The organism is Dickeya parazeae Ech586 (assembly GCF_000025065.1).
Lineage (GTDB): Bacteria > Pseudomonadota > Gammaproteobacteria > Enterobacterales > Enterobacteriaceae > Dickeya > Dickeya zeae.
The window spans coordinates 461,373-922,745 of the sequence record NC_013592.1; the positions used below are offsets into that span (position 1 = coordinate 461,373).

Annotated in this window: 423 protein-coding genes, 8 tRNA genes, 2 other RNA genes, 7 pseudogenes, 1 CRISPR repeat array and 1 riboswitch (2 of these 442 running past the window's edge); of the genes and pseudogenes, 285 read left to right on the top strand and 155 right to left on the bottom strand. The window is 53.0% G+C overall.

What is annotated here, in order from left to right; all coding sequences use genetic code 11:
- Nucleotides 1–510, top strand: partial view of a restriction endonuclease gene (locus DD586_RS02065; RefSeq protein ID WP_012883150.1) — the 3' portion only. It extends 405 nt beyond the left edge of the window; the window shows 510 of its 915 coding nt (coding positions 406–915); its start codon lies off the left edge, out of view; the stop codon is at nt 508–510.
- A gap of 304 nt (nt 511–814) precedes the next feature.
- On the opposite strand, the gene DD586_RS02070 is transcribed toward DD586_RS02065, so the two are convergent.
- The 3 genes from DD586_RS02070 to DD586_RS02080 form a co-directional block, all read right to left on the bottom strand.
- Complete coding sequence (locus tag DD586_RS02070) at nt 815–1,390, bottom strand: hypothetical protein (RefSeq protein ID WP_012883151.1); 576 nt, start codon at nt 1,388–1,390, stop codon at nt 815–817.
- A 79-nt stretch (nt 1,391–1,469) separates the two neighbouring features.
- Nucleotides 1,470–1,682, bottom strand: a complete 213-nt coding sequence (locus tag DD586_RS02075; RefSeq protein ID WP_012883152.1) for a helix-turn-helix transcriptional regulator — start codon at nt 1,680–1,682, stop codon at nt 1,470–1,472.
- A gap of 120 nt (nt 1,683–1,802) precedes the next feature.
- A complete protein-coding gene (locus tag DD586_RS02080; RefSeq protein WP_012883153.1) occupies nt 1,803–2,432 on the bottom strand; it encodes an inovirus Gp2 family protein in 630 nt (209 codons plus the stop codon).
- A 736-nt stretch (nt 2,433–3,168) separates the two neighbouring features.
- Between DD586_RS02080 and DD586_RS02085 the strand changes: the two genes are divergently transcribed.
- The 11 genes from DD586_RS02085 to DD586_RS02135 all read left to right on the top strand — a co-directional run bounded on the left by DD586_RS02085 (nt 3,169) and on the right by DD586_RS02135 (nt 11,077).
- Nucleotides 3,169–4,002 carry a CopG family ribbon-helix-helix protein gene (locus tag DD586_RS02085; protein WP_012883154.1) on the top strand — a complete coding sequence of 278 codons (834 nt, stop codon included), beginning with the start codon at nt 3,169–3,171 and terminating at the stop codon, nt 4,000–4,002.
- A 134-nt stretch (nt 4,003–4,136) separates the two neighbouring features.
- Nucleotides 4,137–5,003 carry a GTPase family protein gene (locus DD586_RS02090; RefSeq protein WP_012883155.1) on the top strand — a complete coding sequence of 289 codons (867 nt, stop codon included), beginning with the start codon at nt 4,137–4,139 and terminating at the stop codon, nt 5,001–5,003.
- Between the two features lie 90 nt (nt 5,004–5,093).
- On the top strand, nt 5,094–5,915 hold the full coding sequence (locus DD586_RS02095; RefSeq protein ID WP_012883156.1) for a DUF932 domain-containing protein: 822 nt from the start codon (nt 5,094–5,096) through the stop codon (nt 5,913–5,915).
- 30 nt (nt 5,916–5,945) lie between these two features.
- Nucleotides 5,946–6,419, top strand: a complete 474-nt coding sequence (radC, locus tag DD586_RS02100; protein WP_012768688.1) for a RadC family protein — start codon at nt 5,946–5,948, stop codon at nt 6,417–6,419.
- Complete coding sequence (locus DD586_RS02105) at nt 6,419–6,820, top strand: type IV toxin-antitoxin system YeeU family antitoxin (protein WP_012883157.1); 402 nt, start codon at nt 6,419–6,421, stop codon at nt 6,818–6,820. The genes radC and DD586_RS02105 overlap by 1 nt, the downstream gene beginning before the upstream one ends.
- A 25-nt stretch (nt 6,821–6,845) precedes the next feature.
- Nucleotides 6,846–7,166, top strand: coding sequence for a TA system toxin CbtA family protein (locus tag DD586_RS02110; protein WP_012883158.1), 321 nt, complete (start codon nt 6,846–6,848; stop codon nt 7,164–7,166).
- Nucleotides 7,167–7,283: 117 nt separating this feature from the next.
- Nucleotides 7,284–8,117 (top strand): DUF4942 domain-containing protein, encoded by an 834-nt coding sequence (locus DD586_RS02115; RefSeq protein WP_012883159.1) that lies wholly within the window; start codon nt 7,284–7,286, stop codon nt 8,115–8,117.
- 110 nt (nt 8,118–8,227) lie between these two features.
- Nucleotides 8,228–8,476, top strand: coding sequence for a CopG family ribbon-helix-helix protein (locus tag DD586_RS02120; protein WP_012883160.1), 249 nt, complete (start codon nt 8,228–8,230; stop codon nt 8,474–8,476).
- A gap of 3 nt (nt 8,477–8,479) precedes the next feature.
- Nucleotides 8,480–8,755: a type II toxin-antitoxin system RelE/ParE family toxin gene (locus tag DD586_RS02125; RefSeq protein ID WP_012883161.1), complete on the top strand. Its 276-nt coding sequence runs from the start codon at nt 8,480–8,482 to the stop codon at nt 8,753–8,755.
- A gap of 36 nt (nt 8,756–8,791) precedes the next feature.
- Nucleotides 8,792–9,187 (top strand): DUF6088 family protein, encoded by a 396-nt coding sequence (locus DD586_RS02130; protein WP_035339559.1) that lies wholly within the window; start codon nt 8,792–8,794, stop codon nt 9,185–9,187.
- 450 nt (nt 9,188–9,637) lie between these two features.
- Nucleotides 9,638–11,077: a sensor domain-containing diguanylate cyclase gene (locus tag DD586_RS02135; protein ID WP_041164247.1), complete on the top strand. Its 1,440-nt coding sequence runs from the start codon at nt 9,638–9,640 to the stop codon at nt 11,075–11,077.
- 119 nt (nt 11,078–11,196) lie between these two features.
- Here the strand turns inward: DD586_RS02135 and DD586_RS02140 are convergent, their stop codons facing one another.
- Nucleotides 11,197–11,922: an SAM-dependent methyltransferase gene (locus DD586_RS02140; protein ID WP_012883164.1), complete on the bottom strand. Its 726-nt coding sequence runs from the start codon at nt 11,920–11,922 to the stop codon at nt 11,197–11,199.
- 413 nt (nt 11,923–12,335) lie between these two features.
- Here DD586_RS02140 and DD586_RS02145 point away from each other — a divergent pair, with 413 nt between their 5' ends.
- Nucleotides 12,336–13,184 carry a pirin family protein gene (locus DD586_RS02145; protein ID WP_012883165.1) on the top strand — a complete coding sequence of 283 codons (849 nt, stop codon included), beginning with the start codon at nt 12,336–12,338 and terminating at the stop codon, nt 13,182–13,184.
- A gap of 5 nt (nt 13,185–13,189) precedes the next feature.
- Nucleotides 13,190–14,587 carry a DUF6880 family protein gene (locus tag DD586_RS02150; protein ID WP_012883166.1) on the top strand — a complete coding sequence of 466 codons (1,398 nt, stop codon included), beginning with the start codon at nt 13,190–13,192 and terminating at the stop codon, nt 14,585–14,587.
- 75 nt (nt 14,588–14,662) lie between these two features.
- On the opposite strand, the gene DD586_RS02155 is transcribed toward DD586_RS02150, so the two are convergent.
- The gene (locus DD586_RS02155) at nt 14,663–15,001 is read right to left on the bottom strand and encodes a hypothetical protein (protein WP_012883167.1); all 339 of its coding nucleotides are present in this window, start codon (nt 14,999–15,001) and stop codon (nt 14,663–14,665) included.
- Nucleotides 15,002–15,606: 605 nt separating this feature from the next.
- On the opposite strand from DD586_RS02155, the gene DD586_RS02160 reads away from it, so the two are divergent.
- Nucleotides 15,607–16,227, top strand: coding sequence for a hypothetical protein (locus DD586_RS02160; protein WP_012883168.1), 621 nt, complete (start codon nt 15,607–15,609; stop codon nt 16,225–16,227).
- Between the two features lie 240 nt (nt 16,228–16,467).
- A complete protein-coding gene (locus DD586_RS02165; RefSeq protein ID WP_012883169.1) occupies nt 16,468–17,274 on the top strand; it encodes a hypothetical protein in 807 nt (268 codons plus the stop codon).
- 177 nt (nt 17,275–17,451) lie between these two features.
- Here DD586_RS02165 and DD586_RS02170 read toward each other — a convergent pair whose 3' ends face one another.
- A complete protein-coding gene (locus tag DD586_RS02170; RefSeq protein ID WP_012883170.1) occupies nt 17,452–17,934 on the bottom strand; it encodes an Lrp/AsnC family transcriptional regulator in 483 nt (160 codons plus the stop codon).
- Between the two features lie 138 nt (nt 17,935–18,072).
- On the opposite strand from DD586_RS02170, the gene DD586_RS02175 reads away from it, so the two are divergent.
- From DD586_RS02175 to DD586_RS02190, 4 genes are all read left to right on the top strand, one after another.
- Nucleotides 18,073–18,444 (top strand): Dabb family protein, encoded by a 372-nt coding sequence (locus DD586_RS02175; RefSeq protein ID WP_012883171.1) that lies wholly within the window; start codon nt 18,073–18,075, stop codon nt 18,442–18,444.
- Between the two features lie 310 nt (nt 18,445–18,754).
- Nucleotides 18,755–19,612 (top strand): hypothetical protein, encoded by an 858-nt coding sequence (locus tag DD586_RS02180; RefSeq protein ID WP_012883172.1) that lies wholly within the window; start codon nt 18,755–18,757, stop codon nt 19,610–19,612.
- 54 nt (nt 19,613–19,666) lie between these two features.
- Complete coding sequence (locus DD586_RS02185) at nt 19,667–20,245, top strand: type 2 periplasmic-binding domain-containing protein (RefSeq protein WP_012883173.1); 579 nt, start codon at nt 19,667–19,669, stop codon at nt 20,243–20,245.
- Nucleotides 20,246–20,262: 17 nt separating this feature from the next.
- On the top strand, nt 20,263–20,451 hold the full coding sequence (locus DD586_RS02190; protein WP_228669737.1) for a hypothetical protein: 189 nt from the start codon (nt 20,263–20,265) through the stop codon (nt 20,449–20,451).
- A 125-nt stretch (nt 20,452–20,576) separates the two neighbouring features.
- On the opposite strand, the gene DD586_RS02195 is transcribed toward DD586_RS02190, so the two are convergent.
- Together DD586_RS02195 and DD586_RS02200 are read right to left on the bottom strand one after the other, a co-directional pair.
- Nucleotides 20,577–21,194, bottom strand: a complete 618-nt coding sequence (locus DD586_RS02195) for a LysE/ArgO family amino acid transporter (protein ID WP_012883175.1) — start codon at nt 21,192–21,194, stop codon at nt 20,577–20,579.
- Between the two features lie 147 nt (nt 21,195–21,341).
- Nucleotides 21,342–22,127 carry an HNH endonuclease gene (locus DD586_RS02200; RefSeq protein WP_012883176.1) on the bottom strand — a complete coding sequence of 262 codons (786 nt, stop codon included), beginning with the start codon at nt 22,125–22,127 and terminating at the stop codon, nt 21,342–21,344.
- Nucleotides 22,128–22,345: 218 nt separating this feature from the next.
- On the opposite strand from DD586_RS02200, the gene DD586_RS02205 reads away from it, so the two are divergent.
- A complete protein-coding gene (locus tag DD586_RS02205) occupies nt 22,346–23,737 on the top strand; it encodes an MFS transporter (RefSeq protein ID WP_012883177.1) in 1,392 nt (463 codons plus the stop codon).
- Here the strand turns inward: DD586_RS02205 and pdxR (DD586_RS02210) are convergent.
- Nucleotides 23,734–25,182 carry a MocR-like pyridoxine biosynthesis transcription factor PdxR gene (gene pdxR, locus DD586_RS02210; protein ID WP_012883178.1) on the bottom strand — a complete coding sequence of 483 codons (1,449 nt, stop codon included), beginning with the start codon at nt 25,180–25,182 and terminating at the stop codon, nt 23,734–23,736. The two genes, DD586_RS02205 and pdxR (DD586_RS02210), sit on opposite strands and share 4 nt — an antisense overlap.
- 107 nt (nt 25,183–25,289) lie before the next feature.
- Between pdxR (DD586_RS02210) and DD586_RS02215 the strand changes: the two genes are divergently transcribed.
- The gene (locus tag DD586_RS02215) at nt 25,290–25,739 is read left to right on the top strand and encodes a GNAT family N-acetyltransferase (RefSeq protein WP_041164251.1); all 450 of its coding nucleotides are present in this window, start codon (nt 25,290–25,292) and stop codon (nt 25,737–25,739) included.
- Nucleotides 25,736–26,167: a carboxymuconolactone decarboxylase family protein gene (locus DD586_RS02220; protein ID WP_012883180.1), complete on the top strand. Its 432-nt coding sequence runs from the start codon at nt 25,736–25,738 to the stop codon at nt 26,165–26,167. Before DD586_RS02215 ends, DD586_RS02220 begins: the two co-directional genes overlap by 4 nt.
- Nucleotides 26,168–26,357: 190 nt before the next feature.
- Here DD586_RS02220 and DD586_RS02225 read toward each other — a convergent pair whose 3' ends face one another.
- The 3 genes from DD586_RS02225 to DD586_RS02235 all read right to left on the bottom strand — a co-directional run bounded on the left by DD586_RS02225 (nt 26,358) and on the right by DD586_RS02235 (nt 29,052).
- Complete coding sequence (locus tag DD586_RS02225; RefSeq protein WP_012883181.1) at nt 26,358–26,981, bottom strand: DUF4276 family protein; 624 nt, start codon at nt 26,979–26,981, stop codon at nt 26,358–26,360.
- A complete protein-coding gene (locus tag DD586_RS02230; RefSeq protein ID WP_012883182.1) occupies nt 26,978–28,138 on the bottom strand; it encodes an AAA family ATPase in 1,161 nt (386 codons plus the stop codon). Before DD586_RS02230 ends, DD586_RS02225 begins: the two co-directional genes overlap by 4 nt.
- A 122-nt stretch (nt 28,139–28,260) precedes the next feature.
- Nucleotides 28,261–29,052: a DeoR/GlpR family DNA-binding transcription regulator gene (locus DD586_RS02235; protein WP_012883183.1), complete on the bottom strand. Its 792-nt coding sequence runs from the start codon at nt 29,050–29,052 to the stop codon at nt 28,261–28,263.
- Between the two features lie 344 nt (nt 29,053–29,396).
- On the opposite strand from DD586_RS02235, the gene DD586_RS02240 reads away from it, so the two are divergent.
- The 9 genes from DD586_RS02240 to DD586_RS02280 all read left to right on the top strand — a co-directional run bounded on the left by DD586_RS02240 (nt 29,397) and on the right by DD586_RS02280 (nt 38,657).
- Entirely contained in the window at nt 29,397–30,200 is an 804-nt protein-coding gene (locus DD586_RS02240; protein WP_041164253.1) for a transketolase, read from the top strand.
- A complete protein-coding gene (locus DD586_RS02245; protein WP_012883185.1) occupies nt 30,200–31,123 on the top strand; it encodes a transketolase family protein in 924 nt (307 codons plus the stop codon). The genes DD586_RS02240 and DD586_RS02245 overlap by 1 nt, the downstream gene beginning before the upstream one ends.
- 13 nt (nt 31,124–31,136) lie before the next feature.
- Nucleotides 31,137–31,940: a GolD/DthD family dehydrogenase gene (locus DD586_RS02250; RefSeq protein ID WP_012883186.1), complete on the top strand. Its 804-nt coding sequence runs from the start codon at nt 31,137–31,139 to the stop codon at nt 31,938–31,940.
- Nucleotides 31,941–32,059: 119 nt separating this feature from the next.
- The gene (locus tag DD586_RS02255) at nt 32,060–32,995 is read left to right on the top strand and encodes a D-ribose ABC transporter substrate-binding protein (RefSeq protein ID WP_012883187.1); all 936 of its coding nucleotides are present in this window, start codon (nt 32,060–32,062) and stop codon (nt 32,993–32,995) included.
- 44 nt (nt 32,996–33,039) lie between these two features.
- Nucleotides 33,040–33,663 (top strand): DUF2291 family protein, encoded by a 624-nt coding sequence (locus DD586_RS02260; protein ID WP_012883188.1) that lies wholly within the window; start codon nt 33,040–33,042, stop codon nt 33,661–33,663.
- Nucleotides 33,663–35,261 (top strand): sugar ABC transporter ATP-binding protein, encoded by a 1,599-nt coding sequence (locus DD586_RS02265; protein ID WP_012883189.1) that lies wholly within the window; start codon nt 33,663–33,665, stop codon nt 35,259–35,261. The genes DD586_RS02260 and DD586_RS02265 overlap by 1 nt, the downstream gene beginning before the upstream one ends.
- Before the next feature lie 16 nt (nt 35,262–35,277).
- On the top strand, nt 35,278–36,345 hold the full coding sequence (locus DD586_RS02270) for an ABC transporter permease (RefSeq protein ID WP_012883190.1): 1,068 nt from the start codon (nt 35,278–35,280) through the stop codon (nt 36,343–36,345).
- Nucleotides 36,338–37,849, top strand: a complete 1,512-nt coding sequence (locus DD586_RS02275; RefSeq protein WP_012883191.1) for an FGGY family carbohydrate kinase — start codon at nt 36,338–36,340, stop codon at nt 37,847–37,849. The genes DD586_RS02270 and DD586_RS02275 overlap by 8 nt, the downstream gene beginning before the upstream one ends.
- 10 nt (nt 37,850–37,859) lie before the next feature.
- Complete coding sequence (locus DD586_RS02280; protein ID WP_012883192.1) at nt 37,860–38,657, top strand: SDR family oxidoreductase; 798 nt, start codon at nt 37,860–37,862, stop codon at nt 38,655–38,657.
- 303 nt (nt 38,658–38,960) lie between these two features.
- Here DD586_RS02280 and DD586_RS21915 read toward each other — a convergent pair whose 3' ends face one another.
- Nucleotides 38,961–39,137, bottom strand: coding sequence for a hypothetical protein (locus tag DD586_RS21915; protein ID WP_155242645.1), 177 nt, complete (start codon nt 39,135–39,137; stop codon nt 38,961–38,963).
- Between DD586_RS21915 and DD586_RS02285 the strand changes: the two genes are divergently transcribed.
- From DD586_RS02285 to DD586_RS02320, 8 genes are all read left to right on the top strand, one after another.
- A complete protein-coding gene (locus tag DD586_RS02285) occupies nt 39,136–40,680 on the top strand; it encodes an ABC transporter substrate-binding protein (protein WP_012883193.1) in 1,545 nt (514 codons plus the stop codon). The genes DD586_RS21915 and DD586_RS02285 overlap by 2 nt on opposite strands.
- A 46-nt stretch (nt 40,681–40,726) precedes the next feature.
- A complete protein-coding gene (locus DD586_RS02290) occupies nt 40,727–41,644 on the top strand; it encodes an ABC transporter permease (RefSeq protein WP_012883194.1) in 918 nt (305 codons plus the stop codon).
- A gap of 9 nt (nt 41,645–41,653) precedes the next feature.
- The gene (locus DD586_RS02295; protein ID WP_012883195.1) at nt 41,654–42,580 is read left to right on the top strand and encodes an ABC transporter permease; all 927 of its coding nucleotides are present in this window, start codon (nt 41,654–41,656) and stop codon (nt 42,578–42,580) included.
- A gap of 160 nt (nt 42,581–42,740) precedes the next feature.
- A complete protein-coding gene (locus DD586_RS02300; protein WP_012883196.1) occupies nt 42,741–43,778 on the top strand; it encodes an ABC transporter ATP-binding protein in 1,038 nt (345 codons plus the stop codon).
- Entirely contained in the window at nt 43,775–44,638 is an 864-nt protein-coding gene (locus DD586_RS02305) for an ATP-binding cassette domain-containing protein (protein ID WP_012883197.1), read from the top strand. The genes DD586_RS02300 and DD586_RS02305 overlap by 4 nt, the downstream gene beginning before the upstream one ends.
- A gap of 42 nt (nt 44,639–44,680) precedes the next feature.
- Nucleotides 44,681–46,099: a M20 family metallopeptidase gene (locus tag DD586_RS02310; RefSeq protein ID WP_012883198.1), complete on the top strand. Its 1,419-nt coding sequence runs from the start codon at nt 44,681–44,683 to the stop codon at nt 46,097–46,099.
- Nucleotides 46,100–46,493: 394 nt separating this feature from the next.
- On the top strand, nt 46,494–47,426 hold the full coding sequence (locus DD586_RS02315) for a LysR family transcriptional regulator (protein ID WP_012883199.1): 933 nt from the start codon (nt 46,494–46,496) through the stop codon (nt 47,424–47,426).
- A 242-nt stretch (nt 47,427–47,668) separates the two neighbouring features.
- Nucleotides 47,669–48,685 carry a 1-aminocyclopropane-1-carboxylate deaminase gene (locus tag DD586_RS02320; protein WP_012883200.1) on the top strand — a complete coding sequence of 339 codons (1,017 nt, stop codon included), beginning with the start codon at nt 47,669–47,671 and terminating at the stop codon, nt 48,683–48,685.
- An 85-nt stretch (nt 48,686–48,770) separates the two neighbouring features.
- Here the strand turns inward: DD586_RS02320 and DD586_RS22425 are convergent.
- From DD586_RS22425 to DD586_RS02340, 5 genes and pseudogenes are all read right to left on the bottom strand, one after another.
- Nucleotides 48,771–48,902 (bottom strand): annotated as a pseudogene (locus DD586_RS22425) (IS481 family transposase); the annotation flags it as partial.
- A gap of 33 nt (nt 48,903–48,935) precedes the next feature.
- The gene (locus DD586_RS21060) at nt 48,936–49,673 is read right to left on the bottom strand and encodes an HNH endonuclease (RefSeq protein ID WP_012883201.1); all 738 of its coding nucleotides are present in this window, start codon (nt 49,671–49,673) and stop codon (nt 48,936–48,938) included.
- A gap of 383 nt (nt 49,674–50,056) precedes the next feature.
- Nucleotides 50,057–50,557 carry an Lrp/AsnC family transcriptional regulator gene (locus DD586_RS02330; protein ID WP_012883202.1) on the bottom strand — a complete coding sequence of 167 codons (501 nt, stop codon included), beginning with the start codon at nt 50,555–50,557 and terminating at the stop codon, nt 50,057–50,059.
- Nucleotides 50,558–50,778: 221 nt separating this feature from the next.
- Entirely contained in the window at nt 50,779–51,309 is a 531-nt protein-coding gene (locus DD586_RS02335) for a chorismate mutase (protein ID WP_012883203.1), read from the bottom strand.
- Nucleotides 51,310–51,700: 391 nt separating this feature from the next.
- On the bottom strand, nt 51,701–52,936 hold the full coding sequence (locus DD586_RS02340; RefSeq protein WP_012883204.1) for an MFS transporter: 1,236 nt from the start codon (nt 52,934–52,936) through the stop codon (nt 51,701–51,703).
- Between the two features lie 449 nt (nt 52,937–53,385).
- Here DD586_RS02340 and DD586_RS02345 point away from each other — a divergent pair, with 449 nt between their 5' ends.
- Entirely contained in the window at nt 53,386–54,096 is a 711-nt protein-coding gene (locus tag DD586_RS02345) for a phosphohydrolase (RefSeq protein ID WP_012883205.1), read from the top strand.
- 152 nt (nt 54,097–54,248) lie between these two features.
- A complete protein-coding gene (locus DD586_RS02350; RefSeq protein ID WP_012883206.1) occupies nt 54,249–55,055 on the top strand; it encodes an IclR family transcriptional regulator in 807 nt (268 codons plus the stop codon).
- A 125-nt stretch (nt 55,056–55,180) separates the two neighbouring features.
- Here DD586_RS02350 and DD586_RS02355 read toward each other — a convergent pair whose 3' ends face one another.
- The 5 genes from DD586_RS02355 to rhaB all read right to left on the bottom strand — a co-directional run bounded on the left by DD586_RS02355 (nt 55,181) and on the right by rhaB (nt 61,207).
- Nucleotides 55,181–56,776 (bottom strand): methyl-accepting chemotaxis protein, encoded by a 1,596-nt coding sequence (locus DD586_RS02355; protein WP_012883207.1) that lies wholly within the window; start codon nt 56,774–56,776, stop codon nt 55,181–55,183.
- 357 nt (nt 56,777–57,133) lie between these two features.
- The gene (gene rhaM / locus DD586_RS02360; protein ID WP_012883208.1) at nt 57,134–57,448 is read right to left on the bottom strand and encodes an L-rhamnose mutarotase; all 315 of its coding nucleotides are present in this window, start codon (nt 57,446–57,448) and stop codon (nt 57,134–57,136) included.
- A 179-nt stretch (nt 57,449–57,627) separates the two neighbouring features.
- Nucleotides 57,628–58,458, bottom strand: a complete 831-nt coding sequence (rhaD, locus tag DD586_RS02365; protein ID WP_012883209.1) for a rhamnulose-1-phosphate aldolase — start codon at nt 58,456–58,458, stop codon at nt 57,628–57,630.
- A gap of 23 nt (nt 58,459–58,481) precedes the next feature.
- Entirely contained in the window at nt 58,482–59,738 is a 1,257-nt protein-coding gene (locus DD586_RS02370) for an L-rhamnose isomerase (protein ID WP_012883210.1), read from the bottom strand.
- Entirely contained in the window at nt 59,735–61,207 is a 1,473-nt protein-coding gene (gene rhaB, locus DD586_RS02375) for a rhamnulokinase (RefSeq protein WP_012883211.1), read from the bottom strand. The genes DD586_RS02370 and rhaB overlap by 4 nt, the downstream gene beginning before the upstream one ends.
- Before the next feature lie 347 nt (nt 61,208–61,554).
- Here rhaB and rhaS point away from each other — a divergent pair, with 347 nt between their 5' ends.
- Both rhaS and rhaR read left to right on the top strand, forming a co-directional pair.
- Entirely contained in the window at nt 61,555–62,391 is an 837-nt protein-coding gene (gene rhaS / locus DD586_RS02380; protein WP_012883212.1) for an HTH-type transcriptional activator RhaS, read from the top strand.
- A gap of 45 nt (nt 62,392–62,436) precedes the next feature.
- Nucleotides 62,437–63,291, top strand: a complete 855-nt coding sequence (gene rhaR / locus DD586_RS02385; RefSeq protein WP_012883213.1) for an HTH-type transcriptional activator RhaR — start codon at nt 62,437–62,439, stop codon at nt 63,289–63,291.
- A gap of 32 nt (nt 63,292–63,323) precedes the next feature.
- Here the strand turns inward: rhaR and DD586_RS21140 are convergent, their stop codons facing one another.
- From DD586_RS21140 to DD586_RS02410, 5 genes are all read right to left on the bottom strand, one after another.
- On the bottom strand, nt 63,324–63,554 hold the full coding sequence (locus DD586_RS21140) for a hypothetical protein (protein WP_012883214.1): 231 nt from the start codon (nt 63,552–63,554) through the stop codon (nt 63,324–63,326).
- A 639-nt stretch (nt 63,555–64,193) separates the two neighbouring features.
- On the bottom strand, nt 64,194–65,894 hold the full coding sequence (locus tag DD586_RS02395) for a dipeptide ABC transporter ATP-binding protein (protein ID WP_012883216.1): 1,701 nt from the start codon (nt 65,892–65,894) through the stop codon (nt 64,194–64,196).
- Entirely contained in the window at nt 65,891–66,802 is a 912-nt protein-coding gene (locus DD586_RS02400; RefSeq protein ID WP_012883217.1) for an ABC transporter permease, read from the bottom strand. Before DD586_RS02400 ends, DD586_RS02395 begins: the two co-directional genes overlap by 4 nt.
- Nucleotides 66,792–67,757 carry an ABC transporter permease gene (locus tag DD586_RS02405; RefSeq protein WP_012883218.1) on the bottom strand — a complete coding sequence of 322 codons (966 nt, stop codon included), beginning with the start codon at nt 67,755–67,757 and terminating at the stop codon, nt 66,792–66,794. The genes DD586_RS02400 and DD586_RS02405 overlap by 11 nt, the downstream gene beginning before the upstream one ends.
- The gene (locus tag DD586_RS02410) at nt 67,735–69,360 is read right to left on the bottom strand and encodes an ABC transporter substrate-binding protein (protein ID WP_012883219.1); all 1,626 of its coding nucleotides are present in this window, start codon (nt 69,358–69,360) and stop codon (nt 67,735–67,737) included. Before DD586_RS02410 ends, DD586_RS02405 begins: the two co-directional genes overlap by 23 nt.
- 630 nt (nt 69,361–69,990) lie before the next feature.
- Between DD586_RS02410 and DD586_RS02415 the strand changes: the two genes are divergently transcribed.
- Complete coding sequence (locus DD586_RS02415) at nt 69,991–70,446, top strand: hypothetical protein (RefSeq protein ID WP_012883220.1); 456 nt, start codon at nt 69,991–69,993, stop codon at nt 70,444–70,446.
- A 131-nt stretch (nt 70,447–70,577) separates the two neighbouring features.
- Here DD586_RS02415 and DD586_RS02420 read toward each other — a convergent pair whose 3' ends face one another.
- The 8 genes from DD586_RS02420 to DD586_RS02455 form a co-directional block, all read right to left on the bottom strand.
- The gene (locus DD586_RS02420) at nt 70,578–72,452 is read right to left on the bottom strand and encodes a glycosyltransferase family 2 protein (RefSeq protein ID WP_012883221.1); all 1,875 of its coding nucleotides are present in this window, start codon (nt 72,450–72,452) and stop codon (nt 70,578–70,580) included.
- Between the two features lie 28 nt (nt 72,453–72,480).
- Complete coding sequence (locus DD586_RS02425) at nt 72,481–73,704, bottom strand: DUF1501 domain-containing protein (RefSeq protein WP_012883222.1); 1,224 nt, start codon at nt 73,702–73,704, stop codon at nt 72,481–72,483.
- Between the two features lie 13 nt (nt 73,705–73,717).
- Nucleotides 73,718–75,664 carry a DUF1800 domain-containing protein gene (locus DD586_RS02430; protein ID WP_012883223.1) on the bottom strand — a complete coding sequence of 649 codons (1,947 nt, stop codon included), beginning with the start codon at nt 75,662–75,664 and terminating at the stop codon, nt 73,718–73,720.
- Between the two features lie 227 nt (nt 75,665–75,891).
- Nucleotides 75,892–76,431 (bottom strand): YagU family protein, encoded by a 540-nt coding sequence (locus tag DD586_RS02435; protein ID WP_012883224.1) that lies wholly within the window; start codon nt 76,429–76,431, stop codon nt 75,892–75,894.
- Nucleotides 76,432–77,018: 587 nt separating this feature from the next.
- Nucleotides 77,019–78,230: an FAD-dependent 2-octaprenylphenol hydroxylase gene (gene ubiI, locus DD586_RS02440; protein ID WP_012883225.1), complete on the bottom strand. Its 1,212-nt coding sequence runs from the start codon at nt 78,228–78,230 to the stop codon at nt 77,019–77,021.
- Between the two features lie 22 nt (nt 78,231–78,252).
- A complete protein-coding gene (gene ubiH, locus DD586_RS02445; RefSeq protein WP_012883226.1) occupies nt 78,253–79,431 on the bottom strand; it encodes a 2-octaprenyl-6-methoxyphenyl hydroxylase in 1,179 nt (392 codons plus the stop codon).
- Nucleotides 79,428–80,756, bottom strand: a complete 1,329-nt coding sequence (gene pepP, locus DD586_RS02450) for a Xaa-Pro aminopeptidase (RefSeq protein ID WP_012883227.1) — start codon at nt 80,754–80,756, stop codon at nt 79,428–79,430. Before pepP ends, ubiH begins: the two co-directional genes overlap by 4 nt.
- Nucleotides 80,757–80,794: 38 nt before the next feature.
- Nucleotides 80,795–81,379 (bottom strand): YecA/YgfB family protein, encoded by a 585-nt coding sequence (locus tag DD586_RS02455; RefSeq protein ID WP_012883228.1) that lies wholly within the window; start codon nt 81,377–81,379, stop codon nt 80,795–80,797.
- Nucleotides 81,380–81,669: 290 nt separating this feature from the next.
- Between DD586_RS02455 and zapA the strand changes: the two genes are divergently transcribed.
- The 3 genes from zapA (at nt 81,670) to DD586_RS02465 (ending at nt 82,920) form a co-directional block, all read left to right on the top strand.
- Nucleotides 81,670–81,999: a cell division protein ZapA gene (gene zapA / locus DD586_RS02460; RefSeq protein WP_012883229.1), complete on the top strand. Its 330-nt coding sequence runs from the start codon at nt 81,670–81,672 to the stop codon at nt 81,997–81,999.
- A gap of 82 nt (nt 82,000–82,081) precedes the next feature.
- Nucleotides 82,082–82,264: non-coding RNA, 6S RNA (gene ssrS / locus DD586_RS21145), on the top strand.
- Nucleotides 82,265–82,305: 41 nt separating this feature from the next.
- Nucleotides 82,306–82,920, top strand: a complete 615-nt coding sequence (locus DD586_RS02465) for a 5-formyltetrahydrofolate cyclo-ligase (protein ID WP_012883230.1) — start codon at nt 82,306–82,308, stop codon at nt 82,918–82,920.
- A gap of 23 nt (nt 82,921–82,943) precedes the next feature.
- On the opposite strand, the gene nadR is transcribed toward DD586_RS02465, so the two are convergent.
- The 3 genes from nadR to serB all read right to left on the bottom strand — a co-directional run bounded on the left by nadR (nt 82,944) and on the right by serB (nt 86,695).
- On the bottom strand, nt 82,944–84,203 hold the full coding sequence (gene nadR, locus DD586_RS02470; RefSeq protein ID WP_012883231.1) for a multifunctional transcriptional regulator/nicotinamide-nucleotide adenylyltransferase/ribosylnicotinamide kinase NadR: 1,260 nt from the start codon (nt 84,201–84,203) through the stop codon (nt 82,944–82,946).
- Nucleotides 84,204–84,274: 71 nt separating this feature from the next.
- Nucleotides 84,275–85,660 carry a DNA repair protein RadA gene (gene radA, locus DD586_RS02475; RefSeq protein WP_012883232.1) on the bottom strand — a complete coding sequence of 462 codons (1,386 nt, stop codon included), beginning with the start codon at nt 85,658–85,660 and terminating at the stop codon, nt 84,275–84,277.
- Between the two features lie 57 nt (nt 85,661–85,717).
- On the bottom strand, nt 85,718–86,695 hold the full coding sequence (gene serB / locus DD586_RS02480) for a phosphoserine phosphatase (RefSeq protein WP_012883233.1): 978 nt from the start codon (nt 86,693–86,695) through the stop codon (nt 85,718–85,720).
- Between the two features lie 128 nt (nt 86,696–86,823).
- On the opposite strand from serB, the gene DD586_RS02485 reads away from it, so the two are divergent.
- Nucleotides 86,824–87,504 carry a YtjB family periplasmic protein gene (locus DD586_RS02485; RefSeq protein ID WP_012883234.1) on the top strand — a complete coding sequence of 227 codons (681 nt, stop codon included), beginning with the start codon at nt 86,824–86,826 and terminating at the stop codon, nt 87,502–87,504.
- Nucleotides 87,505–87,515: 11 nt separating this feature from the next.
- Here the strand turns inward: DD586_RS02485 and tam are convergent, their stop codons facing one another.
- A complete protein-coding gene (gene tam, locus DD586_RS02490; protein WP_012883235.1) occupies nt 87,516–88,292 on the bottom strand; it encodes a trans-aconitate 2-methyltransferase in 777 nt (258 codons plus the stop codon).
- A 459-nt stretch (nt 88,293–88,751) separates the two neighbouring features.
- Here tam and prfC point away from each other — a divergent pair, with 459 nt between their 5' ends.
- From prfC to DD586_RS02535, 10 genes are all read left to right on the top strand, one after another.
- A complete protein-coding gene (gene prfC, locus DD586_RS02495; RefSeq protein WP_012883236.1) occupies nt 88,752–90,341 on the top strand; it encodes a peptide chain release factor 3 in 1,590 nt (529 codons plus the stop codon).
- 338 nt (nt 90,342–90,679) lie between these two features.
- Entirely contained in the window at nt 90,680–91,315 is a 636-nt protein-coding gene (gene osmY / locus DD586_RS02500; RefSeq protein WP_012883237.1) for a molecular chaperone OsmY, read from the top strand.
- Between the two features lie 126 nt (nt 91,316–91,441).
- Nucleotides 91,442–91,603 carry a DUF1328 domain-containing protein gene (locus DD586_RS21150; RefSeq protein ID WP_012883238.1) on the top strand — a complete coding sequence of 54 codons (162 nt, stop codon included), beginning with the start codon at nt 91,442–91,444 and terminating at the stop codon, nt 91,601–91,603.
- Nucleotides 91,604–91,616: 13 nt separating this feature from the next.
- Nucleotides 91,617–91,883: a CsbD family protein gene (locus tag DD586_RS02505; RefSeq protein WP_012883239.1), complete on the top strand. Its 267-nt coding sequence runs from the start codon at nt 91,617–91,619 to the stop codon at nt 91,881–91,883.
- 64 nt (nt 91,884–91,947) lie between these two features.
- On the top strand, nt 91,948–92,736 hold the full coding sequence (locus DD586_RS02510) for a TatD family hydrolase (protein ID WP_041164744.1): 789 nt from the start codon (nt 91,948–91,950) through the stop codon (nt 92,734–92,736).
- A gap of 254 nt (nt 92,737–92,990) precedes the next feature.
- The gene (locus DD586_RS02515) at nt 92,991–93,710 is read left to right on the top strand and encodes a 4'-phosphopantetheinyl transferase family protein (protein ID WP_012883241.1); all 720 of its coding nucleotides are present in this window, start codon (nt 92,991–92,993) and stop codon (nt 93,708–93,710) included.
- A gap of 35 nt (nt 93,711–93,745) precedes the next feature.
- Nucleotides 93,746–94,540 carry an SDR family oxidoreductase gene (locus DD586_RS02520; RefSeq protein ID WP_012883242.1) on the top strand — a complete coding sequence of 265 codons (795 nt, stop codon included), beginning with the start codon at nt 93,746–93,748 and terminating at the stop codon, nt 94,538–94,540.
- A gap of 347 nt (nt 94,541–94,887) precedes the next feature.
- Nucleotides 94,888–96,612: a methyl-accepting chemotaxis protein gene (locus tag DD586_RS02525; RefSeq protein WP_012883243.1), complete on the top strand. Its 1,725-nt coding sequence runs from the start codon at nt 94,888–94,890 to the stop codon at nt 96,610–96,612.
- A 624-nt stretch (nt 96,613–97,236) separates the two neighbouring features.
- Nucleotides 97,237–97,860, top strand: a complete 624-nt coding sequence (locus DD586_RS02530) for an HD domain-containing protein (protein ID WP_012883244.1) — start codon at nt 97,237–97,239, stop codon at nt 97,858–97,860.
- The gene (locus DD586_RS02535) at nt 97,857–98,303 is read left to right on the top strand and encodes a GNAT family N-acetyltransferase (protein ID WP_012883245.1); all 447 of its coding nucleotides are present in this window, start codon (nt 97,857–97,859) and stop codon (nt 98,301–98,303) included. The genes DD586_RS02530 and DD586_RS02535 overlap by 4 nt, the downstream gene beginning before the upstream one ends.
- Nucleotides 98,304–98,326: 23 nt before the next feature.
- On the opposite strand, the gene DD586_RS02540 is transcribed toward DD586_RS02535, so the two are convergent.
- Nucleotides 98,327–98,557, bottom strand: a complete 231-nt coding sequence (locus DD586_RS02540; protein ID WP_012883246.1) for a hypothetical protein — start codon at nt 98,555–98,557, stop codon at nt 98,327–98,329.
- 291 nt (nt 98,558–98,848) lie between these two features.
- Here DD586_RS02540 and DD586_RS02545 point away from each other — a divergent pair, with 291 nt between their 5' ends.
- The 5 genes from DD586_RS02545 (at nt 98,849) to ahpF (ending at nt 103,959) form a co-directional block, all read left to right on the top strand.
- Complete coding sequence (locus tag DD586_RS02545) at nt 98,849–99,664, top strand: ABC transporter ATP-binding protein (protein ID WP_012883247.1); 816 nt, start codon at nt 98,849–98,851, stop codon at nt 99,662–99,664.
- A gap of 44 nt (nt 99,665–99,708) precedes the next feature.
- Nucleotides 99,709–100,653, top strand: a complete 945-nt coding sequence (locus DD586_RS02550) for an ABC transporter substrate-binding protein (RefSeq protein ID WP_041164750.1) — start codon at nt 99,709–99,711, stop codon at nt 100,651–100,653.
- The gene (locus DD586_RS02555) at nt 100,650–101,648 is read left to right on the top strand and encodes a FecCD family ABC transporter permease (RefSeq protein ID WP_012883249.1); all 999 of its coding nucleotides are present in this window, start codon (nt 100,650–100,652) and stop codon (nt 101,646–101,648) included. Before DD586_RS02550 ends, DD586_RS02555 begins: the two co-directional genes overlap by 4 nt.
- A 104-nt stretch (nt 101,649–101,752) precedes the next feature.
- Nucleotides 101,753–102,316, top strand: coding sequence for an alkyl hydroperoxide reductase subunit C (gene ahpC, locus DD586_RS02560; protein WP_012883250.1), 564 nt, complete (start codon nt 101,753–101,755; stop codon nt 102,314–102,316).
- 80 nt (nt 102,317–102,396) lie between these two features.
- Nucleotides 102,397–103,959 carry an alkyl hydroperoxide reductase subunit F gene (ahpF, locus tag DD586_RS02565; RefSeq protein ID WP_012883251.1) on the top strand — a complete coding sequence of 521 codons (1,563 nt, stop codon included), beginning with the start codon at nt 102,397–102,399 and terminating at the stop codon, nt 103,957–103,959.
- Nucleotides 103,960–104,167: 208 nt separating this feature from the next.
- Here the strand turns inward: ahpF and DD586_RS02570 are convergent, their stop codons facing one another.
- Nucleotides 104,168–104,998, bottom strand: a complete 831-nt coding sequence (locus DD586_RS02570; protein WP_012883252.1) for a DUF1868 domain-containing protein — start codon at nt 104,996–104,998, stop codon at nt 104,168–104,170.
- Between the two features lie 312 nt (nt 104,999–105,310).
- Here DD586_RS02570 and DD586_RS02575 point away from each other — a divergent pair, with 312 nt between their 5' ends.
- Entirely contained in the window at nt 105,311–105,988 is a 678-nt protein-coding gene (locus DD586_RS02575) for a DapH/DapD/GlmU-related protein (protein WP_012883253.1), read from the top strand.
- 120 nt (nt 105,989–106,108) lie between these two features.
- Here the strand turns inward: DD586_RS02575 and uraD are convergent, their stop codons facing one another.
- The gene (gene uraD, locus DD586_RS02580) at nt 106,109–106,606 is read right to left on the bottom strand and encodes a 2-oxo-4-hydroxy-4-carboxy-5-ureidoimidazoline decarboxylase (RefSeq protein ID WP_012883254.1); all 498 of its coding nucleotides are present in this window, start codon (nt 106,604–106,606) and stop codon (nt 106,109–106,111) included.
- A 573-nt stretch (nt 106,607–107,179) separates the two neighbouring features.
- Nucleotides 107,180–109,567, bottom strand: coding sequence for a heavy metal translocating P-type ATPase (locus DD586_RS02585; protein WP_012883255.1), 2,388 nt, complete (start codon nt 109,565–109,567; stop codon nt 107,180–107,182).
- Nucleotides 109,568–109,636: 69 nt separating this feature from the next.
- Here DD586_RS02585 and cadR point away from each other — a divergent pair, with 69 nt between their 5' ends.
- Nucleotides 109,637–110,068 carry a Cd(II)/Pb(II)-responsive transcriptional regulator gene (gene cadR / locus DD586_RS02590; RefSeq protein WP_012883256.1) on the top strand — a complete coding sequence of 144 codons (432 nt, stop codon included), beginning with the start codon at nt 109,637–109,639 and terminating at the stop codon, nt 110,066–110,068.
- Nucleotides 110,069–110,142: 74 nt separating this feature from the next.
- Here cadR and DD586_RS02595 read toward each other — a convergent pair whose 3' ends face one another.
- The gene (locus DD586_RS02595) at nt 110,143–111,165 is read right to left on the bottom strand and encodes a LacI family DNA-binding transcriptional regulator (protein ID WP_012883257.1); all 1,023 of its coding nucleotides are present in this window, start codon (nt 111,163–111,165) and stop codon (nt 110,143–110,145) included.
- A 321-nt stretch (nt 111,166–111,486) separates the two neighbouring features.
- Here DD586_RS02595 and DD586_RS02600 point away from each other — a divergent pair, with 321 nt between their 5' ends.
- From DD586_RS02600 to gapS4b, 16 genes are all read left to right on the top strand, one after another.
- Nucleotides 111,487–112,686 (top strand): L-talarate/galactarate dehydratase, encoded by a 1,200-nt coding sequence (locus tag DD586_RS02600; protein ID WP_012883258.1) that lies wholly within the window; start codon nt 111,487–111,489, stop codon nt 112,684–112,686.
- A 528-nt stretch (nt 112,687–113,214) separates the two neighbouring features.
- Nucleotides 113,215–114,621, top strand: a complete 1,407-nt coding sequence (locus DD586_RS02605; RefSeq protein WP_012883259.1) for an undecaprenyl-phosphate glucose phosphotransferase — start codon at nt 113,215–113,217, stop codon at nt 114,619–114,621.
- The gene (locus DD586_RS02610) at nt 114,611–115,897 is read left to right on the top strand and encodes a capsular polysaccharide biosynthesis protein (protein WP_012883260.1); all 1,287 of its coding nucleotides are present in this window, start codon (nt 114,611–114,613) and stop codon (nt 115,895–115,897) included. Before DD586_RS02605 ends, DD586_RS02610 begins: the two co-directional genes overlap by 11 nt.
- A 1-nt stretch (nt 115,898) precedes the next feature.
- Complete coding sequence (locus DD586_RS02615) at nt 115,899–116,456, top strand: polysaccharide biosynthesis/export family protein (protein ID WP_012883261.1); 558 nt, start codon at nt 115,899–115,901, stop codon at nt 116,454–116,456.
- A 2-nt stretch (nt 116,457–116,458) separates the two neighbouring features.
- Nucleotides 116,459–118,606 carry a GumC family protein gene (locus DD586_RS02620; protein ID WP_012883262.1) on the top strand — a complete coding sequence of 716 codons (2,148 nt, stop codon included), beginning with the start codon at nt 116,459–116,461 and terminating at the stop codon, nt 118,604–118,606.
- 10 nt (nt 118,607–118,616) lie between these two features.
- Nucleotides 118,617–119,828, top strand: coding sequence for a lipopolysaccharide biosynthesis protein (locus DD586_RS02625; protein ID WP_012883263.1), 1,212 nt, complete (start codon nt 118,617–118,619; stop codon nt 119,826–119,828).
- Nucleotides 119,825–121,207 carry a hypothetical protein gene (locus DD586_RS02630; protein WP_012883264.1) on the top strand — a complete coding sequence of 461 codons (1,383 nt, stop codon included), beginning with the start codon at nt 119,825–119,827 and terminating at the stop codon, nt 121,205–121,207. The genes DD586_RS02625 and DD586_RS02630 overlap by 4 nt, the downstream gene beginning before the upstream one ends.
- Nucleotides 121,200–122,189: a glycosyltransferase gene (locus DD586_RS02635; protein ID WP_012883265.1), complete on the top strand. Its 990-nt coding sequence runs from the start codon at nt 121,200–121,202 to the stop codon at nt 122,187–122,189. Before DD586_RS02630 ends, DD586_RS02635 begins: the two co-directional genes overlap by 8 nt.
- Nucleotides 122,190–122,198: 9 nt before the next feature.
- A complete protein-coding gene (locus tag DD586_RS02640) occupies nt 122,199–123,410 on the top strand; it encodes a glycosyltransferase family 4 protein (protein WP_012883266.1) in 1,212 nt (403 codons plus the stop codon).
- Between the two features lies 1 nt (nt 123,411).
- Complete coding sequence (locus tag DD586_RS02645) at nt 123,412–124,515, top strand: glycosyltransferase family 4 protein (protein WP_012883267.1); 1,104 nt, start codon at nt 123,412–123,414, stop codon at nt 124,513–124,515.
- A 46-nt stretch (nt 124,516–124,561) separates the two neighbouring features.
- Nucleotides 124,562–124,969 (top strand): hypothetical protein, encoded by a 408-nt coding sequence (locus tag DD586_RS02650; RefSeq protein WP_012883268.1) that lies wholly within the window; start codon nt 124,562–124,564, stop codon nt 124,967–124,969.
- A gap of 37 nt (nt 124,970–125,006) precedes the next feature.
- Nucleotides 125,007–126,401 carry a DUF4832 domain-containing protein gene (locus DD586_RS02655; protein ID WP_012883269.1) on the top strand — a complete coding sequence of 465 codons (1,395 nt, stop codon included), beginning with the start codon at nt 125,007–125,009 and terminating at the stop codon, nt 126,399–126,401.
- Between the two features lie 29 nt (nt 126,402–126,430).
- Nucleotides 126,431–126,931, top strand: a complete 501-nt coding sequence (locus DD586_RS02660; RefSeq protein ID WP_012883270.1) for a serine acetyltransferase — start codon at nt 126,431–126,433, stop codon at nt 126,929–126,931.
- Between the two features lie 351 nt (nt 126,932–127,282).
- A complete protein-coding gene (locus DD586_RS02665; protein ID WP_012883271.1) occupies nt 127,283–128,290 on the top strand; it encodes a nucleoid-associated protein in 1,008 nt (335 codons plus the stop codon).
- The gene (gene gapS4a / locus DD586_RS02670; RefSeq protein ID WP_012883272.1) at nt 128,283–129,203 is read left to right on the top strand and encodes a GapS4a family protein; all 921 of its coding nucleotides are present in this window, start codon (nt 128,283–128,285) and stop codon (nt 129,201–129,203) included. Before DD586_RS02665 ends, gapS4a begins: the two co-directional genes overlap by 8 nt.
- A gap of 2 nt (nt 129,204–129,205) precedes the next feature.
- The gene (gapS4b, locus tag DD586_RS02675; protein ID WP_012883273.1) at nt 129,206–130,342 is read left to right on the top strand and encodes a GapS4b family protein; all 1,137 of its coding nucleotides are present in this window, start codon (nt 129,206–129,208) and stop codon (nt 130,340–130,342) included.
- Nucleotides 130,343–130,644: 302 nt separating this feature from the next.
- Here the strand turns inward: gapS4b and DD586_RS02680 are convergent.
- The 6 genes from DD586_RS02680 to aspA all read right to left on the bottom strand — a co-directional run bounded on the left by DD586_RS02680 (nt 130,645) and on the right by aspA (nt 136,683).
- A tRNA-Phe gene (locus DD586_RS02680) sits at nt 130,645–130,720 on the bottom strand.
- Between the two features lie 161 nt (nt 130,721–130,881).
- Entirely contained in the window at nt 130,882–131,457 is a 576-nt protein-coding gene (dicD, locus tag DD586_RS02685; protein ID WP_012883274.1) for a division control transcriptional repressor DicD, read from the bottom strand.
- 92 nt (nt 131,458–131,549) lie between these two features.
- Nucleotides 131,550–133,298 (bottom strand): protein-disulfide reductase DsbD, encoded by a 1,749-nt coding sequence (locus tag DD586_RS02690; RefSeq protein ID WP_012883275.1) that lies wholly within the window; start codon nt 133,296–133,298, stop codon nt 131,550–131,552.
- Complete coding sequence (gene cutA, locus DD586_RS02695; protein ID WP_012883276.1) at nt 133,274–133,654, bottom strand: divalent cation tolerance protein CutA; 381 nt, start codon at nt 133,652–133,654, stop codon at nt 133,274–133,276. Before cutA ends, DD586_RS02690 begins: the two co-directional genes overlap by 25 nt.
- Before the next feature lie 114 nt (nt 133,655–133,768).
- A complete protein-coding gene (locus tag DD586_RS02700) occupies nt 133,769–135,070 on the bottom strand; it encodes an anaerobic C4-dicarboxylate transporter (protein ID WP_012883277.1) in 1,302 nt (433 codons plus the stop codon).
- 173 nt (nt 135,071–135,243) lie between these two features.
- Nucleotides 135,244–136,683, bottom strand: a complete 1,440-nt coding sequence (aspA, locus tag DD586_RS02705) for an aspartate ammonia-lyase (RefSeq protein ID WP_012883278.1) — start codon at nt 136,681–136,683, stop codon at nt 135,244–135,246.
- Nucleotides 136,684–137,128: 445 nt separating this feature from the next.
- Here aspA and DD586_RS02710 point away from each other — a divergent pair, with 445 nt between their 5' ends.
- From DD586_RS02710 to ubiA, 5 genes are all read left to right on the top strand, one after another.
- A complete protein-coding gene (locus tag DD586_RS02710; RefSeq protein WP_012883279.1) occupies nt 137,129–137,659 on the top strand; it encodes an FxsA family protein in 531 nt (176 codons plus the stop codon).
- 205 nt (nt 137,660–137,864) lie between these two features.
- Complete coding sequence (locus DD586_RS02715; RefSeq protein ID WP_012883280.1) at nt 137,865–138,158, top strand: co-chaperone GroES; 294 nt, start codon at nt 137,865–137,867, stop codon at nt 138,156–138,158.
- A 52-nt stretch (nt 138,159–138,210) separates the two neighbouring features.
- Nucleotides 138,211–139,857, top strand: a complete 1,647-nt coding sequence (gene groL, locus DD586_RS02720) for a chaperonin GroEL (protein WP_012883281.1) — start codon at nt 138,211–138,213, stop codon at nt 139,855–139,857.
- A 370-nt stretch (nt 139,858–140,227) separates the two neighbouring features.
- Nucleotides 140,228–140,743, top strand: coding sequence for a chorismate lyase (gene ubiC, locus DD586_RS02725; RefSeq protein ID WP_012883282.1), 516 nt, complete (start codon nt 140,228–140,230; stop codon nt 140,741–140,743).
- On the top strand, nt 140,744–141,628 hold the full coding sequence (gene ubiA, locus DD586_RS02730) for a 4-hydroxybenzoate octaprenyltransferase (RefSeq protein WP_012883283.1): 885 nt from the start codon (nt 140,744–140,746) through the stop codon (nt 141,626–141,628).
- 50 nt (nt 141,629–141,678) lie between these two features.
- On the opposite strand, the gene plsB is transcribed toward ubiA, so the two are convergent.
- Complete coding sequence (plsB, locus tag DD586_RS02735) at nt 141,679–144,168, bottom strand: glycerol-3-phosphate 1-O-acyltransferase PlsB (RefSeq protein WP_012883284.1); 2,490 nt, start codon at nt 144,166–144,168, stop codon at nt 141,679–141,681.
- Between the two features lie 128 nt (nt 144,169–144,296).
- Here plsB and DD586_RS02740 point away from each other — a divergent pair, with 128 nt between their 5' ends.
- Both DD586_RS02740 and lexA read left to right on the top strand, forming a co-directional pair.
- Nucleotides 144,297–144,662: a diacylglycerol kinase gene (locus tag DD586_RS02740; RefSeq protein ID WP_012883285.1), complete on the top strand. Its 366-nt coding sequence runs from the start codon at nt 144,297–144,299 to the stop codon at nt 144,660–144,662.
- Nucleotides 144,663–144,771: 109 nt separating this feature from the next.
- Nucleotides 144,772–145,383, top strand: a complete 612-nt coding sequence (lexA, locus tag DD586_RS02745) for a transcriptional repressor LexA (RefSeq protein ID WP_012883286.1) — start codon at nt 144,772–144,774, stop codon at nt 145,381–145,383.
- A gap of 223 nt (nt 145,384–145,606) precedes the next feature.
- Here the strand turns inward: lexA and zur are convergent, their stop codons facing one another.
- Nucleotides 145,607–146,116 (bottom strand): zinc uptake transcriptional repressor Zur, encoded by a 510-nt coding sequence (gene zur, locus DD586_RS02750; RefSeq protein WP_012883287.1) that lies wholly within the window; start codon nt 146,114–146,116, stop codon nt 145,607–145,609.
- A gap of 135 nt (nt 146,117–146,251) precedes the next feature.
- A complete protein-coding gene (locus DD586_RS02755; protein ID WP_012883288.1) occupies nt 146,252–146,959 on the bottom strand; it encodes a pirin family protein in 708 nt (235 codons plus the stop codon).
- Nucleotides 146,960–147,068: 109 nt separating this feature from the next.
- Between DD586_RS02755 and DD586_RS02760 the strand changes: the two genes are divergently transcribed.
- The gene (locus DD586_RS02760; RefSeq protein WP_012883289.1) at nt 147,069–147,965 is read left to right on the top strand and encodes a LysR family transcriptional regulator; all 897 of its coding nucleotides are present in this window, start codon (nt 147,069–147,071) and stop codon (nt 147,963–147,965) included.
- A 93-nt stretch (nt 147,966–148,058) separates the two neighbouring features.
- On the opposite strand, the gene DD586_RS02765 is transcribed toward DD586_RS02760, so the two are convergent.
- The 5 genes from DD586_RS02765 to DD586_RS02785 form a co-directional block, all read right to left on the bottom strand.
- A complete protein-coding gene (locus tag DD586_RS02765) occupies nt 148,059–149,045 on the bottom strand; it encodes a glutathione S-transferase family protein (protein ID WP_012883290.1) in 987 nt (328 codons plus the stop codon).
- Between the two features lie 102 nt (nt 149,046–149,147).
- The gene (locus DD586_RS02770) at nt 149,148–149,543 is read right to left on the bottom strand and encodes a DoxX family protein (protein WP_012883291.1); all 396 of its coding nucleotides are present in this window, start codon (nt 149,541–149,543) and stop codon (nt 149,148–149,150) included.
- A gap of 290 nt (nt 149,544–149,833) precedes the next feature.
- The gene (locus tag DD586_RS02775; protein WP_012883292.1) at nt 149,834–150,127 is read right to left on the bottom strand and encodes a YqjK-like family protein; all 294 of its coding nucleotides are present in this window, start codon (nt 150,125–150,127) and stop codon (nt 149,834–149,836) included.
- Nucleotides 150,124–150,522, bottom strand: a complete 399-nt coding sequence (locus DD586_RS02780; protein WP_012883293.1) for a phage holin family protein — start codon at nt 150,520–150,522, stop codon at nt 150,124–150,126. Before DD586_RS02780 ends, DD586_RS02775 begins: the two co-directional genes overlap by 4 nt.
- A 3-nt stretch (nt 150,523–150,525) precedes the next feature.
- Nucleotides 150,526–150,831: a DUF883 family protein gene (locus DD586_RS02785; RefSeq protein WP_012883294.1), complete on the bottom strand. Its 306-nt coding sequence runs from the start codon at nt 150,829–150,831 to the stop codon at nt 150,526–150,528.
- Between the two features lie 84 nt (nt 150,832–150,915).
- On the opposite strand from DD586_RS02785, the gene DD586_RS21925 reads away from it, so the two are divergent.
- Entirely contained in the window at nt 150,916–151,062 is a 147-nt protein-coding gene (locus DD586_RS21925; protein WP_157668881.1) for a hypothetical protein, read from the top strand.
- A gap of 38 nt (nt 151,063–151,100) precedes the next feature.
- Here DD586_RS21925 and mzrA read toward each other — a convergent pair whose 3' ends face one another.
- The 4 genes from mzrA to DD586_RS02805 all read right to left on the bottom strand — a co-directional run bounded on the left by mzrA (nt 151,101) and on the right by DD586_RS02805 (nt 155,044).
- The gene (mzrA, locus tag DD586_RS02790; protein WP_012883295.1) at nt 151,101–151,454 is read right to left on the bottom strand and encodes an EnvZ/OmpR regulon moderator MzrA; all 354 of its coding nucleotides are present in this window, start codon (nt 151,452–151,454) and stop codon (nt 151,101–151,103) included.
- Nucleotides 151,455–151,457: 3 nt separating this feature from the next.
- Nucleotides 151,458–152,132, bottom strand: coding sequence for a DedA family protein (locus tag DD586_RS02795; protein ID WP_012883296.1), 675 nt, complete (start codon nt 152,130–152,132; stop codon nt 151,458–151,460).
- 470 nt (nt 152,133–152,602) lie between these two features.
- Complete coding sequence (gene exuR, locus DD586_RS02800) at nt 152,603–153,382, bottom strand: transcriptional regulator ExuR (protein ID WP_012883297.1); 780 nt, start codon at nt 153,380–153,382, stop codon at nt 152,603–152,605.
- A 360-nt stretch (nt 153,383–153,742) separates the two neighbouring features.
- Complete coding sequence (locus DD586_RS02805) at nt 153,743–155,044, bottom strand: MFS transporter (RefSeq protein WP_012883298.1); 1,302 nt, start codon at nt 155,042–155,044, stop codon at nt 153,743–153,745.
- A gap of 95 nt (nt 155,045–155,139) precedes the next feature.
- On the opposite strand from DD586_RS02805, the gene DD586_RS22105 reads away from it, so the two are divergent.
- The 5 genes from DD586_RS22105 to DD586_RS02825 all read left to right on the top strand — a co-directional run bounded on the left by DD586_RS22105 (nt 155,140) and on the right by DD586_RS02825 (nt 160,773).
- Nucleotides 155,140–155,313 (top strand): hypothetical protein, encoded by a 174-nt coding sequence (locus DD586_RS22105; RefSeq protein ID WP_012883299.1) that lies wholly within the window; start codon nt 155,140–155,142, stop codon nt 155,311–155,313.
- Between the two features lie 249 nt (nt 155,314–155,562).
- Nucleotides 155,563–156,972: a glucuronate isomerase gene (gene uxaC, locus DD586_RS02810; RefSeq protein WP_012883300.1), complete on the top strand. Its 1,410-nt coding sequence runs from the start codon at nt 155,563–155,565 to the stop codon at nt 156,970–156,972.
- Nucleotides 156,973–157,151: 179 nt separating this feature from the next.
- Nucleotides 157,152–158,603 carry a tagaturonate reductase gene (locus DD586_RS02815; protein WP_012883301.1) on the top strand — a complete coding sequence of 484 codons (1,452 nt, stop codon included), beginning with the start codon at nt 157,152–157,154 and terminating at the stop codon, nt 158,601–158,603.
- 18 nt (nt 158,604–158,621) lie between these two features.
- Nucleotides 158,622–160,112, top strand: a complete 1,491-nt coding sequence (locus tag DD586_RS02820) for a UxaA family hydrolase (protein WP_012883302.1) — start codon at nt 158,622–158,624, stop codon at nt 160,110–160,112.
- 112 nt (nt 160,113–160,224) lie between these two features.
- Nucleotides 160,225–160,773: a YgjV family protein gene (locus DD586_RS02825; protein WP_012883303.1), complete on the top strand. Its 549-nt coding sequence runs from the start codon at nt 160,225–160,227 to the stop codon at nt 160,771–160,773.
- Between the two features lie 119 nt (nt 160,774–160,892).
- Here DD586_RS02825 and DD586_RS02830 read toward each other — a convergent pair whose 3' ends face one another.
- Nucleotides 160,893–161,846, bottom strand: coding sequence for a TerC family protein (locus tag DD586_RS02830; RefSeq protein ID WP_012883304.1), 954 nt, complete (start codon nt 161,844–161,846; stop codon nt 160,893–160,895).
- 451 nt (nt 161,847–162,297) lie between these two features.
- Between DD586_RS02830 and rlmG the strand changes: the two genes are divergently transcribed.
- The 8 genes from rlmG (at nt 162,298) to apbE (ending at nt 171,454) form a co-directional block, all read left to right on the top strand.
- Entirely contained in the window at nt 162,298–163,458 is a 1,161-nt protein-coding gene (gene rlmG / locus DD586_RS02835) for a 23S rRNA (guanine(1835)-N(2))-methyltransferase RlmG (protein ID WP_012883305.1), read from the top strand.
- An 83-nt stretch (nt 163,459–163,541) separates the two neighbouring features.
- Complete coding sequence (locus DD586_RS02840) at nt 163,542–163,838, top strand: MbeD/MobD family mobilization/exclusion protein (protein WP_012883306.1); 297 nt, start codon at nt 163,542–163,544, stop codon at nt 163,836–163,838.
- 185 nt (nt 163,839–164,023) lie between these two features.
- Complete coding sequence (gene uhpA / locus DD586_RS02845) at nt 164,024–164,614, top strand: transcriptional regulator UhpA (RefSeq protein WP_012883307.1); 591 nt, start codon at nt 164,024–164,026, stop codon at nt 164,612–164,614.
- Nucleotides 164,614–166,125 carry a signal transduction histidine-protein kinase/phosphatase UhpB gene (uhpB, locus tag DD586_RS02850; RefSeq protein ID WP_012883308.1) on the top strand — a complete coding sequence of 504 codons (1,512 nt, stop codon included), beginning with the start codon at nt 164,614–164,616 and terminating at the stop codon, nt 166,123–166,125. The genes uhpA and uhpB overlap by 1 nt, the downstream gene beginning before the upstream one ends.
- Nucleotides 166,125–167,486 (top strand): MFS transporter, encoded by a 1,362-nt coding sequence (gene uhpC, locus DD586_RS02855; RefSeq protein WP_012883309.1) that lies wholly within the window; start codon nt 166,125–166,127, stop codon nt 167,484–167,486. Before uhpB ends, uhpC begins: the two co-directional genes overlap by 1 nt.
- A 195-nt stretch (nt 167,487–167,681) precedes the next feature.
- Nucleotides 167,682–169,073: a hexose-6-phosphate:phosphate antiporter gene (gene uhpT, locus DD586_RS02860; RefSeq protein WP_012883310.1), complete on the top strand. Its 1,392-nt coding sequence runs from the start codon at nt 167,682–167,684 to the stop codon at nt 169,071–169,073.
- Nucleotides 169,074–169,335: 262 nt separating this feature from the next.
- Nucleotides 169,336–169,809 carry an ATP-independent periplasmic protein-refolding chaperone Spy gene (gene spy / locus DD586_RS02865; protein WP_012883311.1) on the top strand — a complete coding sequence of 158 codons (474 nt, stop codon included), beginning with the start codon at nt 169,336–169,338 and terminating at the stop codon, nt 169,807–169,809.
- 595 nt (nt 169,810–170,404) lie between these two features.
- Nucleotides 170,405–171,454, top strand: a complete 1,050-nt coding sequence (gene apbE, locus DD586_RS02870; RefSeq protein WP_012883312.1) for an FAD:protein FMN transferase ApbE — start codon at nt 170,405–170,407, stop codon at nt 171,452–171,454.
- Between the two features lie 79 nt (nt 171,455–171,533).
- Here apbE and DD586_RS02875 read toward each other — a convergent pair whose 3' ends face one another.
- Complete coding sequence (locus tag DD586_RS02875) at nt 171,534–173,219, bottom strand: 2-isopropylmalate synthase (protein WP_012883313.1); 1,686 nt, start codon at nt 173,217–173,219, stop codon at nt 171,534–171,536.
- A 279-nt stretch (nt 173,220–173,498) separates the two neighbouring features.
- Here DD586_RS02875 and DD586_RS02880 point away from each other — a divergent pair, with 279 nt between their 5' ends.
- From DD586_RS02880 to DD586_RS02890, 3 genes are all read left to right on the top strand, one after another.
- The gene (locus DD586_RS02880) at nt 173,499–174,302 is read left to right on the top strand and encodes an AraC family transcriptional regulator (RefSeq protein WP_012883314.1); all 804 of its coding nucleotides are present in this window, start codon (nt 173,499–173,501) and stop codon (nt 174,300–174,302) included.
- A gap of 581 nt (nt 174,303–174,883) precedes the next feature.
- On the top strand, nt 174,884–177,661 hold the full coding sequence (locus DD586_RS02885) for a flavocytochrome c (protein ID WP_012883315.1): 2,778 nt from the start codon (nt 174,884–174,886) through the stop codon (nt 177,659–177,661).
- Nucleotides 177,662–177,752: 91 nt separating this feature from the next.
- Nucleotides 177,753–178,724 (top strand): FAD:protein FMN transferase, encoded by a 972-nt coding sequence (locus tag DD586_RS02890; RefSeq protein ID WP_012883316.1) that lies wholly within the window; start codon nt 177,753–177,755, stop codon nt 178,722–178,724.
- 12 nt (nt 178,725–178,736) lie between these two features.
- Here DD586_RS02890 and DD586_RS02895 read toward each other — a convergent pair whose 3' ends face one another.
- Together DD586_RS02895 and DD586_RS02900 are read right to left on the bottom strand one after the other, a co-directional pair.
- Complete coding sequence (locus tag DD586_RS02895; protein WP_012883317.1) at nt 178,737–179,318, bottom strand: TetR/AcrR family transcriptional regulator; 582 nt, start codon at nt 179,316–179,318, stop codon at nt 178,737–178,739.
- Nucleotides 179,319–179,411: 93 nt separating this feature from the next.
- Complete coding sequence (locus DD586_RS02900; RefSeq protein WP_012883318.1) at nt 179,412–180,461, bottom strand: aldo/keto reductase; 1,050 nt, start codon at nt 180,459–180,461, stop codon at nt 179,412–179,414.
- Nucleotides 180,462–180,573: 112 nt separating this feature from the next.
- Between DD586_RS02900 and DD586_RS02905 the strand changes: the two genes are divergently transcribed.
- Nucleotides 180,574–181,437: an SDR family NAD(P)-dependent oxidoreductase gene (locus DD586_RS02905; protein WP_012883319.1), complete on the top strand. Its 864-nt coding sequence runs from the start codon at nt 180,574–180,576 to the stop codon at nt 181,435–181,437.
- A gap of 616 nt (nt 181,438–182,053) precedes the next feature.
- On the opposite strand, the gene DD586_RS02910 is transcribed toward DD586_RS02905, so the two are convergent.
- The 4 genes from DD586_RS02910 to rpsU all read right to left on the bottom strand — a co-directional run bounded on the left by DD586_RS02910 (nt 182,054) and on the right by rpsU (nt 186,474).
- Nucleotides 182,054–182,129 (bottom strand) — tRNA-Ile (locus DD586_RS02910).
- 254 nt (nt 182,130–182,383) lie between these two features.
- Complete coding sequence (rpoD, locus tag DD586_RS02915) at nt 182,384–184,219, bottom strand: RNA polymerase sigma factor RpoD (protein WP_012883321.1); 1,836 nt, start codon at nt 184,217–184,219, stop codon at nt 182,384–182,386.
- Nucleotides 184,220–184,375: 156 nt separating this feature from the next.
- Nucleotides 184,376–186,130 carry a DNA primase gene (gene dnaG / locus DD586_RS02920; RefSeq protein WP_012883322.1) on the bottom strand — a complete coding sequence of 585 codons (1,755 nt, stop codon included), beginning with the start codon at nt 186,128–186,130 and terminating at the stop codon, nt 184,376–184,378.
- Between the two features lie 128 nt (nt 186,131–186,258).
- Nucleotides 186,259–186,474 (bottom strand): 30S ribosomal protein S21, encoded by a 216-nt coding sequence (gene rpsU, locus DD586_RS02925; RefSeq protein ID WP_001144069.1) that lies wholly within the window; start codon nt 186,472–186,474, stop codon nt 186,259–186,261.
- Between the two features lie 229 nt (nt 186,475–186,703).
- Here rpsU and tsaD point away from each other — a divergent pair, with 229 nt between their 5' ends.
- Nucleotides 186,704–187,717 (top strand): tRNA (adenosine(37)-N6)-threonylcarbamoyltransferase complex transferase subunit TsaD, encoded by a 1,014-nt coding sequence (gene tsaD / locus DD586_RS02930; protein ID WP_012883323.1) that lies wholly within the window; start codon nt 186,704–186,706, stop codon nt 187,715–187,717.
- Between the two features lie 54 nt (nt 187,718–187,771).
- Here tsaD and argR read toward each other — a convergent pair whose 3' ends face one another.
- Nucleotides 187,772–188,242, bottom strand: coding sequence for a transcriptional regulator ArgR (gene argR, locus DD586_RS02935; protein WP_012883324.1), 471 nt, complete (start codon nt 188,240–188,242; stop codon nt 187,772–187,774).
- A 490-nt stretch (nt 188,243–188,732) separates the two neighbouring features.
- Between argR and mdh the strand changes: the two genes are divergently transcribed.
- Entirely contained in the window at nt 188,733–189,674 is a 942-nt protein-coding gene (mdh, locus tag DD586_RS02940) for a malate dehydrogenase (protein ID WP_012883325.1), read from the top strand.
- A 72-nt stretch (nt 189,675–189,746) separates the two neighbouring features.
- Here mdh and DD586_RS21160 read toward each other — a convergent pair whose 3' ends face one another.
- Nucleotides 189,747–190,028 carry a helix-turn-helix domain-containing protein gene (locus DD586_RS21160; RefSeq protein ID WP_012883326.1) on the bottom strand — a complete coding sequence of 94 codons (282 nt, stop codon included), beginning with the start codon at nt 190,026–190,028 and terminating at the stop codon, nt 189,747–189,749.
- A gap of 188 nt (nt 190,029–190,216) precedes the next feature.
- Here DD586_RS21160 and DD586_RS02945 point away from each other — a divergent pair, with 188 nt between their 5' ends.
- Both DD586_RS02945 and DD586_RS02950 read left to right on the top strand, forming a co-directional pair.
- A complete protein-coding gene (locus tag DD586_RS02945) occupies nt 190,217–190,603 on the top strand; it encodes a DNA-binding protein (RefSeq protein WP_012883327.1) in 387 nt (128 codons plus the stop codon).
- A 240-nt stretch (nt 190,604–190,843) separates the two neighbouring features.
- A complete protein-coding gene (locus DD586_RS02950) occupies nt 190,844–191,266 on the top strand; it encodes a DNA-binding protein (protein ID WP_012883328.1) in 423 nt (140 codons plus the stop codon).
- A gap of 1 nt (nt 191,267) precedes the next feature.
- Here the strand turns inward: DD586_RS02950 and ispB are convergent, their stop codons facing one another.
- A complete protein-coding gene (ispB, locus tag DD586_RS02955; protein ID WP_012883329.1) occupies nt 191,268–192,239 on the bottom strand; it encodes an octaprenyl diphosphate synthase in 972 nt (323 codons plus the stop codon).
- Nucleotides 192,240–192,498: 259 nt separating this feature from the next.
- Here ispB and rplU point away from each other — a divergent pair, with 259 nt between their 5' ends.
- The 4 genes from rplU (at nt 192,499) to cgtA (ending at nt 195,582) form a co-directional block, all read left to right on the top strand.
- A complete protein-coding gene (rplU, locus tag DD586_RS02960) occupies nt 192,499–192,810 on the top strand; it encodes a 50S ribosomal protein L21 (RefSeq protein WP_012771137.1) in 312 nt (103 codons plus the stop codon).
- Nucleotides 192,811–192,829: 19 nt separating this feature from the next.
- Nucleotides 192,830–193,087: a 50S ribosomal protein L27 gene (rpmA, locus tag DD586_RS02965; protein WP_012771136.1), complete on the top strand. Its 258-nt coding sequence runs from the start codon at nt 192,830–192,832 to the stop codon at nt 193,085–193,087.
- Nucleotides 193,088–193,205: 118 nt separating this feature from the next.
- Nucleotides 193,206–194,150: a DMT family transporter gene (locus DD586_RS02970; RefSeq protein WP_012883330.1), complete on the top strand. Its 945-nt coding sequence runs from the start codon at nt 193,206–193,208 to the stop codon at nt 194,148–194,150.
- Nucleotides 194,151–194,406: 256 nt separating this feature from the next.
- The gene (gene cgtA / locus DD586_RS02975; RefSeq protein ID WP_012883331.1) at nt 194,407–195,582 is read left to right on the top strand and encodes an Obg family GTPase CgtA; all 1,176 of its coding nucleotides are present in this window, start codon (nt 194,407–194,409) and stop codon (nt 195,580–195,582) included.
- A gap of 99 nt (nt 195,583–195,681) precedes the next feature.
- On the opposite strand, the gene dacB is transcribed toward cgtA, so the two are convergent.
- Nucleotides 195,682–197,115, bottom strand: coding sequence for a serine-type D-Ala-D-Ala carboxypeptidase (dacB, locus tag DD586_RS02980; RefSeq protein ID WP_012883332.1), 1,434 nt, complete (start codon nt 197,113–197,115; stop codon nt 195,682–195,684).
- A gap of 265 nt (nt 197,116–197,380) precedes the next feature.
- On the opposite strand from dacB, the gene greA reads away from it, so the two are divergent.
- Nucleotides 197,381–197,857: a transcription elongation factor GreA gene (greA, locus tag DD586_RS02985; RefSeq protein ID WP_012883333.1), complete on the top strand. Its 477-nt coding sequence runs from the start codon at nt 197,381–197,383 to the stop codon at nt 197,855–197,857.
- A 125-nt stretch (nt 197,858–197,982) separates the two neighbouring features.
- Here greA and yhbY read toward each other — a convergent pair whose 3' ends face one another.
- A complete protein-coding gene (yhbY, locus tag DD586_RS02990; protein ID WP_012771131.1) occupies nt 197,983–198,276 on the bottom strand; it encodes a ribosome assembly RNA-binding protein YhbY in 294 nt (97 codons plus the stop codon).
- A 158-nt stretch (nt 198,277–198,434) separates the two neighbouring features.
- Between yhbY and rlmE the strand changes: the two genes are divergently transcribed.
- The 17 genes from rlmE to DD586_RS03070 all read left to right on the top strand — a co-directional run bounded on the left by rlmE (nt 198,435) and on the right by DD586_RS03070 (nt 216,484).
- Nucleotides 198,435–199,064, top strand: coding sequence for a 23S rRNA (uridine(2552)-2'-O)-methyltransferase RlmE (gene rlmE, locus DD586_RS02995; protein ID WP_012883334.1), 630 nt, complete (start codon nt 198,435–198,437; stop codon nt 199,062–199,064).
- Nucleotides 199,065–199,111: 47 nt separating this feature from the next.
- Nucleotides 199,112–201,064: an ATP-dependent zinc metalloprotease FtsH gene (gene ftsH / locus DD586_RS03000; protein ID WP_012883335.1), complete on the top strand. Its 1,953-nt coding sequence runs from the start codon at nt 199,112–199,114 to the stop codon at nt 201,062–201,064.
- A 114-nt stretch (nt 201,065–201,178) separates the two neighbouring features.
- Complete coding sequence (folP, locus tag DD586_RS03005) at nt 201,179–202,012, top strand: dihydropteroate synthase (RefSeq protein ID WP_012883336.1); 834 nt, start codon at nt 201,179–201,181, stop codon at nt 202,010–202,012.
- 8 nt (nt 202,013–202,020) lie between these two features.
- On the top strand, nt 202,021–203,358 hold the full coding sequence (gene glmM / locus DD586_RS03010; protein ID WP_012883337.1) for a phosphoglucosamine mutase: 1,338 nt from the start codon (nt 202,021–202,023) through the stop codon (nt 203,356–203,358).
- A 294-nt stretch (nt 203,359–203,652) separates the two neighbouring features.
- Nucleotides 203,653–203,988, top strand: a complete 336-nt coding sequence (gene secG / locus DD586_RS03015) for a preprotein translocase subunit SecG (protein WP_012883338.1) — start codon at nt 203,653–203,655, stop codon at nt 203,986–203,988.
- 50 nt (nt 203,989–204,038) lie between these two features.
- Nucleotides 204,039–204,125: transfer RNA gene (locus tag DD586_RS03020), tRNA-Leu, on the top strand.
- A 59-nt stretch (nt 204,126–204,184) separates the two neighbouring features.
- Nucleotides 204,185–204,261 (top strand) — tRNA-Met (locus tag DD586_RS03025).
- A 218-nt stretch (nt 204,262–204,479) separates the two neighbouring features.
- Nucleotides 204,480–204,932 carry a ribosome maturation factor RimP gene (rimP, locus tag DD586_RS03030; protein WP_026357807.1) on the top strand — a complete coding sequence of 151 codons (453 nt, stop codon included), beginning with the start codon at nt 204,480–204,482 and terminating at the stop codon, nt 204,930–204,932.
- 21 nt (nt 204,933–204,953) lie between these two features.
- The gene (gene nusA / locus DD586_RS03035; RefSeq protein WP_012883340.1) at nt 204,954–206,444 is read left to right on the top strand and encodes a transcription termination factor NusA; all 1,491 of its coding nucleotides are present in this window, start codon (nt 204,954–204,956) and stop codon (nt 206,442–206,444) included.
- Nucleotides 206,445–206,469: 25 nt separating this feature from the next.
- A complete protein-coding gene (infB, locus tag DD586_RS03040; RefSeq protein WP_012883341.1) occupies nt 206,470–209,187 on the top strand; it encodes a translation initiation factor IF-2 in 2,718 nt (905 codons plus the stop codon).
- 74 nt (nt 209,188–209,261) lie between these two features.
- Nucleotides 209,262–209,663: a 30S ribosome-binding factor RbfA gene (gene rbfA / locus DD586_RS03045; RefSeq protein ID WP_012883342.1), complete on the top strand. Its 402-nt coding sequence runs from the start codon at nt 209,262–209,264 to the stop codon at nt 209,661–209,663.
- Nucleotides 209,663–210,619, top strand: coding sequence for a tRNA pseudouridine(55) synthase TruB (gene truB / locus DD586_RS03050; RefSeq protein WP_012883343.1), 957 nt, complete (start codon nt 209,663–209,665; stop codon nt 210,617–210,619). The genes rbfA and truB overlap by 1 nt, the downstream gene beginning before the upstream one ends.
- A 107-nt stretch (nt 210,620–210,726) precedes the next feature.
- Nucleotides 210,727–210,996: a 30S ribosomal protein S15 gene (gene rpsO / locus DD586_RS03055; RefSeq protein WP_012771120.1), complete on the top strand. Its 270-nt coding sequence runs from the start codon at nt 210,727–210,729 to the stop codon at nt 210,994–210,996.
- A gap of 300 nt (nt 210,997–211,296) precedes the next feature.
- Nucleotides 211,297–213,417 (top strand): polyribonucleotide nucleotidyltransferase, encoded by a 2,121-nt coding sequence (gene pnp, locus DD586_RS03060; RefSeq protein WP_012883344.1) that lies wholly within the window; start codon nt 211,297–211,299, stop codon nt 213,415–213,417.
- Between the two features lie 127 nt (nt 213,418–213,544).
- Entirely contained in the window at nt 213,545–214,429 is an 885-nt protein-coding gene (gene nlpI / locus DD586_RS03065; RefSeq protein ID WP_012883345.1) for a lipoprotein NlpI, read from the top strand.
- Nucleotides 214,430–214,537: 108 nt separating this feature from the next.
- Nucleotides 214,538–214,597, top strand: a complete 60-nt coding sequence (yrbN, locus tag DD586_RS22430; protein ID WP_107760761.1) for a protein YrbN — start codon at nt 214,538–214,540, stop codon at nt 214,595–214,597.
- 12 nt (nt 214,598–214,609) lie between these two features.
- Nucleotides 214,610–216,484, top strand: a complete 1,875-nt coding sequence (locus tag DD586_RS03070) for a DEAD/DEAH family ATP-dependent RNA helicase (protein WP_012883346.1) — start codon at nt 214,610–214,612, stop codon at nt 216,482–216,484.
- 82 nt (nt 216,485–216,566) lie between these two features.
- Here DD586_RS03070 and DD586_RS03075 read toward each other — a convergent pair whose 3' ends face one another.
- From DD586_RS03075 to ubiU, 3 genes are all read right to left on the bottom strand, one after another.
- Entirely contained in the window at nt 216,567–217,586 is a 1,020-nt protein-coding gene (locus DD586_RS03075) for a luciferase-like monooxygenase (RefSeq protein WP_012883347.1), read from the bottom strand.
- Nucleotides 217,587–217,704: 118 nt separating this feature from the next.
- A complete protein-coding gene (locus DD586_RS03080; RefSeq protein ID WP_012883348.1) occupies nt 217,705–218,583 on the bottom strand; it encodes a U32 family peptidase in 879 nt (292 codons plus the stop codon).
- 18 nt (nt 218,584–218,601) lie between these two features.
- Entirely contained in the window at nt 218,602–219,600 is a 999-nt protein-coding gene (gene ubiU / locus DD586_RS03085; RefSeq protein WP_012883349.1) for a ubiquinone anaerobic biosynthesis protein UbiU, read from the bottom strand.
- 319 nt (nt 219,601–219,919) lie between these two features.
- Here ubiU and ubiT point away from each other — a divergent pair, with 319 nt between their 5' ends.
- Nucleotides 219,920–220,444 (top strand): ubiquinone anaerobic biosynthesis accessory factor UbiT, encoded by a 525-nt coding sequence (gene ubiT, locus DD586_RS03090; protein ID WP_012883350.1) that lies wholly within the window; start codon nt 219,920–219,922, stop codon nt 220,442–220,444.
- Complete coding sequence (locus tag DD586_RS03095) at nt 220,438–220,941, top strand: GNAT family N-acetyltransferase (protein ID WP_012883351.1); 504 nt, start codon at nt 220,438–220,440, stop codon at nt 220,939–220,941. Before ubiT ends, DD586_RS03095 begins: the two co-directional genes overlap by 7 nt.
- On the opposite strand, the gene DD586_RS03100 is transcribed toward DD586_RS03095, so the two are convergent.
- Entirely contained in the window at nt 220,928–221,230 is a 303-nt protein-coding gene (locus DD586_RS03100; RefSeq protein ID WP_012883352.1) for a GIY-YIG nuclease family protein, read from the bottom strand. The two genes, DD586_RS03095 and DD586_RS03100, sit on opposite strands and share 14 nt — an antisense overlap.
- A gap of 205 nt (nt 221,231–221,435) precedes the next feature.
- Nucleotides 221,436–221,892: direct repeats of the CRISPR family, unit length 29 nt; unit sequence GTGTTCCCCGCGCCAGCGGGGATAAACCG.
- 192 nt (nt 221,893–222,084) lie between these two features.
- On the opposite strand from DD586_RS03100, the gene deoC reads away from it, so the two are divergent.
- From deoC to deoD, 4 genes are all read left to right on the top strand, one after another.
- On the top strand, nt 222,085–222,864 hold the full coding sequence (gene deoC / locus DD586_RS03105) for a deoxyribose-phosphate aldolase (RefSeq protein ID WP_012883353.1): 780 nt from the start codon (nt 222,085–222,087) through the stop codon (nt 222,862–222,864).
- Nucleotides 222,865–222,924: 60 nt separating this feature from the next.
- Complete coding sequence (gene deoA / locus DD586_RS03110) at nt 222,925–224,256, top strand: thymidine phosphorylase (RefSeq protein ID WP_012883354.1); 1,332 nt, start codon at nt 222,925–222,927, stop codon at nt 224,254–224,256.
- A gap of 82 nt (nt 224,257–224,338) precedes the next feature.
- Entirely contained in the window at nt 224,339–225,562 is a 1,224-nt protein-coding gene (gene deoB, locus DD586_RS03115) for a phosphopentomutase (RefSeq protein ID WP_012883355.1), read from the top strand.
- A gap of 93 nt (nt 225,563–225,655) precedes the next feature.
- Entirely contained in the window at nt 225,656–226,381 is a 726-nt protein-coding gene (deoD, locus tag DD586_RS03120) for a purine-nucleoside phosphorylase (protein ID WP_012883356.1), read from the top strand.
- 336 nt (nt 226,382–226,717) lie between these two features.
- Here deoD and rimI read toward each other — a convergent pair whose 3' ends face one another.
- Both rimI and DD586_RS03130 read right to left on the bottom strand, forming a co-directional pair.
- Nucleotides 226,718–227,161 (bottom strand): ribosomal protein S18-alanine N-acetyltransferase, encoded by a 444-nt coding sequence (rimI, locus tag DD586_RS03125; protein WP_012883357.1) that lies wholly within the window; start codon nt 227,159–227,161, stop codon nt 226,718–226,720.
- Nucleotides 227,130–227,549, bottom strand: coding sequence for a DNA polymerase III subunit psi (locus DD586_RS03130; protein ID WP_012883358.1), 420 nt, complete (start codon nt 227,547–227,549; stop codon nt 227,130–227,132). Before DD586_RS03130 ends, rimI begins: the two co-directional genes overlap by 32 nt.
- Before the next feature lie 174 nt (nt 227,550–227,723).
- Between DD586_RS03130 and rsmC the strand changes: the two genes are divergently transcribed.
- Complete coding sequence (gene rsmC / locus DD586_RS03135; protein WP_012883359.1) at nt 227,724–228,752, top strand: 16S rRNA (guanine(1207)-N(2))-methyltransferase RsmC; 1,029 nt, start codon at nt 227,724–227,726, stop codon at nt 228,750–228,752.
- A gap of 68 nt (nt 228,753–228,820) precedes the next feature.
- Here rsmC and DD586_RS03140 read toward each other — a convergent pair.
- A pseudogene (locus DD586_RS03140) lies at nt 228,821–229,816 on the bottom strand (aldo/keto reductase).
- Between the two features lie 114 nt (nt 229,817–229,930).
- Between DD586_RS03140 and DD586_RS03145 the strand changes: the two are divergent.
- The 4 genes from DD586_RS03145 (at nt 229,931) to DD586_RS03160 (ending at nt 231,312) form a co-directional block, all read left to right on the top strand.
- Nucleotides 229,931–230,833 (top strand): LysR family transcriptional regulator, encoded by a 903-nt coding sequence (locus DD586_RS03145; protein WP_012883360.1) that lies wholly within the window; start codon nt 229,931–229,933, stop codon nt 230,831–230,833.
- 116 nt (nt 230,834–230,949) lie between these two features.
- Nucleotides 230,950–231,035: transfer RNA gene (locus tag DD586_RS03150), tRNA-Leu, on the top strand.
- Nucleotides 231,036–231,067: 32 nt separating this feature from the next.
- Nucleotides 231,068–231,153 (top strand) — tRNA-Leu (locus DD586_RS03155).
- A gap of 73 nt (nt 231,154–231,226) precedes the next feature.
- A tRNA-Leu gene (locus DD586_RS03160) sits at nt 231,227–231,312 on the top strand.
- Nucleotides 231,313–231,410: 98 nt separating this feature from the next.
- Here the strand turns inward: DD586_RS03160 and DD586_RS03165 are convergent.
- Nucleotides 231,411–231,707 (bottom strand): DUF1435 domain-containing protein, encoded by a 297-nt coding sequence (locus tag DD586_RS03165; protein ID WP_012883361.1) that lies wholly within the window; start codon nt 231,705–231,707, stop codon nt 231,411–231,413.
- A 115-nt stretch (nt 231,708–231,822) separates the two neighbouring features.
- The gene (locus tag DD586_RS03170) at nt 231,823–232,728 is read right to left on the bottom strand and encodes a LysR family transcriptional regulator (protein WP_012883362.1); all 906 of its coding nucleotides are present in this window, start codon (nt 232,726–232,728) and stop codon (nt 231,823–231,825) included.
- A gap of 111 nt (nt 232,729–232,839) precedes the next feature.
- Between DD586_RS03170 and budA the strand changes: the two genes are divergently transcribed.
- A complete protein-coding gene (gene budA, locus DD586_RS03175) occupies nt 232,840–233,628 on the top strand; it encodes an acetolactate decarboxylase (protein ID WP_012883363.1) in 789 nt (262 codons plus the stop codon).
- A 61-nt stretch (nt 233,629–233,689) separates the two neighbouring features.
- On the top strand, nt 233,690–235,369 hold the full coding sequence (gene alsS, locus DD586_RS03180; RefSeq protein ID WP_012883364.1) for an acetolactate synthase AlsS: 1,680 nt from the start codon (nt 233,690–233,692) through the stop codon (nt 235,367–235,369).
- 295 nt (nt 235,370–235,664) lie between these two features.
- Here the strand turns inward: alsS and fucO are convergent, their stop codons facing one another.
- Nucleotides 235,665–236,816 carry a lactaldehyde reductase gene (gene fucO / locus DD586_RS03185; RefSeq protein ID WP_012883365.1) on the bottom strand — a complete coding sequence of 384 codons (1,152 nt, stop codon included), beginning with the start codon at nt 236,814–236,816 and terminating at the stop codon, nt 235,665–235,667.
- A gap of 665 nt (nt 236,817–237,481) precedes the next feature.
- On the opposite strand from fucO, the gene gcvT reads away from it, so the two are divergent.
- The 3 genes from gcvT (at nt 237,482) to gcvP (ending at nt 242,064) form a co-directional block, all read left to right on the top strand.
- Nucleotides 237,482–238,582 carry a glycine cleavage system aminomethyltransferase GcvT gene (gcvT, locus tag DD586_RS03190; RefSeq protein ID WP_012883366.1) on the top strand — a complete coding sequence of 367 codons (1,101 nt, stop codon included), beginning with the start codon at nt 237,482–237,484 and terminating at the stop codon, nt 238,580–238,582.
- A gap of 31 nt (nt 238,583–238,613) precedes the next feature.
- Nucleotides 238,614–239,021: a glycine cleavage system protein GcvH gene (gene gcvH, locus DD586_RS03195; RefSeq protein ID WP_012771094.1), complete on the top strand. Its 408-nt coding sequence runs from the start codon at nt 238,614–238,616 to the stop codon at nt 239,019–239,021.
- A 169-nt stretch (nt 239,022–239,190) separates the two neighbouring features.
- Nucleotides 239,191–242,064 carry an aminomethyl-transferring glycine dehydrogenase gene (gene gcvP, locus DD586_RS03200; RefSeq protein WP_012883367.1) on the top strand — a complete coding sequence of 958 codons (2,874 nt, stop codon included), beginning with the start codon at nt 239,191–239,193 and terminating at the stop codon, nt 242,062–242,064.
- A 79-nt stretch (nt 242,065–242,143) separates the two neighbouring features.
- On the opposite strand, the gene DD586_RS03205 is transcribed toward gcvP, so the two are convergent.
- Entirely contained in the window at nt 242,144–242,752 is a 609-nt protein-coding gene (locus DD586_RS03205) for an HD domain-containing protein (protein ID WP_012883368.1), read from the bottom strand.
- 212 nt (nt 242,753–242,964) lie between these two features.
- On the opposite strand from DD586_RS03205, the gene trhA reads away from it, so the two are divergent.
- Nucleotides 242,965–243,615 carry a PAQR family membrane homeostasis protein TrhA gene (gene trhA / locus DD586_RS03210; protein ID WP_038913159.1) on the top strand — a complete coding sequence of 217 codons (651 nt, stop codon included), beginning with the start codon at nt 242,965–242,967 and terminating at the stop codon, nt 243,613–243,615.
- A 77-nt stretch (nt 243,616–243,692) separates the two neighbouring features.
- Here the strand turns inward: trhA and ygfZ are convergent, their stop codons facing one another.
- Nucleotides 243,693–244,673 carry a tRNA-modifying protein YgfZ gene (gene ygfZ / locus DD586_RS03215; RefSeq protein ID WP_012883370.1) on the bottom strand — a complete coding sequence of 327 codons (981 nt, stop codon included), beginning with the start codon at nt 244,671–244,673 and terminating at the stop codon, nt 243,693–243,695.
- 308 nt (nt 244,674–244,981) lie between these two features.
- Between ygfZ and sdhE the strand changes: the two genes are divergently transcribed.
- Entirely contained in the window at nt 244,982–245,248 is a 267-nt protein-coding gene (gene sdhE / locus DD586_RS03220) for an FAD assembly factor SdhE (protein ID WP_038906203.1), read from the top strand.
- Nucleotides 245,229–245,660: a protein YgfX gene (locus DD586_RS03225; RefSeq protein WP_012883372.1), complete on the top strand. Its 432-nt coding sequence runs from the start codon at nt 245,229–245,231 to the stop codon at nt 245,658–245,660. Before sdhE ends, DD586_RS03225 begins: the two co-directional genes overlap by 20 nt.
- A gap of 88 nt (nt 245,661–245,748) precedes the next feature.
- Here DD586_RS03225 and fldB read toward each other — a convergent pair whose 3' ends face one another.
- Together fldB and DD586_RS03235 are read right to left on the bottom strand one after the other, a co-directional pair.
- Nucleotides 245,749–246,267 carry a flavodoxin FldB gene (gene fldB / locus DD586_RS03230; RefSeq protein WP_012883373.1) on the bottom strand — a complete coding sequence of 173 codons (519 nt, stop codon included), beginning with the start codon at nt 246,265–246,267 and terminating at the stop codon, nt 245,749–245,751.
- Between the two features lie 165 nt (nt 246,268–246,432).
- Nucleotides 246,433–247,758, bottom strand: coding sequence for an MFS transporter (locus tag DD586_RS03235; RefSeq protein WP_012883374.1), 1,326 nt, complete (start codon nt 247,756–247,758; stop codon nt 246,433–246,435).
- A 263-nt stretch (nt 247,759–248,021) separates the two neighbouring features.
- On the opposite strand from DD586_RS03235, the gene xerD reads away from it, so the two are divergent.
- The 7 genes from xerD (at nt 248,022) to DD586_RS03270 (ending at nt 255,377) form a co-directional block, all read left to right on the top strand.
- Nucleotides 248,022–248,921: a site-specific tyrosine recombinase XerD gene (gene xerD / locus DD586_RS03240; RefSeq protein WP_012883375.1), complete on the top strand. Its 900-nt coding sequence runs from the start codon at nt 248,022–248,024 to the stop codon at nt 248,919–248,921.
- An 87-nt stretch (nt 248,922–249,008) separates the two neighbouring features.
- Nucleotides 249,009–249,725 carry a bifunctional protein-disulfide isomerase/oxidoreductase DsbC gene (dsbC, locus tag DD586_RS03245; protein ID WP_012883376.1) on the top strand — a complete coding sequence of 239 codons (717 nt, stop codon included), beginning with the start codon at nt 249,009–249,011 and terminating at the stop codon, nt 249,723–249,725.
- A 23-nt stretch (nt 249,726–249,748) separates the two neighbouring features.
- On the top strand, nt 249,749–251,479 hold the full coding sequence (gene recJ, locus DD586_RS03250) for a single-stranded-DNA-specific exonuclease RecJ (protein WP_012883377.1): 1,731 nt from the start codon (nt 249,749–249,751) through the stop codon (nt 251,477–251,479).
- A gap of 184 nt (nt 251,480–251,663) precedes the next feature.
- Nucleotides 251,664–252,762, top strand: a protein-coding gene (gene prfB, locus DD586_RS03255) for a peptide chain release factor 2 (protein WP_012883378.1) whose coding sequence is annotated in 2 segments (ribosomal slippage) — nt 251,664–251,738 and nt 251,740–252,762 — 1,098 coding nt in all. Because the reading frame shifts where the segments join, the coding sequence is not laid out codon by codon here.
- 8 nt (nt 252,763–252,770) lie between these two features.
- Nucleotides 252,771–254,288 (top strand): lysine--tRNA ligase, encoded by a 1,518-nt coding sequence (gene lysS / locus DD586_RS03260; protein WP_012883379.1) that lies wholly within the window; start codon nt 252,771–252,773, stop codon nt 254,286–254,288.
- Nucleotides 254,289–254,546: 258 nt separating this feature from the next.
- Complete coding sequence (locus DD586_RS03265) at nt 254,547–255,218, top strand: LysE family translocator (protein WP_012883380.1); 672 nt, start codon at nt 254,547–254,549, stop codon at nt 255,216–255,218.
- An 85-nt stretch (nt 255,219–255,303) separates the two neighbouring features.
- Nucleotides 255,304–255,377: transfer RNA gene (locus DD586_RS03270), tRNA-Gly, on the top strand.
- 133 nt (nt 255,378–255,510) lie between these two features.
- On the opposite strand, the gene DD586_RS03275 is transcribed toward DD586_RS03270, so the two are convergent.
- Together DD586_RS03275 and DD586_RS03280 are read right to left on the bottom strand one after the other, a co-directional pair.
- Nucleotides 255,511–256,983, bottom strand: coding sequence for a sensor histidine kinase (locus DD586_RS03275; protein ID WP_012883381.1), 1,473 nt, complete (start codon nt 256,981–256,983; stop codon nt 255,511–255,513).
- Nucleotides 256,980–257,702 (bottom strand): response regulator transcription factor, encoded by a 723-nt coding sequence (locus DD586_RS03280; protein WP_012883382.1) that lies wholly within the window; start codon nt 257,700–257,702, stop codon nt 256,980–256,982. Before DD586_RS03280 ends, DD586_RS03275 begins: the two co-directional genes overlap by 4 nt.
- A gap of 141 nt (nt 257,703–257,843) precedes the next feature.
- On the opposite strand from DD586_RS03280, the gene DD586_RS03285 reads away from it, so the two are divergent.
- The 25 genes from DD586_RS03285 to DD586_RS03400 all read left to right on the top strand — a co-directional run bounded on the left by DD586_RS03285 (nt 257,844) and on the right by DD586_RS03400 (nt 287,550).
- On the top strand, nt 257,844–258,443 hold the full coding sequence (locus tag DD586_RS03285) for a cytochrome b/b6 domain-containing protein (protein ID WP_012883383.1): 600 nt from the start codon (nt 257,844–257,846) through the stop codon (nt 258,441–258,443).
- A 10-nt stretch (nt 258,444–258,453) separates the two neighbouring features.
- Nucleotides 258,454–259,224: a molybdopterin-dependent oxidoreductase gene (locus tag DD586_RS03290; protein WP_012883384.1), complete on the top strand. Its 771-nt coding sequence runs from the start codon at nt 258,454–258,456 to the stop codon at nt 259,222–259,224.
- 20 nt (nt 259,225–259,244) lie between these two features.
- Nucleotides 259,245–259,517 carry a hypothetical protein gene (locus DD586_RS03295; RefSeq protein ID WP_012883385.1) on the top strand — a complete coding sequence of 91 codons (273 nt, stop codon included), beginning with the start codon at nt 259,245–259,247 and terminating at the stop codon, nt 259,515–259,517.
- 279 nt (nt 259,518–259,796) lie between these two features.
- A complete protein-coding gene (locus DD586_RS03300; RefSeq protein ID WP_012883386.1) occupies nt 259,797–260,174 on the top strand; it encodes a winged helix-turn-helix transcriptional regulator in 378 nt (125 codons plus the stop codon).
- A gap of 473 nt (nt 260,175–260,647) precedes the next feature.
- A complete protein-coding gene (rfbB, locus tag DD586_RS03305) occupies nt 260,648–261,715 on the top strand; it encodes a dTDP-glucose 4,6-dehydratase (protein WP_012883387.1) in 1,068 nt (355 codons plus the stop codon).
- On the top strand, nt 261,715–262,578 hold the full coding sequence (gene rfbA, locus DD586_RS03310; RefSeq protein WP_012883388.1) for a glucose-1-phosphate thymidylyltransferase RfbA: 864 nt from the start codon (nt 261,715–261,717) through the stop codon (nt 262,576–262,578). Before rfbB ends, rfbA begins: the two co-directional genes overlap by 1 nt.
- A gap of 261 nt (nt 262,579–262,839) precedes the next feature.
- Nucleotides 262,840–263,391, top strand: coding sequence for a dTDP-4-dehydrorhamnose 3,5-epimerase (rfbC, locus tag DD586_RS03315; RefSeq protein ID WP_012883389.1), 552 nt, complete (start codon nt 262,840–262,842; stop codon nt 263,389–263,391).
- Between the two features lie 142 nt (nt 263,392–263,533).
- Nucleotides 263,534–264,955 carry a mannose-1-phosphate guanylyltransferase/mannose-6-phosphate isomerase gene (locus DD586_RS03320; protein WP_407635425.1) on the top strand — a complete coding sequence of 474 codons (1,422 nt, stop codon included), beginning with the start codon at nt 263,534–263,536 and terminating at the stop codon, nt 264,953–264,955.
- Between the two features lie 15 nt (nt 264,956–264,970).
- On the top strand, nt 264,971–266,332 hold the full coding sequence (locus DD586_RS03325; protein ID WP_012883391.1) for a phosphohexomutase domain-containing protein: 1,362 nt from the start codon (nt 264,971–264,973) through the stop codon (nt 266,330–266,332).
- Between the two features lie 81 nt (nt 266,333–266,413).
- Complete coding sequence (locus DD586_RS21165; RefSeq protein ID WP_012883392.1) at nt 266,414–267,265, top strand: ABC transporter permease; 852 nt, start codon at nt 266,414–266,416, stop codon at nt 267,263–267,265.
- Between the two features lie 4 nt (nt 267,266–267,269).
- Nucleotides 267,270–268,022: an ABC transporter ATP-binding protein gene (locus DD586_RS03330; protein WP_012883393.1), complete on the top strand. Its 753-nt coding sequence runs from the start codon at nt 267,270–267,272 to the stop codon at nt 268,020–268,022.
- The gene (locus DD586_RS03335) at nt 268,009–269,403 is read left to right on the top strand and encodes a phenylacetate--CoA ligase family protein (protein WP_012883394.1); all 1,395 of its coding nucleotides are present in this window, start codon (nt 268,009–268,011) and stop codon (nt 269,401–269,403) included. The genes DD586_RS03330 and DD586_RS03335 overlap by 14 nt, the downstream gene beginning before the upstream one ends.
- Nucleotides 269,400–270,965, top strand: coding sequence for a polysaccharide deacetylase family protein (locus tag DD586_RS03340; RefSeq protein WP_012883395.1), 1,566 nt, complete (start codon nt 269,400–269,402; stop codon nt 270,963–270,965). The genes DD586_RS03335 and DD586_RS03340 overlap by 4 nt, the downstream gene beginning before the upstream one ends.
- Nucleotides 270,962–272,089 (top strand): non-hydrolyzing UDP-N-acetylglucosamine 2-epimerase, encoded by a 1,128-nt coding sequence (gene wecB, locus DD586_RS03345; RefSeq protein ID WP_012883396.1) that lies wholly within the window; start codon nt 270,962–270,964, stop codon nt 272,087–272,089. The genes DD586_RS03340 and wecB overlap by 4 nt, the downstream gene beginning before the upstream one ends.
- A complete protein-coding gene (locus tag DD586_RS03350; RefSeq protein WP_012883397.1) occupies nt 272,082–273,290 on the top strand; it encodes a glycosyltransferase in 1,209 nt (402 codons plus the stop codon). Before wecB ends, DD586_RS03350 begins: the two co-directional genes overlap by 8 nt.
- A gap of 69 nt (nt 273,291–273,359) precedes the next feature.
- A complete protein-coding gene (locus DD586_RS03355) occupies nt 273,360–274,802 on the top strand; it encodes a radical SAM protein (protein ID WP_012883398.1) in 1,443 nt (480 codons plus the stop codon).
- 168 nt (nt 274,803–274,970) lie between these two features.
- Nucleotides 274,971–276,206: a glycosyltransferase family 4 protein gene (locus tag DD586_RS03360; protein ID WP_110371338.1), complete on the top strand. Its 1,236-nt coding sequence runs from the start codon at nt 274,971–274,973 to the stop codon at nt 276,204–276,206.
- The gene (locus DD586_RS21680) at nt 276,199–278,103 is read left to right on the top strand and encodes a glycosyltransferase (protein WP_012883400.1); all 1,905 of its coding nucleotides are present in this window, start codon (nt 276,199–276,201) and stop codon (nt 278,101–278,103) included. The genes DD586_RS03360 and DD586_RS21680 overlap by 8 nt, the downstream gene beginning before the upstream one ends.
- Complete coding sequence (locus DD586_RS21065; RefSeq protein ID WP_012883401.1) at nt 278,100–281,120, top strand: glycosyltransferase family 4 protein; 3,021 nt, start codon at nt 278,100–278,102, stop codon at nt 281,118–281,120. The genes DD586_RS21680 and DD586_RS21065 overlap by 4 nt, the downstream gene beginning before the upstream one ends.
- 155 nt (nt 281,121–281,275) lie before the next feature.
- On the top strand, nt 281,276–282,247 hold the full coding sequence (locus DD586_RS03375; RefSeq protein ID WP_012883402.1) for a glycosyltransferase: 972 nt from the start codon (nt 281,276–281,278) through the stop codon (nt 282,245–282,247).
- Nucleotides 282,244–282,870: a histidine phosphatase family protein gene (locus DD586_RS03380; protein ID WP_012883403.1), complete on the top strand. Its 627-nt coding sequence runs from the start codon at nt 282,244–282,246 to the stop codon at nt 282,868–282,870. The genes DD586_RS03375 and DD586_RS03380 overlap by 4 nt, the downstream gene beginning before the upstream one ends.
- Nucleotides 282,867–283,952: a glycosyltransferase family 1 protein gene (locus DD586_RS03385; protein ID WP_012883404.1), complete on the top strand. Its 1,086-nt coding sequence runs from the start codon at nt 282,867–282,869 to the stop codon at nt 283,950–283,952. Before DD586_RS03380 ends, DD586_RS03385 begins: the two co-directional genes overlap by 4 nt.
- A 55-nt stretch (nt 283,953–284,007) precedes the next feature.
- Nucleotides 284,008–285,390 (top strand): glycosyltransferase family 4 protein, encoded by a 1,383-nt coding sequence (locus tag DD586_RS03390; RefSeq protein WP_012883405.1) that lies wholly within the window; start codon nt 284,008–284,010, stop codon nt 285,388–285,390.
- A 5-nt stretch (nt 285,391–285,395) separates the two neighbouring features.
- Nucleotides 285,396–286,379 (top strand): glycosyltransferase, encoded by a 984-nt coding sequence (locus DD586_RS03395; RefSeq protein WP_012883406.1) that lies wholly within the window; start codon nt 285,396–285,398, stop codon nt 286,377–286,379.
- A gap of 43 nt (nt 286,380–286,422) precedes the next feature.
- Nucleotides 286,423–287,550: a glycosyltransferase family 4 protein gene (locus tag DD586_RS03400; RefSeq protein ID WP_012883407.1), complete on the top strand. Its 1,128-nt coding sequence runs from the start codon at nt 286,423–286,425 to the stop codon at nt 287,548–287,550.
- A 163-nt stretch (nt 287,551–287,713) separates the two neighbouring features.
- Here the strand turns inward: DD586_RS03400 and DD586_RS03405 are convergent, their stop codons facing one another.
- The gene (locus DD586_RS03405) at nt 287,714–289,603 is read right to left on the bottom strand and encodes a polysaccharide biosynthesis protein (protein ID WP_012883408.1); all 1,890 of its coding nucleotides are present in this window, start codon (nt 289,601–289,603) and stop codon (nt 287,714–287,716) included.
- 150 nt (nt 289,604–289,753) lie between these two features.
- Here DD586_RS03405 and DD586_RS03410 point away from each other — a divergent pair, with 150 nt between their 5' ends.
- Both DD586_RS03410 and DD586_RS03415 read left to right on the top strand, forming a co-directional pair.
- Nucleotides 289,754–290,728: a UDP-glucose 4-epimerase family protein gene (locus tag DD586_RS03410; RefSeq protein WP_041164270.1), complete on the top strand. Its 975-nt coding sequence runs from the start codon at nt 289,754–289,756 to the stop codon at nt 290,726–290,728.
- A gap of 9 nt (nt 290,729–290,737) precedes the next feature.
- Nucleotides 290,738–291,286, top strand: coding sequence for a sugar transferase (locus DD586_RS03415; protein WP_012883410.1), 549 nt, complete (start codon nt 290,738–290,740; stop codon nt 291,284–291,286).
- A gap of 80 nt (nt 291,287–291,366) precedes the next feature.
- Here DD586_RS03415 and DD586_RS03420 read toward each other — a convergent pair whose 3' ends face one another.
- From DD586_RS03420 to DD586_RS03440, 5 genes are read right to left on the bottom strand one after another with little or no spacing between them, the layout of a single operon-like run.
- On the bottom strand, nt 291,367–292,689 hold the full coding sequence (locus tag DD586_RS03420; protein ID WP_012883411.1) for an ABC transporter substrate-binding protein: 1,323 nt from the start codon (nt 292,687–292,689) through the stop codon (nt 291,367–291,369).
- Complete coding sequence (locus tag DD586_RS03425; RefSeq protein WP_012883412.1) at nt 292,682–293,767, bottom strand: ABC transporter ATP-binding protein; 1,086 nt, start codon at nt 293,765–293,767, stop codon at nt 292,682–292,684. Before DD586_RS03425 ends, DD586_RS03420 begins: the two co-directional genes overlap by 8 nt.
- Complete coding sequence (locus tag DD586_RS03430; protein ID WP_012883413.1) at nt 293,767–294,588, bottom strand: phosphodiesterase; 822 nt, start codon at nt 294,586–294,588, stop codon at nt 293,767–293,769. Before DD586_RS03430 ends, DD586_RS03425 begins: the two co-directional genes overlap by 1 nt.
- 10 nt (nt 294,589–294,598) lie before the next feature.
- The gene (locus DD586_RS03435) at nt 294,599–295,486 is read right to left on the bottom strand and encodes a carbohydrate ABC transporter permease (protein WP_012883414.1); all 888 of its coding nucleotides are present in this window, start codon (nt 295,484–295,486) and stop codon (nt 294,599–294,601) included.
- Nucleotides 295,476–296,348 carry a carbohydrate ABC transporter permease gene (locus DD586_RS03440; protein WP_012883415.1) on the bottom strand — a complete coding sequence of 291 codons (873 nt, stop codon included), beginning with the start codon at nt 296,346–296,348 and terminating at the stop codon, nt 295,476–295,478. Before DD586_RS03440 ends, DD586_RS03435 begins: the two co-directional genes overlap by 11 nt.
- Before the next feature lie 237 nt (nt 296,349–296,585).
- Here DD586_RS03440 and DD586_RS03445 point away from each other — a divergent pair, with 237 nt between their 5' ends.
- The 4 genes from DD586_RS03445 (at nt 296,586) to DD586_RS03460 (ending at nt 302,305) form a co-directional block, all read left to right on the top strand.
- Nucleotides 296,586–297,014, top strand: coding sequence for a TOBE domain-containing protein (locus DD586_RS03445; RefSeq protein ID WP_012883416.1), 429 nt, complete (start codon nt 296,586–296,588; stop codon nt 297,012–297,014).
- 264 nt (nt 297,015–297,278) lie between these two features.
- Nucleotides 297,279–298,202, top strand: a complete 924-nt coding sequence (lpxP, locus tag DD586_RS03450) for a kdo(2)-lipid IV(A) palmitoleoyltransferase (protein WP_404830704.1) — start codon at nt 297,279–297,281, stop codon at nt 298,200–298,202.
- 879 nt (nt 298,203–299,081) lie between these two features.
- Nucleotides 299,082–300,449 (top strand): NCS2 family permease, encoded by a 1,368-nt coding sequence (locus DD586_RS03455; RefSeq protein ID WP_012883418.1) that lies wholly within the window; start codon nt 299,082–299,084, stop codon nt 300,447–300,449.
- 209 nt (nt 300,450–300,658) lie between these two features.
- The gene (locus DD586_RS03460) at nt 300,659–302,305 is read left to right on the top strand and encodes a Na+/H+ antiporter (protein ID WP_012883419.1); all 1,647 of its coding nucleotides are present in this window, start codon (nt 300,659–300,661) and stop codon (nt 302,303–302,305) included.
- Between the two features lie 53 nt (nt 302,306–302,358).
- Here the strand turns inward: DD586_RS03460 and actP are convergent, their stop codons facing one another.
- The 3 genes from actP to acs all read right to left on the bottom strand — a co-directional run bounded on the left by actP (nt 302,359) and on the right by acs (nt 306,449).
- A complete protein-coding gene (actP, locus tag DD586_RS03465) occupies nt 302,359–304,017 on the bottom strand; it encodes a cation/acetate symporter ActP (protein WP_012883420.1) in 1,659 nt (552 codons plus the stop codon).
- Complete coding sequence (locus DD586_RS03470; RefSeq protein ID WP_012883421.1) at nt 304,014–304,325, bottom strand: DUF485 domain-containing protein; 312 nt, start codon at nt 304,323–304,325, stop codon at nt 304,014–304,016. The genes actP and DD586_RS03470 overlap by 4 nt, the downstream gene beginning before the upstream one ends.
- Nucleotides 304,326–304,487: 162 nt before the next feature.
- Nucleotides 304,488–306,449 carry an acetate--CoA ligase gene (gene acs / locus DD586_RS03475; RefSeq protein WP_012883422.1) on the bottom strand — a complete coding sequence of 654 codons (1,962 nt, stop codon included), beginning with the start codon at nt 306,447–306,449 and terminating at the stop codon, nt 304,488–304,490.
- A gap of 753 nt (nt 306,450–307,202) precedes the next feature.
- On the opposite strand from acs, the gene DD586_RS03480 reads away from it, so the two are divergent.
- Nucleotides 307,203–307,595 carry a hypothetical protein gene (locus tag DD586_RS03480; RefSeq protein ID WP_012883423.1) on the top strand — a complete coding sequence of 131 codons (393 nt, stop codon included), beginning with the start codon at nt 307,203–307,205 and terminating at the stop codon, nt 307,593–307,595.
- A gap of 597 nt (nt 307,596–308,192) precedes the next feature.
- Nucleotides 308,193–309,203, top strand: a complete 1,011-nt coding sequence (locus tag DD586_RS03485; protein ID WP_012883424.1) for an AI-2E family transporter — start codon at nt 308,193–308,195, stop codon at nt 309,201–309,203.
- Between the two features lie 128 nt (nt 309,204–309,331).
- Here the strand turns inward: DD586_RS03485 and DD586_RS03490 are convergent, their stop codons facing one another.
- The gene (locus DD586_RS03490) at nt 309,332–310,858 is read right to left on the bottom strand and encodes an MFS transporter (protein WP_012883425.1); all 1,527 of its coding nucleotides are present in this window, start codon (nt 310,856–310,858) and stop codon (nt 309,332–309,334) included.
- Between the two features lie 464 nt (nt 310,859–311,322).
- On the opposite strand from DD586_RS03490, the gene DD586_RS03495 reads away from it, so the two are divergent.
- Nucleotides 311,323–311,544 (top strand): helix-turn-helix domain-containing protein, encoded by a 222-nt coding sequence (locus DD586_RS03495; protein ID WP_012883426.1) that lies wholly within the window; start codon nt 311,323–311,325, stop codon nt 311,542–311,544.
- A 49-nt stretch (nt 311,545–311,593) separates the two neighbouring features.
- On the opposite strand, the gene DD586_RS03500 is transcribed toward DD586_RS03495, so the two are convergent.
- From DD586_RS03500 to pdxR (DD586_RS03520), 5 genes are all read right to left on the bottom strand, one after another.
- A complete protein-coding gene (locus DD586_RS03500; protein WP_012883427.1) occupies nt 311,594–313,090 on the bottom strand; it encodes a mannitol dehydrogenase family protein in 1,497 nt (498 codons plus the stop codon).
- 101 nt (nt 313,091–313,191) lie between these two features.
- Nucleotides 313,192–314,796 (bottom strand): DHA2 family efflux MFS transporter permease subunit, encoded by a 1,605-nt coding sequence (locus tag DD586_RS03505; protein WP_012883428.1) that lies wholly within the window; start codon nt 314,794–314,796, stop codon nt 313,192–313,194.
- A complete protein-coding gene (locus DD586_RS03510) occupies nt 314,783–315,904 on the bottom strand; it encodes an HlyD family secretion protein (protein ID WP_012883429.1) in 1,122 nt (373 codons plus the stop codon). The genes DD586_RS03505 and DD586_RS03510 overlap by 14 nt, the downstream gene beginning before the upstream one ends.
- Complete coding sequence (locus tag DD586_RS03515) at nt 315,901–316,356, bottom strand: MarR family winged helix-turn-helix transcriptional regulator (protein WP_012883430.1); 456 nt, start codon at nt 316,354–316,356, stop codon at nt 315,901–315,903. Before DD586_RS03515 ends, DD586_RS03510 begins: the two co-directional genes overlap by 4 nt.
- A 221-nt stretch (nt 316,357–316,577) precedes the next feature.
- On the bottom strand, nt 316,578–318,041 hold the full coding sequence (gene pdxR, locus DD586_RS03520; RefSeq protein WP_012883431.1) for a MocR-like pyridoxine biosynthesis transcription factor PdxR: 1,464 nt from the start codon (nt 318,039–318,041) through the stop codon (nt 316,578–316,580).
- Nucleotides 318,042–318,141: 100 nt separating this feature from the next.
- On the opposite strand from pdxR (DD586_RS03520), the gene DD586_RS03525 reads away from it, so the two are divergent.
- Nucleotides 318,142–318,876, top strand: coding sequence for a GNAT family N-acetyltransferase (locus DD586_RS03525; protein ID WP_012883432.1), 735 nt, complete (start codon nt 318,142–318,144; stop codon nt 318,874–318,876).
- A gap of 180 nt (nt 318,877–319,056) precedes the next feature.
- On the opposite strand, the gene DD586_RS03530 is transcribed toward DD586_RS03525, so the two are convergent.
- Nucleotides 319,057–320,139 (bottom strand): L,D-transpeptidase family protein, encoded by a 1,083-nt coding sequence (locus tag DD586_RS03530; protein WP_041164271.1) that lies wholly within the window; start codon nt 320,137–320,139, stop codon nt 319,057–319,059.
- A gap of 312 nt (nt 320,140–320,451) precedes the next feature.
- Entirely contained in the window at nt 320,452–323,985 is a 3,534-nt protein-coding gene (nifJ, locus tag DD586_RS03535; RefSeq protein ID WP_012883434.1) for a pyruvate:ferredoxin (flavodoxin) oxidoreductase, read from the bottom strand.
- A 544-nt stretch (nt 323,986–324,529) separates the two neighbouring features.
- On the opposite strand from nifJ, the gene DD586_RS03540 reads away from it, so the two are divergent.
- The 3 genes from DD586_RS03540 to DD586_RS03550 all read left to right on the top strand — a co-directional run bounded on the left by DD586_RS03540 (nt 324,530) and on the right by DD586_RS03550 (nt 326,573).
- Nucleotides 324,530–324,952, top strand: a complete 423-nt coding sequence (locus tag DD586_RS03540) for a hypothetical protein (protein ID WP_012883435.1) — start codon at nt 324,530–324,532, stop codon at nt 324,950–324,952.
- 180 nt (nt 324,953–325,132) lie between these two features.
- The gene (locus DD586_RS03545; RefSeq protein WP_012883436.1) at nt 325,133–325,678 is read left to right on the top strand and encodes a GNAT family N-acetyltransferase; all 546 of its coding nucleotides are present in this window, start codon (nt 325,133–325,135) and stop codon (nt 325,676–325,678) included.
- Nucleotides 325,679–325,844: 166 nt separating this feature from the next.
- On the top strand, nt 325,845–326,573 hold the full coding sequence (locus DD586_RS03550; protein ID WP_012883437.1) for a YnfC family lipoprotein: 729 nt from the start codon (nt 325,845–325,847) through the stop codon (nt 326,571–326,573).
- A 211-nt stretch (nt 326,574–326,784) separates the two neighbouring features.
- Here the strand turns inward: DD586_RS03550 and DD586_RS03555 are convergent, their stop codons facing one another.
- Both DD586_RS03555 and DD586_RS03560 read right to left on the bottom strand, forming a co-directional pair.
- Nucleotides 326,785–327,024, bottom strand: a complete 240-nt coding sequence (locus DD586_RS03555) for a DinI family protein (RefSeq protein WP_012883438.1) — start codon at nt 327,022–327,024, stop codon at nt 326,785–326,787.
- 74 nt (nt 327,025–327,098) lie between these two features.
- Nucleotides 327,099–327,581 carry a GNAT family N-acetyltransferase gene (locus DD586_RS03560; protein ID WP_012883439.1) on the bottom strand — a complete coding sequence of 161 codons (483 nt, stop codon included), beginning with the start codon at nt 327,579–327,581 and terminating at the stop codon, nt 327,099–327,101.
- A 136-nt stretch (nt 327,582–327,717) separates the two neighbouring features.
- On the opposite strand from DD586_RS03560, the gene DD586_RS03565 reads away from it, so the two are divergent.
- Both DD586_RS03565 and DD586_RS03570 read left to right on the top strand, forming a co-directional pair.
- The gene (locus DD586_RS03565) at nt 327,718–328,110 is read left to right on the top strand and encodes a VOC family protein (protein ID WP_012883440.1); all 393 of its coding nucleotides are present in this window, start codon (nt 327,718–327,720) and stop codon (nt 328,108–328,110) included.
- Nucleotides 328,111–328,130: 20 nt separating this feature from the next.
- Complete coding sequence (locus tag DD586_RS03570) at nt 328,131–328,415, top strand: YciI family protein (RefSeq protein ID WP_012883441.1); 285 nt, start codon at nt 328,131–328,133, stop codon at nt 328,413–328,415.
- A gap of 48 nt (nt 328,416–328,463) precedes the next feature.
- Here the strand turns inward: DD586_RS03570 and ddlA are convergent, their stop codons facing one another.
- Together ddlA and DD586_RS03580 are read right to left on the bottom strand one after the other, a co-directional pair.
- Nucleotides 328,464–329,564: a D-alanine--D-alanine ligase gene (gene ddlA / locus DD586_RS03575; RefSeq protein ID WP_012883442.1), complete on the bottom strand. Its 1,101-nt coding sequence runs from the start codon at nt 329,562–329,564 to the stop codon at nt 328,464–328,466.
- 338 nt (nt 329,565–329,902) lie between these two features.
- Entirely contained in the window at nt 329,903–330,760 is an 858-nt protein-coding gene (locus DD586_RS03580) for a MurR/RpiR family transcriptional regulator (protein WP_012883443.1), read from the bottom strand.
- A 311-nt stretch (nt 330,761–331,071) separates the two neighbouring features.
- Here DD586_RS03580 and DD586_RS03585 point away from each other — a divergent pair, with 311 nt between their 5' ends.
- From DD586_RS03585 to iolB, 10 genes are all read left to right on the top strand, one after another.
- A complete protein-coding gene (locus DD586_RS03585; RefSeq protein WP_012883444.1) occupies nt 331,072–332,583 on the top strand; it encodes a CoA-acylating methylmalonate-semialdehyde dehydrogenase in 1,512 nt (503 codons plus the stop codon).
- Nucleotides 332,584–332,610: 27 nt separating this feature from the next.
- Complete coding sequence (iolD, locus tag DD586_RS03590) at nt 332,611–334,542, top strand: 3D-(3,5/4)-trihydroxycyclohexane-1,2-dione acylhydrolase (decyclizing) (protein WP_012883445.1); 1,932 nt, start codon at nt 332,611–332,613, stop codon at nt 334,540–334,542.
- Nucleotides 334,543–335,072: 530 nt separating this feature from the next.
- The gene (gene iolG / locus DD586_RS03595; RefSeq protein WP_012883446.1) at nt 335,073–336,059 is read left to right on the top strand and encodes an inositol 2-dehydrogenase; all 987 of its coding nucleotides are present in this window, start codon (nt 335,073–335,075) and stop codon (nt 336,057–336,059) included.
- A 65-nt stretch (nt 336,060–336,124) separates the two neighbouring features.
- Nucleotides 336,125–337,063, top strand: a complete 939-nt coding sequence (locus DD586_RS03600) for a substrate-binding domain-containing protein (protein WP_012883447.1) — start codon at nt 336,125–336,127, stop codon at nt 337,061–337,063.
- A 56-nt stretch (nt 337,064–337,119) separates the two neighbouring features.
- Entirely contained in the window at nt 337,120–338,667 is a 1,548-nt protein-coding gene (locus DD586_RS03605) for a sugar ABC transporter ATP-binding protein (protein ID WP_041164274.1), read from the top strand.
- Nucleotides 338,668–338,683: 16 nt separating this feature from the next.
- Complete coding sequence (locus DD586_RS03610; RefSeq protein WP_041164768.1) at nt 338,684–339,718, top strand: ABC transporter permease; 1,035 nt, start codon at nt 338,684–338,686, stop codon at nt 339,716–339,718.
- A gap of 17 nt (nt 339,719–339,735) precedes the next feature.
- On the top strand, nt 339,736–340,869 hold the full coding sequence (locus tag DD586_RS03615) for a Gfo/Idh/MocA family protein (protein WP_012883450.1): 1,134 nt from the start codon (nt 339,736–339,738) through the stop codon (nt 340,867–340,869).
- Nucleotides 340,870–340,923: 54 nt separating this feature from the next.
- Nucleotides 340,924–342,885 (top strand): bifunctional 5-dehydro-2-deoxygluconokinase/5-dehydro-2-deoxyphosphogluconate aldolase, encoded by a 1,962-nt coding sequence (locus DD586_RS03620; RefSeq protein WP_012883451.1) that lies wholly within the window; start codon nt 340,924–340,926, stop codon nt 342,883–342,885.
- 30 nt (nt 342,886–342,915) lie between these two features.
- The gene (gene iolE / locus DD586_RS03625; protein ID WP_012883452.1) at nt 342,916–343,806 is read left to right on the top strand and encodes a myo-inosose-2 dehydratase; all 891 of its coding nucleotides are present in this window, start codon (nt 342,916–342,918) and stop codon (nt 343,804–343,806) included.
- A gap of 23 nt (nt 343,807–343,829) precedes the next feature.
- Nucleotides 343,830–344,657: a 5-deoxy-glucuronate isomerase gene (gene iolB / locus DD586_RS03630; RefSeq protein WP_012883453.1), complete on the top strand. Its 828-nt coding sequence runs from the start codon at nt 343,830–343,832 to the stop codon at nt 344,655–344,657.
- A 399-nt stretch (nt 344,658–345,056) separates the two neighbouring features.
- Here the strand turns inward: iolB and mltB are convergent, their stop codons facing one another.
- Nucleotides 345,057–346,160, bottom strand: coding sequence for a lytic murein transglycosylase B (mltB, locus tag DD586_RS03635; protein ID WP_012883454.1), 1,104 nt, complete (start codon nt 346,158–346,160; stop codon nt 345,057–345,059).
- 277 nt (nt 346,161–346,437) lie between these two features.
- Here mltB and DD586_RS03640 point away from each other — a divergent pair, with 277 nt between their 5' ends.
- Complete coding sequence (locus DD586_RS03640; RefSeq protein ID WP_012883455.1) at nt 346,438–347,370, top strand: nucleoside recognition domain-containing protein; 933 nt, start codon at nt 346,438–346,440, stop codon at nt 347,368–347,370.
- Nucleotides 347,371–347,531: 161 nt separating this feature from the next.
- On the opposite strand, the gene DD586_RS03645 is transcribed toward DD586_RS03640, so the two are convergent.
- A complete protein-coding gene (locus DD586_RS03645; RefSeq protein ID WP_012883456.1) occupies nt 347,532–348,314 on the bottom strand; it encodes a transporter substrate-binding domain-containing protein in 783 nt (260 codons plus the stop codon).
- Nucleotides 348,315–349,109: 795 nt separating this feature from the next.
- Complete coding sequence (locus DD586_RS03655) at nt 349,110–349,580, bottom strand: MEKHLA domain-containing protein (protein WP_012883458.1); 471 nt, start codon at nt 349,578–349,580, stop codon at nt 349,110–349,112.
- A 357-nt stretch (nt 349,581–349,937) separates the two neighbouring features.
- Between DD586_RS03655 and DD586_RS03660 the strand changes: the two are divergent.
- Nucleotides 349,938–350,321 (top strand): annotated as a pseudogene (locus tag DD586_RS03660) (DDE-type integrase/transposase/recombinase); the annotation flags it as partial.
- Nucleotides 350,322–350,520: 199 nt separating this feature from the next.
- On the opposite strand, the gene DD586_RS03665 reads toward DD586_RS03660, so the two are convergent.
- A complete protein-coding gene (locus DD586_RS03665) occupies nt 350,521–351,765 on the bottom strand; it encodes an IS110 family RNA-guided transposase (protein ID WP_012883459.1) in 1,245 nt (414 codons plus the stop codon).
- Between the two features lie 82 nt (nt 351,766–351,847).
- On the opposite strand from DD586_RS03665, the pseudogene DD586_RS03670 reads away from it, so the two are divergent.
- Nucleotides 351,848–352,153 (top strand): annotated as a pseudogene (locus DD586_RS03670) (integrase core domain-containing protein); the annotation flags it as partial.
- Between the two features lie 129 nt (nt 352,154–352,282).
- Here DD586_RS03670 and DD586_RS21175 read toward each other — a convergent pair.
- Both DD586_RS21175 and DD586_RS21180 read right to left on the bottom strand, forming a co-directional pair.
- Nucleotides 352,283–354,334 (bottom strand): acyltransferase family protein, encoded by a 2,052-nt coding sequence (locus DD586_RS21175; protein WP_012883460.1) that lies wholly within the window; start codon nt 354,332–354,334, stop codon nt 352,283–352,285.
- Nucleotides 354,335–354,688: 354 nt separating this feature from the next.
- Nucleotides 354,689–354,847: pseudogene (locus DD586_RS21180) on the bottom strand (integrase core domain-containing protein); the annotation flags it as partial.
- Between the two features lie 99 nt (nt 354,848–354,946).
- Here DD586_RS21180 and DD586_RS03675 point away from each other — a divergent pair.
- Nucleotides 354,947–355,567, top strand: a pseudogene (locus DD586_RS03675) (IS630 family transposase); the annotation flags it as partial.
- Between the two features lie 16 nt (nt 355,568–355,583).
- Here the strand turns inward: DD586_RS03675 and DD586_RS03680 are convergent.
- From DD586_RS03680 to DD586_RS03705, 5 genes and pseudogenes are all read right to left on the bottom strand, one after another.
- Nucleotides 355,584–356,695, bottom strand: a pseudogene (locus tag DD586_RS03680) (IS3 family transposase).
- Nucleotides 356,696–357,009: 314 nt separating this feature from the next.
- Complete coding sequence (locus DD586_RS03690) at nt 357,010–358,101, bottom strand: site-specific integrase (protein ID WP_012883462.1); 1,092 nt, start codon at nt 358,099–358,101, stop codon at nt 357,010–357,012.
- A gap of 127 nt (nt 358,102–358,228) precedes the next feature.
- Nucleotides 358,229–358,876 carry a hypothetical protein gene (locus tag DD586_RS03695; protein ID WP_012883463.1) on the bottom strand — a complete coding sequence of 216 codons (648 nt, stop codon included), beginning with the start codon at nt 358,874–358,876 and terminating at the stop codon, nt 358,229–358,231.
- On the bottom strand, nt 358,877–359,911 hold the full coding sequence (locus DD586_RS03700; RefSeq protein WP_012883464.1) for a hypothetical protein: 1,035 nt from the start codon (nt 359,909–359,911) through the stop codon (nt 358,877–358,879). It abuts the gene before it with no gap.
- A 254-nt stretch (nt 359,912–360,165) separates the two neighbouring features.
- Nucleotides 360,166–360,729: a phage repressor protein CI gene (locus DD586_RS03705; RefSeq protein WP_012883465.1), complete on the bottom strand. Its 564-nt coding sequence runs from the start codon at nt 360,727–360,729 to the stop codon at nt 360,166–360,168.
- 129 nt (nt 360,730–360,858) lie between these two features.
- Here DD586_RS03705 and DD586_RS03710 point away from each other — a divergent pair, with 129 nt between their 5' ends.
- The 7 genes from DD586_RS03710 (at nt 360,859) to DD586_RS03735 (ending at nt 364,883) form a co-directional block, all read left to right on the top strand.
- On the top strand, nt 360,859–361,080 hold the full coding sequence (locus DD586_RS03710; RefSeq protein ID WP_012883466.1) for a hypothetical protein: 222 nt from the start codon (nt 360,859–360,861) through the stop codon (nt 361,078–361,080).
- A 32-nt stretch (nt 361,081–361,112) separates the two neighbouring features.
- Nucleotides 361,113–361,622 (top strand): phage regulatory CII family protein, encoded by a 510-nt coding sequence (locus DD586_RS03715; RefSeq protein ID WP_012883467.1) that lies wholly within the window; start codon nt 361,113–361,115, stop codon nt 361,620–361,622.
- A gap of 96 nt (nt 361,623–361,718) precedes the next feature.
- The gene (locus tag DD586_RS22110) at nt 361,719–361,874 is read left to right on the top strand and encodes a hypothetical protein (protein WP_012883468.1); all 156 of its coding nucleotides are present in this window, start codon (nt 361,719–361,721) and stop codon (nt 361,872–361,874) included.
- 12 nt (nt 361,875–361,886) lie between these two features.
- Nucleotides 361,887–362,216 carry a hypothetical protein gene (locus DD586_RS03720; RefSeq protein WP_012883469.1) on the top strand — a complete coding sequence of 110 codons (330 nt, stop codon included), beginning with the start codon at nt 361,887–361,889 and terminating at the stop codon, nt 362,214–362,216.
- Nucleotides 362,217–362,287: 71 nt separating this feature from the next.
- Nucleotides 362,288–362,518, top strand: coding sequence for a DUF2732 family protein (locus tag DD586_RS03725; RefSeq protein ID WP_012883470.1), 231 nt, complete (start codon nt 362,288–362,290; stop codon nt 362,516–362,518).
- Nucleotides 362,518–362,841 (top strand): DUF5405 family protein, encoded by a 324-nt coding sequence (locus tag DD586_RS03730; RefSeq protein WP_012883471.1) that lies wholly within the window; start codon nt 362,518–362,520, stop codon nt 362,839–362,841. Before DD586_RS03725 ends, DD586_RS03730 begins: the two co-directional genes overlap by 1 nt.
- Nucleotides 362,838–364,883 carry a replication endonuclease gene (locus DD586_RS03735; RefSeq protein WP_012883472.1) on the top strand — a complete coding sequence of 682 codons (2,046 nt, stop codon included), beginning with the start codon at nt 362,838–362,840 and terminating at the stop codon, nt 364,881–364,883. Before DD586_RS03730 ends, DD586_RS03735 begins: the two co-directional genes overlap by 4 nt.
- 39 nt (nt 364,884–364,922) lie before the next feature.
- On the opposite strand, the gene DD586_RS03740 is transcribed toward DD586_RS03735, so the two are convergent.
- On the bottom strand, nt 364,923–365,123 hold the full coding sequence (locus DD586_RS03740) for a hypothetical protein (protein WP_012883473.1): 201 nt from the start codon (nt 365,121–365,123) through the stop codon (nt 364,923–364,925).
- 288 nt (nt 365,124–365,411) lie between these two features.
- Here DD586_RS03740 and DD586_RS21935 point away from each other — a divergent pair, with 288 nt between their 5' ends.
- A complete protein-coding gene (locus DD586_RS21935; RefSeq protein ID WP_012883474.1) occupies nt 365,412–365,567 on the top strand; it encodes a hypothetical protein in 156 nt (51 codons plus the stop codon).
- Between the two features lie 6 nt (nt 365,568–365,573).
- On the opposite strand, the gene DD586_RS03745 is transcribed toward DD586_RS21935, so the two are convergent.
- Genes DD586_RS03745 through DD586_RS03755 form a run of 3 tightly spaced genes read right to left on the bottom strand, consistent with a single transcriptional unit; the run spans nt 365,574 to nt 368,694 of the window.
- Complete coding sequence (locus tag DD586_RS03745; RefSeq protein WP_041164277.1) at nt 365,574–365,894, bottom strand: ogr/Delta-like zinc finger family protein; 321 nt, start codon at nt 365,892–365,894, stop codon at nt 365,574–365,576.
- A complete protein-coding gene (locus DD586_RS03750) occupies nt 365,894–366,922 on the bottom strand; it encodes a phage portal protein (RefSeq protein WP_012883476.1) in 1,029 nt (342 codons plus the stop codon). Before DD586_RS03750 ends, DD586_RS03745 begins: the two co-directional genes overlap by 1 nt.
- A complete protein-coding gene (locus tag DD586_RS03755) occupies nt 366,919–368,694 on the bottom strand; it encodes a terminase large subunit domain-containing protein (RefSeq protein ID WP_012883477.1) in 1,776 nt (591 codons plus the stop codon). Before DD586_RS03755 ends, DD586_RS03750 begins: the two co-directional genes overlap by 4 nt.
- Before the next feature lie 150 nt (nt 368,695–368,844).
- Here DD586_RS03755 and DD586_RS03760 point away from each other — a divergent pair, with 150 nt between their 5' ends.
- The 24 genes from DD586_RS03760 (at nt 368,845) to DD586_RS21195 (ending at nt 386,095) form a co-directional block, all read left to right on the top strand.
- Nucleotides 368,845–369,687, top strand: coding sequence for a GPO family capsid scaffolding protein (locus DD586_RS03760; protein ID WP_041164278.1), 843 nt, complete (start codon nt 368,845–368,847; stop codon nt 369,685–369,687).
- Nucleotides 369,688–369,741: 54 nt separating this feature from the next.
- Nucleotides 369,742–370,773 (top strand): phage major capsid protein, P2 family, encoded by a 1,032-nt coding sequence (locus DD586_RS03765; protein ID WP_012883479.1) that lies wholly within the window; start codon nt 369,742–369,744, stop codon nt 370,771–370,773.
- A gap of 3 nt (nt 370,774–370,776) precedes the next feature.
- A complete protein-coding gene (gene gpM / locus DD586_RS03770; protein ID WP_012883480.1) occupies nt 370,777–371,478 on the top strand; it encodes a phage terminase small subunit in 702 nt (233 codons plus the stop codon).
- 96 nt (nt 371,479–371,574) lie between these two features.
- The gene (locus DD586_RS03775; RefSeq protein WP_049779751.1) at nt 371,575–372,027 is read left to right on the top strand and encodes a head completion/stabilization protein; all 453 of its coding nucleotides are present in this window, start codon (nt 371,575–371,577) and stop codon (nt 372,025–372,027) included.
- On the top strand, nt 372,024–372,521 hold the full coding sequence (locus DD586_RS03780) for a phage tail protein (protein WP_012883482.1): 498 nt from the start codon (nt 372,024–372,026) through the stop codon (nt 372,519–372,521). The genes DD586_RS03775 and DD586_RS03780 overlap by 4 nt, the downstream gene beginning before the upstream one ends.
- Nucleotides 372,518–373,222, top strand: coding sequence for a phage virion morphogenesis protein (locus DD586_RS03785; RefSeq protein WP_012883483.1), 705 nt, complete (start codon nt 372,518–372,520; stop codon nt 373,220–373,222). The genes DD586_RS03780 and DD586_RS03785 overlap by 4 nt, the downstream gene beginning before the upstream one ends.
- A 2-nt stretch (nt 373,223–373,224) precedes the next feature.
- Nucleotides 373,225–374,340: a DUF2586 domain-containing protein gene (locus tag DD586_RS03790; RefSeq protein ID WP_012883484.1), complete on the top strand. Its 1,116-nt coding sequence runs from the start codon at nt 373,225–373,227 to the stop codon at nt 374,338–374,340.
- Nucleotides 374,337–374,792, top strand: a complete 456-nt coding sequence (locus DD586_RS03795) for a DUF2597 family protein (RefSeq protein WP_012883485.1) — start codon at nt 374,337–374,339, stop codon at nt 374,790–374,792. The genes DD586_RS03790 and DD586_RS03795 overlap by 4 nt, the downstream gene beginning before the upstream one ends.
- An 8-nt stretch (nt 374,793–374,800) precedes the next feature.
- Nucleotides 374,801–375,106 carry a phage holin family protein gene (locus DD586_RS03800; RefSeq protein ID WP_012883486.1) on the top strand — a complete coding sequence of 102 codons (306 nt, stop codon included), beginning with the start codon at nt 374,801–374,803 and terminating at the stop codon, nt 375,104–375,106.
- Complete coding sequence (locus DD586_RS03805) at nt 375,093–375,434, top strand: M15 family metallopeptidase (protein WP_012883487.1); 342 nt, start codon at nt 375,093–375,095, stop codon at nt 375,432–375,434. Before DD586_RS03800 ends, DD586_RS03805 begins: the two co-directional genes overlap by 14 nt.
- A complete protein-coding gene (locus tag DD586_RS03810) occupies nt 375,434–375,790 on the top strand; it encodes a hypothetical protein (RefSeq protein ID WP_012883488.1) in 357 nt (118 codons plus the stop codon). Before DD586_RS03805 ends, DD586_RS03810 begins: the two co-directional genes overlap by 1 nt.
- Nucleotides 375,747–375,926 carry a hypothetical protein gene (locus tag DD586_RS22205; RefSeq protein WP_012883489.1) on the top strand — a complete coding sequence of 60 codons (180 nt, stop codon included), beginning with the start codon at nt 375,747–375,749 and terminating at the stop codon, nt 375,924–375,926. The genes DD586_RS03810 and DD586_RS22205 overlap by 44 nt, the downstream gene beginning before the upstream one ends.
- Entirely contained in the window at nt 375,923–376,180 is a 258-nt protein-coding gene (locus tag DD586_RS03815) for a putative phage tail assembly chaperone (RefSeq protein ID WP_012883490.1), read from the top strand. The genes DD586_RS22205 and DD586_RS03815 overlap by 4 nt, the downstream gene beginning before the upstream one ends.
- A 50-nt stretch (nt 376,181–376,230) precedes the next feature.
- Entirely contained in the window at nt 376,231–376,371 is a 141-nt protein-coding gene (locus tag DD586_RS22435) for a DUF6890 family protein (RefSeq protein ID WP_371206900.1), read from the top strand.
- Nucleotides 376,368–378,332, top strand: coding sequence for a phage tail tape measure protein (locus tag DD586_RS03820; protein ID WP_012883492.1), 1,965 nt, complete (start codon nt 376,368–376,370; stop codon nt 378,330–378,332). Before DD586_RS22435 ends, DD586_RS03820 begins: the two co-directional genes overlap by 4 nt.
- The gene (locus tag DD586_RS03825; protein ID WP_012883493.1) at nt 378,332–378,661 is read left to right on the top strand and encodes a DUF2590 family protein; all 330 of its coding nucleotides are present in this window, start codon (nt 378,332–378,334) and stop codon (nt 378,659–378,661) included. Before DD586_RS03820 ends, DD586_RS03825 begins: the two co-directional genes overlap by 1 nt.
- A complete protein-coding gene (locus DD586_RS03830; RefSeq protein WP_012883494.1) occupies nt 378,658–379,842 on the top strand; it encodes a baseplate J/gp47 family protein in 1,185 nt (394 codons plus the stop codon). Before DD586_RS03825 ends, DD586_RS03830 begins: the two co-directional genes overlap by 4 nt.
- The gene (locus DD586_RS03835) at nt 379,835–380,467 is read left to right on the top strand and encodes a phage tail protein (protein WP_012883495.1); all 633 of its coding nucleotides are present in this window, start codon (nt 379,835–379,837) and stop codon (nt 380,465–380,467) included. Before DD586_RS03830 ends, DD586_RS03835 begins: the two co-directional genes overlap by 8 nt.
- Before the next feature lie 8 nt (nt 380,468–380,475).
- On the top strand, nt 380,476–382,080 hold the full coding sequence (locus DD586_RS22210; protein WP_012883496.1) for a phage tail-collar fiber domain-containing protein: 1,605 nt from the start codon (nt 380,476–380,478) through the stop codon (nt 382,078–382,080).
- Nucleotides 382,080–382,700 (top strand): tail fiber assembly protein, encoded by a 621-nt coding sequence (locus tag DD586_RS03845; protein WP_012883497.1) that lies wholly within the window; start codon nt 382,080–382,082, stop codon nt 382,698–382,700. Before DD586_RS22210 ends, DD586_RS03845 begins: the two co-directional genes overlap by 1 nt.
- Nucleotides 382,697–383,422: a hypothetical protein gene (locus DD586_RS03850; protein ID WP_012883498.1), complete on the top strand. Its 726-nt coding sequence runs from the start codon at nt 382,697–382,699 to the stop codon at nt 383,420–383,422. Before DD586_RS03845 ends, DD586_RS03850 begins: the two co-directional genes overlap by 4 nt.
- Nucleotides 383,394–383,915, top strand: coding sequence for a baseplate complex protein (locus DD586_RS03855; protein ID WP_012883499.1), 522 nt, complete (start codon nt 383,394–383,396; stop codon nt 383,913–383,915). Before DD586_RS03850 ends, DD586_RS03855 begins: the two co-directional genes overlap by 29 nt.
- A 3-nt stretch (nt 383,916–383,918) precedes the next feature.
- Nucleotides 383,919–385,571 carry a hypothetical protein gene (locus tag DD586_RS03860; protein ID WP_012883500.1) on the top strand — a complete coding sequence of 551 codons (1,653 nt, stop codon included), beginning with the start codon at nt 383,919–383,921 and terminating at the stop codon, nt 385,569–385,571.
- A gap of 164 nt (nt 385,572–385,735) precedes the next feature.
- Nucleotides 385,736–386,095 carry a hypothetical protein gene (locus DD586_RS21195; RefSeq protein WP_071818916.1) on the top strand — a complete coding sequence of 120 codons (360 nt, stop codon included), beginning with the start codon at nt 385,736–385,738 and terminating at the stop codon, nt 386,093–386,095.
- A gap of 25 nt (nt 386,096–386,120) precedes the next feature.
- On the opposite strand, the gene DD586_RS03865 is transcribed toward DD586_RS21195, so the two are convergent.
- The 3 genes from DD586_RS03865 to smpB form a co-directional block, all read right to left on the bottom strand.
- A complete protein-coding gene (locus DD586_RS03865; protein ID WP_012883501.1) occupies nt 386,121–386,627 on the bottom strand; it encodes a zinc ribbon domain-containing protein in 507 nt (168 codons plus the stop codon).
- Nucleotides 386,628–386,783: 156 nt separating this feature from the next.
- Nucleotides 386,784–387,147, bottom strand: a transfer-messenger RNA (tmRNA) gene (ssrA, locus tag DD586_RS21200).
- A 50-nt stretch (nt 387,148–387,197) separates the two neighbouring features.
- Nucleotides 387,198–387,680: an SsrA-binding protein SmpB gene (gene smpB / locus DD586_RS03870; RefSeq protein WP_012883502.1), complete on the bottom strand. Its 483-nt coding sequence runs from the start codon at nt 387,678–387,680 to the stop codon at nt 387,198–387,200.
- A gap of 155 nt (nt 387,681–387,835) precedes the next feature.
- On the opposite strand from smpB, the gene DD586_RS03875 reads away from it, so the two are divergent.
- Nucleotides 387,836–388,270, top strand: a complete 435-nt coding sequence (locus DD586_RS03875) for a type II toxin-antitoxin system RatA family toxin (RefSeq protein WP_012883503.1) — start codon at nt 387,836–387,838, stop codon at nt 388,268–388,270.
- Entirely contained in the window at nt 388,263–388,556 is a 294-nt protein-coding gene (locus tag DD586_RS03880; protein WP_012883504.1) for an RnfH family protein, read from the top strand. The genes DD586_RS03875 and DD586_RS03880 overlap by 8 nt, the downstream gene beginning before the upstream one ends.
- A 71-nt stretch (nt 388,557–388,627) precedes the next feature.
- On the opposite strand, the gene bamE is transcribed toward DD586_RS03880, so the two are convergent.
- The 3 genes from bamE to nadK form a co-directional block, all read right to left on the bottom strand.
- Entirely contained in the window at nt 388,628–388,972 is a 345-nt protein-coding gene (bamE, locus tag DD586_RS03885; RefSeq protein WP_012883505.1) for an outer membrane protein assembly factor BamE, read from the bottom strand.
- A 111-nt stretch (nt 388,973–389,083) separates the two neighbouring features.
- On the bottom strand, nt 389,084–390,745 hold the full coding sequence (gene recN / locus DD586_RS03890) for a DNA repair protein RecN (protein WP_012883506.1): 1,662 nt from the start codon (nt 390,743–390,745) through the stop codon (nt 389,084–389,086).
- Between the two features lie 83 nt (nt 390,746–390,828).
- Nucleotides 390,829–391,707, bottom strand: a complete 879-nt coding sequence (gene nadK, locus DD586_RS03895) for an NAD(+) kinase (RefSeq protein ID WP_012883507.1) — start codon at nt 391,705–391,707, stop codon at nt 390,829–390,831.
- Between the two features lie 150 nt (nt 391,708–391,857).
- Between nadK and grpE the strand changes: the two genes are divergently transcribed.
- The 3 genes from grpE to nudK all read left to right on the top strand — a co-directional run bounded on the left by grpE (nt 391,858) and on the right by nudK (nt 394,746).
- The gene (gene grpE / locus DD586_RS03900) at nt 391,858–392,445 is read left to right on the top strand and encodes a nucleotide exchange factor GrpE (protein WP_012883508.1); all 588 of its coding nucleotides are present in this window, start codon (nt 391,858–391,860) and stop codon (nt 392,443–392,445) included.
- A gap of 326 nt (nt 392,446–392,771) precedes the next feature.
- A complete protein-coding gene (locus DD586_RS03905; RefSeq protein ID WP_012883509.1) occupies nt 392,772–394,007 on the top strand; it encodes an Nramp family divalent metal transporter in 1,236 nt (411 codons plus the stop codon).
- A 154-nt stretch (nt 394,008–394,161) separates the two neighbouring features.
- Complete coding sequence (nudK, locus tag DD586_RS03910) at nt 394,162–394,746, top strand: GDP-mannose pyrophosphatase NudK (RefSeq protein WP_012883510.1); 585 nt, start codon at nt 394,162–394,164, stop codon at nt 394,744–394,746.
- A gap of 65 nt (nt 394,747–394,811) precedes the next feature.
- Here nudK and tal read toward each other — a convergent pair whose 3' ends face one another.
- A complete protein-coding gene (gene tal / locus DD586_RS03915) occupies nt 394,812–395,762 on the bottom strand; it encodes a transaldolase (RefSeq protein ID WP_012883511.1) in 951 nt (316 codons plus the stop codon).
- Nucleotides 395,763–396,191: 429 nt separating this feature from the next.
- On the opposite strand from tal, the gene maeB reads away from it, so the two are divergent.
- Nucleotides 396,192–398,471, top strand: a complete 2,280-nt coding sequence (gene maeB, locus DD586_RS03920) for an NADP-dependent oxaloacetate-decarboxylating malate dehydrogenase (protein WP_012883512.1) — start codon at nt 396,192–396,194, stop codon at nt 398,469–398,471.
- A 56-nt stretch (nt 398,472–398,527) separates the two neighbouring features.
- Here maeB and DD586_RS03925 read toward each other — a convergent pair whose 3' ends face one another.
- Complete coding sequence (locus tag DD586_RS03925) at nt 398,528–398,977, bottom strand: YaiI/YqxD family protein (RefSeq protein ID WP_012883513.1); 450 nt, start codon at nt 398,975–398,977, stop codon at nt 398,528–398,530.
- On the bottom strand, nt 398,974–399,912 hold the full coding sequence (gene hemF, locus DD586_RS03930; RefSeq protein ID WP_012883514.1) for an oxygen-dependent coproporphyrinogen oxidase: 939 nt from the start codon (nt 399,910–399,912) through the stop codon (nt 398,974–398,976). Before hemF ends, DD586_RS03925 begins: the two co-directional genes overlap by 4 nt.
- 221 nt (nt 399,913–400,133) lie before the next feature.
- Here hemF and DD586_RS03935 point away from each other — a divergent pair, with 221 nt between their 5' ends.
- The 8 genes from DD586_RS03935 to DD586_RS03970 all read left to right on the top strand — a co-directional run bounded on the left by DD586_RS03935 (nt 400,134) and on the right by DD586_RS03970 (nt 412,334).
- Nucleotides 400,134–400,559, top strand: a complete 426-nt coding sequence (locus tag DD586_RS03935; protein ID WP_012883515.1) for a GNAT family acetyltransferase — start codon at nt 400,134–400,136, stop codon at nt 400,557–400,559.
- Nucleotides 400,560–400,881: 322 nt separating this feature from the next.
- Nucleotides 400,882–401,748: a TonB family protein gene (locus tag DD586_RS03940; protein WP_012883516.1), complete on the top strand. Its 867-nt coding sequence runs from the start codon at nt 400,882–400,884 to the stop codon at nt 401,746–401,748.
- A gap of 42 nt (nt 401,749–401,790) precedes the next feature.
- Nucleotides 401,791–404,361: a TonB-dependent receptor plug domain-containing protein gene (locus DD586_RS03945; protein WP_012883517.1), complete on the top strand. Its 2,571-nt coding sequence runs from the start codon at nt 401,791–401,793 to the stop codon at nt 404,359–404,361.
- A gap of 161 nt (nt 404,362–404,522) precedes the next feature.
- Nucleotides 404,523–407,312, top strand: coding sequence for a M16 family metallopeptidase (locus tag DD586_RS03950; RefSeq protein ID WP_012883518.1), 2,790 nt, complete (start codon nt 404,523–404,525; stop codon nt 407,310–407,312).
- Nucleotides 407,309–408,970, top strand: a complete 1,662-nt coding sequence (locus DD586_RS03955) for an ABC transporter ATP-binding protein/permease (protein ID WP_012883519.1) — start codon at nt 407,309–407,311, stop codon at nt 408,968–408,970. The genes DD586_RS03950 and DD586_RS03955 overlap by 4 nt, the downstream gene beginning before the upstream one ends.
- A 223-nt stretch (nt 408,971–409,193) precedes the next feature.
- A complete protein-coding gene (locus DD586_RS03960) occupies nt 409,194–409,784 on the top strand; it encodes an RpoE-regulated lipoprotein (RefSeq protein ID WP_041164778.1) in 591 nt (196 codons plus the stop codon).
- Between the two features lie 244 nt (nt 409,785–410,028).
- Nucleotides 410,029–410,385, top strand: a complete 357-nt coding sequence (locus tag DD586_RS03965) for an Aca2/YdiL-like domain-containing protein (RefSeq protein WP_012883521.1) — start codon at nt 410,029–410,031, stop codon at nt 410,383–410,385.
- A 701-nt stretch (nt 410,386–411,086) separates the two neighbouring features.
- Entirely contained in the window at nt 411,087–412,334 is a 1,248-nt protein-coding gene (locus DD586_RS03970; RefSeq protein ID WP_012883522.1) for an MFS transporter, read from the top strand.
- Between the two features lie 81 nt (nt 412,335–412,415).
- Here DD586_RS03970 and DD586_RS03975 read toward each other — a convergent pair whose 3' ends face one another.
- Nucleotides 412,416–413,318: a LysR family transcriptional regulator gene (locus DD586_RS03975; RefSeq protein ID WP_012883523.1), complete on the bottom strand. Its 903-nt coding sequence runs from the start codon at nt 413,316–413,318 to the stop codon at nt 412,416–412,418.
- A 799-nt stretch (nt 413,319–414,117) separates the two neighbouring features.
- Here DD586_RS03975 and DD586_RS03980 point away from each other — a divergent pair.
- From DD586_RS03980 to DD586_RS04000, 5 genes are all read left to right on the top strand, one after another.
- Entirely contained in the window at nt 414,118–415,386 is a 1,269-nt protein-coding gene (locus DD586_RS03980) for an MFS transporter (RefSeq protein ID WP_012883524.1), read from the top strand.
- Nucleotides 415,387–415,455: 69 nt separating this feature from the next.
- Entirely contained in the window at nt 415,456–416,322 is an 867-nt protein-coding gene (ydiB, locus tag DD586_RS03985) for a quinate/shikimate dehydrogenase (protein ID WP_012883525.1), read from the top strand.
- 98 nt (nt 416,323–416,420) lie between these two features.
- On the top strand, nt 416,421–417,179 hold the full coding sequence (aroD, locus tag DD586_RS03990; RefSeq protein ID WP_012883526.1) for a type I 3-dehydroquinate dehydratase: 759 nt from the start codon (nt 416,421–416,423) through the stop codon (nt 417,177–417,179).
- A gap of 293 nt (nt 417,180–417,472) precedes the next feature.
- Nucleotides 417,473–419,065 (top strand): acyl CoA:acetate/3-ketoacid CoA transferase, encoded by a 1,593-nt coding sequence (locus DD586_RS03995; protein WP_012883527.1) that lies wholly within the window; start codon nt 417,473–417,475, stop codon nt 419,063–419,065.
- A 17-nt stretch (nt 419,066–419,082) separates the two neighbouring features.
- Nucleotides 419,083–420,234, top strand: a complete 1,152-nt coding sequence (locus DD586_RS04000; protein WP_012883528.1) for an acyl-CoA dehydrogenase — start codon at nt 419,083–419,085, stop codon at nt 420,232–420,234.
- A 288-nt stretch (nt 420,235–420,522) separates the two neighbouring features.
- Here DD586_RS04000 and DD586_RS04005 read toward each other — a convergent pair whose 3' ends face one another.
- A complete protein-coding gene (locus DD586_RS04005; protein ID WP_012883529.1) occupies nt 420,523–421,434 on the bottom strand; it encodes an AraC family transcriptional regulator in 912 nt (303 codons plus the stop codon).
- Nucleotides 421,435–422,222: 788 nt separating this feature from the next.
- Here DD586_RS04005 and DD586_RS04010 point away from each other — a divergent pair.
- The 5 genes from DD586_RS04010 (at nt 422,223) to fadK (ending at nt 427,432) form a co-directional block, all read left to right on the top strand.
- Nucleotides 422,223–422,987 (top strand): electron transfer flavoprotein, encoded by a 765-nt coding sequence (locus DD586_RS04010; protein WP_012883530.1) that lies wholly within the window; start codon nt 422,223–422,225, stop codon nt 422,985–422,987.
- Between the two features lie 22 nt (nt 422,988–423,009).
- Nucleotides 423,010–423,963, top strand: a complete 954-nt coding sequence (locus DD586_RS04015; protein ID WP_012883531.1) for an electron transfer flavoprotein subunit alpha — start codon at nt 423,010–423,012, stop codon at nt 423,961–423,963.
- 48 nt (nt 423,964–424,011) lie between these two features.
- Nucleotides 424,012–425,301, top strand: a complete 1,290-nt coding sequence (locus DD586_RS04020; RefSeq protein ID WP_012883532.1) for an FAD-dependent oxidoreductase — start codon at nt 424,012–424,014, stop codon at nt 425,299–425,301.
- On the top strand, nt 425,298–425,591 hold the full coding sequence (locus DD586_RS04025; RefSeq protein ID WP_012883533.1) for a 4Fe-4S dicluster domain-containing protein: 294 nt from the start codon (nt 425,298–425,300) through the stop codon (nt 425,589–425,591). Before DD586_RS04020 ends, DD586_RS04025 begins: the two co-directional genes overlap by 4 nt.
- A 158-nt stretch (nt 425,592–425,749) precedes the next feature.
- A complete protein-coding gene (fadK, locus tag DD586_RS04030; RefSeq protein ID WP_041164283.1) occupies nt 425,750–427,432 on the top strand; it encodes a medium-chain fatty-acid--CoA ligase in 1,683 nt (560 codons plus the stop codon).
- A gap of 155 nt (nt 427,433–427,587) precedes the next feature.
- Here fadK and DD586_RS21205 read toward each other — a convergent pair whose 3' ends face one another.
- A complete protein-coding gene (locus DD586_RS21205; RefSeq protein ID WP_012883535.1) occupies nt 427,588–427,872 on the bottom strand; it encodes a helix-turn-helix domain-containing protein in 285 nt (94 codons plus the stop codon).
- A gap of 408 nt (nt 427,873–428,280) precedes the next feature.
- Here DD586_RS21205 and DD586_RS04035 point away from each other — a divergent pair, with 408 nt between their 5' ends.
- From DD586_RS04035 to cysM, 5 genes are all read left to right on the top strand, one after another.
- Nucleotides 428,281–428,694 (top strand): GNAT family N-acetyltransferase, encoded by a 414-nt coding sequence (locus tag DD586_RS04035; RefSeq protein ID WP_012883536.1) that lies wholly within the window; start codon nt 428,281–428,283, stop codon nt 428,692–428,694.
- 35 nt (nt 428,695–428,729) lie between these two features.
- On the top strand, nt 428,730–429,419 hold the full coding sequence (locus DD586_RS04040) for a helix-turn-helix transcriptional regulator (protein WP_012883537.1): 690 nt from the start codon (nt 428,730–428,732) through the stop codon (nt 429,417–429,419).
- A gap of 15 nt (nt 429,420–429,434) precedes the next feature.
- Entirely contained in the window at nt 429,435–430,730 is a 1,296-nt protein-coding gene (locus DD586_RS04045) for a cytosine permease (RefSeq protein ID WP_012883538.1), read from the top strand.
- A gap of 234 nt (nt 430,731–430,964) precedes the next feature.
- Nucleotides 430,965–431,864: a Dyp-type peroxidase gene (locus tag DD586_RS04050; RefSeq protein WP_012883539.1), complete on the top strand. Its 900-nt coding sequence runs from the start codon at nt 430,965–430,967 to the stop codon at nt 431,862–431,864.
- 90 nt (nt 431,865–431,954) lie between these two features.
- On the top strand, nt 431,955–432,836 hold the full coding sequence (gene cysM / locus DD586_RS04055) for a cysteine synthase CysM (RefSeq protein ID WP_012883540.1): 882 nt from the start codon (nt 431,955–431,957) through the stop codon (nt 432,834–432,836).
- A 4-nt stretch (nt 432,837–432,840) separates the two neighbouring features.
- On the opposite strand, the gene DD586_RS04060 is transcribed toward cysM, so the two are convergent.
- Both DD586_RS04060 and DD586_RS04065 read right to left on the bottom strand, forming a co-directional pair.
- Complete coding sequence (locus tag DD586_RS04060) at nt 432,841–434,805, bottom strand: MacB family efflux pump subunit (protein ID WP_012883541.1); 1,965 nt, start codon at nt 434,803–434,805, stop codon at nt 432,841–432,843.
- A gap of 3 nt (nt 434,806–434,808) precedes the next feature.
- The gene (locus DD586_RS04065; protein WP_012883542.1) at nt 434,809–436,026 is read right to left on the bottom strand and encodes an efflux RND transporter periplasmic adaptor subunit; all 1,218 of its coding nucleotides are present in this window, start codon (nt 436,024–436,026) and stop codon (nt 434,809–434,811) included.
- Nucleotides 436,027–436,253: 227 nt separating this feature from the next.
- On the opposite strand from DD586_RS04065, the gene DD586_RS04070 reads away from it, so the two are divergent.
- Together DD586_RS04070 and DD586_RS04075 are read left to right on the top strand one after the other, a co-directional pair.
- A complete protein-coding gene (locus DD586_RS04070) occupies nt 436,254–436,934 on the top strand; it encodes a response regulator transcription factor (protein ID WP_012883543.1) in 681 nt (226 codons plus the stop codon).
- Complete coding sequence (locus DD586_RS04075) at nt 436,934–438,355, top strand: ATP-binding protein (RefSeq protein ID WP_012883544.1); 1,422 nt, start codon at nt 436,934–436,936, stop codon at nt 438,353–438,355. The genes DD586_RS04070 and DD586_RS04075 overlap by 1 nt, the downstream gene beginning before the upstream one ends.
- A gap of 110 nt (nt 438,356–438,465) precedes the next feature.
- On the opposite strand, the gene DD586_RS04080 is transcribed toward DD586_RS04075, so the two are convergent.
- Nucleotides 438,466–439,428 carry an enoyl-CoA hydratase-related protein gene (locus DD586_RS04080; protein WP_012883545.1) on the bottom strand — a complete coding sequence of 321 codons (963 nt, stop codon included), beginning with the start codon at nt 439,426–439,428 and terminating at the stop codon, nt 438,466–438,468.
- Nucleotides 439,429–439,883: 455 nt separating this feature from the next.
- Between DD586_RS04080 and DD586_RS04085 the strand changes: the two genes are divergently transcribed.
- Nucleotides 439,884–440,438, top strand: a complete 555-nt coding sequence (locus DD586_RS04085; protein WP_012883546.1) for a winged helix-turn-helix transcriptional regulator — start codon at nt 439,884–439,886, stop codon at nt 440,436–440,438.
- A 125-nt stretch (nt 440,439–440,563) separates the two neighbouring features.
- Here DD586_RS04085 and crr read toward each other — a convergent pair whose 3' ends face one another.
- The 4 genes from crr to cysK form a co-directional block, all read right to left on the bottom strand.
- Entirely contained in the window at nt 440,564–441,073 is a 510-nt protein-coding gene (crr, locus tag DD586_RS04090) for a PTS glucose transporter subunit IIA (protein WP_012883547.1), read from the bottom strand.
- Between the two features lie 41 nt (nt 441,074–441,114).
- The gene (gene ptsI, locus DD586_RS04095; RefSeq protein WP_012883548.1) at nt 441,115–442,842 is read right to left on the bottom strand and encodes a phosphoenolpyruvate-protein phosphotransferase PtsI; all 1,728 of its coding nucleotides are present in this window, start codon (nt 442,840–442,842) and stop codon (nt 441,115–441,117) included.
- A 47-nt stretch (nt 442,843–442,889) separates the two neighbouring features.
- The gene (gene ptsH, locus DD586_RS04100) at nt 442,890–443,147 is read right to left on the bottom strand and encodes a phosphocarrier protein Hpr (RefSeq protein WP_012883549.1); all 258 of its coding nucleotides are present in this window, start codon (nt 443,145–443,147) and stop codon (nt 442,890–442,892) included.
- A gap of 398 nt (nt 443,148–443,545) precedes the next feature.
- On the bottom strand, nt 443,546–444,514 hold the full coding sequence (gene cysK, locus DD586_RS04105; RefSeq protein WP_012883550.1) for a cysteine synthase A: 969 nt from the start codon (nt 444,512–444,514) through the stop codon (nt 443,546–443,548).
- A 196-nt stretch (nt 444,515–444,710) separates the two neighbouring features.
- Between cysK and DD586_RS04110 the strand changes: the two genes are divergently transcribed.
- Nucleotides 444,711–445,727: an IS110 family RNA-guided transposase gene (locus DD586_RS04110; RefSeq protein WP_012883551.1), complete on the top strand. Its 1,017-nt coding sequence runs from the start codon at nt 444,711–444,713 to the stop codon at nt 445,725–445,727.
- Nucleotides 445,728–445,977: 250 nt separating this feature from the next.
- Here DD586_RS04110 and cysZ read toward each other — a convergent pair whose 3' ends face one another.
- Nucleotides 445,978–446,760 (bottom strand): sulfate transporter CysZ, encoded by a 783-nt coding sequence (gene cysZ / locus DD586_RS04115; protein WP_012883552.1) that lies wholly within the window; start codon nt 446,758–446,760, stop codon nt 445,978–445,980.
- Nucleotides 446,761–446,982: 222 nt separating this feature from the next.
- Between cysZ and zipA the strand changes: the two genes are divergently transcribed.
- Both zipA and yjeH read left to right on the top strand, forming a co-directional pair.
- On the top strand, nt 446,983–447,927 hold the full coding sequence (gene zipA, locus DD586_RS04120) for a cell division protein ZipA (RefSeq protein ID WP_012883553.1): 945 nt from the start codon (nt 446,983–446,985) through the stop codon (nt 447,925–447,927).
- A 216-nt stretch (nt 447,928–448,143) separates the two neighbouring features.
- Nucleotides 448,144–449,397 carry an L-methionine/branched-chain amino acid transporter gene (yjeH, locus tag DD586_RS04125; protein ID WP_041164783.1) on the top strand — a complete coding sequence of 418 codons (1,254 nt, stop codon included), beginning with the start codon at nt 448,144–448,146 and terminating at the stop codon, nt 449,395–449,397.
- A gap of 48 nt (nt 449,398–449,445) precedes the next feature.
- Here the strand turns inward: yjeH and ubiK are convergent, their stop codons facing one another.
- Nucleotides 449,446–449,733 carry a ubiquinone biosynthesis accessory factor UbiK gene (gene ubiK, locus DD586_RS04130; RefSeq protein WP_012883555.1) on the bottom strand — a complete coding sequence of 96 codons (288 nt, stop codon included), beginning with the start codon at nt 449,731–449,733 and terminating at the stop codon, nt 449,446–449,448.
- 160 nt (nt 449,734–449,893) lie between these two features.
- Nucleotides 449,894–450,056, top strand: a riboswitch (FMN riboswitch).
- A gap of 126 nt (nt 450,057–450,182) precedes the next feature.
- Between ubiK and ribB the strand changes: the two genes are divergently transcribed.
- A complete protein-coding gene (ribB, locus tag DD586_RS04135; RefSeq protein WP_012883556.1) occupies nt 450,183–450,836 on the top strand; it encodes a 3,4-dihydroxy-2-butanone-4-phosphate synthase in 654 nt (217 codons plus the stop codon).
- Between the two features lie 133 nt (nt 450,837–450,969).
- Here the strand turns inward: ribB and tehB are convergent, their stop codons facing one another.
- From tehB to norV, 3 genes are all read right to left on the bottom strand, one after another.
- Nucleotides 450,970–451,833 (bottom strand): SAM-dependent methyltransferase TehB, encoded by an 864-nt coding sequence (gene tehB, locus DD586_RS04140; protein ID WP_012883557.1) that lies wholly within the window; start codon nt 451,831–451,833, stop codon nt 450,970–450,972.
- 121 nt (nt 451,834–451,954) lie between these two features.
- Nucleotides 451,955–453,151 (bottom strand): NADH:flavorubredoxin reductase NorW, encoded by a 1,197-nt coding sequence (norW, locus tag DD586_RS04145; protein ID WP_012883558.1) that lies wholly within the window; start codon nt 453,149–453,151, stop codon nt 451,955–451,957.
- A gap of 9 nt (nt 453,152–453,160) precedes the next feature.
- A complete protein-coding gene (norV, locus tag DD586_RS04150; RefSeq protein WP_012883559.1) occupies nt 453,161–454,645 on the bottom strand; it encodes an anaerobic nitric oxide reductase flavorubredoxin in 1,485 nt (494 codons plus the stop codon).
- Between the two features lie 162 nt (nt 454,646–454,807).
- On the opposite strand from norV, the gene norR reads away from it, so the two are divergent.
- Complete coding sequence (gene norR / locus DD586_RS04155) at nt 454,808–456,337, top strand: nitric oxide reductase transcriptional regulator NorR (protein ID WP_012883560.1); 1,530 nt, start codon at nt 454,808–454,810, stop codon at nt 456,335–456,337.
- Nucleotides 456,338–456,383: 46 nt separating this feature from the next.
- On the opposite strand, the gene fumA is transcribed toward norR, so the two are convergent.
- Entirely contained in the window at nt 456,384–458,027 is a 1,644-nt protein-coding gene (gene fumA / locus DD586_RS04160; protein ID WP_012883561.1) for a class I fumarate hydratase FumA, read from the bottom strand.
- 416 nt (nt 458,028–458,443) lie between these two features.
- A complete protein-coding gene (locus DD586_RS04165) occupies nt 458,444–459,310 on the bottom strand; it encodes a LysR family transcriptional regulator (RefSeq protein WP_012883562.1) in 867 nt (288 codons plus the stop codon).
- 106 nt (nt 459,311–459,416) lie between these two features.
- Between DD586_RS04165 and DD586_RS04170 the strand changes: the two genes are divergently transcribed.
- Nucleotides 459,417–459,881, top strand: a complete 465-nt coding sequence (locus DD586_RS04170) for a multidrug/biocide efflux PACE transporter (protein WP_012883563.1) — start codon at nt 459,417–459,419, stop codon at nt 459,879–459,881.
- 56 nt (nt 459,882–459,937) lie between these two features.
- Here DD586_RS04170 and DD586_RS04175 read toward each other — a convergent pair whose 3' ends face one another.
- Entirely contained in the window at nt 459,938–460,624 is a 687-nt protein-coding gene (locus DD586_RS04175) for a DNA-3-methyladenine glycosylase family protein (RefSeq protein ID WP_012883564.1), read from the bottom strand.
- Between the two features lie 96 nt (nt 460,625–460,720).
- Between DD586_RS04175 and alkB the strand changes: the two genes are divergently transcribed.
- Nucleotides 460,721–461,373: the 5' portion of a DNA oxidative demethylase AlkB gene (alkB, locus tag DD586_RS04180; protein WP_012883565.1), read on the top strand. 1 nt of this gene lie beyond the right edge of the window; 653 of the gene's 654 nt are visible here — the first part of the coding sequence; it begins with the start codon at nt 460,721–460,723; its stop codon straddles the right edge of the window (only 2 of its three bases are visible, at nt 461,372–461,373).

The following is a 461,373-nucleotide window of genomic DNA, read 5'->3' on the forward strand; positions in this document are numbered from 1 at the left end:
GCAAAAAGCAGCCCGGACGATCGTCTTGATCAGGCGTTAAAAGAGCTGCGGGACGCAGTTGCTGATGAGCTGTTGGAAAATCTGTTACAAGTATCCCCGACACGTTTTGAGGTTATCGTTCTGGATGTTCTTCATCGTCTGGGATATGGCGGGCATCGGGATGACCTGCAACGCGTAGGCGGCACCGGTGATGGTGGTATCGACGGTATTATTTCGCTTGATAAGCTGGGGCTGGAAAAGGTTTACGTACAGGCTAAACGCTGGCAAAACACCGTTGGCCGTCCAGAACTGCAAGCGTTCTATGGTGCGCTGGCCGGACAAAAGGCGAAACGTGGTGTGTTTATCACCACTTCCGGTTTTACTTCTCAGGCGCGAGATTTTGCCCATTCCGTTGAAGGTATGGTTCTGGTTGATGGCGAACGCCTGGTTCATTTGATGATTGAAAACGAAGTCGGTGTTTCTTCACGCTTGGTTAAAGTGCCTAAGCTGGATATGGATTATTTTGAGTAATGAGTGAATCTGAGCCGGAGCGATGGCTCCGGCTATTGGTTTAGACGGCTTGTTTGAGTGCTTTCTGAATGGTTGACCCGGGTTTAATGCCTCCAGGTCAAGCTTTAACTGCCTGCATGTGTCGATGGAGGATTAATCCACCTAAGAGGAATTAAGTTCGTAGTAAATTGTCAATTGTCGCAGGCTTGATATCTCAAGGTTGATAACGGGCTTGCCAGCTCGAGCTTTTCTTTCGGAGATATCCGGGGTTAACAAAAATACATGAAAATACCTCACCTCTTTTGTTCCTAAAACCTCATCAACATCATTCCCCAATGAACAGAAGATACTCATCCATCATGTGTGTCAGCAGGGCATTCTCGTCCTGACGTTTGTTCAGCCAGACACCAAGCTCCCCCGGTGTTTTACGCTTCAGATTCTCCTGCCAGTCTTCCAGCGGCGCGCCTAGCATTAAATCGTACCAGCACAGCCAGACGAGTTTGTATCGGTATTCCGGTGAGCTGAATTGCTGAAACAGGCTAATCAGCTTGTTCGCCAGCGAGCGCTGCTTCAGGCGAATGCACTCGCTCAGTAAAATACCTTCCAGCATTGGATGTCGCAGCAGCAATATTGTTTCTGTTTCCAGGCTGATGTTCAAATCGGTAGCGATTGACATTCGGGGTGGAGAGGGCTGCTGGTAAATCAGGCGATACAGAGATTGCGGCACAACGGCATTCACCTGGCCGATGGTTGGGTAATACAGGCTGGCAATCATCAGGTGATGGCTGGCCTGAATGTTCGGGTGGCACATGCCATTAAGTATGGCAAGTCTGGTAATGCCGTTCAGCCAGCGCTGGTAATGGGTCAACAGGCTGTGATGACGTGTTTTTGTCTCTTGCATATTAAGAATCCTTGAAGATTTACCCACCTCTGGCACCGTGCCGGACACGAGCAACATGGTTCAGAAAGTAAAAAGGAGGTCATTGTGATACTCGGGATTGTTCGATACGGCGCTGGAGCCAGGCTTCCACTTCACTTTGCAGCCAGCGGGAGCGGCGACCAAATTTGATGGGGGGTGGAAATGTGCCGTCCTGAATCAGCTTGTAAAACCATTTGTCGGTTAATCCGGTCAATTTGGTGATAAACGCCATATCGACGAATTGATCTTTGAGCAGACTGGGTTCGCTGGTCATGGTGGTATTCTCCGGCTGGGTGATGGATACCGGAGTCGGTGGTTATCTGATGCTCCAGCCGACTCCGCCATACCAACTGGTCACGCTGTAAAAAAGATCTTCGGTGCAGGAAAATCTCCGTCAGCGCTGGCTGCAACCAAAAGCCCGGAGATGGTCCTCGTGGTGCTTGGTTGCGTTTTTTGCCATATACCTGAGCCGGAACATCAGGCTGGAATAGGCCCGCTCAGTCTCTTCGCTGTTTACATCGAGCCAGTAGCAGGGGTTCTCAGGAAAATGCACCAGTGAACGGGCCAGTGGGGTGTCCGCAACTTTCATTCCCAATGCCCGGTTCCAGGCCGCAATGATCATCGTTGCCAGATTGGTGTCATCTGACAGGTAGTGCCCCGGTGACTGGTAAGTATCTTTATTCAGTAACAGCACCACATGGTAATGGGGTTTGTTACCAAACCAGTCAAATTCACGGCACCAGATATAGCGCAAATCAGTTTGGTGTACCCGAATGCCTGACTGCATTTTTCGATACCTTTGTGCTTCGAGCTGAGACGCTAATGACGCCATAAAGCGGCTGATAACGTTATTGCGTATTGCCATGCCTGATATATCGTCCCTGTCAGGAATGTGTAAATCTATTCTCAGCGCCAGTGTGCGGGGGTGTGCCCTTAGCGCTTTGTGAAGGGTTTCCTCGATTCGGGCGACATAATGACGACATAGCGGCCCATAGGTTTCATCAACAATGATTTCTCTGTTCATCTCTCATCACTTCTTTGGGTTAAAGACATAGTGAGCGGAGATGATGTAAAAATATTATCAGGAGACTGTTCTGGTAAATGCGTGGGGTATTGTCTTAGGGTGTTATTCGAATACTGTTTTTGATATGAAGTGAAGAATGGCAGTATATATATTACCAATCCGACAATTATGATTACTCCCTTTTATCTCCCCGGTTCAATAAAAGCCTTATCAGATGCACCACGGTTAGCAGATAATCTGGAGATAATTTTTCGGATGGTTACTCTGAAGTTAAGGGTTGCACAGTGTTTTTATTTTTCCAGCTGTCATGATATTACGACGGTTGCCGGTTTTTGACTCCGTGCATTCGCCCCAAATCACTGCCCATATGGTGAAAACCGTCAATGACGGTTCATGTGGATAATCGGCTGACCGGCATACCTGACCACACCTCGCCACCATACTGGCACTTGCCCGTTCTCTCTGCTTACCGAGAAGCGATTTTCTCCGCATGAAGTCTTCCGTGCGCTTAATGCATAACGCCCGGCCACGGCCTCTTTGTGATGCTTCCCGTTGTTTATGGTCATCAAAATTTTATTCTTTCAATATTTTGTTTTTAATTTATTTTTAGTTAAGGTTAATAACCTATTCTTGTTGGTGGTGCCCACATGCGGCAGTGCGGAAAGCACCCTGGCTGCTTTCGGGTGAACGCCTTGAGTCGTGGGTGATAGGGAAAACGGTGGGAGAACGTTTTACGATGGAAAAGCACACTAAGATTTGTTCGTTCAGTATCAGGAAAACCACGCTGGAGGCATTGGATAAGTACGTCGCTGCCCGTGGTAAACGATCGCGATCCGAGCTTGTCAGTGAATTGCTTGATTTTGCCATTGACCAGAAAAAGCACCAGCATGATGAAGAGAACATTCCCGGTGATGGCATCATTCCCGAAAAAATAAGCATTAAATGGTATGAGTCTTTGTATTTTAACTCGCTACGGGATTATTTTTATTCCGGTGATTGCTGGTTTGAGATTCGTCTTCACGGTATTAGCGTATCTGAGGAGGGGGAGATCGAAGAATATGACAGCCTTGTTGATAAGCTTAACGAGTTTCATGAGGGGCTGATAAACGATCTCAATGTGAAACTGGGAAAAGATTCAGATCTGGCGAGAACATTTATTGGGGCTATTAAAAGTGATGATGTGAAAATCCTGGCGGTAAGGGTACGGGGGACGCAGGAATATATTCCAGGGGTGGGGCCAGTTCGCAACGTCGTTTATGCGGTCACGCTGGTCAATGTCAAAGAAAATACGCATTCAAAAGATCATTTTTATCTGGATTATCACGCTATTCAGGTATTGGATGTGAGGGAAATTGGCCGGGCACCACTGAGTACGTTGGTGAGGAAAAAGAATAAACAGTTAGCACCAGGCTATCTTTACTGGATGCCCATCACGATTTTTCAAAACAAGATGCTTGTTATGGGCGTGAGAAGACGCGCGTTATCTGACCAGGCCATTGCGCTCGTGAAAAGCGATGATGTGATAATGGTAACAAACCAGGCAATACGCGTAAAAAAGAACAGAAAATAATACCGGGCTTTAAAAGTGACGGTGAACCCAAAGCCCTGCTTTAAAATATTTTCAGATAGATATCATCTCCCCGAACCTTCCCCTTAACGGCAGCGCCTCACGGTGCTGCCGTTTGTGTTTACCGAGGATATGATATGAATCATCAGGATGGGCCTGCGCCGTTGCGTCAGGCGTTGTCGGGGTTGCCGGAGTGGGTGACAGCGCAAATCTGGCAGCATATCCGGCAGTTGACCCACTACGAGCCGGTTATCGGCATCATGGGTAAGACCGGTGCGGGCAAGAGCAGCCTGTGTAATGCGCTGTTTGCCGGTGAGGTGTCGCCGGTCAGTGATGTGTCGGCCTGCACCCGTGAGCCGTTGCGCTTTCGCCTTAACGTGGGTGAGCGTTGCATGACGCTGGTAGACCTGCCCGGTGTCGGTGAAAGTGAACGGCGTGATATTGAGTATGCCGCGATGTATCGCCAGCAACTTCCGCATCTCGATCTGGTGCTGTGGCTGATCAAGGCCGATGACCGGGCGCTGGCGGTGGACGAGCACTTTTACCATCAGGTGATTGGTGAAGCCTGGCGGCACAAGGTGCTGTTTGTGGTCAGTCAGGCGGACAAGATTGAACCCACTGAGGGCGGCGTGAAGGCGTTGTCTGCCATACAGAGGCAGAGCCTTGAGCGCAAAATCGCCCTGCTGCACACCCTGTTTTTGCCGGTGCACCCGGTCTGCGCGGTTTCGGTGCGGCTGCGCTGGGGGCTGTCGCGCATGGCGGCGCTGATGGTGGCAAGCCTGCCGCGCCAAGCCAGCAGCCCGCTGGTCACACAGCTACAGCCGCCCCTTCGTAGCGAACACGTCACTCAAAAAGCCCGCGATGATTTTGCCGATACGGTGGGCAGCACGCTCGATACCGTCAGCCGTCTGCCGCTGATACCGGCCACGGTGCGCACGCTTATCCAGACGCTGCGCGATACCGTGGTGTCCGTGGCCCGCGCTTTGTGGGCGGTGTTCTTCTGAGCCGTTAATTCTGCATTACCCATCCGTTTTCCGAGCCCGGTCGCCTGTGCGTCCGGGCTTTTTATTTTCAGCTATCTCAAGGAGTCTGCCATGACCCGTCTGGCCTCGTGCTTTGGCGCAGCAAACCTGATTCGCCGTGACCGTCCGTTAACCCGCGAAGAGCTGTTTCGCACCGTACCCAGTGTGTTCAGTGAGGAAAAGCATGAATCCCGCAGCGACCGATACACTTACATTCCGACGATTACCCTTCTGGATAATTTGCAACGTGAAGGCTTCCAGCCGTTCTTTGCCTGCCAGACCCGTGTGCGCGACGACAGCCGCCGCGAGCACACCAAACACATGCTGCGCCTGCGTCGGGAGGGGCAAATCGCCGGCCATCAGGTGCCGGAAATCATCCTGCTCAACAGCCATGACGGCTCCAGTTCGTACCAGATGCTGCCGGGGCTGTTCCGGCAGGTCTGCCAGAACGGGCTGATTTGCGGCGAAAGTTTTGGCGAGGTGCGGGTGCCCCATAAAGGCGATGTGGTGGGCCGGGTGATTGAAGGCGCTTATGAGGTGCTGGATACCTTTGAGCGCATCGAGGAAAAGCGTGACGCCATGCAGTCGCTGCTGTTACCGCCTCCGGCGCAATCCGCGCTGGCAAACGCCGCCCTGACGTACCGTTTTGGTGAGGCGCATCAGCCGGTGACGGCAGCGCAAATCCTGACGCCGCGCCGCTGGCAGGACGACCGGCAAGACCTGTGGACTACCTTTCAGCGTATTCAGGAGAACCTGATAAAGGGCGGGCTGCCCGGTCGCAATCCGCAGGGGAAACGGGCCCGCACCCGTGCTGTCAGCAGTATCGACAACGATGTGCGGCTCAACCGGGCGCTGTGGGTGCTGGCGGAATCGCTGCTGCAACATGCCGACTAAATCCTGTTTGTGTTTTCAGGGAGACCCCCGATGAATCAACCGGTTTTACCGACCCCGTTTACCGAACATGAGCAGCGCATCATCCGCCGGGCCCAGCGCCTGCTGGAGCGCCACCTGCGCCAGCCGGGTGAGCCGTTTACCGCCTCCTCCTATACCCGAATGTGGCTGCAACTGCATCTGGCCCCGCTGGAGCGGGAGGTGTTCATGGTGCTGTTTCTCGATAACCAGCATCGCCTGATAGACCGGGAAATCATGGCGCTGGGCAGCATCAACCATGTCGATATTCCCATCAGAGAAATCGTCAAAGCGGCCCTGCGCCACAACGCAGCGGCGGTGATCCTGGCGCACAACCACCCCTCCGGCCATGCCGAACCGAGCACGCCAGACCGGGCACTTACCGAGCGGCTGAAAAGCGCTCTTGAGCTGGTGGATATCCGCACGCTGGATCATCTGGTCATTGGCGGCAATCAGGTGGTGTCGTTCGCCGAACGCGGCTGGCTGTAATGCCTTTCGCTGTCATTCCATTAACCTGTCAGGAGGAAAATACCTTGTCATTATCGGATGCCCTGGAATGGGGACTTGAACACACTCTGAAACCTCGCTTTGGAGCCCGGCTGGTACAGGAAGGGTGTCACCTGCATTTTCTCGCCGACCGTGCCGGTGTGACCGGCACCTTCAGTGCAACCGTGGCCTGCCATCTGGAACACTGCTTCCCATTGATAGTGAAACAACTGGAGAAAAAGCTTGTGACCGGTGAGCTCGATCCCCGCCGACAGCAACGCGTCACGCTGCATGACGGCGTACTGACCTGCGAGGCCGATACACTGGGCAGTGCGGGCTACGTCTATATCACGATTTACCCGACCATGGCGGCCACACCGGCAACCGCATTCCCTTCACTTTAAGCGTTTATCTTAAGAGAGCCTATCCATGCAAACACCATCCCCATCCCCGGCGCGGGAGGCATCGTCATGCCTGTCACCTGTGAGTGTCTGGCAACAGTTATTAACTTACCTGCTGGACAAGCACTACGGGCTGACGCTCAACGACACGCCGTTTTGCGAGGAAGCCGAGATTCAGGCCCACCTCGACGCAGGAGTTTCGCTGCCGGACGCCGTGAACTTTCTGGTGGAGCGCTATGAACTGGTGCGTATCGATCGCAGCGGTTTTAGCTGGCAGGAGCAAAAACCGTTTCTGAACGCGGTCGATATTCTCCGCGCCAGACGGGCCACCGGCCTGCTCAAACCATAAAGACTGCGAGCCGCTTTCCAGTCACACAACGCCAAACCGATTAATCCTTCCCCCCGATGCATAATACGCCAGCCGTTACCAGCTGGCGTATTGGCTGTGATGTATGGACCACACACTATGCAAACTGAACCCGAGGTGTTAACCGACCACACCGAGCTGATTGGCTCGACCAACATTGCGCGTATCGTCACTGGACGTGATGCCGCGCTGCAACAGATAGAACAGCTCATTACCCGGTTACAGGCCATTTCAACGCTAACGGCGACTATCGGTGGCGGCACCGTTGAAGACTGGGCATTGAAGCCAGGGCGTCGCTACGATTGTTGGCTGACAGAAACGCCTGACAAGGCGATGCCAGCCATTATCCGCACACTGGACAGCCATATCTGGCGCGACCTGATGCTGAAATCCGGCATGTTGTCATTGATGGACGCACAAGCCCGCAGCCAGTGGCATAAGAATCTGGACGAGGGCGACCTGCCGACCATCAGCGAAGCCAATATTCTCAGCACGTTTGAACAACTTCACCAGAGTAAACGGGAGGTATTCGAACGCGGGGTGATTAACGTATTCAAAGAGTTATCGTGGGATTACAAAACCAACCATCCTTGCTACTTCGGTAAGAAAATCATCATCAGCAATCTGGTGACGTACCACCGTTGGGGCTTTGGCCTGAACTGGGGCTGGCGACGCGATCAACTGGCCGATCTGGAGCGGATGCTGTCCTTGCTGGATGGCAAACCCATTCCTGATAACCGGAGCGATGTGACTATCCGGCTGATGAACCATATCCGTGATAATCCTCATCAGCAAGAATACGAAGATACGTATTTTAGTGTGCGTTACTTTCAGAAAGGCACCGGGCATCTCATCTTTAAACGCCCTGACTTAATCGATCAGATGAACGACATTATTGCCAAACATTATCCGGGGATGTTGGCGGCGAGGTGAGCGTATGACGTAGCAGGGATGCTTGATGCTGTACTTGTCACTGGTAGTGGTACTAACAAAATTATGCTATTTTAATAAGTGTTATTAATTTTTATTAAAAGGTGATTTCCATGGGACAGCCCGCAAAACAGACTATTAGTGCTCAGATACCCGCCGAGCTTGCTGCTGCGGTTGAAAGCCTGGCTATTGAATTGGATAGGTCGAAAAGTTGGGTGATTAAAGAAGCATTGACCGCAATGATCGAAGAGAGAGAACGTCAGCATCAACGGATTTTGCAAGGCCTTGCTGATGTTGATGCTGGAAGGGTGGTAAACCATGCTGATGTTCTCGATTTTGCCAATAAACTGAAAAAGTCGTAATCAATGGAAATACTTTGGACACAAAAGGCACAGGATGACCTAGAGCGCATTTATCGGTTTGCCAGCCAGTACAGTCGGCAGCATGCTGACGATGTGTTAGATCGCCTGTTCATCGGAACAACAGAGCTTGTTGATCATCCAAGAATCGGTGTATCTCAGACAAGATATGAACCCCGTGAGGTGAGAAAAATTCTGTTTGATGATTACGAGGTTCACTATGAAATTCAGCACAACACTATTTATATCGTCGATTTGTGGCATACACGAGAAGATCGCTGAATTATCGTTATCTTCGATAAGTATATGAAGGAGAACATGACGATGAGAGATCGTATTCAGTCTAGGCTGAAGAGTTCCACGCGTTATGTCTTCACTCGTGATGACTTCAAGGATATTGGCAGCTATGCCCAAGTTGGCAAAGTATTACGTAATCTGGTCAGTGAAGGTGTATTACTGAAGGTGGGCTACGGGGTATACACCAAAGCTCGTCAAAATAGTATTACTGGCAACATCATGCCTTCCGCACCAGGGGGATCTTCAGCCGTGATTATTGAAACTTTAGAGTGTTTAAATGTCCCTTATCGTTTCGTTGGTGCAACGGCAGCGTATAACAGCGGGAAATCCACGCAGATTCCTGTGTCTCTGGAAATAGAAACCCCGCTGAGTTTTAAAAGAGTGCTTAGCGTAGGGAACAGTAAATTAAATGCATGATGCTCTGGTGCAATGATATTGTCAGGTGCCAATCTTCCCTTCTAAAACATCTGCGCGGCTTCGAGTCCCAAATTTAACAATTTCAAGCGTTGGTATCTGTGTTGGTATAATGTCTTTAGTCTTTATTTTAATTAATATTAAATCATGAGGTTACATGCAATGTGCGAGTCCGGCCTTCGCACTAACCTTCATATCAACCTTCCTTTAACCCGCTTTTTACGTTCAGCCAGTAGCCTCCAGGTTGCTCGGTGATGAGCTCCTCCCCCCAGTTTGCCGGAACATCGGCTAACCCCACCAAAAATCCCCCGCAGATAGCATGCAGTGGTTTGCGTTATGGACTAACTTCATTACCATTACGGCATTTTGTATTCGTAGCTTCCGGCGATGGGCCGGCGGGCGTCAGCCAGAGGAACCGTGTTGTCTCCTTCTCACACTTCCCAGACCTATTGGATGAACAAAAAACGGGCGGCGATCCTGTTTTCCTGCATGTTGCTGAGCGCATTTTTGGTGATCAGTTGGAGCAGTTATCAGGTGGCGCGCCATTCGCTGTTCGATGAGATTTCAGAAAGCTCGCTGCCGCTGACCAGCGACAATGTCTATTCCGAAATTCAGCGCGACCTGCTTAATCCCATTTTTATTTCATCGCTGATGGCGCACGACACCTTCGTGAAAGACTGGGTGCTGTCCAATGAAACGGATCCGCAGGCGATGACTCGCTATCTTCGGGAGATCGATCGGCGTTTTAATACGGTGGTTTCCTTTTTTGTTTCCAATAATACCCACCGCTATTACGACCCGGAGAAGATAAGCCATACGCTTTTAGAAACGTCTCCTGAAGATAAGTGGTTTTTTGATATCAGGGATGAAAAGGATGGCGACCCTTACGATATTGAGATCGGTGTCGATCCCGAAAATCGCACCCGGATGGATATTTTTATCAATTATAAGGTGTTCGATTATAGCGGTAACTTTATTGGGGTGACTGGCGTGGGCTTGCCGGTGCAGCGGGTTACCCAACTGATTGAAACCTACGAACAGCGTTATAACCGCACTATCTACCTTATTGATGAAGATGGCGATGTGATGTTGCACAGCAAGGCGTTTCATCGTGCGTCGAATATTCACCAACAGCCGGGGTTACAGTCGCTGGCAACTCAGGTGCTGACCTCGCCGGGCGGCAGCTATCGCTACTCGTTGGATGGCGAAAATATCTTTTTGAACACCCGCGTTATTCCGGAGTTCGGCTGGAAGCTGATGGTGGAGCAGAACAGCGGGCCGCATGACCGACAACTGTGGATCACGCTACTGAAAAATACCGGCATCAGTATTACGGCCAGCATCGCCATGTTGTTGCTGATCTGGCTGACTATCGGTGCATACCAACGGCGGCTTGAGCTGATGGCCACCACTGATAAACTGACTGGGCTGATGAACCGACAAGCGTTCGAATACATTTTTCGGACCTTGCGGATGAAACAATCGGCGCAGCAACGTACGTTCTCGATCATTCTGATCGACCTGGACTTTTTTAAGAAAATTAACGATCAGTACGGGCATCACATCGGTGATCGGGTGTTGGTGAAAACCGCCCGGTTGATCCAGCGGGCGATTCGTAAAACAGATTCCGCCTGCCGCTGGGGGGGCGAAGAGTTCGTGCTGCTGCTGGGCGATTGTTCGCTGCATCAGGCTCATCGTGTCGCCGAGAAGATTCGTCAGGCCGTTCACTTTGCGCTGGTGTCGCATCGCCATCAGGTGATTAACCTGACCATCAGTTGCGGTGTCGCGGAATCTAATCCCGGTGAAAGCATCGACCATCTGGTACAACGCGCCGACAAGGCGCTGTATCAGGCCAAGCGTCAGGGGCGTGATCAGGCGGTGATGGCCGAGTGAATAACCGGCTGAAAAATCAGGGCTGTAACGGTAATCAGAGCCAGGCGTGACAACACCTTAACGCCTGGCTCTATGTCCCAATAGCCCGCCGGGTCAACCGGTCAGGCTAGCCCGCCTGCTCATACTTTTCGTCCCACGATTTGAATCATGTTGAAATACGCCCCCGCTCCGGCTTCCATAATAGGAACCATCATTTCCTGAGCCAGCGTGCATGGCATAAAGTCATCCCAGGCCTGCTGGCATGAGTCCATTTCACGTAGCTGGAGAATTTCTATGCCGGGTTCTTTTTCCCAGAGCGTTCTCCACCAGTGGCAGGAATAGAAGTACCAGTCCGGTGTCCAGAACGGTTTGACGACCTCGGGCAGGTTCCCTTCCGAGTAGTTTTGTATAAATCCAGGAACCGCCACCGCAATCAGCCCGTTGGGTTTCACAAACGGCAGCATTTTCGCCAGCATACTGTCGTTACTGCCGAAGTATTGCCAGGCATCGACGCTGATGATCATGTCAAAGTATTCCTGCGCGAAGGGGATCTCCTTTGTGACGTCCAACAGCAGCGGAATGATGTGAGAATCAACCCCTTGACTGGCGAAGCGCCTGGCGTTTTCAGTCGGGGTTATCCATAAATCGGCGGCAAACACCGTGACATCGTACTTTTTCGCCAGCAGGATGGATGAAATGCCTTTCCCACAACCCAAATCAAGGATGCGCATGCCGGGGGTGATGGGGAGCTGTGCGGCCATTTCTTCCGTAATGCGCATGGCATTTGGCCCCATCATGGTGTCCAGAAGAAAAGCGCTGTCATAGCTATCGGTAAACGGAGTAGTTAATGGCGTCGTTATAGACATAATATTACCTGTACCTTAGCGGTTATCGGGTTGGGCGAACGTGTAAGGTGCGTTGTTCCCGACGGGATAAATGCAGACTGGCAACCTGTTATTCATCATAGGCAAAAACACGCCAACACCCGCAGGTGTCTGTGTCATGTTTTAGCACTGCGATAATCAGCCGAGCCTGCAATGGCCGGTAGGCTGATTATCGGATGATGACATTCTTCAGCATCAACGCCTCGGTCTGACTCGGTAGAGTGGGAAGGGGGTTACGCCTAAACGCTAACCTCTGCGGATGGTTAAAAAAGGCGTCCACAGCCCAAAAATGTGATTTCAGGTAAGGTTACCCGGTGCGGTGCTGTCGCTCACCCTGCCATATTGCGGCCCACAGGGGAGCGTTGCCATTATCGAATCAATGTAGAGAGGAAATTATGCGTACTGTCTCAGCCTGTCATGCGGCCTATCGGGATGACATCGCAGACCTGATAACCCGTCGTCCGGTGCCCGGCCCGGGCGTGCCGCAGGTGGATCCTTTTTTGTTTTTGAATCATCACGGTCCACAAGTGTATTCCCCCAATAATCAGGGGTTACCGTTCGGGCCACATCCTCACCGTGGGTTTGAAACCGTCACTTTTATTCTGGAAGGGTGCCTGGCGCACCGTGACAGCGGCGGGCATGAAAGCATTATCAACGCGGGTGGCGTGCAGTGGATGACGGCCGGTTCCGGGCTGGTTCACTCTGAACTGTCGCCGGATGACTTCAAACGTCAGGGCGGGGCGATGGAGATCCTGCAACTGTGGGTGAATTTGCCTGCTCGCCTGAAAATGACCTTACCCCGTTATATCGGGTTGCAACGGGACGACATTCCCCGTGTGCCGCTGGCATCAGGGCAGGGGGATATGCAGTTGATTTCCGGAGTGTATGCCGGGGTGACGGGCCCTATCCCCTCGCTGACGGGTGTGTTTATGTCGGTGGTGCAATTGAATGCGGGGGCGGAGGTCGCGTTACCTGCGCCACAGGGAAACAACGTGTTCTTATACGTGGTGCGCGGTGCGGTGAACATCGCCGGAACCCCGGTTTCACCGTGGAATTTGGTGGAAATGCATGATGATGGTGATGCCGTTGTCATCAACGCGACAGCAGAGGCTGTGCTGCTGTTTGGGTATGCGGAGCCGATAGAGGAACCTGTCGTCTCTTACGGGCCGTTCGTGATGAACACGCGTGAAGAGATCCAGCAAGCGATAGCGGATTACCACGCCGGGAAGTTTGATGGGGCCTGACCTGCATGTCCAGAGAACTGACGAAAAAGCAGCTTGCTGCGTTGAATGACCTCAATCGTGACACGTTACTGGATATTGTATTAACGCTGGCTCGTGAACATAAACCGGCGCGTGATACGCTGGTTTATGGCTGGTTGTCTGTATCGGATGATGTGCTGAAACGTCTTGAGAAAGCGTATGACCATGAGACAAACAGCAGGCATTTTTATGATTATTACGCAGCTGATGGCTTTTTTGCCTCTCTGAGGCAGGATATTGTCGTCCCTCTCAGCAGACTCGTTCCTGCCCATTTCTTGCGTGTCGAAGCGTTGGCTGCACGCATGATCCTTGATTTTGAAAGGCTTTCAGAACAGGTCGATACCTCCAGCGGGAGTTGGATGGATTACCTTTCCGCTTTGTTTGACGTGTGGATGGCGGCGTTGGCACAACAAAAAGAGGCGCCTCCAGCGATGGTTGCTGGGAAGATCTACGCACTCGTGCAGGAAGATCAGTGGTTTGAGTTTGAAAGGCTGGCTGACTGGCGTGGCGAGTTAGGTACGGAGACGTTGCGTGCCTTGCGCGAGTTGTTGCTGCAAGATGGACATGACGATAAAGCCTTTATCCTTAACCTGGCTATCCGGGATGTAGAGGGGGCCAGAATACTGTTCGAACGGGGCAACATCAGCAATGTGAACGCTGTCCTGCAACTATGTACATTGTTGATGGATGAGCTGCGTGCACCAGAAGCCATCACCATCCTTCAGGCCCTCAAGCGAAATACACGGGAGTGGATGCTGCCTAAAAAGGAGTGGGCTACCTTGTTGGTGAACGCGTTGCTGGAAGAAGGGCGGCAAGAAGAAGCGCGGCAGATAGCGGAAGACACATTTCGTCAGGTGCCGGATGCCAGCGTATGGCAGTTGTACCTGAAGTCAGGCGGCGATGCCGGGCAGGATTTTGAGCGTTATCTGTTAATGGCGATAGCGCGTGGAGTTGAACAGACGGTGCAGTTTCTGGCTGATACCGAACACTACGCCCTGATTAATGACCTTATTACTGGCAGGAGTCAATACGCGCTGGCTTTCCCGCAAGTATTCCAGAGTGCGTTTTCTTTTTGGCGCACCTTGTCGTCAACACTGCAAAAGCAGGGGCTCACTGCGGGGGCGGTGATATTGAGGCGTCGGCTGGCTGAGTCCGCTATCAGCACGGCGAGTAGCCGGTATTATGCGTCTGCCGCGTCGGACGCTAAACAGGCCATTGACTATGCCCGTGCGGCTGGCGAGGTTGGCTGGCAGGAAGAGACGCTTGGCTGGCTACAGACATTGCATGGTGAGCATTTTCGTAAATATGCCTTGTGGAAGGTGATGCAGGAAAAAATCCCCGGTTTGCAGGTGGCGAAACAAGGCATCACGCTGGCGGAATCATAATGTACTGATTGTCGCTGTGGGATATCAGAGTGAAGCCCCGTCTGGTGCTTCACTCATGTTTTCCTGCCAGAGCCGTTACACCGCGTAGAGCGGGATAGGTTCTTTTGCCTGCGGCAGCGCGTGGGCGTGGCGTTCCGCCTGTTCACAGATTTCCAGCAGTGCCGGGATCAGGTGCGCGGCGGCATTCAGGCTGGCACCCAACTGATAACGCTGTTCGGGGCTGATGTCAGCACCGTCTTGCAGCCGGTCGCCAAGTTCACTCAGCCCGTGGCACAACCCGGAAACGGATTCCGCCGCGATAGCACCAAGGTCACAAAGCTGCACTTCATCAAGCTGGTGGAGTGGCAGGCTGGCGATCAGCTCGCGGAAAAGGGTGATGCTACTGTCAGTGGGAGTGGTGTGGTTGTCCGTCATGATTAAGTCTTCCATTGCTAGATGTTTATGTCGCCACACCTTCAGGTTCCAAGCTAAAGATGTGGCCCAGACAGGGTTGGAACACCGGATCTAGCGACCGGCCAACCTTGCGGTTGCCCTGCCTGAGCCACGGATAAAGAGTGTGCACGCAGCCCCTGAAAAAACAAAGTGTTTTCCAGTTCCAGATATTCGGGGTTCCACGCCCGGCTGCGGATGTTGCCGCAGCACAAACACTCTATGTCAGCCGCTAACCGGGTGAAAGAGGCTGGATAGATTTACAGTAGAGTTGCGGCGCGTTTTGGAATCGCGCTCGCAAAACCTGCGGGTCATGCGATCGAAAGCGGTTGCTGGCCTTATGACAGAGGATGAAATGCAAAGTGAAGGTTCACGTAAAAAAATATTATTTATTTTATTTCATAGGAATTAACTTATGATGAATTTTTAATTAATCTTATTTTTCTCCGCAATTTATGTCGTGATTTTATCTTCCACTTACGTTGCTTTTTTGTTATTAGAGAGGGTGATAAACGGTTATTAATTCCCATCATTTTTAATGATGGAATGTCCTTATTTATACTCTTCTTTGAATGCGAAAAGGGAATGGTATGAGTCATCTTGATATGTTCGACAGAATCCGCTTGCAGAATGGCTTTTTAACCATAGGCCAGCTTGTGGCATTGTGTGAGAAAGGTAATGTAATTTATGACCCCTTCTCCGTTCTGATATCAAAGCATGCAGAGATTGGCACGGGTAATATCTTTTATTCGAATATCATTCTTTCTGCGTCAAGTGGGCATATTCTGAAGGTCGGTAACAATAATATTTTTTACAGTAATACCGTTATTGAGGCATCTGCGGGTTCAGTGTGCGTTGGTTCTGAAAACCAGTTTGGTGAAGGTGGGGTAACGATTAAGGCGAACCGAGCGGGGGCGATGATAGAAATTGGTAACGATGGCCGTTATTTGGGCGGTGCATCAATATTTGGTGCTTGTCGGCTTGAGTCCGGGAGCCAAATTCTCGGGCAGATCACCGTTGATAGTTGCCATCTCTTAACCGGGGGAAGTTGGCGTGAACCCAATCCAGATAACCGAGGCGGGCTCCTCAAAGGGTACGGAACGGCCAGAAATTTAACGGTAGGGAAGGGCAGAGTGATTAATGGCACAGGCGCTTTTGATGAATCGATGTTGGAATTACAGTCAACGTATCATCCCACTCAGAGTAAATAAATGTCGGTATTAATAGCCATACTATTCTCCTGAGCATATTGGGGGTTGCGACATAAACATCTCACTATCAGGCGCTACGCACTGGGGTGAATAACGGATATATGCTGTGATAATGGCGGAGTAAATAAGCGAGCCCCCACCTAACTCCCCATTCCCCACCCGTTTTTCCCTATTTGCCGCCGGGGGGATTTTCCCGTGCCGAATTATGGTGTGAAGACATCTATCTGTCGGGAGAACACCATGAAAGGCTACCATGTAAAAGAACAGCATCGCCGTAAATCCTGGGTGCGTGACACCAACACCGATGCGGAAGTGGCATCACTGACTTATCTGCCTGAATTGCTAAGCGCATTGGGGCTGGCGATGCCGGTACCGCCGTCGGTGATCACCCGTGATATTGAGGGGGAAACCTTCTTCGACATTCTCTACCGGTGTGATTTCAATGCCCGGCAAAACATCCATCAAATTGAGAAGATCTTTTCGGTTAAAGAGGCGTTTACGCCGGAGTGGGTGCCGGGTGCCGATCTGGCGTTGCCGGTGCTGGCGCAGGAAAACCACCTGGTGTCTGACAACCATTATCTGTTGTTGGGGTTGGATTTATTTTCCGCCGTCGAGCAGGGTGAGTTTCGCCTTTCGCCGCAAGGCTGGGGGGACAACCACCTGACCGGTAAGGATATGTCGGCAAGCGAGTTTCTGGAACTGAAACCCCGGCCTGCCTGCCTTTATGCGGGTGTGCTGCACGGTGATGCTGGCCAGCCGTTGTCGCCGCAGCAATTGCTGGGGTGGCTGGAACGCATGCGGCAGGTACACGGTCAGCCGTCCTCAACCATGGTGCTATTGGCCCCGGTGGCGGAAGTGTCGGGGTTTAGCGGCTGGTTCGGTTTGTATCAGCGTAAAGAGGTCACAGGAAAGGCCTTGCAGTGGCAAAGCCTGTCGATGCTGGCGCAAGACGCGCATTTCTGGGAGGCAATGAAGGAAACCGGGTTGGCGCACAATGTGTACGTCAGCAGTATGGGAGCCAATACCGCCTATCGGGGGCGCGAGTGACGTTAGTCGGTTGATTTTATCCGTCGCACGTATCGCATCCCACAGCTTCATCGGCATCTCTTGGTCAGGCTACCTGATCAAGAGGTTTTTATTATTAATGACAGTCGATCCTGTCTGGCCTGCTTAACCGGGCTTTTCTGTATCGCGATACCGGCTGCCAGAAATCTTATTTCATTATCACTCTGAGATAATTATCGGTTTTTTGATCGGAAAGGTGGTGAATGGTTTGATTTCTTCGAGCACAAACATGCTTTGCATCTCTTTAATGCCAGGCAGGCGTCGGATAACAGACATAGCGAATTCCGCATAGGAATCCAGATCACGTGAAACCACCTGCAACAAGAAATCGGAGTCACCCCCCATGCTGTAGCACGCGACGACCTCTTCCAGGTCAGTGACTTCCCGCTCGAATTTGCATGCCTGCGCTTCACTGTGGTTATCAATGGTGATACGAACAAACACCATGACACCAAGGCCAATCTTCCGTCGGTCCAGTATGGCGCGATAACCTTGAATCACATCATCTTCTTCCAGTTTGCGGACCTTACGCCAGCAGGGCGAGGACGACATACCTATTTTTTCCGCCAATGTCTGGTTAGTAATGCGGGCATCTTTTTGCAATAAAGTAAGAATCTTAATGTCCGTCAGACTGAGTTTCATTAGGGTGATTCTCTTTCTTTTTATGGCTTGATTGAGGGAAATCTTACCTTTATTGGTTAACCTTTCAACGATTATAGATAAAACATTTCCTTTTTAATGATTCATAATGTTTCCTGAAATTAATAAAGGATGCGGTTAGTGATTAAGGGAGCGGTAAAGCGAAATATGATCCTGCATATTGTTTTGTTCACATTTAAAAAGCCTTACAACTGGTCATCGCCAGTGGCATTGGAAGCAGAAGAAATTACACGAAACCATCCGCTTCATATCAGTGAAATTCGTGGTTGGGTATGTGGAAGAAATGTTGCCGACAGAGCGGTGGCTGCCGATTTCGTTGTGTTAGGCATGTTCGATAGCCAGCAGGATGTTGCTGCTTATCTTGTCCATGATAATCATCAGGTTGGGGTGGAAAAGTGGAAGGCTATCGCTGAATGGAATGTCGTGGATATCGATTTAAATAGTGATTTATCGCATGCCTATGGCCTGCTACAGTCGCTGGGAATAAAATAATGGAAAAGCGTTGCCCTGAGGGAACGGGGGATTAATCATGGAGTTGATGTGGCTTTGCATAATAGCATGATTATTATAGATAAAGGCCCATATATGGGTCTTTCGATAAGTGCGGCCAGCGTCATTGATATCAGTTTGGGTAATTAATTACTCTGCTAATGGGTAATCCTCCGCTCTTTCAGTAATATATAATTCATTTGTTAACGATAGCTAATCTACTGATAATGTTTGTGCACTATAACGCTATCGTTTTAATTTAATATTTACAATTGCCTCACCTATTCATTTCATACTGGTCAAGGGAAATGACATGTATGCTATTTTTAAACCAGGGCTGATGAAAAAGGCTCAACAAATATATAAAGAACATTTTCGTTTTGAACGAGGTGGGCTCACGTTATCTACTTTTCGCGAGAATAAGAATATATCGTTAATATTAATGCTGGATTGTGTTATTAATTATCCTGTATTTTGTAAAAAACACTTAACAGTGTTAGCTATTAATGATGTCTTGTGCGGTCTGGGGCATCGCGTAGTAAAAATGTGGCCGCGTTCATCAGTAGTTGGCATGAAACGGGCTATGGCACTGATAGAAGCGCTACATATTATGGCGCTGGTTTATATGTCAGTTGTCGTCCTCTGTATTGCCCGTCATATGAAGAAGGCAAATATTTCTCCTGCGGATACCCCTGTCCAACAGATTATTACACTTGGGGAACTGACTACACCGGCGTTAATGAGAAGTATTCGCGAGGTGTGGAATGCCAAAGTGTATAACTACAAGTATGTCTCTCAGGAATCATCTATTCTGGCAGTCAGTGCTCATGAAAGAGCACTTTCTGCTGTACCGTGCAATAATTTCTATGACGTTATCGATCCTTATACTGGTGTATCGGTTGATACCATTGGTGAACAGATTACGCGGGAACTTGTGATCACTCTAACGAAAGAATATCTCGCTCTGGATGTGGGTAAGCGAAATATTTTTCCATCAGAGTGGTTGGCTGCGGATGAATGCTTTCTTTCTGGCGCAGAGGTTGAAATCGCGTCTGTACCGCAGATCGAACATCCGTTATTAAAAAGCCACGATGAGAGTAGCATGAGTCTGGCAATATACGAGCTATATATGAAAGCAGTGCGAGGTCAGCGTAATGAATATGCTGATTAGTTAATCCCTGTTAATTCATATTAGCTTATTCACTATCTAAGGAGAGATAAAGTGATGAATATGTATTTCATGGATATGGGCCTGCATCAGGTAATTAATTTACCCGTTTTTACTCTTGGACCATCAGGGACAAGTAGTGAGTCAGCATCGCGTTATTTTGGTCACTGGATGGCGTCGAAATATGAGGGGAGTACGCATCCGGTCTACCTGAACAATACTTATGAAGAGGCTAGAGAAAAATTAAACCAAAACAACGGGTTATTGGTTGTGGCAAATGCATATCCTCAGATTAATGATTTCTATATGGACCCCCGATTGTCGTTAACGGGGGCCTTTGTGTTTGATACACCGCTTTATGGACTGGCGATTAAGGAAACACTACCCAATCGCCCGTTGATTGTCGCTTCTCACCCTGCGCCTGTCCCACTTATTCAGGAGCTCTTGCCAGACGGTCTAAATGTGGATCGTGTCGTTACGATGTCATCCACCAGCGCGGCAGCCCAGGCGGTAGCCAACCATGATGTTGATGTCGCATTGACGACGGAAGTGGCTGTTAATCTGCATTGCCTGCAGTTTATTTCTCGCACGCGTCCGATTCATATGCTCTGGTCGGTATTCAGTCCCTCACACTGACTGATTGATAAGGATATATGATGATATATCTGGCACTTCAGACTATTGAGGCAGCACCTGAGACGCGCAAAGCATTGCTGCAACGCTCGGGCGATAATTTCGGTTGGATTCGAAATCTGGCTGAATTCCCGGCGTTGCTGTCTGTTTATCGGTATGAACGTTTCTGGTGCTGTTCTTTGAACGAGCAGGAGCGGGCCATCGTGTAGAGCATTGTGGGAATCAATAATCGGTGCGTTTATACGGTGCAGTCGCTGGATTGCATTGCATAACGGTGTGCCCGAGAAACTGAGTCTGATGGAGGCCAGACAGCGGTGCATGATTGACGGCGGCGTTAATACAGAAAGCGGCACAACTGAAACGCCATAAAAATCATGTAGCAGCCGATCAGCGAGTCGATGATGCGCCAGGTGATTGGCCTGGCGAAATAACGCGAGCAGGCAGCAGCCGTGTAGCCGATGGTATAAAACCAGAGCAATGAGGCGCTGACTGTCCCGGCCAGATAAAACGGTTTCAGGTTGGGAGCGATCCCGGAAGAAATACCGCCGATAATCACCACCGTATCCAGATAGACATGCGGGTTTAGCAGGCTGACCGCCAGACTGGCGCTGATCACCGTGCGTCGGCGCAGGCCATCCGTCGGTGTGGTGATCGTCAGTTGGCTGTTGCCGCGCCAGGCGCTTTTCAGCGCGTTATAGCCATACCACAGCAGAAACAGCACCCCGGCCAGCGTCAGCGTGGTGATCGCCGGTTTACTGTCGTTAATGATTTTCCCCAGACCCAGCACGCCGAGCGTCATCAATACCAGGTCGCATAAAAAGCACACCGTACTGACCCAAAACACATGCTCCCGACGCATCCCCTGACGTAAAACAAAGGAGTTTTGCGCGCCGATCGCGACGATCAAACCGGCACCGGTCATAAAACCGGTAATAAAAATAGGTAACGGCATGGTTTCTCTTTCATCACAGATAAATCAAATAATAACAATAGGTTGGGCAGCATTGCCGCCCAGTCCTGTACTCTAGGGGGATAATGGATAACTTTCGGCGATAAGGCCAATGAATAGATTTAATCTGTAATTAGTCAGGCTAATACATTACATCTGTTCGTGTTTCCCGAAGAGATGTTTGCGGTGATGACGAATGTGCTCGAGGTTAGGGCGCTGGTGTGGGTCTTTTGGCAAGTGTAATTGCTTGCCTTCGTATTGTTCGAACTGGTTTTGTACTATCTCGCTGCTCAGTATTTTGAGGCGCGGCGAGAGCAATAACTCCAGGTTGTCGTTAAACCCGATCAACCCTTGGTCAAAGGCTTTGTCGTGCAGCGCAGACAAGCACAGCCCGTTGCTGGGGTCTAAGCGGTGCTCGGCGATATCTTTCCACGGCCGGATGTGGCTGGCGATCAATAAAATCGGTTCTTCCAGCCCGGTAATGCAGCAGCGTTCGTCGTAGGCTTTCAACACCCGTTTGCGAAACTGTTGCTGACCCACGCGCACGGTGGTGATGGCCATACGTTCGTGTCCGTAGTAGTCGGGCGGTGCTGTGTCGTGGGCGTGCTGCGAGGTGTCATCCGGCGCGGTTAACGCCGTGATAGCCTGTTGGCATTGCTGCTCGAAGGCTTGTGGGTCACGCTCCAGTTCTTGCCACAGTTCCCTGTCGGCTTTGGATACTTGGCTTAGCCCAGCTCGGCCTGATTTAATCACTACAGGATCAAGGCTAGCGAAGTTCCCCAACTTCATAACCAATGCTGCGGGAGTTCTACCGATTTGGGCCGCATAATACTTAATCAAATGGTTATTGGCGTCTTGTTTACCCGACGGCAATACGTCGTATAGCGTAAACGCGATCAATAATTCGTCTCGTGTCCAGAGTCTTCTTTCGGCCATATCAGCACTTGCTAGTAAGTTAACGCATCACGTTAGTTGATGCGTTAACTATGCCAGGTGGCGATAGAAAAATCATGGGGTTCATCAGCAGCATGGAGCACGATTTGCCGAGTGCTTCAATTGCGCCTGCCAGCCAAACCCAGTAGGGTAACAGGTACAAAAAACGTGCGGCGGATAGCCTGCCGTGCCTGCCACGCTTTTCATCTTCGGGTATTACTTTGAACGCTGTTGTCACTTCTCAGGGTGCGGGATCCGTTACTGACGGATTACCGATGCCGGCGCGTCTCGGCGCCATCTTCGCGATTGCATGCGGTATTTCCATGGCGGTGCTGGATGGCGCGATCGTCAACGTAGCTTTGCCGACTATCGCGGGCGATTTCAACACCAGTCCGGCTTCTTCTATCTGGATCGTTAACGCGTATCAACTGGCTGTCACCATGACGCTGCTGTCGCTGTCGTCGCTGGGCGATATCGTCGGTTACCGTCGGGTGTATCTGGTGGGGTTGGTGCTGTTTACGCTGATGTCGTTTGTCTGCGCGATGTCCGATTCGCTGGCGACGCTGACGCTGGCGCGCATTCTGCAAGGGCTGGCGGCAGCCGCGTTGATGAGCGTCAACACGGCGTTGATCCGGCTTATCTACCCCAGAGATCGACTGGGGCGGGGTATGGCTATCAACTCGCTGGTGGTGGCGGTATCCACCGCTGCCGGGCCGACCATCGCTGCCGGGATTCTGGGCGTGGCGTCGTGGCAGTGGCTGTTTGCCATTAATGTGCCATTCGGCGTGGTGGCCATGATACTGGGCTGGCGTTTCCTGCCGCGTAACGATGGCATGAGAACGCAGCGCTTCGATACCCCAAGCGCGGTACTGAATGCGCTGACCTTCGGGCTGTTTTTCGTGGCGTTGGGGGGCTTTGCCCACCAACAGAATAGCTGGCTGGTGCTGGGCGAATTGTTGCTGACCTTGCTGGTCGGCGGCTATTTTTTCCGTCGCCAGCTGCGCCAGCCTTATCCGCTGCTGCCGGTGGATCTGCTGCGTATTCCGGTGTTTGCGTTGTCGATGGGCACGTCGGTCAGTTCGTTCTGCGCCCAGATGCTGGCGATGGTATCGCTGCCGTTCTATTTCCAGAGTGCATTGGGGATGAATGAAATCGAGACCGGTTTGCTGCTGACACCCTGGCCGTTGGCGATCATGGCGGTGGCACCGCTGGCGGGGCGCTTGATTGAGCGTTTTAACGCTGGGGTTTTGTGTACCATCGGGCTGGCGCTGTTCGCGCTGGGGCTGTTTTCTCTGGCCTGGTTACCGGCGAAGCCTGGCTATCTGGAGATCTGCCTGTGCATGATGTTGTGCGGCATTGGGTTTGGGCTGTTCCAGTCGCCGAATAATCACACCATCATCAGCGCGGCACCTCGTCATCGCAGCGGTGGAGCCAGCGGCATGCTGGGCACAGCCCGACTGGTGGGGCAGACCACCGGTGCGGCGCTGGTGGCTCTGATGTTTAACCTGTTCGGCGGGCTAGGGACCCATGCGGCGTTGATGACGGCCGGTACCTTTGCGACGCTGGCCGCCATTGTCAGCGGGCAGCGGATTTCGCGCCTGAAAACGGACTAGTCAGCTTGTTGCCCGATGGTGGGCAGGCGCTGAAACGACGGCAACGCGCAGAGGCGTTGCGTAAGCTGATGCGCCTGCTGCGCGCTCACCAGATTGGTGAAGCCAAGCAGTAATCCTTCCTCGCGGCCTGGCTGTTGCCGCCATTGGCTCAGTGCCTGAATGGATAACCCGGCGCTGACCGCTTCTGCCGCGATATCCGCATCGTGTGCGCTGCCCGGCGGCAGGCGGGCCAGCAGGTGCATGCCGCCCGCACTGGCGTGAAGCTGCAATCGGTGGTCGGCAAGCGTGGTGAGTGCGTCTTGCAGATAACGGCGACGCTCGGCGTAGAGTGTGCGCATTTTTCTGATGTGTCGGGCGAAATACCCGCGCTCCATAAAATCGGCGGCGGTGGCCTGAGGCAGGATAAACCCGTTACTGTGCAGGAGAGCGGCCGTTTGCCGAAAGACCCTAAGCTGTGCCTGTGGTACCACCAGATAAGCCAGCCTGAGGCCGGGGAAAAACACCTTACTGAAGGTGCCGGTGTAAATAACCCGTTCGTCGCTATCCAGACTTTTGAGCGCCGGTAATGGCCGACCGTGATAGCGGAATTCACTGTCGTAATCATCTTCGATAATCCACGCCTCCCGGCGGGCCGCCCACGCCAGCAACGCCAGACGCCGCGGCAACGAGAGCGCGACGCCAAGCGGGCTTTGGTGGGTTGGCGTGACAACGGCGAAGCGGGCGAGCCCTGCGTATCGTTCGCCTGCCACCACATCGATCCCCTCTTCATCCACCGATACCGGAGCCAGTTGCATACCCGCATGCAGCAGAAAGCGCCGCGCCAGCGGGTAGCCGGGGTCTTCATACCAACCCAGATCACCGGGTGTGAACAGCGATCGACAGATCAAATCCAGCGAGCAGTGATACCCGGCGGTGATAAAAACCTGATGCTCTGAGCAGGCGATACCACGAGAGACGCCGAGATAGGCGGCAATCGCACGGCGTAACGGCAGGTATCCCTGTGGGTCAGGGTAGGCCAGCGCCTCACCGGACAGCGTTCGCAGGCATTGTCCCGTCAGTCGGTTCCAGGTTTTGCGTGGAAAGGCATCCAGCGCTGGTAAGCCCAACTGGAACGGCAGAATCGCCGGGGGCTGCGGTTCGGGTTGCTGGCGGGACGGCGACGGGGCGACGGGGGGATGACCCGGCGTCAGGTTGGTCAGCCCGGGGGAAACGATCGTCCCTGCCGGACCCCGCGGCAACAGGTAACCTTCGCTGGTGAGTCTCTGATAGGCCGTTTCCACCGTGCCGCGTGCCAGATTCAGCTCGCTGGCGAGGCTGCGTACCGAGGGAACACGCTCGCCGGGGCGCAATTGCCCAGAGGCGATGGCATCGCGGATCCGCTGGTAAAGCTGTTGATGAAGTGGCGTGGACGGTGCTGACGAAAACGGTCTGGTCAGAAAATCCATCGGCTATGTCCTTATCAAAATGACATTTCTTGCCCCTATTGAGTAGGCCATTGTCGGCCTACAGTAGCCCGCATTGCAACCCTCTTTATGGCGTAAGGATTGAAATGATGGCTGATATTCATCTGGCATGGGCCACGAGTCAGGCGGGCCAACAGGCGTGTTTTAGTCTGATGCAGGCCTTGCGACCGCATTTAACCGACAGCGAGCAATTTGTTCGTCAGGTGCAACGGCAGGCACAGCATGGCTACCAGTTGCTGGTCGCCTGGCAGGCTGATGTTGCGCTTGGGCTGGCTGGGTACCGGGTGCAGGAAAATCTGGTGTATGGGCGTTTTCTATACGTTGATGACCTGGTATGCCGGGACGAGGTGCGTGGGCAGGGCATTGGCGATCGGCTGATGCAGGCGATGTATCAGGAAGCGGCACGCGAGCAGTGTGCCCAACTGGTGCTGGATTCTGCGCTATCCAATGCGCTAGCCCACCGTTTCTATTTTCGTCAGGGGCTGTTGGCGCGAGCCCTACGTTTTAACGCGCCGATCCACAGTGGAGAAACACGATGAGTACATTACGTTTGCCGTATGCCACGCTGTCGCCGGAAGCCTACCAGGGGCTGCTGACGACCAAAAAAGCGCTGGAGAAAAGCACGCTCGGCCTTGAGCTGATCGAACTGGTTTATTTACGCATTTCGCAAATCAACGGCTGTGCTTTTTGTTTAAACATGCACGCAGGATGGTTGCGTCGTGCAGGCGTCAGCAATGAAAAAGTGGATAGTCTGGCAGGGTGGCGGGTGTGTTCGTTGTACAGCCCGCGTGAGCAGGCCGCGCTGGCGTGGACGGAATCACTGGTCGACGTGGCGCAGACCCATGCTCCAGATGCGGATTTCGCACCGCTGCGCGAGCACTTCACCGAGGCGGAGATCGCCGATCTGTGCTTTGCCATCGCCCTGATGAGCGCGTTCAATCGGCTGGCTATCGGAGCACGCCAGTAGCCAGCTGATACCCACCGGGCTTGGCGCGTGCATCCCGGTGGCAAGCGTCTGGTGGTCTGTGAAAGCGATTCCCGTGACCTGATGCTGCCATTGTCAGTGGGCAGCGGATTTCGCGGTTATCTCAGCCTTAACGAAGAATAGGGCCGTTCCCGCGATACTGAAACGGCCTGATGTTGCGACGTAAGTAGAATCACGAAGACATACGGGAGCGTAGTTGGGTAATAAACCGCTGCGCCCAGGGAGAGGCCTGCTGTACTTTGGCAGGGTCAATGAGCGCCAGTAAGGTGAACGAGTGTGCGCCTTTGCCGTAGCGGCCTTTGGTTGTGCTGCGGGTCGCGTTTTCAAGCATGTCGTAAACCTGCTGTTTAGCGATGCGTTCGACATTCCCTTGAGGTAAGAGGCTTGTTCGAAAGCCCTGACCAAAAAACGACGCCAACGTGGTACTGTCGGCAATCAGCCAGCTTTCCATACACTGTGTCATCAGATGACATTGTTGATCGTCCGAACCAGCCGGTTTTTCCCAGCCATCGCCTTGTCGTTGCCTGAGGTGTAGCCAAGGCTGCCACTGGTTTGGATCTGCATGCTGCTGCGCTACTGCGATGACGGGCTCTTCACTATCCACCAGCAACATGGCGGGGGTTCCCTGACGAATAGCGATACAGAACGAGTTATATGCATCACGTCGGCTACCACACGCGATGATTCTGGGCATGGTTCCTGTCAGCCCCGCTTTTTTCAGAAATTCGGCAAATCCTCTACGGCATTCTGCTCTCAGACTATTGGTATCACCACCGCCTTCGACATACACGTTCACCAGCGTGTCCCTCCGATATCACCACGTGTCCACAGTTGCCCCAGCCGATAGTTTTCGAGCCAGGGTTTAAGGTTTTCGGCATCCAGCCTCGTCATCGTGGTGCCTCCCGGCGTTTTTTCTGCAACCAGCACTGCATCGGGTTGATCGCTCATGGCATCAACCAGTACATCGGAGTGAGTGGTGACGATCAATTGTGTACGGTTGCTCGCGTCTTTCAGCAGTTCCCCCAGCGTGGGGAGCACATCCGGGTGTAAGCCCAACTCGGGTTCTTCAAGGCAAATCAATGGGGGGGGATTGGGGTGACACAATACGGCCAGCAAACATAAATAGCGCAATGTGCCGTCAGACAACCGTGTGGCAGGAATGGTAAATCTCCCTTCATGGAAAAAGACCTGAACTGTCCCCCCTTCTATCTGCACGTCGTAATCATCAATACCGTCATAAAGCGCCTGTAGTGCTTTTAGCAATCGCTGTTTGACCAGGGGGTCTCGACGCAAGCGGTTCAGCACTAGCCCCAGATTGGTACAGGTGGGTTCCAGATGATCATTGGGCAGATCGGCCTTTTGTGGTTGACGTGGTGGCGTATAGCGACCGAAGCTCCACTCCCGATACAGACGAATTCGGGCAAGCTCTTGAGCAAGATAGGTAATTTCTGGATATTGGTCTGGATCCCGGCGTTGAGCCAGAATCGATTTTTCCAGATCGATATCTTCCAGTTGCAGTGCCCTTTTCTTATTTTTCACATTCAATGTGGGCCGGGCGTTATTGAAATGGTAGTAAAAATAGGGCTCAGGATGCCCGTCAGCGGGGTGTTCGTTTTCAATCCGCTCATCCACCATTTCAAAACGCTGGGCAACTTCCGTAAAAGAAAGCTGATAGCGCAAAGATTGCGGCCCTTTGGGATTGGTGAATACGGCATTTAGTGTAGCGGTAGGCTTGCCCTGACCACCTTTCCATAGCCAGTCGTTGACCCCACCTCCATCCCTTATCGGCGTAATCAGTTTATCGGGGGCATTACGTAATAACTCGATGGCCTCCAGCAAATTGGATTTACCCGAACCGTTAGGGCCAACGATCACATTGAGCGCTTTAAGTTCGATAGGCTGAGTTGATGCGCCAAAACTCAGAAAGTTGGTGAGCTGGATGGATTTAATCATGTCACTTTTTCCACAATGCATTTCTCCGCATGTTAACGCGCCAGTCGTGCGTATTCAAAAATATGGATGTATGAAAAACACTGGCGCGAAAACGCTTTTCACTGTGCCTATTTTTACCGGTATCAGCTCGCCACCATCACCGTGACCCCTAGCGCTTCGAAGGCGTTGACGGCCTCCTGGCTGATGCCGGCATCGGTGATCAGGTAGTGGATGTTGCTCCAGTCGCACGGTAGGGCAAACATCGATACCTTGCCTATCTTGCTGGAGTCCGCCACCACATACACCGTCTTGGCGGAGCGGATCATCGCGCTTTTGACCTTGATGTCGGTTTCGCTGGGAAAGCTCAACCCCATACGCGGGGAGATGGCGGCGGTGGCGAGGAACAGTTTTTCGGCCAGCACGTTTTCGAAAAAGCTGGCGGCCTTTTCACCCGAGGTGGAGAGCGTAGGAAATTTGAAGGTGCCGCCGGTGAGCAGGATATTGATGCCGGGCTCGCCGCCCAGTTTGAGCGCGATATTGACCGCGGTAGTGATAACAGACAGCCGGTGAATATCCGTCATGTGTTCGACGATAGCGGTGGTGGTGGTACCTGAATCGAAAATCACCGTGTCGCCATTTTCTATCTGCGTGGCAGCCAGCCGACCAATGGCGTCTTTCTCTGACAGATTGATCTGCCGTTCCAGCAGCAAGGCACCGGTATTCTGCTTGCCGGTCACCAGCGTGGCCCCGCCGTAATAACGCTGAACGTAACCCTCTTTTTGTAATTCGCGCAGATCGGTGCGGATCGTGGCTTCGGTCAGCCCGAAGGTTTCGGTCAACATTTTCACGGTGACGGTGCCGTCTTCGCGCACCATCTCCAGAATTTTCTCCCTGCGTTGCTGCATATCCGCCAGTTGTTCACTTTTGCTTTTCAATCGAAACTCTCCTGTACCGAAACCGGTGACGATGTTCCGCCGTCAACCCGCTAATTGACATCAAGTTTACCCTTCACCTGCGTTTAATGCGAGGTGAAGGCGGCGAAAAAGCATGGACATTTTCGCTGATCCCGCGAGCAATTACCCTGTTCTTGCGCTGTCTACGCCTGCTATGCACGCGCTGGTGGCGGATCATGGCGCTCTTTACGTGATCTTATTTTGATCTGCTTTTGTTTGATATTTGATCTTGTCCACAGAATAGGCTAAATAGAGGGTGTATGTTTTCGATCGAAAATCAATTGAAAGTGATCGGGAGCGATTTGTCAGCGATCAGGAGGTATAGGGTGGACGTACAGACAATCAGACAGACAGCGCGACAAGCCCGGCGCTATGTGTTGCAGATGAATCATCGGGCGGGCAAAGGGCACACCGGCGCGGATCTGTCGGAGGTGGATATTATCTGCACCCTGTTTATGGCGGTGATGGATCGTTCGCAGGCGCGGCCGAATCAGGATCGGTTCATTTTGTCGAAAGGTCACGGCGCAGGCGGGCTGTATTGCAGTGCCGCAGCGATGGGGCTGATTGACCCGGCGATACTGGATCAGTTTATGGGTGACGACACGCTGCTGGCGGGCCATCCGATTCATCAGAAACTGCCGGATCTGGTGGAGATTAACTCAGGGGCGTTGGGGCATGGGCTGTCGATCGGCGCCGGGCTGGCGCTGGGTAACAAACTGGCAAACCGTGCGCATCGCCGCGTTTTCGTGCTGATGGGCGACGGTGAACTGGCGGAAGGCTCCAACTGGGAAGCGGCGATGGCTGCCAGCAAATTCCGGCTGGATAACCTGGTCGCCATTGTCGATCGAAACCGTCTGCAACTGGCGGGCAAAACCGAAGACATCATGCCGCTGGAGCCGCTGGCGGATAAATGGCGCGCCTTTGGTTTTGAGGTGGTCGAGTGCGACGGCCATGACCCGGCGGCCATCATCGACGCGGTAAACGCGCCAACCGTTGGCAAGCCGCGGGTGATCCTCGCCAACACCGAAAAAGGGCACGGCATTTCGTTTATGGCGAACGTACCGGCCTGGCACCACGCGGTGCCGAATGATCAACAGCTGGCGCAGGGGCTGGCGGAGCTGGAGGAGTGATGATGCAAGACTTACGTGATGCCGTAATCGCCACGCTGCTCGAAGAGCAAAACGCAGGCGCTAATCTGTGCGTCGTGGTGGCGGATTCTACCTCCACGTCGAAAATCGCACCGTTCGAGAAAGCCTTCCCTGAACGGGTGGTGAACGTCGGGATTGCCGAGCAAAACATGGTCGGGATGGCGACCGGTCTGTCGCTGAGCGGCCCGACGGTATTTACCGCGAATGCGGCACCGTTCCTGCTGGCACGTTCTAACGAACAGGTGAAGAACGATATCTGTTATACCGATGCCAACGTCAAAATGCTGGGGCTGAACGCCGGGTTCGCCTACGGCCCACTGGGGGCGACCCACCACTGTATGAACGATATCGCGATTGCCCGTTCGTTCGGCAATTTGCAGATTTTCGCGCCTGCGGATGCGGTGCAGGCCAGCGCGATCGCGCGTTATGCCATTGGGCATCGTGGGCCGGTGTATATCCGCATGGACAGCGACAAAGTGCCGGTGCTGCATGAGCCTGGCTGGTCGTTGACGCCGGGCAAACCGGAGGTGGTGCAACAGGGGAGTGACGTGGTGGTGTTTTGCCTTGGCACCCTTGTCCATGAAGCGCTGGCCGCCGCGACAGATGCCACCATCGTATCCTTACCTTCATTGTGGCCTTTAGATGAAATATCACTGTTGGAAATTATTAGTGAACACCGGTATGTGATCTCGATGGAAGAACACGTACTCAGTGGTGGCCTTGGCAGCATCATTGGTGAATTGTTGCATAAACACCACGTGCGGCAGCGTTTCACCGCACTGGGTGTCCCACCTTATGAATTTACTCATAGCAGCAGCCGCAGCGCCTTGCGTCGTCAGTTCCATATCGACGCCGCCGGGCTGCGTTTAACCCTGGAACAGCTTGCGTTACGCACCATTGCCTGAGGAGAACAACCTGATGAGTCATGACAACGAGTATGACGTGAATTTGCGTTATGGCGTGGATACCGGGCTCAGCCTGAACGACAAGGTGGCGGTGGTCACCGGTGGGCTGGGCGGTATCGCCATGGCGAGCAACGAAATGCTGCTGGAAAAAGGTGCGCGTCTGGCGCTGCTGTATCCCGCGTTTGAGCGTGACAAGGCGGCGCAGGCTGCCGAACAGTTTGACCCGACGCGGGTGCTGCTGGTTGAGTGCGACGTCACCGCGCCCGCCGACGTGGAAAACGCGTTTGCCACCGTCGCGGCGCACTACGGCCAGATAGACATCCTGGTCAACTGCGCGGGCTACGTGATGCTGCAACCGGTGCTGGAAACCGATTTCGACGAATGGCAAAAGCAGCTTGCCGTCAACCTGACCGGCCCGTTCCTGTGCTCACAGGTGGCGGCGCGTCACATGGTGGCTGCCGGTCGCGGCGGCAAGATTATCAACATTGCCTCGCAAGCGGCGTCTATCGCTATCGACAACCATGTGGCTTACACCTCTGCCAAGGCGGGGTTGCTGGGAATGACCAAGGTGATGGCGAAAGAGCTGGCACCGCACCACATCAACGTCAACACACTGTCGCCGACGGTGGTGCTGACGCCGATGGGCGAGAAAGCGTGGCGTGGTGAGAAAGGCGAAGCGATGAAAAAGCTGATCCCACTCGGGCGTTTTGCCTACACCGATGAAATTGCCGCTGCGGTGCTGTTTTTCGCCAGTAACGGCAGCGACATGATCACCGGCGCTGATTTGATGATCGACGGCGGATTCACCATTTGGTGATGGCCGAAGCGCATTGCCCATAGATTTAAAGCAATAGATTCAAAAAGATAGATTTAAAAACAATTGATTACGCTGTTTCGCTGTACCCCGACAATAACGAAAGATAGAGAGATATCATCATGAAATTGCGTTCAATGCTGTTAACTGCTGCCATCACCAGTGCCTTATCGCTGACCGCCCACGCGGCGGAAAAAGGCACCATCATGATTCTGGTCAATTCACTGGATAACCCCTATTACGCGTCGGAGGCGAAAGGGGCGGACAAGAAAGCACAGGAACTGGGGTATAAAACCACGGTGCTTTCCCACGGTGAAGACGTGAAGAAACAAAGCGAGCTTATCGACGCGGCTATCGGCAAAAAAGTACAGGGTATCGTGCTGGATAACGCTGATTCCACCGCCAGCGTCGCGGCGATCAAAAAAGCGAAAGACGCCGGTATTCCGGTGGTGCTGATCAACCGCGAAATCCCGGTGGATGACGTGGCACTGGAACAGATTACCCACAATAACTTCCAGGCGGGTTCCGATGTCGCCAACGTGTTCGTCGAAAAGATGGGCGAGAAAGGCAAGTACGCCGAGCTGACCTGTAGCCTGGCGGATAACAACTGCGTGACCCGATCTAAATCCTTCCATCAGGTGCTGGATCAGTACCCCGGCATGGTGAGCGTTGCCCGTCAGGATGCCAAAGGTACGTTAATCGACGGCAAACGTATCATGGACAGCATTTTGCAGGCGCACCCGGACGTGAAAGGGGTGATCTGCGGTAATGGCCCGGTGGCGCTGGGAGCGATTGCCGCGCTGAAAGCCGCCGGTCGTAATGATGTGGTGGTGGTCGGCATCGACGGCAGTAACGATGAACGCGACGCCGTGAAAGAAGGCTCGCTGAAGGCTACCGTGATGTTGCAGGCGCAGGCCATCGCCGCGCAGGGCGTGACCGACCTCGACAACTATCTCCAGAAGGGCGTGAAACCCGCCAAACAGCGCGTCATGTTCCGCGGCATCCTGATCCAACAGGGTAACGCGAGCAAGGTGCAAGACTTCAACTTCAAATCCTGAGTCCATGCTGTCGCGCCCCTGCGGGGGCGCAGAAGGAGAAGAGTATGTCCAGACAAGTCTGGCTGGCGCTGGCCATTCTTGGGTTGGGCGGATGCCGCATCGTGTCGCAGCAGGAACTGGCCGACCTGCGTCATCCCCCTAATCCTCATATGGCGAATATCGGGCAAACCTGGCAACAGAAGCTGGTGCCGCAACTGGTTAAAGAAGCACGTCCGCTTGCCGCCCTGATGAAAGACCTGCAAAGCAGCAGCGATATGGATGCTGCCTGTAAGCAGTTTGGTTACCGTGCGCAGGATGAAAACGCCTGTGTGTTTACGGTGCGTATCACCGGCACGGTGGAACAACTCGATACCGCTTCACGCAGCGGCAAAATGCTGATTAAAGATGCCGACGGCCAGAGCATTCCGGTGCAACTGGGACCGACGTTGCGCGGTACTGACCTGCGCGACAGTTATAAAGGCGCAAGTTATCAGGACTTTAACGACCAGGTGTTGTACGGCGATTTTGGCCGCGCCATCAATCAGCAGGCCCTGACGATGATTCAATCGGCGCACCCGAAAGTGGGCGACCGGCTTGACGTGGTGGGGGTGTTCAGTAGCTGGGACATCCCGCAGGCGGTGCCGGATATCACACCGGCGCAGATAACGCGTGACGGTAAGGGGGGATGATGGCCGATATGAGCATGCCGATGAGAGCGGTGATGATGCCGGTAACCCCGGTGGTCACCACGGCATCGCCGACGACGCAGGCTGAGACCGCGCCGGAGGTGATTATCGAAACCCGCGACCTGTCACGCGTTTATCCGGGGGTGACCGCGCTCGATCAGGTCAACTACCGGGTGTATCGCAATAAGGTCAACGTGCTGATCGGTGAAAACGGCGCGGGTAAATCCACCATGATGAAGATGCTGGCCGGGGTGGAAACGCCGTCCTCCGGGCAGATTCTGCTGGATGGCAAACCGGTGACGCTGGGCTCGACCCAGCAGGCGGAACAACAGGGTATCAGCATCATTTTTCAGGAACTGAACCTGTTCCCCAACATGAACGTGATGGACAACATTTTCATCGCCAATGAGTTTTTCCAGCGCGGCGTCATCAACGAAAAATTTCAGTACGCGCTGGCGAAAACCTTGCTGGAGCGACTGGAACTGGATATCGACCCCTACACCCCGCTGGGCGAGCTGGGCATCGGCCATCAGCAACTGGTGGAGATCGCCCGAGCGTTATCCAAAGACACCCGGGTGCTGATTATGGATGAGCCGACCTCGGCGCTGAGCCAGTCGGAGGTGAAGGTGCTGTTTGGGGTGATAGAGCAGCTCAAGCGGCGCGGCGTTACCATCATTTACATCTCCCATCGGCTGGAAGAGCTGATGGAGATTGGCGACCACATCACCATTTTCCGCGACGGCCGTTTTATCTGCGAGCGTGAAGTGCGCCACGCCAGCGTGCCCTGGATCATCGAACAGATGGTCGGCGACAAGAAAAAGCATTTTGACTACCAGCCTGCGCCGCAAGGCGACACGGTGCTGACGGTGAGCGGACTGACGGCGCTGCATCAAAGCGGCGGTTATCGCCTGAACGACGTCTCTTTTAGCCTGCGTAAAGGCGAAGTGGTGGGAATTTACGGCCTGCTGGGTGCCGGGCGTACTGAGCTGTTCAAAGGGCTGATTGGCCTGATGCCGTGCCAGCAGGGCAGCGTGCAACTGAACGACGACTGCCTTGACGGGATGGGATTTCGCCAGCGGCTGGAAAAAGGCATCGCGCTGGTGCCGGAAGACCGGCAGGGCGAAGGCATGGTGCAGTTGATGTCTATTCGCGCCAACATGACGCTGTCTTCGTTTAGCCTGCGCGGTTTCTGGCGCGCCTGGACGTGGCTGCGTGAACCGGATGAGGCCCGTCAGGTGGATGAGATGGTGCGCCAACTGGCTATCAAAGTCAGCGACGACGAACTGCCGATCACTTCGCTATCCGGCGGCAACCAGCAGAAGGTGGTGTTGGGCAAGGCGCTGATGACCCGGCCGCAGGTGGTACTGCTCGACGAGCCAACCCGCGGTATCGATGTGGGAGCCAAAACCGATGTCTACCACCTGATCGGGCGTATGGCGCAGCAGGGATTATCGGTGATGTTTTCGTCGTCCGAACTGGACGAAGTGATGGCGCTGGCGGACCGCATTCTGGTGATGGCTGACGGCCGCATCACCGCCGATCTGCCGCGCAGTCAGGTCACCCGCGAAATCCTCATCAGCGCTTCCACCCCTCACGACTAACCGGCCGGAGTTCATCATGAGTCAAAAATACACGTTGTATATGTACCTGCTGAAGGCCCGTACTTTCATCGCTTTGCTGATCGTGATTGCCTTCTTCAGCCTGATGGTGCCGAATTTTCTCACCCCATCCAACCTGCTGATCATGACCCAGCACGTGGCGATCACCGGGCTGCTGGCCATCGGCATGACGCTGGTGATCCTCACCGGCGGTATCGATCTTTCCGTCGGCGCGGTCGCCGGTATCTGTGGCATGGTGGCTGGTGCGCTGCTCACTAACGGTATTCCACTGTGGGGCGGCAATATCCTGTTTCTCAATGTGCCGGAGGTGATCCTGGTCGTCTCGGTGCTGGGGATGCTGATAGGGCTGGTCAACGGCGTGGTGATCACCCGGCTGGTGGTGGCACCGTTTATCTGTACGCTGGGCATGATGTATGTCGCCCGTGGTGCCGCGCTGCTGTTCAATGACGGCAGCACCTACGCCAATCTCAACGGCATGCCTGAGCTGGGCAACACCGGTTTTGCTTTCCTGGGTTCCGGCACGCTGCTCGGTATTTTTCTGCCGATCTGGCTGATGCTGGCGTTTTTGCTGCTCGGCCTGTACCTGACGCGTAAAACCCCGCTGGGCCGCTATATCTATGCCATCGGCGGCAATGAGTCCGCCGCCCGTCTCGCCGGAGTGCCGATCGTCAACGTCAAAATCTTCGTCTACGCCTTTTCCGGCCTGTGTGCCGCGCTGGTGGGGCTGGTGGTGGCCTCGCAACTGCAAACCGCCCACCCGATGACCGGCAATATGTTCGAGATGGACGCCATCGGTGCCACCGTGCTGGGCGGCACCGCGCTGGCAGGCGGCCGTGGGCGGGTTTCCGGTTCGATCATCGGTGCGTTTGTGATCGTGTTTTTGGCCGATGGCATGGTGATGATGGGTGTCAGCGACTTCTGGCAAATGGTGATCAAGGGGCTGGTGATCGTCACTGCGGTGGTGATCGACCAGTTCCAGCAGCGGCTACAAAACAAAGTGGTCATGATGCGTCGTCATGAAAAAAAGCAGTCAGTTAACCCGCTGTCGGAGGTGAGTCATGTCTAGAGATGTGATCATCGCACTCGATGAAGGCACCAGTAACGTCAAAGCGGTGGCGATTGACGCGCTCGGTCAGGTGGTGGCGCGTGCGTCACGCCCGCTTGGCCTGATGACCCCGCATGCCGGTTGGGTGGAGCAGGACGGTGAGGCGCTGCTGGCCGGGTCATTCGTGGTGGTGCGCGAGGTGATAGCCCAGGTCGGGGCTGAACGGGTCGCGGCGCTGGCTATCAGCAACCAGCGGGAAACCGCCATCGGCTGGCGGCGTGATAACGGCCAGCCGATCTCCCCGGCGCTGACCTGGCAGTGTTCCCGCTCGGCACCGTTTTGCGAACAGTTACGGCACAACCAGCAGGAGGCCGCTATCCGTGCGGCGACCGGGTTGCCGGTGGCCCCGCTGTTCTCCGGCTCGAAAATGCGCTGGCTGCTGGACAACACGCCGGATGGTCACGCCCGTGCTGCGTGCGGCGAGATTTGCCTCGGCACCATTGATGCCTGGCTGCTGTGGCACCTGACTGGCGGGCGGCAGTTCCGTTGCGATCTCTCCAACGCTGCCCGTACCCAGTTGCTTAATCTGCACCACCTGCAATGGGATGACGGGATGCTGGCGTTGTTCGGCATTCCACGCGCCGCATTGCCAGAGCTGATGCCATCGGCCAGTGAGTTCGGCGTAACCTGCGGTGTGCCCGGCGTGGCGGACGGCATCCCGATTCTGGCGATGGTGGGGGATTCCCACGCCGCGCTGTACGGCCACGGGTTAGGGCGTGCAGGTGGGGTAAAAGCGACTTACGGCACTGGCTCGTCGGTGATGGCACCGCTGGGGGTGCCGGATACGCGCATCACCTCGCTGGCGACCACCGTTGCCTGGCACGATGGCGAGCGGGCGGTCTATGCGCTGGAGGGGAATATCCCCCACACCGGCGACGGCGTGGCCTGGATGCTACAGGCCACCGGGCTGAACGCCCTGCCAGAGACAGCGCTGAATGAGGCGTTGCAGACGTTGCCCGCCAGTATCGAGTCTACCGACGGGGTGTATTTCGTCCCGGCGCTGACCGGTGCGGGCGCACCCTGGTGGAACGATCGCGCACGTGGCCTGATGTGTGGGCTCAGTCGCGGCAGTGGTCAGGCGCATCTGGTGCGTGCCGCTCTGGAGGCGATCTCCTATCAGATAGCCGATGTGGTGACCGCGATGAAGCAACACCCGGACTTCCATCTGGCGCAGTTAATGGTCGATGGTGGGCCGACTCGCAACGCCTGGCTGATGCAGTTTCAGGCCGACCTGCTGGGTTGCCCGGTGGCGCGCAGCACCACCACCGAGCTCTCAGCGCTGGGGGCTGGTCTACTGGCGCGGCGCATGCTGGGCCGGTTGAGCGATCAACAACTGGAACCGTTACTGCCGACGCACGACAGTTGGCTACCGGACGAGGCGCGTCATCAGCGTTATCAGGCGAGCTGGCAGGGGTGGCAGGAGGCGGTACAACGTACCTTGTGGCAGGCGAATCATCCTGAGTGAGGAGCAGACGATGCAACGTGATTTTGATGGGAAGACGGTGGTGATTACCGGTGCCTGCCGCGGGATTGGCGCTGGCATTGCCGAACGGTTCGCCCGCGATGGCGCTCATCTGGTGATGGTGTCCAACTCGGAACGGGTGATGTCGACAGCGGCGGATATACAGCACCGTTATGGCGCAGAGGTGTTGCCGCGGGTGGTGGACATCACCGATGAAGCACAGGTGCAGACGCTGTATCAGCAGGCGGCAGAGCGCTTCGGGCGGATTGACGTGTCGGTACAAAACGCCGGGGTAATCACCATCGATTATTTTGACCGGATGCCGAAGGTGGATTTCGAGCGGGTGCTGGCGGTAAACACCACCGGCGTGTGGCTGTGCTGCCGCGAGGCGGCGAAGTATATGGTGAAACAGCAGCACGGTTGCCTGATCAATACCTCGTCCGGGCAGGGGCGCCAAGGCTTTATCTATACGCCGCACTATGCCGCCAGCAAGATGGGCGTCATCGGCATTACCCAGAGCCTGGCACAAGAACTGGCCCCGTGGAACATCACCGTCAACGCGTTTTGCCCCGGCATCATCGACAGTGAAATGTGGGACTACAACGACCGGGTATGGGGTGAAATTCTCAGCACGGAGGAAAAACACTACGGCAAAGGGGAACTGATGGCGGAGTGGGTGCAAGGCATCCCGCTCAAACGTGCGGGTAAGCCGGAAGATGTGGCCGGGCTGGTGGCATTCCTCGCATCAAGCGACGCGCGCTACATCACCGGCCAGACGATCAATGTGGACGGCGGGTTGATTATGTCGTGATATTTTCCAAATGAAATGCATCACGTATTTTGTTGTGCCGCGATCTGCTTTTTCTCTTCATCTCTCATATCCAGGATGAAGAGAAAAAGAATCAGCGTGCTGGAAGATGGAAATAAAATATCACCTTCATATCTCCCGCATTCTTTATTTGCCATCATGCTTTCACAAAAATAGAAATAACCTCTCCTTATTATGCATCACGCAAATGGTGCAGTCCGATTGTTTTTTGCACTGAAATGGCCCCGTTACTGTCGAAATGGCACCGGGCGTGATTTATCCCGCCGTTGTTGTCATTCATTTTTATTATTGCCAGAGGTAATACATCCCCTGTTTATTGGCGCTTTCTCTTTTTGAGAAAGCATGTATCGAAAATCGGTAACGAGAATAATCCTTATTTGGCGCTGCTCTTGCAATATCACCGATGAATGCTTTGGGGTAGAGATCCTTTTTATTCATCCTTCTGGTGGTGGAGAACAGCATGGCTCGTAATCTGGCAAGACATATTCGGAAATCTGTTCGGAAATATGCATTAACCGCGTTACTGGCAGGTGTTTCCTGCACCAGCTATGCCAGCAAACAAAATGACACACTGGTTTACGCCTCCGACAGTGAGGTGGAAAACGTCAGTCCGTACCACAATAACATGCGCGAAGGGGTAATTCTGGCGCACCTCGCCTGGGATACGCTGATTTATCGCGATCCGAAAACCGGGGAATATAAAGGCGAACTGGCGACTGACTGGCAATGGGAATCGCCCACGGTATTACTGCTGCATCTGCGTAAAGGCGTGACCTTCCATAATGGCGATGCCTTTAGCGCCGATGATGTGGTGTACACCTTCGACAATATCGCCGGGCCGAATACCGCCTCGGTGATTCCACAAAGCGTCGATTGGATCGATAAGGTGGAAAAAGTAGACGACTACACGGTGCGTCTGCATCTGAAAAAACCATTCCCGGCGGCGCTGGAATATTTATCCGGCCCGACACCGATTTACCCCGCTCACTATTTTCAGCAGGTGAAACTGGAAGGCTTTAGCAAAGCACCGGTTGGCACCGGCCCGTACAAAATAGTCAAGGTCATGCCGGGGCAAGGCGTGATGATGGTGAAAAACCCGGACTATTTCAAAGACAGCCCCATCGGGCAGCCCAAAATCGGCAAGATACAGTTTGTGGTGATCCGCGACCCGGAAGCGCGTGTGGCCCAGTTGATGACCGGCCAGGTGGACTGGATCTGGCGTGTAGCGTCGGATCAGGTCGATTCGCTGTCGGCCATGCCGAATATCGCGGTGAAAAGCGGTGAAACCATGCGCGTCGGCTTTTTGGCACTGAACACCAACGCCACCGGCTCGGAAGGCCTGCCGTTCAAAGACTTGCGCGTGCGTCAGGCGATCAACTACGCCATCAACCGTCAGGCGATGGTCGATAATCTGGTGCGCGGCGGCAGTAAACCGGTCTATTCCGCCTGTTTTCGTACCCAGACCGCCTGCGATGCCAGCCAGGTAATCCAGTATCCCTATGACCCGGTCAAAGCGAAACAACTGCTGGCGCAAGCGGGCTATGCCAACGGGTTTGATACCGATCTGTGGGCGTACCGCGAGCGCGATTACTCTGAGGCCATTATTGGCGATTTACGCAAAGTCGGCATCCGTGCCCGGCTGCATTTTGTGCAGTACCCGGTGATGGCGAATGCGCTGGCGTCAGGGTCGGCACCGCTGGCGTTCAGCACCTGGGGATCGTTCTCCATCAATGACGCCACCGCGTTCGTTACCCCCTATTTCGGCGGCAAAGGCAGCGATATCTGGAAAGACCCTGCCGTGATGGCCGAGCTGGCACAAGCCGACACCGTGATAGACCCGCAGCAGCGCCGCGCGCAGTATGCCGCGCTGTTGGGGCACATTTCGGCGCAAGCCTACATGGCGCCGCTGTTCTCTTATTCCACCCATTACGCGTTTACCGCTGACCTGAACTTTCAGGACTGGCCGGATGAACTGCCGCGTTTCGCCGAAGCGAGCTGGAAGTAAGGGTGGCCGGGACACTGACTGCACGTGAGAGATAAGGAGTGGGCTTATGGTGAAGTACGTTTTTCAACGGTTACTGGTGGCGCTGGCGGTGTTGTTTACCGTGGCGGCGGTCAGTTTTTCGCTGCTGCATCTCTCTGGTGATTTGGCGACCGCCATTGCCGGGCCGGATGCAACCGCTGAAACCATCGCCCAGATTCGGGTACAGAATGGGCTGGATAAACCGTTGCTGAGCCAGTTCTCTCACTGGATGTGGTCGGCGATGCAACTGGATTTTGGCCGCTCATTCTATTTTGAAAACACGGTGATGGAACTGGTCGGCCAGCGTATGCCGGTCACCCTCAAGCTGGGGGGGGTGTCGTTGCTGCTGGCGTTAACGGTGGCTATCCCGCTTGGGGTGCTGGCGGCGGTCTTTCGGGATACCTGGGTCGATCGCTTCGCCATGCTGGTGTCGGTGGTGGGGCAGGCGATGCCCAATTTCTGGTTCGCGCTGGTGCTGATCCTCATCTTTGCCGTCGGGCTGAAATGGCTACCGGTAGCGGGTAACGGTAGCTGGCAACACTTTGTGCTGCCCGCGGTGGCGCTGGGTTATTACGCCATGCCGTCGCTGATGCGTCTGACCCGCTCTGGCATGCTCGATGTACTGGGCTCTGACTACATCCGCACCGCACGGGCCAAAGGGCTGAGCGCCTTTAAGGTGGTAGTCAAGCACGGCTTGCGTAACGCCATCATCCCGGTGGTGGCGCTGGCGACGGTGGAACTGGGGTTCATGCTCGGTGGTTCGGTGGTGATTGAGTCGGTGTTTTCACTGCAAGGTCTGGGACAGTTGGCGTGGGATTCCATTGCCCGCAACGACTTCCCGGTGGTGCAGGCCATCGTGTTGATCATTGCCGTGTTTTACATCGGGTTGACGTTTTTGGCGGATGTGCTCAACGCGTTACTCGACCCACGACTGCGCAGCAGATAAGGAGCCGTGATGAAAACTGCAATAGCACGACTGGCGGTGAGAATGAAAACCGCGCCGCAGCCTGGCCTGTTGCCGGAACCTGGGCCGTGGCAGCGCTGGCAGCGCAAGATTCTGGGGCACCACGGCATGACGATTGGGCTGGTGATTTTGGGGGCTATCGTGTTGCTGGCGCTACTGGCACCGCTCATCAGCCCACACGACCCCTATGCACAGGATGTCAGCCGACGGCTGATCCCACCGGTGTGGCATGACAAAGGCAGCTGGGCGCATCTGCTCGGTACCGACAAGCTGGGGCGGGATTATCTGAGCCGCCTGCTGTTCGGTGCCCGGGTGTCGCTCGCCATCGGGCTGGTGTCGGTGATGCTGGCAGGCACCATTGGCATTGCGCTGGGGGTGCTGGCGGGATACTTCGGCGGCCGGGTCGATGCGGTGGTGAGTTATCTGCTGACCGTGCGTTTGTCGATGCCGGTGATTCTGGTGGCGCTGGCGTTGGCTTCGCTGGTGGGCGGCTCGGTCAAGGTGGTGATTATGCTGCTGGGCTTACTGTTATGGGACCGTTTTCTGATTGTCTCCCGCACGGTGACGCGTCAGCTACGCGAGGCTGAATTTATCGCTGCGGCGCAGACACTCGGCGCGTCGTCGCTGTTCATCATGCTGCGGGAGATTCTGCCTAATCTGCTGGGGCCGCTGACCGTGGTGGCGACGCTGGAGATAGCCCACGCGATTTTGCTGGAGGCCACCTTGTCGTTTCTTGGTCTCGGCGTACAGCCACCGATGCCCTCCTGGGGGCTGATGGTGGCGGAAGGCAAAGCCTACATGTTCTTTCAACCGTGGGTGATTGTGATCCCAGGCGTGGTGCTGGCGCTGCTGGTGTTGAGCATCAATCTGGTGGGTGACGGGTTGCGCGATGTTACTGCGCTGGATGGCCGCAACTGAGAGCCTACCCCACTAGGCTATTTTACTTGCCATTTTGGACCTGCAGTGCTCGAAATCCTCACGTACTACGTGTACGTTCCGGTTTCTCCGCGCTGTCCGTGTCCAAACTGGCTGCGCCAATGACGCCTATTGGGATAGGCTTCTGAGGAGAATAAGCGCTATGCATACAGCAATTGAGACTACCGGTGGGGCCAGGCTGGCGGGCGAGGGGCAGTCCGAGATCGTGCTGGAGGTGAAAAACCTGCGGGTCGATTTGACGACGCCGCGCGGCACGTTGCACGCCGTGCGCGGCATCGATTTTTCGGTCCGGCGCGGTGAAATGCTGTGTCTGGTCGGTGAGTCAGGGTGTGGCAAATCGATGACCTCGCTGGCGTTGATGGACCTGCTACCGCGTAATGCCGAGCGTCGCGCTGAGAGGTTGCAATTTCGTGGAACCGACCTGCTGGCGCTGAGCCCGCGTGAGCGAGCGGCGTTGCGCGGCAGCCAGATGGCGATGATCTTTCAGGAGCCGATGACCTCGTTAAACCCGTCGTTCACGTTGGGAGATCAACTGTGTGAAACGCTGCTGGCGCACCGCAAGGTCTCGAAAGCCGAGGCTCGTGAGCGGGCGGTGTACCTGATGAATCGCGTCGGCATTCCCATGGCGGCGGAGCGGCTACGGCAGTATCCGCATCAGCTCTCTGGCGGTCTGCGTCAGCGCATTATGATCGCTATGGCGCTGATGTGCGGCCCAGAGTTGATCATCGCTGATGAACCGACCACCGCGCTGGACGTCACCATTCAGGCGCAGATCCTGCGGATGTTGCGCGAACTGCAACAGGAATTTGGCACCGCGGTGGTGTTCATCACCCATGACCTTGGCGTGGTGGCGCGTATCGCCGATCGGGTGGCGGTGATGTACGCCGGGCAGGTAGTGGAAACCGCGCCGGTGATGGAACTGTTCCACCAGCCTTGTCACCCGTATACCCGTGGCTTGCTGGAGTGTATTCCGGTAGCCGGACGTACCGTGCCGGGTGAGCCGTTGCAGGCGATCCCCGGCGTGGTGCCGAGCCTGATCGGCCCACAACAGGGCTGTGCGTTTCGCAATCGTTGCCAGCAGTGTCGCCAGGATTGTGCGCAGGAGCCGCCCTATGTGACGCTGACGGAAAACCATGCGGTACGTTGTGTGGACGCGGTGATGACGGAGGTGGCGGTATGAACACGATAACCGCAGCGGGCGGCCGCGTGTTGCCACCTATTCCCGGCAACGATGATATTGCGCTGGAACTGTGTGCACTCAGCCGGGTGTTCCGACTCAACCGTGGGATGTTCTCGCCACCCGGTGAAATCCGTGCGGTGGACAATGTGTCTTTGCGCATTCGCCGGGGGGAAACGCTGGGGCTGGTGGGTGAGTCCGGCTGTGGCAAGAGTACGCTGGCGAAAATGCTGCTCGGCCTGCTGCCGCCCACATCCGGCAATGTGCTGATTGAAGGGCGCGAAATAGACGCAGGCGATCGCCGTGAGTTGGCCTGCCGCATGCAGCCTATCTTTCAGGATCCTTATTCCTCACTCAACCCGCGCCGTACGGTGGCGGATATCGTGGAAGTGGCGTTACGGCTGCACCACATCGGCACACCGGCGGAACGTAAACAGCGGGTACGCGAGATGCTCGACAGGGTGGGGATGCCAGAGCGTACCCACGGTCAGTATCCCGGCCAGCTTTCTGGTGGTCAGCGTCAGCGGGTGGCGATTGCCCGCGCCTTAATCCTGCAACCGGCGATCCTGATTTGCGACGAGCCGACCTCCGCGCTGGATGTGTCGGTACAGGCGCAGATCCTCAACCTGCTGTTGATGTTGAAAAAAGAGCTGGGCCTGACCTATCTGTTTATCAGCCATAACCTGTCGGTGGTGGAATATCTGGTGGATCACGTGGCGGTGATGCGTAAAGGCGCGATTGTTGAACAAGGCACTCGTGAGCAGGTGTTTGGCGCGCCGCAGCATCCTTATACCCGTGCGTTGCTGGCATCGGTTCTAACGCCGGAGCCGGGGCTGGGAATTCCGACGATTGAGGTGGCGTAACCCACGCAATCCGCAGAACGTGAACAGAAAAAAGGATCAACGATGACACGTGAAGAGATGATGCAACATGCGGCGGCGTATTTTGACTCCGGCGTATTTCGTGACGTGCTGGCACGCCGGGTGGCTTGCCAGACGGAAAGCCAGCACGCGGAACGCGCCCCGGCGCTGATGGGCTACCTGACCGACGAGATGATCCCGTTGCTGGAAGCCATGGGGTTTGAGTGCCTGATAGTGCCGAATCCGGTGGCGGAGCGCGGGCCTTTTCTGCTGGCGCGCCGCATAGAGCCAGCGGCGGTGCTGACAGTGCTGACCTACGGCCACGGCGACGTGGTGATGGGGGATGCGGCACGCTGGCGCAGCGGATTATCACCGTGGACGCTGACGGCGGACGGTAACCGCTGGTACGGGCGCGGCACCGCCGACAACAAAGGCCAGCACACCATCAATCTGGCGGCGCTGGCTGTGGTACTGAGCGCCTGTGAAGGCCAGCTGGGCTACAACGTGAAGCTGATTCTGGAAATGGGCGAAGAGTGCGGATCGCCCGGTCTGGATGCCGTGTGCCAACAATACCGTGACTGGCTGGCGGCGGACTTGTTCATCGCCTCGGACGGCCCGCGCGTCAGTGCGGAACGACCCACCCTGTTTCTGGGTTCTCGCGGTGTATTCAACTTTGGCCTGCAATTGACGCTGCGTGACGGCGCGCACCATTCCGGCAACTGGGGCGGGTTGCTCAGTAACCCCGGCATTCGGTTAGCGCATGCGATCGGCTGTCTGGTGGATGCCAACGGCCGCATTCTGGTGCCGGAACTGCTGCCGCCACCGCTGTCCGCCTCGATGCGCCACGCCTTGTCCGGTCTGGAGCTGGCCGGTGCACCGGGCGACCCGGCTATCGATCCACATTGGGGAGAGCCGGGGTTGAGCGCCGCTGAAAAGGTGTACGGCTGGAATACGCTGGATGTGCTGGCGTATGTCACCGGCAATCCGGATAAACCGGCGCACGCTATCCCGCCGACGGCTCGCGCCCAGTGCCATATGCGTTATGTGCCGGGCAGCGATGTGGAACACTTTGCCGAACACCTGCGTCGCCATCTTGATGCCTGCGGGTTTGAGGATGTGGACATCATCGACCCGGAGAACTGTTTTGAAGCCACCCGCATCGACCCGGACGACCCTTGGGTACATTGGGGTGTTGCCTCTATCGAACGCTCGGTTGGCAAACAGGCCGCGGTGTTACCCAACTTCGGCGGCGGCCTGCCCAATGCCTGTTTCCTGCGCACGCTCGGCTTGCCGACACTGTGGATCCCGCACTCGTACCCCGCCTGTTCCCAGCACGCCCCCAACGAACACCTGCTGGCGGACGTCGCGCGCGAAGCCCTGCACATCATGTGCGGCCTGTTTTGGGATTTGGCAAAAGAGGGCCACGAGGTGTTGCAATCCCGACAGCACAATGCAAGGGGATAGCCCCTGCACCCCTATGGTCTGTTAACTGCATTCATGCAGGGGATGTGGTGATATTTCGTGCGTAATAACCGGCGCTGTTTCTCAGCAGCCTCTGCGCACGCACGACAAGGAGAGGCTCAAACGCCGCCTCTCCTTGACCACTGGCTGGTGGCTAAACTATGCCGCTTCGCGGTCCCTTCGGTGTTCGCCCCTGCTGTTCGGGCCGCCCGTGACGCGCTCCCGGCGCGGCACGGGCTTTCGCCGCGTCCGTGCGGCTCACCCGGCAGGGGCGCACACCTCAGCATAGTTTTAACGCCAGAAAAACCACCCCCCAAGACATGCTCACAGAAGGTTTTTCGTTTCTCTTGTCAGGAATACGGCGGTAACGGCTCACGCCATATTCGGGAGATGATCCATGCATAATAGTGAAATTCGTTACTTTATGGCGGTGGTGAATACTGGCTCCATTAGCGCCGCCAGTCAGCAGTTGTTTGTGGCGGTGTCCGCCATCAGTCGGCAAATTCAGCGGCTGGAGACCCGGCTGGGGATGCCGCTGTTTGAACGTAGTACTCGCGGTATGGTGCTCAACCATGCCGGGCATATTCTGGCGAATCACGTGCGGCGCAGTATGGCCGACATGGAACTGGCGATAGCGGAAATGGAAGGGATGAAGTCGGCACGCCAGACCACATTGCGGGTGGCTTGTACCGATGGGCTGGCCCTTCACCTGCTGCCAACCCTGCTGGCGCGTTTTCGTGAGCAGCATCCCCACGTCAATTTTTATCTGGCGGTCGGCAGCGCCCGGCAGGTGCCGGAGTGGTTGCGTAACGGCGAGTGCGATGCGGCCCTCAAGTTCTGTCTGGCGCCGGAACAGGGCGTGGACGTGCTGGCGTCGTTCCCGGCACCGGTACTGGTGTTCATGGCGCAAGACCATCCGCTGGCCAACCGGGATTTTCAACTGGCAGATTTGAACGCCTGGCCGGTGGCACTGCCGGATCCCTCCTCGACCATTCGGCAACTGTTTGATCTCTCGTGTCGAATGAACAATGTGTTTATCGAGCCAGCGTTTACCTGTAACCACTTCTCCAGCCTGTATGACTATGTGCGTACCACACCGGAAGCGGTCAGTGTGTGTAGCCATTTCTCCATTCTATGCCGCGCCAGACATGATGGACTGACGATGAAAGCGGTCAATCTGGATCAACTGAGTCAGCGCACCTTGCAATTACACACCGAGATGGGCAGGCCACGTACCGCGCTTCTGGAGAGCTTTTTTGCTTTCCTCAAACAGGCGCTACAGCAGCACGACCAGCATTGTCGACTGGATTTTGGGTTGCCGTTACGTTGAACGCCGCACGGGATTTTAGTGTTTTTTGAATGAAATTTTATTTCTTTTTATAGGTTTTATTTTGAATTTAAGTTTTCATTTTTAATTTTTAGTTAAATTTTTAATAAAAAATGAAGAGAAAAACGCAATTTAAATTAAGTGGTTTTTCTGTAGTATCAAAGGTCAGCGATGAGGTGTTTTCCCTGCGAAAAACATTCATCTGATGCCTGTTCAATCTACGTTAGCTACCCCGGAGCCTGACCATGAATCTGGAAAAATTCCCGCGTTATCCTTTAACTTTCGGACCGTCGCCGATTACCCCGATGAAACGCCTGAGTGAATACCTGGGCGGTGATGTGGAGATTTATGCCAAGCGTGAAGACTGCAACAGCGGGCTGGCATTCGGTGGCAACAAAACCCGTAAGCTGGAGTACCTGATCCCGGAAGCGCTGGCGCAGGGGTGCGACACGCTGGTGTCGATTGGCGGCGTCCAGTCCAACCAGACTCGTCAGGTGGCGGCGGTGGCAGCACACCTGGGGATGAAATGTATTCTGGTGCAGGAAAACTGGGTTAACTATGCCGACGCGGTGTACGACCGGGTGGGGAATATCGAGTTGTCGCGCATTATGGGGGCGGATGTTCGTCTTGACCCGGCCGGTTTTGATATCGGTATTCGCGAAAGCTGGAAGCAGGCGATGGAAGAAGCCTCACAAAATGGCGGTAAACCGTTCCCGATCCCAGCTGGTTGTTCTGAGCACCCGTACGGTGGGTTGGGGTTTGTCGGCTTTGCCGAAGAAGTACGCCAGCAGGAAAAAGAACTGGGCTTCAAATTTGACTATATCGTAGTGTGCTCGGTCACCGGCAGTACTCAGGCTGGGATGGTGGTAGGTTTTGCCGCTGATGGCCGCGCCCGTAACGTTATCGGTATTGATGCGTCCGCCAAACCGGAAAAAACCAAAGCGCAGATTCTGCGTATCGCGCAGCACACCGCCGGTCTGGTCGAGTTAGGTCGCGAGATCACCGAAGAGGACGTGGTGCTGGATACCCGCTACGGCGGCCCGGAATACGGCCTGCCGAACGACGGCACGCTGGAAGCCATCCGCCTGTGCGGGCGTCTGGAAGGGGTGCTGACCGACCCGGTGTACGAAGGCAAATCCATGCACGGGATGATAGACATGGTGCGCAACGGCGAATTCCCGAAAGGCTCTAAAGTGCTCTATGCCCACCTCGGCGGCGCACCAGCGCTGAGCGCTTACAGCTATATTTTCCGTAATGGCTGATTGCGGTTATAGCGTTGCGGCCACGACATAAGTTCGCTAATAACAAACCAATGAGGCTGCTTGTCAGCAGCCTCTATATCACCATCTGTGACAGATATCTTAGCCACCATTTACTAATGTAAGGCTTGTATGCTAAAACGGCGGCATACAAGCACGCGTCACCAGACGTTTCGTAGAGTTTTACCCACCGCAATCGCTGTTGAATTTCTCTATTTATAACGTGCCATTATAGTAAAATGATTTTTATGAATTACAATTTATCCCCGTAATGTAAATACCTATGACAGTTAGGACATAATGCAATAGCATTATCCACAGTGTCAGCTCCCCCTTCTGATAAAGGTGTCTTATGATGAACTTCAAGATAAGGAGTATTATCTTTTTTCCTCAAGAATGGAGCATTAGAACAGCATCTTTCACATTTACCGTTTGCTCGGAGTAATACTTCTGCGACAACATCAGGATTACGAATAAAAAACTCAATCTGCAGTGATTTTTTTTGGGGATATTTTGGGGATGTGGATAAACGTTCTTGTCTTGATCTTTGATTATCTGCTATGGATTTATTAACCTGAATGTTGAATTCTGTCGTTAAATTTTCGAATGAGTCAGTCTTACTGAGTTCACTCTCATAAAATTCAATGATGTCACGAACTTTTTTTCTTTTTGATTTTGTTTTTCTAGTTTCTTCATAGTATGAATTGTGAAGTTTTAGTGAATAAATTGATTTTTTTAAAAACTCTAAGCCAAAATCTGCTTTTATTTTTTTGAGATAATATTCAAAACTATCTGCACTTAGCGTTCTTTTAAATATTTCACCATTCAACATATGCCCTAAATTGTTAATGTAATCTTTGGCGGAATTTTCATTGAGACCATTTTTTTGATTAAGAGTCCTTGCCCCCTCTTGCGCACTTATCGATTTATTATATACTTTACACGCTATGATATAAGCTTCAATATACTGTTCTTTTGATATGATAGGCATGGGATCTCCTCTTTTATAGCCATTAAATAACTATGTCTAATAGCTCTACATCTGCTATTTATTGACATGCGGTAGTCTCTATAAAAGCAGCGCATCAAAAAAATCGATTTTAGCTGCGAAAACTATCCATCACTTGCCCTGCAATAGATTGTATAAAAGTCTCATGGATACGGAAGTTATTATTTTCAGAAATAAAATCTACGTGATGATATTGTCGTTCTGCTTGTAAATCCCATTTAAATAGGTTCAAGATGAGTGCGAATGTTATTTTTTATCTTGTTTATATAATTATACATTCATACAATTCCCATTGTTAATTCATTATAGTTAACAAGTTTTTGACTACCTTTCATATTAAGAGATACCTTCCATATTTTCCACCCTTAAAACACCAACTGTGTTGTCGAGAGCACTTCCCGCAAGCCGATAAAGGAGCGGATCTGACGCACTCCCGGCAGGAACAGCAACTGTTCGGCGTGCAGTTTATTGAAGCTCTGGTTGTCTTTGGTGCGGATCATCAGAATGTAGTCGAACTCACCGGTGACCACGTGGCACTCCATGCAACCGCTGATCTTCTGCACCGCGGCTTCAAAATCTTCAAAACTTTTCGGGGTGGAGCGATCAAGCACGACACCGATCAATACCACCATGCCGACATTCAATGCCTGTGGATTCAGCAGCGCGACATAGCCTTTGATTAACCCTATCTGTTTCAGGCGTTCCACACGCCGCAGACAGGCAGGTGCGCTGAGCTTGACCTTTTCCGCCAGCGCCACATTGGAAATAGAGGAATCAGACTGGAGATAACGCAGAATCGCCAGATCAAAGCGGTCAAGATTGAGGCCTTTCTCGTCTGGGCTGTCGGCTGTCGCGTTGGTTTTCATGATGGTCGAGTCTCAATAAGAATCTGTCTTAATGTCGGTGAATGGCGCAGTAAAATTGCGCATAAAATGAGTATGACGCAATGTATTCGACATGGCACGGGACTTTATCGTCGGAGATTCGATGGCGCGACAGATTTCTGTGGCGTGTGCGCTAAAGACAAGGGGGCGGGAGGAGGAAAGCAGGAAGAGAGCGGCGCACGCAACGGGCACGCCGCCAGAGATTATTTCTGCAATTTGGCCTGTTTCAGGGCGTCGTACAAACGCGCCTTGTCGTGCTCGCTGAGGTTCTTCTGCGTAACGGCGTGCATAAACGCCGTGTGATTCAACTGGCTCAGGCTGCCGCCTTGTTTGTGCAGCGTATCGGCGAGTTGTTGTAGCAGTACGCCGTTTAATTTGGCGATTTGCGCGCGCACTTCATCCAGCGGACGTGGCTGCCAGTCTTTCTCCGGCACGGCCAGCCAGTCAGCGCGGTAACGATACTGAATTGCCTTGGCGGCATCCATCTGCGCTTGAATAAAAGGGGTAACGGAATCTGCATCCAGCCCGTACTGCGTGGCCTGCTGTCGGCTGGCTTTCAGTACGTTATCCTCTTGTTGCAGGTCCTCAATCGCCAGATGATGAGCCGCTTTGTAGCCAGCCACATCTTTCATGTAGCCGAGGCGTTGGTTAACCAGTGAGGCTAAATCGGCGCTTTCCGCCGCCAGCGCACTGGTGCTGATCAGGCAGGCTACCAGACACATTGTCCGTAACATATTGTCTCCAGGTGGTTGAGAGTAAAAAGGCAGAGCCGCAGTATCGACTCTGTCGTCACGATGCCCGCCTGCAGCGAACACCGCGGTAACGCCTGACTATCTTACGTGCATGACATGGCATTCTGCGTCATGTGAAGGGTATGCATTCGTAACCAGACGTACCTGGTTTTTTGCATTTCGTGCGGTAGTTTCAGTGCGTTACTGTGTGTTGCCGTTTTATCTGTCCGTCCCGCCAGCCTTGGTGGCACGCCCTTCATCGCCGCAGAATCATCGGTATCTGGTGGCAGCGAGCGGACGTACGGACCGTGAAGGCCGGTTCATTTTTATAAAATTTTCATACTGTTGGACATACATTGATACAGGTCGCCCACCGACGAAGCGAAGCATCGTATCAACGGGATATATCGGGGTGAGGAGAGGACAGCGGCGTGTTTTCCCGTTTTTTACGCCGCAGGCCAATCAACAGCCCGATGCCTGCCAGTAGCGAGAGCGTGATAGCGATATGCATAAATCGGGTCAGCGGCCAGCCCTCATGCTCGGACAAAAACAGAAAGACCCCCATCAACGGCAGCACTGACTGGTTCAACAGCACAATGAGCGATGAGGTGCTGGCCAGTCGCTCGTAGGGGATCAGCGTCAGGCGCAGTGTGCGCATGATATTGCCGGTAAATACCTTGCCGACAATACCCAGTGAATAGAAGGTCAGGAAGGGCCCTAACTGGTCGAGCGTCGTGGTCAGCAGCAGCGAGGCGATGACGATAAGACCCAGCCCGATCGCCAGCAGCGTTTCCCGGCTCAGACGGTTGAGGGCGGCACCATAAACCAGCGTGGATAAAAATCCTGCCGCCCCGGCGCAAATATCAATGAAACCAAAATATTTCACTGATAATCCCATTTTATTTTCGATCAATGCCGCACCACTGGACTCGACTAACCCATCAAACATATTATTCCCCAGCGCCAGTACGATCATCAAAATAATAAATGGACTTTTGATGATCGTTAGTAACGGAAATGAATTTATTTTGGCAGATTGTGGTGTATTTATTTTATTTTCCGATACGTCGTCTGATGTGAAAGTAAACAGACGTGAGGTGAGGAAATAATACGCGTTGCATAAATAGAGTGTGGCGGCAATATACAGCAGCGTCAGAAAACCGTACTCGTATAATGCCATGCCGATCAGCGGCCCCAGCACCATGCCGAGTAAATCTAATCGGGTCAATACATTAGCATCACGGTCAATATGGCGGCTGTGGGCGGCGATCAGCTTTTCTACCGCAGTGATGGTTTGCGCATTGCCGATGGAAACACCCGCCCCCAGCAAGCCACAGGTTAAGGCCAGGATCAACGGTTGTTCGGTAAAATTCAGCACCAGACACAGCAATAGGCAACCGAATGCCTTGAGTGCATCGGAAGCGATGGATACAGGGCGCACCCCCAAACGGTCAATCAATACGCCGAGTGCCGGGGTTAGCACGATACGTGGCAGCCACCATAACATATAAGACAAGCCGGAATAGGTCAGGCTTTGGGTTTCGGCATAGACCAGTACCGGAATAAGGAACACCATCAAGCCATCGGCGATAAACACCAATGTGAGAAAAAAGAGCAAAACCGGACTCATGGGATAAATACCCCTGATAGTCTCCCCGTCATGTTCCGGTGGCGGATACGCCGGTTTTTTTCGCTACCCTTGCCGACTGCTCTATCAGCGCCGATTGCTCTATCAGCGTCGACTGTTCTATCAGCCTTTGAGGATTTGCCGCACCGTCGTGTCCTGCTACCCGAATTATTTAGGGTATATCAGGTCATGTTTTGTAAATTAAAAAAATGACGTAAGCGGAAAGTAGAAAATAAACGCTACGGCATCGTGTAAGGGGGTAAATATAATAATGTGTTGCCGAGAAAGTAAATGTTTATTTATTGACAAAACGAGTTATAAACATTTTTTGTTTAAATAATTTCACCGCTTATTATCAAATTTACAGAAAAACACTGAATGTATCAGTCATGTTGTTGTCATGACTTTCTGCCTATTCTGTAACAGTAGCCAGATTAACGCAGGAGCGCAGCATGGATTTACCCGGTTTTGAGCAGACATTGAGTCGATACGTCGCCCGTCATTTGGCGGACTCCACCGATAGTGCGCATGATCACCACCATCTGGTGCGGGTGGCGAATCACGCCCGGCACATTCAACAAAAAGAAGGTGGCGATCTGCGGGTGATTATCGCCGCCGCGTATTTGCATGACATTGTGCTGGTGCCGAAAAATCATCCGGATCGTAGTCGGGCATCACGTATGGCGGCGGAAGAAGCGGTGCGTATTGTGTCGCGGGATTTTCCTGATTTCCCCCATGAGCTGCATCCGGCGCTGTTCCATGCGGTTGAAGCACACAGTTTTAGCGCCGGTATCCCCGCAGAAACACAGGAAGCGAAAATCGTGCAGGATGCCGACCGGCTCGATTCCCTTGGTGCGCTGGGGCTGGCGCGGGTGTTTTATGTGGCGGGCATGATGGGGCGTCCGTTATTTGACTCGCAAGACTTGTTTGCCTGCGAACGTGAGCTGGACGATCGCCTCTACACGTTGGATCACTTCCGCGCCAAACTGATGCGCCTGCCAGAAACCATGAATACGGCAGAGGGGAAACGCATTGCCGAAGCGAATGCGTCCTGGCTGGTGGATTTTCTTGCCAAACTGTCCGGGGAAGTGAACGGCGACCCAACGCGGCTTGATCCGCAGGTACGTGAATACTTCAACGTCTGGCATCCCTGGCTGGTTTGATAACGGCCGGTTTGGGTACTGGAATCCGTGGTTTTTTGCTGTCTCTGTGACGAAGAATGGCCGCGATGTAACGCAGAGCGGCCGGGATCACGTCATATGATGTCGAATCATGTTATCGATAAGCGAAACTATTCAGTCAGAGGGACGGATGGATGGGAGCGTTGTCGCGCAGTCATGATAAACCGGCGGGTAATCAAAGCCTGTTACGGGGATTTTTGCTGCTTGAAATTTTAAGCAATTACCCGAATGGTTGCCCGCTGGCCCACCTGGCCGGGTTGGCCCAGTTGAATAAAAGTACCGTGCATCGCTTGTTGCAGGGGTTGCAGGCATGCGGTTATGTGACCCCGGCGCCTGCGGCGGGCAGCTATCGTTTGACCACCCGGTTTATTACCGTCGGGCAGACATCACTGGCTCCGCCAGAGGTGCTGCGGCTGATTGCCCCGCCGTTGCAGGCGTTGAACGCAGCGACCGGCGAGACCGTCAATTTTTCCAGACGTGAAGGCGACCACTGCATTTTGATCCATAAGCAGGAGCCGACGATCGGTATGTTGCGTACCCTCGCATATCTGGGGCAACAGATGACGTTGTTTAGCTCGGCGATGGGGAAGCTGTTTTTAGCCGATGATACCGAAGACGCGCTCTTTGCCTACTGGGGCAAGCCGCAGTCGTCTATTCGCAAGTTGACCCCGTATACCATTACCGATCCGTACCACATGAAGCGTGAACTGGAAGGAGTGCGTCAGCGAGGGGTGGCGTTCGACAGGGAAGAGCATGAGGTCGGCGTATCCTGCATGGCTGCGCCGGTATTGGATGCGAATCAGCGGGTGAAGTATGCCATTTCGTTGTCACTCTCTTCGGCCAAGTTGCGCCAAATCGATGAAGAAACCTTGTTAGCGCCATTACGCCAGACCGCACAGGCGCTCTCACTGGCGCTGAAAGCCCTGCCTGATGAGCAGTGAAGCGCATCCTTTCGGGTTGCGGGAGATAAAGGTCAGGAGAAAAGGAGAGTGAGTGGAGTCGAAGAGCGGTGGGGAGCGGACAAACAGACCAAACGGGCTGTCGTAAGACGGCCCGTTTGTATCAGTTAGTTAAGGCGCAGTGCGGATTGCTGAGTGCGAGTACCTAACTGGAAGAAGCGAACGGAGTCGCGCAACTGCTCGCCTTGTTCCGTCATGGACTGTGCGGCAGTGGCGGCTTGCTCGACCAGCGCCGCGTTCTGCTGGGTGACGCGATCCATCTGATCGATAGCGACGCTGATTTCCTTAATCCCTTGATGTTGTTCGTTGGACGCCATCGAGATCTCCGCCACGATGTCGGTCACCTTGGTGACTGAACTGACGATTTCTTCCATCGCCTGATTCGCCGTGTCAGCATGGCGAGAGCCATCGGTGATTTTCTCGACCGTACCTTCGATCAGCGTTTTGATCTCTTTGGCGGCGTTGGCACTCTTTTGCGCCAGGTTACGCACTTCACCGGCCACCACGGCAAATCCTTTACCTTGTTCACCGGCACGTGCCGCTTCCACCGCCGCGTTGAGCGCCAGAATATTGGTCTGGAAGGCGATGCCTTCAATCACCGCGATAATATCGACGATTTTCTGCGAACTGTGGGAGATTTCATGCATCCGCTTGAGCATGTCATCCACCACGTTGCCGCCGTGTACCGCCGTCTGCGAGGTTTGCCGCGCCAGCTCGCTGGCCTGATGGGCGTTGTCGGCGTTACGTTTTACCGTTTCGGTAATCTGTTGCATGTTGGACGAGGTTTGCACCAACGACGCCGCCTGCTCTTCGGTACGCTGTGACAAGTCGCTGTTACCCTGGGCTATTTCGCTGGCAGCCAGCGAAATAGACTCGCTGCCGTCAACAATCCCCCGGATGATTTCCGCCAGCTTGTCGTTCATGAACTTCATGGTCGCCAGTAAGCTGGTGGTGTCGCCGTTACGCAGCGCAATCGGCACGCTCAGATTGCCTGATGCCACCTGGTGCATGATGGACGCGGCGTAGTCAGGTTCGCCACCCAACTGACGCGACAGACTGCGGGTGATCAGTGTGGTGATGACCGCGGTGGCGATAAGCGCCAGCAGCAACAGACCGGACAGTATGTACAGCGCGTGCTGATAGCCTTCTTCTGACGCTGCCCCAGCCTGATCGCCAGAGGCAATTTCCATATCCACCAATTGCGCCAGGTCTTTCATTAACTGGGTGCGGTATTTGGAGGAAACGGCGCCGCTGATCTTGCTGGCTTCGTCCAGTTTTCCACCGTTAACCGCTTCAATAACCTTGGCGTTGACATCGACAAAGTTCTTAAAGTTATCCACTACCTGATTGAATAAGGCTTGTTTTTCCTGCGGTGCATTTTTCAGCAGGCTGGCGTAGTTGGCCTGTGCTTTAAGAAATAGATCCTGGTCCTGTAATAATTCAACCCGATGGCCCTCGACTTCCTGCGGTGTTTTTGAGGCGATGTATTGCACCTGCTGCAGTCGAATTTCCGACAGCATGCCGCGCATTTCCAGCGTATAGCGTACTCCTGGCATACGGCTGTTTTTGAACGAGACAACATTATTATCACTGGCATTGAGCTGGTAGATAGCCACAACCCCTAACAACAACATCATAACGATGAGCACGGAGAAACCGAGCAGGAGCTTGGAGAAGACAGTTAATTGTGAGAGTTTTTTCATCGCTGCTTTCTTTTATTAACGGACGGTATCTTTAGTAACGGCATGGTAATTCAAAAATTTATTCCCGTGATAGGGTCAGGTCATCATTTTGGTAAATTGTTTTTTATTTTTGGAACAGTGTTTTTGTGACAACAATGGGTGATTTTTTGTCGTTTTTATGAGTCAGCAAAATATTTGTGGCGTGAAGCCATGGGGCGAGAGGGTGTTGTATTTCAATAACGCCGCTTGATACAAAAAAATAATAGTATGAATAGGTGTCGGTGATGACCGCCACGGAGCGGGCACCCGGTGGCGTTTCGCCTCATTGCGGGGCGACCGCCGGGTTAGTTGAGATAGAAAAGTGGTCGAGATAGTCAGTTAGTCGAGATAAAAGACCGGTGCGAGTTCTGCGCTGACGGGGCTGTTGTCCGGGTTGGCGGGCATCACCTCTGTCATGTATTTCCACCAGCGCTGGCAGACGTCAGTCTGAGCGATGGCATTCCAGCGTTCCTCTGATTCGATTTCCACATACGCGAACAGCAGGTGGCGAGTCGGGTCGAGGAAAATACTGTAATGGTGTGCGCCGTGGGCTTTTAACTCGGCCTCCAGTTCCGGCCAGATAGGATTGTGACGACGCTGATATTCGTCGTGGCATTGCGCAAAAACCTGCATCACAAAGGCTTTTCTCAACATGATGGTCATCCTGTGGCGAGTGATCGCTAAACGGTTATCCCGCATGAGGCGGGGGAAACGTCCCTGTGTCCCAGGCGGGCAGCGCGAAATCACCCGGTTTCACCCGCTGTCACCTGACGGTGAACCCGGCTGTTGTCGCTGCCCGCCGGGTGTCCTGGAGACTGAGGCGAGCCTGCCTGTTACGCGATAGGGTGCAAAGCAGCCGCCATTGGCGTAACCCCAAAGCGCTGGCCGAGGGCGATCAGCTCTTCGGTCGAGATGGTCTGTTTTTTGCCGCCCATCGAACGTACCTTGACCATCACTTGTGCCGATTTCTCAGCGGTGTCGATCAGGCCGAAGGCATCATCCAGCGAGGGGCCGGTGCCGAAAATACCGTGGAACGGCCACAATACCAGCGAGTGATGCTGCATTTGTTCCGCCGTCGCATCGCCGATGGCGTCCGTCCCCGGCACCATCCACGAGACAATGCCGATACCGTCTGGAAACACCACCAGACATTCGGTACTGCCTTCCCACAGCTCACGGGTGAAGATGGCACTGTTCAGTTCCAGCACATAGCTCAGCGCGATCAGGTTGGTGGCGTGGCAATGCATGATCACCCGATCCCGCCCGCCGCTGACCTTCATACGCACGATGTGCGACTGGAAATGGGCCGCCAGCTCCGACGTTGGCAGGCCACCGTTAGTCAGCCCCCAGAAAATACGATAACCGCGACCGTCGCCATCCACCTGCAACAGCACCAGATTGTCCGCCGGGTCCAGTTGCACATTGCGAAAGAACTTGCCGGATCCGGTGACGATAAACCAACAGCCTGACAGTTCCGGCATGGGCTGAGACAACGCTTCATGGCGTGGTTGTGGATAGAAATCGCTTTCAAATGGCGTCACGTCATCGGTGGTCAGGCGCAGGCTGATGTTACCGCCGTTACGCTCATCCCAGCCTTTGAGCCACATATCGCCGGTGGCTTTGATCATTCCCTGTACAAACCAGGAGGAGAGAATTGATTGCATGGTGAATCCTTAACGTTGACAGATTAACGCTGACAGAGAACGGTGTTTTCGTAGTGACGTACCGATTGCAGCCAGTCGCTGCCGGGCATGACGTCATGCTGCTGGCAGTAGTGCTCCCACACTGCCTGCCACGGCAGCGATTTCTGTTCTTCCAGCAGTGCCAGACGGGCGGTGTAGTCGCCGTTTTGTTCCAGCGTGCGCAGGGTGTCAGTGGGTTCCAGCAACGCGCGCAGCAAGGCTTTTTTCATGTTGCGGGTGCCGATAACCCAGGCGGCGATGCGGTTGATGGAGGCGTCGAAGAAATCCAGCCCGATATGTACCCGGTTAAACAGGTTATGGCGCACGATTTCATGGGCGATGGCCTGGGTTTCGTCATCCAGCAGCACCACGTGGTCGCTGTCCCAACGTACCGGGCGGCTGACGTGCAGCAGCAGGCGCGGCACGAACAGGCTGGCGCTGGAGATCTTGTCGGAAATCACTTCAGTGGGGTGGAAGTGCCCGGCGTCCAGACAAAGTGCTGTCTGGCGACTGGTGGCGTACCCCATGTAAAACTCGCCGGAGCCGACGGTAAAACTTTCCGCCCCTAACCCGAACAGCTTGCTCTCTACGGCATCGATATGGTGGGCCGGATCCAGTTTTTCCGCGATCACTTCATCCAGTGATGCCAGCAGCCGCTGACGGAACGCCAGCCTGTCTACCGTCAGGTCTTTCATGCCGTCTGGGATCCAGATATTCATGACCGAGGCCGTCCCCAGTTCGCGGCCGAACCAGGCGGAAATGCGGCGACTGGCCTGACAGTGTTCTATCCAGAAGCGACGTATCTTTTCGTCCGGGTGTGACAGGGTAAAGCCGTCGCTGCTAAAGGGGTGTGAAAAACAGGTTGGGTTAAAATCCAGCCCCAGATGCTGTTCTTTGGCCCACGCGACCCAGTTGCTGAAATGCTGTGGTTCGATGGCATTACGCGCCACTGGCGTCTCCGATTCCAGATAGATCGCATGCAGATTAAGGCGTTTCGGGCCGGGAATGTGGCGAAAGGCTTGCTCCAGGTCGGCGCGTAATTCGCTGGCGTCGCGTGCCTTGCCGGGGTAGTTACCGGTTGCCTGAATACCGCCGGTCAACGCTCCGCCGTTGTGTTCGAAGCCGGTGACGTCATCGCCCTGCCAGCAGTGGATGGAAACCGGAATCTGATCGAGCTGGCGCAGTGCGGCATCCACATCGATATTCAGGCGGGCGTAACGTTCCTGGGCCAGACGCCAGGCTGTTTCTAGTGCGGTATTCATACGGTGAGCTCCTCATTAATCTGACACAGCGCCTGAAAACGACGCCAGTGATCAGCCAAATCACTATCCTGTCGGGGGATAAACGGTTGTAGCGGGATGTTGTCGGTGAGAAGACGACGAAACGCCTCCAGGTTTGCCACGTCGCCCTGGGCTATCAACTGACAGCCGATATTGCCGAGGGTAGAAGCCTCGACCGGACCGGCCAGCACCGGCACCTGACAGACATCCGCGCACAGTTGGTTGAGCAGGTGGTTGCGGCTACCGCCACCAACGACATGCAAATGGCGTAATGGCGTACCGCGCAGTGCACCGAGTGTCAGCAGGCCCTGACGGTAGGACAACGCCAGGCTATCCAGAATGCAGCGCACCAGCGCCACCGTGCCGACAGGTTGTGGCTGGTCGTGTTCACGGCAGAGCTCACGCAGGGCATCGCTCATGGAAGGCGGGTTAATCAGCCGTTCGTCGTTTGGGTTTATCAGGCTGACAAAACCCGGTTGTGCTGCCGCCGCATCAAGCAAGGCGGGCAGGTCGGTGACCTGTTGTTCCTGACATACCCGTTGTAATAGCCAGAGCCCCATAATATTTTTCAGTACCCGATAACGGCCGCCGACACCCCCTTCATTAGTGAGGTTCGCGGCCAGCGCCGCCGGGCCGGTCAGCGGTGTATGGTTTTCAATACCGATCAGTGACCAGGTGCCGGAGCTGAGATAAGCACTGTCTGCATCGGTCAGCGGGGTGGCGACGACCGCGCTGGCGGTATCGTGGGTCGCCACGCTCACGACCGGTACCGCGCGGCCGCTGGGCGCGACCCACTCCCCAAGCGTCTGGCCCGGTTGATGCGGGGTGGCAAGCCAGTTGGGCGGTATGCCCAGATAATCCAGCAGACCGTGGTCCCAGTCACCGCTGTGTAGATTCAGTAACTGTGTGGTGCTGGCGTTGGTGTATTCGCAGGCCATCTGGCCGGTTAACCGGTAGTGAAAATAGTCTGGGATCATCAGCAGATGCGCCACCTGGCCCCAGATGTCCGGCTCCTGCTGGCGCAGCGCCCGCAGTTGGTAGAGGGTATTGAACGGCAAAAACTGAATACCAGTCTGGCGGTAGAGGCGCTCACGGCCCAGTTCGGCGGTGACCTGCGCCATCTGGCCGTCAGTACGATGGTCACGGTAAGAGTAGCTCAGGCCCAGCCGGTTCCCTTGCTTATCCAGCGCGACCATATCCACCCCCCAACTGTCGATACCGATGCTGACCGGGTGAATGCCGCGGGCGTCGATGGTTTCAAGCCCGTGTCTAATCTGGCGTTCCAGTTCGTCCAGATCCCACAGGTGATGCCCCTGCGAGTAATGCAGTTGGTTGCTAAAACGGTGAATTTCCTCCAGCGTTAACCGGCGGGTTTCGGTCTCCAGCGATGCCAGCATGACCCGTCCGCTGGAAGCACCAAGATCGACTGCCACATAATGCCTGACCGCCATTGCCGTTCTCTCCGTTATCGATAAGGTGTGGGTGACTGTGTTTGGCAGTGTAGGAAAGTTGCGGCGGCGGCACCTTTGGGTGAGTGCCACCTGAAAAATGGGGATGGCAAAATGGCAAAGTTGGCTGTGAAGCGGTTCACGATTTGCGGTGATAGTCGGCGAGTGACCCGCGTTGGACGAACGATAAGCGCCTGTGATCCTGACCACATTTCAGTGATTTAACGGCTGAATCTTGAAAAAATGACCTCGCGAGGGCCATGTCGCGGCGCTATTTTAAGGCGCAGGGGCCGCCCTTCTGACTACTCTATCTGACAGGTGAATGAGTCAGGTGGAAGGGGGAAGACGACATGACACAACTTCATGGCGAGGAGTTTTTTGTTTCACCCGCGGCGACAGTAGCCGTAGAACCCCGGATGCCGCAGCACGCCTTTCCCGAGCACTATCACGACTTTTGGGAGATAGTGCTGGTCGAGCAAGGTGCAGGTGTGCACGTGTTCAACGATCAACCCTTCGCGCTCTGTAGCGGGGCGGTGTTTTTCGTGCGCGACAATGATCGCCATCTGTTTGAGCAGGTGGAGGAACTGCACCTGACCAATGTGCTGTATCGCTCGCCGCGTGGGTTCCGCTTTCTGTCGGACATCGCGCCGTTTCTGCCGTATGGCGCTAATGGCGAGTGGCTGGGACAATGGCAACTGAATGCCGGGACGCAGCAGCAGGTCAAGCAGTTGATTTTGCAGCTGGCGGCGCTGGCGCGCCATGAACGACCGGAAGATATTGCGACCAGTGAAAGCCTGTTCCTGCAAATTCTGGTGCTGTTGCGGCAAAAGAGCTTTCAGACGCAGGGGGACGGCAGTGAGCGGCTGGGAATTCAGGCGTTGCTGGGCTGGTTGCAGCATAACTTCTGTGAAGAGGTGGACTGGGACACGCTGGCGGACCGTTTTTCGCTGTCGTTGCGTACGCTGCACCGACAGGTTAAACAGCGCACTGGCATGACGCCGCAGCGTTACCTGAACCGGTTGCGTCTGCTGGAAGCGCGGCGTCGGTTGCAGCACAGTGATGACTCGATTACCACCATCGCCCATGATTGTGGCTTCAGTGACAGTAATCACTTCTCCACCCAGTTCCGCAAAGCCTTTTCGCTGGCCCCGAAAGCGTTGCGCCATCAGGCGCTGTGTGAGGACTAAGAGCCCTAATGGGATAGGGCTCTAACGTGACAGGGGCGACAGGCTGTGCCATCCCGCGGGTTAAAGCTACGAACGGAAGATTACTTTCTTACCGATAAAAATACGGTCACGGTGGCGGAGCGCAGCCCGCAGCCGGCGTTTCCGTTGCATCACCACGACTTTGACGAGCTGGTGATTGTCTGGCGCGGCAATGGCCTGCATCTGTGGAATGACGTGCCTTATCGCATCACCTGCGGCGATCTGTTTTATGTCTCCGCCCGCGATCGTCACAGTTATGAATCGGTGCACGATCTGGAGCTGGACAATATTCTCTATATCCGCGAGCGCCTGACGCTGCCTGCCGACTGGCCAAATTTGTTGCCCGGTGGTGAGGTCTCGCAGCAGCAACGTTACTGGCGGCTGGCGACCCAGAGCATGGATATCCTGCGCGACAAAGTGGAAAACCTGGCGCAGGAGTGCATGAAATCGGACCCGCTGTCGTTACAGCTTAGTGAAGTACTGCTGTTGCAGATTGCACTACTGGCGATGCGGTATCGTTACGCACCGGAAAGCACTCAACTGGCGGATGCCCAGCAACTGGATTTGCTGATGAATGCGCTGCGCGCCAGCATTGCCCGACCGTTTCGGCTGGAGGATTTCTGCCAGTTGCACGGCATCAGCATGCGTAGCCTGCGTAGTCGCTTCAAACAGCAGACCGGTATGAGCGTGGCGCAATACCTGCGCCAGTTGCGGCTCTGTCGGGCGATGGAATTGCTGCGCCACAACCGGCAAACCATCAGCGAGGTGGCGGCTGAATGCGGTTTTGACGACAGCAATTATTTTTCCGTGGTATTCCATCAGGCGTTTGGCGTCACCCCCAGCGGTTACCGGCAGCGTTTTCAGTCTGGCGCTAAAGTGTGAGCCGGTGGCGACAATCATTATTTCGAGGAAGGTTACCGTGTTGAACGTGAAGTGCGGTAATAGCGCCAGAGCTTTATGATGAGTGAATAGGCAATAATGGTAGTAATGATCTCAAGCACCAGCATTGCTGAAATGTAGAGATCCTCAGGATCACGAACCCCAAAGGCATCAGATAGCGTAAAGAGCAGTGCCACTTGATCTTTGGTCATAGGCAATGGATAGGTATGGACATAGCGTACCGATAAAAGAAATATACCCGTCATACTTTAAGTTGCAGGTGTGTTGGCGGCGTTCGCTCACCCGAATCACTTACCTGAGTAAGCTCATCGGGATTCACTCTCTTGCCGCCTTCCTGCAACTCGAATTATTTTGGGTATAAAATAAGAAATAGAATGGTCTTTAGCGCTTTACGGATAAACCTGGTCATTCGTGATTATCGTTTTATTTTTCTGGTTAACGTTTCATAGATTGGCAGTATTTCCATGATTGACAGTATTTCCATGCTCGCATACTTAACCTGTATAACACTACGGTGATCATCATATTAATCATTAATACCGCCAGCAGGTAGAACCACTCTGGATCGCTAAATCCCAGGTAGTTAGCAACAGTGACAAGCCGGTCGGTCATGCTGCGTGTAAATGTTATCGGATAGGGATGAATATAGTGTAGCGATATCACGTAAAAGATAAGAAAAAATAGCATTTTTACCAAGTGTACCATCAGCTAAAACCTTCATGATCCATTTTGGTGTATGGCCTGCGAGTAGAAGATAGTATCACATTTATCGTCGGTATTTATCTTAGCTGTGTTTACTATAGCGCACAGTGACTCGCGCCATCACAAATAACATATTCCTGTTAATTGAAACTGTTATTTTATGATGGCGCGCTGAAATAACGTCAGGCGTGAATCGTATTGTGTTGTTGGTTAATGTCCACCGGGGCGACGGTGGACAGTAATTGCCGGGTATAAGGGTGCTGTGGTTGATTGAATATCTGTTCCACGGTGCCGTGTTCTACCACGTCGCCGTCTTTCATCACCGCAATCCGATGGCTCATGTGCTGTACCACGCCAAGATCGTGGGAGATAAATACCATCGACAGGTGTAAACGGTGCTGCAAGGCGACCAGCAGGTCCAACACCTGTGCTTGTGTGGTGACATCCAACGCGGATACCGGCTCGTCGCAAATCAGCACCTCTGGCTCAGCTGCCAGCGCTTGTGCGATGGAGATCCGCTGGCGTTGCCCGCCGGATAACGATAGTGGCCGTCTGGCGAGCAATGTGGGTGATAACCCCACCAGTTCCAGCAGGGCGAGAATACGCTGCTGTCGGGCTTGTGGGCTGAGATCGTGTCGCAGCCGCAATGGTTGCAGCAGGATCTGCTCAATCGTGAACTGCGGGTCGAACGAACTGAGCGGATCTTGGGTGATGGTTTGAATGCGCGCGCGCAGCGGGCGGCGCTCTCGCTCCGCCAGCCTGCTCCAGGGGTGACCGGACAGGCGAACTTCACCGCTGTCCGGTGATTGTAACGCCAGTATCACCTTCCCGAGCGTAGTCTTGCCGGAGCCGGATTCGCCAACAATACCCAGCGTTTCCCCCCGTTCTACCGCCAGCGAAATGTTATTCACCGCGGTCATCCGGCTACCATCCGGGCGCTTAAAGGAAACGGAGATACCATCGACCTGCAACGCCAGCCCGTGTTTTTTATGTGAGGTGTCGACAGAAGAGAGCAGGGATGAGGCCTGCGCACTGAGCGGGTTTTCCCCCGCCAGCCAGTGACCACGGGTTGCGGCGGTCGGAATAGCGGCCAGCAGACGGCGGGTATACGGGTGCTGCGGAGCGGATAGCACCTGCTGCGCCGGGCCGTGCTCCACCAGTGCGCCGGTTTGCATCACCATGACCCGATCGGCGACCTGAGCGACAACCGCCAGATCATGGGTTATCAGCAGTACACCGTGTCCGGCCTGCGCCAGCGCGGTAAACAGCTTGAGGATCTGTTGCTGGACGGTGGCATCCAGCGCGGTAGTCGGCTCATCGGCGATCAGCAGTTTTGGCCCGGCGGCCAGCGCGGAGGCGATCAGTGCCCGTTGGCGCAGACCGCCCGACAGTTCATGCGGGTACTGTGCCGCCCGGTTAGCCGGGTCGGGAATACCGACCTGCGCCAGCAGGTCAGCAACACGAATGGCCACATCGCCGCGTGCCGCCAGCTTATGGGTCAGTAGCGGTTCCGCCACTTCCTGCCCGATGCGCCGTAATGGGTCGAGCGATACCAGCGCATCTTGCAACACAAAGCCTATCTCCCGGCCGCGTACCTGTTGCCATTGCCGGGCGCTCAGGTGTTGCAGGTCGCACCGGCTGCCGTCGTGGCGCACCAGTTCGATGGCGTTGGCCTCAATCTGTGCCCGTTCACCTGCCAGCCCGACCAGCGTGCGGGCGGTGACCGATTTACCGGAGCCAGATTCGCCCACCAGCGCCAGAATTTCCCCCGGATTAACCTGAAACGACAGGTTACGCACCGATTCTACCGGCCCATGCGGACTGGGGAACGTCACGTTTAACCCTTCGACGCGTAATAACGGCTGCGAAGCAGACTGACTCATGCCGCCCCCTTAGCCAGAATGGCTTGTAAACGTCGGCCCAGCAGGGTGATGACGATAACCGACAGTGCTACTACGCTTGCCGGAAACAGGCTGACCCAGGGTGCGATATCCAAAAAGTTGCGGCCATCGGCCAGCAGTGCGCCCCATTCAGCGGTCGGTGGCACCACGCCAAGGCCGAGGAAACTGAGCGCGGAGGCCGACAACACCGCATTACCGACGCCGATGGTGGCGAGAATCAACAGCGGCCGCAGGGTGTTGGGAATGATATGACGCACCACGATGTAGAGTGGGTGCTCGCCCAGCGCGATGGCGTGTTCCACGTAGCCGGAGAGTTTCACCTGCAACACCTGCGAGCGTACCAGCCGGGCATAACCGGCGACGCCAGAAAGCCCGACCGCCAGGAGTGTGTTTTCCGGGCCTCGGCCCAGCACGGCAATGACCAGCAACGCCAGTAACATTTCCGGAAACGCCAGCATGATGTCCAGCAGTCGCACCAGTACACGGCGTACTGGTAAGGGTGCCAGCGCCGACAGCGTACCCAACAGCACACCGCCGACACAGGCAATGAGCATTGCGCCGACGCCGATGCTCAGTGATAGCGACGTACCGTAGACCACACGGGTAAACACATCGCGACCGAGCGGGTCGGTGCCGAACCAGTGGCCTGCGCTGGGCGGCTGGAGCACCGCGCCCATGTCCATTTCATCCGGCAGACGGTGCGTGAACAGCGACGGGAAAAATACCGCCAGCAGCAATAGCAACACGGCCAGAGCTGGCAGCACGGTTGCTGGTGCCAGCCAGGGGCGGCGATCAGTGATATCTCTTAAACGGCGTATCCGCATCCGTAGTCCGTTGTCAGTGACAGGCTGAGGGGAGAACGGTTTATAGGTTAACGGTTCACTGCTCATGCGCGTTCGCCTTTTTTCTTAAACGGGGGTCGATCAGTAAATAGAGCGCATCCACCAGCAGGTTGATGACTACAAACAGCAGCGCGGATAACATCACCAGTCCCAGCACCAGCGGCATATCGCGGCTTTCGATGGCATGCAGGGTAATCTGGCCGATACCGGCGCGGCCAAACACGGTTTCGGTCAGCACCGAACCGCTCAGTACCCCCGCCAGCAGCGTTCCGGTCAGTGTCGACGCGGCCAGTGCGCCGTGGCGCAGACCGTGGCGAAGGCGCAACCCGGTTTCGCTGACGCCTCGGGTGCGCACCGTGAGCGCAAACGGCTGCGACAACGCCTCTTCCAGCCCGTCGCGCAGCACCTGGCTTAGCAGCGCCGCCAGCGGCAGACTCAGCGTCACGACCGGCAGCACCAGTGATATCAGCCCGTCGTTGCCCATCACCGGGAACCATTGCAGGTGGAAACTGAACACGCTGAGCAGCACAATACCGACCCAGTAGACCGGCGTGCTGAGTAGCGTCAGTTCCAGCCAGGACATCAGCGCCCGTAGCCGGGCATGACGACCGGCGGTCAGCAAGGCATTCACGACGGAGAGCAGCAAGGCCAGCACCAAGGCGCTGATTGCCAGTTGAACCGTTTCCCGCATGGCGTCGCCAATCAAGGCGATGACCGGTTGCCGGTACTGATAGCTGACGCCGAAGTCACCTTGCAGCGCCTGCCCGCAATAGCGCAGGTATTGCATCCACAGCGGCTGATCGAGCCCAAACTGCTTGATCAGCGCTGCACGGTAGGCTCCATCCACCACGTTATCGCCGCCGCTCAGGATAGCGACCGGATCACCAGGGATCAGTTTGACGGCAATAAACGTCAGCGTGGCGGCGCCCCACAGCACCGCCACAATGGTGAAGAGTCGCTGGAGCGCCGTGACGGCCAGGTTACGGTTTAATCCAGACATCATAGAAGTTCGGTTTGGCGTTGGTGGCCCAGCTAATGCCCTGTACTTTCTTCGACAGACCTAATTGGTAGGCTGGGATGAACAGCGGTACCGCGTAAGCCTGATCAAGCAATTCATGCTGGATAGCGCTGTAAAGCTGCTGACGCTCGGCATCGCTGGCGCCGATGGCTTTTCTCAGCTTGTCATCCAGTGCGTGGATGCGGCTGAAGTTATTACCGTTAGGCGGAATATAGTTGGAGTCGAACACGGTGCGCAGGATATCCGGCTCGGCGCGTACGAAGTAGTTGGAGGCGATGTCGTAGTCGTTATCGTTGGTACGGCTGATGAAGCCCCCACCGTCGACCGGATTAAGCTGGACGTCGATACCCGCCTGCTTCACCTGATACTGTACCGCCTGGAACAGGGTGATTTCCGCCGCTTCCGACGAGCCGGTGCTGTAGACGAACTGTACCGTCAGGCGTTTACCGTCTTTGGTGCGGTAACCGTCGCTATCTTTGGTTTTCCAGCCCGCGTCGTCCAGCAACTGGTTGGCTTTTTTCAGGTCAAAGCCCCCCAACGCGGCGGCGGATGGGTCGTAATACAGGGTCGATGGGCCCAGTACGCTGTCGGCTGCTTTTAACGTGCCGAAGAACGCCACTTTGGTCGCTGAAGGGGCATCCACGGCATGCAGGAAGGCGCGGCGTACGTTGATGTCCTGGAACGGGCCTTTAGACGTATTCAGGTACAGCACACGGTTAACACCGGGGTTCTCGCGGGTGATCAATTCCAGACGGGTGTCTTTTTTCAGGGTGGTGGCGTTGGCCGGTGGTACGGCGTCAATCGCCTGTACCTGACCACTGCTCAGGGCACCGAGACGCACCGACGATTCCGGCAAGTATTTGAATTCGATTTTATCCAGATAAGCCGGACCGGAATGCGCAGCATAACCCGGCCCCCAGTGGTAATCCGGGCGTTTTGTCAGACGGCTGCCGCTGCCTTTGACGAAAGATTCCAGAATAAACGGACCGGAACCGACGATAGTGTTGCTGGTATTCGGGGTGTTTTTCAGGTACGTCGGCGACTGAATGCCCAAATACGGCAGGCTCAGCCCCTGCAACAGTGCGGCGAACGGGCTCTTGTAGCTGATGACCACGGTGTAGTCGTCCGGCGTAGTAATGCTGTCGATCGGCCCCAGCAGTGATTTGGCGTAGCTGGAGGTGGTTTTCGGGTCGAGAATACGGTCCAGATTGTATTTCACGGCGGCGGCGTCCAGTTTGGTGCCGTCACTGAACGTCACGTCTTTGCGCAGGTGAAAGGTATAGCGGGTGTTGTTGTCGCTGATTTCCCAGCGTTCAGCCAGCCAAGGGGTAAAACGGTTGTCTTCCGCCTGTCCGACCAGCGAATCCACCACGTTGCGTGCCACCAGCGCGGCCACGGAGTAAGCGGTAATCGAGGGGTCGATAACCGGGGTGTCACTGCCAAGCCCGATATTGAGCGTACCGCCTTGTACCGGGGCCGTCGCGTCTGCCGCTGTTGCGAAAGGCGAGGTACTTACCGCCAGAGAAAGCAATCCTGCACTGAGCAAGGAGAACCGTAATGTTTTGCCTGTCTGAAATCGTATCGCCATTCCCTGAGTCCTCAACAGTCTGCATCGTTTGCATGGAAAAAATCTGGTAATAGCCCGGTACTCTAGGAGAACGTCATATGAGTGTAAAAGTATAAAAAATTATTTTTAATGTTCAAAAAGGCATAAAAAGAACAACAAGACATGAGGAGAGATATCCGGCTGGATGCCGACATGCAGGCGGCTGTGTAAAGGGTTATATAAAGAGTTGTATATAAAGACGGGACAGAGCGTGTTGCCAGCAATACGAAAGCGCAAAGAGTAAAAGAAAAGCAAGTGGGTATTTTTGCTATAATGTGCGTTTTTTCTCCTGGCTGATTATGTTGTTAATTCCCTGCCGGGTATTCACTGGAGGGAATGAATCCTTTTTTTTGGCGATAAAAAACTGTAAATATGAATTAGTCAGTGATTGTTTTCTGTAGCGCTATTTATCTTTATTTATTTTTTCTATTTTCATTGTTTTTTGGCTATGGGAATATATTGTTTACGGGTTGTTAGTGTTATTGTTTTCAACCTTATAGCTATCAAAAATTTAATTTCAAAAATTGATTACTACAATTTTATTTCTTTAATGATATATGTTTTATTTTTGATTTTATCCGTATTAATTGTACCCTTAAGACAGGAGGTGGAGTGGAATACTCTATTCTTCGTGGTGTGTTTTCTGGTCTGCCCGATTTAAATGATCCTCGCTTTTCGGTGTTTAATGATTTTTATTTGAATAATAAGGTGACGGTGCTGGCATCGTTGCCTTGGGTAGTATCAGAAATTATCGAGAATGATGGTTTTGATAAAATGATTGAATTCATTATCAATCATGGCGGAGGACGCATTTATGTCAGCCGGGACTATCCTCTTTTTCTGCAGAGAGTCGGCATGCACTTGTCAAAAAAGACACATGACAAGATGCTATTCCACTCCATGCCCGATAATGTGCTGGATATTCCCTCTTCCTGGGGGATCTATTTAAAATTGAGGAATGTCGCTGTCAGGCTGTTGTTAAGCCAGGGGGTGAGCCAGGAGCAGATTGCACGGGACTTCGGTATAACCAGTCGTGCATTACGCAAGATAGTGGCCGTGAAAGAGTAAGATTCACGGCCATACTGTTATTACTATTAATTAATAATGTTATTACTATCGCGCTATTTCATATGCATCGATATATCTTATTTTTCTGTGATTGCATTATTCTTTGCTTTTCTATTTATCACGCTACCATTTTATCTGTCTTGTATGGGTACCCGTTGATAACGGTGATGAATAATTCCAGGAGAAAAATAATGACACCACGCCGCGATGAAATAACGGGCAAGAATAATGCCCAGCAGCACCGTGGCAAAAAAGAGATAAATATGCTCTCCAGCAGACAGCAGCGTGAACGTGAGGAGCACATTTGCCATCAGCCACCCCAGAAGGAGGTGATCCCGCGATCGTTTCCAGCGTGCTGACAAATTATTGGGGGTGGTATGGGTGAGCCCTTTTGTCCCCCAACTGATATCACTGAATTGGGCGAGGGAATAAGTCGTCAGATAGAGCGGAAAAAATAACAGGCTGGGTAGGTAATAAAGCGCCATTCGCCATCCTGCATTCGGGCTGTCAGGTGAGGCAATAACAATCAGTAACAGCGGTAGTATCAATAACGGGATTATCGCCAGCGGATAAATCAGCACGCTGCTGAGGGTGAGTAAGAGAGTAGTGACCCCCATCAGCGTCATGGCGATTTGATGAAATAGGAGTCCTGTTGCGGTGTGGATGCTGCATGAGCGGCTAAGGCCCATCACGCCACACCACAATAACAAGACGCCGCCCGCCCAGAGGTGTGCCGTCATACCCGGTGATTCGGTGGCTAATAGCGATGGCATGCTGAGTGCAGCCGAGAGACTCAGTAGCGTGGGGGAGAATAATAACGTTAATAACGGCATGCAATGCCACAGCATCGCTAGCGTTACCTGACATTTGCGGCGGTACGAGAGCGTTGTCTCCCGCCAGAGCGCAGGCAGTTCCAGCAAGGCGGAAAAGCGGGCGGCCAGGGTGCTGTTGATCCAGCGACGTCGCTGGCGCATCAATTCTCTCAGTGTGGTGCAGGCATCGGTTTCCAGTCTGGCTGGGGGCAGGTACGTTGTGGTGGCCGGGGTCTCTTTAATCAGCTCAAACCCCAATACCCGGTCTTCTGCCAGAAACTGGTTATGCTCCCGCAACCCTTTTGGATGCAGGCCGCGTAAGTAGCGCGTCAGGGGGGATGACCCCTTCGGACCCGGAGCTATCAGTGCGGCATAGCGTATCAGGCTACATTGACCAGGAAGCACATCCATATAGCCAAGACATTGGCTCACTGGCCAGTCGGTGAGCTTTTCCCAAATAAAATCAGCGTATTGCCAGTTGGTTATCAGGCTGGCGTCAGTTGGCATGGCGGTGGTGGTGTGCGTTGCCAGTGCCGCACAGTCATGGTGTTGCTCCAGATAGTGGTACAGGTGGTACAGGCAGTCGTTGTCAGGAATCGAACCGCTATCGATTTGCAACACATAACGCGGGGTGATCACACGACAAAAATGGCGGAAAAACCAGTTGTGCGAATCCAGCTTGCCTCGGTTGTCGCGTTTCTCAGCCAGCAGCAGTGGCGAGTAGCGGCAGCTTCCTTCCGGTGCGGAGGATACTGGCATCAAACCAAACGGTGGCGGATCGGTCAGAGCACTGCGTTGGACGTGCAGGCGGTTGTGAGTAGTGTGGCCCGTATTGGTGGTATCCGACAGGGTAAAACCGGACGATACCAGCCAGCGTCGTGTGTCAGGATGGAGCGCCTCGTCACCGTCGGTGATGAGGCAAATCATCAGGGAAGGGGGGGCGTGGTCATCGCTGTAAGGTGAGGTCTGACGGCGCAATACGGCATGACTGCGTGATAGTGCCGCCAGCGTATCATTGAGCGCTGTCGGCGGCTCGTTATACAGGGTGACGCATACCAACAGGTCACAGGTGCCGGGCAGCGAGGCATCGTATATAAAATCACCTTCTGACACGCGCTCATGAATCACGCTGTCGGGTTCAGCGTGAGTGAGTACAGGGTTTTTGATGTGCGGCAGGAGCATGGCGTTATTCATGATTGTCATCCTTGTTATCATCATGAGGTTAGGTGCGAAAGCGCAAAGGCAGAGGCGAAAAACCTTCTTGCTGCAATGGGTTATGCGGTAAGCGCCAGAACTGCGTCACGATGCTGGAATAAAGCTGGCGAAAGTCGGTGGTAAAGGTCGGGTTACCGACGTCATCGAGCCTGTCCAGGTCGGTACGTGAGCCATAGATGCCGCCGCTGAGCGCACCGCCGAGCAGGAATGCCACCCCGCTGGTGCCATGATCCGTACCACCGGACGCATTCTCCTGCGGTCGGCGGCCAAATTCTGACTGCACCAGAATCATGCTGTCCTGCCAGACGCCGATGTCTATCAGGCCCTGACGCAATCCTGCCAGTAGTCTGGCGACCTGTTGCAAAAGTGGGCGATGTTGCTCTCGCATCAGTGAATGCAGGTCAAACCCGGATGTGCCTAATTTCAGCACCGGGGTATCCACGCCGCAGGCTATCAGCCACAGCAGTTGTGCGCCTTGAATGTAGACCGGCGGCATATAGCCTGATGGCTCGGGGGTGAATAATCGCGCAAATGGATTGGGGCGATTGAGCTTTTGCCGAATGCGCTGATTAATCGTGTGGGTATTTTCTATCAGTGAACGCAGATAAAGTGAGGCGTTGTTATCTGTCGGCATCGCCGCCCGTAACGCCATATCGTCGGTGGACCGGAGTGCGTCGGCATCCTGAAGCTCAAGGGCGAAAACCCCCTCCTGATGTATAAAATCGGGTGAACCAGAGAAGACAACCCCATCGGTATCGTAGCGTCTGGCGAGGTCTTGATTGGCCGCCAGCGTACGACCGACCCAGCCTGAGCGTGAACTGGGGTCGGTATTGGCGGTATTCCAGATGGTGGTGGCATCGAAATGCGACAGCGTCGGATGGGGATAGCCGATATCCGAAAAGATGGCCAATTCCCCACGCTGATAAATCTTCTCCAGCTCGACAAGCCCAGGGTTAAAGGCGAACTCATCATTGAGGGGCAGCCAATGGTTGGCCGGAACCGCCAGCGTAGGGCGATAGTGACGATAAAGCGGGTCACGATAAGGGATCAGCGTATTGAGGGCGTCGTTGCCACCAAACAGCTCAATGATAATCAGCCTGCGCTGGCCGGTTTGCTGGCGTAACGTCTGAAGGTTTTCCGCTAACAACGGCGCAGGCAGCAGCGAGACCAGTGGCAGCGAGCCGAATAATTTCAGCAGGTTTCTGCGGGTGTAATCAGGTGCGGTCATCATAGGTCACTCCCTATCATTTCAGGTTGTAGGCCGGATCGAGGCTCATAATCCGGTACATCTGTTGCTGCAATTCCCTAAGCTGGCTGGCGGATGTCGCTTGCATGGCCACCGCGGCCTCATCAGAAAGTACGGGCATCAGCGGCGGCAACGGTGCCGGAGGAAGCGGTGATGACGCCGCGTGGGCCTGGGGAGCGCGCGGTGCTAATTGCAATCTCGCTGTGCCGTATTCCAGGTTGAAATTCAGAGGGGTTTGTAAGTCTTTCAGTGACGCCTGATCGGCACTGTCAGTGTCATCTAACGAGAACTCCAGCTCGGCGTGGCAATAAAACGAGCCGAGCGGCACCCCAATTGGACAAACGCCTGCGGTGGTATTTACCCAACGCGCACGGGATGGGTTATAGCGTTGACCATTCAGCGCTATCCAGTTGATAAACAAGTGGGTATCCACGTCCGTTAGCGTAAGACTGACCGTGACAGTTTTGGGGTGTGGCGGCAGTGCGGCGCTGGGAATAACCGCATTTTCCCACATCGGCTTTATGGCGGCGGATTCGTTCGAGGCTTTTTCAATGCCTTGCGTGTGCAAACCGGCATTGGCAGTGATCGTGGCGACAGGCTGCTGGTTGACGCTTACGCGGAATGTCGCAGGGACGCGGCGATATTCAGAACTAAAGCGAATATGTAATCCGTCGACAGGCTTGTCCGCCAGCAGAGCGGACTGGCTGACGGCCACCCACAGCCGCTCGATAATGCGTTTGCGGTTCGTGATTTGTCCGCTGGTTAACCAACTTAAACCACCTTTCCAGCCAGAGACATCCGGGGCGTTGAACGGTTCTTGCCCCAGCACGGCGGCATAGTCGGTGAGGATGCGGTAATCAGGCAGGCGCAGGCGAAAGGTGCGGGCAAATCCGACTATCATATCCAGTGGCGATTTGACTAAATTGCCACGGTTTTCCTCGGCCCAGAATGCGTCGCTTAATAGCAGTGCGTTGAGTAGTGCCCGCAAATCATAATGATTGTCACGCAAGATTGCGGCCAGCCGGTGTATTTCCGCCTCATTGGGTTTGAGGGAGACGAACTCGTAATACAGCTTGCCGGCAATACGTTCAGCGGTGCTGGGCTGGCGCAATAATATGTCGACGAGCTGATCAAGTTCACCATCGGCACTTCCCTGTACCGACTGGCCGAGAATCGTTTTTTCCCCGGTATCACGCTCTTGTTCGTTGACCAGATAGCGCCAGCCACCTTCCTGGGCGACGGTATGCCCGGCCAGCAGGCGGGCCACCTGTTTCACATCCTGCTCGCTGTAGTGGCTGATACCCAGCGTGAATAACTCCATCAATTCTCGCGCCAGGTTTTCATTCGGGTGGGTACGTGTGTTTTTAACGTTATCTAGCCCGCTTAACATCATGGGGTCACGCAAAATACCGCGCAGTAATTCCCGAAAATTGGTAGTGCCTGCATGTCGGAATAGCTGCAACTGGTCATAAAACGGGGCGGAAACTCGGGTGTTCTGAAAGCGTGAAACAAAATGATTGTGCCAGAAAAGTGTCAGGCGTTCGGCAAAGGGCGCAGGTGTTTCAATCATCTCCTGCATCCACCAATCTTGTAACTGGTGCATTTCGTTGATGCGCCGAAACATGACGGATTCCTTCTCCCAGTCTTTATCCCAGTAATTCGGGCGTGGCTGGGAAATATAAAAGGGCGGCTGAAGCGTTTGGGGTGTGTCCAGCGATGCCAGCAAGTGTGACACGGCCTGCTCTCTGGAAAGCGGCAACAGTGCTTCGATATCCAGCTTACTGGCACCGAAACTGGTGCGTTCAAGTAAATGTCGGGCATCATCAGGTGTGAGCGCATGCGCACCGCCGCAAAGCAGAAATAACAAACCCGCGATGCGAAGATAACTAACAGTGTAACCAGAGAGCCGGTGTAGGAAAGACGTAAGAAAATACATGGGCATCATGTCGGCGTCCTTAATTGTTAAGAATATGTTGCTTCCTGCGACATGATGTGACTGTAAGCTATTTAGGTTTGTGTACCAGGTGGAACAGTTCCCCTGGTCTTCACGAAGGGCGGATTTGATATCTGAAATGGAATGTAGCGGGCGGAACGGCGGTCGAGCGTAAGAGGAAAAAACAGAACGCCCCTAATAGCCATCAGGGGCGGATAACCGTCATGCGAGCGATAAAATCAGTGCGCGTGTTGAGTCGTCAGCGAATCTTCTGACTGGTGGGTGATGCGGTTACGCAAGTCACGACGTGCCAGCTCCGCTACCCAGAAACAGAACATGTGGCCGAAGATTTCTGAGAAGTGCTCAGCAAGCGGCTGATCCCAAGGCGCGGGTACTGTACCGAACAGCGGCAGCAGCACAACGTGGAACACAACCCACAGTACCAGGCCGTAGAACGCACCCTGCCACAGTTTGATGCGCGGCCAGAATTCTGCGGCTACGCAGTAAAGCACGGTAAACGTGATCGAAAAGCCGAAATGCATGATGAAACTCATGATCGGTCGCGGGTTGCCATTGAACAGATAGGTCAGATGCGAAAGATCAAACGACATGCCAAGCTGTTGCAGTAATTGCTGAGGCGGGTTGGTCAGATCCCGTGCCGGGGTCCGGGGTGGGAAAGGAATTTCCCAGCCAAATTTGGCTATCGCGCAAATGATGCCGGCAATAATGCCAATCAGCACCGCCAGTATGATCTTTTCCTTTACAGTACGAGCTTGCATGCTATTTCTCCTTGGGAATAAAAAAGAAAAGACGAACAATGCATGAGAACCGATAGCAGGCATATAACATGGCGGGAGCCATGATACCTGACCGGATAGGTTTCGATGCACTTTCCTTTAAATGATTACGATCGCCTTTGCGAAAATCATACGCCTTTATATTTCGATATTCGAGTATTACTCATTCGTACTATCCCCCTGATGGGGTAATTGTTTTTCTAATTATGAAAAGTGTATTCGCTCATTGGTGTGATATGACTATTAATGGGTTATTGTGACAAGAATGTATATTAAATAATGTGTTAGATAGGCAGTGACACCCGTAGATATCAGTGCGTAATAAATGAAATGTGTTTTTATTTGGTTCGGATAATTTCAATTTAAAATAATTAAATGATGTCTTATTAATAGGAAATAATTGGTGTCATTTGCTTTTGAATATATTTATGGAGGCCGTTATCGGATATTCAGACCGTCGCGGTTCAAGAAAGCGTCATTCAAGAAAACATCACGCAAGGAAAACAAGGCAGGTATATTGGGCGACGGGCTGCGCCATAATCAATGTTCGCAGCCCGATTATTGTCAGCTTATCCGGCGTGATCCAGCCATTCGGGCAGGTCGTTAAGCCCCATGGCCTGACGTACCAGCGTTGGCTTGATGCCCGGCAGTGTATCCGCCAGCTTCAGGCCGATATCTCGCAGCAGGCCGCCGACCGGGTGAGAACCGGCGAACAGGGTACGAAAGCCCTGCATACTTGCCAGCATCATGGCAGCGCTGTGCTTACGACGCCGCTCGTAGCGCCGCAGATACAGATGCTGACCGATGTCTTTCCCTTGTGCCTGTAGCCGTTTAAGCTCGGCGATCAGTTCCGCCACATCCATGAAACCGAGGTTGACGCCCTGGCCTGCCAATGGATGAATCGTGTGCGCGGCATCGCCCGTCAGCACCAGCCGGTGGGCAGCGAAGCTGCGGGCATAACGTGCGGTAAGCGGGAAGGTCTGGCGCTCGCTCTCCAACTGGCACAAGCCCAAACGCATATCGAAGGTGATAGCCAGTTGTCTGGCAAACGTCTCGGCAGGTAGTTCGCACAGGTGCTGAGCACGCTCTGGCGGCAGCGACCAGACGATGGAGCTCAGATGCGGGTCGCTAAGTGGCAGAAAGGCCAGAATACCCTCACCGTGGAACACCTGGCTGGCAATCGCGTTATGCGGCTGCTCCGTGCGGATATTGGCGACTAACGCGTGGTGGCCGTAATCCCAAAACGTCAGCGGAATGTCGGCGTGTTGGCGCAGCCAGGAGTGTGCGCCGTCGGCACCGACAACCAGCCGGGCGGTGAGCATGCCGCCGTCTTCCAGCGTAATAAAGGCCTCGTTCTCACCCCAGGCGACCTGACGCAGCGTGGCAGGTGCCATGAGGGTGATATCCCGCGACTGGGTTGCCTGCTGCCACAACGCCCACTGGATGACATCGTTTTCGATAATGTGGCCGAGGTGGGAAAAACCGAATTCCTCGCCGCAAAAACGAATATTACCGAAGCTGTCTTTATCCCAGACATACATGTCGTTGTAAGGGCTGAGTCGCTGTGAGGCAATCCCCGGCCAGACGTTGAGCTTGCGCAGTAACGCCTCACTGGCGGCATTGATGGCGGATACGCGCAGGGCGTGTGGGCCGTTGACCGACGGTTCGGTGGCGGCCTGTTTATCCAGCACAGCGACGCTCAGGCCGCTACCTTGCAGGCCGCAGGCCAGCGCCAGTCCGACCATGCCTCCACCCGCGATAACCACATCAAATGATTGCATAGAGCATGAATTCCTGTCTGTATTAACGTTCCACCCAGCCCAATGTACGCCGTGCCAGTACGTCACGCAGCAGCGGCAAGCTGTTCATGGCTATCAGCCCCAGATTTCGCCCAACTTCCATCGCGAACAGAGGGTTGGAGAAGACACGCACCAGCCCATCCGTCAGGGCGACGGTGGTGTGCTGATCCGGCTCACGGCGGCGTTGATAGCGTTGTAGTACGGCCTGGCTGCCCGGATCCTCACCTTGTGTGGCCGCGGCCACCAGGGTTTCCGCCAGGGTCATCACGTCGCGCAGGCCAAGGTTGAATCCTTGTCCGGCAATGGGGTGCAGGGTTTGTGCCGCATTCCCCACCAGCGCCAGCCGATGGCTGATATGCCGACTGGCGGTCGACAGCGCCAGCGGATAGCTATGGCGCTCACCGACATGGGTGATGGCACCGAGCCGCCAGCCGAACGCCCGCTGTAACTGCTGGCGGAATTGCTCATCGCTCCAGCTATCGACTTCAGCCTGCTGCGATAAGGGATGGCACCACACCAGCGAACTGCGGCCTTTACTCATTGGCAGTAGCGCCAGCGGACCGTGCTCGGTAAAGCGCTCATAGGCGCGGCCCTGATGCGCTTGCGAGGTCGTGACGTTAGCGATGATCGCCACCTGTTCATAAGGCGTGTGCTGCCACTGGATCCCTGCATACTGCGCCAGCCGGGAGCGTGAACCGTCGGCCGCCACCAGCAGTTGCCCCTCAAGGTGTGTGCCGTTGTCCAGCAGCAGCGAGGCGCTATCCGCCTCCCGCTGCAGGCTGACCACCGTGGCCGGGCAATGTAACCGCACGCCCGGCGCATGTTGTAATAACGCGAACAGGCGTTTGCCGACATCGTGTAGTTCGACCACATGACCTAACGCGGGGACCCGGTAATCACGGGCCTGCAATTTTACCCGGCCCGCATGGCCCCGATCGCTGACGTGTATATGAGTAATGGGCGTCGCGACCAGCGACAGCGTTTGCCAGACGCCGATGGCATCCAGTTGCATGCTGGTGCCCTGCGCCAGAGCGATGGCGCGAGCGTCAAAACCGGGATGTTGGCTTTCCTCTGGCGATCGGGTTTCGACCAGATCGACCGCAAGTTTCCCGCCAGACAGATGGGAGATAGCCAGCGCCAGTGTCGCGCCAGCCATGCCACCGCCGACAATCATGATGGTCATGAAACGCGTCCTGCCGCCCTTGCCATCAGTGCTTCGATCGCATCGGGGTCTTTGACGACGCCGCTGGTCAGCACTTCATTGCCGGTGGCGGTGATCACGATGTCGTCTTCGATGCGAATACCGATGCCGCGATAGGCCGCGGGTACATCGGCGTCCGGTGCGATATACAGACCCGGTTCTACCGTTAGCACCATACCCGGCTCCAGCGTCCTGCCGCGATCGGCGGTACCGTAATCGCCGACGTCATGGACGTCCATACCCAACCAATGGCTCAGGCCGTGCATGAAGAACTGACGGTGTGCTTGCTCCGCGAACAGTGTATCGACATCGCCATGCAGGATGCCGAGTTTAATCAGGCCGCGCAGCATGATACGCACCACTTCTTCATTGACCTCACGGATACTGCGGCCCGGTGCGAACATCTCTATCGCACGTACCTCAGACTCCAGCACGATATCGTAAATAGCGCGCTGTGCCGGGGTGAATTTGCCGTTGACCGGGAACGTGCGAGTGATGTCACCCGCGTAGCCCTGGTATTCACACCCGGCGTCGATTAACACCAGGTCGCCGTCACGCATCTGGCTTTCATTTTCGGTGTAATGCAGGATGCAGGCGTTTTCGCCGCTGCCGACAATGGTGTTATAAGACGGGTAACGCGCGCCGTGGCGGTTGAATTCGTGGTGGATTTCGCCTTCCAACTGATATTCGAACATGCCGGGGCGGCATTTTTCCATCGCACGGGTGTGGGCCAGTGCGCTGATTTCCCCTGCGCGGCGCAGGATGTCGATTTCCGCCGGAGACTTGAACAGACGCATTTCGTGTACCCACGGACGCCAGTCCGTCAGGGTCGCCGGTGCGTTAAAGCCTTTGCGTGTACCGCCGGTACGCAACGTCTCGAGCGCGGCGAACACCAGTTTATCGGCGTGGGCGTATTCGCCCTGCGCGTGGTAGACCACGTCCAGACCATTGAGCAACAAGTGCAGTTGTTCGCCGATTTCGTTAAATGGCAGTGCCCGGTCCACGCCCAGTTTGGCGGGTGCGGCTTCCTGACCAAGACGACGACCAAACCAGATTTCAGCCGTGACATCGCGTACCCGGTTGAACAATACGGTATGGTGATGATTTTCATCGCTTTTAATCAGCAAAAGCGCGGCTTCCGGCTCATTGAAGCCGGTGAAATACCAGAAGTCGCTGTTCTGGCGGTACGGATAGTCGCTGTCCGCGTTACGCTGAGCTTCTGGCGCAGCGAACAGGATCGCCGCGCTGCCGGGTGCCATTTTGTCCAGCAGAGCCAGACGACGGCGAAGGTATTCTTGTGAATTCATTACCTGCTCCTGAAAAGGGCATCAATGCAGCCTGTGTATTAATGCAGCGTCGGTTTTTTTTGCTCCGGCACCGTGCGTACCGGGCGGGTGAATTCGTTATGACACATGATGGCCGCCACCCGCACGTATTCGATCACTTCTTCCAGCGACTGCTCCAGTTCGTCCTTGTCTTCATCTTCGTCGTAACCGAGCTGGGCGATATTACGCAGGTCATCAATCGCTTCTTTGAGTTCCCCCTGCGCTTTACCAAGACGGGGCTGGACAACGCCAAGACCGAGCAGGAAATGGTTGACCCAGCCCGCCAGTGCATCGGCGCGGTCAAAGACGCTAACGTCTTCCTGCGTGTCGTCCGGCAGGTACAACTGGAACATGAAACCGTCGTCTTCCAGCGTATCGCGGGTCACCTGATACAATTGCTGCAACGGCTGAGTCAGCGTCTGCGGGAAAGCCATACCGTCGTTAGCCAATTCAAACGTCAGTGTTTTCCAGCTGTCATCGTGGTTGCCACCGCACAGTATGCCGCTTAACAGGCCGTGCATTTCGGCGGCGGTCAGGGCAACCTGATGCTGGTGCAAGAGCTGGTCGATAGCATCGTAACCGGGGAGTGTATTCTGTATAGACATGAGCATTCATCGTCGTTGGCAGGTCGTTCGTGTTATGCTACCACCAAGCTCCGTTGCTATACCAGCAAGCTCCGTCGCCAGACTTATACCCAATGGATTCAAGCGGCAGGACAACCGGCTTTCGTTTTGAGCAACGTCCCTGTCACTGATAATCTTATGGGTATAATAAAGGGCTTGTATCTTCTATTTTGGATATATATAGTAGCGCCCGCTTTTTCAAGGCCCCGTCACGGGCCGCGCAGCGGATGTCCCTCATGCGGGCGTGAAACGAAATAAGGCAGGAAGGTGACATGTCTGCACAACCGGTAGATATTCAGATTTTTGGCCGTTCGTTAAGAGTTAATTGTCCGCCAGAACAGCAGGATGCGCTGAATCAGGCTGCGGAGGATCTTAACCAGCGGTTGCAGGACCTCAAGGTGCGTACCCGGGTGACGAACACCGAGCAACTGGTGTTTATTGCCGCGCTTAACGTGTGTCATGAGCTGGCGCAGGAACGGCTGAAAACTCGCGACTATGCCGCGAATATGGAACAGCGTATTCGCATGTTGCAGCAGACGATTGAGCAGGCCTTGCTGGAGCAAGGGCGAATAACTGAACGTCAGGGCGCGCAATTTGAGTAGCGTGTCTCGTTTTGACAAAAGTCCGATTTTTTTGGGTAACACATCGCTACCAGACGTGATAAGGTAGCTTTGAAAGAACAAAATTTCTCTGAGATGTTCGTCAGCGGGCAAGTCCCCTGAGCCGATATTTCAACCAACAGAATGTAACGATCCGTAGTTGGTGAGCACGCTCGGTTCGGCCGAGAAGCCTTAAGATTGCGACGTTGCGTTCACCTTGAACCAAGGGTTCAAGGGTTACAGCCTGCGGCGGCATCTCGGAGATTCCCTCTCGTTTATCCCCTGTTAATTGCATGACAGTGACTGCGCATGAACCCAGCCAGTGCTTCTTCCGATCTCTCTAGCGTTGCCTCGTTACGCCAGCACATTCGCCAGCAGGTTCGTCAGCGTCGTCGTGCGTTAACCCCTTTGCAGCAAGCCACCTTTGCCCAGCAGGCCGCTGAACGGGTGATGACGAATCCGCGTCTGGTCGATGCTAAACGCGTCGCGGTGTTTTTGTCATTTGATGGTGAACTGGATACCCAACCGTTGATAGCCGCACTCTGGCAGCATCAAAAACAGGTCTATCTGCCGGTGCTGCACCCTTTTTGTTGCGGGCATTTGCTGTTTTTACGTTATGCGCCGGATACGGTACTGGTGTGGAATCGGCTGAAGATTCAGGAACCGCAGTTGGATGTGCGCGACGTATTGCCGGTTGAGCACCTCGATGTGTTGTTGACGCCACTGGTGGCGTTCGATGCCACCGGGCAGCGGCTGGGGATGGGCGGTGGGTTTTATGACCGCACGTTGCAACACTGGCAGTCGCGCGGCCCTTATCCTATCGGACTGGCACATGACTGCCAGCAGGTAGAGGCGTTACCGGTGGAAAGCTGGGACGTGCCGCTGCCGGAAATCATCACGCCTTCTCATCACTGGCACTGGTAGCATACCCGACTGACAGCGAGGGATTAGCTCGCTGCCGTCATGATCGGTGGCTGCCGGTCATGCCCCAGCATCTGTTGCACCAGTTCCACGCAGCGCAGAAAGCGGCTGTCGTAGTCCGATTCGGTGACATGAACGTAAGGCACGTTATTTTCTGCCAGCATGTTTTTGAGCACATCCTGAAACGCTTTACGATCCGCCGCGCTGCCGAGACTGCGCAAGCCGTCTGCCACCCACGGGGTGTTATTTTCCAGCAAAATCACCAGATCAAAACGGTACTCTTCAATCAACGCCTGCACGAACGGGTGTTCCCGGCCTTCGTATTTTTTACAAAACGCCTGCGTGGTGATGAAGTCGGTGTCGATAAACGCCACTTTATTGGCGAATTTCACCGCAAAATCGATGTACTGGGCCTGACCGAGCGCGATTTTGTCGTAATCGGAATACTGTAGCGCCATTTCATCGCCACCCAGGTGGGAGAACACGTAGTCACGGCCGTATTCCCAGGCGCTGGTGGTGTTGAAGATATTCGCCAGCTTGTTGACCAGCGTAGATTTACCGCTGGATTCCCCGCCCAGAATCGCCACGGTGCGCACGAAAAACGGCTTCACCTCGGTGGGGATATACTCCCAGTAGCGAAACGGATCCTGACGGATCTGCGCGCCGCTGATGCTCATGAACGAGCGTTTCGGGTCGACCAGCACGGTGTCGATACCGAGGTGCTCTTTGTATTGCGCGGCGTCCTGCTCTTCACTGGTATAGACGTATTGCGGGTCGATACCTTTTTCCGCCATAAACTGTTTGATGCCGCGGCTCCACACATCCCAGCCGTGCGGATAGGGTTCCATGCCCTGTTCGTTGAAGGCATGAATATGGATATTTTTTTGGTACTTGAAGGTTTGCAACAACCAGCGCAGACGGTCACTGACGGTGGGTTGCTGCGACATGGAACTGTGTTCAAACAACAGGCGATCGCGCGGTTCGTCGTAGCCAAGAATCACGTGCAGCTCGTCTACCTGACTACAGGCACGTTGAATCAGGTAAATGTGGCCGGTGTGTAGCGGGTAGAACTTACCAAACACCACACCGATACTTTTTTGCTGATAGGGGAATTCCAGCCCCAGAAAACGGTGCAGCGATTCCAGCTTCTGCGCGCTGGGGCTTTTGATTTTGGCATTGAGCAACTGGCTCAGATAGCCTTTGGTCATACCCGCGGCGTCGGCGACCTGTTGCAGGGTACAGCCTTTTTGTCTGATGGCTGTTTTCAGGTAATCGTAGGGAGACATGGTCTGATACTCCGATGTGGCGGATAACGCACTGCCATATTACTGTTCCGGCAAGTAAAGCCTAATGGAAATTACAGATCATCCAGAATCGCCAGCGCGTCCGATAGCTTTTTCGCGCCCATCACCTGCATATTGGCGGGGGGTTTCTTCGGCATATTGGCAAACGGTACGATGGCGCGTTTAAAACCGTGCTTGGCCGCTTCGATAATACGCTCCTGACCGCTTGGCACTGGGCGAATTTCTCCCGCCAGACCGACTTCACCGAACACCACCACATCCTGCGGCAGCGGTCGGTCGCGGAAGCTGGACACCAGCGATAACAGCAATGCCAGATCGGCGCTGGTTTCTGTGACTTTGACGCCACCGACCACGTTGACGAACACGTCCTGATCCGACATCTGCAACCCGCCGTGGCGATGCAATACGGCCAGCAGAATAGCCAGCCGGTTTTGTTCCAGCCCAACAGCGACCCGGCGCGGGTTCGCCATCATCGATTGGTCCACTAGCGCCTGAATTTCAACCAGCAGTGGTCGGGTGCCTTCCCATACCACCATCACGGAACTGCCCGATGTGATTTCATCACCCCGGCTCAGGAAGATGGCGGATGGATTATTCACTTCCCGCAGCCCCTGTTCCGTCATGGCGAATACGCCCAGTTCGTTGACGGCACCAAAACGGTTTTTGTGGCTGCGCAGTGTGCGAAAACGGGAGTCCGCGTCGCCATCGAGCAGTACCGAACAGTCGATACAATGCTCCAGTACCTTCGGACCAGCCAGCGAGCCGTCTTTGGTGACGTGACCGACCATGATGATGGCAACACCACGGGTTTTCGCAAAGCGCGTCAGGTAGGCGGCGGTTTCGCGCACCTGCGCCACGCTGCCGGGTGACGATTGAATATCGGCCAGATGCATCACCTGGATAGAGTCGATCACCATCAGCTTCGGTTGTTCCTGCTCGGCGATCAGGCAGATCTGCTCGATGCTGGTTTCCGACAGCATATTAATATGTTGAGCGGGCAGACCGAGGCGGTGGGCGCGCATCGCCACTTGCTGGAGAGATTCCTCGCCGGTGACGTACAGGGTTTTCATCTGTTCGGACAATTTGCACAGGGTTTGCAGCAGCAGGGTACTTTTACCCGCACCCGGGTTACCGCCGATCAGAATGGCGCTGCCGGGGACCACGCCACCGCCCAATACCCGGTCAAACTCCAAAAAGCCGGTGGAGAAACGCGGCAGCGCCTCCAGGCTGATGTCAGAGAGTTTCTGTACCCGACTGACACTGCCGCTGTCGCCGGCGTAACCGGAGAAGCGATCGCTGCGTGATGAGGAGGACGCGGCGGCCAGGCGCACCTCGGTGATGGTGTTCCAGGCGTGGCAGGCGCTGCATTGCCCCTGCCAGCGTGGGTAATCAGCCCCGCATTCATTACAGACAAAAGCACGTTTGACGGCTTTGGCCATGAATTCCCTCCTGTTTACTGCGCTTGCTCTTTACTGCTCTGTGAACGGGTGTACGGTTCAGCTTTTTTCGTGTCGCAGGCTACCGCTGAGAATACACAATACGCCGGTCAGGTCCGCATGGCGGATAGTGACGGCACTTTGTTGGTTCACTTTCGGTTTGGCGTGGTAAGCGATGCCCAGCCCCGCGGCTTTAATCATCAGCAGGTCGTTGGCACCGTCGCCGATAGCGACCGTTTGGTGTGCCGGGATCGCCAGCTTCTCGGCCAGTTGCTGCAGGGTATCGGCTTTATATTTCGCATCGATGATGGGGCCGACCACTTCACCGGTCAGTTTACCGTCGCGCATGCCCATTTCGTTGGCGACCGCCGCCACCAGACCGAGCTCGTCACGCAGGTAGTCGGCGAAATAGGTAAAACCGCCGGACGCGATAGCCAGGTGCCAGCCAGCCTCTTGTAACTGTTTGACCATGTTTTTCAACCCTGGCATCAGCGGCAGTGTTTCCCGTACCTGCCGCAGAATATTGGCATCAGCGCCTTTCAGGGTGCCGACACGCTGGCGCAGGCTGGCAGCAAAATCCAGTTCGCCGCGCATGGCGCGCTCGGTCACTTCCGCGACCTGTTCGCCGGTACCGGCCAGTTTGGCGATTTCATCGATACATTCGATCTGAATGGCGGTGGAATCCATGTCCATCACCAACAGACCGGGCGAGCGCAAACTCGGCCTGTCGCCCATCGGCGCGACATCCAGACCCAGTTCGTGGGCGACCTTGGTGATGCGCGGCGTCAGGGTGCCGGCCAACCGTACAACCTGATAGTCGTCCACGCTCCAGGCACTGACTATCACCAGCGGTTCGTCCAGACGACGCTGGATGCGGGATAGCAGATATTTGTCGAGCACATCGCCGTACATCAGCCAGCCGGTATTACCGGCGCGATAGTCGAGCGGCATGACCTCGTCGTCACTCAGCGATAAGGGTAAATTTGGCCAGCAGTTGATCTCATCGGGCAGATCGCTATAGGTCAAACGGTTCGACATGGGTTAAATATCCTTTCCTGCGGGTAGTGAGCATTGACGGGGTGGACGGCCACAAATTAACGCAACAAGCTATCCTATCGCTAACGCTTCTGGCAACATGAAAGTATCCAAATCGCGCAGGTATTCCCATGGTTCGGGCCCGGATTAAATTTCGCTTACATCGCACAGCCATTGTGCTGATCTGTCTGGCTCTGTTGGTGGTGTTATTGCAAGGGGCGTCCTATTTTAGCCTCAGTCATCAGATGGCCCGTTCCGAGCAGGTAGAAGAGCTGGCGCGCACGCTGACACGCCAGGTGGCATTCACCCTGACCCCGTTGCTGGAGAGTAACAACGATAACAGCAGCAAAATTGAAGAAATGTTGCAGCAACTGACGGATCACAGCCGTATTCTGGATGCCGCCGTGTACCTGCAGGACGGCACGTTGGTGGCGCGGGCAGGTGAGCAGGTGGCCGTACGCGACAGGCTGGCGCTCGATGGCAGCCGCGCCGGTAGTTACTTCAATTACCAGATGGTGGAGCCGCTCAACACCAAGGACGGCCCGATCGGTTTTTTGCGCGTCACGTTAGACACCCACGTGCTGGCGACGGAAGCCCGTCAGGTGGATAACACCACCAACATCCTGCGGTTGATGATCCTGATGGCGCTGGCGATTGGCATTATTCTGGCCCGCACCTTGTTGCAGCACCGTCGTTCCCGCTGGCAACAGTCGCCTTACCTGCTGACCGCCAATGCCTCGTCGCAGGATGAGGAACCGGCCAATGACGACGGCGCCTCCGTGCCGGATGGCGATAAAACCCGCAAACCCTAAACAGCGATTTATTACCGACGTCGCGTCGCCACCATAAACAGACGCGGGTAGATAAGCAGGCTGTTGCCGTCGGCCTGAGTCGGGTAAGCCGCTTGCAGGCGGCTCTGGTAGCGTTGCAAAAAGTCCAGCTGTTCCTGCGCGTTCAACGGTGCCAGGAATGGGCGCAAACCAGTGCCTTTCAACCACTCGATAATCGCCTGTGCTCCCCCCATGATGTGATAGTAGGTGGTCTGCCAGATATCCACGTCGCAGCCTTGGCTGACCAATACGTTGTAATACTGAGCGGGACTGAGCAGCGAGTGTCGGAGCTGGTCTATCTCGCCAAATCGATCCTTCCACGGCCCTTCGGCGGCGACGCTACGCATCAGCTGGTGTGTCGGCTGGTTCAATGTGTCCGGCATTTGTACTGCCAGTACGCCACCCGGTGCCAGACGCGCCACCAACGCAGACAACAGGCGCTCATGATCCGACAGCCATTGCAGTGAGGCGTTGGCGTAGATGACGTCTTGCGGGGTATCAGGTTGCCAGTCGGCGATGTCAGCCTGCTGGAATGCACAACCCGGCAGGCGTTGCTGCGCTTGTTGCAACATCGCGGCCGAGTTATCCACGCCGGTGACCTGCGCCTGCGGCCACGCCTGATGCAGCAACTCGGTGCTGTTGCCAGGGCCGCAGCCCAGATCGGTGACACGGGTAGGGTTGGGATGCGAAATACGGGATAACAGTTCGAGGGCCGGACGGGTACGTTCATTGGCAAAACGCAGGTAAAGCTCGGGGTTCCAGTCTTGCATGGCTATCTCCTTGGCAGGTGGGAGCAATGGGGGAAACCGGGTCAGGGAGTAGCAGCATAAGAAGTCGGCGGGATTTTTTCCATCCATTGCGGCACGTTTTCGCAAACCTTGATACTGGCTGGTATCGTGATTGTTTTTCCGGTAAGTCGGTCGCGCTTCTCTGTGTTGATGCAGGGTTTAGGTGATGAGCGATTGTGCCGCGCCAGTAAATCGGAGAAAATGATCGGCTTATCCATCTGTCGCTACGATGCCTGTCACTTAAGCCTGTGTGGGGGAAAACGCGTGTAAAAGTGCTTAGAGGAATCTTTCAGCCGGGCGGCTGCGCTTAACGCGAGCCCCGATGGCTTAATTGATTGGCATCAGACAGCTTTACTCTGTCTTTATTTTCTATTTTGTCTGGTGCGACATCTCTGCGTGACAGGGGTGTCGGCGCCTCACTGTTAAAGAAGCCTGAATAACATGTCTCCAAGTGAATACGCACGCGAAGTCTCGAAACGTCGAACATTCGCCATTATCTCTCACCCTGACGCCGGTAAAACCACCATTACGGAAAAGGTATTGCTGTTCGGACAGGCGATCCAGGTTGCCGGTACAGTAAAAGGGCGCGGCTCCAACCAGCATGCTAAATCTGACTGGATGGAGATGGAAAAACAGCGTGGTATCTCGATTACCACCTCGGTGATGCAGTTCCCGTATCGCGAAAGTCTGGTCAACCTGCTCGATACGCCGGGGCACGAAGACTTCTCTGAAGATACCTACCGCACGCTGACCGCCGTCGACTGCTGTTTGATGGTGATCGATGCCGCCAAAGGCGTTGAGGACAGGACCCGTAAGCTGATGGAAGTAACTCGTCTGCGCGATACGCCGATCCTGACTTTTATGAACAAACTCGACCGTGATATCCGTGATCCGATGGAATTGCTGGACGAGGTAGAAAACGAACTGAACATCGCCTGTGCGCCGATTACCTGGCCGATTGGCTGCGGTAAGCTGTTTAAAGGCGTCTACCACCTCTATAAGGATGAAACCTATCTTTATCAGAGCGGTATGGGTCATACCATTCAGGCCGTTCGTATCGTCAAAGGGTTGGATAACCCGGAACTGGATCAGGCGGTCGGTGACGATCTGGCGGCGCAATTGCGCGAAGAGCTGGAACTGGTCAAAGGCGCGTCGCACGAATTCGAGCAAGAAGCGTTCCTGAATGGGGAATTGACGCCGGTATTCTTCGGTACGGCGCTGGGTAACTTCGGTGTCGATCACATGCTGGATGGTCTGGTGGCCTGGGCACCCGCGCCGATGCCGCGTAAGACCGACGCGCGTGTGGTGAGTGCCGACGAAGAGAGATTCAGCGGTTTTGTGTTCAAGATTCAGGCCAACATGGACCCGAAACACCGCGACCGTGTGGCGTTCATGCGCGTGGTGTCCGGCCGCTATGAAAAAGGGATGAAGTTACGTCAGGTGCGTACCGGCAAAGACGTGGTGATCTCTGATGCGCTGACGTTCATGGCAGGCGATCGCTCTCATGTGGAGGAAGCCTGGCCGGGTGACATTATCGGTTTGCATAACCATGGCACGATTCAGATTGGCGATACCTTTACTCAGGGCGAAGATCTGAAATTCACCGGTATCCCCAACTTCGCCCCGGAACTGTTCCGCCGTATCCGCCTGCGTGACCCGCTCAAGCAGAAGCAGTTGCTCAAAGGGTTGGTGCAGCTTTCCGAGGAAGGCGCGGTGCAGGTGTTCCGTCCGCTGATGAATAACGATTTAATCGTGGGCGCGGTCGGGGTGCTGCAGTTTGACGTGGTGGTAGCCCGCCTGAAAACCGAATACAACGTAGAAGCGGTGTACGAATCGGTGAATGTTTCCACTGCACGTTGGGTTGAGTGCGGCGACGTGAAGAAATTCGAGGATTTCAAACGTAAGAACGAGTCAAACCTGGCGCTGGATGGCGGCGATAATCTCACGTATATCGCACCGACTATGGTGAACCTCAACCTCGCTCAGGAACGTTATCCTGATGTGAGGTTCTATAAAACCCGCGAGCATTAATCGTCGGTTGCCTGCCCACTCCAGTCGGAGTGGGCTTTTTATTTTATTCCTTAATTATCATCGTATTATTGCAGTATCCCTGCCATTTCTCTCATCACGGACAAATCTGAAATCACGACCGGTCGGCCATCCGGTGCTGGGCTTTTCCCTGCGATTGTCTATAGTTAACGGTGTGTTATTTTCTGGTTTATTTGACTTTTAATGAATTGGGTGATGGTTCGTTATTTTTATTTTATTTGTTTATTTGAATAAATAATCTGATGACGTGTAGCGAATCGTTCCGGCCTGAGGGGAGTCCTCCTGCGGTAAAACAGGCGATAACGATAAGGAAGGTTGCGATGAAAAAGACCACGATTGCATTTTCGCTGGCGACGGTATTTTCGCTGACGATAGTACTGGGTTCCGTACTGGTGAGCGCCAACGCGCAGGCTGAACAGGAAACGCTGGCGCAGCAGGCGCAGCGTATCGCGCAGACCGCCGGTAAAACCATCGACAATTCCGTACAACAAGCCACAGACTATGTGGATGACAGTACGCTCACTGCCAGAGTAAAAAGCGCATTACTGAAAGATGAAACGCTCGACAGCAATGACATTTCCGTTTCTACCCATGATGGCGTGGTGACGCTCAGCGGGTTTATTGCCAGCCAACAGATGGCGACCGGTGCGGTGAAAATTGCTGCCCAGACCGAAGGGGTGAAATCAGTCAGCGATAAACTGCAGGTTAAGGATGGCAGCGGGGTGCAGTCGGTTGGCGGGTATGCTGACGATGCACTGACCACCAGCACCATCAAAGCCAAACTTCTGGCCGATGACATCGTGCCTTCCCGCCATATCAAGGTGATAACCCAGGACGGCGTGGTGTTGCTGACCGGCCAGGTCGCGAATCGGGCGCAAGCTGAGCGGGCGGAATCCATCGCTAAAGCGGTAAGCGGTGTGAAGAGCGTCAAGAACGAGCTGACGGTGAAATCCTGACGCCTGCAGGTATCGCGGCGGCGGGGAATGACGGCGGCGCGGTTACCGCTGTCATGATGTCTTTCTGACTAAGCGAGGATGTTGCCCCGCGTGTGGTATCTCTCGCATTCTTGCACCGGAGGTCTGATGTTTCATTGGGGCATTCTCTTTCTTATTGTTGCGGTCATCGCTGCGGCTTTGGGGTTTAGTGGCCTGGCGGGGACTGCCGCTGCTGCGGCCAAAATCGTCTTTGTGGTTGGGATTATCCTGTTCCTGATCAGCCTGTTTATAGGACGCCGTCGGCCGTAGAGGCGGCGTCCATATGTCTGTCATAGTGTTCCTTCACACTATCCATGTTGTCTTTGTGTCCGACTTTTGTTTTGTTCTGGGGGTCATCATGGTGAATCTGGATGTCGCTATAGGCAGATGGAAGCAGTTGAAGGGATGCCTGTGGGAACTGTGGGCAGAATATGTGGACAGCGACGATGCCTGGGTATCGGGAAACCACGATTTTCTGGCAGGTGTGATGCAGGAATATTACGGAAAAGAGCAGGACGAGGTATCCTCAAGGCATGATAGCCTGCACTGAGAGAGAGCCGTTGCCCACCGACTTTTTATCCGATTCGTTATCCGGCGCGATATCTGATGACCCGATGGCGACGCCTGTCGGGTTTATTGATACCCATTGTCACTTTGATTTTCCCCTGTTTGCGGATGATGCCGCCGGTAGTCTGGCGCAAGCCGGGCAGGCTGGGGTCCACCGTCTTATCATTCCTGCCGTTGCGGCTGAACATTTTGAGCGGGTATTGTCGCTCAGCCAGCGCTGGCCTGCGCTTTATGCCGCACTGGGGCTGCATCCGTTGTATATCGCCGGACATCAGGAGTCGCATCTGGCCGAGCTGGCGTCCAGGTTTGAGCAGGCTTCGCCTCGTCTGGTCGCGGTGGGGGAGATCGGCCTGGATCTATATATGCCGGATCCTCAATTTGAGCGGCAAAAAGCGTTTCTGGGCGCACAACTTAAGCTGGCCGCCCGCCACGACTTGCCGGTTATCCTTCATTCCCGCCGTAGCCACGACCAACTGGCGCAAATGCTGCGTCGCTACCCGGTTCCTTGTACTGGTGTAGTGCATGGTTTTGCCGGTAGTTACGATCAGGCGATGACGTTTATTGGTCTGGGTTACTACATTGGTGTGGGCGGCACCATCACCTATCCGCGTGCGAATAAGACGCGTCAGGCGATCGCGCGCTTGCCACTCGACCGGTTGCTACTGGAGACCGATGCGCCGGATATGCCGGTGTGTGGGTTTCAAGGGCAGCCGAATCGCCCGGAGCGTTTGGTTTATGTGTTCAACACGCTGTGTGAACTGCGTGCTGAGCCGCCGCAGGTGATTGCGGACACCATTCTTGCCAATACACAGCGACTGTTTCCTGCGCTGCAATGATCAGCATTGGCGTTTATTGCCTACATTACGCGACTTAACGCTATACTTGGCGGCATAAGGGATGGGTTTAATGACCCTTATTAATCAAGGGAAGTGATTGGGAGGCGGGTTTTATTACCGGTTTCTCTTTGACGCGGGTGTAACAGTAGTCGGTGTTTTGCCGCGGGCGTTCACGTTCAAGCTGATGAAACATCGCTTATTTACCGGATAGCCAGACAGTTAACGGTGTATATCCGGTTGCAGAGTGCAGTGACATGCTTTCTTCATTTATTAACAATATCGAATGGTTGACCATTTATCAGGCCGGGAGTGCGGCCGCTTACCCTGGACATTGTGCCCGCTGCCATTTTGAGTTGTCGGCGTATCGCGATGATCTGTTCTCGCGGGCCGGTATTCCTGTTCCGGCGGATATTGCCCGCTCGGTGCCGAAACGACGAGCTGAATATCTGGCGGGGCGTTATCTGGCGCAAAACGTCATGTCACGACTGGGTGTGGAGGGCTACGTACTCACCAGCGCGCCCGACCGCTCGCCGCAGTGGCCTGCGGGGATCGCTGGTTCCCTGAGTCACAACGTTGACAGCGTGCTGTGTGCCGCGCATCGATGTGGCCAGGACATGACGTGCGTTGGGCTGGATATTGAGACCCGGATGAGCGGCGAGCGAGCCGATAATCTGTGGCCCGGCATCGCCGATGAGGTTGAATACGACTGGTTGCATTCCCACGATCCCATTCCTTTCGCCAGTATGCTGACGCTCAGTTTCTCGGCCAAAGAGAGCCTGTTTAAAGCACTGTATCCACAGGTGAAACGCTACTTCGACTTTCTGGATGTGCGCATGGTCGGGCTGGATACCACGCAGCAAACGTTCACGCTGCAATTGCTGACTGACCTGTCTGCCGATTATCTGCAGGGGCGTTGTTTCTCCGGGTCTTACCAATTGCGGGATAACGATATCACCACCTTTCTGTTTCACTGAGCCGGATGGCACTACCACGACAGGGAACGACCACGATGAATATGACGGGGAATACGATACTGATCACGGGCGGAGGGTCAGGCATCGGGCTGGGGCTGGCGGCGGCATTTCATCAGCGAGGCAATCAGGTGATTATCGCCGGGCGACACGCGACGACATTGCAGCAGGCGGCGGTGTCTTTTCCCGGTATGGCCTGGCAGGTGCTGGATCAGCGAGATCCTAACGCTATCAGCGCATTTGTCGCGCAGCTGCTACAGGATCATCCCACGCTCAATGTGGTAATCAATAACGCGGGGATCCAACGGCGTGAAGACCTGACCGCGGTGGATCCGCATTTGATCACCGATACGGTATCGACCAACCTGCTGGGGCCGTTGTGGCTCACCGGTGCGCTGGTACCTCATTTGCTGCGTCAGCCGCAGGCGGCGGTGCTGAATGTGACATCGGAACTGGCTTTTTTGCCGCAGGCCATCACCCCTACCTATTGCGCCACTAAAGCGGCGTTGCATGCCTACACTGAGGCGTTGCGTTGCCAGCTTCGCCAGACGTCGGTACAGGTCATCGAAATTATTCCTCCCTGGGTGCAAACCGGGCTGCAAGGCGAGCAGGGCTACGATCCGCGAGCGATGCCGCTGCCTGATTTTATTGATGAAACGCTGGCGTTACTCTCACAGCAGCCACAAGCGAATGAGATTGTCGTCGACAGGGCCCGTGCGTTGCGGTTCGCTGAACGTGAAGGGGCATACGCTGAGCGTTTTCGGGCTTTTAATGGTGGGGTTGAAAAAACGGTTGATGCGGAAAATCGGTTGGCCCGCAAAACCGATGTTTAACACTGAAATGAGCGATGCGATAGGGATACTGCCTCATCATTATTTAGTGGTGATATTGTATCAAAATGTAATATTTAATATTTTCTGATGTATTTCGGCTTGTGCAGCTGCCACAAATTTAATGCGTTCTTCGCGATCATTTTCCTTCAATACCACAGTGTATTTATTTTTATGATTTAAAATCAGTTAATTGATTTTTTTTACCGCTGCTCTTTTTCTCACCGAAAATCATATCTTTCCGCTTCGTTTCAATTCGCATTGATTAATCCCGGAGATTAACACGCCGATAACCAATGTAATGTTTTGTATAACTTTAATGATCACGTGTGCTCTGAAAGGAAAAAATAATGAATACCGCTACTCTGTCTTCTTCGTTGCCCGGAGTGAGTTTCTGGCACCATTGGCGGCTGATGCCGATGTTCAGTTCCATTATTGGCGTTATCCTGCTTTTATTCGCGCTGGCTATCGGATTTTCCGTTCATTTTCTCGTACGTAGCAACAGTTCCCTCAATGATGTCACCGCAGAAATCCAGGTCCGTCTGGGGGTGTCCAACAGTTCTAACCATCTGCGCACCGCTCGCCTGATGCTGATTCAGGCGGCGGCCGCCGCTAAAGACGGTGATAAAGACACCGCCAGCAGCAGTATCCAACAAGCCGAAGGCCGCCTGAAACAGTCGGCGGATAGCTTTACCGCTTACCAAAGCCGTGAAGTCAAAACACCGGCGGATCTGGCGCTGGATGACGCGCTGCAACAGCGTTACAACGATTACGTTAACACTGGCGTCAGGCCGATGCTGGATGCCGTGAAAGCCGGCCGTTACGATGATGTGCTCGCCATTGAATGGAAACAGACCCGTAAACTTGACCTCGCCTACAATGACGTGTTGCTGAAAGTGGTGGCCATCCGCACCCAACGGGCGGAAGCGCTCAACCGCGAGGCACAGCAGGAGTCGGTATTTGGCTATAGCGTCATGGCCGTCAGTTTTGTGGTGGCCGTGCTGGTGTCGCTGTTTACCTACCTGTGTCTGCGCCGGGTGATTATCACGCCGATGCGTTCGCTGGTTGAACGTATCGAGCGCATCGCCGCAGGTGACCTCACCATGCCGCAGGCGCAATGGGGACGCGGTGAAGTCGGCCAGTTGGGCCACTATCTGCAAAATATGCAGCAGTCGCTGGCTCGGACGGTCAGCAATGTCCGCCACGGGGTTGAGGCCATTTATCAGGGCATTACCGAGATTTCCGCTGGTAACAGCGATCTCTCCTCTCGTACCGAAGAGCAGGCTTCCGCGCTGGAGCAGACCGCTGCCAGTATGGAGGAACTGACCTCTACCGTGCGTCATAATGCCGATAACGCCAACCATGCCAGCCAACTGGCGGGAAATGCCTCTGGCAAGGCACGACAAGGCGGCGAACTGGTGGATGGCGTGGTGCAAACCATGGGTAATATCCATCGGAGTTCGAAGAAGATTTCTGAAATCACCAATATCATCAACGGTATCGCTTTCCAGACCAACATTCTGGCGCTAAACGCGGCGGTAGAAGCGGCGCGAGCGGGTGAGCAGGGACGTGGTTTTGCGGTGGTGGCAGGTGAGGTGCGCTCGCTGGCACAGCGCAGTGCTCAGGCTGCCAAAGAAATCGAAGGGCTTATCACCGAATCGGTCGCGCTGGTGGAAACGGGCTCTGATCAGGTTAGCCGTGCTGGGGAAACGATGCAGGATATCGTCAGCGCCGTGACCAGCGTAACGGATATCATGGCGGAAATTTCGGTTGCGTCGCAGGAACAGAGCAAAGGTATCGATCAGGTCGGTCAGGCGATTAACTCGATTGATAATGTCACCCAGCAGAATGCGGCGTTGGTCGAGCAGGCGACGGCGGCAGCCACGTCACTGGCCGAGCAGGCTGCCGGGCTTAACGAGGCGGTATCGGCGTTTCGTATCGACAGTGTGGAACAACGACCGGCCGTTGGAGCGTCATCGTCAGCTCGTGCTGTTGGAGCACAAACCGCATTACCTAAAACACTCCCGGGTGTGAAAAAGACGAAAACCAGCAACGATGACTGGGAAACGTTCTGAGTAAACGCGATGAAATCGTGCTGAGATAAAAAGTGGGTAGCCAGCGGCTACCCGTTTTTTTCAGTGAAAAACCGTCGATAAATGCGTTATATCTGCCCGAAATAACGTTGGAATAAAACCGCACAGACTTTTTCTCAATACCAACAAACTTATCTGGCGGAATAAAAACGGTGCTGGCAACCAAGGCGTGACTCGAATTATTTCAGAGATCGTTTATTATTTAATAAAGGCAGCAAGTAGTCTGGCGACGTTTTTCAACATCATTTATACCCGTCATACTTCAAGTTGCAGGTGTGTTGGCTGCGTTTGCTCACCCGAATCACTTACCTGAGTAAGCTCATCGGGGTTCGCTTTCTTGCCGCCTGTCTGCCACTCGAATTATTTTGGGTATATAGCCGTGTTTCGTTGATGGCTATGTCTTGTTTATCACTCTGCTTTGTTTATGACTCTGTCGTGTTTATAACTGTGTCGCATTGATAACGGTGTCCCGTTGATGGCTATTCCCCGTATAGGGGGAGGGCGGGTCTGGTTTGATGATGGGGCCGGTTTGATAATGGGGCAAGTTTGATAATGATGTTGCAACGATATCTCGCCAGACATTGACTCCTTTTGAGGAGCGGAAAAATGACACTGATTGAACGAGCACGGGTATTTGCTACCGAAGCGCATGCCGCCTGCGAGCAAAAACGGAAATATACCGGTGAGCCTTATATTGTTCATCCGGCGGCGGTCGTCACGTTGCTGATGCAAATTGAGCCGTCGCAGGAGATGATTGCCGCTGCCTGGTTGCATGATACGGTGGAGGATACCCCGGTGACACTGGAACAGGTGACCCGGTTGTTTGGCTCGCAGGTGGCCCGTTATGTAGAAATGCTGACTGATGTTCGCACCCGTCAGGACGGTGACGAGCGTATTCACCGCAAGAATGCCAATTTGCTGCACAGTGCGGCCGCCTGTCCGCAAGCACAGAGCATCAAACTGTGCGATCTGATTGATAACAGTCGCAATGTCCTGGAACAGGACCCGGTGTTCGCTCGCCCGTACATGGTGGAAATGCGCCGTCTGCTGGCGGTGCTGACACAAGGTGACCCACGGTTGTATGCCGCAGCGACCCGACAGTGCGACCACACGATATTGTGTATTCATCGCTCGTTGGGCGATGAGAGCTGGTATCAACAGCTTTGGCAGCAATACGAAGCGCATCTGCCGTTGCGTACCGTGCTGGAGCGGGCGCAGGAGTGGGTGTGAGTGTGCAAATTGTACGTCTTGACGCATTGCCTGCCGCGCTGGCGGCGCTGATAGCTGAAAGTCAACAGCAAGGGTTTCGGTTTTTATGCCGGTTGCAGGCGGAGTTTCAGTCTGGCGCCAATGATTTCCGCTTACCCGGCGAAGGGCTATTTGCCGCGTTTGAGGCCGACCGTCTGGTGGCGATTGGCGGCGTCAATCAGCAAGCGGGTATGGCGCACATCGGGCGGTTGCGGCGTTTTTATGTTGCAGCGGATCACCGTCGGCAGGGGGTAGGGCGTGAACTGTTAACCGTTATCGAACAGGCGGCAGCGAGCTATTTTCGCGAATTATATCTTTTTACCGACACCCTTGAGGCGGCGCAGTTTTACCAGCGCCAGGGGTATGTACCGGTCAGCCTTCCCGATGTCAGTCATCGTAAAACCCTGGCTGGCGTTTCGTCATGACCCTGTTTTGTCATAACGGACGGTCAACGGCCAATACTTCTCAACTGGGTGCAAAACGGGCAGTTGCAACCGCTCACTGAAGTGGCATCACAGATGCCCAACGGACTGGTGGCGACATGGCCGTTGCTGAACGCGGTTTCCATCTGCGCCAGTTTCGCGGCGTCATTCGGATTGACTGGCGTCAGTTTGGCCTGAAACGCCGACGCGTTGGCCGCCGCAAACGAGAGAAAAACCAGCGACATTCTGAGTTTCATCACCTACCACCTGTAGGTTGCCGGGCAACCGTATTGAAAAAAGCCGTGTTGAAAAGGACATAACGTGGCTTGTTATAACATACCCTTTTCTGCTTCGCATCCTTCGTACTTACCCGATAATCGTACAGTTTGTAAGCGTTCATGACGGGCATGAGGCCCATGACATCTCATTCTCCATCCTGCCTTTCATCCACTCTTTATCCACCCTCATGATGACCGCGTTTTGGTATCTTTTATTTGTTATGTTATAACATAACAAATTGAGTTGTGAGATATGGGAGGGGTTCTGACATGTGGCAGACCATGCCGCCCTTGTTACGGGTAGAGCATTTGAATGCGGTACACACGACCGGTCAACGGGTATTGACCGATATTCACTTTTCAGTCGGGAGCAATGAATGTCTGGCGATCGTCGGCCCGAACGGCAGCGGTAAATCCACGCTGTTGCGCGCCTTATTGCATGACCCGCCGCCCGCGGGCGGGCGCATCTGGCTGGGCGATAAACCGCTGGCGCAGTTGTCTCGCCAGCAACGCGCACGGCATATGGCGCTGATGAGCCAGCATGATACCCCCAGTCTGGCGCTCACGGTGGAAGAGTATGTGTCGCTAGGTTGCCTGCCGCACGCGGATGCCCTGTCGCCAGCGGCACAGCAGGAGACGGTGACGCACGTGCTGGAGGAAACCGGCCTGTCGCCGCTACGACAACGCAGGCTGGCGGTGCTATCAGGTGGAGAGCGTCAGCGGGCGTTTCTGGCGCGCGCCCTGACGCAACGCCCGGAGGTTCTGCTACTGGATGAGCCGACCAACCATTTGGATCCGCTTGGGCGGGCGGCGCTGCTGGCGCTGGTCCGACAACGTGGTATCGCGGTGGTCGCGGTGTTGCACGATTTGTCGCTGGTAGAGGCGTTTGCCGACCGGGTGCTGGTGTTGTGTCAGGGACGGCAGGTGTGCTGGGACGTGCCCGCACGGGCGCTGGCCAGTGAGACTGTCTACCCGGTGTTTGGCATTCACAGCTTTACGGTCTCTCACCCGCAAACCGGCTTGCCGTTACGTCTTTTCGATGTGCCTGCCTGCACCAGCGGGTTGATAACCAGAGGAAATCTATGAATAAAGTCAGTAGTGGCGGGCTGCGGTTCAGCACCTTTGCCAGCATGATATGTGTCTTGTTGGGATGCAGCGCTATGGCTGCGCAGGCGTCGGACTTCCCGGTGACGGTGCACAGTTGTGGTAAACCGCTGACCTTCACGCAAGCGCCGCAGCGCGCCATCATCAATGACCTTAACATGGCAGAAATGGCCTTCGCGTTGCACCTGCAACCGCAGATTGTCGGCCTGACCGGTATCAGCGGTTGGTACAAGATGACGCCGGAATTTCGCCAGCAAATGGGGACGATTCCCGAGCTATCGCCGAAATACCCGTCGCTGGAAACCCTGCTGGGTGCCAACCCGGATTTTTTCTTCGCGGGCTGGAATTACGGTATGAAGGTGGGGGGCGAGGTCACGCCGGGTACGCTGGCGACCTACGGCATCAAAACGCTGGTGCTGAGTGAAAGCTGTATTTTTGAAGACTCACATCGCCCACGCGCTAGCATGGCATTGCTGTATGACGACGTGCTGACGCTGGGGAGAATTTTTGGTCGTGCGGAACAAGCGCAGGCGCTGGTTGAACAATGGAAAACGCGGCTGGCGGCCTTGCCCAAACCGCCGACAGGCCAGGCACCGCTGAAGGTGTTTGTGTATGACTCCGGTGAGGATAAGCCCTTTACCAGTGGGGAATACGCCATGCCGACCGCCATTATCGAGGCTGCGGGGGGCCGTAATGTGATGGATGGCATGGCGGCGAGCTGGGCCACCACCTCCTGGGAAACGGTCGCGGCGGCGCAACCGGACCTGATCATTTTACTCGACTACCAGAATGGTGGCGGCGCAGCGGCGTTGCAGCATTTTTTGCAGACGCATCCGCTGATGAAGCATACCCCGGCGGTGGAACACCAGCGCTACCTGAAATTGCAGTATGCCGAGCTGACGCCGGGACCGGCCAATATCACGGCGATTGAAAAACTCGCCCACGCGCTTTACCCGGCAGCCTCGCAATGAGGTCGTGTCGCCACTATACGGTGGTCTGCCTGCTCACGCTGTTGGTGCTGCTGGTGGTGATGCTCTTTAGCACTGCGGTGGGGGCCATCCGGATCCCGCTGACGCAGGTACTGGCGGCGCTGATGCCGGAACACCCTGGCGTACCGGAGACGGTGCGCCGCATCGTGCTGGAGCTGCGTGTGCCGCGTACGCTGCTGGCGGCCATCACCGGCGCCGGGCTGGCGATGGTCGGCGCGTTGCTGCAAACCACCACCCGCAATGATCTGGCCGATCCCTTTCTGTTCGGGTTGTCCTCCGGTGCGTCGGCGGGGGCTGTGCTGGTGATAACCCGCTTTGGCGAATGGTTTGGGGCCTTCACGCTACCGGTTGCGGCGTTTGGCGGGGGAATTTGCTCGGCACTGTCGGTGACGCTGCTGTTTTTTCTGCGTGAGGGGCGACAGGCGGAGCATCTGGTGATCTGTGGGCTGGCGATTTCCTTTCTGTTTGGGGCGTTAACCAGCTATCTGGTGTTTTCCGGTGACCAACGCGCTGCCAGTGCGGTGCTGTTCTGGTCTCTGGGCGGGCTGGGGCTGGCGCGTTGGGATAATCTGCCGGTAGCGCTGTGCAGCCTGTTGATATTGATTGGCGTTGTGATGACGCGCTGGCGGGCGCTGGACAGTTTGCTGGCCGGTGAACAGACGGCGACGTCGATGGGGGTTAATGTTAACCGGCTGCGCCTTGAGGTGTTCCTGTGCTGCGCGCTGGCGACGGCATTGTTGGTGTCACTGACCGGGGTGATCGGATTTGTCGGGCTGATGGTGCCGCATTTGTGCCGTCCGTTGGTCGGTACGCGCCATCGACGATTACTGGTGCTGTGTGGCTTGCTGGGGGCGGTGTTGCTGAGTATCGGCGATACCTTAAGCCGTATCTTGCTGGCGTCGCAGGAACTCCCGGTGGGGATTGTGACCGCCGGGTTAGGCGGTATTTTTGTGATTGTGCTACTGGCAAAACGTTAGGTATCACTTATCGATTTGATACGGACAACGCATTAGCGACATCCGTCACATTTTTGTACCTTAGCTTCCAAGCCAAACACATTGGAACACATGAGGAAACAGAGATGTCCGTTATCAATACTAAAGTTAAACCGTTTAAAAACCAGGCCTTCAAAGATGGTCAGTTCATCGAAGTCACCGAGCAGAACATCGAAGGTAAATGGAGCGTGTTCTTCTTCTATCCGGCTGACTTTACGTTTGTCTGCCCGACCGAACTGGGCGACGTTGCGGACTACTACGACGAGTTTCAGAAAATCGGCGTCGATATCTACTCTGTATCCACCGATACCCACTTTACTCACAAAGCCTGGCACAGCAGCTCCGAAACCATCGCTAAAATCAAATACGCGATGATCGGCGACCCGACTGGCGCGCTGACCCGTAACTTTGAAAACATGCGTGAAGATCAAGGCCTGGCCGACCGCGGTACTTTCATTGTCGACCCGCAGGGCATCATCCAGGCGGTGGAAATCACCGCTGAAGGCATCGGCCGTGATGCGTCTGACCTGCTGCGTAAAGTAAAAGCGGCTCAGTACGTGGCCTCTCACCCTGGTGAAGTATGCCCGGCTAAATGGAAAGAAGGTGATGCCACACTGGCACCGTCTCTGGACCTGGTTGGCAAGATCTAAGACTGATTTTCCCTCTCCCTCTGATGTTTTTTATCGGGTGCACCGCACCCGATTTTTTACGCCAACGCCAAGGATCATCTATGCTCGACAATAACGTACAACTCCAGTTGAAAACCTACCTGGAAAAATTAACCAAACCTGTTGAGTTAGTGGCGACACTGGACGACTCAGCGAAATCTGCTGAAGTTCGGGCTTTGCTGACTGACATCGCCGGGTTGTCCGACAAAGTCAGTTTCTTTGAAAATAACGATCTGCCGGTGCGTAAACCGTCGTTTCTGGTCACCAACCCAGGGGCTGCCAACGGGCCGCGCTTTGCCGGTGCGCCGATGGGGCACGAATTCACCTCGCTGGTGCTGGCGTTACTGCAAACCGGTGGACATCCGTCGAAAGAAGCGCAAGAACTCCTCGATCAAATCCGCGATCTGGACGGTAAATTCCACTTCGAAACCTATTATTCGCTGACCTGTCATAACTGCCCGGATGTGGTACAGGCGCTGAATTTAATGTCCATCCTGAATCCGAACGTGACCCATACTGCGATCGACGGCGGTGTGTTTCAGGATGAGATCAAAGATCGCAATATCATGGGGGTTCCCACGGTATTCCTGAACGGCGAGCACTTCAGCCAGGGCCGGATGAGCCTGGCGGAAATCGTCGGCAAAATTGACACCGGTGCCAATGCCCGTGTGGTCGATAAGCTCAATAGCCGCCCGGTGTATGACGTGCTGATTGTCGGCAGTGGCCCGGCAGGGGCAGCCGCGGCGGTGTACGCGGCCCGTAAAGGCATCCGCACCGGTTTGATGGGCGAGCGTTTCGGCGGCCAGATTCTGGATACCGTCGATATTGAAAACTATATTTCGGTACCGAAAACCGAAGGTGCCAAACTGGCGACGGCGCTGAAAACGCATGTGGATGACTACGACGTTGACGTCATCGATGTGCAGAGCGCGCAAAAACTGATCCCCGCTTCTGAACCGGGTCAGCCGCACCAAATCGAAACTGCGTCGGGCGCGGTGCTGAAATCCCGTAGCATTATCATTGCTACCGGTGCGCGCTGGCGCAACATGAACGTGCCGGGTGAAGAACAATACCGTACCCGTGGCGTCACCTATTGTCCGCATTGCGACGGCCCGCTGTTCAAAGGCAAGCATGTGGCGGTGATTGGCGGCGGTAACTCAGGCGTGGAAGCAGCGATTGATCTGGCCGGTGTGGTGAAGCATGTGACCTTGCTGGAATTCGCACCGGAACTGAAAGCCGACTCCGTGTTACAGGCTAAGCTGCGTAGCCTGCCGAACGTGGATGTGATCGTCAACGCACAGACCACTGAAGTGCTGGGTGACGGCCAGAAAGTCACTGGCTTGCAGTATAAAGATCGCACCACCGACAGCGTTCATAAGCTGGCGCTGGAAGGGATTTTCGTACAAATCGGCCTGCTGCCGAATACCAACTGGCTGGACGGCGCGATTAATCGCAACCGTATTGGCGAAATTGAGATAGACGCTCGCTGCGAAACCAGTGTGAAAGGTGTGTTTGCCGCCGGTGACTGCACCACCGTGCCTTACAAGCAGATTATTATCGCCACGGGCGAAGGCGCGAAAGCCTCCCTGAGCGCGTTTGATTACTTGATCAGAACGCAGGCGTAACCTGATTCTGACCGACCCTATTCCATCCTGTGACCCGTGGTCACTTTCGGGCTGCAACCCTCATGCATTAACCTGATCTTTTAGGCGACCCGGCCCCTTCAATTCACTGAAGGGGTTTTTTTATGCGCTATTGCGGGCATCTCCGACGAGGGGGATGGCGCGTTACTACCGTCAATGCCGTTTTTTTCGCCATCGGGTTTCACCCCGTTCAGGCGGTGAGCGGCACGGTGGTGACAGGCTGGCCGATGTTTAACTGGGTATCGAAAGCAAACATGTCGTTGAAGACGCAAAACTCCGGCACGCCCAGTTCCAGCACCGGTACCTGTTGTTGCAGGTAATGCAGGCAGGCCTGCTGGGCTTTCAGGTAAGCCTCTGATTCGTCTTCCGTCATCCAGCGCACCAGATACCCCAACGTCACATGAAAGCCGTAGGTGTCATGGTCCGGCGCGCGTATCCCTAACTGTTCGGATAACCGGTCGCGTAGTGTGCGCAGTTTGCGCTCCTCGTTATCGTCCACGGGGGTCAAACGCACGGTCACGCCGGCATCCTGATGGGCGTTGAAATCGGTGATCCGCATTTTAAACGGCAATGTCGCCTGCAACTCGAACCCTGCCAGTTTGCGTGCCAGATAATCGCTACAGACCGACAAGGGGGCATCAATCGGCAGGCCTGCGGGCCAGAACGGCAAACGGCGTTTCGATTCGGTCACGCCTTCAAATACCGTCATGTGGTAACTGGACGGGGGAGTAAAGGTCAGGCAGTGGCTGAAATCCTGTTGTTTAAGCGTATCGCGCACGGCCATAAACGCACTTGAGGCGGCAGAGCCCAGTGGAATGTGGGAAATAATGGTGTTGCCGGGAAAACGGCGCACGCTGCCGTCGGGGTTGAATTTGCCGCCGATGTCGCGTGGTGTCGGCACCAGAGAGCCGGATGGACGCATGGTGCTGAACGTATCGTCGGCTCTGGCGTTGGCGAATAGCGACATCCCGTAAGCCAGGAGCGGTAATTGCAGGACAAAGCGGCGGCGTAACGGGTTCATGACTCCTCCCAGTAGCGTGGATTGATGGATGTAAATGAATGAATAAATAAACGGTTTATACGCCTAGGTTAGGCGTACTTTAGTGACGGGTAAATTTCATACTGACATGGAGTTGTAAGCGGATCTTAATCGCGCCGGGGCTGACATGCTGTTGTCATCGCTCAGTGACAGGATGGGCTTTTTATGTCGTTACGCACGTTATGCGTGATGTCACGTGCTGTGTTTTCATGCATGACGTGTGCCAACTCGTATTGTTTTGATGGGAATACTGTTTTAACGCCTATCACGTGTCAACGAACCAGGAAACCGATTATGAGTCCTCAATCGCCATCACCGGTCCTTAGCCCGGAACCCCGTATTGCCAACGACGTACAAGCCTACCACATCGAATTGGGGCGCTGGACGGAAGTCGCCGACCGTACTGTGCTCAATCATGTCGCGTTGGGGGATTACAGCTACATCATGAATGATTGCGACCTGATGTTTACCCGCATTGGCAAATTTACCTCGATTGCCTCGCACGTTCGTATCAACCCCAGCAATCACCCGTGGTGGCGGCCGACGCTGCATCATTTCACCTATCGCCCCGGAAAATACCGATTGAGCGACAACCCGGCGGCGGTGGACGAGGAAATTTTCAACTGGCGTCAGCAAGATGAGGTCGTGATCGGCCATGATGTCTGGATTGGTCACGGTGCGATTGTGCTGCCGGGGGTGACTATCGGCAATGGCGCTATCATCGGCGCGGGCAGTATCGTGACTAAACCGGTTCCCGCCTGGACCATTGTTGTCGGTAACCCGGCGCGGGTGTTGCGCCCGCGTTTTGAGGACCCGACAATGGCGGAAAAACTGGAACAGTTATGCTGGTGGGATTGGCCGGATGAAAAAATTCGCCAGCATTTACACCTGTTCCAGCAGGATGTGAGTGAGTTTGTCGGTTATTTCTATCGTGACGGAGCACTCCCGCCGTTATCTGAGCCGCCGGTGTGATAGACCGACAGACGGATAGACTGATAAATCACCGGGCGGTATCCCGCAGGTGTTAGGATACCGCCGGGTAACGAGACGCTTTTCAGTCATTTCCGCGTGTTAGCCGGTATCACCCGCGGTTTATTCGCTGATCATGTTTTCCAGCCTGAGCAAGGTAATCTGGCGCAGCTGTTCCAGCGCTTCCGCCGCTTCTTGCCGGTCATCGTTTTGCAGCCGTCGATGCAGGATGCGTAAGATTTCTTCGCCGCTACGGCCTTTGGCGTGGATCAGAAACACCCGGCCAAAGCGGGATTCGTAACGGGCATTGCCCGTGCGCAGTGCGTTAGCCAGCGTATTCTCGTTGCTGTGCGCCATCATCGGTTCCCGACCAGATGTGCTAATGCCTGCGACACTCATGACCGGTTCGCCGATACGAGGGTGGGTGCGTAGCGCCTGCGCCAGCTCTTCTTCCTGCCAGCCTTGAGTCGCCTGTAGCCCGGCAGCCAGAAGGGCGGCGCGGTTGCCGTAGGGGCGGCCTGCGGTGACCTGTTTGGCCCAGCCAGGCAACGCCACGCACGGCGTTATCAGCGTCACCGCTTCGCTAACGCTGAGCAGATTAAACTGTTCCAACGTAATCATCGTCGCTCCTTGTTCGGTTGTATTGACGCAATACGACGTGAATTCCCTGTTGTCACGCCGGTTTTGTAGGATAGGATTTTGTCTTTGCAATCCACATGCCAGTTGTTACCAGAGCGCCAGATCAGAATCCGGTGTTGCTCTGGGCAGACAACCGATTCACGGTAGCGCATTGAACTGCACTTTCATGGTGCAATTATAGCGTGGTGCAGTGTGTTGGGGGGATTGACTGCGGTGGGGGATGGGTTGCCAGCGTCTGATGTGCGTCCATCTGTTGCCGGGTTAGTCTGTGAAGTGAGTAATCACTACTTTTATCGGCAGGCTATAACGCGGAGCGGTTGTCGGTGAAAAAGCGGGCGGTGAGTCGCCCGCCTGATACCCGACGCCATAAATGCCAGACGCTATAAAAAGTGAGTGAGTACTTATTGGCTGTTAAGCGAGCACCGGTCTTAAGCCTCGTTCTGTCATCAGTCGTCACCTGCCGGTCGCCGATACCTCGCGGAGTAAGGCCCCACAGGTGGGGCCACGGTGATATTGTGCCTGCGGCGGAATCCTTTGCGCCTGCCCGGTGTCGGGTTACGCCGATTGAGGTTGGTATGTACTCACTGCTGTCTGACGCAGCAGCCGCAGACCGTTACCAACCACCAGCAAGCTGGCACCGACATCGGCAAAGACCGCCATCCACATTGTCCCCATACCCAGCAAGGTGAGCGTCAGGAACAGCGCCTTGATACCGAGCGCCAGCACAATGTTTTGAATTAAGATGGCGCGGGTGGCTTTAGAAATACGGACAAATTCCGGGATCTTGCGCAAGTCATCGTTCATCAGCGCCACATCGGCGGTTTCGATGGCGCTGTCGGCCCCCATGGCCCCCATCGCGAAACCGATGTCGGCACGCGCCAGCGCCGGGGTGTCGTTGATGCCGTCACCAACCATCCCGATGATGCCCTGTGCCGATAGCCGTTCAATCTGCGACAGTTTATCTTCCGGCAATAGGTTACCGCGTGCTTCATCAATACCGACGTCACGGGCGATAGCCTGCGCTACGTACTGGTTATCGCCGGTGAGCATCAGGGTTTTGATTCCCGCCTGATGCAGCGCGTTGATTGCCTCCCGACTGGAGGGTTTGACGGTATCGGCTACCGTCATCAGCGCCAGAATCCGCCGTTCGTCACCCAGTATGATCACCGTGTTGCCCGCTTGTTCCTGCGCGGTCAGCCGCTCGCTGATTGCCGCCGCCGCATCACCCAGCCATTGCCGGGCCAGTCGCAGGTTGCCAAGGAAATAGCGCTGTCCTTGCAGAGTACCGATAACGCCTTGTCCGGCAACGGCACTGAAGTTATCGACATCCAGCAATGTCGTACCGGCTTCCTGTGCCGCCTTTGCCACGGCCTGCGATACCGGGTGGTCAGAACGGCTGGCCAGACTGGCAGCCAGTTGCCGACAACCGGCATCATCAGCGTCAGCGACCGATTCAAAGCCGGTTTGTACCGGCTTGCCGTGGGTCAGCGTGCCGGTTTTATCCAGCGCTAGCCAGGAGAGCGCATGCCCTTTTTCCAGGAACACCCCACCTTTAATCAAAATACCGCGCCGTGCAGCCGCTGCCAGCCCGCTGACGATGGTCACCGGGGTAGAAATCACCAGTGCGCACGGGCAGGCGATCACCAGCAGTACCAGCGCCTTGTAGGTCCACTCCAGCCAACTGCCGCCAGTCAGCAGCGGCGGCAGGACCGCGACCAGTAACGCTCCCAGAAAGACCAGCGGGGTGTAAACGCGGGCAAACTGATCGACAAACCGTTGTGTCGGTGCCCGGGTGCCTTGCGCCTGTTCTACCGCGTGAATAATCCGCGCCAGCGTGGTGTTGGCCGCCGCCGCCGTCACCCGATATTCAAATGAACCGCTTTCATTGATGGTACCGGCAAATACGCTGTCGCCGACGCGCTTATCCACCGGCAGGCTTTCGCCGGTAATCGGTGCCTGATTAACCGCGGAATGACCACGGGTGATATCGCCATCCAGTGCGATGCGTTCGCCGGGGCGAACCCGCACGATGCTACCGGGTGTAATGGTGTTGGCTTCCACGTCGCGCCAGCTGCCATCCGATTGCTGTACGGTGGCGGTCTCCGGTGCCAGATTCATCAACCCGGCAATGGCGTTACGGGCGCGGTCCAGCGAACGCGCTTCGATGTGCTCAGCGAGGGTAAACAGCACCATGACCATCGCGGCTTCCGGCCACTGTTGCAGGATAAGCGCACCGGTCACTGCGATACTCATCAACGCATTAATGTTCAGGTTGCCAGTGCGAAGGGCCGTCCAGCCTTTGCGATAGGTGGTTAATCCACTAACGGCCACCGCAAGGATCGCCAGCACCGCCGCCCACCATTCAGGCAAGGCGCTCCATTCTACGGCTTCGGCCGCACCGGCGGCGAGCACCGCCAGCCCCAACGGCCACCAGGATTTTTTCGGCTCAGGCGGCAGGGCGGAGCGGTCATTTGCGGCACGCACTTCAGGCTCAAACCCTAACGCGCGGATAGCGGCCAGAACGGTGTCCAGCGCATCGTAACGGTGGGTGACGGTCATCACCCGTTGCATCAGGTTGAATTCCAGCGCACTGACTTCCGGCAGCATATCGAGCTTTTTACGCAGCATCGTTTCTTCCGTCGGGCAGTCCATCTGCATGATGCGGATTGGCGTGCGCTGCTGATCGCCAGTACGTTCGGCACCGGCCAGCGCACTGACAGGTTGTACCGCATTGTGTTGCATCGGATTGTGTTGTACCGCATTGTCGCAACAGTGATGAGCGCATGCCGCCGGCTCAGTTTGCTGTTCATGCCCGGCGGCATGAACTGTCTGGCATGACCCGGTTTGTGTCTGATGATGTTGACGGAACAGGGCCTTGCCCGGTTTTTCCGGTGCGACAGGCTGGAACTGACGCACAGAAGTGGGGGAATGTTTCTCTGACATGGTTGATTCCTGTTCGGGATTTTGTTGTAGTAAAAACCCTGTAGCAACTACAGGGTCAAGGGGAATCACATGAAAATTGGCGATCTGTCGAAAGCGACCAACACCACACCGGAAACCATTCGTTTTTATGAGAAGAAAGGGCTATTGCCCGAACCGGAACGTACCGAAGGGAACTATCGTCACTATCATCAGTTCCATGTCGACAGGCTGCGGTTTATCCGTAACTGCCGCTCACTGGACATGAACCACGATGAAATTCGCGCGCTGATTGCGCTGAGCGAGCAACCGGCCGCCAGTTGTGAAGGGGTAAACGCGCTGCTGAATGAGCATCTGGGGCATGTCGAAGCACGCCTGGCGCAGTTACAGCAACTGAAAGCGCAACTGATGGATATCAGCCAGCGCTGTCAGGTGACGCAAACGGTGGATGACTGTGGCATTTTGCACGGGTTGTCCGAGCTGGAGCCTGAAGACAGCAGCATCGGGCATACGCATTTAGGCTAAGCCAGCCAACGCGAAGCTCGCTCTCTGGGCGTGTCGGTAAAGGGCAACTGAATGGCTACTCATCCGGCTATCGGCTATGTCGATTCCCGCTCGATAAGTTCGAAGCCGATATCAATAATCGTGTCGCTGGGGGTATGCCCTGCAATATGGTCCGCCAGTAACGCGGCCGCCCTACGACCCATTGCTTGTCTGTCGATAGCTATCGTCGTGAGGGAGGGCCGATTGCTGGCGGCAAAATCCAGGTCGCCGAACCCCATCACCGCCAGGTAATGTGGAACGTGCAGACCACGGCTTTCCGCTTCCATGATAGCACCCTGCGCCAGCGTGTCTGAACTGCACAGGATGATGTCGGGAGACATCGTATCCAATAACTGACCGACCCCACGGCGACCCAACGCCAGTGTGGCAGGCAGCGGGGTATCGATACAGTGCATCGGGGTGAGGTGATAACGCCCCAGCGCTTCATATAAACCGGCTTTGCGCCTTGTCGCGCGCGGGTCCGTCGTCCAGATAAGGCCGGGGCGCTGATACCCTTTGCGGTGAATATACTCCCCGATCGCCAACCCGACTTTTTCATGGGAAAACCCGACCAGCATATCCAGTGGTGTTGGCGTGAGGTCCCAGATCTCCACCACCGGAACCGCTGCGTTCAGCAGAGTTTTTTTAAGCGATGGCGAATGATGGATGCCGGTCAGCACAACGCCGTCAGGGCGGCGTGACAGCAGCGTCGCCACCAGCTCTTCTTCTGTTTGCGAGGTATAGCCCGCCACACACAGCAGCATGTGATAACCGCGCTGCGCCAGCTCATCGCTAATGGCCTGAATCGTATCGACAAACATATTGTTGTTGATTTGCGGCACCACAACGGCGATCAACTTACTGCGCCGCGAGGCCAGCCCACCCGCCAGCGCGTTCGGGATATACCCGGTAGCACGCACCGCTTCCTGCACTTTTTCGATGGTGGAGGCACGGACCAGCGCCGGGGTGTTGAGGGCGCGGCTGACCGTCATGGACGAAAGCCCCGCTGCTTTGGCAACGTCATCTAACGTGGGGGCCCGCGTTGCAGCGGCATGTCGCGTTGTTTTTTGGGTGCTCACAATCGGCCTGGCTCTTGGGTTATCGGGTGGTATCTGGGCGTGGATTATTGGTGAAGTCGTGTCTTTTTGCCAGTAGGTCGCAGCAGCACCCGCGGGATAATCGCGCTACCCGGTATGGTGCAGATACGTTGTGCGAATACGTTATGTGGATATCATTGTGCGGATACATTATATGTTTGCGCTATCATTTTTCATCGTGCAATTTCCCAAACATATCCGGATCGTGATCGTCTGTACAAACTGCATTCAATAGGGTGGTGTGATTTCGATATCTTCGCTAGTAATGTTAGCGCAAACATTTTACCTGATGAGGTTCCTATCATGTCGTTAAGCGTGAACTCCGATGCCGTCTCCTATGCCCATGTTAGCGGTGTCAAAACCGCGCAGGAAACCGGCGATCGTATTGTGTGGGCTAAGTTGTCGCTGGCGTTTCTTCCGCTGGCAACACCGGTGAGTGATGCCAAGGTACTGACCGGGCGTCAGAAACCGCTGACTGAAGTGGCGATTATTATTGCGGAGATTCGCTCCCGTGACGGGTTTGAAGGGGTGGGTTTCAGCTACTCCAAGCGCGCTGGCGGGCAGGGCATTTACGCTCATGCGAAGGAGATTGCCGATAATCTGCTCGGGGAAGACCCGAATGATATCGACAAAATCTACAGCAAACTGTTGTGGGCTGGCGCGTCGGTGGGGCGAAGCGGCATGGCGGTGCAGGCTATTTCACCTATCGATATCGCGCTGTGGGACATGAAAGCCAAACGCGCCGGGTTGCCGCTGGCCAAATTACTGGGCGCACATCGGGACTCTGTTCAGTGCTACAACACCTCCGGGGGGTTCTTGCATACGCCGCTGGATCAGGTGTTGAAAAATGTGGCGTTCTCTCGGGAAAGCGGCATTGGCGGCATCAAGCTAAAAGTCGGGCAACCCAACACTGCCGAGGATATTCGACGTGTGAGCGCGGTTCGCGAAGCGCTGGGCGAGGATTTCCCATTAATGGTGGATGCCAACCAACAGTGGGATCGGGAAACGGCGATCCGGATGGGACGTAAGCTGGAGGCTTTCAATCTGGTCTGGATTGAAGAGCCGTTGGATGCCTACGACGTGGAAGGGCACGCGCAGTTGGCTGCGGCACTGGATACGCCCATTGCTACCGGGGAAATGCTCACCAGCTTGCGGGAACATGAACAGTTAATCCTGGGCAATGCCAGCGACGTTGTACAGCCAGATGCGCCGCGTGTGGGCGGAATCTCTCCGTTTCTGAAGATTATGGATCTGGCTGCCAGACACGGGCGTACACTGGCACCGCATTTTGCGATGGAGGTGCATTTGCATCTGGCGGCGGCCTATCCGCTGGAGCCCTGGCTGGAACACTTTGAATGGCTTAACCCGTTGTTTAATGAACAGCTCGAGTTGCGCGACGGGCGCATGTGGGTATCGGACCGTCATGGACTGGGCTTCACGCTGAGTGAACAGGCTCGCCGCTGGACCCAGCTCAGCCATGAGTGTGGTACATACAACGGGTAGCCTGCGGTTCAGGTAATAGAGGATAACGTTCATCGCTACGAACCGTCGCTGCAAACCGTCACGACAAATAACAGTGCACTAATCTTGCAGCGACAAATCCGCCCCATGCTTTCTCTGCTCAATACGGCTGAGAGACCTGTTGACTTCAAGTACGAGTGTGTCGGGTTTGCCTGAATCCGTTCGCCGCGTTTTGCCGTTCCCCCGAATCACGAATGTGAGCACGATCGTGGAGGGCGCACATGTCCCCTTATTTGAATTATTGCGAGTGTTGTTTTTATTTATGAGAAATCATTTTTTATAAAATCATTTTGATTAAAAATGATTTAAATATTGAATGATTTCATAAAAATAGCTGATGTGGTGAATGCTATTGTTAACGTAATAACCCTTCGAGATGCGCTTTTTTTACGGTTTTTTATCCATTTCTTTAAGATATTTCCAATTGACTCTTTAAAAAAAATTTATCTGATATATTATGCCCGCTCGGAAAAGAAACAGTCATAAAATCTAATGGATTAGGATTAAAAAGTGTCTAGTCATCAGATAAAAATTTCCTATGGGAATGACTTATTTGTTATTAAATTGATGGATTTCCTATCAATCAATTTAACATTGATAGTCAGCGCCCGGCTATTTTTAATGGGCGATTTCGATGATGTCATTATGATTAGCCTGCTATTTTCTACCTCCTTTTTACTGATCGGTGAATATATCGGGTTATATCACCACCGGGTTAAAAGCATGCAATTGCGTGGGCAGCAAAAGTTGTGGGGCTGCGCATTATTATCCGTTACATTTGTTGAGACGGTCAGAGGATATGCCGGTACGTTGTACTCGCTAGGCTTGCTACATCATCTCGATAACATCTATTTTTCTGCAACCTTATACTGGTACACCTTGTCATTATTGGTACTTTATCTTGTACGTTTAATGACGGTGAAATATACGGCTAAAAAACGGATCAGAGTGGCGATTGTCGGGTTAACACCGGGCGGATTAGCCGCGGAAAAAGCATTGCGGAAAGAATATGCCAATATGCAGTTAGAATTGGCCTTCTATGACGACCGTAGCCCTGCCCGGTTTGGGTACCTGATAAAAAGTGAGTATAAAGGTAACGTGAGTGTACTGGTGGAAGAAGCGAAAGCAGGCCGGGTGGATGAGATTTATATTGCCTTGCCGATGATTGCACTCAAACGCATTCGTTATTTCCTGTCCATGATGTCTGACACTACCGTCGATACTTACATTATTCCCGATCTTTATTCCTACAGCTCTTATGTATCACAGCTTCGCTCTATCAATAACATTCAGACCATCAGTATTTTCAAGTCGCCTTTTGATGGTATCGGCTCGGTGATTAAACGGCTGGAGGATTTAGTTATCGGTGGCGTGATTACGCTGATGATTTCCCCATTGCTGTTACTGATTGCTATCGGCATTAAGTTGACGTCACCGGGGCCGGTGTTATTCAAGCAGGATCGTTACGGTTTGAGCGGCAACAAAATCAAAGTGTGGAAATTCCGTTCGATGCATGTGATGGAAAATAGCGATGTCGTCAAACAAGCGACGAAGAACGATCCCCGTGTGACGCGGTTTGGTGCTTTCCTGCGCCGCACCTCGCTGGATGAACTGCCCCAGTTTTTCAATGTATTACAAGGCACTATGTCCATTGTTGGCCCTCGTCCACACGCGGTGGTACACAATGAACAGTACCGGCAGTTGGTCGAAAATTACATGATTCGCCATAAGGTGAAACCGGGCATCTCAGGATTAGCGCAGGTGAATGGTTATCGTGGTGAAGTCGATACGCTCGATAAAATGGAAAAGCGGGTGTACTACGATATTACCTATATTCAAAGCTGGTCTCTTTGGCTGGATCTCAAGATTATTTTTAGAACCATTTTCAAAGGTTTTGTCGGTGAAAATGCGTACTAATCTGATCATTGCCGCAGGGATGATCGTACCGCATTGCTCCTGGGCAGAGCTGACACCCAAATCGCATATCGGTATGGCCGGTATTGATTTTCAGAGTCAGCTTGGTCTGGATTATGGTCATGAGAATAACGTGACCTCCCAGGCGGATGCGAAAGATGCCCTGAATGCAGATTTTCAGAGTATCAGACCTACGATTAAAGCCATCGGTGCCCGTTATGACGATAATTATGTCTTGATGTATTCCGGTGATTATCGTCGCTACGACACCGACCCGGCGGATAATTATACCGACCACACCTTTCGTTTTAATGGTGCCTGGCGCTATGGCAATAAACACGGACTCGCGCTGAGCCTTGAGGATTCACTGGGGCATGAAAAACGAGGACGTGGCATTACAGAAGGTTTTCGACCACAACAGTTCAGCAACTTTGGGGTGAATTCACCGTTGAGCACGACGGTTTTCAACAGTGAATTACGTTACAGCTATGGTACGCCGGGGGGGCGAGGTAAAGCGGATGTCGCCGTGCTGTTTAAAACACTGCGCTTAGGCAATACCGACGAGATTAAAAACACAGATATCGATTTTTATAACTATATTCGTGGACAAGAGTGGCATGAAAACCGTCTGATCGCCGAATTGTCAGATCACTACTCTACGACGACGCTCCTTAGCTACCGTGTTATTAGTAGTCAGCGCCGTTATGAGGTCGATGCGAAAAAAGACACCAGCGAATATAACCTGGAATACGGTGTGACATCGCGTATGACAGGGAAAACCCGGATCAATGCCAACCTGTCCTGGTTATATAAAACCTTTGATAACAACCCGAATGCCAGTGATTTTCGCGGTGTGAACTGGGATATTCAGGCTGAATGGACGCCACGTAAACAGTCTGTTTTTACCGTGCATACTGCACAGCGCGTTAAAGATCCGACGGAGGTGGGCGGTTATATCACGGAGTCTGAATACGGTATCTCTTACCAGCATTATTGGCTGACCGACCGTTTCTCCACCACGTTTGATTATTCCTACCTGATAGACCGCTATCAGCATTATCAGGATGACCGTAACGACGGGAACCGGGTCCTCACCTTCGCGATGAACTATCGCTTCAGACCCTCTATTAACGTTGAGCTCAAATATCAACGCAATACGTTACGCTCCAATAAAAATACTGATTCTTTCTTTATTGGCCCTGACGGTAATCGCCAGGTTATCAGAACGTTGGGCCACGATAACTCGCTGATTATGTTAACAACGAAGGTACAGATCTAACGTGAGAATAATAAAACTGGGTATTTTTCTGTGCCTGAGCATGCTGCTGGCCGGATGTTCGTTGTCCAGCCCACAACAACAGGAACAACCCGACGACGAGGAGAGTGGTTACCTGTTAGATGAAGGCGATGCGGTCAACATTCTGGTGTACGGTGAGCCTGAAATGACGATGAAGTTCATGCTGGATAAAAGCGGTGCGATTACCTTTCCCTATATCGGGCCACTGGTGTTGAAAGGGAAAACGCCGGGGCAGGTGAGTGATGAGCTAACCAAACGTCTGCGTGGTGACTATCTGCAAAATCCCATGGTGACGGTCAGCGTCGCGGAATTCCGTAAATTTTATATCACTGGCGAGGTTGTGAAGCCGAACGGCTATACCTACGAGCCAGGGTTGAACGTGGAAAAAGCGCTGGCGCTGGCGGGAGGATTTACCGATCGCGCAGACCGTAAAGACCTTGCCATTCGCCTGTCGAAGAGTCATCAACTGATTGAGCATGTTGATATCAGGCACGTCGTTCATCCGGGCGATACCGTGATTGTCGGTATGAGTTTTTTCTGACCATGAGTTTATCCATCGTGGAGAATGGCAGAAAACTGGAAAGTACCGTCGATTTTTCCAGGTTCGCCCAGGCGCTGAAAAAGAACGGCTGGAAGATAGTCCTTGCCGGGCTGCTTGCCGGGGTGGTGGCGTACCCGCTGATTAGCATGCTGACGCCCACTTATGTGTCGACGGCTACCGTACTGATCAAAGCGCAGCAAGATAACATTTCTCCGCTACCGCAAGTCGATGGCTATGACTCCACCCGCAGCGGTTATTACGAAACCCAGTATGCGTTGATGCAGTCGCGCATTGTGCTGGAACAAGCGGTGCGGGACGTGAAATTGCATCACAACCCTGCGTTTAACGGTGAAGCGAATCACGGCGGGACGAGTAACGGGGCCGATAGCCATAACGATGAACAGCAACGTGTTGATCGTGCATTGAAAGAGATGGTGCAACACCTGACGATTAATGGCGTTCGTACCACGCATCTCGCCACCATCTCATACGAATCGGCGTCGCCAGCGCTGGCGGCGGATATTGCGAACGGCGTGGCGCAAGCCTTCATTAGCTATACGGCGAAACAGAAACACCTCAAGACGCTGAAGGCCAGTGCATTAAACCAAAAACAGATGGAAGAGGTGTGGCAGCAGGTTGTCGCGCAACAGGCTGCTATCGATCAATTCCTCAAACGGGAAGGGTTGCTCACGTTCCGTGGTGTGGATGGCTTTGAAACGGAACAATTAGGGCTCGTCACCACCAAGCTGGCGGATGCCACCCAGCGCCGCATCACCGCGGAAACCAACTATAACAGTGTGCGACTGAACGCGGGCAAGCCACTGGAAAACATCATTTCGCTGCCTGACATTTCTACTCATGCCCAGATTCAGGATTTGCGTATCGCGCTGATTCAGGCCAAACGTTCTCTCTATGATTTGCGTAAACGCTATGGGGCGAAGCATACCCGAATTCTGGAGGCGGAAGCCCAGGTGCAGGCCATTGAAGAACAGACCCGCACCGTATTGCTGGAGCTGGAATCGGGGCTGAATAAGCAGTATCAGGCGGCGTTGAGGGATGAAAAATACTACCAGCAGTTGCTGGAGCAACAGAAAACCGCGTTCCAGACACTGGCGTCTAAACGTGATGAGTACAACAACCTGACAACGACGCTGGAGAAAACCAAAGAGCTTTATAAAGCACTCTACCAGCGTACAAAAGAGCAGACGCTGGCTGGCAGCTATGTCGAGCCCGACGCCGTGTTGTATGACCCGGCGGTAGCGGCCGATCGCCCGTCGAAACCCAACAAAGCGATGCTGCTGGTAATGGTGGTCATGCTGACCCTGGCTTTCTCGGTGGTGTATTTCATCGTCAGAACGGCGCTGGACAGTTCAATCCACACTCTCAGCCAGATGAGCAAGCGCCTGAACGTGACGCCTATAGGTGAAATTCGTCATTTTACCCAGGGGTTGGCAAGGCAGCAGATTGTCCGCCTGATTACGGGGTCGCCGCTGTATGTGGAGAGCATCCACAGCATACGAACCCACATTATGTTATCGCATCCTTCCTGTCAGGCCATTGCCATCAGCTCAACCGAGCAGGGTGAGGGGCGCTCGCTGCTGGCGCATTTGCTGGCGTTATCCTTTAGCGCTGATCAAAAGACGCTGCTTATCGATCTCGATTTCTTTAACGACCATGGTCTCACGCAGGATTTTGCGCCGCCTTCCGCTATAGGCATGGCGGAGTTACTTCAGGATCAATGCAATATCGATGATGCACTGGTACCTGTCAGTCAGCATCTGGCTTTTTTGCCGCGCGGTCGTGCACAGACATCGTCTTTGCTGATGTTGTCGTCCGAACGCATGGTAACGCTGATGGAAGCATTGAGAAGCCGTTATCAACGGATTGTTATTGACGTAGCCGCCGTGAATCAAACACAGGATATTCAGGTGATCAACCGGGTGATTGACGGGGTGGTGTTTGTGGTAAGGGCCGGGACGTGGCGGACCGGCGAGGTGCACAGCGCGATTGAGAGCGTAAGGCATCATCAGACGGTGATGATGGGGGCGGTGATGAATCGGGTGACGGATAAAAACCTGGAAACCAAAGAGGGCATACGTTCCCTGAACCACCATATGAATGCGTTGATCAACAACACCGGTCCTCTATGAGTCTACGGATATGAATTTACTGAAAAGTGTGTCTACCATTGCGGGTTCCTCGGTGCTGTCACAAGTGATTGGCGCGTTGTCCATCTGGCTGATTTCACACAAATACAATATGGCCGAGGTGGGAGCCTATGCGCTCAATTACAGTATCGTGCTGGTCGGGGCGCAGGTCTGTACCTTTGCATCGCAGCTGTTGATCCCCAAACAGCCGGACGACGCGCTTGCGCAGAGTGTGGTATTCAGCACGCTGCAAAGTCTTATCGTTGCCGTGCCTTACGCGGTCTTGACCGCCTGGCTGTTTCAGCAAAATGGATACTTTCTTTATCTGCTTACGCTTGCCTATGCGTTAGTGCTGATTGCCGAGAATTTATCACTGCGGGTGGGGAATTATCGTTTTCTGGCTTTTCAGCGGCTCTCGGTGTCAACGGTCGTGGTACTGTCGGTTGTGCTCACCTCGCACCCTGCCGCGTTTTATTGGGCCTGGGCCTGTGCCATGCTGGTGCTTATCAGCGGCTGTATTGTGCACTCGTTCGCCATCCATACCATTACCTTCGGGCATTTTAGCCCGCGGCGTAATCTGGCGTTCTTGCTTGAGCATGCGCATCACCTCACCCGTGTGGGGAGCGCGGAAGTGCTGGCGATGGTTAACAGTAATTTGCCCATCATGCTGATTAACTTTTGGTTTTCCTCATTAACGGCGGGGTATTTCTCGGTAGTCAGTCGGTTTTGTTTATCGCCGGTGGTGATCATCGGTAATGCGGTACGCCATTCTATTTTTTCATCATGGTCTGCTGATTTTAGGCATAAACGCTTTAACTATGATGAATTCAGAAAGGTGCGCCTGATGTTATTGGTATCAGGCATCGTCTGTACATTGGGTGTGTTTATTTTTTACCCATTGGTGATGACGACGTTCTTCAGTGAGGAGTGGATTGATTCTATTCCCACGTCTCGCTATATGTTGCCGTATTTATTCCCATCGCTGGCGGTATGCCCGTTGACGGTGATTGAGTTGCTATTTGGTTCTCATCGTTATTTTCTGCGCATTCAACTTGAACAGTTAATGATTGTTTTCATCGCTTTTGTGCTGGTGCCTTATTGTTATCCGCACTATGCCACTTCGCTGATCATCTTTTCAGTGCTGACGTTGATACGCTATGCGTTTATTTACCTGAAGGTGAATAAACGCGCCGGTTTGTTGAAGAAAACGATGATGGCATCATGACCCTAAATACCGGGCTCTATTTACAGGGTTATGTTGTCATCACATTAGTTGTCTGTGGGTTGACGCAATATTTCACCGGTGTGCTGGCGGTGCTCTGGTTGCCCTTTTTTTTGGTATTGATCATGGTAGGGCTGCTCATTATGCAGACCCGTTACGATATGCGACGGTTAGACACGCAGGAGTTAATCGTCCTGACGTTATACCTCTCTTTTCTGGCTATGGCGGGGGTATCGACGCTATTACAGGGGGGCGTCACGGTCACTATAGTCGGCTTTAAAAACGAGATTGCACTATCGCTTCTCATGTTTTGCCTGCTGCTGGGTTTTTGCCGGGAGTCACAAATTTATCGCGTGACCTGCTGTTTGTACTGGGTGTTTTACGCGCAATTCCCGGTGGTGGTTTATCAGGTGTTATTTGTTCTGCCAAAGCGGGTTGCCTTGCGTGGTGAGGATGAAAAATGGGACTCGGTAGTCGGTACGTTTGGCGGCGACCCGATGGGCGGGGGCAATACCGCCGCGATGGGGTTATTCTGCATGCTGATTATGCTGCTAAAAATATCAGAATTTAAACACGGTCTGACGTCATTTAAATCCACCGCACTACACATTATTTTAGGGTTCACCCTGTGTATTCTGGGCGAGGTAAAGTTCGTTATTCTGATCTCGCCATTATTACTGGCTTATGTCTGGCTGATGCCCAGTTACATTAAAGGGATGAACAGCGTTAATCTGAAAGCACTTTTACTGATTGCTATTGGTATGGCATTACTGATTACCATCGCGATTACTATTTTAGCCGCAGGGTATTCTTCTGCGTTTGGGAGTGACCCGACGAAAAGTGCTGCCAGCGTATTTGTGGACTCTCTGGGGTATATCTTTGACACCGATTATATTATGGAGTCTGGGGAGCTTGGACGCTTAACGACGATTTTTTTCTGGCTGAAGAATCACGATATGTGGGGGCCTTCCGGTACACTGTTTGGTTATGGGTTAAATGCAACCAATAGCGGCAGCGCCGTTTCTCCTGGCTTTTTGAATATCATCTATAACCTGATTATTGACTCAACCTCATTAAGCGTCTTGCTGTGGGAAGTGGGGATAATAGGAACACTGTTTTTTATTGGGCTCGTTATTTATATTTTAATCATGGCACGGCCAACGCCAGTACTGGCGCGTAATGACCTTGACCGGCAGGACGTGCAGTTGCTGAGCTTCTCTCCGGCATTTAATGTTTTTGCGGTGGGGTGCCTGCTGAGTCTGCCTTACAGCCAGATTCTTATGATTATTCCAATGCTGCAATTTCTGTTTTATTTGTCACTGGGTTCAATCCTGGTGATACGTCATTCTGTCCGTCGTTATTCTGGGAAATCGTATGCGTGATCAACCTTTTATTTCAGTCAGTATTAAAACATTCAATGAGGCGCAAGGGATTGAGAAAACGATAGACAGTATTCGTCGCCAGCTCGCCGATTATCCTCATAAAATCATTGTGGCCGATAGCTTATCAACCGATAACACCCAGCAACTCGCCATCGCGAAAGATGTCACCGTGGTGTCGCTGACCGAGTCGTCTGAACGTTGTTGTGGCGTGGGGCATCAGCTTGGTTATCTGCACAGCGAAGGGGACTTTCTGCTGCTGATGGACGGCGATATGGAGCTGGAAGAGGGGTTTATTGAGCAGGGCATCGCATTTTTAACCGCCCATCCAGACTACGCCGGTGTGGCCGGAACGGTAGGAATGGATGGTGCCGCCAATTATGAGTTTGCCTCGCGCAAACAGCGCATTCATAAAATATATCCGCTCGGTGACTGTGGTCATTTAGGGGGCGGTGGTCTGTATCGCCGCTCGGCAATTGAGAAAATAGGTTATCTCACTCACCGTGGTTTGCATGGTTATGAGGAAGCAGAATTAGGGATGCGGCTGCGCGTTGCCAACTATAAATTGCATCGTCTCAATGTGCCTTATTTCCGCCACACCTCTTACACCATGCCGACATTAACGATGCTGCGATATCGTTGGACGCACGGCTTTCTCTGGGCGCCGGGCGAGCTGTTACGCAGCGCCTGGAAGACAGCACATTTCCCCCACGCGGTCAGCATAGTCAAAAACGAGGCGATTTTTGCGGTGTATCTGGCAGCGTTATTACTGAGCGTATTAACGCTTAATGCGGCGGTCATAGGTGTAATGCTGCTGCCATTACTGGCCTTTGTGGCATTAAAAACGATACAGAACCGCTCGTTACTGCAGGGATTACACAGTGTGATGAATCTGGCGGTATTTTCTGCCGGTTTAGTCAAAGGGTTAACCAGACCGCTACGCGACCCGATGACGCCGCCAGAGAATACGGTTATTCATGAATAGGCAGGGATAATGAAAGTCTTACTAGTCAATAAATTTTTCTATATCAAGGGCGGGGCGGAAACGGTTTATTTTCAGGAGTATGACAGGCTGAAAGCCGCAGGCGTTGAGGTGATGACCTTCTCCATGCTGCATGAAAATAACTTCCCGTCAGATTACGCCGCTTATTTTGTTGATAACGTCGATTACCATCAGCGTAGTGGTGTTGTGGGGGCAATAAAGACCGCCGTTAACTTTATTCATAATTCGCAAGCCTGCAAAAAATTGCGGGCGTTATTACATCAAGAAAAGCCGGATATTGTTCACTTTCATAATATCTACCACCAGCTCACGCCATCGTTGATCTCGGTGGCACGGGAGTGCGGCTGCAAAACCGTGCTGACGGCGCATGACTATAAGATGATATGCCCATCGTACACCATGTTGCGCGATGGCAACGTCTGTGATGCCTGTGTCACCGGTTCGGTATTTAATGCGTTTAAATATCGCTGTCAGCAAGGGTCGGCATCAAAGAGTTTGCTGCTTTCACTGGAAGCTGGCTGGCAGGCCATTGCCCGCCATTATCAGCAACTGGATGCGATTATTTCACCCAGTGAGTTTTTGCGCGGCCAGTTGCTCCGCAAGCTGCCACACTCGCGTATTGATGTCATCGTCAATGGTATTAATGATGACTTACCGCTGGACGCTGATGAAGACGACGGCTATTTCCTGTTTATTGGACGGCTGAGCCGGGAAAAAGGCGTGGCAACGCTCGCGCGGGCGCATCAGCGGATGAAAAATAACATGCCGCTAAAAATTGTCGGTAACGGCCCGTTGTATGACGAGCTGGTCGCGCAATTCCCGGATGCGGAATTCCTTGGCTATAAACAGCAAGGGGAAGAGCTTAATCGTCTGATCAAACGGGCGCGCGCGGTGGTGGTGCCGTCTGAATATTACGAAAACTGTTCCATGTCGGTACTGGAGTCGATGGCATTTGCCAAACCGGTCGTCGGTGGCCGCATTGGCGGTATACCCGAGCAGATTCGCGATAAGGTCGATGGCATTTTATTTGAGCCGGGTAATGTTCAGGCGTTAGCCGAAATATTGGATTATCTGGCGTTAAATCCACAGCAAGCTAAAGAAATGGGGCGTAATGCCCGTCAGCGCCTTAGCGAAAAATATTCATTAAATAAACACACAGCAGCGTTATTAGCACTTTATCAGGAAATAATAAGTAAAAAATAATATGACAACTAAGATTACCGTCCTGGGTACACGTGGTATTCCCAACGTGTTAGGCGGTGTGGAAACACATTGTCAAAATTTATACCCGACTATAAAACAGCAATTTGATGTGGATATTTGCGTGCTCGCACGATCCCCCTATGTTAATTATAAGCAATCACATTATCGAGGTATTAAAACACGTGCGTTATTAGCACCCAAGAAACGCGCATTAGAAGCCATTATTCACTCGGTACTGGCGGCGTTTACCACCTGTTTTGATCACTCTACGGTGGTACATGTGCATGCCATTGGTCCTGGTCTGGTGGTACCGCTGCTGCGTTTATTGGGTAAAAAAGTGGTCTTCACACACCACGGGCCGGATTATGAACGTCAGAAGTGGGGATTTCTGGCAAAAAAGGTGCTGTTGCTGGGTGAAAAGGTGGCGGTGAAATATGCCAACGAAGTGATTGTTATCTCTGAGGTCATTAATGAACTGATCAAGAGAAAATATGGCCGACACGATGCGCATCTTATTTATAACGGCGTGAACCTTTCGCAGCAACTCACGTCTGAGGTGATTCATCAAACGCTGTCGCGCTTTTCACTTCAGCCACAGCATTATGTGGTCGCGGTTGGGCGCTTCGTGGAAGAAAAAGGCCTGCATGACCTGATAGCGGCTTACCGGCAATCGGGTATTACGATGCCGCTGGTTTTAGTTGGCGATGCGGATCACCCCACGGCCTATAGTGAACGGCTAAAACAATTGGCTCGTGAAACCCCTAATGTCATATTGACCGGGTTTTTAACCGGCCATGAACTACAAACTGTCTTTTCACAGGCTAAACTCTTCGTGATGCCTTCATATCATGAAGGGTTACCGATTGCATTGCTGGAAGCGATGTCGTTCTCATTGCCTGCGGTGGTCAGTAATATTCCAGCTAATCTGGAGGTGAAATTAACACCAGACACCTATTTCAATGTAGGGGATGTGGCAGATTTATCTGAAAAGATTGCACAACGCTCTAAATCGTTCTCTGTTGATTACTCTGAATATTTACAACGGTATAATTGGCAAAAGATTGCGCAACAAACGATGGCCGTTTATACCGCAGTCAATAAATAGATGCACCGAAAATAATTCAGCGTATTAATAAATTAATAGGTTAATAGTGAACGAATCTAATAAACGCCCGTTAGTGCTTGAGCGCTTCTATGAAGCGCTCGATGGAAAAACCGACACCGAACTGACTTCGGAGCAACGCCTGGCCGTTGAACAGGCCGTGTTGTCGATTACTGCATCATCCATGCACTGGCTTGATGTGCGCAAAAGTTTCCCTTTTTTGCACCGGCGTTATTACTTCGTTTTTTTGTTCGGTCTGGACCACCGCAAGCGTCCACGCAAAGAATCAACGCTGTTTTGTATGCTGTTGACGGCACTGATTCTGTTTACCGGTTTGTTCTGTACGTTCGCTGCATTATTGACGCTATATATGATTAAGTCTGCCTTGGGTATCGATATTTTCCCACATTTCCACCTAGGAATTTGGGATTGGTGGCTAAGCCTAAAGGAACACTGACCTCCGGTTTCCACTGCGGTGGAAAAAGGAGTCATCAATGCGTTTTAAAATGATCGTACTGGGAGGGATGTTATTTTCGGTTTTGAGTATCGCTGTCGCATCCATGACGACTGTGACCCTGCGAGGGATAAACGGCCCGCTCACCAACCCGGGTACTGGCGTCGCCAATTTTAACCGGGGAAATGGCACGACCTTATCGCTGGCTGATTACCCTGACACGGGCATTGAATACGACCGCTTTTACTGGAGCGACCTGGAGCCGGTGGAAGGCCGTTATAACTTTCAACTGGTGGACGCGGTTTTTGCACAAGCCCGGCAACACCAGCCAGCAATGGGGGTTGGGCTGCGTTTTATGGCGCTGGATGAACCCGCCAGTGGCTCGAAGATCCCCGACTGGTTGATCCAAAAAGGCATTAAGGGCGAGTGGACGCCGGATAAAAAAACCTTTGTGCCGGACTGGGATGACCCGGTGTTTATCGAATACAGCCAGCGTTTGCTTAACGCTTTTGGCCGCCGTTATGACGGCAATGCGAATCTGGCTTATGTCGACATTGGGTTGGTCGGTTCCTGGGGGGAATGGCATAACAGTAATTTCCCCTCGATTGCGCCGTTGCTGCAACGCTATACCTCGGCCCAGTTAAATAAGTACGTCACACTGTTTTTCAACGCGTTTCCCCAAAGCCCCAAAGTGATGTTAATTAGCGGGGGAGACACGCTGGCCTATGCCGTGAAACAAGGTGCGGGATGGCGCGCAGATTGCTGGGGAGACTGGCATAACTTTTCAACGGGATGGAGCCACATGAAAGACGATTATCCAGCGCGGCTGCAAGCAGCAGAAGTGGCGTATCCCGGTTTTAGTGCTGCGTGGCAACGTGCGCCGGTGAGCCTGGAAATCTGCGGTTATATGTCGGAGTGGTTAAGCGTTCAGTACTATTCACGGGAGCAAGTACAAGCGACGTTTGACTGGGCGCTGGCGCAACATGCCAGTACCATTAACCTGAAATCGCGCGCCGTACCGGCGCAATATCGGGATATTGTGGATAACGCGCTCACCAAATTAGGGTATCGCTTTCGCCTGGCGTCGTTAACTCATGAATCTGAACTGGCAACAGGGCAGAGCCTGATATTAAGCAGCCAATGGTTTAACGATGGCGTAGCGCCGGTTTACCTGAAATATGATTTGGCCTACCGCGTGGTCAATGACGCCAACAGCGTTATGGTCATGGGAAAAACGACGGAAGACCTCCGGACCTGGTTGCCGGGGCAACATAACTGCGTCTACCAGTTGGATATGCCCGAATCATTACCGGCCGGGCAATATAATATTGATGTGGCGATGTTGGATGCCAAAGGTGTGTCGCGAATTAATCTTGCCAATGAAGGTAAGCAGGCCGATGGCTGGTATCGGGTTTCTACTATCATCGTGCGCTAAGCGCGGAATAATAAATAATAGACATTATTATGCTGAAAAATATTAGCCATGTATGGCGAGAAGTGAATACGGCAGGCAGTTTTAAATCTAAACTGGTCATCCTGTTATTTCGTCTTTCAACTATCTGGCAGTCGTCAAATCTGCTGCTGAAAATAGTCAGTCTCCCTTTTGTTATTCTGAACAAGGTAATAAATGAGTGGGTGTTCTGTGTGGAGATCCCACACAGAACCCAAATCGGTTTTGGGCTGAAGATATATCACCCTCACTGCATTGTGCTGAATGCCGACGTTGTTATCGGGGATAACTGCACGTTACGCCAGGGCGTGACCATTGGCAGCGTAGTCAACCGTGATGGTCAGGTGACGAAAAGCCCGGTACTGGGCAATCAGGTAGAACTGGGCGCGAACGCTATTCTGCTGGGCGACATTACCGTGGGTGATAACGTCAAAGTGGGTGCCGGAACGGTGGTCACCAAAAGTCTGGCGGAAAACAAAGTAGTCGTCGGGTATGGGGTTAGGGAGTTGAATTGAGTTTATGCATAGATTGCTGTGTGGAGTCTATGGGCAACTAGTTGAAACAGCGTGCGATGAAAAATTAGCTAGTGCGGGCATCCCGTATATATGTTGTCGGCGTCGATACGGATGCCGGGCTGTCGGTGATCCCGAGTACTGAGACTATCGTTGAGGGATGATGGTTTATGCGCTGTCTGATAAAGCGAGGGAATTTTTTACCTGTGGGTGGGAAATTGCTGATTGACCCAATCGTGTTCAGATGATGTTGGGGAATTTATCAATTTGAAATTGATACCATGCCTGTGAACATCAAAAAATGAATGACTCGTTTTAGTGGGATACTTACATAGGATCTAAAGGGGAGAGTTAATGGAGATTGGTGAGTCGGTTGTCAAAGAGGTCATACTCCATCAGGTTGGAAACCGCTTGAGAGAGGAACCTTTGGTTTTGGCGGATAAATGCTTCGCCATTACAGATAGCATTTCTAACGTCATACTTGGCGGTTACTTACGTGGAATTGTCAGCGACAAGAATCAATATGTGCTGAGCCACGAGAGCGATATGGCGTTAAACGATGTGGCACATCATGCATCGGGATTTTTTAGCAAAAAAATTTCTTTTGAAGATCTATCGAAAAATCTGGCCACTCACTTATATTCCTCTACCCATCACCCTAACATTGCGTCTGGCGATCTTTTTGTGATTTTGTTTGATAAGCTTAAAGTGGGTGATGTATATCGTTCTGCAATTGGAATATACAAGTCAGAATCAAAGCAGCAGTATTTGTCAGCTCGCATAGACGGAAAAACACAGCAACTCGAAGTCTCCAGTGGCATAAATCCTGATTTGATTGACAAGGGGGCTTTGATTGTTGATGGGTCCGATATTATCTATGCCATTGATAGGCTCAGCAGTCGAACAAAATACTGGGTTGATGACTTTTTAAATGCAAAGCAGATTCCCAATGAAAGTACTAAGTCAGCCGTTGCTACCGGACTGATAGAGAAGGTTCGTGAAAATATTGAAAGCCCTGTAGAGCGACAAGAGTTTTGTCGGGAAGTCATTGCCTTGTGCTCAGACAAAGACAAGGTTCTGGGTGAAGAAATCAGGGAGCTGTCTGAAAAATATGTATCTCCTGATGTATGGGACAAGGAACTAGAACGACTGGTTGAACGCAAAGGGTTGGTTGATACAAAAGACATTAGTGTCTCTGCAAGAAGCCTTCAGACCAAGTTGAATAGATTATTCAATCGCGTCAACCTAGGTAACGATATTAGCTTGATAATCCCTGGTAGTTTTTTATTTAGTGATGTGGAGTTCAAGCTCGATGGAAAATCTATAAAAATAAATGTGACTTTGGAGAGAAAGAATGGGTGAGCCGTCGAAAATCTCTGGTGAGAATGGAGAAAAAATCACAGAAGAACTCTTGAGGTTGATTGGATGGAATAATCTACTGAAAGGCGTCAGCGTACCTTGCATAAATAAATCTCATAACCGAGAGGAAACTCACGGAAATGACTTTGTTTTTATCTATGACAATCCACTTCATGATAGTCGGACTGATGTTGTATATATCTCATCTAAAAACGCAAAAAGAGGCTACCCTAAGGGGGATCAAGGTGTAAGGACTTTATTCAAAAAACACTTGTCCGAGCTTGATGAGATTGTCTCCTGTTCAAAAATAAGTGCTGAGATCTCACAGAAACTACAAACCTTCCAAGGTCGCAGGCACAAAAAACATGTAGGCCTTCTTGTCTGGTTGCATGGGGACAGCGAAAATTTAGAAAAAGATATTAAACCGGCCTTAAGCAACATACAACTTGACTTATCCTCAAATTGCCCACTCTATCTATTAGATATGTCACGCGCCTCGTTCATTAAAGAGGCAATTAGTCATTTCCGGGCCATGAAGCAGGGGAAAGAGTATAGTTTTTATTATCCAAAGCTTGGGAATGTTATTGCCTCTGCAGATGAACGATATGGTGATGTGCTACCAATTGAGCTCATAGCTTCCGATCTCATTCCCATTAGATTCACTCTGGGAGAAAGACCTTCTCTGTGTCTATATGTCAAACAAGCTTTCTCGGAAGAATCTCTCAAGAAAATTTGCAGTCTGGCTTTCGACTTCGCTGACGGGTGGGTTGAGGACATATTTATTGGCCTAGAAAGCTACCACCCTGCAAATGACAAGCAAGCAAAAGATGCTGTCCTGATGTCTTATCAAGAGAGGAAAGCACGTATTAAAGTGTTTTGCTATAAAGAATCTCTCCTTGATCTTCTGGAGTATTGATTATGAACACACCGAACAGACAAGCTCCTGCCAAACAATTTGATTTTGAGCGAGCCATGCTGTGGGGGGATCGCTTGAGAGTACTGCTCAATAGTGATCACATCAGCAATGGTGAAATCACAGAAACACTCAAGGAGAAAGGGATATTTATAGGCAGCACCAACAAATCGGATACTGTACCACTTTTGAGTGCTTCCTTGTTAACTCCGACCGAATTCAAGATGCTCGTTGAAAAGTCCTTTACTCGAGAATCAGGAAAAAAGTATTCGTCTTGTAATTTTAAATTAACATCTTCAAGTGTCGACTGGAAGTCGGAAATTCTTAATAACTTCGATTCAGCGATTGAGGGTATTAAACTTGACGATGATCGTGAGTTTGCTTCCGAACCCTCTATTTCGGTTGACTCTGATGGAAATGTCCTGATCGCATATTCCTTGCGAGTGCTAGATTTCAGCAAAGACTGGATAGAGCAGGAGGTCGTTTATCCGGGGGAAATACTGCTTAAACAATCTGGCAGCGGTTTGGAAATTGAGGTCAACAGATTCAGAACATCCAAGGACACCAATAAGCTCAACGATGCCATTACTGGGGCCATCGGTAAGTTCTATAAATCAAAAGGTGTAACATTGAACGAACAACCTGAATCCATTTTTTTTAATGACTTCACGAACAGTGAACGTATCCGTTTCTTTCTGCAATTGACATCTGTCAAGGCTCCTGATTTCTCTTTCAAGGAGATCGGTAACTTCGAGATCATTCGAGATCAGGAAGCCGGGGCACTGCCGAGAGAACAACGAATTGAGTGGATGGAAGGTCATGTCAACAAAATACAGATAAAAGGTAGTGATCTTGGGAAAATATTCCTTCTCCATGAACCAAGCTACTACCAATATTACTATTTGATAAAAATGACAGCTACATATGCCTTCAAATTTGGAGCCAATACTGGTGACTGTGGTGTCGAGTTTTCATTTTCAGGAAAAACTTCAAGAGATGACAATTACTCTGGAACCACATTCGATTTCAGTATCGAACGACTATCGCGACTAGAGGAAGGAAGTAAAAATCAGGTAAGAAAAGCGATCATTCAGAAAATTCAGGAAGCAAGGGATGCTGCTTTCAAGCATATAAAGCCGTAGTTGTTGATGTACCTTTCCATAACGATGCAGCATCCGGTAAATCGCCAGATAAATTCCGTTATCAGCCAGTATCAGAATGATTTGTGACGGTGGCAAACTGGCGTAATCTGGCCCATGGAAGACTACCAGTATTGCTCACCCAACCGGTTTGCCGGGGAGGGCCTGACCGCGCTGGCACGCTTGTCTTCCATCGGCGTTTGCCAGCGCCGCTACGCCTGTTCACTTAATCCGGCTCCCGTCAGAAATCTACCTGATTCCCCAAAAGCAAAAAACCAGCCTGTAGGCTGGTTTTTCTAAATAAGTGGTGCCCGGACTCGGAATCGAACCAAGGACACGGGGATTTTCAATCCCCTGCTCTACCGACTGAGCTATCCGGGCAACGGGGCGCATTAAACCGGATTCAGGCGTCTGCGTCAACGTGAATTCACCCACTTTTTGACGGTTTGGCTGCTTTTTCAGCGTTTATGCGGTTTTTGCGTAAATAAACAACAACATCCGGCGCAATGCCATGCTTTCAGAGGACGTCGGGCGTGAAAACATTACGCCAGCGCACCGTGTTTACGGCACATGGCGACCCGCAGTACGTCTTCTGCCAGCCGTTTTGCCACGGTGACATCGGATAACTGGCGTTTTACCAGTAACTTGCTCAGGCAGCCTTCCAGAATCAGTTCCAGCTGTAAGGCCACCATGTCGGTGTCGTCGGTTTCCAGCTCTTCGAGCAGGGCTTTGGTGTACTGGTACGAGGCCTGCTTTTGTTGCTCGGCAATCTGATGGATAGGGTGGAGTGGGTCAGGATAGGCGCTGCAGGCCGCAATAAACAGACAACCGGGAAAACGGTGCTGGCTGACGGCGTCCTGTAAACGTTGGTAGCGCTCCAGCAGTTTTTGTTCGGGGCTGAGGTGTTCATCCAACTGCACCTGCTTGCGCCAGATACTGATTTGCTGGCTGTGGTAACGCAGGCTGTCATACAGCAGCGCCTCGCGGTCAGGCCAGAAGGGCAGGAGTTCGGCGGGAGAAACGCCCACTTGGTCTGCCAGCATCTCCAGCGTTGTGTCGGCGAATCCGCGCTGCTCCAGTAACGCCAGCGCCTGTTCCAATACTTCTTCGCGTTGCATCATGCTTCTCCTGCTTATTCACTGTCACTAACCAGTGTGGTTTATCCCCGCTATCTTTCAAGCCCAGTGCCGACGGCACGCTATCGCTCGGGTTAGCGTTTTAGCGTTTGCAAATGTGCGGCAAAGGCGGCGGCATCCATGAAGCCGGTGACGCGTGAGCCGGGAATTTCCTGGCCGCTGGCATCAAAAAACAGAATCGTCGGCAGCCCCAGTACCTTTAACTGTTGTAGCAGCGTTCGCTGTGCTTCGTTGTTGGCGGTGACGTTCGCCTGTAGCCGCTGCAGGGTAGACAGCGACTGCTGTACGGTCGCATCACGGAAGGTGTATTTCTCGAACTCCTTGCAGGCCACGCACCAGTCGGCGTAGAGATCAAGCATGGTGATACGGTTATCGTTGTGATTCAGCGCGGTCGTCAGTTCCGCCAGCGTATTGGCAGGCGTAAAACTCAGTTGGCTGGTGTGGGTTGGCTCTGCCTGTACCGGAGTGAAGAACCAATCCTGTAACGGCCGGGCTGCCAGTAGCGCCCCCAGCAACAGCAGAATCTGTACCACGCGCATGGCACCGGCATGACTGCGCAGGCTAAGGGCAAACGCCCAGCCGAAAAATGCCACGCCGAGCAGCGCCCACAGTCGCCACTCCCAGGTGTCGCCCAGCACCCTTCCCAGCAGAAAGACCGGTAATGCCAGAATGACAAACCCAAACCCCTCTTTGACGTGATTCATCCAGGGGCCGCGTTTGGGCAATAACCGGTTGCCGAACAGGGTAATCGCCATCAGCGGCAGGCCCATACCCAGTGCATACAAATACAGTGAGCCGCCACCGGCCAGCAGGTTGCCACTCTGCGCAATATATAGCAGCAGCGCGCTAAGCGGCGCGGTGGTGCAGGGTGAGCAAATCAGCCCGGCCAGCGCGCCCATCGCGAATACCCCGACAACGGAGCCGCTTTGCTGGCGGTTGCTCCACAGCGTCAGGCGTGTCTGCAACGATGACGGCAACTGCAGGCTATAGACGCCGAACATGGATAGCGCCAGCGCCGCGAACATGACCGATAAGCCTGTCAACACATAAGGGTGTTGCAACGCAGCCTGAAAGCGCAGCCCGGCGGCGGCCACGATCAGGCCGAGCAGGGTGTAGGTCAACGCCATGCCCTGCACGTACACCAGCGTCAGCAGCAGTGTGCGACCGGTCGATAAACGTTGCTGCCGACCGAGAATCAACCCGGAGATCAGCGGATACATCGGCAATACGCAAGGCGTGAACGCCACGCCGATACCAATCAATAACGCCCACAACGGCGAAAACGGTAGCGTCGGCGTATGCGTGGCGTCTGGCTGCGGCACGATGGCGGCTGGCGTTGCAGGCGTGTCGGTGTTTGTCGTACTGACGTTTGTAGAACCAGCGTTTGTTGCACTCAGCGGTATCGAACGGGTTTCCGGCGGGTAGCAGAAGCCTGCGTCGGCACAGCCCTGATAGGTGATGCTCAGCGCAGCACCGGGCGGCACATTACGCAGGGGGACGTTGAGCGTCAGCGACTGGCGGTAAATAGAAACATCGCCAAAGAATTCGTCACGGTGTGATTCACCCGGTGGCAGCGTCACACCCGGTGGCGCGATAAGCGTGCTATCCAGCTTGATTTGCTGACGATACAGGTAGTAGCCAGGGTGAATCTGCCAACTGACGGTCAGTTGATCGCCATGCTGTTGAAAATCCAACGCGAAGGCCTGGTCGACCGTCAGAAACTGAGACTGGGCGCTGCGCCCGAACGGGTTTTGCGCCGGGGCCAGAGGGCTGAAAAACAGGCTGAGGCACAGAAGCGTCAGCGTAAGGATGCGTTGAGCCATGAGAGATAGTCGCTGTCGCCACCCTCGACCGGTAACACCAGCAGTTCTGGTGTCTGGTAAGGATGCTGTTGTTTCAGGTGAGTCAGCAGGGCGGACTGATGTTCCCTGTCGCTTTTAAGCAGCAGTTGAATCTCCGTCTGCTGTTCCAGTTTGCCTTCCCAATGGTAGAGGGAGATTGCGCCGGGCAGTAAGGTGACACAGGCGGCCAGATGCGCTTGCAGCGCAGAGTGGGCCAGCTGTCGGGCGCAGCGCTCATCGGGGGCGGTACACAATACCACCACGGCACTGTTGGGTAACGTTTCGTTATTTAACGCTTTTTCGCTATTTAACAGCGGATTGTCGCTGGAATCAGACATCGTGACCTCGATAACGGTAACGGTGGACACACTATACCGTGTGAGGTGGGTAAGCGTAAGGTTGGATCGGCGCCAGCACGCCGATCCGAAAAAACTTTACGAAAGGAAGGAGGGTTACAGCACCATGTTACCGATCACAAAACCGAAGGCGACCGACAACGAAATTGCCACCACACCGGGGATCAAAAACGCATGGTTGAACACATATTTACCGATGCGAGTAGAGCCGGTGTCATCCATTTCTACCGCCGCTAACAGTGTGGGGTAGGTAGGCAGGACGAACAGCGCCGATACGGCGGCGAACGAGGCGATGGCGGTTACCGGGCTCACACCCAGCATCAATGCCGCTGGCATCAGCGCCTTGGCGGTAGCCGCCTGTGAATAGAGCAGCGTCGCGGCGAAGAACAGCACGACGGCCAGCATCCACGGATGGCTTTGCAGCAGCGTGCCTGCTGTGCTCTGAATATCGGTGATGTGTGCTTTAACGAAGGTGTCGCCCAGCCAGGCTACGCCCATCACACACACACAGGCACTCATACCGGATTTAAAGGTACTGGCGCTGAGGATCTGCGCGGTATCAACGCGGCAGGTGATGCAGATAAGCGTGGCGATAGTCAGCATAAAGACGACGATCGCTTCGTTACGCGGCAGTACCGGGTTTTGAATCAGCCCAACCGTGTCGCTGATGGCGGTCGCGTATAACACCACGGCGATAATACCGATAAGAAACAGTCCCACGGAGAGTTTGGCACCGGGCTTCAGTTCCTGATGGCCGTGACCACGCAGTGTGACTTCGCCTTTGCGTAAACGTTCCTGATAGATCTCATCATCTTTCAGCTCTTTGCCGAGGAAATTGGTGAGGATAGCGGTCAGCATAATGGCAATTAGCGTACTGGGGATGCAGATGCCAAGCAGTGCCAGATAGCTTACGCCTTTCGGTTCGAGCAGGCCTGCGACGAAAACCACCGCCGCAGAGATAGGTGAGGCGGTGATCGCGATTTGTGACGCGACAACCGCTATCGACAGCGGACGAGACGGACGGATGCCTTGTTCTTTTGCCACTTCAGCGATAACTGGCAGCGTAGAGAACGCGGTGTGACCGGTACCGGCCAGCAGCGTCATGAAATAGGTCACCAGCGGAGCGAGAAAGGTGACGTAACGCGGCTGACGGCGCAGCAGTTTTTCCGCCAGACTGACCAGATAGTCCATACCACCGGCTATCTGCATGGCAGCGATAGCGGCGATAACCGCCATGATAATTTCGATGACATCGAACGGGATAGCACCCGGTTTAATGTGAAGCCCTAGCGTTAAAACCAGTACGCCTAACCCGCCGGCAAAACCGATACCGATGCCGCCGAGCCTGGCGCCCAGATAAATAGCGAGGAGTACTATAAATAGTTCCAGAATAAGCATGTTGATGTTCCTTCTGATTTTGTTGCCCGTGACATTGCAAAACGTCTTTCCATATCTTTTTCTTATGGTTATAGCTAAAGGTTGGCCCTTTGCGGTGCGGAAAAAAGAGTGGATAGAACAAAGGCACGCAGCCCAAATGGACTGACGTGCCTTACAGAGAAGACGGTGCGGAATTAGGACGCGTCTTGGTCTTCGGTGTAGCGTTTGGCCTTGTAAGCCGGGTGCATCAGGTTCTGCACAGAGAAGATGTCATCCAGCTCAGCTTCGGTCAGCAGACCGCGCTCCAGTACCACTTCACGCACGCTCTTACCGGTTTCGGCGCAAATCTTACCGACGATATCGCCGTTGTGATGGCCGATGAACGGGTTCAGGTAGGTGACGATACCGATAGAGTTGAACACGTAGGATTCGCACACGTCTTTATTGGCGGTGATGCCTTCGACGCATTTTTCCAACAGGTTGTAGCAGGCATTGGTCAGAATCTGGGTAGATTCGAACATCGCCTGACCGATTACCGGTTCCATCACGTTCAACTGCAACTGACCGGCTTCGGCTGCCATGGTGACGCAGGTGTCGTTGCCAATCACTTTGAAGCACACCTGATTGACGACTTCCGGTACAACCGGGTTGACCTTGGCTGGCATAATGGACGAGCCTGCCTGCAGTTCCGGCAGGTTGATTTCGTTCAGACCGGCACGCGGACCTGAAGAGAGCAGACGCAGGTCGTTACAGATCTTGGACAGTTTCACCGCCAGGCGTTTCAGCGCGCCGTGTACCATGACGTAAGCACCGCAGTCAGAGGTCGCTTCGATCAGGTCTTCGGCCGGTACGCATGCCAGCTTGCTGACTTCGGCCAGTTTCTGCACAGCCAGTTGCTGGTAGCCTTCCGGTGTGTTCAGACGAGTACCGATAGCGGTCGCGCCCAGGTTCACTTCCAGCAGCAGTTCTGCGGTGCGCAGCAGGTTTTTGTTCTCTTCTTTCAACAGCACGTTGAAAGCGTGGAACTCCTGGCCCAGCGTCATCGGTACCGCATCCTGCAACTGGGTACGGCCCATTTTCAGGATGTTGTCGAATGCTTTCGCTTTTTGTTCAAAGCCGTCGCCCAGTACGGTGACCGCTTCGACCAGTTTCAGAATGCTGGTGTATACCGCGATACGGAAACCGGTAGGGTAGGCGTCGTTGGTAGACTGGCATTTGTTGACGTGGTCGTTGGGGTTCAGGTACTGGTATTCCCCCTTTTTGTGGCCCATCAGTTCCAGACCGATGTTGGCCAGCACTTCGTTGGTGTTCATGTTGACGGATGTACCCGCACCGCCTTGGAAAACATCGACCGGGAATTGATCCAGACATTTGCCGTTGACCAACACTTCGTCACAGGCTTTGATGATGGTGTCGGCAATCTTGCGCGGTATGGTTTGGAGTTCACGGTTAGCCATGGCGGCGGCTTTTTTCACCATCACCATGCCGCGTACAAATTCTGGAACGTCACTGATTTTCTGGTTGCTGATATAGAAGTTTTCTATAGCACGCAGTGTATGGACGCCGTAGTACGCATCAGCCGGAACTTCTCTGGTACCTAACAGATCTTCTTCAATACGAATGTTATCTGACATGAGAGCCTTCTCTTATACTTCTGTCGATTAGAATTTATAGGGTGTATCGTCTTACCGTGGAGTACAGCAGCAGAATGTTTAACCACCATGCTTGCTGTTGCTATTATGATATTCTGTTGGTTAACGTGATTTCCGTTGCCCGGATCACATATGGGCAGTCATTTCTCTCCTGGAGTATGAACTGTGATGAGGGTCATGACCTCGTACAGAAATAGTTAGATACCTCATCAACGTGGTTGAAAAAAGGCGACTGCACTACCATCTCCTTGATCAGCGCCCGCCAATAATGGGTAAATGGCGTGTACGAGTATAAGGTACTGTACCACGCCGACTGGTCGTATCTTCATACCTGATCATGATGACAGCGCGAGGTGATCTGTATCACCGCGTGATGTTGAGTAAACATTTTTATCAATGAGTTAGCTATTAACCACAGGAGCTTTGGGTGCGCTGGTTACCGCTTTTACTGATTTTTCTGTTCGTTTACATCGAAGTCTCCCTCTTTATTCGGGTGGCCGATGTGCTGGGCGTTGCGGTCACGCTGCTGTTGGTCGTGATGACATCCTGCATTGGGATCTCCATGGTGCGTAACCAGGGAGTGAAGAACATTATGTTGATGCAGCAGCGTCTGCAGGCTGGAGAAAGCCCGGCGGCCGAGCTGGTTAAGAGCGTATCGCTGATCCTGGCCGGTTTCCTGCTGGTGGTTCCAGGTTTTTTCACCGATTTTCTCGGGTTATTGCTGTTGCTGCCGCCGATACAAAAACACCTGACGCTTAAACTGATGCCGCATCTGCAAGTCTGGGGTGGGCGTCCTGGGCCGAATAACCGAGGTGGTCAGGGCAATGTGTTTGAAGGTGAGTTTCAGCGTAAAGATGAGCATGAGCGGTTGGATCAATCCGACAACGATCGTCACAACGACCATAACAGCGACAATCACCACAACGGCAACCCTCCGGGCGGTTCCTCGCATCGCTAAATCCGGCCCCTGCGGGGCGTTGACTGGCGTCGGGCGCGTTTGTCGCCGGGGTTTGGCAGAAAAATTTCATTTAATGCAAAAAAAATTTCTTTCCTCCCTTGAAGCGTCATGAAACGTCCCCACTTAGTTCACCACAAGGCCGGATGTCAGAATCATCCGGCATTTAACCTAAGCTGATATGGACTTTCTCAAAGGAGAGCTATCAATGAAAATTCGTCCATTGCATGACCGTGTAATCGTCAAGCGCAAAGAAGTTGAGTCAAAATCTGCTGGCGGCATCGTTCTGACCGGTTCTGCAGCGGGTAAATCCACCCGTGGTGAAGTTCTGGCTGTTGGCCATGGCCGCATCCTGGAAAACGGTGAAGTGAAACCGCTGGACGTGAAAGTAGGCGATATCGTCATTTTCAATGATGGCTATGGCGTGAAGACTGAGAAGATCGACAACGAAGATGTGTTGATCATGTCTGAAAGCGACATTCTGGCGATTGTTGAAGCCTAATCTTACGTAATCATCTGTGAACTGAACGAAACGAATTCAAGGGAAACTACCAATGGCAGCTAAAGACGTAAAATTCGGTAATGACGCTCGAGTAAAAATGTTGCGTGGCGTTAATGTGCTGGCTGATGCCGTAAAAGTTACGCTGGGCCCGAAAGGCCGTAACGTAGTACTGGACAAATCCTTCGGCTCGCCGACCATCACTAAAGACGGCGTGTCCGTTGCGCGCGAAATCGAACTGGAAGACAAGTTCGAAAACATGGGCGCTCAGATGGTGAAAGAAGTTGCCTCTAAAGCTAACGATGCAGCAGGCGACGGCACCACCACCGCGACAGTACTGGCTCAGGCTATCGTTAACGAAGGTCTGAAAGCCGTTGCTGCGGGCATGAACCCGATGGATCTGAAACGCGGTATCGACAAAGCGGTTGTCGCTGCTGTAGAAGAACTGAAAAAACTGTCCGTTCCTTGCGCTGATACCAAAGCTATCGCTCAGGTAGGTACCATCTCCGCCAACTCCGACGAAACCGTGGGCAAGCTGATTGCTGAAGCCATGGAAAAAGTAGGCAAAGAAGGCGTGATCACCGTGGAAGAAGGCTCTGGTTTGCAAGATGAGCTGGACGTGGTTGAAGGTATGCAGTTCGATCGCGGCTACCTGTCTCCGTACTTCATCAACAAACCGGAAACTGGTTCTGTTGAGCTGGAAAGTCCGTTCATCCTGCTGGCTGACAAGAAAATCTCCAACATCCGCGAAATGCTGCCGGTGCTGGAAGCTGTTGCCAAAGCTGGCAAACCGCTGCTGATCATCGCTGAAGACGTAGAAGGCGAAGCGCTGGCAACGCTTGTGGTTAACACCATGCGCGGTATCGTGAAAGTGGCTGCGGTGAAAGCACCGGGCTTCGGCGACCGTCGTAAAGCTATGCTGCAGGACATCGCTACCCTGACTGCCGGTACTGTGATTTCTGAAGAAATCGGTCTGGAGCTGGAAAAAGCGACGCTGGAAGATCTGGGCCAGGCTAAGCGTGTAGTTATCAATAAAGACACCACCACCATCATCGATGGCGTGGGCGATGAAGCCACTATTCAGGGCCGTGTTACCCAGATTCGCCAGCAGATCGAAGAAGCGACTTCCGACTACGATCGTGAAAAACTGCAGGAGCGCGTAGCTAAACTGGCTGGCGGTGTTGCGGTTATCAAAGTTGGTGCTGCGACCGAAGTCGAAATGAAAGAGAAGAAAGCCCGCGTTGAAGATGCGCTGCACGCGACCCGTGCTGCCGTTGAAGAAGGCGTGGTTGCCGGTGGCGGCGTGGCGCTGATCCGCGTTGCTACTGCTATCAATGGCCTGAAAGGCGATAACGAAGAGCAGAACGTAGGTATCAAAGTTGCCCAGCGTGCGATGGAAGCGCCGCTGCGTCAGATCGTTTCCAACGCCGGTGAAGAGCCGTCTGTGGTTGCTAACAACGTAAAAGCGGGTGAAGGCAACTACGGTTACAACGCGGCAACCGAGCAGTATGGCAACATGATCGACATGGGTATTCTGGATCCGACCAAGGTAACCCGTTCTGCTCTGCAGTACGCGGCTTCCGTTGCGGGCCTGATGATCACCACCGAATGTATGGTGACCGAGCTGCCGAAAGGCGACGCGCCTGATTTAGGTGCTGCTGGCGGTATGGGCGGCATGGGTGGCATGGGCGGCATGATGTAATCAGCCGCGCCGTCGCAGCGATATCTTCGCTACGATACCCGTCGCACAAGAAACTACCCGGCTTTGGCCGGGTAGTTTTTTTTATGGGGCCAGCGCTCTGGTGTGTTGTGCTCGTCCGTGACGTTTTTACAACGCACATGCTCACAATGAATCTATTTACAACGCGTCTATTTACAACGCATCTGATGCGTGACGCCGCACCATGCATTTGCAACAGGCTGTGAGCTGGATAGCTATCTTGTGTGAAAATCGCTCAAATCGTTAACGCGGGGTTCGGAACCTGTTATCAACGCACGCTTCTTCGCTACAATGAGCTTCTGCGTTACAATAAGCGCGTTTTATTTATTAAACACCGGGTGGAATGGAATAGATGTCTGATGAGGCGTTGGCTAGCCTGCACTCGGTTGAGTGGTGCGCGCCTGAAGAATTACCTGCGTCGGTGATGGACTGGCTGGTTTACCACGAGTCTATGACGCGCCGTCTTGAACGGCATTGCTTACGCCTGACGGTGCAAGTCAGGCAGGAGCAGTTTGTCTCGTCGCCAGAGGTGGCGGGTGAAGCGGCGTTGTTGCCGTTGAGTGAGCGCTATTGGCTACGTGAGGTTACGCTGTCAGGTGACGGCAAGCCTTGGTTATTCGGCCGCACTGTGATACCGGAGCAGACGCTGGAAGAGGCTGATATTGACCTGACGCAGATTGGCAATACGCCACTGGGGCGTTATTTGTTCCTGCAAGGGCCACCGCCGCGCGATGTGATTCAAACAGGTCGATGTGGCGCGCTGTGGGTGCGGCGTGCGCGTTTGCTTTTGTCGGGCAATCCGTTGCTGATTACCGAGCTATTTTTGCCGGATGCCCCCGTTTATTTCCCCGACGCCCATCAGGGCTGAATGCAAAAGGAGAATCAGGCGTTGGAAAGATTGTTAACGTCAGGACGCTGGGGTGCGTATTTCCGTTTGATGCGTATCAATAGGCCGATTGGCACGTTATTGCTGTTATGGCCGACGTTGTGGGCATTATGGCTGGCAGGACGTGGCGCACCGGCGCTCTGGACGTTACTGGTGTTTGTGGCCGGGGTGTTTTTGATGCGTGCGGCAGGGTGTGTGATCAATGACTACGCCGATCGCCATTTCGATGGACACGTCAAACGTACTGCTGCACGACCGTTGCCCGCCGGGTTAGTTAGCGAACAATCTGCCAAGGTGCTGTTTGTTGTTCTGGTATTGCTGGCGTTTGGCCTGGTACTGACCATGAACCCGCTGACTATCTGGCTATCGGTTGCCGCGCTGGCGCTGGCGTGGGTGTATCCCTTCATGAAGCGCGTTAGCCATCTGCCGCAACTGGTTTTAGGGGCCGCGTTTGGCTGGTCTATCCCGATGGCCTACGCCGCCGTTAGCGAATCCTTGCCTGCCGCCTGCTGGCTGATGTTTTTTGCCTACATTTGCTGGACCGTCGCGTATGACACCGAATACGCGATGGTGGATCGCGATGATGATCTCAAGATCGGGATAAAATCCACCGCCATCTTGTTTGGCCGTCATGACACGTTGATTATCGGCGTACTGCAACTGATGACGCTGGTAGCGATGCTGGCACTAGGAAGGATGATGGGATTGAGTCAGATCTTCTACTGGTCGGTGCTGGTGGCTGCTGCCTTGTTTGCTTATCAGCAACGGTTGATTGCCGGGCGTGAGCGTGATGACTGTTTCCGGGCGTTCAACAATAACAATTATGTCGGCATGGTGCTGTTCTTCGGCATCCTGTTTGGCTTGTAGCCATTAGCCTGCCAAACGGGCCCTGCGATGTTTTCGCAGGGCCCCAACCGTTACTCGACGTCTTCCTTTTCTTTTTCCTTTTCAGCCAAACTCACAGCGGGTTCGCTCTCGCTGCTTTCCTGCGCCAGGCTGGCACTTTCAATGGTGAGTTTGACTTCTGGCGTGAGCAGTTCACCCAGTATGGCGTAAATCGCCTGCACATGTTCCAGCACGGCTTCACCCGTATCGCTGACGTACCCTTCGTTACGCAATGTGTTGACCAGCGTTGAGAAGACCGCCTTGTCGAAAAACTCTGGCGCATTGATGCCATGCAATACAGACAGACGCTGCGCCATGCTGCGGCTTTCTTTCTCCAGCGCACCACGGCTGATGGACGGGTTAGCACTCAGTAATGCCAGCGTAATGGCATAGCGCTGCAGTGTTTCACGCACACCGGCGGCCAACAATTGCAACGTACGGATACGCGCAGGGTTCAGTTCCAGCACATCATCTCGAGTCTGAATCAGTTGCTGATTCGCCAGCTCAGCGATCAGGTCATTCAGTACACTCGCCAGTGCGGTTTTCTCGTAATGCAGGAACAATTCAGCCTGCAGCAGCGGATAAATCAGCGTTATCTGGCGTAACAGCTCTGTGGTCGTGATACGACGGCAGTGCATTACGATGCTGGCAACCAACGACGGCAGTACCAGCATATGCTGGATGTTATTGCGATAGTACGTCATCAACACCGCCTGCTCGCGTGGCAGGATGATGATGTCGCCGACGTTATCCTTCTCCACCTCAAACTTATCCATACCCAGCGCGTGATCCAGCAGCTCGGCGGCGGTCCGATTCGGCACGGTGGCATCCTGGTTGTAAGGGACATTACGCAGCAGTTGCAGGTAACACTCCAGTTGCTCTTCCATCTGCTCACGGGTTAACGCCCGCTGACGGGAGGCGAGCAGCGCAGTACAACACAGGTTCATCGCGTTGGCTGCTGCGGCATTGTTGATACGCACCATGATGTTATCGGCGATATCCTGCACGGTTGGCGTCAACCAGGCCGGTCGTTGCGGATCGATAGGATCGATGGCATCACGCCACTGCGGTACGTGATGGTTGAGGTACGTGGTCAACGACAGCGGTTCGCCGATGTTCACATATCCCTGACCGAGGTTACGCAGTTTGCGTAACCCGCGCACCATTTGCAGGAAACCTTCTTTTTCTTTGGTCGCGCCGCGCAGTTCTTTCGCGTAGGTGCCCACCTCCATCACATGCTCATAGCCGATGTAAATCGGCACCAATGTGATAGCGCGAGTCCCGCCGCGCAGCATCGCCTGAATGGTCATGGCCAGCGTGCCGGTCTTAGGTTCCAGCAAACGACCGGTACGGGAACGGCCGCCTTCGACAAAGTATTCCACCGAATAACCCCGCGTGAACAATTCACCCAGATACTCGCGAAACAGCGTGGAATAGAGTTTGTTGCCCTTGAACGTGCGGCGGATAAAGAAAGCGCCAAGGCGACGGAAAATGGGGCCAGCCGGCCAGAAGTTAAGGTTGATGCCAGCAGCGATATGCGGTGGCACCAGGCCCTGATGGTACAAAACGTAGGAGAGCAGCAGATAGTCCATGTGACTGCGGTGGCAGGGAACATAGACGATTTCGTGTCCGTCTTGTGCCAGCTGACGTACCCGTTCGGCATTATGCACGTTGATGCCTTGGTACAAGCGGTTCCAGGTCCAGCTCAGTACACGGTCTGATAACCGCACGGCTTCGTAAGAGAAGTCGGCGGCAATCTCTTCCAGCAGCGTGATGGCGTTTTGCTGGGCTTTGTCATGCGAAATCTTTTTAACCCGGGCTTCATCGTCAATCGCTTTGGCGATAGCGCGGGAAGACAACAACTTATTGAACAGTTCCTGACGGACCGGCAAGCGCGGGCCGACTGCCGCCAGCCGCAGACGAGAAAAGTGCATCCGTGCTACGCGCGCCAGTTTGTGGGCGATAGTCTTATCGGTGCCGTGCTCGGTCGCCATGTAACGCAGTGATACGGGGACGGAGAAACGTACAAAGCTGTCGCGTCCCAGCCATAACACGGCGAAGAATTTTTCAATACCGTTCAACAGGCGCAGATGCGGTGTGCCTTGGCTCTGCCCTTCGCGACCGGGCGAACGACCGAACATGACGGATACCGGCACCATCTGTATATCGAGTTGCGGATTGTTACGGTGCAAATCCAGATAATCGTGGAACAGCTTTATTGACTGCTGTTTAGGCACGTAATAACGGAACAGACGCGGACCGTCATTAACGAAAACGTAGCTCGGTAAGGTTTTTCCGTCGATCTGCAGCGGTTGCAACGGATCGGGCAGGCCTTGCTCCAGACATTTCGTGCGCAGAGTCAGCAAATCCGCCTTGGAGTTGTAAGGCAGGACATAGAAAATGGGCCGCGCCGGATCCAACCGTTGTTCATTAATGGGATCCTGTGGAATGACCTTACTTTTAACCAGTAATTTTAGCGGGAAATTCAGTAGTTTATAGTAAATTATACGCCAACCTGACATAACAACCAGAAGCCTCTTGTTAGCAATTCGGGCCAAGGATACCAGAAACCAGACAGGATATCTGTGGTGATGAAACCTGTGGGGCGCGTTAAAATCATGGCCAATCACAAATTAAAGGCGGAGTACGCATGAACAAAGCAACCGGAATGACCCGCATCATCAAAGCGACGGGTTATTCGCTGCAAGGATTGAAACAGGCATGGCAGCATGAGGCGGCGTTTCGACAGGAACTACTGCTTACGCTTGCCGCGGTGATTATTGCCTGTTGGTTGCCAGTCTCCATGGTGGAACGACTGCTGTTGATCGGTGCAGTCGTGCTGATCGTACTGTTTGAGCTGGTCAATAGCGCGATTGAAGCGGTGGTGGATCGCGTCGGTACGGATTACCACGAATTGTCAGGCCGGGCCAAAGATATCGGCTCGGCGGCGGTATTCGTCGCCTGTCTGCTGGCGGCAGTCGTGTGGAGCGCGATACTGTGGAGCCGTTTTGCGTGACGCTCTGCATAATCACAGAAAAATCCGTGCAATAGCGATCTCGCGGTTCCCATAGGCACTTTCCCTGTATATACTCACAGCGAAACTGTATAAACAAACAGGGGGCGGAATGAAAGCGCTAACTACCAGACAACAGCAGGTTTATGATCTGATTCGCGATCATATTTCACAAACCGGTATGCCGCCCACCCGGGCCGAAATTGCCAGTCAGTTGGGCTTCCGCTCGCCCAATGCAGCCGAAGAACACCTCAAGGCGCTCGCGCGTAAAGGCGTCATTGAAATCGTGACGGGCGCTTCTCGCGGAATCCGCCTGTTGATGGAAGAAGAAGATCAAGGTTTGCCGCTAATTGGCCGTGTCGCCGCCGGTGAACCGCTGCTGGCTCAGCAGCATATCGAATGTCACTATCAGGTTGATCCCGCCATGTTTAAACCCAGCGCTGATTTTCTGCTGCGGGTGAGTGGGATGTCGATGAAAGACATCGGTATTCTGGATGGCGACCTGCTGGCGGTACATAAAACGCAGGATGTGCGTAACGGTCAGGTTGTTGTCGCACGTATTGAAGATGAAGTGACGGTTAAACGCTTGAAAAAGCAGGGCAATATTGTGCAGTTGCTGGCAGAAAATAAAGAGTTTTCACCGATCGTTGTCGATTTGCGTGAGCAAAACTTCTCCATTGAAGGGTTGGCGGTGGGTGTTATCCGCAATAGCGACTGGAGCTGACGCCCCTTTTCCAGTCCGCCCTTGATGGGTGATGCGCATTGCCCATACTGGTGTCCGGTGTGTCTGGATGGGCACCTTTATCTCCCGGTTTGATCTCCGGTTTGCGTCAGGGAAGGGCGATGAATTCAGAAATGAATTCAGGAGAAGCAATAGATTCAAGAGACATCAGGATAAAACAGTGTGAAGCAACGCTTCACACTCGGCACGTCGTCGTTTTCGCTGTTCAGCGTTTTTTAACAGGGATGCTGTGATCGTGATGGCAACTGTCCCGATGTTCGCAAGATTCAACCTGTTGGCATTCGCCACACAAACCATGCGCTTCCACCACGCTGTGACGCAAGGCAAAACCTGCCTGTTTGGCTAACTGGTGCAGGGTTTCTTCCACCCCTTCCGTCTGGCGTTCTGTTACTTGTCCACACCGATCGCAGATAAACAGCGCCGACGTATGGCTGTGCTCCTCGAAATGATGGCACAGCACATAACTGTTGGTGGATTCCACCTTGTGGATAAAACCTTGTTCCAGCAGAAAATCCAGTGCGCGATAGACGGTGGGGGGTTTAGCCTGCGGCTCGGAAACACGGAGCAGATCCAGCAGATCATATGCGCTGATCGCACCAGGCTGCAGGGCCATCAAACGCAACACCTCCTGACGTTGAGGAGTCAGACGTACATTGCGTTGCTGACAAAGCCTTTCAGCCTGGGCAACAAGTTTGTCCGGATTGGTTGAATCCATAGCAGTAACCCTGAAGCGAGTGTGAAATTATCCCGGCATAGTATCATGACTGGACAAAAACGCCGAGATAGGGACATCAAGGTTACTTGGGTGGCTCCCGCATTAGGGGACTTCGTCTGGTGAGCCCGAAGTCACTTAGACTACCAGGTCTATCAGTAATGCACGTGCGGCGGTTTCTGCCCGAATGATAACGCTCTTTTCCTGCTGAACAAACGCACCGTCGCCACAACGCAATACGCTCGGTATCGGTGCACTATTCCCATTAATATGCAGAGTGCCGTAAATCGACTGCAGATAAGCCCGGTTGCCGTTCAGTGTCAGGTGATGTTGTTCACCGGCGGCTAGATTTACATGGTGAATCCAGACCTGCTGACGCAGATGGAGGGCGTTAGCCGATTCATCCGGCGATGCAATTAATTGATAAGGCTGTTGCTCTTCCACCCGCAACCGTTGCAGACACTGGTTCTCCCGTGTCGGACACGCGTCCAGCCACAGTTGTAGCCGGGTCAGCGGCGTCTCACTGCCAGTATTGTGCTCGCTGTAGCTGATATTGGGTTGCGTGGCGAGCAACAAGGCTTCGCCAGCTTTGGCCCGGGTATGGTTGCCGTTGCTATCGCGATATTCTGCTTCACCCTGCAAGATGATATTCAGGATATCCACGCGAGGATAGGAACGTGGCTGAAAGGAGGCGCCGGGGGCCAGTACTTCCTGATTGAGTACCCGCAGCGAGGCAAAGCCCAGCAGATCAGGATCAAAGTAATGACCGAAAGAAAAGGTATAGCGCGCCTGCAACCAGCCATAGTCAGCCTGGCCGCATTGTTCTGCTGCTCTGCTAATGATCATGGTATTCGACCCTGAGAATTATTGATAAGGCGATAGTAATTGTCTGGACGATGGATTGTTAGCCAGTTAATCTGGTCGGTACGTTCAAAAATCCTGAATGAGTGAGTAAATGGCAAAGGAACGGGCACTAACACTGGAAGCCTTGAGAGTCATGGATGCTATCGATCGCCGGGGAAGTTTTGCCGCCGCGGCCGATGAGCTGGGGCGTGTACCTTCTGCCCTGAGTTATACCATGCAGAAACTGGAAGATGAGCTGGATGTCGTATTGTTCGACCGTTCCGGGCATCGCACGAAATTCACCAATGTCGGGCGAATGTTGCTGGAGCGTGGGCGCATCTTGCTGGAAGCTGCCGACAAGTTGACGACGGATGCCGAAGCGCTGGCACGTGGATGGGAAACCCATCTGACCATTGTGATGGAAGCGCTGGTGCCGACCGAGCGGTTTTTCCCTTTGCTGGATAAGCTGTCGCTTAAGGCCAATACCCAGGTGTCATTATTGACGGAGGTACTGGCAGGAGCATGGGAGCGGCTTGAGCAAGGACGGGCGGATATTGTTATCGCGCCGGACATGCACTTTCGTTCGTCTTCGGAAATCAACACCCGCAAGCTTTATTCAATGAAGAGCGTGTATGTGGCAAGCCCGGACCACCCGATTCACGATGAGCCTGAGCCGTTGTCGGAAGTGACGCGGGTTAAATATCGCGGTATTGCGATTGCCGATACTGCCCGCGAGCGCCCTGTGCTGACGGTGCAACTGCTGGATAAGCAGCCGCGTCTGACCGTGAGTTCGATGGATGACAAACGACGGGCGTTGCTGGCCGGACTGGGGGTAGCGACAATGCCCTATGAACGGGTGGCGCAGGATATTGCCGAAGGCAGGTTGCGAGTCGTCAGCCCGGAAAACATCATTGAAGTCCAAATTATCATGGCATGGCGACGTGATAGCATGGGTGAAGCCAAGGCGTGGTTTTTACGGGAAATTCCCCGTATATTCAACGCAGTTTGATGACAACCCACTGAGAACGCAACACCGTCGTCGACGTGAATCAAGCGACGGTGCTGCCAGCCATTAATGCTGCTAACGGTAGATCCTATGGGATTACCGGTAATGCTTGTCCCTACCGTGTGGCGCATCCAGATTCATATCCGGCCCGACGGAAATAATGCCGTGAGGGTTGATAGTGCCATGACTACGATAGTAATGGTGGCGGATATGGTCCAGATTGACCGTCCCGGCCAGACCCGGCAGTTGATAGATATCACGCAGGTAACCATACAGATTGGGGTAATCGCTTATCCGGCGTTTGTCGCACTTGAAATGGGTATGGTAGACCGGATCAAAACGGATCAAGGTTGTCCACAAACGGATATCGGCCTCAGTGAGGTGCTCACCAGTCAGATAACGCTGCCTGTCGAGGTGCGTTTCCAGTCTCTCCAGGGCGCTAAATACCAGCCCGGCTGACTCGTCATAAGCCTGTTGCGTTGTGGCGAAACCCGCTTTATACACCCCATTGTTAACCTGATGGTAGATCCACTCGTTGAGCTCGTCTATCTGCCCGCGTAGCGCCAGTGGATAGTAATCACCAACTGCTGCCCCGTCGTCGTCGAAGGCGCTGTTAAGCATGCGAATGATATCCGCTGATTCGTTGCTGACGATGGTGTGCTGCTGTGTATCCCATAACACAGGGACGGTAACACGTCCGCTGTAGTCGGCTTTCGCGTGCAGATAAAGCTGGTACAGGAATTCGTGCTGATAAAGCGTATCGCCGGTGGCCTGTGGAAAGTCAGTGTTAAAGGTCCAGCCTTGATCCAGCATCAGTGGGTGTACCACTGAAACACCGATGTGTTGTTCCAGCCCTTTGAGTTTTCGCATCAGCAAGGTGCGATGAGCCCACGGGCACGCCAGGGATACATACAGGTGATAGCGGCCTGTTTCTGCCTTAAATCCACCGCTGCCGGTGGGGCCGGGCTCGCCATCGGCGGTAACCCAGTTGCGAAAAAATGTCTGCGGCCGTTTGAAATGCCCGCCGGATGATTGGGTTTCATACCAGGTATCGTGCCATACACCGTCAACCAATAATCCCATAATCGGTTCCTCCCAGAATGATGACAATGGCGGTCAACAGCATGCTGTCGACCGCCATGAGATAATCAGGTGGTGTTACTCCGCTGATAATTCAGACTGCTATTACCATTTTTTGTTCAGCAGACGGTCGATACTGAATGCGCCCGGACCGCTAACGAACAGCAGGATGTAGCCGCCAGCGATAGACAGGTTTTTCATGAACATCAGCTGGTTAGCACCCTGAGCAAAATCAGTGTGGAAAATGAATGCGGTCAACAGGGTAAAAACCGCGGTGATGATAGCAGTAGTACGTGTCAGGAAACCGAACAGCACCGCCAGTCCACCACCCAGTTCCAGCAGGATAGTCAGTGGCAGCAGCGCCCCCGGCACACCCATTGCTTGCATATATTGCTGGGTTGCGGCGTAAGAGGCACCCAGTTTGCCGTAACCGGCGACGATAAACAGAATGGGCATCAGGATACGGGCAACAACCAGCAATGCATTTTCAAAATTTTTCATCGATATCTCCAGTAGTGTGTTTGCGGCCGGAGCAAAATCGATAGGGGGCGCATCCGGCATTAGCTTGTCTAAGCGTTTGTGTAACTGATGGAAGGAATACTAGAGGCGTAAACGTGCGGATACCAGCGAGTAAAATTGTTGTTTTTTGTCAGAAAAATTCACCATGTAGCGAGCTAACTGACAAAAATCGTGAGGAAAGGGCATAAGCCCTGCGTCATACAAAAAGACGGATATAGAGACCAAATGCGGCGTTTGATAGGGAAATGGTTGGTAACCTGGAGAAAATGGGCTTAATGACGCGGCGGCGGTAATATGGCGCGAACGAGTTTTACTGTGCTCCAGACGGTGGCGGCCCGACGCGCAAACCCGATCAGTCGCTGCGGATGGCGTATTCCCAGAATGGCGATGGCCGGTGGTATCAGCACCAGATAGCGACGTACCCGCGCCCATTTCTGCCAGCACGCATCGTAGGGTGCGGTCATCTCCAGCCAGCGGTTTTTCTCGGCGGCCAGATCTAACCGCTGTTGCTGGATGCGTCGTAGCAATTGCCGCTTTTCGGCAGCCAGACGTTGCTGACGGTTCATTTGGTTTCGTCCTCCAGCAGTGAACGGTCCGCCGCCAGTTCCTTACGGGTGTCCCGCAACAGCGTGGAGCGGCGCGCGCGTTTGAGCGTCCACACCACGCCGCATAAGGCCAGCCCGAACAAGGTGGCGGTAATCCAGCACAATGCCGTCAGGCGCGAAGCCGGGTCGATACTCAAGATGATCAGTACAATCAGGCTCATCAGGCCAAAGGCCGTAAACAGCAACGTCATGCCCACCATCAGCAACAGCTGAATCAGCAGGTTTTTTTCCTGTTCCAGCTCAATGACTGCCAGCCTGAGTCGCGTTTCCGCCATGCCAATCAGCAAGGCGAAAATGCGTTGTACCGTAGAAACAGCAGAACGGCCAGGGCCCTGACGTGGTGATTCGGTTGCCATCGGTTACCGGCGTGCCAGCAACAGACCCAGCACGACACCCACGGCGGCACCGATGCCCACCCCGGTCCAGGGGTTTTTATGCACAAACGCATCGGCACACTGTGTGGCTTCACGGGCTTGTGCGGTAATACGATCCCCAGTGTCGTTCAGGCGCTCGCGTGATTCTTTCAGCACGGTTTCTGCTTTGTCGCGCAGTTTTTCCAGTTCGGCTTTGGACTTATCGCCAGAGGAACGTAACACCTCTTCCAGAGTATCTCCCAAAGAGCGCAGTTCCGCCCGCAATTGTTCGGTATCGGATTCTTGTGCCATATGAACACTCCTTTAGTTGATGAATCATAGTGTTAACTAATCGTCGTGTTAACTATAGTGCAGATTTTCATCTTTGTTAGCGCAATGACGACGGATAATTCTGATAACCCGCAACAGAGCGGTGTCGAATATCAGGAAAAACAAAGAGGATTGGGGGCGATTGAACAGCAAAATGGAAAGCGAAAGGGATCAAAAATAAAAGAGATGAAAAGTGAAAGGGATGAAAAGTGAAAGAAAAGCAAACCGGTTCAGACGATTAACGAGAGGGATCAGCTTCTGGCAACCCGTATCGTGCCATGGGTACGCTGGGCGATGACGACGGTATTCGGCAGAGCGATGCTCAGTATTTCTTTGGCCGCACCGCTTTGTTCCGGTGAAGACAGTCGCACAATAATGCTGTTGTTTTCCGGGGTAATGCTTTTGATAGCGATACCCCGTTCATTAAGGCGCTGGTAGATGTAGAAACCATCTGGCAACGTCATGCCCTGATGCAGCGGGGTGATGTGCAGCATCACTTCGTCCGGCAGGCGCGGTGACGACATCGACAACAGCAATGCCAGCAGTGGAAACAGCAGCAACAGTGGACGCCAGATGGTGGGCTTCCTGAGCCCGGGGGAGTTCATCAATCAGTTCCTTTTTTCACGTGACATCATGCGTTTTTTACGCCAGAGCACCAGTATCGAGCCTGCCAACCCGACGCACAGTAAGACCAGTGGCAGCAGCATCAGACAGGACATCAACAGGTCTTCGTATTTACGGAATAGCGGTGTATTGCCCAATGCAAAACCGAGAGAAACCAAACTGGTGACCCACAAAAAGCCACTCATCCAGTTAAAGAACTGAAAGCGGATATTGTTCAGCCCGGATAACCCGGCAATGGTCGGCAACAGGGTTCGTACAAAAGCCAGAAAGCGACCCATCAACAGGGCTGATAACCCATGACGATGGAATAACTGGTGAGCGCGCTGGTGATAGTGTGCGGGAAGATGTGACAGCCATCCCTGAACGACGTGCGTATTTCCAAGCCATTTCCCTTGCAGGTAACTGACCCAGCAGCCAAGGCTGGCGGCGGTGGTTAACAAGGCGATAGTAAACGGGTAGCTCATGGTGTCTTTGGTGAGAAGCACTCCAACCAGAAACAGGAGGCTGTCACCCGGCAGGAAGGCGGCAGGCAGTAGACCATTTTCCAGAAATAGAATCAGAAAGAGCAGCAGGTAAATCATCCAGACGAGTTTGGGATCGGCCAGAACAGTGAAGTCCTGATGCCAGAGCGCATACAAAAGTTCTTTCATTATATCCATCTGGTGTTCCTGTACTGCGGCGTTGGAGAAACCACGCTGGGAACCTGAGGCCAGTCAACACCAGCCTGACAAGTCAGGTACGCAGAGCGGTCATGACTGAACATTGGTTGCGTATTCCTTCACATGTCTGTCCTGTGCTTTTCCTGTCAGCGATTTGCGCACCGGGCGTACTTATTTATTTATCCGCTTTATTTATCCGCGTATTTTTCACACCCGGTATTATTCCTTTTCGTTTTTTGCCGGTCAGGTCGTTCTGCCAGTCATTAAACGTAAAAAAAGTGTCCTAACTGTAACAAAAGCCATGCAGGCGAGATAGGAAAATATCACGTTCTGAAAACGTATAACGAGGTGTTTAGCGGGAAAATCGTGTGATTGCCGTCATATTTTACACTTGCTGACAGAACCCGACGTTGGATGACTTTTTTTGCCCCCGAAGGGTGGGGGCAATAGGCGCTAACAGGTGAGAAAATTCAGGATTTGCCGCTGGTGATATGGTCGAGGTGGACAACCGGATTTTCGGCAAACATATAGCGGTCGACGTTAAATTCAAAATCGTCGGTAGTGGCACGAAACAGCATCTGTTTGGTGTTTTCCAGGTGCTGCCACATCGCCAGCTTAGCTGCGTAAGGATCTTTACGGATCAACGCCTTGAGGATCTGGTCATGATCTTCGCACCAGCTTTCAATCGACTTGTCGTCAATGTGTTCGTGCAGTTTGCGCCAGTATGGGTTGTGAATGCGCTGGCTCCACATTTTTTCTACGATCGTCGCCATGGCTGAGTTCTGCGTCGCCAGTGCCACTTGCACATGGAACTTCAGATCCCACTCTGAGTCGCGAAAACGATCTTCCTGACGGGCATTCTCCTGAATTTCCATCAGTTGGATAATGTCCTGACGAGTCACCTGGGTGGCGGCGAATTCCGCAATATTGCTCTCTATCAGCTGACGGGCCTGTAACAGTTCAAATGGCCCAGCGGTGAGAAAATCGGCATCGCTGCCGTTAGCGGCCAACAGGTGGCGCTGTTGATTCGAGATCACGTGAATACCGGAACCTTTACGGACTTCCACGTAGCCTTCCACTTCCAGCATGATGATCGCTTCGCGTACCACAGTACGGCTGACATTCATCTCTTCGGAAATATTGCGCTCGGCCGGTAGCTTGTCACCCACCGGATACACGCCGTTTTCAATGCGTTGTTTCAATTCTGCGGCCAGTTGCTGGTAAAGCCGCCTGGATTCTGTCAGTGCCATGATGCCTGCTCTTAAGATAGATGACGCTCCATGAGGTAAGCTGCGTCACTGCGTCTATCCCGTTATGGTGTGTCGTGAATATCCCCGTCATGTTTCCCGTTGCAGGTGTACTGGCTTTCTGGTCCTGCCCGTTAGGCCGCTTTACATTTATTGCCAGCTTTCAATACGCGGGCTGGTTGTCCTGCAACTCGAATGACCTGGGGTATATAGAATGATAATCAGAATAGATTTGTTATACCACCTACAATAGATGGCGACCAACGCCCATGTCACAGTTAGCGGCCAGGGTTCGCCCAGAGGAAAGGATTCATCCGGTACCCTATGATACCGGATGAACGACGTGAGGCAGAAATTTCTCTGTTAGTGCTGCTGTGCGGCTTTCAGATCCGCGTCTTTGTTGCCCTCTTCGGCAGCAGGGTTGTTTTTCAGTACTGTCCAGATAACCACTGCGCCCAACAGGTCAAAGATAGCCAGTACGGCGAACAGCGGGCTAAAGCCGATGGTGTCAGCCAGTGCACCGACCACCAGAGCAAACAGCGTACTGGCAGTCCAGGCAGCCATCCCGGTCAAACCGTTGGCGGTGGCGACTTCATTACGACCGAAAACATCGGAAGACAGTGTAATCAGCGCGCCAGACAAGGACTGGTGAGCAAAACCGCCGACGCACAACAGCGCGATGGCGACATACGGGCTGGTGAACAGGCCAATGGTACCTGGGCCAATCATCAGCAGCGCGCCCAGCGTCACAACCAGTTTACGAGAAACGATCAGGTTAACCTTAAAGTATTTCTGGAACAGCATCGGCATGTAGCCGCCAAGGATACAGCCGAGGTCGGCAAACAGCATCGGCATCCAGGCAAACATGGCGATTTCTTTCAGGTTAAAGCCATAGACTTTAAACATGAACAGCGGGATCCAGGCGTTGAACGTCCCCCAGGCCGGTTCAGCCAGGAAACGCGGCAGGGCGATGCCCCAGAACTGACGGTTTTGCAGGATCTGCCAGGCGGACATTTTCTTGGCATTGCCAGCCTGATGCTGTGCTTCCTGGCCACCCAGAATATAATCGCGTTCTTCTTTGCTGAGTTTTTTCTGATCTTTCGGGTGCTTATAGAAATACAGCCAGCCGATTGCCCACAACATACTCAATGCACCGGTGACCAGAAATGCCATCTGCCAACTGTGCGCCATGATAGCCCAGACGACCAGCGGTGGAGCCAGCATGCCGCCGATTGATGAACCCACGTTGAAATAGCCGACCGCCACAGAGCGTTCTTTGGCCGGGAACCATTCGCTACTGGCTTTCAGACCGGCTGGAATCATCGCTGCTTCCGCCGCGCCGACTGCGCCGCGCGCTACAGCCAGACCACCCCAGCTGCTTGCCAACGCCGTACCGGCGCAGAACAACGCCCACAGGATGGCGAACACGGCGTAACCCACCTTGGTACCCAGTAAATCCAGTACATAACCCGCAACAGGTTGCATCACGGTATAACAGGCTGAGTAAGCCGCGATGATATAGGAGTATTGCTGAGTACTGATATGGAGCTGTTCCTGCAGTGTCGGTGCCGCTGCGGCAATTGCGTTACGCGTCAGGTAGCCCAGAACGGTACCGATGGTCACCAGTCCGATCATGTACCAGCGCAAGCCTTTGATCTTGAACATGTTAAATATCTCTCCGAGTGTAATTACCGCAACGAATACCGTTATCAGTCTGCTGCGATAGGTGTCGACCACGCTGAAAGTGACGGAGCGCTTCTATGCACCCCGGTCAAAACCTGCGGGAGTTGCCGCCTGGCCGGTTGCCCTGCCGCCGGGCACAGCTGGCGGGCTGCGACGGCGATCCCGCCGTACGCGTTTATTGTTTTCCGGTGGGGTTCAACCTGGTTGACGATATTGAGATTGAATCCCCTCATCAGGCAGCGCTACAATAATTTGTCATACCAATTTAAAAGTTGAGTGATATCACAAAACCATTATTTTGCTGGGGAATAAAATAATCAGGCCGACGAACAGGGCCTCCTGAGGCGGTGAAAGCGTAAAAATGGTGTAATTGAAAGCGATTTCTGTCATTTTTGAGATCATGACCTCACTAATGATGTAGGTTATTGCAGATAATTGGTGTGATATCTTTGTAATCGTGACCGCGTTTTGGTTGGCAAATGTAGTGTGAGGAAGCGAACATGCCCCAGTTTTTAAGTGAAGATTTTTTGTTGGATACTGAGTTTGCCCGTCGGCTGTATCATGAATTTGCAGCGGATCAGCCTATTTTTGATTACCACTGCCATTTGCCGCCCGCGCAGATTGCCGAGAATTATCGTTTTAAAAACCTGTATGACATCTGGTTGAAGGGTGACCATTACAAATGGCGTGCCATGCGTACCAACGGCGTACCGGAGCGTTTTTGTACTGGTGACGCCAGCGACTGGGAGAAATTCGAAGCCTGGGCTGCCACCGTCCCGCACACCATCGGTAACCCGCTGTATCACTGGACGCACCTGGAACTGCGCCGTCCATTCGGCATCACCGGCACACTGTTGTCGCCGTCTACCGCTAAAGACATCTGGAACCGCACCAACGCACTGTTGGAACGTGATGAGTTCAGCGCGCGCGGCATCATGCAGCAGATGAACGTCAAAATGGTCGGTACCACCGATGACCCGATTGACGACCTGCAGCATCACAAAGCGGTAGCTGAAGATAAAACCTTCTCCATCAAAGTGCTGCCGAGCTGGCGTCCGGATAAAGCCTTCAATATCGAACAGGCGACGTTTAACGACTATATGGCGAAGCTCGGTGAAGTGTCTGATACCGATATCCGTCGTTTCAGTGATTTGCAGGCCGCACTGACCAAACGTCTGGACCACTTCGCCGCACACGGCTGTAAAGTGTCCGACCACGCGCTGGACGTGGTGCTGTACGCCGACGCAGATGAAGCCACACTGGATGGCATTCTGACTCGCCGCCTGTCCGGCGCGACCCTGAGCGAACACGAAGTGGCGCAGTTCAAAACCGCGGTACTGGTATGGCTGGGGGCTGAATACGCCCGTCGCGGCTGGGTACAGCAGTATCACATCGGTGCGCTGCGCAACAACAACTTGCGCCAGTTCAACCTGCTGGGGCCGGATGTGGGCTTCGATTCCATCAACGACCGCCCGCTGGCGCAAGAACTGTCGCGCCTGCTCAGTAAGCAGAATGAAGAAAACCTGCTGCCGAAAACCATCCTGTATTGCCTGAACCCGCGTGATAACGAAGTGCTGGGCACCATGATCGGTAACTTCCAGGGTGAAGGGATGCCGGGCAAGATGCAGTTCGGTTCCGGCTGGTGGTTCAACGATCAGAAAGACGGTATGCAACGTCAGATGACGCAACTGGCGCAACTGGGCCTGCTGAGCCGCTTCGTCGGTATGTTGACCGACAGCCGTAGTTTCCTGTCCTACACCCGCCATGAGTACTTCCGTCGCATTCTGTGCCAGATGATCGGCCGTTGGGTGGAAGACGGCGAAGCGCCGGGCGACCTGCCGCTGCTGGGCGAGATGGTGAAAAATATCTGTTTCGATAACGCCAAAAATTATTTCGGTATCGAGTTGTAAGAAAAAGGGAGGACGGGCGCCGTCTCGGGCCCGTCTGTCAATGTGGTGATTTCGGGCTGGCGCAGGGTGCTGAATCTGCCGCCCTGACGCTGTCGTGCTGACCTGACGCTGTTTAATGATCTGATGGCTGTACCGACTGGCGTTTGTCCCGAAGTGTCGTGTTCTGAGGTAGCTTGTTAATGCAAACGCTTAATCGTCGTGATTTTCCTGGCCGTCGTCATCCTGACCGCGTTATTCAATTTGGCGAAGGCAATTTCCTTCGCGCCTTTATTGACTGGCAACTGGATCTGTTGAATGAACATACTGATCTGGATGCGGGTATTGTTGTGGTTCGTCCGATTGATACCGATTTCCCGCCTGCTCTGGATACCCAGGATGGGCTGTATACCACCATTATTCGTGGCCTGAATGAACAGGGCGACGCGGTGCGCGAGCCCCGCCTTATCCGCTCGGTTAACCGTGAAATCAACGTGTACCGTCAGTTTGATGAGTATCTGGCGCTGGCACATGACGCCAACATCCGCTTTGTGTTTTCCAACACCACGGAAGCCGGTATTAGCTACCATGCCGATGACAAACTGACTGACACGCCGCCAGCCAGCTTCCCGGCGAAGTTGACTCGCCTGCTGTTCGAACGCTTCAACCATTTTAATGGCGCCGCCGATAAAGGCTGGGTGCTGCTGCCGTGCGAATTGATTGATTACAACGGCGAAAAACTCAAAGAGCTGGTGCTGCGTTATGCGGCGCAATGGGCGCTGCCGACCGCGTTCACCACCTGGCTCAACGAGCACAACACCTTCTGTTCAACGCTGGTGGACCGCATTGTGACGGGCTATCCGCGCAATGAAGTGGACGCGTTACAACAGGAACTGGGTTATCAGGACACCTTCCTGGATACCGCTGAGTACTTCTACCTGTTCGTGATTCAGGGGCCGCAATGGCTGGCGGAAGAACTGCGCCTGAACCAACTGAAACTGAACGTACGCATTGTTGATGACATCAAGCCTTATAAAGAGCGCAAGGTGGCCATTCTGAACGGTGCCCACACCGCGCTGGTGCCGGTGGCGTTTCTGGCAGGCCTCGATACCGTGGGCGAATCGATGAATGATGCCCAGATAGGCAAATTTGTCGAAACCACCATTGCCGAAGAGATCGTACCGGTACTGGATTTACCGCATGACGAGCTGATGTCGTTTGCCGAGGCGGTACTGAGCCGTTTCAGAAACCCGTTCATTCAGCATCAGTTGCTGTCTATCGCCCTGAACGGCATGACCAAATTCCGTACCCGCATTCTGCCGCAACTGTTGATGTACCGTGAACGTCATAACGCGTTGCCCAAGCGCCTGACGTTTGCGCTGGCGGCGTTGATCGCGTTTTATCGCGGCGAGCGCAACGATGACCGCTATCCGTTGCAGGACGACGCCCACTGGCTGGAGCGTTACGAAGTGCTGTGGAGCGGCGTGCGCGCCGGTACCACGTCGCTGGCGCAGGTGGTGAACGCCGTGCTGAGCGATGCGGAACACTGGGAGCAGGATTTGACGCTGGTGCCCGGTCTGGCGGCGCTGGTCACCGAACAACTGCAGGCTATCGTTGAGCGCGGCATGCGCGACGCGTTAGCAGGTTATTGCTAATCGCATAAGGTCGTCCCCATGCAGAGCATCATTAAAATTCACTCACTGGATAATGTCGCCGTTGCCTTGCGCGATCTGGAACAGGGCGAGACGGTGTCGGCTGGTGATGTCACCCTGGCGTTGCCGCAGGCGGTGGCTCGCGGGCATAAATTCGCCCTCAAGACGATTGCGTCAGGCGAGATGATCGTGAAATACGGTCTGCCGATTGGTCATGCACTGGCGGCGATTGCCGCGGGTGAGCACATCCACTCTCAGAACGCGAAAACCAACCTGAGCGATCTGGATGAGTACCACTATCAGCCGGAGTTCATCAGTCTGCCGGAACAGATGGCGGATCGTGAAGTCCAGATTTACCGCCGTAAAAACGGCGACGTCGGGATCCGTAACGAATTGTGGATCCTGCCGACTGTCGGTTGCGTCAACGGTATCGCCCGTCAGATCCAGCAGCGTTTCCTCAAGGAAACCCATGACGCGGAAGGTATCGACGGCGTGTATTTGTTTACCCACCCGTTCGGTTGTTCGCAATTGGGTCAGGACCATGAAAATACCCGTACCATGCTGCAAAACATGGTGCGCCACCCGAACGCCGGGGCGGTATTGGTGATTGGCCTGGGATGTGAGAACAATCAGGTGTCCGCGTTTCGTGACACGCTGGGCGAGTACGACGCCGATCGCGTTAACTTCATGATCTGCCAGCAGCAGGAAGATGAAGTAGAAGCCGGTCTGGAACGCCTGCACCAGTTGTATCAGGTGATGCGTGACGATCGCCGTGAGCCGGGTAAACTGAGCGAGCTGAAATTTGGTCTGGAGTGCGGCGGTTCGGATGGGCTGTCTGGTATTACCGCCAACCCGCTGCTGGGACGGTTCTCTGATTATCTCATCGCCAACGGCGGCACGACGGTGCTGACCGAAGTGCCGGAAATGTTCGGTGCCGAACGTATTCTGATGAGCCGCTGCCGTGATGAGAGCACATTCGAGAAAACCGTGCATATGGTCAATGATTTTAAACAGTATTTCATTGAACATAACCAGCCGATTTACGAGAACCCATCGCCAGGCAACAAAGCGGGTGGTATCACTACGCTGGAGGAGAAATCCCTCGGTTGTACCCAGAAAGCCGGGCAGAGCAAGGTGGTGGACGTGCTCAAGTATGGTGAGCGCCTGCATACGCCGGGGTTGAACCTGCTGAGCGCGCCGGGTAACGACGCGGTGGCGACCAGTGCGCTGGCCGGTGCAGGATGCCATATGGTGCTGTTCAGTACCGGTCGCGGTACGCCTTACGGCGGCTTTGTGCCGACGGTGAAACTGGCGACCAACACCGAACTGGCGCAGAAGAAACCGCACTGGATCGATTTTGACGCCGGGCGTCTGATTCATGGGATGTCGATGGATGAGCTGCTGTCGCAGTTTGTTGAGCTGATTGTCGAGATAGCCAACGGTAAACTGGCAAAAAACGAAATCAACGACTTCCGCGAACTGGCGATATTTAAGAGCGGTGTAACGTTATAAAACCGATCGTTATAAGCCTGGCGTTGTAAATCTAAACGATTTCACATAAAATAAAACGGCGTTTCATTATTTGAACGCCGTTTTTTCATCATGGCGCTTTAAGGCAGGAATCATGACCTCTTACGTGTTTGCCCAGGCTGTTGGTGTACTGGCTTTTTTTGTCGGTATCACCATGTTTTTCAACCGCAGTGAAAAAAAATTCAAAATCCAACTCTCCGTCTATAGCGCGGTTATCGCCTGCCACTTCTTCCTGATGGGCGCGAACGCGGCAGGCATCAGTGCTTTGCTCAATTCAGGCCGTACATTGGTGACCCTGAAAACCAGCAATATCGTGGTGATGTTCGTGTTTATCGCCCTGACGCTGTCGCTCGGGTTACCGGGCGTAAAACACCCGATGGAACTGTTGCCGATTATCGGGACAGTGTGCAGCACCTGGGCGTTGTTCCGTGCACATGGACTGACGACCCGTTGCATCATCTGGTGTTCGACCGCGCTGTGGGTGACACACAATATCTGGTTGGGGTCGATTGGTGGCTCGTTGATCGAAGCCAGTTTTCTGGTGATAAACGGCTTCAATATCATCCGCTTCTGGCGTATGCAGCGTAACGGCATCGACCCGTTCAGAGTGGATGAGGCGCACTCTTCTACCAAAAGTGCCTGAGAACATCTACCAAAAGCGCCTGAGAACCGCGCCTGAAAAAAGAGCCCGACACACCTAAAAAAATGCCCCGTCTTCAGACGGGGCGCGTAGCGTGATAGGGCGACGTTGACAGGATGGCGTTACTGTCCGGTGCGCCGGTTAACCCAGATGTTGATAAGGATGGTGACCAGCAGGATAGCGGCCACCACGCTGAGCGAAATGGCGACGGGAATGTGAAACAGGTCTATCAGCATCATCTTGATGCCGATGAACACGAGGATCACCGCCAGACCGTATTTCAGCATAGAGAATTTTTGCGCTACGCCCGCCAGCAGGAAGTACATGGCGCGCAACCCTAAAATGGCGAACAGGTTTGACGTCAACACGATGAACGGGTCGGTGGTGACGGCGAAAATCGCAGGGATACTGTCTACCGCGAAGATGACATCACTGATTTCCACCATCACCAGCACCAGAAATAGCGGTGTGGCGTACAGCAAGCCACTCTGTCGGATGAAAAAACGATCGCCTTGCAGGGTATCGGTCATTCGCAGGTGACCGCGCAGCCAGCGCACGACCGGTTTTTCGCCGATGGCGGCGTCGTCTTCTTTCGCCAGCGCCATTTTAAGCCCGGTTATCAGCAGGAACGCTCCAAACAGGTATAGCAGCCACTGGAACTGGGAAACCAGCCAGCTACCGGCAAACACCATGATAGTACGCAGGACTATCGCTCCCAGTACGCCATACACCAGTACCCGGCGCTGATATTGCGCGGGGATGGCAAAATAGCTGAATAGCATCAGCCAGACAAACACGTTGTCGACGGCCAGCGCTTTTTCAATCAGGTAACCGGTAAAGAACGCCAGTGCTTGAGCATCGGCTACGTCGCGGCCTGCCGTACCGCTGAGATACCACCAGAAGCCGAAGTTGAACAACAGTGAGAGACTGACCCACACCAGCGACCAGACGGCGGCCTGTTTAACGGTCATCACCGTCGAGCCTTTCTTGCCCTGATAAAACAGGTCAATAGCCAGCATGATTACCACGATGATGGTGAAGCTGCTCCACAGCAGCGGGGTTCCTATCGTTACCATAACTGTATCCTTAGCGCCTTTCCCATGAGGAAGTGTGTTCTGGCCCAGTTGTCAGAAAACAAAACGGCCTGTGTCAGAAGGCACAGGCCGTTTGCTATTCACGGTGCTGCAAATGGACCTCGCCTGCTGGCAAGGTCTCACTTACAACTTAATGCGGACAAAGTCATTAAGGTTGCCTGGTAACCGAGTGCGCTTGCACTGTAATGACGATTAACCAGCGAGAAGTTACTCCCCTTTGCACTAAAAAAGATAGGATAGTTCCTGTACAGGGTCAACCCCCTGGCTTGCCACGCATGACAATCTGATGCATACGTGTTCACCGCAATGGCCTGATACCTCAGTATAATAGGGCGTAGAGGTAACGAACTGTCGCTACGTTGCCGGAAAACCATTTACTGCGACGCTGTTTTAAGGGATAAACAGCGCCAGATTTTGTATTGCAGGAGAGGCCATGAGCCAACTTGAGCTGGAAACACATAACCTGACGCTGGTCCGCTACCCGCAGTCTGAACGTGAATCATCGTTGCAGGCATGGGAAGCGGCGGATGAGTATCTGCTGCGGGAACTGGCGACGATGCCGATTGGCCCCGGTCCCCGACTGATTTTCAATGATGCGTTCGGCGCACTGGCCTGTGGCTTGCAGTCGCAGGCACCTTATTGCATCAGCGACTCGTTCCTTAGTCAGTTGGCGACCCGGCACAACCTGTCGCTCAATGGTTATGCGCCGGAGTCGGTCACGTTGCAAGACAGTCTCTCTCCATTGCCGAGTGCACCGGCACTGGTGGTGTTGAAAGTGCCGAAAACGCTGGCGTTGCTGGAGCATCAATTGCGCCAGTTACGGGAGGTGGTGACGCCACAAACCGTGATCATCGCAGGGGCGAAAGCGCGTGACATCCACACGTCTACGCTGCAACTGTTCGAGCAAGTTCTGGGGGAGACCCGTACCTCACTGGCGTGGAAAAAAGCCCGCTTGATTCACTGTCAGCCGCAAGCGCGTGTTATCGATGACAACCTGGTGGACAGCAACCCGGTGATAACGGTCTGGCCGCTGGATGAGGTCGCCAGTCCTATCCACAATGCCCGCATTCATAATTACGCCAACGTCTTTTCCCGCAGCGGGCTGGATATCGGTGCCCGGTTTTTTATGCAGCATCTGCCAGAGCAACTGGACGGTAAAATTGTCGATTTAGGTTGCGGTAATGGCGTGATTGGATTGACTGCGCTGGCGCTGAACCCGCAGGCATCGGTCAGCTTTTTCGACGAGTCTTATATGGCGGTGGCTTCCAGTCAGCGCAATGTGGAAGACAACCGGCCGCAGGATAAGGACCGCTGCAGCTTTGTCGTGAACCATGCACTGGCAGGCGTCGGGCCGGACAGTCAGCAGGCGATACTGTGTAATCCGCCGTTTCACCAGCAACAGGCGATAACCGATGACATTGCCTGGCAGATGTTTGTTGATGCGCGTCGTTGTCTGACGGTAGGTGGGGAGCTGCGGGTAGTCGGCAACCGTCATCTGGATTATTTCCACAAGCTGAAACGGCTGTTTGGCAACTGCCAGAACGTTGCCAGTAACGCGAAATTCGTCGTGCTGCGCTCGGTGAAAACCCGGTAATTCAGTATGGCATTTGTTGTCGCACGGGACTGTCATTATAATCCGCAGGTTACGTCAGAGAAGGCACGTCAGAAGGAACCCCCATGTGTATCGAAGAGTTGGAATCACGGCTGGAAAGCGCATTGCAGGCGCTGGAAGCCAGTGTCAGCCGACAACAGCAGATCTGGCAGCGCGACTATCAGCAGCTTCACGTGCAACTGATACAGGCGCGTCAGCGCGAAGCGGACTTGTGCGCCAGAATCAATGAGCTGGTTACCCGTGTCAACATGATGGATCAGTCCCCTGAACGTAATCCGTTATTACAGAAAATTAACCTGATCCGCGCCCATCTGGATGCACTGGCCAACGAGGCCACGGCGTTTCACCGCTCGTTGTTCTGAGTGTTTCTGGCCTTCCAATTCGCCGTCACGCTATGTTGACGGCGATAACAGCCCCCTGTGGCGGCTTTCTTTCCGTTGATGGCTTTCACACTGTTGATATAAAGACGGCGGGCGGTGGTTCTGCGCTTGAACAGACCCAGGCTTAACGCTAAGGTAAAACGCCTCCCTGTTCCCCAGGTTCAACCATGATTACCCTTGCCCTGATTGATGATCATCTTATTGTCCGTTCTGGTTTTGCCCAGTTGCTGGGGCTGGAGCCCGATATGCAGATAGTCGGGGAGTTCGGTTCCGGGCGTGAGGCGCTGGCGGGATTGCCGGGGCGGGGGGCTCAGGTATGTATCTGCGATATTTCTATGCCCGATTGCACCGGGCTTGAGTTGCTTGGTCAACTGCCGAAAGGCATGGCGGTGATTATGCTGTCGGTGCACGATAGCCCGGCATTGATTGAGCAGGCGCTGAATGCGGGCGCGCGTGGTTTTCTCTCTAAGCGTTGCAGCCCGGATGAACTGATTGCGGCCGTGCGTACCGTGGCAGGTGGCGGGTGTTATCTGACGCCGGATATCGCCTTGAAACTGGCGTCCGGCAGGCGGGATCCTTTGACGCGTCGCGAACGCCAGGTGGCGGAAAAACTGGCCCAGGGGATGGCGGTGAAAACCATCGCCGCAGAGCTGGGGTTGTCGCCAAAAACCGTTCACGTTCATCGCGCCAACCTGATGGAAAAGCTGGGCGTCAGCAATGACGTGGAACTGGCCCGACGCATGTTTGATGGTTGGTGATGCGCCCGATTGTCACCTGGCTCATTGCCGCTTTCGCCAGCAGTTTTATCTTTTGCGCCGCGTGGTTTTGCCTGTGGAGCATCAGCCTGCATCTGGTTGCGCGCCCGGATCTGGCGGTGTTGCTGTTTCCTTTCGGTTTGCGGCTGGGGTTGATGCTGCAATCGCCACGTCGTTTCTGGCCGGTGTTGCTGGCGAGCGAATGGCTGTTGCTGGTCTGGCTTGCGAGCGAAGTCGCGTTGACCCATCTCCCTTTGTTGCTCACGGGCAGCATACTGGCATTGTTGCCGGTGATGCTGGCATCCCGACAGGCCCGTCAGGATGACTGGCACACGTTGCTGTTGCAAGGCGGTGCGCTGATTGCGGCCGCGTTGTTGCAATCCCTGCCGTGGCTTGGCCGCAGTGAAGACTCACTTACCGTGTTGTTGTTGACGTTGACCGGTGGGCTGACGCTCTCGCCGACCTGTCTGCTTATCTGGCATTACCTGTCCAGTTCGACCTGGCTACCGCTGGGGCCATCGCTGGTGTCGCAGCCGGTGAACTGGCGTGGGCGCCATCTGCTGTGGTATCTGCTGCTGTTTGTGGTCAGCCTGGGGCTGCAACTGGGGCTACCGGCGGATTTATCGCGCTTTACCCCGTTTTGTCTGGCGCTGCCGATCATTGCGCTGGCCTGGCATTATGGCTGGCAGGGGGCGTTGATCGCTACGTTAATGAATGCGATTGCGCTTATCGCCAGCCAGACCTGGCATGAACATCCAGTGGATTTATTGCTCTCGTTGCTGGCTCAGAGCCTGACCGGGTTACTGCTTGGCGCGGGTATCCAGCGCTTGCGCGAGTTGAATGTGTCGCTGCAAAACCAACTGGTGCGTAATCGCCGCCTGGCAGAACGCCTGCTGGAGATGGAAGAATACGTGCGACGCGATGTCGCGCGGGAACTGCATGACGATATTGGTCAGACGATAACCGCCATTCGCACACAGGCGGGTATTCTTCAGCGGCTGGCCCCGGAAAGCCGCCATGTCCGTCAGAGTAGCACGCTCATTGAGCAATTATCGCTGAGTGTGTATGACTCGGTGCGACGATTGATGGGGCGTTTGCGCCCGCGCCAGTTGGACGACCTCACGCTGGAACAGGCGGTACGTTCGCTGATGCGCGAGATGGAGCTGGAAGAGCAGGGGATCATCAGCCACCTCGACTGGCATATCGACGAAGCGTCGCTCGGTGAAGGGTTGCGGGTCACGCTGTTTCGCGTCTGTCAGGAAGGGTTAAATAATATTGTCAAACACGCCAACGCCAGTGCGGTGACGCTACAGGCCTGGCAGCAGGATGAACGCCTGATGCTGGTTATCGAGGACGACGGTTGCGGTCTGCCGCCCGGGTCCGGCTCGGGTGGGTTTGGTCTGCTTGGAATGCGCGAGCGCGTGAGCGCGCTGGGTGGCACCCTGCAACTTTCCTGTACTCACGGTACGCGTGTCACCGTCAGTGTGCCACTGTCTGCCAGCAAGGAGTCTTGATGTCCGGCTTCCCTCACCCCCGTTTCTCCCTTATCCGGTTCCTGAATATTCCCGCCAGCGCGCCGCCGCTGCGCGACCGTCAGGCGATTGACGACACTTATCGTTACTGGCGTCGGCATATCCTGATTACGCTGTATCTGGGCTATGCGCTGTTTTACTTCACCCGGAAAAGTTTTAACGCCGCGGTGCCGGAGATTCTCGCCAGCGGATTAATGGCGCGTACGGATATCGGGCTGTTGGCCACGTTATTTTATGTGACCTACGGGGCGTCGAAGTTCCTGTCGGGTGTGGTGAGTGACCGTTCCAATGCCCGCTATTTTATGGGGATTGGGCTGCTGGCGACCGGTGTGACCAATATTTTGTTTGGTTTTTCCTCATCGCTGTGGGCGTTCGCGACATTGTGGATGGCGAATGCCTTTTTCCAGGGCTGGGGCGCACCGGTATGCGCCAGACTGCTCACCAGTTGGTATTCGCGCACTGAACGTGGCGGTTGGTGGGCGCTATGGAACACAGCGCATAACGTGGGTGGCGCGGTGATCCCGATGGTGGTGGGGGCGGCGACACTGCATTACGGCTGGCGTGCCGGGATGATGATCGCCGGTACGCTCGCGATCGTCGCCGGGTTGTTTTTATGCTGGCGGCTACGTGATAAGCCGCAGACGCTCGGCCTGCCGCATGTCGGGGAATGGCGGCAGGATGCGCTGGAGATAGCCCAGCAGCAGGAAGGTGCTGGCTTGTCGCACCGGGAGATCCTGCATAAGTATGTGTTCACTAACCCGTACATCTGGCTACTGGCGTGCTGTTACGTGCTGGTGTACGTGGTGCGTGCCGCCATCAACGACTGGGGCAACCTTTACATGTCGGAAACGCTGGGGGTGGATCTGGTGACGGCGAACTCGGCGGTGACCATGTTTGAGTTGGGTGGGTTTATCGGCGCGCTGGTGGCCGGGTGGGGGTCGGACAAAGTGTTTAACGGCAACCGCGGCCCGATGAACCTGATTTTCGCCGCTGGCATTTTGTTGTCTGTCGGTTCGTTGTGGCTGATGCCGTTCGCCAGCTATGTGATGCAGGCTACCTGTTTCTTTACCACCGGGTTCTTCGTTTTTGGCCCGCAAATGCTCATCGGCATGGCCGCTGCCGAATGCTCTCACAAGGACGCCGCCGGTGCCGCCACCGGGTTTGTCGGGCTGTTTGCCTATCTGGGGGCGTCGCTGTCGGGCTGGCCGCTGGCGCGTATCATGGACATCTGGCACTGGACCGGTTTTTTCGCGGTCATTGCCGTCGCGGGCGGCGTCTCAGCACTGTTGTTACTGCCTTTCCTGCGTGCGTCGTCGCCGCGAACCACGACAGATGTCGCGTGAACAGATGTAGCATGAACAGATATAGCGTGATTCGCTTCACCCTTTTCCTCTGAACCGGCAAAAACCGGGAAAATTTCCTAGTTTAAGCAGGACGTTCCCTCAAGCCCGTGGTGTCGGGGCTTCTTACAATGTGGGCTAAAAGGTCACTGCGGGTTGAAAGGCCGCAGGCTATCCCGTCCCGTAAGAGGAAACATCATGCTTAACTTTTTAACCCAGGTGCGTCGCCCGACGCTGGATCTGCCGCTCGATGTGCGGCGAAAAATGTGGTTTAAGCCGTTCATGCAGTCTTATCTGGTGGTATTCATCGGCTACCTAACCATGTATTTGATCCGTAAAAACTTTAACATCGCCCAAAATGACATGATCGGCACCTATGGGCTGAGCATGACGCAGCTTGGCATGATTGGTCTGGGCTTTTCGATAACCTACGGCGTGGGTAAAACGCTGGTGTCCTATTACGCCGACGGTAAAAACACCAAGCAGTTTCTGCCGTTTATGCTGATCCTGTCGGCGATTTGCATGCTCGGTTTCAGTGCCAGCATGGGAACCGGTTCCGTCAGCCTGCTTTTGATGATCGCGTTTTATGCGCTGAGTGGGTTCTTCCAGAGTACCGGCGGGTCATGCAGCTATTCCACGATTACCAAGTGGACGCCACGCCGCAAGCGCGGCACCTATCTGGGGCTGTGGAATATTTCCCATAACCTCGGCGGTGCGGGGGCCGCCGGTGTCGCTCTGTTCGGTGCCAACTATCTGTTCGACGGTCATGTCATCGGTATGTTTATTTTCCCGTCTATCATCGCGTTGGTTGTCGGCTTCATTGGCCTGCGGTTTGGCAGTGACTCACCGGAATCCTACGGCTTGGGAAAAGCAGAGGAGCTGTTTGATGAAGCTATCTCTGACGAAGATAAAGAAGCCGAGGACGGCACCATGACCAAATGGCAGATATTCGTTGAGTACGTGCTGAAAAATAAAGTGATCTGGCTGCTGTGTTTCTCCAATATCTTCCTGTACGTGGTGCGGATCGGTATCGACCAGTGGTCCACGGTGTATGCCTATCAGGAGCTGAAGTTACCGAAAGCTGTCGCCATTCAGGGCTTCACCCTGTTTGAAGCCGGTGCGCTGGTGGGAACGTTGTTGTGGGGCTGGCTGTCGGATTTGGCGAACGGCCGCCGTGGACTGGTTGCCTGTATCGCGCTGGCGCTGATCATCGTCACGCTGGGGGTCTATCAGCATGCCAGCAACCAGTATGTTTACCTGTCGTCGCTGTTTGCGCTGGGCTTTCTGGTGTTCGGCCCGCAGTTGCTGATTGGCGTAGCCGCCGTTGGGTTTGTACCGAAGAAAGCTATCGGCGCTGCGGATGGTATTAAAGGTACCTTCGCTTACCTGATTGGTGACAGTTTCGCCAAGCTGGGTTTGGGCATGATAGCCGATGGCACCCCGATTTTCGGGCTGACCGGCTGGGCGGGAACGTTTGCCGCGCTCGATGCCGCCGCTATCGGCTGTATCTGCCTGATGGCGATGGTTGCCGTGATGGAAGAGCGCAAAATCCGCCGTGAAAAACATCTTCGTCAGACGCAAACCGCCTGATAAACATAGCGTGATCGGGCGTTAACGAAAAGGCAGAGTGATTAACCACCCTGCCTTTTGCTCATTCTGGCGTGTCGCTTACGGAATACTTCCGCTTTCTCCACAATTGGCGCAATTGTGAATATCTCCCTTGCAAACCTTTACCCTGACTCTCGGTTAACTGAATTTCACCGACCTATACTGCATCACAAAGGTTGATGCATTACAGGTTGACGCACTGTGGTGTGTTGATAATTAAAACCGTAACGTGAAGGAAGGTCTTATGTCTAAATTAACTGTGATGATGATTGCCTCTGCACTGGCGCTGAGTAGCGCCGGGTTCGCCCACGCTCAGGATACCACCCCGCCGGATCAGGGGGGACGCATGATGAAACATCATGACGGCGAACGTGGCGAACGCGGAATGGAGGAAAACATGATGTTCAAGGGGCTGAACCTGACCGATGAGCAGCGCCAGAAAATGCGCGACATTATGGCGAATGCGAAAAAGGATCGTGAGCGTCCTTCGCCAGAACAGCGTGCGCAATGGCACAGCCTGATTGCGGCTGACAGTTTTGATAAAGCCAAAGCGGAAGCGGTGGTCAATAGCATGGTCGAGGCCAACAAAGCCCATATGCTGACCCGTCTGGAGATTCAGAACAAAATGTACAACGTGCTGACGCCAGACCAGAAAAAGCAGTTTAACGACAATTTTGCCAAACACCAGCAAGAACCTGCTGCACCGAAAGCGCCGTAATCACGCTAACCGGATGTCATCGAAACGCGCCTTGGGGGCGCGTTTGATGCTGTTGAAAAACAGCGATGTTGTTTTATGAATGGTGAAGTTTGTCCGGTCAGTGAAAAGTTTCGTGCGGAATGAGGGGTGTAGTTTCTTTGCTGCTTTATCGCACGCACGACAATGAGAGGCTCAAACGCCGCCTCTCCTTGACCACTGGCTTGGTGGCTAAACAGTGGCGCTACGCGCTACCTTCGGCGTTCGCCTTCGCTGTTCGGGCCGCCCGTGACGTGCTCCCGGCACGGCACGGGCTTTCGCCGCGTCCAGGCGGCTCACCCGGCGAAGTCGTCCACCTCAGCACTGTCTGGGACGCCAGAAAAACCTACTCACCGATAATCAAGGTATTTGTCAGCAATTTGAAACGCGCCTTGGGGCGCGTTTTTTAGTTGAGTACATGGGGTACAGGCCGTAAACCGGGCGGATGATTTTGACCGGCAGAAAGCACGATGTTGCACCGATCTCTTGCGTTCAGACAGGTTTTTTCCCATCAGCACTTTTCAATCGGTCTATCTTGCTCTATCAATAGCGCGTCATTGTGATTCAAGGAGTGCTGTTCATGGCGTCTTTCGCCCTAAAATCCGTTCTCTTTCTCGGTATTCTTGGCGTGCTGAGCGCCTGTAAACCGCAATCGCCCGCCGAAAATTCGCGCCCGTTTACCACCTTTGAAGGTAAAACCATGGGCACGTTCTACAGCGTGAAGATAAGCGGGGCGTTGCCGGAAAGCAGCCAGCAGTTGCAACAGGAAGTCGATGCGTTGCTGGAACAGGCGAACAACGAGATTTCCACGTACCGTAGTGATTCGGTTTTATCCCGTTTTAACCGCTACGCTGGGACAGACCCTCAGCCAATCAGTAATGGCATGGCGGATATTATTCTGGCCGCACAGCGTATCGGCCGGGCAACCGGCGGGGCGATGGATATCACGGTAGGGCCGCTGGTTAACCTGTGGGGGTTCGGGCCGCAGAAGCAGCCGACCAGGGTTCCCAGCCAGCAACAGATTGATGAGGCTCGGCATAAAGTGGGGCTAAACCACCTGCGTCTGATCAGTAATAATCAGGGCGAATGGCTGCAAAAAGATCTGCCCGATATGTATGTGGATCTTTCCACGCTGGGCGAGGGATACGGCGCTGAGTTGCTGGCGCAACTGATGACCCGTAAAGGCATCACCAATTATCTGGTGTCGGTCGGCGGCGCGATTTCCAGTCGAGGTGTCAACGGTCAGGGACAACCCTGGCGGGTTGCGATTCAGAAACCCACCGATAAAGAAAACGCGATTCAGGCCGCGGTTGACCTGCAGGGCTACGGTATCAGCACCTCCGGCAGTTATCGCAATTATTTCGAGCAGGATGGCAAGCGCTACTCTCATATCATCGACCCGGCCACAGGGCGGCCGATTACCCATCAGCTGGTTTCCGCCACCGTGATTGCCAGAACAGCGCTGGAAGCCGATGGCTGGGATACCGGGTTGATGGTGCTGGGTACCGAAAAAGCGTTGAAGCTGGCGGAACAGCAGGGACTGGCGGTTTACCTGATTACCAAAACCGATAAAGGATTCGAGGCGGTGATGACCCCGCAATTCAAGGCGTTTTTGTTACCGACGCCATAAGGCTTGTCGATAGGCGGGCGTTTAACGACCGGTAAAGACCACATAGGGGGTATCCCCTACGTGGTCATCATCATACTAATCAGTCAACTGTCGGCATGTCCGCAGAGAAGCGGGCTGCAGCGCTCAGGACTGCCTGAATCGACGCGGTCGTGATGTTCGTATGGCGGCCTACGCCAAAGCGTGAGCCGGGTACACCGGGTATGGCCGCCTCGACAATCGCCAGTGCTACCGCGCTGGAACCCGCGCCCAGGCTGCGTTCTTCATAGCTGTCTATGCGTAGCGGTAAGCCCAGCGCGGCCACCGTCGCGGCAATCGGGCCGTTGCCTGTTCCCTCGACAATCCTGACGTCTCCATCCGTATGAAGGAGTTCCAGTGCGATACCTTGTCCGTCGGCATGATCGAACAGGCGGTGGTGGCGATAGATAAAGCCGGGTTGTTCTTGCATCGGAACAAGGTATGTCCGTTCGAACAGCGCCCAAATTTGCTCACTGGCCAGTTCCGTTTCGCTGGTGTCGGCCAGCGCTTGTACGATAGCGCTGAACTCTACCTGCATTCGACGCGGCATGACGATACCGTGGTCGCGTTGTAGCAAGAACGCGATACCGCCTTTCCCCGACTGGCTATTGACGCGCACAATGCTGTCGTAAGTACGCCCGAGGTCCTTGGGGTCAATCGGCAGATACGGCACGCACCACGGCTTGTCGGCCTGTTGTGCGTGTTGTGCGGCGAAACCCTTGGCGATGGCATCCTGATGCGAGCCGGAAAAGGCCGTGAAGACCAGGTCGCCTACATACGGGTGACGTGGGTGAATGGGCAGCGCGGTACATTCTTCGGCGACACGGGCAACCGCCGCAATGTCAGAGAAATCCAAACCCGGCGCAATACCCTGCGTATACAGGTTCAACGCTAGCGTGACGACATCGACGTTGCCGCTGCGCTCGCCATTGCCAAACAGACAACCTTCGACACGCTGCGCACCGGCCAGCAGAGCCTGTTCGGCACAGGCAACGCCCGTCCCCCTGTCGTTGTGTGGATGTACCGACAGCACAATGTGCTCGCGCCGTGCCAGTCGCCGATCCATCCATTCGATTTGGTCGGCGAAGACGTTAGGCGTAGAAACCTCAACCGTGGTTGGCAGATTGATGATCATCGTTCGCTGTGGCCCGGCATCCCAGGCGTGAATAGCGGCGTTGCAGACGGACAGTGAAACGTCCAGCTCGGCCATGCAGAAGGTCTCGGGTGAGTATTGCAAGACCCACTCGGTTTCCGGGTGGGCTGCCGTTAGCCGCTTGAACAGCCCAATGTGGTGTTCCACCATGTCGATAATCTGCGGCACGCTCATGCCGAACACGGTTTCGCGCCAGACGGGAGCAATGGCATTGTAGAAATGTACGATGACACGTCGTGCGCCAGCTACACAGCGTACCGTTTCGGCGATCAGGTCTTCGCGCAATGGCGTCATGACCATTGGGGTGACGTCTTCGGGAATCTGTTCTGTGTCAATCAGGTGGCGCACTATTTCGAAATCCGTACGCGAGGCGGCGGGAAAGCCCACTTCAATCTCCTTGAAACCAAGGCGTACCAGTTCATGAAACAAGCGCAGCTTGCGCTCGCGGTTCATGGGTTCAAACAGCGCCTGATTGCCATCGCGTAAGTCGGTGGATAACCAGATGGGGGCGTGTGTCAGGGTACGTGACGGCCATTGACGATCAACAAGATTGACCAGCGGGGCCGGGCGGTATTTCTGGGAAGGATCTGTCAGCATGAAAACACTCCAAAGGGATCGTGGATACCCGACTCCCCTGGCCTGGGACAAGCTGACGACGGTCGGGGTCAGGGGGAATCAGGATGGGTCATGGCACGAACATGCGCGCGCCGACCCCGACCGGAAATCAGCGGTAGTCGTCGTTGCGAGAGGGTAAGTGTAGTCATGAGCGCAATAGACCCTGTGGAGTGATTTACCACCGATTCTAGGTCTTGCACGTTTAGTCTATCTACATAAAAATAGACAAATCCTTTATCAGTTTGGACAAAATACACGGACATGGGTTTCTCTTCTCCCCAAGACGGCGGCCATGCGCTTGATCTGAGTGCTGGCGAAGCCTGTGGTCTGCCAGTATTTGGTGTCGCCGTGCATTACCCCGCAGGCCATGTCGTGCCTTTGCATCAGCATCCGTATGGTCATGTGATCTATGCGGATCGCGGCTTGTTGCGTGTGGAAGCCGAAAGTGGTCAGTGGCTGGTGCCGCCCACGGCGGCAGTCTGGTTACGGCCGGGGGTGGCACACCGGCTGGTTGCCCCCGTGTCGCTGCAAGCATGCGGTTTGTTCGTGCGTGAGGAGGTTGTCGATCGTCTGCCGACGGTCGACTGTGTCGTGCATGTCTCGGGTCTGCTGCGTGAGTTGATTATGGCGTTGAGCCGAGTCGACGATCCGATCGCCTCTTCCCGGCGCATGCATCTGCTCGGTGCGCTGCTGGTGGAAGAACTGCATACCCAGCCCGTTCTTCCACTGCATCTACCGTGGCCGATGGGGGAGAACAACCCGATGCTGCGTGTATGCCAAACGCTGTTGGATAACCCTGGCGATGCCGCTACCGCTACGCAATGGGCTGGCTTGCTGGCAATGGGCGAGAAGACCTTTCACCGGCGCTTTATCCAGTCGACTGGCATGACCTTCGGCAGATGGCGTCAGCAGTTGCGGTTAATGTCATCACTCACGCTATTGATGCAAGGAATACCGATCACCCAGGTGGCGCTGGCGAGTGGTTACGACAGTCACAGTGCTTACAGCACGGCCTTTAGCAAACAGTTTGGGCAGCCACCTTCCGTATTTGTTGCCACCCGATAGAACCGCTGGCCTTCGATGGATCGTTGCGCAACGTGTCACGACAGCGTCGGCGTTTTATTGTGGGAACAGGGCAGATAAAATAAAGCGTCAGGATAGAAACCCTCATGATTCCACGTTAATCCTCATGAGAGGGTTTTTATTTTATGGGGCATGATTATGAACCGGTGTTTTATTTATGAGAGGGGCTCTGTCATATTTTTTTCTGGTGTTGACCCTGTTGTTACCGCTTTCGCAAACCCTGTTCTCCTACCACCGTTATGCTTAGCGCCAAAGCCGCCTTCTGGCTCATGACGCCTTCGTCAGCCCTTTACTGCCTCGTACCATCATTTCTCTTGCTCAGGTAAATAAAGCGTTATCTTATTTAAAATAAATGTGAACAACTTATTTTCCCTTTTACCACGCTTTAAACAACGCGATGACATAATAGTGGTTTATTAGTTAATTAACTAAATTGATTATTTAGAAACTAAAAAGCCAATCATATTAACGCTATGACATCGGCCCGCTTAAGCAAAACAAAAAACAATAAACCGATAACCCATTCAAAGCCTATAAAACATTGGTAATTTATGGAGTCTCTTATGAGCGTTAATAACCAGGTATTCAGTCCGTTTACCTTGCCTAACGGTGTCGAGCTTAAAAACCGTCTGCTGATGGCACCGATGACCACCTGTACCGGCTTTTATGACGGCACCGTCACCAGGGAACTGGTGGAGTACTATCAGGTGCGTGCCGGTAGTATCGGGGCGGTGATCGTGGAGTGCTGCTTTATCGACGATAAAGGGCTGGCATTTCCGGGTGCCATCGGTATCGACCACGACAATAAAATCGCCGGGCTGGCAAAAATCGCCTCCGCCATCAAGGAGAAAGGCTCAAAGGCTATTTTGCAAATCTACCACGGTGGTCGCATGGTGGAGCCGAAACTGATTGGCGGGCGTTCACCGGTTGGGCCCAGTGCAGTGGCCGCACCGCGTGAAGGCGCGGCGGTTCCGCTGGCGCTCACAGGCGAGGAAGTCGAGGCGATGATCGCCAAATTTGGTGAAGGGGTACGCCGTGCGATTGAAGCGGGGTTCGACGGTGTGGAAATCCACGGTGCCAATACCTATCTGATTCAGCAGTTTTACTCCCCGAACTCCAACCAGCGCACCGACGAATGGGGCGGTAGCCGCGACAACCGCGCCAGATTTCCGCTCGCTGTGCTGGATATCACTCACAAAATGGCACGCCAGTATGCAGACGATTCTTTCATCATCGGCTATCGCTTTTCGCCGGAAGAAATCGAAGAACCGGGCATCCGCTTTGACGACACCCTGTACCTGTTGGAGAAACTGGCGGCTCGCGGGCTGGATTATCTGCATTTCTCCATGGGGTATACCCTGCGTTCTTCCATCGTCGATACCACCGATCCTACCCCGCTGATTGGCAAATATGTCGCCATGCGTTCTGACACGCTGGCTAAAGTACCGGTTATCGGCGTGGGCGGGGTGGTTAATCAGGCGGATGCCGATGCCGCGCTGGAGCATGGTTACGACCTGGTGGCGGTAGGGAAAGCCTGCATTGCTTACCCGGACTGGACCGAGCGGCTCATTAGTCAGCAGAAGATCGACTTGTTTATCGACAGCACCCAGCGTGAAGCTCTGACCATTCCAGAGCCGTTGTGGCGCTTCTCTCTGGTGGAAGCGATGATCCGCGATATGGGTCTGGCAGCGAAGAAATTCAAAGCCGGCGTTTTTCAGGAAACCGTACAGGATGATGCCGGTGAGCTGGTTATTAACATCAGTCTGGAAACGGACCGCATCGCCGATGTGACACTCATGCCCCATGCGCAGTTGCATACCGACTTTGTCAGCAGCTTTGAGGTGATTCGTTCACGCATTCTGGAGGCGAACAGCCCGCATGTGGATGCTGTCACTGGTGCGACGGTGCAAAGCGAAGCGGTGAAAAAAGCCGTCTCCAAGGCACTGGCCCGATCCTGCAAGGCGGCGATTGTGGAGGAAGGTGGTGACCTGGCCGAGATGAATTGCTATGACGTGGTGGTGATCGGCAGTGGTGGCGCAGGCCTGGCAGCAGCGATTCAGGCCTGTGATGACGGTGCCCGCGTGCTGATTGTCGAGAAAATGTCCAGCATCGGTGGCAATACCATCAAAGCGTCTGTCGGTATGAATGCGGCAGGCACCCGTTTCCAGAAAATGCGCGGTATTGTCGACGACAAGCAGCGTTTCTACGAGGAGACCCTGAAAGGCGGTAAACAAAAAAATAACCCCGATTTGCTGAAACGATTCGTCGAAGGTGCGCCGATGGCGATCGACTGGCTGGCGGAGCGTGGCATCGAACTGAACGACATTACTATTACTGGCGGCATGAGCGTGGATCGTACCCACCGACCGGCAGATGGCTCGGCGGTTGGCGGTTTCCTGATCAGCGGGCTGGTCAAAAATATCAATAAGCGCAACATCGACGTCATGCTGGAAACCGCGGTCATTGATATCCTCCACGACGCCGGTGCGGTGACCGGGGTGCGTGTGCAGAGCGAAGACAACGAACAACTGACCATCGCCACCAAAGGGGTGATCGTTGCCACCGGTGGTTTCAGCGCCAATCGCGACATGGTGCTGAAATACCGCCCGGATCTGGATGGTTTTGTCACCACCAATCATCGCGGCGCCACTGGTTGCGGTATTGCCATTCTGGAGAAGGTCGGGGCGGATACGGTGGACCTGGGCGAAATTCAGATCCATCCCACGGTGGAGCAGAACACCTCTTATCTGATCTCTGAATCCATTCGCGGTGGCGGCGCGATTCTGGTGAATCAGCAGGGCCAACGCTTCTTTAACGAAATGGAAACCCGTGACAAGGTGTCGGCGTCAATCATCGCTCTGCCGGAGAAGTACGCCTATATTTTGTTTGATGAGCAGGTGAGGGTGAAAAATAAGGCGGCTGACGAGTATTTATCCCGTGGTTTTGTGGTGAGTGCGGCGTCTCCACGTGAACTGGCGGATAAACTGGCTATCGATGCTGATGCGCTACAGGCGACGCTGGCGCGCTATAACCGGTTTGTTGAAAAACAGCATGACGACGATTTTGGCCGTCAAACCGCGTTGCGTCATCCGCTCAATCAGGGGCCGTTTTACGCTATTCGCATCGCACCCGGTGTACATCACACTATGGGCGGTGTGGTGATCAATACCGATACCGCCGTGCTGGATCGCAAGAAACGGGTGATTCGGGGGGCTTTCGCTGCCGGTGAAGTGGTGGGCGGCATCCACGGCGGCAACCGCATTGGCGGTAACGCCATCGCCGATATCATCGTGTTTGGTATTCAGGCGGGCCGTAACGCCGCGACCTACGTGCGCATGTAAGTGCGGGGCTCGTGTCGGTCTGTCATGCCGGCCTGCGTCAGCCCTCGCTGCTGACGCAGGCTCGATCTGTTCTTTTTCAGAGGTCCCCACTATGCCGCCAGATGATCGGATTTATAGCTATTCCACTGTGCTGATGGGGTCACCCATCCTGCTCAAGTTGTTTGAGCCAAATGAGCCACTGGCAGTGTTGGTGTTTGGCCGCATTAAACAACTGGAAGATGTGTTGACCGTTAATCGGGATAACTCCGAGGTGATGGCTATCAATCAGGTGGCAGGAAAACACCCGGTTGTCGTCAGCCCGTGGTTGTTTAACCTGATTACGCGTGCCAGAGACGTCAGCTTGTTGGAAGGCAGCTGCTTTAACGTCACTATCGGACCGGTGGTAAAGCGCTGGAAAATCGGCTTTCAGGGGCACTGTGTGCCACCTGCTGATGAGCTGCGTGCGTTACTGGCGCTGACCGACCCCCGTCATGTCATTCTCAATGCAAAAGAGCGTTCGGTGTGGCTGGAAAAAGCAGGGATGGAAATCGATCTGGGAGCAATAGCGAAGGGCTATATTGCTGATGTCATCAGGCAATTCCTCTACCAACACCACGTCTATCATGCGCTGATTAATCTGGGCGGAAATGTCCTGGCTATCGGCAGGCCGCAAAGTGCCCATCAGGCCGCCTGGTCGGTGGGTTTACAAAAGCCGTTTGGCGACAACGGCGAACTCATCGGTATGATTCATGTAGCGAATAAGTCGGTGGTGACGTCCGGTATTTACGAGCGTTATTTCGAGTGTGATGGTCGTGTGTATCACCATATCCTCGACCCGAAAACCGGCTACCCGCTGGATAACGAATTACTCAGTGTCACCATTATTTCCGATGCTTCCATCGACGGGGACATCGACACCACCCTAATTTACGGTCTGGGTGTGGAAAAAGGTCTGGCTTACCTGTCCCGGTTACCGCACATCGAAGCCATTTTGGTGACTAAAGACCGGCGGGTGATGCTCTCCTCGCAGCGGCAGTATGATTTTACGCTGCTGGATGCGGAGTATGAGAAGGTGGTGCTGTAACGGCGCGACGCGCTATGCCTCGTTCAGCAGCGCTTTTTTGGCTGCCGCGAGAAATTCATCCGATAGCGGATCGCCACAGGTGGCTCGCGATAGTACCAATGCACCGATTAGCAAGGTTGCCTGCGTCAGTACCTGTTGCCTGCGCTGTTCGCCGTCTTCCTTGCCGGAAAGGGACTCCAGTCTGCCCAGCATGTCTTTCACGCCATTGAGATACACCTCTCGTATCGGTTTTTCTTCACTTTCCCGAGCGACATCACTGGCTAACGCGGTGATTGCGCATCCGTCCTTGACGTCATCACGGTGTTTGGCAGACAAGTAGTGTTCTACCAGTGTGTACAGGTTGTTTTGCCCCGGCTGTTGGCTGATCGCCTGCCATTGTATGCTGGCGTCTTCAAACGCCTTGCGGCTGGCGATAGCGGCCAGTTCATCCTTGGAAGCAAAGTGTCCATAGAAGCCACCATGGGTTAATCCCGCTGCTGCCATCAAGTCATTCACACTGACGCCGTTCAGGCCGCGTTCACGAAAGAGCTGCGAAGAAACGTGGATGATTTCTTCGCGGTTTCGCTCCATCTGCTGTTTTGATACACGGGCCATTGCTTTCTCCTCACCACCGGGCAGGCATCATCTTATTGTATGAAAATGTTAGACTCAATAGATGATGCCTTTCATCAATAATGATCAAACGACTCAGGCACGTGGCGGTCGTAGCGCGGCGATGCGCGCGGTGTCGCCGCCCTGAGCGCGGGGCAGACTGCTTGCTATCTGATCGTGCGGGGTCCCGAGCGAGACGGCGCTGGCGTTATCAAGGCGCACCATCTGTTCATCACTGAGCGTCACCTCCAGTGCCGCCAGAGTATCATCCAACTGATTCAGGGTACGGGAACCCAGAATAGGGATCAGACTAGTGCTGGAATGGGCCGCTTTCTGCCGCAGCCAGGCAATGGCAATGTGCAAAGGTTGCCGCTGTTGTTCTTGTGACACGGCGATGACTTCATCCAGCAGCGTGGTATCCCGCTCGATGTGCACCAGCCTGCCGCCAAATCCCTGTAGGCGACCTTCGCTGCTGTGGCGGTATTTCCCTGTCAACAGACCGCCGCCCAGCGGAGACCAAAGCGTTGCCGCCAGCCCCAGCGCTTCCGCCATCGGCAGCAGTTCCCGTTCGGCGGTGCGCTGTGCCAGGCTGTATTCCACCTGAATACCGGCAATACGCGACCAGCCACGCAGCTCCGCCATCGTATCCGCCCGGGCGATACGCCAGGCCGGAAAATTGGATAGCCCGGCATACTGGATTTTCCCTGAGTGGATCAGATAGTCAAAGGTGCGAACGATCTCTTCAAGCGGGGTTAACTGGTCGTCAAAATGTGCCCACAGTATATCAATACGGTCGGTTTTCAGTCGCTTAAGACTGTTTTCCACCGACGAAATCATGTTCTTACGGCTGTTGCCGGTTTGAGAGATGCCCGCGTCCGGCATCGCGCTGAGGGTATATTTCGTCGCGACGACAAAGTGATCGCGATCAGCGGCGATGAACTCGCCGATTATCTCCTCAGACTGGCCGAACTGATAGGCATCAGCCGTATCGATAAAGTTGCCGCCAGCATCGGTATAACGATCAAATACCTGCTTTGCCTCTTCTTTTTCCGAACCATAGCCCCAACGGGTACCAAAGTTGCCTGTGCCGAGCGCCAGCTCGGATACGCGTAAACCGGTGTTACGACCAAACGTGGTGTAGTGCATGATGCTACCTCTCATATTATAAATGTCAGTTGACATCTATAATATATGTCATACATCATCTATCCATGCAAGCATGATGTTCATCATCTCTCTCTGACAAAAGAGTAAACGTATGACAACGACTCCTTCGGTTCTCATTACCGACGCTTCATCCGGCATTGGCGCTGTCTATGCCGAGCGTTTCGCCAGCCGTGGCCATGATCTGGTGCTGGTTGCCCGCGATCATGTACGCATGGATGCCCTGGCAACCGATCTGAGCCAGAAGAATGGCGTCACTGTCGATGTTCTGTCGGCTGATCTCACCCGATCCGACGATCTTGCTGCGGTGGAGGCGCGACTGCGCGAAGACAGGCGTATTGGGATCCTCGTGAATAACGCGGGAATAAATATCGGTGGGAACTTCATTGAACAGTCGACGGACGATGTCGAGCGGCTGGTCACACTCAACACGACGGCGCTTGTCCGGCTTACCAACGCGATTGCCCCGCGGCTGGCGAAGGTAGGTGGGGGGACCATCATCAATATTGGCTCAGTGGTCGGTATGGCACCGGAGTTCGGGTTGACCGTTTATGGTGCGACCAAGGCGTTCGTGCTGTTTCTGTCTCAGGGACTCAGTCTTGAGCTGGCTCCTTGTGGTGTCTACGTTCAGGCCGTGCTTACTGACGTGACGTACACGGAGATTGGGGAGTGCTCAGGCACTGACATCAATACGCTTCCCGATCTGATGGCAGTAGAGGAACTGGTGGATACCGCGCTGGTTGGTTTTGATCGCCGCGAACCGGTAACCATCCCGTCGCTCCACGAATTCGGGCAATGGGCGACCTATCAATATGCCCGGCAAGCTATGCTGCCGGGGTTCGCACAGGCGCATTCTGCCGCACGTTATCGACTGATGCATACGCCGATAATGAATTGCGTCCACAGTGCGCCGATTTTATTTACTCAGAAAACAGACAGCCTAATGACGAATCAATAGACGAGGTATTTTATGACATCAAATAAGCCGATAGTGCCAGGTTTACTGGAGTTGGGTATCCGGCACACTCAAAGACAAGTACAGCCCGATAATCGGGTGATCGATCCCCACCTACCCAACCCGCCGTGTGCGGGCTTTTTTACATCCCTCGGATGACGCGCTCAGCGGGCTGCTGAGCCACGCCCTTTCCCGGTCACCTTGCCGCCATGCCAACCCATTGCGCCGCTGCCGGGCTTTTGCGGAAGAACGTCCACTGAAAACGTTGAAAGGAATTTCAGCGTTTTTCAGCTTTTTGGATCGGGAAAGGATCGATTTGAAATTACAACTGTCAGAAATGAAAGGGTTTTGTGTGGATTTGGTCAGTTTGAATGGATCTCTGAATGCGAGTAGGCGTTATCTTGGGCCACCTTGTTTGCAGCAATGATGCGGGTTTGGGTGTGGTGAGGCTGTTTGCAGGAACTGAAAAGCGGTGAACAAGCCGTAATTGAGGAAGCTACAGAGAAGGCTGAGCGTATTATGATGAAAGTCCACCGCCATTCTATCGCCACTAAACGGAGAAGACAAAAAAGCCACCCGCTAAAAGGTGGCTTAATCATATGCTTTTAAAGCTAAAATTTGGTGGCCCCTGTTGGGTTTGAACCAACGACCAAGCGATTATGAGTCGCCTGCTCTAACCACTGAGCTAAGGGGCCATGCGGGTGTTGATTATAGGTAATCCGGCTAGTCGGGTCTATAGCGCGGCGACCATATGGTCGTTTTGTATTCACTCTACAGTGGATTGTTATTATTAGGGATTCGCACATCTTCTGGTGGGATAGGGTACGGGGGCATCGGTTGGGTGAAGGGGATCGCTTCTGCCCGGCAGACTGGCTGGGTAAGGCTATCGAGGCCTAAATAAAAACCCCCGGTCGAAGCCGGGGGTGTGATAAGAGTAAAACCTGTTCTCTTAGTCGTCCAGGAAGCTACGCAGTACTTCAGAACGGCTCGGGTGGCGCAATTTACGCAACGCTTTGGCTTCTATCTGACGAATACGCTCGCGGGTAACATCGAACTGTTTGCCGACTTCTTCCAGCGTGTGGTCGGTGTTCATGTCGATACCAAAACGCATACGCAGCACTTTGGCTTCACGCGCGGTCAGGCCAGCCAGTACGTCGTGGGTGGCAGAACGCAGACTTTCCGAGGTGGCAGAGTCCAGCGGCAGCTCCAACGTGGTATCTTCGATGAAATCGCCCAGATGCGAATCTTCATCGTCACCGATCGGGGTTTCCATCGAGATAGGCTCTTTGGCGATCTTCAATACCTTGCGGATCTTGTCTTCCGGCATCAGCATGCGTTCGGCCAGTTCTTCCGGCGTCGGCTCGCGACCCATTTCCTGCAACATCTGGCGAGAAATACGGTTGAGTTTGTTGATGGTCTCAATCATATGCACCGGGATACGGATAGTGCGCGCCTGATCCGCAATAGAACGGGTGATCGCCTGACGGATCCACCAGGTAGCGTAGGTGGAGAACTTATAGCCACGGCGGTATTCGAATTTGTCTACCGCTTTCATCAGGCCGATGTTGCCTTCCTGAATCAGGTCGAGGAACTGCAAGCCACGGTTGGTGTATTTCTTGGCGATCGAGATAACCAGACGCAGGTTCGCTTCCACCATTTCTTTCTTGGCGCGGCGCGCTTTGGCTTCGCCGATGGACATGCGACGGTTGATGTCTTTTACCTGCTCGATAGTCAGGCCGGTTTCTTCTTCGATCTGTTGCAGTTTTTGCAGGCTGCGATGTACGTCGTCTTCAACTTCGCGCAGTTTTTCACACCAGGGTTTGCCCATGGACACTGCGGCTTCGAACCACTTGCTGTTGGTTTCGTTGCCGGTAAACAGCGTCACAAAGTTTTTCTTCGGCATTTTGCAAAGTTCAACGCACAGCTTCATGATCTGGCGTTCCTGTGCACGCACGCGATCCATCATGGAACGCATGTTATTTACCAGCAGGTCGAACTGTTTTGGCACCAGACGGAACTGCTTGAACACCTCAGACAGTTTGTTGATTTCTTCAATAGCCGACGGGTGGCTGCGGCCATGCGCCTTGATGCTGACGCGGGTCGCTTCGTACTGATCGCGCAGTTCGGTGAATTTCTGACGCGCCAGCTCCGGGTCGATGCTGTTGTCATCGTCGGTATCGTCTTCGTCTTCTTCGTTTTCGTCGTCGTCATCGTCGATGCCGTCATCAGCCAGTTCGGCGTTTTCAGGCGCGGCATTCGGTGCCAAATCTTCTTCGGCGTTCGGATCGACAAAGCCTGTGATCAGATCGGACAGGCGGCTTTCTCCGGCTTCAACGCGATCATACTGTTCCAACAGATAGGTGATCGCTTCTGGATACTCGGCAACAGAGCACTGAACCTGATTGATACCGTCTTCGATTCGCTTCGCGATATCGATTTCCCCTTCACGGGTCAGCAGTTCGACGGTGCCCATTTCACGCATGTACATGCGAACGGGATCGGTTGTGCGGCCAATCTCGGATTCGACGCTGGACAATACCTGTGCTGCGGCTTCAGCAGCGTCTTCGTCGGCGGTATTCTCAGCCAGCATGAGATCATCGGCATCTGGTGCTTCTTCCATCACCTGGATGCCCATGTCGTTAATCATCTGGATGATGTCTTCGATCTGATCGGAGTCGATGATATCTTCCGGCAGATGGTCATTGACCTCGGCATAGGTCAGGTAGCCTTGCTCCTTACCACGGGTGACAAGTAGCTTGAGCTGTGACTGCGGGTTTTGCTCCATAAGACGGTATCCACACTTCAGAATATTGGGGTTGGTGTCGGTCAGCGTAAATCGCTAACAATAGCATTAGGGGAATTTTTCTTATCGCCGCAGCCCCTGTAGCGGCACGCTGTAGGGATCAACCCTACTATTTATCGGCAGTTAAGCCGCAGGAAATCAGTTTTTTCGTGTCAGCGCCAGTTGCAGAGACCACAACTCTTTGCGCTCATTCATGCTCAGCCCGTGTGTTCTCTCGCGGGCAATGAGCGTATCCATCCGTTGCTGAAGCAACTGGTCGTAGAGCTCGGCCAGGCTGACCCGGAATTTCTCTTCGAGCTCGTCGTCTTCAATCATATGGTCCCAGGAGGCGAGGGTTTCAAGCTGCTTGCGATATTTACTTTCGCGATATTTCTCCAGCAGCAGCCCCATGTTCATGCCTGGGCTTTCATTGCAGGCTTTCACCAGATCTAAAAATAGCTCCAGCCCTGCCACTTTACTTTCTTCCACACCATCCAGTGCCAGTGTCGGCACCTCGGCGGACAGCCTCGGGTTTTGTACTAAAAGTCCTATCAGTATACGCATAGTTGTGACTTTTAGCCGTGGAGGCTGGTAAGACAATGTTTGTTCCGCTGTCTTCGGCAACAGGCGATCCAACTGGCTGTCATCCAGCAGCCCCAGTTTATGGCCGAGCTGTTGACGTAAGTATAAGCGTAACGTCTCCCCCGGCACCTGACTAATAAGGGGTAAAGCCAGCGTGCTCAGCTTGGCCCGCCCGTCAGGGGTACTCATGTCTACCTGTTGTAACAGCGAGTCGAACAAAAATGACGACAGCGGCATCGCCTGTTCAATGCGCTGCTCGAACGCTGCTTTGCCTTCCTGACGCACCAGCGTATCCGGGTCCTCGCCATCTGGCAGGAACATAAAACGCAACTGTCTGCCATCATCCAGATAGGGTAGCGCGGTTTCCAGCGCTCGCCAGGCGGCATCGCGTCCAGCACGGTCGCCATCGTAACAACACACCACCTGATCGGTGGCGCGGAACAGCAATTGAATATGGTCCGCCGTTGTTGACGTTCCCAGTGAGGCGACTGCGTAATCGATGCCAAACTGTGCCAGTGCAACCACATCCATATAGCCTTCGACCACCAGCAACCGCTTCAATTCCGGATTTTTCTGCTGTGCTTCGTACAGGCCGTACAGCTGTCGACCTTTATGAAAAATCTCGGTTTCCGGTGAGTTCAGGTACTTTGGGGTGCCGTCACCCATGACCCGACCACCGAACGCAATGACCCGTCCGCGTTTATCACGGATAGGGAACATCACCCGATCGCGAAAACGATCGTAAGTACGACCATTCTCGTTAGTTACCAACATACCGGCGTCAGTCAGCGTCGTTTTATCGTCGCTGTTGCGTCCGAAACGCTTTAACGCGTTATCCCACCCTGGCAGCGTACATCCGATGGCGAACTGACGGATGATGTCATCGCTCAAACCGCGTCTGGCCAGATACTCTCTGGCTGGCGTACCGGCGGGTTGGTTCAGAGTATGTTGGTAAAATGCGCTTAATTGTTCCATCAGCTCGTATAAACTTTGCCGTTGGTGGCGTTCGAGCTGGGTCGGACCGGTGCCTGCTTCGTAAGGGACATCCAGACCGTGCATTGCAGCCAGTTCTTCAATGCTTTCAACAAATTCCAGACGATCGTAATTCATCAGGAAATCAATGGCGTTGCCGTGGGCTCCGCAGCCAAAGCAATGGTAGAACTGCTTATCACCGTTTACGGTGAATGACGGGGTTTTCTCGTGGTGGAACGGGCAACACGCGTGGTAATTCTTGCCCTGCTTTTTCAGTTTAACGCGCGCATCGATCAGGTCGACGATGTCGGTTCGGGCTAGCAGGTCATTAATAAATACGCGGGGAATACGTCCAGCCATAAGCCCCTTATCTATATACGTTTATAAACGACAATAAGCCGCGCATTCCTTTCGGAAATGCACGGCCTTCGTATGCAACTGCTAAGTCTGCGGATTAATCACGCGGTGGAGGATAACCCTCCTAAAAATTAATACAGACGAGTGCGGCGTGCGTTTTCTCGAGCCAGCTTCTTAGCGTGACGTTTCACAGCAGATGCTTTAGCGCGTTTACGTTCGGTAGTCGGTTTTTCATAGAACTCACGACGACGAACTTCAGCCAAAACACCCGCTTTTTCGCAGGAACGCTTGAAACGACGCAGAGCAACGTCGAACGGCTCGTTTTCACGTACTTTAATTACCGGCATGTGCCTCTCACCTCAGTAAATTCGGTTTGTTGCTGGCCTTGTGCCAGCCTTTTCAAAATGGTGCGGAATTCTACTGCAACTGTGGCGCGTTTGTAAAGTCCATCAGCGATCATAAAACGCGCGATGCGGGGGTACGTGTCTGCGGGCGGGCTTATGATAGACTATGCGCCGCCTGAATCAAGCGGCCAGGTTGGTCGCGGTAAAAATGTAACCGAGAGTGAAAACAGCAATGCGCGTATTGGGTATTGAAACATCCTGCGATGAAACCGGGGTCGCGATTTATGACACGCAGGCCGGGCTGCTGGCAAATCAGCTTTATAGCCAGGTAAAACTGCATGCCGATTATGGTGGCGTGGTGCCTGAACTGGCTTCCCGCGATCATGTCCGCAAGACCGTGCCACTGATTCAGGCGGCGTTAAAAGAAGCGGGGCTACAGCAGGGTGATATCGATGCCATTGCATACACCGCAGGCCCAGGTCTGGTCGGCGCGCTACTGGTGGGCGCGACAGTGGGACGTTCGCTGGCGTTCGCCTGGAATGTGCCCGCCATACCGGTACATCACATGGAAGGGCACCTGCTGGCGCCCATGCTGGAAGATAACCCTCCTGCGTTTCCGTTTGTCGCACTGTTGGTCTCCGGTGGGCATACTCAGTTGATCAGCGTGACCGGTATTGGCGAATACCGTTTGCTGGGCGAATCGATTGATGATGCGGCGGGGGAAGCGTTCGATAAAACCGCCAAACTCTTAGGGCTGGATTACCCGGGGGGGCCGTTGCTGTCAAAAATGGCGCAAAACGGGTACCCCGGTCGTTTTGTCTTCCCGCGGCCAATGACGGATCGCCCCGGTCTGGATTTCAGTTTCTCGGGATTGAAGACCTTTGCCGCCAATACCATCCGTGAGAATGGCAACGATCCGCAGACGCAAGCAGATATCGCCCGTGCGTTCGAAGATGCCGTCGTTGATACGCTGGCCATCAAGTGTCGACGTGCGCTTGACGAGACCGGGTTCAGTCGTCTGGTGATGGCAGGAGGCGTAAGCGCTAATCGGACATTGCGTCAGCGTCTGGCCGAGATCATGGCAAAACGCGGTGGTGAGGTGTTCTATGCGCGTCCTGAGTTTTGTACCGATAACGGCGCGATGATTGCGTATGTGGGCGCAGTACGGTTCGCACAAGGCGTTACCGGGGAGCTCGGCATTACTGTGCGGCCGCGCTGGCCGTTGGCAGAATTACCGGCCTTGTGATGCGTTGCTGATGTCGCCTTGTCGCCCCGAACTCATCGCGGGGCGGCGGGAAAATCAGAGTTCCTGTTCAAACAGAACCAGGATGGCTTCATACAATTGTTTGACGCTAAATCCTCTGGCTGGCGTGGTGAAAATGGTGTCATCACCCGCAATAGTGCCAAGAATACCTTCCGATTTGCCCAGTGAGTCCAGCAGGCGTGCGATTAACTGCGCCGCGCCCGGGCTGGTATGAATGACGACCACGGCATCGTTGTGATCAACATCCAGCACCAGATTTTTCAGCGGGCTGGTCGTGGTAGGCACCCCTAACTCAGCAGGCAGGCAGTAAACCATTTCCATTTTCGCGTTGCGGGTACGCACTGCGCCAAACTTGGTCAGCATGCGTGACACTTTCGACTGGTTGATGTTGTCGAAGCCATCGTCCTGCAATGCCTGCACGATTTCGCTCTGAGAGCTGAATTTCTCTTCTTTTAACAGCGCTTTGAACGCTTTAACCAGATCTTCTTGTTTAGTAGAACTACGCATTCTGCACCGTGTCCGGGGAAAAGTGAAACATACCGCGATTATGCATTTAAATGAATTTTTATGCAATATAGGCGCGTATAAACCCGAATTATGGGGGAAACCTATCAGGCGAGAAAATGCGTAAGGCGATACTTTACCGGGACGTCAAAAAGTGTGCTCTTCATCACATAAAAGTAAAATAAATGTTATCAAAATGATGTTGTTTGGGGGCTGCTTACAGGTGTAATGTAACATACCCGTTAATCAGTCGTGGGCTTATGTCGGGGCACGCCACAATTGCCTGTTACTTTAATTACCTTTCAGATATCAGGCCGATTGTTAGTTTATTATTAATCACATAGTGCGTTATCGCTGCGCACCGATCTACTGCAGCGGACCTATGTAGTGCCCCTCTGAAAGCAGGTCTGGTGCCTGGCTTCTCTCGCGAGCATAAACGTTTTTAACTAAACGCATCCACGGTAATTTTACTTAACATAATAAGGAGTTTAGGATGAAAGTTGCAGTTCTCGGAGCCGCAGGTGGTATTGGTCAAGCCCTTGCTCTTCTCCTCAAAACCCAGCTTCCTTCAGGTTCAGAGCTCTCACTTTATGATATTGCTCCGGTTACACCGGGCGTGGCGGTTGATCTGAGCCACATTCCTACCGACGTGAAAATCAAAGGTTTCAGTGGTGAAGATGCGACTCCGGCTCTGGAAGGCGCGGATATCGTGCTGATGTCTGCCGGGGTTGCCCGTAAGCCGGGTATGGATCGTTCCGATCTGTTTAACGTTAATGCCGGCATTGTGCGTAACCTGGTTTCTCAGATTGCCAGCACTTGCCCTAAAGCCTGTATTGGTATCATCACCAACCCGGTCAATACCACGGTGGCGATTGCGGCTGAAGTCCTGAAACAAGCGGGCGTCTATGACAAAAACAAATTGTTCGGTGTGACGACGCTGGATATTATCCGCTCAAATACGTTCGTGGCTGAACTGAAAGGCAAACAGCCGCAGGACGTTGAAGTGCCGGTTATCGGTGGTCACTCCGGTGTGACCATTCTGCCGCTGCTGTCCCAGATTCCGGGCGTGAGCTTCACTGAGCAGGAAGTGGCTGACCTGACCAAACGTATTCAGAATGCCGGTACCGAAGTGGTTGAAGCGAAAGCCGGTGGCGGGTCTGCGACCTTGTCCATGGGGCAGGCTGCTGCTCGCTTTGGTTTGTCTCTGGTGCGTGCTATGCAGGGTGACAGCGGTGTGGTTGAGTGTGCTTATGTTGAAGGTGATGGCAAACATGCTCGCTTCTTCGCACAGCCGCTGTTGCTGGGCAAAAACGGTGTAGCTGAGCGTAAAGAGATTGGTACGCTGAGCGCATTTGAACAACAGGCGCTGGTCAGCATGCTGGATACCCTGAAGCAGGATATCGCGTTGGGCGAAGAATTCGTCAACAATAAATAATCACCTTTGGTGATAGTCCGTATTGCTGATAAGGCCGGAGTGTATTCTCCGGCCTTTCTTTTTTCGGCAGCATTATTCGGGCTGTGAATCTGATGGTGGGCGGATCAGTTTTTTGCGGTCGAGTAATTCTTGCGTTTGTGGATCAAAATAGCGGCTGGGCCATATTTCCGACGGATGAATACCCAGCGCATCTGCTATTAACCATTCACCCTTTGGCCACGGACGGGATAGGGCATTAGCCAGTGTGGAAGAGCTCAAGCCGGCACCGCGCGATACTGCAGCAAGTGTTGTCCCTTTCTTTCTCAATGCTGCGATAATATCAGCGGGATGCCAGTCACTTTTCCTTGAATTCATAATCCTTCCCTTATTGCTATTAAGACGACAGCGTATTAATGGTATAACTAACAGCTAATGGTTAATGGTTTTGCTAACCTCAAGCCATTATTTGGAAATAATATAGCACCAATTTCCTTAATATTTCCAAATTAATTTCCAAATGGATCTGAATAGGTAACGTGTATCACTATCGGGATGAAAAGGACATGAAAAAAGAGTGGTTTGCGACCAGCGAATTGGTTGGTATTGGCGGACTCCCTAAATCACGGCAAGGATTGAATAAGCGAGCCCGAGAAGATGGTTGGGAAAAGCGTCGCCGTAAAGGTGTACAAGGACGGGGGGTAGAATATTCTATCCATAGCTTACCTCAGTCTGTTCAGCAAACGCTGCTACTGCAGGAAACGTCAGGTGAATATGCGGCAAAACCATCAGACATGCTGTCAGTCTGGATTCAGATTTACCACCAGTTGTCTGTCCCCGAACGGGAAAAGCTGGTGGCGCATATCATGCGCGAAGGGGTGTCTTCTACGTTGAAGCAGCTCGGTCTGGCGAATACGGTAAGCGCAACTTTGATAAAAGATTTTTCTGATTAAATCTCTCAGCCATTCCCAGTTACTCTACTCTCTATTGCGGAATGGCTTTCTCCTATTTCCCTACTGTTTCTCTACTTTATTTCTTTCTGTGGAATTTTCACCGACACCATTAACTCTGCCTTTAACGCTATTGCGTTAGTGGTTTGAATAAAATTAGTCTATTATATGGAAACGTAATCGGGTTTTTAGTCGCCTGATTATGTATTCGTATCAGGAATGAGATGAAAGGGAGAGATTAGGATGGAAAAAACATGGTTTACGACGAATGAATTATTGGGCGTGGCAGGATTGCCGAAATCTCGTCAGGGGCTGAATAAAAAAGCCAAGGATCATGGTTGGGAAAGACGACGTCGCAAAGGCGTTCAGGGTAAAGGCGTTGAATACGCTATCTGGAGCTTGCCGGAAGAAGTCAAAGCAACATTGATGAGAGCGACGTTGATGGGGACGACGCTGATGCGCGAAACCGCGCCCGACTATGTCTCGGCGGCATCGGCCGGGGCGCAGGAGTACACCTGGATTCAAATTTATCATCAACTGTCGGCGGAAGAGCGTACCCGGTTAATTGGGCACATCCTGCGTGAAGGGGCGATGAGTGTGCTGGCCCGTTTGGAAAACGGGCCGCATAAATGCAAAAGCCTGGACTATGTAAATAAAGAAGAGTGATTTAGAAGTCGCGCTGCACTGCAAGGTGGGCCAGCCCTTCAAGTGCAGTGCGAAAATCACTGGCAGGCAGGCACTGAATTGCGGTGATCGCTTTATCGGCTTCTTCCTCGGCTCTTTGGCGCGTATAGGTGAGGGAGCCGCAGGATTGCATGGCAGCTAATACCGGTTCCAGTAAATGGCGGCCGTTGCCTTGCTCAATCGCCTGGCGAATCATGGTGCGCTGCTCATCATTACCGTGGTGCATGGCATGCAGTAACGGTAACGTGGGTTTGCCTTCATTCAGGTCATCACCGGTATTTTTACCCAGTGTTTTGCCGTCGGCGCTGTAGTCGAGCAAATCGTCAATCAATTGGAATGCGGTGCCGAGGTAGCGGCCGTATTCCTGTAACGCCAGTTCCTGCTCGCTGCTGGCGTCCGACAAAATAGCGGAAGATTGCGCGGCCGCTTCGAATAACCGGGCCGTTTTGCTATAAATCACCCGCATATAGCTGTCTTCGGTGATGTCCGGGTCGTTGCAGTTCATGAGCTGGAGAACTTCGCCTTCCGCAATGACGTTAACGGCGTCAGACATGACTGACATAACGCGCAGAGAAGCCAGGCTGGTCATCATTTGAAATGCGCGGGTGTAGATGAAGTCGCCGACCAACACGCTGGCGGCATTACCGAACGCCGCATTCGCCGTGGCTTTTCCCCGGCGCATATCACTTTCGTCGACAACATCGTCATGGAGAAGCGTGGCGGTGTGGATAAATTCAATCAGCGCGGCAACGGTAATGTGCTTGTCACCCTGGTAATTCAGCGCTCTGGCGGCAAGTACCGCTATCATGGGACGGATGCGCTTGCCGCCACCGCCGATGATGTAATTTCCTAACTGATTGATCAGGACAACATCGGAGTTGAGCTGATCCAGTATGGTCTGGTTGACGGCGGCCATATCCTGTGCGCTTAACGCTGTGATTTGCTCTAAGTTCATTGTTTCTGCCAGCTGATTGCTTCTGTTTCTGCCGTGAAAATACTGCTGATATCGGCACCGAAAAGGGAACGTTAGGCCCGATTGTACTTGAAAAACGGCACAGATAAACGGCAGTTCATGGGTTGTATCCTTTTTCTTCACATTGATTGATTCTGCGCTTGTCATCAGTAGGTTTTTTGCGTAGAATTCGCGCCCTATTGTGAATATTTATAGCGCGCTTCACATCATTCAAAGAAGCACGCAGGAAGCGGAGTTTTATATGTACGCAGTTTTCCAAAGTGGTGGTAAACAACACCGAGTAAGCGAAGGCCAGACCGTTCGCTTGGAAAAGCTGGACATCGCAACCGGTGAAGCTGTTGAGTTTGACCAGGTTCTGATGGTTGCCAATGGTGAAGATGTCAAAATCGGCGTTCCTTTCGTCGAAGGCGGCAAAATCAAGGCTGAAGTTGTTGCTCACGGCCGTGGCGAGAAAGTTAAAATCGTTAAGTTTCGTCGCCGTAAACACTACCGTAAGCAGGCTGGCCACCGTCAGTGGTTCACTGACGTGAAAATCACCGGCATCAGCGCTTAAGTTTTAGGAGAGCGGATTAATGGCACACAAAAAAGCTGGCGGTTCTACTCGTAACGGCCGCGACTCAGAAAGCAAACGTCTTGGCGTAAAACGCTTCGGCGGTGAATCAGTTCTGGCTGGCAGCATCATCGTTCGTCAGCGTGGCACCAAGTTCCACGCCGGTAGCAACGTAGGTTGCGGCAAAGACCACACCCTGTTTGCACTGTCTGACGGTAAAGTCAAATTCGAAGTTAAAGGCCCGAACAACCGTAAATACATCAGCATCGTTGCTGAGTAATTTTCTGGTATCAGGTTGAATCATAAAGCCCCGCACTTGTTGCGGGGCTTTTTACATTTAGATTGCACTATAAAGACGCTGTACGATAACGACATCAATAAAAAGAACAGGTGATGTGATGAAACAGAATGCTGGCATCGGGTTTTGTCTGGCGCTGACCACCGCCATATGCTGGGGAGCGCTGCCAATCGCGATGAAACAGGTTCTGGCGACGATGGAGCCTTACACCATCGTCTGGTATCGGTTTCTGATTGCGTCCGTTGGATTGGGCATTTTCTTGTACAGCAGAGGCGCGTTGCCAAAGCTGCGGGCGTTCGATCATCAACGCTGGTGGATTTTGCTGCTGATAGCAACAGTAGGACTGCTGGGCAACTTCGTATTGTTCAGCTCTTCGCTGCAATACCTGAGTCCTACGGCGTCGCAGGTGATCGGGCAGTTGTCTACGGTAGGGCTGATGATCGCCAGCGTCGTTATCCTGAAAGAGAAGATGCGCGTCAACCAGGTTATCGGTGCCGGAATATTGATCTGTGGGTTGTTGATGTTTTTCAACAACAGTTTGGTGGAGCTGTTTACCCGCCTGACGGATTACACCTTCGGGATCTTACTAGGCGTGGCGGCAGCCGTCGTGTGGGTTGCTTATGGCGTGGCACAAAAGGTATTGCTGCGGCGTCTGACTTCGCAGCAACTGCTTTTCCTGCTCTACGCGCTCTGCGTGTTGTTCATCACACCTTGGGCGAAGCCGGGCACACTGTTTCAGTTAACCGGATGGCAATTAGCTTGCCTGTTGTTTTGTGGAGCGAATACGCTGGTTGGTTACGGTGCCTTGGCCGAAGCCATGGCACGCTGGCAAGCCGCGCAGGTGAGTACCATTATTACGCTCACGCCACTGTTTACGCTGTTTTTCTCCGATCTGTTGTCATTGGCCTGGCCATCGGTATTTGCTGCGCCATCGCTTAACCTGCTGGGATACGTCGGCGCATTTGTCGTTGTGGCAGGGGCGATGTTTGCCGCGATTGGGCATCATGTGATCGCAGCAAAACGTTCCAAATACCCGCGGGTGTGAGTCTGCTGTGGTAAGGCGTGTTTAAGGCCATGACGAAGCTGATGTGGGCTGATTATTTTTAATACAGGTGAAATCCTTTCGCCAAGCAGGTACAATCAGCGCCCTTTTATCGAAACAGTTCTGATGCGTCGGTTTTTCAGTGGCAGGTGACATACTGTGGTTATCTGTCATCAACCCAATTCGTTGAGCCAAAGAGAACCAATAAATTATTCAAACGCGTCGGTCATTCTCTATTGGTTTTTTGCGGAGATAGTTCATGAAGTTTGTAGATGAAGCCACTATTTTGGTTGTGGCGGGTGACGGTGGCAACGGCTGTGTCAGCTTCCGCCGTGAAAAATATATTCCAAACGGTGGGCCTGACGGTGGTGACGGCGGCGATGGTGGCGATGTCTACCTGCTGGCGGATGAAAACCTCAATACCCTGATTGACTATCGTTTTGAGAAAAGTTTCCGCGCAGAACGTGGTCAGAATGGCCAGAGTCGTGACTGTACCGGTAAGCGCGGTAAAGACATCACCATCAAGGTACCGGTTGGTACGCGTGTGTTGGATAAAAGCACGGGCGAAGTGCTGGGCGATATGACCCGTAATCAGCAGAAATTGATGGTTGCGAAAGGCGGATGGCACGGGCTGGGTAACTCCCGCTTTAAATCCTCCGTCAATCGTGCGCCTCGCCAGAAAACCAATGGTACGCCGGGTGAAGAGCGTGAGTTGCTGCTGGAGTTGCTGTTGCTGGCGGATGTTGGCATGCTGGGGTTACCGAATGCGGGCAAGTCGACCTTTATCCGTGCAGTGTCGGCGGCCAAACCGAAGGTAGCCGATTATCCGTTTACAACGCTGGTACCGAGTCTGGGCGTTGTGCGTATGGATAGCGAGAAAAGCTTTGTCGTGGCGGATATCCCTGGGCTTATCGAGGGGGCGTCTGAAGGGGCCGGGCTTGGGATCCGTTTCCTGAAGCATCTGGAGCGTTGTCGTGTGCTATTGCACCTGATCGATTTGGCACCGATCGATGAATCCGATCCGATCGAAAATGCCAAAGTGATCGTCAATGAGTTGCAGCAATACAGTGCATCTCTGGCAGAAAAACCGCGCTGGCTGGTATTTAACAAAGTCGACTTGCTGGAGAAAAGCGAGGCGGAAAGCCGTGCGAAGGCAATTGCCGAAGCACTAGGTTGGGAAGGCAAATATTATCTGATTTCGGCAGCTAACCGTGAAGGGGTGAATGCCCTGTGCTGGGATGTGATGAATTTCCTGGAAACTCAGCCGAAAGCAATGGCTGAAGTCGAAAGCAAGGCACCTGAAAAAGTCGATTTCATGTGGGATGACTATCACCGTGAGCAGTTGGAAGCGGCTCAGGCAGAAGCGGAAGAAGAGTGGGATGACGATTGGGATGAGGATGACGACGAAGGCGTCGAAATCGTTTATCAGCGTTAATACCGCGACGACCATCAGGTCGGTAGTCGAAAGATTTGCTTGTTAGTTGTACATGTTTCCCCTATCTGCATACCGCAGATAGGGGATTTTTTTATCTGGTTAATTGTTTTGGTTGATGTCTTTGTAAAGACGACTTTCAAAACGGACCAGCGGAATACGTCGCTCTTTTTGATCTTCCGGTGGTACGGCATAGCCTGAAAGATACTGCACGAAAGCCATGCGTTGACCACTGGCGGTAGTGATAAATCCTGCCAGATTGTATACGCCCTGAAGAGAACCGGTTTTGGCTGAGACTTTGCCATCAAGTCCAGCTTCGTGTAGACCCGCCCGATAGCGTAACGTGCCGTCATAACCAGCCAGCGGCAGCATCTTGATGTAATTCAGCTCATTATCGTGTTGGGCGATATATTGCAACACCTGCATCATGGTTGCGGGGGCTATCAGGTTGTGTCGCGAAAGTCCTGAGCCATCAACAATAATGGTGTTGCCAAGATCAACACCCGCTTTCTGACGCAGGATTTGACGCACGGCATCGGCTCCGGCACGCCAGGTCCCGGGCACTTTGAAGCGCTCATGCCCGATGGTGCGAAATACGGTATCGGCAATCATGTTGTCCGATTTCTTCAGCATGGTGGTCAGCAGTTCATGCAGCGGTTCTGATTCGGTTTGTGCCAGTACTGTACTGGGGGTACCCGGTAATGTCTGGCGCCGAAGGTTCCCATCGACACGAATATCGGCCTGTTCCAGTTCGTCTTTTACGATGGCTCCGGCATAGCTGGCACCATCCTGAATCGCGAACGCCAAGGGTAAGGGTTCTGCCCGTTGTGTCAGGCAACCCGTGAGGGTGTATCGGTTGAGTTCGCCCGGCACGACATCCAGTTCGCAATACTGGGCATCAGGCGAGCCTTTTGGCAGTGTGCGTACTTCACTAAACATGTGTACCGGATAATAAGACGCCACCCGGATAAAGGCGTTGTCACCGGCTTTTGGCGCGCTATAAAGTGAAATAGAGAAGCAGTTTTTATCGACAATCGCCGCGGCGGGCGGTGCACTGAAGCATTGGGTCAGATCGTTCCAGGGCCAGCCGGGGGCTTTATCGTGGCTGGCGAACACGGATGTGTCGATGAATACGTCACCACTGATTTCCTTGATTCCCCGCTTTTTCAGTTCCTGTACCATATTGCGAATCTGCTGGCGCTTCAGTGTTGGGTCACCGCTAAAGCGTACTGTCAGATTGCCACGTAATACCCCGCCGGTGAGGGCTCCGTTGCTTTCTATCGTCGTGACAAAGCGGTAATTAGGCCCCAACTGTAGCAACGCGGCCAGCGCAGTAATGACTTTCTGTGTACTGGCGGGTAACGCCATCTGTTGGCTGTGGTAATCGAGCGTTGGCGTCGTGGCACCGATTTTTTGCACCACCAGCGCCAGATTGGCCCCATCTGGCAGGTATTTGGTGTACTCATCCATGGCGGCAGCGTTGGCATGCAGGGCAACTGCGCAGGTAAAACCGGTCAGAATCGATAAAAAACGCATAATCTCAATCAAGTACAGGGTAACGTGGTGGTCATACTACGGCGCATCAAGGGATAAAGTAAACGATGACCCTGGTGGAACTCTGGGGTAAAATACGTATCAAAATGCAAAAACGCGTCTGGCCTGGAAGTGATGTTCCGGGCGAGGCAGTTTTTGTTTAAATTGTCAGGTGCACTGGCATGGAAACATTCCGTCGCAGGTGATTTTATCGCGTCAGGATGACGGTAACGTGAGCCGTACGGATTTTTTTAGAGGTAGTGACGATATGAAACAATTTCCGATGACGTTGCGTGGTGCTGAAAAGTTACGCGAAGAGCTGGACTTCCTGAAGTCGGTGCGTCGGCCTGAAATTATCGCTGCGATCGCTGAGGCGCGTGAACATGGCGATTTGAAGGAAAACGCGGAATACCATGCGGCCCGTGAGCAGCAAGGGTTCTGTGAAGGCCGGATTCAGGAAATTGAGGCCAAGCTGTCTAATGCTCAGGTCATCGATGTCACCAAAATGGCGGCCAATGGTCGCGTGATCTTTGGTGCGATGGTGACGGTCATGAACCTGGATACGGAAGAAGAGCAAACTTACCGTATCGTGGGTGACGATGAGGCTGATTTCAAACAGAACCTGATTTCTGTGAATTCGCCGATTGCCCGTGGCCTGATTGGCAAAGAAGAAGATGATGTGGTGACGATCAGCACGCCGGGTGGCGTGGTGGAGTACGAAATTCTGAAGGTTGAATACCTCTGATAACGGTGAGCAAACAAGACGCCAGTCTGGATTGTAAAGAAAGGAAAAAGGCCGATATCGGCCTTTTTTCTCACCAGCGGGTCATGGAACCTTGCGGTGAAACAAGGTAACCTGAATCGAAAATGTTAACGAGGCAACACAATCTTGCGCTCTTTTGACGCACGATAGAGCACCAGAGTGTGGCCGATAACCTGAACGTTGCTGGCGCCGGTTTCACGCAGAATGGCATCGACAATCAACCCTTTGGTTTCACGATCTTCGGTAGCGATTTTCACCTTGATCAGTTCGTGATGCTCCAGAGCCTGTTCGATTTCAGCCAGTACACCTTCGGTGAGGCCGTTGTTGCCCAGCATGACGACTGGTTTTAACGGATGAGCCAAGCCTTTCAGGTGCTGTTTTTGTTTGTTACTCAGATTCATTGTCTTTTTTGCTTAGGTTAGGATTGAAAACGGACCATTCTACCGCCATCTCATGATTATCACCAATCCGGCTATACTGATTGGCTATCGTTGAGCGCTGTTGTCCGCTGCTGGCATCTTAATTAACACTAGTTAGAAAAATCATAGTTGGAAAATCGATGGCTAACAAAAAGCGTTCTGCAAGTTCCAGTCGCTGGTTGCAGGAACACTTTAGCGATAAATATGTACAGCAGGCGCAGAAAAAGGGGCTTCGCTCGCGCGCTTGGTTTAAACTTGATGAAATACAGCAAACGGACAAGCTGTTTAAACCCGGTATGACCGTGGTAGATCTGGGGGCGGCGCCAGGCGGATGGTCGCAGTATGTCGTCAGTCAGATCGGTGGAAAAGGGCGCATTATCGCGTGTGATCTTTTACCGATGGATCCTATTGTCGGAGTCGATTTCCTTCAAGGGGACTTTCGTGATGAATTAGTGCTCAAAACCCTGCTGGAACGGGTTGGGGACGAAAAGGTTCAGGTGGTGATGTCTGACATGGCCCCGAACATGAGCGGTACGCCGGCGGTAGATATTCCCCGGGCGATGTATCTGGTTGAACTTGCATTGGATATGTGCCGGGATATATTAGCACCAGGTGGTAGTTTCGTAGTGAAAGTATTTCAGGGCGTGGGCTTCGATGAGTACCTACGCGAGATTCGCTCCCTGTTTACGACGGTAAAGATTCGTAAGCCAGATGCCTCCCGAGCCAGGTCCCGTGAGGTGTACATTGTAGCGACAGGCCGTAAACTATAGTACCCTGACGCTATTCTTTAACACAGATGTAATATGAGGTTAATCCCTTGAGTGACATGGCGAAAAACCTGATTCTCTGGTTGGTCATCGCAGTTGTGCTGATGTCCGTATTCCAGAGCTTTGGGCCCAGCGAGTCGAATGGCCGTAGGGTGGATTATTCAACCTTTTTGACTGAAGTGAATCAGGATCAGGTCCGTGAAGCGCGCATCAATGGGCGCGAGATCAATGTTGTCAAAAAAGACAGCAGCCGTTACACCACGTATATCCCTGTCAACGATCCTAAACTGCTGGATAACCTTCTGACCAAAAACGTAAAAGTGGTTGGTGAGCCGCCGGAAGAACCGAGCCTGTTGGCGTCGATCTTCATCTCCTGGTTCCCAATGCTGTTGCTGATTGGCGTCTGGATTTTCTTTATGCGCCAGATGCAGGGCGGAGGTGGCAAAGGTGCCATGTCGTTCGGTAAAAGCAAGGCACGGATGCTGACTGAAGATCAGATTAAAACCACGTTCGCCGATGTGGCGGGCTGTGATGAAGCCAAAGAAGAAGTCGCCGAGCTGGTCGAATATCTGCGCGAACCAAGCCGTTTTCAAAAGCTGGGCGGTAAAATTCCGAAAGGCGTACTGATGGTTGGCCCGCCGGGGACCGGTAAAACCTTGCTGGCGAAAGCCATTGCGGGTGAAGCCAAGGTGCCATTTTTCACCATTTCGGGTTCTGACTTTGTGGAAATGTTCGTCGGTGTCGGTGCTTCGCGCGTAAGAGACATGTTCGAACAGGCCAAGAAAGCTGCGCCTTGTATCATCTTTATCGATGAGATCGACGCCGTGGGCCGTCAGCGTGGTGCAGGTCTGGGTGGTGGTCACGATGAACGTGAACAAACGCTGAACCAGATGCTGGTTGAAATGGACGGTTTCGAAGGTAACGAAGGTATTATCGTTATCGCCGCGACTAACCGTCCTGACGTACTGGACCCAGCTTTGTTACGCCCCGGCCGTTTTGACCGTCAGGTTGTGGTCGGCTTGCCGGATGTGCGTGGCCGCGAACAGATTCTGAAGGTTCATATGCGTCGTGTGCCGCTGTCGCCGGATATTGATGCTTCCGTTATCGCTCGCGGTACGCCGGGTTTCTCCGGTGCCGATCTGGCCAACCTGGTTAATGAGGCAGCATTGTTTGCCGCTCGTGGCAATCGTCGTGTGGTGTCTATGGTGGAGTTCGAAAAAGCCAAGGACAAAATCATGATGGGGGCGGAACGTCGCTCTATGGTCATGACCGAAGCGCAAAAAGAATCCACGGCGTATCACGAAGCTGGGCATGCGATTATCGGGCGTCTGGTGCCTGAGCATGATCCGGTACACAAAGTGACAATTATTCCGCGTGGCCGTGCGCTAGGGGTGACGTTCTTCCTGCCTGAAGGCGATGCTATCAGCGCCAGCCGTCAGAAACTGGAAAGTCAGATTTCTACGCTGTACGGCGGTCGTCTGGCTGAAGAGATCATCTATGGGCCAGAACATGTTTCTACCGGTGCGTCCAACGATATTAAAGTGGCGACGTCTATTGCACGTAACATGGTAACGCAGTGGGGCTTCTCGGAAAAACTGGGGCCGTTACTGTACGCGGAAGAGGAAGGGGAAGTATTCCTCGGCCGTTCCGTTGCTAAAGCCAAGCACATGTCGGATGAAACTGCACGTATCATCGATCAGGAAGTGAAGGCGTTGATCGAGCGTAACTATCAGCGTGCCCGTGAGTTGCTGATGGCGAATATGGACGTCCTGCACTCAATGAAAGACGCATTGATGAAGTATGAAACTATCGATGCGCCGCAAATTGACGATCTGATGTCTCGGAAGGATGTTCGCCCACCGGCTGGTTGGGAAGATCCAACACCGGGTAATAACTCTTCCTCGTCTGATAATGGCGGTACACCTAAAGCGCCGACAACGGCGGATGAACCCCATACTCCAACGTCGGGCAATACGATGTCTGGGCCGTTGAACGACAAGTAAGACAAATATGGTGTGACAGTCCTCATCTGGGCTGCCAGTTCCCTCAAACCCCGGCTTGCCGGGGTTTTTTACTCCAGAAAGGGCGCATTGACCAAACGCACTGAGACACAGAACATGAAATTGAACGCGCGCGGATTAACGCTAGATCTCTCCTGTCCCCAGATTATGGGGATCCTGAATGTCACCCCTGATTCCTTTTCTGATGGTGGTAAGCACAATACCCTCAACGCTGCATTGATCCATGCTGAACAGATGATCTCTGCGGGTGCGACTTTCATCGATGTTGGTGGTGAATCTACCCGGCCTGGTGCTGATGAAGTCAGCACGCAAGAAGAGTTGGATCGCGTTATTCCGGTGGTGGAAGCGTTGGCACAACGTTTTGAAACCTGGATTTCAGTCGATACGTCTAAACCGGAAGTGATAACCGCCAGTGCACAGGCGGGTGCCCATCTGATTAATGACATTCGGGCGTTCAGAGAGCCTGGGGCGCTGGAGGCCGCGGTAGCAACAGGTTTGCCTGTGTGCCTGATGCATATGCAAGGGTTACCCAAAACCATGCAACACACGCCGCATTATGATGATGTTGTGGGTGAGGTTATGGCATTTTTTGAGCATCATATTGCCCGCTGTACCGCTGCAGGTATGTCACGTGAACAGTTATTGCTGGATCCCGGGTTCGGGTTCGGCAAGAATTTGCAGCACAATTATCGGCTGCTGGGACGTCTGGAAGACTTACACCAATTTGGCTTACCGCTATTAGTTGGCATGTCCAGAAAGACCATGATTGGGCAACTGCTGGGTGTCCCGCCGCTTGAGCGGGTTTACGGGAGTGTGGCGTGTGCGGTGATTGCCGCCATGAAGGGTGCCCATATTATCCGTGTCCATGATGTGAAAGCGACGGTGGATGCGATACGTGTAGTCGAAGCAACTCTATCAGCGAAGGAATAACAACAAATATGAGTAGCCGCAAATATTTTGGCACTGATGGTATTCGGGGCAAGGTGGGCGACCTGCCGATTACACCTGATTTCGTACTGAAATTGGGGTGGGCAGCCGGTAAAGTACTGGCACGCCACGGTTCCAGAAAGATCATTATCGGCAAGGATACCCGTATCTCGGGTTATATGCTGGAGTCTGCGCTCGAAGCCGGTTTAGCCGCAGCAGGACTGTCAGCATCATTTACCGGCCCGATGCCAACCCCTGCGGTGGCGTATCTTACCCGGACTTTCCGCGCAGAGGCTGGCATCGTTATTTCCGCGTCCCACAACCCCTACTACGATAACGGCATCAAGTTCTTTTCGATTGACGGCACTAAGTTGCCGGACGAAGTAGAAGAGGCAATCGAAGCGGAAATGGAAAAACCGCTGACTTGCGTAGAATCCGCCGAATTGGGCCGGGCAAGCCGTATCGTCGATGCCGCCGGGCGTTATATTGAGTTCTGCAAAAGTACGTTTCCGAGTGAGCTGAGTCTTAATGGCCTCAAAATCGTGGTGGATTGTGCGAATGGTGCAACGTACCACATTGCGCCCAGCGTGCTGCGCGAGTTAGGCGCCAAGGTGATCGCGATTGGGTGTGAGCCTGATGGCGTGAACATCAATGAGCAGTGTGGCGCGACCGATGTGACCCAGCTTCAGGAGCGAGTACTGTCTGAAAAGGCTGATGTGGGCCTGGCGTTTGATGGTGATGGTGATCGCCTGATTATGGTTGATCACCAGGGCAACAAAGTAGATGGCGACCAGATCCTGTATATCATCGCGCGTGAAGCGTTGCGTCAGGGACAGCTCCGTGGTGGTGCGGTCGGTACGCTGATGAGTAATATGGGGCTTGAGGTGGCGCTCAAACAGCTTGGTGTGCCGTTTGCCCGCGCTAAAGTGGGTGACCGCTATGTTCTGGAGCTGATGCAGTCAAAAGGCTGGCGGATGGGGGCAGAGAATTCAGGCCACGTTATCCTGCTGGATAAAACGACGACTGGAGATGGGGTCATCGCAGGTTTGCAGGTGCTGACAGCGATGGTTCGCAACCACATGAGTTTGCATGACCTGTGCAGCGGTATGAAACTCTTCCCACAAATACTGGTGAATGTTCACTTTTCTGGTGAGGGTGACCCGTTGGAAAGCGACGCGGTTAAACAGGCGACCCTAGATGTGGAAACTCAACTGGCAGGCCGTGGCCGGGTGTTGCTGCGTAAATCGGGTACGGAGCCGCTAATCCGCGTGATGGTAGAAGGGGAAGATGAGGCGACCGTGACACAGATGGCAAACCACATTGCGGATGCAGTAAAAGCCGCAGGCTAAACGGCAACGCGATAGCCTGAAATGGCGGCAAGGGGCGGATACTCTTGCTGCCACTCTGGCAAGTGTGCGAACCACTGAGTAATCAGTATGTTCCGGTCTTTTTTCCCGAAACGCTGTTTTTTTCCTCAATCGGTTAATGGGTACCAAATTACCCTTGCGTACATCCGAGGCTTTAGTTAGTATTCAGACCCGCTTTATAAGGGATGTTGCTCATCCTATTGCGGATAGTCGCGGGTGAACCGCAAGAATTAGCGATGCCTTGCCGAATGGTGAGGATACATAACGGGTACAACTATGTACGAAGCTCTTCTGATAATTTTCCTGCTGGTAGCGATTGGCCTTGTCGGTCTTATTATGCTGCAGCAAGGTAAAGGTGCAGATATGGGAGCGTCGTTCGGAGCAGGTGCTTCCGCTACGCTGTTTGGTTCTAGCGGTTCCGGCAATTTCATGACCCGAATGACGGCGCTGTTTGCCACGCTGTTTTTCGTACTCAGTCTGATTCTGGGCAATATGAGTTCTGACCACAGCAAAAAAAGCAGTGGCTGGGATAACCTGAGTCAGCCGGCTGCTGCTGAAAAAGCAGACCAGCCTAAAGCACCAGCTGCACCGTCGAGCGATATTCCTAAATAATCGCAGACGTTTCATCAACAAAAATGTTGATGATGAAAACAAATTGTGATGCCGAGGTGGTGGAATTGGTAGACACGCTACCTTGAGGTGGTAGTGCCCGATTGGGCTTACGGGTTCAAGTCCCGTCCTCGGTACCAATCCTATAGATAACTTGCATTTTAGCGGTTGTCAGCGTAGTATTTGCCACGTTTTCGGACGCGGGGTGGAGCAGCTTGGTAGCTCGTCGGGCTCATAACCCGAAGGTCGTCGGTTCAAATCCGGCCCCCGCAACCACTTAACTTCCCAGAAAAGTTTTTTTTCAAATAAACTGTTTTGCATCAAGCGTACTGTTTACGGTGAATTTTGAAAGAATACTTGATGGTAGTTATACCGCAGCAGTTTGCGGTAAATAGGGTCCAGTTGCATAAAGCCCCGATATATCGGGGTTTTTTGTTATCTGACAGCAGAATTACTGGGCTATTAAGCCCTTTTTTTATGTCTTGGGGGTGGGCTTGTCCACATTAGAACAAAAGTTAACAGAGATGATTTCGGCACCTGTTGAAGCCCTGGGCTATGAGCTGGTGGGCATTGAGTTCATCCGGGGACGCCAGTCGACACTGCGTATCTATATTGATAGTGAAGATGGTATCACTGTTGATGATTGTGCTGATGTTAGCCACCAGGTCAGTGCGGTATTGGATGTTGAGGATCCCATATCCGTTGCCTATAACCTGGAAGTGTCGTCACCGGGCTTGGACCGGCCGCTTTTTACTGCTGCACATTACGCGCATTTTGTGGGTGAAGAAGTGAGTCTGGTACTGCGCATGGCGGTTCAGAATCGCCGCAAGTGGCAAGGTATTATCAAGTCCGTCGAAGGTGAGATGATTACCGTAACAGTGGAAGGCAAAGATGAAGTGTTCGCGCTGAGCAATATCCAGAAGGCGAACCTGGTACCCCACTTTTAAAGTTTGGATGAGGCAACTAGGATGAATAAAGAGATTCTGGCTGTTGTTGAAGCGGTTTCCAATGAAAAAGCCGTGCCGCGCGAAAAGATTTTTGAAGCGCTGGAGACTGCACTGGCGACAGCGACCAAGAAAAAATACGAGCAGGAAATTGATGTTCGTGTTTGCATCGACCGTAAAACCGGCGATTTCGATACTTTCCGCCGCTGGCTGGTCGTCAACGAGGTGACCCAGCCAACACGCGAAATCACGCTGGAAGCGGCGCAATTCGAAGAGCCGAGTATTGATCTGGGTGGTTACATCGAAGATCAGATCGAATCAGTGACTTTCGACCGCATCACTACGCAGACCGCTAAGCAAGTTATCGTACAGAAAGTGCGTGAAGCTGAGCGTGCGATGGTAGTTGATCAGTTCCGCGAGCAGGAAGGCGAAATTGTTACCGGTGTAGTGAAGAAAGTGAACCGCGATAACATCACGCTGGATTTGGGCAGTAATGCCGAAGCGGTGATCGGCCGTGAAGATATGCTGCCGCGTGAAAACTTCCGCCCAGGTGACCGTATTCGCGGTGTATTGTACGCTGTTCGTCCGGAAGCGCGTGGCGCGCAGTTGTTTGTGAGCCGTTCCCGCCCTGAAATGCTGATTGAACTGTTTCGCATCGAAGTGCCGGAAATCGGTGAAGAAGTCATTGAAATCAAAGCCGCTGCCCGCGACCCGGGTTCCCGAGCTAAAATCGCGGTTAAAACCAACGATAAGCGTATCGACCCGGTCGGCGCGTGCGTAGGGATGCGTGGTGCGCGCGTTCAGGCGGTATCCAGCGAACTGGGTGGCGAGCGTATCGACATCGTCCTGTGGGATGATAATCCGGCTCAGTTCGTGATTAATGCTATGGCACCGGCTGATGTGGCATCCATCGTGGTTGATGAAGATAAACACACCATGGATATCGCGGTTGAGGCGGGTAACCTGGCTCAGGCCATCGGCCGTAACGGTCAGAACGTGCGTCTGGCTTCCCAACTGAGTGGCTGGGAGCTGAACGTGATGACCATTGAGGACTTGCAGGCTAAACATCAGGCCGAAGCCCATGCTGCTATCGATATTTTCACCAAACACCTGGATATTGACGAAGAGTTCGCTACTGCACTGGTTGAAGAAGGCTTTTCTTCACTAGAAGAGCTGGCTTATGTCCCCATCCATGAGTTGCAGGAAATCGATGGTTTGGATGAAGAAACCATCGAGGCATTGCGTGAGCGTGCGAAAGCGGCGCTGACCACACTGGCTCTGGCGAATGAAGAGAACCGTGGCAACGGTCAGCCGGCAGAAGATTTGCTCAATTTATCTGGTCTGTCACGTGAGCTGGCGTTTAAACTAGCAGCTCGCGGTGTTTGCACGCTGGAAGATCTTGCTGAGCAGGGCGTCGATGACCTGGCAGATATCGAAGGGCTTAATGAAGAACAAGCCGGTGAGCTGATTATGGCTGCACGTAATATCTGTTGGTTTGGTGGCAGTAACGAATAACGAACTGTAGCAGGAAAGGAACAGCATGACAGATGTAACCCTGAAATCACTGGCCGCAGAGATCCAGACGCCGGTTGACCGCCTGATACAGCAGTTTGCTGATGCGGGAATCACCAAATCTGCGTCGGACTCTGTGACTCAGAACGAAAAAGAAACACTACTGGCGCATCTGAACCGTGATCGCGGTGCTGCGCCAGGGAAATTAACGTTGCAGCGTAAGACACGTAGCACGTTAAATATTCCCAGCACCGGTGGTAAGAGCAAATCGGTGCAGATCGAAGTCCGCAAGAAGCGCACCTATGTAAAACGCGATCCTCACGAAGAGCAGCAAGCTGCAGCTGAGGAAGAGCAGGCACGGCGTGAAGCGGAAGAACAGGCACAGCGCGCTGCTGAGGAACAAGCCAAACGTGAGGCTGAAGAAAAAGCCAAACGTGAGGAAGAAGAGAAGGCAAAACGCGCCGTTGCTGAAGAGCAAGCCAAACGTGAGGCCGCCGAAAAAGCTAAGCGTGACGTAGCGGAAAAAGAGAAAGTGAGCAATCAACAAAACGATAGTATGACTAAACCAGCTCAGGCTGAGAAAGCGCGTCGCGAAGCGGAAGCGGCTGAGCTCAAGCGTAAGGCGGAAGAAGCGGCTCGTCGTAAAGTCGAGGAAGAAGCTCGTCGTATCGCTGAAGAAGCGCGCCGGATGGCAGAAGAAAATGCCGGACGCTGGGAAAAAGAAGGCAGCGAAGTTACCGAAGACGCCGATTACCACGTAACCACCTCTCATCACGCGCGTGAAGCGGAAGATGAGAACGATCGTCAGGTCGAAGGTGGTCGCGGTCGCGGTCGCGGCAGCAAAGTAACCAAACAGAAGAAAGGCAATCGCCTGTCTGAGTCGAAAGCTGACCGTGAAGAAGCCCGTGCGGTGACTCGCGGCGGTAAAGGTAAACGTAAGCCGAGTACGCTGCAGCAAGGCTTTAATAAGCCTGTGCAGGCGGTCAACCGTGATGTTGTGATTGGCGAAACCATTACCGTTGCCGAGCTGGCCAACAAAATGGCGGTCAAAGGTTCTCAGGTCATCAAAACGATGATGAAACTGGGGGCGATGGCAACCATCAACCAGGTTATCGATCAGGAAACCGCTCAGTTGGTCGCGGAAGAAATGGGTCACAAAGTGATCCTGCGCCGTGAAAACGAGCTGGAAGAAGCGGTAATGAGCGACCGTGATACCGGTCTGTCCTCCGAATCCGAATCACGTGCGCCGGTGGTCACCATCATGGGGCACGTTGACCATGGTAAGACGTCATTGCTGGACTACATTCGTTCAACCAAAGTGGCGGCAGGCGAAGCGGGTGGTATTACCCAGCATATCGGTGCTTACCACGTTGAAACGGATAACGGCATGATTACCTTCCTGGATACCCCGGGGCATGCGGCGTTTACCGCCATGCGTGCTCGTGGTGCTCAGGCGACCGATATCGTAGTGCTGGTAGTGGCTGCTGATGACGGCGTGATGCCGCAGACGATTGAAGCTATTCAGCATGCCAAAGCGGCTAAAGTGCCGGTGGTTGTGGCTGTTAACAAAATCGATAAACCGGAAGCTGATCCGGATCGCGTTAAAAACGAACTCTCTCAGTACGGTATTATGCCGGAAGAGTGGGGTGGTGAGTCCCAGTTTGTACATGTTTCAGCCAAGAGCGGCGAAGGCATCGACGAACTGCTGGAAGCTATCCTGCTGCAGGCTGAAGTACTGGAACTGAAAGCTATTCACAGCGGTATGGCCAGTGGTGTGGTCATCGAATCCTTCCTGGACAAAGGCCGTGGCCCGGTGGCTACAGTGCTGGTTCGCGAAGGGACGTTGAACAAGGGCGACATCGTACTGTGTGGTTTTGAATACGGTCGTGTTCGTGCCATGCGTGACGAGCTGGGGCGCGAAATTACCGAAGCAGGGCCGTCTATTCCGGTAGAGATTCTGGGTCTGTCCGGTGTACCGGCTGCGGGTGACGAAGCGACTGTAGTCCGTGACGAGAAGAAAGCACGTGAAGTTGCGCTTTATCGTCAGGGTAAATTCCGCGAAGTGAAACTGGCGCGTCAGCAGAAGTCCAAGCTGGAAAATATGTTCGCCAACATGAACGAAGGCGAAGTATCCGAACTGAACATCGTAATGAAAGCCGATGTTCAGGGCTCTGTGGAAGCCATTTCCGATTCGTTGCAGAAACTGTCTACCGACGAAGTCAAAGTCAAGATTGTGGGCTCCGGCGTGGGTGGGATCACCGAAACCGATGCCACACTGGCTGCTGCGTCCAACGCGATCATCCTTGGCTTTAACGTCCGTGCGGATGCCTCTGCCCGTCGTATCGTTGAAGCGGAAAGCCTGGATCTGCGTTACTACTCCGTTATCTATGATCTGATCGACGAAGTGAAACAGGCAATGAGCGGTATGCTGGCGCCGGAATACAAGCAGGAAATTATCGGTCTGGCGGAAGTGCGCGATGTGTTCAAATCACCGAAGTTCGGCGCGATTGCTGGCTGTATGGTGACCGAAGGGGTGGTGAAACGTCACAACCCGATTCGCGTGCTGCGTGACAACGTGGTTATCTTTGAAGGTGAGCTGGAATCCCTGCGTCGCTTCAAGGATGACGTCAACGAAGTCCGTAATGGCATGGAATGTGGTATCGGCGTGAAGAACTACAACGATGTTCGCACCGGTGACATGATCGAAGTATTTGAAATTATTGAGATCAAACGCACCATCGAGTGATACGTGCAACAACGTACCTGATGTTTTCATGCTGGGGGGCCGAGTGCCCCCCAATTTTTCTTTGAGGATTCATCATGGCAAAAGAATTCAGCCGCACGCAGCGTGTGGCGCAGGAAATGCAAAAAGAAATCGCCATTATTATTCAGCGTGAAGTGAAAGATCCGCGTGTCGGTATGGCGACAGTATCTGGCGTAGAAGTGTCACGCGATCTGGCTTACGCCAAAGTATTTGTGACCTTTTTGAATGACAACGAGCCGGAACAGGTTAAAGCCGGGGTGAAGGCATTACAGGATGCATCCGGTTTTATCCGTATGCTGCTGGGTAAGGCGATGCGTCTGCGCGTTGTACCTGAACTGACCTTCTCCTATGACAACTCTCTGGTCGAAGGGATGCGGATGTCCAATCTGGTGACCCGCGTGGTTAAACGCGATGCCGAGCGTCGTACATCTGACGCAGATGATGAGCAGGAGGCGTAATGTCGCGTCCTCGCCGTCGTGGTCGTGATATCCACGGCGTTCTGCTGCTGGATAAACCGCAAGGGGCGTCATCGAACGATGTACTGCAGAAGGTAAAACGCCTCTTCAATGCCAACAAAGCCGGGCATACGGGGGCGCTGGATCCGCTGGCGACCGGTATGCTGCCGATATGTCTGGGTGAAGCGACCAAGTTTTCCCAATACCTGCTGGATGCCGATAAACGTTACCGGGTGATAGCTCGTCTGGGGCAACGGACTGATACGTCGGATGCCGACGGTAATGTTATCCAGGAACGCCCCGTCACATTCACGCATGATGCGTTAATGTTGGCGCTGGATAGCTTTCGCGGCGATACCCAGCAGGTACCATCGATGTATTCTGCTCTGAAATACCAAGGCCGCCCACTCTACGAATACGCCCGTCAGGGGCTGGTTGTGCCGCGGGAAGCGCGTGATATCACCGTCTATGAGTTGCAGTTTATCCGCTGGGAAGCCGATGAGCTGGAACTGGAAATCCACTGCTCCAAGGGAACGTACATCCGTACCATCATTGATGATCTGGGTGAGAAACTGGGGTGTGGCGCTCATGTGATGTATCTGCGCCGTTTGCAGGTGGCGACGTATCCTACCGAACGTATGGTCACGCTGGAGCAGTTACAGGCATTGCGTGAACAGGCAGAAGCACAAGAACAACCGATTGGCGAATTGCTGGATGTGCTGCTGTTGCCGATGGACACCGCCGTGCAGGCGTTTCCTGAGGTGAATCTGTCACCGGTGGTGGCGGGTTACCTTAAACTGGGGCAGGCCGTGCGCGCTACCGCTGTGCCGACAGATGGCATGGTGCGTATCACTGAGGGTGACGAACATCGCTTTATCGGTATGGGTGAAATAGATGATGAAGGGCGAGTGGCGCCGCGTCGTCTGGTAGTAGAAAACCCTGAACCGACGGGTGTCTGAGCGCCTTGCGATTATATAGCGCTAAGAGTAAAATAGTGCGGCTTAAATCTTGGGCAGCTGAATTAGAGATCGGCGCCCGTTCTATCTATAATATTTTGGAGTAAATCATGTCTCTAAGCGTTGAAGCAAAAGCGAAAATCGTTGCGGAATTTGGTCGTGGCACGAATGACAGCGGTTCTACCGAGGTCCAGGTTGCTCTGCTGACTGCGCAGATTAATCATCTGCAGGGTCACTTTGCTGAGCACAAGAAAGATCACCACAGCCGCCGCGGTCTGCTGCGTATGGTTTCTCAGCGTCGTAAGCTGCTGGACTACCTGAAGCGTAAAGATCTGGCACGCTACACCACCCTGATTGAACGTCTGGGTCTGCGTCGCTAATTCGACGAGTTTCAGGAGAAAGGGGCCTCTTTGGGCCCCTTTCTTCTAGGAAGTACCAGCAAAACAGAGTAATGTATTGCTGTTGTGAATAGGATCCGTAATTACAGCGATTCGCGCGGCTAATGAGAGGCTTTATTTATTTCTGTTGCTGTATGTGGTGCATGAGAAATAGCTGCATCGAAAATAGCTTTATTAGAATAAAGTCTGTCATTAGTCGCGAGGATGTAATGAGCGGATCGAGTATTTAACTGGTGCGCCATATCAGGGATATGGTGTGCGCCTCTGGTAAAGGATAGTATTTTGCTAAATCCGATCGTTCGTAAATTCCAGTACGGCCAACATACCGTAACGCTGGAAACCGGCATGATGGCCCGTCAGGCCACTGCCGCTGTTATGGTTAGCATGGATGACACTGCAGTATTTGTAACTGTTGTGGGCGCCAAACACGCTAAACCGGGGCAGGACTTTTTCCCGCTGACTGTTAACTATCAAGAGCGTACTTACGCTGCGGGTCGTATTCCCGGTGGTTTCTTCCGCCGTGAAGGCCGCCCGAGCGAAGGCGAAACGCTGATCTCCCGTTTGATTGACCGCCCGATTCGTCCGCTGTTCCCAGATGGTTTCGTTAACGAAGTCCAGGTTATTGCCACTGTGGTTTCCGTGAATCCGCAGGTTAACCCGGATATCGTTGCCATGATCGGTGCTTCTGCAGCGCTGAGTCTGTCGGGTATCCCGTTCAATGGCCCGATTGGTGCCGCTCGCGTTGGTTACATCAACGATCAGTACGTGCTGAACCCGACGACTGAAGAGCTGAAAACCAGCCGCCTGGACCTGGTAGTAGCAGGTACCGAAGGCGCGGTGCTGATGGTGGAATCCGAAGCGGATCTGCTGAGCGAAGATCAGATGCTGGGTGCGGTGGTATTCGGTCATGATCAGCAACAGATTGTTATCGAAAACATCAAGTCGCTGACGGCAGAAGCTGGCAAACCGAAGTGGAACTGGCAGGCACCGGACGTGAACGTCGAACTGCACAACCGTGTACAGGCGCTGTCTGAAGCTCGTTTGGGCGACGCTTATCGCATCACTGAAAAACAGGAACGCTACGCGCAGGTTGATACCATCAAAGCTGACGTGGTTACGGCCCTGCTGGCAGAAGATGAAACGCTGGACGAAAACGAACTGCGTGACATCCTCGGCAGCATCGAGAAGAACGTGGTACGTAGCCGCGTGCTGCGTGGCGAACCGCGTATCGACGGTCGCGAAAAAGACATGATCCGTGGTCTGGATGTACGTACTGGCGTGCTGCCGCGTACTCACGGCTCCGCGCTGTTCACCCGTGGTGAAACTCAGGCGTTGGTTACCGCGACGCTGGGTACTGAGCGTGATGCACAGACCATTGATGAGTTGACCGGTGAGCGTACCGATCGCTTCCTGCTGCACTACAACTTCCCTCCGTACTCCGTGGGTGAAACCGGTATGGTTGGGTCGCCGAAACGCCGCGAAATCGGTCACGGTCGTCTGGCTAAACGTGGTGTACTGGCGGTTATGCCGAAACCGGAAGCCTTCCCGTACACCGTACGTGTTGTGTCTGAAATTACCGAATCCAACGGTTCTTCTTCCATGGCTTCCGTCTGTGGTGCTTCGCTGGCGCTGATGGATGCAGGCGTGCCGATCAAAGCGGCTGTTGCCGGTATCGCGATGGGTCTGGTGAAGGAAGGCGAGAACTACGTTGTCCTGTCTGATATTCTGGGTGACGAAGACCACCTGGGCGATATGGATTTCAAGGTAGCCGGCAGCCGTGAAGGCGTGACCGCGTTGCAGATGGACATCAAAATCGAAGGTATCACCCGCGAAATCATGCAGGTGGCGCTGAATCAGGCCAAGGGTGCGCGTTTGCACATTCTGGGTGTGATGGAACAGGCTATCAGCACGCCGCGTGGCGATATCTCCGAATTCGCACCGCGTATTCACACCATCAAGATCAGCACTGACAAGATCAAAGATGTGATCGGTAAAGGCGGTTCTGTTATCCGTGCGCTGACTGAAGAAACCGGTACGACTATCGAGATCGAAGATGACGGTACGGTGAAGATCGCCTCGACCGACGGCGAAAAAGCCAAACACGCGATTCGTCGTATCGAAGAGATCACGGCTGAAATTGAAGTGGGCCGTATCTATCAGGGCAAAGTGACTCGTATCGTTGACTTTGGCGCGTTTGTTGCCATCGGTGGCGGTAAAGAAGGTCTGGTACATATTTCTCAGATCGCCGACAAGCGTGTTGAGAAAGTGACCGACTATCTGCAGATGGGCCAGGAAGTACCGGTCAAGGTACTGGAAGTGGACCGTCAGGGTCGTATCCGTTTGAGCATAAAAGAAGCAACGGCTCAACCTCAGGAAACTACACCGGTTTCCGAGGCAGAATAATAACGGATAATCGATTGGCAGCTCCTTACAGTGTGAAGGAGCTGCGTGTATTATAAGGAACGGATATCCTTATGCTGAGCAGTCGGGGACAGGATGTTCATCAAATGTTTGTCTTCGGGAGTGGGAAATGAAGCCTTTCTTGCGCTGGTGTTATGTTGCGACAGCAATTATGCTGGCAGGATGCAGCAACACGGATTGGCGCAAAGATGCATTGCTGGCGGTTCCGTTGCAGCCTACGTTGCAGCAGGAAGTCATTCTGGCGCGCATGGAGCAAATCCTGGCGAGCCGGGCAATTACTCCCGATGAGCGAGCACAGCTGTTATATGAGCGCGGAGTGCTGTATGATAGCCTCGGGTTACGGGCGTTGGCGCGAAATGATTTTTCACAAGCGCTTTCTATCCGTCCCGATATGCCGGAGGTATTTAACTATCTCGGCATTTACTTGACGCAGGCAGGCAATTTTGATGCTGCCTATGAAGCGTTTGATTCTGTATTAGAGCTTGATCCAACTTACAATTATGCGCGTTTGAATCGGGGCATCGCTTTGTACTACGGCGGTCGCTACCAGTTGGCGCAGGATGATCTGCTAGCGTTTTATCGCGACGATCCTAATGATCCTTTCCGTTCCCTGTGGCTTTATCTGGTGGAGAGAGAAATCAATCCCGAGAAGGCCAAACTGGCGTTGAAAGAACGCTACGAGGGTGCAAAGAAAGGTGTGTGGGGATGGACGATTGTCGAATTCTACCTGGGCAACATCAGCGAAAAAGCGTTGATGCAGCGCGTACAGGAAGAAGCTAAGGATAACACTTCGCTCGCCGAGCATCTCAGTGAAACTGACTTCTATTTAGGTAAGCACTACCTAAGTCTGGGGGACAAGAACATCGCCGAGGCGTTGTTCAAGCTGACGGTTGCTAACAATGTTCACAATTTTGTTGAGCACCGCTATGCATTGTTGGAATTGGCGCAGTTAGGCCAAGAGCAAGACGACCTATCAGGATCGGACCAGCAATAGCTGACGAACACCTTTAAGCCAGAGATCATGATGATTTCTTCATCGCCTTAACGGGCGAGGCTTTTTTGTTCGCTTTTTAATCCAATTTGAGCCGGTTCACACTTTTCAATGAAAATGATTGAGTATTTTCTCGACAAGTTATGTAGACTGGCCGCCATTTTGAAGTGAGGCAAAGTTTACATGGCAGAGTTTGAAACCTCTTTTGCTAGCTTGGGGCTGTCTGCTCCTATTCTGAATGCACTGTCTGAGATGGGGTATGAAAAACCGTCCCCGATTCAGGCGGAATGTATTCCTCATCTGCTCAACGGGCGCGACGTACTGGGTATGGCGCAGACCGGGAGCGGCAAGACCGCGGCATTTTCCCTGCCGCTGCTGAACAATATCAAGGCTGATCTGAAAGCACCGCAGTTGCTGGTGCTGGCACCGACCCGTGAACTGGCGGTGCAGGTTGCAGAAGCCTGTAACGAATTTTCCAAACACATGCAGGGCGTCAATGTGGTCGCACTGTATGGTGGCCAGCGTTATGACGTGCAGTTGCGCGCATTGCGTCAGGGGCCGCAGGTGGTTGTCGGTACGCCGGGACGTCTGCTGGATCACCTGAAACGCGGTACGCTGGACCTGTCCAACCTGAGTGGTTTGGTGCTGGACGAAGCTGACGAAATGCTGCGCATGGGCTTCATTGAAGATGTGGAAAACATCATGGCGCAGATCCCGGCTGAGCATCAGACGGCGTTGTTCTCCGCTACTATGCCGGAGGCGATTCGCCGCATCACTCGTCGCTTTATGAACGATCCGCAGGAAGTGCGTATTCAGTCCAGCGTGACCACGCGTCCGGATATCAGCCAGAGTTACTGGACGGTATACGGCATGCGTAAAAACGAAGCGCTGATCCGTTTCCTGGAAGCTGAAGACTTTGATGCCGCGATCATTTTCGTGCGTACCAAAAATGCTACGCTGGAAGTGGCCGAAGCGCTGGAGCGCAGCGGTTATAACAGCGCTGCGCTGAATGGTGACATGAACCAGGCGCTGCGTGAGCAAACGCTGGAGCGTCTGAAAGACGGTCGTCTGGATATCCTGATTGCGACCGACGTTGCCGCACGTGGTCTGGATGTTGATCGTATCAGCCTGGTGGTGAACTACGATATCCCGATGGATTCCGAATCCTACGTGCACCGTATCGGCCGTACTGGTCGTGCCGGTCGTGCCGGTCGTGCGCTGTTGTTCGTGGAAAACCGCGAGCGCCGCCTGCTGCGTAATATCGAACGCATCATGAAGCTGACGATTCCGGAAGTGGAATTGCCGAACGCCGAACTGCTTGGTCAGCGTCGTCTGGCGAAATTCGCCGCCAAAGTGCAGCAGCAACTGGAAAGCAGCGATCTGGACATGTACCGTGCGCTGCTTGGCAAACTGCAGCCGCAGGAAGAACTGGATATCGAAACACTGGCCGCCGCACTGTTGAAGATGGCGCAGGGTGAACGTCCGCTGATTCTGCCGCCGGATCCGGTGGTTGAACGCCGTCCGCGTCGCGAATTCCGCGATCGTGATGAGCGTTTCGAACGTCGTGGCGAGCGCAACGATCGTGCTCCGCGTGGTGATGATCGCCCGGCTCGTCGTGAACGCCGTGAAGTAGGTGAAATGGATCTGTACCGGATCGAAGTGGGCCGTGACGATGGCGTAGAAGTGCGTCATATCGTGGGCGCGATTGCCAACGAAGGCGATATCAGCAGCCGTTACATCGGTAACATCAAGCTGTTTGCCTCGCACTCGACTATCGAGCTGCCGAAAGGTATGCCGGGAGACCTGCTGTCGCACTTTACTCGTACGCGTATTCTGAACAAGCCGATGAACATGCAACTGATGGGTGAGGCACAGCCGCATGAACGTCGTGAGCGCCGTGACGGTGGTGAGCGTAGCGATCGTGGTGCCCGTGGGTTTGGCGATCGTACCGGTGGCGGTCGCGGTCGTCCGTTCAGCGGTGAACGTCGTGAAGGCGGCGAGCGTCGTGGTGGTAACCGCGACGGTCAGCGCGCACCGCGTCGTTTCAACGATGCCTGATAATGTCCGTTGCTGATAACCTCAGCGATTGATGTGAAAAACCAGCCTTCGGGCTGGTTTTTTTATGGCATCAATCTGACGGCTACTGGATGCGCGCTTCCCGCACGATATCTGGTTGCAGTTGCGCGACCAGTTCAAAGGAGCGCAGCCGTGCCTGATGATCGAAGATTTGGCCGTTGATCATCAGCTCGTCCGCCTGGGTTTCTCGCAGCAAGGTTTGCAGGCCGTGACGCACTTTAGCGGTATCACCGACGATAGCCAGCCGCAATGTCTGCTCAACGGCAAACTGCTCGGCGGCGGACCAGTGCGTTTCCATCGACGCTACCGGTGCGGGCAGCGGCCCCGGCGTACCTCGCCGCAGGTTGATAAACTGCTGCTGTAATGACGTAAACAGGAAACGGGCGTCACGGTCGCTGTCAGCGGCGACAACATTGACGCACACCATCGCGTAGGGTTTTTCCAGTTGGGCCGAAGGGCGGAAATTGTCACGATAAAGCTGCAAGGCCTGTAGCAGCATATCCGGTGCGAAATGCGCGGCGAAGGCAAACGGTAACCCCATTGAAGCGGCTAACTGGGCGCTGTACAGGCTGGAGCCCAATAGCCAGATAGGGATGTTCAACCCTTGTCCCGGTACTGCCTGCACGGGTTGACCCGGCTGAGCTGGGGCGAAGTAGCGTTGAAGTTCCTGCACGTCGTGAGGAAAATCATCAATATCAGCATTCAGGTGGCGGCGTAACGCCTGCATGGTGCGGTGATCGGTGCCGGGTGCGCGCCCCAGACCGAGTTCAATACGGCCAGGATAGAGCGATTCGAGCGTGCCGAACTGTTCGGCTATCACCAGCGGTGCATGATTGGGTAGCATCACACCACCGGAGCCCAGCCGGATATGCTGCGTTCCTGCGGCAAGGTAACCGATCAATACCGAGGTGGCTGCGCTGGCGATACCGGTCATGTTGTGGTGTTCCGCCAGCCAATAGCGCTGATACCCCCACTTTTCCGCATGTTGCGCCAAATCCAGAGAATGGTGGAACGCGTCACGGGCAGTATTGCCCTGCGGGATGGGAGCCAGATCGAGTAGCGAGAAAGGAACGGTAGCGGTCATAAGCGTCACTCATCAGGTTGAGGGGCTGACGCATCAGCCCAAATAAACACAGATAAGATGTTACGCTATCTTAACAAATGGCAACGGACGATGCGTGCGCATCGCCCTGACATTGGCGTTAACTGACCAGTTCCAGCCCGGCGACGCGTCGCCAGTAGCCGTTGCAGTCCTGCTGATTTTCCAGCGTCAGCGGTTGTTCACCGTGCTGGTTAGCGCGGAAACGGTCGATAATCGCTAGTGTGTCCAGCCCTTGAGGTGACAGACGCACGATATCCACCAGCCCTTCCATGGAGGCCAGATCGTTACCGAGGTTATAGCAGTAGCCGCTCTGAGTCTGGATGCCGTTAAGTACGAATACCTGTTGATTTTCCTGCGACAACATCTGGCGACCTTGTGGATACTGGATGCAGCAGGTTTCGCATTCGTCTTTGGGGCGGTTTTCCGAACGGGCGGTAAAACAGCGGGCGGAATAGGCCAGCGGCAGATGGCCGTAACTCAGTACTTCGACTTCAAAATGATGGCGAAAACCCAGTTCGTCACATTGATTGAGCAGGTTTTGCAGCCAGTCACGCGACAGCTCCACCGGCATGCACCAGCGCATCATGCCTTGTTTGTGCAGCAACCGCAGAGTGTAAGCGTTATAACAGTTCAGTGCATGACCGGCCACAAACGGCAGGTGACGTTCTGCCGCCATATTGACCGCACCAAGATCGTTGGCTTCCAGCAAAAACTCGCCGTTCTCCACGTACTTTTTCAGTTCGTTCAATTCGGAAGGCGCTTGTAACAACGCCAGCGTGGACACCACCACTTGCTTACCGCTGGCGGCGACTTCACGCGCCAGTGTGAGCCAGTCGCCGACTTTCATCCCCCGGCGTTTGCTGCACACGGTTTCACCCAGATAGATGATGTCGGCACTGCTGTCGAGCGCAGCACGATAGAAGGTTTCAATGTCGGCTTTCGGCCAATAGTAGAGCAGCGCGCCCAGTGAATATTTCATGTGATTGATGTCTCCTGACTACTGCCACTGGCGATGATAAGCGCCCAGCGTGGTCTGCGTACCTTCGGCAACGGCACCCAGCGCCTCCATCCACTCGGCGGTGGGGGTAAAATGTGCCGGGTCAGCTTTACAGCGGTCTATCGCCTGTCGCCACACTTGGGTTACCTGGCTGACATAAGCCGGGCTGCGCTGTCTGCCTTCGATTTTCACCGAGGCGATATTCGCTGCCATCAGCTCCGGCAGCAGTTCCAGCGTATTCAGACTGGTGGGTTCTTCCAGCGCATGATAGCGCTGGCCATCCACCAGATAACGGCCTTTACACAGCGTCGGGTAACCGGCGTTTTCATTGTCCTGATAGCGGTCGATTAACACGTCATTCAGCCGGGATTCCATACCGTTTTTCGTTTGTTGCCAGCGCACGAAGCGTGCCGGGGAGCAGGCACCCACGGTATTGGGGGATTCGCCGGTCAGGTAAGACGACAGGTAACAACGCCCTTCGGCCATGATGCACAGGCTACCGAAGGCGAACACTTCCAGCGGCACCGGGCTGGTACGCGACAGCTGTTTGACCTGATGGATGGACAGCACGCGCGGCAGCACAACACGGGCGACATCAAAGTGGCGCTGATAAAAGCGGATGGCTTCCTCGTTGGTGGCGGAGGCCTGAACCGACACGTGGCGCTCTACCGACGGATAACGCTCGGCGGCATATTCCAGCATCGCCAGGTCCGCCAGAATTAGCGCATCGGCCCCTGCGGTTTGCACGGCGGTATCCACCGCGCGCTGCCAGCGTGGGTAACCATCCGGGTGGGCGAAGGTATTAATGGCAATATGCAGCTTGCGGCGGTGGCGATGCACGTAGTCGCTGGCGTCCTGCAATTTTTTGTCGTTGAAATTGAGGCCGGCGAAGTGGCGGGCGTTGGTGTCGTCTTTTAGCCCGATATACACCGCGTCGGCGCCATGATCGATGGCGGCTTTCAATGCCGGCAGGTTACCGGCGGGGCAAAGCAGTTCCATTCTTACGTCCTTTCATCACGGCCTGAGGCAGCGGGCCGATTTGCAATGAGACAGAATCTTAGTGAACCCGGCTGCCAGCAACTTTGATTTAAACCAGCATATCGGGGAATTGCTGGCGCTTTGCGGTCGTGATTTCGCGCAGAACACGCTAAATTTATTTCATCACCATCGTGTGACTTTTCCTGCGGGTGTCGCCAGACGACGTTAAAAAACGCTTCCGGCACTTTTATTGATGTAGACCCTTGCTGCCCGTTTCCCGTTCTATGGCAGAATAATGACCATGTCGGTCAGGCAGCATTGCTTTATGAGGAGTACGCCAGTGTTGGAAAAATTACGGGCGCAGATTGTGCGCCAGGGGCCACGTTTACTGAGTAAGCCGTTAACGTTAACGCCTTTCTTCCTGCAACGCCGGGTGCTGGAGCAACTGCTGGGTTGGCAGTTCCGTCAGGCATTGGAAGAGGGCGAGCTGGATTTTCTGGAGGGTCGCTGGTTACGGGTTGAAGTCCGTGATATCGGTTTGCAGTGGTTTGTTACGCTGCGCGATAACCGACTGGAAATCAGCCATAACGAGCTGGCGGATGTCAGCTTTAGCGCCGATGCCAACGATCTGATTTTGATCGCCGCTCGCCGGGAAGACCCGGATACGCTGTTTTTCCAGCGTCGTCTGCGTATTGAAGGCGATACCGAGCTGGGGCTGTACGTCAAAAACCTGATGGACGCCATCGAGCTGGAAAATATGCCTGCACCGTTGCGGGTGGCATTGCTGCAACTGGCGGGATTTGTCGCAGCCGGTTTACAGGAGGGCGCGGAGCCGGTTAGCCCGCACGCGCCAGTATCATGTTGATTCGCGTTGAGATTCCGGTGGATGCACCGGGGATTGATGCTTTACTGCGGCGCTCGTTCCCTACCAGTGCGGAGGCGGAGCTGGTGCATCAGTTGCGTGAAGACGGCCAGCTGACGCTGGGGATCGTCGCGACTGACGACGAGGGCGGTGTCATCGGTTATGCCGCGTTTAGCCCGGTCACGCTGGGCGGCGAAGATTTACAGTGGGTCGCGCTGGCACCGATGGCGGTGGACGAAAACCACCGCTGTCAGGGTATTGGCGAGAAGCTGGTGTACGAAGGGTTGGATGCACTTAACGAGTTTGGTTATACCGCGGTGGTGGTGCTGGGCAACCCGCGTTACTACGCGCGTTTTGGCTTTGTACCGGCGGCGGCGCAGCAACTGTATTGCCGCTGGCTGGGTTACGAGTCGGACTTTCAGGTCTATCCGCTGGCAGATAACCACTTTCAGGGTGCCAGCGGTCTGGTGGAGTACGCCGAACCGTTTAATCGTTTTTAACGCACGGCAGAAAATCGGTCAGTGTCGAAGGCTGGTGTTGCACCAGCCTTTCTTTTTGCAGTTTGCTCAGTTGCTTGATGCGGTATTCCCATTTCAGCGCCGTCGAGCGATCGCCCGCCACACAGTGATACACCAGCATCAACGGCCCTTTTCCGCGCAGTGATCGCGCACCTTTGCCATTCTGATGCTCTGCCAGACGCCTGTCGACATCGGTGGTAATGCCGGTATAAAGCCACCCGCTGCCGGTGCGCAGCAGATACACAAACCAGATAGTCTCACTGTTGTTCACGCCATTTCCTTTTCGTGGTTTAGCGCTTATTTTACGGTGACAAGCCGATAAAGGCTGCCTGTTTGACGGCATTCATCGGTGGACGTGGGTGAGGAAAATTGCGACCTTTATTTATCAATAAGTTAGCGCTCTTTAACAACGTGAAAAAGTCGGTGGAATTTTTCAGGCTTTAAAAGTTATTAGAAAACAAGTATATACTTTTAGAGTGTTCCCCGCGCCAGCGGGGATAAACCGATGATACCATTGATGTTTTGCATATATGTCGGGTGTTCCCCGCGCCAGCGGGGATAAACCGTGCGAGTGGGCATGTATCAGGGTTCCACAACTGTGTTCCCCGCGCCAGCGGGGATAAACCGGCTGGACGAACAAAACGCTATGTTTTGGATATGTGTTCCCCGCGCCAGCGGGGATAAACCGCCTTGCCAGAGCAGATAATGGCATTGAGAGAGGTGTTCCCCGCGCCAGCGGGGATAAACCGAGCCGCCATGGATATCACCTTTTTCGTTGACCGTGTTCCCCGCGCCAGCGGGGATAAACCGTGGTCCGAGCGCTTCCACGGCTACGCCATCTTTGTGTTCCCCGCGCCAGCGGGGATAAACCGGGGATTTCGGACTATGAAGGCAGCAGCCGCGAGTGTTCCCCGCGCCAGCAGGGATAAACGTTGCCGTGATAGCACGGCACAATCCGTCGCGATACTCTGGGCTTTATTGTGATAATATTCACATTAATCGTGAATTATGTGCGTGTAATTTCTTTTTTATGTGAATAAAACCACAAAATGGGTTGTCATCTCCGGGTGAAATAGTGGTATTCGCCGGAGAGATGATCGTGTGGTCAATAAGCGGGAGCCTTGTATGACTGATTTAACTGTAGCAGCGCAGCGTGCGCTGGGATTGATGGATTTAACCACCCTGAATGATGACGACACCGATGAAAAGGTGACGGCCCTGTGTCGTCAGGCCAATAGCCCGGCGGGGAAAACCGCCGCTATTTGTATCTATCCGCGTTTCATACCGCTGGCGCGTAAGGTGCTGCGTGAGCAGGGCACGCCGGATGTTCGTATCGCCACCGTGACCAATTTCCCACACGGTAACGATGATATTGATATCGCGCTGGCGGAAACCAATGCGGCTATCGCCTACGGTGCCGACGATGTCGACGTAGTGTTCCCGTATCGGGCGTTGATGGCGGGTAACCGTCAGGTCGGTTTTGAACTGGTGAAAGCCTGTAAAGCGGCCTGTGCGGCAGCCGGTGTGTTGTTGAAGGTGATCATTGAAACCGGTGAGCTGAGAACCGACGCACTGATCCGTGAAGCCAGTGAGATTGCTATTGATGCGGGAGCGGATTTCATCAAAACCTCGACCGGAAAAGTCGCGGTGAACGCTACGCTGCATTCGGCTGAGGTGATGTTGAGTGTCATCCGCGATAAAGGCGTTGGCGAGCAGGTTGGGTTTAAACCGGCAGGTGGCGTGCGTACCGCGCAGGATGCTGCCGATTATCTGCAACTGGCCGACAGCATAATGGGCGCTGGCTGGGCAGATGCCCGTCATTTTCGTTTCGGTGCGTCCGGTTTGCTCGGCAGCTTGCTGACCACACTGGGCCACGCCGTCGGGCAGGCGCGCAGCAGCTACTGATGCGGTTCGTGCTACCGGCGCAACACCGGCACTCTTAAGCACCAGACAGGAGAAGCTATCGTGTTTCTGATTCAGGAAATTATTCGTAAAAAACGGGACGGCCATCCGCTCAGTGCGGAAGAGATTCGCTTTTTTATTAACGGTGTGCGCGATAACACCGTGTCAGAGGGGCAGATCGCCGCACTGGCGATGACCATCTTCTTTCACGATATGACGATGGATGAACGGGTGGCGCTGACGCTGGCGATGCGCGATTCCGGCACCGTGTTGGATTGGTCTGGCTTACACCTGAATGGCCCGCTGGTGGACAAGCACTCTACCGGTGGCGTTGGCGATGTGACATCGCTGATGCTGGGGCCGATGGTGGCGGCTTGTGGCGGCTATGTGCCGATGATCTCTGGCCGGGGATTGGGTCACACCGGTGGCACGCTGGATAAACTGGAGTCCATTCCGGGGCTGGATATCTTCCCTGATGACGAGGTATTTCGTCAGATTATCCGTCAGGTCGGGGTAGCGATTATCGGGCAAACCAGCTCGCTGGCCCCGGCAGACAAGCGTTTTTACGCCACCCGCGACATCACCGCTACCGTGGATTCCATCCCGCTGATTACTGCTTCCATTCTGGCGAAAAAGCTGGCGGAAGGGCTGGATGCGCTGGTGATGGATGTTAAGGTCGGTTCCGGTGCGTTTATGCCGACCTATGAACAGTCTGAACAACTGGCGAAGGCGATTGTTGGTGTTGCCAATAATGCCGGTTGCCGTACCAGTGCGCTGTTAACCGACATGAACCAGGTGCTCGCTTCCAGTGCGGGTAACGCGTTGGAAGTCCGCGAAGCGGTACGCTTTTTGACTGGCGAGCAGCGTAATCCTCGTCTGTTTGAAGTGACGATGGCGCTGTGCGAATCGATGTTGCTGTCGGGTAACCTGGCGCGCGATGCCGCCGAGGCGCGGGCTAAACTCCAGAGTGCGTTGGACAGTGGCCGCGCGGCGGAGGTCTTTGGCCGTATGGTGGCCGCTCAGCATGGCCCGGCGGATTTTGTCGAGCACTACGATCGTTATCTGCAACCGGCAACGCTCAGCAAGCCGGTATTTGCTGAGCGGGAAGGCTTCGTCAGCACGATGGATGCGCGGGCGCTGGGTATGGTTGTGGTGGCGTTGGGTGGTGGCCGACGTCAGGCCAGTGATATCATTGATAGCAGCGTAGGGTTGAGCGACATGGTCAGCCTGGGCGACCGGGTGGATGCCGAGCGTCCGCTGGCGGTTATCCATGCCAGAACCGAGTCTGACTGGCAGCAGGCGGCACAGGCGTTGCGTGAAGCAATCTGTCTGGATTCTCAGGCACCTGCGCCTTGCCCTTTGATTTATCGCCGACTGGATATCGCGGATATCTAAGCGTTGGTCGCCGTTTTGCCCTACGCGCATTTATACTTTATGTACACGCTGTGCCCTTACGCACGACGCAGGAGATAACAACATGAAACGTGCATTTATTATGGTTCTCGACTCGTTTGGGATTGGCAGCACTGCTGATGCCGAGCGGTTTGGTGACGCGGGTTCAGATACGCTGGGCCATATCGCACACGCCTGCGCACAAGGTAAGGCGGATACCGGTCGGCAGGGGCCGCTGCGGTTGCCGAACCTGAGCCGTTTGGGGTTGGGCAAGGCGGCGCAAGGCTCCACCGGGCAGTTCCCGCCGGGGCTGGACGCACAGGCGGATATCATCGGCGCGTATGCCTACGCCAGCGAAATCTCCTCGGGTAAAGATACGCCCTCTGGCCACTGGGAAATCGCCGGGGTGCCGGTGCTGTTCGACTGGGGCTACTTCCTCGACGAGCATAATAGCTTCCCGCAGGCGCTGCTGGACCGGCTGGTGGAGCGCGCTGGGTTGCCGGGCTATCTCGGTAACTGCCACTCTTCCGGTACGGTGATCCTTGACCAGCTTGGCGAGGAACACATGAAAACCGGCAAACCGATTTTCTATACCTCGGCGGATTCGGTATTTCAGATCGCCTGCCATGAAGAGACCTTCGGGCTGGATAAACTGTATGAACTGTGTGAAATCGCCCGTGAGGAACTGACCGAAGGCGGTTACAACATTGGTCGCGTGATCGCCCGGCCGTTCGTCGGTGATAAAGTCGGCCAGTTTCAGCGCACCGGCAATCGCCATGATCTGGCGGTGGAACCGCCAGCACCGACCATGCTGAAAAAGCTGGTGGATGAAAAAGGCGGTCATGTGGTGTCGGTGGGGAAAATCGCTGATATCTACGCTAACGTCGGTATCACCAAAAAGATCAAAGCCACCGGTATCGATGCGCTATTTGACGCCACGCTGAGCGAGATGGAGCAGGCGGGTGATAACACCATCGTGTTCACCAACTTTGTGGATTTCGACTCGTCTTACGGTCATCGTCGTGATGTGGCGGGGTATGCCGCCGCGCTGGAGCTGTTTGACCGCCGCCTGCCGGAGATGTTGGCTCGCGTGACGGGTGATGACATTCTGATTCTGACGGCCGACCACGGCTGCGACCCGACCTGGCCCGGAACCGATCACACCCGTGAGCACGTACCGGTGCTGATGTACGGGCCGGGTGTGAAGCCGGGTGATTACGGCCATCGCACCACCTTTGCCGACATCGGTCAGACGGTTACCCGCTATTTCGGCCTGTCGCCGATGGATTACGGTACGCCGCTGTTTTAACGGATCGATGCGTTGATAAGTCGATGCGCTGACCGCGCGACGCTATACTTCATCATCATGAATTCACACTGGATTTAAAAAGGAAGAAAAAGGATGGCTACGCCACATATCAATGCAGAAATGGGTGACTTCGCTGACGTGGTACTGATGCCGGGCGACCCGCTGCGCGCTAAGTACATCGCGGAAACCTTTCTGGAAAACGCGGTGGAAGTGAACAACGTGCGTGGCATGCTGGGCTTCACCGGTACTTACAAAGGCCGTCGTATCTCCGTGATGGGTCACGGCATGGGCATCCCGTCCTGCTCGATTTACACCAAAGAGCTGATAACCGAGTTCGGCGTGAAGAAAATCATCCGCGTCGGCTCCTGCGGTGCGGTGCGCGCCGATGTGAAACTGCGTGACGTGGTGATCGGCATGGGGGCTTGCACCGATTCCAAAGTGAACCGCATGCGCTTTAAAGATCATGATTTCTCGGCGATTGCCGATTTTGACCTGCTGCGTCATGCGGTGGATGCGGCGAAAGCACGTGGCATCAACGCCCGCGTCGGTAACCTGTTCTCCGCTGATTTGTTCTACACGCCGGACCCGCACATGTTCGACGTGATGGAAAAATACGGCATTCTGGGCGTGGAAATGGAAGCAGCGGGTATTTACGGCGTGGCGGCGGAATTTGGCGCTAAAGCGCTGGCGATCTGCACCGTGTCGGACCATATCCGTACCCACGAGCAGACCACCGCCGCCGAGCGCCAGACCACCTTCAACGAGATGATCGAAATCGCGCTGGAGTCGGTACTGCTGGGTGATAAAGCCGAGGCTTGAGACTGTTGACAAACAGCTATGTTGTATTGTGAATAGTGATGTTTGTCCGGTCAGTGAGTCATTTCGTGCGGGATAAACGGTGTAATTTCTTTGCTGCTTCATTGCACGCACGACAAGGAGAGGTGCAAGCGCCACCTCTCCTTGACCACTGGCTAGTGGCTAAACTGCGGCGCTACGCGCTACCTTCGGCGTTCGACTTCGCGATTCGGGCCGCCTGTGACGCGCTCCAGGCGCGGCACAGGCTTTCGCGACGTCCTGTCGCTCACCCGGCGAAGTCGCCCACCTCAGCGCAGTTTTTGATGCCAGAAAAGCGTCATCCTGTTCTTAAGGGTTTTATCACCCCAGCGGTAGCGCCATGATAATGGCGTCTTCCCGGCCGTTGGCCGTCGGGTAATAATCCCGCCGTACCGAGACTTCGTTGAATCCCAAACGTTGATACAGCGCGATGGCGCGGGCGTTGGATGCGCGCACTTCCAGCCACAGTGTCACAATGCCACGCTGCTCCAGTTCGGTAATCAGGTGTTCCAGCAACTGACGTCCGTAGCCGTGGCGCTGGTGCGCCGGGTCAACCGCAATATTGAACAGCGTGGCCTCATCCAGCACCACTTGGGTGATGGCGTAGGCCACCAGTTGCTGGTCATGACACAGTTTCAGGTTGAGGTAACGCTCGCCCTGATTGCTGATAAAGGTTTTTTCGCTCCACGGAAAAGCGTGGCTTAAGCATTCAATGTCAAATGCCTGCGGCAGGTCAGCTGTGGTCAGGGTGGAAATCATGTTCATGGTGACAAATCTGTTGCCACAGGGCGCGTTTCGCCCCGGCGTTGTGAGAAAGCTCGGCCAGAGACGGGCTGGTCAGTTGCACGCCATCCAATGCCAGCGCATCGGTGACTGGCTGACCCAGCCACCAACTGTGGCAGCGGGTATGTTCCGGCAGCATCTGCGCCTGACGCGGCGTCAGGCTTATCGTCTGCTGCGAAGAGAGATTCAGGCTGCGCAGGACATCCTGTAACAGCGGGTCATCGCTGGCGGGCAGTGGGTCGGCGATGATAATCAGCCGGGCGTCAGGCGGCAGGCTGACGGCAATTTCGCCTTTCAGCACCGACGGACGACGCAAGGTCCACTGGGTGATCCCCAGTTGCTGTAACAGCCAGTCCCGTCTTGATGTCATGCCTTACTCACTCTGCGTGTGATGAGGGTGCCCGTGGTAACCGCGCCCGATGTCGCCGATCGTCGTATCCGGCGATGACGGTGCACGATTGTGCGGCGCTATGCTAACAAATCGCTGAACCTGCGCCAACAAACCACTATAATCCCCGCTCAGTTTATTGAGGAGCCAGACCTGATGTCAGCATTAACCCCCGCCAGTGAAGTGATATTGCGCCATAGTGATGAATTTGTTGCCCGCCGGGTACTGTTTGCCGGTGATTTGCAGGATACCTTGCCTGCGCATTTTGAGGCGGCGGCCGTTACTGTGCACACCACGCAATACCATCATTGGCAGCAGTTGCAGCCTGTATTGGGCGACAACGTGCATTTTTCGCTGCTGGCGCAGGCGGACATGGTCGCCGGGTGCGACACCTTGATTTACTACTGGCCGAAGAGCAAACAGGAAGCGCAGTTCCAGTTGTCTAATCTGCTGTCGCTGTTGCCGGTCGGCTGTGAGATTTTTGTCGTCGGCGAAAACCGTAGTGGGGTGCGCAGCGCTGAAGGTATTTTGGAGCCGATCGCCGCTATCAATAAGATCGACAGCGCACGTCGCTGCGGGCTGTATCATGGTCGTCTGGACGCCGCCTCCGCGTTTGCGCTGGAGGACTGGTGGCTGGAATATGATGTGGATGGCGTGCCGGTACGCACATTGCCGGGGGTATTCAGCCGTGAGGGGCTGGATAGCGGCAGCCAGTTGCTGCTCTCGACGCTGGAACCGCACCGTAAAGGGAAAGTGTTGGATCTCGCCTGCGGTGCTGGGGTGCTGGCGGCGTCGTTTGCCCGGTTATCGCCGAAAATCCGCCTGACGCTGAGCGATGTGAGTGCGGCGGCGCTGGAAGCCAGCCAGGCGACGTTGGCGGCGAATGGCCTGGAAGGCCAGGTTATCGCCAGCAATGCCTACTCGGATATTCAGGGGCGCTTTGATCTGATTATTTCTAACCCGCCGTTCCACGATGGTATGCAAACCAGCCTGCATGCGGCGGAAATGATGATTCGCGGTGCGGCTGCCCACCTCAACATCGAAGGTGAACTGCGCATCGTCGCCAACGCCTTCCTGCCGTACCCGGCGCTGTTGGACGAGACATTCGGTAGCCATGAAGTGCTGGCTCAGACCGGCCGTTTCCGCGTGTACCGCGCCGTGCTGCGTCGCCATAAAAACCGCTAATTCACCCGAAAATAACCCGCAATTCACTTGGAGGCCCGGCTTTCCTGCCGGGCCTCCAGGCTCGATGTTCAGGCGTTATCGATCGTCGCCATCCCTTCTCGTCCATAGCGCTCGCCAGCCGCGACGTTCGGCGGGAAGATAGCGTTAATCTCATCCAGTTCATGTGGTGTCAGAGCGATCGACTGCGCACCGATATTTTCTTCCAGATAGCGACGACGTTTGGTACCGGGGATCGGCACGATATGTTCGTCTTGCGCCATCACCCAGGCTAACGCCAATTGTGAGGGCGTGACGGCTTTTTCCTGTGCCATTTGCGTGATTTTTTCTACCAGTTGCAGATTTTTAGCGAAATTCTCATCGCTGAAGCGTGGGTTACTGCGCCGAAAATCGTCTGCGGACAGGGCATCCGGGCGCGTAATGGCACCGGTCAGGAAGCCACGCCCCAGAGGGCTATAAGGCACAAAACCGATACCCAGACGGCGACAGGTGGGGAGGATCTCTGCCTCCACATCTCGCGTCCACAAGGAGTATTCACTTTGCAACGCGGTGATAGGATGCACGCGCTGTGCTCGCTCCAGCGTGGCGGCAGACGCCTCGCTCAGGCCGATATACCGAATCTTGCCCGCTTTCACCAAATCAGCCAGCGCGCCAACGCTCTCTTCGATCGGCACGGCCGGGTCGATACGATGCTGGTAGTAGAGATCGATAACGTCAACGCCCAGACGCGTCAGGCTGCCCTCAACGGCCTGACGGATATACTCAGGTCGACCACAGACACCGCGCAGCGCCGGGTTGGCCGGATCACGCAAAATGCCAAATTTGGTAGCCAGAAATACCTGATCCCGTTTGCCCTTGATGGCTTTGCCTACCAGTATCTCATTGGTGTGGGGGCCGTACATGTCGGCGGTGTCCAGCAGGGTGACGCCTAATTCCAGCGCCCGATGCAGGGTGGCGATGGCCTAGTTTTCATCCTGACGGGTGGAATAAAAGTCACTCATCCCCATACAACCGAGGCCGAGAGCGGATACCGTTGGTCCCTGCGGGCCGAGTTTTCGCTGTTGCATGTTTATTGCTCCGTGTCGTTAACTGCGTTTGCTTAGTGTGGTTGTTTCAATCAAAAAGATAAATTCGCGGTTTTATGCAACACTGTTTGCAAAATACAAACAATGGAGCCGGGGATGGATCAGGTTCAGGCCATGCGGGTCTTCGTGCGTATCGTGGAGGCGGAGAGCTTCAGTCGGGCGGCTGAAAAGCTGGGATTGCCGCGCGCTACCGTGAGCCAGACGCTGAAACGGCTGGAAGTGCGGCTAGGCGTACGCTTGCTGCAACGCACTACACGTCAGGTGCAGGTGACGGACGAAGGCTTGTTGTACTATCAGCGTTGTGTACAACTGCTGGCGGAGCTCGACGAGACGGATGCGTTGTTTTCCCATCAGCGCCAGCAGCCCAGCGGCCGTGTGCGTATCGATATGCCGCACTCGCTGGCACGACAGGTGGTGATCCCGTCATTGCCTGCGTTTTACCGCCGCTACCCGCAGATTTCGCTGGTGCTGAGTGCCAACGACGCTGCGATTAATGTGCTGCGAGAAGGCGTAGACTGCGTATTGCGAGCCTGGCAGGTGGACGATGACTCACTGGTGGCGCGATCGTTGCCGTCGCTGCCGCAGGTCACCTGCGCTTCGGCGGCCTATTGCGCTGAGTTCGGTGTGCCTGACTCGCTGGAGGCGCTGGCGACACACCGCATGGTCGGGTATTTTTCGCTACGCACATTGCAGCGTTATCCGCTGGAATTCATGCAGCAAGGGCAGCTCGTTACCCGTACGTTGCCCAGTCTGGTCGAGATAAGCGGTGCGGATGCGTATATCGCTGCCTGTCAGGCCGGGATGGGGATTATTCAGGCCCCCCGTTATGGCCTGGAGTCGTTGCTGTCTGGCGGTGAATTGATTGAGATACTGCCGCAGTTGCCACCGCCCGATATGCCGCTGTATGTGATGTATCCGTCCGGGCGTTTTCTGGCACCGCGCATTCGGGCCGTGATCGACTGGTTGTCGCAATGCTTTCATCAGCCACCGTTTGGGTGAATGCTGGTTTTTACAGCAAACGCAGTAACGCTAAGGAAATAATGATTGACGTTGGTGCGAAAATCTCTAGAATGCGCCTCCGTGGTGGCATTATGTGACGTAATGTTGCTTGGTTTGCGAAGGTGGCGGAATTGGTAGACGCGCTAGCTTCAGGTGTTAGTGTCCTTAGGACGTGAGGGTTCAAGTCCCTCTCTTCGCACCAAACTCACCACAGATTTGTATTTCACAGTACCTGCGAAGGTGGCGGAATTGGTAGACGCGCTAGCTTCAGGTGTTAGTGTCCTCAGGACGTGAGGGTTCAAGTCCCTCTCTTCGCACCACTGGGATACAAATCAGCATCTTGTTGTATCATCGCAGTAAGCAATCTTGTAGTAAGCAATCGTAGTAAACAGTGCGAAGGTGGCGGAATTGGTAGACGCGCTAGCTTCAGGTGTTAGTGTCCTTAGGACGTGAGGGTTCAAGTCCCTCTCTTCGCACCACTCTCCTTATCTTTCTTTGGCTTCAACACAGCAATATCCATCCATAACAATATCTACTACTGTTTGTTTTCCATCATACGCCTGACCGTTAAGCTGATTCAGTGCCAATGTGGCCACCCTTTGAGCGTGAGCGACAGCGCCGCCAGGCCGCCTGCCAGCGCAATGCAGGAAGGCAGCAGCAGGTAGTGGCGCATACGCCGGTGGAACAACATTCCCACCGTGAGCAGCATGGCCAGCGCACAGATGTATTTTAAGTGCGTTTGGTTCAGTTCCGGCAGAGCCAGTAACGGCATCAACGCAGCCGGTAGCAGTACGCCCCAGGCGCTGGACAGACGTTTACCAAAATACCAGCTTATTCCCCACAGCCCGCACGCCGCGATCATGGCAGTCAGCATGGTGGTTTCTCTTGTTGATAATGATAACTAATATCATATATCAGATTTTCCGCTATACAACCGATGCCGTGTGATTTTTCTATGACCTGCCGTTTGGCGACGGCAGGTGGTGAAGTCAGGCAGATTCAGGCGCGGCACGCAGATAGTCGCGTACCAGCTGTAACATGTTGAGTAGCGTGGCACTGCGGTCATGTTTACGCCAGATAACGGCAATCTGCGTGGTGAGGTTGGGGGTGTTGGTATCGTGGTAGGTCACATTACCGGTCTGGATGCTGGTCATCGATTCAGGGACAAAAGTCACGCCAAAGCCGGATGCCACCATACTGATGGTGGCGGTGAGGTGTGGCGCCAGCGGGTTGATTTTGGGCTGATAACCCGACAGGTAGCAGGCCCGGACAATCAGGTCGTGCAGGCTGGGGCAGAGTTCACGCGGGAAAATAATCAGCGGTTCATTCTGCAACTGCCCAAGATTGATTCGCGTTTGATCGCTAAATGGGTGGTTTTCCGGCAGCACCAGACGCATTGGCTCGTTAGCCAGCAGTTCACCTTCAAACTCTTCGCCGATGTTGTCTGGCAGGCGTACAAACGCGATATCGATGGTGCGGCTACGCAGGCTCTCCAGAATTTCATGGATGTGCTCTTCCCGCGGTTGTAACCGTATTTTGGGGTAGTGTTGTCGATAGCGGCGCAGCAGTGTCAGTACCGCTGGGTGAAAGGTCACGGCGCAGGAAAAGCCGACATTGATAACGCCGCTCTCGCCACGAGCGATGCTGCGTACCCTTTCTACGGCGGCATCGGTCAGTTCAAGAATATGGTTGGCGTCTTGATACAGCGCTTCGCCCGCTTCCGTCATCTCCACGCCACGGGTTAGCCGCTTGAACAGCGGTGTGCCGATTTCTCGCTCAAGCTTTTGAATCTGCTGACTTAATGGCGGTTGTGATATGCCAAGGCTTTCCGCTGCACGGGTGAAATGCCGGGTTGAGGCCACTGCGACAAAATAGCGCAGATAACGTAATTCCATATATTTTCGATCTCCAATTGGCCACTTCTCTGTATTGGAACTTTGGTGTGACGACGGTCAATATTCAAGTGAAAGGTTAAATAAATTTAAGTTGATCACCGTCGGAAGGGAATGGATATGAAAGATGTTAACTGTGTCGACCCCTGTGTCAGGGAACTGGCCAGCTTTGCACTTCATCATCAGGAACAGCATCCAGAGTGCGTTATTTATCAGACCTCATTAATGAGCGGCCTTATTAATGGGGTTTACGAAGGCCACACCACCATGGAGGAGCTGCTTAAACATGGCGATTTTGGATTAGGAACGTTTAACGATCTTGATGGTGAACTGGTGGCGCTCAATAGCCGCATCTTTCAGCTTCGTGAAGACGGTAGCGCACGTGCGGCGTTGCCGTACCAGAAAACCCCCTTCGCGGTAATGACCTTTTTCCGGCCGACGGAACAAATTCATTTCGGACAGACCATCGGCCGCGAAGCGATTCATCAGCGCATTAATGAATTGATTGCAACAGATAATCTGTTTTGTGCCCTGCGGATAGATGGCCGTTTTAGCCATGCAGAAACCCGTACGGTACCCCGCCAGGAACGACCTTATAAACCGATGCTGGAAGCGATTGCCCAACAACCGACGTTTCGTTTCGAAGACTGTCAGGGCAGCGTAATCGGTTTCCGTAGTCCTGCCTATGTTCAGGGGATTAATGTGGCTGGTTATCATGAGCATTTCATCACCGACGATCGCAAAGGTGGTGGACATCTCCTTGATTATCAATTGGAAGAAGGCGTGTTGACCTTTGGCTCCATCGCCAGGCTGGTTATCGACCTTCCCCGTGACCGGGATTTCCTGAAAGCCAATTTATCCCCTGACGATCTCGATAGCGTCATTCACTCCGTAGAGAGCTGAGACATCGGGTAGGTGTAGGTACTGAAAGCACAAGCACACTGTTATGCAGAGGATAAACATTATGGAAAATATGGATGGTCAACAGCACTGGACGAGCGGTGCGGAGTTGATCGTAAAACATCTTGAGCAACAAGGCGTCAACTATGTCTTCGGCATTCCTGGTGCAAAAGTCGATCGCGTGTTTGATTCACTGGTGGATTCACCCATTCAGACCATTCCCGTCAGGCATGAAGCCAACGGCGCGTTTATGGCGGCGGCTGTCGGTCGCCTGACCGGTAAAGCCGGTGTCACGCTGGTGACATCGGGGCCTGGCTGTTCGAATCTGGTGACCGGGCTGGCTACCGCGACGGCGGAAGGCGACCCGCTGGTAGCGCTGGGGGGCGCGGTCAAACGCGCCGACCGTCTGAAGCTGACCCATCAGAGCCTGGATACCGTCAGCCTGTTTCAGCCCGTGACCAAATACAGTGCTGAAATCACCGTGTCGTCGGCGATTTCAGAAGTGATGGCTAACGCCTTTCGCGCCGCTGAATTCGGGCGGCCGGGCGCGGCGTTCATCAGCCTGCCGGAAGATATTGTCAATGAACCGGTAGACAGCCCGATTCTGGCCCGAACCACGCTGCCAACGCTCAACAGCGCGCCGCGTGCGGATGTTGAGCGAGTGGCTGGGCTGATAAAGCAAGCCAAAAATCCGATCCTGTTGCTGGGGCTGATGGCCAGTCAACCGAAGAACGCCGAAGCGCTGCGCCGCCTGCTGCATCACAGCCGCCTGCCGGTCACCAGTACCTATCAGGCGGCTGGGGTGATCGACCAACAGCACTTTGACCATTTTGCCGGGCGGGTTGGGCTGTTTAATAATCAGGCTGGCGACAAGCTGTTACAGCAGGCCGATCTTATCGTGACGGTGGGATACAGCCCGGTGGAGTATGCCCCGGCACTGTGGAACACCGGTAAGGCCACGCTGGTGCACATTGATGTGCTGCCGGCTGAAGTGGAGAGCGCCTATCGCCCGGATGTGGAGTTGGTAGGCGACATTAGCATCACCATCGATATGCTCAATGAGCAACTGACCTCGCCGATTGTGTTGTCATCCCAGGCGCAGGCGATTCTGGAAGAACGTAGCCAGTTGCGTCATCAACTGGCGACCCGCGCGATTAACATGGACGGCTTTGCCATTCACCCGCTTCGGCTGGTGCGGGTCATGCAGGATCTGGTCAATAAAGATGTGACCTTGTGTGTGGACATGGGCAGCTTCCATATCTGGCTGGCGCGCTATCTTTATAGCTTCCGCGCCCGTCAGGTGTTGATGACAAATGGACAGCAAACCATGGGGGTGGCATTGCCGTGGGCGATTGCCGCCGCGTTGGTCAATCCCGGTCAGAAGGTGGTGTCAGTCTCGGGGGATGGCGGTTTCATGCAATCCAGTATGGAGCTGGAAACGGCGGTACGGCTGAAATCCAACATCCTGCATATTATTTGGGTGGATAACGCCTACAACATGGTGGAAATTCAGGAAGAGAAAAAGTATCACCGTGCTTCAGGTGTCAAGTTCGGGCCCATCGATTTCAAAGCCTATGCGGAAGCCTTCGGTGCTAAAGGGTTTGCCGTGGAATCGGCGGCTGAACTGGTGCCGAAACTCTGGCAGGCGATGGACGTGGATGGCCCGGCGGTTATCGCCATTCCGGTGGATTATTCCGACAACCATTACCTGATGGAGAACGTCAACATCAGTCACCTGATTTAAGACGTCGTGTCGTCAGTGGTTCAGGCTCTTTCATCCTACCTGCTGCAGGATTTGCAGCCTTTTTGAGTGTAATTCGCTCATGATGCTCCACGCGTCCTGAAGCCCCGAGATAGGGGGCTTCGTGTCCCCCACCGTGTTCCATGTTCCACGCGGTGGGGACGCTGCCGATAGTGGCAGGACGCGCATTTTTTCGCTCGCTCCTCTATATCATGCCCTGTCGCTTTACCAACGAACCGGTTATCACCTTCCTGGGTGAGCAGTCAGTTCAGTGGATAAGTCGGCAGTCGATACGCTTTCAGTAGATAGACTGATATAACGCTTCAATGTCCTTCACTGTGGCTGGCCGCGGGTTGCCGCCGGTACACACATCATCAAACGCGGCCTGCGCCAGCGCAGGGATATCCTGTTCTTTGACGCCGACCTGGCGCAATTGCGCCGGAATATCCACGTCCTGCGCCAGTTGCCGTACCGCCTGAATTGCGGCTTCTCGCGCCTGAGGCAGTGGCATGCTGTCTGCTCCGGGTACGCCCATCGCTACCGCGATGGCACGGAATTTCTCACCGGTGTATGGCGCATTCCAGGCCATCACGTGGGGCAGCAGAATGGCGTTGGCGACGCCATGCGGGGTGTCATAAAACGCGCCCAGCGGGTGCGCCATGCCGTGTACCAGCCCCAGACCAACGTTGGAAAATCCCATCCCGGCTATGTATTGTCCTAATGCCATGTCTTCCACGCCTTGCAGTTTCCCCGCGACGGAATCACGCAGCGAACGGCTGATGATTTCGATGGCTTTCAGGTGGAGCATGTCGGTTAACTCCCATGCACCCTGGGTGGTAAACCCTTCGATGGCGTGGGTCAGTGCGTCGATGCCAGTGGCCGCTTTGAGCGAAGCAGGCATACTGCTCATCATGTCTGCATCGATAAACGACACAATCGGGATATCGTGTGGGTCGACGCAGACGAACTTACGCCGTTTCTCCTCATCGGTGATGACATAGTTAATGGTCACTTCAGCGGCGGTGCCCGAGGTAGTGGGAATGGCGAAGATCGGTACGCTGGGTTTGCGGGTCGCGGCTACCCCTTCCAGACTGCGCACATCGGCAAATTCCGGGTTATTAATGATAATACCGATGGCTTTACAGGTATCCTGCGGGGAACCGCCGCCAATGGCTATCAGATAATCCGCACCTGATGCCTGAAAGCGCTCAACCCCGTGACGGACAACGGCGATGGTTGGATTGGGAATCACGTCATCGTAAAGGTCATAAGGCAGGCCGACTTTATCCAGCAATGCGGTGACTTTGCCGGTTACACCGTACTTCACCAGTTCCTTATCCGTGACCACCAGCGCTTTACGAAAACCGCGCCGCTGCACTTCTTCAGTCAGATGGCGGATAGCGCCGCTGCCAAAGTAGGATGTTTCATTCAAAATCATTCTTTGCGTCACAATGAACTCTCCTTAATGTGTTGATTTTTTTAATCGTTGTGGCTGACCAGCTCTCTTTCTTCGCCGTCTGCTGGCCGTCGGTAAGGGTTAATAATTAATCTAGTTCTGTCTGCTGAGCCTGGAGACGAAAGCTCACGTTCGATTGATGAAAATCAAACCTTTACCGGATGGAGAGCCTGCCGATGCAGTCAGTGTGAAACCAGGTGAGGTGGGTTGCCTTCTCGCGGTTGCCAGTCGCTGCACCACGTTGTCGTTGAGGGGAAGATGTCCACGATGGCGATCACAAAATCAGCCTATGCAGGTGATGGGGAAGGGTGTTCTGGTTACCTGAAATAATCTAATTTTAGGGGTTTTTCGCATTACTTTATCTAATTCATATGGCGAATTCTGATTCTGATATCACACCATGAAACCATTTTTTAATAATGCTTTTAGCCAATTTTATTTTTATTTTTGGATTTTAATTTCAATTAATTAAAAATTAATGAATTTATATTCTTTTGATCTGTTTTGTTGATTGGCTGAGATTCTGTCTTTTTATATAGATAAACTTATGGTTATGGGAGTGGTGGAACGCGCGCTTCGGTGGTAAGTTCAGGTGCAGGATAAACGTTTGCGTCGTGAGGTCTGGCGTCACAACGCACGGCTAACGTAGAGAGAAAAGAATGGCAAACCACACCCCGTTGTATGAACAGCATCTGGCCGATGGCGCCAAAATGGTGGATTTTCATGGCTGGATGATGCCGCTGCATTACGGCTCCCAACTGGATGAACATCACATCGTACGCAGCAGTGCCGGCATGTTTGATGTGTCGCACATGACTATCGTGGATTTGCGTGGTGCCCGTGTCCGCGAATTTTTGCGTTACCTGTTGGCGAATGACGTTGCCAAACTGACCCAGCCCGGCAAGGCGCTCTATACCGCGATGCTGACGCCCTCTGCTGGCGTGATCGACGATTTAATCGTGTATTTCCAGACCGAAGACTATTTCCGGCTGGTGGTGAACTCCGCCACGCGCGAGAAAGATTTGGCCTGGATTACCGAGCATGCCGCTTCCTTCCATGTTGCGATTACCGAACGCGAAGACCTGTCGCTGATTGCGGTGCAAGGGCCGCAGGCACAGGAGAAAGTGCGTAGCCTGCTCAGTGATGCACAGCGTGACATCATTGCGGGCATTAAGCCTTTCTTTGGTTTGCAGGCGGGCGACCTTTTTATCGCCACCACTGGCTATACTGGCGAAGCAGGCTATGAAATTGCGTTGCCGCAGGAACAGGCCGTCAACTTCTGGCAACAATTGCTGGCTGTTGGCGTAAAACCCTGTGGGCTGGGCGCACGTGACACGTTGCGTCTGGAAGCGGGCATGAACCTGTACGGTCAGGATATGGATGAAACCATCTCTCCACTGGCGGCCAACATGGGCTGGACTATTGCCTGGCAGCCGGACGATCGTCAGTTTATCGGCCGTGAGGCGCTTGAACGTCAGCGTTCTGAAGGCACTGAACAGTTGGTCGGTTTGGTGATGACGGAAAAAGGCGTGCTGCGTCACGGTCAACCCGTTCGCTTTACCGATAATCATGGCGTGATGCAGGAAGGGGTGATCACCAGTGGGTCGTTTTCGCCTACGCTGGGCGTCAGCATTGCGCTGGCCCGTGTGCCCGCCGGTATCGGCGAGCAGGCAATCGTGCAGATTCGCAATCGTGAGATGCCGGTGCACGTGACCAAACCGAATTTCGTCCGTGCAGGCAAAGCGCTGGTTCAGTTTTAATTTTTGGCATTAATGGAAGGAGAAGGTGGCAATGAGCAATGTTCCGGCAGAACTGAAATATACCTCATCCCATGAGTGGGTGATGGCGGAAGGCAATGGCGTTTACAGCGTAGGTATCACCGAGCATGCCCAGGAATTGCTGGGTGATATGGTGTTTGTCGATCTGCCGGAAGTCGGCAGTACGGTGAATGCTGGCGACGACTGCGCGGTCGCAGAATCCGTCAAGGCCGCGTCGGATATCTACGCGCCGATCAGCGGTGAAATCGTGGAAATCAACGAAGAGCTGGAAGGCGCGCCAGAATTAGTGAACAGCGCGCCTTACGCTGAAGGCTGGTTGTTCCGCATCAAAGCCTCTGACGAAGCCGAACTGAACGAATTGCTTGATGCCGCTGGCTATCAGGCACTGCTGGAAGAAGAAGACAGCGACGAAGAAGAATAAGCCTGACGCCCCGTTTGCTTCCCGCAACGGGGCGTTGTTATGGTCCGCCTGGTTTTGCGATTGGTTTGTTTTGTGAATGGTTTGCTTGTTTTTCTGAATGATTTGCTTGTTTTATGAATTAGTTAATTGCGCTGCACATCACTGTGCCAAATGCAGGAAATTCCCCCACATGACCCAGACTCTCAGTCAACTCGAACACGGCAGTGCGTTCACCGAGCGCCACATCGGCCCGTCAGCGACTCAGCAACAGCAGATGCTGGCCGCCATTGGCGCAGATTCGCTGGACGAACTCATCCGTCACATCGTACCTGCTGATATCCAGTTACCGCAGCCGCCAGCGGTGGGCGACGCCGCCACCGAGCATCAGGCACTGGCTGAACTCAAAGCTATCGCCAGCCGCAACCAGCGTTATAAGAGCTATATCGGCATGGGGTATCACGCCGTGCTGACGCCGCCGGTGATTTTGCGCAACGTACTGGAAAACCCAGGTTGGTATACCGCGTATACGCCGTACCAGCCGGAGGTATCGCAGGGGCGTCTGGAAGCGTTGTTGAATTTCCAGCAATTGACACAGGACCTGACCGGGCTGGAACTGGCTTCCGCCTCGTTACTGGATGAAGCGACCGCCGCCGCTGAAGCGATGGCGATGGCTAAACGCGTTAGCAAGCTCAAGCAGGCCAATCGTTTCTTTGTCGCCGACGATGTACATCCACAGACGCTGGATGTGGTGCGTACCCGTGCTCAGACCTTTGGTTTTGAGATAGTGACCGGCAACGCCGCTGACGCGGTGAAATACGACGACGTGTTCGGCGTGTTGTTGCAACAGACAGGCACCACCGGCGAGTTGCACGACTATCGCGCGTTGATGATCGAGTTGAAAGAGCGGAAAGTCATCATCAGTGTGGTGTCGGACCTCATGGCGCTGGTGCTGCTGGTGGCACCCGGCAAACAGGGCGCGGACATGGTGTTGGGCTCTGCCCAACGTTTTGGCGTGCCGATGGGGTACGGCGGTCCGCACGCGGCATTTTTCGCCTGTCGTGATGAATACAAGCGCGCTATGCCAGGCCGTATCATCGGTGTTTCCCGCGATGCGGCCGGTAACACCGCGCTGCGTATGGCGATGCAGACCCGCGAACAACATATCCGCCGGGAAAAAGCCAACTCCAATATCTGTACCTCTCAGGTGCTGCTGGCCAACATTGCCGGGATGTATGCGGTGTATCACGGTCCGCAGGGGCTGAAACGCATTGCCGGGCGTATCCACCGTTTGACGGATATTTTGGCCGCCGGTCTGACGGCGCACGGTCTGACGCTGCGTCATCAACACTGGTTCGATACCCTGACCGTCGACGTCGCGGATAAAGCGGCCGTACTGGGGCGTGCGGTGAGCGCCGGTATCAACCTGCGCGCCGATCTGGATGGCGCGGTTGGCATCGCATTGGATGAAACCACCGGTCGTGATGACGTTCTGGCGCTGTTCGCTGTCTTGCTGGGTGACGCGCATGGTCTGGACATCGATACGCTGGATGCGGCGGTCAGCGGGCAGTCGGCGTCGATACCCCCAGCCTTGTTGCGCAGTGACGACATCCTGACTCACCCGGTGTTCAATCAATACCACAGCGAAACCGAGATGATGCGTTATCTGCATCGTCTGGAAAGCAAGGATTTGGCGCTGAATCAGGCGATGATCCCGCTCGGTTCCTGCACCATGAAACTCAACGCGGTGGCAGAAATGCTGCCGATCACCTGGCCGGAATTTGCTGAGCTGCACCCATTCTGCCCCACTGAACAGGCGCTGGGGTATCGTCAGTTGATCACGCAGTTGTCTGAGTGGTTGGTGCAACTGACCGGCTATGACGCAGTGTGCATGCAGCCCAACTCCGGTGCACAGGGCGAATACGCCGGTTTGCTGGCTATCCGTCGTTATCACGAAAGCCGTAACGAAGGCGAACGTACCCTGTGTCTGATCCCGAGTTCCGCCCACGGCACCAACCCGGCTTCCGCACAGATGGCGGGGATGCAGGTGGTGGTGGTGGCCTGTGACAAACAGGGGAACATCGACCTGCACGACCTGCGGGAAAAAGCACAGCAGGCGGGGGATAAGCTCTCCTGCATCATGGTGACGTACCCGTCTACCCACGGCGTGTATGAAGAAACCATCCGTGAAGTGTGCCAGATTGTCCACCAGTACGGCGGTCAGGTGTATCTGGATGGTGCCAACATGAATGCGCAGGTGGGGATTACCTCGCCGGGTTACATCGGCGCGGACGTGTCGCATCTTAACCTGCACAAGACCTTCTGCATTCCCCACGGTGGTGGCGGCCCGGGCATGGGCCCTATCGGCGTGAAAGCGCATCTGGCACCGTTTGTGCCGGGCCATCAGGTGGTGGAAATGGACGGCGTGCTGACCCGCCAGGGGGCGGTTTCCGCTGCGCCGTTTGGCAGCGCGTCTATCCTGCCGATCAGCTGGATGTATATCCGCATGATGGGTGCACAGGGGCTGAAGCAGGCCAGCCAGATGGCGATTTTGAACGCTAACTATGTGGCGACGCGCCTGAAAGATGCCTACCCGGTGTTGTACACCGGCCGTGATGGTCGCGTAGCGCACGAGTGTATTCTGGACATTCGGCCGCTGAAAGACAGCACCGGTATCAGTGAGATGGATATCGCCAAGCGTTTGATTGACTATGGATTCCATGCGCCGACCATGTCGTTCCCGGTCGCGGGTACGCTGATGATCGAACCGACCGAGTCAGAAAGCAAAGTGGAACTGGACCGTTTCATCGACGCAATGCTGGCGATCCGTGCTGAGGTGGACCGTGTTGCCGCCGGTGAATGGCCGCATGACGATAATCCGCTGGTGAACGCACCGCATACCCAGACCGAACTGGCGGCTGACTGGTCACATCCGTACAGCCGTGAACTGGCGGTATTCCCTGCCGGGCAGACCCACAAGTACTGGCCTGCGGTAAAACGTCTGGATGACGTCTACGGTGACCGTAACCTGTTCTGCTCCTGCGTGCCGATGAGCGAGTACCAGTAAACGCAACGCTTGTTGTGAATAACCGGGGGGCGTGAGCCTCCCGTTTTTCTTTGCGCCGGTCCTTGATGATCGCGGCAGATTACTTCAGCCAGCCTTTCGCCTGCGCGCCTTCCAGATGCTGCTTCAGATAGCCCCACAGCGCCGGATTAATATCCTGGATAAAATCGTTACGGCTCAGCACCTGCTCCAGCCGAATGCCGTGTTCTACCCAGCTTTGGCCACCGTTGTGCAGGTTCATTAGTACTGGCATAACGCGGTCGATCATCAAGGCGAAGCGTGCTTCCGCACTGTCACCGGCTTCGTATTCATGCCAGAGCGCCAGAAACTGGTCATGCTGTGGTTGCGGTAGCAGACCAAAAATACGTGTGGCGGCCGCCTGTTCCTGCTGCTGAATAGCTTCGCGGGCTTTGAGGTCGTAAACCAGTACGTCACCGGCATCAATTTCCACGATGTCGTGAATCAACGCCATTTTGAGTACGCGAGTGAGATCGATAGTGTCATCGGCATACGGCGCCAGGCTCATCACGGCGACGGCAAAATGCCAACTGTGTTCTGCGGAGTCTTCCTGACGGTCAGTGCCGATTACCTTGGAACGGCGCTGAACACTCTTGAGTTTGTCGATTTCCATCAGAAATCTGACGACATCGGTCATGGGGCCGAAATCCAGTACGGGTAAAGCAGACGACATCCGTTAACCTCCTGTAATAAAGAGAGGTCATTGTAGGAGATATGGGGGGAGATGAACATGCAAGAATATCCCTCCGATGCAACGGATTTTTATTTTAGCGTACAGGTGTACACTGGAATTGTTCTCAGTTAATCTGCTCAAAACTTGCTCGGTGCGACAGTCTGTGGGTCGCAGTTACACAGAGTGAGGTAGGTATGGGACAAGAGGTTGGCATGAAGAAAAATGTGGGGGAACCCGGGTATACGCTGGCAGAAGAAATCGCCAACAGCATTAGCCATGGAATCGGTTGTGTGTTTGGGATAGTCGGACTGGTGTTGCTACTGGTACAGGCAGTGAACAACGGTGCCACGTCTTTGGCCATTACCAGCTATAGTCTGTATGGCGGTAGCCTTATCTTATTGTTTCTTGCATCCACGCTGTATCACGCCATTCCGCATCAACGCGCAAAACGCTGGCTGAAGATATTTGACCATTGCGCTATCTATCTGCTGATTGCCGGAACCTATACCCCGTTTCTGTTGGTGGGGCTGGATTCACCGCTGGCGCGAGGATTGATGATCGCCATCTGGAGTCTGGCGCTGCTGGGCGTCATTTTCAAACTGGCGTTTGCACACCGCTTCGAAGTGTTGTCACTGATTACTTATCTGGTGATGGGATGGCTATCGCTGATTGTGGTGTACCAACTGGCGATGAAGCTGTCCATTGGCGGTGTGACGCTGCTGGCGATAGGGGGAGCGATATATACGCTGGGCGTGGTGTTTTATGTCTGTAAGCGGATTCCGTTTAATCACGCTATCTGGCATGGGTTTGTGTTGGGCGGCAGCGTATGCCATTTTCTGGCCATTTACCTGTATGTGGGGTAACGGCGCGGGTGAGTACGGTGAGTTGAAGTTGATAACCTCAGGGAGCGGTGGCTCCCTGAGGTTTTTTACCGCATAGGTTATTCTGCGAGAGAATAGGGCAGCGGCTGAATCGCAAGCTGGCTGCTGTTATCGTCGCGAACCCGCAGTACGCTGTCTGCGTCCAGATCGTTATTTAATACTGCCTGAACCCACAGCGTGCCGTCATGTAACCGGCTGCTCGCCAGTACAGTACCGGTGCGGCGCCAGTTATCACCCAGTTTCAGCTCCAGCTCATCGCCCACGGCAGGTGTCTGTGCGCCAGAGCCTGCCAGCCAGTACAGTGCACGTTTATTGGCACCACGGTATTTGGCACGGGCGACCATTTCCTGACCGGCATAGCACCCTTTGGTGAAGCTAATGCCTTGTAGCGCTTGTAAATTGGTGGCTTGTGGAATGAACTGCGCACTATTGGCGCTGTCAATGACGGGGCGGCCCGCTTCTATCTCCAGCGCCAGCCACTGGCGGCTATCATTGCGTGTAATCTGTGCTTGCAGTGCGTCGATAACAACAGCGGCACGTTGTGCATCCAGCACCAGCACGAAACGCTCGGCAGGCTGTGACAGGTGTACCAGCGTTGCGCCGGGGTGGTGTACGACGGCGTTATCGGTATCGGGCAGGGTATCAAACAGCGCCGCCAGATGATGACGGATGTTGTCACCAGCGGCACCCAGTAATACCACGCTGTCGTCAGCCGTAAGGGTGGTTTTGGAGAACACCGCGTATTTTTTCAGCTCTGCCAGTTGAGAATCGCGTACACTACGGCGCTCCAGATAAGCCAGTCCATCGCCATAATGGAACAGGTGTACCGTGCTCCACATTTTTCCTTTGGCGTCACAGTGAGCACACAGTACCTGCTCACCGGCCTGTAACGCATTAACGTCGGCCGTGAGTTGCCCCTGAAGGTATTTGACGGTGTCTGGTCCGGCGAGGGTGACAAGCGCCCAGTCGTCCAGCGACATCAGGGTGGCGGGGAGTTGAGCAGAAGAAAACAGCGGTTGTTCGGTAAACGGATGAGCCATATTACAATCCTGCGATGCGTAATGTCAGCGAATCATCCAATGGTAAAAGAGCGACAACGGTTTGCAAGCAGTTTAGGCTGTGTTCTGCCATTCGGTAGTGATGGGTGAGTCTGGCGGCAGGGAACAGCAAAATGGCGCGAATCGTGCGATACGCAAAGTATCGGCAAAATAGTACAGGCGCTGATACGCGAAAATATGTCAAAGTGTTACTATTGGTTGAAGGGCATCAGGTAGAATAACTGTACACTGGCGGTCATTATCGACCCGCACGGATAACCAGACAGAACAGAGAAGTAGGCGACATGAACATGGACATCAATAACAAAGCACGTATTCACTGGGCGTGCAGGCGTGGAATGCGCGAACTGGACATCTCCATCATGCCGTTTTTCGAGCATGAGTACGATACGCTGAGCGACGACGACAAGCAGCAGTTTATTCGCCTGCTGCAGTGTGATGATCCCGACCTGTTTAATTGGTTGATGAACCACGGCGAGCCGGTTGATCCTGGTTTGAAGCGGATGGTTTCCCTTATTCAGACGCGAAATAAAGATCGTGGCCCAGTGGCAATGTGATTTACGCGTATCCTGGCGTATGCAGTTGTTTTCGCTGCTAACGCACGGATTTCTGATGCTGATGATCCTGCTGGCTCCCTGGCCGGACGGCTACGCGCCGCTGTGGCTCGGGTTAGTGACGCTGGTCGTGTTTGACTTTGTGCGTAGCCAGCGAAGCATCAAATCGCGCCAGGGTGAAATTTCCCTGCGTGGCGATAACCAACTGCACTGGCAGCAACGTGACTGGCAGATTGTCCGGCGACCGTGGTTCATGCGCAATGGCGTATTATTATCGCTACGAGCGGTGGATGGTAAAGGGCAACAGCGTTTGTGGCTGGCGTCAGACAGTATGGGGAGTGAGGAATGGCGGCTGTTACGTCAACAGTTGCAGCAGCCTGCGCTGCATGGAACGGAATCTTCCCGCCATCATTAACGGGCGAACGGTATTCGTGCGATTCAGGCGTGCCAGACACGCCTGAATGCCCATCTGGCCTGATGTCATCAAATAACGCGACAGCGTGTCAAAGTAACGCGGCCATTTCCAGCAGGATTTGTTCGCACCATTGCTGAAGACGATCATCGCTCATGTCGTACTGGTTTACCTCATCCAGCGCCAGGCCAACAAAGTGCTTACCGTCTTCGGTGACGGGTTTGGGGCTGGTGAAATCGTAACCCGCCGTTGGCCAGTAGCCAATGAAGCGCACGCCCAGCGGTTTGATCTGGTCATGCAACATGCCGAGCGCATCCAAAAACCATTCGCCATACCCTAACTGGTCACCCATACCGTAGAGCGCGACAGTTTTTCCATTCAGATTCAATGTTGGCAATTGCGCCCAGATGGCTTCCCAGTCTTCCTGTATCTCACCAAAGTCCCAGGTGGGGATGCCAAGGATCAGCATCTCGTAGTTTTCCATCTCCTGCGGCGCAACGTCTTTCACGTTATGCAGGTCAACCAGTTCCTCACCCAGAATGTCGCGGATTTTCTCTGCTGCCATTTCGGTGTAGCAGGTGCTGGTGCCGTAAAAAAGTCCTATCTTCATAAGTTGTCTGATCGTGATTGCATCAATAAAAGGCGATATTGCTGTGCGCTTAGCCTAACGGAATAACCGGGGAGCGTACAGGGTGGGGTGGAGGATGAGAGGACGGGCAGGGTCGATAACAGGGTGAAAGCAGGGATGAAAGCAACGCCTTCATCCCTGTAAGACTTAACCGAGAGACTGGTGACGGGTTTCTTTTGTCAGCAGCAGTGCAATCAGCGTCAGCGAGGCCATGGCGGCGAGGTAAACACCGACATAGAACAGCCCATAATGACTGGTCAGCCAGGCGGCGATATACGGTGCTACAGATGCCCCCAGAATCGATGACACATTGTAGGAAAACGAGGCACCGGTATAGCGCACTTCAGTGGGGAACAGTTCTGGCAACAGCGCGCCCATCGGGCCGAAGGTCAGCCCCATCAGGCTCAGGCCGCAGACCAGAAACGCCATAATCAGCATCTGGTTACCGGAGCCCAGCAGCGACGGGAACGCCATCGCGAAGACCAGCATAATGCAGGTTACGGTGATCATGGTCTTGCGACGACCGACGATGTCAGCCAGATAGCCTGCCACCGGGATCATCAGACCAAAACCAATCACCGCTATCATCAGCATCCACAGGAAGTTATTACGTGGGATGCCAAGCCCGGCTGGTGCTGGGGTGGTGCCGTAGGTCATGGAGTAGACGGTCATGATGTAAAACAGGGTATACGTCGCCAGCATAATGAAGGTGCCCAAAACGGTGGCTTTCACATGCTTGCTCAGCAGTGTACCCAAGGGTACACGTACCTGTTTCCCTTCTTTAGCGACTTTGGCGAACACCGGTGTTTCGTGCAACGAGACACGGACATACAGGCCGATAATCACCAGAACTGCTGACGCGATGAACGGCACACGCCATCCCCAACTCATGAACTGCTCGTTAGTGAGCATCCAGGACAGCAGCAGGAAAGTACCGTTAGCGAAGAAGAAGCCGATGGGCGCACCCAACTGCGGGAATGAGCCGTACAACGCACGTTTGTGTGCCGGCGCGTTTTCGGTTGCCAGCAGCGCTGCGCCGCCCCATTCGCCACCGAGCCCCAGTCCCTGACCGAAACGGGCCAGCGCCAGCAGCAGTGGTGCCATAACGCCGATGGTTTCATAGCTCGGCAGCAAGCCGATTAAGACGGTGGAGATCCCCATGGTCAGCAGCGAGGCGACCAGCGTCACTTTACGCCCGACACGATCGCCAAAGTGACCGAATAGCGCAGAACCGATAGGCCGGGCGACGAATGCGATGGCAAAGGTCGCCAGCGATTGTAGCGTAGCGGCGGTCGCATCCCCCTGCGGGAAAAAGATGTGCGGAAATATCAGCACGGCAGCGGTAGCATAAATGTAAAAATCAAAGAATTCGATGGCGGTACCGATCAACGAGGCGACCACCACCTTATTGCGCGAGTTGACTGGCGCTTCTGGTGCTTGAGTATCAATAGTGGATGAGATGGAGGCTTGCATAGTTTTTTTGCTTTTTTGTAACACACGGACGCGCATTCTATGCATAGAAAAAAGTTCTTTTCAAACCACTGCGGCGGCTGAAGTCAAGCCTTGTGGTAACAGCATTCCGTGATCTGCATCAATAAGAAAATATAATCCCTTTCATGCTTCGTTTTGCCACAGGATGTGATGAAGTTGAGAATGATTACCGAATTGTACCCCGAACATACTCTGTCAGGCATAATGGCGGGAGAGTATGGTCTGCGGCATGGCGGGAGAGAGTAATGCAGAAACAGGATCAGGCCTTAATCGAGCAGTTTCTGGATGCCTTGTGGCTGGAGCGCAATCTGGCGGAAAATACGTTGTCGTCCTATCGCAATGATCTGTCTTCGCTGGCGGAGTGGCTGGCGCACCATGACCGTCATCTGCTGGAGGCGCAGCCGTCTGATCTGCAGGATTTTCTGGCTGAGCGACTGGAGGGGGGGTACAAGGCCACCAGTTCGGCGCGTTTGCTAAGCGCAATGCGGCGCCTGTTTCAGTATCTGTACCGTGAAAAGCGACGAACGGATGACCCGAGTGCGCCGTTGTCTTCCCCTAAGCTGCCGCAGCGATTACCGAAGGATCTCACTGAAGCACAGGTGGAAGCGCTGCTGGCGGCACCGGTTACCGATCAGCCGATCGAACTGCGGGATAAGGCGATGCTGGAACTGCTGTACGCGACCGGTCTGCGTGTATCGGAACTGGTGGGGCTGACGATGAGCGATGTCAGTCTGCGCCAGGGGGTGGTACGCGTCGTGGGGAAAGGCAACAAGGAGCGATTGGTGCCGCTGGGGGAAGAGGCCGTGTACTGGCTGGAGCAGTATCTGGAGTACAGTCGTCCCTGGCTGCTAAATGGGCAGACGCTGGATGTGCTGTTTCCGAGTAACCGTGCCCAGCAGATGACGCGCCAGACGTTCTGGCACCGTATCAAGCACTATGCGACACTGGCGTCTATTGACAGCAATAAACTTTCTCCGCATGTTTTGCGTCATGCCTTTGCAACCCACCTGCTGAATCACGGTGCGGATCTGCGGGTGGTGCAGATGTTATTGGGCCACAGCGATCTTTCCACCACGCAGATTTATACCCACGTTGCGACGGAGAGGTTGAAACAACTGCATCAACAGCACCATCCCCGGGCATGATGCCTGTGGGCCGACCAGGATGATAATGGCGGTTTCCGCCTATAATGGATAAGCGCGGCGCTTGCGCCCTGAAAACGGGATAACTCCATGAAAAAACGTGTAATACTCCTTTCGTTGCTGACGCTGGCTTTCGGCAACATGGCACGCGCGGATGACGCCGCGATTAAGCAGACACTTAACCGTCTGGGTATACAGAATGCGGAAGTGAAAGATTCTCCCATCAGCGGGATGAAAACCCTGCTGACGGAAAATGGCGTGCTTTACATCACCGACGACGGCAAACACCTGTTGCAGGGCCCACTGTATGACGTCAGCGGTAAGGATCCGGTGAATGTCACCAACCATATTCTGAATGATCGTCTGAACGCGCTGAAAGACCAGATGATCGTCTATAAGGCACCACAGGAAAAACACGTCATCACCGTGTTTACCGACATCACCTGCGGCTACTGCCACAAACTGCATGAGCAGATCAAAGATTACAACGCGCTGGGTATTACCGTGCGTTATCTGGCTTTCCCTCGCCAGGGCATGAACTCTCAGGCAGCGAAAGACATGCAATCCATCTGGTGCGTCGCGGATCGCAACAAGGCGTTTGATGCGGCCATGAAAGGGGATGATGTCTCGCCTGCAACCTGTAAAACGGATATCGGCGCGCACTACCAACTGGGTGTGCTGTTTGGCGTGCAGGGGACACCGGCTGTCGTATTGAGTGACGGCACGGTGGTGCCGGGGTATCAGCCGCCTAAAGAAATGATGGCTATGCTGGAAGCGCACAAAGCCTCGCTGAAATCAGGCGGCTAATTGAATCGAGTGGTTAATCAAGCGTGAATGTTGTTACTCAACTCCGTCGCCGTCCGGTGACGGAGACGGAGTTACCTGACTCCCTCCCGGCATTATTACGTCGTTTATACGCCCAGCGCGGTGTGAGACAGGCGCAGGAACTGGAGCGCAGTCTGCGCGGGCTGCTGGATTATCGTCTGCTGAGCGGTATTGCTCAGGCCGTCGACGTGTTGTGTCGGGCGCTGGCGGAAGAGCGCCGCATTGTGATTGTCGGTGATTTTGACGCTGACGGTGCCACCAGTACCGCACTGACGGTGCTGGCGCTGCGCAGTATGGGAGGACGAGAGGTTCAGTATCTGGTGCCCAACCGCTTCGAAGATGGGTATGGGCTCAGTCCCGAAGTGGTCGCTCAGGCGGCTGCCAAAGGGGCGGAGTTGATCGTTACCGTTGATAACGGCATTTCGTCCCACGCTGGGGTGGATGATGCGCACCGGCGAGGTATCGAGGTGGTAGTGACTGACCACCATTTGCCGGGGGACACCCTGCCTGCGGCAGAGGCGATGGTGAATCCTAATCTGGTGGATTGTGCGTTTCCGTCGAAGGCGTTAGCCGGTGTGGGCGTGGCGTTCTACCTGATGATGGCGTTGCGGGCTCGCCTGCGTGAGTCTGGCTGGTTTACTGAACGTGGGCTGGCCGAGCCTAATCTGGCGGAATTGCTGGATTTGGTGGCGTTGGGGACAGTGGCGGATGTGGTGCCGCTGGACGTCAATAACCGTATTCTGGTCGCACAGGGACTGAGCCGCATCCGGGCCGGGAAATGTCGGCCGGGGATCCGCGCCTTGCTGGAAGTCTCTAACCGCGATGCCGCCCAACTGGTCGCCAGTGATTTGGGCTTTGCGCTCGGGCCGCGCCTGAATGCTGCCGGTCGACTGGACGATATGTCCGTCGGGGTTGAGCTGTTGTTGTGCCATGACATTGTGCAGGCACGGATGCTGGCCAGCGATCTGGATGCGCTCAACCAAAGTCGCCGTGAGATTGAAGCGGGGATGCAGGTAGAAGCGTTGCAGTTGTGCGAACAACTGGAGCGTAGCCGTGATACGTTGCCGCTGGGGCTGGCGATGTACCACCCGGATTGGCATCAGGGCGTGGTGGGCATTCTGGCATCGCGCATCAAAGAGCGTTTTCACCGCCCGGTGATTGCGTTTGCACCGGCGGGCGACGGCATTCTGAAAGGGTCTGGACGGTCTATCGCCGGGTTGCACTTGCGTGACGCGCTGGAGCGACTGGATACCTGTCATCCTGGCCTGATGCTGAAATTTGGCGGTCATGCGATGGCGGCAGGGCTGTCGCTGGCTGAAGAGCGTTTTGACGAGTTTCGCCAGCGTTTTGCCGATCTGGTTGGCGAGTGGCTGGATGCTTCACAGCTCGAAGGCGTGGTGTGGTCAGATGGCGAATTAGCCGTGCCTGAGCTGTCGCTTGGCACCGCCGAGATGCTGCGTGAGGCCGGGCCGTGGGGGCAGGCTTTTCCTGAGCCACTTTTCGATGGCCGTTTTCGGTTGTTGCAACAGCGGCTGGTTGGTGAACGCCATCTCAAGGTCATGGTGGAGCCGCTGGGTGGCGGCCCGCTGTTGGATGGCATCGCGTTTAACGTGGATACCGTGCTGTGGCCTGACAGCAGCGTGCGTGAAGTCGAACTGGCTTATAAACTCGACGTTAACGAATTCCGCGGCAAACGCTCGGTACAACTGCTGATCGAGCACCTGTGGCCGCTGTAGCGTGCAGACGCTGAAATCGACGCCGGGTTTTCCCGGCGTTTTCTTTTCACCCGGCGGGACATCCCGCTAAAATCGGTAACCCGCTAAAATCGGTAAAAAGCTATAAACCACGGCGTGGATCCGCTACAATTCGCGGTTTACATGCATTCTGTCATCGACAAACAACTATTAAGATCTTACGACCATGTTTGAAATCAATCCGGTAAAAAACCGCATTCAGGACCTGTCTGACCGGACAGCCGTTCTGAGGGGGTATCTTTGACTATGACGCAAAGAAAGAGCGTCTGGAAGAGGTAAACGCTGAGCTGGAACAGCCCGACGTTTGGAACGAACCTGAACGCGCGCAGGCGCTGGGGAAAGAGCGTTCTTCCCTGGAAATGATCGTCGACACCATTGATCAGATGGTTCAGGGGCTGGACGATGTCGCCGGCCTGCTGGAACTGGCGGTGGAAGCTGACGACGAAGAAACCTTTAACGAAGCCATCGCCGAGCTGGATCTACTGGAAGACAAGCTGGGTCAGTTGGAATTCCGCCGTATGTTCTCCGGCGAGTACGACAGCGCTGACTGTTACCTCGATTTGCAGGCCGGTTCCGGCGGCACCGAGGCGCAAGATTGGGCCAGCATGCTGCTGCGTATGTATTTGCGCTGGGCGGAAAGCAAAGGCTTCAAAACCGAAATCATTGAAGAATCTGAAGGCGAAGTCGCTGGCATCAAGTCTGCCACTATCAAGATTATGGGCGACTATGCGTTTGGCTGGCTGCGTACCGAAACCGGCGTACACCGTTTGGTGCGCAAGAGTCCGTTTGACTCGGGCGGACGCCGTCATACGTCGTTCAGTTCTGCTTTCGTGTACCCGGAAGTCGATGACGACATTGATATCGAGATCAATCCAGCGGACCTGCGTATCGACGTGTATCGCGCTTCTGGTGCGGGTGGTCAGCACGTTAACCGTACCGAATCTGCGGTGCGTATTACCCACATCCCGACCAATATCGTGACGCAGTGCCAGAACGATCGCTCTCAGCATAAGAACAAAGATCAGGCCATGAAGCAGCTGAAAGCCAAGCTGTATGAGTTCGAAATGCAGAAGAAAAACGCTGAGAAGCAGGCGCTGGAAGACAATAAGTCCGATATCGGCTGGGGCAGCCAGATTCGTTCTTACGTGCTGGACGATTCCCGCATTAAAGATCTGCGTACTGGGGTTGAAACACGTAATACCCAGTCGGTGCTGGATGGTGATCTGGACAAGTTTATCGAAGCAAGTTTAAAAGCGGGGTTATAAGGAAGCTCATGTCTGAACCACAAAATCAGGGTGCCGAGCAGGCGCTGGATCTTAACAACGAACTCAGAACCCGCCGTGAGAAGCTGGCGGCGTTGCGTGATACCGGCATCGCTTTTCCGAACGATTTCCGCCGTGACAGCACCGCTGATCAACTGCATGCCAGCTATGACGAAAAAGAGAACGAAGAGCTGGAGGCACTGGGTCTGGAAGTGACGGTGGCTGGTCGTATGATGACCCGCCGTATCATGGGTAAGGCGTCGTTTGTGACCTTGCAGGATGTCGGCGGCCGTATTCAGTTGTATGTGGCGCGTGATGACCTGCCGGAAGGCGTCTACAACGAGCAGTTCAAAAAATGGGATTTGGGCGACATCCTTGGCGCACGCGGTAAGCTGTTTAAAACCAAGACTGGCGAGCTGTCTATCCACTGTACCGAATTGCGTCTGCTGACCAAAGCGTTGCGCCCGTTGCCGGACAAATTCCACGGCCTGGCGGATCAGGAAACCCGTTATCGCCAGCGTTATCTGGACCTGATCGCCAACGACGAATCCCGCCACACTTTCCGTGTGCGTTCGCAGATTCTGGCTGGTATTCGCCAGTTCATGGTCGGTCGTGATTTTATGGAAGTCGAAACGCCGATGATGCAGGTGATCCCCGGCGGGGCGTCTGCTCGTCCGTTCATCACCCATCACAATGCGCTCGATATCGACATGTATCTGCGTATCGCGCCAGAGCTGTACCTGAAGCGTCTGGTGGTCGGTGGTTTTGAGCGTGTATTCGAGATCAACCGTAACTTCCGTAACGAAGGTGTGTCGCCGCGTCATAACCCTGAGTTCACCATGATGGAACTCTACATGGCGTATGCGGACTACAAAGACCTGATCGAACTGACCGAGTCACTGTTCCGCACGCTGGCGCAGAACGTTCTGGGCACCACCGAGGTGCCGTATGGCGACCAGGTGTTTGATTTCGGTAAGCCGTTCGAGAAGCTGACCATGCGTGAAGCCATCAAGAAATACCGTCCGGAAACCAACCTGGCGGATCTCGATAGCTTCGATGCAGCGAAAGCCATCGCGGAATCTATCGGCATCAAGGTAGAGAAGAGCTGGGGTCTGGGCCGTATCGTCACTGAGATCTTCGAAGAAGTGGCAGAAGCCCATCTGATCCAGCCGACATTTATCACCGAATACCCGGCCGAAGTGTCGCCATTGGCTCGTCGCAACGACCAGAACCCGGAAATCACCGACCGCTTTGAGTTCTTCATCGGCGGACGTGAGATCGGCAACGGTTTCTCCGAACTGAACGACGCGGAAGATCAGGCTCAACGCTTCCAGGATCAGGTTGCAGCGAAAGATGCTGGTGACGACGAAGCGATGTTCTACGACGAAGACTATGTTACCGCTCTGGAGCATGGTTTGCCGCCGACCGCGGGGCTGGGCATTGGTATCGACCGTATGGTGATGCTGTTTACCAACAGTCACACCATTCGCGACGTGATCCTGTTCCCGGCGATGCGTCCGCAGAAATAAGCCTCACCGCACTATCCCGGCTCGTTTGCCTGTAGGTAGACGAGCCGTTTTTTTTATCCCCTCGTGTTTCCCTCTTTTACGCGCATTGTCATCTGACAGACTCGCCTTGCCGTTGGCGTGGGGCAAATGTTACTGTCGCGTTTCCTGAATGCTGAACTACCGTTGCTCGTATAGCGAGTGATAAGAAGGCCGATGGGTTTACGGGCTCAATGGCAGGCAGAGTGAAGCGCATAAGAAGGTCATAATAAGAGGGATGGTATGTTACTGGTGATGTTGAGTGGCTTGCTGTTGTCGTTGTCCCTGTGTCTGGATTTGGGCATCGTCAACACCGCCATTATTAATCGTGGTATTCGGGACGGTGCAGGCGCGGCGTTCTTTATTGGTCTGGGCTCCTGCTTTGGTGATTTGCTCTACGCGACGCTGTCGGTGTTGGGGATGGCGGTAATCTTTAACTACACGCCGGTACGGTGGCTGTTGTGGATTGGTGGTGGCGGCGTACTGCTGTGGCTGTCATTCAACATGGCACGTAGCGCCTGGCGTGACTATCGCCAGCACCGTGGTTTGGCTATTGATAGCGCGAGTGAGCCTTCATCTCGCGCATCGGCCCCCGCGCGCCGTCATTTTATCAGTGGAATGGGAATGGCACTGGCGTCACCCAGCGCATTACTGTGGTTTGCCGCTGTGGGCGGGACGCTGATTGCCCAGGCGACGGATGGTTCTGCCAGACAGATTGCGCTGTTTCTGGTGGGATTTTTCATTGGCGGCATACTCTGGACGCTGTTTATGGCGGTCTTAATCAAGTACGGGCGTGGTGCGTTAAAAGGCAGGCTGTCGTTTTACTGCAGTGCGGTATCGGCAGTGTTATTCGCGGTGTTTGCCGTGCAGGTGATCGTCAACGGCTACCAAACGCTGCTGGTGACAGCGGTGTGAATCGACCGCTCAAAACACGCGCAATCAAACCGTGTTTTATCTTGCCCGCCAGAGAGATGACGCTATAATGCCAGTCACTTTCTACGCGGGCGTAGTTCAATGGTAGAACGAGAGCTTCCCAAGCTCTATACGAGGGTTCGATTCCCTTCGCCCGCTCCAAGTCCTTTCTTCTGTCCCTTTAAGCCCTGATTCTTTTTACTATCACATCTTGCTGGTTAGGTAAGCTATTGTACCGTTATTGCCTCAACTGAAGGCGCTCCCCCATGTATTTACCGCGTGGTACAGGATAGATTCAGATCGGTACGAAAAAACGAAAGCAGGCGCCGACTGCGGCGTCAATCAGACGGATCTCCCCTCCGTGCAGTTCGAGCATGCGCCGCACAATGAGCAAGCCGAGACCACCTCGGTGCTCTCGAACGCTTTGTTGACTGAGCACCGATGGCCGCTGAAACAGCTGCTCGCGCAATACTGGCTCGACGCCCGGCCCGCTATCCGCCACTTCCACCTGCAATTGATGATGCTCTTGCCATACTTTTAGCTGAATAGTTCCTCTCTGCGGTGTATGCCGAATAGCATTATCCAGCAGGTTGGTGACCACCCGTTCAATCATCGATACGTCTGCGTATATCTGTGGTAGTGACGGTGGCATGTCCACTTTTAGCTGCAACTGACGTGTGGCGATAGCCAGATCAAATTTCTGAGCCACATCCTGGATTAATTCACCGATGGCAAAGCGCTCCAGTTGCGGCTTTATTCCACCATGTTCAAGTTTTGCCAGTTCGAACAGTTGCTGTGACAGATGACGAACCTTGTGGCCTTGGCGCAGGGCGATCGCCAGATATTGGCGGTTATCTTCCGGCGATAGGGTCTCGGCCTTCATTGACAAGGTCTCCAGATAACCCAGCAGTGAGGTGAGCGGTGTACGCAGATCGTGGGAAATATTGGCAATAAACTCCCGCCGCTGTCTGTCGCTGTCCGAAAGCTGGTCCCACTGGCTGACGATTTTCCGTGCCAGCTCAATGAAGGTATTGCGCAGTAGCGCCACTTCGCTGGTTGGCAGGTTTTCTGGTGTCTGTTGCGCTAACTGCTTGATAGTGCTGATGCTGTCTCGCTCAAGTCCACGCACTTCGGCCGTTAATTCTCTGACCGGGCACGTTATCCACCGCCAGACCAACAGGCCTGCCAGCAGGCCGAGTCCTGCTACCATCAGTAGCGACCACAGCACGGTACGCCACAGCGTTTTCTGCCAGGCGCTGTCCGCCAGTGCATTGAGCTCCTCGCCTTGCAAAATGATATACAGATAGGCCCGCAGTTCTCCGTTTTGGTTTATCGGCGCGGCGCTAAATACCTTTTGCTCGTTTGGGCTGCGTGGATCGTCGCCGTACACAGGTAAGCTCGCGCCACTCAGGAAGCGTTGCAGCGGAGTGATAGCCACGCGCTGGCGTTTGAGATGGTCTGGTGGGGCGGCATCTGCCAGCAACTGGCCATCAGGGGAAACCAGGTAGAGTTCTACACTGGGGTTGAGCGTCATTAGGCGGTCAAACAGGGTTTTTAACGACAGTTGGTTTACCCTGCCCTGTGCGTCCAGTAATGATTCACTGCTGACAATTTGCTGTGCCAGACTACCGGAGAGGCGTTGGACCATCGCATTACCGTACTGGCTGCTGCTATAAAGCTGCACGCCGCAGGCGGTAACAGCACACAGCAGAAGAATCGCAGTAAAGGCGAGCGTCAGACGCTGGCTGAGGCTTAAACGGCGGATCATGGCTGCGACTCCGGTTTGTTGGTAGCAAATTTGTACCCCTTTCCCCAAACGGTAAGGATAATCTCTGGCTCGGCGGGGTTACGTTCGATCTTGATTCGTAGTCGGTTGATATGGGTATTGACCGTATGCTCATAGCCTTCGTGCTGATATCCCCACACGCGATCGAGCAGTGTCAGTCGTGAAAAAACTTCTCCCGGATGGCGGGCAAACCAGTAAAGGAGATCGAATTCGCGTGGCGTCAGCTCTATCGGCTTGCCATGCAGTGACACCTCCCGTGCCAGTGGGTCGATATCCAGCCCGTGAAGGGAGACGGAGCCTGCTTCCATACGGATATTCTGTCCCATTGCCTCCTGACGACGAAACAGGGCTTTGACCCGGGCAACTAATTCCAGCACCGAAAACGGTTTAGGCAGATAGTCGTCCGCTCCCATTTCCAGCCCGAGAACCCGGTGAGTTTCGCTGGTTCGAGCGCTGATGATGATCACGGGTAAGTAGTGGGTCATCTGACGAATGCGGCGGCAAATCTCAAGCCCATCTACACCGGGTAGCATCAAATCGAGGATTACGGCATCCCAGACCTGTTTTTCCAACTGAACCAGTGCATGCGCTCCATTCACCTCATGGCTAATCTGGTAGCCCTCATCCTGCAGATTTAACCGCAGTAGCGTGGCGATATCGTGGTCATCTTCTACCAGCAGTATTTTTCTTGCGCTATTCATGGTTTTTCTACCCACACTCTTTTCGCCAAAGCTTACCCCAGGCGTGGAGCGCGAGTTATCACATTTTATTTAAACTTCCGTGAGGATGTGGTGATCGCCGTCGATCCATGATGCAGGTCTGTCATTCATGGAGTACGGGCTATGTCCTCTGTCAATCCTGAACATATTCATCCACTGTGGTTGCGCTGCTGTCATTGGATTAATGCTATCGCCGTTGCAGGCATGCTGTTTAGCGGCTGGCGTATCTACAACGCTTCTGCACTGTTCGATTTTTCCTTTCCTTCGGTGTTAACGCTCGGCGGTTGGTTGGGCGGCGCGTTGCAGTGGCATTTCGCCATGATGTGGGTTTTTGTGGTTAACGGCGTGGTTTACCTGACGCTTGGCGTGATTGACGGACGCTTTCGCCGCAAATTTTTTCCCCTGTCGCTGCGCCGTCTTCGGGATGACCTGACGCAGGCGTTGCGCGGCAAACTTCAACACACCGATCTTAGCCACTACAACGCCATACAAAAGGTGGCTTATCTGGGTGCCATTTTGTTGGGCATGGGGTTGTTGCTATCCGGATTGGTGTTGTGGAAATCCGTGCAATTACCCTTGCTGCGAGACCTGCTGGATGGTTACGAGACAGCGCGCTATGTCCATTTTTTCTGCATGAGCCTGATGGTGTTGTTTGTGGTCATCCATTTACTGATGGTGCTGCTGGTACCTCGCACGCTGCTGGCCATGCTCCGGGGACGTTGAGGATAATACAATGAAAAAAAACACTATTCTCAGCGGCGGCGACGCACACTATCTGGTGAAAGAGGCCGAAAAACTGCTCAGCCCAGAGCGCCGTCGCCTGTTGCGCCAGGGACTGACGCTGGGCGGCATCATGATGCTGACCGGTTGTGATATCAGCAACAACGAAAGTGTCGAGAGTACGCTGTCCCTTATCTCTCGTTTTAATGACCGGGTGCAGGGGTTCTTGTTCAGCCGCCGCAACCTGGCACCGGAATACCGTGAGTCAGACATTACCCGTCCCTTCCCGTTTAACGCTTTTTACGGCCAGGAAGATATTCCTCTAGTGGATGGTCATGACTATCTGCTCGATGTCCGAGGTCTGGTACGGGACACCCGCCGTTGGACGCTACCGGAGTTGTATCGGTTGCAGCAGGTCAGTCAGATCACGCGTCATATCTGTGTGGAAGGCTGGAGCGCCGTTGGAAAATGGGGAGGTGTACCGTTTCATCATTTCTTAGCGCTGATCGGGGCGGATAAGCGAGCACAGTACGTCAACTTTCGCTGTGCGGACGACTACTACACCAGCATTGATATGGCGACGGCATTGCATCCGCAGACGTTACTGGCGTTGACCTGGGATAACCAGATCCTGCCGCCTGAGTACGGTTTCCCAATGAAGATCCGTATCCCGACCAAGCTCGGTTACAAAAATCCAAAGCATGTTTTATCCATCGAAGTCACCAACCGCTTCCTGGGGGGTTACTGGGAAGATCAAGGTTACAACTGGTTTGGTGGCTACTAACCCCAAAAAAAGGAAATACTATGAAAAAGATGATGATTGCTGCTGCCGTTTTGTCGACATTGTTGATGGCTAATGTACAGGCTACCGACAACATGAGCCATGACGGGATGACGAAAGAAAAAGCAGGCATGTCGCACGACGGAATGACGAAAGACGCGATGGGAAAACCCCATAGCAGCCTGTGTAAAGATGGCATGTGCAAAGAAGGGATGAAAACGGACGAGATGAAGAAGGACAGTATGGGCAAGATGGATAACATGGGTAAAGATAAAAAAGATACCATGAGCAAATAGTCCGGCGAGACAGCAAAAAGATGTGTCATTCCAGCACGATGCAAGCACGGAATGGCACATGCTCCTTTTCAATACTGGCAAGGTTTGTGAAGTAAGTTCCCCTCCCATTTAGGTCTTAAAAAGAAACTATCATTCCAATAGAAACCATCCAATCAAAAAGAAACTATCCATCCAGAAAAGAACTAACTCCCCAAAAGAAATAACATACGCTATGGTAAGTAGGGATACCGAGAGATACCGAATAAAACCTTAACTAACTGAGAAAGCAGAGGTCATAGGATGCCTGAATTCAGTGTTTACAGTAAAACCTGCCCGGCGCGTGTGGTGCTGGATCGTCTGTCCAATAAATGGTCGCTGCTGATTCTGGATCGGCTGGCATGTGAGCCGGTCAGGTTCAACCAACTAAGACGTGATATTGAAGGCGTATCGCAGAAAGTGTTGTCACAAACGCTCAAACACCTGGAACGTGATGGCATGATTCACCGGCAGGTGTTTGCTACCGTGCCAGTGACGGTGGAGTACTCAATTACTACACTGGGTAAGACACTGGTCAAGACCGTGCATGAACTGACCCACTGGGCGGAGCGGAACATCGATGAAGTCATGCTGGCGCAGCAGCGGTATGATGAACTCAACGCGGTTTCCTCGGTGGCATAGGTGCGTTCCCGTTCTGGACGATTTGTAGAGCCTAAAAGGCGATATCGTTTCTATTGCATTTACGGTTTCCAGAATAGACTTATGTATTAACACATTATCTTTGTAGTTATATATTTAGCCTAAAATAAACCCAAATGAGAATGGTAATCGTTATTTTATCGTGTGTATGAAGCACGTGCACCCCCACCCATACAGCAGACAGTGCGGTATATAGGGTGTAAATTTTTGGTTTGGGATAAGAGGTAAGTCACAATACCGCTACACCTCCTTTGCTGTGACATGTAAAATATGCAAATTATTTTTCCTGTTCCTGGCTATATTTCCAGCAGAATTGCACGTACAACGACAATTTGAGGGTAGTGTCTACGTTTGGGTTAAATTCCAAGGGCGGTAGCGTGTCTGAGTTTTGTGCATTTACAGTCAAGTACAGTTAAGTTGGACAGTCGAATACTTTGCTTTCTGGATGTAACCTTATGAAAATCTTAGTAACGGGTGGGGCCGGGTTTATCGGCTCTGCCGTCGTGCGTCATATTATAAAAAATACAGCAGATTCTGTTATTAACGTGGACAAGCTCACGTATGCAGGTAATCTGGAGTCTCTGGCCGATGTGAGTAGTCATGGGCGTTACGAGTTTAAGCATATCGATATTTGCGATGCAGTGGCGCTTAAGAGCGTGTTTGAAACCTGTCAGCCTGATGCGGTCATGCATTTAGCAGCAGAATCACATGTTGATCGTTCGATTGATGGTCCTGCTGCTTTTATCGAAACGAATATCGTTGGTACTTATACGCTGCTTGAAGCCGCACGTGTTTACTGGAGCAATCTAGAACCAACACAAAAATCGGCTTTCCGCTTCCATCATATCTCAACAGATGAAGTCTATGGTGATCTAGAGGGAACCGATTCTCTATTTACTGAAACGACGCCATATGCCCCGAGTAGCCCTTATTCTGCGTCTAAAGCATCGAGCGATCATTTGGTACGAGCCTGGCTGCGAACCTATGGATTACCAACGATTGTCACCAATTGTTCGAATAACTATGGTCCTTACCATTTTCCGGAGAAATTAATTCCTTTAATGATCCTGAACGCGCTGGAGGGAAAAGCTTTGCCAGTGTATGGCGATGGAATGCAGATTCGCGACTGGCTGTTTGTTGAAGATCATGCTCGGGCACTTTATAAGGTTGTGACTGAAGGACAAGTCGGGGAGACCTACAACATCGGTGGGCATAATGAAAAAGCTAATGTTGATGTTGTAAAAACTATCTGTACTCTGTTGGAAGAACTGGTTCCACAGAAACCAGCAGGGATTGACGCGTACCAAGATCTGATCACTTATGTGAAAGATCGTCCCGGTCATGATGTGCGATACGCTATTGATGCAGGAAAAATTGGCCGTGAGCTTGGCTGGAAACCACAAGAAACCTTCGAAAGTGGTATTCGTAAAACAGTGGAGTGGTACCTCAATAATCGCTCCTGGTGGAGTAGAGTGTTGGATGGTTCTTATAGCCGTGAGCGTTTGGGGAGTGTAGAAAAATAATGAAAGGCATTATCCTTGCAGGCGGTTCAGGTACTCGGTTGTATCCTTTGACTCGCGGTGTCTCCAAACAGTTGCTACCAATCTACAATAAGCCGATGATTTATTATCCGCTATCTACACTGATGTTAGCCGGTATTCGAGACGTATTAATTATCACCACGCCTGAGGATAATGAAGGATTCCGCAGGTTGTTGGGAGATGGTAGTAATTTCGGTATCAATATTGAATATGCGGTTCAGCCTAGCCCAGATGGCCTGGCTCAGGCTTTTATTATTGGTGATTCCTTTATTGGCAATGATCATTGCTGCCTTGTCTTGGGGGATAATATTTTTTACGGCCAATCCTTCAGTAAGATGCTAAGAAATGCTGCAGATAAGGCTGCTGGTGCTACTGTGTTTGGCTATCAGGTTAAAGACCCCGAGCGTTTTGGTGTCGTTGAATTCGATGCTGAAATGCGAGCTGTTTCGATTGAAGAAAAACCGAGCAAACCTAAATCCAACTACGCTGTTACTGGATTGTATTTTTACGATAATCGTGTAGTAGAGTTTGCCAAACAGGTAAAACCATCCCATCGTGGTGAATTGGAAATTACTTCCATTAATCAGATGTATCTGGAGGATGGGTCGCTTAGCGTCGAATTGTTTGGTCGCGGTTTTGCCTGGCTGGATACGGGCACACATGAGAGCTTGCATGAAGCATCATCATTTGTGCAAACCATTGAGAATGTTCAGGGATTAAAAGTGGCTTGCTTAGAAGAGATTGCCTGGCGGAATGGTTGGATGTCTGATGAAGAGTTGATTTCACTGGCAGAACCGATGCTGAAGAACGAATACGGTCAATATCTGATGGGATTAATTAGGTAATCTACGCCAGAAAAATATAATGGAGTTATTAATTTTTTATTGTATTTCTGTTTCGTTATCAATGTGATGATTTTATCGAAAATGAGAAAAAGATGGGGGTATGTCTTTTCCCCAGTAACCTCTTCATTATTTATACTTATCTCCTTCCAGGAAGACTTTCTAATTTAATATTAAACTGAGAAGGATAATAGGGTGGTTCGGATATTGCACTTAGTAATTATCAACTGAAACTGAATAATATTAAAATATATAAGTGATATTATGAACGTTATTGAGACAAATATTCCTGATGTGAAAATTATTGAACCCACGGTATTTGGTGATGAACGTGGTTTTTTTATGGAAACCTGGCAACAGAAGAAGTTTGAGGACTTGGTTGTTGGACATGCTTGTAGTTTTGTTCAGGATAATCACTCTAAATCCAATAAAAATATTCTTCGAGGGTTACATATTCAGACCGAAAACACCCAAGGAAAACTGGTCAGGGTTGTTTCTGGTGAGGTCTTTGATGTAGCAGTAGACGTTCGTAAAGATTCGGCAACACTAGGTAAATGGGTTGGTGTTTACCTTTCTGCAGAAAATAAACGACAACTTTGGATTCCAGAGGGATTCGCACATGGTTTTTATGTGACCAGTGAAGAAGCTGAGTTTGTTTATAAATGTACTAATTATTATCATCCAGCATCAGAAATTTCTATTCTATGGAGTGATTCTTTTTTAGATATCCACTGGCCACTTTTAAATAATCAAGAGCCTTTGTTATCTGATAAGGATAAAAAAGGGATGTCATTTGAAAAGTTTTTTAATAGGTGAGGAGTGCTTACTATAGTGGTTGATTTTTCTTTATTATAAATGAATGGAGCTAAATCGCTATTCCGTACTCATTCTGCAATTTTTGATGACTAAAAAATTATTAATTATTAAATTGGCCTATGCATAGGTGAATTAATTAGGAGTGGCTTCATTGAATATTGTTATTCCAATAATCATGTGTGGCGGGAGTGGATCTCGACTCTGGCCTGTTTCACGTGAACAGCATCCCAAACCCTTTATCACATTAGCTGATGGTGAAAGTCTAATTCAAAAGGCTCTTTTAAGAGCACAATCTTTTTATAATGTAAAAGAGATTATTACTGTTACTAACAGAGAGTTATTATTTAAAGCTGTTGATGCTTTTGATGAAGTTAATACAACATCTATTCCTCATTCTTACATTCTTGAACCAATGGGACGTAATACAGCTGCTGCCATTGCTTCAGCTGCACTATTGGCACAACGTAAGCATGGCAATGACGCCATTCTAATTGTGTTGGCCGCAGATCATCTGATTCGGGATAACAAGGCATTTATTGAAGCCGTAAGTACTGCGGTAGAACTGGCTAGTCAATCTCGTCTGGTTACATTTGGTATTGAGCCAGAGAAAGCTGAAACCGGGTATGGCTATATCAAATTCAATGGCAATCAGGTGGAGCGTTTTGTAGAAAAGCCTTCCTATGATAAGGCATTGGAGTATGTCAATTCTGGTGAGTACCTGTGGAACTCAGGTATGTTTTGCTTTTCAACTGGAATGATCCTTAAAGAATTACAACACTGGTGTCCCCAGGTGCTCTCTGCTGTTGAGAATTGCATTAGTACATCTAGGATTTTGGAAACGAATAGTTCAACGCAGATTGATTTAGATAAGGCAAGCTTTTCTCAGGTTGAAGATATTTCTATTGACTATGCTGTCATGGAAAAGTCGAAAAATGTGTCGGTCGTACCCTGCAATATTGGGTGGTGTGATATAGGCTCCTGGTCTGCATTAAGTGAATTAATTGAACCTGATCATTGTGGCAACACAATTGATTCGGACGCCGAGACGCTGCTGTATGATGTTAGCAATTGCTACATTAAAGCTGAAGATCGTGTTATTGGCGCAGTAGGAATCGACAACCTTGTGATTGTAGATACAGCAGATGCTTTGTTGGTAGCCCATAAAGAGCATGCTCAAGATGTTAAATCTATCTATAACCAGCTCAAGGTTATGGATCATGCGGCTTACAAAGTGCATCGCACTCTGCACCGACCTTGGGGTACATCGACAACGCTTGAAAAAGGTGATCACTTCAGAATAAACCGTATGGTGGTCAAGCCGGGTAAAAGCCTTACGATGCAAAGACATCATCACCGTAGTGAGCATTGGATCGTGGTCGCGGGTGCCGCTAATATAACCAATGGAAACAAAAATATATTCCTCTCAACGAATCAGTCGACCTATATCCCGGCAGGAGAGAAACATAGGGTTGAAAACCCTGGTGTAATTGACCTGATTATGATCGAAGTTCAGAGCGGTGAATATTTGGGTGATGATGATATTGTCCGTTTTGATGAAGAATAAAAAAGGAAAAATGCAATGACGTTAGCGTGCTTTAAGGCTTATGACATTCGAGGCCGACTTGGTAGTGAACTCAATAATGATATAGCTTATCGTATTGGTCGTGCATTTGGTCAGTATCTGAAGGCGAAAACTGTTGCAGTAGGTGGAGATATTCGGCTGAGCAGTGAAGAGCTCAAAGCATCGTTGGCAAGCGGTCTGCAGGATGCGGGGGTGAATGTGGTAGATCTTGGTATGACAGGGACAGAAGAGATCTACTTCGCAGCTTTCCATTTGGATGTGGACGGAGCAATTGAAGTTACCGCTAGCCATAATCCTATGGATTATAATGGAATGAAATTGGTTAGCCGTGGTGCGAAGCCTATCAGTAGCGATAATGGCCTCAATGATATTCGTGAACTAGTCGTTTCAGGGCAATTTACCAGCAATGATAATAAAGGCAGTTATACCAAGTTATCATTGCTTGATGAGTATGTTGACCATTTGATGACCTATATTAATATTGATAATTTGAAGCCGATGAAGCTCGTTGTTAATGCTGGCAATGGTGCTGCAGGTCACGTAATTGATGAAATTGAGGATAGATTAAAAAATAAAAAAATTCCTATTGAATTCATAAAAATACACCACGAACCAGATGGCAATTTCCCTAACGGTATTCCTAATCCACTATTGCCGGAGAATCGAGCCGTCACCGCAGATGCAGTCAGGATTAATAATGCCGATATGGGGATTGCTTGGGATGGAGATTTCGATCGCTGTTTTCTATTTGATGAAAATGGCGATTTTATTGAAGGTTATTATATTGTTGGTCTCCTAGCTGAAGCTTTCCTTATGAAACATCCAGGAGAAAAAATCATTCATGATCCTCGTCTTACCTGGAACACTGTTGAGGTTGTTAAACAAGCTGGTGGGATACCGATCCAGAGTAGAACAGGTCATGCCTTTATTAAGGATAGGATGCGTTCTGAAAATGCTATCTATGGTGGTGAGATGAGTGCACATCACTATTTTCGTGATTTTGCATATTGTGATAGTGGTATGATCCCATGGTTATTGGTTATGGAGCTTCTCTCTTCTAGGGATACCTCTTTATCTAAATTGGTCGGAGAGCGTATAAAAAGTTATCCCTGCAGCGGAGAGATAAACTATAAAGTTAAAAATGCGAAAGTAATTATAGAAAACATCGAAGATTTTTTTAAAAATGAAGCTGTTTTTATTGATCATACCGATGGGTTAAGTATTGACATGGCAGATTGGCGTTTTAATATTCGCACATCTAATACAGAGCCATTACTACGTTTAAATATAGAATCTCGCGCACTATCAGAATTAGTATGGGAAAAAGTTTCAATAATTGAGAAACTGATTAATTCCTAGTGGATTTACATGCCGGTTATAGAATTTAACTAGGTGTTATGTATTATATTTGCGAGTTAACTTAGTAAAGGTAGGCATTAAATGAAAACCAACACATATAATTCGATGTGTGAGGTGGATAGCAAATCAGATGAACCTTCATCCGGATGGAAAATTCATAACGGTAGAACAGATATCCTGGAGGGTATCAGAGTTTATTATGTATGGATGATCTGGGGATGGCATGATATAAGACAACGTTATCGGCGTTCAATATTAGGTCCATTCTGGTTCACGTTGACTACACTGATTATGGTAGGTGCTTTAGGGTTCCTTTATTCTCAGTTGTTGGGACAACAAATTTCTGAGTATTTGCCTTATCTTGGTATAGGTTTGGTCGTTTGGCAATTTATTAGTACGGCAGCAAATGAAGCCTGTATGACCTTTATAGGTTCTGCGCATATAATAAAACAAATAAGAATGCCATTAACTACACATGTGTGTCGTATGGCTTGGAGAAATTTTATTATACTATTGCATAGTCTGCCCGTTGTTATACTTTTTATGCTCTTTTTTGGACATTCACTTACATTAGAGGCCTTTTTGATTATTCCCGGCTTACTAATTTCATTACTTAATGCAATTTGGGTCGGTATAGTATTGGGAATACTATGTGCTCGGTTTAGAGATATTTCCCCGATTATTGTAAATTTGTTTCAAGTATGTTTTTTTGTTACGCCAGTTATGTGGCGGACTGCAGATTTGAAAGATCGAGCTTGGATAGCAGATATGAATCCATTTTATTATTTAATCGAAATAATTCGAGCTCCGATTTTAGGCTCTCCGATATCAATGAGTACTTGGGCTCTATGTATTATAATTCTGGTTGTAGGGTTTTGTTTTGCCCAATACCTAATGAATCGCTATCGTGACCGTGTGGCCTACTGGCTTTAATATTATGAAAACTCATATTGTAGCTGATAATGTTTGTGTCGATTTCCCAATTTTTGAAAACTCGCACCGTTCGCTTAAAAATAAGGTAATGAACTTAACAACGGGAGGGCGGATTGGGGCTAATGCAGGTAAACACCCAGTTGTTCGTGCTTTAAATAATATTAGTTTCAATATTAATGAAGGCGATCGTGTTGGACTGGTTGGACACAATGGTTCAGGTAAAACAACACTATTGCGAGTCCTCTCCGGTGTTTATGCCCCAGTATCAGGATCTTTATCAATTAAAGGCCGTGCCGTGTCTTTGCTTGATGTATCCATGGGAATGGACCCAGATGCTTCAGGATTTGAGAATATTTATCTTAGAGGGGTTATGGATGGTCTTAAACCATCACATATTCGCAGTAAGATAGATGAAATTGCTGATTTTACTGGATTGGGGGATTATCTAAACTTTCCATTTAGAACATACTCTAGTGGGATGCAACTACGTCTTGCTTTTGCTATATCGACTAGCGTTAATGCTGATGTTCTCATCATGGATGAGTGGCTTAGCGTCGGTGATGCTGAGTTTAGTATTAAAGCTGAAGCTAGATTGGAACAGTTAGTTAACAATGCTTCTATTCTTGTTCTCGCATCTCATTCTCCCGAGTTGATATCTCGCGTGTGTAATAGGAAAATTTATTTGGAGCATGGGGCTATAGTTAATGATGAGATTATAGATCGTGCATCATTGGGGGGCGCAGATGAAGATAAATAAATTCAGGGTTTCATCTCGGCATCCTGCGTTAATTGCTTCTGAACATATATTTTCTATCCCTCCGTTTAGTACCATAAAAGGTATTCTGAGTGCAAAAATTGCTTATCCCTATGCGGAAAAAAGAGAAAATCGTGATATAACAAGCAAAGTCAACATCCTGCGCTTTTACTATAGAGAGTCGTTTGAAAAGCGAATAAAGATCGCCCAAGCTAGGTTAGTTGAAACACTCACATTTGCAGCAAGCCAGGTTCCTTATTACAGGGATAAATTTAAATCTATAAATTTTGATCCGGCATCCATTGAACGCGATATAAAATACCTTCAAGATATCCCTTTATTGACTAAGGAGATTATCCGTGAGCAAGGAGAGCGTCTTTTCTCTCAATCGTTAAGTAATGTTCGTCATCACATTTGTAAGACAGGTGGCTCTACTGGACAGTCTTGCCATATAATGTATGACCAACCAGCTGCAGACTGGTCTGCTGCTGTTACGCTATATGCGCGAGAGAGGGTTGGTAATACCAAAAGACGCTCAGAGTTGCATTTTGCATGTCGTTTCCCTGATATGATTGATCCTGGGTGGCCAACACGCGAAGATTTTAAATGTTTTGCGATGAACCGCAGCAATATATTTTTCGATCGTCTTGATGATATTGGGTTGGCTGAAATTTGGCAAACTCTCAAGAGACGTAAACCTTATATGGTTCATGCACACCCATCGACTATTTATGCACTAGCTTGCTACATAGAACGGAAATATGGTAGTGCAAATAGCTTTAGAGTATTCGAGTCCAGTGGTGAGTTACTAGAATCGTATATGCGTGAAACGATATCGAGGGTATTGCGTTGTCGTGTTGTGGATCGCTATGGACTAGCCGAATTAGGTGTGATGGCTTATGAGCTAGATGGCCATAGTGGAGGCTTGCAAGTAATGGACTCAGAAGGATGGCCAGAAAGTCAATTAACAAGTTCTGGGCAACATGAGTTAATATTTACAGGGTTCCATAATCGACTGATGCCGCTTATTCGTTATACTACGGGTGACTTGGCTGAAGTGGAGCAACGTCAGGATGGTTTTTACCTGAAAAATGTAACAGGTAGAATTCATGATATGGTTATTATTGGCGGTATCACATATCCGACCCATACTATCCAAGATATGCTCGATTATCGTGTTGGCGGAATCCAAGAGTTTCAGATTGATCTTCGCGGTAATAAGCCTATTTTAAGAGTAGTTCCAGAACCTCACGCTGATTTAGCGCAGATTGTATCGAAAGTAGAAGCTTATTGGCCTGATGCAATGAAAGTGGAGTTCGTCGGGCATGATGATCTTATCCGTGTTGGCCATAGGGCCAAATTCCGACATGTGGTGACAGCATGATTGGTGTTCTTTATTCTTATGATGACCGTAATGCAGGCGAATTAGTTGTTGCTGCATTGCAGAGAAGTGTTTCTGAGACACTCGTAGCAAGGATTTCAATTAATGAAATATCAAGGAATAATTGTATCTTAGCTATTAATCCTGATGAAGGGTATGGGCAGGCACTTATTTCTTGGTTAGCCTCAGGAAGACGTAAGTTGATTTTATTTGGTAGCTTACCTGAGTGCCTTTGTACCCATTTTAATTTACGTAATACAGTTTGGCCTGAAAAAGCGGAGCTCTGGTCTCGTAGCTTACCTGCTGAAAGCGGTTATTATTCAGAAAGCAAGGGTAATATTAAATATTCAGAATTAGCTAGTCAACTCGGTGCTAATAACTGGTTCAGGCCACTAGAGAGATTTGATTTTGCTGATGAATGGAACAATCTGGGATATGGTGCGATACGGGTGGATGATTCTATCTGGAGTATTGCTGCACCACTAAGAGCCTCGGAGGGATCAGAGGTTGCTGCTATCAGTTTTGAAGAGCAGGCTTTTGCTACTTATGTGGCACTCTTTAATAGCCATATATCGAGCACATTTTGGGTGAACCGACCCGTTGGTTTTATTGACTCGTTTGAATGGTACTTGCTTGAGGCATTTATAAGTGAATGGAGGCATCTTGACATGTTACCTTGCCTCCCGGTGATCAGTGAAATACCTTATGGTTATGATGCTGCAATAACAATGCGACTTGATTGCGATGAGGATATTTTTTCTGCACAGCCTCTGTGGAGTGCCTATAAAAATTTAGGAGTACCCTTATCACTAGCGCTTCATACTAGTAATCTTCCGAATCCTGTACATGAAGATTTTCTCAAGTCATTTATTAATGATGGCGGTGTATTGTTGTCACATACAGCTACTCACGCCCCTAATTGGGGGGGGAGCTATGATGCTGCTTACCATGAGGCTATTGAGTCCCGTTGTAAAATAGAATCGTCAACGGGTATTCGTGTCAATTATGCTGTTTCTCCCTTTCATCAATCACCTCCTTATGCACTAGCTGCCCTCTGTGATGCTGGTTATTCTGGTTGTATTGGTGGAATTATTCGAAATGATCCTGAGTTTTTAATTGCCCGCGGTGGTAAATTAGCTAACTTACCCGATGGATTTATTGGACATTCTCAGCAAACCATGTTGCATGGGGATTGCATGTTAGCCGACGGAGACCCTCTGAAAGTCTTTAAACAAGCATTCAATCAGGCATTGGAAACCAGGACGTTGTTTGGCTTTCTGGATCACCCATTTTCTTCCAGATATCAATATGGTTGGGTTGATGAACAGCGTCGCATTGATGCACATCAGGCATTAATCGGGCATATACGTGCAACAGCCAGACAGCCTTTATTTATGGATGAGTGCCAGGCGATGGATTTCTTGCGTGATCGTGCTGCTATTCGTCTCCATCTTTGCGAAAAGGCGTTTGCTGTTAGCGTACCATTTGAAAACGCATCCTATGAATATGCAGTTCAATTTCGCGGCGAACTGGTCAAACTCAATGATGGAATGGTACTGGTATGAAAGTACTTGTTGTGATGGGAACTCGTCCAGAGGTGATCAAGCTGGCACCTCTTGTGGTGGCTCTTCGCCAGCGAGCTGATGTCAGACTATGCAGCAGTGGACAGCATCGTGAAATGTTGATTCAGGCTTTGGATGCTTTCTCGTTGGTGCCTGACATTCAACTTGATTCTATGAGCCCGGGACGTTCACTCAATATCCTTGCCTCCCGGCAGTTGGCTATGCTGGATGACGTTATGGAACAAGAACAGCCTGATTGGGTTGTTGTTCAGGGGGACACAACTACAGCCTTCTGTGCGGGGTTAGCTGCTTTCCACCGGGGTATAAAGGTGGCTCATGTAGAGGCTGGATTGCGAACGGGCGATCTTGCCAGTCCTTTTCCTGAGGAGGCTAACCGGAGCTTATTGGCTCGGATAGCTTCTCTGCATTGTGCCCCGACTCAGGCTGCTGCGACAGCACTTCAAAGTGAAAATATACCACAGAGTGCTATTCTTGTTACTGGTAATACCGTTGTTGATGCTATCAAGCTGACACAACAGGGATGGGATAGTGGAAAGCCTGATTCTGTTCCGGCAGTAGTAGATGAGTGGATTTCAGAACACCCATTCATATTAATAACTTGCCACCGGCGTGAGAATTTTGGGACTGCTTTAGAGAATATCTGTAGTATGATCTTGCGATTATCTGCACTCCATCCTGATATTCGCTGGGTGTTTCCTGTTCATCTCAATCCCAACGTTCGCGAGCCGGTGCAGCGGATACTTGGAGATGCACGTAATATTTTACTGATAGACCCTGTCGATTACCAAGTCAGTCTTTATTTAATTTCTAAGGCTATCTTAGTGGTATCCGACTCTGGAGGGATTCAGGAAGAGGCACCTACCTTTGGTACTCCTGTTGTAGTGATGCGTGAACATACAGAGCGTATGGAAGGGGTTCAGGCCGGCTTTTCTATTCTCGCTGGAAAGACACCAGAGCGCATTGAGTCGGCAGTCGACTACTGGTTGAGTCACTCACAGGAGAGAGAGGCTCTGATGCATCGGCCAAATCCTTATGGCGATGGTGATGCAGCTAAAAGAATTGCCGATGCATTGCTTGGTCAACCGGTGGAGGCATTTCGTGGCTGATAGTGCCAAAGATGATTGTGTACCATCAAGTTGTATCATGTTTGCAACGGCTGACTGGGATGAACCTTATTGGACTAATAAACAGCATTGTGCCAAATCTCTTTCTGAGCTAGGAATTCGTGTTCTGTATGTAGAAAGTGTTGGACTCAGAGCGCCGAAACCAGGAAGTAAAAAAGATTGGCGAAGACTTTGGAATCGCTTATATAAAGGACTATCGTCTTTATTGTTTGGCGCGCCAGAATGTTCAACGGGGGTGTTTGTTCTTTCCCCATTGCTTATCCCTGCCGGGCATCGCTATATGCTGACCAGGGCAATAAATCGGTGGCTTCTAAAAATTGAAATTGCTCGCTCCATGTGGGGGCGGGAATTTGTTAATCCACTGGTTTGGACTTATCATCCCTTTATGTTGGATGTGATAAATAATTTTAGGACAAGTTCACTCCTTTATCACTGTGTGGATGATCTGGCGGAAGTGCCCGGCATAGATGGTGCAAACTTCCGTTCTGCAGAGATGCTATTGTTGAAGCGAGCAGATGTCGTTTTTGCTACGGCCCCTACTTTAGCTCAGCGCTGTAAAGCTATTAATGTTAATACACACTTTTTATCTAATGTGGTGGATGTAAAACATTTTGGTGAGGCACTTAAACCTGGTCCAATTCCTAATGATCTGGCTTGTATCTCAGAACCCAGGCTTTGTTACCACGGTGTACTTTCTGATTTCAAGATCGATTTTCAGTTATTGTTGAGTGTGGCTAGAGTGAAGCCTGAATGGAGTTGGGTTTTTATCGGTGAAGAGCGTGAAGGACAAAAAAATCCTATCGTTGAAGAATTGGGTAAATTACCAAATGTACATTTTATAGGCTACCGACCATACTCGATTTTACCAGAATACCTGCGAGGAATGCAGGTCGGTTTGTTGCCTTCATTAGTCAATGAATACACACGATCCATGTTCCCAATGAAGTATTATGAATATATCGCTTCTGGACTACCCGTTGTATCTACACCACTTGATTTTTTGCGTATATGCAACCAGAGGGTAGCCTGTGGAGAGAATGCTGATGAATTTATTAAAGCGATTTCAGAGCAGATAGAAAGAGGGCGCCTAACAGCTAAAGATACTACTGAGGTGGTGGGTGATAATACCTGGCAGGCACGTTGTTTAAAAATGTTAGCAGAGGTTACGTGTAAGAATAATTAAGAGCAAATCTAGTGATAGCTCATGGACAAACAAATTATTTAAAAGATTATCAATAGAGGATTTTTGAATATGAGAGTAACCGAAACTACATTTGCAAAGCCCTACCAGGATGGATGGCTGGATCGAATTGATGAGACAGATAGTGGTTTTTTGATTGAAGGATGGGCCTTCCGTCGTGACAATAATTACGCCAGTTTTCCTATAATTATTGTAACTTCCGAATGGAGTGAGGTCGCTCGATTAGACGTTGGAAATATGCAACGTCAGGATGTTCAAGCGGCATTCCCTGACTGTATCTTTAATAATGATATTGGTTTTTCAATGACGTTGCCAAGGCATCTCTGTAGTTCTCGAGGGGGTGCTGGTATACAGGTTTTCATTTTGAATCAAGATGGTACATTTTCACCATTGAAAAAAGGATTTAAGCGAGGGCTCCAAGTTGAGTTGAGCGGACGTTGTAATCTTCGCTGCCCGATGTGCCCTAGTGTTATCTATTCTGAGTTCCATAAAAAGGTATTAGATGAAAATGATCTTCCAGCTTTAGTCGATTTCTTCCAGGATAGAGACTTCATCTGCCTTGATGGTTTTGGTGAGTCTCTGTTATCACCTGCTTTCGATTCTTTGTTGGACGCCTTACCTCGAGCTTCTGAAGTGGTTTTCCATACTAATGGATTACTGCTGGATAAAAAAATCGATCAAATTCTGAAGAACTCGCCCCCCGTAACATGGGTTGCTATCAGTCTTGACTCTTTAGAACCGGAGAAGTATTCAAGACTACGTGTTGGGAGTTCATTAGACAGAGTATTAAAAAATGTACGAAACTTTAAAAAGAAACGAGATGAGATGGGGCTTTCTTATCCTGTTATTCGCCTTAACCTGACGCTGATGAAAGAGAACTATCTGGAGCTAGAAAATTTTGTCCGGACTTCTTTAGAGTTTGATGGCGTAGTTGAATGTAATTGGCTCTATGATGTAGAACACCTTGCAGAGGGTGTAAATATTGAAGTTGGCAACCAAGTTTTTGATTATGAATCGAATAAACTCAAACATATCGCCCATGATGCGAATCAGCATATAGATAAGGCTATAGCTCTCGCGAAAAATTTGGGAGTAGAAGTTATTTTTAATTCATATTTTAACGAAAATCTTTCGGAATCACCGGATGATGATGGTTTCTCTGGTACGGTCAGACGTTCTGTTTCGGATTGTCCTCATCTGCAAGGAGATTTTATGTTGCAAGCTGATGGTAAGGTTCAGAATTGCGTATGGCAAACTTCGCCGCTGACTGACTGGCGGGAACATGGTCTGGAGAATATTAAATCTCACCCGAGGGTTCAGGCTGTTAGAGAAATGGCTTCAGATAATATTATTCCTCATGAGTGTTCTGGTGCCGGTTGTTCTTATATTGGATTAAGAAAATCCAGTGAAGAAAAAGCTCATGGGAAAATGATCGGTGGTTACAGTGGCGAGCGTGTTGAAGATAAGAAAAGAATTAAAACAAGAAATATATAAATAATAATCTTTAACGACCTTTATATGGCGTAATGATCTTGTTTTTTCAAAAGGCTTAATTTTATTTAGAGTGTTTTTTTGAAATTCAAGAGCAGAATGTAGACTCGCATTTTTAAAAAATCAATAGTTAGTCCTTAATTTCATTCTTTCTAACAATGATATTGTCAAATGAAAAAAATATCTTTTTCAAATGTTCCCCATGTCATGATGGTAACACACGTGCTGCCATATCCACCCGCAGCTGGGAACGAAATCAGAATATATAGAATGTTGCAATGGTTTAGGTCTAAAGGATATAGAATTTCTCTTGTTTTAAAACCCTTAGGCGATGAAGAAGTATCAAACGAATGTATTACAGGACTCCATCCGATTGTTGATGAAATCTATGTATTTGACTCAAGATTTCCAGCCCCAAGGTGTGATAACGCTAATTTTAGAAAAGATATAGCCGAGGAAAAGGTAAATCTAGCCGATATGCAGAATGGTTTCTGTCCACCGTGGTTTGTGATGGAAATAAATTCTCTAGTACGTAAGATTCAGCCTGATGTTATTATTTCCCAATATATTTTCATGAGTAGAATATTATTGTCTGAGTTTGCTTTAGATACTTTGAAGATTATAGATACACATGATCTTTTTTTTAAGAAACAGGAAACCGTTGAAAAGTATAGTATTGCAAATTTTGGTCTGATCATGTCAGAGGATGACGAGGCGTCATTGTTTAAGCGCGCTGATATACTCCTTGCGATACAGCAGCTCGAACGTGAGGACATTAAACGCCTTGTCCCCGATCGTACTGTTCTTCTGACAGGATTTGATGTGGATATTTTTCATCCTGATCCTGCAAAGCAGAAAGATGGATTAGTACTTATAGTAGCGTCCAGCAATGAATTTAATGTGCGCGGAACGCAAGACTTTCTTGATTACACATGGCCATTGGTTCAGGAGCGCTACCCTGAGGCTCGACTGCGCTTGGTAGGTAAAGTTTGTGAACATGTTCATACTTATGACTTGTCCGTAGAAAAAGTTGGATTCGTCCACGATCTGGCTGAGGAATATACCCAAGCGAGTGTAGTGGTCAATCCCTGCGGTGTAGGGACTGGTTTGAAAATAAAAACGGTTGAGGCACTTGCATGGGGTAGGCCTCATGTTGGTTGGCCTGCATCAGCAGATGGTTTACGGGAAATAGCTGAACTTCCATATATAGTTGCGCAGGATATTGTCGAGTTCGCAGATGCTGTAGTTAATTTATTGCAGGACAAGGAGCGTGCTCGGTTGCTAGGGATTGCAGCACATGAGTTTGCCGAACGTTACCTTGGAGCCGTTGCGACTTATGGCTCGCTTTCAGTAGAGATCGAAGCGCATGCTAATGCCCGCAATAACAGGGGAAGCTATCATGAATGAGCATTGTGTCGAGGAATCAGAAGTGAATATAGATAGCAGAACCCTTTACACCAGCAGTAACGTTGCATGTGCGTTCGGAACTATCAATCTTCATATTTTTATTAGTGGTGTTTGCAGCGACATTGAATCATTTTGGAGTGATTCTAATTTCTATGAGCTTAGTGCCCCCGTATCGATTACGAATGGTATTTCCGGTATTAATCAAAAGCTTTATGACGTTTGTCGCGATAAAACTGCTTTCGTTTTGTTCACCACATTATCATTGCCACTTACTGTCCAAAATATACGTACCCTTATCGATGTGCTTGCTTCTGATCCACTCTATGGTTTCGTAATGCCACGAGTCGTAGGTAAGGATATGGTTGAAGTAATGCCACATATGATAGGTTGCTTGCCTCTGCATGAAAGACGTGTTGTAGAGGGGGGGCCTGTGCTCATCAGGACCGAGGTTCTACGTGATTTTGGTTTACTGAATGATAATGCCTTCAGTATAGACTCAGCTTTAGCACAATTATTCATTCGTGCAAACAGACGTGGTGTTAGTGCGCGTGTAGTAAATACAGTGCAGATTACAGTTAGTGGTGAATGGACTTGCCACCATGAGCTTAAACTGCCTCATACAAATGACTATAATAAGGCACTTGCTGCACAAGCGGTTTTGCCTGAACTACAGTTTGAGCGTTTGCTTAGCTATCGTCTTGCTAATAAAACCACGCGCCATTTGCTGTTCGATATTCGTAATCTGGCACCGGGTTTTAATGGTACTGCACATCATGTTCTATCCCTGCTTGGACCAATATCGCGCTTGGCAGCACAGCGTGGAATGCGGCCATATTTCTGGGTATTGCCAGAGTCTGCCGAGTTTCATGGTTTACATGAGCTTTATCCAACAGAGATTATTCATCAGTTGGAGCCGGATCAATGTTTCGATGCAAGTATTCGCCTCACCCAACCTTGGAGTTTGACCGAGATTCGTGATCAATCTTCTGTATCTACTATCAATATCTTCTCAATACTAGATACCATTGCTTGGGATTGCCACTATATCCGAATGCCTCATATTGAAGGTGTGTGGCGTACAATGGCTGAATATGCTGATGGCTTTATTTTTAATAGCAAGTTTACACGTGATCGGTTTATTTCACGGTTTCCTTATGCGGCTAATTCAGAACATGCAGTCGCTTATTGCTCCATGGATCCCTCTGAATATTGGTCAGACCTTCGTAGTACTGCGTTGTTTAATGAAAATGTGAAGCAGGGCCACCAGCCTTATGTGCTGATTGTTGGGAATCGTTATTATCATAAAGGTTTGGCAGAAGTCGTGCCTGCGCTTTCCTGTGCTTTTCCCTCAATCCATTTCAAAGTACTGGGTGAATGCAGTGGGCAGTTTCACAATGTTGAGAAGATTGCTTCAGGTGCTCGAAGTGTTGAAGATATGGCAGAGTTGTTTGCCCATTGCTCTTGCTTGGTCTTTCCTTCGTTTTATGAAGGTTTCGGTTTACCTATTTTTGAGGCGTTGGCGTTTGGCAAACCAGTATTAGCGCGCCAAAGTGCATTGGTTGATGAACTGTGTTTGAGCATCAAACCAGTTTCTGAACTCGTTTCGTTTACCTCGACGAATGATATGTTGCGTAGTCTTAAGGTACTGCTTGAACAGCAAGATATATTAAGTGCGAGAAGGCATCCAGTTGTGTTGCCACAACATCCTTACCGTTGGGAAAATTCAGCTTTCGATATCTTGGCTCTCGTTGATAAGTTACTGCTCCGCTCTGAGTCCGAGCGTTGCCGCAAACGGCTCGAATTTTTCTACCGTCTGTATATGTTTGATGTGGAGCGAGCCGGCTGGAGTGATGCGACACAGAACATGGTAAGTTTTGACGTTGAGAAGGAAGAGTGATTTTGCGCGTTCTTAGTTTTTTCATTCGCTATGGCGATGCTGACTATAAAGGGGCTTATCAAGAACTGATGGAGTTCTATGCTGGTATGCCTGACATTGAGGTCGAGTCAGTGCTTATCGATACAGCTTTAGAAAGTGGTGTAGAAGCTCGGCTTGGAACTTGTGCCTTGATGATGGCCGGAGATAACAATAGACGTGAATTCAGCGGTTGGGATAGTGCACTGGGGCGCTATCGTGATCTGCTGGCTGACTTTGACTTGGTGCACTTAGTGACCTCTGCTTTTCAAAATGAATATAACGGATTTTATCCTCTTATATGCCGAGAAATGCTGGAGTATGTACGGAATACCCCGCATGTGATGTTAGCTCATATTGACGCTTATCCAGAACGTGTGCACCTTTTGGGTAGAGGGTTTCAGACGTGGGGATGCTCGAAGTTTTTGTTTGCTCGTCCAGTAGACTTGGCTGCGCTAGGGTCTCTCGTTGGACCATTTTCAGGTGATGACTTCTTCCCCAGCGATAATTCTACTCCTTTTAGAACAGAAGCCCCACTTTCGCAAAATTACGCAGACTTTCTCCTTAATTGGCTTACCGGTGATGGTCTACCCCATGGCAAATGGCACTCAGTATTCCGCTATACAGATAATAATATCGCGAAGTTTCGGGCTAAAGCGCTATCTATTCTTGATGAACATAATCTGTCGATGCGCATTCGCGAGTCAGGAGTCCGTATTGTTGATTACACTTGGTGGCATGCTAAACAGGATCATTTAGAAGAACTAATCCCTCCTGACGAGTTGACACAGGTTAAAGAGAGAAATCAATATCTTTTTGGCACCCATATCGTTAATGGTGAGTCTCCACAGCAATTGCCATTACCTGCACGACCCCGTATTGCTGCTTTGCTTGAAGGAAATAGTGTCGGTGGGAGCCTATTCTCAGGAGAGCTGATCGATGCTTTGATCTCTGGACTTGACGTACCCGATGAGTGGTCATCAATGAATAGAGAACTCACTCGGGCCGCATTATTGATGAAAGCTGGTTATCGTTTCTGTTCTAGCCAGATAGATTGGCTGAGACAAACCAGTGATAGTTTTGAGCAACACTCGGTATTGCCAATTTCTATCGGTTTACATGCTATATGGCTGGCACGAGATGATTTACGACAAAATATTGATTTGAGAACACAAGAAGGGCGTGAAAATCTTATCGTGTGGTGGTGGCGTGAGGGAAGGACTGAAACTTGGCTTAGAGAGTTAATACCTGAGGCCATTTTGTCCGAGCCAGATCACTCTTTAGTGCAAGATGCGCCTTTACCAATTACATGTGGTTTACATGTTGTGTGGCTGGCACGAGAGGATCTACGGCAGACCCTTGATTTGGAAACACTGGAAGGGCGCCAAGATCTTGTCATATGGTGGTGGCGTGAGGGAAGAGCCGATGCCTGGCTTAGAGCATTGATACCTGAGGCTATTTTGTCAGAGCCAGATCATTCTTTGGTGCAAGATGCGCCATTGCCGATTACACGTGGTCTGCACACTTTATGGTTGATTCGCGAAGACTTGCAGGAGGCATTTGATTTGGACACGCCTCAAGGCCGTATTGGATTGACCGTATGGTGGTTTGTGGAAAAGGTTAAGGACGCGAATATTTCTTACCTAATAGCCGATTCGGTTTTGGATGAGATTGCACCTTGCTTTTCATTGGATAGTTCTCACCCTTTTACTCGTGGTGAGTATGTGTTGTGGCTATCACGTGCTGACTTACGAAATGCATTTGATATTAAGTTACCTGAAGGGCGCCAAGCATATCATAGGTGGATGGCTACTTTTGGCTGTACAAAAGATTATATCTTGCAGAGTCAATATAATCGGGGGATACAGCAGAGTAAGGTACCGACTTCTGGCTATATTGAAGGTGGTATTAACATTGTTGGCTATGGGCGAGGAGAGTTTGGTATCGGTGAAGATGTTCGCATGGCCGTGAAGGCTTTCTCGGCCTCTAGTTTAGATGTATGTGTTCCTATCCTCCCTCTGAGTGTATCAGCAAGGCAGGAAGATCGGGCGATTAGAGGCTATGAGGTGGCGAAGCCTGTGTTCCGCACGAACCTTATTTGCCTACCGTATTATGAAACGCTGCGTTTGTTGGCTGCAACGCATCATGATATTTTTGATTGCCGTTACAATATTGCTTTTTGGCAATGGGAATTATCTCGATTCCCTGAGTCAATGCGTTGCGCATTAGATTTTGTTGATGAAATCTGGGCGTCGTCGGAGTTTACAGCTTCTGCTATAAGGGATGCTACAGATAAGCCTGTGTTCCATATGCCTATGGTGGTGAGTCTCCCCCACTCAACCCAGCAATGGAAACGGGCTGATTTTGGCTTACCAGAAAATGATTTTATTTTCCTGACAGTGCTTGACGGAAACTCTAGCCTGAAGCGTAAGAATCCGCTTGCGGCAGTTCAGGCATTTTCCTTAGCGTTTCCGTATGAAAAGGATGTTCGCCTTGTCATCAAGGCCATGAATGTTAGTGAATCACAACCACATTGGCGCAATATCGTCGACTTGGCTGCAAAGGATGAGCGAATTTATCTTATCGTTGAAACCTTCTCCAAGGATAAGTTGATTGGATTACAGAGTGTATGCGACAGTTTCGTTTCATTGCATCGTTCGGAAGGCTTTGGTCGGAACATTGCAGAAGCAATGCTTCTAGGCAAACCCGTTATTGTTTCAGATTACTCAGGTAATAGAGATTTCACAACCAGTGATACAGCCTTTTTGGTCCAAGGCTCGATGGTTCCTGTTGCTCATGAAGACTATGCTTTTGCTAAAGGGCAGATTTGGTTTGAGCCTGATGTGGACATGGCCGTAGGTATGTTTAAAGTATGCAGAGAGAACGAAGATCTGAGAAGAACCAAAGCTATTGCAGGTAAGGAATTCGTGAGTCGAACATTTTCCTCTGAAAGTGTCGGCGCTAGTTATAAGAAAAGGATTGATACCCTGACAGCAATCTAAGCCTTCTTATTCTGAGTTGGCATTCTCTTCCCGGTGCAGCCCTTTTTGTTTAGAGCTGTGAACTAATTTTGCTCATTTAGGCAAGGCTATCATGGCCCTTTGAGCTTTTTATCATTGGCATATGCTGACGCTTAAGGCCTAATAATCTGATTAAGATGAATAAACTTACTGTTCTAATAACAACCTATCATGAGGCTTTTGTTGTAAGGGGGGGCGGAGAATACGAACTGCTTTCCATTGCGGAAGGATTGAGACAATGCGGGATCATTGCAGATGTATATGGCCCTTACTCGCGTCCATTGGAGTTTTATGATGTGGTTCTACATTTCTCCGTGCATGGTGGTGGGGTGGGGCTGTTACGCCAGGTCAAAGCTCTGGGGAAGCCAATTGTTCTCTGGCCTAACCTGTGGGTGGAAGAAAAGCTAGATAGCTCATCGGTCTCGATTATCCGCGAACACGTAGAGTTGGCCAATTATGTTGCTTTCAAATCTGATTCAGAAAGGCAGCATTTTATGACCCAGGTTAACGTTCCTGAAGAGAAAATCGTCAGCTGTAAAGCTGTTGCTGATATGTGCCATATGAAGCCAGCATCACGAGCTCTTTTCCCTGAACTCTACGGTATACGTGATTATGCTTTATGGATTGGTTTGATTGAACCTCGAAAGAATCAACTTTCGATTATTGAACCATTACGTAAGAAAGGTATTCCACTTGTTTTAGTCGGTAAATATAGAGACAGTGCATATTACGAAGAATGCCGTAAAGCAGGTGGTGATAACGTTATGTTTATCGAAAGTCTGCCGCAGAGATCAGAAATTGTTCGTTCTGCTTTCCAGAATGCTTTGTTTTATGTGGAGCTTTCACTTGAACCGGCAGGATTATCAGCGCTTGAGGCTGGGTTATCTGGCTGTAGGTTGTTGCTAAGTGATTCTGGATGGTCCAGAGAACATTTTTTAGATCATGCTGAATATGTGGATCCTCTTTCTAAGGAAGATATCTTCGATGGCATTGATAGAGTGTTGCTTCGTTCCAGAAATAACGAAGAATTAAAGACGCATGTTGCTAATTATTGTTTCCCGAATGCATTGATGCCTCTGATCGATATTCTTAGAAGGGCTGCCGGATGATCATATACCTAGTAAGGCACGGTCTGTCGGTCGCCAATATTTCGCAGTTGGTTACTGGTCTACCCGATGATGTATTGAGCGATAAAGGCTGTATTCAAGCGATGAACCTACGTCAGTGGCTTATGGAGTCGGAGGTGGATCCGGATGCCTTTTGGGTAAGTCATTGGGGACGAGCCCGCCAGACAGCAGAATTATTATACCCAGAAGCCTCATGGATTACAGACGAACGAATTGGAGAAACTAACGCAGGAGAAGTTGCGAATTGGTCTACCGAATCATTTATTACGTCGTGGCCTGATTTTTATCATTCTCCTCAGAATCGTTATCCAGGAGGTGAGTCTCACCAGATGCTTAATGAGCGTGTTCATGAATTCTGGAACGAAATTTCAAAGTCAAATGTGAAATCTGCCTTGGTTGTTACTCATTCCGGACCAATCAGTTGTATTTTGCAGAATATATTGAATATCAATATGGATAGATTTCCAGCATTCCTTCCAGCAAATGCTAGTATTTCGGTACTGGAGTCCGATAGAAGTCCACTTTCTGACAATATGAATTTTAGGTTGAAAGGATTTTCTCTCGGCCCTGTGTCAAATATTTCCGAGGCTATAATAGGAAAATGATAAACAGTTTTGACTGCAGAGTGCTGGTTTTACATCGTGAGTCGCTTGTCGCTCCAGGGGTTCCTTCTTTATCTGTATCAGCAAGAGTTACAGAGGTTCTTGATTATCTTGAAAATGAGACAGGAATCGAACATTTTTCAGTATCAGAGAACGATGAATGCGTAGAGCGTGCAGTAGCATGGGCTGATGTGATTGTGCTCAGTAAGCACCGTTCTAAGAAAGCATTAGAACTCGTGACCTTGGCAAAACAACTTGGGAAAGGGTTAATTTACGATATTGATGACTGGATATTTTCATTTCCTAGCTATAGTGGAGGAAGTGATGGGGCTGTAGTAAATTACTCTCTTGACATCATTTCTTTGTGTGATTTTGTTACCGTTGCAAATGCTGAGTTGATGCGCCGTGTCCCTTTTATTGCTCCTGATGCCAAATTGGTATATTTACCTAATGGGATGTGGGTAGAGAGATATACATCTGAGAATCACATTATATCCTCTCGAGAATGTTCAAAGAGAATAGTCTTTACTAATGCTGACTTTTTAAAAGTACAGGAATCTAAGGATGCAATTCTTAGTGCGTTGAATGTTTTTTTTATGCGCCATCCAGATTATGTGTTAGATTTTTTTGGCGATCCGTTTCCTGAGATGTTTTCACTGCCATTTTTACATTTTACGAATAGAATGCCTTATCAAGACTATATGAGGGCGATTGTTTCTGGCGATTATATGTTTGCAATCACTCCACTCGGTGCAGATGAAGACATTGAATCAATAGAGTTTAATGCCTGTAAAAATCCGTTTAAGTACATTAATTATGGTGTTGCAAGGATACCAGGGATATATTCGTCAGCAGCTATTTATACTGACTGTGTAAGAAATATGGAAACTGGAATTGTTGTGGATAATACTTTTGAAAACTGGCTATCAGCTATGGAAAGATATGTTTCAGATGAAAATATTAGGTTGAAGGTCAGAGATGCTGCTTATAATGATGTAATGCAAAATTTTCACGTTAAGGCTGGTGCTACAGTTTTGTCAACATTACTTAAACGCTTGATATTAGGTACTCTGGATGTCTCATAATAGTTTTTTTGAGATATTAATCTATTAATTACTAAAGTGGTATTCTGTAACTTTTATGCGAGTGATTCTTGATTTTCAAGCCTGCCAATCGGGCAGTCGATATCGTGGTATTGGCCGGGGATCGCGCTCCTTAATGCTGGGGATGGCGAATCATCTTATATCGCGTGGACATGAAGTGATCTGCTTGTTGAGCGAGGCTTTTCAGAATGGCATGCCGGAGTTGAAGGACGATATACTTAAGAGTGCTCCTGGGGTTCGTTTGGCTTCTTTTAGTTTTCCAACACCTTGCGCTGCAGCATGGCCTGAGAATCTGTGGCGGCAGATGGCTGCGAGAATGCTTCGAGAGCATGCAATTGCTTGTCTTGAGCCTGACTTTGTCCATGTTCCTGCATTGTTGGCTGATGGTTGGGGAGATGATGCTGTTGGATCTATTGGTGTACTAGGTGTTCATATTCCCACATCTCTCACTCAACATGATCTTATACCTTTGGCTATGGCTGATATATATATGCCGCCTGGTTCGTTCTGTGATTACTACATGGAAAAACTACAAGGAGTTAAACAAGCAGATCTCTTTCTTGCTATATCGGAGTACTCCCGTCAGGAGGTTATAACATTGCTGTCTGTGCCTGCAGATGATGTTATCCATATTTCATCAGCAGCTGATAGCCTGTTTAACAGTACAATTAGCACTCCTCAGCAGGTTAAGCATCTGTTCGAACGTTATAATTTGAAACCCGGTTTCTTACTTTATGCACCCGGTGGATTTGATCCTCGCAAGAATATTGATCGTCTCCTTGAAGCATATGCATTATTGCCCGCTGATATTCAGGCTAATCATCAACTTGTTATTGCCAGTAAACTCGATGATGGAAGGCGTATGGTACTTGAGGGCAAAGCTAATAAATTGGGAATCCGATCTATAGATCTTATATTAACTGATTATTTACCAGATGATGAATTAATATCCCTTTACAGGGCTTGCTATGCTTATATTTTCCCTTCACTCCATGAGGGGTTTGGTTTGCCGGCTTTGGAGGCAATGCTTTGTGGCGCACCTGTTATTGCTTCAGATTGTACTTGTATTCCGGAAGTGATTGGGAACGATGAAGCGCTGTTTGACCCTTATGATTCAAAAAGTATGGCTGATAAGATCATGGCGATTATTTCAGATAATAATTTTCGACAGCGTCTCATTGACCATTCTGCTATTCAGCCTCACAAATTCTCTTGGGAAAAAAGTGCACAAATCGCTGTTGATGCACTAGAGCAAAAAAGTAATAAACTTAAACGTGCTGGATGGACTGTTACTAAGAAGTCTGCATTGCCTTCATGTACTGAGATGCTTGAAAAATTGGCTGTTCTTATACCGACAGTATCGCCAGATGACCATGATCTCTCTGTGTTTAAAGCATGCTATCTGAATAACCTTGGGTAAAAACGATGAAGATTTACTTCAATACCTATTCTGCTGCGTTTCAATGTCCCGGTGGTGGTGAGATTCAGTTGCTCAAGTCGAAGGAAGCCCTTGAACGACGTGGGCATGAAGTTATTTTATTCAATCAATGGGAACATTCCTTAGAGGATGCTGATGTGTTACATCATTTCTCTGTGCAGGGGGGATCATATAATATATGTGCATACGCACATAATCATAAAATACCATTGGTTGTGAGTCCAATTCTCTGGCTGGGTGAGCATATTTCCCAATACCCAATGGGAGAGATTGGATTCGCGCTTTCCTTGGCTGACGTGATTTGCCCAAACTCGATAGCAGAGGTTGAGCGTTTTTTCCCACATTTTGATGTGCCGGAAGATAGATATCACGTCACACATAATGGAGTTGACTCCACATTTTTTGAACGTGTTTCCCCGGAACTTTTTCTCTCCCGTTTTGGTATTGATAAAACATTTGTGTTATGTGTGGGGAATATCGAAAATCGAAAAAACCAGTCTGCCTTGCTGGAAGCGGCTAATATTTTGGGAGTACATGTGATATTGATTGGTAATATCAGGGATGCTGAATATTACAACGATCTTGAGCGTCGCTTCCAAGGTGGTTTCAGCTATCTTGGTTACCTTGAGCATGATAGTGATATGCTGCGGTCAGCATACTCCGCTTGCCGTGCTTTCGCTCTTCCCAGCCTTCTGGAAACACCTGGATTAGCGGCTCTTGAAGCTGCGGCAGCGGGAGTTCCCTTGGTAATAACTCAGGAGGGGTGTACCGAGGAATATTTTGGTTCCAAGGCATTTTATGTAGATCCAAACTCTTCTGAAGATATCGCGGCTAAACTTGCGCTTGCCATGGAGCAGGACAGAGAGCGCAGTGAATTGGTGGAACGAGTTCGCCAGTTCTCATGGGATCGGGTTGCTGAGGAACTCGAACAAGCCTATCTTAAAGCGCTATCAACTAAATCTCACCATTAGTGGCGAGATTATCCAATTCTTTTTAACGCGTTATGAGTAATTAATGCGAATACTCCACTTTTTTAAAACCTACTACCCAGTTGCTTACGGTGGTGTGCAGCAGGTCATTTATCAATTGGCTGAGGGGGCAAGTCAGCGTGGTGCTCATGTGGATGTGCTTTCTTTAAGTCCAGATAATGCATCTCAGGATGGACGCATAGGTAATCATTATGTCCATACTTCCCGTCAAGATCTCTACATCGCTTCAACAGGTTTTTCTCTTTCAGCTATCAAGGATTTTCGTAGGCTCGCCGAGCAGGCTGACGTTATACATTACCATTTTCCATGGCCTTTTATGGATCTGGTTCATTTCGGAGTTCGTCCGAACAAACCAACAGTAGTCAGCTATCATTCTGATATTGTTAAACAAAAATATTTATTATATCTGTATAAGCCATTAATGAGCCGTTTTTTATCTGGTGTTGATGCTGTTGTTGCTTCGTCTCCCAATTATGTTAGGACTAGTTCGGTGCTGAGTAAGTTAGCCAGGGCACCGGAAGTGATTCCTTTTGGACTAGATCCAGAATCTTATCCACCAGCAACCGCTGCATTGCTGGATAAATGGAGACTTTTATGTAATGGGCCTTTTTTTCTTTTTATCGGTTTTCTGCGTTATTACAAAGGACTCTCTTATCTTCTGGATGCGATGGAAGGCCTTGACTACCCACTAGTTATTATTGGTGAGGGGCCATGTGAGCAGGAACTGAAGGCCCAAGTAATGCGTCTTGGACTAAAAAACATACTCTTCGTTGGGGCTGTTACAGACGAAGATAAAAATGCATTGCTTGAGTTATGCTACGGTATTGTCTTTCCATCTCACCTACGCTCTGAAGCCTATGGTATGACTCTGCTGGAAGCCGCTATGTATGGTAAGCCTATGATTTCTTGTGAGATAGGGACAGGGACAACCTTTATCAATTTAGACAGGCTGACAGGGTTTGCCGTTAATCCAGCTGATTCAGCTTCTCTTCGCGCTGCTCTCACTACTTTGTGGGAAAACCCTTCTTTAGCTGCGCAAATGGGGGCGAATGCTAAAGCCAGGTTTAATCAATCGTTTACGGCGAATAGCATGGTTGATAATTATATGAAGCTTTACCAGCGAGTAGTTGCGACCCGCAAAAAAAACCAGTGAAAGGAAAATTAAATCCAACAACTATTTACATTAGTGATATAGATGCTGGATTTTTATTTTAATTTGCTAATTTATCTGTACTAAAACAGTGTTGCTGTTGTATTCGGGGCTTGCTACTAGCCTTTAGCAAGCCCATATTGGTGATGTCTTCGAACATCTCTGTTCAGCTGGCGCTATCAGCGCTTCTGTTGGGTTCAGGCATATAATTTGTTGGCGCTTCCAGTAAAATTTTTTTTATCGATTCAACATCAAACTGATGACAAGCAGCATCTAATTGTGCGAGCAGTAACTTCATCTCTTGCCAACTCAATTTTTCTTCCCGAGCCGCCATAATTTTGGGATGGCTGGTACCTTCGACATTTCCACCGATTAATAATTCTTCATAGAGTTTTTCTCCGGGGCGTAATCCAGTAAATTTAATCGCAATATCCCCTTCTTCATTATACCCTTCAATGTATTCTTTCATGCCCATCAGGTGGATCATCCGCCTCGCCAGATCGAGGATTTTTACAGGCTCTCCCATATCCAGAACGAACACTTGTCCATTCTTACCCATAGTAGCGGCTTGAATGACTAGCTGTGCGGCTTCAGGAATAAGCATAAAGTAGCGAATAATATCTGGGTGAGTAACTGTAACTGGCCCACCTCTGCGGATTTGTTGCTTGAATAGCGGGACAACGGAGCCGGATGAACCCAGAACATTGCCGAAGCGCACCATCGTAAATAGTGTTTTGTCTTGTTTGTCTGCGAGTGCTTGCAGCACCAATTCAGCCATTCGCTTACTGGTCCCCATAATATTGGTGGGGCGAACCGCTTTGTCGGTAGATATGAGCGTAAAATTACGTACTCCAGCCTGAATAGCTGCTTCCGCACAGGCCAGTGTGCCGAAAACATTGTTGCGTATTCCTTCAATAACGTTGCTTTCTACAAGAGGAACGTGTTTGTAGGCTGCGGCGTGGTAGATTGTTTCAACCTGGTGTGCCTGAATAAGTCGCTGTACGCGGTTTTGTTTTTGCACAGAACCTAAAGCGGCAACGATTTGGGTGTCCAGTTTGAGATGTTGTTTAATGTTCTGTAATTCTTGATCAATGGTATATAAGTTGTACTCGTTCAACTCAAGTAATACGAGCGTTTGGGGATGTTGCGACAGAATCTGACGACAAAGTTCAGAACCGATGGAGCCGCCGGCTCCCGTTACCATCACTGATTTACCACGTATATTTTGGGCCAGCAGGGTCTCATCTGGGTCGACAGGCGCACGTCCTAACAGGTCAGCCACATCAAGATCGCGGATCTCGGAAGCAAAGGCTCGCCCTGCGGCAATGTCTTCAACTGAAGGAACCGATTGTACTTCAATCGGCCAATGAGAAAGCTTCTCAAGTAATCTGAGACGTTGGCCTTTCTTGATGTTATTTATAGCCAGCAATAGCTTTACAGGTTGATATAGCGGTGTCAGCTTTTCAAATTCACTACTGTGGTGTACCCGAATACCACAGATAATCTGGCCAGCTTTGCTCTCATCATCATCCAGAATGATAACAGGGTGAAATTCATCTCCTTGAATCAAGGCATAGAGCAAGTCTCGCCCTGTAGCGCCCGCCCCATAGATGAAAACGTTTGGTTTCTGTCGTTTGTAATAATGATAGTAAAAGGTGCGGATCAGTACCCGTGGCCCACCAAGGCTAAGTGTCGCCAGACCTGCGTAAATAAACGGCACGCTACGTGGGACAAAAGACTGAAAAAAGAAGCTACTTAAGGCCAGACTGATGGCTGAGATAATAACCGATAGAAATACATACCCCAGCGCGGGCAGCATCATGTAGCGTAAAACCGCACGATACATTCCACAGCGTATAAACACCATGATGGTGATGGATAGAGTGACCAGCAAGCTGGCTATCTCAGCATAACCGACGGGGAAGTTTATGGTGCCTAGACGAACGGCGACAGCAAGATAAAGAGAAAAAACAATCGCGATAATGTCATAAATCACGGTCACTACGCGTTTGTTCCTGCGCTCAGCACCAAGCAAAAGTTGCACGGGTTTAAACATTCGGGCCTGATGTCTGTGTTAGACAATAAATGGTTATTAGCGGACTATTTTAGTTGCCTAACAATGTCTTGACCAGATGTGCTCATCTTAATTTTAGTTATGGTGTTATGCCGGGTATTATGAGCCGGACTATTCAGGAAGGTAATCTCATTGAAAATCTTAGTAACGGGAAGCCGGGGATTTATCGGTAACCGGGTAGTTGCGTTGGCGAATGAGCAAGGCATGCGCTGTGTTTTGCATGTCAGCGAACGCAGTAACGCAACTGACAGCGACATGATTCGTGCCAATCTGGGAGCGACGACAGACTGGGCACCGGCACTGCAGGATGTGGATGCAGTCGTACATTGCGCAGCCAGAGTTCACCAGATGCAAGATGGCCCCGACGCACTGGCATTGTACCGGGAAACGAATGTCGTAGGGACATTGCGTCTGGCGCAGCAGGCGGCGGAATCGGGTGTGAAGCGATTTGTCTTTGTGAGTTCAATTAAAGTGAATGGCGAGGCAACGCAACCGGGGGCGCCTTTTCAGCCGGATGTGGCCGTGCCGCCGCTCGACCCTTACGGTCTGAGTAAGTATGAGGCGGAGCAAGGCCTGATGCGTCTGGCCCAGGAGACCGGTCTGGAGGTGGTGATTATTCGCCCGCCGTTGGTGTATGGCCCTGGCGTAAAAGCCAATTTCCGGGCCATGATGAATTGGGTTCACAACGGTGTGCCGCTGCCGCTGGCGGCGGTTCGTAATCAACGTAGCCTGGTGTTCGTTGATAATCTGGCTGACCTGATTTTGTTGAGTGTGCGTCATCCGCAGGCGCCTGGACGGGTGTGGCTGGTATCGGACTGTCATGATGTCTCTACCGCTGACTTGTTGGCGGACATGGCCATGGCGCTGGGGGTTAAAAACCGCTGCTGGCCGCTGCCGTCGTGGGTACTGAAAGGTGCTGCGACGCTGTTGGGAAAAGCTGCCGTGGCGGAACGCCTGCTGGGCTCATTGCAGGTCGATGTGAGTGAAACCCGGCGACAGCTTGGCTGGCAGCCTGCCATTCCCTATCATCAGGCGATTGCCATCACGGCGCGGGCGTTTTTGTCGGAAATGCCCGGCGCATCTGAGTCTCTATCCAAAGAAGGTTGACCGATTATTATGCTGCGTGTTCTGGATATCTTACTGGCGTTGGTGGGATTGCTGTGTTTGTGGCCAGTGATGCTGATTGTTTATGTGCTGGGATTATTTGATACGGGGTCGCCGGTTTTTATCCAGCAACGGGTTGGACGGCATCAGCGGCCATTTAATCTGATCAAGTTTCGCACCATGGCGGTAGCGACTGAGTCAGTGGCAACACATCTTGCCAGTCGTAGCTCGGTGACGCGTTTAGGCGCGTTTTTGCGTAAAACCAAGCTGGATGAATTGCCTCAGTTGATCAATGTGCTGAGAGGGGAGATGAGTCTGGTTGGGCCGCGCCCTTGTCTGTTTAATCAACAAGAGTTGATTGCTGAACGTCAGGCGCGTGGTGTTTTTGAGGTGTTGCCGGGGATTACCGGGCTGGCACAAGTGAATGCCATCGACATGTCCACACCGCAAAAACTGGCTGAGTGGGATCAGAAGATGATTCAGACCCTGTCGGTGAAGCACTACTTTAGCTATCTGGTACAAACGGTAGTCGGTAAAGGCTCCGGCGATCGGGTACGCTGATACGCCTGATAAAAACGATGCCGGTCAGGCCGGCATCGTAAGTGCAATATCATAATTACAACATCATGTACGTTGAGGGATTACTTTATTGGGGCTAACGCGGTCTGATCAACGTAAGGCTTCATGATGGTATCCGCTTCCTGCTGGGCGGCTTTGGCGGCCGCCTCCGGCGTCACCTTCTCATCATTCACCACAGCAGCCAGCTGGTTTTCCATCGCTTTGCGCACCGCCACTGTTTCATAGGTGGAGTACCACGGGTGCGCGTATTTCAACTGCTCCAGCGCCGTAGCGGCACGGGGATCTTGCTGCAGATACGCTTTCATTTCTGGCGTGTCGTACGCCGCTTTGCGCGGTGAGAAATAACCGGTGAAGCGACTCCAGGCACCATTAACCTGTGGGCTGACCAGATAGCTCAGGAATTGGTAAGCCGCTTTTTTCTGCTCGTCCGAGATACCTTTGAAGCTGACCAGACTGGCACCGCCGATCGGCACGGCTCGCTGCTCTTTGGCAGGCAACATGGCGACACCCAGCTCAAAGTCTTTGGTGTTTTCACGCATGAACCCCAGTGCGCCGGTGCTCAGCAGCGTCATACCCAGCTTGCCGGAGAAGAAGGCAGCACTGATCTGTTTAGAATCCAGCACGCCAGATGGCATCACTTTATCTTTGTAGATCAGGTTCTGCCAGAAACGCAGGGCACCGATCGTGGTCGGGCTGTTGTAATAGACTTCGCCCGGATAATTTTCGTTGAAGTAGTTACCGCCGTTGGCGCGCACCAGCGAGGAGAAAATCCAGCCGCCGTAGTCGTCATTGGTTGAAGGCAGCATGATACCCCACTGGCCTTTGCTCTGGTCGGTCAGCTTTTTCGCGTCGGCCAGCAGTTCCTGCCAGGTCTGCGGCGGTTGTGCTATCCCGGCTTTTTCAAACAGGTTTTTGTTGTAGTAGAGAATCGGGGTGGAATTGTGGAACGGGATGGCGTAGGTCACACCCATCACCTGGGCGTTTTTGTGCATGGCGGGCCAGAATTCGTTGGTTAAAAACGTACCGGCTTGTTCATTGCCGTATTTGAACAGCTCGTCCATCGGCAGGATTTCATTTTTCAGCGCCAGGTCGGTCGTGAAGTTGGCGGACATAATCACCAATGCCGGAGGCTGACCGGCTTTTTGCGCCGCTTCCGCTTTCATTTTGGTGGTGTCGTAGTTACCGGTGAAAATTCCCCGCACTTCGACATCCTGCTGGGAATTGTTGAATTCTTTGATGATGCGCGTCATTTCCATCGTCAGTTTGCCGTCCACCGGGGCTGGGAACATGAAATCGATGTTCTGTTTGGCCAGCGCCGACGCGCTAAAGGCCAGCGAAATGCCGAGAGTGAGCGCCTGTAACCGCTGTTTCAGGGGCTTATGCATGGGTGATCTCCTGGTATATATTCTGCTGTGTTTCAGCATGAAAAAGATGAACATCAAAAGGTGAAAAGCCGAGGTTGACGGTGTCGCCGACCATCGGGATATCGCCGCGATTTTTGCGGCTGTAGCGTAGTTCGCCAATTGGCGTGCTGATGTGCAGCAGATAGTCCGCGCCCATCAATTCTCGTTGCGTCACGGTGCCGGACACGTGATGCGTATGTTGTTCTGCCTCTGGCGTATCGGTGAGGTGTTCCGGGCGAATACCGAAAAACACCTCCTGAAGATGTGCGGCGTGTGGTGGCAGAGGGAGTGTTTTTTCACCGACCTGCACCACGCCGCCGCTGCAAGGCAGGGTGATAATGTTCATGGCCGGTGAGCCGATGAAGCTGGCGACAAACAGGTTGGTCGGAAAGGCGTACAGTTGTTCCGGGGTGCCGACCTGCTGGACCTCGCCGTTGTTCATGACGACGATGCGATCCGCCATCGACATGGCTTCGATCTGGTCGTGGGTGACGTAAACGGTGCTGGTCTTGAGCTGCTGGTGCAGCACCATAATACCGTCGCGTACTTCGGTGCGCAGTCGGGCATCCAGGTTGGACAGCGGTTCATCCATCAAAAACAGTTTTGGGTCACGTACGATGGCGCGTGCCATCGCCACCCGCTGGCGCTGACCACCAGACAGCTTGCCCGGTTTGCGATCCAGCAGGGTATCGAGTTGCAGCAAGTGCGCCACTTTTTCCAGCCGTGGCTGCCAGCTTGCTTTGGGTTCATGGCGAATTTGCATACCGAAGGTGATGTTTTCTTTCACCGTCAGATGGGGAAATAACGCGTAGTTCTGAAAGATCATCGCGAAGTTCCGCTCTCGCGGTGACTGGGCGGTAATGTTATCGCCATCCAGCCAAATTTCGCCGTCGCTCACCGTTTCCAGCCCGGCCAGTAAGCGTAGCAGGGTACTTTTACCACAGCCGGACGGCCCGACCAGCACCAGAAATTCGCCATCGGCGATCTCCAGTGAAAGAGAGCGCAGTGCCGGTTTATCGTCAAATTGTTTGCTGACGTTGTGCAGTCGTAACATGGCCATTAACGCGCATCCACCGGGCAACTGATTTTTTCGTCGTACAACCATGGACCGGCATAATGCGACAGCGGGTGCAGGTAACTGACCCACTGCTGATTAATCTGACGGTGCATCAGGCAGGCTGGCGGGGACATGTCGTAATAAGGGCGAGTATCTTCGTGATAGTAGGGCACCTGATGAACTGTACCCGGAACGGTGGCGATGATCGCCTGACGGTACTGCGTCATGATCAGGCAATGATTGTGACCGCAGAAAATGCGCACCAGCGACGGAAAACGCTCCACCAGTTCCAGCAGGCGGTGCCCGTTTTCACAGGCGATGCGGTCCATCTGGGCGGAGCCAAGAGCCAGCGGTGGGTGATGCATAAAGACTGCGGTAGGTTTGTCATCACGCGTCAGTTGTGCTTCCAGCCAGGACAGCGTCTCTTCCGTCAGCCAGCCTTTGGATGTCCCTGCACGGCTGGAGTCAATAAACAGCAGCCGGGTGGCAAAATCATCAACTGCGTAACGCATGTTTTGCGGATCGTTGCCCAATTGTGGGCACAGTGGCTGCAAATACTCCAGAAAATGCGTTTTATCGTCGTGGTTGCCGGGAATGATGTACAGAGGGTAGTTGAGGCTACCTAAAATCTGGCGGGCTACCTGGTATTCCGACGCAAGGCCACAGTTGACGATATCGCCGCTGACCACGACCGCATTCGGGCGTTCGGTGAGCGCGTTCAGTTGTGATACCACATCGGCGTTACCGGCATTGATATCGATAAAACCGTACAGTTTTTGCCCTGAGCTGCGAAAATGAGTATCAGAAATTTGTGCTAACAGCATGAAAAACCCCTTATTTTATTCCTGAGAAACCAAAACTTCTCAGGAACTGTTTTTGGAAAGCAATAAACGCCAGCATTAACGGCAGGCATACCATCAGCGTACCAGCGCTGATCATTCCCCACTGACCGCCAGACTCCGCGCCCATCGCAAATGACACTAACCCGACGGTCAGCACCTGCTTGTCCGGGTCGTTGAGCATCATCAGTGGCCACAGATACTCGTTCCAGTGATAGGTAATGCTGACGGTGGCAAACGCCAGAATGGAAGGCCAGGACATCGGCAGCAGTACGCGAAACAGCACCTGCCACCAACGACATCCCTCCATCAGCGCAGCCTCTTCAATCTCTTTGGGAATAGCCAGAAACGCCTGGCGCATCAGAAACACGCCGAATGCTGAAGTGAAATAGGGCATCATCACGCCGGTTAGGGTATTGAGCAGACCGAATGCCTTTAGCGTCATCATGTTGGGCACCATCATCACGACTGGCATGATCATCAACTGCACCAAAAACAGCAGAAACAGCGTCTGTTTGCCGCGAAACTCGTGGCAGGCGAACACGTAACCCGCCGTGGTGATGGTCAGTAACTGGACGAAAAAGGTACCAAAGGTAAAGAAAATCGTATTGGCATACAGGCTTATCCAGTCAGCGCTTTGCCAGGCATCGCGGAAGTTATCCAGCGTTAATGGCCAGCGCGGTAACAGTGAGGCCATGCCGGTGCCAAAGGTGGTGGCGCTAAAAGCGGATGACAGCATCCAGATAAACGGGCTGACCCAAAGCAACGCGGCACAGATCATCAGTAGACTCAGCGTCGCGCGCCTTGATTGGCGCCAACGCAGCCAGGTCGGTAACGGGGCTCGTGTCGAGCAGACAACGGCGGGGGAAATATCAACGCTCATAATGTGCCCCTTTCTCGAGAACTTTCAGGTTAATCAGCGAGAAGACGAACAGACCGGCCAGCGTCAGAAAGGTCGCGGCGGAGGCTTTGCCGAGGTCGTGGGTGTCCCAGGCTAAATTCTGGATGTAATACAGCAGCACGGTAGTGGCGTTATCTGGTCCACCGTGGGTCATGACCGCTACGTGGTCAATCTGGGTGATGGAGTAAATTAGCGCGGTGGTAATGACGAAGCTCAACGTTGGGCGCAGCAGCGGCAGCGTGACGCGGAAAAACACCTGTGTTGGCGTAGCGCCTTCCATGACAGCGGCTTCTCGGGTAGACGGCGGGATGCTTTGCAGACCGGCCAAAAAGAACAGCATGTAATAACCGGCGAACTTCCACACACCAATCAACGCGAGTGCCAGCAGAGCGCTATTGCTACGGCCCAGATAATTGTTGTTCATCGGACCGAACAATTTGGCCAGGTAGTAATCCAGCAAGCCGATACCCGGCATGAAGATAAACAGCCACAGTGCGGCGGCACTGACCATCGGAATGATCATCGGAAAGAAGAAGGCGGTACGTAGCCAGCGATTGACCGCGTGGTTCTCCCATAACGCTACGGCCAACATCAGCGCCAGTACCACGCCGGGGATGACCGTCAACAGGATGTAGATCAGATTATTGAACACGGCACGCCAGAAAACGGTGTCATCCAATAGACGAATCACATTTCCCAGACCGACAAATGGGGCATTGGCGCTAGCCATGCGGGTATCGAACAGGCTGTCATAAACGGAACGAAACAGCGGAAAATAGGTAAACAGCAGTAGAAACAATAAAGAAGGCGACAGAATCACCCAGGGGAGCCATTTTTTTTGCATGGTGATAGTTTTCGCATGTTGATGGTTAATGCCAGTCAACGAATTTCGGTAAAAACGGAACACATATGCTGTGCGGGGAATACTGCAAGGGCATGGCAGGTCGGTGACGATTTGGTGACGGTAGTTTCCAGAAAATAAAACCAGCGCGGATGGCTTGTGCTGAGGAGGGAAAAGGCGTTTGATGGATACGCTTCATCCGATTTAGCGGTTATACACTGATTCATCCAGGAGGGGGATATGTCCGTTTCTGCACGAAACCAATTAAGCGGCACTGTGGCCAGTGTTACCGAGGGGGCTGTTAACAGTGAAGTGGTGCTAACGCTGGAAAGCGGAGAAACACTCACTACGGTCATCACCCGCAATAGTGTGGTGACTCTCGGGCTGGCGCCAGGCAAACCAGCGCTGGCGTTGATCAAAGCGCCATGGGTGATTCTGGCATCGGCAGATTGTGGCCTGAATTTCTCGGCCCGTAACCAGTTTAGCGGCACGGTTAGTCGTATTGTCGACGGTGCAGTGAACGCGACAGTGCATATCACCACCACCAAAGGATTAAAACTGACCGCCAGTGTAACCAATGACAGTGTGCAGGAGATGGGGTTATACGCGGGTTCTGCCGTGATTGCGTTGATTAAGGCTTCGAGTGTGATTCTGGCAACCCGCGCCTGACAAACGGTTCGTGGTTGTTCACAATCTTTACACTCGATGCTCTCCTTTCCGTGACCGATTTCGGGTAATCTGGGTAACCTCGTAGTGGCAGAGAAGCATGGGGTTTATTGGCGCGTTCTCTGCTGCCTGTTTTTCCTCTTTTTTCACATTGACCGTTTTTCACATTAACTGTGTTTTCCTTCGTGCTGTCTGGATACTGAGAATAGCAGTCGTACATGGTTGGTTTGTTAAAACTGGCTGGTATGACTTTCAAGAAGATATTCGATAATGACTCAACAAACCTTTACCAAGGACTTGTTCCACCCTCGCTACTGGCTGCTGTGGTTTGGCCTTGCGGTGTTATTTTTGCTGGTGCAGTTGCCTTATCCGCTACTGATGCGGCTGGGAAGCTGGCTGGGACGCACCTCCCGCCATTTTCTCAAGCGGCGGGTGAACATCGCGCGTCGTAATCTGGAGCTGTGCTTTCCCGAGATGTCGGCATCTCAGCGTGACGCGCTGCTGGAGGCGAATTTTGCATCGCTGGGGATGGCGCTGATGGAAACCGGCATGGCCTGGTTCTGGTCGGATCGGCGAGTCAAAGCCTGGTTCGAGGTATCCGGTTTTGAAAACCTTCAGCAGGCGGGGCGTGAGCAACGTGGTGTGATGGTGATAGGCATTCACTTTATGTCACTGGAATTAGGTGGCCGCGCGATGGGGCTATGCCAGCCGATGATGGCGATGTATCGACGCCATAACAATAAAGTTATGGAGCTGGTGCAAACCTGGGGGCGTTCTCGTTCCAATAAAGCCATGATTGATCGCAAAGATTTGCGTGGCATGGTGCAGGCGCTGAAAAGCGGCGAAGCGGTATGGTTTGCGCCGGATCAGGACTATGGCCCCAAAGGTAGCGTATTCGCACCGTTCTTTGCGGTGGATCAGGCGGCGACAACCTGCGGTACGTTCACCATTCATCGGTTAGCCAAGCCGGCGATGATCACTACGGTGTTGATTCGCAAACCAAACCATCAGGGGTACCAGTTGGTCATTGAGCCGGAGCTGGAAGATTACCCGAGTCAGGATCAACAGCAGGCAGCGCAATACATGAACCAAGTGATTGAGCGGGAAATTCTGCGTGCGCCGGAACAGTACTTATGGCTGCATCGCCGTTTCAAGACACGTCCGTGTGGCGAGGCGTCGTTGTACCGATAACAGTTTTGTACCGATAACATGCGGTACAACGCAAAGGCGCAACCAGTCTAAAAACAAGAGAGATAAAAAAAGTGGCAGCCCCAGGGCTGCCACAATTCAAGAAGGAGAGAATAATTTGATGATTAACGGAACAGCGCGTAAGGACGGACACCGCGGTAGGTTTTGCCCAGCGCTTTTAGTAGTTGAGTGATTTGACGGACAAGACTCATGGTGTTTCCCCCCAACGCATAAAAGAATTACTGGTTGAACGTACCGAAGTGGATGTTGAAGTTTTCAAACATAGCGATAATTTTGTGCAGCAGTTTCATTGTCGTATTCCTCTGTGTGATTCATTATTTATGTGACGTTGTTCACGGTTTTAAAGATATACCCAGCCCAGGGAATGGTCAACTTTTTTTGTGAACTCCATCACAAAAAAATAAACGTACAGTCTGCTCTTCCTGAACCATGGTTTTATTTTCTTTCATACTCAATGCATTGCTATGTGAACGATGTCAGCTGGTTGCCAGGTGGGTGGCTTTGCTGGCTCTGTGTTGCGCAGGGTTTGCATCATTTTCAGCACAACCATGATGCGTATGCAGGGAATAGCAGTTGAAATGGATGTCCCGAAGGCAGGATAATCTGCCGCCTCAACAACAACTGGCAGGATTCAGCCGCCCTGTAACGCAATGGTTAATCGTTTGCGTGTCGGGCTGGCGGGGGGAAAGCGGCAGGTTTACGGCGTCTGGCAAGGGCGTTGATGCACACCGTTTTTCGAATGTTGACCAGGCGTCGGCTACCGCGCGGTGATAACTCGCCCGCGTAATAACCCGGCGTTTGATAGCCAGTCGTTTGATAACCAATAGCATTTGATAACAACGACATTTCAGGGGATACACCATGTCCAATACCACTCGTCAGGCTGACGATGCGGCTCGTCCCGCAGGCGCGCTTGATGCCTTTTTCAAGATTACACAGCGCGGCAGCAGCGTTCGTCAGGAAGTGCTGGCGGGTCTGACCACGTTTCTGGCGATGGTTTACTCGGTCATCGTCGTACCCGGCATGCTGGGCAAAGCAGGCTTTCCGCCTGCGGCTGTGTTTGTCGCTACCTGCCTGGTGGCGGGGTTCGGTTCTCTGTTGATGGGGCTGTGGGCCAACCTGCCGATGGCGATTGGTTGCGCGATCTCGTTGACGGCGTTTACTGCTTTTAGTCTGGTGCTGGGGCAGCATATCAGTGTGCCGGTAGCACTGGGTGCTATCTTCATGATGGGCGTGCTGTTCACGGTGATTTCTGCGACCGGCATCCGTTCCTGGATCCTGCGCAATCTGCCAATGGGCGTGGCGCACGGTGCGGGTATTGGTATCGGGTTGTTCCTGCTGATCATTGCGGCGAACGGCATTGGTCTGGTCATTAAAAACCCGATCGATGGTTTACCTGTGGCATTGGGGCATTTCACCGCGTTCCCGGTGATAATGTCGCTGATCGGTCTGGCTGCAACCATCGGTCTTGAAAAACGTCGCGTACCGGGTGGGATCCTGCTGGTGATCGTCGCTATTTCGGTCATCGGCCTGATTTTTGATCCGAACGTGAAATACCAAGGGCTGTTTGCGTTGCCGAGCCTGACGGATGCCAATGGTCAGTCGCTGATTTTCAGCCTCGACATCAAAGGCGCGTTGCAGCCGGTGGTGCTGCCGAGTGTACTGGCTCTGGTGATGACGGCGGTATTTGACGCGACGGGAACCATCCGCGCGGTAGCTGGTCAGGCTAATCTGCTGGATAAAGACGGACAGATTATCAACGGTGGTCGCGCGTTGACCGCAGACTCCATCAGCAGCATTTTCTCCAGTCTGGTGGGAACCTCTCCGGCGGCGGTTTACATTGAATCGGCGGCGGGTACTGCCGCAGGTGGCAAAACCGGTTTGACCGCGACGGTAGTTGGCGTGTTGTTCCTGCTGATCCTGTTCCTGTCGCCGTTGTCCTACCTGGTGCCGGCTTATGCCACAGCACCTGCGCTGATGTATGTCGGCCTGCTGATGCTGAGCAATGTGTCCAAACTGGATTTCAACGACTTTGTCGACGCTATGTCCGGCCTGGTGTGTGCGGTATTCATCGTACTGACCTGTAACATCGTGACCGGCATTATGCTGGGCTTTGGCTCGTTGGTGCTGGGCCGTCTGTTCTCCGGCGAATGGCGTAAACTGAATGTCGGCACGGTGATTATCGCCGTGGCGCTGGTTGCCTTTTACGCTGGCGGTTGGGCGCTTTAAACCTGGTTTATCGTATCTGGCACGAAGGGGAACATGGGTTCCCCTTTTTTATCCTGCAGTGCCAATGTGATGATTTTTTGTCATCGTTTCCTGTTCATCACACACTATCTTGTTATTATTCATAAAGATCACCCATCGGCGAGTGCAGTCCGCCCTTGATGGCAGCTAACCGGAGTCCTTTCATGTAACGGCAATTAACCAAGGAACACATGGAAATATTTTTCACCATTCTGATCATGACGTTGGTCGTGTCGCTTTCCGGCGTGATGACGCGCCTCCTACCTTTCCAGATACCACTGCCATTAATGCAGATTGCGCTCGGCGCCATGTTGGCGTGGCCGCAGTTCGGCCTGCATGTCGACTTTAATCCAGAACTGTTCATGGTGTTGTTTATCCCGCCCTTGCTGTTTGCTGACGGCTGGAAAACCTCGACCCGTGAGTTCCTGCATCATATGCGCGAAATTCTGGGCCTGGCACTGGTGTTGGTGGTGATTACCGTGGTGGGTATTGGTTACCTGTTACATTGGATGATCCCAGAAATGCCGCTGGTCGCCGCGTTTGCGCTGGCTGCCGTATTGTCTCCCACCGATGCGGTCGCGCTGTCCGGCATCGTCGGTGAAGACCGGATCCCTAAAAAACTGATGGGGATCCTACAAGGGGAGGCGCTCATGAATGACGCCTCTGCGCTGGTATCGCTCAAGTTTGCCGTGGCGATTGCCATGGGCACCATGGTGTTTACCGTGTCCGGCGCGACGCTGGCGTTCTTGCAGGTAGCGCTAGGGGGGTTGTTGGCCGGGATCGGTATTACCTGGGTATACAGCAAGTCTCTGTCGCTGCTCGGCCATCAAAACGATGATGATGCTGCTACCCAGATCGTATTGCTGTTGCTGCTGCCGTTTGCGGCTTACCTGATTGCCGAGCATTTCGGTGTGTCGGGCATTTTGGCTGCGGTCGCATCGGGTATGACGATAAGCCGAACCCAACTGCTGCGACAGGCACCGCTTAACATGCGGCTGCGGGCTAACGGCGTGTGGAACATGCTGGAATTTGTGTTCAACGGCATGGTGTTCCTGATGCTGGGGCTGCAACTGCCGGGCGTGATTGAAGAGTCGATTGTGCAGGCGGAACTGGACCCTACGATTGAAACCTGGCTGCTGTTTGCTGATATCGCGTTGATCTATTGCGCCTTGTTGTTGCTGCGTTTTGCCTGGTTGTGGCTGATGAAACTCTACAGCCGCTATGTGCAGAATAAACGCCCGATGTTGTTTGCCCGCTATACCGCGCGTGAGATCTGGATCAGTACTTTTGCTGGTGTACGTGGTGCCATTACGCTGGCGGGTGTGCTGTCGATCCCGCTGTTTTTGAACGGTGGTGAGCCGTTCCCATCCCGTTATCAACTGGTATTTATTGCTACCGGTGTGATCCTGTTTTCACTGTTGTGCGGTGTCGTGGCGCTACCGTTGCTACTTCGGGGGATTACCCTGACGGATCACAGCGTGCAGAAGAAAGAGGAACGCATGGCGCGAGTGACGATGGCGCAGGTCGCTATCGATTGCCTGAAAAAAATGCAGGAGCGTCTGGCGGCCGATAGGGAAGAGAATCTGGATGATCAGGTCCTGGCGGAGGTCAGCGCCCGCGTCATCGGTATGCTACACCGGCGTGTGGCAGGCACCGATGAACTGGAAAACAATATGGCGGTTGAGAATCTGGAACGGCGCTTTCGTCTGGCGGCGGTCAGTGCCGAGCGAGCCGAACTGTATCACCTGCGTGCTACGCAGCGCATCAGTAATGAAACGCTGCAAAAGATGCTGCGGGAACTGGACTTACTGGAAGCCATACTCAGCGAGAAGGTGTAAAAAAACCGGGGAGCAGGCTCCCCGATTTGTTGTACGTTTGTGCTTGTCTCGCGTTAGTGAGATGAGCTCTTGGAGATGCCAAGGCCGGTTTGTGAACGGATGAACTGCGCCTTGAATTTGCCGCGTTCTTCGACCGCATTAGCGGAGTTATCGGTAATGGAGAAAAACCAGATACCGATGAACGCCACCAGCATTGAGAACAGTGCCGGGTATTCATAGGGGTAGATTGGCGTCGCGTGACCGAGAATTTTCACCCAGATGGTCGGCCCCAGAATCATCAGAATAACTGCCGTCAACAGCCCAGCCCAACCGCCGATCATCGCTCCACGTGTGGTCAGCTTCGACCAGTACATCGACAGCAGAATAATCGGAAAGTTACAGCTGGCGGCAATCGAGAATGCCAGACCCACCATGAAGGCGATATTCTGGTTTTCGAACAGAATCCCCAGCAGGATAGCGACGATCCCTAACACCAGTACCGTGAGTTTGGATACTCTCAGCTCGTCGCGCTCGGTGGCCTGGCCTTTCTTGATAACATTCGAGTACAGGTCATGAGATACCGCAGACGCACCCGCCAGCGTCAACCCGGCCACTACCGCCAGAATAGTGGCGAAGGCCACAGCGGAGATAAAGCCCAGGAAGAAGTTACCGCCGACCGCATTGGCCAGATGTATCGCCGCCATATTATTGCCGCCGATTAACGCGCCTGCTGCATCTTTGAATGCCGGATTGGAGCTCACCAGCAGAATCGCACCAAAGCCGATAATGAAGGTCAGGAAGTAGAAATACCCCATGAAGCCGGTAGCAAAGAGCACGCTCTTACGCGCTTCTTTGGCATCGCTGACGGTGAAGAAACGCATCAGGATATGCGGCAGACCGGCAGTACCGAACATCAACCCCAGGCCAAGAGACAGCGCTGAAATCGGGTCGGACACCAGACCACCGGGTCTCATGATGGCAATGCCTTTCGCGTGAACCTTGGTGGCTTCGGTGAACAAGCTGTCAAAGCTGAAATTGACCGTTTTCAGTACCATGATTGCCATGAAGGTCGCGCCACACAGCAACAAGACCGCTTTGATAATTTGCACCCAGGTAGTCGCCAGCATGCCGCCAAACAGCACGTACATCACCATCAGAATGCCAACCAACACCACAGCGACATGGTAATTCAACCCGAACAGCAACTGAATGAGCTTACCGGCCCCCACCATCTGTGCTATCAGGTATAGCGCCACGACCACTAACGAACCGCAGGCCGACAGGGTTCGGATAGGTTTTTGCTGCAACCGGTAAGACGCCACGTCTGCGAAGGTGTAGCGACCAAGGTTACGCAGCCGCTCCGCTATCAGGAACAGAATGATCGGCCAGCCCACCAGAAAACCAAGCGAGTAGATAAGGCCGTCAAAACCGGAGGTATATACCAGCGCTGAAATGCCGAGGAACGAGGCGGCAGACATGTAGTCGCCAGCAATCGCCAGCCCGTTTTGAAAGCCGGTGATATTGCCGCCCGCCGTATAGTAATCACTACGCGAACGGGTGCGTTTGGATGCCCAGTAGGTGATATAGAGTGTTGCCGCCACAAATAGCACAAACAGTACGATAGCCTGAATATTCAGCGGTTGTTTCTGAACGTTGCCGGAAACGGCATCCGCCGCTTGCGCCCATATCGGTAGCCCCAGAAGACCGGTCAGCAGGAAAATGCGGCTTTTCATTTTTGCACCTCATTTAGCAATGCTTTGGTCAGGCGGTCGAATTCACTATTGGCACGGTAGACGTAAATACCGGTAAGCACAAAGGAGATGATAATGAGCCCGATACCCAACGGGATGCCGCGGGTCGTCCCCGCTCCGGGAGAAATAGGCGTTCCCAGCCAGCCCGGTGCAAAGGCGATCAACAGAATGAAACCGATGTACAACACCAGCATGATCAGCGAAAGAAAGGCGGCAAAACGTTGTCGTTTCTGAACCAGTTCTTTAAATAGCGGGTTATCTTCAATCCGTTGATAAATGAGATCATTCATCATAAATCTCCAGTCAGATAAGTCACGTCGCCTTGACAGGCGACTGTTTTTTAGGTGCCACCACACACCAGAACAACATAATTGTTACCAACAACATAATTGTTACCAACAACATATTGTTACCTGGTGCGGGCGGCGCTGTTTTTATCTATCGGATAACGGTTAAGACGGTGTGTTGCCCATGGCTTGTTTTTCTTCCAGCAATTTCTCTACTACGCCAGGATCGGCGAGGGTAGAAATATCACCCAGATTGCTGGTATCTCCGGCTGCAATTTTGCGCAGAATACGGCGCATGATTTTGCCGGATCGGGTTTTCGGTAGTGCATCGGTCCAGTGCAGAATATCGGGAGTTGCAATTGGGCCGATCTCTTTTCTCACCCAGTTGCGCACCTCGGTGTACAACTCGCTGGTGGGCTCTTCGCCATGATTAAGCGTGATGTAGGCATAGATAGCCTGTCCCTTGAGACTGTGCGGAATGCCAACCACCGCAGCTTCGGCGATTTTCGGGTGTGACACTAGTGCCGACTCAATTTCTGCTGTCCCCAGACGGTGTCCGGATACGTTCAGCACGTCGTCTACGCGGCCGGTTATCCAGTAATAACCGTCTTCATCACGGCGTGCGCCGTCACCGCTGAAATACATGCCTTTGAACGTAGAGAAGTAGGTCTGTTCAAAACGGTCATGGTCACCAAACAGCGTGCGAGCCTGACCCGGCCAGGAGTCAGTAATCACCAGATTGCCTTCGCAGGCACCGTCTTGCGGGTTACCGACGTTATCCACCAGGGCCGGTTGCACCCCGAAAAACGGCAACGTTGCAGAACCGGGTTTGGCTTCAATCGCACCGGGCAGCGGGGTGATCATGAATCCTCCGGTCTCTGTCTGCCACCAGGTATCAACGATTGGGCAGCGGCTGTTACCAATTTTCTTGAAGTACCATTCCCAGGCTTCCGGGTTGATGGGTTCCCCCACCGAGCCCATGATTTTGAGCGACTGGCGTGAGGTGCCCTCGATAGCTTTGTCGCCGTCTGCCATCAATGCGCGAATAGCAGTGGGAGCGGTATACAGAATATTGACCTGATGTTTATCTACGACCTGGCCCATCCGGCTGGCGGTTGGCCAGTTAGGTACGCCTTCGAACATCAACGTGATGGCACCGCAGGCCAGCGGGCCGTACAACAAATAGCTGTGGCCAGTGACCCAACCAACGTCGGCGGTACACCAATACACGTCGCCGGGATGGTAATCAAAGACATACTTAAAGGTTGTGGCGGCGTAGACCAGATAGCCACCGGTTGTGTGCAGAACCCCTTTGGGTTTACCGGTTGAGCCGGAGGTATACAGAATAAACAGGGGGTCTTCTGCATTCATTTCTTCCGGCGGGCAGTCATCGCTCGCCTGAGCAACCAACTCATGCCACCATAGATCGCGGCCATCCTGCCAGTTACCGGGTTTGCCGGTGCGCTGGAAAACGATGACATTGCTGACGCTGGTAACAGCAGGGTTACGCAGTGCTTCATCAATGTTCTTTTTCAGCGGGATCGTACGCCCGGCGCGGATCCCCTCATCGGCGGTGATCACCAGTTTGGCGCTGGAATCGACGATGCGCCCGGCGATCGATTCAGGGGAGAACCCCCCGAAGATAACCGAGTGCACGGCACCGATACGGGCACAAGCCAGCATCGCGACGGCAGCTTCCGGCACCATAGGCATATAAATGGCGACCACATCACCTTTGCGGATCCCTTTTGCTTTTAATACGTTGGCAAAACGGCAGACCGCCTGATACAACTCGCGGTAGGTGACTTTCTTACTTTCTTTGGCATCGTCACCTTCCCAGATGATCGCGGTTTGATCACCTTGCGTGGCAAGGTGACGATCGAGACAGTTCGCCGCGACATTGAGCGTACCGTCTTCGAACCAGCGAATGCGAACATGGCCTGGGTCAAAAGAGGTGTTTTTGACCTGCTGATAAGGTTTGATCCAATCGACGATCTTGCCTTGTTTCCGCCAGAAAGAATCAGGATCTTGCACCGATTCCTGATACATCTTTTTATATTGTTCGGCGGTGATTAAGGCGTTCTCCGCAATCGCGGTAGGTATAGGGTGTTTATTATATTGGCTCATAGCGCTTCTCCTTAAACATTGTTAATATTATGTCAATCAATGGTTAATAATAGTGAGCCATTAACATTTGTTTCTTTTTTGCGCGATGGATCACGCATTGCTGGAAAGGTTTCCAGATGTTTGCTTTTAAGAGTAGTCCCAGATCGAGAAGCGTGGGGCGCTGTTGCAGAAGTACACTGTTTTATGCGATTTCGTTCACATTTTTGCCGGTTGTAGCGGCCTGTTGAACTCGTAAAGGGAACGGTGAATGAAAATGACTATTCAATTGGCATTAACTATCATTAGCAAGATTTTGATCGGACGATATGATCAAACAGGCAAAAGATCGGCCTTATTTGAGCGATCGACCTCCAGCGAAAGCAGATATAGTGCTCACAATGCCTAAAGGGTCGCATTTAATGCCGCTCACAAGTTACGAAATTGTTTTCTTTGTAAGCAATTCGTAGCAACAAGTAGGCTGATTATTATGATAGGTAATTTCGACTTTCAGTCAGCCAGATAAAATGGGATATAATTTACCAAAGTATAATACTTATTATTGTTTGGACTACGTAATCACGTAGGAAATTAAGTTATCACTCATCATGTCTTGTTCAGGTTGGTTGAATTCTAATTATATCAACGGTTTGATCATTGTGGTTGCCAGAGACATTTGCTGGCTGACTTTAAAAACTATCCCCGTACTCCCCTGCGCCGACATTCTCTGGTTGCTTCAGGAGGGATAGATTTCACATAGCAAGAAGCAGAGGACATATGAGTCTGATATTTGGGCAGAATGAAATCATGAACATGTTAAGTGCCCCTGTTCACAATGATAGACGTGCAATTGCGGTCATTGATGACAAATGCAAGATACTCTGTGCAAATTCCGCATTTAATGCGCATTTTGGTTTGCGTACTGGTGCTGCCGCCCCTGCCTCTATTGATGAGGTCCTGCCGATTAACGTTCGGTTCGCTTACCAGGACTTCATGACTAACAATGAGTTACTGAGCACACATGTCGCTTGGGATTTGTTGTCTGATGGTTTCGCTAAAAAGCCGCTCAGTACGCTTTCGTTTTCCAAGTTGAATGTAGAAGACAGGGTTCTGTCGCTGTTAATCCTCAATCAAGACGACGGGGATATGACCACGACGATGGCTTCATAACGAGCCAACGATTAGGGAAATGAATTTTACACACTATCAATGTTATTTGTTGATATGATTCTTTGTGCTTTTATACTGGCTGCTACTATTATATCGAGCGCGTTTTAATTCCCCATTGTTTGTCCCGCCTTTATATCGATACGTTTCGATAATCAATTTCGCAAGCAGGCTAATAGAACATTCATATTTAAATACACTTTTTACACCAAATGTATCTTTTCTATTAATCTGGATTCATGGACTTTACTGGCGGGTTATTGCCAGAACAAAAAGAAATGGGGGGGATGACGTCATCAATGCAGTGGCTTGCTATCCGGAAGTGTGACATCTCACCGTTTTACTGCCTGATGATAGCCGCGCGTGTCAGACATCATTTTTCATTGTTCCTGACGTATCTCCCGCGATGATGCTGTCTATCTATACTGCAGGTGACCAAAAATGATGCTAATCCTACTGGTGTTTCGTGGTCAAAACGCTAAGAATGGTTACCGAAATATTATTTCAGGTCAGGGTATTGCCGCCTCTGGCGTAAGGTTTCCTCCTTGCTGACCGGTGTGGCGCTCCCTTCTGACGTCGCGGTAAGAAACAGGATGTCGTATGCAGTTGTTGAATTTGAAACAAGCCAGATTGTTGAGCTTCGCGTTTATCCTTGGGGGGTTGCTGCTCTTGATTGAGCTGCGACTGCTTGCCTGCTTTATCGCCGGTTTTCTGGTGTATGAAATCATTAATCTGCTGACACCGTATTTCCAGAAGGTGATCAGCGGTAAACGTGCCCGGCTGGCGGTCGTGGCAGTGATCAGTACCTTAGTCGTCTGCCTGCTGAGTGTAATTTTCGGCTCGCTGGTTGGGCTGTTGATGCAGGAAATGAAAGATACCAGTGTGTTCAACGCCCGCATTGCTTTTATTCTCGAAGATGTACAAAAGCAGATCATGACCTATCTGCCGGGTTACCTGCCAGTCAGTGTGGAAGAGTTGCAGCATGAATTCGTGATGTGGCTACAAAAGCACGTGGAGATGCTGCAAAACATGGGGAAAGATTTCCTGCATGGCTTTGTCACCATGTTGATCGGCATGATCCTGGGGGCGATCATCTCTTTGTACAGCATTGAGCCGACGGTGGAGAAGCCTTTGCTGAAAACTGAGTTGATGCATCGGGTTGCGCTGTTGTCGTCCTCATTTCGCAATATTGTGTTTGCGCAGGTGAAAATTTCACTGGTGAACACAGTGCTATCGGCGCTGTTCATTTTGGGTCTGTTGCCTGGCTTCGGCATTCATCTGCCGTTTTCCAAGACACTGGTAGCGCTTACCTTCATTTTTGGTTTGCTGCCGGTTATCGGTAATCTGATTTCCAATTCCGTGGTGTTCATCGCGGCGTTATCGATCTCTTTGCCGATAGCACTACTGGCGCTGGTCTACCTGATGCTGATCCACAAACTGGAGTATTTCCTCAATGCGCAGATTGTCGGCACTCGCATCAAGGCGCATGCCTGGGAGATTTTGCTGGCGATGCTGGTGTTTGAGGCGGCATTCGGTATTTCCGGCGTGATTGCCGCCCCCATTTATTATGCCTACCTGAAAAGTGAATTGCGGGAAGCGGCGTTGATCTGATGCGCCTTCTCGGGCATGGCTGCGTGGTATTTATCGATGCTGCCATGTGAAACCCGCCGACCAGTGTATCAAAACGACAATGCCGCCCGAGGGCGGCATTGTGTTGACTGGCAATAGCTTAGAATAACTTAGCGAGGAGAGGTTGCAATGACGGGCTCAGGCTCAGTCGGTTGCAGGCCGAGCGGGTTGTTGCCCCAGCATTGTTCGTATTTCCAGCCGGTAAGCTCTTCAGCAACGGCGCGGGCTTCTGCCGGAACATCAGCAATGGCACCACCTGCTTTGATACGTGCAATTTCCTGCAGCAGAATCATGTGGTTCTTACGGTCCAGACGCATTTGAGCACTGAAGTAGATGGCTACTATCGCCAGTGCGATAACACCCAGTGAGAACACACCGATAATCGCCAGTACTGCACTTTCCGGTTGGGCAGCTTTGCCGGATACAAATCCGAACTGACTCAGAATCCAGCCCATGGCGAAGACGATAACAGAACGCACCATCTTGCCAGCGAATGTCATGGCGCCAGCATAAATCCCTTCACGACGACGCCCTGTCAGCACTTCGTCGACATCCGCCAGGAAGGTGTAGACCGTCCACGGAATGTAGTAGATACCGCCAGTACTCAAACCGAAGACAGCGGTAATACCAAACAGAACGATCATGGTGGCTGTCTGAGACCAGCCAGTGAAATAGAGCGCGGCATACGCGATCACACTGACGATCACCACCATCAACGCCATACGGTACGGACGGCCAAAGCCCATCTTCACGCAAATACCGATAAAGAGGAAGGTGGAGATAAACTGCATGATGGAACTGAAGCTGTTGAGCTGGGAGACGACCGCAGTGCTTTGCTTCAGGCCGAACACGATGAAGTACGTGAACGCGGAAGCGAACAGCCATTCAGCGCCAAAGCCGAACAGGTACATTCCAAGGTGTTTGCGGAAAATACGCAGGCGGAATGTGGAAGCCATGTCGATGCTGAGTTTTTTCAGCGACTGCCACAGATTCTGAGTATGTTCGCGGGCCACTTCGTTTGGAGAACGTTCCCAGGATGTGAGGTAAAGGGCGATCATCGCCGCGCACATAATGAAACCGTAGGCCAGGCCGGTGTAGAAGAACGGTGTGGCGGAGTCTTTACCGTAGATCCCGATAAACTGGCCTGGGATGAACGCGGCCAGGAAATTGGCGACTTTACCGAAGATAGCCTTGGAGCCGGTCAGTTTGGAACGGGCTTTGAAGTCAGTGGTCATCTCGGTGGCGAGGGTTTCGTACGGCACCATGATGGAGGTGTAAATTAATTCAAACAGCACATAGGTCGACAGGTAATACCAGAAACCTAATCCTTCCCTCCACAGCATCGGGTAGACCAACACCAGCGGGATACCGAGCATGATGAAGAAACGACGGCGACCGAACAGGCGTCCAATGCGGGTATTGTAGAAGTTGTCGCTGATGTAGCCCATGACCGGGTTACTGATGGCGTCGATGACGCTGGCCACGGAGAAAATGGCAGCGGCCTCAACCAGGGTCAAGCCACAGAAGGTGGTGTAGAAGTACATTAACCAGGCACCACTGATGGCTAAGGCGCCACTGCCTAGTAGGTTCGCGCTGCCGTAGCAGAGCGTGTGTTTAAACGTAATAGGTTTACTCATGATTAATTCGCCTAACAATATTAAAACATTATTTCATTTGAAATGAACTTATGTTCTTATCATTTGCCTGATTGCGACAAAAGTAAACTAGCCATCCCGCTCCTGACGGCTTTTAATAGGAATCTGTCATGGAGATCATGAAATAAGTTTTTTTAATTTGATCATGGCTACTGCCGGATAAAACGTAATGTCTTACCGGGAATGATTATTTTTTTATCGCTTTACGATAAAAAGTGGTGTTGCTGCACGTGGTGACATCAGCAGAAGTGATGAAACTATCGGCACTATTTCGCCGTGTGGGCCAATAAAAAGCAAGTGTAATTGTAAAAAATAGCGATTAATTGTGACCGCTATGTGATCTCACTTAGGTCTCGTATCCATGCGCCGCGCAAAGTGTGATTTATCTCACTGCGCCAGACAGTGTATTTTATCGGGTTATGGGTGAATCGTTGGTAAGGCGGGTTATGCCGATCGTTATCAGGCTGGATGTACTGCTGGCACAGAAAAAGATGAAGTCCCGCGAACTGGCGAGGCTTATTGGTATTACGGAGCAAAACCTTTCATTGCTGAAATCCGGTAAGGTGAAGAGCATCCGGTTTGATACGTTGCAGAAAATATGCGAAGCGCTGGCCTGCCAGCCCGGCGATGTGCTGGAATCTCTGCCGGAGTGTTTACCTGAAAAGTAAAGCCGTGCACTCCCTGCACGGCTCTGGTGACAGACTGACTAGCTGCTGACTAGTGGTGGAATAGCGTGGCGACGGTTGCTTTAGCGCCGTTATCACGTAATGACAGATAGGCGTTGGTCAGCTCGGCTACCCACAGCGCGTTGTTGGGCAAATCATCGCCGAACAAGGCACTGATGGAGAGCAGGCCGCGAACACGCGCTTCGTTGTCAGCGGTTGTGCTGACAACCTGCTGCAAGGTGGTGACCAGCGGGTCGCGGATATCGATCGCCTGACCCGCGTCGTCAACACCGCCGACATAACGCATCCAACCCGCGACGCCAAGCGTCAGCGCACGGTGGTCGCTGCCATGCGCCAGATGCCAGCGCAGTGAAGCCAGCATACGTTGTGGCAGCTTCTGGCTACCATCCATTGCAATCTGCCAGGTGCGGTGTTTCAGTGCCGGGTTAGAAAAACGCTCAAGCAGTTGGTCGGCATACGCGGTCAGATCCACACCGGAAACCTGTAAGGTCGGTGCCTGTTCCTGCAACATCAGGTGGCGTACTGCCTGCCGATAGTGCGGGTCGTCCATACCATCATTGATGTGCTCGTAACCCGCCAGATAACCGAGGTAAGCCAGGAAAGAGTGGCTACCGTTGAGCATACGCAGTTTCATCTCTTCAAACGGCAGTACGTCATCAACTAACTGTGCTCCAGCCTGTTCCCACTCGGGGCGACCGGCAACAAACTTGTCTTCCACCACCCACTGAATGAACGGCTCACAGGCGATACCACATGGATCGGCAACTCCAATGGCATCGGCTATCTGGGTCAGGGTTTCCGGTGTAGCGGCCGGTACGATGCGGTCCACCATGGTGTTGGGGAAGGTCACATGTTGGGCTATCCAGTCCGCCAACGAGGGATCCTGCAAACGGGCGGCATCCATGACGACCTGTCGGGTCACTTTACCGTTTTCCGGTACGTTGTCGCAGGACAGCACCGAGAAGGGCGCGATACCGCGCTCACGACGCAAGCGCAGCGCTTCGGCCAGTAAGCCGGGTACTGACGATGGCTGACGTGGGGTGGCCAGGTCTTGCTGAACCAGCGGGTTATTCTGATCCAGTTCGCCTTTGTTGCCTGCGCGGCAGTAACCTTTTTCGGTGATGGTCAGCGAAACGATCGCGACGACTGGGTCTGCCAGTTGTTCCAGAATGGCCGCAATCCCTTCGACACGGGCATGTAGCGACTTACAGACGGCACCCACCACGATGGCCTGATTACCGTTGGCGGCTTTCTCAAGCACGGTAAAGCGGTGATCCTGACGACGCAGGGCGGAAATCAGGGAGTCGTCGCTAAATAGCACCACTTCGCAAATCCCCCAGTCGCCGCCCTGACGGCTGAGCACCCGATCGGTCAGCAGCGCCTGATGGGCACGGTGAAATGCACCAAAGCCGATGTGTACGATGCGGGGCTTCAACGACTGGCGGTCGTAGCGGGGTTGTTGAACAGTGGCGGGAAGCGCCGTATTAGACAGATTTTTTTCGTTGCCGGACAGACTGTTACTGGACATAGCTGGCGTCCTGAAAAGGGAAAAATTAACCGCCCAACCTTAGCGATCTTTCGGCTGGGCGGCAACTGTCATATCACGTGTTCTGAAGACTGTTCACAGAGTCATGAGCGGGCTTTTGCCGTCTCTGCCTGCGAGGTTGGGGTCAGTACCGGACGAGGTCGGATAAACCAGGCGGGGACTATCGCCAGAAAAAAGAACAGCGCCACCATGAAAAAGCCGTCCAGATAAGCAAACATTTGTGCCTTGGGCGTTAACATGGATTCCAGATACGTCATGATCCCCGGGTTGATGTGTGTACTGAGTGGGTCGCCAAGCGGGTTACCGCCGTGGCCAAACAACAGGCTAAGCTGACGGATAGCATCGGTGCTGCGGGTATTATCCAGCGTGAGTGATTGCGCCAGCATCTGGCCGTGAAAGGTGGCGCGTCGCTCGATAAATACCGACAGCAGGTTGACCCCCATCGCGCCGCCTAACTGGCGGACAAAATTGAGGCTGCCTGCGCCTTGCGCCAGTTGCGCCGGGGGCAGTGCCCGCAACGCACCGGCGTTCATGGCTGGTAGCATGACCCCCAGTCCAATACGCCCAATGACTATCCACCAGGCCATGGTCCAGAATGGCGTATCGGTATCTGCTTCGCTGGATAACCAGCAGGATAGCCCAAACAGGGCTAAGCCTGAAATTACCAGCAGATGAGGTTTGAGCTTGTCGCTGAGCGACCCCGCCAGTGGGAAAACCATACCGAGCGCCAGCCCGGCTGGCATCAGCAACAGACCGGAGCGGGTCGGGGTATACCCTTGAATGCTTTGTACAAACAGCGGGATGATATACGTCGAACCGTAGATACCGGCACCCAATGCGAATGCCACGACACAGCCAGAAGTAAACGCCGGGTTCGCGAACACCCGCAGGCTGAGCAGCGGGTACGGTGTGGTGAATTCACGGATAATAAAGGCCAGTGTGGCTATCACGGCGGTGGTGAGCAGGCAAAGAATGAAAAATGACCCCCAGCCTTCGCGTTGCCCATTGGATAACCCGGCCAATAGTGAGGTCAGCGCGATGATCAGCAAAATAAACCCCAGCGTATCGAAACGACGCGGCGTATTTGTCGTTTGCGTGCTTTTAGCGGGCAAGATAACCCATGCTGCGGCGATCCCAGCCAGACAAAACGGCACTACCACCATGAAGACGGCGCGCCAGTCGAGCTGGTCAACCATCAAGCCGCCAGCGGCGGGCCCCAGCGCAGGCGCCAGCACTACCCCAACGCCGTAGATCCCCATTGCTTTGCCACGTTCCGATACCGGAAAAACCTGCGAGATGATGATCATCGCCAGCGGTTGGATCACCCCGCTGGCGCTGCCCTGAAGAATGCGGGCCAGGATTACTTCGGTACTGCTCTGGCTGAAGGTGCCTAACAGGCTACCTGCGATGAACACCGCCAGCGAGCCGACATAAGTGGCGCGATAACCAAAGCGCTCCAGCATCCAAGCGGTGATCAGCATGGTCGCGGTCATTGAGGCCAGAAACGCGGTGGACAGCCACTGTGCCTGATCCTGACCCATACCGAATGCGCCCATGATGTCACGCATCGCGACATTGACGATGGTCGCCGTGGCGGTGGTGGCGATAGTACCCAGCATGATAGTAACCGTCGCCAGCCAGCGGTAGCGGTGACCAAAACGGGCTGCCTGGGCTTCAATCGGCGACATTGATGCTCACTTCCGCCATCAGTCCCGGTTTCAGGCCGTTATTCTGGGAATCCAGCGCGATACGCACCGGGACACGTTGGGTAATTTTGGTGAAGTTGCCTGACGGATTGGGGCTTGGCAGTAACGCAAACTGGTTGGTGGCCGCATCGCCAACCCGGATAACATGGCCGCTGAAATGCTTGTCCGGGTAAGCATCGACCTGAATATCGACACGTTGGCCGACCCGTACCCGACCAATGGCCGTTTCTTTGATATTGGCCTCGACCCACAGGTTTCGGGGATCGTGTACCAGCATGATCCACTGACCGGTTTGTGCGTAACTGCCTACATTGACGATGGTACGATCCACGACACCGTCTACCGGGGAGCGTAACGCCCGGTCGGCGATCTCCTGTTTGATCTGATCGACTTGCGCTTGCAACGCAATACGTTGTTGACGCTGCATCTCTATCTGCCTGTCGAGCACCTGCAATGTGTTGCGTTGTGCTAAGGCGTTGTTCAGATCAGCTTGTTGCGCTGTACGCTGGGCTTCGGCTTCACGCAGTTCGCTTTGGCGTTGCAACAGCAGGGTGTGCGATTCGTCCCAGGTTTTACGGGCGGTCAGGTTACTCTTCAGTAATTGATCGTCGCGCTGAAAGTTGTTCTGGGCCAGGCTGAGCTGATAACCGGCGTTACTGACGGCGGAGTCATTGGATGCCAGCTTGGCACGCGCTTGATCCAACGCCGCCTGGGTCGTGAGGTCAGTGACCTGGCGCTGTGTCTGGCTGTAGGCAATTTGCGCGTCTGCCGCGGCCAGATTGCCTTCCTGCTCCGCCAGTCGCAGGCGGGCATCGCGATCGTCTATTTGTGCCAGTAACTGGTCTTTGTGGATGACATCACCATCGATGACCGGGCGGGCTGTCACCCAACCGTCTTCACGGCTGGCCAGCGAGATCACTTCCCCCATGACACGGGCATCTGTTTCGCTGATGTGAGTAAAACGCTGGTGAAACCAATAGGCTAGCATCAGCAATGCCAGCAATAACAGGGCGGCACCTGTCAGCAAAAAAGTACGCTGACGCTGGCTAAGACGGCGGAACCCCGCCAGTTTGGATAAGTGATGGTTCATGGGTGGCTGTTTTCGTTGCGGGAGAGATTAGCAATAACCTGATCGACAATCCGGCTGACCTGTTGAATATCCTGCTCTGATACCCCGGCCAGCGCCTGATTGCGCACCTGTCCGGCGATAGACTCCACCTTTTTCACCTGTTCCTGCCCGAGTGCGGTGAGATGAATCTCGCGAAAACGGCGGTCATGGCCTTCCCGACGTTCAATAAGCCCCTGTTTTTGTAGATTATCCAGTATTCGCACCACCGCGGAGGCATCCAGTCCCAAGGCTTCGGCCAGCGCTTTTTGATGAGTGAACGTTTCTTCGCGGGCAATAAACAGCAAGGGCAGCCAACTGGCCTGGGTTAAGCCGAAGGGCTGTAATTCCCGATCAATGACCCGGCGCCACAGACGGGTGGTCTGTCCCAGTTGGAGGGCGAAACGTCGGCGAGCTGAAGATTCTGTCTGTGGCATGGTGAGTTCCGTTTAAATAGATGACAGTGTCATTAGTTAACAAATCAATTAATGATAAGTCAATTGATTTTGTACTGTGAGGCCTAAACAGCAGTGCAACGGACAGTTAATCTCAGTCACGTTTTACATCATCGTGTATGACGGGGCGGCAAGATTGATGGGGAGAGATGCTCTGGCGCGATGGCCGCGGGGTGTATCAATCAACGTCATGGAAATAACCGTTAGGAAAGAGCGGCTTTCTGTACAAGCTGTGCAAGCGTACTCACAGCACCAGGGATGGCTTCTGCGTGGGTATTGCCGTAGCCGATGACGAGCCCGTTTTCTTTTGCTGTCGGTACGATGGTGAACGTCGACAGCGCATGCGCGGCGATTCCATGCGGCTGCGCGCTTGTGACGACCGTACGATCATCAATTTGTGGCGGCAACCTTAAGGTCAGATGCATCCCTGAGTGGCCTCCGAGAATCTGCGCCTGTGCGAAATGCTTCGTCAGCGCATTACGCAGCACATGTTGGCGCTCACGGTAGAGTCGTCGCATGCGACCGAGGTGTCGTCCGAATTCGCCGCGGTTGATGAAGTCCGCAAGCGCCAGCTGTTCGAAGCGATGGCCGCCACGCAGCAGTTCATGCAATGTGGATTGAGCCTGACGTATCACGCTGCGTGGAAGCACTACGAAGCCGATTCGCAGTGCCGGAAACATCGTCTTACTGAACGAGCCGATGTAGAGAACCGGTGCATCGGGTACCAGTCCGTGCATGCTCGCGATGGGCTCGCCAGCGTGGCGGAATTCGCTGTCGTAGTCGTCCTCAATTAACCACGCGCCCACGCGTTTTGCCTGTGCTATCAATTCCAGCCGCCGTGCAATTGATAGCACGGCACCAGTGGGATACTGATGAGCAGGCGATGTGTAGATGAGCGTCGGGGGATATTTACCCCATGTTTCCGGAGGCACCGCCAGGCCGTCCTGGTCTACACGAACCGGTATGGTTCGCAGGTCGCCAGCATAAAATGCCGCCTTCGCACCACGATAACCAGGGTCCTCGACCCATGCGATATCGCCGGGGTTGGTTAGCAGGGTGACGCATAGATTCAGGGCTTCCTGAGTCCCTTCGGTGATAACGACCTGTGAGCCGTCACAGCGCACGCCGCGCATGATGTGTAGATGAGCGGCGATCGCATCGCGCAATGCTGGCTCGCCAACGGGTGGGCCGTATCCGAGCATTTGGGGTAATGCGCACCCCGTTGCGCGCAGGAGCGAACGGCGCCATGCCGCCAGCGGGAAAAGATCAAGAGCCGGCATTCCAGGCAACAATAGCGCTTCGGGTGGCGATTGAGGATGGATTTCTACAAATGGCGACAGCCGTCGCGCCAGCGACACGGGTTGCCACACAGCATCGGGTTCCTGAGCATGGCTTGTATAGCTAGCTAACGAGGTCACGCGCGTGCCTTGTCGGTTGGCCTGCACATACCCTTGCGCAGCCAGATGGTCGTACGCAATCACCACGGTGTTGCGTGACACGCCAAGTTCTTCGGCAAGTGCTCGGGAGGAGGGCAGCAGCGAGCCTGTCGGCAATCTTCCAGATAGGATCCCTTGCTGTAAACGCCCTATCAGCTGTTTTTGCAATGAAATGGGCTCGCCAGTCGGTGTGACTGCGCCAGGCTCTAAAGCACCGATGATGTCAATCATGGCGTGGACCTAAAAAAGTGACAATTGTTGGACCTTTTTAAGATACCAGCATTGCCTTATCTTGGTAACAACTCACACCGCTACAGAGCAAGGTAACTAAATGATAGTTAGATTAAATGAGTACCAACAGCCTATTGGTAACGCGCTGCCAGACTGGCAAGGAGCACGGCTTCCCGATGGCCAACCTCTTGTTGGCCGCTATTGCAGGCTCGAACGCGTTGATGTTGAACGCCATGCCGCCGATCTTTATGACGCGTATCAGGACGCTCATGATTTGCGTGATTGGACCTACCTCCCCGTTGGTCCATTTGATACGTTTGAGGCTTATCGCATCTATTTAACGGCTGTCGCAACGTTAGCCGACCCAATGCATTATGCGGTGGTTGACCTGGTTAGCGGTAAGGCGGTCGGTACGCTTGCCCTCATGCGTATTGATGCGCCAAACGGTGTTATTGAGGTTGGCAGTGTCACGTATTCTCCGCGTATGAAACGCACTCGTTTGTCGACGGAGGCCATGTCGCTTCTGCTGAAGTACGTTTTTGAAGACCTTGGCTATCGCCGCTTTGAATGGAAATGCGATTCGCTAAACGCTCCCTCACGGGCCGCTGCGTTGCGTTATGGCTTCACGTTCGAAGGTATTTTCCGTCAGGTAATTGTTACTCATCAGCGCAACCGCGATACAGCGTGGCATTCAATCATTGACGGCGAATATCCCGCGTTGCGGGCGGCGTACACGCAATGGCTCGATGAACATAATTTCGATGAAGAAGGCAGGCAGATTGAAAAACTCACCGAGTTGATCATGAAGGAAGATCCGAGTCGTCGGCGTGGTTAGCAGGGGCAACGCGGGCATTGTTCAACATGTCGGCGTGTTGTCCTGCCACTCGAGCTATTTATTAGGGTATATCAATGATAGTCAGGCGGAATGAAAGTCGGTTACGCCAAGGAATCAACCATCAACCAAAACAAACAGGGCGGCCTAAGCCGCCCTGTTAAAAGGATTAATATCCAGAAATCAGGATTTGCTGCTGTCAGCCGCGGCAGCCGGAGCGGCGTCGGTGACGACAGGCTGAGCCTGAGGCGCTGCCGGTTGTGCGTTATCCGGTGTATTGGTCTGCTGAATAGCCGGTGCCTGCGGAGCGGCAGGCGCAGCGGGCGCGATCGGGGCGATGTTTTCATCGGCACCGTTCACTTTCGTCGGCATACCGGAACGGTTCTGCAGTGCCTGGTCAACTGCGCTTTCGCTTACGCTGGCGTCAGACAGTACTTTGGCGACGACTGGGCTCAGTTGCAGCGGTGCCGGGGTGTCAGAGTTGAACTCAGCTTCGGTACGAGACAGCGGGTTGTGTACTTCAACATACCGTGAACCATCAGGTTCCACCGTGGCTTTCACCGGTTCGTTGATGAACTGAACGCGGGTACCGACCGGAACGTGTTCAAACAGGTATTTGATGTCTTTATCACGCAGACGGACGCAACCGTGGCTGACGCGCAGACCGATACCAAAGTTAGCGTTAGTACCGTGAATAGCGTAGAGCTTGCCGATGTACAGCGCATACAGCCCCATCGGGTTATCCGGACCTGCCGGGTAAACCTGAGGCAGGTATTCGCCGCGAGCTGCGTATTCCGCATGCATGGCGGCAGTCGGTGTCCAGGTCGGACGCTCTTTCTTACGTTGTACCGACGTCACCCAGTTGATCGGGGTATCTTTGCCGAGCTGGCCGATACCAATCGGCAAGACCACCACGGTTTTGGAACCTTTCGGGTAATAATACAGGCGCATTTCGGCACTGTTGATCACGATGCCTTCGCGCGGTGCGTCGGGGAGAATCAGTTGCTGCGGCACCGTCATGGTGGTGCCCGGTTTCGGCAGATAGACATCAATGCCTGGGTTGGCTTCCAGCAGGTTGCTCAGACCCATCTGATACTGGGCAGCAAAGTGCTCCAGCGCATCGGTGCTGCCGCTGGGAATCGTAACTTGGATGTTTTCTCCTACCAGCCGACTATTCGGAGCTGGCAACGGATAAACTACGGCGAGTGCTGTCTGGCTGAAGGCAGCCGCCGCCACAACTAACGTCAGGATCGCGCGAATACTCATTTTCATATCTTTGTTGAGTGTTAAAAGCCATTGCGGCAAAGGAATTGTTGTTATCCGGATCATAAAGCCCGGATGCGCATTATATGTGCAGAAGGTCGGCAGGAAAACCAGATGTACAATCCATTACATTAATTACCCGTTATATTTCAGGTCGCAGGGGCATTGGCGCAGGAAATAAGGCGACGAATGAAGGATACGGACAAAAAAATCGAATAAGCGTGGTCAGATGTTGTTGGATGAAAAAACACCGGGAGTGATTTTGTCACTCCCGGTGGTGAACGGTGAGGAAGGTGGTACTGTTTTCTCGCGTTTTTACTCCTGAGCGTTTTTCTCCGCTTTGCCCGCCAGCAGGTTCAGGAAGTCATAGCGGCGGCGCAAGTCTGCTTCGGCTTCCTCATACAACCGCGCTGCTTCTTGCGGTTGCTGTGTGTTGAGCCGACGGAAACGTTGCTCGTTGAGCAAGGTCTCACTCAGGCTGGCTGACGGTGGACGAGAGTCCGTCACCAGCGCCGGTTTCCCTTCTGCCGTACGGCGTGGATCGAAGCGGTACAGCGGCCAGAAGCCGGTCGCGGTCAACTGACGCATCTGGTCGTGGCTGAACGCCAGGTCGTAGCCATGCTCTTCGCAAGGGCTGTAGGCGATGATAAGGGAGGGGCCTGGCCAGGCTTCCGCTTCCTGAATCGCTTTCACTGTCTGGTTCAACTGCGCGCCCAGTGAAATTTGCGCGACATAGACATGGCCGTACATCATGACGGTCACGCCGAGGTCTTTGCGTGCTTTGCGTTTGCCGTGCTCACCAAACTTGGTGACGGCACCGAGCGGGGTGGCTTTAGATTGCTGACCGCCGGTGTTGGAATAGCATTGGGTGTCCAGTACCAGCACGTTGACGTTTTCCGACAGACTCATCACGTGGTCAAGGCCGCCGTAGCCGATATCGTAAGCCCAGCCGTCGCCGCCAATCAGCCAGATAGATTTATCCACCAGATGATCGGCATCCGCCGCCAACTGACGAGCGTCGGCGCTGTCGATGGCGCTGAGCGACTGACGCAGTCGGGCAATCTGCTCGCGTCGTATATCGACAGCAACCGATTCCTCCAACAGGTCGGCTACCAGCTCAGCAGGCAGTTGTGGCTTAAGCTCGGCCAGCAGACGCAGGGCGCGCTGGCGGTGCTGGTCGACGCTCAGGCGGAAGCCCAGACCGAATTCGGCGTTGTCTTCAAACAGCGAGTTGGCCCAGGCCGGGCCACGGCCGTTGGCGTCGGTGGTCCAGGGGGTTGTCGGCAGGTTGCCGCCGTAAATCGAGGAGCACCCGGTCGCATTGGCGACCAGCAGTCGATCGCCATACAGTTGGGTCAGCAACTTGATGTACGGGGTTTCGCCGCAACCGGAACAGGCCCCGGAGTACTCGAACAGCGGTGTGATCAGCTGCGAAGTACGAATATCGATGCGTTCCAGTTTGCTGCGGTCAATTTCCGGCAGCTTGAGGAAGAAATCGTAATGGGTTTTCTCGGTCGCCACATGTTCCAGACGCGGTTCCATGTTGATGGCTTTGATTTCTGGATTTTGGCGGTCTTTCGCCGGGCAGACTTCCACGCACAGATTACAGCCGGTGCAGTCTTCCGGCGCGACTTGCAACACATATTTCTGACCACGCATGTCACGGGCTTTCACGTCCAGCGACTGCAACGATGCCGGTGCATCAGCCATCGCCTCGGCGGGCACCACTTTGGCGCGAATGGCGGAGTGCGGGCAGGCGGCGACACAGTGGTTGCACTGGGTACAGAGCTCCGGCTTCCACAGCGGGATGGCTTCGGCGATGTTGCGTTTTTCCCACTGCGTGGTGCCGACTGGCCAGGTCCCGTCCGGCGGCAGGGCCGATACCGGCAGGCTGTCGCCCAAACCGGCCAGCATGGCGGCGGTGACGGTTTTGACGAAATCAGGTGCTGCGTCGGAGACAACCGGTGGACGGCATGAACTTTGGGGATTGACCGGCTCAAGTGCGACGGCCTCCAGCGCGTCGAGCGTTGCGTCCAGTGCTCGCCAGTTGCGCTCCACCAGCTCCTGACCCTTGTTACCGTAGCTGCTGGCGATAGCCGCGCGCAGCTTATCTTGCGCATCGCCGCCCGGCAGAATTTGTGTCAGATGGAAGAACGCCATTTGCATCACGGTATTGATACGTGCGCCCAACTGGCATTCACGCGCGATTTTCGCTGCATTGATGCAGTACACCTGGGCCTGACGCTGATTCAGACCAGCCTGCACTTCCTGCGGCAGTCGATGCCACAGATCGTCAGCGCTGTATGGCGTATTGATAAGGAAGATACCGCCTGGCTTGAGGCGATCCACCATGCTGTATTTGTCGATGAACTGCCACTGGTGACAGGCCACGAAATCAGCCTGCTCAATCAGATAAGCAGAGTGAATCGGGTGTGGACCGACACGCATGTGCGATACCGTCAGGCTACCGGCTTTTTTGGAGTCGTAAACGAAATAGCCTTGAACGAACAGCGGGGTCGAATTGCCGACGATTTTGATCGAGTTCTTGGCAGCCGAAACGGTGCCATCGCTGCCAAGCCCGTAGAACAGCGCTTCCAGAGACATCTGGGTCGGCATTGGTTGGTCAGACAGCGGTAACGACAGGTGGGTGATATCGTCATAAATACCCACGGTAAAACGTGGTCTGGGGTTGGTAAGCGCCAACTCTTTATACGTCGCTTCAACGCATTGTGGCGTGAACTCTTTTGACGATAACCCATAACGGCCGCCAATCACCTTCGGCATAAGTGGGCGCTCACCTCGTGAAAACGCCTCCGCCAGTGCGGTCATCACATCCAGATACAGCGGTTCCGCCTGCGCACCGGGTTCTTTGGTGCGGTCCAATACCGCGATGGATTGCGCGCTGTGCGGGATGACCGCCAGCAGGTGTTGCGCAGAGAACGGCCGGTACAGCCGCACTTTCACTACCCCCACTTTTTCGCCGCGTGCCAGCAGGGTATCGATCACTTCTTCGCAGGTACCGACGCCAGAGCCCATCATCACGATAACGCGGGTGGCATCCGGATGGCCGTAGTATTCAAATGGCTGGTACTGACGACCGGTTTCGCGGGCGAAGTCGTTCATGGCCTGTTCAACGTGGCCGAATGCCGCGTTGTACCATGGGTTGGTGGCTTCACGGGCCTGGAAAAAGGTATCGGGGTTTGAGGCGGTGCCACGAATCACCGGGCGCTCAGGAGTAAGTGCACGCTCACGATGTGCGTCAATCGCCGCCTGCGGTAGCAGACTATGTAACTGGGCGTCGCTGAGTGGCTCGATTTTGTTGATTTCGTGCGAGGTGCGAAAACCGTCGAAGAAATGGATAAACGGCAGGCGGCTGTTCAGGCTGGCTACCTGAGCAATCAGCGCGAAGTCCTGTGCTTCCTGCACATTACTGGCGCACAGCATGGCGCAACCGGTCTGGCGTACCGCCATCACATCTGAATGGTCGCAGAAAATCGACAACGCATGGGTGGCCACGGTACGAGCCGCGACATGCAGTACAAACGGCGTTAACTGACCGGCCAGCTTGTACAGCGTTGGGATCATTAACAACAGCCCTTGTGACGACGTGAATGTCGTGGATAACGCACCAGTCTGCAATGCGCCATGCACCGTCGCGATAGCCCCCGCTTCGGATTGCATTTCGATTACGCGCGGCGTATCTCCCCAGATATTCTTTCTCTCGTCGCTCGACCAGGCAGCGGCTTGTTCGGCCATGGTAGAGCTGGGGGTGATCGGGTAGATAGCGATAACTTCATTAGTACGCCAGGCGACTGAGGCGACTGCGTTATTACCGTCTGTGGTAATCATGATTAAACCTCCTTGCTGAAGGATGATCCGACAGGAAAACCATTATCAACGTTCAGCGGGTTTTGTTGACCGATTATAGCTCACTGGGTTGTTGCAAGATGTGTATGGCGTGCAGGCGCAGTAGCATAGGGTGGGAGATAATACCAGCTAAAAACGGGCTTGTGCAGTTCTGTGAATGAGGTGCATATCATCAACTTTACCGGTGTCGCATTCTTATCAGGAATATAAGCGAAGCGATAAAAAATAATATTAATGTATCGTTAATAGAATTAGGGTGTAGTGATGGGTAACAAGTGCTGACCAAGGCGCGTGTTACCGGGTCAGTGTAAAAATTCGGCGTTTGCCCGCAAAGCAGGAAATGCCAGTGGAAGGATAGGCATCTGCGCCTATGCTGAAATTAAAGCACCGGGCCTGCTGATGCGGAGGGTAACGGCAGACAGGCAGGAAAATCCCAGACGCGACCATTAAGGAAATCTGTTTATACCCCAGGGATAGCCTTCGCGCGCTTCGGGTTGATTATCGACTTTGACGAAGGAATAGCACTATGTTTAACGATCTGAGAGACAAAATGGTTTCGGTATTAACCCGAATTCGTGAAAGGGGTTATGGACCGGAAGACGCCATCAATCATATTGTTCAATCGCTGGGTAGCCGTTATAGCGATGTATCCAAGGTCAATGTGCTGACCTCTAAACTGATAGCCGATGTGATTTATTCGACCTATCAGGATGAAACGTCACCACTGGAGATTGCCGCTATCATCCGTATGCTTGGCTACGCCAGTCGGGATGTGGTCGGTGGTATTCATGAACAGTTTCCGCAACTGACGCCGGAAGAGGTAGGTCGACTGGTATTGCATGAAAAGGTGTACCCTAAAACTGACCGCGCCTCTTTTATCACCGCCATGACTTACGGGGGATATTCCCGTGAGGAAAGCGAACAGGCGGCTAACAGCCTATATTCCTGAGCGTTGCTGACAAGCGACATCAGCGGCAGGTTATGCTGTGTAGCAAACGGTTATGCTGTATAGCAAACGGTATAGTAAGCCGACGAGATTCGCGTCGGCTGGAACTCTGCTCCGCTATGATGCCACCTAACAGCGCGCCCGTAGACATGGTGACGGGAGGCGACTGATGAGGAGAATCTGATGCGGCAACCCACCCTGACCACCGAACATCTTCTTTTGCGACCATTACAGGCGTCAGACGTCACTGATGTCTGCGCTTTGCTTAACAGCACCCCTGATATTTCTGCCATGACCATGTTGATTCCCTATCCTTGTCCGCGTGAAACGGTCGCCAACTGGATTACCGATTTGCAACACAACTGGGAACAGCGTAAAGGCGTTGCCTATGCCATTTGTTTATCGCAAAACCGGCAGTTGATCGGTTCGATTTCGCTGGTCTCACTGGATACCGCCCAGCCGGAGATCGGCTACTGGTTGAGCGCCGATTTTCGACGACAGGGACTGAGCACCGAAGCCAGTCGGGCATTATGCCAGTTCGCGTTTAGTCAGCTAGGTATTGCGAAAATCTACGGCTGTCATTTGCCGCAGAACGTGGCGTCTGGCCGGGTGTTGCTCAAGTGTGGTTTCCACTCGCTGGGGATACGTCAGGTGTTGCTGTCGTCACGACGCCAGCAGGAAACCGTGGCGGTTTACATGATGCCATCGCCCATGATGGCGACGGCATGAGTCGATCCTGACTGCATCGGCCTATTCTTTATACTTACCGCAGTAACAACGCGCTCCACGCCTGCCACGGAAAGGCTTCGTTATACGCAGAGGTAGTTATCTTTATCCTCTCTTTTGGAATTGGCGTAAACTGGCGCGACTTAGCAAGGTATCCAGGATAAGGACTATGAAACTACACGCCATGGCGCTGGTGGGGGTGGTATTACTGGCAGGGTGTGATCGAAAACCGACGCTTGAGCCGGTGAACCCGGTACTGGCTGGGCTTTCCAATATCTTTGGTTTTGATGCGCTACGGGGAAAGGTGAAGCACTTTACCCAAACCCAGACCGACGAAGCAGGCAAAGTGACTGCCTATGTGGATGGGACATTTGATACTGAAGGGTGTCTTGTTACGTTACGCACCTATCAACCGGCGATGAACTTTGACCTGGATTTGGTGCGAACGGGGCAGACGCTGTTAGAAAAGAGCGATCGACAAGCGTTGTTTCAACTGACGGAACACTGCCAGTTGGCGAAAACCTCAGATGGTCGCCTGAGCTATCGCTCTGACGATAAACAGGCTATCAGCGAGGTGGTGTATCGCGACCGACCGACGCCGCTGGCGCGTTACCGCTACGATGATGAGGGATTCCCGGTCAGTATGACATTTGTTTCACCGGAAAATGGCAAGGTGACCCGCGTGGAGATGCAAAGTGATGCACCGATGCCAAAACGGCTGGATGCCACGGTTATCGTAACAGAAGACAACCAGCAGGTGAGCGTGACCCGTACCACATGCCAGTATGACCCGCATTTTAACCCGCGTGTGTGCCAGGTGCTGGTATCAAATGGCAAAGGCGTGGCGCAAACGGTCACCACGCTGACGCATACGACCAAAATTGAGTATTACGAGTAATCGGCGCCGTCAGATGATGGGGCCGCGATGTGTCGCTGACGTTTGATGAATGCTTCACCGGCAGCGAACCTGCGCGGTGTTCGCCTCTCTCATCTTGCGTATCACGTTGTACGAGTTTACTACAGGCGCTGCATTGCTTTTTGTCCATGCCGAAGGGTGTCAGAAGCACCCGTCGGCATGGGATAGATAGTGGTTATTGGATCGATAGTCGTTATTCCTGCACCAGCCATTCATCGGCTTCATTGAACATGTCTTCGATGATCCGGTTGATGGTGGATTTGTCCTGTTTGCTGGCATTGGAATTGATGGCATTGGCCTGCATCGGTTTTATCTTGATTTCCGCATCAGGAAATACCTTGTGGATCCGTTTGGTGAGTTCGTTTTTTATCTGTTCCGCCGCGTTGGGTAACCCGCTCACGTTTCTCTTATCGTACACCAGCTCTACATACATCAGCTGCATCTCCATGAAAAAATACTGGCTAAATATACAGCTTTTGTTTCGGGATCCGCAATCGTTTTTTCGGATCAGGTATTCATCCTTTTTTCCATATACACGCTAAGTGGATCGTCGCCGTAGGGCAAAAATGGGCCGCGCAGGTGATAATCATGACGCTGATAGAGCCGGATAGCCTGTGGCTGATGGATGCCGGTTTCGAGCCGGATGACCTGACACCCAGCCAGAAGCGCCTGTTTTTCCAACTGACGCAGTAACTGATCCGCCGCGCCGCTGCCACGGTAGGTTGGCTCGACATAAATGCGCTTCATCTCGCCTTCTCCCGGTTGACGCAACACGATAGCGCCGCAGCCTACCGCGTGCCCGTCACGGTGGCGGATCACCAGAAAAATCAGTTCGTCGGACGCCAGTGTGCGCAAATCGGTAAAGTGGCAGCACTCTGGTGGATACAGTGTCGATTGATAAGCATCCAGTTTTTCCAGCAATGTCAGAATGTCCGGCTGATCAACAGCCTCTGGCCGGATGGTAAACAGCGGCGTGCAATGTGTGGGCATCACGTGCTCTCAGGTAACCAGTCATCGACGTACTATTTCATATAATACCATGATAAAAAAGGGGAATAAGCAGCATGGCCGATAGTGGGGATTCGTGATATCACTGTCTTTGCCATCAACAGAAAAGGAGTGACGCATGACCACATTACGCCTGGCCCGGCCAGTAACGGACCTGCAACGAAGTGAGCGAATGTACTGTGACGGCATGGGGTTGCAGAAACTCGGCTCGTTTGCGCAACACGATGGCTTTAGTGGTGTTATGCTGGGACAACAGGGGCTGGCCTGGCACCTTGAGTTTACCTTTTGTCATACTCATCCGATCATGCCGGCACCGACGGAAGACGATTTACTGGTGCTGTACATGCCTGACCATGAACGCTGGCGAGAGTCCTGCGATCGTATGGTGCAGGTCGGCTTCAGCGTGGTGGCGTCATTTAATCCTTATTGGGAGCGGCAGGGAAAAACTTTCCGTGATCCTGACGGTTACCGGGTGGTGTTGCAGCAAGGGCGCTGGCCGAATACCGATTAATAACAAAGAGAAGAGTAACCATGTATATCATCAGTCTGACATACCATGCGCCGCTGGATGATGTGGAAACCTTGTTGGAACGGCATGTAACCTGGTTGAAGCGAGGATATGAACAAGGCCTGTTTGTGGCTTCCGGGCGTAAAAATCCGCGTACTGGCGGTGTTATTCTGGCCAAAAGTGTCGCACGAGAAGAGCTGGACGCGTTTCTTGAACAAGATCCGTTTCAGGCGGTAGCGGATTACGATGTGATTGATTTCCAGCCATCCATGACGGCTGAGGCTTTCGCCCCTCTGAGTCGTATCTGAGTTAACAGGCTCCGGCAGGCATCGTGCGCGCGTACCGGAGCGTCACCATCAGGCGCGTACCGAGCTTTGCAGGTTACTGTCTTGCGCGTGGCGCTCCAGCGCCAGTTCGATCAGTTGCGTGATCAGGCTGGTGTAGTCAAGACCACTGGCTTCCCACAATTTGGGATACATACTGATGTTAGTGAAGCCGGGCAGGGTGTTGACCTCGTTGACGACAACCTGCTGGTCCGGTGTCAGGAAGACGTCGACCCGCGCCATGCCCTGACACTCTAATGCCTGGAACGCCCGCAAGGCGATGTCGCGAATATGCTGGTGTACATCGTCGTCCATCACCGCTGGGATAGCCACAGCGGCACCGTCTTCGTTGATGTACTTGGTGTCGTAGGAATAGAATTCGTCATGCAACACGATTTCGCCGCAGACGCTGGCTTTCGGGTAGTCATTACCCAGCACCGCACACTCAATTTCCCGCCCGACAATCGCCGATTCCACCAACACTTTATGGTCATAACGGAACGCCAGCTCGACAGCGTGTTCGAATTCCGCCTGATTGCGCACCTTGCTGACGCCGACGGACGACCCCTGATTGGCGGGTTTAATGAACAGCGGCAAACCGAGCTCGGCGGTCACACTGTCGTAAGGATGGCGGGCGCGGTTGGCACGCGTCAGGGTGACGAACGGCGCGACCTGCAATCCAGCGTCGCGCAACAGGCGCTTGGTGACGTCTTTATCCATACTGACGGCGGAGCCCAACACGCTGCTGCCGACAAACGGAATGTTCGCCATACGCAGCAAACCCTGCAAGGAACCGTCTTCGCCCAGCGTACCGTGAACGATGGGGAAAATAACGTCAATCTGCGACAACGCGCTGGCGCTGGCTGTATCGATCAACTGATGGTGGGTTTGTCCTGGGATCAGCGCCACATTCTGACTGGAACGGTTCAGGGCGATCAACGCTGGATTATCGGCGTTGAGCAGGTAGTTGGAGGCGTCGTTGACGTGCCATTCCCCTTGCTTGTCGATGCCCAGTAACACCACATCGAACCGCGTTTTATCAATGGCATCCACAATATTTTTTGCGGACTGCAGTGACACTTCGTGCTCAGAGGATTTACCACCAAAAACCACGCCAACCCGAATTTTACTCATATCACTCTTTCCGTTATGGGATCGTTTTCTGTTATTAGGATCGTTGAACTGTCTGGCACCTAATGGGATAGGCTCTAAGTCAAACGTCTTGATCTGTGGGTGCAAGAGTATCACTTCATACCGCGAGGCGGGACTTTTTTCAGGTAACTGGGCGCTGTCTTTTTCGGTGGTGATGCAGAATTAACCCATATGAAAGAAAGGGCGTAAAAAGAGAGGGGCGAACCCGATTTCATCGCGTTTGTGACAGTCGCGGCGTGAGGTATGAGAGCTTTAACCAAGGATGATGAACCTGGCTGCCGGGAGGGCGACCCGGCTGAAATTTCTCTCGCCGGTGCCGATCAGGCACTTTTTTGCCCTTCTTCACGTTGACGCAGGCTGTTGCCCTGACGGTACGCCAGCGACACCATCAGCGATTGCACCAGACACAGCGTGGCGGACTGGGAGCGAAAGGCATCGACCTGCGCTTCTTTTACCACGAAGCACAGGTCGCTCAGGGTAGCCAGCGGGCTGAGTTGACTGTCGGTGATCACTATCTGGCGCGCACCGGCGTTGGCGGCCATTTCACTGACCATCACCGTTTCCTGTGCGTAAGGCGAGAAGCTGATGGAGACCACGATGTCTTTGTCGCTCAGGCGGCATAGCTGTTCGCGAAACATCCCACCCAGCCCGTTAACCAGCACCGGACGGCTTTCCAGATGGCTCAGCGCGTAGCAGAGGTAGGTGGCGACGCTGAATGAACGCCGCAGCCCAACGATGTAGATAGTGTCAGCCTGTGCCAACAGGTCGACCGCTTTTTCCAGATCGTCCGGCTGGGTGCGGGCGGCCAGTTGTTGCATCGCCTGTGCGTTGGAACGGGCGAATTCATGCAAAATGTCCTGCGGGCGTTCCGGCACCCGGTCTTCCATCTCGCGAAATAAGCGCGCCCGGTCGGTATAGCTGGCGGTTTCTTCCACCAGATTCATGCGAAACAGCTGTTTCATTTCATTGAAACCGCTGAAATCGAATGCGTTGGCGAAACGGATCAACGTGGAAGGGGGCACGTCTGCCTGCTCGGCGATCACCGCAACGGTGTCGAATGCTACACTGTTGGTGTTGTCCAGCACATAACGCGCCACCTGCTGCAAACGCTTGCTCAGGGAATCGTACCGTGCGCGGATCTGCTCCTGTAATTCTCTCAGGCTGGTCGCCATCGCCATAATCGTCTTCTCCGTCATCCCGGCGGGATGCTGTTGATCCGATTCTAGTGAGTTGAACCGGCATTTCAAACCGATTTGTTATTTTTTCGACGAAAAATAGAATGAATAATTCAGTTTTTCCGCACGTCATGAGCGATTGAATTCGCTGAATAACACGGTTAAATGCCGGTTACCTGCCGTTTACCAGAAAATCTATCCTGGATCACAATAATCAACATTTGTTTTATTTCCTATTAAAATGGAATTTTTATTTCATATACAGTAAAGCGGTATTAGCCATCTGTCACCCTAAATCCTGCAGAGGTGTAACCATGGAAACCGTATCCAATTTCATTCATGGCGAGATTGCGCCCAGTCATAGCGGGCGTACTGCGCCAGTGTTTAATCCCGCGACCGGCGAAGCGATTCGTCAGGTAGCGCTGAGTAGCGCCGACGAAGCAAAACACGCCATCAGCGCCGCCGCCGCGGCTTTCCCCGACTGGGCGAAGCATTCTCCGTTGCGCCGTGCCCGCATCCTGTTTCGTTTCAAAGCGTTGCTGGAAGAGAACATGAGCACGCTGGCACGACAGATTTCCGAAGAGCATGGCAAAGTCTACTCTGATGCCGTAGGCGAACTGACCCGTGGGCTGGAAGTGGTGGAATTTGCGTGCGGCATTCCGCATCTGCAAAAAGGCGAGCATTCCGCCAACGTTGGTACCGGCGTGGACAGCCATTCGCTGATGCAGCCGCTCGGGGTGTGCGTGGGGATCACGCCGTTCAATTTCCCGGCGATGGTGCCGATGTGGATGTTCCCGATTGCACTGGCTACTGGTAACACCTTTGTCCTCAAGCCTTCGGAGAAAGACCCGTCGCTGTCGCTGATGCTGGCAACATTACTGAAAGAAGCGGGCCTGCCGGACGGCGTATTCAATGTCGTGCAGGGCGATAAAGAAGCGGTCGACGTGTTGTTGACCGACCCACGCGTTCAGGCGGTGAGCTTTGTCGGCTCGACACCGGTGGCAGAGTACATCTATCACACCGCATCAGCGCACGGTAAGCGTTGTCAGGCGCTGGGCGGCGCTAAAAACCACTGCATTTTGATGCCGGACGCCGACATGGACATGGCGGCCAGTGCGATCCTCGGTGCGGCATTCGGTGCAGCGGGCGAGCGCTGCATGGCGCTGTCGGTGGTGGTCGCGGTCGGTGATGACACCGCCGAAGCGTTGTGCGGCAAGCTGGAGCAGCAGATTGCCGCCATGCGTGTCGGCCCCGGTCTGGTGGAGGGGAAAGAAAACGACATGGGGCCGGTGATTTCAGGGCCACATCGCGACAAGATTAGCGGTTATATTCAGAGTGGCGTCGATCAGGGCGCGACGTTGCGGGTCGATGGCCGCGGGCTTCGTGTTTCGGGGCATGAGCAGGGCTATTTCGTCGGCCCAACGCTGTTTGACCATGTCATGCCAGACATGCAGATCTACCGGGAAGAGATTTTCGGCCCGGTGCTGTCGGTGGTGCGCGTGCCGGATTACCACACCGCGCTGACCCTGATTAACCAGCATGAATACGGCAATGGCACGGCGATATTTACCCGCGACGGCGAAACCGCCCGCCAGTTTAGTGAAGAGGTGCAGGCAGGGATGGTCGGGATCAACGTCCCGATCCCGGTGCCGATGGCGTTCCACAGTTTTGGCGGTTGGAAACGGTCCATTTTTGGTCCGCTCAATGTACACGGTAACGACGGCGTGCGTTTCTATACCCGAATGAAAACCGTTACCAGTCGTTGGCCTGCCAGTGTGCGTCTGGAACAGCACGCCAGCAGCTTTGTGATGCCGACGCTGGAGTAATTCCACCTGATTTGCGGGAGCAAAACGATGGACACGTTGAAAATGACCATGGCGCAGGCGCTGGTCCGGTTTCTTAATCAGCAATACCTTGAGGTTGACGGTGAGGAAACACCGTTGTTTGCCGGGGTAATGACCATCTTCGGGCACGGTAACGTGCTGGGCATCGGGCAGGCGCTGGAACAGGATGCCGGGCACCTGCAGGTGCATCAGGGTTGTAATGAGCAGGGTATGGCGCACATCGCGGCGGGCTTTGCCAAACAGCACCGGCGGCGGCGGGTGTACGCGGTGACCACCTCGGTGGGGCCGGGGGCGGCTAATCTGGTGACAGCGGCCGCTACTGCGACCGCCAACCGTATTCCGTTGCTGTTGCTGCCGGGGGATCTGTTCGCCAGTCGCCAGCCTGACCCGGTGTTGCAGCAGATAGAGCAATATCACGATGCCACCATCAGCACCAATGATTGCCTGCGGCCAGTTTCGCGCTACTGGGATCGTATCAGCCGCCCGGAGCAACTGATGAGCGCGCTGATTAACGCCATGCGGGTGCTGACCGACCCGGCGGATACCGGTACGGTAACGCTGTGTCTGCCGCAGGATGTGCAGGCGGAAGCCTGGGATTACCCGCGGTCGTTCTTCCAGCGGCGGGTGCACCATCTGGAACGCCGCCCGCCAGATACTACCCGGTTGGCGCAGGCGGCGGCATTGCTGACGCGTAAGCGCCGCCCGCTGCTGATCTGCGGTGGTGGGGTACGCTATGCCGGTGCGCATGAGGCATTTTGCCAGTTTGCGGAACGTTTCAACCTGCCGTTCGGCGAAACCCAGGCGGGCAAGGGCGCGGTGGTCTCGTCGCATCCGTTGAATGTGGGCGGCATCGGCGTCACCGGCGGGCAGGCTGCCAACCGGCTGGCGGCGCAGGCGGACCTGGTGATTGGCGTCGGCACCCGTCTGACCGATTTCACCACCGCCTCCAAATCGCTGTTTACGCACCCGGAGGTCGAGTTTTTGCTGCTCAACGTAGCGGAGTTCGACGCGTTCAAGCTGGATGCCACCGCGCTGGTGGCCGATGCCCGTGAGGGGCTGACGCAACTGACGCAGGCACTGGCGACGCAGGGCTATCGCAGTGGCTGGGGTGAGGAGATAGCGCAGGCTCGCACTGACTGGCAACAAGAGCGCCAGCGGTTGTTTGCACGGCGCGACGACGACGGGCAGCCTCTGGAAATCGCTGGGCATCTGGAGGCACAACTGGCGGAGTACCGCGAAACCCTGGGGACCCGTCTGACACAAACCCAGGTGCTGGGGCTGCTCAACGACGCGTTGGAAGATAACGCTATCGTGGTGGGCGCGGCCGGGTCACTGCCCGGTGACCTGCAACGGTTATGGCAGGTGAAAACCCCGGACAGCTATCACCTGGAGTACGGCTACTCCTGCATGGGGTATGAAATCGCAGCGGCGGTGGGTGCGCGGTTGGCTGCACCACAGCAGCCGGTGTACGCCATGGTGGGGGACGGGTCGTATTTGATGCTGCACAGCGAGCTGCAAACCGCGGTGCAAGAAGGCATCAAGGTCACCGTGCTGCTGTTCGACAATGCCGGATTCGGCTGCATCAACAACCTGCAAATGAGTCAGGGGATGGGCAGTTTTTGCACCGAGAACCGTCGGCGTGATCAGGGCAGCGGCAAGCTGACAGGCCCGTTGGTCACGGTAGACTTCGCCCGCAACGCCGAGAGTTACGGTTGCCGGGCGTGGACGGTACGTGATGAGGCGTCGTTGTTACAGGCGGTGCGCGAAGCACAGGCATACCCCGGCCCTTGTCTGCTGGATATCAAGGTGCTACCGAAAACCATGACCCACGGTTACGACGCCTGGTGGAACACCGGGACCGCGCAGGTCGCGGACAACCCGGCGATTGAAGCCGCCGCGCGTGAGGTGCAATTGCAGCGTACGAAGGCCAGACAGTATTAATCCTGACGACGCACTGATGCTTTTGGCGATTTTTTCTTACCACTGGAGCCTGATCGTGTTGCCTGGCGCACGATCGGGTCTTTTGTGCTGCATGTGAATAACGCATTCGTCGTGTTTTAACCGGTTAACCGAGGCAGGGTAAGCCGGTCATCTCCTCCCTCTTTTTAATGAAATATTTATTTCATTTCAGTCTGACAAACCGAATCCTGTAACGATGAGGTTGGCAGAGGGGCTGCGTGCACCGCGCGGGTCTTCACTGCCAGTGATACGGCTATTCTGACGCACTCATCCCCTGCCTTCACTGGGGTTTTTCCTGCCTTGCAATACGCTGACGACATGACGGTGGTTTCGTGATTTTGCTAACACTATTTTGCTCATATGTCACCAAAATGTTAGCTGGCACGCAAAAACATAATTTCCAGTTTTACTGAAATTGAAATAAACGTTTTATTGTCTTTACTCTAACAAGCAGAACAGATCCTGACCCCTACAACCAACCAGTGATACCCCAGGGTATCGAGGGAGTAGCCATGTTTAACATCGCTTTACTGGGTGCCGGCCGCATTGGCCAGGTTCACGCCGTCAACATCGCCGAACATCGGGAAACCTGTCTCTATTCGGTGGTGGATCCCAACCCCGCTAACGCACAGGCGTTGTCTGATAAGTACCAGGCGCGTTTGCAAACCATCGATGAGGCGATGGCCGACCCGGCGGTACACGCGGTGCTGATTGCCTCTGCCACCGACACCCACGCTGACTTGATTGAGTTGGCGGCCCGCCACGGCAAAGCCATCTTCTGTGAGAAACCGGTGCATCTGGATATCGCACGGGTACGCGACTGCCTGAAAGTGGTGGAGCAACAGCAGGTGCCACTGTTCGTCGGGTTTAACCGTCGCTACGACCCGCAATTTCGCCGGGTGAAGACGCTGGCAGGTGAAGGACGTGTCGGCAAGCCGGAATCCCTGATGATTATCTCCCGTGATCCTTCACCGCCGCCTGCCGAGTATGTGCGTGTGTCCGGCGGCATGTTCCGCGATATGACCATCCACGATTTCGACATGGTGCGTTTCATCATGGGCGAAGAGCCGGTTTCGGTCTTTGCGCAAGGCAGCAATCTGGTCGACCCGGCTATCGGTGCGGCTGGCGACATTGATACCGCGTTTGTGGTGTTCAAATTTGCTTCCGGCGCGATGGCGACCATCGTCAACAGTCGCCGCTCCGGTTATGGCTACGACCAGCGGCTGGAACTGCACGGCGAACTCGGTGTGTTGAGTGCGGGCAATATCCGCGAAAACCAGGTGGAACACTGGGGCGATGCCGGGTGCCTCGCCGCCAAACCGGAACACTTTTTCTTGCAGCGTTACCGCGACGCCTACGCGGCAGAATGGCGTCATTTCGTTGAGGTGTTGCACGGGCGCACCCGGCCTGAGTGCAGCGGCGTCGACGGTGAGCGGGCGCTGTATCTGGCCGACAAAGCGCTGGAGTCGCTGGCGACAGGGCGTGCGGTTTCGCTCTGACATAACTATATGATCCGAATAACAACATGATCTTACCTACACCCAACTGATGCAGAGACAACACCATGAAAAAGATAACCATCCTGGCCGCCGCGATGGCCTTCACGATGTCGTCCGGTCTGGCGCAGGCACAGAACGAACAGATTGTATTCAGTACCCCCAACCTGGCGATGCCTTTTGAAGTCCACATGCAACGCACTGCGGTCAAGGCCGCCAAAGAGCTGGGCGTGAACCTGCAGGTGTTGGATAGCCAGGGCAGTTCGCCGAAACAGGTGGCCGATCTGGAAAACGCCATCACTCGCGGCGCCCAGGGTTTTATCGTGTCACCGAATGATGTCAACGCAGTGTCCGGTGCGGTAACGGAAATTCAGGACGCCAAACTGCCGGTAGTCACGCTGGACCGTTCGGTGAAGACCGACAAGAAAGTGCCGCACTTCGGCGCGAATAACTACAAAGGTGGTCAGGCGATTGCCGATTTCGTCAAAGCGCGTTTTCCAAACGGTGCCGACATCGTGTTGCTGACCGGTCAGCCGGGGTCGTCGTCCAACATCGAACGTACGCAGGGTATCCGCGACAGTCTGAAAGCGGGCGGCAGCAAGTACCGTCTGGTGGCGGATCAGACCGGCAACTGGATGCGTTCTGAAGGGATGCGCATTGTGGAAAGCGTACTGCCGTCGCTGCCCAAACGTCCACAGGTGATTTTGTCAGCTAACGATGACATGGCACTGGGGGCGATTGAAGCGCTGCAAAGCCAGGGACTGAAGCCGGGTGATGTCATGGTGACCGGTTTTGACGCCGTACCGGAGGCGCTGGCGCGAGTTCGTGATGGCTGGATGGCGGTGACCGCCGATCAGCGCCCCGGCTATGCAGTCACGCAAGCGATGACGCAGTTGACCAACAATATTCGCACCAAGTCGGCGATCACCGGGGCGGACTACCCACCGACCATGATCACCAAAGACAACCTGAGCGATGCAGAACGTATCGGCGAAGCGGGCAAATAAGCGGACACACCACTCACTCACCGGCCGGGAGGCCGGTGATGAAGGAGGGCTATCCCATGACTGAACCCTTACTGGCTATTACCGATCTGGCCAAGAATTTCTCCGGCGTCTGGGCGCTGAACAAGGTGCAACTGACGGTGTTGCCGGGGGAAATCCACGCGTTGCTGGGTGAGAACGGCGCGGGAAAATCCACCCTACTCAAGGCGCTGGCCGGGGCGCAACCCCAGACCAGCGGCGATATCCGCTTCAACGGCGAGCTGCTGTCACCGCAGGATTCGCCGGTAGCACGGCAAAATCGCGGTATCGTCACCATCTATCAGGAATTCAACCTGTTGCCCAACATGACGGTGGCGGAAAATATGTTTCTCGGCCGTGAATTACAGCGTAACCGGCTGTTTGTCGATGCGCAGGCGGTCAATCAGGAAGCCCGTACGGTACTGGAGTACCTGCAACTGAACATATCGCCGACCACGCAAGTGGCGCGGCTGAGCGTGGCGCAGCAACAGATGGTGGAAATCGCCCGTGCACTGACACTGAATGCCCGCCTGATTGTGATGGATGAACCCTCCGCCGCGCTGAGCGACAGCGAGGTCGAAAGCCTGCACCGGGTGGTACGTGAACTCAAAGCACGCGGTGTCAGCGTGATTTATGTCACCCACCGGCTGCACGAAGTGTTCCAACTGTGCGACCGCTTCACCGTCTTGCAGGACGGCCGTTACACCGGTTCCGGCAATGTGGCCGACATCGATGTGGCGGGCATCATCCGCATGATGGTCGGGCGCGATGTGGTGTTTACCCGTCGTCCGCCATCAGAAACCCACCATCAGGACAAGCCTGTGCGGCTGGCCGTGAAGGGACTGTGCCGGGAAAAACCGCCGCTCGACCCGCACGGTATTGCGCTCGATAACATCGGTTTTCAGGTGCACGAGGGCGAGATCCTGGGGATCGCCGGGCTGGTGGGCGCCGGGCGTACCGAGGTGGCGCGCTGCCTGTTCGGCGCTGACCCGTTTACTTCCGGTGAGTTCTGGCTCGACGGCCAGCCTTATCACCCCGTCGATCCGCTGCACGCGCTGGATCAAGGCATCGCTCTGGTGCCGGAAGATCGCAAAAAAGAAGGTGCCGTGCTGGGGCTGTCTATCCGCAATAACCTGTCGCTCTCCAGCCTGTCGTCACTGTTGCGCTGGCGCTACTTCGTCGATACCCGCCGTGAGGACGACCTGATTGAATCTTACCGGCAGGCGTTGCGCATCAAGATGGTGGACAGTGAGCAGGAGGTGCGCAAGCTCTCTGGCGGCAACCAGCAGAAAGTGATTCTGGCGCGCTGTATGGCGCTCAACCCTCGGGTGTTGATTGTCGATGAGCCGACGCGCGGCATCGATGTCGGCACCAAGTCCGAAGTGCATCAGGTGTTGTTCGATATGGCAAAACGCGGCGTGGCGGTGATCGTGATTTCTTCCGACCTGCCAGAGGTGATGGCGATTTCCGATCGCATCATCACGCTGAGCGAAGGCCGGATGACCGGCGAACTGCACGGCGATGACGCTACGGAAGAGCGGCTGATGACCTTGATGGCCATCTGCCATGACGCACAACAGGCCGCATAACGGAGAGTCTATGAGTATGCAACAACCCTTATCCCGCATTAAATTGCCGGCGCCGACCAACGGCCGGGGACGCATCGACCCGATCGCCTTCTTCGAGCGTTTCGGCGTGTTGATTTTCATGATCCTGCTGCTGATCTTTTTTCAGTCGCAGAACAGCAACTTCCTGACGGAACGCAACATCACCAACATTCTTACCGAGGTGTCTATCTACGGCATCATGGCGGTGGGGATGACCTTCGTGATCCTGACCGCAGGCATTGATCTGTCGGTCGGGTCGATTCTGGCGGTATGCGCCATGACCGCCGCTTATGTGATCAAAGGCGATAACTTCACCACGGTTGATGCACAAGCCTGGGGCGGCATGAGCTGGCTGGTGGGGCTTGGCATCTGTCTGGCGATGGGCACGGTCATCGGCTTTCTGCACGGCTTGGGGGTCACCCGTCTGCGTCTGTCGCCATTCATCGTTACGTTGGGCGGCATGACCATCTGGCGTGGTCTGACGCTAGTTGTCAACGACGGCGCGCCTATCGCCGGGTTTGACCCTGGCTACCGTTGGTGGGGGCGCGGCGAACTGCTCGGCGTTTCCATTCCTATCTGGATCTTCGCGCTGGTGGCGTTGGTCGGCTGGCTGGCGCTGCATAAAACCCGCTGGGGACGCTTCGTGTATGCCATCGGCGGTAATACCGAAGCGGCACGACTGGCCGGGGTGAACGTGCAGCGGGTACTGGTCAGCGTTTACGTGGTGATCGGCATGCTGGCGGGGTTGGCCGGTTTTATTCTCAGCGCACGTTTAGGCAGCGCCGAAGCGGTGGCCGGTATCTCGTTCGAACTGCGGGTGATTGCGTCGGTGGTAATTGGCGGTACCTCGCTGATGGGTGGTTACGGGCGTATCAGCGGCACCATTATCGGTTCCGTCATTATGGGGATCCTGATTAACGGGCTGGTGCTGATGAATGTCTCGGCCTATTACCAGCAGATCATCACCGGGCTGATTATCGTACTGGCGGTGGCGTTTGATACCTACGCCAAAAACCGACGCGGTGCACTCTGACAGCAGGAGCGACAGTCATGAAACAGGTTCGAATTGGTCTTATCGGCACTGGTTACATCGGCCGCGCTCATGCCATCGCTTATGCGCAGGCACCGGTGGTGTATCCGCTTAAAGGGCAACTGGTGCGTGAAATGCTGGCGGAAGTCTCGCCAGCGCTGGCAGAGCAACGCGCGCGTGAGATGGGTTTTGCCCGCTTCACCGGTGACTGGCAGGAACTGGTGGCCGATCCGGCCATCGACGTGGTGGATATCTGCGCCCCCAATTTTTTGCATCAGACCATGGCGATGGCGGCGATTCGTCACGGCAAACACGTCTATTCGGAAAAACCGCTGGCGCTGAATGCCGCCGAAGCGCGCGCGATGGTGGATGCCGCGCGTCAGGCCGGGGTGAAAACGCTGGTCGGGTTTAACTACATGAAAAACCCGGCGGCACAGTTGGCGAAAGAGATTATCGCCCGTGGTGAAATCGGCGAGGTGACCCATTTCTACGGCACCCACAATGAAGACTATCTGGCTGACCCGAACAAACCGGCGGATTGGCACTGCTTCCGGCACACCGCCGGGTTGGGCGCACTGGGCGACGTGGGGGCGCACATCGTCAATATGGCGCACTACCTGGTGGGCGAGATCGCTGAGGTGTGCGGCGATTTGCACACGGTGGTACCACAGCGGCCGGTGAGTGCCGGGAGTACGGACCGAGTCACGGTGGAAAACGAGGATCAGGCCCATGCCATGGTGCGTTTTGCCAGCGGCGCACGTGGGGTGATCGAAGCCTCGCGGGTGGCCTGTGGCCGCAAAATGGGGCTGAGTTATGTCATCACTGGCACTCGCGGCGCCATCAGTTTTACCCAGGAACGGATGGCGGAACTGAAGCTCTATCGGCATGACGACCCGGTTAACCGGCAGGGGTTCCAAACCTTGCTGATTGGGCCGCAGCACCCGGAATATGCCGCGTTCTGCGCCAGTGCCGGGCATGGTATCGGCTTTAACGATCAGAAAACCGTCGAGGTACGCGATCTTATCGACGGCATCGCCGCCGACCAGCCACTGTGGCCCGATTTTGAAGAGGGCTGGCGAGTCTCCCGGGTGTTGGACGCGATTGTGTTGTCGCATCAGGCTGCGCGCTGGGTGGCGGTACATGAAGTGGGATAACCGTCGGGCCGACGTGTTGTCGATTTCCCTTTTTGGCTGACAGGAATGGACGTAATGACTACGCAAAAGCAGTTTGATGTGATTTGCATGGGACGGGTGGCGGTGGACCTGTACGGTCAGCAGATCGGCGCACGTCTCGAAGACATGGGCAGCTTCGCCAAATATCTGGGCGGCTCTTCCGGTAATGTCGCTTACGGTACCGCCCGGCAAGGGCTGCGTTCTTCCATGCTGGCGCGGGTCGGCGATGAACACATGGGGCGCTTTCTGCGTGAGGAGCTACAGCAGGTCGGCTGCGATACCAGCCATTTGATTACCGACCCGACGCGGCTGACGGCGCTGGTGCTGCTCGGCATCAAAGACCGGGAAACTTTTCCGCTGATTTTTTACCGTGATAACTGCGCCGATATGGCCATCACGCCGGAAGACGTCAGCGAGGAATACATCGCTTCATCGCGTTGTCTGGCGATCACCGGCACTCACTTGTCGCATCCCAATACCCGCGAGGCGGTATTGACCGCATTGCGTTACGCCCGTCGCCACGGTGTGAAAACGGTGCTGGATATCGATTACCGGCCGGTGCTGTGGGGGTTGACCTCGTTAGGCGACGGCGAAACCCGTTTTATCGAATCTGCGGCGGTGACGGCACAGTTGCAACAGGTGCTGAACCTGTTTGACCTGATTGTCGGCACCGAAGAGGAATTTCATATTGCCGGTGGCAGCACCGATACCCTAAACGCGTTGCGGCAAGTACGGACGCACACCGCCGCGGAACTGGTGTGCAAGCGCGGTCCACTGGGCTGTTCGGTATTCACTGGCGCTATTCCGGCGTCGCTGGATGACGGCATTACCGTGCAAGGTGTGCGCGTCGAGGTGCTCAACGTGTTGGGGGCGGGCGATGCGTTCATGTCTGGTCTGCTGCGTGGTTATCTCAGCGGCGAAGGCTGGGAAAAAGCCTGTGCTTACGCCAATGCTTGCGGTGCACTGGTGGTATCACGCCACGGCTGCGCCCCGGCGATGCCAAGCCGCGTCGAACTGGATAACTATCTGGCGCGGGCGCATGCGGTGCCAAGGCCAGACCTGGACCCGGAACTGAACCACCTGCATCGCGTCACCACCCGTCGGCAGCGCTGGGAAGAACTGTGCGTGATCGCCTTCGATCACCGCATCCAACTGGAAGAGATGGCGCTGGCTTGCGGTGCTGAGCGCGGCCGGATCCCGCAGCTTAAACAGTTGATTCTCAAAGCCAGCCAGCAGGCCGCGGAGCAGGCCGGGTTGCTGGGCTTTGCCGGGTCGCCCGACAAAGCCGGAACACCCGGCAGAGCCGGATTAGCCCCCGGCAAAGCCGGATTACTGTGCGATGGCACTTTCGGGCAGGACGCGCTGAATACCATTACCGGGCAGGGCTGGTGGATCGGTCGCCCAATCGAACTGCCGGGTTCACGCCCACTGGCACTGGAGCACGGCAACATTGGGTCGCAGTTGGTGAACTGGCCGCTGGAACACGTGGTGAAGTGTCTGGTGTTCTTCCACCCGGAAGACGACAGCCCGTTACGACTGGCGCAGGAGCGGCAGGTGAGCGAGGTCTATCGCGCCTGTTGCCAATCGGGTCATGAGCTGTTGCTGGAGGTGATCCTCCCTGCCGATATGCCGCGTAGCGACGAACTGTACCTGCGGGCAATCCAGCGATTTTACAACCTTGGCGTCCGGCCGGACTGGTGGAAGCTACCGCCGCTGTCGGCCAGCGGCTGGCAACGGCTGGAAGCGTTGCTGGCCGAGCGCGACCCCTATTGCCGTGGTGTGGTGATCCTCGGGTTGGATGCGCCGATCGAGACGTTACGTCAGGGGTTCAACGCCGCCGCGGGTCAACCGGTGGTGAAAGGTTTTGCGGTGGGACGCACGCTGTTTGCCCAACCGGCGCAGCAATGGCTGCGCGGTGACATCGATGATCAGCAGTTGATTGCCGACATCAAAGATAACTACTTGCACCTGATCGCCCTGTGGCGTCAGCGCGGCTAACTCCATTAATTCTGAGCAGAGGGAATCGAAATGAGCGTTCAACTGGGTATTAATCCGCTGACCTGGACCAATGACGACCTGCCATCTCTGGGGGCGGAAACCCCGCTGGAAACCTGCCTGAGCGAGGGGCGTGAGGCCGGTTTCGCCGGGTTTGAACTGGGTAACAAGTTTCCGCGTCAGTCCAGCGTGCTGGGGCCGATTCTGCAACAGCATGGGCTGCGTCTGGTCTCCGGCTGGTATTCCGGCCAACTGCTGACCCGTTCGGTAGCAGAGGAAATTGCTGCGGTGCAAGACCATCTCAACCTGCTGCGGGAACTGGGCGCTAGCGTGCTGGTATTCGCTGAGGTGACCGGCGCGATTCACGGCGAGCAAGGCACACCGGTGCATTTACGTCCGCGTTTCCCGGCGGCGCGCTGGCAGGAGTACGGTGAGAAGCTCAGCGAATTCGCCCGTTATACCCAGCAGCAGGGGGTGCAAATCGCCTATCACCACCATATGGGGACGGTGATTGAAACCGCCGACGACGTAGACCAGTTGATGACCCATACCGGGCCGGAGGTCGGGTTGCTGCTGGATACCGGCCATCTTACCTTTGCCGGTGCCGACCCGCTGGCGGTGGCGCAACGCTGGGCGGCGCGCATCAACCACGTGCATTGCAAAGATATCCGCCCCGAGGTGCTCAAAGACGTGAAAAACCGCAAAACCAGTTTTCTGGATGCGGTACTCAGTGGGGTGTTCACCGTACCGGGCGACGGCTGTGTCGATTACCCGTCACTGTTCCAACTGCTAAAAGCGCAGGATTATCAGGGCTGGCTGGTGGTGGAAGCTGAACAGGACCCGGCGGTGGCACACCCACTGACTTACGCGACGTTGGGATTCAATAACCTGCAGCGCTTCGCCCGCGATGCCGGTTTGATCTGACGGTTGCAGCCAGGAGGTGGGTCATGTCTGAATTACTGTCTCGTTATCATGCGCCGGATGAGCAAGGGCGTATCCAACAGATTACCCCGGCTCGCGCGGGGTGGCGTCATGTCGGATTTGAGGTTTACCAGCTATCGACTGGTGCAACGCTGTCACTGCCTGCGGTGGCGCAGGAGCGTTGTCTGGTGTTGGTTGGCGGCCGGGCGACGGTGATAACACCGCAAGCGCGCTTTGAACATATCGGTGAGCGCATGAACCCGTTCGAGCGCAAGAAACCCTGGGCGGTGTACGTCACGCCGGGGGAAACGGTGACGGTGATAGCCGACACCCCGCTGGAACTGGCGGTCTGTGCCGCGCCGGGCGCCGGGAACCATCCTACCCGTTTGATTGCGCCACAGGATATCGGTGCCGAAGCGCGTGGTGCCGGGCGCAACCGCCGTTTCGTGCACAACATTTTGCCGGAGGACAAAGCGGCAGACAGTCTGCTGGTGGTTGAAGTTTACACCGACGAGGGCTGCACCAGTTCTTACCCCAGCCATAAACATGATGTCGATAATCCGCCGCAGGAAACCTATCTGGAGGAAACCTACTATCACCGGCTCAACCCGCCACAGGGGTTCTGTCTGCAACGGGTATATACCGAGGATCGCTCGCTGGACGAGTGCATGGCGGTGTACGACCGGGATGTGGTGATGGTGCCGCGTGGTTACCACCCGGTAGCGACGCTGGCGGGCTACGACAGCTACTATCTCAACGTGATGGCCGGGCCGGTGCGCCAGTGGCGCTTTAGCTGGGAGCAGGATCACCAGTGGGTGAACAGCGCGGAATATGCCGCGCGGCACAGTGGATAGATTGCTACGCATGAGGCTTTTTATCGTACAGATAGAACCGGGTTGCCAACCCAACTGGTCATGTTGTTTAGTATGGTGAAGTCTGTCTGGGTAGTGAATGGTTTCGTGCGGGATAAACGGTGTAGTTCCTTTGCCATTTCATCGCACGCACGACAAGGAGAGGCTCAAACGCCGCCTCTCCTTGACCACTGGCTTGAGGGCTAAACTATGCCGCTTCGCGGTTCCTTCGGCGTTCGCCTTCGCTGTTCGGGCCGCCCGTGACGCTCTCCCGGAGCGGCACGGGCTTTCGCCGCGTCCATGCGGCTCACCCGGCGAAGTCGCCCACCTCAGCACAGTTTTTGACGCCGGAAAACCCGTTCACCCTGTACTTAAAGGGTTTGTCAGCAGTTGAACTCAGGTTTAATACCCCTGCCGTGCTTTCCTGACTTCTTCCCCTAACTGCCATACCGCCATCGCGTAGTGCACGCTGTGGTTGTAACGGGTGATGGCGTAGAAGTTCGGCAGACCGTACCAGAACTGGTAGTAACTACCCATATCGAGGCGCAGCAAACTGGCTTCCTGATAGCCACCCAGTGACGCGGTCGGGCGTAACCCGGCTGCTGCCAGCGTTGACAGGGAGTAGCGAGTTTTAAAGCCGGTTTCCAGCGAGAAAGTCTGACCACTGGCGGTTATGGCGACCTGTTGGTTCGGTTGCCAGCCGTTTGATTTGAAGTAGTTGGCGACGCTGCCGATGGCGTCCACCGGGTCCCACAGGTTGGCGATGCCGTCGCCGTTGAAATCCACGGCGTATTTCTTGAACGCTGATGGCATGAACTGACCGTAGCCCATCGCTCCGGCAAACGAACCACGCAGCGATAACGGGTCAAAGCCGTCTTCCCGCGCCATCAGCAGAAAGTACTCCAGCTCGCTTTGGAAGTACTCAGCGCGGCGTGGGTAAGCGAAGGACAATGTCGCCAGCGCATCCAGAATGCGGGTTTTGCCCATCACCCGGCCCCAGCGGGTTTCTACCCCGATAATACCGACGATGATCTCCGGCGGCACGCCGTAGACCTGCTGGGCGCGCGCCAGTGCGTCCTGATACTGGTTCCAGAATGCGACACCGTTTTGCACGTTATCCGGGGTGATGAACTGCTTGCGGTAACGCAGCCAGGAGCCATTGGGAATGTTGGACGGGGTGGCGGTGGACGGCGCGGGCGCCTGCTTGTCCATGAGCCTTATCACCCAGTCCAGCCGCTGCGCTTGTGCCAGCACATCATGCAACTGCTGGCGCTCGAAGCCATACTGCCGCACCATTTTGTCTACGAAGCGGTCCACGTCCGGGCTGTTGGCAAAATCGCCGTTAGTCAGCAGGCCACCAGAATGACCAGGAGACAGTAGAAAACCGCCGGAAGGGGCAGAGGAAGGGGGAGTACCGATAATTTCAGCCCCAGCGGGCTCAGCGGATTTATTGCTGCAGGCGGACAGCGCCAACAACAGCGGGAGAACAGCAACCAGGCGACGCATCAGATATCCATATAATTCTGTCAAAAACAACGTGGCGGCCATGGTAGCGCAACGTCCATAGGGAAAAAACCGAATTGTGGCGCACTGGCACACAATGGGTTATCTGTCAGTCATGACATTGCTGCCAGTCACGACCATGAAGCAGGCTGGGATGAGACAGGGATAAAAACGTGGTGGAATATTGTGATGATTGTCACGAAAATAGCTGACAAGAAAAGTCGGACTGGCGTCGCCAGCGACAGCAACCGGCACTGTTTCACCCGGGCAGGGACATTACATGAACGTGATTGGAATTATCATGTCATCGGGGAAGGCCTCCGTTGACGTTGCACTGTATACACTGTTGCCGATTATGGTGGTGATGCTGGTCATCATGCGTTTTCTGGAAGTGAAAGGTGTTGTCGATGCGCTGGTTCGCTGGATGGCACCGATTCTTAAGCCATTTGGACTCACCGGGATGAGCACCTTCGCGCTGATCCAGCTCAATTTCGTCAGTTTCGCCGCGCCGCTCGCCACCTTGTCGATGATGGAAAAACGTGGCGTGTCCGATCGCCACATGGCGGCGACGCTGGCGATGGTGTTTGCGATGGGGCAGGGCAACGTGTTTTATCCGCTGACGCCGTTTGGTCTGCACTGGGCGGGGGCGATTGTCATCTCGATTGTCGGCGGGCTGGCCGCCGCTGCGCTGACCTATCATGTGCTGGGGCGCAGATTGTCTGTCGCAGAGAGTCAGCGTTCCAGCGAGATCGCGGCGGATGAACCCACCGCCAGGGGCCTCATCGGCATTATCAACAGTGCCGGGGCGGATGCTATCCGTCTGGCGTTGGGGTCGGTGCCGATGCTGATCCTCTCCATGACGATCGTTGGCATACTGGAAGCGGCGGGCGCGGTGACGGCACTTGAGCACTTTTTCTCGCCGCTGCTGGCTGCCGCGCATATTTCGCCGGTTTTCGTGTTGCCGACGCTGGTGAAATGTCTGGCGGGCGGTACCGCTTATTTTGGTGTGGTGTCGGACTTGATGCAGCAAGGAAAGATGACTGCCAGCCAGATCAACGCCTCTGCCGGTTTACTGATTCAGACCTTTGATTTACCGGGGATCGGTATTTTTCTTGGTGTCGGTTCCCGCTTTACTCGTTTGTTCCGTTATGCCGCATTGGGCGCACTGTTCGGTATTGCAGTCAGAACAGTGCTGCATGTGGCGGTGTTTTAGCCGGTGTCGCGCGCTGTTGCGTGACACCCACGGCATTTAGTTGATGGCGTTCCCGCACTGCGGCATTTTATTCTTCCCGGCCTCGTTGTGGGCCGGGGCAATGCGGTGAGTGCAAGGGTGCAAGGAAAAGCGCGCCGGAGGGATAAGCGAATGACTCGGCATTATTCTTTTACGCTTAAATCCGTATCCCCAAAATACCGCGTCTTGATGCGCAAAAACGTACCGTCATTGATGATATTTTGCAGACCCTGATTGAGAAGCTGCTGGGTTTCCGTATCCCCTTTGCGTATACCGTAGGCTGAGCCAATGCTGAATAACCCGTCATCCGTGATTTCTGGTCCCTTTAATTCAAAATCCTTACCTTGCGGGGTCTGTAGAAAACTGAAGATCAGGGACACGGACGGGCACAGCGCACCGTCAACCCTTCCGGCGCGTAAATCTTCATAGATGGCGTCCTGATCAGGGTAACTTTTCACGTTGACCCCGGCGGGTAGCCAGTATTTGTTGGCGTAGGTTTCCTGAATGGTGCCTTGCTGTACAGCGATATTTTTACCCCGCAGCTTGTCGACTTGAGGCAGCAGCGAGCTCCCTTTTCTGGCAACGAAGCGGGTCGGTACATGAAAAAGATAGTGGCTGAAGTCTATCGCCTCTTTTCGTTTGGGGGTGACCGCTAATGGCGAGATAACATCTATTTTCCTGGCAAGCAGTGCCGGGATCTGAGCATCAAAGGTATTGACGATGTAATCACATTTTGCATTGACGGATTTACAGATAGCATCGGTAATATCAATTTCAAATCCTGCCGGATTGCCATTGACGTCTCTGGTTTGAAACGGTGAATAAGCGAGATCAACACCAATACGAATGACGCCTTGCCTGGCAAATACGACGGATGAGGTCGCGAGAATAATGATAGCTGGAACGATGAATAGTTTTTTGAACATAATAATGACACCTCTTTTTAACCGTATAAAAATAAATGTGAATATTTAGATATTCATATCGCTACCTGTGAAATAAAGAAGCTGTCCTGACAGGGGGTGCTCTTTACATTCCATTCGCGCCCGGATATTACCGGTTGCACTCCCGGCGGGTATGTTTGACAACGCTGTTAGTTAGTTTTGCTATTAATTGGGGGAAATAACCCCGGTAAGGATATGCTATGCCCTGTAAAACCATACTTTTCATGGGGAAAAGCATGTTCTCACTCAATGTGAACAACAACGCGCCGGGCGACAGAGTGGATGCTGTATCACCAAAGGTGGCACGGTATATGACCTGAAGAACGAAGACGGAAAAAACGTCGGGCACGGCGTTATTATGTTTTGCTACATTCCTGTATTGATTCATATCCCTATTCATACCTTATCCGGAAAGTGGACGTTAATTTATACGTGAAAGAATGATCGGGTGGTGTTATTTTATTTTCAGGATGTAAATCTATGCATACTCAGGTGTCGATGCCTGAATTTAGCTTGCCAGAGCAAGGCATTTCACCGGGCGTGTAAATGGTAACAGGGCGTAAATATTGTGGCGGTGAGAGATTGCTTTTAATAAATTCGTTTTATTTGTAATAAAAGAATCATTTTTTATTCGGACGAGTCTTATGTGAACAGGTATTAGTTGCGATATATCCATTATACATCAGGTTGTAGCTGTGTTGGCTGTATTATCTGGCCCATCTCTGGGCCTCGTTATTTCGGGGAGGTAGTTAGCTGCGTTCAACGCCTAAAACGCTGTTATTGGGGACATAGGGTATTTTTACGTGGTACAGGCCAGAACAGAGCCGCTTGTCCCCAGACGTTGCCGCTGTTGTACCCTAACTGCCACACTTCGCCATCATAAATCGTGAAGGTATTGCCTTGCTTATCGACACGTGGCCCGGTGTAGTTTTTCGCAATACCATCGCGGGTGACGATATCGAGTAACTTTTGACGTTCAGCGCGATCCGCCGGGGAAGCGCTCAGTCGCGACGGCAACTGTAACATCTCCTCATGGCTATACTTAAAGCAACGTAAAGCACACTGGTTGGCATAGATAAAGACAGGGTCGCTTGTGTTGCCATGGGCCAGGATACTGTAAGGTGCGGCTTGATCCAGCCACAGATAGCGATCTTCTACATCCTCAGGACAATAGAGCCCCTTACCGTTCAATGCGCGGTAACATTCATCGATCCGCCTTAATAGCGCCAGACGTTCTGCCATTGTCATCACTCTTCCTCCTTCACATGTTGAGCCGGGCTGGCTTTAATACGCACAGTTCATCGGCTATATAATCCAGCCGCGTGAACCTTGTCATGCTTATGGGGTGTAGTGTCGCTACCGATTAGCGATTTCAGACTTATCTGGCAGGCGTACCACGACACTGCGCAGTCTTTGACGGGCTTATCACCACCGCGTTTTATTTCGGCATATTCGCGTCTTCGCTTTCGCTGTTTAGCGATACTCATACCATCTGGTGGCAGGAAGCCTGTATCTGTAAAGTGTCACGCCATGCTCTGTACTATTACCGTTGTGAGCATTTAGCTAGTGGGTGGGCCGGCACCGACGGTGATGTAAGGGGGCCTACAGTTGTTCCAGAAGTTACGCAGGCAGGGGCATGCATGGAACCATAAACGCGTTCATCGTATTTACTGCCTGTTAAAACTGAATTTTCGTCGTAAAGGAAAGCAACGTTTGCTCGTGCGTAACCCCGCACCGCTGGTGACGCCGGAAGCACTTAACCAGAGCTGGTCGATAGATTTTATGCATGATGCGCTGGTCTGCGGCAGATGCTTTCGGACCTTTAATGTGGTAGATGACTTTAACCGCGAAGCACTGGCGATAGAAATCGATCTGAATATCCCGGCACAACGGGTGGTCAGAGTACTGGACAGGATCGTGGCAAACCGTGGTTATCCGCTGAAACTGCGGATGGACAACGGACTACCGTTTGAATCAACAGTTTTTGCGCGCAAGGATCCTGCCATCTAATACAACGGCGATGGTTCATTGTTGTATCCGATATCGCTCATCTCCTTTCGGCTTATAAATATGCTTACCATGACATACAAGGGTCCGAATGGCCCGACAGGACTTAACACAGCATTTTGGGAAACCATGGACGTTGAGCATTATCTAATGGTTGCGATGCGCCTTACGGCCCGTTGAATCACGTCCCATGGCTTATTTCATAATACCCTTTGTAATCAATATCCTGCTTTACAATTGCATGCGCCACTCTGGCGACTTTTGTTGCTACAGCCGTCATGGCTTTTCTTTTCTGATCTGGCTTGTCGCCATTTTCCCGAATATAACGTTCATATTTGTAGCGGAAGCTGTTTTCTCTCGTTCTTACGGCTACGGTGGCGGCAAGCCAGAAGGCATATCTTAACCGCGCATTTCCACATTTCGACAATCTGTAATCACTGTGCTTTTGCCCGCTCTGGCTGGCGGAAAGATTAAAACCGCAAAAGTTGAGGTACTGCCGGTAATGAGTGAAACGTGTCAGATCACCGCTTGCAGCAATTATCATAAGGGCAATGATGGCGCCAATACCGGGGATCGTACGTAAGTGCCTGTAGTCACTCCGTTCCTGTAAATAATTTTCTGCCTGCTTTTCAAGCTGCAATCGCTGTACCGAAAGCCCGACATAACGATGAAGTTGTAATCTGAACGTGGTCACTGCCAGAGAATCTTCTGACAACGGTAAGGCAATGGGATCCGCAGCAACATCATAGAGATGTTCAAGAAACTGCTGTTTATACTGTTTCCTGCCAACAACATCCCATGACTGTTTTACAAACACATCCCGGTTCAGTGATGTAATACAAGACGGTGTAGGGAATTGAAGCAAGAACTGACAGAACCACTCTGCCCGGGACATATGCAGAAATTGCTCAGCCTCGGGGAAATAAAGGGTCAGATAGTGGTTAACCAGGCTGTTCAGGCATCGGGTTCGAGCCAGAGTAACCTGATGGTATGTGTTTGATATCTCCTGTATATCGATAATGCCGTTCGCCAGAGGATCATAAAATGGTGAAGATAATCCCTGTTCGAGCAAATACATAATGACACTGGCATCTTTGCGATCATTTTTATCCCAGGTCTTAAACAGCATCTCACGTGCTCGCGCACATCTGACAGATGAAACAAGATGGCATTTTACGCCCTGCTTATGTAACCACCATGCGATGTTACGGTGATAATCAGCGGTAGGTTCAAAGGCCGCGGTAATATCATTATGGGGGGAAGCGGTGAGCGCAAGTAATCGGTTGAAGCCTTCCAGTGTATTTTCAATACGCAGGAAAGATGTTCGTCTATCCGGGTGTCGAATTTTTGCATCATGATGTTTTTTAGCGATATCCAGGGCAATCAGTGTCCCCGACAGGCTGGTGTTACTGACAAGAGTATTCATTGATTTTCTCCACTTGTGACAGGCATTACAAGTTGTAGAAAATGGCTGAGTAAAACGCGAACTGGATGCATTCAATAGGTATCATGGCCCGGAGCTAATATCACTGACTCTGTCGCAGTGGGCAGAAGAGCATGGTGTCATGCTGGAATTTATCAAACCGGGAAAACCCACGCAAAATGCCTTCATCGAACGTTTTAACCGGACATACCGGACAGAGATACTGGATTTTTATCTGTTCAGAACATTGAATGAAGCACGGGAAATCACAGAGCGCTGGCTGACGGAATACAACAGCGAGCGGCCTCATGAATCCCTGAATAACCTGACGCCTGAGGAATACCGGCTGATGACTGAAAAACCGGATATCTCAAAAAGTGCATGGAACTAAAACTGGTGTACTTACAAAACCTCCGGCTATGCCGGAGGATATTTATTTTGAAGCACACTAGTCTGAATGTTTAATCAATCGAGTTATTTAACTAATCAGTATTAACTCGTATAGTGTAGTGATAAGAAATTAATTATTATCAAAACCTATAAATTTAGAAAAATACGGTAGCAATAGTGTGTTTGAGTAGGCTGTAAGATGATCACCATCGAAGTATAGCGGTTTATCATTCATCTTTGAATAGCAGATGTCTTCAGGACAAAGTACAGGTGTAGGATCCCAAATTTTAACGCTGGGAATTTCATTTATTATTTTTTTATAAGTCATTAGTACTGGATTTCTTAATTTTTCTATAGTGCTTTTATTTATAGATAACCCATTCAAACATATTGGGTTATTCTTGTTAAACCAATCTGAACATCTATAGTTTATTGCTTTTAGTTCTGGTGTTGGAGCTTCCAGTATTATTTTCGCACCATAGATTTCTAATTCATTGATAATTTTAACCGCTTCTTTTAATGCAATTTTTCTATCATTTTCTGCTTTGGAGCTATAAATATTATTTAGGGCTGAATCCACGCCGAAATAACCCCATTGGTCAACAATTCTTGGTATTCTGAGAGATGCCATAAATATAATGTCACCTTTTTTGATGCGATTTTTTATGTCATCCAGAGCTGAGGTACTAAAGGATTTACAAGTGCCCGTTTCTCGATCTGGCTGTAAACTTAAGAATGGACACCCACCAATAGAGTATTGGAATACTGTTGTTCCATATTGAGCAACTAATTTCTTTAGCATTGATGAATAATGCATTGCATGAGAGTCGCCTATAACAAATACATTATTTTCTTTTCTATTGAAATCAGGAGCACAATTGACAGGTTTGTGAATGGTTACAGCACCATTAGGTAAGTTAACCAATGATGTTTTGGAACTACATCCTTGAATTGATATTTCAACTGGTGTACCTTCCGGATACCATATATCCCTATTTTTTTCAACAACACTAAGTGATATATTATGTTTTTGAGATAATAAATATGTCGCTAAAGAATAGCCAAAAAAAACAACTACGAGGAAAAATATTATTGATAAATTCTTGTGAAAATTACTCTTTATATTCCTTACTAATCTTCTTGGTGGTTGTTCAATTAATTTATAAGAAAATATAGAAAAGACAAAAGTTAATACCAAAGAGAGTGCTTGGTATTTATACTCATTGAGTCCAACAGTCCATCGAAATAGGGTAAATATAGGCCAATGCCAGAGGTAAAGAGAATACGATATTTTACCAATAAATACAATAGACTGATTGGTTAAGAAATGGAATGCAATTCCACTATTTCTCCCATGCAAGGACGATATTATAAGAACAATTCCGGTGATAGGGACTATACAGTCTGGAAACGGTGATGAATCTGGGGTTGATATAATAAATCCAAGTGCTATAAATAAAAATCCTGCAATGGATGTAATATTACTTTTTATGCCTGTATTTTTGTTGTCGTTTAAATTTACACCTAATTTATTTAATATTTGAAATGTAATTACTCCCGCTGCTAACTCCCAAAACCTTGACCATATCATGTAAAAGGCATGTGTTTTGTCAGTCAGAAATAGATTGTGCGATATATATAAAGATAGAAAAAAACAAAGAAAAAAAACAATGAAAGATGATTTTTTAAACCCTTTAATCCATAGATAAAAAAATAATGGAAAAACAAAATAAAATTGCTCTTCAACACCTAGAGACCATGTGTGCGTAAATGGATTGAACTCAGATACAGGTGAAAAATAATCTCCACTGGATTGAGATAAAACAAAATTAGAAAGACCAAAAAAAGCATAGAGGCCTGTTTTATCATTTGATTGTGAAAGCCAGGCTTCGGGTATAAATAGAATTGATAATAGAAAGGTAACCAATAAGCAAACTGTTAATGCTGGATATATTCTGGCTAATCGTCTAAGATAAAATGATCTTATGAAAGAAAATATCCCTTCATTTTTTATTGTGCTTACTGATAATGATACAACAAAACCAGATATAACAAAGAAGATATCAACACCGGTAAATCCACCAGGTATGATTTTGCTATTCATATGATATAATATTACAGCTATTACAGCGACCGCCCTTAGTCCATCAATATAATTAGCGTACTTATTTTTATCAACCATTTTCCTCAACTCTTTACTATAAAAAAGATAATATTATAGCATTTTTTTTGTGAGTAGTTAAGAGTTTTTCAATTAACCATTTTATATTTCTTGTGAATTTTTTTAAGTGCCAGATGACGTGTCCACTATATAAGTTACAGTTAATAACTGGTGTAAATATCCAAGATTTTATTTTGAAAATGCTAAAAAATCGCATGGACACCTATTTGCTGAATATAAATTATACAGTTTTTAATTGAATTACTACAATATATATACCATGTTTCAATAAGACTTGACTGTAAACATCCGTTTTAGTTCCGCATATTTTTGAAATTTCCGCTTTTTTGATCCCTTCCCAATATCGGTACCAGGCTAAATCAGAGATCCGGGCCTTTTTTTCAGGCTTCGGATAAATTCTTTCGGAGTCAGGTTATTTAACGAGGAATGGGGTCTTTGCTGGTTATATTCCTGTCGCTAGTGTTCGACCTTTTCCTGCGCATCTTCCAGTGGCAGGAACCAGTGTACGTCTAAATAGCTTCGCCAAATAGTAGATCACTTGAAGGGAACTCAGTCCGAATTAAGCGATCTGATCAATCGCCAAACATCACAAATCACCAACCGGACTGAGCGATGCCGATCATAGCAGCAATCCCTGATGAAGAACGACAACTGATGTGCAAAGCAGCCCAACAAACACGCGATAAAAATTATGCCAGACGACTCATTGCCATGTTGATGTTACATCGAGGAATGACCGTCACCGACGTCGCCAGACTGCTCTGTGCTGCGCGTTCATCCGTCTGAAGATGGATAAACTGGTTTACTTTACAGGGTGTTGAAGGACTCAAGAGCCTCAAACCTGGTCGTGCGCCTTGCTGGCCGGTCGCCGATATACAGCGTGAGCTTTCCTTGCTGGTTCAACGTTCGCTGAAGGATTTCGGCTGGCTGCGCTCCCGCGGGAGCACGGAGTTACTGACCCGTATTGTCAACCGGCTTTTTGACGTGACGATCCACCGCTCCACCCTGCACCGATACCTCAAACAGGCCGGTATGGTCTGGCGCAGGGCCGCACCGACGCTGAAAATCAGGGACCCGCATTATGATGAAAAGCGGCTTGCCATCGAGCTGGCTCAGGACTCAGCGGCTAATCCTGTGTTTTATCAGGATGAGGTCGATATCGACCTGAACCCGAAAATCGGTGCCGACTGGATGCCCAAAGGGCAGCAGAAGCGTATCGCCACGTCGGGACAGTGTAAGCACACCCGTTTTAGTTCCATGCACTTTTTGAGATATCCGGTTTTTCAGTCATCAACCGGTATTCTTCCGGCGTCAGGTTATTCAGGGATTCATGAGGCCGCTCGCTGTTGTATTCCGTCAGCCAGCGCTCTGTGATTTCCCGTGCTTCATTCAGCGTCCTGAACAGATAAAAATCCAGGATTTCTGTCCGGTACGTCCGGTTAAAACGTTCGATAAAGGCATTTTGCGTCGGCTTGCCCGGCTTAATAAACTCCAGCAATACACCATGTTCTTCTGCCCACTGTGCCAGCGCCAGCTAGACCAGTTCTGGTCCGTTGTCCATCTGCAGTTTCAGCGGATAACCACGGTTTGCCACGATCCTGTCCAATACTCTGACCACCCGTTGTGCCGGGATATTCAGGTCGATTTCTATCGCCAGTGCTTCGCGGTTAAAGTCATCTACCACATTAAAGGTCCGAAAGCGTCTGCCGCAGACCAGCGCATCATGCATAAAATCTATCGACCAGCTCTGGTTAAGTGCTTCCGGTGTCACCAGCGGTGCGGGGTTACGCACGGGCAAACGTTGCTTTCCTTTACGACGAAAATTCAGTTTTAACAGGCAGTAAATACGATGAACGCGTTTATGGTTCCATGCATGCCCCTGCCTGCGTAACGTCTGGAACAACTTCCTGAAGCCGTAGCGCGGATAGCGCTCCGCCATTTCAGTCAATACCTGAATCACCGGCTCATCACGCCGGGTGTCGGGCTGATAAAAATAGACCGTCCTGCTCAACGATAACGCCCTGCATGCCTGGCGGATGCTCATCGCAAACTGTGCGGTCAGATAACTGACGAGTTCACGCTTTATCGCGGGTTTTAAAGCTTGTTTTCAATAACATCCTTGAGTGCGCGGCACTCCAGACTGAGGTCGGCAAACATCTGTTTCAGACGCCGGTTTTCGTCCTCCAGATCTTTCATCTTTTTGATATCAGAGGCTTCCATACCGCCAAACTTCGCTTTCCAGTTGTAATAGCTGGCTTCAGAAATACCGGCTTCACGGCAGACATCCTTAACGGTACGTCCGGCTTCGACGGACTTCAGAACGGCAATGATCTGGTGTTCGGTGAATCGGGCTTTACGCATGGCGATCTCCTCAACGGGACATAATCAGTATGTCGGAAGATCTCTAAAAGTGAATGGTTCGGTTTACCGGGATACTTACACTTTGTGTTAGGTCCCAAAAAGGGTGCCATAACGAGTAGCTTCTAGCAAATCTCAGTAGACTTCTATAGACGTAAAAAAGCCCGCAAGGCTGGGTCCATGCAGGCTTAGTAGGCTTCAGTATACTTCAAACAACTAAAAAGTGGTGGAGCTGGGGGGAGTTGAACCCCCGTCCGAAATTCCTACATTCCTTATGGTAGGTAGTAAAAACAATAAATTACAATAAAAACAAAATGTTATTTTGTGGTGAGTGGTGAGGAAAAGGCTTGATTGCCATTCGCTGCCGCCAACCTGCCGCCATTTTTTGGCGACCAGTTCAGGCCGTTGAGTGGGTTTTTAGTGATGGCGTCTTCCAGATGGTCGGGCGCAAAGTGGGCGTAGATCATGGTCATTTTGATGTCAGCATGGCCGAGGATATCACGCAGCACCAGTATATTGCCGCCGTTCATCATGAAATGGCTGGCGAAGGTGTGGCGCAGTACGTGGGTACATTGCCCGTCAGGAAGCTGAATTCCCGTCCGGTTAATGGCGCGCTCAAAGGCTTTACGACAGGGAGAAAACAGCTTCCCGCTTTTACGTGGGATCTCATCATACAGTTCGCGGCTGATGGGAACGGTTCGGTTTTTCTTGCCCTTGGTGCGGGTGTAGGTGATGCGATAAGGCGTGACTTGCTGGCCGGATAGCCCTTCCGCTTCGCTCCAGCGCGCGCCCGTTGCCAGACATATTTTTGTGACTAGCAACAGATGTGGGTTAGCAGATTCGGCGCACGCATCCAAAACGCGTTTTATCTCATTGGGGGCCAGAAACGCCAGTTCCTGTTGCGCTATCTTGAATGTTGGCAAGCCGGATAACGGGTTGGGGGCATCCCAGTGGCCTAGTTTTTTCAATGTGCCGAAGACGGCGGATAAGTTGCGCTGTTCCAGATTGACAGTGCGTGGTTTGACGACAGCCAAAGGGATGCCACTTGCGTCAGTCATCTGCCCGGCTAACCGCAGTTCGCGGTAATGCGCGAAATCGGCGGCGCTCAGTTCTCTGGCTTTGGGGTTGCCCAACCCGGTGCAGATGATATCAAGTTTCGCCATCATCCTTTTTGGGTCGGCCAGTGTGCGGCCGTAAAGAGAAAACCACAGATCGATAATCTCCCTCAGGCTGCGGTTATCCGCTTTTTCACCAAGCCAGGGCTTGTTTTCAATCTCTTCCATCGTGAAGCGCTCAAATGCCAACGCCTCACCTTTGGTGGCAAACTGCTTGCGTACCCGCTTGCCTTCACGCCCTAATGGGTAGCACTCACACAACCATTTCCCTGATGCCAATTTACGAACAGCCATATACCCCCCTTGTAAACTGAGGATGCATACTTACTGTGTATAAAAACAGTCATCAATGTATGGATGTTGTGAGAGCAAACAAATGGCTGAAGGTTGTTGAGGCTATCTATGAGATATTTCATGATATCTAACTATTATTAGACTGGCGTTCTCTTTCTTCTTTTTGATTTTTTTCATATTCCCATCTTACAGACGTCATCACTATTGCATAAACATTGTAAATGAAAGTTTTAATAGCTAGTACCAAATAAACAAGGCTAGTTCCAATGACGACATAAGATGTTTTTATCCCATATGGTTTTATGATTTCAGAGTAAGGCATGGCTCTTATAATATTAGCAAGGAACCCATTTGTTTGACCGAGTAGTATTATGAAAAGATAAATTAAAGTACAAGCTATAAATGATATGAAAACTTTCATAAATGCCATGAAGTTATACTTCAGGGTTGGGATTTTAGCTTCTTTATTTTCGTGTAGCATCATTGCTATCATCATATCTGGTTTTGATAGTGTCGCGAAAATGGTGAAGCCAGCAATTAGGAAACCTAGTGTTGTAATCGTAAAGTTAAATCCAAAATTAGACCATCCCCTGATGTCTAAAAGTAACTGATCTGTTTTTTTTGCAAGAAGAAAAGAGTTTATAATTAATAACATTGCCGTGGAAATAATTATGACTATATGAAGCTTGCTCATTGTGATTTTCCTAGCAAGCAAAGCCACTTGCCAAAGATTTTTTTCTTTGGTTATTTCACTTCCGGCTATGTTATATTTCATTTATTTGAATCTCTCAAATATTTTCTTAATTTTCCCTAATGTACCCTTCTCAGTAATTTTTGGTAATCTTATCCTTTCGTCTGCGACTAAATCTTTAAAAACACTATAGCATTCTTGTGATGCCTCATTTATGTCTTTTGAAAGATCTTTTACATCACAGGTAAGACTAAAATCCTCATTACTGCCCTTCATTATATCACCAGCATCATCGAAACCTCTCATTCTAAATTGTGAGTTTGCGAGACTTGTCGAGGCTTTTAGTTGTGATAACACAGCATTGTGACGTAACCCGTCCTCAGGGTTAGTAAATAATACGCTTGCTTGCCTGCTATTCATGTTTTCGCTTCGTTCTCCAAACTCTTGCCAGAAAAAATCATCATTATCTATTTCTTCTTTATTGGTTGGTAATAATTTTATTGATACTCTGTTTATTTTATTGAAAAGGTTGATGAAATCTTCAAGGCTTTTTTTGTCTGTTAATGTTGTTATTCTTAATTTTGGTGAAGGTACCTCTTCTCTCAATGATTTTTTTGTAACTCTAGGTAGCCTATATTCTAAACCATCACGAAACTCTTTTTCTTGCTTGTAAGTTTCATCAATATAATCATTCCATCTATGAGTTAAGCAGTACTGACTTGTGCTGCGAAAATTTTCTATAGATGGAGCGCCGGACACCTCTTTACATAATATTAATCTGTGTGTGTTTAATATTAATAGGAATATAGAGCTTGGAGCGGTTTCTAATTCGTCATAGTCTTCGATTATTTCCGAACCTGATATTATTTGATCTCTTGATAAAACCGTGTTTTTTACTATTCTTCCTTGTATTCCAAGGACTGGATGTTCTTCAGAATCATCTAGAACGACCATTTCTGTATTAATGAAAAAATAATCAGATTTATCTTTTATTGAACGGATGTAATTCATCTCGAAAAACGATGGCATTACTATTTCATCTAGCAAGTCCATCAATACTAAATCATTCCCGAATTTTAGTGTATAATTTCCAAATTCAAGTTTTTTTATAAACTCCATTATAAAACTCCAAAAATAATTATAATCTAGCTATGATGGGGATAATGTATAAAGAAAAATGGCTTTGTTTAACTGTTTGTTAATTGAAACATTACTGTGTATAGCTTGCCAAACTATCGCTCAGAGGTGTTATTCTCCTTGAGATTGCTATAAATAATAATTTCCTATTAAAAACCATTCATAAATAGAAATTAACCGATCGATTGCCGATTTTCCACTAAAATTATTAACTGGGGCTGAAATTTTATCATTTTTCATGCGCTTATTGTTAGTTTGATAATTTTTGCAATGAAAATAATATCTGAAATAAAGCAATCAAAATCTACAGAGCCGCCGATCACTCGTATTTTCTCGACGGGAATTCTGGCCAGATCTCTGATGCTAGTCTGGCCTTCAATTTCAACCAGCCACTTACCATCAACCACTTCATCAAACTGGCGATCGGCAATGTAGGTTATGTCTCCATCCAGAATGACAACCGGGTCTTTCAGTCCATCGGATAGAAAAGCCTTATCAAACATATAGTAGTTTGAATCGTAGAGTTTTCCATCGATCAGCTTTTGCCTTGGTATAGCGATCACATCATTTCTGGCGTCATCAAACTTTGGGCCTTCACCTGTAGCGAGCCAGCGTAAAGATACGCCGGTTTCTAAAGCCGCCTGAATGACCCAATCAGCAGGAAAAGAGTCACGCATGTATCTGTTAGCTAAAGTGCTTTTTGATACACCGAGATGGTCACATAGAGCCTGACGATTCTTAAAACCATACGCCTCAACAAGACGCTCAATCGCTGCCTTTGCACCAGTCCCAAAATTCATAAAGTTCACCAAATGTATACTTTTAGTTTGACTAACACTAAAAGTGATCGTAAATTTCGTGTGTACACAAAAAGTGGACTAATCACAGTTCACAACGGCTCACCACAAGCCAATAGGGAATGTTGCATTATGAGACCTCAAATATCAATCACCCTGGCCGTGCCGTCTGTCTCGATTGAGAAATACAGCGAGCTGACCGGCCTTTCTATCGACACCATCAACGACATGCTGGCTGATGGCCGCTTAACTCGTCACCGCCTGCGCAAAGATAAAAAGCGTGAAAAGGTGATGATCAACATCGCCGCTATGACGGTTGATGCGCTCGCAGATTGTGATATTTCGCTCAATTAGTTTGATATTGAGATTTTTGGAGTTCACAAACCATGTTTGATTACCAGATCGCTAAACAGATGCACTTTGATGAAGCCTGTCGTGCCTTTTCACTTCGCCACAATCTGGCGGAGCTGGCGCGCATGGCGGGGATGAATCAGCAAATCCTGCGTAACAAGCTGAATTCAGACCAGCCCCACAAGCTGACCTGTGAAGAATTGCTGACGCTGACCGACATCACCGAGGATGCCACGCTGATCGATGGGCTTTTGGCGCAACTGAACTGTCTGCCAGCGGTGCCAGTAAATGAGGCCAGAGCAGAACGGCTTACCGCCTATGTGCTGCAAGCCACTGCCGCAGTAGGGAAGGTAGCCGCCGAAAGCATATCGGATGAGCGTATGACGCAGACGCGACGCCATAGCCTAATGAGTACCATCAGCGACGGGGTGCGTTACCTGTCGCTGATTGGCCTGACGGTGCAGTCGCGCATTCAGGCTAACCCGGCAATGGCGTCAACGCTGGATGCTCTGAGCGGGTTAGGCGCATCGCTGACAATCGGATAATAACAACACCAGGGAAACCACGCGCCGGGCGTGGTGAAACATCCCGGCACCTATTTGCAACCGTCTATCTGTGGGCGGTTACCAATAGGAGCAACAATGCAAAAGCCGATCTCAATTACCCCTTTCCTGAGAAATAACCAGGCCGGGGCATCGCTTCCCGTAGAGGTGCGTCATGGCAAAGGCAAGCAGGGCATTATTATTCGGCCAGATGGCCGCCGATGGAGTCCACCGAAAGGGGCGTTTAACCGGTAATCAGGAGGGAATATGTCTCAATCTGTCGATCATCAGAAATGGATACAGCGTTGCCGGGATATCGTGTTTAAAGGTGAATCCCGCGCTCAGTCATTTTGGGAACGTGCTGCACTGGATACCCGTGAAATTATCCTGTTTTCTGCAAAACCAAAGCTGAAATCGCGCCATGTTAATTACTCATGGCATCAGTTTACGGCGGAAGAACGTGCCGCTATTTGGGGGGCAATTAAGCGCATCCGGTCTATTTGCGATGAAACCGCGCTATTTGGCCCGGATGATTTTTTGAAAACCCGTAATCAAAACGGCGCAAGCAATACGCCGAACCCGTCACCCATTCATTAATTAATCCATAGCAACGAATAAATGCCCTTTATCGGGCAGGGATTCGTATTACCTGAAAAAAGGAAACCGTAATGATTGCAACCAAATTAAGGCCCATGAATGCCGCCGCTGATGGCGCACTGATCGAACTGCTGAATAAAGCCCGCCGGGAGGAGCGCAAAGAGCAGCATTTTTCCTTCTCACTGCGCCTTGCTGCGCTGGCTGTCCGTGCTCAACAACGTGACCTCTCCGCCGCCGAAGTGGTGGAACTGATCCGCCAGGAATCGGAACGTTTTGAGCATTCCGCTCAGGAGCTTATCTAATGGATATGCCACAAAACCCCGCTTATAACCGTGTGGATATCAATGGGCGTTATGCGATTGCGAAAGTGGGTTATGACTTTGCGCTGGGGGAAGTGCAATGCGATAACCGGGACGGCGCACAGCCTTATCTGTCCACCCTCGCGGTATACCAAACGCCGATTACGCTGGTGAATGATTTTGTACATCGGTCGCTCTGCGCTGAAATTCGGCGCGGAACGGTTACTGACATCACCACCATGCTGACCGAAGCAGAGCGCCTTTCCCTGCTGTGCCTGAATGCCTTTGAACAGTTAGAAAATACTGGAACCGGGTTAAGTGAATGAACCCGGAACACAATGGCGCTTATCACGTCGTCAATCAGTGGCGACGTGAGCAGTTCACCCGCAACGAACCGGACGGCTTAACCTATGTTGAGCGTAGTCTATGGCACCTTAACCCGCTGGATCACCAGTGGCGTCAGCAGTATCTGGCCGGAATGCCGGACTATCTGGCGAAGTATTTCGGCCAGCGTTATGAAACGCTGTTTACATCCGATGAGCACAAGGGCCGCCGCCGGGCCAATACGTTTTTACTCCGTACCCTGGGGAAAAGCGTATTGCCACGCCTGCGCACCGTTACCGAACGATACCAGACGCAACAGCGTGCGGCGGGAGATCTGCCGTTCCCGTTCGGTGATGATCTGGAAAAGCTGCCGGTTTATGACCGTGACAACATCCGTGCCCTGTCACAGCAGGTGGCCGACTTTATGGCTGCATCGTTGCGCGACTACACCGAAAACCGCATCAGGAACACTGGGGAACTAACAGACAGGTACATCACCTTGCTGTCATTCCGTCACCTTGGTCTGCTGACCTTACAGGCAGGAATTCAGCCGCCGTACTGGGCGCAATTCACCAAAGGCCGCCACCCGTTATCCACTGAAAAAGCTGAATCCGGCTTGTTACGCATGATGTCGCCTGAATGGTGGCGGGCGCGATTAAAACGCCGCCGTGATATCCAGCGGGAGCATATGGCTATCGCGGTCGGCCAGGTGCAAAAGGCGGCGTCGCCGTATGTTTCCCGATCTACCCTGGATGAATGGAAAGAGCAGAAACGGCGTAACCGGGAGTTTTTCAAAGCGTTTGAACTGGAAGATGAAGAGGGAAACCGCGTCTCTCTGGACGACAAAGTTAACGCCAGCAACGCTAACCCGGCGATCCGCCGCTGTGAGCTGATGGTGAGAATGCGCGGCTTTGAGGATTTGGCGCAGGAAATGGGCTGCGCCGGAGAGTTTTACACTATTACCGCGCCGTCACGGTATCACGCAGTACACAGCGGTGGTGGGTTCGTTGAACAGTGGAGCGGGGCAAGTCCACGTGACACACAGAAATACCTGTGCGGCGTGTGGGCGCGTATCCGGGCGGAACTGTCACGCGAAGAGATTAGCGTGTTTGGTTTCCGGGTCGTCGAACCACATCATGACGGCACACCGCACTGGCATTTGTTGTTATTCATGCGCCCGGAGCACATCGAGCAGGTGCGTGACATTATGGCTTATCACGCCCGCCGGGAAGATGCCGATGAGCTGAACAGCGAAAAGGCGCAAAAAGCCCGCTTCCACTATGAACCGATTGACCCGGAAAAAGGCAGTGCTACGGGTTATATTGCCAAGTACATCAGCAAGAATATCGATGGTTACGCACTGGATGGCGAGGCCGACGAGGAAACCGGGGAAAACCTGCGCGACATGGCAAAGGCGGTATCGGCTTGGGCATCGCGCTGGCGTATCCGGCAGTTTCAGCAAATCGGCGGCGCGCCGGTGACGGTTTACCGCGAGTTGCGTCGCCTGGGTGATAAGCAACTGGATAACGCGGCGATGGATGCGGTACTGGCGGCGGCAGATGTAGGCGACTGGGCGGCATACACACAGGCGCAGGGCGGGCCGTTAGTCTCGCGTGATGCGTTGGTGGTGCGCCTGTCCTATGAAGTGACCGAGCGTGCCAATCAATACGCCGAAGACGTGCAAAAGGTTCAGGGGGTGTACTCGCCATTATTGGGATCGCACTCCGCGATCATCACCCGAACGGTGCAATGGAAGATTGTTCCGAAACAGGCCGCCGCGTTAGCGGGGGCCGGGGTTTCTGGCGGCTCTGCCGCCGCTTGGAGTTCTGTCAATAACTGTACGCCGGGCCTTCGGCGACGATTATCGGAACTGTTGCGCTTAAGAGGTTTTCCACCTGATCCGGGGTTGGTTGATGTGCTCATACGGGGCGGCAATCTGGCCATGAGTGAGGGCAGGGCGCTGAAAATGGTCAATGGCAGGCTGGAAGAAGTGCGCCATACGGGAGACTGCGAACTGTGGGAGGGTTGGAACTGGGGTAAATAAAAGGCCGTTGGTTTACACGGCCTTTTATATGCAATGTCTTTATTTTGAGAAATTATTGAATACAGAAGAGCTATTTTCCAATAAATACTCACTTGCCTTGTTAGCAATGGCATATGCACTTGTTGCTGTAATGACTACAGCACCTATAGAAACAGCATATGCAATAATCTTTTCAGCTGCTTCGTTATCTGCACATTCCACTTTGAACCCGTTTTCACCACCGATAGTAAAGTTGATCATAGGCATCCTTGGATATTTTTTAAACGGCTTTGATATTTTTACACTAGGGATGGGACGAAATCACTGTTTTTGGCAGAATATTTGCGCTGCCCAACAGTTTAGACAGTTTCTTGATGTCATTAAATCACCTGAAAACTGCCAAGGAATAATAAGATGGGGGGAACAGCTAACAAGGCTCCATGTCCGTTGGTGGATGAAAAACACGGAACCGCTAATAGTTTGTTAGCTTCGTATTTATATTTTGAAATGTTTTGTTACGTGAGCGCTATTAGTTGTAGGAGATGACCAATGGATAGGGAGTTTGAGCAGTCACTGATTGTTGAGCGGATTGCCTTTCTGGCCAAAAATGCCGGGATGGACGGTAATGACGAACGAGACATGCAAATTGCGCTGATCTGGATTGCTGAACTGGCGGGGCAATTGATGACGTTACAAGCCGCGTAATGCGGCTTAGGCGGCAGCGGTTCTCAGCAGGTCTAATGCCATTTGTCGCTGTTCGGGTTTTAGGTTATTCAACACCGTTTGCAGCAACTGATCGCCGGTTTTGGCGCTGGGGCTGAGTGTGTGGGAAAAGGTCAGATTCATCACAAAGGTGTAGCCGCATTCCACATCTGAACAGGCACAGTAAATGTCTGCAATCTGTCGGTGTTTGCGGTTCGTTTTGCGGATAACGGCTTTTGAGCCGCACTCCGGGCATTCAATTTTTAATACCCGCATATTCCATGCTCCGGCCTCTAAAACATGGTTAAATTTTAACGTTTTATGCCCCATTACGCACCCTGAATCGTTGTATCATCGGCAAAATCAAAAATTAAATGCAGATTTTGCGGTATTTCGGGGTCTTTATTGATGGAAGCCATAAAACGGCGCTGAATGGGGATCACCTCGTCTTTGCGGTACGTGTTCCGCGCCTTTTCCGGGTCGCCCAGCCCGGCGGCGTTTTGCGGGATGATGCCGCACAGCCCAGCCGGGAAACGGTGTGCATTGAGTACATCCTGGGCGCTGATGTTTTTCACGTTGGCGAATTCGTCCTTGGCGCTGATATCCCCCATTTGAATAAATTGCACCCCCTCTTTGTCGCCGTTCGGGATGTTTACCAGGATGGTGGAGAAATTGCCGATCCCTTTGCTGCTGGCTAACTGGCGTTCAATTTCTTCCTCGATCTCGTCGGTCATATTCGGGTCGCTGGTGTAGAGGATACCGCCGGTGTGTGCGCCGTTGTGGTAGTAGCGGCGGCGAAAAATCACCGCCTCACTGTTCAGCAGGGCCGAGTGAATACCGCCGATGTAATCCGGCAGGCCGTAGATCTGCTGTTGCGGGTCGTACATCTTGATGAAAATCACGTCTTCCGGTGGGTAAACCAGCGGTTCCCCTTTCTGCAATACCACAAATTCCCCGGTTTTGCGGATGCGGGTATACAGCGCGGGTAGCGGCGTCAGGGCGATCACCTCTCCCCAGCCATTGCGCACTTTTAAAATGGCGATATCACCAAAGGTCAGGTAGTCGAACGCGGCGGCCAACATGTCATCGTGAGACAGGCCACCCCCCTGATAATCCGATGCCACCATGTTACGGCGGGCATAGAGGATGCCGCCGTGCTGGCCGTTCAGGTTGACCAGTTGAGCCAGGGCGAGCCGGTCTATCGGCAGGGTGTAGTGATTAAATTCATTGTCATACCACACATCGCGGTAATCGGTGCCGGTGGTTAATACCGGTTCCGGCTTGCCGAAAGTGATAATACTCATCTTTTTACGCGGGGCGTTTTGTGCCTTCTGGCGGCGGTGTGATGTCCTTTTCATGCTGCTTTTTTCAGTCTCCATCGGGATTGGGGTTTGTTCTCATAGTTCAGCGGCTCGTTATCCAGCGCGTGTGCGATAGCGAAGAAGGCTTCGGCATGGCCGGTTTCCGCGCTGCGGTCGGCGATGAACGTCATGGCGTTGCCGCTGGCCGTGGTGGTGCGCCGTATCGCCATAAATGATGCCGGGATAGCCTTTTCATCCTGATCCCACTCAATGCGCTGACTTTCCACCACGTCAGCCGCTTTCATCACCAGCCGGTTTTTGGTTTCCACGCCGTAGCGGATAGCCGTTGCCTGCCTCATGGCAAAGTGCTGGATGTTCTCAAACACCCCGGCACCGATGCCGGTCACATCAATGCCGATATAGGTAAAGTGGTAACGCTGGAACAGCTTTTTGATTTGGTTGGCCTGATAACGGAAGTTCATGCCGTGCCAGTTGACGACCAGCAACACACGGAATTTCTCGCCCTCGTAAATAGGCGGGGCGACAATCACAAACGTGGACAGGTCGCCGGAGCGGGCTGGGTCGTAGCCGCCCCAGACCTCGCGGTTGCCGAATGGACGCGGCGCGGTCGGGTCGTGATCCTGCCAGGTGGCCGGGTCTACGCCGCAGCGCTCCAGGTCGTCAAAGCTGAATACGGCGTCTTTGTTGTCCACAAACACGCACATATACAGCATGTTGAACGTGTCCACGTTGTAGCGGTTGCGCAGTTTTTCCAGGCTGGCCAGATTGAAGCCACCGCGGATCGCGTCTTCCATCGTGATAACGTACCGCCACTGACCATCCGGGCAGAGCCGTCCGCCGTCGCGCAGTTCGTCAAAGCCGGGGAAGTTAACCCCGGCGCGTTTCTTGTTGCCGCGCTTCCACTCTTCGCCTGTCCAGAACGGGTAAGCCTGGTGCGTTTTGGCGCTGGGGGTGGAAAAGTAGGTGGTGCGCCATTTGTCATGGGTGGCCATTGCGCTGGCCACTTCGTTAAGGTGGGCAAAGTTCGGCACCCAAAAGTATTCATCGCAGTACAGATGCCCGCTGTAAGATTGCGCGGTGTTCTTGTTGGTGGATAAAAAGCGCAGTTCGGCCCCGTTGCTCAGGCGGATCGGGTTGCCGGTCAGGGTGATATCAAAATACTGCTGCGCAATGTTGACGATGTACGAGCGGAAAACTTCTGCCTGGGCGCGACTTGCTGACAGGAAGATTTGCGGCTCACCGGTCAGCACCGCATTTTCAAAGGCTTCAAAGGCAAAATACCAGGTGGCTCCAATCTGGCGGCTTTTCAGGATGTTGCGCACCTGCTTGCCGAGATTCGCGCGCAGGTGTTTTTGGTAGCCAAACAGGTGTTCATCCGCCCAGGTGTCAAAGTCTTCTTTGGTCAGGCTGGAAATGTCGTTTTTTCGGTACTGGCGCTTTTTGGCCGGGCGTTCATCGTCGTCATTGCTACGTGAACCGGGCGTATTGCCGTGACCGGCAGCCGCGAGTTTTTCTTTGTGCTTGTTGCTTTGCGCCCGCAGTTTGACGGCGTGGGCGATCAGCATGTCCATTTCCTGCAATTCCAGTTCGGTCTTTTTATCCCGACCGGCCAGCAACTGATAACGGCGCTCTATTGCCTCTTCGGTACTTTCGGCGCTGAGTAAATCCGCCCAGCCGAATTTTTGCGCCCAATAGTAAATAATCCGCGCATTGGGCAGATTTAAATCAGCGGCAATTTCTTTCGGTGTGGCTCTTTTTAAATAGAGCAGCCGCGCAACACCGATTAATTCATCAGAATATTTAGCCATGCCGGTATTATGCGGCGCGATTTTTATTTTATGACCGGTGTTTATTTCGCTGTGTTCGTCAAAGCGTCGTTATCCGAATAGAGGCGAATAAAGCCGGTCGCTGCCCGTTTCTTATTCCGTAATAATGCCGTTATCCGACAGGAATGGAGTATGTCAATGTCTCAGTTAATGACTAACTGGATTTGTATCGCCACGGAGGGGGAAACGGTCGATAAGCGGGTAATGGAAAGACAGTGGCTCATTGATGCCGCTGAAACTTATGACCCGCAACTCTATGCGGCCCTGATTTGGCCGGAGCATGAAGAATGGTTTGGCAATATGGGCGAAGTGCTGGCATTAAAAACCGAAACCGGTGATGACGGGCTGTTGCGTTTATTCGCTCAGTTACGCCCGAACCACCAGTTATTACAGGCTAACCGGGAGGGTCAGTTGCTGTTTTGCTCGGTGGAGCTAACGCCAGACGGGAATTTTCGTGGCACAGGGAAAACCTATCTTGAAGGGCTGGGCGTGACCAATACCCCGGCCAGCGTGGGAACCACGCGGCTACGTTTCAGTAGCAAAAAGCGCGGCCGTTTATTCGGTGCATTAAAGCCGCTGGTTATTGATGAAGTAAAAGAAATCAAAGGGAATAGCATGGCAAGTAAATCATGGCATAGCCTGTTCGGTATTAAGCCGAAGACATTCGCTGAGGGTGAAGGCGAAAATAACGATGCAGGTGGTGGCGATAAATTGCAGGCACTGGCGGAAGCGCTGGCCGAACTGGAATCCCGCGTAACTGCGCTGGAAAGTCAGCAAAGCCAGACCAACGACGCCGTGGAAGCCGTCCAGGACGATGTGGATACGGTAAAAGAGGTGGTGGATACCGAAGATTTCGCCACGCTGCGTAATAACCTGCCGAAGATTTTGAAAAATTTCGGCAAGCTGGATCGCTCTATTACTAAATTGCCGCAGCGTCAAATTGGCAATAAACCCAAAGGGTTTAATTTCCTGTAATTCCATTTATTGGGTGATACCTCTTTTTTTATCTCGATATCGAGAGGACGCATTATGTTTTTAAATCAGCGGGCGCGGGAATATCTGAGCGCCTACAGTGCCGGTCTGGCGCAGGAATATGGGGTAGCGGATACCGCCCGTTATTTCGCGCTGACCGACCCGAAAGAAACCCAGCTTCGCGCTGCCCTGCTGGAACGCGTGGATTTCCTGTCCATGATTAACGTTCTGGATGTGGATCAACTCTCCGGGCAGGTGGTGTCTGTAGGCAGTTCCGCGCTGCATACCGGCCGTAAGGAAGGGGGCCGTTTTATCCGTCAGGTCGGCGTGGATGGCAATGACTATAAGCTGGTCGAGACCGATTCCTGCGCGGCACTGCCCTGGGATCTGCTGTCGGTGTGGGCTAACGCCGGTGGCGAAGACGAGTTTTTCCAACTGGTACAGGCGTTTTCGAATGAAGCGTTTGCGCTGGATATGCTGCGTATCGGCTTTAACGGTAACAGCGTGGCCAAAAGTACCAACCCCGACAAAAACCCGAACGGCGAAGACGTCAACATTGGCTGGCATCAGCGTATGAAGGATTTCAAAGATGGGCAACAAATTATCACTGACCGGGTGGTACTGGACGAAAACGGCGATTACAAATCACTGGATGCGATGGCCTCCGATTTGATTAACGCCAAAATTCCCCAGCAATACCGTAATGACCCGCGTCTGGTGGTGCTGGTCGGGGCGGATTTGGTCGCTGCCGAACAGTATCGCCTGTTCCAGAAGGCCGACCGCCCGACCGAGAAGATCGCCGCCCAGATGCTGGACAGCACCATTGCCGGGCGTCCTGCGATTGTGCCGCCGTTTATGCCGGGCAAACGCATGACCGTCACCACGCTGTCGAACCTGCATATCTATACCCAGCGTAATACCCGGCAGCGTAAAGCCGAGTTCGTTGAAGACCGCAAACAGTTTGAAAACAAGTATCTGCGCAATGAAGGGTACGCCGTGGAATACCCGGAACTGTATGCCTCTTTTGATGAAAGCGCCGTCACTGTCGGTACCGTGGCCGAGCCTATGGAAAAACCGGCCGGAGCGTAACCGATGGCCCTGTCACCTGCGCAACGCCATAACGCCCGGATGGTTGCCGAGCAGCAGCTATCCCGGTGCCAGGCGGTATCCGGCGATCACAGTCTGCATGTGCAACGCCGTGCGCTGGAAAACGACGTGGCACGGCTGCGCAGTCAGCCCACGTTACGCGACAGGGTAGAGATGAAACGCCGGGAGTTGCTGCCGCGCTGGCTGCCAACGGTACAGCGCTATCTGGACAGCGGCGAGGTGTATCAAAACCCGGTGTTCGCACATTGCGTGGTGTGGCTGTTTGATGTGGAAGAGTTTGATCAGGGGCTGGCGTGGGCAGATATCGCCATTGCACAGGGACAGAGCACCCCTGACAACATCCGGCGCACGTTCGCGGCGTTTGTTGCGGATACGGTGCTGGCCTGGGCGCAGCAGACGGCGGACATGGGGCAGAGTGTGGAGCCGTATTTTTCCCGCACGTTTAAGAACGTGGCAGAAAAATGGCGGCTACATGAGGAGATCACCGCCAAATGGTTCAAGTTCGCCGGGCTGTTACTGCTGCGTGATGAGCAGGGGCAACCACGGGCCACCGCAGCGGCGGACATCGACACACTGACGGCGGCGGATGCCCTGTTACATCAGGCCGAGCAGTTTTACCGCCAGGTTGGTGTGGGCACGATGCGCCGTAATATTGCCGCCCGCATTCGGGCGCTGCAAAAGGAATAAAAGACTACCGCAAGCCGGGCGGGCGCGGCTGAGGCAATGCACCGGGTGTGCGATGTGCCGTGGAAGCCGGTCAGCCCGCCTTTTTACGGGGGATGCATGTTCAGTGGAACACCGGTTGATTATCAGGATGAACAACTGGCCAACAATGGATTTTGGCCAGACCTGAACGTCAGGGATTTTCAGTCACAGCGCACCATCCCCGCCGATCTGGCTGCCGATACCGTCGCACAGGCGCTACTGGCGGCGGTGGGCGAGGTCAACGCTGATCTGGCTGAGGTGGAGGCCCGCAGCCGGGCGAAGGGGTTTGCGCGGGCGCAGGATGTGCCGGGTGTCAGCCTGAAAGGCCAGAACGTGCTGTGTGCGCAGTATCAAAAAGCGGTGTTTGCCAGGGCAAAAGCCGATTTGCTGGGCGAGTTTGCCACCATTGGCCGCCGCGAGTCTCATCCGGGACAGGAGGGGGAGGACACACGCAAGGGATTGCTGGGGGAAGCGGCGATGGTGATCCGCCGCATGAAAGGGCTGAAACGGGCAACGGTGAGGATGGTATGAGCAAGCTGGATGACCTGACCACCTTTGTTTCGACGCATCTGCCGCCCCGCGTGATGCAGGGGTTTGACAGCTTCATGGATGAAGTGAGCTTTATTCCCGCCCGCCGTGACCTGGGTGAAGACCAGTATCAACTGGCGGTAATGAAGTTTGATGCCGTGTTGAGCTGGGAGCGCTGGCCATACCGGGTGTGTGACCCGCGCAACCTGTGCGCGCTGTTACTGGTCTGGCAGGAAGGGCAGGACGATGTGCCGTACATGGATGCCGGGCTGGATATGGAGTTGCCCACACTGGATGTGGACGTGCGCGATCAGGACAGCGCGATTGTCGTGGTGTCGCTGCAACTGGCGGAATCACTGGCGATTGTGGCTGATGACACCGGGATTATCCCGTTTGAAGGGCGGCGCTGGCGTCTGACTCGCCCGGAAATCTGGCAGGCCACATCCGGGCATCTGTTCGGTGCAGGCGGCGACGGGGCGGAGGTTGGGGCGTCATGATCGTGCACGGTGAGCTGAGCCAGTCACAACTGGCCGAACTACGCACCGCATTACAACGGCTGACGCTGCCACCCAAAAAACGTCAGCGTTTACTGTGGCGGCTGGCGAAATACGGGGTGATTGCGGCGGCAAAACGGAACGTCCGGGCGCAACAGGCACCGGACGGCAGCGCCTGGGCGGCACGACGCGGCCACCGACGTGGCAGGATGCTGCGCAATCTGCCCAATCTGTTGCATATCCGCGAAATGCCAGAGATCCAGGCGGTACGGATTTATCTACAGGGCGGCGGGTATCGCAACGGGAAAACGCCGGTACCGGCGGGCGTGGTGGGCTACAGCCAGCAAAACGGCATGAGCGTATCCGTCAAGCGTTCACAGGTTGGCAATGGACGCCCTGAGCCGGGACGGATGGCCACGCGACGACAGGCCCGCAAACTGCGGGCGCTGGGGTACCGGATAAAACGCGGGGCGCGATGGAGAAAGCCGCCTTACCGGGAGATTGAGGAAACCCTGAGCTTTGCACAGGCGGGATTACTCATCCGTAAGTTGAGCGGCAAGGCGGCCAAAACCGCCTGGACAGTGGATGTTCCTGCCCGGCCATTTTTGGGCATGAACGATGCGGAGTTTACAAAAGCGCTGGCACGGCAGCTACAGGGTATTGGCTTTGGCTGGGACGTGAAAGCGCAGGATATCAAGGGGTAAGCATGAGTTGGCCAACGGTTCAGGTTAACCAGGTAAACCAGCTACAAGGCGAAACCAGCGAGATTGAGCGCGTGGTGCTCTTTATCGGTGAGGGGGCGGTCGATGCGGTGAAAACTGTGCCGGTGAATACCCAAAGCGATCTGGATCAGGTGCTGGGGGCGGCGGATTCGGTACTAAAACGCGACGTCAACGCCGCGATGGTCAATGCGGGGCAGAACTGGAGCGCCTTTGTTTGTCTGCTGCCGCCAAAGGGCGATTGGGTGAGCGCGGTCACGGCCGCCCAACTGGTTGCCAGTGTGGAAGGGGTCGTGGTGTCCCTGCCTGCTACCAAAGGTATTATCGCCCAGGCATCCAGCTTGCGATCCACTTTGGTGTCAGCCTTCGGGCGCTGGGTGTGGTTTCTGCTGGCTGTTGACGGGCCGAAAGCGGGTGAGGGCTGGGATAAGTATTTACAGAGCCTGAGTAATTTACAGAACGGTGCCGCGGCTCCGGCGGTGCAACTGGTGCCGAGGCTGTGGGGCAATGAGCCGGGCGTGCTGGCTGGACGCCTGTGTAACCGTGCAGTGACGATCGCCGACAGCCCGGCGCGGGTTCAAACCGGTGCCTTGCTGGCGATGGGGCGCACGGATTTACCGGTGGACGGTACCGGCGTGACATTGGATCTGGCGATGTTGCAGGCACTGGAGAAACAGCGATACAGCGTGCCGATGTGGTATCCCGACTATGACGGCTACTACTGGTCAGATGGGCGCACCCTGGACGTGGAAGGGGGCGACTATCAGGCCATTGAAAACCTGCGCGTCGTGGACAAGGTGGCGCGGCGTATCCGGTTGCAGGCGATTGCCAAAATCGCCGATCGCAGCCTGAACAGTACGCCGGGCAGTATCGCGGCGCATCAGGGGTACTTTGCCAAAACGTTGCGTGAGATGTCCCGCAGCACCCAAATCAATGGCATCACCTTTCCGGGGGAAGTAAAGCCGCCGAAGGATGGGGATGTGGTCATTGCGTGGCGCTCTAAAACGGCGGTGGAAATTTATCTGATTGTCCGTACCTACGAATGCCCGAAAGGGATCACGGTCAGTCTGGTGCTGGATATGTCGCTGGAGGGGAGCGCATGACAAAACGGATTTCGGGCCAGTCGTTTGATTTCAACATGGACGGCGCACTGGTTCACGCGGAAAAAGTCTCGCTAAGCATCACGGATAACACCGCCGCCGCGCAGACGCAGGGCATCCCCGATGGCTGGGTGGCCGGTGACGTCGCCGCCGAAGGTGAAATGGAGCTAAGTACCAAGAGCCTGGCGGTGGTGACGGCGAAAGCCAGCAGCGCCGGGTCATGGCGGGGTATCGAGCCGGTGGACTTGATGTGGTACGCCAAGGCGGGCAGCGAGGAAATGAAGGTGGAAGCCTTCGGTTGCAAGCTGATCCTGAGTGACATTCTGGATGTTGACCCGAAGGGCGGCAGCGTGATGTCACACAAGATTAAGTTTGTGGTCACCAGCCCGGATTTTGTGCGCATCAACGGTATCCCCTATCTGGAATCGGAACTGACGGAAAAGCTGATCGGCTAAGGATAGTCATGCAGGAATACGAAAAGAACGCGCTGGGATTACTGGTGCTGGGGGCGCTGATTGCGCTGGGTAAGTTGCTGGCCAGTGATGAAAAAATCACGCCGCGCCTGTTTTTCGGCCGGATGATTTTGGGATCAGCCACCTCAATGGCGGCCGGGGCGGCGTTGCTGTGGGTGCCGGGTTTACCGCCAATGGCGGTTACCGGGCTGGGTGCGGCGCTGGGGGTGGCCGGGCATCAGGCAGTTGAAATCTGGTTGCGCCGCCGTGGTAGTGGTTTGCTGAAAGGGAGTGACGCAAAAGATGACGTTAAGTGAAAAACAGCAGTTATTTACCCAACTGGTCGCACAACTGATCCAGTGGGCGGGAGAGCGGGGATATCGCCTGACGTTCGGCGAGGCATACCGCACACCGGAACAGGCAAAATTGAATGCCCGCAACGGCTCAGGCATCGCCAACAGTTTGCATACGCAACGCCTGGCCGTGGATCTGAATCTGTTTATCAATGGCGAATACCAGACCCGGACAGAAGCCTATTTGCCGCTCGGTGAATATTGGGAATCGCTGGGTGGGTGCTGGGGCGGGCGCTTTACCTCACGCCCGGACGGTAACCATTTCAGCCTGGAACACAACGGGGTGCGCTGATGGATGGGCTATGGCGGGTTGTGGCCGGGTTGGCAGTGGCTTTTGCCGCTGGCTGGCAGGCGGCGAGCTGGCAGCGTGACAGTATGGAACTGGCCGTGACCCGCGCCGCTACTGCTGCCGTTGAGCAATCACGCCAGGCGTTGCAGGCGCTGGCGAGCCAGTCCGGCGCAGCGCTGGAAACCAAACTGGAGGCATTACGCAATGTGCCGAATAAAACCGTTTACCGGGAGATCGTTAAGCCGGTTTTTACTAACGTGTGCCTGTCTGCTGAATTTGTCAGCCTGTACAACGACACCGTTAATCACACCGAACGTGTCTTATCAGGAAAACCTGAAAAAGAAATGCCCGGTCACTAATCTGCCGCGCTTATCAGGTACCACCGGCAATGATGCGGCGCAGCCGTTAATCAGTTGGCCGCAAATTTATGCGGATTGTGCCGCCCGGCATAATCAGTTAATTGATGAAATAACCCAACGGGAAAACATGCAATGAGCAAAATTACCTTATCTGTTTCTGGCAAGGAATTATCGTTTGAGCCGAATACCGTCGCCTATAACGGCATGATTAATGATATGGCAATGGATAATAAAGTGGCTCCGGCGGTGACGTATCTTCGCCGTATTGTCGTAGCCAAAGATAAAGAAACGCTGGATGAATTATTAAAACTGCCGGGCGCCGCATTGCAAATTACCGAAGCGGTGAATGCGCAATATGCACCGAAGCTGGAAATCGAAGTAAAAAACTAACTCAGCGGCTGCGGGCCATCGAAAATAATTTTCTTGAACAGGCATTAACCCTGCGGCGGCATTATTTACCGGCTGAAAATGATGACGCCGATAATCTGGCCCGCGCCGTCTGGCTGGCAAATACACACTGGGAAAATATGCGTATTTCCGTGGCGAATGGGATTGCGCTGGCATTAAAAGGCGATTCATGAAGCAACTCGATTTTACATTAAGCCTGATTGATAAGCTGACCCGCCCGATAAAACAGGCGCAGGCGGCGGTCACCGGCTTTGCGAAATCGTCGCGGGACGCCTTTTCCAGCGCCGCAGTTGGTGGGGCCGGGCTTATCGGTACCGCTATGTCGATCCAGGGTGCGCTTGGCCCGGCGGTAGAGATGCACGACGCAATGGTCGAAGCGTCGGCGCGTGGCGTGGATGATTCTGCCTTGCAGAAGATTAATGCTAACGCACTGAAATTCAGCACCCAATACGGGCGATCGGCGCTGGAGTATGTGCAATCGACCGCCCGGATTAATGCGGCGGTCGGTACTCTGACCAAAGAGGATTTGCCGGGGGTGGTCAGGGCATCCAATGTGATGGCGGCGGCGCTGAAAGCCACGGCGGACGAGTCGTCCGAATTCATGGGGCAGATGTTCGCCAACTTTCGCTCTGATGCCGAGTCAATGGGTAATGTGCAGTTTGCGGAGCAACTGGCCAGCAAGGCCGCCTATATGCGTAATGCCTTCGGTGTTGAGCTGGGGGCGATTAAAGACCTGATGGAAGGCGCGCGCGGGGTCGGTACCAACTATGGCATTGGTATGGATGAGCAGTTGGCCGTGATGGGCGAGCTACAACGCACATTAGGTACGGAAGCCTCCAGCGCGTATGAAGGCTTTTTGTCCGGGGCGGTCAAGGGGGCCAAAAAGCTGGGGCTGTCGTTTGAAGATGCCAACGGCAAGTTACTGACCCTGCCCGCGATGCTGGAGAAATTACGCGGGAAGTACGGGGCGAGCATTGAGGGCAATCTGAAAGCCCAGTCTGATCTGGATGATGCCTTTGGTGACAGTGCGGCGGTCATTAAGCAGTTATATGGCAATGTCGGCATCCTGCAACGGCATATCACCGAGCTGGGCAGCAGTGACGGTATGAAGCGGGCCACCGAAATGGCGCAGAAGATGGCCAGCCCCTGGGAACGGCTGACCGCTATTTGGTACGCCATCCGCGCCGCGATGGGGGCCACGTTGCTGCCGGTGTTGTACCCGTTGATCAACAAGATGGCGGACGGCGGGCAGGTACTTGTCAGGTGGCTGAATCTGTTCCCGAATATCACGCGGGTCATTGGTTATTGCGTACTGGCGGTGATGAGTCTGGCGGCAGCCGGGGCGCTGGTCAATATTGTGCTGGGCGTCGGGCGCTTTGTCCTGATGGGCTTGCGTGGTCTATGGGCCGGACTGACAGCGATTATCCGGATCCATATAGCGGCTATCTGGCTCTATAACAAGGCCGTGCTGTCGTGGGCGGCGACGATGCGTATTTTGCGCGGTGTACTGCTGGCCGTTCGTATGGCCAGTCTGTTAACCGGCATGGCATTCAATATCGCGTTGTGGCCGGTGTTGCTGATTATCGGTGCAGTCGCCTTGCTGGTCGCCGGGTGCTATCTGCTGATCCGGCATTGGGATGACATAAAGAACGCCATCACTCAGACCGACATGTGGAAAACCGTCGCGGAAAAAGTGCAATGGGTTGCGGAGATATTTAGCCAGACGTGGAAAGCCATTATTGATGGCTGGAGCCGTGTTGTGAATGCGATGGGGAGTTTCTCCCTGTCCGAGACGATGGGGAAAATGGCTGATGGCGTCGGGGAGATATTTTCCGGGTTGTGGGACAGTGTTTTAGCGTCGTTCAATACGTCGTATCGCTGGATTATTGGAAAGCTAAACGCAATTCCGGGGATCAATATTGCCATGCCTGAATCCACACCCCGGCCGGGCGGTGAGGGGTTATTAACGGGCGGGAAAATAAAGGGGATTGATTCGGGCGGATTGCAACGGGATATCAGTAACAGCAATGCGAAGAATTACACCGACAACAGCCGGAAAGTCGAAAACCTGACGATTTATGCCAATAAAGGATTTACCCCGGAACAATTAACAGAATGGGAAGCACTGCGGTAATGGATGACGTGAAATATATTGACCTGTTAATTACAGAACGCGATTTCAGCCTGAATGCGGGGCGTGAGCCGATATTTTGCAATAACCGGATCAGTATTGGTCAGGATTGCATTCACGCCATTATTGAAAGCGGACTGACCACCAAACTGGTGGCAGAGCGCAGCCCGACGCTGCGGGCCGATGTGCTGACGCAAATGATAATTCTGGTGGAAGACGATGAACGGATTATTCCCGGCACGGTCGTGGTCAGCGAAGAAAGTCCGACCCGGCTGTGGGTGACGGCGGAAACCTATGATTTTGGGCCGATCACGGCCAGGGTGGACGTATGACGGAAAAGCCGAAGATTGATTATGAGCAGGCGCTGAAAGAGGCCGGGATGCCAGTGACGGCCGAGACGGTAACGGAACAGTTTCAGGCACAAGTGACGGCATCCGGTCTGATCACTAACACCTCGAGAATGTCGCCGTTCTGGCGACTGATTTCGGTCATGGTGACAACGCCGGTTATCTGGCTGAAAGACGTTCTGATCAGCGTGGTGCTGGCCAATATGTATCTGGCTACGGCGTCCGGCTCATTCCTCAATCTGTTCGCCTGGGGTGTCAATCTGTCACGTAAGGCGGCCACGGCGGCATCGGGTGTTATCCGCTTCTATAAGTCGGATGCGGCGCAGGCCGTGGTGATCCCGGCGGGTACGCTGATCCAGACTGAACGCATTAACGGCACGATTTTCAGCGTGGCGGTGTCAGCGGATACCGTGATCAACGCCGGGCAGGCCAGTGCTGACGTCCCGGTGACCGCCACGGCGGAAGGCGGGGCATTCAATCTGGCCCCCGGTTATTACCGGATTTTGCCGGTGGGGGTTGCCGGTATTGAGCGGGTGGAGAATCAAGAGAACTGGTTGCTGACGCCCGGTGCCGATGAGGAGTCAGATGATGATCTGCGCGAGCGCTGCCGCAATCAGTTCAATCTGGTGGGGAATTACCACACCGACGCGGTGTACCGCAGCATGATTGCGGCGGTGGCCGGGTTAAGCATCGATCGGATTTTCTTTCAGCATGACGCCCCGCGAGGGCCGGGTACCGCCAATGCCTATCTGTTGCTGGATTCGGGGGTGGTGTCGCAGCCCTTTATCGATGCGGTGAATGATTACATTACGGCACAGGGACACCACGGCCACGGTGATGATCTGCGCTGTATGGCGCTGCCGGAAACGCAGCATGATTTAACCGTGACGGTCTATGTCCGCAATCTGGTGAACGTGTCGGATGAGGCATTAACCGCCTTGCGTACCGGGTGCCAGGATTTAGTCCGCTGCGCCTTTCGGGAAAACACCGGGTATGACGTGGAAAAGACATGGCCCTGGTCGCGCTTCTCATTTTCAACGCTGGCACAGGAATTACACGACGTGTTCCCGCTGATTGCGTCACTGGATTTTTCTCTGGGCGATATTGTCAGCGGGCTGGCTGTGCCGCGTCTCGCCTCGCTGACAGTGGTAATAGACGATGCCTGATTTTAAAGAACAACTGTCGGGCCTGCGGCTGCCATCCTGGATGGATAAGGGCGAACCCGCCGCGCTGCTGAATGCCAGCAAAGCCTATTGGTTGCAGGTGAATGACTGGCTGCGCTGGCCGTTGCAGCAACTGGACGTCGATACCTGCGCGGAGCCGTTGCTAAACGTGCTGGCGTATCAGCGCGATATTTCGCGGCTGAAAGGGGAAGCGCTCGATTTGTTCCGGCGGCGGGTTAAGTATGCCTTTGTGAATGCGCAGGACGCGGGCAGTGTAGCCGGGTTTATCGCCATTTTTGAGCGACTGGGGATTGGCACGGTCACACTGACCGAGCGTCAGCCGGGGTATGACTGGGATGTGATCCTGGTGCGTATCAACGATGAGCAGCTAAGCAGTTATAACGCCCTGATGATGAGTCTGGTCAGGCAGTACGGCCGCACCTGCCGCCGTTATACGTTTGACCTCTGGAATGGGGAAACCCAGTCAGTTCGGTGTGGAGCGTTCGCGCACAACGAGGAATATCACTGTGCGACCAGTGCGATGCCGGTCGGCATGGTTAAGGGGGCGGTTGCCGTGTGTCATGCACGCATGTCTGCCTCAACAGAATATTATTCAGCCAACGTGTAAGAGGGATTATGGCGCAGAGTGTAATTACCCATGCGTTTGAAACGTGGAACGTTCAGCGGGTGCTGGATGGGGTAGCGGCCCGGCCTGATAAAGTCGTTTTTGCGCTGGTACCGGGTCAGGATGAATCCGTGCCGGTAGACAGAAACGAAGGGTCACCCCCTGCCGAACAGATTCAGCATACCGCCGCCATTACTCAGGCGGGTGTCCTGAATGAAAACGCGGTGGTTTATTCGGTGGTGCTGGATACCACGGTGGGGGACTGGGATTACAACTGGATTGGCCTGCTGGACAGTCAAACGAATACCGTATTGATGATTGTGCATGTGCGCACCCAGCAGAAACTGGCGACCCGGAACGGTCAGCAGGGCAACAGTCTGACCCGTAATCTCATGATGCAGTTTGATGGCGCGGCGGCGGCTACGCAAATCAACGTGACAGCCGATACCTGGCAGATTGATTTTTCAGCCCGCCTAAATGGTATGGATGAAGAATTAAGGCTGTCTCACATTGATGTCTATGGCCGGGCGGCATTTATTAATGATGCTTTTTTAGTCGTTAAATCGAATGGTCAATATCAGGCATCTTCGGGCGTAGGTTATCTGGGCGGCCTGCGGGTAGCCTTGGAGCAGCCCTTTGATATTGTGGTGGATAAACTTCCGACGACGATTGTTTTGGACGTGTGCCGGAAAGGGGAAGTCACCGGGCGTTGGGAGACTGTTTTTTCACTGAGTCAGGGTAATGGCTTTGGTGGTGTTGTTGAATATCTGGATGATGTCGGCATTCGTCATTATAGAAAGAGTATCGCTAATATTGATTCTGCTGGCTGGGTACATGATTTGCGCATCAAGGGAACGTTGTCTCAGCAGAAGGCAATAGTTGATTTTTTGCGTAAAGACAACAATCTGGCGGCGCTGAGTGATAAGGAAGCCAGCCGAAAAAATTTAGGGCTGGGCGCACTGGCAACAATGGATGTCGATACAGCCAGACAAGCGCTTCACATCGACCAAATAGACAATGACCGCGTTGTACGTGCTGGTGGTGGTAACGGGATGGCGGATGGCCATCAGATTAGCCTGGGGTGGACTGGCTCAGGGCTACGGGTGCAAGTGGACGCCACCAGTTTTGATTTATGGCATAAGGATAATGTCTTTCCCATTCACGCTGCCGAAATCGTGGGTATCCCTTTACCTTACCCCGGTGCAACCGCCCCTGACGGGTGGCTGAAATGTAACGGGCAGTCATTCAATAAAGCCGCGTTTCCCTTGTTGGCGCAGCGTTATCCCTCTGGCTTTTTACCTGATTTACGCGGTGAGTTTATCCGAGGGTGGGATGATAGCCGAGGGGTCGATCCCGGTCGGGGGCTATTGTCATTTCAGGAGAGCCAGAACCTGACGCACAGTCATGGCGTCAATGATCCAGGGCATTCCCATCCGTATAACAAATATGAAGGCTCGGTCGGATCAGGATTGGCGGGGTTTGACTATGACCAGGACGCATGGAATGCCACGGTATATACAGGGCACGTGGGGACTGGCATTTCCATTGCAGCCAGTGGCGGACATGAAGCGCGTCCCCGCAATATCGCATTTAACTACATCGTGAGGGCTGCTTGATGGCAAATTATTCAGTGAATGTTAAAGAAACGACGTTAGATAACGACGGTCACGCCATGACATCGGGCTGGATCACCGTCTTTCATGTTGATGCCAAAACGCGGGAATATCGCGGGGCCAGCTATGAATATTTGATGGCCGGGGTGGGCATTCCGGCGAATAGCTATAGCGATGCTCCCGAATTACCACCAGAAGGGAAAGCGCTATGCCGTGCTGCCGATGGACTTTCGTGGGAGCATGTGCCGGATTATCGCGGTAAGGCGGCCTATGATACGCAAACCCGCCTTAGTACAGAAATCACCGAGCCTGGTCAGTTGCCAGAAACGCTAACGCTGTTAGCGCCCGTCTCGGAATTTGATGTCTGGAATGGCAAAAAATGGGTGACGGATAAGGATGCGCAGCATCAGGCGGATGTGAATAGCGCAACGCAGGAACTGAACGAGCGGTTTAGTACGGCCAATACCCGCATTCAGGCGTTAAGCGATGCGGTGGATATGGAACTGGCAACCGAGGAAGAAAAGACGTTGCTGGGTAAATGGAAAGAATATCGCGTGCTGTTAAACCGGGTCGATGTGAATTCAGCACCGGATATCGACTGGCCGGAGGCTCCGGCGGTATGACATGGCAGCGGGCTGATATCTGCCTCTCATCCGCACTGCCGCCGGTGACCTGTTCGGTGTTGCCGGTTCATCCGTGGGTGTATGGCGTGGGCAACGTGACCGACAACGGCCATTATCTCAGCCCGGCTAATGCGGTGGCTTACATGGCTGAACGGCTGGGCGCTGCGGCGGATAACCTGGCTGTGTGCGTGTGGATGGTCTGTGGGAGTGGACTGGGGGAATTCCTGCACGCGCTGGATGCATTAACGGTAGTTTTCCCCGCTCCGGCATTGAGCCAGGTTGCCAGACAGGCGCGGGCTATGGCAGAGCTGGCTACAGTAAAAATGCAAATCCCGGCCAAAAGCCGCACGTTGCCCGCCGCCGCGCCGCTGTCGGTGGCGAGCTGCCGTCAGGCATTGAATGCCCAGCGTATGGCGGTTGCGCAGCAGCAGGCCGCTGTACCGATGGGGCTGAATGCGCTGAAAGGGATGGCTGAGCGCTTTACATCCCAGCGCGAGGCGGCCTTATCGGAAATTAGTCAAGCCATGCAGCAGATGGCCCAGCGTAGTGCGCTGGCGTGGGTTTTTACCGGGCAGGGTGCGCCGGGTGTGATAGCAGCGGAGATGCTGAAAAATATCCCCCAGCCATCTGCGATTTATACCGCTGCCATGATGTTTACAGGGACAGAGCTGGAAGCGTTGGAGAGCATGATCCGTGAGCCAGATAATTACGCTCGCCCTTGATGGCGAAGCTATTCCCCTGCGTGGCCTGACTGTCACGCCCTCAATGCAATTCGAAGAAAAAGACCAGTCCGGGCAGACGTCCAGCACCGCCAACGCGGAGCAGGGTATCAAGCCTAAAGAGCTACGTGTGTCCGGTGTGATCCCGTTTACTGAGGCGAAAGTGTTAACCCGGCTGTTTGCCCTGGCGGAAGCGAAAGAGGGTGACAAGCTGAAACGCTACCGGGTGGCCAATCCTACCGCGCAGGCCATCAACTTCCGACTGGCCACCTTCACCGGGTCGATTGATGCCCCAAAACAGGACGGCAAACAAGCCTGGCTGGTGACGTTTACGCTGCGTGAACATATCAGCGTGTCGGAAAAACGGGACGCCCGCGCAGGTAATCAGACGGAAACGAAGAAGACACCAGGACAGGGTAGCGATGGTGAAAACGATGAACAACTGAGCTGGTTTGAGCGCAAGGTGCTGAAACCGGTCAATGACGCGCTGGGGTAAGCCATGCGACCGATTACGCGACTGATGCTATCCGGCGATGCGGTACATGTTGTGGACGTCAATGTGGTACTGGAGTTAAACGCCTGTGGCCGGGGATTTATTACGGCAGAGACAGAGCAGGACTATACCGGCAAGCTGGTCAGGCTGGATGTGGGCTATACCGATTTGGTGTTGCGCTGGTTTACCGGCTATGTCGAGCGGAGTCAGCCCGCTGAAAACGGCTATCAACGGCTGTTTGTGCGTGAGCTGGCTGGCGTGTTTGACAGGATGTGGCCGTGCGCCTTTCAGCATCCGACGCTCCGGCAACTGGCTGACTGGCTGAGCGAGCACAGCGGGTTAACGGTGCATCTGCCTGATGCCGGGTATGTCAGCCAGCCGATTCCGCATTTTACCCATAGCGGCAGCGGTCATCAGTTGCTGGCCAACATTGGGGCGGCGTTCGGGATTGATGATTACGTCTGGCAGCCATTACCGGATGGTGCGCTGTATCTCGGCAGTTGGGCCGATTCCCTGCTGGCCGGTGCGCCGGTCAGCATTCCGGCGGAGTTCAGCCAAGCGCAGGCCGCCGGTAATAGTATGACGTTGCCGCTGATACAGTCCGTGCGGCCCGGCGCGGTGGTTAACCAGCAGCGTCTTTCCCGCGTGCAGTTGCTCAACGAAAACATGACTATCGAGTGGGTACCGGTGAGTACTGTCACCGGCAAGGCGGCGCAGCGTACCCCGGCCCAACGTCAGATCGACACCGCTTATCCCGAACTGTCGGCCGGATTGCACCTGCCGAAGTTTGCCCGCGTGGAAGCACCCTCAGAGGATGTCAGCAGCGGGAATATCGCCGACCCGTTCCGGCCCCGTTATGCGGTTGACCTGCAATTACTGGATGCAGACGGTAAACCGGCAAAAGATACGCCGGTGTATTCGGCGGTACCGCTGCCGGTACCGATGGCAGGGAGTGAAGCCGGGCTATTCCAGTTTCCGCCGCCGGGGTCGCTGGTCGAGGTCGGGTTTACCGGCGGTCGCCCGGATAAGCCGTTTGTGCGTCAAACCGTAGCCAGTGGTCAGTCATTGCCTGATATCAAGCCGGGGGAGCAGTTACAGCAGCAGCGGGCGGAGGTTTCACAGCGCGTAACGGTTTCCGGGGACTGGGAGCGGAAGACCGATCAGGCCATCAGGGAATCGTCAATGCACCGGGAGGTAAGTGCCGATGAAGAACGGCGCACGCTGGTTACCAGAGAAACCCTGATTAAAGCGACGGATAACGCCACTGTCTTGGGTACCCACACACTCCAGGCCGGTGCCATCGTACAAATCGCTCAGGGGGATTACAGCCTGGCTACACAGGCCGGTTATATGGCCAGTGTGGGCCAGTCAGCGACGGTAGAGATAGGACAGTCGCTGACCGAGAAAATAGGGCAATTGCGCCGTAGCATTGCCGGTGCGCGTCAGGAACTGATGGCACCAGTGGTATGGGTCGGTAGCCAGCAGGTCAACGTCATGACGCTGATGCTGGATACGCTGGACGTGATTCAGGAACTGGCGACGCAGACGGCCAGCCACACGCACCCTAACACCGGCACCCCGTTAAATGCGGGCGAGATACAGCAGACCGGCCGCCGCACCGGCACACTTAAAGACAAGTACAGCCCGATAATCGGGTGATCGATCCCCGCCTACCCAGCCCGCCGCGTGCGGGCTTTTTTACGCCCCTCGTATGACGCGCTCAGCGGGCTACTATGCCACGCGCTTCCCCGGTCACCTCGCCACCATGCCGACCCATTGTGCCGCTGCCTGTACCCCGCTGACGCAGCCAGCGCACCGACAAAATGAACGCTCACGCGACAAAATCGGCACTACACCGCACCCGCCTGCGGTTTTTGGATCACAAAGATTTTTCAGTTTTATTTTTCTACAAAACCCAACGCCAGCCCGCGCCGCCGCTGGGCTTTTGCGGAAGAATGACCACTGAAAACAGCGAAAGGAATTTCAGCGTTTTTCAGTTTTTTGGATCGGGAAAGGATCGCTTTGAAATTACAACTGTCAGAAATAAAAGGATTTTGTGTGGATTTGGTCAGTTTGAATGGATCTCTGAATGTGAGCAGGCGTTATCTGTGGGTCACAGTATTTGCAGCAATCATGCGGGCTTGGGTGTGATGAGGCTGCTTGCAGGAACTGAAAAGCGGTGAACCCCGCCAGGGCGGGGCGAGGTGCTTAAAGTTTGCCTTCGGTAATCCCAAAATCGACGATGCTCTTACCTTGAAGGTCATAGGTGCAGTTGTATGTCATCGTGATTTTTGCGTTGAAGCCGTTGGTAAATTTCACTTTGTCACCGATGAACGTCATTTGTTTTTTGGCTTCGTTCAGGCGGAAATGTGAAAACATGGGGGTCATCATGCCGTCAGTCCATTCGAAATCATACTTGGATGACTTTTCTATCAGAGGACGGCAGCGTGATGCTGCTTCAATCCAGTTTTTATCAAACAAGCATTGACCGTCATTTGCTGCGCAATTCTTTGGGGTGTCGGCTTTTGCAGCGGGCTTGTTGTCATCACTTCCGCCAAAGATTTTTATAGCTCCCCAAACCAGTAACACCAGAACTACAAAACCACCGATTGCCTGACCTGCTGTGGTACCGGGATTTTTAACGCCGCAGTGTGGGCAAACTTTTGCAGAAGTTGATACTTCTTTCTTACATTCTTTGCATTTTGTTAAAGCCATAAACCAAGTCCTATTTGATTCAAAGAAGCTAAATAATATGACAAGCAATAGGGGAAACTACAGAGAAGGCCGTGCGTATGATGAAAGCCTGTCGCCATTTTGTCGCCACAGGTAATAAAAAAGGGGTTCCGTTTTCACGTAACCCCTTGATTTAATTGGTGGAGCTGGGGGGAGTTGAACCCCCGTCCGAAATTCCTACACCGTCGGTACTACATGCTTAGTCTGGTCTTTACATTCGCTTGCCAGCTGCGGACAGACACGCCACTAACAAACTAGCCTGATTGGATTTAACGCTTCAACCCCAGGCAGGGCATCCACGCGATCTCTTTTAGGTTTGACCTCTCTTGATCCCCGTCCTAAGAGCGGAGGCTAGGGAGAGAGGGCTGTAAGCAGGTTATTAAGCTGCTACGGCGTAAGTTTCGTCGTTTGCGACTATTTTTTTGCGGCTTTTTACGAGGCCAACCGCCCCTCGGCATGCACCTTGGGTTTCGCGAATCCCGTCGAATCCAGAATCAGCCCCAAGATATTTCACTATTATAACAGAAAGATGGGTAGCGACGCTAGCAGCCGTTAACGGGCCGCGTTTTTCATGATGCGGGCTTTATCCAGCTTCCATTCGCGCTCTTTGATGTCGTCGCGCTTGTCGTGCTCTTTCTTACCTTTGGCAACGCCAATCTTGACCTTGCTCCAGGCGTTTTTCCAATACAGTGACAGCGCGACTACCGTGTAACCTTCGCGGTTGACGCGACCGTAGAGCGAATCCAGCTCGCGCTGGTTTAGCAGCAGCTTGCGGGTTCGGGTCGGGTCACACACCACATGGCTGGAAGCGCCGTGCAGTGGGGTGAAAGTGGCACCAAACAGGTAAGCTTCGCCATCACGCATCAGCACGTAGCTGTCGCTGATATTGGCTTTACCTGCGCGCAGTGATTTGACTTCCCATCCCTGAAGAGCCAGGCCCGCTTCAATCTCTTCTTCTATGAAGTATTCGTGGCGGGCGCGCTTGTTAAGCGCAATGGTGGCAGAACCGGGTTTATGTGCTTTTTTCTTTGTCATAGTGCCGTCATTATACTGGTTGTCGTCGTGAATGAAATCCCCAGCCGGGATTCATCCCGTTCTTTATGAACAGGTGCGATGTTCCTCGCAGAATGGTTGTCTGGCTGCTCATCGGTGGTATGATTTTGCGCGTTTTATGAATCACGGAAAATTGTATGCCTAAAATCAGCCGGTCTGCGCTGGTCCCATTCAGTGCCGAGCAGATGTATAAATTAGTGAATGATGTCTCTTCTTACCCTGCCTTTCTGCCTGGGTGCACCGGTAGCCGCGTGCTGTCTTCTTCCGAAAGTGAAATGACGGCTGCGGTTGATGTGTCAAAAGCCGGCATCAGCAAGACATTTACCACCCGCAATACGCTTGTCGACAATCAATGCATTTTGATGCAACTGGTGGATGGCCCGTTCCGTCAACTCAGCGGAGACTGGCGCTTTACGCCATTGAGCGATGATGCCTGTAAGGTGGAGCTGAATCTGGATTTTGAATTCAAGAATGCATTGATTGAGCTGGCATTTGGCAAAATTTTCAAAGAGCTGGCCAACAGTATGGTGCAGGCATTCACCCTGCGAGCCAAAGAGGTTTACTGTGCCTGAGATCCATGTTGAGGTGGTCTACGCCTTGCCGGAGCGTCAGTACTTGCGGCCGTTAACGTTGGACGCGGGGAGTACCGCGGAACAGGCTATTCAGGCATCCGGTTTGCTGGCGTTGCGCCCGGATATCGATCTGAGCGTCAATAAAATCGGTATTTTTAGCCGCCCGGCGAAGCTAAGCGACGTGCTCAGTGATGGCGATCGCGTGGAGATCTACCGGCCATTGCTGGCTGACCCGAAAGAATTACGCCGTCAGCGCGCAGAGCGTTCAAAAAATAAGGCACGGTAACGTGCCTTATTTTTTGTGCTGGTCAGCGAAGGACTACTCCAGCGAAGGGCTGCTTCGCCAGACCTGCTCACTTACTGCGCCTGTAACGTGGGTTTGTTATCCACATTCGTCAGCACACCCTGACTGTTGAAGGTCAACGTCAGCGTTTGCTGTTTCACGGCTTCATGCCCTGGCTGCTGACGGAAGACGTAGTACCAGGTGTCTGATCCAAACGGATCCTGCAGCATTGGGGTGCCCAACGTATAGATGACCTGCTGTTTGGTCATTCCATTATGAATTTTGGCAACGTCAGCGGGGGCCAGATAGTTCCCCTGATTGATGTCAGGCCGATAGACGACACGCTCCAGTGTGGAACAACCAGCAGTCAACATAACAACAACCACCGCAGCGACGACAGTCAGCGTTTTACAGCGCATAGTGATTACATTCCTTAAGGGCATAGGTTGCAGATGATAATAGACCTTGCCTGACTTGAAAACCTGCAAGACGTCTGTAAGACCGCGGGAATTCGAAAAAGTTGATCCTCACTAGGCTGCAAGTAATTCTCTGGCGTTTGCCAGCGTGTTTTTGGTGACGGCCGAACCGCCGAGCAAACGCGCCAGTTCCTGCAGCCGTTCGCGTTTACCCAGTGGCTGCATCAGGGTTTCTGTTGCTTCACCGTCGGTATGTTTGCTGACAAAGTAGTGGTGATGACCGCAACCAGCCACTTGTGGAAGGTGAGTCACACACATGACCTGGGTTGATTGCCCAAGCTGGCGCAGCATTTTACCGACGATAGCTGCTGTCGGGCCGCTGATGCCCACATCCACTTCATCAAAAATAAGCGCCGGTGTATCCATTCTGCGGGCGGTGATCACCTGAATAATAAGTGCGATACGCGACAGTTCCCCGCCAGATGCTACTTTAGCCAGCGGCTGATGTGGCTGGCCGGGGTTGGTGGTGACACAGAACTCGATGTGATCAGCACCGGTGGCGGTCAGCGAATCTGGTGTGAAGGTGACGTTAATAGTGAAATGGCCGTGTGGCATAGCCAGTTCATGCATATTGGTGGTAATCAATTGTGCCAGTTCACTGGCGTGCTGGCTGCGCCGGATGTGCAACTGCTCCGCCACATGCAGGGCCTGTTGATGGTACTCCTGCACCGCTCGGTTCAGGGCGTCGTGGTCACTTTCTTGCTGTTCCAGCAGTTGTTGTTCCTGCAACAGCTGTTGGTGATACGCAGGCAATTCTTCCGGCGTGACGTGGTGTTTACGTGCCAGCGTTAACTGGCGCGACAAACGCTGTTCCAGTTCGTAGAGCCGGATAGGGTCCAGGTCCATGCGGTCACAATAATGGCGCAACTCATCGCTGGCTTCGCTAATTTGAATGCTGGCTTCTTCCAGCATGGAAAACACCCCGGAGAGCGCCTCATCCATGCTGATCAGTTCCGATAACTGATGTTTGGCGCTGTGCAACATGCCAAGTACGTTCTGCTCTTCACCTTCGCTGAGTATTTGCAGCGTCTGCTGACTGAGTGACATCAGTTGCCCGCTGTTGGCAAGCCGCTTGTATTCGACATCGATCTGCTCGTATTCACCCGGTTGAGGGGTAAATTCATTGAGCTCCTTGAGCTGGTACTGCAACAATTCCCGGCGCGCTTCCCGCTCGATGGTGGCCTGCTGATGTTGTGCCAGTTCGCGACAGCTCTGGTGCCATTGCTGCCACATCTGGCGCATGGCACCAAGCAGTTGCGATTCATCGGCGTAGGCATCCAACAGATGGCGTTGATGTTCCGGCTTGAGCAGCAACTGGTGCGCGTGCTGGCCGTGGAGCTGAATCAGATGCTGGCCCAGTTCGCGTAACTGCGACAACGGCACCGCCGTACCATTGATAAAGGCGCGAGAGCGGCCGTCGGCACTAATGACGCGGCGCAACAGACATTCGTTGTTGTCATCAAGCTGATTGTGTTCCAGCCAGCGTAACGCGGCGGGGGTATCCGTCAGCGAGAAGCGGGCGCAGATGTCAGCGCGAGTGGCTCCAGGGCGCACCATGTTGGCATCAGAGCGGTTGCCGAGACACAGGCCGAGAGCATCAATAGCAATGGATTTTCCCGCCCCGGTTTCACCGGTAATGACGCTCATCCCTGCCTGAAAATCAATTTCCAGTTCGCGCACAATGGCGAAATTACTGATTGTGAGTTGCGCCAGCATGATAGTGTCCTGTATGTAACAACAACTGTTATTACATACAGTATAGACTGGTTTTTTGTACAGTAAAGAGGCAATCGCCACTTTCAGAATAATTTTTTGGACCAGCCGAGCTTGCTGCTTAATGTATTGAAATAGCTATAATTTTCTGGGTGAATCAAATTCAGGTGATACTGGCTGCGCTGGATGAGGACCTCTTCACCTTCCTGAACTGGCAGCGCAATTTGGCTGTCGCAACTGATTTCCAGATCCTGGGTGATGTGGGAAAACTTCAGCCGAATGGCACTGCTGCTGTTGATCACCAACGGCCTTGCCGACAGGGTATGCGGGAACATCGGCACCAGCGCAATCGCATCCAGTGATGGGGTCAGGATGGGGCCACCGCCGGATAACGAATACGCCGTGGAGCCGGTGGGGGTTGAAATAATCAGGCCGTCGGAACGTTGGGAAAAGGCGAACTTGTCGTCAATATAGACTTCAAATTCAATCATGTGTGCCACTTTGCCCGGGTGTAGCACCACTTCATTGATGGCGGTGCTACTGCTGTTGGGGTGATTGGCGCGGCACACCTGTGCTTCCAGCATGAAACGCTGTTCGCGGATGTAACGCCCGGCGAGCACCTCGCTGAGTTGCTGCTGGGTGTGGTCTGGGTCGAGGTCGGTGAGAAACCCGAGATTGCCACGGTTGACGCCAATGACGTTGATATCGTAGCGCGACAGCACCCGCGCTGCGCCCAGCATGTTGCCATCACCGCCGACCACCACCGCCAGATCAGCCTGTTGACCAATTTCCGACAGGCTGCCAGTGGCGGCCTCCGTCAACTGCAATTCGCGGGCGATCTGTTGTTCGAGCACGACTTTGTATCCTTGCGCGCGCAACCAGTGATACAGCATTTCATGGGTGGTCAATGCATGTGGGTGACGTGGATGACCCACAATACCAATGCAGTTAAACGCTCTGTTCATTTGGGTGGTTTGTCCTCATAGGCGCACCGGCAGCTCACGGTTTTCGGACCGGTAATCAGACCAATATGTGAGTGGTTCCCTTGAAACCCCGGTTTTGATCCCCATAATAAGCGAACTAGCGAGATGAATGCGAAAAACGCGGAGAATTTCATGAGTAGTAAAGAACAGAAGTCGCCTGACGAGCAAGTCTTGGATCAAAAGGAAGCAGCGCAAGGTCAGCAAGCGGATGCCGTGCCAGAGACGACAGATGTCGCTGACCCGCGTGAAGATCGTATCGCCGAACTGGAAGCGCAACTGAGCGAGCTTCAGCAACGTGAACGTGAAAACGCATTACGCGCCCGTGCCGAGATGGAGAATGTCCGTCGTCGTGCCGAACTGGACGTGGAAAAAGCGCATAAATTCGCTCTGGAGAAGTTTGCCGGAGAAATGCTGCCAGTGATTGATAACCTGGAGCGTGCGCTGGAAATGGCGGATAAGTCGAACGAAGCGCTGTCCGGCATGATTGAAGGGGTTGAGCTGACGTTGAAAGCGATGCTTTCCGCAGTGAGCAAGTTCGGCATTGAGGTGGTGGCTGAGGTGAACGTGCCGTTTAATCCGGACGTGCATCAGGCGATGACGCTGCTTGAATCTGCCGAGCATGAACCAAACCATGTGATGATGGTGATGCAAAAAGGTTATACCCTGAACGGCCGTTTGTTGCGTCCGGCGATGGTCGCCGTGTCTAAAGCAAAAGAGTAACGTCTGTTCGTGCTCCGGGAAGCGGCCAACCGGCGTCTTCCCGGGGTGTCTGTTTTACGGTTTCTTCCCTCGTTTTCCTTCCCGCTTTTCTTACCACTTTCCCCCGTGCCATCTTGTGAAGCAAATTCGTTAGTCCGTTATTTATTGTTCGTTTTTGTGTTTATATTTTGTTAATCTTTACGTGTTAAAACCTGTGTTACTTGCCAGGCAGATGCTTCATTATCATTACCTATCAGAGCAATCATTTCTTTCACTCTAAATGCACTTGATAATCATTATCAACTTTGCGAGAGTAGCAAAACAATAGCGTTAGAAGGGTTACTCATATGCCGGGGAGTCGTGTAGTGGAATCAGTCAGCCGTACGTCAAGAAAGCTTAAACTTTCGCTGATGGGGCCGGCCTTTATCGCGGCGATCGGTTATATCGATCCCGGTAATTTCGCCACCAATATTCAGGCGGGTGCTGCTTACGGGTACCAGCTGTTGTGGGTGGTGGTATGGGCTAACCTGATGGCGATGTTAATCCAGTTGCTTTCTGCCAAACTGGGGATCGCGACCGGCAAGAATCTGGCGGAGCATATTCGCGATCGTTTTCCTAAACCTGTGGTCTGGGCGTACTGGATACAAGCCGAGATCATCGCGATGGCGACGGATCTTGCCGAGTTCATCGGTGCGGCGATAGGCTTTAAGTTGCTGCTTGGCGTGTCGTTGCTGGAAGGCGCGGTTCTGACCGGGATTGCCACGTTTTTGATTCTGATGTTGCAAAAACGCGGGCAAAAACCGTTGGAGATGGTGATCGGCGGGTTACTGATGTTTGTCGCCGCGGCCTACATCGTTGAATTGATCTTCTCTCGTCCTGAATTGGCGTCATTGGCAAAAGGCATGGTAGTGCCAAGTTTGCCGAATTCCGATGCGGTATTACTGGCGGCCGGTGTCCTGGGTGCCACCATCATGCCGCATGTTATCTATCTGCATTCGTCGCTGACGCAGCAGCAAAGTCACATCACCCGTGCTGAACGTTATTCCGCCACCAAGGTGGATGTTGCGGTGGCGATGACTATCGCCGGGTTTGTCAATCTGGCCATGATGGCGACAGCGGCGGCGGCATTTCACTTTAGCGGTAATACCTCGATTGCTGAGCTGGATCAGGCCTATCTGACACTCAAACCCCTGTTAGGGCAGGCGGCAGCAACCATTTTTGGTCTGAGTCTGGTGGTGGCTGGTCTGTCTTCTACCGTGGTGGGAACCCTGGCCGGTCAGGTGGTGATGCAAGGGTTTGTGCGCTTCCATATTCCATTGTGGGTTCGCCGTGTGGTAACCATGCTGCCATCATTTATCGTGATTCTGTGCGGTATGGATCCGACCCGGGTGCTGGTATTAAGCCAGGTGTTGTTGAGCTTCGGTATTGCTCTGGCGCTGATCCCACTGTTGGTGTTTACCGGTGACCGCGATTTGATGGGAAACCTGGTCAACAGTCGCCGGGTACAGAATACCGGTAAGGTCATCGTGTGTATGGTGGTTGCGCTCAATCTGTATCTGGTTGTGGATACGTTACTGGGATAATGCCCGCCGGTTCTCCACTAATTATTGCGCCTCCGCGTGTCGGGGGCGTTTTGTTTTTACGTGTCTGACTTTTTGCTTTCACCGGATGATCACGTGCAATTGGGTGATGCTCGGCCTATTATCTGAAGCTGATTTTTGATACCGAGATACCATTATGTCCGCGCCGATTACTATCGTTGAGAAGAAGCTGTTATCTGATCACTGGTTCGTTTTGCATAAATATGTGTTCGATTTGAAGCGAAAAAACGGCGGTACGGTGCGTCAGATGCGGGAAGTATATGACCGTGGTAACGGCGCGACTATTTTGCTGTATAACCGGGCCAAAGGCACGGTGGTGTTGACCCGTCAGTTCCGGATGCCGACGTATCTGAATGGTAATGAAAGCGGGATGTTGCTGGAGGCCTGTGCTGGCCTGCTGGACGATCAATCGCCGGAGCAGTGCATCCGTAATGAGGCTATCGAAGAAACCGGCTACCGGATTGGTCAGGTGGAAAAGCTGTTTGAAGCCTATATGTCGCCGGGCGGTGTCACCGAGCTGCTGCACTTCTTTGCGGCGGAATACGACGATACGCAAAAACGGACTTCCGGCGGTGGCGTGGAAGACGAAGATATCGAAGTGCTGGAGTTGCCGTTTAGTGAAGCGATGGCGATGGTCAAAGATGGCCGTATTCAGGATGGCAAAACCATCATGTTGTTGCAGCACGCACAGATTAACGGCTGGTTCGCCAACGCTCGTTAACCGTAGGATGCGGTAAATACATCCGGGGCCGACAGGCCCCGTGTCGTTTGGTTATTCCGCCGGGCTTATAGCTGGGCGGCGAGCAGATCTTCCAGTTTCTGTTGGTCTGCGGCAAACAGGCGAATACCCTCAGAGAGTTTTTCTACCGCCATAGGATCCTGATTGTGCTGCCAGCGGAATTCGGTTTCCGACAGTGGTGCTGGCTGATGGAAGCCTTCGGTTGACGGACTGAGCCGACGTTCTACCGGGGCGGTGCTGTTTTTCAACTGTTCCAGCAACGCCGGGGCGATGGTCAGACGGTCGCATCCGGCCAATGCCAGGATTTGTTCCACCTTGCGGAAGCTGGCCCCCATCACGATAGTGCGGTAGCGGTGCTGTTTGTAGTACTCGTAAATACGTCGTACGGACAGTACGCCGGGGTCCTGTTCTGCGTTGTAGTCGGCAGAAGGCTGTCGGGCCTGATACCAATCGTAAATACGACCAACAAACGGCGAAATCAGATAGACACCCGCTTCGGCACACGCGCGAGCCTGGGCAAATGAGAACAGCAGCGTCAGGTTGCAGTTTATCCCTTCTTTTTCCAACTCTTCGGCGGCACAGATCCCTTCCCAGGTGGCGGCCAGCTTAATCAGAATACGCGAACGATGGATGTCCTTTTCCTCATACATCGCGATCAGTTTGCGGGCTTTCGCCACACACATGCCGCGATCAAACGACAAGCGGGCATCAACTTCGGTGGAGACTCGCCCAGGAATGCTATTGAGAATTTCCGTCCCGATGTTGACCGCCAGGCGGTCGCTGGCATTGATGAGCTGTGTTTCTTTCGAGCCACCTTGCTTTCGGGCATACGCCAGTGCATCAGCAAATAGCGGCTGATACGCGGGCAGGCTGGCGGCTTTCAGAATGAGTGAGGGGTTAGTGGTAGCGTCCTGCGGTGAAAAGTGGCGAATCGACTCGATATCGCCGCTGTCTGCCACTACCACAGTGAATTGTTTCAATGCGTCTAGCTGGTTCATGGCTTGGCTCCCTGAAGAGAAATTTAGCGGGATCACACTGCAGGATTCTGTGGTGGAATGACATGCGTTTTTTCTGATTGCGCAGCCATCGACAGAGGTGACCCCGTCATGCTGTAACACTGGCTAAGCATAGCTAATCTATACGCCATCTGCCGTCATTTTGGATAAATTGAGAGGTGAATGGCGTTTTGTCTGGCATTTTCTTCTTCATTTTGCCCGGTGCATCACGGGGCGGTATCGCCGGAACGGCCGTTGTTGCAGGCGCGGGGAACGTATGTCGCTGAGTGATTTTCACTCTCATTAATTAACTATATTAAGCGGTATTCCGGTGCGGATTTTGTAATGCTTCATGGTTTCGCAAATGACAGACACGATAAACTGGGTAGCCCACTACCCTACAAACAAAGCAAGAAGACAAGGTAATTAGCTATGGATGAACAACTCAAGCAAAGCGCACTGGACTTCCATCAATATCCGGTGCCGGGAAAAATCCAGGTCTCCCCGACGAAGCCGTTGGCAACTCAGCGCGACCTGGCGCTGGCCTACTCACCGGGCGTTGCTGCGCCTTGTCTGGAAATTGCGCAAGACCCACTGGCCGCTTACAAATACACCGCGCGCGGTAATCTGGTGGCGGTGATCTCCAACGGTACCGCCGTGCTGGGGCTGGGTAATATCGGCGCACTGGCCGGTAAACCGGTGATGGAAGGTAAAGGGGTACTGTTCAAGAAGTTCTCCGGCGTTGATGTATTTGATATCGAAGTGGATGAGCAGGATCCTGACAAGCTGATCGATGTGATCGCCGCACTGGAGCCGACTTTCGGTGGTATCAACCTGGAAGACATCAAGGCCCCGGAATGTTTCTATATCGAGCAGAAACTGCGCGAGCGCATGAAGATTCCGGTATTCCACGACGACCAACACGGCACCGCTATTATTTGTACCGCAGCGGTACTCAACGGGTTGCGTGTGGTAGAAAAACAGATTGCCGATGTCCGGCTGGTGGTTTCCGGCGCGGGCGCGGCATCGATTGCCTGCCTCAATCTGCTGGTGGCGTTGGGCCTGAAGCGTGAAAACATCGTGGTGTGTGATTCCCGTGGTGTTATCTACAAGGGCCGTGAAGCCAATATGGCAGAAACCAAAGCGGCCTATGCGATTGACGACAATGGCAGCCGGTCACTGGCGGATGTTATCCCGAATGCGGATATTTTCCTCGGTTGTTCTGGCCCGGGTGTGCTGACTCAGGACATGGTGAAAACCATGGCACCGCGCCCGCTGATCATGGCGCTGGCGAATCCGGAACCGGAAATTCTGCCGCCGCTGGTAAAAGAAGTGCGCCCGGACGCGATAGTCTGTACTGGCCGTTCTGACTACCCGAATCAGGTTAACAACGTACTGTGCTTCCCGTTTATTTTCCGTGGCGCGCTGGACGTTGGGGCGACCACCATCAATGAAGAGATGAAGCTGGCCTGCGTGCATGCCATTGCAGACCTGGCGCTGGCGGAGCAGAGCGATGTGGTGGCGTCTGCCTATGGTGATCAGGATCTCTCTTTCGGGCCGGAATATCTGATCCCGAAACCGTTTGATCCGCGTCTTATCATCAAGATTGCACCGGCGGTCGCGAAAGCGGCGATGGACTCCGGCGTGGCAACCCGCCCGATTGAAAACTTCGATGATTACATCGAGAAGCTGACGCAGTTCGTCTACAAAACCAACCTGTTCATGAAGCCTGTCTTCGCTCAGGCTCGTACCCAGCCAAAACGTGTGGTACTGGCGGAAGGGGAAGACCCGCGCGTACTGCATGCGACGCAGGAGCTGGTGTCGCTGGGGCTGGCATTCCCGGTACTGATCGGTCGCCCTGGTGTTATCGAAAAACGTATTCAGAAACTGGGCTTGCAGATAGCCATTGGTAAAGACTTCGAAGTGGTCAATAACGAGTCCGACCCACGTTTCAAAGCCTATTGGACTGAATACTTCGAGATGATGAAACGCCGTGGTGTGTCTCAGGAACAGGCGCAGCGTGATATGCGTGCTAATCCGACGCTGATTGGCTCTATCATGGTCCATCGCGGTGAAGCGGATGCGATGATCTGCGGGACGGTCGGTAATTACGAAGAACATTTCGGTGTGGTAGAGAAAGTGTTCGGCTACCGTGACGGTGTGCATGTGGCTGGCGCGATGAACGCGTTGCTGTTGCCGAGCGGTAACACCTTTATCGCCGATACCTACGTCAACCCGGATCCGACACCAGAACAGCTGGCAGAGATTACGCTGATGGCCGCCGACACGGTACGCCGTTTTGGTATCGAGCCTAAAGTGGCCTTGCTGTCGCATTCCAGTTTCGGTACCTCTGATTCGCCGACGGCGAAGAAAATGCGTGCGACGCTGGAACTGGTGAACAAGATGGCGCCGGAGTTGCAGATCGACGGCGAAATGCACGGCGATGCCGCGCTGGTGGAAGCCATTCGTCGTGAACAGATGCCGAATAGCCCGCTGAAAGGGGCGGCTAACATTCTGATCATGCCGAACATGGAAGCTGCGCGTATCAGCTATAACCTGCTGCGCGTTTCTTCTTCCGAAGGCGTGACCGTTGGGCCGGTGCTGATGGGGGTGGCGAAACCGGTACATATCCTGACGCCGATCGCCTCTGTTCGTCGTATCGTCAATATGGTCGCACTGGCTGTTGTGGAAGCACAGACCGCACCGCTGTGATCGTCCTGATTACTGGTGAGAACAACGAAACCGGCAGGGTGACCTGCCGGTTTTTTTTACGCCTGTTGGCGTAGCCACTTATCCAGTTCGTTGGCGAACTGTTGGCGGTCACGCTGGTTTAATGCCGCCGGGCCACCGGTCTGTACACCGCTGGCGCGCAGCGTATCCATGAAATCCCGCATGGTCAGCCGCTCGCGGATGGTATCTTCTGTGTAGCGTTCACCCCGTGGGTTAAGGGCGATAGCCTGCTTTGCCAGTACTTCCGCAGCAAGCGGAATATCGGCGGTGATCACCAGATCGCCAGGCTGAACACGACGCACAATTTCGTTATCCGCGACATCAAACCCTGCGGCCACGCGCAGGCTGTGGATGTGTGGTGACGGCGGCGTTCTGAGCGGCTGGTTGGCCACCAGTGTCAGCCGGGTCGAGGTACGATCGGCTGCACGGTATAACACCTCTTTAATGACGTTAGGGCACGCGTCGGCATCGACCCAGATGGCATTCATCCGCGTGACTCCGGCGATGTTGCGACACCCAGCCAGTCGCGAGCGGGTAAAAAGTCCCGGTACAGCGAGGCTTCCGGGCTGTCTGGCTCGGGTTGGTACTGGTATTCCCAGCGTACCAGCGGCGGCATCGACATCAGAATAGATTCGGTACGGCCGCCACTTTGCAGGCCAAACAACGTGCCCCGGTCCCATACCAGATTAAATTCCACATAACGGCCCCGGCGGTAAAGCTGGAACTGACGCTCCCGCTCGCCCCACGGGATATCTTTGCGGCGATTGACGATAGGCAGATAGGCGTGCTGGAACCCTTCGCCGACTGCGCGCATGAAAGCAAAGCTGGTGTCGAAATCCGGCGTATTGAGGTCATCAAAGAACAGGCCGCCGACGCCACGCGCTTCGTTACGGTGTTTGAGGAAGAAGTAATCATCGCACCATTTCTTGTAACGCGGGTAAACGTCATCGCCAAATGGCTGGCACAAATCAAACGCGGTCTGGTGCCAGTGGACGGCGTCTTCTTCGAAACCGTAGAACGGGGTGAGATCAAACCCGCCGCCAAACCACCATACCGCTGGTTCGCCCGGTTTTTCAGCGATGAAAAAGCGTATGTTGGCGTGGCTGGTTGGCACATAAGGGTTTAGCGGATGGATAACCAGCGACACGCCCATCGCCTGGAAACTGCGTCCTGCCAGCTCGGGACGATGGGTGCTGGCAGAGGGTGGCAGCGATGCGCCTGAAACGTGAGAGAAGTTCACGCCAGCTTGTTCAAATACACGCCCCTGACGCAGAACACGGCTGCGCCCGCCACCGCCGGAGGCATGCTGCCAGGCGTCTTCTATAAAGCTGGCGGTGCCGTCCGCCAGTTCCAGTTGTCGGCACAGGGTGTCTTGCAAACCGAGCAGAAATTGCTTGATAGCGTTGGTGTCCGGTGAACTCATAATGTCCCTTATCATGATAGTAAAAGGCAGTGAGGGCGGATTTCCTGCCCGGGCTGATTCTGGCCTTAGTATATCGGACTTCGCAACGTCGCCCATTGCTGAAAATGTCGCTGGCATGAATTATCAGCCTGCTGTTGAAAACTGTATGATGGAGATATTGCGTCTGCGATGAATCGCGGGATAATCAGGAATAACCGATTGACTCTAGATGGCGAGCAGCAATGGAAATCCGCATATTCAGGCAAGATGACTTTGAAGAAGTGATCACCCTTTGGGAACGTTGTGATTTGCTGCGTCCCTGGAATGATCCGGAAATGGATATTGAACGTAAGCTCAACCATGACCCCGACCTGTTTCTGGTGGCAGAAGTGGGGGGAGAAGTCGTGGGCTCCTTGATGGGAGGGTACGACGGGCATCGCGGTTCTGCCTACTATCTGGGGGTGCATCCTGATTACCGTGGCCGTGGTATCGCCAATGCCCTGATCAGTCGTCTGGAGAAAAAACTGATCGCGCGTGGGTGCCCGAAGATTCACCTGATGGTGCGCCAGAACAACACGGCCGTCATCAGCATGTATGAAAAGATGAATTACGACCTGGTCGATAGCATTACGCTGGGTAAGCGTTTGATTGAAGATCAGGAGTATTAAATCCCGCTGGTGCATCATCGGCTGATAACTACGAGGCGATGCCAACTCGCCTGATTTTCCTGCGCTTATCGGCCGCATTCCTTTTACCTCCCCTTGCTGTATGCGCGCTTGCGCCACGTTCTTCTGTTGTCGTTTCCACGTTCTGCACGCTATCAACATCCTCGCTACAAATATTTGTTGATAATGAATATCATTTGTAAAATAATTACCATTATCAATAATTATTTACATTTGTGTGGGCCGATTGGGGAGTTCAGGGTGGCATACCGTTGCCCTGTTCATGGCTCGATGACTATTTTTATAAATAAAACATGGTATTACTTTGAAAGTTACGCATTCTTTTCTGCTGTCTGTCGCGGTACACCTGTCGGTACTCTGGGCCCTGTTGTGGGGCGTGGTGTCTCGTGAACAGGTTGTGCTGCAGGCCGGGCGTGCCGGGGAAAGTGCGGCAAGTATGCATGTCACGTCATTTTCGCCTCATTCGGTGCGGCTGTTTTCTTCACACCCTGAACCTTCCCCGAGTGTCGAACCGGTTACCGAGCCGGAAACACCTACCGTTCCAGGAACAACCGCAGTTGCTGATGCGTCGGTGGTGCCTGTCAATGAACGCGCGGTAGTGCGTACGGTGTCTGCTGAGACAGCGGTGAAAACGCGCCCGCAAAAACCACCGGAAACGCCGCATACACCAGTTGATGCCACACCGGTGCGAGCGAGTGAAAAAAACGATGTCCGAAAAACGCCGCCCCCGGCGCGTAGCGATAACCGGGATATGCCTGTGGCGGTTGAAACACCGTTGGCAGAGCGGGGAAATCGCACTATGGCGTCGGTGTCTGCCAGTGCATCGGTGGGCGGTCAGGCAGCACCGCAGGGCGAAAGTACTCAAGGGCAGGCCAGTCGTGGCGCAGGAAATAGCCAAAGCGATGTGCTCAAGGCGTTGCAGCGTCGGGTGAGTTACCCGGTTCGGGCGCGTTCAATGGGGGTGGAAGGGCAAGTGCGGTTGCGCTTTGACGTAACATCCAGCGGCACGGTGACCAACATTCGGGTGCTATCAGAAAACCCCGACGGCATGTTTAGCAGCGACGTTATCAAAGATATGGCGCGCTGGCGTTATCAGGCGGGTTCACCCGCCATCGATCAGACCGTGTCAGTCATTTTTCGATTGAGTGGTCATATCGAACTTCAGAATTGATTGTTTTCTTTTCAATATCATCAGGGTACAGGAAATACTGACATGAATAAGCATCTCTATTTGATGATGATACTTGGCGTATCATCAACGGTGACGGCTGCCGAACAGACGACGCAGGCGGAAAATACCGCTACGGATAAACCGGTGACGGCAGAAAAAAAACCAGCCGATGAAGATACGATTTTGGTGCGTTCCACGCCCACCAGCCAGAGTATGGGAACGCAAATTATTAATAGCGAACAGATTCAGCGTCGGCCGACGCGTAACGGTAGCGTTACTGAATTATTGCGTTCCAACCCAAACGTACGGTTTGCAAATGATCTTGATAGCAGTACGACGCCAGGTGAATTGGCGCCGGAAAATGTGTCTTTCCATGGCGAGAAGTTTTACCAGAATAACTACATGATCGACGGGCTATCCAATAATAATGTGATTAACCCAGGAGCCAATAACGGTCAATTGACTAATGCGCCTGATGGTTATTCGCCAACGGATTTGCCTGCCGGTGGCGCGCAATCCTTCTGGGTTAACTCGGAATTGATCGAGCAGTTACAGGTATTCGACAGTAATATCTCTGCGAAATATGGTGATTTTACCGGCGGTGTGGTCGATGCCAAATTAAAAGACCCGAAACTGGATCGCGCTTCCGGCAAAATTTCTTATCGCACCACTCGCGACAGTTGGGCCCGCTATCATATTGACGACGATATTGAAGGTGACTTTTATTCCGCCAGTCAGCTCTATTATCAGCCGAAATTCCGCAAGCATTTTTATTCGGCCACCTTTAATCAGCCGTTAAGCGATAAAGCCGGATTTATTTTTGCCTATAACCGTCAGCAGTCGACCATCCCTTTTTACAACAGTGTGATGGATGAATGGGTCAAACAGACTCGTGAGGCGGAAACCTATTTACTTAAAGGCACTTATCTGGCGGATAACGGCGATGTTTTTCGCCTTACCGGGATGTACGCGCCGCATGAGTCCGGCTATTACAAGAAAGACATTAAAAATGGTGGTTACACCAATACCGGCGGCGGCTATCGCGGCAATATCGAATGGGAACACAACGCCGACTGGGGAAAAGTCAGCAGCCTTGCAGGGTATCAGTCTGAAGAAAACCGTATTGAACACGAAGCGGATACTTACCAGTCCTGGTATCGCTATAACCGGACATCCCGGTTTGTATCCAACGTTGTGGATTGGGGCACCGGTGTGGCGGGAAATACCTCGCAGTTATCGGGGATCGGCGGTTATGGCAAGTATGCCACCGAGAAACGCACCTTCACTTTCAAACAGGATTACGAGCTAAACCCACTGGCGTTATGGGGAACCAGCCATCAGTGGGATATGGGCTGGCAGGTCGATTCTTATCACGCCCAATACCGCCGTTTTAGCGATGTGTATACCAGCCGCAGCACGCCCACCATCAGCACCAGCGTTGTGTGCCAGACTGGCGATGCGTTCTGTATCAATCGCGAACAGTATTTCCGCAGCCGCACGCTGTATCCAGCGCGTCAGGTTGAAGGGAACTACGTGAATTATGCGCTGTATTTGCAAGATAGCGTCAGCTACAAGAACCTGGAGGTAACGCCGGGCGTGCGCCTGCAGTATGACGACTACCTGAAAAACCTCAATGTCGCCCCGCGTCTGGCGGCCTCTTACGATGTATTTGGCGATCGTGCTACCCGTGTTTTTGGCGGTGCCAACCGCTACTACGCCCAGAATATGCTGGCGTACAAACTGCGTTCCGGAATCAACGAGTCGGTGGTGCAGAATCGAACCAACGCCAACAGCGCCTGGACGAACAGCACGACCAGCTATGGCACATATGACTACGATATTTCCGACCTGAAAACGCCGTACAGCGATGAGCTGTCGTTGGGGCTGTCGCAACGGGTGTATGACACCGTCTGGACGCTGAAATGGGTGAATCGCCAGGGGCGTGACCAGTTTGGCCGCAGCAGTCAAACCGATAGCAGCGGTCAACGCTATTACTACCTGACCAACGATGCCCGTACCGAAGGCAATACCGTGTCGCTGACGGTAGAACCGATCAGCCCGTATAAACTGAAATACGCGGACATTCGCTGGGGACTCAGCGCCAGCATGGCGGATAACAAGACCAGCTCACAGATTTATTACGACCAGAGCAACATGGATGACAGCAAGGTGATCTTTAAAGGACGCCTGACCGATCGCCGTGACATGGATGCACTGGACTACAACACGCCGTGGTCGGTTGCACTGAACGTCAATACCTATTTCCCGGCCATTCGCCTGAACTGGGATCATAACCTGACCTATACCTCAGGCTACAAAGGCTATCGCACCACCAGCGTAACCTGCTCCGGCAGCACCAGTCGTGTCAGTGCCTGTGGTGATTACAGCGGTAGCGCCACGTTATATACCGAGCACAAATATCAGGATTACCTCTCTTATGACTGGCGTTTCAATTACTCGCTGCCGACCTACAAAAACCAGTCGCTGGATCTGACGCTGGATGTGATCAACGTGTTCGACAACGTGATCGCCACCTCGCAGGAGTCTACCGGTAATACGGTGACCTACAAGTTGGGACGCCAGTTCTGGTTGGGCGTCGCGTACAACTGGTAATAACTGGTCATGGCTTGCCGCCGGGCATAGTGCTTTCCCCGGCGGTAATACCATTTCCTGGAACTAACACCATTACCCGGCAATAACATAATTTCCCGGCAGTAACACAATGGTTTATCGAACTATTTTGTCTGTTTTATATATTCATGATTGAGTGATTGATGAAAAAAATGACATCCCGCTGGATTGGCATCATCGGCTTGTGCCTGTTCAGTACGCTGGCACCAGCACAAACCGTTACCAGCCCGTTGCCGGTGATCACCGAAGGGCAACTGGCTAATGGCTTGCGTTACACCCTTGTGCCGTTAGCCGGGCAACAACAACGGCTGGATATCCGGCTGCTGGTTGAGTCCGGTTCGCTGGATGAGCAGGACGGTGAATCCGGCGTGGCGCATATGGTAGAGCACATGGTGTTTCGCGCGACACAGGATTATCCGGCTGGATTGGCTCAAACGCTGGGGCAACAGGGTTGGATCCGTGGGCAGCACTACAATGCCATGACCAATTACGAGCGCACGATGTACATGTTGAGTCCGCCAGCGGGTAAAGCCTCGTTGGCGCTGGCGCTGAACGTGTTGGCGCAGATAGCAGGACACGCGCGTTTCGAACCGGAAGACTGGCAGCGCGAGCGCCAGGTGATTCTGGAGGAATGGCGCGGCAAGCTCGGAGTCGCAGAGCGCATGAATCAGCAGCGGGTCGCTGCCATCAGGCATGGTTCTCGTTATCCCGAGCGCCCGGTTATCGGCACTGAAGCTTCCATTCAGAACACACCGGTGACGGTGCTGCGCCGTTTTTATGACCGCTGGTATCACCCCCGTAATATGCGCCTGATCGTGATAGGCGACCTGCAGCCCGAGCAGGTAAAACAAGCGATTTCGCAGGTGATGGGGAGTCTGCCGGACACGCCGATCCCATCGCGGCCGTCGTATGAGCCGACGTTGCGCCCGCAACTGCATGTGGCGCGCCTGCAAGACAGTCAGAGCAGCGTTAGCCAGGTGTCATTCGTGTTCCGTTTTGATGACGCTGCGGCCAAAGCGACAGGGGAAGAGGGGATGCGCCGTCGTCTGATTAACCAGATAACGCTGGATGCCCTGAGCAGGCAGGTGCAGCGTCAGCCGCTCTCTTCGTCTTCGGCAGTCAGCAGTCTGGTGGTGCGCAAGTCTGATATCGGCACTACCACGGTAGCGCTGGGGCTGTTTGCTTCGGTGCTGCCGCAAGGGCATCAGCAAGGAATTAACGCCGTGCTGCAAGAAATTGCTCGCTTGCAGCGTTATCCGCTTCACGAGCCGGATATCACCGCAATCAAGGACGAGTTACGTCAATCGGCGGAGAACATGGCGGCGACGCCAGAGCAGCACGAGTTTTCCGATTGGGTACAGCAACTGGTGGTGCCGTGGCAGCAGGGCCGTCCTTACATCGGCAAGCAACAGCTGGGGCAACAGGCGCTCGCGGTACTGAAAACCATCACGGCCGATGATATCAACACCTGCCTGCAACGCTGGTTGTCGTCGCCTGATCAACTGGTTCAGTTCAGTGTCCCCGGTAGCCTGCCGTTCACACCACCTTCAGCGGCGGCAATTGAGCAACTGCGTCAGTCGGTCGCGCAGCGTGAGCTGGCACCGTTACAACTGCCGGTGACGCGGGTTACGCCAGTACTGCCGCCGAGCGAAGGCCGTGGCGAGGTTGCTGGTGTACATCTCTTCCCGGAGCAGAAGGTGGAAGAGTGGCAACTGACCAACGGTGATCGTCTGGTGTGGCTACGCACGCCTCAGGCTGGCAAAACAGTCTCACTGACCATGCTGTCGTCTGCTGGTTTTATGGCGCCGGGGCGTGAACCGTGGCTGTCTCAGCTTGCTGCCCAGTTGATCAGCCAAAGCGGGCCTGCGGGATGGACAGGCCGTGATTTGAACGACTGGAAAAAAGCACGAAAACTCTCCCTCAGTCTGGATTATCAGCCAGATGAACTGCGCTGGAGCGGGAGTACGAGCCCCGATAAGCTGGAGGCGTTGCTGCATCTTTATCACGTGATGAATCGCTCGGCGAGTATCGACGAAAGTGATCTCCGCGAGAGCCTGGCGACACTAAAACGTCAGCAGAGTACCCGCGAGCAGAGCATTAGCGCCCGGCGGGAGCGGGAGAGCGCCGAATTGCAGTTTGGCAAAACCGGTGTGCCTTTCCCGACACCAGTACAACTGGATGCCGTGACCAGCGAACAACTGGCGCAACAGTGGCGGCAGACGGTGGCGGCACCGGTAACTTATTACCTGCTGGCGGACTTACCGGCAGAGCAATTGCGCCCACTGGTGGAGCGCTATCTGGCTTCGTTGCCTCGCCAGTCCGTTGGGGAAAGCCCGCAATATCTGGCACAGGAAGGGAAGCGCGAGCGCATTTCCGCCATCAATCTGGAGCCGAGAGCGGATGTTTATCTGTGGAGTTTTTCACCCCAAACCTGGACGCCGCAGCAGGCGGTGCAGGTGAACATCGCCGCCCGGCTGGCGGCGCGCTATCTCAAGGCCAGCCTGCGGGATGAGGCGCAGGGCGTGTATAACCTGAAGATGGAAAGCCGCCTGAATGATAAGAGCCAGCGCATTGAAACAGTGCTGCGTTTCACCACTTCGCCGCAACGGGCGCAGGCGTTGAGGCATAACGCCCAGCAGGTGTTGGAAACGTTGGCGACGCGCATCACACCGCAGGATGTCGAACAGGAGCGCAAACAGTTTATTCACAGCGAACGAGCCCGTCAGGAAGACATCACCACCCTGATGTCCCGGCTGATACTGAGTTACCGCCATTATCACGACCCTCGCTATCTGACCCAACTGGATAGCCTGGCACCGGCGATCACCGTTGAAACGGTGCGTGACGCGGCGTCCCGGCTGTGGCATCCGCAAAATCAGGTGTTGTACATCACACTGCCGAACATCACGCTGCCGCAGGAGAAAAAATCGTGAGCACCTTTCTGCAGGCGTTTGCCCTGTTATGCCGTCCATTCTGGCTTGATCGGCGTTACTGGCCATGTTGGTTGTTGCTGGCCACGATCGTGGCGATGGGCGGCAGCATTGTGTACCTCAACGTCCGTATCAATGACTGGAGCAAGACCTTTTATGATGCGTTGGGAGCATTCGATAGCAGTCTGCTTTACCGTCTTATCAAAGAGTATTGCCTCTATATCCTGATTTATATCGGTATCTTCGTGTATCAGGAGTGGCTGACCAAACTGTTAATCATTCGCTGGCGTGAACAGATGACGGCGGCGTTTATCGACAGCTGGCTGGCGAAACGCACGTTTTATCGCCTGTCGTTAAGTGGTCAGGTGGATAACCCGGATCAGCGTATCGCGCAGGATGTCGACCTGTTCGTCACCCAAACGGTACGGCTGTCCGTGTCGTTTATCATCACGTTCGCTCAACTGTGCTCGTTTCTGGTGATCCTGTGGGATCTGTCCGGTGTGCAGCACTTTACCTTGTGGGGGTACAGCGTCACGGTCAGCGGTTATCTGGTGTGGGTTGCGGTGCTCTATACCCTGCTGGGAAGTTTGATTACCCAGTGGATCGGCAAGCGGCTGCACGGTATCAATTACCATAAGCAGCTGGCGGAAGCCGATTTCCGTGCCTCACTGTTGCGTAAGCACGACAGCGCAGAGCAGATTGCCTTGTATGGCGGTGAGCAGCAGGAAAAACGCCAGCTTGGCAGCTATTTTGCTTCGATTGTCGGCAACTGGCGCGCATTGATGAACGCCGAGCGTAATCTGGGCCTGTTCACCGTCGGCTATACCCGTGTCAGTCTGATCGTACCGGTATTCGCCGCGCTGCCGGCATTTCTCAGCAAAACGGTGACGCTAGGTGGCCTGATGCAGATCCGCAGTGCGTTCGGCCAGGTGCATAGCGCACTGAGCTGGTTTATTCGGGTGTACTACTCGCTGGTAGAGCTGTCTGCCAGTATGGCGCGTCTGGATCAGTTCCGGCGGGAAATCGACGCGCATCAGGATACGGCGATGCCGTTGGTGCAAGGAGATCAACTGCATGTGGAGCGGCTCAGTTTCTCCACACCGCAGGGACGGCTGCTGCTGCGTCACGTGACGTTCCAGTGCGCACCCGGCAGTTGGAACTGCCTTTCCGGTCACAGTGGATTGGGAAAATCGACGCTGTTGCGTACGCTGGCCGGATTGTGGCCCTATTACGAGGGGGCCTGGCAAGTGGGCCGCGGTATGCCGCTGTTGCTGCCGCAGCAGAGTTATCTGGGGCAGGGGACATTAGCGGAGGTGGTGTGTTATCCGCACGCGCCGCTGGATGATGAGGCTACGCTGCGTCAGGTACTGGAGCAGGTTGGGCTCGGTGACTGGGGTGAGCGGTTACAGCAGCAGATGAACTGGGATCGGGTTTTCTCCGGTGGTGAACGTCAACGGCTGGCGCTGGCAAGGGCGCTGATCAATCGCCCGGATCACCTGTATCTGGATGAGGCCACCAGCCATCTTGATCCGCAGGCTGCACGGCATTTGCTGGGCGTCATCCGTCAGGCATTGCCGGATTGCACCGTCATTGCGGTTACTCACCAACAGGAACTGGCCGATTTGTTCCACTACCACATTGATCTGGCGGCGTTTCGCTGATCGTTCTCCCTCTGGTCGGCGGCGTTTTTATCTGATGAACGTTTTATCAGGTTGAAATGGTCCCCGGCCAGTCTGAACAATGGTAATCTTGGCGCCATTGTGCGCGCCGTGGATAACCCCGCGCGAATATTTACGGCACTTTTTGCCGGGGGCGGACTCCAACAGCCAGCACATCAAGGCTGACGACTGTGAGTCGGCACCGTTTTATGTTGAGGAGTCGAGTGTGACAAAAGTGCGTCCGTTGTTTCTGGCTTTCCCGCTGTTGTTGGCAGGGTGCAGCACCCTTTCCAGTTTTTCCTGGTCCAGTTTGTCGCCGTTTAACTGGTTCGGTCATCGGTTAACGGTGTCGGACGCGGGCGTGGGTGATATTAATGCCGCTACTCCTATGCTGGAGTCTGAACTGGACAAGGCACTGAATGGTGATTACCGCCTGCGTGGCGGTATGGAAACCCGTAACGGCAAACTGGTCTCTATCTATGAAGCGCTTAAGGATGACAGCGTCAGGCTGGAAATCAGCGGTGCGCCGAAAGGCCAGGTGAAGCAGGTGACCGTGATGGATAAGGCTGTTGCCAGCGAGTGGGGCGTAAAAATCGGTGATGAGTTCAGCTCACTTTACAGTAAAGCGTTTGGTGTTTGCCAGCCGGGACAAGGCGCGGATGCCCGCAGCGTGGAGTGTGTGGCGCCGCAGGGGAAACACGTGAGTTACCTGTTTTCTGGCGACTGGAATGGCCCGGAAGGGTTGATGCCGTCCGACGATATTCTTAAAGACTGGAAGGTCACGAAGATTGTCTGGCATGCACAGGGCCGGGAATAATTTATCGGACTCGTTCGTCAATGTACTCGCCGGGGCAATACTGCTCCGGCTTTTTTTGATACTCGATTTATACCTCACTAGCTGCACACGACTTTTCTTCCTCTTAAAATATTATCATTGAGTGCTGTACAATTTTATTGAAGCCCTATTTTATTGAGGATAGTGTGATAATGATCATACCGTCTTAAGAATGAAGATGATATTTAATCGTTCTCTCACCCGAGTCATTGCGGAGTAATACATTATGAATCATCTTGAGTTACTGGCAATGCGCCAGCTTTTTCTATTAAGTGTGGATGAGGCTGCGTACTATATTGCTGAGGATGGAAATAACGAACAGTGGGAAATGTGGGAACGCGGCGAAAGGGAAATACCTTTGCCGATTGTTGAAAAGTTTGAATCAATGAAAAAGGAGAGAAAGCAGAGAATCAGCGCAATAATTGAAAAAATTAATAACAGGATTGGTAATAACACCATGCGTTCATTTAGTAGTTTTAATGAGTTCCTTGCCGTCTATACGGATGGGGATTTTCTGGAATGGAAAGTGTATCAATCTGTTGCCAACGAGCTTTACTCACGTGATTTGGAGCGATTGTGCTAAGAACACTCCGGTAATAAGGCATACCTTTATACGCTGCCAGACACATGACCATTGTGCGCCAGATACGGGCGCAGCAAGGAAGAATGGGGTGTTAGCACATGCGTGTCACAGATGTGATTATCTGCCTGACAGCAATGAGTGGGGCGTCCTTCCATGAGTGGAATCTGACCGTTAAAACGATATTGAAATCGTTGTGGTGAATAGCCACTCACTGGTGTGAGGAATGAATAACGAAAGATTATTTCTATAAAAGAAACATACTATCTTGCATTTTACTTATATGGTGGTTGTGAACGAGGTTTATTCATAATGAAAGCATAGCCTGACTTCTATTGTTAAATAACAATGTGGATGTTGCGTTTTTGTTTTTTATTTGTGTGGATAAAATAGAGTGATTTATTTTTTATGTGCATTGGCTCATAAAATTCTACTATAGAAAGAATCTATGAATTGTGAATAAAAAAGGAATTATTTATTTTAAGAATGAGTTGATAGCATAAGAGCAGTATTGAATATCTGAGATTAAATGTGTTTTATGGGCAGACAAGACGGTGATTTTTTTGTCTGCATGACGCCAGGTGATTTGCCGTGAGAAGGTTGCGCTCCACCCTCTGTGTCGTACCCATTGATGAATGGGTATCCGGGTGAAATAAGGAAATGCCGCTGAATGACAGCATCCTTTTCTGAACAGAAGGTCCTGTATGAAAAATCGCTATATACCAACGGCATTTGGCTTGTACCTCAATTATCTGGTACATGGCATGGGCGTCATCCTGATGAGCCTGAATATGCAGCACCTGGAACAGCAATGGCACACCGATGCGGCTGGGGTATCCGTCGTCATCTCTTCGTTGGGGATCGGTCGACTGAGTCTGTTGCTGATTGCCGGAACGCTTTCCGATCGCTTTGGTCGGAAACCTTTTGTTTATCTTGGTATTGCATGCTATCTGGTATTCTTTTTGGGCGTGCTCGGCACGACTAATATTGTTGTTGCTTACTGTTTTGGCGTGCTTGCCGGAATGGCCAACAGTTTTCTGGATTCCGGTACTTATCCATCACTGATGGAGGCGTTTCCTGATAGTCCAGGCACAGCGAATATCCTGATCAAGGCGTTTATTTCTGGCGGACAATTTTTGCTGCCATTGGTGATAAGTATACTGGTGTGGGCCGATCTCTGGTTCGGTTGGTCGTTTTTGCTCGCCGCCAGCATCATGATGTTAAACGCGGTGTGTCTGTTCCGATATCCATTTCCGCCATCTCGTTCACAGCCCAATAGGGCTGAACGGGTTGATAAAACAGGGCGGATTGATACGAAGAGTAGCCCGACACGGGTGGAGAAAGAGCACCATACGTGCGCCATGCTGGATCTTGCCAGTTTTACCTTATTCGGCTACATCGCTATGGCAACGTTCTACCTGATCAGCCAATGGCTGTCGCAGTACGGGCAGTTTGTGGTTGGTATGCCTTATGAAATGTCGATCAAGCTGCTCAGTATCTACACCATCGGCTCGCTGTTTGGGGTTGTGATTACCGCTGGACTGGCGAGGAGTAACACCCACTCAAGTCTGGTGCTGATCTGCTGCACTTTCCTGTCTTTCATCTCGTTGTTGGTGGTATGCCTTTATCCCAGTGTGAAGGTGGTGATCCTATTTGCCTTTGTAATCGGTTTTTCTGCGGCGGGTGGGGTGTTACAACTGGGGCTAACACTGATGGCATTGCGTTTTCCCTACGCAAAGGGGAAAGCCACCGCTATTTATTACAGTGCGGGTAGCCTGGCGACATTCACTATTCCGCTGGTAACGGCCCGGCTGTCGCAAGTCAGTATCGCCAGCATTATGTGGTTTGACGTCGGCCTGGCGGCAGCCGGTTTCCTGACCGCGTTGTTTATTGGCTACCGCGAGATGGAAGCCCGCCGCTGTTCCGTCAGTATGAATCAGCTTGGAGCCTGACCACAAGACCGGTGCAATACCGCTAATGTCTACCGGAAAGCGAGTATTTTCATTGAGTTCAGTTTCCTGGCGTTAGCACCATCATGTTAACGCTAACGACTGACAGGTACTGAGGATGAATTGCTTAAAAGAGTCTGCTGCCGGTGACAGGGTGCGATCTTTGTGCGTCGCCAGATAGACATAGCGCGTCTGGCCAGGATTGCGAATGCGCATGACATGCACGTTGGAGAGTGACAGCGTACTGATACGGGGCATGATCGCGATACCGTAGTTGATGCTCACCAGCCCCACCATCGCGGTATCTTCCTCCACATAACAGGCGATTTCGGGGATCAGTTTTTTCTGCATGAAGATCTTGTCGATGAACTGCCGCAGCCCGCTTTTCTGGGAGAAAAAGATGAACGGGTAGGCGATGGCGTCCTCCAGATCGATTTCACTGTCATCGCGTTGCGCCAGCGGGTGGTCGCGTGAGGTCACCAGCACCAGCTCCTGGCTGATCACCGGGATAAATTCAATGTCTGACTCGTCCGGAATATGGGAACACAGCGCCATGTCAAATTTATCTTCTTTGAGGTCCTGCACGATCGACAGTGTGGTGCCTTGAAAAAAAGCGAAGCGTTTATTGGTATTTTCTGGAATATGAATAAAACGATCGATCAATTGCGGTACTACCATTTCCCCCATGGTGTAAATAAACGCCAGATTGATGACCTCATCGTGAGGCGCGCACATTTTCCTCAGCGCTGTGCGACCATTTTCCAATTCAAGTAGCGCACCTTCGACATAGGGTAAAAAGAGTTGCCCGCTCTGGGTAATTCGAACATTGCGCCCATGCCGTTCAAACAGGGTGACCCCCAGTTCTTTTTCCAGTTCGGAGATAGCATGGCTCAACGAGGGTTGCGTAATGTTCAGACTGAATGCCGCTTCCGTGTAGTGCTGCTTTTCTGCCAGTCGTTTGAAATAGTGCAGTTGTTTTAAATTCATTTTGGTTCTCATGAAGTTAATGCAGCGCGAAGCAATGTCGCCTAATAATATCAACATACTGCAAATATTTGCCGTGTACCGCTGATTAAATCACATTATGTGTCAGGCCGTTGCCTAAATATGGCGGTGTTTTAATGGTACGGCGCTACGGTATCCCGGTATGCAACATTATTATGGCCTTGTGCAAAATAGCATGTCTTTTAGAGTGCGAAATACAGGAGAGTAAGGTAAATGGATTGTTAATTGAAAACGGCGCTGTTGTATCCCTCCACGCGAATTCGATGATGGAGAGAGAGGTAGCCTGTCTTCTCATTTTTCTTTCTCATGTATTAATGCAGGCTAACTCACAATAACGGGGTATTGTTTTTTATCGTGGCAGTAGTTGGCATGAAAATAATTTTTACGCACGAATTATAAAAATAAATTTGAAGAAAATTGCATTGTTTTATTCTGTTGGTTTGGTGCTGGGTACGGTGTCTTTCGGCATCGTGATGTGGTGATTTTGTAAAATAGAGAACAAATCATCAACACCCTGAATTAATGGAGCCTGTCTTTTCCTGCAATAAAGTTTGCAACGAAAACCTTATATTACGTTTTTATTGTTCCCCTTGCCGGTTACATTAAATACAGATAGTAATTTAGCAAGATTTTACGAAACGTAGCGCTCATAGAAAATAAAAGAAAGAGAGGGAAATAAGACGGCTTGCACAATTTTTTAGAGAAGTAAGATTTTTGCAAGAAATACAGTTTGTGCAATGAAAACTGTGCAATGAAAAAATCACTATAAACGGAGAGAAGCATGAGCCAGAACAAGGCCTTCAATTCGCCATTTTTATTAGCTGTTATCGGCATATATCTAAGCTATTTTCTTCATGGTATCAGCGTCATCACCCTGGCGCAGAATATGACGAGTCTGGCGGCAAAATTCGGCACTGACAATGCGGGAATTGCCTATCTTATTTCAGGCATTGGCCTGGGAAGATTGGTCAGTATTTTGTTCTTCGGGGTGATTTCCGATAAGTTCGGTCGCCGCGTGTCGATTCTTATCGGGGGGGGGCTGTATTTACTGTTCTTCTTCGGTATTCCTTCCAGCCCGAATCTGATCGTTGCTTTTATTCTCGCTGTCTGCGTGGGGGTAGCCAATGCCGCGTTGGATACCGGTGCCTATCCGGCATTGATGGAGGCTTATCCCAAAACGTCCGGTTCGGCCGTTATTCTGCTCAAGGCAATGATTTCTTTCGGACAAATGTTCTATCCGGTGTTGGTCGGCTACCTGATCACCAGCAATATCTGGTACGGCTACGGCATTGTCCTGCCGGGGATCGCGTTCCTGCTGGTATCGCTACTGATAGTAAGAAGTAAATTCCCAAGCCAGATGGTGGATGCCAATGCCATCAAAGATTTGCCGCAGATGAATCAGAAGCCGCTGGCCTGGCTGGAAGGCGCGGCATCCATCGTATTCGGCGTCGCTATCTTCTCCACCTTTTACGTTATCGTGGTCTGGATGCCGAAATATGCCGTAGCCTATGCCGGTATGGCGGAAACCGACGCGTTGAAGACCATTTCTTATTACAGCATGGGCTCGTTGGTATGCGTATTCGTCTTCGCTCTGTTGTTGAAAAGCATGGTTCGTCCAGTCTGGGCCAACGTGTTCAACTCTGCATTGGCGGTGGTGGCCAGCACGGTGATTTATCTGTATCCCTCTGCACTGGTTTGTAACGTCGGTGCATTTATTATCGGTTTCTCTGCTGCCGGTGGATTATTGCAACTGGGCGTCTCTGTGATGTCTGAGTTTTTCCCGAAAAGCAAAGCAAAAGTCACCAGTCTTTATATGTTGATGGGCGGCCTGGCTAATTTCGTGATTCCCATTATCACCGGTTATTTATCCAAAATTGAATTGAAATACATCATTCTGCTGGATATTGGTTTTGCTGCATTATCGCTGCTCGCCGCATTAATCGTTTTCGTTCGTTATTACAAGGTATTCAATATTCCTGAAAACGATGTGCGTATGGGGGAAAGCCTGTTTTCGATGAAAAATGCCAGTAATAGACCATCGCATTCATAAGCAGAATTTCACGTCATCATAATAATGACGCAAGTAACAAGAATATATTCATAGCGTAAGGAGTTTATAATGGATGTCACTGCAAAATATGAACTGATTGGATTAATGGCCTATCCAATCAGACACAGCCTGTCACCGGAAATGCAGAATAAAGCGCTGGAAGAAGTTGGGTTACCTTATACCTATATGGCTTTTGAAGTGGATAACACCACCTTCCCTCAGGCGATAGCAGGGCTTAAAGCACTAAAAATGCGTGGTACTGGGGTGTCCATGCCCAATAAACAGCTGGCCTGCGATTATGTGGATGAATTGACGCCAGCAGCCAAACTGGTCGGCGCGATTAATACCATCGTCAACGACGATGGTTACCTCAAAGGCTATAACACCGACGGCACCGGGCATATCCGCGCCATCAAGGAAAGCGGCTTTGATATTAAAGGTAAAACGATGGTGCTGGTCGGAGCTGGCGGCGCATCCACGGCGATCGGTGCTCAGGCGGCTATTGAAGGCATTAAGGCCATCAAGCTGTTCAACCGTCGTGATGAGTTTTACGAAAAGGCGCTCGCCTTTGCCAAACGCGTGAACGACAACACCGACTGCATTGTTACCGTGCATGATCTGGGTGATCAACAGGCGTTCGCTGATGCTATCGCCAGCGCGGATATTCTGACCAACGGGACTAAGCTTGGGATGAAACCGCTGGAAAACGAGAGCATCGTTACGGATAAATCCTTGTTGCGCCCAGGGTTGTTGGTCACCGAATGTGTTTACAACCCTCATATCACCAAACTGTTGCAGATGGCGATGGACGCTGGCTGCAAGACCATTGATGGTTATGGCATGTTGCTGTGGCAGGGGGCAGAGCAGTTCAAACTCTGGACCGGAAAAGACTTCCCGTTGGAATACATTAAAAAAGCGATGGGGTTTGGCGCCTGATGGTCCGCGTCGGCTGTTAGTTGCCCAACGGTGGGCCGCCTGACGCACACTGTTCGCTCAGGCGGTTCTGGTCAGGGTATCAATTTTAAGGGGACAACATGAATACCGTAACCGTGAAGAATGTGGTGATAGGGGAAGGTGCGCCCAAAATCATCGTATCGTTGATGGGGAAAGAGGTGTCTTCCGTGGAATCGGAGGCGCATTACTACCGGGATTTTGACTTCGATATCCTGGAATGGCGCATCGACCACTTTAATAGCGTGGATAACATCGACAGCGTGCTGGATGCCGCGCACAAGCTGCGTACCATCATTCGTGAGAAACCGATTCTCTTTACGTTTCGTACCGCCAAAGAAGGGGGCGAGAAAGAGATTGCCCCGCAAGCTTATATCGCGCTGAACAAGAGGATGATCGACAGCGGCCTGGTGGACATGATCGATCTGGAGCTATTTACCGGTGACCAACTGGTGAGTGACACCATCGCTCACGCGCATGCCAAAGGCGTCAAGGTGGTGATGTCCAACCATGATTTCCACAAAACGCCGCCGAAGGAAGAGATAGTCAAACGCCTGTGCAAAATGCAGGAGCTGGGTGCGGATATTCCCAAGATTGCATTGATGCCACAAAGCAAGAACGACGTGCTGACGTTGCTGTTAGCTGCGCAGGAAATGTCCGAGAAATATGCGGATCGTCCGATCATCACCATGTCGATGTCGAAAGCCGGGGTGATTTCACGTCTGGCGGGGGAAGTTTTCGGGTCGGCGGCAACGTTCGGTGCGCTGAAAAAAGCGTCCGCACCCGGTCAGATAGCCATCAAGGATTTGAGAGACGTGCTGAGAATTTTGCATGAAGCCTAATTGACAGGCATTGACGTATTTATTCAGGCGAACCTGAATAAGATAAATATCAAACAGCATGACTAACGAGAGAAATAGCATGAGTGCTATGGCTCGAATGCCCATATATTATCAATAAGCGGAATTGATAACGTTAATTGCGATAAGTGTAACGGTAAAAATAGTTTCATTCAAAAATGAATGTGTATTTATTGCGTTTAAATAACAGACGATGAAGGTTATTTAACACCGCTGTAGCGTATTTCATTTTTGAACAGGAAAATAATTTAATTCGGCCTGAGTCAGGAGTAGCTATGAAGCTGGAAAAACCGAAAAGAGTCGATGGCAGAGTCCCGGTATTATCTGCCGAAGACGCTGTTAACTATATTCCGGATGAAGCCACGCTTTGTGTATTAGGTGCTGGTGGCGGCATCCTTGAAGCCACAACATTAATTACTGCGTTATCCGAAAGATATAAAGCTACGCAGTCACCGCGCAACCTGTCGCTCATCAGCCCAACAGGGTTGGGGGATCGCGCTGAGCGCGGTATCAGCCCACTGGCACAGGAAGGTTTAGTGAAATGGGCGCTGTGCGGTCATTGGGGGCAGTCGCCGCGTATTGCCGATTTGGCCGAGCAGAACAAGATCGTCGCTTATAACTATCCGCAAGGGGTGCTGACCCAGACTCTGCGTGCCGCAGCAGCGCATCAGCCCGGCATCCTGAGTAATATCGGTATCGGCACGTTTGTCGACCCGCGTCAGCAGGGCGGGAAGCTCAATGAAGTCACCAACGAAGCGCTGATCAAACTGGTTGAAATCGATAATCAGGAATATCTGTATTACAAGGCGATAGCGCCGAACATCGCGTTTATCCGCGCCACCACCTGTGACAGCGAAGGCTATGCCTCGTTTGAAGACGAAGTGATGTATCTGGATGCGCTGGTGATCGCACAGGCCGTCCACAACAACGGCGGCATCGTGATGATGCAGGTTCAGAAGATGGTGAAGAAAGCCACGCTGCACCCTAAATCGGTCAGGATTCCGGGCTATCTGGTGGATATCGTGGTTGTCGATTCGAATCAGACCCAGCTCTATGGCGGCGCGCCGGTCAACCGCTTTATTTCCGGTGACTTCACGCTGGATGACAGCACCAGGATGGAGATCCCGCTCAACCAGCGCAAACTGGTTGCCCGTCGCGCACTGTTCGAAATGCGCAAAGGCGCGGTTGGTAACGTAGGGGTAGGGATTGCCGATGGTATCGGTCTGGTGGCGCGTGAAGAGGGATGCGCCGATGATTTCGTGCTGACGGTGGAAACCGGCCCGGTGGGCGGCATCACTACCCAGGGGGTGGCGTTTGGCGCCAATGTGAACACGCGCGCCATTTTGGATATGACGACCCAGTTCGACTTCTACCATGGCGGTGGTCTGGACGTGTGTTACCTGAGTTTCGCCGAAATCGATCAGCACGGTAACGTCGGTGTGCACAAATTCAACGGTAAGATCATGGGGACCGGCGGGTTTATCGATATCAGCGCCACGTCGAAGAAAATCATTTTCTGCGGCACGCTGACCGCAGGCAGCCTGAAAACCGTCGTGGGGGATGGCAAGCTGAGCATTACCCAGGAAGGGAAAGTTAAAAAATTCATTAAAGAAATACCGGAAATTACCTTCAGCGGAAAAACGGCGCTGGAGCGTGGTCTCGATGTCCGTTATATCACCGAACGTGCGGTATTTACGTTGAAAGACGATGGTTTGCATTTGGTCGAAATCGCACCCGGTGTCGATCTGGAAAAAGATATTTTGGCCCAGATGGACTTCACGCCAATTATTTCCAGCGATCTGAAATTGATGGATGAAAGAATGTTTCACGACAACGTCATGGGATTTGTCTTGCCTGAAGCAGATTAATAATAGGAGTAAAGAAGATGAACTTTGCTTTAACCGAAGAGCAAGAACTCTTGCTTGCCAGTATTCGGGAATTAATTACCAATAATTTCCCGGAAGAATATTTCAGAACATGCGATCAGACCGGGACTTATCCCAAAGAGTTCATGAAAGCGTTGTCTGACAACGGTATTTCCTTGTTGGGTGTGCCAGAAGAATATAACGGCATTCCCGCCGACTATGTCACCCAGATGCTGGCGCTGATGGAAGTGGCGAAATGCGGTGCGCCGGCGTTTCTTATCACCAACGGGCAATGCATTCACAGTATGCGTCGTTTTGGTTCGGCGGAGCAGTTGCGTAAAACGGCTGAGAGCACGCTGGCGACCGGCGACCCGGCTTACGCGCTGGCGCTGACCGAACCCGGTGCCGGTTCAGACAACAGCAGTGCCAGCACGTCTTATACGCGCAAGAACGGCAAAGTGTATCTGAACGGTCAGAAAACCTTTATCACCGGGGCGAAAGAATACCCCTACATGCTGGTACTGGCGCGCGATCCGGAACCGAAGGATCCGAAAAAAGCCTTCAGCCTGTGGTGGGTGGAATCGAACAAGCCGGGTATTAAGATTAACCCGCTGCATAAAATCGGCTGGCATATGCTGAGCACCTGCGAAGTCTATCTGGACAATGTCGAGGTGGATGAAAGCGATATGGTCGGTGAAGAAGGCATGGGTTTCCTGAACGTAATGTACAACTTCGAAATGGAACGCCTGATTAACGCCGCCCGTAGCACTGGCTTTGCCGAGTGCGCGTTCGAGGATGCCGCCCGCTATGCTAATCAGCGCATCGCGTTCGGCAAGCCTATCGGTCATAACCAGATGATCCAGGAAAAACTGGCGCTGATGGCGATCAAAATCGAAAACATGCGCAATATGGTGATGAAGGTGGCCTGGCAGGCGGATATGCACCAGTCACTGCGTACCAGTGCTGCGCTGTGTAAGTTGTACTGTGCGCGTACCGCTCTGGAAGTCATTGATGATGCAATCCAGATCATGGGCGGCCTTGGCTATACCGACGATGCGCGCGTTTCCCGCTTCTGGCGCGATGTGCGTTGCGAACGTATCGGCGGCGGCACTGACGAAATCATGATTTATATTGCTGGTCGTCAGATCCTGAAAGATTACCAGGACAAGTAATAATCCTCAGTGCGGTTCACCCGTTATGGGTGAACCGTCATGTAGACGGATGTTGGCCACGTCAATATTACTCTGTTGAGTCATGCATTTTTATACGCGGGTTATTCTCCCCGGTCACTGCTTCATCATGTTTCCGGGGATGCTATTTAGTTACTGACGCATGGGCAATATATTATATTGAAAATAATATATTGTATTGAAGAGAATGTCTTGTATTGAAGGGGATGAGGCACTTTTATCAATAAATATGCCCAAACATAATTATGTCAGGGCATGGTCAATGTGGCATTAAATCAGTATCTCCTCGCTACCGTCAAACTGGGGCATGTATTCCAATCTGTTAAGGTCATTTTTAAACTGTTTTCGATAGTCTGACGGTGAGCAGCCTACATGTCGAATAAATAGTTTTGTGAAATGATCAACGTTATCGTACCCGACTTTAAGTGATATTTCATTCAGGCAGAGGTCGGTGTTGGTTAATGAAAACTTTGCTTCGGTAATTCGGCGTTTAATGACGTAATTGATCGGGGATATTCGATATTCTTTGGTGAATTCGTGGCAAACATAGCTGACGCTGGCGCGGAATTTTTTAGCCAACTGTTCCAGCGTGATCTTTTCCCGATAATGGTTGTTGAGATAAAAAAGAATATCTTTTACCAGAACGTCTTTTTTCATATATCCCAGTTCGGACCGGCTGGCATTTTTGAAATTTTCATAATAAAGAACAGTCAAGGCGTAACTGAATGCATCATAAACCAGCGACGACGCATGATTGTTCTGGCGTGGCAACAGCAGGCTGATTTCCTGGAGGATGCTTTTGATAACGGCTTTATTCTTGACCATGGAGACGACAGGGCATGAGTGCGGCTGCATGAGTCGGCCTTCTTCCAGTCCATTGATTTTAAATCCGTAAACAGCACAGGTACAGGTGGTGGCGGGGGATGCGACGTCTGATGCCACCGTATGCAGGCTGCCGCGTTCTATCACGATGATGTCGCCGGCATGAGCAACGTAACTGGAGGAATCTATCGTGAGATTGACGACACCTTTTTTGACATATATCAGTTCGGTTTCCGTTTCATGGACATGATGACCCGATTCCCAGTTGGGATCGTCGCTAATAACATAGCGGGAGAGTTTGGGCGTCAATCCGTTTTCAAAAATGGTATCCATTTTATTATCAAATCTGTACTGATACATAATGACCTCCCCGGTTAGCCGTAAGGTGCAAATCAATGACTGGATGGTTCAATCGAGTAAGTAAAGACAGTATATAACACGAAATAACTGAGCCCCCAAACAAGATTGTTTGTATGTCATGCAAGATTGTGCGCTGGTGCAAATAATGGATAACTCTGCTTTTCATTAATAAAATCTATAGAATTATGCATAAAAACTATGGAATGGATGGTGAGGAGAGTACAGCGCGGAGATACGGCATTCATAATACAATGTGATGTTTATTTTGAATTAAAAATATCAGGGAAAAATAGAATGTATAGAAGTAAATATGATGGCAGTCACAGCGTGTTATCGAGGTTTTACCTCTTGTGGCGATTGTGACATAACACGATGTTTGCTTTATCCCCTCCAGAGTAGAGATAAACAGAAAACAATTAATTAACACTGGATTGATGTTAACGTTTTTTTCTGCAAGATAGTTGGTAACTAAAACATATTATCATGTCGTATTTTATCTGCTGCGGCAGCAATATATCAGCATCAATATAGCAGTCAGTATATTCGTTTTAGCTAAATGATTTTTCCTGTGCCTGGCTGTATTCCCCCTATGACGTTGGGGGCCGTGGTGTTTATAGAGAGTCTTAACCGGAGAAAAACATGAGTCAATCAAGCGTCTCTCCATTTTTCTTATTGCCGGCGACCGGCATCTGTCTGAATTGTTCCGTCTGCCCATTGGCTTGTCGTCATTCAGGTACGGACGCCTTCACCGCCAACCCAAATACTCGTGATTGACGATAGGAGATACCATGAAAATTATAACCTGCTTCAAGCTGGTACCCGAAGAGCAAGACATTGTGGTTACCGCAGAGAGGACACTCAATTTCGATCGTGCTGACGCCAAAATCAGCCAGTTTGATCTCAATGCTATTGAAGCGGCAACCCAACTGGTGGATGACGACGGCCAGGTCGCAGCGCTCTGCGTGGGCGGCAGATATCTGGACAACTCCAAGGTGCGCAAGGACGTGCTGTCGCGCGGCCCACATGAGCTTTTCCTGGTTCAGGACGCGCAGTTGGAAAATGCGCTGCCGAAGGACACTGCACAGGCGATTGCTGCCGCTGCTGGCAAAATCGGCTTCGACCTGATGCTGTTTGGTGAAGGCTCCGGCGATCTGTACGCCCAGCAGGTGGGGCTGCTGGCCGGGGAACGGCTACAGGTACCGACCATCAACGCGGTCAGCCGCATCCAACTGGAAGGTAACCGCGTTATCGTTGAGCGCACGCTGGAGGAAGACGTCGAAGTGCTGGAATTGACGCTGCCAGCGGTGCTGTGCGTAACGTCCGATATCAATGTGCCTCGCATCCCCTCCATGAAAGCCATTCTCGGCGCCGGGAAAAAACCGGTTACGCAGTGGAAAGCTGGTGATATCGAGTGGACGCCGGGTGCCCCCTTTACTGAGCTGGCCGCGATCCATGTACCGCCTCAGGCTGAACGCAAACATATCATCATTGAAAGCGATTCGCCGGAAGCCGTGGCTGAACTGGCTGAACATCTGAAGAAAGTGCTGAACTAACCCGGGACGGAGAAAAATCACCATGAGTAAATTAGCCAATGTATGGGTGTTCAGCGACAACACCGATCGTTATGCCGACTTGATGGCTGGCGCACGTCAATGGGGCGAACGCGTCGACGCGTTGGTCCAGCATGACGGCATCGTACCTGCGGTTAAACCGTTGGGTGCAGATGCGCTCTACGTGCTGGGCATGAATGCGGAAAATCAACGTATTGAAAATTATGCTGAAACGCTGGCTTCCATCGTGGAAAAACCGGCGGATAGCACCCGCACCGCGTCGCTGATCCTGTTGTCTTCCACCAAACGCGGCAAAGCGTTGGCCGCACGCCTCGGCATTCTGCTCAATGCCGCCGTGGTCAACGACGTTACCACTCTGAGCGTAAGCGATGACGGCGTGTTTGCTGAACACCGCATGTACGGTGGTCTGGCCTTTGGCCGTGAGAAGATCAACACCGCGATCGCCATCGTCACACTGGCACCCGGTGCGGTAGAACCTGCCGCCATCAATCCGGCACACGACTGCCCGGTCTATCAGGCCAGCTACGTTGCCCCGCGTCAGGAAATTCTGTGCAAGGAACGTCGTGCCAAATCCCTGAGTAGTGTCGACCTGAGTAAAGCTAAGCGTGTCATCGGCGTTGGCCGTGGTCTGGCGTCTCAGGACGATCTGCTCATGGTGCAAGGCCTGGCCGCGGCGATCGGTGCGGAAGTCGGTTGTTCCCGTCCGATTGCTGAAGGCGAACACTGGATGGAACGTGAACGCTACATCGGCGTTTCCGGCGTGCTGTTGAAGTCCGATCTCTATTTGATGCTGGGCATTTCTGGCCAGATCCAACATATGGTGGGCGGTAATGGTGCGAAAACCATTGTCGCCATCAACAAAGATAAGAATGCGCCGGTTTTCAAATACGCCGACTACGGTCTGGTTGGGGACATCTACAAAGTCATCCCCACCTTGATTGAGCGGTTGACTCGTTAATGACGTATATCCCGCCACGTTGGGTGGCGGGATTAGGGAGCCGAAGCAATGTCGGAAGAAAAATTTGATGCCATCGTGGTCGGTGCCGGCGTGGCCGGTTGTGTGGCTGGATATGTGATGGCGAAAGCCGGGCTGGACGTGCTGGTAGTTGAGCGCGGCAACACAGCGGGCAGCAAGAATATGACCGGCGGGCGCCTTTACGCACACAGCCTGGAAAAAATCATACCGGGCTTCGCACAGCAAGCGCCTGTCGAGCGCAAGGTGACTCGGGAAAAGATCTCTTTTCTCACCGAAGACAGCGCCGTCACGATGGATTACCACAGCGAGCAGCCGGATATTGCGTCGAAGGCTTCCTACACCGTCTTGCGCAATCTGTTTGACCCCTGGCTGATGGAAAAAGCGGAAGAAGCGGGCGCACAGTTTATTCCCGGCGTGCGTGTCGATTCACTGGTACGCGAGGGCAATCGGGTGGTCGGCGTACAGGCGGGTGATGACGTACTGGAGGCCAACATCGTGATTCTGGCCGAAGGTGTCAATTCGCTGCTGGGCCGCTCTATCGGCATGGTGCAGTCGTCATCACCGCATCATTATGCTGTCGGCGTTAAAGAGCTGATCGCACTGCCTTCCTCGGTGATCGAAGACCGTTTTAATCTGGCTGCCGGTGAAGGGGCCGCCTGGCTATTCGCTGGCATGCCGTCAAACGGCCTGATGGGTGGCGGCTTTCTTTACACCAACCGGGATACGATTTCATTGGGGCTGGTTTGCGGTCTTGGCGATATCGAGCACGCCACCAAGAGCGTGCCGCAGATGCTGGAAGACTTTAAGCAGCACCCGACTATTCGCCCGCTGATTCAGGGCGGCACGTTACAGGAGTATTCCGCCCACGTCGTACCGGAAGGCGGGCTGGAGATGGTACCGACATTGGTGAGCGATGGCGTGATGATCGTCGGCGATGCGGCGGGGCTGTGCCTCAATCTGGGCTTTACCGTACGGGGGATGGATCTGGCCATTGCTTCGGCAGAAGCTGCCGCGCTGACCGCCATCGACGCGAAGAGTACGCAAGATTTTTCTGCCAATGGGCTGGCGGGATACCAGAAGAAACTGGAACAGAGCTTTGTACTGCAAGACATGCAGCGTTATCGCAAACTGCCAGCGATGATGGAAAACCCGCGCATGTTTACCCAGTACCCGCAGATGGTCGCCGGCATCATGAGCGACATGTTTATTATCGATGGCAGCCCCAGTCAATCCATGCGATCGAAGATCATGGGTCGCGCTAAAAAGGTAGGGCTGATGAATCTGTTAAAAGATGGCATCAAGGGAGCGACTGCGCTATGAGCAACGAAAATAGCGTCAATGTTGACGTCAAACTGGGCATCAACAAGTTCCATGTGGACGAAGGGAATCCGCATATCGTGCTGATGGATAAACCGGCGCAAGAGCAGTTTAACAAATTGGTGAAAGCCTGCCCGGCGGGGCTCTACAAACAAGATAGCGAAGGCAATATCCACTTTGATTACGCTGGCTGCCTGGAGTGTGGTACCTGCCGGATTCTGTGCGGCGATACGATCCTGGAAAAATGGGAATATCCCCAGGGGACGTTCGGCATCGAGTTTCGCTTTGGTTGAGTGACGCGGCCTGCCGGGGTTATCAGCTCCGGCGGTGGGTACGGGCATACGCCGACAGCGATGTTCCCGCCTGTTGAGACGGTTCAATGTGTCGGCTATTGATGATGAACGACACGGTATCGTGCGAGCGTTCTGCTGTGTATAACAGAGACAACACAATGACGGTCACAATAAAATTTAACGCCGAACGCCGAGCGTTTTATCGGCGGATGGGTTACTGGGGGGATGCGTCGCTTGGTGATTACTGGCATCAGGCGGCGAAGGCCGCGTCTGACAAGGTCGCGGTAATCGACAATCAGGGAACCGCCTATACCTACGCCGAACTGGACAGTGCTGCCGGGAGTCTGGCGTCCTATCTGCTGGCGTGCGGTATTAAGCCGGGCGATCGGGTGGCGTTTCAACTTCCCGGTTGGAGCGAATTCACGCTGATTTATCTGGCCTGCCTGAAGGTCGGCGCGGTATCGGTCCCGCTGCTGCCTGCCTATCGTGAAACCGAGTTGATCTGGACTCTCAACAAAAGCCAGGCGCGGGTGTTGTTCGTGCCGACCCGGTTCAAAAACAGTAGTCCGCTGGATCGGGTGATCCCCTTGCGTGCGCAGCTTCCGCACCTGCAACATCTGGTAGCGGTAGACAAGCTGGCGCCCGCGACCTCGACGCCTGCGCTTAGCCAACTGCTGCAGGACTACCCACCGCTGGCGCAACCGGTCTGCGTAAACGGTGACGAGCTGGCCGCCGTATTGTTCACCTCTGGTACCGAAGGGGTGCCCAAAGGGGTGATGCTGACCCACAACAATATTCTCGCCAGCGAACGTGCTTACGCCGCTACTCTTAATTTGAACTGGCTGGACACCATCCTGATGCCAGCGCCGCTGGCGCATGCCACCGGTTTTCTGCACGGCGTCACCTTGCCATTTCTGATCGGGGGGCGCAGCGTGCTGTTGGACATTTTCAACCCGGTGCACTGCCTCACGCTGCTGGAGCGGGAGCGCTGCACCTGCGTGCTGGGCGCAACGCCGTTTGTCTATGACCTGCTGTGCACCGTACAACAGCACCCTTATGATCTCTCGTCGCTGCGTTTTTTCCTGTGTGGCGGCACCACCATACCAAAAAAAATCACCCGCGACTGCCTGCAGGCCGGCATCAAGCTGCTGAGCGTTTATGGCGCGACAGAAAGCTCGCCTCATGCCGTGGTTAAGCTGGACGATCCGCTGTCCCGCGTCGTCAACACTGACGGTACCGCCGTCGCTGGCGTGGAAATCCGGGTCGTTAACAAGTACCGACAGACGCTGCCTTACGGTGAAGAAGGCGAGGAAGCCTCCCGCGGACCGCAGGTGTTTATGGGCTACCTGGACGAGCCGGATCTGACGGCGCGCGCGCTGGATGAAGACGGTTGGTATTACAGCGGCGATCTATGCCGAATGGATGAAGCCGGGTACATCAAGATCACCGGACGCAAGAAAGACATCATCGTGCGCGGCGGCGAGAACATCAGTAGTCGGGAAGTGGAGGAAATACTGCTGCAACACCCGCGTGTACGTGATGCGGGCGTGGTTGCCATGCCGGATGAGCGGCTGGGTGAACGTACCTGTGCCTATGTGGTATTGAAAGAAAATTACCACACGCTGACGCTGGAAGAGGTGATCGCTTTCTTTTGCCGCAAACGTGTCGCCAAGTATAAATACCCCGAGCATCTGGTGGTGATTGACCGCCTGCCCCGCACTGCGTCAGGGAAAATCAGGAAATATCTGTTACGACAGGACATCATCCAACGTTTGGGGCTGGCGGCGTTGCAAGCCGGTGCCGCGGAGCCCGCGATTTCAGGTACCACCCTGCACGTATAACGCTGCCCTTTACGTGTATGCCTATCTACATTATTTGAATGCCTAACCCGGGGAACGCCTTCGGGTTAGGTTTTTACGTCACGCCAATTCTGCGTTATTTTATTATCGAGTTTTACGAGAATAAGCCTGCTCGGTGTTCAACTGACGATAGTGTATTAACCTGAAATTTGTCGGCTGGATTTGTTGCGCATCAGCTTTTGACGGTCAATTAACGTATTGGTTTGTGGGTCATAATAGCGACTTGGCCAGATCTCTTCTGGACCAACACCTAATGCCCTGGCGATCAACAGTTCCCCTTTCGGCCACGGGCGGTATAAGGCATTTGACAGGGTAGCTGAAGATAATCCAGCCTGGCGTGAGACAGCTGATAAAGATGTCCCTTTTTTCCTCAGCGCAGCGATGATATCTGCTGGGTGCCAGTCACTTTTCCTTATGCGCATGGAGTTCTCTCTACTATTTTTAACCGATTATTCTGAATTGATAAAACTTAAGAGGATTATCACGTATCAGTGGAAAACATGATTTTCCATAAATATTACAGTGCTATTAATTTCTACTTTTATTATTTAACGAAAGTGGTTTCTGTTATTTATTATTAATATTTTTATTTTAAATAAAAAACATCAGTATATAATAATTTCTGTAAATAATTGGTGAGCTATCTTTACGTGTTTCCCTGGTGTGGCAATAATTGCGAGCAGTCAAAAAAATTATTATTGTGGATTTTCTATAGAGTAGCTTGATGAAGCTGATTTTGAACGGGTAAAAAATACCCTTGATTTTTTCGGCGAGTTTTGATTGTGACTGACCACTACACCATAAATACAAGTGACGTTAAGGAGTATAGAGTGAAATTACATGTAACCGATAAACCTGATGACAAGGAACAGGAGTATGTTATCGAGAGTTTGTGGAGACATAATGAAGATTATGAGCATGTAGATATTCGCCCGCTTTTTTTGCATTTCACCAATAACGAGGGGGAGATTATCGCTGGGTTGGTAGCCAGAACCTGGTGGGGGGGGCTGGAAGTTCAGTATCTCTGGGTGAGTGCTGAATATCGCAAGACAGGGTTAGGCAGTCAACTCATGCGACGGGCAGAAGAAGAGGCTCTGGCGCGTGGATGCCATATGGCTTATGTTGATACCTTCAATTTTCAGGCTAAAGGGTTCTATGAAAAATTAGGGTATAAGGAGTATGGCTCACAACCGGATTATGCACATAAATATACCCGGCATTACCTGGCGAAGCATATCGCCTGATATCAGACCGACTGATAAGGAATAGGGATAACAGGATGAATTTGTCGTTATCAGTGACAAACGATTATATTGGTAATCTTATCACCCTGTTGGAGGGGCTAAACGAGCCTTGGGGGATAAAAGATTTGGCATCGCGTCATATTTACATGAATCGTGCCGCCCGCCTTTATACGGTAACGCCTGAAAAATTCGACATTGCGGGTCGGTTAGATGAGGAGTTTCCTGCCAGTTGGGCTGAGTTATCTGACGACTTTATCGAGCATGATAAGCGAACAGAAAACAGTGAGCAACGCGTCTCGGTTATCGAAACCGATTACTGGTATGGTCGAAATGAACTCACGCCGTTCGTCAGTGAAAAAATCCCCATTTTTGACAGCGATAAAAAATGTATTGGTGTGATATGGAATGCCAAACCATTCAGTACATTATCGCCGTTAATTTATATCGATCAAAAAAAACCATCGGTATTAAAGACGACGATTAATATTGATTTGTTTACTAAAGCAGAGCTTGATGTGATTTTTCTGATGTTACGTCGATTTTCCAGTAAAGAGATTGCCAGGAAATTTAACGTTTCTCATAAAACTATCGAAAATAGAATTTATAACATGTATCAGAAAGTCGGCGTTCACTCACTGAATCAATTCGAAGAGTATTGCCGGGATTGCGGCCTGGAGAGTTTTATACCTCATTCGCTGATCGCGAAAGGTATTTTATTTATTTAAGCAAGGATAGAGGTAATGGAAAATATTGATGACTACCCGGTAAGCCGGGTTCCACTGTCTGTTCGACTGCCGTTTTTCAATGTGGCGTTGGTGCATATAGGGATGCTGACCGCACTGGATCAGTTTATGTTGGGGGCGGTGCTGGGGCATTCGATGACACTCAGTGATGCGTTTCTGGCGATAGCCATCGGCAGTGGGATATTTGGCGTTGTTACGTTAGGGTTGGGTTACGCGGGCATGAAGGAAGGGTTGTCCGGTAGTTTGCTGGCGCGCTGGTGTGGGTTTGGCCGCATCGGGGCGGTATTCATCGGTGCCATTATCGCCGTCAGTCTGTTGGGGTGGTTTGGCGTACAAAATGCGGTGTTTGCTAAATCACTGAATTTTGCACTGGGTGACCGACTGGGATTCGGCTGGTCGGCAGCGCTTTCTGGTTGTGCGCTGACGCTGCTGGTCACGTTTGGTTTTAGCGCGCTGCGTTACACCGCCAGAGTTGCAGTGCCGCTGTTTATCATGGTCGTCGGTTATATTTCGTTTATGACGCTCACCGGCCACAATATTACCGAACTGCTGCAAAAAGGTGTATCTGGTGAGGCCATCTCCGTGAGCGCCGGGGCGACTATGGTGGTCGGTGGTTGCATCGTGGCGAGCCTGATTACCCCCGACATGACGCGTTACTCCCGTCGTGGGCGGCATGTGTTCTGGATTACCATGCTGTCTATTATTATCGGCGAGTTTGTTGTTAACGGACTGGCAATACTGATTGCCCGAGCGCTGAATACCGCTGACATTGTGACTATCATGTCGCAAACTGCAGGCGGCATCGGGCTGATTACCGTCATTTTCTCCACGTTGCGCATCAACGACATCAATTTGTATTCCTCGTCGCTGGGGATTGCGAATGCGGTTGAGGGCATCACTGGCAGAAAGCTGAGCTATAAAGCCATTACGTTACTGATAGGTTTTATCGGTACCTTCCTGTCGGTGATCGGTATTCTGGACCGGTTTGTGGATTTCCTGACCTTGCTGGGGGTGTTCTTCCCTCCGGTGATTGGCGTCATGCTGGTGGATTACTATATTTTGCGTACCAGCCGGGCCGTGCTGGACGAAAGCCGCCAACGCGGTGAGTTACCGGATGCCGCCAGTACGCCACCCATTGGCTGGGCGGCGATGATTGCCAGTCTGGCGGGGAGCGCCGTTGGGCTGTTCACCGAATGGGGTGTTCCGGCCCTAAACTCGCTGCTGGCAGCCAGCGTCGTGTATTGGGCTATCAAGGTGGTTGCTCCGGCACCGAAACCCATTTACGCCGAGTAATCGCTAGTCTGTGATGATCATCCTTGCAAAACAGTCACCTGCGATTTCTACCTTTATTGGTAAGGTTATCCTGTTATCGTCAACATCGTTTGATATGATGTGAATCCGATTGGGGCGTGCAGGTCGCGCCTCGTATTTTTTTGACGCAGCATTGAGATAGCCGCCCGGCATAGTCTTGTCGGCGTAATAGTCTTGTCGGCGTAAAAGAAACTGCACCGAGTGAGGAAGCAATAGATGACACAAATTCAAAGCGGTATTTTGCTGGAGCATCGCCGTTTTGCCATCTTCATGGAAGCTATGGTACAGGGCGAATTTGATGCCATCCGCCAGGGTTGCAAGAAGTTTTGTCAGGCGCTGGCCGACTTACAACAGCGCTTCCCTGACGCGGGGCTCGGCGCGGTGATCGCTTTTGGCTACGATGTCTGGCGTGAGCTGGATTGTGATAACAGCGCACAGGAGTTAAAACCCTTCACGCCGTTGGGTAACGGGCTGGCCCCCGCGACCCAGCGCGATATGCTGATTCACATCCAGTCGCTGCGTCATGACGTCAATTTTTCACTGGCGCAGGCGGTGCTGGCCGCGTTCGGTAACACCATCAACATCGAAGAAGAAACCCACGGTTTCCGTTGGGTTGAAGACCGTGATCTGAGCGGTTTTGTTGATGGTACCGAGAACCCGCAAGGCGATACGCGTCGCGATGTCGCCATTGTTCCGGACGGTCAGGCAGGTGAGGGCGGCAGCTATGTGTTTGTTCAGCGCTGGGAACACAACCTGCGCCAGTTGAACCGCATGAGCGTCGAACAGCAGGAACAGATGATCGGTCGCACGAAGCAAGACAATGAAGAACTGTCGTCTGACGCACGGCCAGTCACCTCACACCTGAGCCGTGTTGATCTGAAAGAAGACGGCAAGGGGTTGAAAATTCTGCGCCAGAGCCTGCCCTACGGTACCGCCAGCGGTAAACACGGCTTGTATTTCGCGGCGTACTGCGCCCGTCTTCACAATATTGAACAGCAACTGTTGAGCATGTTCGGCGACCGTGACGGCAAACGTGACGAGATGCTGCGCTTTACCCGCGCGGTCAGCGGTAGCTACTTCTTCGCGCCTTCTCTTGATCGTTTGCTATCGCTATAACAGAATCCGGTTTTGCTACGAGTGACAAACAGGCACTGCATCGCGGTGCCTGTTTTTTTGACGGCGCCTGGCGTCGTGCGGAGAGAGAACGTGAGTACGCTTGAACACTGCGTCGGCAATACGCCGTTGATCAAATTACAACGTCTGGCGGCGCATACCGGCAGCGAAATCTGGTTGAAGCTGGAGGGCAATAACCCGGCCGGGTCGGTAAAAGACCGGGCGGCGCTGTCGATGATTCAGCAGGCGGAACGTCGGGGCGAGATAACGCCTGGCGACATGCTGATTGAGGCGACCAGTGGTAATACCGGGATTGCGTTGGCGATGGTGGCGGCGATGAAAGGTTACCGACTGCGGTTGCTGATGCCGGAAAACATGAGTCGGGAACGTCAGGATGCGATGCGCGCCTACGGCGCGGAGCTACTGTTGGTCAGCCGTGATCAGGGGATGGAGGGGGCACGAGACCTGGCCCGGCAAATGGCAAAGGCTGGCGAGGGAACGTTGCTTGATCAGTTCAACAATCCGGATAATCCGCTGGCGCATTTCACCACCACCGGCCCGGAAATCTGGCAGCAAACGCAAGGACGACTCACCCATTTCGTGTCCTGCATGGGGACCACCGGGACCATCACCGGCGTGAGCCGTTACCTGAAAAGCCAGAGCGATGTGGTCTGTACCGTGGGCCTGCAACCACAAGACGGCAGCCAGATTCCGGGGATCCGCCGTTGGTCGCCGGACTACATGCCGGGCATCTTTCAGCCACAGTTAGTTGACCGAATTATGGATATGTCGCAGCAGGAGGCGGAAAGCACCATGCAGCAACTGGCGCGGGTGGAAGGCGTCTTCTGCGGCGTCAGCTCCGGCGGGGCGGTGGCAGGGGCGCTGCGTATCGCCGCCGAACACCCCGGCAGTCTGGTGGTGACCGTGGTGTGCGATCGCGGCGATCGCTATTTATCGACCGGTGTGTTTGGCTGACGTGCTACTCGCGCTCCAGCGCGTGGATCGGTTGCAGCCGTGCCGCCCGTCTGGCCGGGAAGAAGCCAAAAATCACGCCAATCAGGCTGGAACATAGAAACGCCGCCACCATGGCGGTGGCTGAATAAACGAAAGTCACACCGCTGACGTGACTGGCGATTGCACCAGCCAGTACCGATAGCAGCATACCCAACACGCCGCCGCACAGGCATACCAGCACTGCTTCGATTAGAAATTGCTGCATAATATCGCCGGTGCGTGCGCCGACTGCCATGCGCACACCGATCTCCCGCGTGCGCTCGGTGACAGACACCAGCATGATATTCATGACGCCAATGCCGCCCACAATCAGTGAGATCAGCGCGATAGCCGATACCAGTAACGTCATGGTGGCGGTCGTCTGCTGAATCGTCTGGCGAATGGTATCGGTATTCATGACGAAGAAGTCTTTGCTGCCGTGTTGACGCGTCAGGGTTTGGGTGATGCCTTGCTGTGCCACACTCAGATCAATGTTGTCTTTGACCCGAACGGTAATGCTGCGCAGGTATGACTGACCGACCATACGGCGCATGACGGTAGTATAAGGCACCCAGATGTTCAGGTTTTCATCGCTGCCGAAGCCGGACTGTTTGCGGGTGGCGACACCAATAATGCGACATGGCAACTGGTCGAGAAAAATCACTTGTCCCAGTGGGTTCTCGCCATGAGGGAACAGTGTGTCGCGGGTATTCTGGTCGATAACCGCCTCTTGCGTCAGGCGCTCGACGCTGAGCGGTGAAAACCCGCTCCCTTGTGACAGGGTATAGCCGCGTACCGTGAAAAATTGCTCGCCTACGCCATTAACGCTGACCGAGACGGCGTTATTGGCATAACGCAACGTGGCTGAGGTCGAAACCGTGGGGGTAACGCTGTGAATATAAGGCTGTTGCTCCAGTGGTGATAGATCGTGACTGCGTAGCGTTTGGATGGCGGCAGAGCGCATGTCGCCAAAATCTTTGCCGGGAAAAATCTCCAGCGTGCTGGTCCCCATCGCGTTAATGTGTGCCAGTACCTGTTGTTGCGACCCTTTGCCGAGTGCGACCACAGAAACGACTGAGGCAATGCCGATGATGATCCCCAGCATCGTCAGGAAAGTACGCATCCGCTGTGCGTTCATGGCGCGTAACGCCATTCTGAACGCATTCTGTAACCGATCATACTCTCGGGTCAGCATTCTGCGGGTCAGTGTTCTGCCCGGTTGCGGGGTTGGGATGGCAGTCGGACTGACCCGTGCTCCTGCGGCGGCGGTGTGGTGGTCGGCCACGATTTCGCCGTCGTGAATCTCGATGATGCGCTCGGCCTGTTGGGCGATGCGTTTGTCGTGCGTCACCAGCACGATAGTATGACCTTGCTGGTGTAGCTCGCGCAGGATGGATAAGACGTCTTCGCCGCTGGCGCTGTCGAGCGCGCCGGTGGGTTCATCAGCCAAAATCACCTGACCGCCGTTGATAAGCGCCCGGGCGATACTGACGCGTTGTTGCTGACCGCCGGACAGTTGGTTGGGCGTGTCCTGCAAACGCCCGGCCAGACCCAGTCTTGCCAGCAGGGCGGCGGCGCGCGCCCGGCGTTCGTGGTGGGGTTGACCGGCATAGACTGCTGGCATTTCTATATTGTCGCCGACGTTTAAATCATTTAACAGGTGATAACGTTGAAAGATGAACCCAAAGTGCTCGCGGCGTAATGCGGCAAGCTGGTCGTCATTTCGCGTCAGGGTCGATACTCCCGCGACCTGATAGTCCCCTTGGGTGGGTTTATCCAGACACCCGAGGATATTCATCAACGTGGATTTTCCAGACCCGGAGGCGCCGACGATCGCCACCATTTCACCGGCGTTAATCGTCAGGTTGATATTTTTCAGCACATCGACGCCGAGTTCACCGTGGGTAAAGCGGCGGTGAACCTGACGGAGTACCAGCAGAGGTGTGCTCATGGCTTAAAACCCCATCGGTGGCGGCGGTGACGAGCTACGGTTACTGTCGCTGGTTATCTGCTGGCTTATCACGACCTCTTCACCAGGCTGTACGCCGGACAACAACTGGATATAAGCGTTGTCGCTGATGCCGGGCGTCACTTCGCGTAATTGCGGCGGGCTTTGCGGTCGAACAACCTGAACAAACCATTTCCCCTGGCGATTTTGCAACGCACTGATCGGCACCACTGTGGCGTGTTTCGCTTCGGACAAGAGAATGTAGACTTGTGCGGTCATGGAAATACGCAAGGTTTCATCCGGGTTGGCGACATCGAATAACCCGTTGTAGTAGATAGCGGAACTGGAGGAACTGCTGCTGGTGCTACTGCTGCTGGTTCGGCTACTGCTGGTCGTGCTGCTGTCGCTGCTGATGGATTCCGGCGCGGGCTCAATCGCGCGTAGCACCGCCTGATAACGCTGATGCGGATTGCCGAGAATCGTGAACCAGACCGGCATACCGGTTTTGACGTTGATAACGTCAGCTTCTGATATTTTGGCCTCGATAGTCATGGTGTCGAGGCTGGCTATTTTGGCGATGGTCGGCGCGCTTTGCACCGCGTTAACGGTCTGCCCTTGCTCGACCGGCAGCGCCACTACCGTGCCCGCTATCGGCGAGACGATCTTGGTGTAAGCCAGATTAACCTGTGCGGTATTCACGGCGATATTCGCCCGCACAATTTGCGCCTCCAGCGCGTGGATATCTGCCAGGGTTGCTTCGAGCGTTGTTTGGGCGCTGTCGTAATCGGCCTGCACCCCAACGCCGGTTTGCATCAGGCGTTGCTGGCGTTGCCAGTTACGTTGGTTGTTACGTAGCGTAGCCAGTTTGGAGGCCAACTGCGCCTGAATATTATCCAGCGCCGCTTTGCTGTCTTGCAGGGTATTTTGTTGCGTCAGATCGTCGATTTCTGCCAGGAGCTGGCCCTGTTTTACCTTATTGCCCAGCGCAACGTGCAAGGCTTTAATCTGCCCGGAAACCTGCGCGCCGACGCTGACCAGCTTGCGGGCATTCACTGTACCGTCGGCCAGAACCGTTTGTTGCAGGTCACGAGTATCCACCGCGGCCGTAATATAATTTCGCCCGGGCGCAGGTCGGGAAAGAAGTATGGCGGCGAAGACAGCGATGGCGACAGGCAACAATAGCAGCCACCAGACCCGGCGACCGGTACCAAGAGGAGATTTCATCAAAACGAACGCATCCTTGACTGAATAAATTGCCGATACAACGAACGTGGGCAGTACACGTGGTGTATCACTGACGAGTGAAATCAGGGCTGGGTATAATTTACCTGTCCTTCGGCTTTACAGGCGTTATGTTTTGAACGGCAAAAGGTAAGGATTCCGTAAATACTGCTGCGCAGATTGCGACCAGCCCTGACAATAAGGGCGGTAACAATGCATGGGAAGAACGTATGAAAATTTTACTGGTAGACGATGACGCTGAACTGGGGAACATGTTGTGTGAATACCTCACGGCGGAGGGATTTAGTACTTCACAGGTCATGACCGGCAAGGAAGGGATCGACGGCGCCATGTCCAGTCAGTATACCGCGATGATTTTGGACATCATGTTGCCTGACATGAGCGGGATTGACGTGCTGCGGCAAGTACGTCGGAATCACGCGATTCCCATCATTATGCTGACGGCCAAAGGCGACAATATCGATCGCGTCATTGGGCTGGAAATGGGGGCGGATGATTATGTGCCGAAACCCTGTTATCCACGGGAGCTGGTAGCGCGTTTGCGCGCGGTGCTACGTCGTTATGAAGATAAGTCGGAAAAAAGTGAAGACGCCGGGACAGTCAGCTATGGCGACCTGGTGGTGTGCCCGTCTACGCGCAGTAGCGAGTGGCGTGGCAAGGCGTTTGATCTCACCGCGTCGGAATTCAATCTGCTGGAACTGCTGATGCGCTCGTCGAGCCGGGTCGTGACCAAAGATGAACTGTCGGAGAAATGTCTGGGGCGTCGCCGGGAGGCCTATGACCGCAGCGTGGATGTCCACATCAGTAATATTCGTCAGAAACTGGCCGCGTTGGATGAGTGTAACCTGACCATCGAGACCGTGCGCAGCGTTGGCTATCGGATCCGTTAATGATACATGGAAGGCTGTTCTGGAAGATTCTGCTGGGGCTGTGGCTGACGTTCTTCGTCATTTCACAGCTACTGTGGGTGGGGTTCTCATTTTACGGTGAGCGCCCCGAGCCGCCGGAAATGCGTCAGGTCAAATACACCGCGTCGTTTCAAATGGCACTGGCGGTACAGGCGTTACGTCAGGGGGGAATGGCAGAGCTCGGGCACACGCTGGCCGACTGGCCGAAGAACGAGCGTGTTTATATCAATGTGTCGGTGGTCGGTGATAACGACACGGGCAATCTCGAACCCTTGCCGGGCACGGGAATGCCGGATGAGCCGCCTCACCCCGGCAGAGAGGGCTTCGGGCATCCGCCAGAGCCAGGAAGGTTCTCCGACCGAGCGGATCGCGCGTTGCAGCAGGCTGTGGACGGCCCTGACGGGCAGCGTTATCGGGTGAGTTTTGATATTGCGCGCTGGCGGCACGATGTGATGCCGAAGGAGCCCCCGGCGTCGCTACCGTTTTTCCTGCATTTGCCGCCGCCGATGATCTGGATTGGCGCGCTGGGCGGATTGCTGTTTAGCGCGATGTTGGCATGGAATCTGGCACGCCCGCTTGGGCGGTTGCGGGCGAGTTTCGAACAGGTGGCGCAAGGCGACCTGTCGGTACGGCTTTATCCGTCGATGCGGCGTCGTCATGATGAGATTGGCGATGTGGCCCGGGATTTTGACGCGATGGTCAGCCGTTTGTCGATACTGGTGAGCGCGCGCGAGCAACTGCTGCACGACGTTTCCCATGAGTTGCGATCGCCGCTGGCCCGGCTACAACTGGCGATAGGGCTGGCGCGCCAGAACCCTGACAACGTGGAAAACGCCTTACAGCGTATTGAGCGTGAAGCCGAACGCATGGATAAGATGATCGGCGAGGTGTTGACGCTCTCACGCGCTGAGAACCATATGGCTAATAGTCATGCCGTCAACAGTGACGAGTATTTTGACCTGCTCGGGTTAGTGAACGCGGTGGTCAACGATGCCCGCTATGAAGCGCAGGTACCAGGGGTCGATATTGCGTTAAGCCCCGGCGATTACGACGATTATACCGTTAAAGGATCGGCGGAATTGATGCGGCATGCATTGGACAACATCATCCGTAATGCACTGCGCTTCTCTTCACGCGGCCAACAGGTGTTGGTGACCTTGTCCCGGGATGAGAAAGAGTGGTGCATCGGCGTGGCCGATAGCGGCCCAGGTGTAGATGCGAGCAAACTCTCCAGCATTTTTGATCCGTTTATGCGTATTGATTCGCCGCAGTCGGGCAAAGGGTACGGGCTGGGGCTGGCGATAGCCCGCAAGGCGGTGGTGGCGCATGGCGGCCGGATTGAGGCGGAGAATCGTCAGCAGGGCGGATTACAGATCCATATTTGCATTCCACGCTGGCAGTAGCCTGGCTTACTGAACCCTGTAACGAATTGACGCCAAAACAGCCGCTGCCCTGTGGCGATTTGGCGTCCTGAATCGTTTGTCGGCGGTGAGACTCACCACTCACCGCGTGATTAATTACCATGAAATTGGGGGGGACGGCCTTCGGCTTGTGCAGCCATGCCTTCGATAAAATCCTTGGTGCGATAAAGCGCGCTGTACTGTGTGCCGAGTTGGGCGAAGGCGATGGCCTCACTGGAATCAATAGCCAGATGCGCCGATGCCAGCGTGGTTTGTACGCCGATTGGGCCGCATGCCGCGATTTTGTTGGCGATAGCTATGGCCTTGTCTAGCGTTGCCTGAGGCGTCTCGGCGATCTCTTGTAATATTCCCATGCGATAGGCATCCTCCGCCCCCCAATGTTCCCCTGTCAGCATGAATCGCATGGCATTGCCCCAGCCGGCTTCGCGTACGAATCGAACGGTGGAGCCGCCTCCAGGAAAACGTCCGTGGGAGTTTTCATCCTGACCAAACCTTGTATTGGCTGCCGCAACCCGGATGTCTGCTGACAAGAAGAGCTCGTGGGCCATATTCCATGTGTCGCCGTGCACGGCAGCGATGAGCGGTTTGGCGCGCCGGGTCGGGCCGTAATTAAGTGGACTGATGACGTGAGCCAGGCCCGCCAGAATATTTCCGTTGTTATTGACGGTTGCTTTGTAGGCATCCACATCAATACCCCGGGAAAAATTGTCCCCGTGACCGAATAAGATCGCTACCCGCAGAGAAGAATCATGATCGTAGTCGTATATGGCTCTTGCCAGTGCCTGAAATGTTGCAGGATCGATACGGTTTTGGACAGCAGGGCGATTGAGCCCCAATAACACGACTTGCCCCCGGCGTTCGATCGATAATTTGGTGTTTGGCTCAGCTGGAACCTCAGCAAGGGTTGTTGGTTGCGTTGCTGTTTCTGTTGCGGGGGATGGAGTCTGCTCCGCACCAAGTGCAGATGCCGCCATTGCCATTGTCGGTACGGCGGCGGCGAGGGTAGCTGTTGCCTTAATCAATGTACGGCGCGTTAAATCAAGTTTTTCTTCCACTTATTACGCTCCAGTTTGGGTTGCCTGCCGTGTCCGGTGAATATCATAAGACGGTCGACGCGTCGTTGACGCTTACAGATAAACCCGAATATTAAAAAGCCCTGGTGTATGGCAAATAATCACCAGGCAGTCCTGAGACTGTTGCTGGTGGGGGAATGACGTTGGTTGTCTTGTGCGACAGCAAGTGCCAACAACTCTGTCTGGGGCATTGCCGTGATCACGGTGAGATGGGATCACTTTATGACGTCAACCCGCTGAAGCATCAGTACACATAGTAAATCTTATAATAAGAGTTACTGGTCGCGCAAGCACCTGCCAGAATATTGGATCTGCGGTGATCACTCCTGGAATGGCCTGGGATCGCCGATTAGCTCCGGCTAAAAAGGTTTTGCTGTTGATAGGGGGATTTCTATAATTAAGGGTTTATGCAAGGTGCCGGATTGGGGATAGGGCTTATGCGTTCGAAAGGTTTTGATGGAATGGTGTGTTCAATTGCTGGCGTTATGGCCGCAATTGGCGATCGTTGGGGGCTGTTAATCCTGCGTGATCTTATCTTTGGCATCAGCCGATATGACGAGCTACGTCAATCATCCGGCGTCACCAATGCGACACTGAGCGATCGCCTCAAGCACCTCGAGGCCCATGGTCTGGTTGAGCGGCGGCGCTATCAAGTCAATCCTGAACGATTTGAATACCTTCTAACGCCGCATGGTTGGCAACTTGCGCCGATCATGGTGATGCTCTCTCAGATTGGGGATCGCTTAGGTCTATCCGGCGCATCAGCGCCGCCGTTAAAATTTGTGAATCGAAAAACCGGTGCCGATGTGCGCTGGAGCTTCATCGATCAGAACACCGGTGAGCTGCTGAGCAGTGAGGATATTGCCTTTGAAGAAGGGCCTGGTGCGGATGATTTGGTACGCTGGCGACTTTCTCACACCCATCGCCGTTATGAAGGTGATACCACGACGCTCCTGGGGGACGACTCAGTCTCTGAGCCTAAGACTAAATGAGCAAGATACAGCTATAAAGGAAGCCGCAAAAAAAGCTGCAAAAAAAAGCCGCAACATTTATCTGTTGCGGCGTTCCTAAAGGATTCATGCGTTATGCATTGCACCTACAGGCGCATGAGGTTCAGTTATTTCTTGATGCGAATAACCGGGGTTTCCCCCACAACCACGGTGCCGCTCAGCTTAGTCAGTTCTTTAATCTCATCCATGTTAGAGATAACAACTGGCGTCAGAGTGGACTTGGCTTTCTCTTCCAGCAACGGCAGATCAAACTCGATCACCACGTCACCTTTTTTGACACGCTGTCCTTCTTCGGCGATGCGCTTAAAGCCTTCACCTTTCAGTTCAACGGTATCAATACCGAAGTGAACGAACAGTTCGATACCCGTGTCTGATTCAATAGAAAAAGCATGGTTGGTTTCGAAGATTTTACCGATGGTGCCATCTACCGGCGCAACCATCTTGTTACCGCTAGGTTTGATAGCGATACCATCGCCGACGATCTTCTCGGCGAAGACAACATCAGGCACGTCTTCGATATTGACGATTTCACCGGATAACGGGGCAATGATTTCGATGCTGCCGGTTTCTTTCTTGTCATCAGAAACCAGAGATTTCAGTTTATCGAACAAACCCATGATTTTCTCCTAAGCATTAATATTGGGTCAGCACAGCGGTATCAGCAAAGCGTCTTTTCTTTAATGAACCGGCTTACCAGACTGCTTAACTCTTCTGCTGTCGGCTGGGCTAATGCCTGCTCCGCCAGCGCTTTCGCATCTTCGTAGTTGGCATTGCGAATAATTTTCTTGATGCGAGGAATCGAGATGGCACTCATGCTGAACTCATCCAGACCCATTCCCAGCAGCAGTAGTGTAGCACGTTCGTCACCTGCTAGTTCACCGCACATGCCAGTCCACTTGCCTTCGGCATGGGAAGCGTCGATTACCTGCTTGATCAGGGTCAACACGGCCGGAGACATTGGGTTATAGAGATGAGAAATCAGCTCGTTCCCACGATCTACCGCCAGAGTATACTGGGTTAAGTCATTTGTCCCAATACTAAAGAAGTCAACTTCCTTCGCCAGATGATGGGCGATGGCCGCTGCGGCCGGGGTTTCCACCATCACGCCGACTTCAATGGTTTCATCAAATACTTTGTTTTCGGCACGTAACTGGCTTTTGAGCATCTCCAGTTCGGCTTTCAGGGTACGCACTTCTTCTACCGAAATGATCATCGGGAACATGATGCGCAATTTACCAAATGCGGAGGCACGCAGAATGGCGCGCAACTGCGCATGCAGGATTTCCTTGCGATCAAGACAGATACGAATCGCACGCCAGCCGAGGAACGGGTTCTCTTCTTTCGGCAAATTCATGTACGGCAGGTCTTTGTCGCCGCCGATATCCATGGTACGCACGATCACTGCCTGAGCCCCCATCGCTTCTGCGACGGCTTTGTACGCCTGGAACTGCTCTTCTTCGGTTGGCAGGGCATCGCGGTCCATAAACAGGAATTCGGTGCGATACAGGCCCACGCCTTCGGCGCCGTTACGTTCAGCACCCGCGATGTCGCGCACAGTACCGATGTTAGCGCACACTTCAACCTCATGACCGTCCAGCGTAATGGCTGGCAGATCTTTGAGTTTAGCGAGCTCGTATTTTTCGGTGTTGTACTGCTCCTGAACGGCTTTGAGCTGGTCAATGGTGGCCTGATCAGGATTCAGGTAAATCTTGTTGTTTACCCCGTCAAGAATAACGAAATCGCCATTCTTGATTTTCTGGGTAGCGTCGGTAGTCCCTACGATAGCAGGCAGTTCCAGCGAACGCGCCATGATGGAGGTGTGAGAGGTGCGACCGCCGATATCGGTAATGAAACCCAGCACTTTGTTCAGGTTCAACTGTGCGGTTTCAGACGGGGTCAGATCTTTGGCGATCAGGATAACTTCGTCCTGAATATCACCCAGATCAACGATATGCATGCCCAGGATGTTTTTCAGCAGGCGCTTGCCGATATCGCGCATGTCTGCAGCGCGCTCTTTCAGGTATTCGTCATCGAGTTCTTCCAGCGCTTTCGCCTGGGTTTCGATAACGGAAAACGCCGCCGCGTCCGCAGACGCATGCTCGTCTTTAATCAGGGAAGTGATTTCCTGCTCGAACTCTTCATCTTCCAGCAGCATGATATGCCCTTCGAAGATGGCTTCTTTCTCTGGCCCCAGCGTCTCGGCGGCTTTTTGCTTGATTGCCTCCAACTGCTGTGACGCTTTGGCGCGACCAGTCAGGAAGAGTTCGATTTCCTTCTCGACCTGGTCTGCGGAGATTTTTTTCCGGTTGATGACAATCTCATCATCTTTCAGTAGCAGCGCCTTACCAAAAGCGATACCCGGTGATACTAATATGCCTGAAATCATAACCCTACCTTACTTGATCCTGATGTTCACTAAAGAGAGCGGGCTGTTTACTCAAGCTCAGCCATCAGTTTAACCAGATGTTCAACGGCTTGCTGTTCGTCTTCGCCTTCAGCTGAAATCGTAACGACAGTACCTTGCGTCAGACCCAGGGTCTGCAACTTGAACAGGCTTTTCGCGCTGGCGCTTTTGCCGTTAGAGGTGACGTTGATTTCAGAGGTAAAACCTTTAGCTTCTTTCACAAACTGTGCGGCAGGACGAGTGTGCAGGCCATTCGGTGCGGTAATCGTTACTTCTTGCTTGAACATTCTGTTTTCCCCAACTTGTTGGATTAGGTTCATGTTGTGGAACTAAAGTTTAGTGTATCTACTGAACTTTAGCCTGTTTGGTTGCCCTGAATGGGTCAGGGCAGGCCGGGATGCGGTTGAGGGAAACGGAATGCGCTTACCCCTGGCTTAAGTCGGCAATGCTCCTTGTTCTTATGTTGATGAAGCGTCCGGCCTTGCTGCTTCATGTCACAAGAGTGATATCCGTATGCGGAGCGTCGACAGATATTAATTTCACGCATCAAAATAATTGTCCGGTTAAATACTAAACCTGACGGTGAAAAGCAATGTGCAAGTAACAGAAAGTTTGAACTCTGCCACAAAAAAGCACCCCGCAGGGTGCTTTTTTAACTTTTAAATCACATTTGTGAGTGGAGGGATTACTGTTGTAATTCCTGTTCGGTGAACAAATCAGCAAATAACGCGGTGCTGAGGTAACGCTCGCCGGAGGATGGCAGAATCACCACGATGGTTTTGTTGGCGAATTCTTCTTCTTTTAACAGGTTAAGTGCAGCCGCTACCGCCGCACCGGAAGAAATCCCGGCCAGAATGCCTTCTTCTTCCATCAAACGACGGGCCGTGGTGATGGCCTCTTCGTTGGTGATGCGTTCAACGCGGTCGACCAGTTTCAAATCGAGGTTGGCAGGAATGAAACCAGCGCCGATCCCCTGAATCTTATGCGGGCCAGGTTTGATCTCTTCACCTGCCAGCGCCTGGGTGATCACTGGGGAGTCTGTCGGTTCAACGGCCACAGAAATGATCGCTTTGCCTTTGGTTTGCTTGATATAGCGGCTGACACCCGTCAGCGTACCGCCCGTACCGACACCGGCAATGAACACGTCCACTTCGCCGTCGGTGTCTTCCCAGATTTCCGGGCCGGTGGTTTTCTCATGAATTTCCGGGTTGGCTGGGTTGCTGAACTGCTGCAACAGCAGGTAATGTTCCGGGTCGCTGGCCACAATCTCTTCGGCTTTGGCGATAGCGCCTTTCATGCCTTTGGCGCCTTCGGTCAGCACCAGATTGGCACCCAGAGCTTTAAGCAGTTTGCGACGCTCCAGACTCATGGTTTCCGGCATGGTCAGTGTCAGTTTGTAGCCGCGCGCTGCCGCTACATACGCCAGTGCGATACCGGTGTTACCGCTGGTCGGCTCTACGAGTTCGACACCGGGCTTCAATACGCCGCGTTTTTCGGCATCCCAAATCAGGTTGGCACCGATACGGCATTTGACGCTGAAGCTCGGGTTACGTGACTCCACCTTAGCCAGAATACGCCCATTACCAATGCGATTCAGACGAACCAGCGGCGTATGGCCGATAGTGAAAGAATTGTCTTCGTAGATCTTACTCATAGCCCGTCCTTAATAACTGTATGAAATTTTTGCGAACCTCAGAGAGAATACTCGTTCGCGAAAACCAGTGAAGTAAAGAATCGCTATATCGATATGTTCTGAAGAAATATATTTTCATTAATATCCAGTTAATGGGATGGACTACCTCTTCCCTCTGCGCTTGACTGAACAGAATTCATCCAGCAGGAGTGTGACTATGAACATCGTATTTATGGGCATCGACCTGGCAAAAAATGTTTTCCAGCTTTGCGGATTAAACCAGGCCGGCAAACCGGTTTATACGAAACGCACTGGCCGAAAAGAATTACTCCAGACGCTGGCAAATATTCCAGCCTGTCTGATTGGGATCGAAGCGTCCACCGGGGCATTTTACTGGCAGCGTGAGTTTGAGAAACTGGGGCACAAAGTAAAGGTCATCAGTCCTCAGTATGTAAAACCCTTTGTCCGCGGGCAAAAAAATGACGGTAATGATGCACAGGCTATCGCAGTGGCTCTGATGCAACCGACAATGCAGTTCGTACCGCCAAAAAGCCCGGAACAGCAGGATATCCAGGCTTTACACCGGGCAAGGCAGCGTATTGTTAATCACCGCACTGCGACAGTCTGTCAAATAAGAGGGCTGTTACTTGACCGGGGGATCCCCATTGGCAGTGCTGTCTCCAGAGCTCGCCGGGCTATTCCTCTTATCCTTGAAGATGCAGAAAACGGTCTGAGCCCCCGTATGCGCAGAACAATTGCAGAACTCTATGATCTCTTTAATGATCTCGAGCGTCGGATCCATTTTTTTGATAAGGAAATTGAAACAGTATTCAGACAATCAGAAACCTGTCAGCGTATCGCCAAAGTGAAAGGCATTGGCCCGAAAACGGCCACGGCCGTTGTTGCTGCTATTGGCAAAGGAACTGAATTTAAGAATGGCCGTCACTTTGCTGCATGGCTGGGTCTGGTTCCACGCCAGCACTCGAGTGGCGACAGGCAAGTGCTGATGAATATGACGAAAAAAGGCGACAAGCATCTACGGACACTTTTTATTCATGGCGCCCGCGCTGTCGTCAGGGTTGCCACGAATAACAATGAGGGTTATATGAATCAGTGGGTTAACCAGTTAAAGGAACGGCGCGGATTTAATAAAACGACCGTGGCGGTCGCTAACAAAAACGCGAGAATAATCTGGTCGATGCTGAGAAATGAGACCGAGTATCAGGTAGTGTGAAATTAATACCCTGCCAGCAAAAGTTGCAGCGTACTGAGAAATGGTGACAGGTTGCACCTACACAATCGGAGCCTGATTTTTATACTGGCCCCAGAGGCCGTCCAGTTGTTGAGGCGATTGTGTGCGGATTACCCATTTGGGCACAGATTTTCCTGATGCCGGATAGATGTAAGCAACAACCCAAAACCAGATTCAGTACTTGCAAAACGGAGGTAGTCCATAGATATAGAACATCGTAGCGTCACTGGTTCTACTTTCCGTGTCCGTGCCGGGGCAGTGTGCTGGAAAGATGGCGGTAACGGTCGACCCACAAGGCGGTCGCGCCGCAGACAGCAACCGGCATGATCAACAAGTTCAGCACCGGCACCATGGTGAACAGGCTGACCAGCGCGCCGAATTGCAGATTTGCCAGCTTGTTTTGCCGCAACGCCTTACGCATGGTGGCAAAGCCGACTTTGTGGTTATCGAACGGATAATCGCAATATTGGATTGCCAGCATCCAGGCGCCAAACAAAAACCACACCACCGGAATGACCGTCTGACCGATGCCGGGTACGAAATACAGCAGCAGTAACACCAGCAGACGGGGTAAATAATAGGCCAATTTTTGCAGTTCGCGTCGCATGATGCGCGGCACGTCTTTGGCGATATCGAGCATGCCGCTGGAAGGTAGCGGCTGGCCGGTCAGCCGGGCTTCCAGTTGCTCCGCTAGCAGGCCGTTGAACGGCGCGGCGATCAGGTTGGTAAGGGTGCTAAAGAAATAGCTGAAAACCAGCAAGACGGAGAGTGTCACCAGCGGCCAGAGCAGGTAACTTAGCCATTGCAGCCACTCCGGCACATGGGTCATTAGCTGCGGGATCCAGGTGCCAAGCTGGCGAAAAAGCCACCAAAAAGCACCGCCCATCAGCAGGATATTCACCAGCATGGGAAGAATGACAAAACGACGGATACCGGGCAGAGAAAGCAGTTGCCAGCCTTTCAGAAAATAATGCAGGCCGCTGTGTTTGGGATCAAGGTGTTGCGTGTAGGACATGGGGCGGTTCTCACCTTATGGTAGGCAGGTTAGGGCATCATATCGGGATGAATTTCGGCTGGCTAGCTGCGATTTGCCTGAAAAAACGGCAAAAAAATGCCCGCAGTCGATCTTTATTATCATAAACTAGTGTACAGACTTGCACTTGAGTACACAGGCAAATACAGTTAGAGGTATGTGTATTTGCCGTAGTGGCAATGTATTGGAATAACTGGGATAGCAATGATGCAGGACCTGCGTCTGATCTTGATTGTCGTTGGCGCGATCGCAATTATAGCACTGTTACTGCATGGTCTTTGGACAAGCCGTAAGGAGCGCTCGTCCCTTTTCCGCGATCGTCCGGTAAAACGCCTGAAGCCAAAGCGTGATGATACCCCGCTGGAAGACATTGATGATGGGGTGGGTGAAGTGCGGGTAACGTCCTCTCGCCGTCAGCAACATACACCGTCCGGCAACGCGGCGGGTGATCGTTTTGACGCGACCTTCCGCCAGGAGCCGAGCGTTTACGATCCGCTGCTGGATGAGGTTGAGCCGCCAGCGCCGTCGCATCAGCCTGCTGCCCCGTATGCCGAACCGCAGCCTCGCTATCAGCAACCCGCTTCCCAACCCCAGCCGACAGAACCGGTGCAGCGTGTTCCGGAGCAGAGAGCTGAAGAGTCGGTACCTGACGTTAACCATCACCCTCATGCTGAACCGGTGTCTGAAGCACCGGTGGCTTCACAGCCGATACCGCAGCAAGAAATCGTGCTGGTTTTGCACGTAGCGGCTCATCAGGGCGGCGTGATTGGTGGTGAAGTGCTGTTGCAAAGCGTGTTACAGGCAGGTTTCCAGTTTGGCGAAATGAACATCTTTCATCGGCATGTTAACCCGGCAGGCAGTGGGCCGGTGTTGTTCAGCCTGGCTAACATGGTCAAACCCGGTTCATTCAATGTGGATGCGATGTCTGAATTTACCACGCCGGGTGTGTCGATTTTCATGATGGTGCCGTCTTATGGCGATGCCAGTCAGAACTTCAAGCTGATGCTGCAGTCCGCTCAGCGTATCGCTGACGATGTGGGCGGCATAGTGCTGGATGACGAACGCCGTCTGATGACACCACAGAAAGTGGAAGCCTATAAAGCCCGTATTCGCGATGTGCTCAAAGCAAACAGCGCTCAGAGCGAATAACGGCCGTGTGTTGTGATATCAGCGCTTATCAGAAGCCTCCGTTTACGGGGGCTTCTTGCTTTTATCGCGTGTTACGTCCATCGGGCATGACTTTTATCAAGTATGACTTTCATCGCGTGGTTTTTCTGCGCGCTCTATCGCGTCGTCTCCGTAACGAGCGCATTTCGTGTGGCAGTGTCGGCTGGTAACCTACCGGCTGGCGATAAGGTACAGACAGTGAGCGGCAATAATACGTTAAAACAGGAGTTGGGACTGGTTCAGGGTATCGGGTTGCTATCAACCTCGCTGCTGGGAACCGGCGTGTTTGCTGTGCCAGCTCTGGTGGCGGAGCAGTCGCGTGGTGATAGCTTGTGGGCCTGGCCGCTGCTGATTGCCCTGGTGTTTCCGATTGCGATTGCCTTTGCCTCGCTGGGAAGGCACTTCCCGAATGCCGGTGGGGCGGCGCATTTTGTGAAGCTGGCGTTTGGGCCTCGCCTGGCGCGGGTGACCGGATGGTTGTTCCTGTCGGTAATCCCGGTGGGGTTGCCAGCGGCGATGCAGATTGCGGCCGGGTTCTGGCAGGCTGCTTTTGGGTTGAGTGCCGACGGGTTACTGCTGGTGCAATTGCTGACGCTGGCGGCGATTTGGCTACTGGGAATACGCAGCGCCGGTTCCAGCGCCACCATTCAGACGCTGATTGCCTTACTGGTGGTGCTGTTGGTGGCGGCAATCTGGTGGAAAGGGCAGATTGCGCCGTCCCAGATTCCGTGGCCTGCGCTTACGCAGATTAACGGCGCACAGATGCTGGATGCGCTGGCGGTGATGTTCTGGTGTTTCGTCGGGCTGGAAGCCTTTGCGCATCTGGCAACGGAATTCAAATCACCCGAGCGTGATTTCCCGCGGGCACTGCTGATAGGTATGTTGCTGGCCGGTACCGTTTATTGGGGATGTACTGTCGCCGTTTTGCATTTCGGGGCTTACGGTCCCCATCAGGCCGCTACGGCATCGCTGCCGGGCATAGTGGTGCGGTTGTTTGGCGAGCATGCCTTGTGGCTGGCTTGCATTGTCGGCTACCTCGCCTGTTTCGCCAGCGTGAATATTTATACCCAGGGTTTTGCCCGGCTCGTGTGGTCACAGGCTCCGGAAGGGAGCCGACTGGCGCGTTTATCCACCGCACGCGCGCCGGTGAATGCGTTATCGTTGGTGGTGGCCTGCTGCCTGCTCTGCTGCCTGTTGATTTACTGGCTGCAACTGCCGTTATCTGAACTGATCGTTTACGCCAACGGCATTTTTATTTTGATTTACCTGCTGTGTATGCTGGCAGGATGGCGGCTATTACATGGCCGTTCCCGTGTGATGGCAAGCATCGGGAGCGTACTGTGCGTAGCGTTGCTGCTGACGCTCGGTTGGAAATCGCTGTATGCGTTAGGGATGCTGACGGTGCTATGGCTGGTGTTGCCGGTAAGACGTGCTGCTATCGCCACTGAATAAAACCAGACAGGAGCGCAGGCCCTGTCTGGCATCGAGCAGATCGTTGCGTTACTGAGCGTCGGCAGGCGGTTGTTGTTCCGCTGTTTCGCGGCCTGCGACTTTTGCTTCCAGCTCGCTCATTCGCTGTTCCAACAGCGCCAGTTTTTCGCGAGTACGCAGCAATACCTGGGTTTGTAAGTCGAATTCTTCACGGCTGACTAAATCCAGTTTTCCTAACTGAGATTGTAAGATCTGACGGATTTTCTTCTCCATGTCTTCGCCAAATTCCCGGATGCCTTTCGGCATGGATTCCTGCACCTGACGGGCAATCTGCTCTAATTTCTTCGGGTCAATCATGACACTTTCCTGAACTGTTTGACGAAAGGGTGGATATACATCAAGTGTAATGCCTGACCCGCACGGTATAAACAAAAAGTCATTTTCATTCGATAAATTTTGCGATCCATAAGCGGGGTTAGTGATTGCCCCTCCCTTCGGTTAGCGCTATAGTAATCCTGCTTATTCTCAGGGCGGGGTGTAATTCCCCACCGGCGGTAAACCAGTATGTGGCCTTAAGGTCAGCTGGAAGCCCGCGAGCGCTCAGACTGCATGGTTTGAGGTCAGCAGATCCGGTGTAATTCCGGGGCCGACGGTTATAGTCCGGATGGGAGAGAGTAACGGTTTCTGACAGGCTAACGCCTGCCCGCGTTATTTTTTGCGTTTTTGTCTGTTTACTCAGTGCAAAAACGACTCCTCAAGTTCGCCCTGATTCTGGTAATCCATACTAACAATGAGGTTTTTTTACCATGAATCAGACTTTACTTTCCGAATTCGGTACACCTGTCGAACGCGTTGAACGTGCGCTGGATGCATTGCGTCAAGGCCGTGGCGTCATGGTGTTGGATGATGAAGACAGGGAAAATGAAGGTGATATGATTTTCCCCGCCGAAACCATGACCGTTGAGCAAATGGCGCTGACCATTCGCCACGGCAGCGGTATCGTATGCCTGTGTCTTACTGAAGAACGCCGCCAGAAGCTGGAACTGCCGATGATGGTGGAAAATAACTCCAGCCATTATCAGACTGCGTTCACCGTGACTATCGAAGCGGCTGAAGGCGTCACCACTGGGGTTTCTGCCGCCGATCGCTTGACAACCATTCGTACCGCGATTGCCGATGATGCCCGTGCGAGCGATCTGAATCGCCCTGGTCATGTGTTCCCGCTGCGTGCGCAGCCGGGGGGCGTGCTGGCGCGTGGTGGTCATACTGAAGCAACGGTGGATTTAATGCGTCTGGCAGGGTTTAAACCGTTCGGTGTGCTGTGCGAACTGACGAATGACGATGGTTCCATGGCGCATGCGCCGGAAGTGATCACCTTTGCGAAACAGCACAATATGCCAGTGCTGACTATCGAAGATCTGGTGGCTTACCGCCAGGCGGCTGAACGTAAAGCCAGCTGATTGTCGCCAGACACTATCACGTTTTTGAAACAGGGCCGGTTTTCCGGCCCTGTTTTTTCAGGTATGTATTTTTCAGGTAGATGCTTTTTCAGGCATAGCCTTTTTCAGGTGCAGGCTTTTTCAGATGCCGGGTTCAGGCTGGTTTGCGGGCTAGCAGCGTGGCAAAGCGCAGCTTGATACGGTTGCCGTCGGCGTCGGTTTTGTGCAGTTCCCCCACATCCTCGTTGTATTTCACTATTTCCCAGTCACGATAATAGTCGTGCAATTCGTTGTGCCCGAAAGTGAACGAGAATGGCAGCGGGCAGGGGAAGTCGTCGGTGGACATAGCGGCGACAATCAGGTTATAGCCTCCGGCGACCGTGTGTTCCTGCATGTTGCTGATAATAGCCGGGACGCAGGAACGATCCAGAAACATAAATACTACTGTCGACAGGATGAAATCGTACTGATGGCGAATATCGGCCTGATTGATGTCGTGGACGAACGCGTCGATCCCGTTGAGTGACTCATCCGCGATTATCTGGTTGAGCTTATCAATGCTCATGGCGTTCTTGTCGCAGGCTGTAACCTCAAAGCCTTTCAGGTTCAGGTAGAGTGCGTTACGCCCGCCGCCACAGCCCAGGTCCAGTGCTTTTCCCAGCTGGATATAACGCATCGCGTTGACAACTTCCGAGTGGGTGCGCGTCAGCTCATATTTTTTGTGGTAGTAATCTTCCGCCGTGCAATAAAAACTGAGCTGGCATTGCAGGTCGTCGGAAAACGCGGCAATGCGGTGCCAGCGTTGCGGTTCAATATAAGGTGGTTGCTGCTGCGGTGAAAACTGAAAGCGTTCTGTGACTTCGCCTTGTTCCGTCAACAGTTCGAACGTCAGTTCGCCCTGTCGTATTTCCAGTTTTGCCCAGGTGTCTTCTTTGGTGTTGTGTTTTTCCTGGAACGCCGCAGGCAGTGTATTGCTGTTCCATACCGGCATCTGTTTATAACAAATCAGTTCTTGCATAGGGACCTCGTACGTTCTCGTCTTTTTCCATTCTATTAATCACGCAGTAGTGTGACCAGAAATATGTATTATAAATGCATGAAATGGCAAGGCGACCGCCGGGCGGTCGCTGGAGACACCATCATGATGACAGTTGTCGTAGCAGTGGGAAGGCCTCTTTCATGCGGTCGCCGCCGACAACAAAGGCCCGCAACTGTTCCTCTACCATTCCCTTTGCCACGATGCCGCCATGATCGGCGATGAGGTGCCAGGTGAGCGCCGGGTTTTGTGTTTCCCCCGCCAGTTGTAACGGAAACAGCGGCGTTTTTACCTTTATCAGCATCGCGGGCAGGGCGAGTGGCTGCTCTCCTTGCCGCTGCTGCTGGTGGATTTCCGTGGTGAGGCGCGCGGCAATACTGTTAGCCGCGATGCTGGCGGTTAACTGGATCGGTTGTAAAAAGGGCAGCAGTTTACCGTTAATTTCAGCGCAATCTCCCAACGCGTAAATATGCGGATCAGAGGTGCGTAACTGGCTGTCGGTGACGATACCACGGTTTACCGACAGGCCTGCCGCTGCGGCCAGCTCGGTATTGGCACGCAGCCCGATGGCGGAGATAACTTCATCTACCACCAGTGTGCGGCCGGACACCAACGTCACGCGCAGGCCAGCCTCGGTTTTTTCCACCTGTTGGAGCTCAGTGCCGAGTAGTAATTCCACCCCTTGTTGCAGCAATGTGGTTTGCAGGCGGGCGCTGAGTTCGACAGGCAGAAGACCGGAAAGAAGATGCGATGCCCGATCCGCCACCATGACGTGTTTACCGGCTTGCGCCATATCCATCGCCAGTTCACTGCCGATCAACCCTGCGCCGACTACCAGAATGCGCGTTGCCTGCATCAGGCGAATTTCTGCCTGACGATACTCCTGCTGGCTATTGAGCGTCAGCATCCATTCATGGCCGAGAATCGGTGGGAGCACAGCGCTGGCGCCAGTGGCCAACACCAGTGTGTGGTAATCATACTGCCTGTCACCACAGATGACGTGGCGTCGACTGGCGTCAATAGCGGTGACGGCGGTATGTGCCAGCAGGGTAATCCGCTGTTCTTCGGCAAAGTGCGCGGCACGCATGCGTGTCAGGTCGTCGGCACGGCGCTGCTGGCTGAACACATGGCTGAGCTCCGGCTTGCTGTAGTCGTCGCCGCTGTCGGCGGTGATCAGGCGAATAGGGCAGTGAGCGTGCTGCTTACGCAGGCTTTTAATCAATTGCCGGGCAGCAAAGCCTGCCCCGACAACAATGGTTTCATAAGAAATGGTTTCATCAGAAATGATCTTATCAGACATGGCCGTTCCTTAGTTGATGGGGTTAAACACGTCTTTGCCTAAGCTGCATTCGGGGCATAAGAAGGTGTCCGGTACATCAGACCAGGGGGTGCCCGGTGTCACGTCCTGCATCGGTTCACCGATAGCCGGGTCGTAAATCCACTGGCATACGCTGCATTGCATGCGCCCGCTATACTGCGGCTCAGAGGCGCTGCTACAGGCACACGGGGAGGCGGCGGTTATCTCTGCTGATATGCCGGTGTCGGCCGCTACCGGCGTGGGGCTGATATCGGTGGTGACCGGTGATACGGTTAACGGATGCAGCGCCCATTGGCGGGCAATTTCACGACCATGTTCCCGGCAAATTGCCAGCGCAGACCCATCCGGACGCCATTTGGTTTTCAGCGACAGCGTGGTCTCGAAACCCGCGTCCATCAGCCGGGTCTGGATACGATCAACCGCGCCGCCGTTCCAGCCGTAGCTACCAAAGGCAGAGGCTTTCTTGTTCTGAAAACGCAGGCCGGTGATCTCTTCTAACATGGCGGCCACTTTCGGCATCATCACGTTATTCATGGTGGAAGAACCCACCAGCACACCCTTGGAACGGAATACCTGCGTCAGAATTTCATTTTTGTCATGGCGGGCCACATTGTAGATTTTGACGGCGACACCCGGATCGACATCATGGATCCCCTGAGCGATGGCATCCGCCATCATGCGGGTATTGTTGGACATGGTGTCGTAGAACAGCGTGATGCGATCTTCCTGATAGCTGTCGGCCCAGCGCAAATAGTGGTGAATGATCTGCGCCGGGTCATTGCGCCATACCACACCGTGGGAGGTGGCGATCATCGATAACGGCAGGTTAAACGCCAGCACTTCGTTGATTTTGGCGGTGACCAGACGGCTGAACGGCGTCAGGATATTGGCAAAGTAGCGTTGGCACTGCTCGAACAGTTCCCCCTGATCGACTTCATCATTAAACAGGTGTTCGTCGCAGTAGTGCTGCCCAAACGCGTCATTACTGAACAGGACCGCATCACCGCTCAGATAGGTCATCATGCTGTCTGGCCAGTGCAACATCGGTGTTTCGATGAACACCAATTGTTTGCCGTTGCCGATATCCAGCGAATCGCCGGTTTTGACGGTGTGGAAATGCCATTCAGGATGATGGTGATGACCGGTAATCGAGTCGATGGCGTTATGGGTGCAGTAAATCGGCGTATTGGGGATATAGGCCATCAGCTCACTCAGTGCCCCGGCGTGATCTTCCTCGGCATGGTTGATGACGATGTAGTCGATCTGCGCCAGATCGATCTCCGCCATCAGGTTCTGGACAAAATCACGGCTGAACTTGTGATCAACGGTGTCGATCAACACCGTTTTTTCTTCCCGGATGAGGTAGCTGTTATAGCTACTGCCTTTCAGCGTTTTGTATTCAGTGCCGTAGAAGTCGCGAACTTCCCAATCCCGTTGGCCAACCCAGTGAATGTTATTTTTAACATGAATAGACATCGTCATACTCCAGTGAACGTAGTAAAGGTCGTTGCCATGTCATAGCACAGGCCGTGCCATGTTTTATCTTTTTGATTTTTAATGATTTTAAAAATAACCTTTGTCATTATGACAATAACCGGATAATGTCTTTTTGACACTCATTTGTGAAAAAGACACACCATGACGCTATCGATAGATGCCTTTGCGCACATTGCTATTGAGTTGCAGCAAGGGCTTTCAACCCGCGACCGTTTTCAACGCCTGCTCAACAGCCTGCGCCAATTACTCTGCTGTGATGCTGCCGCTTTGCTGAGTTATGAAAGTCAGTTGCTGCGCCCGCTGGCAACCGATGGGCTGGCACCGGACGTGCTGGGGCGGCGTTTTCGGCTCTCCGAGCACCCGCGTCTGGAAGCGATAGCCCGGGCTGGTGATGTGGTGCGGTTCCCTGCGGACAGCCAGCTTCCCGACCCTTACGATGGCCTGATCCCCGGTCAGGAAGCGTTGAAAGTGCACGCCTGCGTGGGCCTGCCGCTGTTTGCTCACCATTCGCTGATTGGTGTATTGACCATTGACGGGATGGATCCACACCAGTTCGATCATTTCAGTGATGAAGAGCTACGGCTGATTGGCGCGATGGCGTCGGTAGCCCTGAGTAATGCGTTATTGATGGAACAACTGGAGCGCCAGACCGTAGCACCACTGCCGGATGTCGCGCCGATGGCAGAGGCAAATGCTGACGAGATGGTGGGGTTGTCTGCGCCCATGCAGCAACTGAAAAAAGAAGTGGCGATTGTGGCCGATAGCGACCTTAACGTGCTGATCATGGGGGAAACCGGGGTTGGCAAGGAACTGGTGGCGCGGGCCATTCATCAGGGATCGCGGCGTGCAGACCGCCCGCTGGTGTATCTGAATTGTGCCGCGCTGCCGGAGTCAGTGGCGGAAAGCGAACTGTTCGGCCACGTGAAAGGGGCGTTTACCGGCGCGATCCATCATCGTACTGGTAAATTTGAGCTGGCGGATAACGGTACGCTGTTTCTGGATGAAATCGGCGAACTGTCGTTGACCTTACAGGCCAAGCTGCTGCGGGTATTGCAATACGGCGATTTGCAGCGCGTGGGTGACGACAGCAGCCTGAAAGTGAATGTGCGTGTGCTGGCGGCGACCAACCGGGATTTAAAGCAGTCGGTGCAGGAGGGGACTTTCCGCGCCGACTTGTTCCATCGACTGAGCGTGTTTCCGCTGTCGGTGCCGCCGCTGCGTGCGCGTGGTCAGGATATTGCGCTGCTGGCCGGTTTTTTCTGTGAACGCAGCCGGGCCAGACTCGGGTTGCAACGCCTGTCATTATCGCCGCAAGCGACCCAGTTGCTGGTGCGTTATCCATGGCCGGGGAACGTGCGCGAGCTGGAGCATGTCATCTATCGGGCGACGATTGTCGCGCGGGCAGGCGGCACGAGCGGCGATCTTGTCTTACGGCCGGAACACTTGAATCTGGATGGTGTGCTGCCCGATGAGCCTCATCCTGCTAACGCGGAGAATACCGCGCCGTCGTGGCGTGGCGTCAGCCTGCGGGATGCTACAGAGCATTACCAACGACAGGTGATTAGCGACACGCTGGCGCGGCATCAGGGTAACTGGTCGTCCTGTGCCCGCGAGCTGGCGGTAGACAGCGGCAATTTACACAGGATGGCAAAACGGCTGGGGATAAAATAACAAACCCCGGCATGGCCGGGGTTTGAAGCACAGGCTTAACGAGTCATCAGCCGCAGCGGGTGCATTTCTGTGACTGGATCACCTGGAAGAAGTCGTTGCCCTTGTCATCCACCAGAATGAAGGCCGGGAAGTCTTCCACTTCGATTCTCCAGATAGCTTCCATACCCAGTTCCGGGTATTCCACACACTCCAGGCTCTTGATGCTGTTCTGCGCCAGAATGGCTGCCGGGCCGCCGATGCTGCCGAGATAGAAGCCACCGTGTTTATGACACGCGTCGGTGACCTGCTGGCTGCGGTTGCCTTTAGCCAGCATGATCATGCTGCCGCCGTGGGATTGCAGCAGATCAACGTAAGAGTCCATACGGCCAGCGGTTGTTGGGCCGAGTGAACCAGACGCGTAGCCTTCCGGCGTCTTGGCTGGGCCTGCGTAGTAGATCGGGTGATCTTTCACGTATTGCGGCAGTTCACCGCCGTTATCCAGCAGTTCCTTCAGCTTGGCGTGCGCAATGTCGCGCGCCACGATGATGGTGCCGTTCAGCGACAGGCGAGTGGAAACCGGGTATTGCGACAGCGTTTTGAGGATGTCTGCCATCGGGCGGTTCAGGTCGATACGCACCACTTCACCTTCGCCAGCCTGACGCAGGTGTTCCGGAATGTATTTGCCGGGGTTGGTTTCCAACTGTTCCAGCCAGATACCTTGACGGTTGATCTTGGCTTTGATGTTACGGTCCGCCGAGCAGGACACGCCCATCCCTACCGGGCAGGAGGCACCGTGACGCGGCAGACGGATCACCCGCACATCGTGCGCGAAGTATTTACCGCCGAACTGGGCGCCAAGCCCCAGATTACGGGCTTCTTCCAGCAGTTCCTGCTCCAGCGCTACATCGCGGAACGCCTGACCGTGTTCATTACCCTCGGTCGGTAATTCATCGTAGTAGCGGGTGGAGGCCAGTTTCACGGTTTTCAGGTTGGTTTCTGCTGAAGTGCCGCCGATGACAAAGGCAATGTGGTACGGCGGGCAAGCCGCGGTACCCAACGTACGCATTTTTTCTACCAGATAGTTTTTCAGTTTACCCGGTGACAGCAGCGCTTTGGTTTCCTGATACAGATAGGTTTTGTTGGCGGAACCGCCGCCTTTGGTGACGAACAGGAATTTATACTCATCCCCTTCGGTGCTGTAGAGGTCTATCTGCGCTGGCAGGTTGGTGCCGGTGTTGACCTCTTTGTACATGTCCAGCGCCGCATTCTGGGAGTAGCGCAGGTTGTCTTCGATAAAGGTGTTGTATACACCGCGCGACAGTGCTTCGGCGTCGTTGCCGTTGGTCCACACGCGTTGGCCTTTTTTACCGACGATAATGGCGGTCCCGGTATCCTGACAGGTCGGCAGGATGCCTTTGGCGGCGATTTCGGAGTTACGCAGGAACTGCAGGGCGACATAACGGTCGTTTTCGCTGGCTTCTGGGTCGTGCAGAATATCGGCGACCTGCTGCTGGTGGGAAGGACGCAGCAGGAAAGAGGCGTCGTGGAATGCCTGTTGTGCCAGCAAGGTCAGCCCCTGCGGGTCAACTTTGAGAATATCCTGGCCTTCAAACTGGCTAACAGAAACAAAGTCGCTGCTGATCAAACGGTATTCGGTTTTATCTTTCGCTAATGGAAACGGATCTTGGTAATAAAACGGTTTATTCGACATTTTCTTCTCACTTGCAGCCGCATAATTGAGTGATTTATCGGGTCTTATTTCCGCCTAAGGCTTTTGTGCCGGTCTTATTGTTGTGTCCGTCGTCTTTGGCACGACGACAAAAGCAATAAACGTGGTTGATATTCCTTAACTTGCGCCAGTTGTGCGCCTATTGAGGGATACCACCTCACATACTATGGCTTTATGGCGGGGAGTACCACGCTGACAAGTCACATTATTTTTATCTTCGTCATGTTTTCGTCGAAAATATATCGCAGACAGAAACGGGATGTTGATATTGATAATCGTGACATGACGGGCGCCATATTAAGTCATTTATTTAAATTAATTAAGTGCAATGTGCCTGGGTGATAAATACCCATTGAATAAATAAGGGTACACATCACCTTGCCGGTATGTTGATTTTATTATTCGCGCTGTTCGAGCAAGGTATCGATGAGCCACAGTCCCGCCGGGCCGGGGGGCGAGGGGCGGGACCAGGCGATATCCACTTCAATTTGCCGCGGCCAGCCCGGCAGCGGTAGCTCCACCAACTGATTCTGCGCGTATTCGTTTACCAGCCAGCGCGGCAGCGTGCTCCAGCCAAATCCTTGTTGCGCCATTTCTAACAGCATCAGGTACGACGGCGTTGACCAACTGGCGCTTTCCGTTTGTGGGCGTTCCCGCTGGCTGTAAGTATGCAGACATAACTGGCGTACCGTGGCGAGTTGTTCCTGTGTTACCTGAGTCTGCTGCGCCAGCGGATGCGTGCGGGCGACATAGACCGCCATTTCGGTTTTCACCTGCAACCGGGATACCGCAATGTCGATAGGGTAATGTGCCTGCGCTTGTAATACGCCAACATGGGCGCGTTGAGATTGCAGCAGTTCCACCACGTCTTCGTCTTCCGCAATCAGACATTCGAATTCCACGTCGGGAAACCGCACGGCAAAGCGTTGCAGTATTGGGTGATAGTGACGGCACTGCCAGGTGTCCGATAACACGAAGGTGAGCCGTGGCTCGACTTTATCCGCCAGCCGGATTGCCAGTTCGTCCAACGCTTCGCTGGCGGATAGAATCGCTTTCACATGACTGAGTACCTTACGTCCTTCATCCGTCAGCACCGGCTGATGCCCCCCCCTGTCGAACAGCTGCAATCCCAGGTCAGCTTCCAGATTCGCCACCGCCGTACTGACGGTGGACTGGCTTTTTTGCAGGTGGCGTGCGGCGGCGGAAAACGAGCCAGTATTCACCGTGGCGATGAACGCCAGCAGTGATTCAGGAGAATAACGCATCGCTGCCTCTATCGATTTTTTAGATGGATTCTAATTTATCACTATTGGTTATTTCGATGAAAATAGCAATCCATCAGCGCTACTGCGCTATCAGTAGGAGGAATTTATGCAACAGAATACTCAGCAAACAGGACATCATCCGTCAAAATCCTGGCGTGAACGGATAGTGCATGCCGTGGGTTTTGAAGTGATGGCGTTATTGATTTGCGCGCCGATAGGGGCGTGGGTACTGGAGCGCTCCATCCTGCAGGTCGGGGTGCTCTCCATTATGCTATCCAGCGTGGCAATGGTCTGGAACGTGGTGTACAACAGCGTGTTTGATCGCCTGTGGCCGGTCAGCCGCGTGAGACGTGGCGTATGGGTGCGCGCAGGGCATGCGTTGGGTTTTGAAGGTGGTTTTATTCTGTTTGGTTTGCCGCTGGCAGCCTGGATGCTGAATATTACGTTGTGGCAGGCACTGATGGTGGAAATCGGCTTCTTCTTGTTTTTCCTGCCGTACACCATGGCCTACAACTGGCTGTACGACCTGTTGCGTGAGCGTCTGCTAACCCCAGCGGTACAGGGACGCTAGTCGGCACCCGAAGCAGAAGAGTGAGCGTTTGCTTTCTCCTTGCTTCGGGTCCGTTTTCATCCGTCGGTCGACTGACGCAGTGACGCCCGGTATTCGGCGTAATCCGGCATATGAGGGATACGCCACAGATACCAGGCTGCCAGTGTGCGATAGGGGCGACAAGGCTCACTCATCTCCAGCATCGCTTTGCGCGTTGGGTCTTGCTCCAGGCGATACAGGTAACGAAACCCCTGTTTGATGCCGAGATCGTCCACCGGCATGATATCCATCCGCTCCAGGGTGGAGATCAACAGCATTTCTACCGTCCAGCGGCCGATACCCTTCAAGGTACAAAGGCGTTCAATCAGCGTATCGTCATCCAGATGTTCCGCTGCCGTTCTGGCGGGTACCAATCCACTCAGTACGCCCTGTGCAATGTCCTTCACCGTGTCGATTTTGCGGGCGGAAAAACCGCACTGGCGCAAGACTTCCGGTTCGCACGCCACCAGTTGTTCAGCGGATGGAAAGCCGCCGTCTCCCACGTCAAAACGTTGCTGTAGCTTGCTGATGATCGCGGCGGCGGCACGGTTACTGAGTTGCTGGCTGGATACCGCCCGGATTAGCGCCTCGTAAGGTTCCCGTGTCGGTCGGCTTTCAAAGCGGATATGACCGACGCCGTCTATCAATCGTGCCCAGTGCGCATCAATGGCGGACAAATGGGCGAGAGCCTGAGGTTCGTTGAACGGGAGGGGCGATGGCGTCATAGGGTGGCTCCTTATGGTTGGCGATGTATTCCAGCAGGCAATGTTCCGCTAAGAGAGATATACTCAATTATACTGGTTATTTAAACAGGTTTGCGCATGAATTTTGAACTGTTTGCCGATGAGCCGCCAGAGCGCCGGAATGAAACGCTGGCACCCGGTGCGGTGGTGTTGCGCGGTTTTGCCTGGCCACAGGCCGATGTGTTGCTGGCTGCGCTGGAGACGGTGACGCAACGAGCGCCGTTTCGGCATATGGTGACACCGGGCGGGCATACCATGTCGGTGGCGATGAGTAATTGCGGGCCGCTAGGCTGGGTGAGCGACGAGCACGGCTATCGCTACAGCGCGCAGGACCCGCTCAGTGGTCAGCCTTGGCCTGCTATGCCCGCTTGTTTCTTGCAGTTGTCTCAGGCCGCGGCACGCGAGGCGGGATATCACGACTTTACGCCCGATGCCTGCCTGATTAACCGCTACGCCGTTGGTGCGAAACTGTCGTTGCATCAGGACAAAGACGAGCTGGACTTACGCCAGCCGATTGTGTCCGTTTCATTAGGGTTGAGCGCAGTGTTTTTGTTCGGTGGCATGAAACGTAGCGACCCTTGCCAGCGGCTGACGTTGATGCACGGTGATGTGGTGGTGTGGGGTGGCCCGTCCCGGTTGTGTTACCACGCCATTTTGCCGCTAAAACGCGGGCCGTTGCCGATGGGAATATTGGATGAGGTGCGCCTGAATCTGACGTTTCGCTGCGTATG

What these genes read in the sequence shown, in the direction of transcription:
- DD586_RS02070 (WP_012883151.1), bottom strand. Translation starts at nt 1,390, where the DNA reads ATGCAAGAGACAAAAACACGTCATCACAGCCTGTTGACCCATTACCAG.
- DD586_RS02075 (WP_012883152.1), bottom strand. Translation starts at nt 1,682, where the DNA reads ATGACCAGCGAACCCAGTCTGCTCAAAGATCAATTCGTCGATATGGCG.
- DD586_RS02080 (WP_012883153.1), bottom strand. Translation starts at nt 2,432, where the DNA reads ATGAACAGAGAAATCATTGTTGATGAAACCTATGGGCCGCTATGTCGT.
- DD586_RS02085 (WP_012883154.1), top strand. Translation starts at nt 3,169, where the DNA reads ATGGAAAAGCACACTAAGATTTGTTCGTTCAGTATCAGGAAAACCACG.
- DD586_RS02090 (WP_012883155.1), top strand. Translation starts at nt 4,137, where the DNA reads ATGAATCATCAGGATGGGCCTGCGCCGTTGCGTCAGGCGTTGTCGGGG.
- DD586_RS02095 (WP_012883156.1), top strand. Translation starts at nt 5,094, where the DNA reads ATGACCCGTCTGGCCTCGTGCTTTGGCGCAGCAAACCTGATTCGCCGT.
- radC (WP_012768688.1), top strand. Translation starts at nt 5,946, where the DNA reads ATGAATCAACCGGTTTTACCGACCCCGTTTACCGAACATGAGCAGCGC.
- DD586_RS02105 (WP_012883157.1), top strand. Translation starts at nt 6,419, where the DNA reads ATGCCTTTCGCTGTCATTCCATTAACCTGTCAGGAGGAAAATACCTTG.
- DD586_RS02110 (WP_012883158.1), top strand. Translation starts at nt 6,846, where the DNA reads ATGCAAACACCATCCCCATCCCCGGCGCGGGAGGCATCGTCATGCCTG.
- DD586_RS02115 (WP_012883159.1), top strand. Translation starts at nt 7,284, where the DNA reads ATGCAAACTGAACCCGAGGTGTTAACCGACCACACCGAGCTGATTGGC.
- DD586_RS02120 (WP_012883160.1), top strand. Translation starts at nt 8,228, where the DNA reads ATGGGACAGCCCGCAAAACAGACTATTAGTGCTCAGATACCCGCCGAG.
- DD586_RS02125 (WP_012883161.1), top strand. Translation starts at nt 8,480, where the DNA reads ATGGAAATACTTTGGACACAAAAGGCACAGGATGACCTAGAGCGCATT.
- DD586_RS02130 (WP_035339559.1), top strand. Translation starts at nt 8,792, where the DNA reads ATGACGATGAGAGATCGTATTCAGTCTAGGCTGAAGAGTTCCACGCGT.
- DD586_RS02135 (WP_041164247.1), top strand. Translation starts at nt 9,638, where the DNA reads ATGAACAAAAAACGGGCGGCGATCCTGTTTTCCTGCATGTTGCTGAGC.
- DD586_RS02140 (WP_012883164.1), bottom strand. Translation starts at nt 11,922, where the DNA reads ATGTCTATAACGACGCCATTAACTACTCCGTTTACCGATAGCTATGAC.
- DD586_RS02145 (WP_012883165.1), top strand. Translation starts at nt 12,336, where the DNA reads ATGCGTACTGTCTCAGCCTGTCATGCGGCCTATCGGGATGACATCGCA.
- DD586_RS02150 (WP_012883166.1), top strand. Translation starts at nt 13,190, where the DNA reads ATGTCCAGAGAACTGACGAAAAAGCAGCTTGCTGCGTTGAATGACCTC.
- DD586_RS02155 (WP_012883167.1), bottom strand. Translation starts at nt 15,001, where the DNA reads ATGACGGACAACCACACCACTCCCACTGACAGTAGCATCACCCTTTTC.
- DD586_RS02160 (WP_012883168.1), top strand. Translation starts at nt 15,607, where the DNA reads ATGAGTCATCTTGATATGTTCGACAGAATCCGCTTGCAGAATGGCTTT.
- DD586_RS02165 (WP_012883169.1), top strand. Translation starts at nt 16,468, where the DNA reads ATGAAAGGCTACCATGTAAAAGAACAGCATCGCCGTAAATCCTGGGTG.
- DD586_RS02170 (WP_012883170.1), bottom strand. Translation starts at nt 17,934, where the DNA reads ATGAAACTCAGTCTGACGGACATTAAGATTCTTACTTTATTGCAAAAA.
- DD586_RS02180 (WP_012883172.1), top strand. Translation starts at nt 18,755, where the DNA reads ATGTATGCTATTTTTAAACCAGGGCTGATGAAAAAGGCTCAACAAATA.
- DD586_RS02185 (WP_012883173.1), top strand. Translation starts at nt 19,667, where the DNA reads ATGAATATGTATTTCATGGATATGGGCCTGCATCAGGTAATTAATTTA.
- DD586_RS02190 (WP_228669737.1), top strand. Translation starts at nt 20,263, where the DNA reads ATGATGATATATCTGGCACTTCAGACTATTGAGGCAGCACCTGAGACG.
- DD586_RS02195 (WP_012883175.1), bottom strand. Translation starts at nt 21,194, where the DNA reads ATGCCGTTACCTATTTTTATTACCGGTTTTATGACCGGTGCCGGTTTG.
- DD586_RS02200 (WP_012883176.1), bottom strand. Translation starts at nt 22,127, where the DNA reads ATGGCCGAAAGAAGACTCTGGACACGAGACGAATTATTGATCGCGTTT.
- pdxR (WP_012883178.1), bottom strand. Translation starts at nt 25,182, where the DNA reads ATGGATTTTCTGACCAGACCGTTTTCGTCAGCACCGTCCACGCCACTT.
- DD586_RS02215 (WP_041164251.1), top strand. Translation starts at nt 25,290, where the DNA reads ATGGCTGATATTCATCTGGCATGGGCCACGAGTCAGGCGGGCCAACAG.
- DD586_RS02220 (WP_012883180.1), top strand. Translation starts at nt 25,736, where the DNA reads ATGAGTACATTACGTTTGCCGTATGCCACGCTGTCGCCGGAAGCCTAC.
- DD586_RS02230 (WP_012883182.1), bottom strand. Translation starts at nt 28,138, where the DNA reads ATGATTAAATCCATCCAGCTCACCAACTTTCTGAGTTTTGGCGCATCA.
- DD586_RS02245 (WP_012883185.1), top strand. Translation starts at nt 30,200, where the DNA reads ATGATGCAAGACTTACGTGATGCCGTAATCGCCACGCTGCTCGAAGAG.
- DD586_RS02250 (WP_012883186.1), top strand. Translation starts at nt 31,137, where the DNA reads ATGAGTCATGACAACGAGTATGACGTGAATTTGCGTTATGGCGTGGAT.
- DD586_RS02255 (WP_012883187.1), top strand. Translation starts at nt 32,060, where the DNA reads ATGAAATTGCGTTCAATGCTGTTAACTGCTGCCATCACCAGTGCCTTA.
- DD586_RS02260 (WP_012883188.1), top strand. Translation starts at nt 33,040, where the DNA reads ATGTCCAGACAAGTCTGGCTGGCGCTGGCCATTCTTGGGTTGGGCGGA.
- DD586_RS02265 (WP_012883189.1), top strand. Translation starts at nt 33,663, where the DNA reads ATGGCCGATATGAGCATGCCGATGAGAGCGGTGATGATGCCGGTAACC.
- DD586_RS02270 (WP_012883190.1), top strand. Translation starts at nt 35,278, where the DNA reads ATGAGTCAAAAATACACGTTGTATATGTACCTGCTGAAGGCCCGTACT.
- DD586_RS02275 (WP_012883191.1), top strand. Translation starts at nt 36,338, where the DNA reads ATGTCTAGAGATGTGATCATCGCACTCGATGAAGGCACCAGTAACGTC.
- DD586_RS02280 (WP_012883192.1), top strand. Translation starts at nt 37,860, where the DNA reads ATGCAACGTGATTTTGATGGGAAGACGGTGGTGATTACCGGTGCCTGC.
- DD586_RS02285 (WP_012883193.1), top strand. Translation starts at nt 39,136, where the DNA reads ATGGCTCGTAATCTGGCAAGACATATTCGGAAATCTGTTCGGAAATAT.
- DD586_RS21915 (WP_155242645.1), bottom strand. Translation starts at nt 39,137, where the DNA reads ATGCTGTTCTCCACCACCAGAAGGATGAATAAAAAGGATCTCTACCCC.
- DD586_RS02290 (WP_012883194.1), top strand. Translation starts at nt 40,727, where the DNA reads ATGGTGAAGTACGTTTTTCAACGGTTACTGGTGGCGCTGGCGGTGTTG.
- DD586_RS02295 (WP_012883195.1), top strand. Translation starts at nt 41,654, where the DNA reads ATGAAAACTGCAATAGCACGACTGGCGGTGAGAATGAAAACCGCGCCG.
- DD586_RS02300 (WP_012883196.1), top strand. Translation starts at nt 42,741, where the DNA reads ATGCATACAGCAATTGAGACTACCGGTGGGGCCAGGCTGGCGGGCGAG.
- DD586_RS02305 (WP_012883197.1), top strand. Translation starts at nt 43,775, where the DNA reads ATGAACACGATAACCGCAGCGGGCGGCCGCGTGTTGCCACCTATTCCC.
- DD586_RS02310 (WP_012883198.1), top strand. Translation starts at nt 44,681, where the DNA reads ATGACACGTGAAGAGATGATGCAACATGCGGCGGCGTATTTTGACTCC.
- DD586_RS02315 (WP_012883199.1), top strand. Translation starts at nt 46,494, where the DNA reads ATGCATAATAGTGAAATTCGTTACTTTATGGCGGTGGTGAATACTGGC.
- DD586_RS02320 (WP_012883200.1), top strand. Translation starts at nt 47,669, where the DNA reads ATGAATCTGGAAAAATTCCCGCGTTATCCTTTAACTTTCGGACCGTCG.
- DD586_RS21060 (WP_012883201.1), bottom strand. Translation starts at nt 49,673, where the DNA reads ATGCCTATCATATCAAAAGAACAGTATATTGAAGCTTATATCATAGCG.
- DD586_RS02330 (WP_012883202.1), bottom strand. Translation starts at nt 50,557, where the DNA reads ATGAAAACCAACGCGACAGCCGACAGCCCAGACGAGAAAGGCCTCAAT.
- DD586_RS02335 (WP_012883203.1), bottom strand. Translation starts at nt 51,309, where the DNA reads ATGTTACGGACAATGTGTCTGGTAGCCTGCCTGATCAGCACCAGTGCG.
- DD586_RS02340 (WP_012883204.1), bottom strand. Translation starts at nt 52,936, where the DNA reads ATGAGTCCGGTTTTGCTCTTTTTTCTCACATTGGTGTTTATCGCCGAT.
- DD586_RS02345 (WP_012883205.1), top strand. Translation starts at nt 53,386, where the DNA reads ATGGATTTACCCGGTTTTGAGCAGACATTGAGTCGATACGTCGCCCGT.
- DD586_RS02350 (WP_012883206.1), top strand. Translation starts at nt 54,249, where the DNA reads ATGGGAGCGTTGTCGCGCAGTCATGATAAACCGGCGGGTAATCAAAGC.
- DD586_RS02355 (WP_012883207.1), bottom strand. Translation starts at nt 56,776, where the DNA reads ATGAAAAAACTCTCACAATTAACTGTCTTCTCCAAGCTCCTGCTCGGT.
- rhaM (WP_012883208.1), bottom strand. Translation starts at nt 57,448, where the DNA reads ATGTTGAGAAAAGCCTTTGTGATGCAGGTTTTTGCGCAATGCCACGAC.
- rhaD (WP_012883209.1), bottom strand. Translation starts at nt 58,458, where the DNA reads ATGCAATCAATTCTCTCCTCCTGGTTTGTACAGGGAATGATCAAAGCC.
- DD586_RS02370 (WP_012883210.1), bottom strand. Translation starts at nt 59,738, where the DNA reads ATGAATACCGCACTAGAAACAGCCTGGCGTCTGGCCCAGGAACGTTAC.
- rhaB (WP_012883211.1), bottom strand. Translation starts at nt 61,207, where the DNA reads ATGGCGGTCAGGCATTATGTGGCAGTCGATCTTGGTGCTTCCAGCGGA.
- rhaS (WP_012883212.1), top strand. Translation starts at nt 61,555, where the DNA reads ATGACACAACTTCATGGCGAGGAGTTTTTTGTTTCACCCGCGGCGACA.
- DD586_RS21140 (WP_012883214.1), bottom strand. Translation starts at nt 63,554, where the DNA reads ATGACGGGTATATTTCTTTTATCGGTACGCTATGTCCATACCTATCCA.
- DD586_RS02395 (WP_012883216.1), bottom strand. Translation starts at nt 65,894, where the DNA reads ATGAGTCAGTCTGCTTCGCAGCCGTTATTACGCGTCGAAGGGTTAAAC.
- DD586_RS02400 (WP_012883217.1), bottom strand. Translation starts at nt 66,802, where the DNA reads ATGAGCAGTGAACCGTTAACCTATAAACCGTTCTCCCCTCAGCCTGTC.
- DD586_RS02405 (WP_012883218.1), bottom strand. Translation starts at nt 67,757, where the DNA reads ATGATGTCTGGATTAAACCGTAACCTGGCCGTCACGGCGCTCCAGCGA.
- DD586_RS02410 (WP_012883219.1), bottom strand. Translation starts at nt 69,360, where the DNA reads ATGGCGATACGATTTCAGACAGGCAAAACATTACGGTTCTCCTTGCTC.
- DD586_RS02420 (WP_012883221.1), bottom strand. Translation starts at nt 72,452, where the DNA reads ATGAATAACGCCATGCTCCTGCCGCACATCAAAAACCCTGTACTCACT.
- DD586_RS02425 (WP_012883222.1), bottom strand. Translation starts at nt 73,704, where the DNA reads ATGATGACCGCACCTGATTACACCCGCAGAAACCTGCTGAAATTATTC.
- DD586_RS02430 (WP_012883223.1), bottom strand. Translation starts at nt 75,664, where the DNA reads ATGATGCCCATGTATTTTCTTACGTCTTTCCTACACCGGCTCTCTGGT.
- DD586_RS02435 (WP_012883224.1), bottom strand. Translation starts at nt 76,431, where the DNA reads ATGCAAGCTCGTACTGTAAAGGAAAAGATCATACTGGCGGTGCTGATT.
- ubiI (WP_012883225.1), bottom strand. Translation starts at nt 78,230, where the DNA reads ATGCAATCATTTGATGTGGTTATCGCGGGTGGAGGCATGGTCGGACTG.
- ubiH (WP_012883226.1), bottom strand. Translation starts at nt 79,431, where the DNA reads ATGACCATCATGATTGTCGGCGGTGGCATGGCTGGCGCGACACTGGCG.
- pepP (WP_012883227.1), bottom strand. Translation starts at nt 80,756, where the DNA reads ATGAATTCACAAGAATACCTTCGCCGTCGTCTGGCTCTGCTGGACAAA.
- DD586_RS02455 (WP_012883228.1), bottom strand. Translation starts at nt 81,379, where the DNA reads ATGTCTATACAGAATACACTCCCCGGTTACGATGCTATCGACCAGCTC.
- zapA (WP_012883229.1), top strand. Translation starts at nt 81,670, where the DNA reads ATGTCTGCACAACCGGTAGATATTCAGATTTTTGGCCGTTCGTTAAGA.
- DD586_RS02465 (WP_012883230.1), top strand. Translation starts at nt 82,306, where the DNA reads ATGAACCCAGCCAGTGCTTCTTCCGATCTCTCTAGCGTTGCCTCGTTA.
- nadR (WP_012883231.1), bottom strand. Translation starts at nt 84,203, where the DNA reads ATGTCTCCCTACGATTACCTGAAAACAGCCATCAGACAAAAAGGCTGT.
- radA (WP_012883232.1), bottom strand. Translation starts at nt 85,660, where the DNA reads ATGGCCAAAGCCGTCAAACGTGCTTTTGTCTGTAATGAATGCGGGGCT.
- serB (WP_012883233.1), bottom strand. Translation starts at nt 86,695, where the DNA reads ATGTCGAACCGTTTGACCTATAGCGATCTGCCCGATGAGATCAACTGC.
- DD586_RS02485 (WP_012883234.1), top strand. Translation starts at nt 86,824, where the DNA reads ATGGTTCGGGCCCGGATTAAATTTCGCTTACATCGCACAGCCATTGTG.
- tam (WP_012883235.1), bottom strand. Translation starts at nt 88,292, where the DNA reads ATGCAAGACTGGAACCCCGAGCTTTACCTGCGTTTTGCCAATGAACGT.
- prfC (WP_012883236.1), top strand. Translation starts at nt 88,752, where the DNA reads ATGTCTCCAAGTGAATACGCACGCGAAGTCTCGAAACGTCGAACATTC.
- osmY (WP_012883237.1), top strand. Translation starts at nt 90,680, where the DNA reads ATGAAAAAGACCACGATTGCATTTTCGCTGGCGACGGTATTTTCGCTG.
- DD586_RS21150 (WP_012883238.1), top strand. Translation starts at nt 91,442, where the DNA reads ATGTTTCATTGGGGCATTCTCTTTCTTATTGTTGCGGTCATCGCTGCG.
- DD586_RS02505 (WP_012883239.1), top strand. Translation starts at nt 91,617, where the DNA reads ATGTCTGTCATAGTGTTCCTTCACACTATCCATGTTGTCTTTGTGTCC.
- DD586_RS02510 (WP_041164744.1), top strand. Translation starts at nt 91,948, where the DNA reads ATGGCGACGCCTGTCGGGTTTATTGATACCCATTGTCACTTTGATTTT.
- DD586_RS02515 (WP_012883241.1), top strand. Translation starts at nt 92,991, where the DNA reads ATGCTTTCTTCATTTATTAACAATATCGAATGGTTGACCATTTATCAG.
- DD586_RS02520 (WP_012883242.1), top strand. Translation starts at nt 93,746, where the DNA reads ATGAATATGACGGGGAATACGATACTGATCACGGGCGGAGGGTCAGGC.
- DD586_RS02525 (WP_012883243.1), top strand. Translation starts at nt 94,888, where the DNA reads ATGAATACCGCTACTCTGTCTTCTTCGTTGCCCGGAGTGAGTTTCTGG.
- DD586_RS02530 (WP_012883244.1), top strand. Translation starts at nt 97,237, where the DNA reads ATGACACTGATTGAACGAGCACGGGTATTTGCTACCGAAGCGCATGCC.
- DD586_RS02540 (WP_012883246.1), bottom strand. Translation starts at nt 98,557, where the DNA reads ATGAAACTCAGAATGTCGCTGGTTTTTCTCTCGTTTGCGGCGGCCAAC.
- DD586_RS02545 (WP_012883247.1), top strand. Translation starts at nt 98,849, where the DNA reads ATGTGGCAGACCATGCCGCCCTTGTTACGGGTAGAGCATTTGAATGCG.
- DD586_RS02550 (WP_041164750.1), top strand. Translation starts at nt 99,709, where the DNA reads ATGATATGTGTCTTGTTGGGATGCAGCGCTATGGCTGCGCAGGCGTCG.
- DD586_RS02555 (WP_012883249.1), top strand. Translation starts at nt 100,650, where the DNA reads ATGAGGTCGTGTCGCCACTATACGGTGGTCTGCCTGCTCACGCTGTTG.
- ahpC (WP_012883250.1), top strand. Translation starts at nt 101,753, where the DNA reads ATGTCCGTTATCAATACTAAAGTTAAACCGTTTAAAAACCAGGCCTTC.
- ahpF (WP_012883251.1), top strand. Translation starts at nt 102,397, where the DNA reads ATGCTCGACAATAACGTACAACTCCAGTTGAAAACCTACCTGGAAAAA.
- DD586_RS02570 (WP_012883252.1), bottom strand. Translation starts at nt 104,998, where the DNA reads ATGAACCCGTTACGCCGCCGCTTTGTCCTGCAATTACCGCTCCTGGCT.
- DD586_RS02575 (WP_012883253.1), top strand. Translation starts at nt 105,311, where the DNA reads ATGAGTCCTCAATCGCCATCACCGGTCCTTAGCCCGGAACCCCGTATT.
- uraD (WP_012883254.1), bottom strand. Translation starts at nt 106,606, where the DNA reads ATGATTACGTTGGAACAGTTTAATCTGCTCAGCGTTAGCGAAGCGGTG.
- DD586_RS02585 (WP_012883255.1), bottom strand. Translation starts at nt 109,567, where the DNA reads ATGTCAGAGAAACATTCCCCCACTTCTGTGCGTCAGTTCCAGCCTGTC.
- cadR (WP_012883256.1), top strand. Translation starts at nt 109,637, where the DNA reads ATGAAAATTGGCGATCTGTCGAAAGCGACCAACACCACACCGGAAACC.
- DD586_RS02600 (WP_012883258.1), top strand. Translation starts at nt 111,487, where the DNA reads ATGTCGTTAAGCGTGAACTCCGATGCCGTCTCCTATGCCCATGTTAGC.
- DD586_RS02610 (WP_012883260.1), top strand. Translation starts at nt 114,611, where the DNA reads ATGCGTACTAATCTGATCATTGCCGCAGGGATGATCGTACCGCATTGC.
- DD586_RS02620 (WP_012883262.1), top strand. Translation starts at nt 116,459, where the DNA reads ATGAGTTTATCCATCGTGGAGAATGGCAGAAAACTGGAAAGTACCGTC.
- DD586_RS02625 (WP_012883263.1), top strand. Translation starts at nt 118,617, where the DNA reads ATGAATTTACTGAAAAGTGTGTCTACCATTGCGGGTTCCTCGGTGCTG.
- DD586_RS02630 (WP_012883264.1), top strand. Translation starts at nt 119,825, where the DNA reads ATGACCCTAAATACCGGGCTCTATTTACAGGGTTATGTTGTCATCACA.
- DD586_RS02635 (WP_012883265.1), top strand. Translation starts at nt 121,200, where the DNA reads ATGCGTGATCAACCTTTTATTTCAGTCAGTATTAAAACATTCAATGAG.
- DD586_RS02640 (WP_012883266.1), top strand. Translation starts at nt 122,199, where the DNA reads ATGAAAGTCTTACTAGTCAATAAATTTTTCTATATCAAGGGCGGGGCG.
- DD586_RS02645 (WP_012883267.1), top strand. Translation starts at nt 123,412, where the DNA reads ATGACAACTAAGATTACCGTCCTGGGTACACGTGGTATTCCCAACGTG.
- DD586_RS02655 (WP_012883269.1), top strand. Translation starts at nt 125,007, where the DNA reads ATGCGTTTTAAAATGATCGTACTGGGAGGGATGTTATTTTCGGTTTTG.
- DD586_RS02660 (WP_012883270.1), top strand. Translation starts at nt 126,431, where the DNA reads ATGCTGAAAAATATTAGCCATGTATGGCGAGAAGTGAATACGGCAGGC.
- DD586_RS02665 (WP_012883271.1), top strand. Translation starts at nt 127,283, where the DNA reads ATGGAGATTGGTGAGTCGGTTGTCAAAGAGGTCATACTCCATCAGGTT.
- gapS4a (WP_012883272.1), top strand. Translation starts at nt 128,283, where the DNA reads ATGGGTGAGCCGTCGAAAATCTCTGGTGAGAATGGAGAAAAAATCACA.
- gapS4b (WP_012883273.1), top strand. Translation starts at nt 129,206, where the DNA reads ATGAACACACCGAACAGACAAGCTCCTGCCAAACAATTTGATTTTGAG.
- dicD (WP_012883274.1), bottom strand. Translation starts at nt 131,457, where the DNA reads ATGCAACGCGAAGAAGTATTGGAACAGGCGCTGGCGTTACTGGAGCAG.
- DD586_RS02690 (WP_012883275.1), bottom strand. Translation starts at nt 133,298, where the DNA reads ATGGCTCAACGCATCCTTACGCTGACGCTTCTGTGCCTCAGCCTGTTT.
- cutA (WP_012883276.1), bottom strand. Translation starts at nt 133,654, where the DNA reads ATGTCTGATTCCAGCGACAATCCGCTGTTAAATAGCGAAAAAGCGTTA.
- DD586_RS02700 (WP_012883277.1), bottom strand. Translation starts at nt 135,070, where the DNA reads ATGCTTATTCTGGAACTATTTATAGTACTCCTCGCTATTTATCTGGGC.
- aspA (WP_012883278.1), bottom strand. Translation starts at nt 136,683, where the DNA reads ATGTCAGATAACATTCGTATTGAAGAAGATCTGTTAGGTACCAGAGAA.
- DD586_RS02715 (WP_012883280.1), top strand. Translation starts at nt 137,865, where the DNA reads ATGAAAATTCGTCCATTGCATGACCGTGTAATCGTCAAGCGCAAAGAA.
- groL (WP_012883281.1), top strand. Translation starts at nt 138,211, where the DNA reads ATGGCAGCTAAAGACGTAAAATTCGGTAATGACGCTCGAGTAAAAATG.
- ubiC (WP_012883282.1), top strand. Translation starts at nt 140,228, where the DNA reads ATGTCTGATGAGGCGTTGGCTAGCCTGCACTCGGTTGAGTGGTGCGCG.
- ubiA (WP_012883283.1), top strand. Translation starts at nt 140,744, where the DNA reads ATGCAAAAGGAGAATCAGGCGTTGGAAAGATTGTTAACGTCAGGACGC.
- plsB (WP_012883284.1), bottom strand. Translation starts at nt 144,168, where the DNA reads ATGTCAGGTTGGCGTATAATTTACTATAAACTACTGAATTTCCCGCTA.
- DD586_RS02740 (WP_012883285.1), top strand. Translation starts at nt 144,297, where the DNA reads ATGAACAAAGCAACCGGAATGACCCGCATCATCAAAGCGACGGGTTAT.
- lexA (WP_012883286.1), top strand. Translation starts at nt 144,772, where the DNA reads ATGAAAGCGCTAACTACCAGACAACAGCAGGTTTATGATCTGATTCGC.
- zur (WP_012883287.1), bottom strand. Translation starts at nt 146,116, where the DNA reads ATGGATTCAACCAATCCGGACAAACTTGTTGCCCAGGCTGAAAGGCTT.
- DD586_RS02755 (WP_012883288.1), bottom strand. Translation starts at nt 146,959, where the DNA reads ATGATCATTAGCAGAGCAGCAGAACAATGCGGCCAGGCTGACTATGGC.
- DD586_RS02760 (WP_012883289.1), top strand. Translation starts at nt 147,069, where the DNA reads ATGGCAAAGGAACGGGCACTAACACTGGAAGCCTTGAGAGTCATGGAT.
- DD586_RS02765 (WP_012883290.1), bottom strand. Translation starts at nt 149,045, where the DNA reads ATGGGATTATTGGTTGACGGTGTATGGCACGATACCTGGTATGAAACC.
- DD586_RS02770 (WP_012883291.1), bottom strand. Translation starts at nt 149,543, where the DNA reads ATGAAAAATTTTGAAAATGCATTGCTGGTTGTTGCCCGTATCCTGATG.
- DD586_RS02775 (WP_012883292.1), bottom strand. Translation starts at nt 150,127, where the DNA reads ATGAACCGTCAGCAACGTCTGGCTGCCGAAAAGCGGCAATTGCTACGA.
- DD586_RS02780 (WP_012883293.1), bottom strand. Translation starts at nt 150,522, where the DNA reads ATGGCAACCGAATCACCACGTCAGGGCCCTGGCCGTTCTGCTGTTTCT.
- DD586_RS02785 (WP_012883294.1), bottom strand. Translation starts at nt 150,831, where the DNA reads ATGGCACAAGAATCCGATACCGAACAATTGCGGGCGGAACTGCGCTCT.
- DD586_RS21925 (WP_157668881.1), top strand. Translation starts at nt 150,916, where the DNA reads ATGACGACGGATAATTCTGATAACCCGCAACAGAGCGGTGTCGAATAT.
- mzrA (WP_012883295.1), bottom strand. Translation starts at nt 151,454, where the DNA reads ATGAACTCCCCCGGGCTCAGGAAGCCCACCATCTGGCGTCCACTGTTG.
- DD586_RS02795 (WP_012883296.1), bottom strand. Translation starts at nt 152,132, where the DNA reads ATGGATATAATGAAAGAACTTTTGTATGCGCTCTGGCATCAGGACTTC.
- exuR (WP_012883297.1), bottom strand. Translation starts at nt 153,382, where the DNA reads ATGGCACTGACAGAATCCAGGCGGCTTTACCAGCAACTGGCCGCAGAA.
- DD586_RS02805 (WP_012883298.1), bottom strand. Translation starts at nt 155,044, where the DNA reads ATGTTCAAGATCAAAGGCTTGCGCTGGTACATGATCGGACTGGTGACC.
- DD586_RS22105 (WP_012883299.1), top strand. Translation starts at nt 155,140, where the DNA reads ATGCACCCCGGTCAAAACCTGCGGGAGTTGCCGCCTGGCCGGTTGCCC.
- uxaC (WP_012883300.1), top strand. Translation starts at nt 155,563, where the DNA reads ATGCCCCAGTTTTTAAGTGAAGATTTTTTGTTGGATACTGAGTTTGCC.
- DD586_RS02815 (WP_012883301.1), top strand. Translation starts at nt 157,152, where the DNA reads ATGCAAACGCTTAATCGTCGTGATTTTCCTGGCCGTCGTCATCCTGAC.
- DD586_RS02820 (WP_012883302.1), top strand. Translation starts at nt 158,622, where the DNA reads ATGCAGAGCATCATTAAAATTCACTCACTGGATAATGTCGCCGTTGCC.
- DD586_RS02825 (WP_012883303.1), top strand. Translation starts at nt 160,225, where the DNA reads ATGACCTCTTACGTGTTTGCCCAGGCTGTTGGTGTACTGGCTTTTTTT.
- DD586_RS02830 (WP_012883304.1), bottom strand. Translation starts at nt 161,846, where the DNA reads ATGGTAACGATAGGAACCCCGCTGCTGTGGAGCAGCTTCACCATCATC.
- rlmG (WP_012883305.1), top strand. Translation starts at nt 162,298, where the DNA reads ATGAGCCAACTTGAGCTGGAAACACATAACCTGACGCTGGTCCGCTAC.
- DD586_RS02840 (WP_012883306.1), top strand. Translation starts at nt 163,542, where the DNA reads ATGTGTATCGAAGAGTTGGAATCACGGCTGGAAAGCGCATTGCAGGCG.
- uhpA (WP_012883307.1), top strand. Translation starts at nt 164,024, where the DNA reads ATGATTACCCTTGCCCTGATTGATGATCATCTTATTGTCCGTTCTGGT.
- uhpB (WP_012883308.1), top strand. Translation starts at nt 164,614, where the DNA reads ATGCGCCCGATTGTCACCTGGCTCATTGCCGCTTTCGCCAGCAGTTTT.
- uhpC (WP_012883309.1), top strand. Translation starts at nt 166,125, where the DNA reads ATGTCCGGCTTCCCTCACCCCCGTTTCTCCCTTATCCGGTTCCTGAAT.
- uhpT (WP_012883310.1), top strand. Translation starts at nt 167,682, where the DNA reads ATGCTTAACTTTTTAACCCAGGTGCGTCGCCCGACGCTGGATCTGCCG.
- spy (WP_012883311.1), top strand. Translation starts at nt 169,336, where the DNA reads ATGTCTAAATTAACTGTGATGATGATTGCCTCTGCACTGGCGCTGAGT.
- apbE (WP_012883312.1), top strand. Translation starts at nt 170,405, where the DNA reads ATGGCGTCTTTCGCCCTAAAATCCGTTCTCTTTCTCGGTATTCTTGGC.
- DD586_RS02875 (WP_012883313.1), bottom strand. Translation starts at nt 173,219, where the DNA reads ATGCTGACAGATCCTTCCCAGAAATACCGCCCGGCCCCGCTGGTCAAT.
- DD586_RS02880 (WP_012883314.1), top strand. Translation starts at nt 173,499, where the DNA reads ATGGGTTTCTCTTCTCCCCAAGACGGCGGCCATGCGCTTGATCTGAGT.
- DD586_RS02885 (WP_012883315.1), top strand. Translation starts at nt 174,884, where the DNA reads ATGAGCGTTAATAACCAGGTATTCAGTCCGTTTACCTTGCCTAACGGT.
- DD586_RS02890 (WP_012883316.1), top strand. Translation starts at nt 177,753, where the DNA reads ATGCCGCCAGATGATCGGATTTATAGCTATTCCACTGTGCTGATGGGG.
- DD586_RS02895 (WP_012883317.1), bottom strand. Translation starts at nt 179,318, where the DNA reads ATGGCCCGTGTATCAAAACAGCAGATGGAGCGAAACCGCGAAGAAATC.
- DD586_RS02900 (WP_012883318.1), bottom strand. Translation starts at nt 180,461, where the DNA reads ATGCACTACACCACGTTTGGTCGTAACACCGGTTTACGCGTATCCGAG.
- DD586_RS02905 (WP_012883319.1), top strand. Translation starts at nt 180,574, where the DNA reads ATGACAACGACTCCTTCGGTTCTCATTACCGACGCTTCATCCGGCATT.
- rpoD (WP_012883321.1), bottom strand. Translation starts at nt 184,219, where the DNA reads ATGGAGCAAAACCCGCAGTCACAGCTCAAGCTACTTGTCACCCGTGGT.
- dnaG (WP_012883322.1), bottom strand. Translation starts at nt 186,130, where the DNA reads ATGGCTGGACGTATTCCCCGCGTATTTATTAATGACCTGCTAGCCCGA.
- rpsU (WP_001144069.1), bottom strand. Translation starts at nt 186,474, where the DNA reads ATGCCGGTAATTAAAGTACGTGAAAACGAGCCGTTCGACGTTGCTCTG.
- tsaD (WP_012883323.1), top strand. Translation starts at nt 186,704, where the DNA reads ATGCGCGTATTGGGTATTGAAACATCCTGCGATGAAACCGGGGTCGCG.
- argR (WP_012883324.1), bottom strand. Translation starts at nt 188,242, where the DNA reads ATGCGTAGTTCTACTAAACAAGAAGATCTGGTTAAAGCGTTCAAAGCG.
- mdh (WP_012883325.1), top strand. Translation starts at nt 188,733, where the DNA reads ATGAAAGTTGCAGTTCTCGGAGCCGCAGGTGGTATTGGTCAAGCCCTT.
- DD586_RS21160 (WP_012883326.1), bottom strand. Translation starts at nt 190,028, where the DNA reads ATGAATTCAAGGAAAAGTGACTGGCATCCCGCTGATATTATCGCAGCA.
- DD586_RS02945 (WP_012883327.1), top strand. Translation starts at nt 190,217, where the DNA reads ATGAAAAAAGAGTGGTTTGCGACCAGCGAATTGGTTGGTATTGGCGGA.
- DD586_RS02950 (WP_012883328.1), top strand. Translation starts at nt 190,844, where the DNA reads ATGGAAAAAACATGGTTTACGACGAATGAATTATTGGGCGTGGCAGGA.
- ispB (WP_012883329.1), bottom strand. Translation starts at nt 192,239, where the DNA reads ATGAACTTAGAGCAAATCACAGCGTTAAGCGCACAGGATATGGCCGCC.
- rplU (WP_012771137.1), top strand. Translation starts at nt 192,499, where the DNA reads ATGTACGCAGTTTTCCAAAGTGGTGGTAAACAACACCGAGTAAGCGAA.
- rpmA (WP_012771136.1), top strand. Translation starts at nt 192,830, where the DNA reads ATGGCACACAAAAAAGCTGGCGGTTCTACTCGTAACGGCCGCGACTCA.
- DD586_RS02970 (WP_012883330.1), top strand. Translation starts at nt 193,206, where the DNA reads ATGAAACAGAATGCTGGCATCGGGTTTTGTCTGGCGCTGACCACCGCC.
- cgtA (WP_012883331.1), top strand. Translation starts at nt 194,407, where the DNA reads ATGAAGTTTGTAGATGAAGCCACTATTTTGGTTGTGGCGGGTGACGGT.
- dacB (WP_012883332.1), bottom strand. Translation starts at nt 197,115, where the DNA reads ATGCGTTTTTTATCGATTCTGACCGGTTTTACCTGCGCAGTTGCCCTG.
- greA (WP_012883333.1), top strand. Translation starts at nt 197,381, where the DNA reads ATGAAACAATTTCCGATGACGTTGCGTGGTGCTGAAAAGTTACGCGAA.
- yhbY (WP_012771131.1), bottom strand. Translation starts at nt 198,276, where the DNA reads ATGAATCTGAGTAACAAACAAAAACAGCACCTGAAAGGCTTGGCTCAT.
- rlmE (WP_012883334.1), top strand. Translation starts at nt 198,435, where the DNA reads ATGGCTAACAAAAAGCGTTCTGCAAGTTCCAGTCGCTGGTTGCAGGAA.
- folP (WP_012883336.1), top strand. Translation starts at nt 201,179, where the DNA reads ATGAAATTGAACGCGCGCGGATTAACGCTAGATCTCTCCTGTCCCCAG.
- glmM (WP_012883337.1), top strand. Translation starts at nt 202,021, where the DNA reads ATGAGTAGCCGCAAATATTTTGGCACTGATGGTATTCGGGGCAAGGTG.
- secG (WP_012883338.1), top strand. Translation starts at nt 203,653, where the DNA reads ATGTACGAAGCTCTTCTGATAATTTTCCTGCTGGTAGCGATTGGCCTT.
- nusA (WP_012883340.1), top strand. Translation starts at nt 204,954, where the DNA reads ATGAATAAAGAGATTCTGGCTGTTGTTGAAGCGGTTTCCAATGAAAAA.
- infB (WP_012883341.1), top strand. Translation starts at nt 206,470, where the DNA reads ATGACAGATGTAACCCTGAAATCACTGGCCGCAGAGATCCAGACGCCG.
- rbfA (WP_012883342.1), top strand. Translation starts at nt 209,262, where the DNA reads ATGGCAAAAGAATTCAGCCGCACGCAGCGTGTGGCGCAGGAAATGCAA.
- truB (WP_012883343.1), top strand. Translation starts at nt 209,663, where the DNA reads ATGTCGCGTCCTCGCCGTCGTGGTCGTGATATCCACGGCGTTCTGCTG.
- rpsO (WP_012771120.1), top strand. Translation starts at nt 210,727, where the DNA reads ATGTCTCTAAGCGTTGAAGCAAAAGCGAAAATCGTTGCGGAATTTGGT.
- nlpI (WP_012883345.1), top strand. Translation starts at nt 213,545, where the DNA reads ATGAAGCCTTTCTTGCGCTGGTGTTATGTTGCGACAGCAATTATGCTG.
- DD586_RS03070 (WP_012883346.1), top strand. Translation starts at nt 214,610, where the DNA reads ATGGCAGAGTTTGAAACCTCTTTTGCTAGCTTGGGGCTGTCTGCTCCT.
- DD586_RS03075 (WP_012883347.1), bottom strand. Translation starts at nt 217,586, where the DNA reads ATGACCGCTACCGTTCCTTTCTCGCTACTCGATCTGGCTCCCATCCCG.
- DD586_RS03080 (WP_012883348.1), bottom strand. Translation starts at nt 218,583, where the DNA reads ATGAAATATTCACTGGGCGCGCTGCTCTACTATTGGCCGAAAGCCGAC.
- ubiU (WP_012883349.1), bottom strand. Translation starts at nt 219,600, where the DNA reads ATGGAACTGCTTTGCCCCGCCGGTAACCTGCCGGCATTGAAAGCCGCC.
- DD586_RS03095 (WP_012883351.1), top strand. Translation starts at nt 220,438, where the DNA reads ATGTTGATTCGCGTTGAGATTCCGGTGGATGCACCGGGGATTGATGCT.
- deoC (WP_012883353.1), top strand. Translation starts at nt 222,085, where the DNA reads ATGACTGATTTAACTGTAGCAGCGCAGCGTGCGCTGGGATTGATGGAT.
- deoB (WP_012883355.1), top strand. Translation starts at nt 224,339, where the DNA reads ATGAAACGTGCATTTATTATGGTTCTCGACTCGTTTGGGATTGGCAGC.
- deoD (WP_012883356.1), top strand. Translation starts at nt 225,656, where the DNA reads ATGGCTACGCCACATATCAATGCAGAAATGGGTGACTTCGCTGACGTG.
- rimI (WP_012883357.1), bottom strand. Translation starts at nt 227,161, where the DNA reads ATGAACATGATTTCCACCCTGACCACAGCTGACCTGCCGCAGGCATTT.
- DD586_RS03130 (WP_012883358.1), bottom strand. Translation starts at nt 227,549, where the DNA reads ATGACATCAAGACGGGACTGGCTGTTACAGCAACTGGGGATCACCCAG.
- rsmC (WP_012883359.1), top strand. Translation starts at nt 227,724, where the DNA reads ATGTCAGCATTAACCCCCGCCAGTGAAGTGATATTGCGCCATAGTGAT.
- DD586_RS03145 (WP_012883360.1), top strand. Translation starts at nt 229,931, where the DNA reads ATGGATCAGGTTCAGGCCATGCGGGTCTTCGTGCGTATCGTGGAGGCG.
- DD586_RS03165 (WP_012883361.1), bottom strand. Translation starts at nt 231,707, where the DNA reads ATGCTGACTGCCATGATCGCGGCGTGCGGGCTGTGGGGAATAAGCTGG.
- DD586_RS03170 (WP_012883362.1), bottom strand. Translation starts at nt 232,728, where the DNA reads ATGGAATTACGTTATCTGCGCTATTTTGTCGCAGTGGCCTCAACCCGG.
- budA (WP_012883363.1), top strand. Translation starts at nt 232,840, where the DNA reads ATGGATATGAAAGATGTTAACTGTGTCGACCCCTGTGTCAGGGAACTG.
- alsS (WP_012883364.1), top strand. Translation starts at nt 233,690, where the DNA reads ATGGAAAATATGGATGGTCAACAGCACTGGACGAGCGGTGCGGAGTTG.
- gcvT (WP_012883366.1), top strand. Translation starts at nt 237,482, where the DNA reads ATGGCAAACCACACCCCGTTGTATGAACAGCATCTGGCCGATGGCGCC.
- gcvH (WP_012771094.1), top strand. Translation starts at nt 238,614, where the DNA reads ATGAGCAATGTTCCGGCAGAACTGAAATATACCTCATCCCATGAGTGG.
- gcvP (WP_012883367.1), top strand. Translation starts at nt 239,191, where the DNA reads ATGACCCAGACTCTCAGTCAACTCGAACACGGCAGTGCGTTCACCGAG.
- DD586_RS03205 (WP_012883368.1), bottom strand. Translation starts at nt 242,752, where the DNA reads ATGTCGTCTGCTTTACCCGTACTGGATTTCGGCCCCATGACCGATGTC.
- trhA (WP_038913159.1), top strand. Translation starts at nt 242,965, where the DNA reads ATGAAGAAAAATGTGGGGGAACCCGGGTATACGCTGGCAGAAGAAATC.
- ygfZ (WP_012883370.1), bottom strand. Translation starts at nt 244,673, where the DNA reads ATGGCTCATCCGTTTACCGAACAACCGCTGTTTTCTTCTGCTCAACTC.
- sdhE (WP_038906203.1), top strand. Translation starts at nt 244,982, where the DNA reads ATGGACATCAATAACAAAGCACGTATTCACTGGGCGTGCAGGCGTGGA.
- fldB (WP_012883373.1), bottom strand. Translation starts at nt 246,267, where the DNA reads ATGAAGATAGGACTTTTTTACGGCACCAGCACCTGCTACACCGAAATG.
- DD586_RS03235 (WP_012883374.1), bottom strand. Translation starts at nt 247,758, where the DNA reads ATGCAAGCCTCCATCTCATCCACTATTGATACTCAAGCACCAGAAGCG.
- xerD (WP_012883375.1), top strand. Translation starts at nt 248,022, where the DNA reads ATGCAGAAACAGGATCAGGCCTTAATCGAGCAGTTTCTGGATGCCTTG.
- dsbC (WP_012883376.1), top strand. Translation starts at nt 249,009, where the DNA reads ATGAAAAAACGTGTAATACTCCTTTCGTTGCTGACGCTGGCTTTCGGC.
- lysS (WP_012883379.1), top strand. Translation starts at nt 252,771, where the DNA reads ATGTCTGAACCACAAAATCAGGGTGCCGAGCAGGCGCTGGATCTTAAC.
- DD586_RS03265 (WP_012883380.1), top strand. Translation starts at nt 254,547, where the DNA reads ATGTTACTGGTGATGTTGAGTGGCTTGCTGTTGTCGTTGTCCCTGTGT.
- DD586_RS03275 (WP_012883381.1), bottom strand. Translation starts at nt 256,983, where the DNA reads ATGATCCGCCGTTTAAGCCTCAGCCAGCGTCTGACGCTCGCCTTTACT.
- DD586_RS03280 (WP_012883382.1), bottom strand. Translation starts at nt 257,702, where the DNA reads ATGAATAGCGCAAGAAAAATACTGCTGGTAGAAGATGACCACGATATC.
- DD586_RS03285 (WP_012883383.1), top strand. Translation starts at nt 257,844, where the DNA reads ATGTCCTCTGTCAATCCTGAACATATTCATCCACTGTGGTTGCGCTGC.
- DD586_RS03290 (WP_012883384.1), top strand. Translation starts at nt 258,454, where the DNA reads ATGAAAAAAAACACTATTCTCAGCGGCGGCGACGCACACTATCTGGTG.
- DD586_RS03295 (WP_012883385.1), top strand. Translation starts at nt 259,245, where the DNA reads ATGAAAAAGATGATGATTGCTGCTGCCGTTTTGTCGACATTGTTGATG.
- DD586_RS03300 (WP_012883386.1), top strand. Translation starts at nt 259,797, where the DNA reads ATGCCTGAATTCAGTGTTTACAGTAAAACCTGCCCGGCGCGTGTGGTG.
- rfbB (WP_012883387.1), top strand. Translation starts at nt 260,648, where the DNA reads ATGAAAATCTTAGTAACGGGTGGGGCCGGGTTTATCGGCTCTGCCGTC.
- rfbA (WP_012883388.1), top strand. Translation starts at nt 261,715, where the DNA reads ATGAAAGGCATTATCCTTGCAGGCGGTTCAGGTACTCGGTTGTATCCT.
- rfbC (WP_012883389.1), top strand. Translation starts at nt 262,840, where the DNA reads ATGAACGTTATTGAGACAAATATTCCTGATGTGAAAATTATTGAACCC.
- DD586_RS03325 (WP_012883391.1), top strand. Translation starts at nt 264,971, where the DNA reads ATGACGTTAGCGTGCTTTAAGGCTTATGACATTCGAGGCCGACTTGGT.
- DD586_RS21165 (WP_012883392.1), top strand. Translation starts at nt 266,414, where the DNA reads ATGAAAACCAACACATATAATTCGATGTGTGAGGTGGATAGCAAATCA.
- DD586_RS03330 (WP_012883393.1), top strand. Translation starts at nt 267,270, where the DNA reads ATGAAAACTCATATTGTAGCTGATAATGTTTGTGTCGATTTCCCAATT.
- DD586_RS03335 (WP_012883394.1), top strand. Translation starts at nt 268,009, where the DNA reads ATGAAGATAAATAAATTCAGGGTTTCATCTCGGCATCCTGCGTTAATT.
- DD586_RS03340 (WP_012883395.1), top strand. Translation starts at nt 269,400, where the DNA reads ATGATTGGTGTTCTTTATTCTTATGATGACCGTAATGCAGGCGAATTA.
- wecB (WP_012883396.1), top strand. Translation starts at nt 270,962, where the DNA reads ATGAAAGTACTTGTTGTGATGGGAACTCGTCCAGAGGTGATCAAGCTG.
- DD586_RS03355 (WP_012883398.1), top strand. Translation starts at nt 273,360, where the DNA reads ATGAGAGTAACCGAAACTACATTTGCAAAGCCCTACCAGGATGGATGG.
- DD586_RS03360 (WP_110371338.1), top strand. Translation starts at nt 274,971, where the DNA reads ATGAAAAAAATATCTTTTTCAAATGTTCCCCATGTCATGATGGTAACA.
- DD586_RS21680 (WP_012883400.1), top strand. Translation starts at nt 276,199, where the DNA reads ATGAATGAGCATTGTGTCGAGGAATCAGAAGTGAATATAGATAGCAGA.
- DD586_RS03375 (WP_012883402.1), top strand. Translation starts at nt 281,276, where the DNA reads ATGAATAAACTTACTGTTCTAATAACAACCTATCATGAGGCTTTTGTT.
- DD586_RS03380 (WP_012883403.1), top strand. Translation starts at nt 282,244, where the DNA reads ATGATCATATACCTAGTAAGGCACGGTCTGTCGGTCGCCAATATTTCG.
- DD586_RS03385 (WP_012883404.1), top strand. Translation starts at nt 282,867, where the DNA reads ATGATAAACAGTTTTGACTGCAGAGTGCTGGTTTTACATCGTGAGTCG.
- DD586_RS03390 (WP_012883405.1), top strand. Translation starts at nt 284,008, where the DNA reads ATGCGAGTGATTCTTGATTTTCAAGCCTGCCAATCGGGCAGTCGATAT.
- DD586_RS03395 (WP_012883406.1), top strand. Translation starts at nt 285,396, where the DNA reads ATGAAGATTTACTTCAATACCTATTCTGCTGCGTTTCAATGTCCCGGT.
- DD586_RS03400 (WP_012883407.1), top strand. Translation starts at nt 286,423, where the DNA reads ATGCGAATACTCCACTTTTTTAAAACCTACTACCCAGTTGCTTACGGT.
- DD586_RS03405 (WP_012883408.1), bottom strand. Translation starts at nt 289,603, where the DNA reads ATGTTTAAACCCGTGCAACTTTTGCTTGGTGCTGAGCGCAGGAACAAA.
- DD586_RS03415 (WP_012883410.1), top strand. Translation starts at nt 290,738, where the DNA reads ATGCTGCGTGTTCTGGATATCTTACTGGCGTTGGTGGGATTGCTGTGT.
- DD586_RS03420 (WP_012883411.1), bottom strand. Translation starts at nt 292,689, where the DNA reads ATGCATAAGCCCCTGAAACAGCGGTTACAGGCGCTCACTCTCGGCATT.
- DD586_RS03425 (WP_012883412.1), bottom strand. Translation starts at nt 293,767, where the DNA reads ATGGCCATGTTACGACTGCACAACGTCAGCAAACAATTTGACGATAAA.
- DD586_RS03430 (WP_012883413.1), bottom strand. Translation starts at nt 294,588, where the DNA reads ATGCTGTTAGCACAAATTTCTGATACTCATTTTCGCAGCTCAGGGCAA.
- DD586_RS03435 (WP_012883414.1), bottom strand. Translation starts at nt 295,486, where the DNA reads ATGAGCGTTGATATTTCCCCCGCCGTTGTCTGCTCGACACGAGCCCCG.
- DD586_RS03440 (WP_012883415.1), bottom strand. Translation starts at nt 296,348, where the DNA reads ATGCAAAAAAAATGGCTCCCCTGGGTGATTCTGTCGCCTTCTTTATTG.
- DD586_RS03445 (WP_012883416.1), top strand. Translation starts at nt 296,586, where the DNA reads ATGTCCGTTTCTGCACGAAACCAATTAAGCGGCACTGTGGCCAGTGTT.
- DD586_RS03455 (WP_012883418.1), top strand. Translation starts at nt 299,082, where the DNA reads ATGTCCAATACCACTCGTCAGGCTGACGATGCGGCTCGTCCCGCAGGC.
- DD586_RS03460 (WP_012883419.1), top strand. Translation starts at nt 300,659, where the DNA reads ATGGAAATATTTTTCACCATTCTGATCATGACGTTGGTCGTGTCGCTT.
- actP (WP_012883420.1), bottom strand. Translation starts at nt 304,017, where the DNA reads ATGAAAAGCCGCATTTTCCTGCTGACCGGTCTTCTGGGGCTACCGATA.
- DD586_RS03470 (WP_012883421.1), bottom strand. Translation starts at nt 304,325, where the DNA reads ATGAATGATCTCATTTATCAACGGATTGAAGATAACCCGCTATTTAAA.
- acs (WP_012883422.1), bottom strand. Translation starts at nt 306,449, where the DNA reads ATGAGCCAATATAATAAACACCCTATACCTACCGCGATTGCGGAGAAC.
- DD586_RS03480 (WP_012883423.1), top strand. Translation starts at nt 307,203, where the DNA reads ATGAGTCTGATATTTGGGCAGAATGAAATCATGAACATGTTAAGTGCC.
- DD586_RS03485 (WP_012883424.1), top strand. Translation starts at nt 308,193, where the DNA reads ATGCAGTTGTTGAATTTGAAACAAGCCAGATTGTTGAGCTTCGCGTTT.
- DD586_RS03490 (WP_012883425.1), bottom strand. Translation starts at nt 310,858, where the DNA reads ATGAGTAAACCTATTACGTTTAAACACACGCTCTGCTACGGCAGCGCG.
- DD586_RS03495 (WP_012883426.1), top strand. Translation starts at nt 311,323, where the DNA reads ATGCCGATCGTTATCAGGCTGGATGTACTGCTGGCACAGAAAAAGATG.
- DD586_RS03500 (WP_012883427.1), bottom strand. Translation starts at nt 313,090, where the DNA reads ATGTCCAGTAACAGTCTGTCCGGCAACGAAAAAAATCTGTCTAATACG.
- DD586_RS03505 (WP_012883428.1), bottom strand. Translation starts at nt 314,796, where the DNA reads ATGTCGCCGATTGAAGCCCAGGCAGCCCGTTTTGGTCACCGCTACCGC.
- DD586_RS03510 (WP_012883429.1), bottom strand. Translation starts at nt 315,904, where the DNA reads ATGAACCATCACTTATCCAAACTGGCGGGGTTCCGCCGTCTTAGCCAG.
- DD586_RS03515 (WP_012883430.1), bottom strand. Translation starts at nt 316,356, where the DNA reads ATGCCACAGACAGAATCTTCAGCTCGCCGACGTTTCGCCCTCCAACTG.
- pdxR (WP_012883431.1), bottom strand. Translation starts at nt 318,041, where the DNA reads ATGATTGACATCATCGGTGCTTTAGAGCCTGGCGCAGTCACACCGACT.
- DD586_RS03525 (WP_012883432.1), top strand. Translation starts at nt 318,142, where the DNA reads ATGATAGTTAGATTAAATGAGTACCAACAGCCTATTGGTAACGCGCTG.
- DD586_RS03530 (WP_041164271.1), bottom strand. Translation starts at nt 320,139, where the DNA reads ATGAGTATTCGCGCGATCCTGACGTTAGTTGTGGCGGCGGCTGCCTTC.
- nifJ (WP_012883434.1), bottom strand. Translation starts at nt 323,985, where the DNA reads ATGATTACCACAGACGGTAATAACGCAGTCGCCTCAGTCGCCTGGCGT.
- DD586_RS03540 (WP_012883435.1), top strand. Translation starts at nt 324,530, where the DNA reads ATGTTTAACGATCTGAGAGACAAAATGGTTTCGGTATTAACCCGAATT.
- DD586_RS03545 (WP_012883436.1), top strand. Translation starts at nt 325,133, where the DNA reads ATGCGGCAACCCACCCTGACCACCGAACATCTTCTTTTGCGACCATTA.
- DD586_RS03550 (WP_012883437.1), top strand. Translation starts at nt 325,845, where the DNA reads ATGAAACTACACGCCATGGCGCTGGTGGGGGTGGTATTACTGGCAGGG.
- DD586_RS03555 (WP_012883438.1), bottom strand. Translation starts at nt 327,024, where the DNA reads ATGTATGTAGAGCTGGTGTACGATAAGAGAAACGTGAGCGGGTTACCC.
- DD586_RS03560 (WP_012883439.1), bottom strand. Translation starts at nt 327,581, where the DNA reads ATGCCCACACATTGCACGCCGCTGTTTACCATCCGGCCAGAGGCTGTT.
- DD586_RS03565 (WP_012883440.1), top strand. Translation starts at nt 327,718, where the DNA reads ATGACCACATTACGCCTGGCCCGGCCAGTAACGGACCTGCAACGAAGT.
- DD586_RS03570 (WP_012883441.1), top strand. Translation starts at nt 328,131, where the DNA reads ATGTATATCATCAGTCTGACATACCATGCGCCGCTGGATGATGTGGAA.
- ddlA (WP_012883442.1), bottom strand. Translation starts at nt 329,564, where the DNA reads ATGAGTAAAATTCGGGTTGGCGTGGTTTTTGGTGGTAAATCCTCTGAG.
- DD586_RS03580 (WP_012883443.1), bottom strand. Translation starts at nt 330,760, where the DNA reads ATGGCGATGGCGACCAGCCTGAGAGAATTACAGGAGCAGATCCGCGCA.
- DD586_RS03585 (WP_012883444.1), top strand. Translation starts at nt 331,072, where the DNA reads ATGGAAACCGTATCCAATTTCATTCATGGCGAGATTGCGCCCAGTCAT.
- iolD (WP_012883445.1), top strand. Translation starts at nt 332,611, where the DNA reads ATGGACACGTTGAAAATGACCATGGCGCAGGCGCTGGTCCGGTTTCTT.
- iolG (WP_012883446.1), top strand. Translation starts at nt 335,073, where the DNA reads ATGTTTAACATCGCTTTACTGGGTGCCGGCCGCATTGGCCAGGTTCAC.
- DD586_RS03600 (WP_012883447.1), top strand. Translation starts at nt 336,125, where the DNA reads ATGAAAAAGATAACCATCCTGGCCGCCGCGATGGCCTTCACGATGTCG.
- DD586_RS03605 (WP_041164274.1), top strand. Translation starts at nt 337,120, where the DNA reads ATGACTGAACCCTTACTGGCTATTACCGATCTGGCCAAGAATTTCTCC.
- DD586_RS03610 (WP_041164768.1), top strand. Translation starts at nt 338,684, where the DNA reads ATGCAACAACCCTTATCCCGCATTAAATTGCCGGCGCCGACCAACGGC.
- DD586_RS03615 (WP_012883450.1), top strand. Translation starts at nt 339,736, where the DNA reads ATGAAACAGGTTCGAATTGGTCTTATCGGCACTGGTTACATCGGCCGC.
- DD586_RS03620 (WP_012883451.1), top strand. Translation starts at nt 340,924, where the DNA reads ATGACTACGCAAAAGCAGTTTGATGTGATTTGCATGGGACGGGTGGCG.
- iolE (WP_012883452.1), top strand. Translation starts at nt 342,916, where the DNA reads ATGAGCGTTCAACTGGGTATTAATCCGCTGACCTGGACCAATGACGAC.
- iolB (WP_012883453.1), top strand. Translation starts at nt 343,830, where the DNA reads ATGTCTGAATTACTGTCTCGTTATCATGCGCCGGATGAGCAAGGGCGT.
- mltB (WP_012883454.1), bottom strand. Translation starts at nt 346,160, where the DNA reads ATGCGTCGCCTGGTTGCTGTTCTCCCGCTGTTGTTGGCGCTGTCCGCC.
- DD586_RS03640 (WP_012883455.1), top strand. Translation starts at nt 346,438, where the DNA reads ATGAACGTGATTGGAATTATCATGTCATCGGGGAAGGCCTCCGTTGAC.
- DD586_RS03645 (WP_012883456.1), bottom strand. Translation starts at nt 348,314, where the DNA reads ATGTTCAAAAAACTATTCATCGTTCCAGCTATCATTATTCTCGCGACC.
- DD586_RS03655 (WP_012883458.1), bottom strand. Translation starts at nt 349,580, where the DNA reads ATGACAATGGCAGAACGTCTGGCGCTATTAAGGCGGATCGATGAATGT.
- DD586_RS03665 (WP_012883459.1), bottom strand. Translation starts at nt 351,765, where the DNA reads ATGAATACTCTTGTCAGTAACACCAGCCTGTCGGGGACACTGATTGCC.
- DD586_RS21175 (WP_012883460.1), bottom strand. Translation starts at nt 354,334, where the DNA reads ATGGTTGATAAAAATAAGTACGCTAATTATATTGATGGACTAAGGGCG.
- DD586_RS03690 (WP_012883462.1), bottom strand. Translation starts at nt 358,101, where the DNA reads ATGGCTGTTCGTAAATTGGCATCAGGGAAATGGTTGTGTGAGTGCTAC.
- DD586_RS03695 (WP_012883463.1), bottom strand. Translation starts at nt 358,876, where the DNA reads ATGAAATATAACATAGCCGGAAGTGAAATAACCAAAGAAAAAAATCTT.
- DD586_RS03700 (WP_012883464.1), bottom strand. Translation starts at nt 359,911, where the DNA reads ATGGAGTTTATAAAAAAACTTGAATTTGGAAATTATACACTAAAATTC.
- DD586_RS03705 (WP_012883465.1), bottom strand. Translation starts at nt 360,729, where the DNA reads ATGAATTTTGGGACTGGTGCAAAGGCAGCGATTGAGCGTCTTGTTGAG.
- DD586_RS03710 (WP_012883466.1), top strand. Translation starts at nt 360,859, where the DNA reads ATGAGACCTCAAATATCAATCACCCTGGCCGTGCCGTCTGTCTCGATT.
- DD586_RS03715 (WP_012883467.1), top strand. Translation starts at nt 361,113, where the DNA reads ATGTTTGATTACCAGATCGCTAAACAGATGCACTTTGATGAAGCCTGT.
- DD586_RS22110 (WP_012883468.1), top strand. Translation starts at nt 361,719, where the DNA reads ATGCAAAAGCCGATCTCAATTACCCCTTTCCTGAGAAATAACCAGGCC.
- DD586_RS03720 (WP_012883469.1), top strand. Translation starts at nt 361,887, where the DNA reads ATGTCTCAATCTGTCGATCATCAGAAATGGATACAGCGTTGCCGGGAT.
- DD586_RS03725 (WP_012883470.1), top strand. Translation starts at nt 362,288, where the DNA reads ATGATTGCAACCAAATTAAGGCCCATGAATGCCGCCGCTGATGGCGCA.
- DD586_RS03730 (WP_012883471.1), top strand. Translation starts at nt 362,518, where the DNA reads ATGGATATGCCACAAAACCCCGCTTATAACCGTGTGGATATCAATGGG.
- DD586_RS03735 (WP_012883472.1), top strand. Translation starts at nt 362,838, where the DNA reads ATGAACCCGGAACACAATGGCGCTTATCACGTCGTCAATCAGTGGCGA.
- DD586_RS03740 (WP_012883473.1), bottom strand. Translation starts at nt 365,123, where the DNA reads ATGATCAACTTTACTATCGGTGGTGAAAACGGGTTCAAAGTGGAATGT.
- DD586_RS21935 (WP_012883474.1), top strand. Translation starts at nt 365,412, where the DNA reads ATGGATAGGGAGTTTGAGCAGTCACTGATTGTTGAGCGGATTGCCTTT.
- DD586_RS03745 (WP_041164277.1), bottom strand. Translation starts at nt 365,894, where the DNA reads ATGGGGCATAAAACGTTAAAATTTAACCATGTTTTAGAGGCCGGAGCA.
- DD586_RS03750 (WP_012883476.1), bottom strand. Translation starts at nt 366,922, where the DNA reads ATGAAAAGGACATCACACCGCCGCCAGAAGGCACAAAACGCCCCGCGT.
- DD586_RS03755 (WP_012883477.1), bottom strand. Translation starts at nt 368,694, where the DNA reads ATGGCTAAATATTCTGATGAATTAATCGGTGTTGCGCGGCTGCTCTAT.
- DD586_RS03760 (WP_041164278.1), top strand. Translation starts at nt 368,845, where the DNA reads ATGTCAATGTCTCAGTTAATGACTAACTGGATTTGTATCGCCACGGAG.
- DD586_RS03765 (WP_012883479.1), top strand. Translation starts at nt 369,742, where the DNA reads ATGTTTTTAAATCAGCGGGCGCGGGAATATCTGAGCGCCTACAGTGCC.
- gpM (WP_012883480.1), top strand. Translation starts at nt 370,777, where the DNA reads ATGGCCCTGTCACCTGCGCAACGCCATAACGCCCGGATGGTTGCCGAG.
- DD586_RS03775 (WP_049779751.1), top strand. Translation starts at nt 371,575, where the DNA reads ATGTTCAGTGGAACACCGGTTGATTATCAGGATGAACAACTGGCCAAC.
- DD586_RS03780 (WP_012883482.1), top strand. Translation starts at nt 372,024, where the DNA reads ATGAGCAAGCTGGATGACCTGACCACCTTTGTTTCGACGCATCTGCCG.
- DD586_RS03785 (WP_012883483.1), top strand. Translation starts at nt 372,518, where the DNA reads ATGATCGTGCACGGTGAGCTGAGCCAGTCACAACTGGCCGAACTACGC.
- DD586_RS03790 (WP_012883484.1), top strand. Translation starts at nt 373,225, where the DNA reads ATGAGTTGGCCAACGGTTCAGGTTAACCAGGTAAACCAGCTACAAGGC.
- DD586_RS03795 (WP_012883485.1), top strand. Translation starts at nt 374,337, where the DNA reads ATGACAAAACGGATTTCGGGCCAGTCGTTTGATTTCAACATGGACGGC.
- DD586_RS03800 (WP_012883486.1), top strand. Translation starts at nt 374,801, where the DNA reads ATGCAGGAATACGAAAAGAACGCGCTGGGATTACTGGTGCTGGGGGCG.
- DD586_RS03805 (WP_012883487.1), top strand. Translation starts at nt 375,093, where the DNA reads ATGACGTTAAGTGAAAAACAGCAGTTATTTACCCAACTGGTCGCACAA.
- DD586_RS03810 (WP_012883488.1), top strand. Translation starts at nt 375,434, where the DNA reads ATGGATGGGCTATGGCGGGTTGTGGCCGGGTTGGCAGTGGCTTTTGCC.
- DD586_RS03815 (WP_012883490.1), top strand. Translation starts at nt 375,923, where the DNA reads ATGAGCAAAATTACCTTATCTGTTTCTGGCAAGGAATTATCGTTTGAG.
- DD586_RS03820 (WP_012883492.1), top strand. Translation starts at nt 376,368, where the DNA reads ATGAAGCAACTCGATTTTACATTAAGCCTGATTGATAAGCTGACCCGC.
- DD586_RS03825 (WP_012883493.1), top strand. Translation starts at nt 378,332, where the DNA reads ATGGATGACGTGAAATATATTGACCTGTTAATTACAGAACGCGATTTC.
- DD586_RS03830 (WP_012883494.1), top strand. Translation starts at nt 378,658, where the DNA reads ATGACGGAAAAGCCGAAGATTGATTATGAGCAGGCGCTGAAAGAGGCC.
- DD586_RS03835 (WP_012883495.1), top strand. Translation starts at nt 379,835, where the DNA reads ATGCCTGATTTTAAAGAACAACTGTCGGGCCTGCGGCTGCCATCCTGG.
- DD586_RS22210 (WP_012883496.1), top strand. Translation starts at nt 380,476, where the DNA reads ATGGCGCAGAGTGTAATTACCCATGCGTTTGAAACGTGGAACGTTCAG.
- DD586_RS03845 (WP_012883497.1), top strand. Translation starts at nt 382,080, where the DNA reads ATGGCAAATTATTCAGTGAATGTTAAAGAAACGACGTTAGATAACGAC.
- DD586_RS03850 (WP_012883498.1), top strand. Translation starts at nt 382,697, where the DNA reads ATGACATGGCAGCGGGCTGATATCTGCCTCTCATCCGCACTGCCGCCG.
- DD586_RS03860 (WP_012883500.1), top strand. Translation starts at nt 383,919, where the DNA reads ATGCGACCGATTACGCGACTGATGCTATCCGGCGATGCGGTACATGTT.
- DD586_RS21195 (WP_071818916.1), top strand. Translation starts at nt 385,736, where the DNA reads ATGAACGCTCACGCGACAAAATCGGCACTACACCGCACCCGCCTGCGG.
- DD586_RS03865 (WP_012883501.1), bottom strand. Translation starts at nt 386,627, where the DNA reads ATGGCTTTAACAAAATGCAAAGAATGTAAGAAAGAAGTATCAACTTCT.
- smpB (WP_012883502.1), bottom strand. Translation starts at nt 387,680, where the DNA reads ATGACAAAGAAAAAAGCACATAAACCCGGTTCTGCCACCATTGCGCTT.
- DD586_RS03875 (WP_012883503.1), top strand. Translation starts at nt 387,836, where the DNA reads ATGCCTAAAATCAGCCGGTCTGCGCTGGTCCCATTCAGTGCCGAGCAG.
- bamE (WP_012883505.1), bottom strand. Translation starts at nt 388,972, where the DNA reads ATGCGCTGTAAAACGCTGACTGTCGTCGCTGCGGTGGTTGTTGTTATG.
- recN (WP_012883506.1), bottom strand. Translation starts at nt 390,745, where the DNA reads ATGCTGGCGCAACTCACAATCAGTAATTTCGCCATTGTGCGCGAACTG.
- nadK (WP_012883507.1), bottom strand. Translation starts at nt 391,707, where the DNA reads ATGAACAGAGCGTTTAACTGCATTGGTATTGTGGGTCATCCACGTCAC.
- grpE (WP_012883508.1), top strand. Translation starts at nt 391,858, where the DNA reads ATGAGTAGTAAAGAACAGAAGTCGCCTGACGAGCAAGTCTTGGATCAA.
- DD586_RS03905 (WP_012883509.1), top strand. Translation starts at nt 392,772, where the DNA reads ATGCCGGGGAGTCGTGTAGTGGAATCAGTCAGCCGTACGTCAAGAAAG.
- nudK (WP_012883510.1), top strand. Translation starts at nt 394,162, where the DNA reads ATGTCCGCGCCGATTACTATCGTTGAGAAGAAGCTGTTATCTGATCAC.
- tal (WP_012883511.1), bottom strand. Translation starts at nt 395,762, where the DNA reads ATGAACCAGCTAGACGCATTGAAACAATTCACTGTGGTAGTGGCAGAC.
- maeB (WP_012883512.1), top strand. Translation starts at nt 396,192, where the DNA reads ATGGATGAACAACTCAAGCAAAGCGCACTGGACTTCCATCAATATCCG.
- DD586_RS03925 (WP_012883513.1), bottom strand. Translation starts at nt 398,977, where the DNA reads ATGAATGCCATCTGGGTCGATGCCGACGCGTGCCCTAACGTCATTAAA.
- hemF (WP_012883514.1), bottom strand. Translation starts at nt 399,912, where the DNA reads ATGAGTTCACCGGACACCAACGCTATCAAGCAATTTCTGCTCGGTTTG.
- DD586_RS03935 (WP_012883515.1), top strand. Translation starts at nt 400,134, where the DNA reads ATGGAAATCCGCATATTCAGGCAAGATGACTTTGAAGAAGTGATCACC.
- DD586_RS03945 (WP_012883517.1), top strand. Translation starts at nt 401,791, where the DNA reads ATGAATAAGCATCTCTATTTGATGATGATACTTGGCGTATCATCAACG.
- DD586_RS03950 (WP_012883518.1), top strand. Translation starts at nt 404,523, where the DNA reads ATGAAAAAAATGACATCCCGCTGGATTGGCATCATCGGCTTGTGCCTG.
- DD586_RS03965 (WP_012883521.1), top strand. Translation starts at nt 410,029, where the DNA reads ATGAATCATCTTGAGTTACTGGCAATGCGCCAGCTTTTTCTATTAAGT.
- DD586_RS03970 (WP_012883522.1), top strand. Translation starts at nt 411,087, where the DNA reads ATGAAAAATCGCTATATACCAACGGCATTTGGCTTGTACCTCAATTAT.
- DD586_RS03975 (WP_012883523.1), bottom strand. Translation starts at nt 413,318, where the DNA reads ATGAATTTAAAACAACTGCACTATTTCAAACGACTGGCAGAAAAGCAG.
- DD586_RS03980 (WP_012883524.1), top strand. Translation starts at nt 414,118, where the DNA reads ATGAGCCAGAACAAGGCCTTCAATTCGCCATTTTTATTAGCTGTTATC.
- ydiB (WP_012883525.1), top strand. Translation starts at nt 415,456, where the DNA reads ATGGATGTCACTGCAAAATATGAACTGATTGGATTAATGGCCTATCCA.
- aroD (WP_012883526.1), top strand. Translation starts at nt 416,421, where the DNA reads ATGAATACCGTAACCGTGAAGAATGTGGTGATAGGGGAAGGTGCGCCC.
- DD586_RS03995 (WP_012883527.1), top strand. Translation starts at nt 417,473, where the DNA reads ATGAAGCTGGAAAAACCGAAAAGAGTCGATGGCAGAGTCCCGGTATTA.
- DD586_RS04000 (WP_012883528.1), top strand. Translation starts at nt 419,083, where the DNA reads ATGAACTTTGCTTTAACCGAAGAGCAAGAACTCTTGCTTGCCAGTATT.
- DD586_RS04005 (WP_012883529.1), bottom strand. Translation starts at nt 421,434, where the DNA reads ATGTATCAGTACAGATTTGATAATAAAATGGATACCATTTTTGAAAAC.
- DD586_RS04010 (WP_012883530.1), top strand. Translation starts at nt 422,223, where the DNA reads ATGAAAATTATAACCTGCTTCAAGCTGGTACCCGAAGAGCAAGACATT.
- DD586_RS04015 (WP_012883531.1), top strand. Translation starts at nt 423,010, where the DNA reads ATGAGTAAATTAGCCAATGTATGGGTGTTCAGCGACAACACCGATCGT.
- DD586_RS04020 (WP_012883532.1), top strand. Translation starts at nt 424,012, where the DNA reads ATGTCGGAAGAAAAATTTGATGCCATCGTGGTCGGTGCCGGCGTGGCC.
- DD586_RS04025 (WP_012883533.1), top strand. Translation starts at nt 425,298, where the DNA reads ATGAGCAACGAAAATAGCGTCAATGTTGACGTCAAACTGGGCATCAAC.
- fadK (WP_041164283.1), top strand. Translation starts at nt 425,750, where the DNA reads ATGACGGTCACAATAAAATTTAACGCCGAACGCCGAGCGTTTTATCGG.
- DD586_RS21205 (WP_012883535.1), bottom strand. Translation starts at nt 427,872, where the DNA reads ATGCGCATAAGGAAAAGTGACTGGCACCCAGCAGATATCATCGCTGCG.
- DD586_RS04040 (WP_012883537.1), top strand. Translation starts at nt 428,730, where the DNA reads ATGAATTTGTCGTTATCAGTGACAAACGATTATATTGGTAATCTTATC.
- DD586_RS04045 (WP_012883538.1), top strand. Translation starts at nt 429,435, where the DNA reads ATGGAAAATATTGATGACTACCCGGTAAGCCGGGTTCCACTGTCTGTT.
- DD586_RS04050 (WP_012883539.1), top strand. Translation starts at nt 430,965, where the DNA reads ATGACACAAATTCAAAGCGGTATTTTGCTGGAGCATCGCCGTTTTGCC.
- DD586_RS04060 (WP_012883541.1), bottom strand. Translation starts at nt 434,805, where the DNA reads ATGAGCACACCTCTGCTGGTACTCCGTCAGGTTCACCGCCGCTTTACC.
- DD586_RS04065 (WP_012883542.1), bottom strand. Translation starts at nt 436,026, where the DNA reads ATGAAATCTCCTCTTGGTACCGGTCGCCGGGTCTGGTGGCTGCTATTG.
- DD586_RS04070 (WP_012883543.1), top strand. Translation starts at nt 436,254, where the DNA reads ATGAAAATTTTACTGGTAGACGATGACGCTGAACTGGGGAACATGTTG.
- DD586_RS04075 (WP_012883544.1), top strand. Translation starts at nt 436,934, where the DNA reads ATGATACATGGAAGGCTGTTCTGGAAGATTCTGCTGGGGCTGTGGCTG.
- DD586_RS04085 (WP_012883546.1), top strand. Translation starts at nt 439,884, where the DNA reads ATGCGTTCGAAAGGTTTTGATGGAATGGTGTGTTCAATTGCTGGCGTT.
- crr (WP_012883547.1), bottom strand. Translation starts at nt 441,073, where the DNA reads ATGGGTTTGTTCGATAAACTGAAATCTCTGGTTTCTGATGACAAGAAA.
- ptsI (WP_012883548.1), bottom strand. Translation starts at nt 442,842, where the DNA reads ATGATTTCAGGCATATTAGTATCACCGGGTATCGCTTTTGGTAAGGCG.
- ptsH (WP_012883549.1), bottom strand. Translation starts at nt 443,147, where the DNA reads ATGTTCAAGCAAGAAGTAACGATTACCGCACCGAATGGCCTGCACACT.
- cysK (WP_012883550.1), bottom strand. Translation starts at nt 444,514, where the DNA reads ATGAGTAAGATCTACGAAGACAATTCTTTCACTATCGGCCATACGCCG.
- DD586_RS04110 (WP_012883551.1), top strand. Translation starts at nt 444,711, where the DNA reads ATGAACATCGTATTTATGGGCATCGACCTGGCAAAAAATGTTTTCCAG.
- cysZ (WP_012883552.1), bottom strand. Translation starts at nt 446,760, where the DNA reads ATGTCCTACACGCAACACCTTGATCCCAAACACAGCGGCCTGCATTAT.
- zipA (WP_012883553.1), top strand. Translation starts at nt 446,983, where the DNA reads ATGATGCAGGACCTGCGTCTGATCTTGATTGTCGTTGGCGCGATCGCA.
- ubiK (WP_012883555.1), bottom strand. Translation starts at nt 449,733, where the DNA reads ATGATTGACCCGAAGAAATTAGAGCAGATTGCCCGTCAGGTGCAGGAA.
- ribB (WP_012883556.1), top strand. Translation starts at nt 450,183, where the DNA reads ATGAATCAGACTTTACTTTCCGAATTCGGTACACCTGTCGAACGCGTT.
- tehB (WP_012883557.1), bottom strand. Translation starts at nt 451,833, where the DNA reads ATGCAAGAACTGATTTGTTATAAACAGATGCCGGTATGGAACAGCAAT.
- norW (WP_012883558.1), bottom strand. Translation starts at nt 453,151, where the DNA reads ATGTCTGATAAGATCATTTCTGATGAAACCATTTCTTATGAAACCATT.
- norV (WP_012883559.1), bottom strand. Translation starts at nt 454,645, where the DNA reads ATGTCTATTCATGTTAAAAATAACATTCACTGGGTTGGCCAACGGGAT.
- norR (WP_012883560.1), top strand. Translation starts at nt 454,808, where the DNA reads ATGACGCTATCGATAGATGCCTTTGCGCACATTGCTATTGAGTTGCAG.
- fumA (WP_012883561.1), bottom strand. Translation starts at nt 458,027, where the DNA reads ATGTCGAATAAACCGTTTTATTACCAAGATCCGTTTCCATTAGCGAAA.
- DD586_RS04165 (WP_012883562.1), bottom strand. Translation starts at nt 459,310, where the DNA reads ATGCGTTATTCTCCTGAATCACTGCTGGCGTTCATCGCCACGGTGAAT.
- DD586_RS04170 (WP_012883563.1), top strand. Translation starts at nt 459,417, where the DNA reads ATGCAACAGAATACTCAGCAAACAGGACATCATCCGTCAAAATCCTGG.
- DD586_RS04175 (WP_012883564.1), bottom strand. Translation starts at nt 460,624, where the DNA reads ATGACGCCATCGCCCCTCCCGTTCAACGAACCTCAGGCTCTCGCCCAT.